We start from the raw sequence: 341,138 nt of genomic DNA on the forward strand, positions 1-341,138 counted from the left end.
ACCTGCGCGGCGAGTCCTACGGCCTCTTGATCGACCAGATCGGCGAGGTGCTGCGGCTGCCCGACGCCAGCTGCGAGGAAAACCCCGTCAACCTCGATCCCCGCATGGCCAAGCTCGCCGGCGGCGTTCACCGCCTCGACGGCCAGCTCATGGTCGTCCTCGACGTCGATCGCGTTCTCGAAATCGTGCCGGACCTGATGGCGGCATGAAGACCGAAGCTGGAATGAAAACATCCCTCTTGGGATCTGGTGCAATTGGAGGCCTAAAATGAAAACATGTCTGGTCGTCGATGACTCGAGCGTCATCCGAAAAGTCGCACGCCGCATCCTCGAAGGTCTCGACTTTCAGATCGTCGAGGCCGAGGACGGCGAGAAGGCGCTTGAAGCCTGCAAGCGTGCAATGCCCGAAGCGGTCTTGCTCGACTGGAACATGCCGGTCATGGACGGCTACGAATTCCTCGGCAATCTGCGCCGCATGCCCGGTGGCGACGCGCCCAAGGTGGTGTTCTGCACCACCGAGAACGACGTCGCGCACATCGCGCGTGCGCTGCATGCCGGCGCCAACGAGTACATCATGAAGCCGTTCGACAAGGACATCGTCACCGCGAAGTTCCAGGAAGTCGGTCTGCTCTGACTCTCGCGTTAGTGATCCCGGCGGCTCAGCGGCCTTCGGCGTTGTTCTTGTAAGTGTACGCTTGAGTTGGGTCGGGTGAAGTAATGAGTGTTGCGTTAACGAAGTCTCCGCCGCCAATCTCGACACGGCAGGACAAGCTGCGCGTCATGGTGGTCGACGACTCCGTCGTGATCCGCGGGATGATCTCGCGCTGGATCGGCGCCGAGCCGGATATGGAGGTCTCCGCCTCCTTGCGTACCGGTCTCGACGCCGTCAACCAGATCGAACGTATCAAGCCGGATGTTGCCGTGCTCGATATCGAAATGCCGGATCTCGACGGCATTTCGGCGTTGCCGCAACTGCTGGCGAAAAAGCGCGACCTCGTCATCATCATGGCGTCGACGCTGACCCGCCGCAACGCGGAGATCAGCTTCAAGGCGCTTTCGCTCGGCGCCTCCGACTATATTCCAAAGCCGGAGAGCACCCGCGAGGCATCCGCCGCCGAGACCTTCCACCACGACCTGATCCAGAAGATCCGTCATCTCGGCGCCAGAGCCCGCCGTCGTGCCTCGCCCGCCGCGAGCCCGGCGCTGGCGCCGGCTCCCGACCGGATACGCGAGGTGCTGCCCCATCCGGTCGCAGCGCCGGCTCCGCAACTGCAGCTCGCGCGCCGGTCCTTCAGCATGCTGGCGCCGCGCGTGCTCCTGATCGGCTCGTCGACCGGCGGTCCGCAGGCGCTGATGGCGCTGGTCGCCGACATCGGGCCGGTGATCGACCGCTTTCCGGTGCTGATCACCCAGCACATGCCACCGACCTTCACCACCATTCTCGCCGAGCATCTGGCGCGCGCAAGCCGCCGGCCGGCGCATGAGGCCGTTGACGGCGAGATCGTCAAGCCCGGGCGGATCTATCTTGCGCCGGGCGGCCGCCACATGCGGGTCGTGCGTCACGGCGCCGAGACGGCGATCGCGCTCGACGACGGACCGCCGGTGAATTTCTGCAAACCCGCTGTGGACCCGCTGTTCAATTCCGCGATCGACGTCTGGCAGGGCAGCATCATGTCGGTGATCCTGACCGGCATGGGCTCTGACGGCATGCGCGGCGGCAAGGAGATCGTCGCCGCCGGCGGCAGCGTGATTGCCCAGGACGAAGCCACCAGCGTGGTGTGGGGCATGCCGGGCGCGGCCGCCAATGCAGGTATTTGCGCGGCAGTCCTGCCGCTCAATCAGATTGCGCCCAAACTGGTTCGGTTGTTTTCGGGAGATCGTTCGTGACGCCTTCAGACTATGAGTATCTGCGTAAGCTTCTGAAAGAGCGCTCCGGGCTCGATCTTTCCGCCGACAAGCAATATCTGGTCGAAAGCCGGTTGCTGCCGCTCGCGCGCAAGTCCAGCCTGCCGGGCATTTCCGAACTCGTCGAAAAGATGAAGGGCGGGGCCAGCGCGCTGACGGCCGAGGTGGTCGAGGCGATGACCACCAACGAGACATTCTTCTTCCGCGACAAGATCCCGTTCGATCATATGCGGGAGACGGTGATCCCGGCGCTGGTGCAGGCGCGCGCTGCCCGCCGCACGTTGCGCATCTGGTGCGCGGCTTCCTCCACGGGGCAGGAGCCGTACTCGATCGCGATGTGCCTGAAGGAGGCCGGACCGCTATTGTCCGGCTGGCGTACCGAGATCGTTGCGACCGACCTGTCGCAGGCGGTGCTGGAGAAATCGAAGGCCGGCATCTTCAGCCAGTTCGAGGTGCAGCGCGGATTGCCGATCCAGTTGCTGGTGAAATATTTCACCCAGAACGGCGAGCTCTGGCAGATCAACGCCGAGCTCCGCAGCATGGTGCAGCATCGTCAGCTCAACCTGCTGCAGGACTTCTCGCATCTCGGCGTGTTCGATGTCATCTTCTGCCGCAACGTGCTGATCTATTTCGATCAGAACACCAAGACCAACATTTTCGAGCGGCTGTCCCGGATGCTGGAGCCCGATGGCGTGCTGGCGCTGGGCGCGGCCGAATCCGTCGTCGGCATTACCAACACGTTCAAGCCCTATCCGGATCGGCGTGGACTTTATCGTCCGAACATCGCTCCGGTGATCAGGGTGGGGGCGTCGACCCTGGTGCCGCAAACTTTGCGGGCGGTTGCCGCAGCGCGCTGATCTCGTTCTTCAGCCCGTGCCTCGGATGCCCGCCGCGCTATAGAATCGCGTGCGGCACGAAGCGCGACGTGTTGCCGGTGATCGGGTTCTCGTCTTCGCGGATCGAAAGCCCGCACGGCGTGTGATCGACCAGCCAGCTTCCGAGCACCGGATACTGGTCGGAAAAGCTCGGCAGCGACGCGAACGCCTGCCGGATGAATCCTTCCGCGCCATACGGGCCCTGCTGCTCCGCCAGCGTGGTGCCGGCACTGACGAGCGCGACGTTGGCGCCCTCGCGCGAATACAGCGGCTTGCGGACGAACGAGGAGCCGAGCATGGTTGCCTTTGGATCGTCCTCGAAATAGGCCGGCAGCAGATTGGGGTGCTTCGGAAACATCTCCCACAGCAGGGGGAGGATGCCCTTGTTGGAGAGGATCGCTTTCCAGGGCGGCTCGATCCAGCGTGTCGGCGCGCTCGACAGCTTCGCGCCGAACGCGTCCTGAAACATCCATTCCCAGGGGTAAAGCTTGAAGGCAAGCTCGATGGCGCGGTCCTCGAGATCGACGAAGCGGCCATCGCCGCCGAGCCCGACGTCCTTGATGTCCATCAGCGTGGTCTTCAAGCCGGCCTGGCTCGCGGTGTCCTGCAGATAGGCCAGCGTGCCGCCATCCTCGGGATTATCAGTCATTCCCGCGAGATGCAGATGCTTGGCGCCACCGTGCTTCTTCCAGGCGTCAATCAGGCGCTCATGGATTGAATTGAACTGGTCGGCGCGCTTCGGGATGACGTTGCGCTCCATCGCCTGTTCGAGCCAGGTCCACTGAAAAACCGCCGCTTCGAAAATCGAGGTCGGCGTGTCCGCGTTGTATTCCAGGAGTTTCGCGGGACTCCAGCCGTCATAGCTTAGGTCCAGCCGGCCATAGAGGCTAGGGTCACGGCGGCGCCAGCTCTCGGAAATCAGCGGCCAGAACGCTTCCGGTATCTTCAGCCGGCGCAGATATTTTTCGTCCTTGATCGCGCGGCCGACCAGTTCGAGACACATCGCGTCGATCTCGGCGGTGGGTGCCTCGATCCGCCGTTCGATCTCGTTCAGCGTGAACGCGTAATAGGCCCGTTCGTCCCAATAGCGTTCGCCGTTAATGGTGTGAAAGCTAAATCCAACGCCTTCGGCGGTGGCACGCCAATCGTCGCGTTCGGGGCAGGGGATGCGTTGCATGAAATTCAGCCGCCAGAAAAGCCGATGGCGTGCCCGAACGAGCCGAAGCCGCCGCGCTGCGCCGAGTGCGACCCGGAATCGTACGAGGAATGGCTCGATGATGAGGAAGAGGAGGAGTCGCTGCTGTAATAGCTGCTGCGTCCTGACGATCCGCCGCCGGAGCCGCCGCCAGAGCTCGAGGAAGAACTGCGTGACGAGCATTCGGCCGGGTTTTGCGTCGGCGATGCGTACGCGTTCGACGGTTGCTCGCAGGTGCGGCTCGGCATCAGCGTGTAGGCGGCACTGCCGACCGCAAAGGTACCCATCAACAGAAGGGCGACATGGCCGGAGCGCTTGGCTGGCGGCGGAACGGGACGTGGCGAAGTCGGCACCGAGACCGGTTTGCGCTTGCCAAAATCCTGGTTTGGTTTGTCTGCCATGGTCAGTAGACCATGCAGGCGGCGTTCAGCGCGCCCGCGGCCAGCGAGGACAGCCCGAGCCAGATCGCGGCAGCGAGTTCGCCGGACGCTATCCGCTCCGACAGCTTCGGCACGGGAACCCTGACGAGGTAATAGACGATGATCTGCACGATCAGCGCGATTCCCGCCCAGATCAGGCAGTCCCAGACATTGGCCGAATGAGTGATGGCGCTGACCAGCGGCAGCACGAAGCCGAGCAGGCTCAGGCCCAGCGCGATCGCGGCCGAAGGCTCGTTGGCGCGGATCAGATCGAATTCGTTATGCGCCGTGACGCGGGTGTAGACGAAGAGGTAGGCCACCACGGCGACGATCGCCGTGCAGAAATACACCAGAAACGCCGGCAGCCCGGCAAGCGATTGCAGGATCATGGAATTCGCCCCAACTCGTGCGTCCCTGAGGGTCGCACGATCTGTCAGTCGGCGCATCGGGGCGGCGGGTTCAATCCCAATAATTCTCTGTCCGAACAAAAACCTTGCATTTGCGGCGGGGTCCAGTCGGGAGAAGTGAGCCTTGCAGCTCGTCATAGGTCAGGCGGGGATTGGCTCGTGAGCTTCACAGGGCTTGCGCAGCAGCCGCGGCCCGCAGGGTGTGGGTGAAATCGTGGCAGCTTTCGTGGAACTCGGATCGGCCCGGGGAGGTTGTAATATAAGGTGATTAAACTTTGGAGACGCAATCCGGGCTGGACGAACTACCTGAGAAAATACCTGCACTCTGCTCAGGAGGATCGCCATGGCCACGAACCTGGTCTCTGTAGTGATGCAATGCCTCACGCCGGACATGATAGCGAAGATCGCTTCTGCTCTGGGTCTTGATCGCAATGTTGCGCAAAAAGCCATCGCAGGTGCGATTCCCGCGCTCCTTGCAAGCTTCGCTGACGTTGCCTCCACTCCTAATGGGGCACGGCAACTCACCAACACGCTGACACAGCAATCCGAGTCGCTTGAGAGCTTCAAGAATCTCATCGGCGGTTCCGGCCAGAACACGCTGGCGGAAACGGGATCGAACATGCTTTCGGGCCTGTTCGGTGGCGGAACGCTGGACACAATGGCACAGACGATAGGCAAGTTCGCGGGGATCGGTGAAGGCACCAGCAAGTCGATGCTCAGCATGCTTGGCCCGCTGGTGCTTGGTGCGCTAGGTCAGCAGCAAGCCAGCACGGGTCTTGACGCAAGTGGGCTGGTGTCTCGTCTCACTTCGCAGAAGGATCAGATCGCCGCGGCAATACCGTCCGGTCTCGCCGGTCAGTTGAGTGCCGCCGGTCTCATTGACGGAGCGACTGAAAGCTTGCGCAGCGGTGCGGCGACAGCCAGCGCGGCTGGCGGCCGAGCTGCAGAGGCTTCGGAGCGGACCATTTACGGGGCTGGTCAGGCAGCCTCGGCGGTGGCGAGTAGGACATCGGCACCGTATTGGCCGTACTGGTTGGTCGCGGCGGTGGTATTGGGTGGTCTCATCTGGTTAGCCCTTGGTCGTTCAGGGGAAGACCAGGTCGCTCAGGTGTCGCCTCCCTCCACGACGCGGACCGCGACCGGAACCGTGGGGACGGCGCCGACGGATTTGACGGTCGGAGGAATGAATCTGGCGAACCAGATCAACTCCTCGGTTGGGTCCATCAGGACCGTGCTTCCCGGCATCACCGATGCCGCATCGGCCGAGGCTGCCCTGCCCAAACTGAGGGAGGCAACAGCTCAATTGAATGAGGTCAGCTCGCGCGCGACGCAGCTCTCTCCTGAAGGAAGGAGCACCCTCGTAAAGCTGATTGTGGTCGCGACCCCCACGATCAACCAGATGTGTGACAAGGTGCTGGCGACGCCCGGTGCTGGCGAGATTGCAAAGCCGGCGATTGATGAGCTTCGAGGCAAGCTCGACGCCCTCGCGCGCTCCTGACTGTCAGAATGCCGTGTCGGTCGGCCTGCGCCGCCACGGCACGGCAAAGTGCTGCCGGCGGCCTTGTCGATAGCCCAGTTGACAGAATCCATCTGCCCAACAAGAACCCCGCCATTTCGGGCGGGGTTCGCAAATCCTCCATATAGCAGCCTTGACGCCGCCGGCTATTCCCTGACCTCGATCTTGCCCTTCATGGCCGGGTGCAGGCCGCAGATGTAGTCGTAGGTTCCAGCATCGGCGAGGGTGATCTGGGTGGTCTGGCCTTTCAGCGCGATCGAAGAGCGCTGCGCCTTGGGGCCGGTGATTGTTACCTGGTGCGGCGAGGAATCGGCGTTGTGCCAGGTGATGGTCTGGCCCTTGCCGACGACGACGGTCTCCGGCCCGAACTTGAAGTCGGCGATCGAGACCACGCCGGGCCCCGGCGCGGGCTTTGCCATGGCGCCTTCGGGCGTGCCCTTCAGGCCCGCCAGTGAGATAACGAAATCCTGCCCGGCATGCGGCTTGTGGCAGGTGAAGCAGGCCGTCAAATTGGCCTTGTCGTTGACCTTCTTGTCCGGGCCAAACGCCTGATACTCCCATTCGCCGTTGCGAATGTCGTCCTTGTACTCGGTCCCCCAGCCGTCGCGCTTCTCCATCACCGTGTAGGCGACAAGGTCGCCCTTCTGGAAACGGCCGTTGGCATCCTTGAGCGGCTCGCCGGCCGCATCGAGTTGCGCCTTGTATTGCACCAGCATCAGCACCGTGCCGCTCGGGATCGGCTGCCCCTTGCGAACTGCATCGACCGCTGCCGGCGTCGCAAAGAGCTCGCGATACTGCTTGTTGTCGTAACGATCGACCGTGGCGTAGAGCGTGCCCTTGTCGAAATTCTCCGGGAAGGCGACCTTGTCGCCGCCGGCGAGCGCCGAATAGCCGATGAGCGCGCCCGATGCCGATCCGAGCGCGATAGCGGCAACCAGTCTGACGTTTTCCATGGCTTCCCCCTTCGTTTGCGGACAATTCAGTCAGCTACGAGACACCGCCAAGCGGGTTTCAATCCGGGGGAAGCGAAATTTGTCGCGGTAAGCTGCGGGCCCAAACAAAAACCCCGCCGTTTCGGGCGGGGTCCAGTCGGATGGAGTGAGCCTTCTGGCTAGCTGTAAACCCTGATCAGGCGGGGATGCGCTCGTCCGCCTCGTGCGGCTCGCGCAGCACGTAGCCGCGGCCCCACACGGTCTCGATGAAGTTGCGGCCTTCGGAGGCGTTGGCGAGCTTCTTGCGCAGCTTGCAGATGAAGACGTCGATGATCTTCAGCTCCGGCTCGTCCATGCCGCCATAGAGGTGGTTGAGGAACATTTCCTTGGTGAGGGTGGTTCCCTTGCGGAGCGAGAGCAGCTCCAGCATCTGGTATTCCTTGCCCGTCAGGTGCACGCGCTGGCCGCCGACCTCGACCGTCTTGGTATCGAGATTGACCACGAGGTCGCCGGTCTGGATGACCGACTGGGCGTGACCCTTGGAACGCCGCACGATCGCGTGGATGCGGGCAACCAGTTCGTCCTTGTGGAAGGGCTTGGTCATGTAGTCGTCAGCGCCGACGCCGAGACCCTTGACCTTGTCCTCGATACCGGCGAGGCCGGAGAGGATCAGAATGGGAGTCTTGATCTTGGATACCCGAAGCTGCTTGAGCACGTCGTAGCCGGACATGTCGGGCAGGTTGAGGTCGAGAAGGATAATATCGTAGTCGTAAAGCTTACCGAGATCGACGCCTTCTTCTCCGAGGTCCGTCGTGTAGACGTTGAAACTCTCGGATTTAAGCATCAATTCGATCGACTGCGCGACGGCGCTGTCATCTTCTATCAGCAAAACGCGCATGCCAGTCCCCTTGTAGTCCGCCGCTCCGGGCGTCAGGTCGGCCGCACTTGCGGCACTCAAAACGCCTTTGAACAACTGATTCGGATCCTGACAGACACATGGTTAACAAACTCTGATTCCGGTTCGCAAGCTCTTTAAGTGCAATTTTTATCGAATCGCCCTAAGATGTTGCTTCGAAGCAGCTTTTCCTAACCGTGCGCGCTCAGTCTCCACATTAAGAGGCGGGCCTAACCGACTCCCGCGACTTGCCCTTCTTCTGACGGGCAAGCGCTCTCAGTCACCAAAGACAGTGACGCAATGATTAATGATGCGGGTAAACACGAGGTTAAGCGGTACCGGCTAAAACGTGGAAACTTAAGGTTTTCGCAATGAAGGCACTCGCGGAGCAAATCGGCGATATCGACGGCGTCAATATATATGGCCGTGTTGTGGGCGTGCGCGGGCTGATGGTCGAGATCGCGGGGCCGATCCATGCAATGTCGGTCGGCGCGCGGATCGTCATCGATACCGGCGGGAACCGACTCATCCCGGCAGAGGTCATCGGGTTTTCCGGCAGCAATGCTGTCGTCATGCCGTTCGGTGGGCTCGACGGTGTCAGGCGCGGTTGCCGTGCAGTCATTGCGACCGCGGCCAGTCAGGTGCGGCCGTCACCGGCCTGGCTCGGCCGCGTCGTCAACGCCATGGGGGAACCGATCGACGGCAAGGGGCCGCTGGTGCAGGGTCCATCGCCGATGCCCTATCGCAACGCGCCGCCGCCGGCGCATTCGCGCAAGCGCGTCGGCCCGCCGCTCGATCTCGGGGTGCGGGCGCTTAATACTTTCCTGACCTGTTGCCGCGGCCAGCGGCTCGGCATCTTCGCCGGTTCCGGCGTCGGCAAATCGGTGCTGCTGTCGATGCTGGCGCGCAATGTCGATGCCGACATCACCGTCATCGGCCTGATTGGCGAACGTGGCCGCGAGGTGCAGGAATTTCTGCAGGAGGATCTCGGCGACGAGGGTCTGGCACGCTCGGTCGTGGTCGTGGCGACATCGGACGAGCCCGCCTTGATGCGGCGGCAGGCCGCCTATCTGACGCTCGCGATATCAGAGTATTTCCGCGACGAGGACAAGGACGTGCTGTGCCTGATGGACTCCGTTACGCGCTTTGCGATGGCGCAGCGCGAGATCGGACTGTCGGCCGGCGAGCCGCCCACGGCCAAGGGCTATACGCCGACGGTGTTTACGGAACTGCCGAAGCTGCTGGAGCGGGCAGGGCCGGGAACCGGCATCGGCACCATCACCGCTATCTTCACGGTGCTGGTCGACGGCGACGACCATAACGAGCCGATCGCGGACGCTGTACGCGGCATTCTGGATGGCCACATCGTGATGCAACGCTCGATTGCGGAACGTGGCCGGTTTCCCGCGATCAACATCCTCAAGTCGGTCTCGCGCACCATGCCGCGCTCGGCCAATCCCGACTATCTGCCCGTGATCACGCGGGCTCGGCAGGTGATGGCGACCTACGCCGATATGGAGGAACTGATCCGGTTAGGCGCCTACCGGGCGGGTTCCAGTCCGGAGGTCGACGAGGCAGTAAAGCTGCATGAGCCGCTCGAAGGCTTCCTGCGCCAGGCCAAGGATGAAAAATCAAGCCTGGATGACGGCTATCGCCACTTGGCGCACATCCTCGGCAATTTGGAAACGGAACGCTAACTTTGTCAGGCCATCATCCCCGGCACATGATTAACGACGCCGGTGGGGCCCCCCGGGGAGCCGGCTCCGTCCCGCGTTCAGATTGGGACTTCTGGGGAGTATGAGTCGATGAAGTCACGAGAAACGCTGATCCGCCTGAAGAAATTTCAGGTCGACGAGAAGCGCCGTAGGGTTACCCAGATCGAAGGCATGATTGCCGACTTCCAGCGCATGTCGGTCGATCTCGAGCGCGAAATCCAGACCGAGCAGGAGCGGGCCGGGATCAACGATCCGACCCACTTCGCCTACCCGACCTATGCCAAGGCCGCGATCCAGCGCCGCGAAAACCTGACCCGCTCCGCCGACGAACTGCGCATCCAGCTCGAAGACGCCAAGAGCCTGTTGAGCGAAGCGTTCGAGGAGCTGAAGAAGGTCGAGTTGCTCGACGAGCGCGACCAGGCGCGCGAGCGCGCCGAGGAGAGCGCCCGGGAGCAGGCCGACATGGACTCAATCGGCCTGATGCGCGCCCGGCTTGGCGTCGCCTGACGAGCCTCCGCTGATTTCGACACAATCGAAAACCCGGGCCACAAGGCCCGGGTTTTTCGTTGCGGGCTCGCCGGCCCGGGCCACTTGGTGGCCCTTTTGACGCAAGGTATGCTACGAAACTTCTCGTCGGCTCCGGCGTAGGACGCGGGTGAAGGATCGAGATTTTGGGGGACGCTGAATGCTGACGCCAGCGGAGCTGGTCTGGCTGATTGCCGCGGTGGCGAAGGGGGATGAGGCCGCTTTTGAGCGCCTGTACGCCGCCACGCGCGCGAAACTCTTCGGCGTCGTGCTCCGTATCTTGCGGCGTCAAGATCTCGCGGAGGAGGTCATTCAGGAGGCTTACGTCAAGATCTGGAACAGTGCTGGCCAGTTCAACCCGGCCCTGTCTTCGCCGATCACATGGATGGCGTCGATCGCGCGCTACCGGGCGATCGACGTGGTGCGCAAGAAGAGCGAAAGCTCGATCGAGGAGGAGCCGGCCGCGATGGAAGTGGCCGCCGATTCGCCCGATCCGCTGGCGCGGCGCGAGATGACGGAAGAGTTGAAGCGGTTGCTGGAATGCGTCGGCCGTCTCGAGCCGGACCGGCAGAAGCTCGTGCTCCTTGCCTATTACAACGGCTGGAGCCGCGAGCAGCTCGCCGCCAAGTTCGAGACGCCAGTGAATACGGTGAAGACGTGGCTGCGCCGCAGCATGATGGATATAAGGGAGTGTCTCGGGCTCTAGCGGTCCGGATCTTGAACGATGGCCCATAGCGAAGACCATATCGCGCTCGCCGCGGAATACGCGCTCGGCACCCTCGATGCCGACGAGCGCGCGCAGGTCGAGACCATGATGGCCGTCGACACCGAATACAGCGCGCTGGTCCACGCCTGGGAATACCGGCTCGGCGTGTTGAACCAGATGGTCGGCTCCGTCGAACCGCGGCCGATCGTGTGGGAAAACATCAAGGCCGCGATCGGACATTCCACCGAGCAACGGGCGCCGCTGGTGCTGCACGAGCCGCCGCCGTCTCCATCGTCGGCCGAACCTGCCGTGGCCGAGGCGCCACCAGCAGCCGAAGCGCCGGCTGCCGCTCCGCCGCCGGCTGCCGCTGATAATTCCAACGTCATCCAGTTGTCGGCCGCCCGGGCCAGGCGCTGGCGCAGTATCGCTTCCATTGCCAGCGCGCTGGCCGCGGCGCTGGTCGCGATGCTGGCGGTGCAGGTCTATCAGCCGGATCTGTTGCCCGAGGCGCTGCGGCCAAAGCCGCGGATCCAGACGGTCGAGGTGAAGACGCCGGCGCCATCGCCGGTGCCGTCAGCGCAATATGTCGCGCTGCTGCAGCGCGACGGCGGCTCGCCCGCGTTCATCCTGACGGTCGATGCGGCGACGAAGAATTTCACCGTCCGCAAGGTCGGTGCCGACGCCGAGCCAGGCAAGAGTTTTGAGCTCTGGCTGATCTCCGACAAGCTGCCGCAACCGCGCTCGCTCGGCGTGATCGGCGGCAGCGATTTCACCGCGCGTCCGGTGTTGGCCGACTTCGACGCCGGCACGATCAACGCCGCGACCTATGCGGTTACCGTCGAGCAGGCTGGCGGCTCGCCGAGCGGCAAGCCGACCTCGGCGCCGATCTTTACCGGCAAGCTGATCGAGACGGTGCCGGCTGGCGCTCCGCCACGTTAAGACGATCGAAATGGAGTTCGCGGTGCCTACCTGGCTGGGGCCACTTCTCGCTCTCTTGCTCCTCGTAGGCTTTATCGGTTTTGCGCTTCGCCAAGGCACGAAAGTGAAATCGGACAAAGATGCAAGCGGTTCAGGAACAGGGACCGAATGGCTAGGCGGTGACAAATCATCTACTGGCGATGGGCATTCCGGACATTAGGCTAAGGTACAATTCCGACGGCGCTACACCCCACAAAAAGAAAACGCCCGTGGGGAGCGGGCGTTTTCGTAGTCAACTTGGGGGTAGTTGGGGTCTTGATTATCCACACGGCGACTTTGGGGGGCTGTAAAGAGCCGCGTGAATTCCGTGAAATCTCTCCTTTAGCGTACGACTGAGTTGCCTGAGCTGGTAATCGCGACCGGCTTGCCGGCCTTCATCACGCGCGTGCTCGCGGTCTGGGTGAGACCGTCATCCGAGGTCGTGCGTGCGGAGATGCTGAACCCGGCGACCACGATACCTGCCACGAGCGCCACGACCACGATCTTGAGATGGGTCGTGCGATCTGCGCTGTAGATCGAGTGGTTCATGGAAGTCTCCTGCCGCCTTCCCGCCTACGGATTTGTTGGATGCGTCCGCAGGTTGGTTCAACGTCTCGCGTCAGGAAACGTAGGAATCCGCCGTTCAGTTCCAAAGGGGCGATCACAAGGCGGTGAAAAGACTTGAACGGCTGCGATCAAGGGATCGCGCGCGGGCGACGAAAATGAACGATTGTTTATCTGCTACAATACGTTATGCCAGCCGAAGCGCTGGCGGCGCAGAATCTCGCCAATTTTCCCGATTTTAACAAACCGTTTGCATGTGGCGAAATCGCCTCGCCATTTTTACCGCTGATTTGCGCCCCGCCGCCCGCCTTCCTAGACGCTGCCGACCGTCTTCAGCCGCGCGCGCGGATGGATCTCGGCCTGCGACAAGACAGTGGTTTGCGAGCGGAAGCGTTCGACCAGCGAGCGCACGAACGGGCGGATTGCAGCCGAGGTAACCAGTACCGGCGCCTCGCCCTCGCGCGCCGCCTGCTCGAAGGCGTTGCGCACGGAAGTCATGAACTCCGACAACTTTGAGGGCTGCATCGCGAGGCTGCGCTCCTCGCCCTGACCCACGATCGATTCCGCGAACGCCTGCTCCCAGCGCGCCGACAGCGCGATCAGCGGCAGATAGCCGTTGTAGGTGGTGTTCTGCGCGCAGATCTGGCGCGCTAGCCGCGCGCGGACATGCTCGACCATGATGGTGGGGTTGCGCGAGAAGGCGAGCGCGTCCGCGATGCCTTCGAGGATGGTGGAGAGGTCGCGGATAGAGATCCGCTCGGCCAGGAGGAGCTGCAGCACGCGCTGGATGCCCGAGACCGTGACCTGGCTCGGCACGATGTCCTTGACCAGTTCACCCTGCTCCTTCGGCAGGTCCTTCAGGAGCTTCTGCACCTCGCCATAGGACAGCAGGTCGCTCATGTTGTTCTTGAGCAGCTCGGTCAGGTGCGTCGACAGCACGGTGGCCGCATCGACAACGGTGTAGCCCTTCAGCGAGGCCTCTTCCTTCAGAGCCGCATCGACCCAGGTGGCCGGCAGGCCGAAGGTCGGCTCAACGGTGTGGATGCCGGGCACGCCGACCTGGTTACCGGCGGGGTCCATGACCATGAACTGGTTCGGCCAGATCTTGCCGGAACCGGCGTCCACTTCCTTGATCTTGATGACGTAGGTGTTGGCCTCGAGCTGGACGTTGTCGAGGATGCGCACCGCCGGCATCACAAAGCCCATTTCGATCGCGAGCGAGCGGCGCAGCGCCTTGATCTGTTCGGTCAGGCGGTCGGTGCCGTCAGGGCCGTTGACCAGCGGCAGCAGCGCGTAGCCGAGTTCGATCTTGAGGTCGTCGATCTTGAGGGCGGTGGCGATCGGCTCTTCGGCAGCGGCCTGGGCGGCTGCGGCTGCGAGTTCGGGCGCTGCCGCTGCAGCCGCTTCCGCCTCCCTGGCGGCGCCGTTGCGGTTGCGCGCCTTCCAGGCCAGCGCTGCGGCGCCGCCGCCGAGCGCCAGGAACGGGATCATCGGAATGCCCGGCAGCAGCGCCAGCACCAGCATCACGCCGGCGGACATGCCGAGCGCCTGCGGATAACCCGAAAGCTGCTTCATCAGCGCCTTGTCGGCCGCACCGGTGATGCCGGCCTTCGAGACCAGCAAGCCCGCCGCGGTGGAGACGATCAGCGCCGGCACCTGCGTGACCAGGCCGTCGCCGACGGTCAGAATGGTATAGGTGCGGGCGGCGTCGCCGAAGCTCATGCCCTGTTGGGCGACGCCGATGATGATGCCGCCGACGATGTTGATGAACACGATCAGCAAGCCCGCGATGGCATCACCGCGGACGAATTTCGAGGCGCCGTCCATGGCGCCGAAGAAGCCGCTTTCGTCCTCGAGTTCCTTGCGGCGCGCCTTGGCGGTCTTTTCGTCGATCAGGCCGGCGGAGAGGTCGGCGTCGATCGCCATCTGCTTGCCGGGCATCGAATCCAGCTGGAAGCGGGCGGCGACTTCGGCGATGCGACCCGAACCCTTGGTGATGACGACGAAGTTCACGATCACCAGAATCGCGAACACGATAATTCCGATGACGAAATTACCTGACATCACGAAGTTGCCGAAGGCCTCGATGACGTGGCCGGCGGCCGCGGTGCCTTCGTGGCCGTGCGACAGGATCAGTCGCGTCGAGGCCATGTTCAGCGACAGCCGCAGCATGGTCGAGATCAAGAGCACGGTCGGGAATGCGGAGAATTCCAGCGGCGCCTGGATGAACAGCGAGGTCATCAGGATCAGAATCGACACCGTGATCGAGATCGCCAGGAACAGGTCGAGCACGATCGCCGGCAACGGCAGGATCAGCACCACCAGGATAACGAGGACGCCGAGCGCCAGCGCCAGATCGCCGCGCTTGAGGATATCGCCGATTTCGCTGAGGCTCGGAAATTTGCCGCCCGTGCCTGCGCCGCCCTGACCCGCCGTGACATCGACCATGGTAGCCGCATCCCCCCGCGACTGACGCCCGCGGGCGCCAAACGTCTTCGCGGCGGCCGAAGGGCCGCCGGTTCGAAAGTGAGGCACCGCACTGGCGTCCACGGGGTTCCTCCCGTTTTACGCGGCCGACGACACTCGACTTCACCCGGCAATATTTGCCGGGTGTATGGTTAGCAAAGGGTTAACGGGGGATATTGAGACGGTCATTCCGGGATGGTCCGAAGGACCAGACGTCAGGTGTGCAATTGCACACCGGGGATTCTCGTGCCGTACCCGAATGCTCTCCTCGCACCGAACTCATCGTACTCCGCGCAGGCGGGATACCCAGTACGCCGCGGCCCATCGGCTCTATCGCTGGCGTCTCTGGAATACTGGATCGCTGGCTGCCGCCCGGCGAAACGCGTTTTCAGCGCGTCGCAATTTGGGCAATTGAATTAGTCACGTCCTACACCCGGATGCGAAGGTCGCGATCATGACCGCCGTCGTGCCGCTCACAACCCATGTGCGGAGTGCTCCCGATGGGGGGCACCTTGCGACGCGCTGCCGTCATAGTAGAGGGGTGACCCCAAGGCATGCATCAGCGGCTTTCAGCATCGCTGAGGAAGTGGGCGGTCGGTCGCAGTTCTGCGTTGGCGTCCCCCACGCAACTACTTCTTTTTGCTGGAACCCAAGATCGGTTGCCAGTCCCCGGCCTTCTGACTGGGCGCGGCGGCTATCACCTTGATCTTTTCCTTCTTGGGTTTCTTGACTTCCCGATTGCCGCGTCGCTCTTTGGCCATGTCGGTCTCCTCCTGTTTTTCGAGATGATTGAATTCGTTCTCCAGGAGGACCTGCCCGCGCGGGGTGCAGATCCTCACGTCCACATAGCCTTGGTGCAGAAGCTGTCTGGCCTTCCTGAGCGCGGCCGCCGCCGTAGCGCGGCCGAGATTTTCGCGGACGCCTTCATGATTGCCGCCGATCAGGTATTTCAGTTGCGATCGCCTGGAGGCAGCTCGCGCTTGTTTTCCCAATGCGCTTGCCTTGAGCGAATGAGTGCCGGCCTCGCTATAAAACGCTTTAGGCATGGAGGACGGCCACCGCGATCACAATGATCGCTGGGTACACTGCGATGATCACGGGCGGCACGATCCACTCGGCCAAGCCAAATTGCCGCAAGAGAATGCTCCTGCTTCTTTGCGGCGGGAGCGCGCGGCCCTCAGTCACCGATGGATGCCGTAGGAAATGCGGTGATCGCTGACCCTACGCCGATATCCCCACAATAGCGAGCGCCACCACGCTTCCTGCCAACCGCGGCATGAGCGCGCGCAGGACGCGGCAAGGAATCTATTCGTCGCGCGGCAAGAAAAGCGATAGCTATTGGGACTGAAGGGGCGCATGCTGCTCTCGGGGCAAACGCCGGCGCAGGCGTCTTCGAGGAAAGGCAGGCGCACGTGGCTATCGTGTCCCGACGTGAAGTCGTTACCTTCAAGCACCCGTTCCGGATCAGAGGCATCGATCGCCTGTTGCCCGCCGGCGACTACGAGGTCATCACCGATCAGGAGAAAATCGACGGACTGTCGTTCGCGGCGTTCCGTCGCGTCGCCACCATGATCATGGTGCCGGCGAAAGGCTCGCGCGGCCTCGCAACGGAGATGGTCTCGATTGGCTCGGTCGATCTGGCGGACGCGCAGCGCGTCGATGCGAGTGCTTCCGATGGCTGACGAGCCGCTCGACCTCGATAGCCACCGTGGGATGGCGGCGCAGAAAGCGACCGACCTCCGCCGTGCGCTGGCGGAGGTGGAGACCCATGCGCTGGAACTGCGCGAGCGCCAAGCGGAGATCGAACGTCACTTGCTGTCGTTTCCCGCCGCCTCGTGGCCGGAGGCGGCCGTCAAGGCGCGCTACGTTATGACGCTGTATGCCGCAGGACTGCCGCCGGACGACACGCGGCACCGTGACCTCGTCGCCGCCATTCTTGAGGATTTTGACCGGCTCACCGAGCAGGGCTGAGGCAATGATCGCGCGACGCTTTGAAGGAGTGAGACGTATGACGCTCCTGCGGGTCCGCCATGGATGAGCTGGAGGGTGTGGTGCGCGCGAGAACGGGCCAGCGTGAGACGAAATTCATGCGGTTGCGTGAGCGCGTCGAAGCCTGCACCGCCGGCAAATATCAGTTGAGCGAGTTCGAGGGGGCATCGCCCGGCATCATCCTGCGCAGTATCGACTTCCGGAAACAGCGATAGCAGCTTCCCTATGTACCCTTACTTGACATACGCTAGGCGTTATTTCGGTGTAAGCTATCAGTCATCACCGCTTCGTCCATGGCAACCGTCGGTGACTGAGAGTGTTGTGCTCCCGCCGCAAACTGGGAGCGCCACATGCTCGACCCGCAACTGACCAACGAGCCTTCGCCCCGCGAGACTCTGTCCCGCTGTCCGATGTGCCAGGCCTGCGTGAAGGTGCTGCGCGTTGTGCCGGGAAGACCCGGCTTCGAGCATTGGACCTTGAGATGCTGGACCTGCGGGCTTGTCCATGAAGCCCAGACTTCCGCAGATCCGATCAAAGCCGAAGCCTGAGGCTGGTGCGCGGCCCCGCGCCGAAAGGCTCTCGAAAGCCATTCTCGACGTTAGCCGTCGAACTGTTTCAGGCATTCGCAGCCGACTGCCCGCGTGCAAGCCAAAGCGTTAGCGATGGAGTGGAGACGTCTGGTCGCCGCGCGCGGCAGCTGCCGAATGTTCGCGTGGCAGGGACCGCAGTGAGCGTCAGTCGGGTATACGTGCCGATAGCCCCGTCATGGACATCGAGCCAGGCTTCCCTCCTACTTGGAAGCTGACTTCCTCCGCTTGCTTTTGGTTGCCGGCACGTCGGCCGCATTACGCTCGTCTTCGCGCCTTCTCGCTTCCTCGGCTTCCCTCAAAGTTCGCAAGCGCGCCATGTTTTCGCGAACCGCAATAGCTTGCCGTTCGACATCGACCAAAGCTTTTTTTCCCTCCTCGGCCGCGATCCTAAGACGATTTGCTCTCGCAATGCTTTCAGGGGAAGGTTCGCCCGATTTTCTGCTAACCATGTTCTTCCCCTCAATTTCACGACGAAAACCCGCTCAACCCTTGGGCCGAACGGGCATAGCGCTTTCCAGTACATCCGTGGAAAAGCGCGACGGGCGTCAGACGAGCGAGAGATTGAGCCTGCGGGCGCATTCAACAAGGCACAGGCTGATCGAATGAATCTAACATATAGCAGTTTCCCTGTGTTGCAATGGGCGCAGCCAACTTACCCTTAACTCCATGCGCGGAGGGGCGATGGGTATCGCTTCCGCCTTCGCTGGAGGAGCTACGGCGAACAAGTCGCTCCATCCTTCATACACGCTACTGGGGACCGCGCCTCATGGCCATCACAGCAAGACCCGTCGCAGAACATGATCTCAAACTGATCTGCGAGCACCGCGAGCGAATGTTCGCCGCCTCCGGCCGCACGCGTGAATCGCTGCGGCAGATGACGGCGGCTTTCGAGCAATGGCTCGCACCACGACTTGGCGACGGCAGCTATTTCGGCTGGATGCTGGAGGAGGCGGGCGTCGTGATCGCGGGCCTCGGCATGATGATCATCGACTGGGCCGCCGCATCCGAGCCATCCGACCGACCACCGCCGCGCGTATATCCTCAACGTCTTCGTCGAGCCCGAACACCGCGGCAAGGGTTTGGCGACGCAGTTGATGGCGTTGGCCGAGGCGAGGGCGCGCGAACGTGGCGTCGGCTATGCGATCCTGCATTCGACCAAGCAGGGTCGGCCACTGTACGAAAGGCTGGGGTGGGGGCCGACGAGCGAGATGGCGATGCGCTGGGAGTAAGGACGAACGGCTTCGGAATGAGGACACTCATCGCAAAGACGGTGCTGCACGTAGCACGTAGGATGGGTGGAGCGAAGCGATACCCATCGATCGCGTACGTCGATAGGTGATGATCGCGTACGTCGATAGGTGATGGGTTTCGCCTCGCTCTACCCATCCTACGGCGCAACGCCGAAGACGGAATTGGGTTCCTGCGACTTTTGACGATCACGGTCGAACTGCTTTTGAGGCAGACACGTTATGGATGTGGGGCGTAACAGAGTGAGCGCTGCCATGTGGATGGAACTAGGTCTGCTGGGCGCAGCTGGATTACTGCCTGTGATTGTTGTGGTTGCGATCTTTCAAGCCGCCAATCTGCGGCGAGGCAGAAAGATCGGGCCGTCTCCGGACCGCAATTGGGTTTCTTCTTCTGAACTCAGAGGCCCGGATTAACTTCTGCGATCAGCTCGTAACCGCCTCTATGGTTTCAACAAGCGCAACCCGGACGAGCGGAGCGACATTCGTTGTCCTGCTACCCACATACTCGCGGCAAATGCGACAATGACCGTCGCGCCCGCGCGCTGCATCGCCCATTCCCGCGAGCTAGTCATGAAGGTCTGGCACTTGAAGATAATGACCGTTGACGCTTCTCGCGGCGTGACCGGCCACCACTGCAGCCGCCATCGAAATAACCATCAGGATCAAAACGGCAAAGATGATGCCAATCAATTTCAAAGCGCGCTTGTCTGCCATCGCGAAGCGTCCTTCAAGGGCCGAGAAAGACCCGGTCGTTATTCCGAGCCGGGCCTTTCCCTCCCTCTCGCAATTCCGCTTATTGAACAACACGAAGAAAATAGTATCCGAGGCCACCGACAACGATCACGGTCGGGACGGCCCAAAGCAGCAGAACTGGCATGTACGCCTCCTCCTCATCGGCTGCCCTCATCGATAAACGCTGTTCGATTGCCACTTGTTCCCGCACCGAACTTCCGTGGTATGATGCTTTACCGAAAGCACCCGAGGGGAACAGCCCCATGCCGATTTATCGCCTGTTGCAAAATATGCCGATGGGGCCTGAAGAGATCAGCCGCTTGACGACCGCCTATGAGCAAGCATTGCGCGCCATCGGCATCGTTGACCGAGGCGATCCGCTGGCTGAACTTCTCGCCAAGAAAATCATCGAAGTTGCACAGACCGGCATCCGCGAGCCGGCCGACATCTCTGCTCAGGCGATCAAAGAAATCGGCATCCCAACCTAGACGCCTTCACGTCGCGTCATCCTCGTGGATCATTCACGAGGATAGCTACTGCCGGACAAAATCTTAACGATCTAAATGCAGGTAGCTCGCATGAGCAAAGCGATATGCGGGGCTCGGCATTACCAACCCCGATGTCGCTTCCGCCTACGCTCGTTGAGTTAGGGGACAAGTCACTCATCCGGGCTACGCTTGCTTTTTCTCCACGCGTTCGGCTGGCGCGAGCCTCCTTTTCCGCCTGGCAAGCGATCTTGTTCCTCCATTCAACATTCGCGCGTCGGAAACATCCGGGCCGACGTTAACCCTATCGGCAAACAGGCTCTACGGGGGTCGAGTTATTCCGTGAGCCGCCACCAAGTTGTCGCATTAGACCGGAGAATTTTCACCGCCACTGAACAAGTGGAGAAGCATAATGCTGAAGATGGTGTTGGTGGGCCTCCTCATCCCATTGGGTGTAGGAGTACTAGCGGCAATGGAACTCAGAACTCCAATGCGTAGTGCGGTAGTGGTCGTCCAGCCCCCTGTCGAGACAACCGTAGGCACTTCCGATTCACATGTTGCGTTGGCGAAGGCTGATCGACTTGAAATTGCCGCTGCGAGCAGCGAGGCACCAGCTCAGCCTGCGCTAGTCGACGAGCGCATTTCTCCGTCGGAAAGCATCAGTATCAGTTCTTCGGAGCCCCCGAGGGTGATCATCCGCCATCGACACGATCCCAAATCAAAGAAGGTCACTACCGGGGCTCGTCCTAAGTCGAAACCAAAGATCACCGCTATCAACCGAACTACTATTTCTGAGCGGCGAAAGGCCGCCAGCAACACCGAACCCTGTCGGCTAAGCGCGTTTGGTGGGTTGCGCAAAGCTTTGAATTCAATCGACTGCGAAATCTGATTCATTGGAACGGCTTCGGTCTGAGGTGCCGCAGTGCATGGGGGCAGTCCCGCCACATCGATGCAACGGACTTACCGAGTTTCTACGACCCATCGAGATTCAAGATAAATAAGAAGCCACCTTGCACGCCTTCCGCGCGGCTACAGGACCGGGGCCCCGGTCTTGCTCTCCAGATCAGAATGAATCCACCGCCTTGCCGGATTTGAGCCCTATTGTGACCCATGTCGCGGCCAAAGGTCGTTTCCGAGGGGGCGCAACTCTGGGGTTCTCATGTCCGGTCATCTGCGATTTTGCATCGCTGCCTTTGTACTTCTCGTAGGTCTCCCGACTTCGCCTGCGTCTTCGAATCCTCTTGCAGACTTGTTCAATGTCTCTCCTCCCCAGACAGCCACTGAGCCTGCCCCCGCGGAAAAGGAAAGGGAGTGCTTGCCACGGCCCGGTACGTCGACGGCGGAGGGGCAGCGCTGGGTCTATCGCTCTGAGGGGCGCCGCAAGTGCTGGTTCCAGGCTGCCGATGGGACCGCGACGGTGAAGCAGGTTCGTCATCGCACCGCGAAGCCTCGTGTCGCCGCTCCCGAGGAGAATGAAACCGCGCGGCGCAACAAGGCGGTCATGGATGCGCGTGCGGAGATGCTGCGCTCCGCACCGGCGGAAACGTCTCAGCCGACGCGGCCCGCTCCCGAACTCAACGTGGTTGATGCCGCTTCCGCCCCGGCTACGGGGGCCGCGGCCTTTGTGCCGCCGGCAGCCGTCGCCAACGGCGCGACCGATCAACTCACACCTGACCAGCCCGCGCCGCGCCGGCTCGACGCGGAGACGCTTCTGGCAGCCGCACCGGCCCCACGCGACGCGGCTGCCGTTTCCGCTCCTTCAGCCGCGCCGGTCTCTTCTCCCATCGCCGAGGCGGCCGACGACGGGTGGGGCTGGATGGCAACCTGGCTTGGCGTGCTGCTGATGGCGCTGGGCCTCGCCTCCGTCTTGGGCTCGAGCCGGACCCTTCGAGAGGCCGTGCTGCTGCGCGATTGATGCGAAGAGCAGTGGCTGTCCTATGCGGGCAGTGGCCAAGTAATCCTCAGCCTCTTCGTGGAGCCAGCGCATCGGCGCAGGGGGACTTGCCAAACGTTTTTTGGCGCTGGCCGACGAGAGGGGCCGCGAAATCGGCCTTTGCTGCGCGATTCTTCGATCGACGCGGCAAGGCCGCGCGCTCTACGAAAGGGATGGGGACCGACGAGCGAGTTGCGATCCGCCGGGGAATAGGCGGCAACACCAACATGAACTCATCGGGATAAGTAGGCGCGTTGAGGTGCAGTGATGCCGCGCGAAGAGGCGATGGGTATCGCTTTCGCTCCACCCATCCTACGCGCTCAGCAACAGAGATCAGTGGACAGAAAAGCCGAAGCGAAAAACGGAGCGCCGCAGGTCAACCTTTTAGCGACCTAAAAGCCAAATCCTCGCGCTCCATAGCGCATCAAAAGTCTCGGGGATGTAGTTCGGTGCCCGCGCTTGCACGGCTTCCTCCGGTGCCCAATCTTGCACGGCTTCCTTCGGCGCCCAGGCCTGCGCGTCCAGTGGATTGAAGCGCTTCTCCGGGACCATGTTCACGACATTCTTGACATCTTTGCGCGACGGTTGCGCGGGCTCGTCCTTAGGCAATGGTTGCGCGGCCACGCCCTTGGGCCATTCCAGCAGGGCTTTCGAAAGCCCCGGCTTGCCTTCGTACCAGCATTTTCGTCCGTCGATGAGACGATACGACCACCATTTTCCGTTCGGATCTGACGGCATCGCGGCGCTGCATTGCTGTTTTGCTTCCACCCTTGGCATTCCCAACAACAGCGCCGCAACGAAAGCCGTCAGAGCCATTGATGAAAGCTGCTTGCTCATTTGGGCGCCTCGAAGCAACTGCGCTGCTGCAAGCGGCTCACGGCAGCCATCACATCGGGGCGTTCGAGAACTTCCACCAGCTTGTCGAGGACACGCTCATTGTTCTGAGGACGGGGTTGCAGGTATTCTTCCAGTATGGATTGGGCCTCGCCAATTGCCTGAATTGCCAATTGTTGATCGGTCATACGCGTTACTCACAAAGCGCCCCGCGAAAAAGAAAGGAGGCAAATCAAGACTGCATTTGGGTTTTTCCCCGTTTTTCTTCAGAGTTCCATCAATTTTTGTTTCAGCGTTGCTGAGGCCCAACAATTTCTCGGGTCAGGTAAGTAATTGATTTGCATAATAATTTAGCGGAGGCGCCCTTATTAGGAGCGCTTATAAGGGCCAGTGCGACGATCTCGAAGGCACCGCACGGCGCATCCTGTTCGAAGGCAATGAAACGGGCCTGTGCTCGCGAAAACATCCCGCGGAATACCGTCAGCGGACGCCACTTGATCGAATTGTGATGTGGCGGCGTGAGCCAGTTCACAGAACTTGCCGGCTGTTCGGCAAGAATGGGGCATCGCCCGACCGAACAATTCACCTCAAATCTTTTTCGGAAAATTGAGGGCTGTGTCATGAGTAAGCTCGAACACCTGCTGCAGCAAGCAACCCGCGCCGAGAGGGTCTCGAAAGCCATTATCGATATGCTCACTGCCGACCGGCTTCAGGCATTCGCAGTCGAATGTCGCGCGCAAGCCAAGGCGCTCGAGACCGAGCAACAAAAAGGCAGTCCATCGCAACCCGTCAGGCCCGCCGCTTGAGCAGAGCGGCAATTGTAGCTGTTGCTCTCACCAACACGCGCGCGACTTCTCGATGATGAAGTCCGGCGGCGTCGCGGGCATGTCCGCAGGATCTGTGGGTCGGTCAGGCTGCAGCATGCAGGATGGGTGGGCGTAGCGATACACATCAATCACGTGCGCCAGATGCGTGATGGGTTTCGCCACGCTCGACCCATCCTACGCACGGCCCTCGGCCAGCAATTCGACCCCTGCTGGCATATCCGTACCTTGTAGGCTTCAGCAGGGGGAAGGGCGAAGCGCAGGCAAGCGATGGGTCTCGCTTCCACGTTCGCTCCAGCGAGCTACGGCGGCACTGATTTGCGCGAGCCCGCAAGGATTGTTGGGGATGGTGACTGCGCGCTGCAAGAACCGCATCCAGAAATGGTTGCGCGTGCAAGCGCGCTACCTCGGTCGCTTCTGTCGGCCCTGGCCCAAATTGTTCCAGCGGAGCGTCGCCTTTGTTACGGGAACTCGTGCCCTGAAAATCGATTGTTCGTGTGCTGCCTCGCCCTGTTGGAGGCAGGGCAATCGGAAGTGGACGGCACGGGCTTCTGCCGGAGCACTTTAAATGAAAACATTTTTCAAGGCCGTCATCTGGATAGCGGCCCTCGTCGTAGGTCTTGTTTTTTGGAATGTGACTCCCGACTTTCGACCGCTGGTCTCTTCGATTCTGGCGGCAGCATTCGTCTGTTACGTATTGTCTGTTATCGTCGAAGTCACCGTCAAGCGCGTCATATCGGACGAACAATCGGAGCTCCGTAGCCGTCTTGACGTCCTGGATCGCAAGGTTACCGCAATTTTACGGGACACGTTTGAACGACGCCGCCTTCGATGAAGGATTTGAAGCAGTGGCGCGCCAGGCAAGCGCCGACAATAAAGCTCTGGCGGCCCGCGTCGTTGGCGCAAACGCGCCGTGGTGCCTGGCAGCTTCCTCAGGCCATATTCACTCAAAAAGCAGTAGGACCAATCCACTGCTGAGTGCTGTCAGCCAGATTAGCGAGACCACGAAGGGGACATCGTGATGTGTCATGCTCATCAACCCAGCGAAAGGCCGCCCGATCTTATGATCCCGCGGCCTCCAGGTTTACAATCAATTGCCAAGTATTATTTCGATTCGCTCGTTCTCGGAGAGTACACCTGCGGTGGGCCTTTTGCTTCACAAATGATAAGTTTTGGGAAAAAGCGGCAAAGCGGCCGAAGGTCCCGGGAGGCGGGCGTCGGTCGAATTCCGACCGACGCCCCGCCCGAGCGGCAACGAACCCGTGTGAGCCGTCAGCCTAGTCGCAGTACGACCACCTGCCATAGCCGTCGTCGCACCGCGCTCGCGCGCGGTAGGGTACGGGCAGCGGCGGCCGCGGCGCGTATTCGACCGCGTAGTCATTGTCCTGCGCGTAGTAACGCTCCTTAGCGTAGTAGCGCTCGGGATAGGCGGGCGCTCGGTCCACATAGACCGGCTGCGCGGGGTAGCCGTATTCGCCATAGACCGCTGCCGGGGCGCGGAAGGCAGGGGGAGGCGCTTCGTAGGAGCGATAGCCGTAACCGGGTTCTGCGTAAGGCGATTGCCGATAGGCCGCCCCCGGGCGCACATAGACGTTCGAGGAGGGCGCATAAACTCCGCCCGGCGCCACGTAGACGGATGAGAGGTCGCTGGCCGCGGCGGGCGCGGAGCACAGGGCAGCAAAGGCCAGCGCGAGCGATGATCGGTACATGTGTGAAGCCTCCAACTACTCAAGCCGCGCCAGCCAGCACGGTTAATTTTCGCTAAACAAAACGCAGGGCGCAATGATATTTTGCGCGAATAAGTGTGCCATTTCTGGACTGCACACATACATTTGCATCGTGAGTTGAGGAACAAGCGCAGCGCGACCAAGTGCGCAGTTTCGCAATTGTCGTGTTTGCAAATTCGGTAGATGGCTCCGTCATTGCCTGCGACAAACGCGAAGCGTTTGCGCAAGGGAGCGAAGCGACGGGCCTGTAAGCTTTTCGTCGATCGGGCCGGACGGCGACGGATGGTGTTGTTGGATTGAGCGGCTGGTGGAGCATGCGGGGTCGGCATGTCAGGCGGGCTTAAGTGCGCGGCGGCTGATTGCCCACATGAGATTGTGGGTCACAGCATGAAGCAGACAGGCGATGCGTACCTTGACCAGGCCGCGCAGTACCATCCGGCCAAAGCCGCGGTTCTTCAGGCGGGCATGGACATGTTCGGTGTTGCTGCGCCGTTTGTAGACCGCTTGGCCTTGTTCACTGTCCATGCGAACGCGCCACACCCTCAGGCATTGCGGTTCGGCTGCGCGGTTGCGTTCGTATCGCGCCTTGCTCTCCGGTTTGGAGGCGTCCTTGCGGGCCGGTAGTGGGCTGAACACCTGCATGGAGGGATAGGTTTGGGCGAGCGTGCCGATGTCGGCCGCGGTCATCGCTCCGGTGTCGGCCAGCAGCCGATCCGGCAGTTTGCCGCAACGCTGTTCGACCTGTGCCATCATCGCCGGCGCAAGACCACGATCATTGCGCCGCTGGACGGGGTCGATCGCGACCACGAAGCCATTGGCGCTCGCCACCTGCACGTTGTAGGCGGGCCGTACAGCGCCGTCCGCCATTCGCATCAGCGGCGCATCGGGATCGGTCGTCGAGACACGCTCTTCCTTGGGTTTCTTGCCGCTTTTGCCGCCAGCAGGCGGCGGCTCGTCACCCTCGTTCTGGTCCTTCTCCTTGTCCGTCGGCGCTGCTACAGGATGCTTGGTCAGCGCCGCCGCACGGCGGGCGCGATCTTCAGCCGCAGAGAGGCGGCGCTTCGACAGCCGCCGTTCACCCGCCGCAGAATCTGCTTCCAATTCCTGCTTCAACTCGGCAACCCTGGCCCGGGCCTTCTCTTCCAGCTCGGTGAGGCTTTTGCCTTCGCCGCATCGACGAACGGCTGGCTGCGGCTCTGATCTTGGTGCCGTCGGTGATCACCTCATCCAGCGTGATCAGGCCTTCTTTCATCAAGGCCGCCAAGCTGCGTGTCAGCAGGCCATCGAGGAACTCGCCGCTGTCCACCCGAAACTCCGACAGCATCGTGTGGTTCACCCCGACCCCGCCGCAGATCCACCGATAGATCGTATGATGCTCGCACAGCCGGGCCAGCGCACGGGCCGATCCAATCCCATCGGCCGTTGCGTACAGCCAAAGCGCCAGCAGAATGCGCGGGTCGGTCGCCGGGCGACCCGGCTTCTCGCCGCGCGCCTTGATGCGGTCGTAAAACCATTGAAGGTCCAAGCCTTCAACGAAGGACCACACAGCCCGTACCGGGTGGTCGTCAACCACCAGGCTCTCAAGGTCGACCAACTCAAAACCAGACTGGCTACGTTCCGCCTGTCGAATGCGAACTTCCATCACGCGCTCCAAATTTCCTCACGCAATGAAACACGCAACATCACCAAAAAAATGACAGGCCCGACGAAGCAATCCATGTTTCCTTGCGGCTCAATGGATTGCTTCGCGGAGCCTGTCATCGGGCGCGCGTTCGCGCGACCCGTTGGCTCGCAATGACGGCTGAAGACACGCACACACAGGATCACCCGCCAATGAGCGCCTTCGCCATCCGAACCATGCAGCCTGACGAAATCTCCCTCGCCATAGACTGGGCCGCAGCCGAGGGCTGGAATCCGGGGCTCGCCGACGATGCCTGCTTTGCGTCCGTCGATCCCGAAGGATTCTTCATCGGCGAACTCGACGGCGCGCCTGTCGCGACCGTTTCCTGCGTCAATTACGATGCGCGCTTTGCCTTTCTCGGCTTTTACATCGTGCGCGCGGATCTGCGCGGCAACGGCTACGGGATGCGGATATGGAATGCGGCCATCGCGCATGCCGGCGCGCGCGTGATCGGGCTCGACGGCGTGGTGGCGCAGCAGGACAATTACAAAAAATCCGGCTTTCAGCTCGCTTACGCCAACATTCGCTATGGCGGCGTGGTGACTGTGCCGGATACGTCGCGGGCCGGGGTGATTGCGCTGAGCGACGTTCCGATGGCGGCGATCGAGGCGGATGATGCGACGGTGTTTCCGGCGCCGCGGCCAGCGTTTTTGCGCGCCTGGATCGCCTCGCCCGGGCATGTCGGTTGTGCAGTGGTGCGCGATGGCGGGCTTAAGGGATGGGGTGTGATCCGTCCGTGCCGGAAGGGTTTTAAGATCGGGCCGCTGGTTGCCGACGATCGCGCGACGGCGGAGACGATACTGTCCGCCTTGCTTGCAAAAGTGAACGGCGGTGAGATTTTTCTGGATGTACCCGGCATCAACCGCGAGGCGGTCGCGCTGGCGGAAGGAATTGGGCTCGCGCCGGTGTTCGAGACGGCGCGGATGTACACGGGCGCGATTCCGCCGCTGCGGCCGGAGCGGGTGTTCGGCGTTACCAGCTTTGAATTGGGGTAGGGAATGCAACCACCCGCGGATGCTAGGCGCCCCGCCGCGACGCCGAAAAGATCTCCCAGCTCACCATGAAGATCGCCGCGATCAGCGGGCCGATGACAAAGCCGTTGAGGCCGAAGACTTCGATGCCGCCGAGCGTCGAGATCAGCACCACGTAGTCCGGCAGCTTGGTGTCCTTGCCGACCAGGAACGGGCGCAGCACATTGTCGACGAGGCCGATAACGAGTACGCCATAGGCGATCAGGCCGAGGCCCTGCCAGATCGCGCCGGTGGCGAGGAAGTAGATGGCGACGGGGACCCAGACCAGGCCGGCGCCGACGGCCGGCACCAGCGACAAGAACGCCATCAGCACGGCCCACAACAGCGCGGCGTGAACGCCGAGAAACCAGAACGCCAGCCCGCCGAGCGCGCCTTGCGCCATCGCGACCAGAATGCCGCCCTTGACGGTGGCGCGGACGACGTCGGCAAAGCGGCTGAACAATGCGGCCTTGTGGTCGGCGCCGAGCGGAACGGCTTCCTTGATCCGTTCCGCCAGCGCCTTGCCGTCCCGCGTCAGGAAGAACAGCAGGTACAGCATGATGCCGAGGCCGATCATGAACTCGAACGTGTTCACGCCGATGCTGAGCGCTTGCGGCGCCAGGATCTGGCCGCCCTTCATCAGGCCGGACGACAAGGTCTCGCGAAGTCCCGAGAGGTTGGTCAGGTTGAACCGCTCCAGCCAGCCCACCGCCCAGGCCGGCAGCGCATCGAAGATGCGCTGGATGTAGCTCGCAAGATCATATTCACCGGACTGGATTTTGCCAAACAGGGAGGTTGCTTCCTGGACCAGCGAAGTCGCGACGATGGCGAGCGGCAGGATCACGATGGCGATGGTGAGCAGGACCGTCACCACCGCCGCGAGGTTCGGCCGGCCGGGCATCGCGCGCAGCAGCGCGCGGTTGACCGGCGCAAAGATGACGGCGACGATGATCGCCCAGAGGATGGCGCCGTAGAACGGCTGCAGAACCCAGGCAAAGGCGAGGGTGACGGCAAGCAGCAGCAGCCGGAAAACCTGGTCGTCAATTCGTCGCACGGGCATCTCGTTCGTTGGTTTCTCGGCTGCGCCGTCGTTCGGGCAAGCGGCGGATGGGTTTCGCTTGCGCTCTACCCATCCTACGGAGTTGCGTCGCGATGTCGAGGAGCGCTCACTTGCTCTTCTGGATCTTGGTCACCGTATAGGCCGAGCCGGCTTGCTCCGCCTCGAACTCCACCTTGTCGCCGACCTGCACCTCTTTCAGCATCGCGGGGTCCTTGACGCGGAAAGCCATGGTCATGCCCATGTCCATGCCGAGGCTCTTGATCGGGCCGTGCTTGAGCGTGATCTTGCCGGCGGCCTCGTCGATCTTCCTGACTTCGCCCTGGACAGCTTCGGCCTGCGCGTAGGCTGCGGGCAGCAACGGGATCGCCGCGAATATGGCGACGGCCAAAGTCTGCATCGTCTTCTTCATCATCATCATCTCTCTGGGCTCGTTTTCACTCACTTCACCGTCACCTTGCCGATCATGCCGCTCTCCCGGTGGCCGGGGATCAGGCACGAATATTCGAACGTGCCTGATTTGGTGAACTTCCAGACGATCTCGGCCGACTTGTTCGGCTTGAGCCGCACGGCGTTCGGATCGTCGTGCTCCATATGCGGATGCTTCTTCATGTCGTCAGCGTGGTTGAGGTTTTCTTCCGTGGTGGCGAGCAAAAATTCGTGGTCGTCCTCGCCGACGTTGCGGATCACGAAGCGAATCTGCTCGCCACGCTCCACCTCGATACGTGGCGGCGTGTAGGCCATCTCGCTCATTTTGACCTCGATGGTGCGCGAGGTTCTTTTGGGATCGCCGGGCTCGCCTGCCGAATAGGTTTTGTGGGTGTGCTTGTCGTGGCTGAACGCCAGTAGCGGCCATGCCGAAAGGCCGATCAGCACGAGGCCGACCATTGTGATATTCTTCATCTCTGTTTCTTTCCTCTTCGTTCCTCAGCGAAGCGCCGCCGCGATGTGCGGCCCGCCAGGCTGAATCCATGATCTCGCGATGCGCCGCGGGCATGCGCGCGCTTCAATCGCGCGGCGGCCCACCTCGTTACGTCAGAGATCAGGCGATGGGAGGACGGTAGAGTAGAGGGGGCGCCTTGCCTGGCAGGCGCTGGAAATTCTCGGAGACGCAGGTCGACATCGGCTGCGAGGGTTTTGCGATGGCGGGCAGATCGGCCGCGATCGCGGAGACGCAGAGCATGGCACAGCACGGGCTCATGGCGCCGTTGCCGTCATGCTCATGCTTGGCCGGTTCGGGCATGGCGTGACCGGCATCGGCGTGATGCATCGCATGCTGATCCGCCTGCATCTCATGATCCTGATCCGCGGTGGCATGCTCCGGCTCAGCACCCTCATGCCCGTGGACGGCCGCCGTTCCGGACTGGTGCATGAGGCACGATGCGGCGTCGCCGAGGGCCAGCGATGCGCCTGGCGCGAGCACGCAAAACAGGTAGAGCAGGGCGGCAAACCACCCCGCTTTGGCGCGCATCGGCCTCGTCAAGCGAACGAACATTTCGGTACCCTAATGCTGCTCGCCGGTTCAGCCAAGCCATTGGAGGGCTGCTGCCCCATCACATCTGCATGCCCAACATAGCGGCAATGTGGCTTGACGTTAGGCGAATTGCCTCCGAAGTTGCGTTGCCGTGGTAATTTCTTCTGAGATCTCTAGAGAGTCCGACCTGTTCGTTCCCGATTCGCGCCGGGCGTGGACTCGGCTTGCCGTGGCCGTCCTGATCGGCTCGCTCGGCAGCGTCGGCATGTGGTCGGTGGTGGTCGCGCTGCCGGTGGTGCAACTCGATTTCGGCGCGAGCCGCGGCACCGCTTCGCTCGCCTTTACGATGATCATGCTCGGCTTCGGCTCCGGCGCGGTATTGACCGGCAAGATCACCGACCGTTACGGCATCGTCACCGCGATCGGGCTCGGTATCGGCATTTTGGGGCTCGGCTATATCGTCGCGGGCATGTCGACCTCGATCTGGCATTTCATTCTGGTGCATTTCGCGATCGGGCTGTCGTCGTCGGCCACTTTCGGCCCGCTGATGGCGGAGGCTTCCCACTGGTTCGACCGCTACCGCGGGCTCGCGGTCGCCGTCGCTGCCAGCGGCAATTACATCGGCGGCGCGATCTGGCCGCCGCTGGTGAATCTCGGCATCGAGCAACTGGGCTGGCGCACCACCCACATCGCGCTCGGTATCTTCACCGCGGTGGCGATGACGCTGGCGCTGATCGGCCTTCGTATGCTGATGGGGGCGGGCGGCCAGCGCGACCACGAGAACGCCGCCCCGCCGCGCATGGATCTGCGAATTTCCACCAATGCGCTGACGGCGATCCTGTCGCTCGCCGCGATTGCCTGCTGCGTCGCGATGTCGATGCCGCAGGTGCATATCGTCGCCTATTGCAGCGATCTCGGTTATGGCGTGGCGCGCGGTGCCGAGATGCTGTCGCTGATGCTCGGCTTCGGCATCATCAGCCGGATCGGAAGCGGATTTCTTGCCGACAAGATCGGCGGCATCCGCACGCTGCTGATCGGCTCGGTGGCGCAGGGCACGGCGCTGTTGTTCTATCTGTTCTTCGACGGCCTGACCTCGCTCTACGTCATTTCCGCGATGTTCGGCCTGTTCCAGGGCGGCATCGTGCCGAGCTACGCCATCATCGTGCGCGAGGCGATGCCGGCCTCGGAAGCCGCGACACGGGTGGGCATCGTGATCTTCGCCTCCGTGTTCGGCATGTCGTTGGGCGGCTGGGTCTCGGGCGCGATCTTCGACGCGACAGGCTCCTACATGGCGGCGTTCGCCAACGGGCTGGCGTGGAATGCGCTCAACATCGCGATCATGCTGCTGCTGTTGATGCGCGCGCGTCAGCGGCTGGCGATGGCTTGAGGATCGATCCAGGAACTTTGGCGCGGCAGCGGCACCATGGCGTTTGCGATCAAGGCCGAAATCTCCGATCCGCGCGCGAAAGCGTTCTCGCTGATTGCGCAGAAGACGATGTATGGCGGCAAACATATCGCCGAAGGCGACACAATATTCGTGTTTGCGAGCGAGAACGAGGGCGGGCAAGGCCTGATCGCGCGCGGCGTCGTCACCTCCGCCGAAGCGGTTGCGAAGAAGCGTGGCGTCGCGAGGCAAACGCCGCGTATGAGCGTCGAGATCAGACGCACGGCGCTCACGAAGCGGCCGCTGGGGCGGAGCGAACTCAAGGGATTCACCGACTGGAATGACGGCCAACCCGAGAGCGAACTCAATTTCAAATTCTATCGCCAGGCAACGAACAAGATCGTCGGCATCTCGGACCAGGCTGCGGATTTCCTCGGCGATTTCTTCTAGCCGACGCTGCGGGAGCCTAGACCGCCTGTCCCGCCTTCAGTAGCGAACACCCCGTGATCTTCAGGCTGCCGTCGCTCTGCTGCTCCAGCGTGTACATCGCCTCCCAGGCTTCGCCATTGTCGTCGACGATGTGGACGCGCTGGGCGATGCGGCCGCCGGCTGAGCGCGCTTCGCCGAATTCAAAGCTCCTGTGGCGATAGACCGGCGCGTAGCCCTGGCGAACCATCTGCATGAAGATGTCGGCCTGCGGAAAGAGCTGCTTGATCTCGGGCGCGGCATGGGAATAGGCCGCTGCGGCATCGTCGCTGGCGAAGGCCTGCTCCTGGGCGCGGATCACGCTTTGCGCGGCGGCGACGTCGTCGGCCCTGGCGGGGGCGAGGAAGGCTAGCAGGCAGGCAAGAAGCAGGACGACAGCGCGCATGAGGGTGCTCCCGATGGTTCGCGATGAACCGGCAGTGCGCTGAACCAGTCTATCACGGCGCGGCGGAAGTGAGGATACCGCATGCACCGTGGGCCCAGACCGCCGATTTGATCGAGGTACGCAGCCAGGCCGATCCGGGTTCGGATACCGCGCCACGTCGCGACAGAAAATGCGATTGAGCGAGAATCATGCGCGGACACCGGGAACAAGCCGATGGGACCACCGTTTCTCTCCGGGAGGACAACCGATGACGCTCGCGCGCGGCAGTATCCGCGGTTATGAAATCGACCGGATGGTGCTGCTATTCTCCATGATGGACGGGCCGAAGGAAATACCCTGTGCCGTCAGCGCTTCGGCGATGGACGATCTGGAACATGTGCCGCGGACGGCGCCGGAGCGGCGCGAGGAGCAATTCCTTCGATTGCGCGACCGGATCGAGCAATGCGCGTCGCGCAAGTTTGACGCCCGGGAGTTCGAGGGGACGCCGCCCGGCATCATCGTGCGGAGTATCGATTTTCGCCGTTAGCTCTGTTGCAGGGCCTGTTCCAGGCGACGGCTGCCGCCGCTATGGCAGGCCGCCTAGTGCGAGTGCAGGTCGAGAAATGGCGTGTCGTTGGCGCTGACATAGAAGATGACGACCTTGGTCGGCTCGGTGGCGCTGCGGTTATAGCCGGTCATCGGCACCTTGGGCGGCTCGACCAACGCTTCGCCGGCCTTGACCGTGAGCGGCGGGCGGCCGTCGAGCTCGAGGGTAAAGGTGCCTTCCAGCACATAGACCGTCACCGGAAAACGGTGGGTGTGATAGACGGTCTTGTCGCCCGGCTTGAACGTTGCCGTCATGACCCGCACGGTTTGCCTGTCGTCTTTGGGTAACCCCTCGACGACCTGCTGCAGCACCATATTGGGCTTGGCGAGATTGGGTGCTGCCGCGCCGTGCTGCTGCGCCAATGCAAGATTGCTGACGCCGAGGCCGGCGAGCAGGGCGATGCCCGGGACGAGATGGCTGCGCATGTATCGCTCCTTTGTTGGCCAATCATGGCGCGGTTTCGATGCAGAAGCTTAGGGCGGCATGGCCGTGCCGCGGGAGCCGCAAGATTGCTAGGGCCCGCCCCAAAAGTGCATAATGGGTGCATGTTCGACTGGAACGATTTGAAGTACTTTCTCGCCGTCGCGCGCCATGGCAGCACGATTGCCGCCGGCAAGGCGCTCGGCACCAGCCAGTCGACCGTGCACCGCCGGCTCGAAGAGCTCGAACGCCGGATCGGGCAGGCGCTGGTGACGCGGCAGGTGAGCGGCTACCGGCTCACCGAATACGGCACCACGCTGTTGCCTTTTGCCGAACGCATCGAGGCTGCGGTCGCGGATTTCCAGCGGCGGGCAGCCGACGTCGAACAGGACATGAAGGGCACGATCCGCGTCACCTGCCCGGAGCCGATCGTCATCCGCATGACACAGTCGGGCCTGATCGAGCGGTTTCATGCGCGCTATCCGCATCTGCGCGTCGAATTCATCACCAGCGACCGCTATCTCGATCTGTCGAAGGGGGAGGTCGACATCGCTTTCCGCTCGGGCGACACCGACGACGAGCTGATCGGCCGCAAGATCGCGGACTCGTTCTGGGGCGTCTATGCCAGCCGAGACTATGTCGAACGTCACGGCAAGCCCGATCGCGTCGAGGACTTGTCGCAGCATTCTATCGTCGGCTTCGACGAGACGCTGGCTGGTCACCGCGCTGCAAAATGGCTGAAGGACGTAGCGCCCGACGCCAGGATGCCGGTGCGCAACAACAGCGTGCTTGGTCTCGTCTCCGCGGTGAAATCCGGCGCCGGAATAGGACCGCTGCCGACGGCGCTCGGCGACGCTGAGCCTGATCTGGTCCGCGTGCTCGGCCCGATTCCGGAATTGACGCGAAGCTGGCGGTTACTGACGCATCCCGATATCCGCCGCGTGCCGCGGATCGCGGCGTTTTTCGATTACATCATTGAGCAGCGTGACGCGCTGAAACCGACCCTTACCGGATAAGAGAGGAGGAAACCGCCGCGCCTACCGGATCGATCCGCGAGATTGATCAACGCCCTTGAAACACCGCGGCGCGGCGCTCGATGAAGGACTGAATGCCTTCGCGCGCGTCGGCGCTGTTGAGCACGCGCTCGCGGACTTTCGGAATGTAGGCGATGGCCGTCTGCTCGCCTTGCTCGACATATTTCAGGGCCGCTTCCTTGGTGACCTGGATGCCGAGCGGCGCATTGCCGGCAATGATCTTGGCGAGTGCCATCGCGCGTTCGACCTGCTGGCCGGCAGGCACGACTTCCTGCACCAATCCGATCTCGCGGGCGCGCGCTGCGGTGAATTCATCGCACAGGAACAGATGATACATCGCGTTGCCCCAGCCGGTGCGCGACAGGAAGCGGAAATGCGCGCCGCCGAGCGGGGCTATGCCGCGCTTGGATTCCATCTGGCAGAAGCGGGCGTCGTCGGCGGCGGCGACGATGTCGCCGGCCAGCATCAGCTCAATGCCGATAGTGAAGACGATGCCCTGCACCGCTGTGACGATCGACTTCTTGCACGCTTCTGCAGCCCGAAGACGTCGACATTGCCCTCCTTGAAATTCCGCTTCTCGGCGCTGGGGCCGAAGAATCGGGGCATGTCGAGGCCGGCGGTAAAATCCTTGCCCTCGGCACAGATGACGCCGACCCAAAGGCTCTCGTTGTTGTGCAGCTCCGTCAGTGCATCCGACAATTGCTCCATCATCGCCGGAGAGAACGCGTTCTTCTTCGCCGGATCGTCGATGATGATCTTGAAGATGCGATCGTGGCAGGCAGGAACTCGAACTGGTGCTGTCGAGCGCACTGGCGAAGTGAGGCCAAAAGAACTCACGATGCCAGCGCGGTTAGAAGCATCCGCGCGAGGTCGGCGCTGACGTAGGGCTTCGGCAGCAGCAGCACGCCGGCATCGAGACGGCCATGATGAATAAGGGCATTCTCAGCATAACCGGAAGTATACAGCACTTTCAGCTCCGGGCGCCTTTTGATCCCCTCGGTCGCGAGCTGGCGGCCATTCACGCCACCGGGGAGCATTACGTCAGTGAACAGCAGATCAATGCGTTCGGGGCCATCGATGATTGCCAGCGCTTCGGCAGCATTGCCGGCGGCGAGCGTGCGGAATCCGAAGCGGGTGATTTGCGCCACGACATATTCGCGGACCAGCGGGTCGTCCTCGACAATCAAGATAGCCTGGTCGCCATGTTCGCCCGCATATCCGCCGGTCTCGCCGGCCGGCTCCTCCGGGCCACCGCCCGTGGCCTGCGGCAGGTATAGCTTCACGGTCGTGCCGTGGCCTTCTTCGCTGTAGATCTTGATATGTCCATTCGACTGTTTGACGAAGCCATACACCATGCTGAGGCCGAGCCCTGATCCTTTCCCGGCCTCTTTGGTAGTAAAGAACGGTTCAAATACCTTCTCGAGCAGGTTGCTCGGGATTCCACTCCCGGTGTCACTCACTGCAATCATGACATAGTTGCCCGGTCTAACCTCGCTATTCAGGCGAGCGTAGTTCTCATCGAGCACCACATTCTTGGTTTCCAACGTCAGCTTGCCGCCGTCAGGCATGGCGTCACGCGCATTCAGGGCCAGGTTCAGAATCGCGGTCGAGAGCTGACTGGGATCGATCAGAGCCGGTGCGGAATCGTGCGCCAGCATCGATTCAATTTCGATGTGCTCGCCGAGCGTCGGTCGCAGCAGACCCGCTGCATCGATCACCAACGCATTGACGTCGGTATTGCGCGGCTGCAGCGGCTGTCGACGGGAGAACGCCAACAAATGTTTCGTCAGCTCGGCCCCCCTTGCCGCGGCTCCGCTAATCAAGTTGGTGATCTGAACGAGATGGGGACGATCCTTGACAGCATCACTGAGGATCTCAATGGTCCCGGTGATCACGGTCAGAATGTTGTTGAAGTCGTGCGCGACGCCACCGGTGAGCTGGCCGATGGCCTCCATCTTCTGCGCTTGCTGGATGTTGGATTCGGTGGCCTCTTTCTCCTCAAAACGCTTGAGCATGGCCTCGGCCTCGCGGCGTTGCCTGACTTCCTCCTCGAGTGCGGCATAGGCATTCGCAAGCTGAATGCGCGTCGGCAGCACCAGGATCCGCGGCAGCAGCAGCAGCAGGCCTGCCGCGATCGGGACCGAGATCAGCGCCAGGAAGGCCTTGGCCAGGGCCTCGATTTCATAGGCCGGCATCCATATGGTGTAGATGGACAGCAGCCGGGTCACGCCGCAGACTGCGACGAAAATCGCGAACGTCAGGAATACGCCCCGGAACATGAGCTCACGGTGGCGCCGCCACACGAAGAACGCGAGGACGTACGCCGTCGTAAAGAAGGCGCCGGCCACCATCGCGTCGGAAACGACATTCAGCCAGACTAATTCCGGCTTCCACAACAGGCACGCGCCGTGCTCGGTGAGCTTCGACATGTGGAAAGCTCCAAGAAGCGGCCGCAGGGGTGCAGCCACACCAAGGAAACTATTCAGCTTTTTCGCTACCCGCGCAAGCGCAGCGCGGGCTCGGCGAATGTTCTCGTGCCCATCTTTGAAATAGCCTTAATCCCAGGGACCGCGGTGACACCGTGCTCGAACCAATAGGTGACGTCTGCCTTCATGACCACTTCTCGCGCCAGAGTTGGCGGGAGCCCGCTGAGGCGAGGTGGCTGGCAGCGCTCGTCATCGCATCGACGGAAAGGAACGGTCGCTATATATCGCGCCGCGCGGAGCGCCTTTCCAGCGCGCTTGCGAAGTTGGCAAAGATGGCCGCGCGTGACGATTTATTCAGGCGCGCTTGCCGGCTTTTCGACTCAAATCTTGACCGGGAGTAACCCGAATGCGCCACCCTTGTATTGCACAGACCAGTTATGAATGCGCGTTTTCACCCAAAATGTAAGGAGGGTGCGATGAGCGAACAGGAGAACCGGCAGCTCGTTGAGCAGGCTTATGCAAAGTTCAAAGCCGGCGACATCCCCACACTGTTACAATCCATGTCAGAGGACATCACGTGGCAGTTGCCGCAGGTTGAGAACGTGCCATTAGGCGGCAAGCGACAGGGGCGCGGCGAGGTCGGCGAGTTCTTTTCGACGCTCGCGAGCCTAATGGATCCGCGTTCGTTCGAGCCACGCGAATTCATTGCCCAGGCAGACAAGGTTGTCGTGCTGGGTCACTACGACTGGCAGGTCAAAGCCAACGGGCGGACCTGGGAGAGCGACTTCGCGCACGTCTTTACCGTCCGTGGCGGCCAGATCGTAGCCTTTCAAGAGTACACGGACTCAGCCGCGATTGCCAAAGCGTTTAATCAAGCTTGAGCAATTGCTGAATTAGCCGCACGCAGCCAGCGCCTGCCGCATTTCGGCCGGGGTGGCAGGTTCCGCGCCATGCTCGCGCACCATTCGCACGGCTTCTTCGACCAGTTCGATATTGGTCGCGGTGGTGCCGAGCGGCGCGTCCTCGAGGCCGACGCGGATGTGGCCGCCTCGCGTGATCGTCTCGGCAAACAGCGGGCGAAGATCGGCGCTGACGCCCGCGATCATCCAGGGCGCGCCGGGCGCTTCCTCCTCCAGTAGCGCATGGTAGGCCGCAAGCGCATATGGCTGAGGTGGAAGGCCGACCGCGATCAGATTGCAGAACATCAGACGATAGATCGGCGCCTTGACGCCGGCCAAGCGCGCCAGCGCTGCGCCGGCACGCAAAAAGCCGGGCTCGTAGATCGCAAAATCGGTATGCAGGCCGTGGCGCGCCGCGAGATTCAGCGCATATCGAATCTGGGAATCTGGATTCATGTAGGTGCCGCCAGGCAGCGTGTCCGCCGTGATTTTTGTCAGGCTCAGATTGACGCTGCCGGGGTCGATGACGGCGAAATCCAGGAGGCCGCGTGCGGCAAGCTCTTCGATGCCGGCAAATCGGGTCGCGACGTCGGCGAACGGGCTGTCGTCGTCGCTGCCTGTGGTTATGAATGCCGGATAGGACGGATAGACCGGCACATCGACCTGGCCCCGAATGCCTTCGATGATGCGGGCATAGACCTGCCAGTCGAAGGTCTGCGGGCCGCCGCCATCATAGGCATGGACGTGAACGATGGTAGCGCCGGCCCGCGCGCAGGCGACGCCCTCGGCGATGATGGTCTCAACGGTATCGGGAATGCCGGGCTGCAACACGCGGCCCCATGAGCCGTTCAACGCCGCTTCGATCCAGACCTTGCGCATGCTGCCCCCCAAATTTTTCTATCACCGGCCCGCTCAAAACGTCGGTGGCGTGCAGGCCGAGATTACTTCGCACGGCTTGCCGCCGACGCAACGGAAGCGGTGCGGCCTCCGGCTCTCGAAATAATAGGCATCGCCGGGGTCGAGAATGCGGCGCTCGTCGTCGACGGTCACTTCCAGCCGGCCGCTCACCACGATGCCGCCTTCCTCGCCGTCATGGGTCAGCGGCACCCGGCCGGTGTCGCTGCCGGGCTCGTAGCGCTCTTTCAGGATCTGCAACGCGCGGCCGAACATGGTGTCACCGACCTGGCGGTAGGAGATCGGCTGCTTGCCGATCTCGGTCAGTTCGTCGGAGCGATAAAACGCCTTGCGTGGGCGCTCCGGCTCGATCGCGAAGAATTCGGCAAGGCCCATGGGAAGGCCGTCGAGGATGCGCTTGAGCGCGCCGACAGACGGGTTCATCTGGTTCGATTCGATCAGCGAGATCGTCGAATTGGTCACGCCGGAGCGCTTTGCCAGCTCGCGCTGCGACAACTTGTGCCGGGCCCGAATGAATCGGAGTCGCCCACCGATATCGACGCTCATCGGAAAATCCCTGTTGCAGGTGTTTCGGATAGAACAAATATGCCTCGGTGGGGTCAATAAAATCAATAGGTTGCAGAACTCAAGAAAAGGACTTGTTGTGGCTTCCCGAGCGTGGCCCGGTGGTATCTTGAGCTGCCAGCAAAGGAGCTACCCGTGACCCTTCATCAGAAGCCGAACACCCTGCAGACCGACTCGTTCTGGATGCCCTTTACGGCCAACCGGCAGTTCAAGAAAACGCCGCGGCTGTTCGCTTCCGCCGAGGGCATGCACTACACCACGGTCGACGGCCGCAAGGTGATCGACGGCTCCGCTGGTCTCTGGTGCGTCAATGCCGGCCATGGCCGCCGCCAGATCGCCGCCGCCGTCGAGCGGCAGTTGATGAACCTCGACTTCGCGCCGTCGTTCAACATGGGCCATCCACTGGCGTTCGATTTCGCCGAGCGGCTGACCGAGATCGCGCCGAAGGGGCTGGATCGCGTCTTCTTCACCAATTCGGGCTCCGAGTCGGTCGACACCGCGCTGAAGATCGCGCTGGCCTATCAGCGCGCCATCGGGCAGGCGACGCGCACCCGCCTGATCGGCCGCGAGCGCGGCTATCACGGCGTCGGCTTCGGCGGCATGTCGGTCGGCGGCATGGTGGCCAATCGCCGCGCCTTTGCGACCCATCTGCCCGGCGTCGATCACATCCGCCATACCCATGATCTCGCCCGCAACGCCTTCGCCAAGGACCAGCCGGATCACGGCGCGGAGCTTGCCGACGATGTCGAGCGGATGGTGGCGCTGCATGGCGCCGACACCATCGCCGCCGTCATCGTCGAGCCGGTGCCGGGCTCGACGGCGGTGCTGCCGCCGCCGAAGGGCTATCTGCAGCGACTGCGCGAACTCTGTACCAAGCACGGTATTCTCCTGATCTTCGACGAGGTCATCACCGGCTTCGGCCGCTTGGGCGCGCCGTTCGCAGCGGATTATTTCGGCGTCACGCCTGACATGATGACGACGGCCAAGGGCATCACCAACGGCACCGTGCCCTGCGGCGCTGTTTTCGCTAGCCGCAAGATCCATGACGGGCTGATGACGGGCCCGGAGGGAACGATCGAGCTGTTCCACGGCTACACCTATTCGGCACATCCGACCGCCTGCGCCGCCGGCCTTGCGACGCTCGACATCTACAAGGACGAGGGACTTTTGACCCGCGGCGCGTCGATGGCGGAATACTGGCGCGATGGGTTGCATTCGCTGAAAGGCCTGCCGAACGTCGTCGACATCCGCAATTGCGGCCTGATGGGCGCGGTCGAAGTCGCGCCACGCAGCGACGGCGTCGGCGCGCGCGGCTATGACGTGATGGTCGACTGCTTCAATCGCGGGCTTTATTTGCGCATGAGCGGCGACAGCTTTGCGTTGTCGCCTCCCTTGATCGTCGAGAAGAGCCATATCGACGATATCGTCTCGATCCTCGGCGACGCGATCAAGCGGGTGGCCTGATCCTTGCTCGCAGGGAGCCGTAGCGTTTTCGAGCGAAGTGGACCCCGGTTCGCGTAAAGAAAACGCGTCAGACAAAAACTGAAGCCGCGGCGTGAACGCCGCGGCGGATGCGTGAGGAATCGTGAAAGTCATTATTCTCGGCAGTGGCGTGATCGGCGTCACCACAGCCTATTATCTGGCGCGCGCCGGCCATGAAGTTGTTGTCGTCGACCGTCAGGCCGAGCCCGCGCTGGAGACCAGTTTCGCCAATGCCGGCGAAGTCTCGCCCGGCTATTCCTCGCCTTGGGCCGGGCCCGGCGTGCCGGTGAAAGCCATCAAGTGGCTGTTGATGCGGCACGGGCCGCTGGTGATCTGGCCCAAGCTCGATCCCGTGATGTGGATCTGGGGGCTGAAGCTGCTGCGCAACTGCACGATAGAGCGCTACGCCGTCAACAAGAGCCGGATGATTCCGATCGCCGAATACAGCCGCGACTGCCTGCGGGCACTGCGCGACGAGATCGGCATCAAATATGACGAGCGCAGTCGCGGCACGTTGCAGCTCTTCCGCAAGCAGAAGCAGCTCGATACGACTGGCGACGACATCGCGGTGCTCAAGCAGTATGGCGTTCCCTACGAAGTGCTCGACCGCGACGGCTGCATTGGCGCGGAGCCTGCGCTGGCGACGGCGAAGGCCAGTTTCGTCGGCGGACTTCGGCTGCCGCAGGACGAAACCGGCGACTGCCACATGTTTACGCAGGCGCTCGCCCAGGAAGCCGCCAAGCTCGGCGTGCAGTTCAAGTTCAACACCACGATCGAGCGGCTGATCGCGGACGGCGGCAAGATCACCGGCGTGATGACGAGCGAAGACCTGCTGCAGGCGGACAGCTATGTCGCCGCACTGGGAAGCTGGTCGCCGCGACTGCTCGATCCACTCGGCATTTCTGTTCCGGTCTATCCGGTGAAGGGCTATTCGATCACCGTGCCGGTCACCGATCCCGACGGCGCGCCGGTCTCGACCGTGATGGACGAAAGCTACAAGGTCGCGATCACGCGGCTCGGCAACCGCATCCGCGTCGGCGGCACCGCGGAAATCTCAGGCTATTCGAATACGCTGCATCCGGCGCGGCGGGCGACGCTGGATCATTCCCTGACCGACATGTTTCCGCGCGGCGGCGACCTCGGCAAGGCGAGCTTCTGGTGCGGCCTGCGCCCGATGACCCCGGACGGTCCGCCGGTGATTGGCGCCACGCGCTACAGCAATCTGCACCTCAACACCGGCCACGGCACGCTCGGCTGGACCATGGCATGCGGCTCGGGAAGAGTGCTGGCGGACCTGCTGTCGGGGCGGAAGCCGGATATCGACGTGAGCGAGTTGACGGTTAGCCGGTACGAAAAGCGGTTTGGTTGAGGGCGCACGACGCTCTCCGCCGCCGTCAATTGCGAGGAGCGAAGCGACGAAGCAATCCATGTCTCCGCGATCCGCGCGATGGATTGCTTCGCTTCGCTCGCAATGACGGGCGCAATTAGCTCGCGCTCGTCATACAGTCCACCCGCATCACCCCCGACCAGGTGGATCAAACGCCCGGATCGGCGGCAGCGCCCCCGAATACTTCTCGCACTCGACCACGGTCACCTGACCGCAGCAGCCTTGCGCCAGTCGCGATGTGCCGATGTCGCGGGTAAGGACGTTCGGATTGCCGTGGACGCAGAGTGGATGCTCGGTCGCACCAGGCTCCGGATCGTACCAGGCGCCGGTGGACAATTGGATTACGCCGGCCATGACGTCGTCGGTGACGGCGGCGGCGGCCAGGCATGCGCCGCGATCATTGAACAGGCGGACAATGTCGCCATTGGCGATGCCGCGGCGCTTGGCATCGTCGGGATGGAGGCGGACGACTTCACGGCCGGCGATCTTGCTCGACTGGCTGTAGGCGCCGAAGTCGAGCTGGCTGTGCAGCCGTGTCGCGGGCTGGTTGGCGATCAACGTCAGCGGGTGGCGCGAATCTGGTGGTTCGGTCGACGGCAGCCAGGCTGGGTGAGGCGGGCAATCGTCGTAGCCAAAGCCTGCGATGGCTTTCGAGTAGATCTCGATCTTGCCGCTTGGCGTTGAAAGCTTGTTGCCCGCGGGATCGTTACGGAAGGCGCGAAGGAAGCCGCCGTCATCGGGCCCCGACGGCAGCGCGAGTTCGCCGCGCCGCCAGAACTCGTCGAAGTCAGGGGCATCCCAACCGGCCTCGGCCAACGCCTTTCGCGTCGGCTCGTACAGATGAGCCAGCCATTGCCGGCTGTTCCGTCCTTCGGTGAATGCCTGCTCGACGCCCAGTCGCCGCGCGAGGTCGGCAAAGATGTCAAAATCGTCGCGCGCTTCGCCGATCGGATCGACAGCCTTGCGCATCGCGATCAGCCTCGGGTCGGTGCCGGCGGCACCGATATCGTCGCGCTCCAGCGTCATGGTCGCCGGCAGCACGATGTCCGCGAATTTCGCCATCGGCGTCCAGGCGCTTTCGTGCACCACGATGGTTTGCGGCGCGTTGAAAGCCCGCCGCATGCGGTTGATGTCCTGATGATGGTGGAAGGGGTTGCCGCCCGCCCAATAGACCAGCTTGATGTTGGGATAGTGCATGGAACGGCCGTTGTATTCGAACGGCTCGCCTGGATGGAGCAGCATGTCGCTGACGCGCGCCACTGGAATGAAATCGCTGACGCCATTCTTGCCCTGCGACAGCGTCGGAATTGGAACGGCGTTGAGCCGGCGGCCGGTGTGTCCGAGCGCACCGAGCGCGTAATTGTAACCGCCGCCGGGCAGACCGATCTGGCCGAGCATCGCCGCGAGCACCGCGCCCATCCACACCGGCTGTTCGCCATACTGCGCCCGCTGCAGCGAATGCGAGACCGTGATCAGGGTGCGTCCGCGCGGCAGGCGGCGGGCGAGGTCGACGATCGTGCCGGATGAAATGCCGGTGATGTCTGCCGCCCATGCCGCGTCCTTTGGCGTATGGTCATCGCGGCCGAGCAGATAGCGTTCAAAACTATCGAAGCCGGTGCAATAGCGTTCGATGAAGGCCTTGTCGCAGAGACCTTCGGTCAGAAGCGTGTGCGCGAGCGCCAGCATCAGCGCGACGTCGGTGCCAACTTTGATCGGCAGCCATCTTGCGTTGGCCTCGTTCGGTAGGTCGTCCCGCAACGGACTGATGCAGTAGAACGCTGCGCCGCGGTGCGCGGCTTTCGCCATCGCGTCGCGCTCGATGTGGCGGCTGATGCCGCCGCTTGCGACGTGCGAGTTCTTCAACGCCATGCCGCCGAAGGCCAGCACGGTATCTGAATGTTCGGCGATCTGATCCCAGGTCACGTTGTGGCGCGAGACAGCCTCATAGCCGCCCATCACATGCGGCAGGATCACCGCCGAAGCGCCGGCGCTGTAACTGTTCACCGAGCGCACATAGCCGCCGAACGCCATGTTCAGGAAGCGATGAACCTGGCTCTGCGCGTGGTGAAAACGTCCGGCGCTGGACCAGCCATAGGAGCCGCCGAAGACCGCGGCGGCGCCATATTCAGTTTTGACCCGCGATAATTCGCTCGCCAGCAGGTCGATAACCTTGTCCCAGGAACACTCGACGAATTCCTGGTCGAACGTGCGCGCGGCGCGCACGCTGCGGTCCAGCCAAGCCTTGCGGACCATCGGCTGTAGGATGCGCGCCTTGTGGCGCATCGCGGTGGTAAAATTCTGCAATATCGGCGAGGGCGCAGGGTCACCCTCGTAAGGCGTGACATCGAGGGTGGCGCCGTTCCATCTCGCGGAGAAGGCGCCCCAGTGCGCGCTGTGCGGCGCCCAATCGTCTGTGGCCTGGTCCATGATTTACTCCAGACTGTGGCTACCCGGCTTGCGTCACGCAGTTCACCCACAACACGACGGATTTTGCATCATCCGCCGGATTTGAGAAGCGGTGCGGCCGGCGGCTGGCAAACCGAAAACTGTCACCGGTTTTCAGCGTCCAGGTCTCGTCGTCCACCGTCAGCGTCATCTCGCCTTCCAGCACCAGCCCGGCTTCCTCGCCGTCATGCGTATAGAGCTCGTCGCCGGTGTTTCCGCCGGGCTCGAGGTGCACGAGAAACAGATTGAGGCGGTTTTCCGTTCCGGCCGGGCTCAGCAATTGCTTGGAAATGCCGGTGCGCCACAGTTTTAGTTCGGCGCGCTGCAACTGGCGCGTCACCACGCCGCCGGAAGCGCCATCATCGCTCGGCCTGGAGCCGAACAGCGCGGCGATGCCGACGCCGAGGACGTCGGCGAGCGTCGCGAGCACGCGAAGCGAGGGGGACGACAGGCCGCGCTCGATCTGGCTGAGGAAGCCGATCGACAGATCGGTTCGCGCGGCAATCGTCTCCAGCGACAATTTGTGTTCGCGGCGCAAGTCGCGAATACGGCGGCCAACCGCCAGATCCATTGCGGGTTCAGCCGGCCTGGCGGCGGGTTTCGCCTTCGCCCTGCGTGCTGCCTTTCGGGGTTTGGGCGCTGCTTTCTTTATTCTCTTGCTGCCGCTCACGTCAGGCTGCTTTCTTCATATGCATGAAAATGGCTTGCAATACCCGGGGAACTGTGACCACAATTTCATATTGGTGAAAATAGGCTCGAACGGCGCTGCCCGCAACTTATTTGGTCCAAGGCCAAGCGGGAGGGCCGGAACGGTGTCCGGTTTCAGGAGGGTGTGCAATGGCTCTGAAGCGTCTCGTTCAGGCCGCGGTGGCGGCTTTGGTTCTCACAGCCGCAATGCCGGCATCCGCGCAGCAGGTCCTGAAGGTGGGCTCGACGCCGACAGGCGTGCCCTTCACCTTCCTCGACACCAAGACCAACAGCATTCAGGGCATCATGGTCGATCTCATCACCGAGATCGGCAAGGACGCCGGCTTCCAGGTTCAGATCGAGCCGATGCAGTTCTCCACCCTGATCGCATCGCTCACCTCGAACAAGATCGACATCATCTCGGCGGCGATGTTCGTTACGCCGGCGCGCAAGGAAGTGATCGATTTCTCCGAACCGTTTTACAGCTATGGCGAAGGCCTGCTGGTGCCGAAGAGCGACAGCAAAGCCTACGCCAGCCAGGAAGATCTGAAAGGTGCGGTGGTCGGCGCGCAGGTCGGGACGGCTTTCGTCGATGCACTGAAGAAGTCGGGCCTGTTCAGCGAAGTAAAAGCCTACGACACCATTCCCGACATTCTGCGCGACGTGAACGCAGGTCGCCTGAAGGCCGGCTTCGCCGACTACCCGATCCTCGCCTACAACCTCAAGCAGGGCGGCTTCCCCGAGGCGCGCATCGTCGAGAGCTACAAGCCTGCGACCGTCGGCTCGGTCGGCATCGGCGTGCGCAAGGGCGATACCGAGTTGCTCGCCAAGATCAACACCTCGCTGGCGAAGTTGAAGGCGAACGGCACCGTCGAAAAGATTCTCGATAAATGGGGCCTGAAGGCGCAGGCTTCCTGATGCAGGCGTTCTGGCGCGACACGGTCGAGTTCCTGCCGATCCTGATGAGCGGCGTGGCGCTGACGATCATCGTCACGGTCGGCTCGCTCCTGCTGTCGACCGCGCTTGGCCTGATCTGGGCCTTGATGCGGGTATCCGGCATCGGCATCTTCACGGGATTCAGCGCCGGGCTGATCAACGTGATCCGCGGCATCCCGATCATCGTGCTGCTGTTCTACCTCTACTTCGTGATGCCGGAACTCGGCCTCACGCTGACGGCGCTGCAGGCGGCCATTCTCGGGCTCGGCATCGCCTATTCGGCCTATCAGGCCGAGAACTTCCGCGCCGGCATCGAGGCGATCGACAAGGGGCAGATCGAGGCGGCGCAGGCGATCGGCATGGGCTGGTGGCAGACCATGCGCCGCGTGGTGTTGCCGCAGGCGGTCAAGATTGTGCTGCCGCCCTACGGCAACATCATGATCATGATGTTGAAGGACTCGTCGCAAGCGTCCACCATCACGGTCGCCGAGCTTGCGCTGCAGGGCAAGCTGATCGCGTCTTCGACCTTCAAGAACACCAGCGTGTTCACGCTTGTAGCGCTGATGTATCTCACCATGAGCATTCCGCTCATTCTCCTGGTTCGTCATTTCGAGAAGCGCGCGGGCCAGAAATGATCGAACTGACAAACGTCCACAAGAGTTTCGGCAAGGTCGAGGTGCTCAAGGGCATCACGGCCTCCGTCGAGAAGGGCGAGGTGGTCTGCATCGTCGGACCGTCGGGCTCCGGCAAGTCCACCATCCTGCGCTGTATCAACGGGCTGGAAAGCTATGACAGCGGCGATATCCTTGTCGAAGGTGCGCGGGTGGACCGCAACGCACCTTCGATCGTTTCGATCCGGACGCAGGTCTCGATGGTGTTCCAGCGTTTCAACCTGTTTCCGCATCGGACCGCGCTGGAGAACGTCATCGAGGGCCCGGTCTATGTGAAGAAGGAGCCGCGCGCCGCGGCGCTGGAGCGCGGCCGTGCGCTATTGGCGCAGGTGGGGCTCGCCGAGAAGGCCGAAGTCCATCCGCCGCAACTGTCCGGCGGGCAGCAGCAGCGGGTCGCGATTGCGCGCGCGCTCGCGATGCAGCCGAAGGCTATTCTGTTCGACGAGCCGACCTCGGCGCTCGATCCGGAACTGGTCGGCGACGTGCTCTCGGTGATGCGCAAGCTCGCCGATGATGGCATGACCATGGTCGTCGTCACCCATGAGATGGGTTTTGCCCGCGATGTCGCCGACCGCGTGCTGTTCATCGACGGCGGCGTGATCGTCGAGCAGGGGCCGGCGAAATCGGTCCTCAATCAGCCGCAGCATGCGCGCACGCAGGACTTTTTGCGGCGCGTGCTGCATCCGCTCTAAGCTTTCCGGTTGTTGTCCATGAACACGCCTGTATCCTTGCCGTTGCCGCCAAGCCTCTATGCCGATACGGCGGTCGCGCCGACACCGACGCCGCCGCTCGATGGCGACAGGAACGTTGCGGTCGCGATCATCGGCGGCGGCTTTACGGGACTATCCACCGCGCTGCATCTCGCCGAGCAGGGCGTGAACGCGATCGTGCTGGAAGCGCAACAGCCGGGCTGGGGCGCTTCCGGCAACAATGGTGGCCAGGTCAATCCGGGCCTCAAGCACGACCCTGACCAGATCGAGGCGGATTTCGGCGCCGAGCTCGGCCGCCGCATGATCGATTTCGCCTACGGCACCACGAACTACACGTTCGACCTGATCCGCCGTTACCAGATACCCTGCGAGGCGCGGCAGAACGGCACGCTGCGCGCGGCCTATAACGAGGCGAGCGCAGCGGCGATCGAGAATACGGCGAAGCAATGCATCCGCCGCGGCATGCCGGTGACGCTGCTGAACCGCGAGCAGATGCGGGAGATGACCGGCACTGACCGCTATCTTTGCGCCATGCTGGACAACCGCGGCGGCGATCTGCATCCGCTGAGTTATGCGCGCGGGCTGGCGCGTGCGGCGATCGCGGCCGGCGCTGCAGTCCATGGCGAGACACCGGCGCTGTCCTTGTCGCGTGAAGGAGCCGGCTGGCGGGTCGAGACGCCGCGCGGGATCGTGCGCGCGGAAAAAGTGCTGCTGGCAACCAATGGCTTCACGGATGATCTGTGGCCGGCGCTTCGCCGCAGCATCGTGCCGGTGTTTTCGTCCATCACCGCCACCGCGCCTCTGCCTGATGACGTCGCCAGCGAAATCATGCCGACCCGTCCGGTCCTCTACGAGAGCGGACACATCACGGTCTATTACCGCATCGATCAACACAATCGTTTGCTGATGGGCGGTCGCGGGCCGATGCGTTGGATCAGCAAGCCTGCCGACGTCGCCTATCTCATCCGCTATGCCGAGCGGCTATGGCCGCGGCTGAAGGGCGTCATCTGGACGCACGGCTGGAACAGCCGGCTCGCCATCACGCCCGACCATTATCCGCATGTGCACGAGCCCGCGGAAAACCTTCTGATCTCGCTCGGCTGCAACGGCCGCGGCGTCGCGCTCTCGACCGCGATGGGCGGGCACCTCGCACGCCGCCTCATCGGTGGCAGGACTGTGGAAATCGACATGCCCGTCACCGCCATCAAGCCGATGGCGTTGCACGCCTTCTGGCCGCTCGGCGTCACCGCCGCGGTGCTGGCGGGGCGGGTGCGGGATCGGCTGGGGCTGTAGCGATCTCTCAATCACAGCGTAGTTGCTGCGGAACCTCCGGCAGCGGCGAACGTTCGCTTGCGTAACGCCCATGCGGAGGAGGTTCATATGCGCAAGCAACTGCTGTTATCGACAGGAATTATATGCCTGATGCTGGCACCGGCTGTTTCCTACGGTCAGGCTCCGGGAGCAAGAGGCGAAGAGCAGAAACAGATGCGGCCAAGCGATTCCGGCAAGGGTGCTGCATCGCAAGAACGCGGCGCCGAACGGGCGCAGGAACGCGGGCAGGCTGCGGAACAAAAGGCGCAAGGAGGCCGCGAGGAGAGGGGAACCGGTTCCCGGCAAACCGAGGAAAGGGGCAAGGCCGCGCCATCGTCCGAGCGCCCGGCGGCCGCGGCCGATGACAGCAGACGCGGCCGTGGCGACGATGCCAAATCCGGCGAGCGCGCGCAGGATTCCCGCAGTCGCGACGCACAGACGGCGCGCGAAAAGGACGCCAAGGATGGTAGCAAGGACAGCAAGGGCAGCGCCGAGATGAAGCGCGACAGCGACCGCGAAAAATCGCGCGCGGAATCCGACAAGGCCAAGGAAGGAAGCACGGCTGCCCAGAAGGAGCGCGAGAGCACGACCACGACCCAGAAAGAACCGGGCCGCGATCAGCGCGACGGCGCGAAGAACGCCGCCGAGCAGGGCAAGGATGCAAGCCGGCCGTCAACGGCGACCGACACCACGCGCACGCAGCCTTCCACCAGCGCGCAGACCGGCCAGAGCCAGACAGGTCAGGCCCAGACCAGTCAGCAGTCCAACGTCTCCGTCGACAAGCAAGTACGGATTTCCGAGACCCTGACCCGCGAACGTCTCGCCGCGCCCCAGCGCAACCTCAACGTCTCGATCCGCGTGGGCGAGCGAATTCCGCAGCGTGTGCGGGTTCATCGGCTGCCGGATACGATCGTGGCGATCGAGCCGCAATACCGCGGCTATGATTACTTCACGACCGAGGAAGAGATCGTGATCGTTGAGCCGCGCACCCATCGTATCGTCAGCCAGATCCCGCGCGACGCATCCCGCATTCGCGCCGCCGGCGGCGCGAGCGGCACTGGGAGCACGAGCGGTACTGCCGGCACGGGCAGCTCAGGCAGTTACACCGGCACGATGGCCGCTGCCGGTGGTGCCTCGCCGTGCCGCATCATGCGGCGCGACACCGCGGGCAATGTCACCGAACTGACGCCACAGACGGTCGGCTCGGCGGCGGCACAGCAGGAAACCATCAGCGTCACGGTCCGCGTGCCCGGCGGCGCCTCGACCGCGCCGATTGCGCTGGGTGCCGCGGACGGACAGATCGTGGTATCCGGCCAGAGCGGCGCCGATTGCATGGTGACGATCGAGCCGCAGACGCGGTAGGGCGCGCTATCGCAATTAAACAGCGAAGTGCGGCACCTTGGTGCCGCACTTTCTTATTTGCGGCGCCGGATTAGTCGAACAGCTATACCTCACCCCTCCGCCACCGCCTCGCTCCAGGCGTGGAACGGCTCGGTGGCGCCGCTGTTGGTGTCGCCGTTGCGCATCACGATGCTGGGGCAGGCGAATTTCATCGGCAGGGCCTGGATGCGTGCTTCCTCGTAGTCGAAGCGCGCGCCCAATGCTTCGCGCGCGGCCTGCGGCAGGCGGACGTCGCCGATCACGACCGCGCCTTCACTGGCGTCGATGCGGGGCTGATGAATCGCCGCATCGAGGTCCATGCCAAAGTCCATCACGAAGGACAGAAGCTGGCTCACCGCCGGCAGGATGCGGCGGCCGCCGGATGCGCCGACCGCGATGCGGCGGCCATCGGCCGCCTGCGCCAGCACCGGCGTGTAGTTGGTGAGGCAGCGCTTGCCCGGCGCCAGCGAATTCGGCATGCCCAGCGTCGGGTCGAACCACATGATGCCGTTGTTCATGGTGATGCCGGTCTGGCTCGATACGAATTTGGAGCCGAAGGTGGAGAGCAGCGTCTGCGTCACCGCCGCCATGTTGCCGTCGCGATCGACCGCCGAGAAATGCGTGGTGCAGGCCGGCGCCAGCGCTTCCGCGCCGAGCGAACGCCGGCCGTCCTGGTCGCCCATATCTTTCAGCCGCTCGCGATAGGCGGCCTGCAGCGCCGATGCATAGGCGAGATAGGCCGCCGCATCCGGTCCACCGCGCGCGGGCTTCAGATCCTTCTGCAGCAGACCGAGCGTGCGCGAGAGCGTCGGGCCGGCGGTGAGTTCGGGCGTCGCCAAAACCTTGCCGTCGCGATAGGAGATTGCCAGCGGCTCGCGCAGATGTGCGCGGAACGGCCTGAGGTCGTCGACCGACAGTGCGCCGCCGGCGGCCTGGATGTCAGCGGCGAGGCACTTCGCCAGATCGCCTTCATAGAAGTCGCGGGGGCCGGCGCTGGCAAGCTGCGCCATCGTGGCCTTGAGCTTGTCCTGCGGCATGCGAACGCTGGACCTGATGCCCCATTGCGGGTTCGGCGGCAGGCCGTCTTGCAGATAGGCGGCGGCGCTGGCGGGGTAACGGCGCAGATCGGCTGCGGCGCTCGAAATCATCACCGTGGTCCACCAGTCGACCGCAAGGCCTTCGCCGGCAAGCGCGACGCTCGGCGCCAGCAATTCCTTCCATGGCAGTTTGGCGTGACGGCGATGCGCTTCCTCCATGCCGGCGACCACGCCGGGCACCGCGATCGAGCCCGGGCCATGAATATTGCGGTCGTCCTTCACGCGCGGCCAGGGGAAGATGTCGGACGCCGCGCCATCGCCGGTCAACGGATAATCCTCCACCCGCAGGCTCGCGGGAGCGCGCATGCCGTAGTCGATGACTTCGTAGCGGTCTTCACGCGCGCGGTAGAGCACCATCGCACCCCCGCCCCCGGGCCCGCTCATCCACGGCTCCAGCACGCCAAGTGCAAATGTGGTCGCGATGACAGCATCGACGCAGTCGCCGCCCGCAGCCAGCACCTCGGCACCCACTTGCGCCGCGCGGTTCGATTGGGCTGCAACGATGCCGCCTTTGGAACTCACGGCCGGTTTGTGGATTTGCTGCGTGGTCGAAAACTGGTCGCGCATGGGTTGCCCTTGTTCTTCTATTGATCATGTTGCGGTAGGTGAGCCCGGCAGCACTCCCGTTGCCCTGCTGATCTTACCGGCACTGCGACGAGGATACTGGTCCCTCCGCGTCTTAAGGGAAATTTTGTTACCCCGGAAGAGGCCCTGGCGCAGTGCCCTAATCCGGAAGGGTAGGTGGACAGCAAGATTAGGCTTGCGGAAGCTATGGGCACGGCGCAATGTTTATGAAATCGCCAGTCAGCTTGGTGTTCTCCCGAACGAAGGCGAATTGGCGCGCCGTGGAGGGTAGAAAATGCCTCGCGGTTCGAATTTTCTGATTAGCCGCCTTGCACCGGCGACCCTTGCGCGCATTGCGCCTCATCTATCAGTAATTGAGCTGGCCGCTTCAGAGGTGCTTGCCGAACCCCACCAGCGCATCCAGCGAGTTTACTTTCCGCATTCCGGCATCATTTCCAGCATCGTCGAGCTGGCGGACGGCAGCACCATAGAAACCGGCATGGTCGGCAACGACGGCGTGTTTGGCGCGAGCCAGGCGCTTGATGACAAGGTTTCGCTGAACCTCGTGACTGTTCAGATTGCCGGCAAGGCTTCGGTCATGGCCGCGGATAGGCTCCGTGCCTTGGCCAGCGAACTGCCGGATTTCAAGGCGCTTCTGATAAAGTACGAGCAGTTCTTCCTTGCACAGGTCCAGCAGACCGCGGCCTGCAACGCCGTCCATGACATTGATGCGCGTACCTGCAAGTGGCTTTCGCGGATGCACGACCTGGTCGGCCCCGACCTGTTGCTGACGCAGGAGTTCGTTGCGCGGATGATGGGCGTCCGGCGCACCAGCGTGACGACGGTGGCCGGTGCACTGCAGGGCGCCGGCTTGATCTCCTATAGCCGTGGCCGGCTCCACATCGTCGATATCGAGCGGATACGCAAGCGCGCCTGCGAATGCGATGACGCCGTCCGGTCGCACTTTCGGCGGATGTTCGAGGCGGTGGAGACCGACACGCATAAAGATCGATGCGTATGAGTTGCTGGCTTGGGCCGGCACATCGGAACTCAGCGCAAGGTTTTTCTGCAATGGACGGCTTCCGTTAGGAACCAGAAGCAGTTTCTGAAATTCGTCTGGAGAGAGCAGGGGGGCCGCGGGGCTGAAGAGCCAGATCGTATTGGCTTCGGAACCTCGGCGATTGATCGCATCTAAGTTGTAAGAAGGATGCGGTCATACTTGCGTATAGCGGAACTGTCCGATCTCTAGACCATTAACGCATTCCGATGGTCTTATCCGGCCACGCGTCTTCGAAAGAGGACGTCCGCGCCGCAGGAGGTACCATGCCGCTGTTCTATTTCATTCTGAAAGCGGGCCGTCAGACCTATCCGGACGTCGAGGGTCAGGAATTTCGCGACGAGGCTGCCGCGCGGGAGCATGCCCACGCCGTAGCGCGCGAACTGATGCGCAACCGGGAGACCGAGACCAGCCACTGGCGCATTCAGGTTTGCGACGACTATCTCGAGCCATGCTACGAGTGTCTGTTCGCCGACATTGACGAGACATGGGCGGGCTGCGACGGCAAGCTGCGGCGTTCCCTGACGGCGGTGGCGCGGACCACGGCCACGATGGGCGATGCGCTGCGTAACATCGACAGCTCCATGGCCGATCTACGGCAGACGCTCAGTCTGATAGACACCATCCTGTCAAGCAGTCACCAGTTGAACCACATCGATCGAATGGCCGGGGGTAGGGCGCAATAGACCTCCTGCATCATCATGATGACCCCAAAAATATTGGTCTGGTCATGAAATAAAGACCTGCGAGACCTCGCGGTTTGAAATTGGCGTCCAGGCTCCGCGGTGGCACAGTGCAGATGAACGAGGCATCTGCAAGGGGGCGGGCGTGACCGCGGACGCGTTCATTCATCTGCCAGATCTGCGCGCGCGGGTGACGCAGCCGGAAAAATCGCTGCTGCGCCTGACGCCGGAAATGTTTGCGATGTGGGAGCAGCGGGCGCGGGCCGCAGGATGGCCGGTGAGCTGGCGGCTGCCGGACGAAGCGATCGAGGCATCGCGGCTTGCCGTGCTCGGCGATCACCCTGATAGCGACGATCTCTGGATCTATTGCTACGGCTCGCTGATGTGGGACCCCGGATTCCATTTCGCCGAAGTGCGGCTTGCCGACGTCGAAAATTATCAGCGCCGCTTCACGCTGAAGATCAATCTCGGCCGTGGATCGCACGACTATCCGGCGCTGATGCTGTCGCTGGAGCCGCAGGCCGGGTGTTGCCGGGGATTGGCGTTTCGCATCGCGGCGGATTCCGTGCATGCGGAATCGGCGATCCTGTGGCGCCGCGAGATGCTGCGCGGCGGCTATGCGCCGGCGATGGTGCCGATGACGACGCCGCAGGGGCCGATCACGGCGCTTGCCTTCGTCTCCAACCGCGCGCACCCCAGCTACGTCGGCGAACTGCCGCTCGCCGAGACCGCGGCAATGATCGCAAGCGGGAAGGGTGTCCTCGGCACCAACCGGGAATACCTCGTGCAACTGGCGACGCAATTACAGGCGTTGGGGATCGAGGACCCCTATGTCGCGCAGTTGCACGCGCAGATTGTCGCCGATCCGAGTGCCTAGGTGATCCAGCCTGCCGCTTGTCATCGCTACGTCCCGCTTTCAAACATTGTTTTAGAGCCGATTTCGCGGTGCAACCCGGCATGCTGACGCAAGTGCGGAAGCCGCGGATATTGCTATAGTGATGCCCGGCCGCGCAGAGATCGTCGGCGTCAAGAACAATAATGGGGAAGCCGCGCATGACCGGGGAGATCAAGCCGCATTACGAGGTCGTTGTCGTTGGCGCCGGCGTGTCGGGCATTTATCAGATCAAGCGGCTGGCCGACCTTGGGGTAGATGCCCTTGTGCTGGACGCCGCCCCCGATCTCGGCGGGACCTGGTACTGGAACCGCTATCCCGGCGCGCGCTTCGATTCCGAGAGCTATACCTACGGTTATTCGTTCTCGAAGGAACTGCTCAACGAGTGGCACTGGAAGGAGCGCTTCTCGGCGCAGCCGGAGAATCTGCGCTATCTCAACTACGTCACCGACAAGTTTGATTTGCGCAAATGCATGCGGTTCAACCGCAAGGTGGAGGCGGCGGCGTTCGACGAGGCCAGCCATCTGTGGCGGCTCAGGCTCGACGACGGGCGCGAACTCTCCTGCCGTTTCCTCATTCTTGCAGTCGGGTTGCTCTCGATACCGACGCTGCCGCGGCTGGAAGGCACGGAGGCGTTCAAGGGGCGTTCGTTTCACACCTTCCATTGGCCGCACGAACCGGTCGAACTGGCGGGCAAGAAGGTCGGCATCATCGGCACCGGCGCCACCGCGATTCAAGTGATCGGCGAGATCGCCGACAAGGTCGGCGAACTCACGGTGTTTCAGCGGCGGCCGAACTGGAGCGCGCCGCTCAACAACGGCCCGATCTCGGACGCCGAGATGGCCGACATCCGCTCGCGCTACGACGAGATCTTCGCCGCCTGCAGGCGCACGCCCGGCGGTTTCGAGCACGAGCCTGACAGGCGGGGCTTCTATGAGGCCACCCGCGAGGAGCGCATCGCGCTGTGGGACAAACTCTATGACGAGCCCGGCTTCGGCATCTGGCTGAGCAATTTCCGCGAGATATTTACCGACGAGGCGGCCAATGCGGAGTTCTCCGCTTATATCGCCGAGCGTATCCGACGGCGGGTGAAGGATCCGGCGACGGCGGAAAAGCTGATCCCCAGGGATCACGGTTTCGGCGTGCAGCGGGTGCCGCTGGAGACCAATTATTTCGAGGCCTATAACCGCGACAATGTTGATCTCGTCGACATCAGCGAGACGCCGATCGAGCGGGTGACCGAGACCGGCCTGCGCACCAGCGCGCGCGACTATGAGCTCGACATAATCGTCTACTCCACCGGCTTCGACGCCATCACCGGCGCGTTCGATGCGATCGACATCACCGGCGTCGGCGGGGCGAAACTCGCTGACCGCTGGCGCGACGGTCCCTCGACCTTTCTCGGCATGATGGCCAACGGCTTTCCGAATTTGTTGATGCCAACCGGCCCGCAGAGCGGTTCGGCGTCGACGAACTTTCCGCGCGGCATCGAGAACGGTGTCGGATGGTGCATGGGCCTGCTCGCCCACATGTGGGAGCGCGGGCATACGCGGGCCGAACCGACGGCGGAGGCGCAGGCGCGCTGGACGGCGCATGTGACCAAGATGTACGCCATCATGCTGATGCGCAAAGCGAAGTCGTGGTTCACCGGTTATAATTCGAACATACCCGGCCATGAGCACGGCAAGACGCGCTACCTCGTCTACAATGGCGGCACGCCGAAATATGTCGCCGCCATCACCGAGGTCGCCGAGAAGGGGTATGAGGGGATCGTTTTCGATGCGCAGGCAATGCCTTCGGCCACGCGTCGGCCGCAAGCATCGAGGGCGGGGTAGATCGCACCAGAACTTCGCGCCGCGATTTGTGGCCGAAGTTCCGGCAGCACCTGCCGCTTCGCAGGAAAGGTCCATGCGCAAGATCTCGATTCGTGGCTGGATTGAACTCCCGTTGCCGCAATCGTTCGACGGCGCGACCGCGATCGTGGGGCTCGATGACGTGACCTTGATCGACGCGTTATCGACGCGGATTGCGGAGACCGTGATCGAAGGGATCAGCGGACGGCAGGATCGCATTCCCTTCCATTTGGAAGCACAGTGGGATTTCCGCTCGCGCGACAGCTATGTGCTGGCGGCGGAAATCCGGGGGGCGGGCCGGGACCGCCCTGGTCCCGGCGACTTCCTGACGACGGTCGCCGTGCCCTGGACGGTCGATCAGACCGATGGGATCTCGGTGCCGGTTACTCGGATTTGAACGCGGGGACGCGTCGAAGCGCTGATGTCGACAAGGTCATGTCCAGCGCGATCACGAGCTCGCCGAAAACCTGCGAGATCCGCTTGAGCTTTTCCATCTCGGCCGGGGAGACTTGCAGGCTGGATTCGTCCTCGGGGGCCAGTCTTGCGTAGGTCCTGGCGCGATCGGCCAGATAGCCGATACCGGAACGAAACAGCGGCGCCCCCGACTTCGGAATATCCCGCAACAGCTTCAGCGCCTCCGGGTGCCGGCCGCTACGCGCCAGATACTCGATGCGGACCGCGAGCGCGTCCGGAAGCCAGGGATAGGAGGCGACCAGATTGCCGGTCCACTCGTCCAGGCCTTCGAGCTGGTTGGCGCGTATCAGCACGTAGGCGCCGAGTGTTGCGCGAAGCGGGGATTGCTTTTTCGTAGCGTAATAGTCGGGTCGGGTGACCAGCGTGCGCGATATCGACCGTGCCTCGTCCGCCTTGCTGTTGTTGGCGAAGTCGAGCAACGAGTTCAGTTCGCCGTCGTGAAAGTCGAACTCGAGGGTGAGCTTGTCGGTCTTGAGGTCCAGAGACCATTCGACCGTCGTTGAACCGCCTTCGTCGATCGGTACGGCGAAATAATTGTATTGCTTTGATCTCTCGATTTCGATCCAGACCGCTTCGCGCGAAAACGGGATATCCAGGTTTGACCGGGTCGTAGGCTCTCGCTTGAGTGGGATCTGGGAGCCGGTACCGGTGATCTTGTCGGCCAGCCAGTTGCCGCGAACAAGCGCAAACGACTGCCTGAAAAAATACTGCGTGACCGGGCGCGAAATCTCCCACAATGAATCCGAAAGCGTGTCCGTGGTTTCGAGGCTGGTAGGAAAGGCGACACCCGGGATCGCGATGTTGAGCTGCTTGCTCTCGCCGGGATTGACGACCACGACGTCGTCGACGGTGGACTGGTCGCCGCTGGGAAGCAGCGCCGTGACGTAGTAGCGCCCCGGCGGCACTTCCAGGGTGTCGTCGCTGACCCCGCGCGCCCTGAGCACGAGCTTCTCGTCGCGCACCTCGATCGGCAAGGCTCCGCTCCACCTTTGGTTCGGCGGCGTGTCGAGCTTGAACGTGAGGGTTGCTTTGGGATCGGCCATAACAGTTTTCCCGAGCGGGCTTCAGTTCTGGGGCCTAAGCAGCGATGCCAGATTGTGCGTCCAGGGCTTCAGCGTCGGCTTCATGAACGGCCGCGGCGCCGAACGGAACGGGTTTGAGGTCAATCGTCCTGCGTTGACTTCCACCCGATAGACTCCTGCCTGGACGGTGAGCCCAAACTTCGTCTTGGCGCCGGGGTTGCATCCGGCAACCGCGGCATTGTTCTGATCGAGGACGCCGATGGCGCAGGGCAGACCCAGGCTGTCCGGTTGAACCTCGACGGATATGTCGATATCCGGCGGGCCCGCCAGATAACGGATCACCGGCGAGCCAACCAGGCTGCCCATGGTCACGAGCGTCCCGAGATTGTTCTTGGTGTAATAGAAATCCAGCGCGTTCTTGATCGTTGTCGCCGTCACCGGCCACTGCCCGGTCTCCTCATCCGGCTCCTCGGCGCCACGGTTCAGGGCCAGCGTCAGCGCCTCGGCGAAGTGGCTCGGCTTGCGGCTGCGTCCGAGCGCGAACGCGCCGTCGACCGTGCTGTAGATCAGCGGCGCCGCCCGCTTGTCCTTGCCACTGAGTTCGATTCCGAACACCGGCGGAACCGTCGGATTCAGAAAACTCCTCAGTTTTGCGTTTCGGTCCATACAGGCATCGACGAAATAGAATTGCGTCAGCGCAATATTCGGGCGTGTAGCTGTCGGCGCCATGCCGCTTTTCAGATTGTGCATTTCGAAGCACTCGTTAAGCGGCGCGTCGCTCGTCAGAAAGTCCTCGAGCATGAGCACGGAATCCTCCGATCCGCGCTGCGTCCCGTGGCCCGCGAAGTAGAAGAAAGTCATGTCCTCCGGATTGTTCGAGGCGTCTTTGCGCCACTCGACTGCGAAACTGGAGAGCGCAGCCCGGCTGGCGCGGGTTGGTGTCGCGTCGGCAAGCCGGGGCTCGACCTGCACCTCGGCCGGCGACGGCGAGAGCAACAGCCGGACGGTTTTCAGCGGCAGCCGCAAGCCGGTCGTCGTGATGAAGTCGAAGATCTTGAGGGCCGAGAGCGCAGGCGAAGAGAGCTTGTTGAGGTTCCACATCTCATCGGAGGACGGCTCGCCGGCCTCAGGCAGGTTGAGATAGTCGCTGACGCCGACGATCAGCGCATGAACGCCGGCGCCCTCGACATTGTCGTTCTTGACGACCAGTCCCACCGGTCATCTCCTCATATCGTGATGAGCTTCTTCACCGATGCGATGTCGCCGGCGCTGAGCTTCTTGCGCTGCCCGATCTCGACGCCGGCCTTCTTTGGAATGATCGTGTCCTCGCCATTGGCGCTGAACGCGTTGCGCGGATAATGCATGATAGAGCCATAGTCGTAAGCGAGGAGGTCGACGCCATCCTGAATGTGCTGATTGAAATTGTGGCGGGCGCTCGGCAGCACCGCATCGAGTTTGACGGTCACAAACTGATTGCGATCCTTCCTGCTCTGCTCGTGCCAAAGCCCGACGGTGTGGCCGATTTCGTGAATGCAGTTGCCGGTGCTGCAGGCGCTGCCCAGGATTACCTCCTGCCGCCCGCCGCGCCGGCCAACCGAGGACGCACAGCCGCTCCCGGGACGAAACACGACGAAATCGCGATGGGCGGGATCAGCCGCGTTGCGCTTCACGAATTTGATCGGCGTGTTGTCTTGCCAGTGCTTGATGGCGTCGAGCACGCGCTGCTGGTTCGGCAGATTGGGGTCGATCTCGAAAGGAATCGTGTTGTTCTTCCAGCGGAATTGGGCGCCGCGGATTCCGGCGCCGAAGGCTTGGGCGTCGTCCTGCAGGATGCCCGGATTGTCTTCCACCGCCTTCTTGGTGCTCTGCGCCTCAGCCACGGTTCCAAGGATGATGCATCCTTCGAACACCGCAAGACCGTCGACGGCGGTGTAGGTAACTTCCTTCCAGTCCGTGCCGAGCGGCTTGATCCAGGTCGTGTCGGTTGTATCGCTTGTCAGAAATCCATCGGTCATAACATTCTCCCATCATGAAACGGGGTCAGGCGGTAATTCGCCGAATGTGCTAGCGGGTGCAGTATCGAAACAGTTCGAGTTGCAATTCCAAAGCCGTCAACTAATAAAGACACGGCCGCCTAGCCGTAGTAATCGCGCCATGACATCCGCACCATGCCCGGAGGCGTCTCGTCGCCGTCGCGCGCGACCGTCACCGGTGGATCATCCTCGATGAAGGTGCTGGCGCGGTTCTCCCAGTCGAACACGAAGGCGTTCTGGTAGTAGGTCGCGATTTCCTTGTTGAAGATGATCAGTCCGGCATCCCGGTTTCGCAGCACACCGTCGCCGGACCAGTTCGCGCTGCTGACCAGCACTGTTTCGCCGTCCACGATGATTCCCTTGTTGTGGATGCTGCTCTGGCTGCGGAATACGGTTTCCTTGAAGCCGGATTCCACGAGCTTTCGGATCTTGTCGGCCGCGCCGTTGCTGCCGACGATAATTCTCATGTCGAAGTTCGGGCGGTTGCTGAGCTCGGCGAGCTTCGCGAGCATGTCGGTAAATTTCTTGTCGATCTTCTTGTCGCTGAAGGTGATGTAGGAGAACTGCAGGAAGATCGATCGTTTGGCGCTCCCGATCAGCTCCATGATCCGGGCGATGTAGTTGTCCGGCGTCAGGACCGGCGCAACCTCGAACTCGCCGGGCCTGGTCGGCAGGATTTCGGGGGCGATCGGCGTCGGCGTATCGGCGACATCGTCGGCGTCGAACAATGCCTCGACCGGCACAAAGACATCAGGCAATCGGGCGGCGGCCTGCGCATCCAGCAGAACGCCGTCCTCGCCGTTCTCCGCTTCGGCCTCCGAACCATCGCGGTCGTGCTTGATGTAGCGCTCGAAGAGCTTGGCCAGTTTTTCGTCCTCGACGATGACATGCCATTCCCGGTTACCCTTGCTGTACATTCCTTTCGCCTGGGCAGGGATTCCGATCGGGTCGATGTTCGGCTGGCTGCGCAAGCTCCAGTTTCCGCTGGACAGCCAGAATGCGCTGGAGTCCCGGACCGCGACCTTCTCGTGATAGGCGCTGGCGAAGCGGCGCGAGGCGCCGCACCTAACGATAAAGCCGTCGAGGTTGTCTTTCAGGGACCTCCTGAGCTTGGTACGGATCTTGGTCTCCGGCTCGGTCATGCCGTCGTCCCAAGTCAGCACGACCTGGAGATCCTTGTCGCGCACCGTCTCGATGAAGCTCTTCGCGATATAGTCGGCGTTGAAGTCGTACATCGCGACGGAAAGCGTCTTTTTCGTCGCCTCGAGGAACGGCTGCAGCACCGGCCAACCGGCGTCAGGACCGATGTGGCAGACGATCGGTTTCTTGATCTTGAACTTAGCGTTGATAGGGTTTCCGGTGATCGGCTTGTAGGTGAGGCCGGAAGCCGAAGCCGCGATGCTGTCGGCGATGGGCTGATCGCTCATCAGCGTCATGACCTGCCGCAGCGGGTCGGCTTGCATCACGCTGACGCGATAGGATCCGAGCTGCCGCGGCATGCGCTCTTCCGGCAGCACGCTGGTCGGCGGCTTTTTGTGGGCCACGTAGACGATGACCGCCGGCTCCTTGTGCACGGTGCCATCGATGATCGGAAAGCCGGGCTCCGCGGAAACAAATCCCTCGACCGCGGCCAATTGCGCCACGTTGGCGTCGATTACGGCCTGCACCTTGTCCTTGGTCTGTTGATCGAGGAAGCGCATCGTTCCGGGTCCCCCGCTTCAAATGAATTAGTCGCAATGGCAGTCGTGGCTTCTGTTTTCAAAAGGTGCGTACGCAGTTGGGCGATCGGTTGCGCTGCGTGCCGCTGCCGCAGGCGGTAGCGACAAACCGCTGTATCGCCAGAGAAAAATTCGGTGGCCTGCAATCACTGTCAGCACGGAGATATACTCCGAGGTGCGATGCCTTCGGTTTGCTACTTTGCCGGACCAGCGCGTACCTGTCAGTGAAGCACTTCACAAACCAGTTCAGAGGTTGCGAAGAAGGAGGACGAGCGCATCGTGTTCGATGCATTTCCTGCATCGTGTGCAGATGATCGTCCCGTCCAGGTGCCGCGCCCGGTATCCGTCAATGCGTGCGCAGCAAGCGCCTGGGATGGACGCCGTCGACATAGCCCATGAACGGCGGATGGATCGAGTAGCCGATCAGTTCGCGTGCGCGCTCCGGCAATTGGCTGGCGAGATCGGCGGGGACGGCGAGTGCCATGTTCTCCAGTTGTCGCACCCAGCCGACGCAATATTGCGGCGTGATGATCAGCCGCGGCCGATCCGACCGGTTGGCGCCGCCGCGGTGCCATAACGTTCCCTTGGTAATCGCCAGCGATCCGGACGGCATGGTCAGCTTGATGGCGTCCGTTCGATTGCCTTCATCGTGCTCGGCTTCGTTGGTGAAGTGCGAAGGTTTCACCGCGCCCTCGATGTATTGTCCGTCCCAGAGATGACTTCCCGGAATGATTTCGGTGGCGCCGTTCTGCTCGGTCGTATCGTCGATCGCCCAGAACGTAGAGATGCCGAGCGCCCGACGGGGCCGCGGTATCTTGACGCTACTATCGTCGAAGTGCCAGGGCTGAACCGTCTCGCCGGGATGAAGATTGATCGCGAGCATGGCCGACAGCAGGCAACTGTCGCCGAGCTCGGCTTCGGCAAAGGCCAGGGCGAGCGGATGGATCGCGAGCTCGGCAAACACCGGCGACTTCGCCAGCAAGGCATACACGCGGTTGGTTTTGGTGCCTTCGAAGTCGTTGCGGCCGAGCAGATCGCGCGCCAGATGCGGCGCCAGCGCCGCGCGGATTTCTGCGACGCGGTCGGGCGCAAGTACGCGTTCGAAGATCAGATAGCCATTGCGGTCGAACTCTTCCTTCCATAAGGCGAATGAGCGTCCCTTGAGCCAGGGCGAAATCTGCTCCGCTGTCGCTGCCATCGGCGCTCTCCCTTGCTGGCGCGGTCAAGCCGGGCTTGTTGGGATGCATCATACGCCACTATCGATGGCTTTCACGGGATTTCTGCGAGGCCACTGGGCGCGGAAATCATTCCCGCGGCGCGAAGGCGTAGCGGAACGTGCAGCTTGGCGCACCCTGCATCAGGGTCTGGTCGCGGCTTAGGCTGACCTCGCTGCCGCCGGCGGCAACGATATCGAAATCGGTGGCGCAGACCAGCAGCGCGCCGAGCTCCGGCTCGCCGAGCGCACGAAAGAATTCCGCAAAGCGGCAATGCGTGACGTCGAATTCCAACGCCTCCTTGTCTTGCCGGCGCATTTCCACCGTCACTTCGCGCTCGCTGACGTCGGCAAGCGCGGTGTGCATCGCCGCCCATTTGCGCCGCGCGCTGCCCTCGACGCTCGCGCCGATGGCGGCGAACAATTGCTTCGACCAGTCGCGCAAGGCCTGTTTGACGATGGCGTCGGCTTTTTCCTTGCCGAATTCCGCGCGAAGCGCCCGCAGCACGGGCAGCAGGACCTGGGCCTGGATCCGCGTTTTGTCGAGCAACGATAGACGGGGATCGACCATGTAGCCGTCGAGGACATTCATCGCCGGTTCCTTCCATGTCGCGACGCACGGGCCTCTTCAACCTCGCCCCGCTTGCGGGGAGAGGTCGGATTGCGGAGCAATCCGGGTGAAGGGTACAGGTCTCACGTCGTTCAGAACCCGCGGAAATAGCCCCTCACCCCGACCCTCTCCCCGCAAGAGGCGGGGAGAGGGAGTGGAGAGAGCTTGCGGAAATCACTCCCGCAGCTCGGTCATAAAAACCTTTTGCGCGATCTGCCAGCGGTCATCGATCTTCAGCAGCGACAGTTGATCGGTAAAGAAGCGCGGCGGGATGGCGCATTTGAGCTTGACGTAGGCCATCGTCGGACCGACGAGATCGATCGACAGTATCTCGTCGTGGCGCGCCAGGCCACGCTGCTTTGGCGACGGTCTGTTCCGCACGTTGCCGAGCCAGGTGTCGCGCGGCGTGATCGTCAGTTCGCCGCCGTCGGTGACGCTGGTCAGTGCGCTGGTCGGATGAAAGGCGCTGGCAATCTTGCTCGCGTCGCCCTCGTAGAGGCCGTCGAGATAGGACTGGATCACGCCTTCGATATGTCTGACATCGTCTGTGCCGGTCATGGCGTCTGCGTTTCCGTTTTATCGCTTGATGAGCGTCCCGGCAACGACAAACGAAATCAATTGAGCGGTCAACGTAGAAAATCTAATGCATGACAGTCTGCTAGTCTCAAGACATTTTTCGAGCCGGGGATCAGTCATCGGCTGGTATTGCAAACGCCCATTGCTGAGGGGATGACGGAGTGCCAGCAACGCGAACTCGTTTCGGCCTGCGCCGTGCCGTCGTCTCCCTCTCCCCGTTCTTCACGGGGAGAGGGCAGGGGTGAGGGGCTGTCTCCACGGGCTCGATGATGCAGCGGAGCGACCGTCATTCCGTGCGCGCTATCCAGCCGCGGCGTTGACCGCGATCGGCGGGGCGTCGCCACTCTCTTCCAGCTTTCGCGGCAACCCGGCGAAACCGCGCAGGGCTTCGGCCATCTTCGCGCGACCGCTGACGCCGGTGATCACCACGTCCACCATCATTAGCGACGAGTGGATGTGACCACGCGCCTGCAGCTGCTCGACCGGCACGCCTGCGGCAGCCAGCGCCTCGGCATATTCGATGCCTTCGTCGCGCAGCGGATCGAACTCGCAGGTTGCGACGAATGCCGGCGGCAGGTTCGCCAGATTGCCGCGCAGCGGCGATGCGCGCGGATCGGTGCGGTCGGCGGGCGAACAATAGATGTCCCAGAACCAGAACATCAGCGCGCGCGTCAGGAAATAGCCGACCGCGTTCGCGTTGTAGGAGGGACGGTCATACCGGCAATCGGTGACCGGGCACACCAGGAGCTGGCCTGCAATCTGCGGGCCGCCACGGTCGCGCGCGAGCTGGCAGGTGACGGCGGCGATGTTGGCGCCGGCGCTCCAGCCTGCGACCAGCACCGGTCCTGGCCTGCCGCCGAGTTCGGCTGCATGTTCGGCGATCCAGCGCGTTGCCGCATAGCCGTCCTCGGCTGCCGCCGGGAAGCGATGCTCGGGCGCATGGCGATAGCCGACGCTGACGACGATCATTCCGCTGCGGCGGCAGATGTCGCGGCAGAACGGATCGTCGGATTGCTCGTCGCCCAGCACCCAGCCGCCGCCATGGAAATAGACCACGATCGGATGCGGCCCCGGCGTTGCCGGCCGATACAGGCGATACTGCAGCAGGCCATCGGCGCCGTGCACGACGCCATCGCCGACCTCGCCGACGGGACGGCCGGGAGGACGGGCCTTGTTAAATTCGGCGAGGAAGTTGCGCGCGCCCTGCGAGCCGAGCGACTCGATTTGCGGCAGGTTCATCTCCGCCAGCATGCCCAGCACCAGCCGCACATCCGGCTGCAGGCGGACCACTTCGCCGTCGTTGCACTGCTCGGCAACATCAGGCCCGGTCAATTTGAAGCCGAGCATGCCGCGGCCGACGACCTCGTTGCAGATGCTGCGATAGGGGCCGACGCCGCCAGTATAGGGCATCACGCCCTGCGCCTTGCCGGGCACGTTGGCGCCCGTGTACCAGGTGTTGGCGAGCCGATGCAGCGTCAGCGTCGAACAATCCGCCATGTGCTGCGCCCAGCCGGCTTGTGCGGTCTCCGTCGCGTCGATCGTTGTGAAGCCGGCCTCGCGCATCGCTGCCAGCCGGTCGACCACCCAGTCGACATGCTGTTCGATCGATACCGCCATGTTCGACAGTACCGACGGGCTGCCCGGGCCCGTGATCAGGAACAGATTGGGGAAGCCGGAGACGGTGAGGCCGAGATAGGTCTGCGGGCCGTTGGCCCAGACGTCGGACAACGATTTGCCGTCGCGGCCGGTGATCGGATGCACCGCCGTGATGGCGCCGGTCATGGCATCGAAGCCGGTGGCGAAGACGATCACATCGACGTCGAACGCGCGTTTGTCGGTCGTGATGCCGGACGCCGTGATCTGTGTGATCGGCTCCTGCCGCAGGTTCACCAGCGTGACATTGGGGCGATTGTAGGTGGCGTAGTAGTTGGTATCGAGGCACGGACGCTTGGCGCCGAACGGGTGGTCGTACGGCGTCAACGCTTCGGCCGTCTCCGGATCCTTCACGATCGCGCGGATCTTCTCGCGGATCAGATCGGCGAGCAGCCTATTGCCATCGACGTCGACGCCCTGGTCGGCCCAGAGCTGGGTCAGGATGTGGACGAGATCGCCGGCGGCCCACGCCCGTTCGAAGCGCTCGCGGCGTTCGGCATCGCTCAACTGCCAGCTCACCGCCATCTGTTGCGGGTAGGGGACGCCCGCAAGTGACCAGCGCGCCTGCTCGCGATAGGTAGCGCGGTCGGTTTCGAAGTAGGTCTTGCGATCGTCGGGCTGCGGACCGTTATGCGCGGGCAGCGCGAAATTCGGCGTGCGCTGGAACACGGTGAGATGCGCCGCCTGCTCGGCGAGCAGCGGGATCGACTGGATGCCAGATGAGCCCGTGCCGATGACGGCGATGCGCTTGCCGGCGAGCTTGACCTCGTCATGCGGCCAGCGGCCGGTGAAATAGACCTCGCCCTTGAAGTCCTTGACGCCGTCGATCTCGGGCGGCTTCGGCGCGGAGAGACAGCCGGTCGCCATGATGTAATAGCGGCAGGAAACGCTCGCGCCGTTGCTCGTCTTGAGCCGCCAGCGCTCCGCAGTCTGGTCCCAATTCGCCGCGGTGACCTTGGTGCCGAAGCGGATATCGCGCCGCAGGTCGTAGCGGCCGGCGACGAAGCCGAGATAGCGCAGGATTTCCGGTTGCGTGGCGTATTTCTCCGACCATTGCCACGCGCTCTCCAGATCGGGATCGAATGTGTAGCTGTAGTCGATGGTCTGGATGTCGCAGCGTGCGCCGGGATAGCGGTTCCAGTACCAGGTGCCGCCGACATCGCCGGCTTCCTCGATCACAACAGCGGAGAAGCCGGCCTTGCGCAAGCGATGCAGGAGATAAAGGCCGGCAAACCCGGCACCGACCACGGCAACATCGACTTGCTGTGACGTACCGCTGTCCGCTTCAGAAGAACGTGCCGCAACCGCTGCGTCTGGCATGCCACTCCTCCCGTATGTTTTATTTTGGGAGAGGCTACGCCCACGGATTCAGTTTGTCATCAGGGCAAATGCAATCATTGGATGTTCGACAGGGCCTCAACGACAGCAAGAAGTTCAGTTCGCGTAGAGGCCTTCGACGATCGGCAATCGCGCGGCGCGGACTGCCGGAAACAATCCACCGATCAGGCCGACGATCAGCGCAAGCGCGACGCCTTCACCGATCAGCCAGGGACTTAGCTTGAAGTCGAATACCACCTGGGTGAAGTTGCCGCCGAGCGTCGAGGCGGTGACGCCATCGAAGATCAGATAGGTCGCGGCAGCACCTAGCAGGCCGCCGATGGCGGCGAGCAACAGCGACTCGGCCAGCGTGCCGACGAAGGCGGGAAAGCCGCCGAAGCCGATGGCGCGCAGCGTCGCGATTTCCGTGGCGCGTGATGCCACCGACGAATACATCGTGTTGAGCGCGCCTGCGATTGCCCCGAGCGCCATCGCGATCGCCAGCGGCCAGCCGAGCTTCTGGATCAGATCGGTGGTTTGCGAGGCCTGCTCGGCGAAGTAGCTGGCTTCGGATTTGACGTCGAGCTTCAGGCGCGGATCGGTGTCGCTATGGTTCTTGAGATCGCTCAGCGCGGCAGGGCTGGTGAGGCGCGCGCGCACGGTCTGGACGATGTTGTTGCGGTTGAACAGGCTCTGCACCACATTGAGATCGGCCCAGATCTCGGATTCGAACACGCTGCCGCCGGCTTCGAACACGCCGACGACGTTCCAGCGCGTGGAGCCGAACGACACGGTAGAGCCGATGTCGAATCCCTCGAACTCCCGCAGCAACGCCTTGCCGACCACTACCTCATTGCTGCCGCGATTGAACATGCGGCCTGCGGTGATGGTAACGCCCTTGCGCAATTCGCTGCCCTGTTCGCCGATGCCGCGCAGCGGCAGATTGGCCTTGGTCTTGGTCGAACGCTTGATGCCGTCGACCACGAGATAGAGTTCCGGCGAGATCAGGGGCTTGCCATCACTGCCGCGGGCGATGCCGGGACCGTCCTCGATCAGCCGCACCTGGTCGCGGCTCACCGTGCTGTTAATCTCGGCCTGCGAGCCGGCCCGCAGCACGATGGCGATATCGTCGGCGCCGGAGCCTGCGATGGTGCGCTGGAAGCCATTGGCCATCGCCAGGAATGCCAGCAGCACGATCACCACCAGCGCGATCGCGGTCACCGTGGAAAGGGACAGCCAACGACGCTGTCCAATGCTCTTGAGATTGATGGCGGTGACCGCCGCGACTTGAAGCCAAAGCGAACGCATGCCTATCCCCGTCCGAGCGCGGTTGCAATTCTGAGCCGCATGGCGTTGAGCGCCGGGATGATCCCCGTGATCAGCCCAAGCGCGATCATCAGTGCCAGCCCTTGCAGCGCTATGGTTGGCGATACCGCAAAGGCGGGCGCGATGTTGGAAAGGCTGGTGCGGAGCGCCATGGCGATCAGCGCCGCAATTGCGAGGCCAGGAATGCCGCCGAGCAGCGCCAGCAATACGGATTCACCGAGCACCATCGTTAGGATCCGCGGACCCGAAAAGCCGAGCGTCTTCAGTACGCCAATTTCGCGGGTGCGCTCCCGGATCGACAGCGCCATGGTATTGCCGACGATCATCAGGATTGTGACGAAAGCCGCGCCAACCACCAGCAATACGATCAGCGCGATGTTGCCGAACTGCGCTGCAAACGCTTTGCCGAACGCCTTTTCGGTGTCGGTCGAGGTCTCGGCGGTGGAATTGGCGAACATCGCGTCGATCGCCTTTGCCACGCGATCGTTGTTTTCGGGCGAGGTGGTCTGAAGGATCATCCAGCCGATAGTGTCCTTGCCGAAACTGCGGGTCTCGTCGAAATAGGGGTACTGAAACAGCAGGAAATTGGTGTCGACGTGGTCGGCCTTGCCCTTGACGATGCCGGCAATCGTGAGATCCCAGGTGTGTCCGCCGCTCTTCTGGCTGAAGATGTTGCTATTAAGAGGGATGCGGTCGCCGATCTTCCAGCCCCACTTTTGCGCCAGGCTTTCGCCGACCACCGCGCTGCCGCGGTCACGCATGAAGGCCTGAAGCTGCTCGGGCGCAACCTCGAATTCGCTGCGGTACACGTCGAAATAGGTATTCGGCTCGATCGCGAGCGCCATGATGAAGTTCTTCGGGTCCTGATAGTAGCCGCCGAACCAGTTGGCGAAGGTCACCTGCCGCACTCCTTCCACCGCGCGCACGCGATTGAAGTAGGCGATCGGCATCGGTTGAGTGAAGTTGATCTTGTTGACGGTGATCATCCTATCAGCGGCGGCGGCATCCTCGCCAGCCGTAAAGGCGCGGTAGAATCCGGCGAGCACGCCGAAGATCATGAAGGCGATCAGGATCGACACGATCATCAGGCTGGCGCGCAATTTGCGGCGGAACAGGTTTTTTCGGACCAGGTCGAAGTCGTTCACGCGGCAAGCTCCCGTTCGACGAAACGGCCCTTGTCGAGATGCAGGACGCGCTTGGCGTAGTTGGCCGCCGCCGGGTCGTGGGTGACCATGACGATGGTCTTGCCGAGCTCGCCATTGAGCAGTTGCAGGATCGACAGGATTTCGTCGGCGGACTGACGGTCGAGGTCGCCGGTCGGCTCGTCGCACAACAGCAGGTTTGGATCGGAGACGATGGCGCGGGCAATCGCCACACGCTGCTGCTGGCCGCCCGACATTTCGCGCGGACGGTGTCTCGTGCGATCGGCGAGCCCGACCACGGAAAGCGCGGTTTGAACACGCTCCGCGCGTTCCTTGCTGCGCAATTTCGTCAGCAGCAGCGGCAGCTCCACGTTCTGCGCCGCGGTCAGCATCGGCATCAGATTGTAGAACTGGAAGATGAAGCCGATATTGGCGGCCCGCCAGGCCGCCAGCTCGCCTTCGGAGAGGCCATCGATGCGGTGGTCCGCGACGGCAATCTCGCCGGCGTCGGCGCGGTCGATGCCGCCCAGCAAGTTGAGCAGCGTGGTTTTGCCCGAACCGGACGGCCCCATGACGGCAATGAAATCGCCGCGGGGAATCGCAAGGTCGAGGTGATCGAAGATCGAGATCGTTTCCTTGCCTTTGGTGAAACGCTTAGCTACGCCGGTAAGGCGAACCATCGGATGCTCGGCTGTCACGCTTGTCTCCCTTGAGGATTCCGGCTGGAAGCTATTTCGCTGCGGTGGCTTCGGTGGCGCCCTTTGCCTTGGCGTCAGCCAGGAAGTTCACCTTCACCGCCATGTCAGGCAGAATGCGCGGGTCCTTCTTGTCGAAGCGGATGCGCACCTTCACCGTGGCTTTCTCGCGGTTCGCGGTCGGCACGATGGCAATTACCGAGGCGGGAATGGTCCAGTCCGGATAGGCATCCAGCATCGCGTTCACGGCTCCTCCGGGGACGACCCGGCCGATGAAGGCCTCGTTGACGTCGACTTCGATTTCGATCGAATCCATGTCGACGATGGTGCAGATGCCGGTGCGCGTATAGCCGCCGACCGACATCGGCGAAATCATCTCGCCCGGCTGCGCGCTACGGTCGATGACGACGCCGGCAAACGGCGCCCGTATCTTATGCTTGTCGAGCATCGAGGCGCTGCGCTTCGCGTCGATCTTGGCAGTTTCGAATTGCGATTGCGCCTGGCGCAATTGCGCGCTGAGCACACCGACCCGGGCCTGCGCCTTGGTCAGATCGGCTTCGGTGGCAAAATTCTTTTGCGACAATGTTTGGATGCGCGTCATGATCCGGGTCGCGTCCTCCAGATCGGCGGTGATCGCGGCGATCGCGGCATCAGCCGTCTCGACGCGCGAGCGGGCCAGCTCATAATCCCTTTCGGCAAGCACGCTATCGAGCCGCGCGACGATCTGACCCTCGGTCACCGTCATGCCTTCGTCGATGAAGACCTCGACCACTTTTCCGGTGATCTCAGCCGCCACCGTCGCCTTGCGGCGCGCCACTACATAGCCGGAGGCCGCCAGGCTGCCGGCCGCCTTGCTATTCGTTGCCGGCTGCTGAGGTTGCGGCTGCTGCGCCGTTTGCGGCTGCGCGGCGGGCTGCTGCGCGGTTTGCGACGCAGTCTCTTTGGGTGGGTCTTGCCGGCTGAACTCGAACGCGCCAAAGGCGGCGAATGCGACGACGCATGCGACAATCGCCGCGGAGATCGGCAACCAGTGGCGATTGGACCGTTCCGGCTTGTTGGCGCTGCGATCGATCGAAAGCGATCTCAGCAATTTGCTCTTGTCTTCGGTCATCGTTCATTTCCATCCGGCTGCTCGCTGCAACTTCCGCGCGGGCAGCATCATTCTCGCGCTGGTGGTCTCACTCACAGCCGGTTCACATGTCTCGCCAAAGAAGGGCAGGCCTCAAGCTTTCCGTAAGGCGGCGACCCCGGCTCGGTTGTATTCCCGTTGAGCTCTCGCGAGCGCCGGGCGGCGCCCGTTTTTCGACGAGGCGAGTTACAGGAATTTAAAGCCTAATGGCGACGGAGGCAATTCCTGAAACCAGCACGAGTTGTACGTTCGGTGTTGCCAGTTGTGGCCATGAGTATCGAGGATCCGTCGCGCAGACGCCTGTCGATCCCCGAATACGCTCAAAACTCGGCAAAATCTTGCAGCGGGAACCAGTTGCTGAAATCGGCAGTCGATGGCGAAATGTCGCGGTCAGCCGATCTCGATCGCCACCTTCCCGAAATGCGCGCCGCTCTCCATATGAGCAAACGCCTGTTTCGCCTGGTCGAACGTAAAGGTCCTGTCGATCACCGGCTTCATGCGACTTGTCGCCATGCCATCCACCATCGCCTGGAGGTCTTCGACCGATCCGACGGTGACACCCTGCAGCCGCTGCTGCTGCATGACCATCAACGGCAGCCGCGAGTCGGACGACGGCGGCCCGGCAAGCACGCCGATAAAGGCGATCGTGCCGCCGATCCTGGTCGCCCGTATCGATTCGTTCAGCGTACCGACCCCGCCTACCTCCACGACGAGGTCGACGCCTTGGCCGCTCCATTCGCGGGCTTTCTTTCCCCAGTCGGGCGTCGCCTTGTAGTTCAAGATGAAGTCTGCGCCGAGCGTCTTCAAATGCTCGATCTTGCCGTCGCTGGAGGAAGTTGCGATGACACGCGCGCCGCACATTTTCGCAAACTGAATGGCGAAGAGGGATACCCCGCCGGTGCCCTGTGTCAGAACAAGCTGACCGGGTCTTATCCCGCCGAGCTTGACGACCGCGCTCCAGGCCGTGACCCCGGCGCAGGGGAGCGCGGCGGCTTCGATATCGCTGAGATGCTCTGGCGTTCTGACCAGCGCATGCTTCGGAAAGATCCGATACTCCGAGAGGACGCCGTCCACCGAGCCGCCGAGTGCAGCGCGCATCTTGGCTTCGCTCGGTTCGCCGCTGATCCAGCTTTCGAAGAAGCTGCCGATGACGCGGTCACCGGGCGCGAATTCCCGCACGCCCGGGCCGACCCGCTCGACGACGCCGGCACCGTCTGATAGCGGCACAAGCGGAAATTTCTGGCGCGAGCCATAGCCGCCCTTGACGGTGATTAGATCGCGATAGTTCAGCGTTGCCGCTTTGATCCGGACGAGCACCTGGCCTTCGCCGGGCTCGGGCACAGGCTTGTCGACGAGGGCAAGTCCATCGATTCCGTTCGGTCCCTGCAGCTCATAGCACTTCAACGGAAATCTCCTTCGGCACGCTCCAGTAAGCGCAATATTGCCGCAAATGTTCTAGTTCCGCCAAGCCAGCGCGTCAGAATCGCGCAGCCATCTCGGCCAGTCGGCGATGCGCAGCTTCGCGTGCGGTGCGGATTGGCTCGGCTGGCCCGGTGGTCGGTCCGATCGGCACAAAGCGCACGTCGCTGACGCCGATGAAGCGCAGCGCCTCGCGCAGGTATGGCGTCGCCATGTCGATGCGGCCGCGATTCATGCCGGTGACGAAGTCGCTGCCGCTTGCCAGGATGACGACCGTCGGCCGGTCCTTGAACAGCGGCAGATACCCTTGCGCCGGATCGTAGCGGAACGCCAGCCCGGGCTGCGTGATGACGTCGATCCATTGTTTCAGCTTGTAGGGAATGCCGAAATTCCACATCGGCGTCGAAATCAGCACGCGATCGGCAAGCGCGAAGCGGATCGCGATGCGCTCGGCGACCGCAAAGGCATCGCGCTGCGAATCCGTGAAAGGCCGCCCGTTGATGCGGGCATATTTGGCCTCCAGGACATAACCCTCGAATTCCGGCAGGTGATCGCGCCACAGGTTCATCGCGTCGATGTCCCAGTCCGGCCGTGCCTGGCGGAAGCGGTCGATAAAGATCCGCGCACCGGCGGAGGATTCCGAGTCCGCGCGCGGCGAGCAGCTCAGGTGAAAGAGTTTTGGCATGGCTGGGGCCCGCTCATCCCAGTCCCCTGATGACCGCATCTGCGTTGGTGACGACGGCGACGTTCTGCATGGCGAAGTTAATCGAGGCGTTGTGCCATTCCGCATTCATGGTCGAGCAGCAGTCTTCGGGCACGATCATGAAATAGCCCTTGTCCGCGCCGGTGCGGGCGGTGTGCTCGATCGACATGTTGGTCCAGGCGCCGGTGTTGATGATCATGTCGCGGCCGGTCGCCTTGAGGATGGTCTCCAGGCGGGTGCCTTCCCAGGCGCTCATCCGCATCTTCTCGACGATAAAATCGCCGGCGCGCGGCTCAAGCCCCGGAACGGGAGCCGCGCCCCAGCTTCCGCGCACCATCGCGCCGCTGTCGACCAGTCCCTCGAATAGTGGCGCATTGAGTGTAACGCCGGGGGCGCCCGGCTCGACGATGAACCAGACATGGATGATGACAACGCCGCGGGCGCGTGCCGCCTCGGAAAGTCGGCGGACATTGTCGATCACGCGCTGCTGGCGCGCGTGGCCAGGCGAGCCGGAATCCGCGAATGCGCCGCCTTCCATGATGACGTCATTCTGCAGATCTTGGATGATCATGGCGCAGCGACGCGGATCGAGCTGCATGTCGCCGCCAGTTAGCTGAGGAGGCGCGGGCGCAGCGGAGCTGGTGTCAGGACCGCTCGAGGCCCGGCCGCTCATATAAGGTTCATGGCGCGGCCCGGCTTTAACCGGGATCGCATAGACCGAGTGTGTCGCGGTCAGATAGAGCGTGCGAAAATCAGGCCCGCCCCAGGCGAGATTGGCGACGAGTTCGGGCACGCGTACCTTGCCGAGCAATTCGCCTGATGGCGAATAGACCCAGACGCCGCCTGGCGCGGTGACCCAGATATTGCCACGCTGATCGCACTTCATGCCATCGGGCAGGCCGGGTTCGAGCTCGGAACGGATGCCGCTGGCGAAGACGCGTGCATTGGACAGCGAGCCATCGGCTTCGACGTCGAAGGTGCGGATCAGTGCCTGCACGGTGTCGTTGACGTAAAGCAGGCGTTCATCGGGTGAGAAGCAGAGGCCGTTTGGCTGGTCGAACAGATGGCGGTCGACCACGAGTTTTGGCGGGCCGCCGCCGGGCGGCACGCGAAAAACGCCCTGGAAGCCGAGCTGGCGCGGCCGCTCGACGCCGTAGACCGGCATGCGGCCATACCAGGGATCGCTGAAATAGATCGCACCACTCGAATGGACGCAGACGTCGTTCGGGCTGTTGAGTTCCTGGTTCTCGAAATGCGAGGCAATCACCTCGCGCCTTCCGTCGGGACGTTCGCGGATCAAGGATGAAGTGGCATGCTCGCAGACGATCAGATTGAGCTCGGCATCGTAGGTCATGCCGTTGCATTTGTTCGCGGGACGCTTGACCTCGACGACGCCGCGCTTGGCGTCCCATCGCCGACGTACGTCGCCCGGCATATCCGAAAACAAGAGATAATGATGCGTTGGATGCCAGATAGGGCCTTCCGTGAAATCAAAGCCGGTGCCGACCTGGCCGACCGGCGCATAGGGGTCGATCAGGGTTTCGAACTCGGGGCGCAGCGTGACGTGCGTCATCGGTCCGTCCTTTCAGCGCTCAGGCCGGGAACCAGTTGCGCTGGGGCAGGCTCTGCACCACGGGGCCAGGCACCTGATCGTGCAGCCGGCCGACGACATTGCCACCCTCGATCTTGGCAGGGCGGTCGTGGACCGGGAGCAGGTAGCGCGAACTGCTCAGGAGTTTTTTGATTGCCGCCTTCTCCGCGCGCTTGCTGGTGCCGTGATTGCCGGTCGTTCGCGGTTCGGCGTCATGGATCTCGTGGAAGGGGGTGACGATCTGGTCGTTGAAATCGTAGATCACATCGCCGCAGATGGTGGCGATGCCATCGGCGGTATGAACATGGATGTTCATGGAGCCTTCGGTGTGGGCGTTGGCGGCCTCGCAATAGACGCCGGGCATCAGTTCGACCGGGCCGGTTACTTCGAGATCGAGGAAGCGCAGCGCGCTCTTGGTGTGCAAACGGTCGATCAGGTGCTTGATATCGGGCGCCGGATATTGCGGGTGCATCAGGCCGGAGACGGAATATTCCAGCTCCTTGCGGTTGAGCACCACCGTCGTGTTCATCGGAAACAGATCGTCCTTGCCGGCGTGGTCGATATGTAGATGAGTGTGGCAGACGTAGCGGACGTCGCCCATGCGCACGCCGTGGCGCGCGAGCTGGTTCTCGATCATGTTCTCGTGGAACTGGAGCCCGCGCATGCCGAGCGTTTCCATGATCTGGTTGGAGCGATAGCCGGTGTCGACCACGACCGGATAGGGGCCGCCGACGATCAGAAAGCCGAGCGTCAGGACGCGGCGGGTACGGCCGCAATCGCGGCCGAGCACGAGAAAGCTCGATTCCAGTTCGATATCCCCGTAGTCGAGGATCTTGATCTCAAGCGGCATATGTTCCCTCCCATATTCTTTTAATTGTCGATACGCGCGCCGTCATCGGTCCAGTCGGTAGACGCGCATGGCAGTCGTTCGCAGAACGGCGTCGCGCTGATCGGCGGCAAGCGAGGCCGTGGCGGCGAGAAAGGCGTCGATCAACTCGCGATAGGTCGTCCAGAGTTTTTCGATCGGAAAATTGGAGCCGAACAGGCAGCGATCGGCGCCGAAGATCGCCACCGTATCGGTGAGAATGGAGGCAACGTGCACGGGATCGTTGCGATGGATGAAGGTGCCGAGGCCGGAGAGTTTTGAGACGACGTTAGGGCAGGCGGCGAGCCGGGTCATGCCGTCACGCCACGCCGATCGGCCGTGCGGCGAGAGGTCTTCCAGCATGCCGGCGTGCTGCAGGATGAAGGTGACATCGGGACAGGATTCGGCGAGGCCCGCAGCATCCGCCATCTGGGGTGCGAATACCTGCAGGTCGAAGCTGAAGCCATAATCGGGGAGCCGCGCGATATTGCGCCGGATCTTCGGATCGGCGCAGAGGTCCGGTCGGGCCGCAAAGCGATAGAGCGGGTTTTCGTGCCAGTGCAATTGCATGCGTACGCCGCGCACTAAGGGATAGTGCGCGAGACGATCGAGCTGCGGGCGGACATCGTCGACGTTGAAATCGGCGTAGGAGACGATCGCGTGTGGCCAGCCATGATCCTTCGCGGTTTCCTGCACCCAGGCGGTTTCGTCCTCGAAGCGATCATTGGCCCAGTTGGTCTGCACATAGACCGAGCGGGTCACGCCGGAGCCCGCGAGATCATCGAGATATTCCTGGATCGGATAGTCGCGCCGGATCGGCTCGTAGGGGCCGAAGATGCGCGGCTGCATCGGACCAACAAGCCAAGGCAGGTCAGCCTGACGCCAGATATGATGATGGGCATCGACGATGTCGGTCACGCGGCCTTCCTTTGTCCAAGCGAGAGAACGTGCGAAACGATCGCGGCTGATGATCCGCCGTCGACCAGATCATCCACGAAATGGCGGATTGCGATCAGCGCTTCGGTCTGCGGTTGAAAACTCGGACCTGTGGCGAGCGGCGTCAGCCAGCTCAGCCGCCAGGCGCGCTGCGACAATTTTGCGACGGCATCGCGCAACGCAGAGGGATCGCCGCGCTCAAGACCGTCGGACAGGATGACGACCGCGGCGCCGCGCGCATAACCGCCGAACCGCGGCACCGCCAGGAAAGCCTGCAGCGCATCGCCGATCCGGGTGCCGCCGTCCCAGTCGCTGACCAGATGGGCGGCGGCCGACAGCGCCTGCTCGCGGCGCTTGAGACGGAGCGCGCGGCTGACACGGGTGAGCCTGGTGCCGAAGGTGAACACCTCGACATTGGGAGCCGCATGCACCACGGCATGTGCGAGCTTCATATTGTCGTCGGTGCGTCCCTTCATCGAACCGGAGACGTCGATCAAGAGCAGCACCTTGCGCGGGCGGGTGCGCCGTTTCAGCCGGCCGAGCCGCAGCACCTCGCCGTCATTGCGCACGCTCTCACGCAAGGTGCGGCGGAGATCAGCCCAAGGGCCGCGCCGGGCGCGCATGCGCCGGTGGCCGCGCCGCCGGGGCAGACGCGTGGGCGCCTCGCGTGCAAGCCGGCGGAGGGCATCGCCGGTTTGGCTTGGCGCGAAGCGGCGTTCGACCAGCGCCTCGGCGCGGGCTGCAACAAGCCCGGATTCATTGGCCTCGTCGGCCAGCAATGTTTCGTCCTGGCCGCGGCCTTCCTCCTGTAGACGAACCACTTCTTCATCTTCCGCGCCGGCATGATCCACCGCCTCGCTGCCGAGGAAATGAAGGTCGAACAGCCGATCGTAAGTCGCGCGCCGCTCGGGCGGCGGGGCGAGTGTCGCCAGCCCGGCCTGCCGGATCGAGTCCATGCTGCGCGGGCCGAGAAGCTCGATCGCCGCCAGGAACGCCGTTGTCTGTTCCGGCGCGACCGCGAAGCCGTTGACGCGCAGCAACGCGACAAAGGACACGAAGACGCCGGCGGCGCGCGGTAATCGAAGTTCCTCGCTCACGCCGCAGCCTCCGCAATCAGGGCATCGAGGCGGCCGGAGATGAAGGTGAGATCCTCCTCGTCCTTGAGCGCGACGCCGATCGAGCGTTTGAAGGCTTCCGGCCAGCGCGCGCCGCGCGCGTGCAACAGCGTGGCCGCTTCCGCCCAGTCCACGGCTTCCGCAATGCCCGGCGCCTTGCTCAGCGGCTCGCGCCGCAGCTTGCCGACGGCGGCGACGACGGCACGCGCCGTGGATTCGGCAACGCTCGATGCCCGCATCATCACAATGCGCGCCTCGCGCTCGGCGGTGGGATAATCGATCCAGTGATAGACGCAGCGGCGACGCAACGCTTCGTGCAGGTCGCGAGTGCGGTTCGAGGTCAGCACGACGACGGGGCGCTCGGCGGCGCGGACCGTGCCGCGTTCGGGGATCGAAATCTGGAAATCGGAGAGAAATTCGAGCAGGAACGCCTCGAACTCCTGGTCGGCGCGGTCGATTTCGTCGATCAGCAGCACGGTGGAGTCGGGCGCGCGCAGAGCGGCAAGCATCGGCCGCTCGATGAGAAAGGTCTCGCCGTAGATGTCGATGCTTTCCTCGCCGGCTTGGCGGATCGCCAGCATCTGGCGCGGATAGTTCCACTCGTAGAGCGCGGCGGATGCGTCGATACCCTCATAGCATTGCAGGCGGATCAGGCGGCGGCCGAGCACGGCGGCGATCGCCTTGGCGGCTTCGGTCTTGCCGACACCAGGCGCGCCTTCGAGCAGCAGCGGCTTGCCGAGCGCCAGCCCCAGATAGGCAGCCGTCGCCAAGCCGTCGTCGGCGAGGTAATACGCCGTGCGCAAGGCTCGTTCGAGCGCCTCCGGACTATCGATGCCGACGATGTTGCCGCGTACCACCATGGAAAGACCTCAGCGCCGCGCTTGCGGCCGCGCGCCGCCCTGCGCCTTGATTGCCCGCAGGACTTTTTCCGGGGTGATCGGCAGTTCATCCATCCGGACGCCGACGGCATTGAAGATGGCGTTGGCGACCGCCGGCAGCACGGGATTAGCGCACATTTCGCCGGGGCCCTTGGCGCCGAACGGCCCGTCGGCAGCAGGGCGTTCCAGCACGGCGATATCGTGCGGGCAGATGTCGCCGGGGCCGGGCATCAGATATTCGACGAAGTCGCGCGGGCCATGCGCCGGATCGGGATAATAAGGCTCGGGTGTCTCAAACAGCGCGTGGCTGACGCCCATCCACGCGCCGCCGACGAGCTGTTGCTCGACGAGCCGCGGATTGAGCGCGCGACCCAGTTCATATGCACTGTCCATGCGCACCATCGCGACCTCGCCGGTCTCGTCGTCGACTTCGACCTCGGCGACGAGGCAGGCGTGCGCGTAACAGGTGGCGGGCGACATTTCGCCGGTCTCGGGGTTCACCTCCGACAACGGCACCAGAAAAATGCCGCGTCCGGATATCGTCTTGCCCTGCTTGAACTGCGCCGCGATGGCGACGTCCTTGGTCGAGATCGAACGGTGCGGCGCGCCCTTGACGTGGATATTGCCGCGCCCGTCGGTGTCGAGGTCGGCGGCATTGACCTCTAGCTCCTCGGCGGCGGCCTCCATCATGACGCCGCGCGCTTCCTTGGCCGCCGCCATGACAGCATTGCCGACGCGATGGGTGCCGCGCGAGGCGAACGAGCCCATGCAATGCGGACCGGTGTCGGAGTCGGCGGTATCGACATAGACATCCTCGACCGGCACGCCGAGCGTTTCGGCGCAGATCTGCCGCGTCACCGACTTCATGCCCTGGCCGAGATCGATCGACGACAGCGATACCGTGAACTTGCCGCTGGGGTTGGAATGAACCAGCGCCTGGCTGGGGTCGCCGCCGAGATTCATGCCAATGGGATAGTTGATCGAGGCAATGCCGCGTCCGCGATGTTTGGCCATGGTCAGCGCCTCCTGGTGCCGAAAACGGAAGAGAAGCGGGTGGCGCCGTGTGACGGCGATGGCGCAGGCGGCCTTGGAGGAGGGGGTGGCGCGGGAGGCGGCTCGTGGATCGGTGCAGGAGACGCGCGATCGTAGGTGGTCCGCTGCTGCGAGACGGCGGTGCGCTGCGGCACCGGTTCGAGCGGCGTCGGCGATATCGCCGCGCGGCTGCCGCCGCCGTCCTTGCGCGACGACATCCGCTTCACCTCCTCGCGCAGCGGCCATTTTGCTTTCTCGGCGGCGACCTGCACGCATTCGATCAATGCGGTGTTTTTCGCCTCGCGCCGGTGCGCCTTCATGTCACCGTCGCGATAGGCATTGAGGATGCGGAACTCCATCGGATCGATACCGACCAGATGCGCGAGCTTGTCCATCTGGCATTCGAGCGCAAAGTCCATCGCCGTGACACCGAAGCCGCGCATCGCGGTCGCCGGCGTCCGGTTGGTGAACACGCAGTAGACGTCGCCATGGACGTTCGGGATCGTATAGGGGCCCGGCAGGTGAGCCACGCATTTGACGACGGCGTAACTTGAGAGCCGGGTATAGGCACCGCTGTCGAAATAGGCGCGGATCTTGCGGGCGACGATGCGGCCGTCGCGCATCACGCCGTCCTTGATGTAGATGCGCTCGGCGCCGCGCGGGGAGCCGAATTGCATCTCCTCCTCGCGGCCGAGTTGATAGCGCACCGGACGCCCGGTCAGCATCGCGCCGAGAATGGCGAGCGGCTCGGTTAGCGTATCGACCTTGCCACCAAAACCGCCGCCGACGGTGCCGCCGATGAAATGGAAGGTGTTGGAGGGGACGTCGAGGATTTTTGCGCAGGTATCGAGCGAGAAGAATAGTGCCTGTGTTGAGGTATACACGACGTAGCGTCCATTGGTGTCGGGCGCTGCGATCGAGCCATTGGTTTCGGTCGGCGCATGCTCGATCGGCGACATCTGATAGCGCTGTTCGAGCACATGGTCGGCTTCCGCAAAACCGCGCTCGACATCGCCGAAGCGCAGCTTCTGATGGTCGTAGACATCGTGATAGACGAAGGTGTTCCTGGGATAGGTTTCGTTGACGACGGGCGCGCCGGATTTCAAGGCGTCCTCGACGTCGAACACGGCGGGTAGCGGTTCATAGTCGACACGCACTTTTGCGATGGCCTCATAGGCCTCACGCGGGCTGTCGGCAACGACAGCGACGATCGGCTCGCCCTTGTAGCGCACCTTGTCGACGGCGAGCGACGGCTCGTCGTCCTTGCCGAAGTTGATCAGGCTGAGCAACGTGTTGAGATTGATCGGCACGTCGGCCCCGCGGATGATGCGCCGCACGCCGGGTGAACGCTCCGCTTCCATCGTGTCGATGCGTCGCAGGCGGGCGTGGGCATGCGGACTGCGCAGCACCTTGAGATGCAGCATGCCCTGCAGCTTGTGATCGTCGAAATAAGTCGAGGTGCCCGTGACATGGCCGAGCATGTCCTGGCGCTGCGTGCCCTTTCCGATCTCTTTCAAATTATCATCGCGCTCGTCGGCGAAGATGTCCTTGCGCAATTCCAGCATGGTCGTTCCCTCTAAGCGCGGGCGCGTCCGCTCGTGGCGGCGGCGAGGACGGCGTTGATGATCGGCTCGTAGCCGGTGCAGCGGCAGATGTTGCCGGAGATCGCCTCGATGACCTCGGCGCGGGTCGGCGAAGGGTTGCGGTCGAGCAGCGCTTTCGCCGCCATCAGCATGCCGGGCGTGCAGTAGCCGCACTGCGCCGCGAACTGCTCCATGAAGGCACGCTGCAGCGGATGCAGGTTGGGTCCATCCTTCAGCCCGTCGAGCGTTTCGATCGAGCGGCCGTTCACGGTTTCCGCCAGCGTCAGGCAGGATAGATGCAGTTCGCCGTCGATCAGCACGCTGCAGGCGCCGCAGCCGCCCTGGCCGCAGCCGAATTTCGGCGTCATGTCGCCGATCAATTCGCGCAGCGCGACCAGGAGATTGACGCCACCGTCGACGAACAAGGCGACGTCGCGGCCATTGTGACGAAACTGGAGCGGGGTCTTGGTCATGATTGCTTACTCCAGGCCCGACAGCAGGCGGCGAAGATGAACGCCGACGATCTCGCGGCGATACCAGGCGCTGCCAAGGGCGTTGTCTGCGGGCGATACGCTCTCTGTTGCGGCCGCGGCGGCAGCGCTGATTGCGGAATCGTCAAGCGAGCGTCCTTCCAGGGCGCGCTCGGAGGCTCTGGCGCGAATTTGCGTCGCGGCCATCGAGCCGAGGGCGATGCGGGCGCCTGAAATTCGGCCGCCGCTCAACGGCAGGTGCGCCGCCAGCGTGATCACCGAGCCGCCCTTCGGCTTGATGCGGGCGATCTTACGATAACGGAAGGCCTCAGTGCTCGCTGGTCTCTGACAGGAAACCGCCAGCACCAGCGCGCCGCTTTGGCGTTCGCGGGATTGCAAAAATTCCTCGATCGGCATGTCGCGGGCGCCCAGGCCGCCCTGCACCGACACGGCGGCGTCGAGCGCGAGCAGCGCGACGGTGAAGTCGCCATAGGGGGTGGGCGCGAACAGATTGCCGCCCACCGTGCCCATATTGCGCACGGCCGGCCCGCCGATCGAACGCGCAGGCGCGTGCAGAAAGGCAAGATCGCGCTCGGCCAGAATTCTTGCGAAGGTGACGCCGGCGCCGAGCGTGACCCGCGAGCTGGCCACGTCGATGCGGGACAGCGCCTGATCGGTCGCACGCACGACGGTCGAGATCGAGACGTCGCCTTCGTTGAGCGCGCGCATGACCAGCGTGCCGCCGCCGAGATAGCGCGCGCTACGGTCGGACGACAATGCTGAGGCCGCCTCGCCGAAGCTTGCAAATGTCTTCACCGTGACGGGCATCGTGGCTCCTCCGCTTTCATGCGGCCTCCTTCAGATGCCGGCGAATGGCGTCGAAGCCGGCTTGATAGATCTGTTCCGCGACCATCTGCGTCAGCCGCTCGGCATCCGCAGGCCGCGTGGTGAACCTGGATTCCCAGTGCCAGAAGGTGCGGTCGCCGTCGGTGACCGGCAGCAGGCGGACATGGGCGACATAGTTGAACATCGGGATCGGCGTATCGAGCAGGCAATAGCTGAAGGTCTGTTCGAGGTCCGACAGCGCCAGCAATTGCTCGCGCAGCTCCGAGCCATCCTGCAGCTTGAAGCGCCTGACACAGCCGATCTTGTCGGAGGCCTGCGCGCGCTCGATCGTGCTGGTCGCCACCGCCGGATGCCAGCGGTCGTGGCCGTTGAAATCGCGCAGCACGTTCCAGACCGCGCCGGTCGGCGCGTCGAGGATCGTGCTTTTGACGATATGCGGCACGCTAGCCTCCGAAGCCGCGCTTCAGCGCGTCGAATCCGCCCTGGAACACGCCCAAGCCGATATTGTTGACGAGTTCGTTCTCCCGCTCCGGCGCGCAGTCGAACTCGGCGGTCCATTCGAGAAAGGTCTGGTCGCCGTCGGTCACCGGCGTCAGCCGCAAGGTAGCGACGTAGTTCTCCACCCCCATCGGCGATTCCAGAATGGAGTAGGTGCAGAACATGTCGTAGTCCGAGAGCCCGAGCAGCTTTTCGCGAATGCGATCGCCGTTGCGCAGGCGAAAATCGCGCACGCAGCCGATCTTGTCGGCGGGCTCCCCGCCCTCGATGCGGCTCTCCGCGATCGCGGGATGCCAGTTGGGCATCCCGTTGAAATCACGCACGCGCGCCCAGACGCGGTCGTTGCGTGCGTTGACGACGGTGGAGACGTAGACGCGGGCCATGGCGTGTTCTTACCCTTTCTTGCGCGGTCCGCGTTCGGCGGCCGGCGCGCCGGTGGCGTCGGGGGCTGGGGGTGCATCGGGCTTGCTCGGGCCGGCCTTGCGCGCCGATTCCTTGATGCCCTGCATGTCGCGCGCTTCGCGAATGAGGCCGGGCATCTTGGCGAGGCTGCCGCCCTCGACGCCGATGTCGGAGAGAATCGAGTCGATCAGCGGCGCCTGCACGCGATAACGCAGCGCCGAGTCGATCACCTCGTCGGTGGCGCTGCGGCCGCCACCACCGCCCGTGCCATTGCCGTTCAGGCCGTCGACACTGAGAATCCGGATGCCCTCGATCTTTTCCATCGGTTTGACGCTCTCGCGCACGATGCCCTCGATGCGGTCGAGCAGCTTGCGGCGGAACAGCGAGTAGCGCGCCTGGTCGGTGAGCACGTTTTCGGCTTCGTTGAGCAGCCGTTGCGCCTCGGCCTCGACGGCGGCGCGCACGCGCTCGGCTTCGGCCGCGATCCTTGTTTCCTCGGCTTGCTTCTCTGCAAGCAGCACCTCGATGGTCTTGCGCCGCTTGGCGATCTCGCTTTCGCGGGCGGTGACGACGCGCTCGGCCGCCTCGGTCGCCCCCACGCGTGCATCCTCGGCTGCCACCTTGGCGGCGGATTCCTCCAGCGACTTCTGATAGAGGGCGATCGCCTTTTCCATCAGCGCCGTTTCGACTTCCTTCTCGCGATCGACTTCCAGTTTGCGCAGGTCGCGCTCGCGGCCGATGCGCGCTTCGTCGAGGCCACGGTCAGAGGCGATGCGGGCGCGCTCGACTTCCTCGCGGGAGGCGATCTCGGCTTCCTGCAGCGCCTGGACGCGGGCGACTTCGAGCTGTTCGATCGCGCGCCGGCGGGAAAGCCGGGCCGCTTCGAGCGCCTGTTCGCGCGAGACATCTGTTGTCTCGACTTCCTTGCGCGCGATGATCTCGGCCTGCTTGACCTGACGGTCGGCGTCGATCCGCTCGGAGCGCTTGGCAGCGAGCGCAATCACGCGCTCCTCGTCGGCGATCTCAACCGCTCTCTTCTGGTCGATATTGAGCACCTCGCGCGTCCTGGACGAGGCGATACGCTCGGCCTCCAGCGCCAGTTCGACCTCGACGCGCCGCCGTTCGATCGCATCGCGCCGCTTGAGTTCGGCGGTCTCAATGGATTCGGTGCGCTCGATCTCCAGTCCCCGTGTTTCCTTCTCGGCCCGGATGCGCTGGGCGGCGATTACCTTCTCCTGGGCAATGCGCGCGGCCTCGATGGCTTCGCGCGAGGCGATGTCAGCTTCCTCGATCGTGCGGTTGCGCGCGATTTCGAGCGAGCGAACACGCTCTTCCTGGGCAATACGTGAGGCTTCCGTTGCCTCGCGCGCGGTGATCCCTGCGACTTCCAGCGCCTGGTTGCGTTCGATTTCCAGCTTGCGGGTGGAGTGCTCGGCGCCGATCCGCTCCGCGGCCAGCGTCCGCTCTCGCGCAATCCGTGCCGCTTCCACCGCCTTCTGCGCCTCGATCTCTGCTTCCTGAATGATGCGAACCTGCGCAATCTCCAGCGAGCGGGTGCGCTCATCGGAGGCGATGCGCTCGACGTTGACGATCGTGGTCTGGGCGATGCGCGCCTTCTCGGTCGCCTCGCGCGCCGCGATTTCGGCTTCCTCGACCGCGCGGGTGCGTTCGATCTCGCGCCTGCGGGTTTCCTCCTCATTGGCGATCCGCGCGTCGGTGATGACGCGATCCTGCTGGATGCGCGCCTTCTCGACGGCTTCGCGTGCGGTGATCTCGGCTTCCTCGACCGATCGCGTGCGTTCGATGTCACGTTGCCGAACCTCGCGCTCGGAGGCGATGCGGGCGGTATCGACCGCGCGCTGGTTGGCAATTTTGGCCTTTTCGATTTCCTCGCGCGCGAGTAGTTCCTTTTCCTCGACTGCGCGCGTCCGCTCGATCTCGCGGTGTCTTGTTTCCCGCTCGGAGGCGATGCGGGCTTCGGCGATCGCAAGCTCGTTGGCGATGCGGGCCTTCTCGATCGCCTCGCGGGCGGAAATCTGCGCCTGTTCGGCCTCCGTCTCGCGCAATGCGCGTTCGCGCGCCACTTCCGTGCGCTGCAGCGCGCGGCGCATCTCGATGTCACGTTCCTGTTCGAGGCGGGCGGTCTCGCTTTCGCGCTCGATCTCCAGTGCCTGCCGTTCGGCTTCGAGGTTGCGGGAGCGGATCTTGATCATCGAATCCTGTTCGATGTCGTTGCGCAGCTTGCGCCTGGCCTCGATGTCCTCCATCAGGCGGGTCAGACCCTCGGCGTCGAACCGGTTCGACGGATTGAAATATTCCAGGTCGGTCTGGTCGAGGTCGGTGATGGCGACGGATTCGAGCTCAAGTCCATTCTGGGCCAGCGCCTCGGCGGCGGCGGCCTTGACGCGGGCGACATATTCGCCGCGTTGCTCGTGCATCTGCTCCATGGTCATTTCCGCGGCGACCGAGCGGATTGCCGAAACGAATTTACCGGACAGCAAAGCGTGCAACTGCTCGGGTTCGAGCGTGCGCCTTCCGAGCGTGGCCGCGGCAATCGCGACCGCCTCGCGGGTCGGCTGCACCCGCACATAGAAATCGGCCTCGATGTCGATGCGCATGCGGTCGCGGGTGATGACGGCGTCATGCTTGGACCGCACGATGCCCATCGGCAGCACGTTCATGTTGACGGGCGTATAGTCGTGAATGAACGGCAGCACGAAGGCGCCGCCGTTGATCACGACGCGTTCGCCCAACAGACCGGTGCGGACGAAGGACACCTCCTTCGACGAACGGTGGTAGAGCCAGTTCACGATATAGACGACGATGGCGATCACGACGATCGCAACAATCAGCCAGAGGATCAACTCGCCAACCAGAGTCCCCGACATCTTCTCCTCCCTTTGGTCTCGGCGTTATCGCGCGCCGATCGCCTTGAATTTACGAACCTGTTCCGTGAGCGCCCGCTCCACCGGCAGGCGCTCCATCGAGGAGGCACCGTAGAAGCCGTGGCACTTGCGCGTGTGTTTCATGATGAAGTCGGCATCATCTGGCTCGGCGATGGGGCCGCCATGGGCCAGCACGAGTATGTCCGGATTGACGCTGAGCGCCGCCGATGCCCAGGTGTCGATCTGTTCCGGACAGTCTTCGAGCTTCGGCGCGGTGTGCGCCCCGATCGCGCCGCCGGTGGTCAGGCCGAGATGGCAGACGATGATGTCGGCGCCCGCGATCGCCATCGCGGTCGCCTGGCTCTCGCTGAACACATAGGGTGTGGTCAGCATGTCCTTGTCGCGCGCCTTGGCGATCATGTCGATCTCCAGCGCGTACGACATGCCGGTCTCTTCGAGATTGGCGCGAAACACGCCGTCAATCAGCCCGACGGTCGGAAAGTTCTGCACGCCGGCAAAGCCCAGCGCCTTGAGCTGATCGAGGAAGGTATCCATGTCGCGGAACGGGTCCGTGCCGTTGACGCCGGCCAGCACTGGCGTCCTGGTCACGACCGGGAGCACCTCGCCGGCCATCTCCACCACGATGGCATTGGCGTCGCCGTAAGGCATCAGGCCGGCGAGAGAGCCGCGTCCGGCCATGCGGTAGCGACCGGAATTGTAGATGACGATCAGGTCGACGCCGCCGGCCTCCTCGCATTTGGCTGATAGCCCCGTGCCGGCGCCGCCGCCGACGATCGGCTCGCCCTTGGCGGCCATGGTGCGGAACTTCTTCAGGATGGCTGAACGTTCGAATTTCGCCATGGTCACCTCGCGACTTTCCGACGTGTCCCCGGGCGTCCGACCAGAGGGCGGAGCGCGTTGACGATGGCGGATGCAAATTCGGGCTCGTTGATGTGGCGCTTGATGCGGATGAGCTGGCGGTTGCCGGTCTGGCGTACGCTGCGTTCCAGCGCGGTAAACAGCGCCGCATCCGCCTCCGGATCCCAGAACGGCTGGCCCGGTGCATCGAGTGCGGAGACGCCGCCTTCGGGGAGAAAGAAACGTACCGGCCCGTCCATGCGGTTGAGCTTGTCGCCGATCCAGCGCCCCATCCGGTCGTTCTCTTCCGGCGTGGTGCGCATCAAGGTCACCTGCGGATTGTGAACGTGGAATTTGCGCTGGCGATAGCGATCGGGAATGGTGTCGGGCCCGCCGAAATTGACCATGTCGAGCGCGCCGACCGAGCCGATGAAGGGCAGGCGGCTGCGGATGATCGCACCAAAGCGGTCGTCGGTGGCGGGGAATACGCCGCCCATCAGGAGATCGCAGACTTCCGTCGTCGTGAGATCGACGACGGCGGCGAGCATTCCGGAATCGACCAGCTTCTCCATCGAGCGGCCGCCGACGCCGGTGGCGTGGAAGACGAGGCACTCGAAATCGTTGCGCAGGTCGGCCGCGATCTTCTGCACGGCCGGCGTCGTCACGCCGAACATGGTGATGCCGATAGCCGGCAGATCGGCCTGCGCCCTGCGCTCATTCGCGGCCTGATTGTCGAGACGCGCCTTCACCATGCCGGCGATGGCGTTGGCGCCGTTGGCGAGAACGGCGCGCGAGATCGAGTTGAGGCCCTGCACGTCGGTGACCGAATACATCATGGTGATATCGGCAGGGCCTACATAGGGTCCGACATCTCCCGATGCGACCGACGAGATGATGAGCTTTGGCACGCCGACGGGAAGGGCGCGCATGCCTGGCGCGACCAGCGAGGCGCCGCCGGAGCCGCCCGCTGAAATAATGCCGGCGACATTGCCCTGACGGCGCAGCCAGTTGGCGAAGGCATCCGCCATCGCGGAGACCGACGCGCCGCGATCGGCGCCGAACACGCTCGACCCGCCACGCCCATGGTTGAGCGCGATTTCCTGCGCGGAGACGTCGCAGGTGGAGAGCTTGCCGCTGGTGGAGACGTCGACCAGGCGCGTCCGCAAGCCCTGACCGGCGATCACGTCGCGGATAAAGCGTAGCTCTTCGCCCTTGGTATCGAGCGTTCCGACGACGAGGACGACGGGTGGTCCGGACGCGCTTGGTACGATGGCGCCGGCCTGGCGCCTTTGCCGGGTGGCGTCTTCGATGCGCGTAACGCCCGCCGAAAGCGTGCGCGCTGCGCCCTCGATGCGCGCAATGGGGGCCGGCTGCGACCAACGTGTCGGCAAGGTGGGATTGGAGATATAGATCCGGACTGGCGCCGTGCTTGACGCGCGCGGAGGCACGGGACGCGCCTTGGCCTCGGCGCTGGCATCGGCGGCGTCGATATCCGAGTCCGGCTCGGCATGGACTCCAACGACACCGACGCCAAGCAGGCGTTGCTGCAATTCGCGGTCGGCGGCCAGGCGTGCGGAGTCGATGATGCGGTTGACGCGGCCATTGACCATGATCGCCACATTTTTGGAGATCGCGGTGGCGACGCCGATATTCTGCTCGATCACGAGCACCGACATGTCGCCGTCTTCGCCGAGACTTACCAGCATTTCCTCGACCTGGGCGACGATGACGGGCGCAAGCCCTTCGGTCGGCTCGTCCATGATGAGAAGCTGCGGATTGGTCAGCAGCGCGCGCGAGATCGCCAGCATCTGCTGCTCGCCGCCGGAGAGCTGGCCGCCGCCATGGTCCTTGCGCTCGGCAAGGCGGGGAAATGTTTCGTAGATGCGATCGATGGTCCAGGCGCCGCGGCGCATGCTGGCTGCCAATCGCAAGTGTTCGTCGACGCTGAGCGACCGCCACAACCGACGTCCCTGCGGCACATAGCCGACGCCCGCTTGCGCGATCCGCGCCGGGCTGAGGCGGGTGATGTCCTCGCCGCGGACCCGGACCGAACCGCCGCTCGCCCGCAGCAGACCCATGATGGTCTTGCACAGCGTGGTCTTGCCCATGCCGTTACGGCCGACCACCGAGAACACGCCGGAATCCAATGTCAGGTCGACGCCTTGCAGCGCATGCGAGTGGCCGTAGTAAACGTCGAGGCCCCTGACTTCGAGCGCGGGTGCGGAGCGGCGGACCTCACTCATGTCCGGCCCCCAGATAGAGTTCCTGCACCTCTGGGTCGGCCTCGATTTCGTGCGGCAGCCCCTCCTTGAAGACGCGGCCGTTGTGCATCATCGTGACACTTTCGACGACGCGCAGCGCGACATCCATGTCGTGCTCGATGATGATGTAGCCGATGTGGGCGGGCAGCGACGTCAGGATTTCGATCAGCTCGCGCCGCTCGGTGGGGGAGAGGCCCGCGGCCGGTTCGTCGAACAGGATGAAGCGCGGGGCGCCGGCGAGTGCGAGCGCGATCTCGAGCTGCCGCTGCTGGCCGTGCGCGAGTTCCGCGACGCGTTGCTCCCTGACCGCTGTCAGGTGCACGGCCTGGATCAGAGCTTCAGTCGCATGCATGAGGGCGTCGTTCGTGCCCGGACGCAGTACGGAAAATCGTCCGCGGGAAACGCCGCGGCAGGCGAGGTAGACATTGTCCCGAACCGTGAGGCCGGGGAATAGCGCTGAAATCTGGTAGGTGCGGCGGAGGCCGCGCCTGATCCGCTCATAGGGCGGGAAGTGGGTAATGTCCTCGCCGAAGAAGCGGATGGTGCCGGATGACGGCGGAAAATCACCGGTCACGCAATTGAACAGCGTGGTCTTGCCGGCGCCGTTGGAGCCGAGCACGGCGCGGCGTTCGCCCGGGCGAACCGTGATGGTGACGTCGGTCAGTGCCGCGAGCGCGCCGAACAGCCGCGTCACGCCGCGCAGTTCCAGCGCAGCGCCGGCAGCCACCGATGAAAAGCGTGGCGCGACGTTATCCATGCGGCTTCCCTCCGCCTGGATGAGCGTCAGTGGCCGCAGCCCGGCGACGCCAGCGCTCCCACAGTCCGATCACGCCATCCGACGACCAGAACACGATGGCGAGGAAGCCGAGCCCGATCAGCAGCCGGAAGCGGTTGCCGTCGAGACCGAACTTGACCAGCAGATCGAGCGCGAAGGTGCGCAGGATGACGAAGATGAAGGCGCCGATATAGGGGCCGACGGGACGGCTGATGCCGCCGACCACGGCAATAATCAGGATGTCGATGCAGGCGCCGACGCTGACCGAGCCGGGTGAGATCTGCCGGTAGTTCCAGACCTGCAGGACGCCGCCGAGCGCGGCGATGAAGGCCGCGAACGCGTAGGCTGCCACGCGGTGCGCGTTGACATTGAAACCGAGCGCCGCCATGCGGCGGGGATTGTCGCGCACGCCCTGCAGTGCGAGGCCGAACGGCGCGCGCGAGGCATATTGAACGGCGAAATAGCAGAGCGCCGCGACGACGAGCGTGACGTAATAGAAGGGGATGTCGGAACGCCAGTCGACGCCCCAGAATTTCGGCGTCGCGACCGTGTTGATGCCGGTATGGCCGCCGAAGATCGCCCAGTTCTGGTTGGTGAAATAGTAGAAGGCCGCGCCGATCGCCAGCGTGATCATGATGGTGTAGATGCCCTCGGTGCGCACCGCGAGCGCGCCGCCGAGCGTGCCGAAGGCGGTCGCGAGCACCAGCGCCATCGGCGTTGCCAGCCACCACGGCCAACCGAGGCTGATATTGGTGTTGGCGCTCATGCCGAACACCGCGACCATATAGGCGGCAAAGCCGGCGACGGTGAGCTGCATCAGGCTGACCATGCCGCCATAGCCGGCGAGGAACATCAGGCTGAGGGCGATAGTCCCGAGGATCATCGTCGTGGCGAAGATCTCGATCAGGAAGAACCCGTTGGCGATGAACGGCATGATCAGCAGGATCACGCCGACCAGCCAGACGGCCGGCTTGTTGAATTCCGGCCACGCCAGCCACGCTGCGCGCGCCGCTGCCGGCTGACTGGTCTGAGGTTGGACGCCCTGGATCAGCGACATGTCAGCGCCTCGCCAGAAGGCCCTGCGGCCGCAGCGCCAGCACCAGCACCATGATGAGGAAGGTCACCACGATCGCGTAGGTCGGGATGTAGACGGAGCCAAGCTGCTCGGCGAGACCGATGATGACCGCGCCCAGCGCCGCGCCAGGGATCGATCCCATGCCGCCGACGATCACGACGACGAGCGACGCCAGCAGAAAGCGAGTGTCCTCGCCCGGCGAAATCGACTGAAAGGTTCCGCCGACGACGCCCGCGATGCCGGCAAGCCCGGCGCCCAGCGCGAACACGGCCACGAAGACGAGCTGGATCGGCACGCCGGTGGCGGCGAGCATGTCGCGGTCATCGACGCCGGCGCGCACCATCATGCCGACGCGGGTCCGGTTGAGCGCCAGCCACATCGCGATGCCGATCACCACCGCCGCAACGAAGATCACGAGCCGCACCAGCGGATAGCGCAGATACACCGCCTCGCCGGAGGATCTGACCGCGGTGACCAGCGGCAATTCGACCGGTCCGACCAGCCAGCTCGGGGTCTGGATCTGATAGAAATCGCCGCCGAATGCCCACAGCATCAGATCGGCAAACACGATCGAGAGCCCGATCGTGACCATGGTCTGGCGCAGATCCTGCCCTTCCATGCGGCGGAAGACCACGATTTGCAGCACGATGCCGACCAGGGCGACACCGAGAAACGCGATGATGAAGCCGAGGATCCAGGAACCGGTCCAGGCGCTGATGGCGTAACCGATATAGCCGCCGAACAGATAGAGCGAGCCATGCGCCAGATTGACGTTGCGCATCAGGCCGAAGATCAGCGTGAATCCGCTCGCGACCAGGAAGTAGAGGCCGCCGAGCGTGATGCCGTTGAAGACGGCGTTGAGAAAGACCCGCTTCCTGCCGAATGCCTCTTCGAGGCCGGGTGGCCAGACGGCGAGGATCAGCCACAACAGCACCGCGACCGCGACAAGTGCGATCAGCGCCCATGCCGGATGGCGTTCGATGAATCTTGTCACGGTAGCAGCGCGGCCGTCACCATGCCGTCCTCCCAGACGCCGCGGCCGTTTCGGCTCGCGTTTTGGGACCATCCTAATGGGGCCGCGGACCTTGCACTTGATTGTCAGTATCTTTTCGCGCGCTCTGCGCTCAGGGGCGCAACACTTTGGCGGCGCGGCGGTATTCCGTCGGCGCCATTCCGACATTGGCGGCGAAGAAACGGGTGAAACCGCTCTGGGAGGAGAAGCCGAGATCGAAGCCGATATCGGCGATCGGCACCTCGGTCGCGACGAGCGCGTCCAGCGCCTGTTCCATGATCAGTGTATTGAGATAGAGGTTCGGGGTGACGCCGGTCTGGGTGCGGAACAGCCGGTAGAAGTGCGGGCGCGACAGCCCGGACGCCCGCGCGATCGAATCCAGCTCGATCTCCGCGCCCGGGCTTTCGGACATCAGCTTGATGGATTTGCGGACGCGAAAGTCGGTGATGGCGCTGGCGGTGCGCGTCTCCTGCACCGGCTCGGAACTCTGCCAGCTCTCGTCATAGCAACCGTCGATCAACTGCCTGAGTTCGCAATCGAGACTGCTCAGCGATGGTGCGCCGCAGACCAGCGCCGCGGTTCGCCTGATATGCCTGTCGAGGGCGACCGTGCGCTTGAAACAGGTGTGGCCGAACCGCAGGCCGTGAGCCCGCGCCGCGTCGGGAGCGAACCATTCGGCGTTGACGTAGAGCACGAAGAAGATCGCGCCGTTCTCCACATCCGTCGGGACAAAGTTGTGTGGTTCCCAGGGGTTGATGGCGACAATGGAATCTTCTGCGAGAAGCCATCGCTCATCGCACACGTCAATGCGCGCTGGCGTTCCACCGACATGAAAGATCAGGTGCCCTTCACGATGCGCGTGCATGTTGAAGGGGCGGTTCAACTGATAGACCGTCGCGCGACCGAACCGGCCGTGGAAGACGGCGAGAGCCTTGCTCATGCCTTCCCTCCCGCGGGATGTTCTTGTCTTTTCAACCAGCGTTCAACATCCGCCGCGAGAATGCAAGGGAAGATCATGTCCAGGTTCGGGCCCGAGTGGACCCCGGCGCCTGACCGGGGCCCGTTCGCAAATGCGAAGAACTCAGTACTTCTTGCACTCCGGAACCGTTCGGCTCGGCAACCCGATCTTGGAGAACACCGCGGGGTCGTAGCCGAGCGTCTGGTTGACGTTCGGGATCACCTTCACGACCTTGCTGAACAAGGCGCCCTTGCCATCATCCACCACTTCGGTGACGAAATTGGTGCCGATGGCCTGGCGGTTGGAGTCGAGCTTGATCTTGCCGTTGGGCGCGTCGAGCTCGATCTTGGCCAGCGCTTCCCTGTATTTCGCCTGGTTGTTGCTGAGATCGCCGTTGACCTGACGCAGCGCGAGGATCAGCGCCGCCGTCGAGTTGTAGTAATTGGTAGCGAGCAGTGACGGGCTCGGGAACCGCTTGTTCGGCGGGAACGCGTCCTGATAGGCCTTCACGAACTTCTGCCAACCCGGATCTTCCCAGGTATCGGCTTGGCCGCTCGCGGCAATGGTGCCGATCAGGGCATTCTTGGCGTTGCCCTTGGCCGAAAGAATGGTCTGGTCGACCATGATCGAGCCGCCCATCAGACGAGCCTTGCCGCCGGCCTGCTGGTATTGGTTCAGGAAATTGACGGCGTCGGCGCCGCCGAGGCCGAGATAGATCGCATCGACATCGTCGGGAAGAGCAGCAATGACGGAGGCGAAATCCTTCGTTCCGAGCGGCACCCATTGCCGGTTCGTGACCTGTCCGCCGGCGCCGCAGAACTCCAGCACAAGTCCGAACACCTGGGTGTAGATGAACGAATAGTCGTCGCCGACCGTCGCTATTTTTTTATAGCCTTTGGTTTCATAGGCGTATTTGCCGAGGCCGACCTGCCATTGCGCGCCGTCCATGTTGTAGCGGTAGAAGTTCGGCGCCGGGTCGACATAGGTCGTCTCCTGTGCGCCGGAAGCGGCGTTGATAAAGGTTAGCTCCGGACGCGTCTTGGCAAAGTTCTTGACCGCGATGCCTTCGTCGCCGGACAGGGGTGAAAGCAGGATCTGGACCTTGTCCTGTTCGATCAGCTTGCGTACGGCACGAACCGCGGAATCGGGCGTGGCATCCGTCGAGGCGATGATGAATTCGATTTCCTTGTCGCCGACCTTCTTGCCGAGCGTGTTGATCGCCGTCTGATGTCCGCGGATGCCGTCCTCGCCGAGCACGGTATAGGTACCTTCGAGCGTCGCGGTAACGCCGACCTTGATTTTCTCTTGGGCTATGGCGGCGCCAGAAAGCAACAGGCTGCTCAGCGCGACCAGTCCCGCACAGCTTTTAAACATCGAACCCCTCCCTTGTATCGCCGGTTTTTCTATCGTCAGGTCGTTCCAAACTCGCCATGCCGTGGATGACCGATTGCTTGATCGTGCAGCCGGAATGCATGGCGAGCGGGACCGCCGGGCGAAAACTAGCTGATGACGAGGGCGGCGCGCGCAGCTTCACCTGCCACAACTTGACCGGTAGTCTCATTTTGCATATTGCGCCGCGACGAGGTTTGCAGTGATAGAAGGCGGCGATTGAAGATGGCGGAGCGCAAAGACGACGCAATAAGTCCCTGATTTTGCTGGCAAGCCATGCTGTTTGGAAGTTGGCGTTTCCGCAGTAACGAACGAATGCCCAAGAACAAACACATGACCGAAAAGAACAACATCCCCGAACGGAACCGCGCGATAGTCAGGACATTTCTTGCAGCCGCCTTGATCTGGTGCGCCGGCAGCATGGCCGCCGTGGGCGCCGAGCTTTATCGCACGAAGGTCACCGTGACGGGCCAGGGCGAAGCGAACCGCATCGCCGGCTTTGCGACATGTCTGGAAGACGTCCTCATCAAGGTATCCGGCGCGCAGAAGCTCGCCGGCGACCGGCGGTTGGCAGCCTACAAGTCGAAAGCAACGGATTTCGTCACGACATTCAGCTATCGCGACCAGTTTTTGGGCAAGCCGATCCGCGACGAGCAGGGCACCCGCGATCGGCCCTACGACCTGACGGTCGATTTTGAGGAAAGCAAGATCGACGAGCTTCTCAAGAAGCTCGGCCTCAAGCCCTGGCTCTCACACCGACCGGTGCTTGCGGTCTTTGTCGCGATGGAGCAGGGCCCAAGGAACTACATCGTGACCATAGATGGAACCCAGTCCGACCTGCAGCGCGACGCGTTGCTCGCCGCGGCAGACAAGCGCGGCATGCTGATCGTGTTGCCCGGCGCGGCGGCATTGACGAAATCGAACATCACTGGCGAGACACTCGGGACGACGCCATTGTCGGCGCTTGCGCCTGTTGCAGCCGAGCAGGACGCGGAGGCCATCCTGACCGGGCGACTGGTCTGGGATGATCGGCAGCTCGGCTGGGCCACGCAGTGGCAGATCGATTGGGCCGGCCGGACGCACCGCTGGCAGGTCCGCGGCGTCACATTCGATGAAGCCTTCCGGCGTGGCATCGGCGGCGCGGCTGAAGTTTTGTCCGGGCAGTAGCGGCGAGAGCAGCCGGCTGCGTCAGGATGATCCGTGTCGGGGATTATTTCGAGATCTGACCGGCCGGCCCCCAGCCGCGGAGCCAAAGCGCAGATGCGACGATGCCGCCGGAAATCAGCGAGCCCGCGGCGACCACGATGAAGAGCTCCCGCAAACCTCCGCCAAGTCCGGCAACGACGATCCAGCCCAGCCCCGCCGCGACGAACAACCGGGCGGCCCCTCCGATCACCGGCCACATCACGCGACCTGCCCCTTGGCCTGCGAAATAGAGCAGCATCCCGAGACCGGCTACACCGTAAAATGGTGCGACGATGCGGAAATAGGTCGAACCGGCGGCAAGAACCTCGGGCTCGGTGCTGAACAGCGACAGCCAGGCGTGTGGAAATATTGTCACGACAAGTCCGAGCAGTTCGGTGACACCGGCTGCAAATAACGCGGCAATCCATGCGATGCGCTCCGCCCTTCCGATCTGGCCCGATCCGATGTTCACGCCGACCATGGTGAGCGCCGCGCTGCCCAGCGCGAACAGCAGCGGAATCTGGATGTAATCGAGGCGCGACGCGATGCCGTAGCCTGCGAGGGCGTCAGTGCCGAACAGCCCGACGGCGCCGGTGACGAGAACGACGGTCAGATTGGACTGGATGGTGCCGATCGCCGACAACCCGCCGACGCCGAGGATATCACCGAGCAGCCGCCACTTGACGAGGCGTATATCGAAGAGCAGGCGCAGCGAGGTCCGGGCCGAGCGCATGTAGGCGATCAGCACGAGAGCGCCGACGAGATAGTAGACGATTACGGCAATGCCGGCTCCCGTCACGCCGAGCCGCGGAAACGGCCCCCAGCCGAAGATCAAGGCCGGCGAAAGCGGAAGCAGCACGAACACGCCTAGCAGAATGATGGCAGCCGGCGCGACCGTGTTGCCGGCGCCGCGAAGCGCCGCCGCCAGAAGGCTGACAATCCATACCAGGGCCGCGCCGAAGAAGATGACGTGGCCATATTCGAGCGCCGCGTCGAGCGCTCCGGCCTGGCCGCCGAGCAGCCGATAGACAGCCTCGCCAAACAGCCATTCCGCACCGGCAAAGACCATTCCGAATATAATGGCGAGAACGAGCGCGTTCAGCGCAAGTGCTTCGGCTTCGGCCACCTTGCCGGCGCCGATCGCACGCGCGATGGCTGATGCGACGCCGCCGCCGAGGCCGCCATTCGACATCATCTGCATCAGCATGAAGATGGGAAACACCAGCGTGACGCCCGCCAGGGCTTCCGTGCCGAGGAAGCTGACGAAATAGGTCTCCGCGATCCCGACAAAGGTTTGCACGATCATGACCACGAGGGTCGGCAAAGCGAGTTTCAGGAGCGTCGGCAGGATCGGCCCGTCGAGCATCGCCTTCTTGACGTTCACCGCGTCGTTTTCTTTCCGGCTGCCGGCTATGGCCACCGGTCGGGGTAGGGACGGTTGTTGGGAGGGCAGGGTTGTCATCAGTGCCTCGGCAGGTCTCGAATGAATTCCACCAGCGCGGCGCTGACCTCGTTCGGTCGCTCCTGCTGGGTCCAGTGGCCGCAGCCCGGAAGCATCTGAATCCTGCGCAGGCCAGGCACGAAGTTCTTCTGATTGGCCAGCAACTGGTCCGTGCCGGGAAAGGAAAGCAGGAAGTCGCGATCGCCTGCGATGTAGAGCGCCGGGACAGACACCTGCAGGCCGGCAATCGCGCCGGTGATTTCCCAGTTGCGATCGATGTTGCGGTAGTAGTTGAGCGCGCCGCGGAAGCCGGTTCGCTTGAACTCCTCGCCGTAAAAGTCGATGTCGCTTTCGTGTATCCAGGATGGCAGGGTCTTGGGCGCGCCGGGTCCTTGCAGAAATCCGCCGCCCTTCGGCACCATGCCAAGGCTCAGTGCAGGTCCGCCGGCGGCGACGGAAGCGCGCGCCGCGGCCACGCCATCGCCGGACGCGCCGAACAGCATGTTGCGAATGGTCGCGCGCGGATCGCGTCCCAGCTCCGCCTCGGCAGGACCCGGCTCCATGAAATAGAGCTGATAGAATTGCGCAGTCTCCGTGCGCGGCATGAGGCTGGTCGGCGGCGCCTTGCCGCGCGGGCGGAACGGGACGCTGAGCGCTGCGACCGCCCTGAAGCGGTCGGGCCGCATCAGCGCCGCCTGCCAGGCGATGCTGGCACCCCAGTCGTGACCGACGATGACGGCCGTCGCCGCGCCCACCGCATCGAGAATGCCGACCATGTCGCCGACGAGATGCAGGATCGTGTATTGATCGATCGCCTGCGGCGCGTCGCTCTTGCCGTAGCCGCGCAAGTCGGGCGCGACGACACGGAAGCCGGCGGCGGCCAGCGCGTCGATCTGATGCCGCCAGGAGTACCAGGATTCGGGAAAACCGTGCACCAGCAGCACCACCGGTCCTTCGCCCTGTTCAGCGATGTTGAGGCGGATGCCGTTGCATTCGATGATCCGTTGCGTCGTGTTGCTCATTTTTAGGTCTGGTTCCGAAGTTGCCGCGAATGCGTTTGCCGAGATCGCGTCAGGCGCGATCCGGAATGCGAGCGGCGCCAATGCCATGGCCAATAGCTGGCGTCTGTTCATGATGTTTCCTCCGACTAGCCTGCGTAGCGATTCACGGCGCCTTTACCGTCAGGGGCGTTCTTGGTACTATATGGTACCATAAGATTCGATATATGGTACCATATGGTACCAAGTCAAGCGGGAATTGATACCGATGAGTCCAAGAGTGAAACCGCGCGAGGAGGAGGCCGATGGCGCCGCCGTCCGGAAGAGGATTCTCGGCGCGGCTTTTTCGGCGTTCATGGAAGGCGGCTACGCGCAGACCAGCACGCTGGAGATCGCGACGCGCGCGCGCGTCTCGAAACGCGAGCTTTATTCGCTGTTCGGCAACAAGGAAGCGATGCTGGTCGCTTGCATCACCGAGCGCGCCCAACGGTTGAAAGCGCCGGCCGATCTGCCCGAACTACGCGACAGGGAAACGCTGGCCAACGTGCTTATCGGATTTGGAACGAAGCTTCTGACGGAAACGACCGATCCGGTTGTCGTCGCCGTGTTCCGGCTGGCGATATCGGAAACCGTGCATGCCCCGAGGGTCGCGGAAGTGCTGGAATCGATCGCGCGCGGGCCTACGCGCGATTCGCTCCGCGAGATCATGGCCAAGGCCAGGTCAGCGGGGCTTTGCGAAGGCGATCCTGCTGTGATGACCGAACAGTTCCTGGGGCTGCTGTGGGGTGACTTGATGATCGGCCTCTTGCTTCAGGCGGCCGATCGCCCGAGCAACAGCGAAATCGCGCGCCGGGCTAGAGAGGCAACGATGGGTGTTCTCCACCTCCATCCGGGTGACTCGAGTCGATGAGTGGAGGCCGAAGTTTAATCTCGCTCGCGAACGTCGCCGCAAAAAGAATAGCGTCCGGCGATCGACGCCGGACGCTACGAGCGCACAATAAAGAGGGCTTTACTTCTTATACGTGGCGATCACGGCCTCGCCATCGGCGCCGGCCTTCTTGAGCCAATCGGCCGTCAACTGCTCGCCGATCTTCTCCAGGCCGGACTTCAGCGCCGGAGGCGGCGGCAGCACCTTCATCTTGTTGGCCTGAAGCTGTTCGAGATACCACTTTGCCTTTTCTTCCGCGAGCTTCCAGCCGCGCTCTTCGGCGACCGCCGCCGCCTTCAGGATCGCGTCCTGGGTCGGCTTGTCGAGTGCGTCGAACGCCGCCTTGTTCACGAAGGTGACGTTCTTCGGAATCCAGGCCTGCGTATCGTAGAAGTGTGTCATGGTTTCCCAGGACTTGCTGTCATAGCCGGTCGAGCCCGAGGTCATGAACGCGTTCACGACGCCGGTGGCCAGCGCCTGCGGCAGTTCTGCGGCCTGGATGGTGACGGGCTGGGCGCCGACAAGCTCGGCGATGCGCGAGGTGCCGACGTTATAGGCCCGCCACTTCAGGCCTTTCATGTCTTCGATCGTGTTGAGATCCTTCTTGGCGTAAATGCCTTGCGGTCCCCACGGCACCGCGAACAGAAGCATCAAGCCTTGCGAGGCGAGCTTCTTTTCGATCGCGGGTTTCGACGCGAGCCACAGCTTCTTGGCTGCGGGGTAGCTCGTCGACAGGAAGGGGATGACGTCGATGCCGAACATCGGATCTTCGTTTTCGTGCAGCGAGATCAGCACCTCGCCCGCCTGCGCCTGGCCGGTCGCGACCGCGCGCTTGATTTCCGGCGCCTTGAATAGCGATGCCGCGGGATGCACGGTGATCTGCAGCTTGTTGCCGGTGGCATCGGCAACGTCCTTGGCAAATGCGATCAGGTTCACCGAATGCGGATTGTCCGCCGGATAGGCCGCGGGGAGATTCCATTTTGTCTGCGCCATTGCGGGAGCGGCAAGCGCCGCGACGCAGGCGGCCATTGCGCAGGTCTTTATAAGTTTGAACATGACAAATACCTCTCTAGCCAGGGAACGCTATCCGCGGCAGCAGCATCACGATATCAGGAAAAACCGTGATGATGGCAACCGCCAGAACGAGTAAAAAGAAGAACGGCAGGGCGGCCTTGGCGACCGTGTTGGAATCCTTGCCGCTCATGGTCTGCAGGACGAACAGGTTGAAGCCGACGGGCGGAGAGACTTCCGCCATTTCAACCACCAGCACCAGGAAAATGCCGAACCAGATCAGATCGAACCCGGCCTGCTTCACCATCGGAATGACGATGGCGGTGGTCAGCACGATCATGGAGATGCCATCGAGCGCCGCGCCGAGCACGATGTACATGACGGTGAGCGCCGCGATCAGCGCATAGGGGCTGAGCTGGAGGCTGTTCACCCAGTTCGCGAGCGCCAAGGGGATGCCGGTATAGGCCATCGACGTGCCCATGTAGGAGGCGCCCGCCAGGATCAGCAGGATCATACAGTTGACCCGCGTCGCGCCCATGACGCTCGCCCAGAACGATTGCCAGGTCAGCGCGCCTTGCCACCATGCGATCGCGAGTGCCCCCAATACTCCCCAGGCTGCGCATTCCGTCGCCGTCGCCCAGCCCATCAGCAACGACAGAAAAACGAAGACGATCAGCAGCAGACAAGGAATAAGATTGAGCGATTCTGAGATGCGCCTGCGAAGGCTCATGGGCGGATCGGCCGGCGGCGTGCGGTTCGGATTGGCGAGCGACCACACTGCGATGTAGCCGGAATAGAGCGCCATCACCAACAGGCCCGGCAGAAATCCGGCGAGGAAAACCTGGATGATGGAGACGTTCGCCTGCACGGCGTAGACCACCATGGTGATCGACGGCGGGATCAGAATGCCGAGCGTTCCCGCACCGGCCAGAGAGCCGAGGCTCAGGTTTTCGTCATAGCCGCGCTTCTTCAATTCCGGCAGGGCGATCTTGGCCACCGTGGCGCAGGTCGCGGCTGACGATCCCGACACCGAACCGAACACGCCGCAGGCGAGTACATTGACATGCATGAGTCGGCCCGGCAGCCAGTTCAGCCACGGCGCAAATCCGCGAAACATTTCCTCCGACAGGCGCGTTCGGAATAGAATCTCGCCCATCCAGATGAAGAGCGGCAACGCGGCGAGTGACCACGACGCACTGTTGCCCCACACCGTTGTCGCAAGCACGCTGCCGGCCGGAATGGCGCCGCCGGCGAATTGCATGCCGGCCCATCCCGTCGCCATCAAGGCGACGCCGATCCAGACGCCGGCACCGAGCAGCAGCGCAAGAAATCCGAGCAGGATGGCGGCGATGGAGAGCAGCTCCATGTCAGACCCCGCTCTGCATGGCGCGCTCGACGATTTCCTCAGCGCTCCGCGGTTTCGGCAATTCGTAGCGCGGCGCAAAGCCGCGCAGGACATGGACCAGCTCGTCCACAAACGCGATAAAGAGAATCACCAGGCCGCCGCTGTAGCCGAGTTGCGGAATCCACAGCGGCACCGCAATGACGCCTTGCGAAATGTCGGAAAATTTAAGCGATTGCCAGGTCATGATCGCGGCATGCCACGCGAAAAAGCCGATGAAGCCGACGCCGATCAGAAGCGCTGCGATCTCGACATAATGGCGGACATTGTCGCTGAGACGGTCGATCAGCAGGCCGACGCGGATCATCTCGCCGTGCTTGAACGTGTGCGCGAGCCCAAGGAAGGCGGTTGCCGCCATGCACCATGAGATGAAATCATCGCCCGCCGGAATATTGATACCGAGCGGCCGGCCGCCCGACAGCAGCAGCATCAGCACAAAAATTGCAATGAGGAAGAGGCCGGCGAGATAGCCGGAGAGAAGATAGAGTCGATCAAGAAACACGCGGATCATATTTAGGTCCTTACCCCCTCGCACGCTTATCGCCGGGAAGCAATAGACGTACCAATTCCCGTGGCCGTTCCCTTCCAGAAGGGCGGGCCGATTTTGGCCGGGCCGAAAGCAGCTGGCTGAAAATCAGTCCCCAGAAGGGGTAGGTTTCCGGAGTTGCGCGAGGACGTCAAGGCGGGAGGGGCAAATCCTGCGGATGCGGGTAGGATACGTCGCGACGGCGCTAGTCACCTTGGGGGGCCGTTTCTTCGCTCTCACTTCGTGCGAGTTGCGCCGGAGGTGCCCCACTTCTTCCTTCCGTTTCCGCTTGGCTTGCCGAACCGTAGTTTGCGGGTTGCGGCGCTTTCAGGATGTGAACGCGAGATGCACAACCTGTGGGTCGTGGTCCCAGCGAGTTAGCCGAACTTTGTCCTGATGTTCGGATAGTCCACCGCGGTGCTGTTCGAGGTTCTGCTCAAGAGGATCGAGCATCTCGGCGCGATTGCCGCTCTGGGGATGTTCTTCAGTGTTGTAAATCGTAGCTAGCGAGCTTGTCCCGGTCGCGCAGAACGATTTGTCGCTGGCTTTTGCCGATGAAGCTGAGAACGCCGAGATCGTGCAGCCGCGACAGGGCGCGCGATATCGTCTCCAGCGTCAGCCCGAGATAGTCGGCGATGTCGCGCCGGCACATCGGCAGCGCGAGAATGCCTGCCGCCGTTGATCGGCGGTCCATCTCGATCAAGAATGCCGCGACGCGCTCCAGCGACGTTTTGCGTCCCAGTAGCAGCATGTGATCTTCGGCGTGCCGGAGATTGCTCGTCGTCATGCTGAGCAGATTGCGGGCCACCTTCGCATTGCTCTCGGCCACCAGCTCGAGGCTGCGCCGTTTCAGCAGGCGAACGGTGGTGTCGATGATTGCTTCGGCGGTAAAGCGATGCTCCGTCCCGATCTCGAGCCCGAAAATATCGCCGACGAGGTGGAAGGCGCCGATCTGACGGCGACCATCTGAGAGCAGTTTGTAGCTCCGTACGGCGCCGGCCGCGACCTGGTAAACATAGTCGGCCGGCTCCTTCTCGCCGAAGATTTCGGCACCCTTCTTGTAGCTGAATTCGTTCAAATTGATTCTGATCGGCGCCCCGCTTTTGGGGTCGTACTCTCCAAAAATGCCAGGGAATTCAGCAAAGCTGGTACTGACGCGGGCAAGCATGGACCATCTCCTCGATCGAACGAGCCGATCACGCAAGTGGTGGCCTCGATTTTTTTCTAACTGTAGAATGCGACGCTGCTGCCACATTCTGCGAAAATTGTTTCACAATGGGAGGCCATTCTCGCGATCAGCGGCCGGCGGTCCATTGTCCCTGAGGACAGGTCGGATGCGTCAATATGGCTGCCACGGATGCGATACTCTACGATTGCATACCGGGTGTTCGCGACCGCCGCCGGATGCTAGTTTTGCCCGTGCTAGATTCAGGGGCGCCATGGTCTGGATCATCGGGTGGATTGTAGGGCTGATCGCTTTGCTGGCACCGATTTGTGTCTCGGCACAGCAGGCGCGGCCGCATTCCGTCCTCGTGCTCGATCAATCGGATTTGCGCGGACCGTTCCATTATCAGCTTTGGTCGGGAATGCGCGGGGTGCTCGATGCCCGCGCCGGTGTGCGCGTGACGATCTACGGCGAGAACCTCGATCTGCCCCGCTTCGGCGGAGCCGCCTATACGGAAAGCCTGAAGCGGCATCTCAAGGAAAAATACCGGGATCGGCCGATCGATGTCATCGTGGCAATGGGCAGGGGAATGCTCGAGCATACGTTGCGCTGGCGCGCAGAATTGTGGCCGGACACTCCCGTCGTATTCGCCATGCTGGACGAGAGTGATCTTGCGAAGCTCGAGGGGCAAGCGGGAGTAACGGGAGTCATTCTCAAGAATTCTCTGGCGGGGACCATCAAAGCCGCGCGGGCGGTGGTGCCCGACCTCGACACCGTTGCTCTGGTGGGGGATGCCTGGGAGCGGCAGGCTCTTTTCAGTCACTGGTCTGAGGAAATTCCCGCCGCAACATCCGGCTTGAACGTGATCGATATCGTTGGGCAGAAGATGTCCGACATCCGCAAACGGGTTTCCGAATTGCCGGAGCGGAGCGCCATCATCTATACAGGCGTGTTCTCGGACGGCGAGGGCACATTCTATCCCGCGGCGACTGCGTTCGGGATGATTGCCGAAAAGGCCACCCGCCCCATCATCGTCGGCGCCGAACCGCTTTTGGCCGTGGGGGGAATCGGAGGATATGTCCTGATCGCGACGGAGATCGGCGCGGAGGCCGCGAAAATCGCGCTGCGCATTCTCAACGGCGAACGCGCCGGAGAGATCTCTCCGGTAAGCGGCGGCGTGAAGCCGCTCTTCAACTGGCAGCAAATGCAGCGCTGGAATGTCAGCGAATCCAGCCTGCCCGAAAGCGGCGAAATTCGCTTCCGCGAGCAGACGTTCCTGGAGAGATATCGCTGGCAGAGCTTGGCCGTCGTGGCGGCGCTGTTGCTCCAGGCGGGGCTGATCACGTTCCTGCTGCATGAGCGGCACTTGCGGCGCGATGCCGAGGTGGAATCGCGCAATCGGATGTCCGAACTCGCTCACGTCAATCGGAATGCGACGGCCGGCGAATTGTCCTCCTCGATCGCGCACGAGCTCAATCAGCCATTGGGCTCGATCCTGACCAACGCCGAGACCGCCGAATTGATCCTGAAGTCGGATAATCCCGATCTCGGAGAAGTCAGGGAAATCCTCGCCGACATCAAACGCGATGATCAGCGCGCCGGCGAGGTGATCCGCCGGCTGCGCGCTTTCCTGAAGCGGACGCCATTCGAAACACGGGAGATTGACCTCAACGAGATCATGAACGAGGCCTTCAGGTTCCTTTCGGCGCAGGCCTCCGGCCGCAACGTCGCGCTCTATCTGCAGACCACGCCGGGCGAACTGCGCATCAAGGGCGATCCGATTCAGCTGCAGCAGGTCATCCTGAATCTGGTCGTGAACAGCATGGATGCCATGTCCGCGATCCCCTACGGCCGCACCGTGATAGGCCGCACGGAATTGAACGGCGGATCCACGGTCGAGATTTCGATTTCCGATTCCGGCCCCGGCATCCCGTCCGACAAGCTCGGTCAGGTATTCGATCCATTTTTCACCACCAAGGACCAGGGCATGGGGATCGGCCTTTCCATTGCGCGCAGCATCATCCTGGCCCACAAGGGAAATATCTGGGCCGAGAACCAGAGCGGCGGTGGTGCGACGTTTCATTTCACGCTTCCATTGGCGGCATAGGAGATGAGGTTGCAGGGACACGTTCACGTCGTCGATGATGATGCTTCGTTCCGGATCGCGATCGAGCGCCGCCTGAAACTCGCCGGCTATCAGGTCGCGACCTATCCGTCGGCGCAGCAACTGCTCGACTGCCTGCCGGATGACAACGAGCCCGGCTGTATCCTGCTCGACGTGCAGATACCCGGCCTGAGCGGCCCTGAATTGCAGGGACGCCTGAACGAACTCGGCTTGACGTTGCCGATCGTATTCCTGACCGGGCATGCCGACACGCCGACGACGGTGCGGACCATCAAGGCCGGCGCGGAAGACTTCCTCACCAAGCCGGTGGAATCAGAGCAACTGCTCGGCGCAATTGAGCGAGCGATGGCGCGTCATGCCACCCTGCGCGATGAACGGTCCAGGCTGGGAGAGGTGCGAGCGCTGGCGACGGAACTGACGCCGCGCGAGCGGCAGGTGTTCGGCCTCGTCGTGCGCGGCAAGCTGAACAAGCAAATCGCTCATGAGCTCGGCACGACGGAGCGCACCATCAAGGCGCATCGCCATCAGGTGATGGAGAAGATGAAGGCGCGATCTTTGGCTGAACTGGTGACGCTGGCCGAGCGGCTCGGCGTGCTCAGCTGATACGTACGGAACCTGTCCGGAAGGACAGTGTGAAGTTCTTTGACAGGTAGTATCCTAGTCACCGATAAAACCCGAGAACCCCGGTGGTTGAATAGGCGGGAACCTTCGTCCATTCCAAAAGTTTAGCCGGGCAGCCTAGAGGCTATGCCGAGCGTTCCCGTAACAACTGAAAGCCGAGCAGCTTGTTGCAGCGCAAAGCCGTTTTTATCGTTGATGATGACCCCTCCATGCTGAAGGGCCTGCGCCGGCTGCTCGGGGTGCATGGTTTTGAAACTGTGCCGTTTGAAACAGCAGATGCCCTGAAGGATCATGACAATTTCGAACAGGCCTTCTGCCTCGTGCTCGATGTCAACCTGAGCGACGGATCGGGCATCGAGCTGCGCCATCAGTTGGCGGAAGCGGGCGTGAACGTGCCGGTCATCTATATCACCGGCAATGACAGCGACGCCACGCGCATGGCCGCCTTCGCCTCCGGGTGCATCGCTTACCTGACAAAGCCGTTTACCGCGACGTCGCTGATCGAGCCTATCCAGCGGGCTGCCGCCGCTGCTGCCTAGTTCATTCTTCGATCTTCTGCTCTCTCCGGTTCGCCGATCAGTGCAGAACTAGCTGCATCGCCGGCAATGCAGGTATTGGTGGGCGCCTGGTGAAAGGAATCCTGTGTTCCGGTCCATTGTCCTTGGATATGCGCAATGCTTCACGGTTCAATGGCGATCGGTCCCGCTAGCCGTCCCAGCTTATGGTGATGCTGATGTCGCCGGGCACGTCACCGGAAAAATCGACGATCTGATAGCGGATGCGATAGCCGCGCGGCTGCAGATAATCGCTCCAGAGCTGGAAGATCTCCTTGGGGATTCCGTTCAGCGTCTTTTCCCAGCCTTCTTCCATCTGGTTGATGGCTCGGCCGCGATCGCTGCACAGCGTATTCGGGAAACGGTAGAGCTGCACCTCCGTCAAGCCGTTGCGCACTGCACGGTGGATCACGGTCGAGGCGAGCTTGACCTTCTCATCCTCGGACAGACCCGACGGTCGGCTCAGCTTCTCGATCAGGGCATACTTCTCGGCTTCTGCCGCAGCCAGCCGCTTGACCATCTCGTCGGCCTTTTGCACCTCCTTCAGCGCCGCCTGCTTCTGGATTTCCTTCGCGCTGGGGATCAGGTCGTCGATCTTGGCCATGTACGTCGCTCCTGAATGACCGTTCACAGCATTGGGCGCTCAACGTTACGGCTGGCGCCGCGGAGCACTTCTTGATTCAGATCAAGCATTGGGAGACCATAGCTCCCACTCTGCGCAATGCGCAGTCTTCGGGCGACCTGACAGGGGAGTACGAGCTTTGAGCGAACAGATGCATCCGGCAGCGCCACACCATCTGCCGTTCTTTGTCCCTGGTCCGGACGGATCGGACACCCTGATGGTGGTGATGGGGATTTTCCTTGTGGCCGTCATCCTATGGGTCGGCACCCTGTACTGGAAATTGCATAGCCTGCCGGAGCGCATGGCGCACCGGACGCATAAGCTGCAGTTCGAGATCGTCGCCGTTCTCGGCTTGATCTCGCTCTTTACCCACATGCATATCTTCTGGATTGCGGGTCTGTTGCTCGCGATGATCGATCTGCCGGATTTCGGCACGCCGCTGCGCAGCATCGCGGGATCGGTCGAGCGTATTGCCGATGCGGCGCCTGGCCCGCCGCTTGACGAAGAAAAGTTCGAAAATGTCCCGGCGCAGGCCGACGGTCGCGGCGCCACAAAGGAAGCCGCCGCCAAGCAGGAGGTGCACACCCATGCTTGAGCTGATGATCTGCTCGCTTGTGACGATCCTGCCCGACTATCTCTATCGCCGCTATGCCCAGGGCAAACGGTTCGGCAAGGAGATCACGTTCTTTTCGGTCTGGTATGAACTGCGCTGGGGCATCACCGGCTGCCTGATGCTGACCATCGGGTTGATCACGATGATCTTCTACTACCATCCCTCGACGACATCGGCGGCGATCTACTTCCGCACGGTGCCGATCCTTCCCGAAGGCTCGGGCCGCGTTGCCGAGGTGAATGTCGGCTTCAGCGAGGCGGTGAAGAAGGGCGACGTCCTCTTCAGGCTTGATAGTTCGAAACAGCAGGCGGCCCTCGAGACGGCCAAGCGGAAGATTGCCGAGGTCGATGCGGCGTTGATGAGCGCGCGCTCCGATGTCGTCAAGGCGGAAGCTCAGATCGGCGAAGCGAAAGCCAACCACCAGCAGGCCAAGGACGAACTGGAGGTCAAGAGCGAGTTGCAGCGCCGCAATCCCGGCATCGTGCCGCAACGCGACATCGAGAAGCTGCAGGTGCTGGTCGATCAGCGGCAGTCCGGCGTCGATGCTGCGAATGCCGTCAAGGAGTCGGCGGTGTTGCGCGTCTCAACGCTGCTGCCCGCCGAGAAAGCGAGCGCCGAGGCCGCGATGGCGCAGGCGCAGGTCGACCTCGACAAGACCTACGTTCGAGCAGGCGTCGATGGTCGCGTGGAGCAATTCCTCGTGCGCACCGGCGACGTCGTCAATCAGTTGATGCGGCCGGCCGGAGTGTTGATTCCGGAAGGCGCAGGGCGGAGCGTGCTGCAGGCCGGGTTCGGCCAGATCGAGGCCCAGGTCATGAAACCGGGCATGGTCGCGGAAGCAACCTGCATCTCGAAACCCTGGGTGATTATTCCGCTCGTTGTTACCAGCGTGCAGGACTATATCGCCGCGGGCCAGTTCCGCTCCGGCGAACAACTGATCGATCCGCAGAGTCTGCGGCAGCCGGGTACGATCCTCGCCTTCCTGGAGCCGCTGTACAAGGGCGGTCTTGAAGGGGTCACGCCGGGCTCTAGCTGCATCGTCAATGCCTATACCAGCAATCACGACGTGATCGCCGACCCGAAGACCGGCGCGCTGAAAGGCTTCGCCCTGCATGCCGTCGATGCGACCGGCCTGGTGCATGCGCTCCTGCTGCGCATCCAGGCGCTGTTGCTGCCGGTCAAGACGCTGGTGCTGAGCGGTCACTGAGGGGAAAGATGAGATGAATTGCTTCCACACCAATGCCGTATCTGCGGCGCTCCTGCTTGGCGTCTCGATCGGACTTTGCGGTTCTGCCGGCGCTTTCGATCTCAATGGAGCCTGGGCAAGCGATCCGGACAACTGTTCCAAGGTGTTCATGCGCAAGGGCACACAAGTGACTTTCACCGACATGTCCGACGTGTATGGCGGCGGCTTCATCGTGGAGGGCGACCAGATCACCGGAAAATTCGCGCGCTGCCGCATCAAGGCAAAGAAGGATGAAGGGGCGACCATCAATCTCCTGGCGGCCTGCGCCTCCGACATCATGCTGCAAAGCGTACAGTTCAATCTCAGGGAAGTGGACGCCAACACCGTCATGCGCCTGTTTCCGGGGATGTCCGGCATGGAAATCAAATACGCGCGCTGTCCGGCGCTGTAGCGGAACTCCGGTCGGTCGATGCCTTGATTCAGGTCAAGGCCGCTACTCGCCAGTGGTGCCGGATGATCGAAGGGGAGCTTCGCTGGCACCGGGTCTGCTTGATGTCGAACGAGCCTCGCCAAGGGCGGCTGATCGGATCGTCCGCCGCCTGATGCACTGCCCGAGCACGCCGCATGAACCCGATGAGATTGCCGACCTGGCTGCGGATCGCCTTGGTGGCCGGCCTGTTCCTGCTGGTCGCAGGCAACAAGACGGGTACCGCGATTTCGTTTTTGAACGCGGGCGAAAGCCGGTCGCCGCTTGACGGTCGAATTGCGTTGACCGCACGGGCGCCATGTCTGGTGCCCCCGCTTTCGTTCAGTCCGCCGTCAAAACGTCTCGGTAATCTTGCTCAAGCGAGGGGGACGATCCGGGTCGAATCCGCAGGCGCGCGCTGTCTGTTCGATCATCCGATAGGCCGGAACGAGCATGGTGATCGGGTCGGTGGCGGGGTCATCCTCGGCCAGCCAGGGCAGCGAGCCATGCGGTCCGCCGCATAAATGCAGCGCGATCTCCTGCTCGCGCAATTCTTCTGCCAGCGCGTCCACCGTAACAGCCGTTTCATCCATGAGGCGCATCATGACAACCGGCGTGCGCGATGATAACGCGGCACGCGGCCCATGCTGCAGCTCCGCGGCGCTCAGGCCAATGGAAGGCAGGCGCAGGATTTCCGAAAGCTTGAGCGCGATCTCCCGCGCCGAGCCGAGACCAAGACCCCGCGCTGCCACAAACACGGCTGACGCCTTGGCGAGATCATCGGCAATCTCGGACCAGTCGAGCGCCAGCGCGCGGTGCAGGCGCTCGGGCAGCCTGTCGAGGGCTGACCGCAGCGCCCGATCTTCCGCCAGCTCGGCAACAAGCTCGGCGCCAGCGGCCATCGAGCCGATCACGGTCTTGGTCGCCGCCACGGAGTGCTCTTGGCCGGCTTCGATCGGAACGACGAACTCGGCTTCGTCAGCCACAGGCGACGACGTCGCATTCACGATAGCGATGGTGCGGGCGCCCGCGGCGCGCGCCGACCTGGTCGCCGCGACGAGATCCGGGCTCCGCCCGGATTGCGAGATCACGATGAACACCGCATGGCGCAGCATCAAGGGCGTGCGAAATGCCGTGATCACCGAAGGAGCGCTGGCTGAGACGGGAAGGCGAAGCCGCGTCTCGACGAGGTATCTTAAGAAAACCCCGGCATGCCCGGAGCTTCCGCGGCCGCACACGACGCACAGGGGGGCGGAGCCAATCCCAATTCGCTGCGCGATGTCGCGCGTGGCGGGGCGGTTGCGAACAATGTTGGCGACAACATCCGCGCTTTCCCCGATTTCGCTCGCCATTGCGGATGACGTCACGGCTCAACCGCTCCGCCTTGCTTGCGTGCCGCCGCTGCCTTGGGATGCCGGTCTTGATCCTTGGTGAGCTCGGCAAACACGCGCCGAAGGTTGCCGTCACAGTTTTTCAGAATGGTCTCGGCATCAACCCTGTCGACACCCAACGCCAGAAGGCTAGCCGTCTTGATGTCTCCCTCGGCCTGCTCAAGCGAGCGTGCCGCATGCGACGGATCGCAGCGCGCGATTTGTGCCACCATGGCCTCGGCGCGCCGCTTCAGCTTGGCATTGGTCGGCTGCATGTTGACCATCATGCCGCGATACACCCGGCCAAGGCGCAGCATGATCCCCGAGGAGATCAGATTGAGCACAACTTTCTGGGCTGTGCCTGCCTTCATCCGGGTGGAGCCGGCGATCAGCTCGCGGCCGGTCTCGATCAGGATCGGAAACTTTGCCGATTCCAGCAGCGCGGTGCCGGGATTGTTGGCGATACCGATCGTCACTGCACCGAAAGAGCCTGCCTGCTGCAGCGCCGCGACCGTGAATGGCGTTGTCCCGCTGGCAGCAACGGCGATCACCACGTCGTGCGGTGTGAGCCGCGCGGCATTGATCTGCGCGACTGCATCATCGACATCATCCTCCGCGCCCTCGATGCTGGTAACGAACGCGCTGTCGCCGCCTGCGACAACGAAACGGACGCGCTCCCTGGGCCAGGCGAAGGTCGGCATCAGCTCGGCGCCGTCCTGGACCGCCACGCGGCTCGAGGTGCCGGCGCCGACATACACGATGCGACCGCGATCGCCCAGCGCCGCCTTCGCCGCTTCGGTCGCCGCAGTGATCGCGGGAAGGGCATGACCAATCGCCGCGACTGCCGCAAGCTGGCCCTCCCACATCGCTTCCATCGCTGACGTCAGCGACCATGCATCAAGATCGGCAAAGCGGGGATCGACTTCTTCGGTGGCCATATAGTTGATCCATGTGCCATCAAACGCGGAACTTCGAAACCTGTTCATGGTCAGATTCTCTGTCCGTTTCTCTGTCCGTTTCCCTCTTGGGCAGGTCAAGCCGCCCTCGCGCCAGCAGAAGCGCGCCGGCCGCCGCGTCGGCATCGGGACGCCTCAGGCGAGCGCGCAGGTCAGGCGTCAGCCAGGGCGTCATGGCATCGGCCAGCCCGCCCACCAGCGAGAGTCGGTCAATTCCCCTCGCCAGGAACAGATCGAGCAGATCGCCAATGGCATCGGCCGCGCGTTCGACGATGCGACGGCCGACCGGATCGCCCTGATTGGCGTGTCGCATCACGATCGGCGCGAACGCAGCGTAGTCTGCGGCCCTGGCTTCTTCAGACCAAGCCACCGCCTGATAAGGATCATGATCGAATGCGCCCAGCACCTCTGAAAGCAATGGGGTCAGTTCGCCGCGGCGATCCGCGGCCCGCAGCGCCAGTCGAACGACGTGGAGGCCGATATCGGCACCGCTGCCTTCGTCCGACACAGGAAAACCGTAGCCGGCGATACGGATTTCGCGACCGTCGATCAGGCCGACGCCGACCGAACCTGTGCCGGCTACCACGATGGCCCCGTCCGCGCCGCTATGGGCGCCGAGACAGGCCGCGAGGCCGTCGCTGGTGAAGATGACGGACGCAAAGGGATGCGCGATCTTGTTGAGCGCCGCTTCCGCGCCCCGGCGACCGAGACCGGCAAGGCCAATTCCGGCGTGCATTCGCGCGAAATCCTCGTGCGTCAGTCCGGCCTGTGCGGCGGCCGCTTCGGTGGCCTCCATGATCGACCGCCAGGCCTTCTCGAAGCCAATCCGCGTCGTGGCAGGCCCCGAGTTCGCTGTTCCGAGTACCCCGCCGTTTTCGTCTTCGATCCGGGCGCGGCAGCGAGTTCCGCCGCCATCAATGCCGAGATACGTGGTACCTTTTGTTCCCATGGAAAGTTAACGCGAAGGTTTCCCTCCGGGTCCTCCCGAGCTCCTTGGTGTACATATGAAGTCCTGTGCAGGACTCGTCTCACGAGTCCGTGACTTATCCTTCTCGGATCAATGCTGATGGGCCATTTGGGTTCTTCCTCCCTCACGGTTGCCGCGCAGCGCATCTTTGATGGTGCCGACATGCGCGGGCCGGGGGCGGTCAGGATCTCGCAGGGGCGGATTGAAAGCATCACTTTCGGCGAGGCGGCGGCGCGGGCCTCAATCCAGCTTCCCGCGGACGCGATCCTCGCACCCGGATTCATCGACATCCAGGTAAACGGAGGCGGGGGCGTTCTTCTCAACGACCAGCCCACGGAGGCTGGCGTTCGACGCATCGTTGAGGCGCACCGCAAGGCGGGGACCACGGGCTGCTTGCCGACCCTCATCACCGATCGCAGCGAGGTCATCGAGCGATTGGCTGCGGTCGCCGAGGCCAGTCTGAAGATTCCCGGTGTTCTCGGCTTTCATCTGGAAGGACCGGCCCTCAACCGGTCTCGCAAGGGCATTCATCCGGAAGCCGAGATACGCGTGCCCGATCAGCGCGATATGGCCGCGATCAAGAGTTTTGGGCGATGCGGCCGCTCCATGGTGACCTTGGCCCCGGAATGCGTGCCTGCGTCCATGATCGATGAATTGATCGGCGCCGGGCTGCGTATCGCGGCCGGCCACAGCGACGCCACCGCGACCCAAATCGGGCAGGCGGTCGATCGCGGTGTCTCGGGGGTGACCCATCTGTTCAATGCCATGTCGCAGCTAAGCGCCCGGCAGCCGGGCCTGGTCGGCGCCGCGCTTGATGATGACCGGCTGTTTGCAGGGATCATTTGCGATGGCATCCACGTTGACCGCGCCGCTTTGTGTGTTGCCTTCCGCTGCAAGGGGCGCGACCGCTTGATGCTGGTCACCGATGCCATGCCATTGGTAGGTACGAACGACCGGCAATTCGTGCTGCAGGGAAGGCAGATCACGTTGCACGAAAATCGCCTGACCGGGCCCGATGGCACACTCGCGGGCGCGCACCTCACCATGATCGAGGCGGTGCGCAACGCCGTTGCGCTGCTCGGAATCTCCCTTGCAGATGCCCTCATCATGGCCTCGCGGACTTCAGCGGCATTCCTCGGCCTTGAGTCCGAGCTTGGACGGATCGCGCCCGGATACCGCGCCGACCTTGTCGCCTTCAATCCGAACTTTGAAGTCGTCGGCACGTGGATAGGCGGTGTCGGTTCGATGGACGACGCGAGCGAGGCTTCTCAAGGAGGCTAGATGCGCAACCATCCCATCATCGTGCAAAAATACGGCGGTGTCTGCCTTGAAACACCGGCAAAAATTCGCGCGGTTGCGCGCAGTCTCGCCGACCTGCATGGCCGTGGTCATCGTGTCGTGGCGATCGTCTCGGCCATGGGCAAGACCACCGACCAATTGATCCAGATGGCTTACCAGGTCAGCCCTGCTCCCAATCGCCGTGAACTCGACATGCTGCTAACGACCGGTGAGCGCATCAGCATGTCGCTGATGAGCATGGCGCTTGCCGATCTCGGCGTGCCCGCGATCAGCTTCACCGGCAGCCAGGCCGGCGTGATGACCGACGACTCCCATTCCTCCGCGCGCATTCTGGATGTACGGCCCATTCGCGTGCGTGAGGAACTTGATCGTGGGCGCGTTGTGGTGTTGGCAGGGTTTCAGGGCGTGAACCCGGCGACCCGGGAGATCACCACGCTGGGCCGGGGCGGCAGCGACACCACGGCCGTTGCGATGGCCGCAGCATTGAAGGCCGAACGCTGTGAAATCGTCAAGGAGGTCGACGGAATTTGTTCGGCCGATCCGCGCATCGTGCCGGACGCAAAGCCCCTGCGACAAGTGGACTTCGCATCCCTGTCGGAGATGTGCTTCTGGGGTGCAAAGGTCCTGCATTTTCGCAGCGTAGAGCTGGCGCAAAGTCAGGATGTACCTCTGGTTCTCAAGCGGTGGGGTGGCGTTGAACACAGTACGCAAGTGATGAAAGAGGTTGCAGGCATGGAAAATGGAAAAGCTCTGGCCGTCAATTCGATCGCGCGCATTGAGCATGTGGAAATCGATTCCAAAGATCTCAATCATGGTTTCGAGAAGTTCGCGCAGCATCTCAAGCAGAACAGTCTGTCCTGGCCGCAACTCCTCGACTCCGGCTTCACCGCTGGAAAAACCAGCATAACCGTGGCCTGCGATTCAGAGTGGCTGGATGCGCTGTTGCGCACGCTGGAGCAGAGCCAGGATCTGCGCAAGCAGCGCGAGGCTTCAAGCGCGGTGACTCTCACCTGCTTCGGTGCCATTTTGCCGGAATTGCCGTTCACCGCGTTGCAGGTACTCGCACATCACGGGATTGTCTCCGACAAGTACGCGATGTCGCCGAATTCGGTCAGCCTGTTTGTCCCCGTGGAGACTCGGGAAGCCGCGGTTAAGGCGTTGCATTCGCTTGTCCAGCAAACATAGGTTCAGCGGCGAGAGCAGCCAGCCAAGTCCGGCCGATAGCCGAGTGTCCCTACCACAAGTCTGGTCGTGGCTCCCCCCCGTCGACGCGACCATCGCACAGGCACGCACGTCGTAAGCCTCGCTTAGTTCGAGCAAATGTGAACGTCGGCTCCTTGCGGACATTGAGGCCGCCCCAGCGAACGAAACCAACGCTCCTCAACCCTATCCTTCGTGAGACCGGCGGCGTGGGCGGTCCATCCGCCCACGCCGCCAATGCGCCCTCGTTATGTGATCGCGATCGGGCAGCCGTTGCTTCCCGTTGCGCCCTTTATCGGGGCAGGGGTGAAGCTGTAGACGAACTGGTACTTCCTGTCGGCGATGAGCTCGTCGAAGATCAGGTTCTCGTGGTTGAGTATCCCGTGCTTCGTCTGCAACTCGCTATGGACCGCGAAGGCGAGCGACTTGTCTGGATTGGGCACCACTTCGACCGCCCAGGTGTCAGCCGCGGTCAGCGCGAGGTCCTTTTCGATCACCCATCTGGCGGCGTCGAGGCCGATGCCCGGCTCTCCGCTATTGTAGCGATCATTGTTCTTCATCCACAGCGAACCCCAGCCGGTGTGGAACATGATCGCGTCGCCCGGCTTGATGTCGCTTTCGGGAATGTTCTGCTTCTGCAGCGCCGCCTTGATGTCGGCTGTGGTAATCTCCTGGCCGGCGTCCATCATCCCGCCCTTGAGCGCGACCATGTCGATCAGATGAGCGCGGGTGAAGAGCGGCTTGAGCTTCTCGGTGCCGAGCTTCTTGAGACCGTACGCGTCGCCGATCTCTGCGGCGGTGAAGCCGTTGTAGAAACGCATCTCGCTCTTGTCGCCGTCCTTGCCCATCTGGATGCCGATGTGGCCGAGACCATCGAACTGCGTGCCGGTCTGGCCGATCTCAGTGGCGAGAAACTCGTCATGATACACAAGCTTGTTGTCGCCGAACGGGCCGCCGGTCGGCCCCCCGGGAATGCGCAGCGAGAACGCGCGCGCGCCGAACAGCGGCATGCCCTGTTCGTAGACACGACCGATCTTGTAGATCTTGCCATCCTTGATCCATTTCACCGCGTCGAGGACCTTCGCCGGTGTGATGTGGTTGGATGCGCCGGCCTCGTCGTCCTTGCCCCATTTTGAGGGCCACCAGGGCCTGTCTACTCCCTTGGGCATGGAGGTGGCGGTCTGCGCCTGCGCTGCGGTGACCGGCGCGAGCGAGAACTTGCCATGCATCGCGCCTGCGAGCGCCGCTCCCGCAGCGCCGGCCAAGCCGGCTGTGCGGAGCAACGTGCGGCGATCGGTTGCCATCTCGCCTTTCTGCTCTTCGCCCCTGACTTCATCGTCCATCGTTCCCTCCCAGATTGTGCCCAGGAAGCTGGGCTTAAAGATTTATTTTCGACAATGCTCCTCCTCCGCTAGGCTGTTGTCCAGCGACAAAAATAAGACGGTTGAGATGAGGGCGCCGATGAGCCTGTTCGAGAACGACAAGTCAGCCGAGCGGCTGCCGGTATCGCTGATCACCGGCTTTCTTGGCAGCGGCAAGACCACGCTGCTCAATCGGCTGCTGCGCCACGACGCCATGGGGGACAGCGCCGTCATCATTAACGAATACGGCGAAACCGCTCTCGACCATCTCCTGGTCGAGCGCATCGACGGCGAGGTGGCTGTGCTCGCGAGCGGTTGTATTTGCTGCACAATCCGCAGCGACCTCGAAGAGACGCTGCGCGCGCTCCTGGTGAAGCGCGACCGCGGCGAGGTGCCGCCATTTCGCCGTATTCTCATCGAGACCACAGGTCTGGCAGATCCTGCCCCGATCGTTCAGCTTCTTCTCAACAATCCATTGGTCTCGCATTTCCTGCGGCTCGATACAGTCGTGACGACAGTCGATGCGGTCAACGCCGTTCATCAGCTCGATCGTCAATACGAGGCGGTGAAACAGGTAGCGCTTGCAGACCGCCTGCTGATCACCAAGTCTGATTTGGTCAGCAACACTGCCGCATTGCATCAGCGTCTCGGCCGGCTCAATCCCGGCGCCAGGATCGAACGCGTAATGTATGGCGAGATCGATCCGGCGGCGCTATTCGGCGCCGGCCTGGTCGATCCCGAGAAGAAAGCGATCGACGTTGCGCGCTGGCTCAGCGAGCAGGCGTTCGCAGGATCCTGCGAGGCGGCGCACGAGCACACAGGTCACGACCATCACAGCCACGATGCATCGATCACCAGCTTCGTGCTTGCGTTCGACGAACCGCTCGACTGGATGGCCGTTTCGCGCTGGCTCGCATATCTTCGCAGTGCGCGCGGCGAGGACCTGCTGCGGGTCAAAGGGATTCTCAATCTTCTCGGGGAGCCGACGCCGATCGTGATCCACGGCGTGCACCATGTCTTCCATCCGCCGGTGGCGCTCCCCGCATGGCCCGATGCCGACCGCCGCTCTCGTATCGTGTTCATCACCCGCGGCATCGAGCGCCAAGAGGCGCTCGATCTGTGGGAGGCGGGCCGAGCGGCTGCCAGCGGTTAGCTACAGCGCGGCCGACGCAGTCAAAAGCTGATTGCAAGATCGTAGCCGTTTGATGCGACAAGCTACGGCCGCGCGGCGATCGATTTCACCAAGAAGCCCGCTTCAAGAGCCAGAGTCTGACGGAAGACTACTGCCGGTACGCCTGTAACCTCGGACGAACTGCCTTTTTGGCTTGAGCGCGGCGTGCGTTACTTCTATGTCCATTCCGATCCGTTCCTTCGCGTCTGTCTGGCAAATGTCAGAAAAATGCTCGGACGGTAATTCCATACGCATGGAGAAGGTCCGGCCGTGGCATTTGAACTTTTCAATCTGGCGGGCAAGCGCGCCCTCGTCACCGGATCGTCGCAAGGGATCGGGCTTGCGCTGGCGCGCGGGCTCGCCGAGCATGGTGCCTCTGTTGTCCTGAACGGACGCGATCGCGATAAGCTTGACACCGCGGTAGCGAGCCTGACGGCCGGCGGGCACAAGGTTGCCGTGGCCGCTTTCGACGTGACCGTCGCGGAGGCCGTTCGTGAAGGCGTTGCCAGCATCGAACAAACGGTCGGACCGATCGACATCCTCGTCAACAATGCCGGCATGCAGTTTCGCTCGCCGCTGGAGGATTTTCCGGCGGAGAAATGGGAGCTACTGCTCAGGACCAATGTCTCCAGTGCTTTCTACGTCGGTCAGGCCGTGGCGCGCCATATGATCCCGCGCGGAAAGGGCAAGATCATCAACATCGCTTCGGTGCAGAGCGAACTGGCTCGCCCCGGCATTGCGCCGTATACGGCGACCAAGGGCGCGATCAAGAACCTGACGCGCGGCATGTGCACCGACTGGGCGAAGTACGGCCTCCAGGTCAATGCGATCGCGCCGGGCTACTTCAAGACTCCCTTGAATCAGGCGCTGGTCGACGATCCCGCCTTTACGGCCTGGCTGGAAAAGCGGACGCCGGCCTCACGCTGGGGCAATGTGGACGAACTGATCAGCACCGCCGTCTTTTTGTCGGGAGATGCTTCGTCCTTCGTCAATGGGCATACGCTCTATGTCGATGGCGGCATCACCACCAGTCTGTGATCACGGATGCGCGGTTAAGGCGCGCGCTGTGCCGGCGCCGCAGTGATCGCGTCCATCGTCTGAGGAGAAAGCCATGAAAGCCGTCGTCATTCACGCCGCGCGCGATCTGCGGGTCGAGGAGCGCGAGCCGGAGAAAGTGGGGCCGGGTCAGGTCGAGGTCGCCATCGAGGCGGGCGGCATTTGCGGCTCCGATCTGCATTACTTCAACCACGGCGGTTTCGGCACGGTGCGGATTCGCGAGCCGATGATCCTGGGTCACGAGATCGCCGGCACGATCAAGGCGACCGGCGCCGGCGTATCCCGATTCGCGGTCGGCGACCGCGTGGCCATTTCGCCAAGCAGGCCCTGCAATGCCTGCCAGTTCTGTCTGCAGGGTTTGCAAAATCAGTGCCTCAACATGCGCTTCTATGGCAGCGCCATGCCGATGCCGCACATTCAAGGCGCATTTCGCCAGCGTCTCGTCGCCGAGGAATGGCAATGCCACCGGGTGGGCGAGGGCGTTTCGATCAACGAAGCCGCCTTTGCCGAGCCGTTTGCCGTTACCCTGCATGCGGTCGCTCGCGCAGGCTCGCTGCTGGGTAAACGCGTTCTCGTCACCGGCTGCGGTCCGATCGGCGCGCTGACCATCATTGCCGCGCGTGCGCACGGCGCGCGGGAAATCGTGGCGACCGACGTGATGGATGCGGTGTTGAAAAAGGCAGAGCAGATCGGAGCCGACAGCACCATCAATGTGGCGAAGGAGCCGGAGCGGCTGGGCGCCTTTGCTGCCAACAAGGGCTATTTCGACGTGCACTTCGAAGCATCAGGCAATGAGCGGGCGATCCGCTCGGGCCTCGATGTGTTGAAGCCGCGCGGCGTGCTGCTGCAGCTCGGGCTCGGCGGCGACATATCCATTCCCCAGAACACGGTGGTCGCCAAGGAGATCGAGGTCCGCGGTACCTTCAGGTTCCACGAAGAGTTCGGCTTGGCCGTCGACCTCATCAACCGGCGGGCCGTCGACATGAAGCCGCTGCTGACGGGTTGCTATGGGCTCGAGGAGGTGCAAACGGCCTTTGAGCTGGCAGGCGACCGCAGCCGGTCCATGAAGGTGCAGTTGAGCTTCTGACGGTTGGCCGCACCGGCCCGCTAGCCACGCCGGCGCTCGCGTAGTTTGCGGAAGTCGTCTCCGGCGTGGTGCGAGGAACGCGTCAGCGGCGTGGCCGACACCAGCAGAAAGCCCTTGGCGTAGGCGACCTTCTCATAGGCCTCGAATTCGTCAGGGGGCACGAAGCGCATGACAGCGTGGTGCTTGCGCGTGGGCTGGAGATACTGGCCGATGGTCAGGAAATCGACGTCGGCGGAACGAAGGTCGTCCATCAACTGCAGCACTTCGCTGCGCTCTTCGCCGAGGCCGGCCATGATCCCGGACTTGGTGAAGATCTGCGCGTCGAGTTCCTTCACGCGCTGCAGCAGCCGCACCGAATGGAAATAGCGCGCGCCAGGCCGCACCGTCAGATATTTCGACGGCACCGTCTCCAGATTGTGATTGAACACATCGGGTTTCGCCGCAACGACGGTTTCGAGCGCGCCCTTCTTGCGTAGAAAATCCGGAGTCAGGATTTCGACCGTCGTACCCGGGCTTGTCGCGCGGATGGCGGCAATCGTCGCAGCGAAATGCGCGGCACCGCCGTCGGCAAGGTCGTCACGATCGACCGAGGTGACGACGACATGTTCCAGTCCCAGCTTGGCCACCGCTTCGGCGACCTTGTTCGGCTCATCGGCGTCGAGCGGTCCGGGCAGGCCGGTGCGCACGTTGCAGAAAGCGCAGGCGCGCGTGCACGTATCGCCCATGATCATGAAGGTCGCGTGCTTCTTCGCCCAGCACTCGCCAATATTGGGACAACTGGCTTCCTCGCAGACGGTGACGAGTTTGTTCTCGCGCACGATGCGCTTCGTCGCGGCCCATTCGGCGGAGCCGGGTGCTTTCACGCGGATCCACGCAGGCTTGCTCTGTATGGGCGTGTCGGGGCGGTTGGCCTTTTCAGGGTGGCGTTGCCTCTCGGGCCGCATCTTCTCTCGCGGATCGTTATTGAGGAGGTCGAGCACGACAGTCATTTGGTCAGCCCTGTGAATGCACCGTCGCGGACATTCAGCTATCCAAGCGAACTTCGTCAATTCGATTCTTCGTCCTCTCATCAGCACCCCTCTCACGACCGGTCGCCGCGTTGTGTGGGCACTCTCGGTTCGTGCGCGCGCGGGCCGGTTTCCGATTTCGAGCCTTGCATTTGGAACCCGTCGCCACGCCTGTCCGACATTTCGGGTGATCCTTCCGGCCCGTTTTCCGGAGCTTCGGACAGATCCGGACCGATCGCATCGGAGGGCGCGACGGCTTGCATCGCAATCTCAAGCAAAATGAAAGGCATGCGCGCGATTGGCTGCGCATTGCGTGGTCTGGCACGAATGCTGCTTGGGTATGCAAAAGAAGCAAAAGCTCAAGAACAAACGATGCGAGGGGACGTTCAGATGCCAGCCAGTATTCAACTCATCACCTAGAGCGACAGGCAATATCGCCTGCGTAGCGTTGCGCTTCCGCACGCCCGCGGAACGCAATGAGCGTTGACGCTTGACTTCGGCTTGGCATGCAAAGGGAGAAGGTAATGAAGGTCGCGGACGCGCAAGATCTGGATCCGCAGGAAACCCGGGAGTGGCTGGATGCCTTGTCGGCAGTCCGGGGCCATCGCGGCAATGACCGGGCCGAGTTCGTCGTCAACGCGGTGCTGGACGCCGCACGGCGTGGCGGCCTTCAGGTAGAGCAGTCGCTGACGACGCCCTACTGCAACACGATCCCACCGGATCAGCAGCCGGCACTGCCGGGCGATCGCGCGATCGAGCACAAGCTTCGCTCGATCATCCGGTGGAACGCTCTTGCAATCGTTCTGCGCGCCAACAAGGAAAGCTCGGAGCTTGGCGGCCATATCGCGAGCTTTCAGTCGGCTGCCACGCTCTACGATATCGGCTACGGCCACTTCTGGCACGCGCCGACGGACAGCCACGGCGGCGATCTGATCTTCGTGCAGGGGCATTGCTCACCCGGCATCTATGCGCGTGCATTTCTCGAGGGACGGCTGAGCGAGGAGCAGCTTCTCAGCTTCAGGCAGGAGACCGGCGGCGAGGGCTTGTCGAGCTATCCGCACCCTTGGCTCATGCCGGATTTCTGGCAGTTCCCGACGGTGTCGATGGGACTGGGGCCCTTGATGGCGATCTATCAGGCCCGGTTCCTGAAGTATCTCCAGAACCACAAGCTGGCCGAGACATCGAATCGGAAGGTCTGGGCCTTCATGGGCGACGGCGAAACGGACGAGCCGGAATCGCTCGGCGCGATTTCGCTCGCCGGCCGCGAAAATCTCGACAATCTGATCTTCGTCATCAACTGCAACCTCCAGCGGCTCGACGGGCCCGTCCGTGGCAACGGCAAGATCGTCCAGGAGCTCGAGAGTGTTTTCCGCGGCGCCGGCTGGAACGTCATCAAGGTGCTGTGGGGCTCGGGCTGGGATCGCCTGCTCGAAAAGGACACGAGCGGATTGCTGCTGAAGCGCATGGAGGAGTGCGTCGACGGCGAATACCAGGATTTCAAGAGCAAGAGCGGCGCCTATATCCGCGAGCACTTCTTCGGCAAGTACGATGAACTGAAACAGCTTGTCGCCGACATGAGCGACGATGAGATCTGGAAGCTCGCGCGCGGCGGCCACGATCCGGAAAAAGTCTTTGCGGCCTACGCAGCAGCGGTAAACCACAAGGGCCAGCCGACGGTGATCCTGCCGAAAACCGTCAAGGGCTACGGCATGGGCGAATCCGGCGAAGGCCAGATGATCGCGCATCAGGCCAAGAAGATGACGCAGGACGCGCTGCGCGGCTTCCGCGACCGCTTCCAGGTGCCGGTTGCCGACAATGATCTGGCGAAGGTCCCTTTCCTCCGTCTGCCGGAAGACAGCCCGGAGATGAAGTATTTCCGCGCACAGCGCGAAAAGCTCGGCGGCAGCCTGCCGCAGCGCCGGCGCAAGTCTGCCTCCTTGCAAATTCCGCCGCTGTCGACGTTCCAGCGGCTGCTCGACGCTACGGGCGACCGTGAAATCTCGACCACGATGGCCTTCGTGCAGATGCTCGGCACCCTCGTGCGCGACAAGGCGATCGGCAAGCACATCGTGCCGATCGTTCCCGATGAATCGCGCACCTTCGGCATGGAGGGCATGTTCCGCCAGCTCGGCATCTATTCGTCGGTCGGCCAGCTCTACCGGCCGCAGGATGCCGATCAGCTGATGTACTACCGCGAGGACAAGAGCGGGCAGGTTCTGCAGGAAGGCATCAACGAAGGCGGCGCCATGTCGAGCTGGATCGTCGCCGCGACGTCCTACAGCACGAACAACGTGCCGATGATTCCGTTCTATATCTACTATTCGATGTTCGGTCTGCAGCGCGTCGGAGACCTCGCCTGGCTCGCCGGCGACATGCGTGCACGCGGGTTCCTGCTCGGCGGTACCGCCGGGCGCACCACGCTCAACGGCGAAGGGCTGCAGCATGAGGACGGCCACAGCCACGTCCTCGCCAGCACTATCCCGAACTGCATCTCCTACGATCCGACCTTTGCCTATGAGGTCGTGACGATCGTCCGCGAAGGCATGCGCCGCATGTATGAGGCGCAGGAGGATGTCTACTACTACATCACCCTGATGAACGAGAACTATCCGCATCCCTCGCTCGCCGACGCTGGCAAGGGGGCGGAGGAGGGAATTCTCAAGGGGCTCTATCTCCTGAAGAGCGGCGGCGAGACGCCGAAGAAGGGCCTTCGCGTCCAGCTCGTCGGTTCGGGAACGATCCTGCGCGAAGTGATCGCGGCCGCCGATCTGCTGAAGGCGGACTTCGGCGTCACCGCTGATGTCTGGAGCGCGACCAGCTTCAACGAATTGCGCCGTGACGGTATGGCGTCGGAGCGCTGGAACCTGCTGCATCCGACCGAGCCGCGCCGCAAGAGCTGGGTGGAGACGCAGCTCGAGGGACATCCCGGGCCCGTCGTGGCCTCCACCGACTACATGCGCAACTACCCCGATCAGATTCGGGAATATGTGCAAGCGGCCGGGCGTCGATACGTCGTACTCGGCACGGACGGTTTTGGCCGCAGCGACTATCGCGTGAAGCTGCGAAAATTCTTCGAGGTCGACCGGCATTACGTCGCCGTCGCTGCGCTCAAGGCGCTCGCCGACGACGGAGCGATCAAGCCGGCAGTCGTGGCCGAAGCCATCGCCAAATACAAAATCGACGCCGGGCGTGCTGCGCCCTGGACCGTGTGAGCCAGCGGAGCCGAGGACAGAGCGATGAGTGGTCTGATCGACATCAAGGTTCCCGACATCGGTGACTTCAAGGACGTCCCGGTAATCGAGGTCTTCGTCAAGCCGGGCGACAGGGTGAAGGCCGAGGAGCCGCTGGTTGCGCTGGAGTCCGACAAGGCGACCATGGAGGTGCCGTCGCCGCGCGATGGCGTGGTGAAGTCGGTGATCGCCAAGGTTGGCGACAAGGTAAGCGAAGGGGCTGTGATCGTGCAGTTCGAGGGCGCCGGCGCGGAGCAGGCCGAGGCTCGCCCTGTCGTCAGCGCTCCGCCGTCGCCGGTCAGCGCACCGGCTGGAGTCGCCGAGGTGCGCGTCCCCGATATCGGCGACTTCAAGGACGTTCCGGTCATCGAAATCTTCGTCAAAGCCGGCGATAGCGTGAAAGCGGAGGATGCGCTGATCGCGCTCGAGTCGGACAAGGCGACGATGGAAGTGCCGGCGCCTCTCTCGGGCACCGTGCGCGAGATCAAGGTCAAGACCGGCGACAAGGTCAGCGAGGGCTCGATCATCCTGTCGCTCGCAACTGGGGCAGCACCTTTGCAGGCCGACATCCCTCCCGTGTCACCGCCTGCGTCCTCGTCGGCCACCGCCGCTGGAACGGCGGTGGTCGGCGCCTTTGACGAAAAAAGCTTCGCTCTCGCCTATGCCGGTCCGGCCGTGCGCAAGCTGGCGCGCGAACTGGGCGTCGATCTCGGCAAGGTCAAGGGCTCGGGGAATCACGGCCGTATTCTGCGCGAAGACGTCGAGGCCTTCGGCAAGGGCGGCGCGGCGCCGGCCAAGCCGCAAGCAGCGACCGCAAGCGGAGGCGGCGTTGGCGGCATCGACCTTCTACCCTGGCCCAAGGTCGATTTCGCAAAATTCGGGCCGGTCGAGCGCAAGGAGCTCGGCCGCATCAAGAAGATTTCCGCGGCCAATCTGCACCGCAACTGGGTTGTCATCCCGCACGTCACGACCCACGACGAGGCCGATATCACCGATCTCGAACAGTTCCGGGTGCAGATGAACAAGGAGCTGGAGAAGAGCGGCGTAAAGCTCTCGCTGCTGCCGTTCATGGTCAAGGCCGCTGTCGCGACGCTGCAAAAATTCCCGGAATTCAATGCGAGCCTCGATGGCGACGCGCTCGTCTACAAGAACTACTGGCACATCGGCTTTGCCGCTGATACGCCGAATGGCCTGATGGTGCCTGTCATCCGCGATGCCGACAAGAAATCGGTGCCGGAAATCGCCAAGGAGATGAACGCCCTCGCCAAGCTCGCGCGCGAAGGCAAGATCAAGCCCGACCAGATGCAGGGCGGGACTTTCTCGATCTCCTCGCTCGGCGGCATCGGTGGCATCTATTTCACGCCGATCATCAACGCGCCCGAGGTCGCGATCATGGGCGTCTGCAAGGGCTACTGGAAGCAGCACTCCTCCGACGGCAAGACATCGGACTGGCGGCTGACGCTACCGCTGTCGCTGTCCTGGGATCACCGCGTCATCGACGGCGCCGCGGCGGCGCGCTTCAACGTCTACTTCGCCAGCGTGCTCGCCGATTTGCGGCGCGTGCTGTTCTGAGATCGGGGGAAGCAGCATGGCTCAGCAGATCGAAGTGAAGGTCCCCGATATCGGCGACTTCAAGGACGTTGCGGTGATCGAGGTCATGGTGAAGCCCGGCGAGACCGTCGCGGTCGACACCAGCCTCATCATGGTGGAATCCGACAAGGCGTCGATGGAGATTCCGTCCTCGCATGCCGGCGTCGTCAAGGAGGTCAGGGTCAAGGTCGACGACAAGGTGAGCGAAGGTTCGACAATCCTCGTGCTGGAGGCGGAGAGCGCGGCGGCCGTGCCGAAGCCCGCACCAGCAGCGCAGCCGGCGGCGACCACCAGCCCGCCGCCGGCTGCACCTTCCGCCGCGTCCTATTCTGGCAAGGCGGATATCGAATGCGACATGGTGGTGCTGGGCGCCGGTCCCGGCGGCTACTCGGCCGCCTTCCGCGCCGCCGATCTCGGCATGAAGACCGTGCTGGTCGAGCGTTACGATACGCTCGGAGGCGTGTGTCTCAATGTCGGCTGTATCCCGAGCAAGGCGCTGCTGCATACGGCGTCCGTGATCGACGAGGTCAGGCACCTCCCTGACCATGGCATTTCTTTTGGAGCACCGCAGATCGAGCTTGGCAAGCTGCGCGCGTTCAAGGACGGCGTGATCAAGAAGCTGACGGGCGGCCTTGCCGGCATGGCGAAGGCACGCAAGGTCGAGGTTGCGACCGGCGTCGGCGCCTTCCTCGACCCGCATCATCTCGAGATTGTCTCGGCCGGAGGAAAGAAGACGGTCAAGTTCGCCAACGCCATCATCGCTGCCGGCAGCCAAGCCGTGAAACTGCCGTTTCTGCCTGAGGACCCGCGCATCGTCGATTCGACCGGCGCGCTGGAGCTGAAATCGATCCCTAAGCGCATGCTGGTGATCGGCGGCGGCATCATCGGACTCGAAATGGCGACGGTCTATTCGACGCTCGGCGCGCGCATCGACGTTGTCGAAATGCTCGACGGCCTGATGCAGGGGGCCGACCGTGACCTGGTCAAGGTCTGGGAGAAGATGAACGCGGGCCGTTTCGAGAAGGTCATGCTGAAGACCAGGACGGTGGGCGCGAAGGCGACCGAGGCCGGGATCGAGGTGAGCTTCGAGGGCGAGCAGGCGCCCGCCGGATCGCAGGTCTACGACCTCGTTCTCGTGTCGGTCGGCCGCAGCCCGAACGGCAAGAAGATCGGCGCTGAAAAGGCCGGAATCGCGGTGACCGAGCGCGGCTTCATCGATGTCGACAAGCAGATGCGCACCAACGTGGCGCACATCTTCGCGATCGGAGACATCATCGGGCAACCCATGCTGGCGCACAAGGCCGTGCATGAAGCCCACGTGGCCGCTGAAGTCGCCCACGGCGAAAAGTCGTATTTCGACGCGCGACAGATTCCCTCCGTCGCCTACACCGATCCCGAAGTTGCCTGGGCCGGCAGGACCGAGGAACAATGCAAGGCCGAGGGCATCAAGTTCGGCAAGGCGGTCTTTCCATGGGCGGCCTCCGGTCGCGCCATCGCCAATGGTCGCGACGAGGGTTTTACCAAGCTGCTGTTCGACACCACGACACACCGCGTCATCGGCGGCGGCATCGTCGGCACGCATGCCGGCGACCTGATCAGCGAAATCTGCCTTGCGATCGAGATGGGCTGCGAGCCGGCCGATATCGGCAAGACCATTCACCCGCATCCGACGCTTGGAGAGTCCATCGGCATGGCGGCCGAAGTGTTCGAGGGTCATTGCACGGACCTGCCGCCGCAGAAGAAAAAGTGACTGTGAAGTAGAACGGCGTACAGTCAGGGCGCGGTTGAAATGAAGGAGACAGTCATGGCTTCAAGAACGTGGCGAGTTCTTATCCTTCTCGCATTTGTTCTGCTTTCGCCCAAATTGGCGTCGGCGCGGGAGGCGCATTGGCCCCAAGTGCTTACGCTCGGCACCGCGTCGGAAGGCGGCACTTATTACGTCTATGGCGAAGGGCTGGCTCGATTGCTCTCGCAAGAACTCGGCATCGCGGTGGTGGCGCGACCAACTGGCGGCCCGGTCGATAATATCAAGCTGCTTGAGACCGGTGAAATTCAGCTGGCCTTCGTCACACAAGGCGTGGCGCTGCAAGCCTGGAACGCCAACGCTGCCTGGACCGATGGGCGGCAGTACCGGAACATGCGCGCCATGTTCGCGATGTACGATACGCCGTTTCAGTTTCAGGTGCTCAGTGACTCGCCGATTCAATCGTTTGCCGAGTTCGCCGGCAAACGTATCGGTGTCGGCCCCGAGGGCGGCACCACTGCTGCCTACTTTCCCGAGTTCCTCAAGGCGCTGAAACTCGAGGCCACCCTGGTTCACGGCGATTGGGCGGAGCTCGCGGAGAAGTCGGTGGCGCGAAGCATCGACGCGCTCGCGGTGGGCGCCGGCGTGCCGGCTCCGATGCTTATCGACATCGAGCGAAAGGCGAAGGTGCGCTACCTGCCTCTCACGCGACAGGAGATCGCAACGCTGCGCCTGACGATGCCGGAACTCTCGGCATCCGTTGTCGCGGCAGGTACGTACCCTACCTTGCGGCGCCGTTACGACACGGTCGGCCTGTTCAATTTTGCCGTCGCGCACAAGGATTTGCCGGACGATCTGGTCACAGCCATCGTCAACACAGTGTTCGCCAATAACGATCGGATGATCGAATTTCATCCGGCGGCGGCGGAAACGATCCCCTCGAACATCACGCGCAACAATTTCATCCCGCTGCATGGCGGCGCGGTCAGTTGGTATCGCAGCAGGCTTACGCCCGGAGTTGTGAATGCGGACTGAGAAAAAACTTAGGGAGGAATGAGATATGGCAACAGCGGCAGCAACGACAGGCGGTCACCATTCCGTAAAATGGTATCAGCACCTCTATGTGCAGGTTTTGGCTGCAATCACGGCCGGCATATTACTGGGCCATTTTTATCCTCAGCTTGGCGAGCAGATGAAGCCGCTTGGCGATGCGTTTATCAAATGCATCAAGATGATTATCGCCCCGATCATCTTCTTCACGGTTGTGCATGGTATCGCCAGCATGCGCGACATGAAGAAGGTCGGACGTGTTGGTTTGAAGGCACTGATCTATTTCGAAGTGCTGACGACGGCTGCGCTGATCATCGGGCTTATCGTTATCAATTTGTGGAAGCCTGGCGTCGGCATGAACGTCGATCTGTCGACCGTTGACACAAAATCGATCGCGGCCTTCACCGCAAAAGCGAAGGACCAGGGCACGGTCCAGTTCCTGATGGACATTATCCCGTCGACAGTCGTCGGCGCTTTTGCCCAAGGCGAAATCCTGCAGGTGCTGTTCTTTGCGATCCTGTTTGCATTTGGATTGCAAGCTCTCGGTCAACACGGTGAGGGCGTGCTGAGGCTGATTGATGTGGTGAGCCACGTGTTCTTCAAGATCGTGGGCTACATCATGAAAGTTGCGCCGATCGGAGCGTTCGGTGCAATGGCGTTCACAATCGGCAAGTATGGCGTGGCGACGCTGGTTTCGTTGGCAAACTTCATGCTGGCGTTCTACGTAACGTGCTTGTTGTTCGTCTTCGTCGTGCTCGGCGCCGTTGCCGCCCTTAGCGGCTTTTCGATCTTCAAGTTCATCCGTTATATCAAGGAAGAACTCCTGATCGTGCTTGGCACGTCGTCGTCGGAATCGGTACTGCCGCGTATGATCGCCAAGACTGAAAATCTTGGCTGCGAAAAGTCGGTTGTCGGCCTGGTCATTCCTACCGGCTATTCGTTCAACCTCGATGGCACTTGTATTTACCTGACAATGGCCGCGATCTTCCTGGCGCAGGCGACCAATACGCCCCTAACGATCTGGCAAGAGCTCGGCATCATTGGCGTTCTGCTCCTTACATCCAAGGGCGCCGCTGGTGTCACGGGGTCCGGCTTCATCGTCCTGGCCGCAACACTTGCATCCGTCGGGACGATTCCGGTCGCGAGCATCGCCTTGATCCTTGGCATTGACCGCTTCATGTCGGAGGCGCGCGCGCTCACCAACCTCATCGGAAATGGCGTTGCGACAGTCGTTGTCGCCAAATGGGAAGGGGCGCTCGATGAAAGAATGCTCCATCAACGTCTGAACCAGGAGAGCGATGTCGAAGCTGATGATCCGGAGTCCGTAAAGATTGCGGATGACGAGATAGAGGCAGGTGCGCCCCGGCCGGTCGTCGCCTGACCTTGAAAACGGAAGCGCAAGGAAAGCTAAACGAGGAGTTGATCATGACTGAAGTAGTAATTGTGTCTGCCGCGCGGACGCCGGTTGGCTCCTTCAACGGGGCATTCGGATCGCTGACCGCGCATGAACTTGGGGCTGTGGCGATCAAGGGGGCGCTCGAGCGCGCCAAAGTCTCGCCGGAAGAAGTCGATGAAGTGATCCTTGGCCAGGTCCTTGCCGGCGGCGAGGGACAAAATCCGGCGCGGCAGGCTGCGATGGCGGCCGGCATTCCGCAGGAGAAGACGGCGTGGGGCATGAACCAGCTCTGCGGTTCTGGCCTGCGGTCGGTGGCCCTCGGCCTGCAGCAGATCGCCAACGGCGATGCGAAAGTCATCGTCGCCGGCGGCATGGAGTCGATGTCGATGGCGCCGCATCTGTCGCACATGCGGAACGGCACCAAGATGGGGGATACCAAGTTCATCGACTCCATGCTGAAGGACGGCCTGCTGGATGCGTTCCACGGCTATCACATGGGAGTCACGGCGGAGAACATCGCCGCCAAATGGCAGATCACCCGGGAAGAGCAGGATGCGTTTGCCACCAGCTCGCAGAACAAGGCCGAGGACGCGCAGAAGGCCGGCAGGTTCAAGGACGAGATCGTTCCCGTTACCGTCAAGACCAGAAAGGGCGACGTCATCGTCGACCAGGATGAGTATATCCGCCCCGGCACGACACTGGACGCGCTGGCAAAGCTGAAGCCCGCCTTTAACAAGGAAGGCTCGGTGACCGCCGGCAACGCCTCTGGTCTCAACGACGGCGCGGCTGCGATGGTGTTGATGAGCGCTGACGAGGCCAGCAAGCGTGGTCTCACGCCGCTTGCCAGGATCGTGTCCTGGGCGACCGCGGGCGTCGATCCCGCGGTGATGGGGTCGGGTCCAATTCCGGCGTCGCGCAAGGCGCTCGAAAAGGCCGGCTGGAAGGTCAAAGACCTCGATCTCGTCGAGGCCAACGAAGCCTTCGCGGCGCAAGCGATCGCCGTCAACAAGGACATGGGCTGGGATCCCTCGATCGTGAACGTGAACGGCGGCGCCATTGCCATCGGCCATCCGATCGGTGCGTCCGGCGCGCGCGTTCTGACGACGCTTCTGTTCGAGATGCAGAAGCGCGGCGCGAAAAAGGGCCTCGCCACGCTGTGCATTGGCGGCGGCATGGGCGTCGCCCTGACAGTCGAGCGCTAGACGAGCAGAGCGGTTCGGGCGTTGTGACCGGCGCCAGATGCGGACGGCACCAGGCGTCCGCGAACGACAACGGCTCCCCAAGAGCCGGCCAATACAAGATCAACCGATCAAGATCAGGAGGAGACGATGTCCAGAGTTGCGGTGGTGACCGGCGGAACGCGAGGCATAGGTGAGGCGATCTCGATTGCGCTCAAGGCGGCCGGCTACAAAGTAGCTGCAAGCTATGCCGGCAATGACGAAGCGGCCGCGAAGTTCAAGAGCGAGACCGGCATCAATGCCTACAAATGGGACGTGTCGAGCTATGACGCCTGCGTCGCAGGGCTAAAGCAGGTAGAGGCTGATCTCGGCCCCGTGGAGGTGCTGGTCAACAATGCCGGCATCACCAAGGACGGCATGTTCCACAAGATGACGCCGGACCAATGGTACGCGGTCATCAACACCAACCTGAACTCGCTGTTCAACATGACGAGGCCGGTGTGGGAAGGAATGCGTGAGCGCAAGTTCGGCCGCGTGATCTGTATCTCCTCGATCAACGGCCAGAAGGGTCAGATGGGCCAGGTCAACTACTCCGCCGCCAAGGCGGGCGACATGGGCTTCGTGAAGGCGCTGGCCCAGGAGGGAGCTCGCTCCGGCATTACCGTCAACACGTTCTGCCCCGGTTATATCGCGACCGAGATGGTCAAGGCGATCAACCCGGAAGTCGTGGCCAAGAACATCCTTCCCCAGATCCCGGTCGGTCGTCTGGGCGAACCGCACGAGATCGCGCGCACCGTCGTGTTCCTGGCATCTGATGATGCCGGTTTCATCACGGGCTCGACGATATCCGCAAACGGCGGCCAGAGCATGGTCTGAGCCCCGCCATGTCGATGCAGCCACGAGGGGATCTGACGACACGAACGCTCGCCATGCCTGCGGATGCGAATCCGAGCGGTGACATTTTTGGCGGCTGGGTGCTTTCGCAGATGGATATCGCGGGTGGCATCCATGCAGGCCAGCGTGCGCAGGGGCGCGTCGCGACGGTCGCGATCGAGGCGATGCATTTCATCAAGCCGGTGCACGTCGGCGATGTTCTCTGCGTCTATGCCGCGGCCGAACGTGTCGGGCGTACGTCGGTGGCGATTCGCCTGGAGGCCTGGGCGCTGCGCAGCCGGTTAGGGGACCGTGTCAAGGTGACGGAGGGTATCTTTACATTCGTCGCGCTCGACGGCGAGGGACGTCCAGCGCCGATCACGCCTGAACGACAAGAGGAAGCATCTCGACCGTCAACGCCGCTTCAAACCCGGGACTGCACCAACAACCGATGAAGGAGAGGGAAATGTCCGACAACAAATCGAAGACAAACGACGCCGACTGGGGCTTTGCGGGGTTCGATTTCGCCAAGCTGGTCGAGTCTTGCCAGATCAGCGGTGTCGACATGATGGCGTTGATCGACACGGAGAAGAAGAACATCGACGCGCTCATCGAAGTCAACCGCTCGGCATATGACAGCTGGCGAAACCTGATGACCCGGCAGGCCGAGGTTTTTCAGGAAACCATGAAAGCGATCGTTGCCGAGGCAAGCGACGAATCTGTCGCGGGACGGCGCACTGAATTGGCCAGGCAGGGATTCGAGAAGGCTCTGGCCAACATGCGCCAGCTTGCCGAGACGGCGGCCGAGTCCCAGAAGCAAACGATGGAAATATTGCACCGGCGTTTCGAGGACGGCATGGCGCCCATGCGCAATGCCGGGCGGAGACCGTGAGGTCCTTCAAAGCAGGAGAGAGGTCGCTCGCAGCGGCCTCTCGAACAACGGAATCAAGCTGAGGAAACACGATGAACCAGGATCTGAGGGAAGCCGCACTCGAATATCATCGCCTGCCGAGGCCGGGAAAGATTTCCGTGGTGCCGACCACGGCCATGGCGACACAGCGCGATCTGTCGCTGGCGTATTCGCCGGGCGTGGCGGAGCCTTGCCTGGTCATCGCCAAGGACCCGTTGCAGGCCGATGAGCTGACGGCGCGCAGCAACCTCGTCGCCGTCGTTACCAACGGTACCGCCGTCCTTGGTCTCGGCAATATCGGCCCGCTGGCCGGCAAGCCGGTCATGGAAGGCAAGGCGTGCCTGTTCAAGAAGTTCGCCGGAATCGACGTGTTCGACATCGAGCTCGCCGAGGAGGATCCTGACGCGCTGATCGAGACTATCGCCAGGATGGAGCCGACCTTCGGCGGCATCAACCTCGAGGATATCAAGGCGCCGGAATGCTTCTACATTGAACAGAAGCTGCGCGAGCGAATGAAGATTCCGGTCTTTCACGATGACCAGCATGGCACTGCGATCATCGCCGCCGCGGCAATCCTCAACGGCCTGAAGCTGGTCAAGAAGGACATTGCCGACGTCAAGCTGGTGTGCTCCGGCGCCGGCGCAGCGGCGCTGGCATGTCTCGATCTCATGGTCAGTCTTGGATTGCGGCATGATCGTATCATCGTGACCGACGCAAAAGGTGTGGTGTATGCGGGCCGCTCCGAGGGCATGGATGACAACAAGGCGCGCTATGCCGTTAAGACGGACGCGCGAAAGCTGGACGAGATCATCCAGGACGCGGATATCTTCCTCGGCTTGTCGGCCGGCAACGTGCTGACATCAGACATGGTCAAGAAGATGGCGCGAGATCCCCTGATCTTCGCCATGGCCAACCCGATCCCGGAAATCATGCCGGAGGACGCGCTGGCGGTTCGTCCCGATGCGATCATTGGAACGGGGCGGTCGGACTACCCCAACCAGATCAACAACGTCCTGTGCTTTCCGTTCATCTTCAGAGGTGCGCTCGACTGCGGCGCTACGACAATCAACGAAGAGATGAAGCTTGCCACCGTCTGCGCGCTGGCGGACCTGGCCATGACGGAAGTGCCCGAGGTGGTGGCCGCCGCGTACAAGGGGGAGAAGCTTCGCTTCGGCCGCGACTATCTCATTCCAAAGCCGCTCGACCCGCGGCTGATCGAGGTCGTCGCGCCGGCGGTGGCCAGGGCCGCCGCCGACAGCGGTGTCGCCAAGCGTCCGATCGCGGACATGGAAGCCTATCGCCAGCAGCTGAGCCGGTTCGTCTATCAGTCCGGCAACGCGATGCAGCCGGTCTTCTCGGTGGCGAAGGGCAGCGGCAAGTCCCTGCTTCTGGCGGAGGGCGAAGACGAGCGCGTGCTGCGCGCTGCACAGGTGGTCGTTGACGAGAGGATCGCAAGGCCCTTGTTGGTCGGCCGGCCGTCGACGATCGAGGATCGGATCAAGTCGTTCGATCTCCGGCTGAAGCCGGGCATGGACTGCGACATCATCGATCCACATGATGCGGAGATCTATTCCAAATGCGCGGAAGTGTACCACTCGCGCAGAAAGCGCGACGGCGTATCGGCTGGCCTCGCTCTCTCGGAGACCCGAAGCAATGCGACCGTGCTCGCCTCGCTCCTTCTCGCAAGAGGCGTCGGTGACGCGATGCTGTGCGGGGTCATCGGCAGGACATCTGATCATCTGGCCGCCATTCGCAACGTGATTGGCACCCGGGACGATGTGCGGACGCTCGCCGTGATGCAGATGCTGATTTTGCCGCAGCATCAGCTGTTCATTTGCGACACCCATTGCCATCTTAATCCGACCGCCGATCAGGTCGCCGACATCGCCTTGCTGGCGGCGGCGGAGGTCAGTCGCTTCGGCATCACGCCGCGGGTGGCGTTGTTGTCGCATTCGAGCTTCGGCAGCTCCGCCGTTCCGGAAGCCAACAAGATGCGGGAGGCACGGGCGATCATCCGCCAGCGGTCTCCCGATCTGGCGGTCGAAGGCGAAATGCGCGGGGACGCCGCGCTGTCACCATCCGTGCTCCACCACGAGTTTCCCGATTCCGGTTTCGAGGGACCGGCGAACGTGCTGGTGATGCCGAATCTCGACGCCGCCAACATCTCCTACAATCTGCTCAGGATGGCGGCGGGCCAGGGACTGACGGTCGGCGGCATCCTGCTGGGGGCGGCAAAGCCGGCCCACATTCTCACGCCATCGTCCACGGTCCGGCGAATCGTGAACATGGCCGCCGTCGCGGTGGCAGACGCAGTCTCCGATAGAGCCTGATCCGGAGGATGCGTTTGGACGAGCTGTGAACTGATCGGTTGAGGCCATCATGAGCAAGCCGCAGTTGGGAAAATCCCGGATTGTAATCGTCGGAGGCGGTGCCGGCGGATTGGAGCTTGCGACGCGCCTGGGCGACAAATACGGACGCAAGGGAAAGCTCGACATCACACTGATCGAGCGAAAACGCACGCATGTGTGGAAGCCGAAGCTTCACGAAATTGCCGCCGGGAGCATGGATATCTCAGCTCACGAGGTCGATTATCTCGCGCAATCCTACTGGCACGGCTTTCGCTACCGGATCGGGGAGATGATCGGGATCGATCGGGATCGTCGTCAGGTGCTGGTGGCGCCGTATTTCGACGCTGAGGGTCGCGAGGTCACGCCGAAGCGGACCTTCGGCTATGACGTGCTCGTCGTCGCCGTCGGAAGCCAGAACAACGACTTTGGCACGCCGGGAGTCGTGGACCATGCAATCAAGCTCGAATCGCAGTCGGATGCACGGCGGTTCCACGAAAGAATGGTCAATGCGTGTATCCGCGCGCATGCCCAATCGTCACCTCTGGGAGCGCATCAATTGAAGGTCGCAATCATCGGGGCCGGTGCGACCGGCGTCGAACTTGCGGCCGAGCTCCACAGAACGACGCGTGAAGTGGTGGCGTACGGCCTCGATCAGGTCGATCCTCAGAAGGACATCAGGATTACGCTGATTGAAGCCGCCGAACGGGTGCTTCCCGCCCTGCCGGAACGAGTCTCGAAAGAGACGGAGAAGTTGCTTGGCAAGCTTGGAGTCGATGTGCTGGTCGGCGCCAAGGTCTCCGAGGTCGGGTCCGACCATGTGAGCCTGACGGACGGCCGGACGATTCCCGCTGAATTGATCGTCTGGGCCGCGGGCGTCAAGGCGCCCGATTTCCTCAAGGATATCGCGGGTCTCGAAACCAACCGCATCAATCAACTCGTCGTTCGGCCGACACTGCAAACAAGCCGCGACGACGGCATCTTTGCCATCGGCGATTGCGCGGCCTGCTCGTGGGGCGAGCGCGGCAACGTACCGCCACGCGCGCAGGCGGCCCATCAGCAGGCCTCGCATCTCTATTCCCAGCTTCCGCGTTATCTGCGGGGCGAGCCGATCAAGGACTACAAGTATAAAGACTTCGGATCGTTGGTGTCGCTCGGCGAATTCAGCACGGTCGGCTCGATGATGGGAGCACTCGTGGGCGGCAACCTTGTCTTCGCAGGCATCTTCGCAAGGATGATGTACCTGTCTCTCTACAAGATGCACGAACACGCGCTGCACGGTTCGGTGAAGGTTGCGCTCGACACGCTGGCCCGCCTGATCACCCGGCGGACCGAGCCGCACGTGAAGCTTCATTGATGGCAGGTCGCAAACGGGATGAATATCGCATCGACTGTTGCGTGTTCGACCGACCTCGATGCGCTGCGTCGAAAATGTAGGGGAAGCTGATGGAGGCCGTGTTTCTCGCGCGTATACAGTTTGCCGCCAACATCACGTTCCACATTCTGTTTCCGTCGATCTCGATCGCGTTGGGCTGGGTGCTGCTGTTTTTTCGGCTGAAGCACCTGCGCGCAACCGACCCGCAGCAGAAGCTCGATTGGCTCCGTGCCTACCGCTTGTGGACCAAGGTGTTCGCTCTGACATTCGCGCTCGGGGTCGTCAGCGGCGTCACCATGAGCTTCCAGTTCGGCACCAACTGGCCGGGCTACATGGAGCGCGTCGGCAATATCGCCGGCCCGTTGCTCGGCTATGAAGTGCTGACCGCATTCTTTCTGGAAGCGGGTTTTCTCGGCGTGATGCTGTTCGGTCACCGCCGCGTCGGAGAGATGGTTCACCTGGGAGCGACCTTCCTCGTCGCGCTCGGGACGCTGATGAGTGCGTTCTGGATCCTGGCCCTTAATTCCTGGATGCAGACGCCGGCGGGATACGAAGTCATCGATGGGGTGTTTCACGCCAAGAACTGGCTGGAGATCATCTTCAATCCGTCCTTTCCGTATCGTTTGGTTCATATGACGCTGGCATCCGCGCTGACCTGCGCGTTCCTGCTGATCGGGATCAGCGCCTGGCAGCTCCTGAAAGGCGTAGCGACGGCCAGTGCCTCTCGCGTGCTGCGGACCGGGCTCATTTTCGCTGCCCTGGTCGCGCCCGCACAAATGTTGGCGGGTGACCTTCATGGGCTCAATACACTCAAGCATCAGCCGCAGAAGATCGCGGCCATGGAGGGTATCTGGGAAACGACGCGCGGTGCTCCATTGCTGCTGTTCGCGATCCCGGATGATGCGGCGAGAACGAACCGTTTCGAATTGCCTGTGCCGAAGCTCGCGAGCCTGATCCTCCGCCATGATGCTAATGGCGAAATCAAGGGGCTGAACGAATTTCCATCGGCCCATCCGCCGGTCTTTCCGGTGTTCTGGTGCTTCCGGATCATGGTGGGGACCGGCATCCTGATGTTGCTGGTCAGCTGGATCGGTCTGTGGAGGCACTGGCGCGATGGCTGGGATTTCGCCCGGATGCCGCGACCAATGCTCAAGCTGTTCGCTGGAATGACCTTTGCCGGTTGGGTTGCAACCATTGCCGGATGGTACGTCACGGAAATCGGACGCCAGCCTTTCATTGTTTCGGGTCTCATTAGAACTGCCGATGTCGCCTCACGGGTCCCGTCGTCAAGCATTGCCTTGACGCTCGCAATCTACACTGCGCTCTATCTGACCTTGCTCGCCGCGTATGTCGGCGTGCTGAAATACATGTCGGAAGCTGCGGAAAAGCCCACCGGCCCCATCACATCGAAAGACCTCGCGGAGGGCACGCACCAGTATCAGCGCCGGGGAGAATTCGCATGACTTCGATGTCGTTCGACGAACTGCTTCCGCTGATCTTCATCGGGTTGATGGGGGTATCGCTGCTCGTCTACGTCGTGAGCGACGGATACGATCTCGGGGTCGGCATGTTGATGCATCGAGCGACTCCCGAAGAGCGGGATACCATGGTCGCATCCATTGGCCCGTTCTGGGATGCCAACGAAACGTGGCTGGTCCTTGGCGTCGGCCTGCTCCTGATTGCCTTCCCCAAGGCGCACGGACTGGTCCTGTCGGAATTGTACCTGCCGACCGCTCTCATGCTGGTCGGCCTGATCTTGCGCGGCGCCGCCTTTGATTTCAGGGTCAAGGCCAAGGCCGACCGGAAGGCGATGTGGGACCGCCTGTTCATCGCCGGGTCAATGCTCGCGTCCGTATGTCAGGGCTGGATGCTCGGCCGCTATATCAGCGGCTTCGGCGAGGGCTGGAACTATCCGATCTTTGCCGGCGCAATTGCGATAGCGCTGCCGATGGCATACGCGCTGCTCGGTGCAACATGGCTGGTGATGAAGACGGATGGCCAGCTCCAGGACAAGGCGATCGAATGGAGCAAGATCGCCTGGCCACCGATGGTCCTTGGCTTGATCCTGATCTCGATGGCAACGCCGTGGATCAGCGAGACCGTTCGTGTCAGGTGGTTTACCTTGCCCGCGATGATTGCGGTGGCGTCGATCCCAATCACAACGGGCGTTGCGCTGCTGGCGGCGCGCCTCCTGCTCGGTTCGCCAGCCGTGCGCGGCAGCCTGTGCTGGCTGCCCTTCGCGTTGCTGGTGCTCGTCTTCTTCCTGAGTTTCCTCGGCCTCAGCTACAGCATCTATCCCTTCGTGGTGATCGACAGGCTTACCGTCTGGCAGGCCGCCAGCAGCCCCGAGTCGCTCAAAATCATCCTGATCGGGGTTTGTGTCACGTTGCCCGTCATTATCGCCTACACCGGATTTTCCTATCGCGTATTCCGGGGCAAGACCATAGAGTTGGACTATGCGTGAGTGGTCGTCTGGGGTGGCCGACGCTCCTCGGTTTGTCCTGGTTCACAAGATGACGGAGCTTCCATCCCTGGTGAACATCAAGAGGAGTCCCGAAGTCAGTTCGGTGGTATCGGGCTCCATACGTTGGCTTGTTCGTGGGACAGCTGCCCTTGCCCTGGTCGCTGCCGCTTCGTGGCTTGGATATGCCGTGGCATTCCAGCGCGGACTGGACCATTTGCACGTCGCTGCTCAGCAGCGGCTAGCGGTGGAAGCGGCCAGGCTCGACGGTCATCTCTCCAGATTTGAATATTTGCCGTCACTGCTTGAGACGTCCCCGAGCGTTTTCCGACTGCTTGGCGATCCCGCCGATCCCGCGCTGCAGCAATCGGTTAGCCTGTACCTGAAGTCGATCAATCTGCTTGCGGGAGCTGACAACCTCTACGTCCTGGGCGTCTCCGGCGCGACGCTGGCCGCAGCTGATTTCGACCAACCGGGTACACCGTTTGGCGAGAACCTGTCCTATCGCCCATATGTGAGCGAGGCTCTCTCGAAAGGCCGAGGAGCGTTTTTCGGTGTCGGCATTACCAGCGCCCGCGCTGGCTACTATCTCTCCTATGCCCTGAAGGAGGGCGGAGTGACGAGGGGCATCGCCACCGTCAAAGTCAACCTCGATTCGTTCGAGCGCGCGTGGCGCGACATTGACAGCGATATTCTTCTGCTCGACGAGCGCCGGATCGCGATACTTTCCTCTCGCGACGAGTGGCGCTTTCGTCCAATGGAGCCGCTGTCGCTTCAGATGCACGACGAGATTTCGCGATCCAAGCCATACGGAAACCACGAGCTCACGCCGCTTCGATGGACCTTTGTTGCTCAGTTCTCGGAAGGCGCTGCACGCGTCACCGTAGAAAACGGCGCGGCCTACACCGTCAGCGAACGGCCAATCAACCACGGTCAGTGGAAGCTGATCCTTCTCGATGACGAGGCGCCAACACGGCAGACCGCGCTCATCATTGGCGCAATGTCGGGTCTCGCCGCCATTGTTGCGTTGCTGGTGCTTGGTCTCGTTGAGCAGCGCAGGCGAGCGATCAAGCAACGATTGGCCAACCAGGCGGCATTGCAGGCCGCAAACGACATGCTTGAGATCAGGGTGCAGGAACGAACCGCCGAACTGCGGGCTGCGCAGGATGAGCTTGTCCATGCCGGCAAGCTGGCCGCCCTCGGCCAGATGTCGGCCGGTATGGTGCACGAATTGAACCAGCCGTTGGCTGCGCTGCAGACCGCTGCCGACAATGCGATCTTGCTCGTTGATCGTGGGTCGATCGGCGATGCCCGTGGAAATCTCACCCGGATTGGCGAATTGATACGCCGGCTTGGGCGCTTGACCGGTCAACTGCGGGTTTTCGCGTACAAGTCGAGCAGCCCGCTTGACGTGGTCTCCGTTGAACAAGCCGTGGCTGAATCCCTCAAGATACTCGCCGCGCGCATCAAGGAGGGGCGAGTCGACGTCGTGACGGACATCGATGCGAATCTCTGCGTCGTTGCCGATCAGACGCGGCTGGAGCAGCTGTTGTGCAACATCGTGGCGAATGCGCTGGACGCTGTAGAGAGCGTGGAACAGAAGTCCGTCCTGATTCGAGCGACCAGGGAAGACGGGCAGATCCCTCGTTGCCGCGTCGCCATCAGCAACAGCGGTCCGGCCATCGCGCCCGACGTTCTCCAGCGCATGTTCGAGCCGTTTGTGACGACCAAGCCTGCAGGAAAAGGGCTCGGCCTTGGTCTGATGCTCTCCAATCACATTGCGCGCTCTTTTGGTGGTGAGTTGCGTGCGCGAAACCTGATGCCGCGTGGTGCCGAATTTGTCGTGATCCTTCCATTGGCCGACCCAACAGAGGCTTCGAATGAGCGATGACCAATCAATCGGAGTGATCTACGTCGAGGACGATGACGATGTCCGGATCGGCGGCGTTCAGGCGCTCGAACTTGCAGGATTTTCCGTTTCGGGATTCGTCTCGGTTGAATCCGCTAATGGAGCCGTTCGCTCCGAAATGCCGTTTGTCGTGGTCTGCGACGTGCGCCTGCGCGGCAAGAGCGGCCTTGACTGGCTGTCCGATCTGCGCCGATTGGACCAGGATCTGCCGGTGATCCTGATCACCGGGCATGGCGATATTTCCATGGCCGTGCAGGCAATGCGGAACGGTGCCTACGATTTCATCGAGAAGCCATGCTCCTCGGAGCAGCTCGTCTCGGTGGTACGCAGAGCGGCCGAAAAGCGACGGCTCACCCTGGAAGTACGCTCGTTGCGATCTGTCCTGGCGGACCGACAGGGCATCGAGGCGAGCTTGCTGGGACGGTCGCCGCAGATACAGGAAGTGCGCAGGCTCGTATCCACATTGGCCGCGACCAATGTTGACGTCACGATCTATGGCGAAACCGGAACCGGCAAGGATGTAGTTGCGCGCTGTCTCCACAATCACAGCGGCCGACGCCGCGGCAATTATGTTGCGGTGAACTGCGGCGGCCTCCCCGAATCGCTGGTCGAGAGCGAGTTGTTCGGCCATGAGGTGGGAGCATTTACCGGCGCCACCCGTCAGCGTATCGGAAAGATCGAATATGCGAATGGCGGAACGCTGTTCCTCGACGAAATCGAAAGCATGCCGCTGAGCGTGCAGGTGAAGTTGCTGAGGTCGCTGCAGGACCGATCGATCGAGCGCGTCGGCTCGAACAAGCCAATTTCCGTGGATTGCCGTGTCGTTGCGGCGAGCAAGGCGAATTTGCTCGAGCTGAGCGAGAAAAAGCTGTTTCGTGCCGATCTCTACTATCGCCTCGGCGTCGCATTCATCGAACTGCCGCCGCTCCGAGAACGGCGCGAGGATATTCCCTTGCTGTTCGAGCACTTCACGCTGGATGCCGCCAGACGGTTCGAGCGCGACGCGCCGCTATTGGACGAGCAGACGCTGTCCGTCTTGCTGGCCTATTCGTGGCCGGGAAACGTACGGGAGCTTCGCAACGTCGCCGATCGCTTCGTGCTTGGCGTGCTCGACGGCAAGGCGATCAACAAGTCCGGACTTGGCGCGTCGGATGTGTCGTTGCCTCGACAATTGGAAAACATCGAGCGGTCGATCATCGAGGACGCGTTGCGGCGCAAGCAAGGCGACGTTCAGGCGACCGCAATGCTTTTGGGTATCCCGAAGCAGACGTTATACGACAAGATCAAGCGTCTTTCCGTCAATGTTGACGGGATCAGAGAGGGGACAGTTGTTCGCTCCAGCTCCTGACGACAAAGAGCGGCCATTGCGAAGCCCCGAACAGGCTTGACGGCAGAAGCCATGGGACCGTTGAACAGCAGACAAGCTCTCGGCGCGTACGAGAGAAGGGCGCCAGACAGAAGCTGCCCGAACAGGAAACGAACGAGATCTTCAATCTTGCTGAGTGAGGGGTAAGTGATGAACCGACCATTCAACGTTCCTGACGAATTCGTCGATGGGTTCATGAAGGCGGGCGCGAGCCTGTGGCGATCGCTGGGGTGGGTGCCGAATGCCGATCGCGACGGCACGGCGTTCAGCTCAACCCTGAGTTCGTCAGGGCGTATCGCCGAGTTGCAGGCCGACCATCTGATGCGTCTGTACCAGCTCACGGAAAGCGTCTTCAAATCGGCTGCAGGAATGCAGACCGATGCGACGCTCGAACCTGTGCGCGGCGATCGCCGGTTCAACGGTACGGAATGGCGGGACAATTCGCTCTACAGTCTGTTGAAGCAGTGCTATCTCTTGAATTCGCGCTATTGCACTGACTTCGTCGAAGTGCTGGATCTGGACGAAAAGGAAAAGCATCGGCTGCGCTTCTTTACGCGCCAACTCGTCGAGGCGATGAGTCCGACCAATTTTGTTACCACCAATCCCGACGTCATCAAGCTCGCGACGGATACCGAAGGCCAAAGCCTCAAGGCAGGTCTGGACAATTTGATGTCAGATCTTGGCAAGGGCAGTCTGACGATCACGGACGAGGGCGCTTTCGAGGTCGGAAAGGATGTCGCGGCATCCAGGGGCGCGGTGGTATTCGAGAACGATCTGTTTCAACTCATTCAATATGAACCGGCGACGGAGCAGGTGGCTGTGCGGCCCTTGCTGATCGTGCCGCCCTGCATCAACAAGTTCTACATTCTTGACCTTCAGCCGGCCAATTCCTTCGTGCGGTTTGCGGTCGAGCAAGGCATGACGGTCTTCATCGTTTCCTGGCGCAACCCGGATGCCTCTTGCGGGCATTTTGGGTGGGATGATTACGTCGAGCATGGCGCAATGCGCTCTATCGAGATCGCCCGTTCGATTTCCGGCGCCGACAAGGTCAACGTCGTCGGCTGGTGCGTCGGCGGAACGATCCTGTCGTCTGCGCTTGCTATCCTGCGGACGCAAGGCGACGAATCGGTCGCCAGCGTGACACTGCTGACGACCATGCTCGATTTCCGCGAGCCGGGTGATCTCGGCGTATTCGTGGACGAGGAAAGCGTGCGACAGCGTGAGCTCACGATCGGGAATGGCGGCATTTACCGCGGCGCCGAGCTCGGGTTCGTCTTCCAGACCCTGCGCTCGAAAGAGCTGATATGGCCGAACGTGATCAATAATTACCTGAAGGGGAAGTCGCCCGAGCGTTTCGATCTCCTGTTCTGGAATGCCGACGTAACCAATCTGCCGGGACCGATGTATTGCTGGTACATCAGGAACATGTACCTGGAGAACAATCTCCGGGAGCCTAACAGGTTGACGATGTGCAACACGTCAGTCGATTTGGGGCGGGTCGACCTGCCTGCCTATGTTCTCGCGACCGTCGAAGATCATATCGTTCCGTGGCGGTCCGCCTATCGAACGACGGGCCTGTTCGGCGGCGACACGCGCTTTGTCCTCGGCGCGAGCGGACATATCGCCGGTGTGATCAATCCGGCGTCGAAGAACAAGCGAAGCTATTGGGTGTCGACCGACCGGTGTGACGACCCGGCGACATGGCTGGCCGGCGCCGATGAAAAGCCCGGCAGTTGGTGGAACGACTGGATTGCCTGGCTCAAGCCATGGGCGGAAGAGCAACTGCCGGCGCGCACGCAACTCGGCAGCAACCTTTATCCTCCCGGGGAATCTGCGCCCGGCCGATATGTGAAGGAAAAGGCGGCCTGACGGGAAGCGAGACCTCGTTTGGCCGTTTCGTGCGATAGGCCCGCCGAATCTACGGTTGATGGGTGGAGGGCATAGTCGGGTACGAAAGCAGCGCTAGTCTGGCTGGAGCTAAGGCGTGGCAGAAGGCTGGTGGGCCGGGCAGGACTCGAACCTGCAACCAGACCGTTATGAGCGGCAGAACACTGCGTTTTTGTTCGACTTCGATCGCGTTCGTTGCGTTCCAATCAGGTTTGTTTCCTCGCACAGTGGTATCTCCCGCCGCTAATGCACCCGCGCGGCGTTTCCGCCGGGCTCTTCCATCCGAGACCGATGGGCCGATTACGCGCACCTCAACGGAGGTCGACACGCGCAGGTCTGTGATGGTCTAGGCGGCTGTAGTCAGTCGCGATGTCCTGGCCGGATCAGCAGCGGCGCGGCGCGCCGCTACCGCCATCCAGTCCCGCAACAGTCCCTTGTCCTCTTTGGAAAACGACGCTCGCCGCTTGAGATCCTCGAACGTGTCATCGGGATGGCATCGCTCGAAATCCTCTCGGATCAGCGATTCCAGGTAAATCCGTTCCTCCTCATTGGTTGGGGAGATACTGTAACAGGAGCTGGTCGGCATGGCTGACCTTCGGTTCCTGCATGATCCTGCTGTTTCAGTTATCCTTCCGTGCCGCGGACGATGGTTCTGCTCCGTGTCCGCCGATGGTCGCCGAACGGGCGGCGAGTGTCGAAAGTCGGCCGTCGGGGCGCGTTGTGCTCTCGGAGCATCTTTTGATAGAGCCTCACATAGTCCGTTGTCATTCGGGCGGCGGAGAAGCGCTCCTCGAAGCGCGCACGGATCGCCTTGCGGTCGAGGGCCAGCAGCCCGGGAATGGCTCGCACCGCCTCGTCGACGTCAGACACGATGCGGCCGGTTAGTCCGTCCTCGACGATCTCAGGGACCGACCCGCGGCGAAAGGCAAGCACCGGGGTACCACATGCCATAGCTTCGATCATCACGAGACCGAATGGTTCGGGCCAGTCGATCGGGAACAGTAATGCGGCAGCTTGGCCGAGAAATTCGTTCTTTGTGGTTTCGTTGATCTCGCCGACGAATTCGACGCCGCTTCCTTGCAGCATCGGAGCGACAACGTCGCGGAAATAGCCGTCATCTGCTTTATCGATCTTTGCCGCGATCTTGAGTGGAAGGCAGGCCGCCCGCGCAATCGCGATAGCACGGTCCGGCCGTTTCTCTGGGGAGATGCGCCCAAGAAATGCGAGGTAGCAGCCTTTCGGTTCGAAATTCGGCGTCAGTAGGTCGAGCGGCAGGCCGTGATGAACTGTCCCGACAAAGTTTGCGCTTGGCAGCGGCATCCGCTGCGCATTTGAAATCGATACCAGCGGCATGTCCGAGAAACGCCGGTAGAAAGGCATGTGGTCGGCAAGGTCCTGTCTGCCGTGAAGGGTGGTTAGCGTGCGCGCACGCTCCGGGCGAAACTGCGGGAAGTGCATGTAGTCGATGTGGAAGTGGAGGAGGTCGAAGTCGTCGGCGCGCTCACGCACCTTGTCGAGCATAATCATGTGGTGGGGCACTGCGTCGCGGACGTTCGGCTCGAGGCGTAAGGCGCGAGGCGTGCAGGGTACAAGTTCGGCAGAGGTGATGGAATCCTCGCTCGCGAACAGTGTCACCTGGTGCCCTTGCCGAACCAACTCCTCCGTCAGGTATGAGACGACCCGCTCCGTTCCTCCATAGAGCCGCGGCGGCACGCTCTCGTACAGCGGGGCAATCTGAGCAATCCTCATTTCAGTCCGTCCTTCGTTACTCTGGGCCGGGCTTGCCAATGGCCGCCCCGTTGTTCACGCGCTTGGCCGCGCCACCAGAAGTGCCGCGGCCCCGGATCTCTCACTGAGACTCCGACGATTCAGCGACATTGCTTTGACTTCTGAGTTGAGCAAGCTCCTCGGCCAGTCTGTGCTCGACGAACCGCCGCTCGTTTTCCGTCAAGTGCGTTGCGAGCAAGCGGCGATACCGCCGAACATTGGACTCACTGCTCCACCGTGACTTCGCCGAGATGGCGATGCGGGGCTGGCGATTTCTCGCTGCTTGCTGTGCTTGGGCGCTGAACCGTACGGCAGCGGCTCCGACCCCAGGCGCATTCTCCTCCTCGTCGAGCTGCCGCAACGCTGCGAGGATGTCCTCGAGATGCATGGGAGCCGCGAGCCCCGGAATCTTGCGAAGGGCTGGGCAGGAATCGACGGCGTACAGGTCCGAAGCCCAGGAGGAGAGAATGACCCGTTTCTCAGGAGGCGACAGCACCTCGTCATTCAGGACATCGGCTGGCGAATTATAGTGGGATACAGGATGAAATCGGGCATCCACGCTGCCCGTCAAACGATCAGGGCGGCTCATGTCTTGATCTCCTCTTGTTCCTTTCTCCAGGCGATGGCGGACGGCGGCGCTGACACCGCCGTCCTGGCACGTTAGTTGGTGGTGTTGATGGCGATCCGTTTGACACTCTGGCTGGCCTGCTCGGTCTTCGGCAGGCTCACCGTGAGGATGCCATTGCGGAAGTTGGCTTCGGCTTTGTCTTCCTGGACGCCATCGAGCGGGATACGGCGCTCGAACGAGCCGTAGTAGCGCTCGCTATAACGCCCGCCATTGTCGTGTTCGGCCTTCTTCTCACCGCGGATCGACAGGACGCCGTTGGCGATTTCGACCTGGACGTCCTTTTCGCTCAGTCCCGGAAGCTCGGCGGAAACCGTCACGGTCTTGTCGGTTTCGTTGAGCTCGATGCGCGGCCAACCGAACTGGCCTTCCATCAGCGGGGCGCCGAGCCGGCCGACGCTGCCGAAGCTGCCAAACCCGCGGAAGACGTCGTCGAAAAGACGATTCATCTCGCGGTGAAGCGTCAGAAACGGATCGTAAGCCTCGCCCCTCGTGAGCTGCTGGTTCTTATTCCACGGAATTAGATCGCGAATTGCCATGTTGGACTCCTTTCTGTCAGGTGCGCCGGCGGTGCGGATGCCGCCCCCGTGCGCACCAATGTCGTTAGACACCGACGGCGTCAGGCCGCCTGCTTGTGGGTGATCTGCTCGGCGCCGCCGATCGGAATGCTGCGGGGCTTCATGGCCTCGGGCAGCTCGCGGGCGAGCTCGATCCGCAGCAGCCCGTTATCAAACGCCGCCGTCCTCACCTGCACATAGTCGGCTAGGTTGAATTGGCGCTTGAAGCCTTTGGCCGGGATGCCGCGATAGAGATAATCGCGTTTCGCCTCGTCGGCCTTGCGGCCCTCGACGGTCAGCACGTTCTGCTCGGCCGTGATCGCGATCTCGTCCGGGCTGAAGCCGGCGAGCGCGAGCGAGATCTGGTAATGATCTTCGCCCAGCCGTTCGATGTTGTAGGGCGGATAGTTTTCCTCGACGGTCCTTTGTGTCTCGTCGAGCAGGTCGAAGATGCGATCGAACCCGATGGTCGATCGCCATAGGGGGGTGAAATCGAAGTTCCTCATAGCCAAGTCCTCCTAAGAGCAAGATGGATACGAAGGAGCGCAGGACACCGGTCCGGCGCCCAGTTCAGTCTGCCGGACCCGATCTGGCATCCGGCGCCGCAGCCTTGCGGCAAAAACAGAACTAGGAGAAAGGGCAATGGTTTCAAGGTTCTTGCTGAAATTTTTCTGGCGAAGGTTACGCCGCCAGGCGCTACAGTTCCGCTTCGGCCTCGCGGGCGAGACGCGTCGCCCTGCGGAGCTCCTTGCCGGAAAGGCCGTCCCGCTCCAGCAAGCTTCGGCAGTGCACAATGACCCGCCGTTCGCTCTCGATCAGGAAGCACGTACCGCGTCAGGGAGGGCGGATCGGGCCGCTAGGAGCCTTGGGGCCAGTGTGCCAATTCGAACATTGTTGCACTCGAGGCGCGACCCGCGAGCAGCGCCGATCGCGCCGCTTTGGGACTCAGCTCACTCGCGGGAGGCTGCGCTCATGCTCGGATGGAATTTGGAAGAGGCCGGGCTGCATATTGTACGGCAATAGCAAGGTATCGGTCTTGAAAAGCGGCGCGCTCGGCTTCCAGCTCATCCAGCGCATCGACTCTAAATAGGGAATGGGTGGGAGCGGAAGCAAGTTGCCAGCCCTGTCGAGCGCCGGTCTGGGCGTGCTGTCCATGCCCCATGCGCCAAGCGGCAGAAACATCGTCGCCATGGCAAAGGCGCCTGCGACGATCCTGCTGGCGCTGCGTCCGGAAGTCTCCGCACGAGCGGAGCCGAGTGTGTACGACCTGATCATCTCATCCTCCTGTCCTTGGAAAACTGATCCACGCGATCGTGAGAAGGCTGAGGGCGAACATGAGCCAATGCATTGCAGTCGCCCCGCTCTTGCGCGATCGATCTCGAATGCGAGTGCTCATCTGAGGCTCCCTGGTGCTTGTGTTTTCCTTTATCCTAGTGGTTGGGGAGAGAGCCCGGCCGTCTCCGGCCGGTCTCGTGCTTGATCAGAAGTCCATCGGCGGCGCGGCGGCGGCCGGCTCGGACTTCTTTGGCTTGTCGGCGACAAGTGCTTCCGTGGTAATCAGCAGAGCTGCGACGGAAGCCGCGTCTTGCAACGCGGTGCGCACGACCTTGGCGGGATCGATCACGCCGGCTTTCACCAGGTCCTGGTACTCGCCGGTTGCGGCGTTGAAGCCCCAGTTGTAGCTGGAGTTCTCGAGCAGCTTGCCGACCACCAGCGAGCCGTCCTCGCCCGCATTCTCGACGATCTGCCGCGCGGGCATCTGGATGGCGCGGCGCACGATCTCTACGCCGGCCTTCTGGTCGTCATTTGCCGTCTTGAGTCCGCTCAGTGCCTTCAGCGCGCGAAGCAGCGCCACGCCGCCGCCCGGCAAGATGCCTTCCTCGACCGCGGCGCGGGTGGCGTGCATCGCATCATCCACCCGGTCCTTGCGCTCCTTGACCTCGACCTCGGTCGCGCCGCCGACACGGATCACGGCCACACCGCCGGCCAGTTTCGCAAGCCGCTCCTGCAGCTTTTCGCGATCGTAGTCGGAGGTGGTCTCCTCGATCTGCGCTTTGATCTGGGCAACGCGGGCCTCAATGTCCTTCTTGGCGCCGGCACCATTCACGATGGTCGTGTTCTCCTTGTCGATCACGACCTTCTTGGCGCGGCCGAGCGTCTTGAGCGTGACGTTCTCCAGCTTGATGCCAAGGTCTTCCGAGATCGCCGTGCCACCGGTGAGGATCGCGATATCCTCCAGCATGGCCTTGCGGCGATCGCCAAAGCCCGGAGCCTTTACCGCCGCGACCTTCAGCCCGCCGCGCAACCGGTTGACCACCAGGGTTGCCAGCGCCTCGCCCTCGACATCCTCGGCGACCACGAGCAGCGGCTTGCCGGACTGCACGACGGCTTCGAGCAGCGGTAGCATCGGCTGCAGGCTGGATAGCTTCTTCTCGTGGATCAGGATGTACGTGTCTTCGAGCTCGACCCGCATCTTCTCGGCGTTGGTGACGAAGTAGGGGGATACATAGCCCCTGTCGAATTGCATGCCTTCCACCACCTCGAGCTCGGTATCGAGGCTCTTGGCTTCCTCTACCGTAATAACGCCTTCGTTGCCGACCTTCTGCATGGCATCGGCCAGGAAGCGGCCGATCTCGGTATCGCCGTTGGCCGAGATAGTGGCGATCTGAGCGATCTCCTCGTTGGAAGTGACCTTCTTCACATGCGCCTTCAGGTCCTTCACGATAGCCTCGACGGCGAGATCGATGCCGCGTTTCAGGTCCATCGGGTTCATGCCGGCGGCGACCGATTTCGCGCCTTCCTTCACGATGGCCTGGGCCAGCACGGTCGCGGTTGTCGTGCCGTCGCCAGCGAGGTCACTGGTCTTGGAGGCGACTTCGCGCACCATTTGCGCGCCCATGTTCTCGAACTTGTCCTCCAGCTCGATTTCCTTGGCGACAGTGACACCGTCTTTGGTGATGCGCGGCGCGCCGAAGGATTTTTCGAGCACGACGTTGCGTCCCTTGGGGCCAAGCGTGACCTTCACTGCATTGGCCAGCGTATCCACTCCCCGCAGCATCCGTTCACGGGCTTCGGTGGAGAATTTTACTTCCTTGGCAGCCATGTCTCTGCTCCTTTCTCGTTCGATGACTGCAGCTTCGGAAAGCGTACTCAGGCGGCCTTCCTGGCCGAGCCGGCCTTGTCGACCACGCCCAGAAGGTCGCTCTCCTTCATGATCAGGTAGTCCTGGCCGTCGATCTTCACCTCGGTGCCGGACCACTTGCCAAACAGCACGCGGTCTCCCAGCTTGACGTCGATTGGGATCAACTGGCCTTGCTCATTCCTCGCGCCCGGCCCCGCGGCGACGATCTCGCCCTCCTGCGGTTTTTCCTTCGCGGTATCGGGAATGATGATGCCGCCGGCGGTCTTCTCCTCGGCGTCGATGCGGCGCACGAGCACGCGGTCGTGCAGTGGACGGAAATGCATGCGCATCCTCCTTGTCAGGTCAGCGATGTCTAAAAAGCCGGGTCCGGAACCGGCCCCCAGGCGCAAAACGACCTAGGAAGAGAAAAAAAGCGCTTCAAGGGGTACGGCAAAAATTTTTTGTCACTCCGGACCTCCGACTGCCAAGGCCCCTTGAACGGCCATTTCCGCTCACCCAGCTTATCGGCGCCGAGGTCACCACTGGGGGCCGCCAGGCACATTTTGTCGGGGAGAAACCATGCAGCTTTTGCGTTTGCTCGGACGACTGACCGTCGTCTCGGGGCTGGTGTGGGCGCTGTGGGGAGCGCCGGCCGTCGCCCAGATTCCAGATCTGACCACAGGTCGCGTGGCGACCCTTGCGCCGCTCGTCAAGGAGGTCACGCCGGCGGTCGTCAACATTTCGGTGCAGGGGCGAGTGAAGGAAGACAACCCGCTCTACCAGGATCCGCTCTTCCGTGAGTTCTTCAACGTCCCCAAGCAACTGGAGAAGGAAGTCAACGCCACTGGCTCGGGCGTGATCGTCGATGCGCAGCGAGGCTATGTACTGACGGCGAACCATGTCGTGGCCAACGCCACGGCGGTGCAGATCAGGACCAAGGACGGCCGCAAGTTTGCCGGCAGAGTGGTCGGCCGCGACGCGCCAACCGATATCGCGCTGCTGCAGATCAGGGAGCCCGCCGAGTTGAAAGCCATTGCGCTCGGCGACAGCGAAGCGCTACAAGTCGGCGACTTCGTGATTGCGGTCGGCAATCCCTTTGGCCTCGGCCAAACCGTCACCTCGGGCCTGGTCAGTGCGCTCGGGCGCACCGGGCTCGGCAAGCACGGCTATGAGGATTTCATCCAGACCGATGCGGCGATCAATCCCGGCAATTCCGGCGGCGGGCTGATCAACCTCCGAGGCGAACTGGTCGGCATCAACACCGCGATCATCTCGCCCGGTGGCGGCAATGTCGGCATCGGCTTTGCAGTGCCGATCAACATGGCGCGCAAGGTCATGGAACAGCTTGCGCAAACCGGCCGGGTCGAGCGCGGGCGTATCGGCATTGCACTGGAGGATCTGGAAGCGCCGGCCGCCGGTTCGGTGCAGGGCGCCCGCATCAAGGAAGTCAGCCCCGGCTCACCGGCCGAACGCGCAGGGCTGCGCCGCGGCGACATCATACTCAAGGCCAACGACATCCCAATTCGCAGCGCCACGCAGATGCGCAACCTGATCGGACTGACTCAGGTCGGACGGCAGGTGCGGCTGACGATCGAGCGCGGCCGCACCACCGAAAGTGCCACGGTGGAGATTGTTCCGCTCAACGATCAAAGGCCGCGAGCGCGAGGGCCGGGGTGAACCGTCGTCTGCGATTGGGTCCCTGTGCAGAAGTGATTGTCGTGGAGAGACCGTAGCGCGATCGCATGTGGAGCGGCAGTTTAAGGACCGTAGAACTGATGCGATGAGCGACGAAACTATGCGTTTCTGATGCGGTAGCTCGACAGCCGGCCAAATGATGACCTGATAAGTGATCGTTTCGTGCGATGAGCCCGCCCAATCTGCGGCAGAACACTGCGTTTTTATTCGTCTTCGATCGCGTTCGTTGCGTTCAGATGAGGTCGTTTCTGCGAAACTGGTGCGGCGTCAATCTCAGACGTTGGCGCACGAACCCGCGACGTCCGCTTACGCTAAACAAATGCGGAGTATTGTTTGGATAAGACCCAGACTACTTGGCCGCAGCCGCTGCGGTTTCGCCCGGTGGCACAATCCGGAACATGAAGGTCGAAACCTTTTCCCCGGGTTTGAACGGACCGGGAGTCTGGTTGCTGACCGGGTTCAAACTTTGGAGAAAAGCCGCGATCGCCATGGCGTCCTCCGCTGTGAGTGTCGCAAAAGCGTGCCAAGGCATGATCGGCGCCAGGATGCGGCCGTCCGGCCGTTCACCGACCTGTATCGCCTTCACGATCTGCTCTGGGGTCCAATTACCGATGCCGGTCTTTCTGTCGGGTGTGATGTTTGGGCCCACAAAGACACCTTGACCCGGAATCTCGAAGCCCACATCCGAGCCGCCGAGAAAGCGTGACATGTCGGGATTCCCGAAGAAGTATCCCGGCGTGTGGCAGTCGTTGCAGCCGCCGAGCGTGACGAGATATTTGCCGCGCGTGATCTGTGAATCGTCGGCCATGGCCGCGAACGCTGGAAGCGCGATAACTGACGCGGTCACGAATGCAAGACGAACTGAAATCCGCAACATGATTTGCCTCCCTGGCTTCGATTGGTTGGTCTCTCCTCTGCACTCAGCTTTGCGCCTTATGGTTTGCGGCCGATCACGGCGCCGTTCGCGGCGGGTGCGTCGAACCAGATCGTCTCGATGTGCCGGAAGCCGGCTTCGTCGAGCCACGCCGAATATTCGGTCGGCGTGTAGTTTCGTCCTTCCGTCTCGATCAGCATGTTGAGGCTCATCAGCGCGGCCGGCGCCGGCGCGGTCTTTTCGTCATTGACGAGAAGCTCGCTGATGACGACCGCGCCGCCGCTCGCCAAAGCCTCGAAGGACCGGCGCAGCAACGCGCGGTTCTTCGCCTCATCCCAATCGTGCAGGATCATCGACAGGAGATGCACGTCGTGATCTCCGGGAAGCCGTTCGAAGAAGTTGCCGCCGGCGGTCTCGATGCGGTCGGTCAAGCCGGCCTCGGTAATTTTTCCCGCGGCGATCGCGGCCACATGCGGCAGATCAAATACGGTCGCGCGCAACTCCCCATACAGTTTGCAAAGCTCGATGTCGTACGCGCCCGATCCGCCGCCGATGTCCAGAAGGCGGCGGAAATGACTGAGATCCACGGCTTCGCCGAGCTTGCGCGCGGTCATCGTGGAGAGCGAATGCATCGCCTCCCAGAACAGTGCCAGCACCGTCGGATCCTCGCCATCGAACATCGAGGATTGCACTGCCGGGTCCCACGTGGTTGGCCGGTTCGTGCGCAGCGCCTCTGTGAGCCTCCCCCAGCCCGCGTAGAGCCGCTTGTCGGCCATCTGCACGAAGCCACCGAAGTAATACGGTTTCCCGCGCACGAGATAGGCTTCGCTTAACGGCGTATTGCGATAACGGCCGTCTGTTTTCTCCAGAAGCCCGAGTGCAGCGCAGCCGGTCAACAGCATCTCGGCCGGGCGTGGATGCAGGCCGAGGGCTTCCGCCAGCCCGGCAACTGTGATGCCGGCGCCGCCCGCAAGGCGGCTGAAGAGGTCCAACTCGTGCGCAGCGGCCAGAGTCTTGAAGGCCCAGAAACCGGTTGAAAGCGCCATCAGCGGGACGGCGGAAGGAAGCTCCGGCGTGGCGGCAGTCGGCTGATCGACCGCCCGCAGCTTTGTCTCGCCCGAGATCGAACCGGGCTGGCGGGCAAGCGTTGTAGTGCGCGCAGCAGCGCGCTGGAGATGGTCGAGCATGGCGCATTCCTCAGTGTTGACGGTTAGTTCGCAGCTTCATATCTCAGCAGGCCAAGTTACGGGGTGATTTCGGGATTCGGACAATCGGGCCGATAAGGCGCTGCGAGCGATTGCGGCAGCGAAGCGTAGCGCTCGCGGCATCAGCTCTCAAATGGCAGGCCGACATACTGCTCGGCGAGCGATGCCTGCGCACGCTCCGACGCAAGAAGGTAATCGAACTGGTTCTCGCGCATGCGCCGGTCGAACGGCGCTTCATTAGGGAACTGGTGGATTAACGTGGTCAGCCACCACGACATGCGCTCGGCGCTCCACACCCGGCGCAGCGCCATATCGGAATAGCCGTCGAGATAGTGGGTGCGGCCGGCCTTCAAGGCCTCGGTCAACGCGCGCGAGAGGTAGAACACGTCGGAGACCGCGAGGTTGAGACCTTTCGCTCCTGTGGGAGGGACAATGTGCGCTGCGTCGCCCGCCAGAAACAGGCGACCATAGCGCATCGGCTCGGCGACAAAGCTCCGTAGCGGCGCGATCGATTTCTCGATCGAGGGACCGGTCACGATGCTGTCGGCCATGTCCTTCGGGCAGCGCGCCTTCAATTCCTCCCAGAAGCGGTCGTCCGGCCAGTCCTCGATGCGGGCGTCGAGATCGCACTGGATGTAGTAGCGGCTCAGCATCGGGCTGCGCTGCGAGGCGAGCGCGAAGCCGCGCGAATGATAGCAATAGCAGATCTCCGGATAGGGCGGCGTCTCCGACATGATGCCGAGCCAGCCGAACGGATAGCCGCGCGCGAACGTGCGCAGCACCGACGCCGGGATCGATTGCCGGCTCACGCCATGGTGGCCGTCGCAGCCAGCGACATAGTCGCAATCGATCCGGCGGGTCTGCCCGCCCTTTTCGTAGGTCACGTGCGGGCGGTCCGACGTCAGCTCGTGCAGCGCGACGTTTGCCGCGTCATCGATCACGACGCCGCCAGCCGCGTCGCGCGCGGCATAGAGATCCTCGGTGATCGCGGTCTGGCCATAGGACATCATCGGTCGGCCGGTGAACTTGCGGGTGTCGATGAAGAAGTGCGGCTTGCCTTCCCACGCTATGCCCGAGCCGTCATGGACACGTCCCTCCCGATCCATGCGCGCGCCGAGGCCGACCTCGCGCAAGAGTTCGATCGTTCCCGCTTCCAGCACTCCGGCGCGGATGCGCTCGAGCACATGGCCGCGGCTCTGCCGCTCCAGCACGATGCTGTCGACGCCGTTGCGGGCGAGCATGTGGGAGAGCAGTAGACCGGCGGGACCGCCGCCGATGATGGCAGCCTGCGTGGTGACGATCGGTTGATCAGCCGCGCGCAGCCTTGTCTCGCCCGAGATCGAACCGGGCTGGAGGGCAGGCGTTGTCCTGTGCGCAGCAGCGCGCTGATGGTTGGGCATAGTGCTCTCCTCAGGTGTTGACGGCTAATTCGCAGCACTTGAGCCGCGCGGTGGTCTTCAGCACAAATCCACGTAGTCGCACTCTCGACGAGTGACAGACGCGAATTTCCGCCCGAGGCATGGACATCGGCGGCAGCAAGTGCGCGATGAACGGCGTCATTTCCAGAACGGCTTGGCTGCTTCGGCCATGGCGTCTTGCCGCGTCTTGCCGATGTCCTTGAGATGGTGGTCATCGAGCTCCGCCAGGGCTTGCCGCTGCCGCGACCGCTCCGAACACTGGACACACCAGCTTAGGAACCGTGTTCCCCATCCAAGTTGACTTGTCTCGGCGCCGTCGTGATGGTTGGACGCCGCGGCTACTTTCCGACTCGTGAGCGAATTGACGCCTGCGATTGCAAAAATCATCGGATGCTTCATGTGAAACCTCCTGTTCGATTTCGAGGTCAGCTTGCAGCAGCTTGATTAGGTCGGGCTGCGACCCGCGGCCGTGAATTGCTTCACAACTCACAGGCTCGTGTCTCCAAGTTGTGAGTTCGCGATGTTGCAAGGTCGGCGGAGGTCCGCTTCAATGCGATTTGCGGTGATGATTGATCTGCGATTTGGAAAGTGCGTGCGGGCGCGAAATGGAACGCGCCCGCCCTGCATCAGTCCGCCGACCTTCAACGGCCCGACACTAGAAGGCGAAGCGGTATGACGGAAGGTCCAATTTGCGCACCATCAATCAGTCCAATTCAGGCGCGTGACGTCGCCTCTAGCGACATCGGTCACGCCGCTTTCGGGCGGCGTCGAGGCACGCGTTCATCGAAGCATCCGCGCAGCCGCCTCAGCCCTTCGGCAATCCGCGCCGTCTCGATCGCCCCATATCCCAGGACGAGGCCGGTCGGAGGCTCCCTGTCCACTCGGCAGCGCGACATCGTATCAATGGCAACGCCGAGATCAAAGGCTCGTGATACGATCGCATCGATATGATCAGCCGACGCTCCTCGCGCGCAGGCGGTGATGTGCAGCCCGGTGCTCGATGGAACAAGGTCGAGGTAATCGCCAAAATTCCTCTTGATCTCCGCGGTCAGTATCGCATGCCGTTCGCTATAGATGCGGCTCACCCTGCGAATGTGGCGTGCAAATGCGCCCTCGTCGATGAACTGCGCCAGCGCGCTCTGCGCTATTGTCGCCGTATGCCAATCGGTGACGAACTTCGCCTTGTGTGCCGCCTCTCGCAGCGACGGCGGCACGACCATGAAGGCCAGCCGGAGCGCCGGCAGCAACGTCTTTGAGAATGTGCCGACATACACAACGCGACCGGTCGAATCGAGGGTCTGAAGCGGCTCGAGCGAACGTCCGCCGAAGCGAAACTCGCTGTCATAGTCATCCTCGACGACAACCGCGTTGCTGCGCTCGGCCCAGGCAAGCAGCGCACGTCGACGCGACAGGCTCATGGCTACGCCGAGGGGAAACTGATGCGACGGCGTCACGTAGACCACCCTGGCTTCGGCCGGCAGCGCCTCCACGACCAGACCTTCGCGGTCGACCGGCACACCGATCACGCGCGCGCCCAGCGCCTTGAGCAACTCCTTTAAAGGCCGATAGCCTGGATCCTCCATCGCAACGACATCACCGGGCCCGAGAAGCACGCGAGCGACGATGTCGAGTGCTTGTTGGGTGCCATTGGCCACGATTACGTCGTCGGGCGATGCGGAAACGCTGCGTGAGATGCCGATGTGGCGAGCGATCGCCGCGCGCAGGTCCGAAATGCCCGCAGGATTCTCGTAGACACCTGGCGCCATCTCGCGCGAGCGCAGCACACGGGCGACGATCCGCCGCCAGGCTCGCTGTGGAAACAACGAAACGTCTGGAAGACCGGTTCTGAAGTCGAAACGCGCCACGCGGTCAAAGCCTATCGGAAGCGGTATCGTCTCCCAAACTCCACGCACCCGAACCGCGCGGGCTGTCGATCGCCTTGTTTTCGACCCCGGACGTTTTGCCTCAAGCTGATGGCTGACGAACGTTCCGGAGCCTGGATGGGATGTCGCGAATCCTTCCGCAACAAGGCTTTCATAAGCAATCGCCACCGTCGATCGTGCAACCGTCAGCGCGGTGGCCAGTTCTCGCGTGGGTGGCAAACGCTCTCCAGGTCGAAGGCGCCCGTCCAGAATTGCCTGCCGGATCTGACGGTAGATCTCGCCACTGAGGTCACTTCGTCCAACAAGACTGACGTGAAAAGTCACATTCCGGGCTCTCTTTTTGCTCACATTGGACGGGGCAACCTCGCAAAAGGTGAACGTTCCATCATACCACTTCACCAGATGTGGAGATGGCAAACGAAGGTTCCCTGAGCGTGAAGCTTATCAGTCAAGGGCAAGGGCCGGTTGCTCGCGGAATGCATGGTCGTGGAACGCCCGCTCGTGGCGCAAGGCGGTCTATCGCGAAACATGGCCGACCGTTGACGGGCCGCGCGATGAACAAATCGAGCCGTGCGGTTTCGCCTGTTCGTGCGATATTGCCGCCGAGTCTTCGATTAAAGAGCAGGGACTTTCGCCAGGTCGTATGTGCAGAGGTAGTTTGATGGTCGCTGAAGCAGACCAGTGGGCGATGATGGAGTCGTGCCGCTGATTTGCCCGACGTGTCAAACTGTTTTCGCGGGATCGCTCAAAGCATCAGCCGCGTTGCTACTTTGCATGGGGTTGTTTTCGATATTTTGGTTGGGGGGCGCCGTTCGCCTTGCAGCTGCCTTCCGGAGATGATCGCAGGGTGGCTTGCCGAGCCGTAGGCCGCGCCCGCCTTCGCCCAGTGGGCTTCGGCGCGGCAGCCTTCGCTCGCTTCGCTCGGAGAGGTCAAGGGCTGGCCTGCCTAGCCGTAGCTCGCGAAGCGAGCGAAGGCTGGTGGGCCCGGCAGGACTCGAACCTGCAACCAGACCGTTATGAGCGGCGGAATAACGAGCGGCTTCGTTGAATTTCCTACGTTTTCGTTCGATTTCGATCGCGTTCGTTGCGCTTCGCTCACGCCTTTTCTGGTGCGAAGCTGGTGCGGTTGCCCAGTTCGCGGTTCGGAGGACCGGCTATCGCGTCCAGGCTCCCTGGCTGATGGTTCCAGGAATGTAAGGCCGACCCGTCCCTCACCCCTCCATCATTGCGCGAAGAAAAATATACCTCCACCATCCGTACGCACATGTGGCGAGACATGCTTGCGCGTGAATTCCCACGATGACGGATTTGCAGGTTTTCGCATCTTGTGCTCGCTCAGCCTTCGAACCGCCAGTTCGCTGTCACCCAGCGATAGCCGCCGTCCGACTTCCTGATGTTGCCGATGCCCGGAAACGGAAAATGGAACCCAAGCACCGGGATGCGGTCCGTCGCGGCGCGGTCGAACAAGCGCCTGCGTGCCTGCAGGGCGGAGTCAGGATCGAGATCGGGGCCGGGCCGCCAGGCATTGTCGATGTTGAGCAGGGGGCTATAGGCGGCATCGGACGTGATCAGCAATTGCTGCGCGCCGGAATGCACCAGGATCGCCGACATGCCCGGCGTGTGGCCGCCGGCGGCGATCGTCGTTACGCCCGGCAGCACTTCGGCGCCCGGCCGGTACAGCACGGCAGATTTCGCGACCGGCGCCACGCTGCGCTTGATATTGGCGATGAAGGCGCGCCGGAAGTCTTCCGGCATGGGTAGCCGCGACAGGTCTGGCTCATTACGGATAAAGAACGCAAAATCGTCCTCAGGAATATAGACGGCCGCCTTCGGAAAGGCGCTCGATCCGTCGGAGCGGCTGAGATTACCGACATGATCGGGATGGGTATGCGTGATCACGATGGCGTCGACGTGTTCGGGCCGCACGCCGATCGCCGCAAGATTCCGGAACAGATGTCCGCCATCGGGGCCGAGTGTTTGTGCCGCGCCTGCCTCGATCAGGATTTTCCTGTCACCGTTTTCCAGCAGAAGCGTGTTCAGGTTGAGCCTGAAGGTGTCGGTCGGCAGGAACGCATCGCTCAACGTCCTGCCGAGTTCCTCCGCCTGCGCGGTATAGGCGTAGATGCGCGGATTGCCGCTCAGCGTGCCGTCGCTGACGACGGTTGCCTTGATATCGCCAATCCGAAAACTGTAATGGCCGGAATTGGTCTTTGCCGCTTGCGTTTGCGCGATCGTTGCCGGCATGCCCAGCAGCGGCGTCATCGCTCCGGCCGCGCTGCCAGCGAGCAGGAGGCGGCGACTGATGTTCTGATGTGACGGCATGGCGGCTTCTCCGGGTATAGCGGCGATGGAAGGCTATGTACGTCGATCTATCGTCATCCACAAATATCATGATAGAATTAGCATTATGCGTTCAATGGATTTAGCCAAAGTCGACCTCAACCTGCTGGTGGTGCTACATGCGCTGCTCGAGACCGGCAGTGTCACTCGCGCCGCTGAGCGTCTCGGCAGCAGCCAACCGGCGATCAGCCGTGCGCTAGCAAAGCTGCGGCGCCTGTTCGGGGACCGACTGATGGTGAAGGCGGCAAGCGGCATGATGCCGACGCTGCGCGCCGAGGCGATGCGCGAGCCGCTGGCGAATCTGCTCGGCGGCGTCGAGAAATTTCTCCACAAGCCGAAATTCGATCCTTCCGCCACCGACCGCATCTTTCGGATCGCGACTACCGATTACGGAGCGCTCGCTATCCTGCCCAATGTCGCCGCCCAGTTTGCGCGCGAGGCACCTAGTGCGGCGATCGAGGTGGTCAGCTTCTCGCGTGATGTGTTTCGTATGCTAGCTGACGGTCAGGTCGATTTCGTGCTGTATGCCGACAATCCGGTGTCCGGCTCGTTTCGGGCGCGCGAGTTATTCCGAGAAAGTTTCGTGACACTGGTTCGGCAAGGCCATCCTTTGCTCAAGGAGATGCGCGGGGCGAAAGGCGTACTGCCGATCAAGCTATTCACGACCTGGCCGCACATCGTGGTCAGCATTTTCGGCGGGCAGGGCGGGCCGATCGATACCGCATTGGCCGAGCGCGGCCACAAGCGGCACGTCGCGCTGCGTGTCCCATATTTTGCAACAGCCGCGGTGATCACGGCAGCGTCGGATTACTTGGTGACCATGCCCTCGCGGGCGGCCCGGCAGCTTGCGCCGCGGCTTGGCCTCGTGATGCTGAAACCGCCGGCACAGGTGACGCCCTACGGCTATCGCTTGCTCTGGCACGAACGAAGTCATGACGATCCTGGCGCGGTCTGGTTGCGTCGGCTAATGATCGATTGTGTCAAATCGGCGGGCGCTGGCGAGGCGCAGGCCTAAACTGACCGCATAAATCTCAAACCCGGCATTCTATCGTAATGACTGAAGCCTTGACTCGCATCGCTTCCCGCTATGCCAGTCTCTTCGTAGGTTTGCGCGAAGCGCAAGGAAAGTCTGTCGTGGTAGCTTGGCCTCACTGGAGGGCAAAGTTCGCGCCGGTTAATCTCGCTGAGACATCCCACAATCGCGATGCCACAGCATCGTCTTCGGCTTGCGGCGGCACAAACGCGATCGTTGGCGAGCCGCGCGTTTCTCCCAGCCGATCGGGGCCATAGTACCCTCCGGGCCGGGCATCCGGAGAGGTCGCCGCGAACAGCGTCGGTAAGGCGCCTTGCGCCGGCGACTGAAATAGGAACCACATTGCGGTTCGCAAGAAGCCGGCAAAACTCATCCTGCCGGCGCCGTTCGGAATCAAATCGGTCCGCGATATCCCGGGATGGGAAGCGACACTCATGACACCCCAGCCGAAGACGTCGCTACGGCGCTGAAATTCAAACGCAAACATAAGGTTTGCAAGCTTCGATTGGCTGTAAATCGGCATCGGCTTGTAGCTGCGTTCCGCTTGTAGATTGTCGAAGTCGATCGAGCCGCCGCGCGCCGCTACGCTAGACACAGTGACGACGCGAGGCTCCTTGCCTTTTCGCAGCAACGGAAGAAGTTCGGCAGTGAGCGCGAAATGCCCCAGATAATTCGTCCCGAACTGCAATTCGAAACCGTCAGAGGTCACTTGCCTCGTCGGTGGCATCATGACGGCGGCATTGTTGATGAGCAGGTCGAGGCTTTTTCGTTCGGCTCGCAAACGGGATCCGAACGCCTTCACGGAGTGAATGTCCGCAAGGTCGAGCATCTCAAAGCGAACATCCGCGTCAGGCTGAATTGCTCGTATCCGCCCTAAGGCATCGGCACCCTTTGAAGCATTGCGGCCCGCGAGGATCACCTCCCCACCGGCCCGCGCAAGAGCGAGAGCGTGCTCGTAGCCCAGCCCGCCCGTGCCGGTGACTATGGCAGACCGTCCGCGTTGCGACGGAACGTCACTTTGCTTCCAAGCCGGCATCGATCTTCTCCCAGTGCAATGGCGATAGAGTGCAAATAATACACCGAGTGCGATTTTCAAGGAGGTGGTATCGCGCGCTTTACGCCGTGCGCTCTCAGACTTACGGAAAATCTCACCCGCCTAGTATCTCGACCGCCTCGCATCTTGCATGGCGTACTCACCGAATCGGTTTGAAGCGCTTTTCGCGGCATCACTGCGCCCGTCTGCGATGGCGTCGGCGCACGGCGGCAAGCCGCGCCAAGCGAAAACGAACGAGCAGCAGCGCGGACCGTAGTTTCGCAGTCGTAACAAGGCGCACCATGCTAAGCATGGGGAGAAGAGTGATCGCCCACATCCAACGCACGAGCCGGCCGGTCAGGAACGCCTGAATCGTTGGAATGAACTCATTGGCGACGATATTGACCACCGCCATGAGGCACGTCTTTGCGCCGAGACATGGGAAGGCATTCGATGCGATTTTCGCGAGATTGATATAGGGGTGCGAAGCGATCGCGTACAACAGCACGGCGATCCCGGCGTTGATGACGTAGGGCGATCGAAGCTTTCTGAATACGCTCGTGGAAATGCGAGCCCAGTTTTGCGATCCACGCAAGGAGTCGGCCGATTGAACTGCCGCTTCGGCGCGTGAGGCCGTTCGAAATCCGCGGCTCATGTATAATGCTAGGCGATCACCGCGCTTGGTGAGGTCGTGCACTTGCGCGCCTTCCGCAAGTCCTACAAAGCTGCGAGGAAAGGCTTGAGTGAGGTTATTCGCGAGCGAGCCCTTGCTAGACATCTCTAGTTATTCTCCGCTTGCACGGGACTGCCGAAAGCAGACCGGGCACGTTGTTTCTGATCGTGGCTCTCGACGAAAGCCATCGTGGATACGCGACTAAGTTAGCACTCGGTGCGAGATTGTATTGCACTAAGTGTAAAATTATAGGCGGCGAATTTATGTCAGCGGGAAAGCAAGAGGATCGTCGTCTGTCGATATTTCATGGCGAGAAGCACGAAAGCGTGAAGCGGAGCTGCACGGGGACACCACCCCGGCGAGTCGGCTATGGCTCGTGTGTTAGCGATGGGACGAAGCAGTGGTGATCGCAACGCGTGTTGATCGGCCGCGTCTGCTATTCAGCGGAGAGTTTTGTCGTCCGGCCTTCTGCAGGCGATGGAGCGGCCGCGCCCTTGTCTGTCCAACTCGGAGGAGCTCCAAGTCTCTCACCGATCATTCCTGCCAAACCCGGTGCCCTTCCGTAGGTTTCGCAGGCGGCCTGTTTCGGCGCGCCACCAAGCATCGTATGCAAGCTGTCCATCGACGGCAGTGACGACGAGGATCCAAATGGGGTGCTGCCCGTAACGAGCAGTTTGCTAAAGTCGGCACCAAATGCCGTGGAGAGATCATATGCATCTCCATCTGGCGATACCCGAGCAGAACTTGTGAAGGAATTCGCGCCACGGCCCCACACGATTGCGGCCTTTTGCCTACCTCGCCGATCCCTCGCTTCCGCTTCTACAGATAAGCTGCCCAACCCTATGGGAAGTCGCGGGACAGGCACGGGCACGCTAGGGGCCAAGACGATCCGTACCACGGACGCAGCTCTGGACGCGCCCGCGGCCGCAGGATCGGTTGACGCCGCATGCGTGATCACAGCGTGCACGGTCAGATCAGCCGGATCGGCGGGGCCGACGATCTCAAACCGCTCGCTCAGTCCAAAGCACAAGGCCCGATCGACAGCATTGCCAATGAGCCTGCGCTGATCTTCCGAGAAAGTGACCTCCGAAGCAGCTCTCGCGGAAAACTGCGTCTCTCTGATGCGTACCGTCCTGGCGTTGAGGACGTCATCCTTGTCAACGCGAATGACGGACTTCGTCAGAACGCCGTCCGATGGCTTAAGTTCATCATAAGCGGCGAGAGAATTGGCCCTATTGAGCGGCGCTGTCGCGCAACCAGCTGTCAGAAGGCACAGTGCTGATGTCAGCCAGATGCGCAGCATCGGATGTCATCTCTGCACCGACCTCGAGGTCCGTTCGATATCTGCCGCTGGCTCGATTGCCCGCCCCAAGCGCGGACGATCGAAGTCTCGCTCCTGAGCAGCAACCCGATCGCTCGCGCTCGCCTCACGCAACATTGCATTCTGAGCCGGAGGCTGAGCAAGAATATTCTGCCAAGCGTGTCTCCAATGGGTCATACTCGATACATCGCCGGCAAAGACGTAATCTAGGAAAGCAAGGGTCAGGTCCCCCGTGGCATCCTTGACTATCGGGTTCAAGCCCGGTCCCCCGGTCAGGGGGCGGTCCGTGAAGATGCTATGAGAGCCGCCTCGAAACACGGCGAGCACCTTTCGCGGATTGGCGACGGCGTTGAAGATCGCGACACGATCACTCGCGGAAGAATAGAACCCCGGAATCTTTATTACGTCTTGAGTGGCGGTCACGTGGAGCGTGGGAACGCCCACATGGGCGAGCACGCCGGTCAGGTCCGTTTCGCCGTAGAATGGTGGCGCCGAAATCACGATCGCGGCCTTGTAACGGCGGTCGCGGAAATCGAGCCAGCGGCCGTTTCGAACGACCCGCGCGCCGACGGTCAGCAACGCGGTATTGGCGCCGTACGAATGGCCCGCAACGACAATTCGCTGGGTATCGATGAAGCGAGCGTAGGGGCTGGCACTCGCCAAGATGCGGTCGAGAGAAAACCTCAAATCGCCAACGCGGGCTGCCGCTTCGGTATCTCCCGTCGCGGTTTGCAACCGATCTACAATGCCAAGGGGGTTGCCGGACCAGATGGCGGAGTCGCTGCCGGTGTGCTGGACATGCAAGCTTGCAATGCCGTTTTCCGCCCAGCGTGTGGCAAGGTAGGTGTAGCCAGTTCGCGAACCACCCATGCCGTGCGAGAAGACAATGAGCGGCACCGGTTTCGATGACGCGTGAGCTGGCCAATAGAGGCGGACGGGGACTTGTCGTTCGCGAGAACTGTCGTTCCAATTGAAATCAATGGAGCGAGGGGTGGCCTGCTCGTGTTGGGCTGGGGCAGTCTGCGCACTCGCAACACTCGCTGGAAGCGCAGCGGCGATACTGCATGCCAACAGCATGGCGTTGACCCGGATTCTCATACTCTGCTCCTTGAGAGCGGGGCCCTCGCACGAAAATGAGGACACCAGACACAGTCGAACTGTTGGCCAGCCTGCACAGTGCCGACCTCACGATGGACGCGTTCTTGATCGTCGGCGTACGACCTAGCGTCCAAACCCAGCAACCGTCAATTAAAATTACACTTGGTGCAGTATTTTGCCGCAGTCGAACCGTGAGGCGTCGGATTGCGAAGCGCTTGCCTTCAAGTCTCCACTTTTAGATGGGCGAAACACTCTCGCAAGTAGCTGGCCACGGGTCGCTTTCCCTTGTCCCTGCTCCAATTGTCGACTGCGAGGCGGAAAGCACCGATGGAAATCATTGCCACGGTGCGCAACGCCAGGCGCCTCTTTGCTTGCGGCCACATCTCGCAGAGCGCTTCGAAAACCGCCTGCTCCTGCTTGGCGTACTTTATGTGGTCGCGGGCGCGAAGGTTCTCGTTCGACCGCATCAGGCGGTCGATTTCCATCATATGTTTGGCAGCTAAACCCGTCTCGTAGGTTGTCGTCAGCTTCAAGAGCGCGTTTTTGACAGCATCGAGCGGTGATTGCTTCGTCGACTGTTCGAGCACGGCCGCTCGAATGGCTTCCGCAGTGCCACTTTGCCAAGCCAGAAGAATTTCTTCCTTTGATTTGAAATAATAAAAGAACGTTCGACGGGAAATGCCCGCTTCTTCGGCAATAGTTTCGAGCGTCGTCGCCTCGTAGCCATTCGTCATGAACAGTTTCAAGCCAGTCTCTGCGATGCGCCAAAGCGTTTCACGGCGCTTGCGTTCGCGCAGACCCTCCTTCTTCGGGCTCGATTTTTCCGCGCTTTCCTTTGACACAATTGCCCCTTCGAACTTGCACTAAGCGCGATAAAATTTTCGCATTCAGTGCAGAGTTATCGCGGAAGCTCTCGCGACGCAAGCTAGCCTATCTCACCCCGGCTAATAAAACGAAGCTTTTGAATGACTTCGGGCAAATCCCTCTCGAAACTCACCATCCCGTTGCGCATATACTCGAGGAACGCCCGCATCGTCGCGCTGGTGTGCCGCTGGCCGTCGGCTTGCGGCCCGAGGACATCGACATCGTGGTGGTGTCGCACACGCACCCGGATCATGTCGCAATTTCCGGACGGCTGATGGCGGCAAGGCGTTTCCTCGCGCGACCGTGTTTGCGCCACGGGCCGACCGGGACTTCTTCGTCCGCAACCGATCCCGACCTTATCTACATGCCAGTCCCGCGGATTTCCGCCGCATTCGTCTCACCGAAGCCATCGAGACCGACTTAGACCCTCTGGCTGGAATGCTCGTGCACGAGTGCAGTGGCAAGCGCACGATCCGGAACCATTCGCCATGCACCGATACCAACATCATTCGATAGATAGTCCATCGTTGCGAAGCGCTTTCGCGCCTGCGCCGCACATGAGCGCTTATAAGCCTCGTTGGACTCACGTCATATATCTACCCGCATCGATGTGAATGGTCTGACCGGTCAGATATTCCGTTTCCATGATCATACGAACCGCGGGCCAGATCTCGTCAGGCCGACCCAAGCGCCCAAGTGGCAGTTGGTCCATCGCGTGCGACTGCATCTCACCGATCATGTCCGTCGCGATAAGGGACGGCGCGATAGCGTTCGCAGTGATTCGGTGCGGTCTGAGGTACGTGGCGTAATAGTGCATAAGGCCTTCCAGGCCGGCCTTCGAAGCTGCATAGGCGCCCCAATGAAGACGCTATCGTCCGCCTCATCGGCGCGATCCTGCTCGAACAGAACGATGAATGGGCGGTCCAGCGCGCCCGCTACATGACACTGGCAATCATCGCACCGTTGAGCGATGATCCCACCGTCAGCTTCCCGGCAATCGCCAGCTGACCGATCCGGCCCTTGCCGGCGAACGTGGTGACCCGAACTCAGCTACACCACGCCACGGGACACGATCCAGCCGTCCCTTGCGCAGGTTTGAGAAAGTAATCCGGCACACGTCCGGCGCGAGGTTCGAAATCGTCGAAAGGCAGGCATTCCCGCCTGCGGCGATATAGGCGAGGGCGGTTGCGTCATCTCCGGAAAGAATTCGAAATCCGGGCGGCAGCAACGCGCTCAGGCGGATGTGTCAGGCCTTTCTGCTCGTTGGCGACCCATTGAGCGCGACCATTGGGTCTTCGCATAGCGCCTCGTTGTCGCGCGGCAAAGAAGGATTTGATCTTCGACGAGACCATTTTTCATTTGGAAACGGCTGCCAACCTATTGAGCCTGCTGGAGCGTGTTTTGCCCGATTTTTCCAAATCCGCCTTGAATTCGTTTGATAATCAAACTGATTTTGATTCCGCCATTCGGAGGTTCGATCCCTCCCGCCCCAGCCAGCACTCAAGCTGCGCTGTTCGTTATGTAAGCAACTCTATTCCAGCCAAATTTTTTGGGCGCGTTTGGAAATGGAGCTTCTAATGCTCTGTCCAGAATCAAACTAAACGGCGTCGTGCATTACATCGACCATATTGGCTTCTCTCCGTGGTTTCATCCCAACATATACCGCGGACGCTAGTCGGACAGGTCTGTTACGCCCTCATCGTAGAATAGGGTAGTACGGCGAACAAATCGGACAACCAGTTCGAAACAATGCACTTGTGCGCAATTGACGCCGTCCTGCAGTTCGCCCAGCGGATAGCCTCGGGGGTTCGAGTCGTCTCTCGCTACCATCTTTCCCCACACCCCTCGAACGTTGTGGGGGTAGGCCTGCTTCCCCAGCAGAGCGTTCAAGCGTCCGACTATTTCACGGTGCGGCGCTTCATGGCGCGCCGCGAACTCGCCAGCCTCGACGAGCGGATGCTCCGCGACATCGGCCTCGATCCCGGCGTCGTCGACTACGAGGCAAGCCAGTCGTTCTGGCGGCCCGCTCGCGATTGACCCCGTCGTGCTGCGCTGGGGCCGCTGTACTCCGGGGGATCGAGCCTGACGCTCGACGCCTCCCAAGACAACCCAAGAGAGCCATGCAACGGCCGGGACCTGTTTCAGATCAGGGAGTTATCGCATACCTCAAAATGAGTTGCGTACCTCATAATGCCTCAGCTATGGTGGGCACCATGAAGGAGCAGGACGCCAACACGCCGCTGACGCTCAAGGGGATCGCACGCCAGGCCGGGGTGAGCCTCGCCACGGTGGATCGCGTCCTTCACAATCGCCCAGGCGTGCGGCCCGAGACGGTGCGCCGCGTCAAGGAGGCGGTCGAGCGGAACGCGTTTCAACCGCATGTGGCTGCGGCCGAACTGGCCCGCCGCCGGGCGCGTCGCTTCGCCTTCGTGATGCCGTCCGGCCCAAACCTGTTCATGCAGCAGATCCACTCGTATCTCGGCGAGATGTCGGCCTGGCTCTCGGCCCGCCGCCTCGCCGTCGAGATGGTCGCGACCGACGTGTTCGATCCCACCATTCTCGCTACCACGCTTGAATCGCTTGCCGGCGATTTCGACGGCGTGGCGGTCGTAGCCCTCGATCATCCAAGCGTCCGCGCGGCCATCAACGATCTCGTCGATGGCGGTACCAAGGTCGTTACGCTGGTGTCGGACGTGCCGTCTTCCCGGCGCCATCATTACATCGGCATCGATAATATCGCCGCCGGGCGCACCGCCGGCGCGCTGGTCGGCCGTCTCGTCGGTCCCCGGCAAGGCAAGGTCGCGATCGTCGCCGGCGCGCAAGGCTTGCGCGACCATGCCGAGCGCATCTTCGGTTTCAACCAGGTGATGGCGTCCGAGTTTTCCCAGCTCAACGTGCTGCCCGCGCTTGAGGGGCGGGATGAGGACGACCGCTCGGAACACCTCATGGCGAGGTTGCTGGGCAAGCATACCGACATTGTCGGCCTTTATAATGTGGGCGCCGGAACGCCCGGCGTCGCCAAGGCGCTCATCGACTCCGGGCGGGCGAACCAGTTGGTCTTCGTCGGTCACGACGTGACTGTCATGACGCGCAAGCTGCTGCTGCAGGGCGCGATGGATGCGGTGATCTCGCAAAACCCCGGACATGAGGCGCGCGCCGCCGTCCGCGTGCTGCTCGCGCTTGCTCGCGGCGAACCGATCTTGAGGGAACAGGAGAAAATCCGGATCGACATCGTGATGAGGGACAATCTGCCTTAGGGCCGATCGGCTGGGTGAATCCCGTCCGGTGAACGGCAGAATTCATAGGCAAGCTGTTGCGGGCAAGGCGACGCAGTTCGCACGCCGCAATCGAGGCGCGCAGGGAGGAATGTGCGTGTATCTGGGATTGGACGTCGGCACGTCCGGTGTGAAAGCCGTGCTCGTGAATGAGGCTGGCGCGATTGTCGCGACAGCCGCGCGCGAGCTTGTGCTGTCGCATCCCGCGCCGCTCTGGTCCGAGCAGGATCCCGATGCCTGGGTCGATGCGACGATCGGCGCCATCGACGATCTTGCAGCCGCGCATCAGCGCGAAGTGTCACAAGTTCGCGGAATTGGCCTGTCCGGCCAGATGCACGGCGCCACGCTGCTCGATGCGAAGGGGCAGCCGCTGCGTCCGGCCATTCTGTGGAACGACGGCCGTTCTCACGCCGAGTGCGTCGAGTTCGCGCGAGACTGTCCTTCGCTGCACGAGATTGCCGGTAATCTTGCGATGCCGGGCTTCACCGCCCCGAAGCTGATGTGGGTCGCGCGCCACGAGCCGGAAGTCTTTGCCAAAGTAGCGAAGGTGCTTCTGCCAAAAGCCTATGTCCGCTATCGGCTGACCGGCGAGATGGTCGAGGATATGTCGGACGCAGCCGGAACGCTCTGGCTCGATGTCGGCCGGCGCTGCTGGTCCACGACAATTCTGCAAGCAACCGGACTCGATGTCCATCATATGCCGCGGCTCGTCGAAGGCAGTGAGGTGAGCGCGCACCTTGCTTCCGACTTCGTGCGACGCTGGGGCATGGCATCCGGCGTGGTGGTCGCGGGCGGCGCGGGCGATTGTGCGGCCAGCGCGATCGGGCTGGGCGCCATTGCGCCTGGTGACGCATTCCTGTCGCTCGGGACTTCGGGCGTGCTGTTCCGGGTCACGGAACGGTTTGCACCCGCGCCCGCTTCGGCCGTGCACGCATTCTGCCACGCACTTCCTGGTCTGTGGCACCAAATGGGTGTGATGTTGTCGGCCGCCGCCTCGCTTGCCTGGCTCGCGACTGTCATGGCAACGCCGGCTTCCGCGCTGCTCGCCCCGCTCGGCGAGGTCGTCGACCGTCCGAGCCCGGTCAAATTCCTGCCCTATCTCGACGGCGAGCGCACGCCGCACAATGACGCTGCCGCGGCCGGCGCCTTTGTTGGTCTTCGCGGCGCGACCGGACGCGAGGATCTCGTTCAGGCAGTGCTGGAAGGCGTCGCCTTTGCCGCGCGCGACAATCTCGTTGCCTTGGGCGGCTATTTGCCGATCGCGCAAGTTGATTTCGTTGGCGGCGGCTCGCGCTCGGCGCTCTGGGCGCAGATCAGCGCCGACGTGCTCGGCATTCCCGTTCACCGTGTCGAGGAGGGCGAGGTCGGCGCGGCGCTCGGTGCGGCGCGGCTCGGCATGATTGCCGCCACCGGTGCCCAGCCATCGGAAGTCTGTGTTCGTCCGCGCCGGCTCGCGACCTTTGTGCCGCGTGCTTCGGCGGTCGCCGCCTATGATGAAGCCTATCGTCAGTGGCGAAAGCTTTATCCTGCGCTGAAGGAGTTTTCTCAGTGAATGCGCCAGCTCATTTCTTCACGACCGCTCCGGTCGCCTATGGCGGCCCGCAGACAAAAAGCCCGCTCGCGTTCCGATGGTACGACAAGGATCGCATCGTGGCGGGTCGGCGGCTCGAGGATCATCTGCGCTTTGCCGTCTGTTACTGGCATTCGTTCTGCTGGCCCGGCGGTGATCCCTTCGGTGGGGAGACTTTTTTGAGGCCATGGCACCACGGCTCTGATCCGATGGCGCTGGCTCGTGCCAAGGCCGGCATCGCCTTCGAGCTGTTCCGCCTGCTCGATGTACCGTTCTTCACCTTCCACGACGTGGATGCCGCGCCGGAGGGCGCCTCGCTTGCCGAATCCGTCGCCAACCTCAACGCTATTGCCGACGTCTTCGAACAGAAGATGGCGTCTTCCAAGGTGCGTCTACTCTGGGGTACGGCCAATCTGTTCACGCATCGCCGTTACATGGCCGGCGCCGCGACCAATCCGGATCCGGACATTTTCACCTATGCCGCCGGACAGGTGCGGGCGGCGCTTGAGGTGACGCATCGGCTGGGCGGCCAGAACTACGTGCTTTGGGGCGGGCGAGAGGGCTACGAGACCCTGCTCAATACCGACATGAAACGCGAACTCGACCAGCTTGGCCGCTTTGTCTCGCTGGTGGTCGAGCACAAGCACAAGATCGGTTTCAAGGGGCCGCTCCTGATCGAGCCCAAGCCGAAGGAGCCGACCAAGCACCAATACGATTTCGACGTCGCCACCTGCTACGGCTTCCTGCAGCGCTACGATCTTCTAAAGGACGTCAAGCTCAACATCGAGCAGAACCACGCCATCCTCGCCGGCCACTCGTTCCACCACGAGGTCGCGCTCGCCGAGGCGCTTGGCGTGTTCGGTTCGCTCGATGTCAACCGCGGCGACGACCTGCTTGGCTGGGATACCGACCAGTTCGCGATGAACGTGCCGGAACTCGCACTGGTGTTTCACGAAATGCTGAAGAGCGGCGGCTTCACGACAGGCGGGCTTAACTTCGACGCCAAGATCAGACGTCAATCGATCGATCCGGATGATTTGATCCATGCCCATGTCGGCTCGATGGACGCCTGCGCGCGGGCGTTCCTTGCCGCCTCCGACATGCTCGATGCCGAGGCGCTGACCAGGCCGGTCGCGGAACGTTATTCCGGATGGGCTGACGCGGAGGGGCAGGCGATCCTCGCCGGCCAGCGGTCGCTGGCCGATCTCGCCGACCGCGCACTGACGTCAGGGTTCGATCCGCAGCCGCGTTCGGGACGTCAGGAATATCTGGAATCTCTTGTCAATCGGTACGTCTGAGCGAGGTGATGATGGCAACCGCGCAAGAAGGCCGGCAACCGCTCCTGGCGCTGACGGGTGTTGGCAAGGAGTTCGGCGCGATCCGCGCGCTGCATGACGTCGACATGCAGGTCTTCCCCGGCGAGGTGGTCGGCCTGATGGGCGACAATGGCGCCGGCAAGTCGACACTGGTGAAGATCATCGCCGGCAATTTCCGGCCCACCCATGGCGAGGTCTGCTTCGACGGCAACGCGGTCCATTTCCACCGTCCCATCGATGCCCGCGCGGTCGGGATCGAGGTCGTCTATCAGGACCTGGCGCTTGCGGACAATCTCACGGCGGCCGCCAACGTCTTCCTCGGCCGCGAACTCAAGCGCAAATTCGGCCCGCTTGCCCTCCTCGATCACAATGCGATGGCGGCGCGCGCGCTGGAGCTGTTCGGCGAGCTGCGCTCCGAGACACGGCCGCATGACCTCGTCAAGCAGATGTCCGGCGGCCAACGCCAGGCGGTTGCGATCGCACGCACCCGCCTGTCGAACGCCAAGCTCGTGATGATGGACGAGCCGACCGCGGCGATATCGGTCCGCCAGGTCGAACAGGTTCTGAGCCTGATCCATCGGCTGAAAGAGCAGGGCGTGGCGGTCATGCTGATCTCCCACCGCATGCCCGACGTCTTCGCGGTCTGCGACCGCGTCGTCGTCATGCGCCGCGGCGAGAAGCGGGCGGACAAGCCGATCCGCGATACCAGCCCCGAGGAAGTCACTGCCCTGATCACCGGCGCGAAGGAGGCTGCGTGATGGCCATGCCGCTGGAATCCCCGATTTCCTTTACCAATGTCGGCCGTGTCAGGTGGTGGCAGCGCGGCATCTTTGCGTCCCAAACTGGCTACGTTCTGCTGGCACTGCTGGGGCTGCTGATCGTGATGCATTTTGCGAGCCCCTACTTCTTCACGCAGGGCAACATGCAGAATGTGGCGAAGAACTTTTCCTTCATCGCCATCGCCACCCTTGGCATCACTTTTGTGATCATCACAGGCGGCATCGATCTCTCCGTCGGCTCGATGATGTGCTTTTCCGCCATGATCACGTCGATGGTGATGTCGGGCCTGTCGACGCCGGACATGCCCGGTGCGTCGCTGTTCGTTCACATGGCCGCCGACGGCAAGACGGTGGTTGCCAACGTCCCGGGCCTGATCCTGCTGGTCTCGGTGCTGGCGGGGCTTGGCACCGCGCTGATCGTCGGGCTCGTCAATGGCTTTTGCGTCGCGGTGCTCGGGCTATCACCCTTCGTGACGACGCTCGGCATGCTCTCGATCGTGCGCGGTCTTGGTTACGTCGTCTCGAACGGCAGGGGCAGTTTTCCCGGCGGGCCCGATGCCGGCTATTTCTACGCGCTCACGTCGGGCGATCTGTTCGGCGTGCCGGCGCCCTTCCTCTATCTCGTCGTGCTTGCCGTCGTGATGGCTGTCGTGTTGCACCACACGGCATTCGGCCGTCACGTCTTTGCGCTCGGTGGCAATGAGAAGGCGGCCGAACTGACCGGCATTCCGGTGGTGCGGGTCAAGATTGAGGTCTACGTGATCTGCGCGTTTGCCGCGGGCTTGCAGGGGATCATCGTCTCCGGTTGGCTCGGTTCGGCGCCTGCCAACATGGCGACTTCCTATGAGCTCAACGTGATCGCCGCGGCAGTCATTGGCGGTGCCAACCTTGCTGGTGGGGCAGGCGGGCCGCTGGGCGCCATCGTCGGGTGCGTGCTGCTCGAGGTGATCCGCAACGGTCTCGTGCTCGCGCAGGTCAATTCCTACTGGCAGCAGGCACTGGTGGGCGTGATCATCATCCTGGCGGTGCTGGTCGACCGCATACGTTCGCGAATGATGTGAAATGGCTGTCCGGGCGGACAAAGCAAGCGTCGCCTATCTGCCTCCCGGAGCAGAAGAGTTTTCAGGATAGGCGTCAAAAATGTGGAGGAGAGAGTATGAAGCCAATCAGGAAGCTGCTGCTTGCCGGCATGGCGTTCGCGTTCATGGCCAGTCCGGCGCTCGCCCAGAACTACCGGTTCGCGATCGTGCCCAAGGCGATGAACAATCCGTTCTTTGACGTGGCGCGCGACGGTTGCCTCAAGCGCGCCAAGGAGCTTGGTAACGTCGTGTGCATCTATAAGGGGCCGGTCGAGCACGAACCCGCGACCCAGGCGCAGATCATCCAGGACTTCGTTACGCAGAAGGTCGACGGTCTTGCAATCTCGGTCGCTGACGTCGCGGCGATGACCAAGTCTATCGACGCGGCGACGGCAGCCGGCATTCCGGTCGTGACCTTCGACGCCGACGCGCCGGGCTCCAAGCGCATCGCCTATATTGGCACCAACAACAAGGATTTTGGCCTGGCGCTCGGCAAGCAGTTGCTGCAACTCCGGCCGGACGGCGGCAAATACGCCATCATCTCCGGCGGCCCCGGCGCCAAGAATCTTGCCGAACGCGTCGATGGTGTCCGCGAAGCTCTCAAGGGATCGAAGTGGGTCGAGGTCTCCGGCTCGCCGGCCTTCAGCAACGATGACCCGGCTCTTGGCATCCAGCAGATGACCGATCTGCGCACCGCGACGCCTGATCTCGCGGCGATCGTGCCGGTCGGCGGCTGGCCGATGTTCGCGCCCGAGGGCTACAAGGCCTTTGTCAACAAGAACAGGAAGGATATCGACGCCGGGAAGTTCACGCTCGTCGTCGCCGATACGCTGAAGATGCAGCTCGAACTGCTGCGCGACGGCTACTCCAACGCGCTTACCGGACAGCGCCCGTTTGAGATGGGCGAGAAGGCGATGGACACTCTGCTGGCAATCAAGAAAGGCCAGAAGGTTCCAGAGGTCATCTATACCGGTCTCGACCTCGTGACCAAGGACAATGTAGCTCAATTGTTGAAGTAAGAGCGTTTGCAGCCCCGGCGCTCTTCGTTTCCCTCTCCCTGCGGACACGCAAGCGGGAGAGGAGAGGCGTATTGCGAGCCGCGGAAGGCTGGTTTGAATGAGGCGGGTGCGGTGCGTGGCACGCGCGAAGCCGCGCGCCTTACACGTCGCTAAGGCTTGTCCACATGCTCTGATTGTTACTCGATCGGACCGCGGCGGCGATGAATTCCATTCCTTCAACTCCGTCAGCGAGCGACGGCAGGTCGGGAGAGGCAGCGTCTCCCGAGCGGATCAGTTGAGCAAACTGACTGTAAAGTGTGGCGAACGCCTCGAGATAACCTTCGGGGTGTCCGCTCGGCAGTCGAACCTGAATCGGAGGAGCGTCACCGGAGATGGCGCCGCCTCGCGTCAGAAGTTGCTTGGGCCTGCCAAATTCGGTGAACCACATCTGGTTCGGATTATCCTGGCGCCATTCAAGCCCGGCCTTTTCGCCGTAGACGCGCAGCTGCAGACCGTTTTCGCAGCCTACGGCAACCTGGCTGGCCCACAGCATCCCGCGCGCGTTACCTTCAAACCGCAGCAATATGTGCACGTTGTCGTCGAGCAGCCTGCCCTCCACGAAAGTCGACAGGTCCGCACTTACGGCCGCCGTTTTCAAACCCGTGACAAACCGTGCAAGGTTATAAGCGTGCGTACCGATATCTCCGATAGCACCGCCTTGTCCTGAACGAGCAGGATCCGTGCGCCAATCAGCCTGCTTGCTTGAAAGGGGGCGAGTTAGCCAATCTTGCGGATACTCGACTTGAACGACGCGAATCTTGCCCAAGTCACCATTCGCTACCATGGCACGCGCTTGTCGTACCAAAGGATAGCCCGTGTAATTGTGCGTCAATAGAAACTTCGCGCCATTCTTTGGCTTGATTTTGGCCAGCGCACGAGCGTCATCGAGCGTTGACGTAAGCGGCTTGTCGCAAATCACATGAATTCCAGCCTCAAGAAATGCCTTGGCCGGCGCATAATGCAGGTGATTGGGTGTAACGATTGAGACGGCCTGAATGCCGTCTTCGCGGGCAGCCTCTTTCGCCGCCATTTCGGCAAAGCTTGCATATATTCGGTCTTCGGCCAGCCCGATCTTGCTACCAGATTCTTGGGCTAGATCGGGATCGGAGGACAGAGCTCCCGCAACCAGTTCATAATCGTCGTCAATTCGCGATGCAATTCGGTGCACGTAGCCGATGAAGGCTCCGATCCCGCCACCGACCATTCCCAACCGGATCCGCGACGTCTCGCTGCCTCTCATGACATGCCCTCATCTGGCCGCAGACCAAGCATTTTCAGATTTGCTTCCCTGTCTATGCCGGAGCTTGCAAAGTCGTCGAAAGCTCGCTCGGTTACCCGTATGATGTAGTCGGAGATCAACCGGGCTCCTTCCCGAGCGCCATCTTCCGGATGCTTCAGCGCGCATTCCCACTCCAGCACGGCCCACCCCGCGTAATCGTAGGCCGTGAGCTTCGAAAAGATCGATCGAAAGTCAACCTGACCGTCTCCAATCGATCGGAAACGTCCGGCGCGGTTGACCCACGACTGAAAACCTCCGTAGACACCTTGCCTGCCGGTTGGATTGAACTCGGCATCCTTGACATGGAACGCCTTGATCCGCTGGTGGTAGATATCGATGAAATCGAGATATTTGAGTTGCTGCAGCACAAAATGGCTTGGGTCGTAAAGAATATTGGCGCGAACGTGGTTCTTCACTTGATCGAGGAACATTTCGAAAGTCGTCCCGTCATGGAGATCCTCGCCCGGGTGCAATTCATAGCAAACATCGACGCCGTTGCGATCGAACTCATCGAGAATTGGTAACCATCGGCGGCCAAGCTCACTAAAGGCATCGGCGATCAGGCCATCGGGGCGTTGGGGCCAGGGGTAGATGAAAGGCCACGCGAACGCGCCCGAAAAAGTTGCGTGGGCATTCAGACCAAGGTTGCCCGAAGCCTTTGCGGCCCATTTCAATTGTTGAATGGCCCATGCCGTCCGAGCTGAGGAATTGCCATGGACGGCAGCCGGCGCGAAACCGTCAAAAGCACTGGAGTAGGCCGGATGCACAGCGACCAGTTGCCCCTGAAGGTGCGTCGACAATTCAGAAATCTCGAGTCCATGACGATGGACTGTGCCACGCAGTTCATCCGCATATGTTTTCGACGTCGCAGCCTTTTCCAGGTCAATAAAGCTGGAAACCCAGCTGGGTATCTGCACGCCCTTGTATCCAAGACCCGCTGCCCAGGCGCATATGCTGTCCAACGTATTGAAAGGAGGAGCTTCGCCGGCGAACTGAGCCAGGAATATTGCCGGTCCCTTGATGGTGCGCACAATTAATCTCCTCTCTCTTGTCTTCGAAGCGCCTGAGCCTGACGGCTCTGGACCTCACCGCAGTTCTGCTTCTTAACCCACGGCGCGACATGGTCACGGTTGAAGGGATCGCGCCGCGCCTGTCCTTCGTCTACATCGCGACGGCGAGATATTTCGCCTCCATGAATTCGGCGATGCCGTGTCCTTGCCCGCCTTCGCGTCCAATGCCGCTCTGCTTGACGCCGCCGAACGGGGCGGCCGGATCCGACATGAGGCCGCGATTGAGCGCGATCATACCAGCTTCAATCTTCGCGGCTACACGCATGCCGCGGGCAAGATCACGGGTGTAGATGTAGGCGGCGAGCCCGTATTCCGTGTCGTTCGCCCGTTCGATCGCCTCGCTCTCCTGTTCGAAGCGCGAGATCGGTGCCACAGGACCGAAGATTTCCTCTTGCGCCATCGCGGCGTCGGTCGGCACGTGGCAGAGCACTGTCGGAGGATAGTAAAATCCCGTCCCGCTCCCGACCGAGCCCCCGCACAGAATGCGCGCGCCGCGCGCGACGGCGTTCTGAACCAGCCGGTCGATCTTATCGACGGCCTTTTTCGTGATCATCGGGCCGCATTCGGTTGCTGCTTCGACGCCCGGGCCCACTTTGAGCGCCGTCATGCGCTTTCGAAGCCCTTCGGCGAAAGCGTCGTGGATGCCGGATTGCACATAGATGCGGTTTGCGGCGGTGCAGGCTTCGCCGGCGTTGCGCATTTTCGCTACCATCGCGCCGTCGAGCGCAGCCTCGAGATCGGCGTCGTCGAAGACGATGAACGGCGCGTTGCCGCCGAGTTCCATCGAGCACGAGATGACGTGCTTGGCCGCTTCAGCGAGGAGGAGGCGGCCAACTCCGGTCGAGCCGGTGAACGACAGTTTCCGCACCCGTGGATCCGCCAGCATGGCGGCGGTGGCCGGAGCAGGATTGGAAACCGTAAGGACGTTGACGACGCCTGGGGGAACGCCGGCTTCTTCATACAGCGCAGCGAGCGCGTAGGCCGTGAGAGGCGTCTCGCTCGCGGGCTTGAGTACAACCGTGCATCCTGCTGCTAGGGCGGGAGCGATCTTGCGGGTCGCCATGGCCGCCGGGAAGTTCCAGGGCGTGATCAAAACGCAGACGCCGATCGGCTGATAGTCGACGATGATGCGGTTCGTGCCCGAAGGAGCGAGGCCGAATTCGCCGGTGATGCGCACGGCTTCCTCAGCGTTCCAGCGAAAGAACTCGGCGGCATAGGCGACCTCGCCGCGCGCATCGCGCAACGCCTTGCCGTTCTCGATCGATATCAGCGCGGCGAGCGTTTCCGAACGCTGCGTCATCAATTCGAAGCAGCGCCTCAAAATTTCGGATCGCTTGCGCGGCGGCGTCTGGCTCCAGCCGGCTGCCGCCCGGGCGGCGGCCTCCACCGCTGCCTCGACGTCGACCATGGCCGCATCGGGGACCTCGGCGATCACGCGCTCGGTGGACGGATCGACCACCTCGATAAGGCGGCCGTCAGCGGCCTGCCGCCATTGGCCGTCGATATAGAGGCCGCGCGAATAAGCGCGGAGGTCGATGGTTTCCTGGTCGGTCTTGAATGTGTGCTGGGGCATGTTCATGATGGGGTCCTGTCAGCTGGCGCTGCCGGCGAGATCGCCGTCGTAGGCGGCTTTCACCAGTCGTTTCATCGCGGGAAGGTCGAACGGGCGGGGATTGTTCTTGATCAGCCGATCGATGCCGAGGGCGAGTTCGGCGGTCCAATCGATCTTGTCGGAGGGAAGTCCAAGACCGGCCAATGTAGGAGTGATCCCGATCGCCGCGAACATACGGCTGATTTCTTCAATCGTCGCGCCGGCCATCTCGCCGTCGCTCCGGCTCGAGCGCTCGAGGCCGAGAGCGACTCCGACTTTGGCGATTTCGGTTGTCGTCGCGGAGCAGTTATAATTCATCACGTAAGGCAGCATGGTCGCGACGCCGAGCCCGTGCGGCGTGTGGGTCAAGGCGCCGATCGGGTATTGCACCGCGTGCGCGGCCGCTGTTCCCGCGGTGCCGAACGCGCAGCCGGCCGCCAGAGCGCCCATCATCACATCCGCCCGCGCGTCCTCGTCGGCGCCATCGCGGCAGGCCTTCTCGAGACTGCGTCCCAGGAGCTTGATGGCGAGCAGAGCGAAGTGATCGGTAAGCGCCGTCTTGCCGATGAAAACATGTTTCTGCGGCAGGTCGAAAGCGACACCGCGTCTAACCGCAGTGAAGGCCTCGATCGCGTGGGTCAAGGCATCGGCCCCGGCGATTGCCGTCAGGGACGGCGGACACGTCATCGTCAGTTCGGGGTCGCAGATCGCAGCGGCTGCAATCAGGTGCGGACTCGAAATGCCGATCTTCAAAAGTCGATCGGGATCGGAGATCACTGCGACCGGCGTCACTTCCGAACCGGTGCCCGCTGTGGTCGGCACGGCGATCACTGGCAGGATCGGACCCGGCACTTTGAACTCACCGTAGTAGTCCTGAAGCTTGCCGCCATGGCTGATCAGCAAGGCCGCGCATTTCGCAAAATCGAGACAGCTGCCGCCGCCGATGCCGATCACCATATCGGGCATGAAGCTCCGCGCTTCCTCAACGCAGACGCCGACCGTGTCGAGCGGCACGTCCGGCTGCACGCGATCATGAACGAAGATCTCAACCGACGACGCCTTCAGGCTCGCGACGATTTCGGAAAAAACGGCGGTGCCGGCGAACCGCTCGTCGGTGCATAGCAGCGCCCGACGTCCATGTTTGGCAGCGACGGTGGAAAGCGCATGGCGCTGACCTTTGCCAAACAAAATCTCGCGGGGCAGCCTCAGGGCGGCGAACAGGGTCATAGTGCATATCCTCTGGCGACCGACGAATGGGATTGTGCGAGACCGTTGAGTTCGCTCCAGAGGCGAGGCTCAATCTCAAAGCCCTTCGCCGCGAGAGGGTGGGCCACGCTGTCGCCGGGGCTGCCGACAGGCGCGCCGGTCTGGATGGGCGGCGCAGCGCGAACCCGGATAGCCGGAGAGTCTCCGTACCAATTCCGAAGCGGAGCCCGGATCTATGATGACGTCGCCCTTGTTGCAGACGAATTCTGCATCGAGCCTGCCGCGGACGTCGGGCGCGAGTGCTGCGACCATTAGGCCGAGTTCGGCTTCACCGAGCACGTCGGCACGGTGAAATTCATTTTCTACCAAGGCATTACGCTCCATGAGCAAGCCCACGCCCACGCCTGGGTCTGGCACTGTTCAATCTTCATCGATTAAATCCTATATGATATAGGATTGAATATCGTACAAGATCATGCTAGAAGCGGTCAGTGTCAAGAGGCGGGGCCGAAATCGATGAGCGTCACCAATCCTTCTGCAGCCGGGGCCGCCAGCGGGCAGATCGATCGCCCCACCAGCCTGGCCGGCGACGTGTATGAGGCGATTTTTGCGCAGCTCATGTCGCTCAAGATCGCGCCCGGTGCGCGCATCACCGTTGATAGCCTCGTTCGCGAATTCAACGTGTCGCAAACGCCTATCCGTGAGGCGCTAGGTCGGCTCGAGGGCGAAGGGTTGGTGCAGAAGACGCACTTGATCGGCTATCGCGCGGCGCCGCAGATCACGAAGCGCCAGCTTGATGAAATCTATGAGCTTCGATTGCGTCTCGAGCCCTACAGCGCCGCGAAGGCGGCGACGCGTTTGGACGATACGAAGCTGGCGATGCTTCGCGAAGCGGCCGGCATGATGGCCCGCCGGGAAGGCAAGGACGAACGCCTGCGGTACTCGAACTTCGCGCGGCAGGACGCCGACTTTCACGACAAGATCCTGGCCTGCGCTGAGAACGAACTCATTCGTCAAGTCATCGCTTTCCAGCATACTCACTTTCACATTTTTCGTCTCATGTTCCATTCGCGCGTCACCGAAGAGGCTCTCGACGAGCACGAAGCCATACTGGCGGCCTTCGCGGCTGCGGACCCCGTGGCCGCGGAGGAAGCGATGCGCGTTCATATTGAACGCTCTCGCGATCGCCTGCTGTCAGCGTTCGATTAGGTCGCCCCCCGATGTCGATAAACGTCGCGATAGGCAGAGCAAAAGAGGTTGTGCGGCTCGGAAGTGCCGAAGCGAAGGTAGTTAAGCCCGTCCTGCGGGCAACGAAGCTCTCGAAGCAATACGGCTCAGTCACCGTGCTTGCGGAACGCGGAGTGACTGCGTGTTGGCGACGAATAGGAATTTGCTACGGCGGTGGTCTAGGAAATGGCAATGGGACAGTTTGAGAAATCTGCACTGCGTTTGACAAATGTAGGCAAGTCATACGGCCGCGTGCGGGCTCTCGAAAACCTGTCCTTCAGGGTGGCGGAAGGTCGTTTCTTTGTATTGTTTGGGCCGAGTTCGGTTGGCAAGACGACGACGCTCCGCACAATCGCTGGTCTCATCGCGCCCGAACGCGGGCACGTCGAGATTTTTGGCAAGGATTGGACCCATGAGCCGATTGCGGGCCGGGGCGTGTCAATGGTGTTCCAGTCCTTCGCGCTCTATCCGCACCTGACCGTTTACGACAACCTCGCCTATCCGCTGATCGAAGAAAAGCGCCCGCGTGAGGAGATCGATCGCCGCGTGAAGGAGACGGCGACGATGCTCCGGCTCGACACGAAGATCAATCGAAAGCCCAATACGCTTTCGGGTGGCGAACAGCAGCGCGTGGCCTTGGGTCGCTCCTTGATACGCCGCCCCAGGATCCTGTTGCTGGACGAGCCATTGACCAATCTCGACGCGAAGCTCCGCCATGAGATGCGGGCGGAACTGAAGCGCCTTCACCGCCAGTTTGGTCTCACCATCGTCTACGCCACACCCGATGAGCTCGAAGCCCTCTCGATGGGTGAGGAAATCGCAGTGATGCGCGACGGCGGCGTGGTGCAGATCGGAACGCCGGACGAACTTTTCGAAGCGCCATGTGACCTGTATGTGGCAAGCAAGATCGGCTCGCCCCACATGAACATGATCAAGGGCAGACTGGCCGCAGACAACGCCGCCCTCGAATCCGCAATTGGGCCATTGCCTTTCGCGAAAAAGCTGCAAGCCGCAGAAGCAGGCGAAGCGGCCGTGGTCGGCATCCGTCCGAGCGACGTGCGCTTTGCCGGGAAGGGCGAGCAAGGCCTCAAGACCAATATTTCCATGCTTGAGCCGCTCGGGGACGTCACGATCGTATCCGTGGAAGCCGGCGGCGAAACGCTGCGCATGGTGTTGCCGGAATCTGCCGCCTCGGGTTTGCAGCCTGGCCAACAGGCGGCGGTTATTCTCGATCCAAGAAAATTCTACATCTTCCGCGCTTCGAGCGGACGGATGATGGTCTGAGGCGAGTGATTTAACAAAAAAAGAAATCTAAACGGAGGGAACCAGGATGACTGCGACAAGGGTGATCAACAGCATAGTGATGGCGGCCGGGCTTGCCGCTTCGCTGGTGCTGGGAACGACATTTGCTTTCGCCGCTGATGTGACGCTGACGATGGCTGTGCCGGATTGGCCACCAACGCGCATCATGAAGAAGTTTTTCGACGAGCAGTACAAACCAGAGTCCGGCAACACGGTGAAGCTCCAGGTGGATTTCATTCCGTGGCCAGATTTCTATACCCGCGTGAATGCGTCGCTCACATCGGGCGAGCGGAAGTATAACTTCATCGTTTCGGACTCGCAGTGGCTGGGCGCGTTCGTCGAGGGCGGCTATTTCCGGAAGATCAACGATCTGCTCAACGCAGATCCCGAGTTCATGAAGACGTTCAAGGACATCCATCCGAACGCGCTGAACTCCTACTCAACTTATCCGCACAAGTCGGAAAATTACTACGGCTTTCCGCAGTTTCCCGATGTGCTGGTGAACTTCGCGCGAAAGGACATTATCTGCCACGAAGCAGAACAGAAGAATTTCATGGCGAAATTCAACCAGAAACTTCCCTGCACGGGCGAAGAGCTCGACGCCATGACCTGGGACGACTTCAGGAACGTCGGCGAATTCTTTCGCCGCAAGAAGGGCGAGATGCTGGCCGGCAAGCCTGCCGAAGACGATTTTTACGGCATCGCGTTTCAGGCGGGCAAGAGCTACGACTTCTCGTCGATGCAGATCAACGGCTTTATTTGGCAAATGGGTGGTGACATCTGGGATGAGACCCAGGCGCCCAACAGCAAGGCGGAAGGTGTCGTGAACTCGCCGGCGGCCGTGAAGGCGCTGGACAAGTATCTGAGCCTGATCGCATACATGCCGCCTCTCGCCAAGACGGGCACGATGGACATCTTCAAGTCCGATGAGCTGTTCCGCCAAGGTAAGGTGGCTATGAGCGTCAACTGGATCGGCCTTGCCGAAGCCTCGCTTGATCCGAAAACTTCGAAGGTCTCAGACAGCCTGGTGTTCGGCATGATGCCGGGAACCAAAGGTGCTGACGGCAAGCTGGTCCGCTGGTCCAATATTGGCGGCCAGCCCTTCGTGCTGACCACCTGGACGACCGACGCACAGATCAAGGAGGCAGTGGAATTCGTGAAGTGGTGGCTGTCGTCGAACATCCAGCACCAGTTTGCGGCGGCCGGCGGTCAGTCTGCCATCAAGTCCGTGTACTCGGATCCGAAGTACGTAACTTACCGCCCCTGGAACAGGACCTGGGCTCCTTCGCTGGATTGGCAGAAGGACGTGTGGCACGTGCCGCAGTTCTTCGAGCTGCTGACCCAGCAGCAAGACCAGTACGATCTCGCCATTACTGGCAGGCAGGATGCCAAGACGACTTCGGACAATATCGCCAAGTTCCAGCAGCGCCTGCTCAAGGAGGTGGGGCTGATCAAGTGACATGACACGTGAGCTCTGCGAGCAGCAGCAATTGCGAGCTTGGCCGGGGAAGGGGCTTCGTCCTCCTCCCCGGCCACTTGAAAGACAAGGCCAGATGCCGACCGCGGTCGCACGAGGCCGCTCTGCAACGCACAGGAATTGCTTTTCCACGGAAGTTTCATGCAACTGATGTCAGGCATACAATCTGCCAAGACTCAATCTGCCAAGACTGCACCGGCTCTACTTGAGCTTTCGGCCGGCAACTGGCGGCTTGCAGTTCTCGTGGGGCTTGTTGTCTCCACACTTGCGGTGGTGGCGCTGCCGGCGTCCGGTTCCTTCTGGGTCGTTGGCGCCATGTCCGCTTTGGTCGCCGCGGCATTCGCGGTGAATGCCTACCGCCGTCGCTATTATGGCGGGCTGCTGGTCGCGCCCGCCATCGCCGTTCTATTCGTGATGAACATCTTCCCGCTGCTTTGGTCCCTCGGGCTTTCATTTTTTGCCTACCAGTCGAACCTGCAGTCCATCCGCTTCGTCGGCCTCAACAACTACATCAAGGTTCTGACCGACGAGGTCGCGGCTCCGGCCAACTGGAGCGCCCTCATCAACACCGCCATGTTCGCGGTGTGCACAGTTTCTGTACAGATGATCGTGGGGTTTCTGCTGGCGATGCTTTTTGCCAAGCAGTTCCCGCTGCGGAAATATCTGCTGATTCTGGTTCTCACACCGATGATGCTGTCGGTCGTGGCCTCAGGTGTCTTCTTCACCTACTACTATGATCCCACCTTCGGCATCCTGAGCTATGTGATCAATAGCCTCGCGGGCGGCCAGTTCATCGTCATGGACAGCAAGGCGGGCGCTGTGGCCGGTATCGTTTTTGCCGACGCCTGGATGTGGTCGCCCTTCGTCATGCTGCTCGTGCTGGCGGGCCTCGTGTCCGTGCCGAAATATCTCTACGAGGCTGCCGCCATCGACAGGGTCTCCGCCTGGCGGCGCTTCTGGAGCATCACCTTCCCCTATATCCGTGGGCTCCTGATGTTGGCGCTGCTGTTCCGCACCATCGAAGCCTTCAAGCTGGCAGACCTTGTGATCGTGCTGACCAAGGGCGGAAACGACACAATGACGATCTCCTACCACTTGATCCGAATTGCCAACGAACAGAACAAGACAAGCGAGGGAGCCGCCATCTCCTACATCATCCTCTTCATAGTGATCGTGCTCACGAACCTTTATCTCTACGTTGCCAATCCCAAGAACAGGGAAGCCTGAGCCATGACAAACAGAGTTTCTTTCTGGGAGCGGATTGGCTTTCGTAGCGCCGGCGGCATCGCGGAGGCGGGCTGGGGCCGCACGCTCGTCGTGGCGATTGTCAGCTTCGTCTACTTCCTGCCGGTCCTCTTCATCATCTTCACGGCCATAAAGCCGCAGGGGCTGGCGCTTTCAGTGCCGCCAACGCTTTCGCCTACCTCATTCTTTGGTCTTATCCCCGATCAGTTTGTCTTCACACCGACGTTGGACAATTTTGCCTCGGTCTTCTCCCGCGTCATGACGGCGGGTGGCCAGCCGGAGTCCACCGGGTTTGACCGATTCTTCTTCAACTCCATCGTGATCGCGTCGGCATCCGTCCTGCTTGCCCTCGTTATCGGCACGTTGGCCGCCTATGGCTTCTCGCGCTATCCGCTCAAGGGCAACGATACCTATCTCTTCATCATTTTGACGACCCGTATGCTGCCTGCGATCGTCGTCATCATTCCGGTGATCTTGATGTTCCGCGCCGTGGGCCTTTCTGGATCCTATCTCGGCATCATCATGCTCTATACGGCTTTCAATCTCGCCTTTACCGTGTGGATGATGAAGAGCTTCTTCGATGAGCTGTCGACGGACGTCGAGGATGCAGCCCGCATCGATGGGTCGTCAGAAATCAAAGTGTTTTTCAAGATTTGCCTGCCGCAGGTTGTCGCGGGTCTTGCCGCAACATTCGTTTTTGGCCTCATCCTCACCTGGAACGAATTCCTGTTCGCGCTGCTCCTGACGGGCCCTGATACACGCACCGTGCCTGTTGCCATGAACCAGGCCGTGTCTTCCGGCGGGCGCGGAACGGACTGGACGCTGCTGGCTGCCATTGAAACCCTGTTTCTTGTTCCCGTGTTCCTTGCCACCTTCTTCTTGCAGGATCACCTGCTGCGTGGCGTCACGTTCGGCACGGTCAGGAAGTGATCATGTCGACCATAGAAATACGCGACCTCACCAAGAAGTTCGGCGCATTTGTTGCCGTCAAAGATGCCAACCTGTCCGTGGCTGCAGGTGAAATTGTTTGTCTGCTCGGTCCTTCGGGCTGCGGCAAGACGACTACGCTGCGTACGATTGCCGGCCTCGAACGCGCCACGGCAGGGGACGTCGTCATTGCGGGGCAGCGCGTGAATAACCTGCCGCCGGAGAAGCGCGACATCGCAATGGTCTTCCAGTTCTATGCGCTCTATCCGGCGCTGAGTGTTGGGCAGAACATTGCAATGCCCCTTCACCGCGAAGCAATTGGGAGCACGGAAGTGGCAGCCCGCGTCAGGAAGGTGGCTGACATCTTGCATCTTCGCGATATCCTGGACCGGTTGCCAGGACAGATTTCGGAGGGCGAGAAGCAACGCGCCGCTGTTGCCCGCGCCATTGTTCGGGATCCCAAATGCTTTCTGTTCGACGAACCTCTCTCGCGGCTCGATGTGGAGCTGCGTCACTCCATGCGCGGCCAGATCAAGGCCGTGCTGTCAAATCTCACGAAAGCCACTGTGATAGTTACCCACGACCAGCTTGAAGCCCTGACCATGGCGGACCGCATTGCCATCATGCGCGACGGGCTGATCGAGCAGGTGGGAACCCCACACGAGGTCTTCGCAAAGCCCGCCAACGTCTTTGTTGCGAGCTTCATCGGCACGCCGCAGATGAACCTGATCGACGCACAGTTCAAGAGCTACCGCAACGGCAAGGCGAAAGTGGTCTTCGACGAGCAGGATGTCGATCTGAGCGTCCATCCCGCGGTCGCAAACCTGGAGGCTGGAAAGGTCACCGTGGGAATACGCCCGCGAGCTTTCACCGTTGTCTCCGAGGGCACCAGGGACACGATCGACGCCATGGCCGAGCTCATTGAGCCAATGGGTGCCGAGACGCTTATTCACGCGCGCACCAAGACGGGCAGCGACATCCGGGTCGTCGTGCCGCGTGACAAAAGGGTGAAGATTGGCGAGGCGCTCCACCTCGTTCCAGATCCCGCGCAAACCCACGTGTTCGCAGACGACGGAAAGGCGGTGCGCGCATGAGAAATGGCGAGCAAGGCAATGGCGGAGTGACGCCGACGGCGGCGCGGGCGTTGGAATACAGCATCATCGGGCTTGGCGTATTCGCGCTTCTGATGATCTTTCAGCCGTTCAACATCTCGCTTTTCACGGTTGGCTGCGCGCTGATCGTTCTGGCGGGGCTTGTCAACAACCTCCTGCCTCTGGCGCAACCTGGTGTACCCCAGCGCTCGCTGGTAACGGTGGCCATGGTCGTCGCCATGATCTTCTGCATTGTGCTGCTCGCTTCCATCGTTGTCGCACATCTCTACGGCGCATTCTTCCTCAAGCCGCCGGATCCCGACACCGTGCTGGGCAAAGTTCAGCTCAACGCAACGCCTTGGTACATGCATGGCTTCACATGGACCATTGCGATTATCGCTGCTGCTTTGGCTGGACTCATCACGCTGCAGAGTCGCCGCAAGGAGTGAGTCTGCACCCTGCCGATAAACCGCCCTCAATCAACAGACCCGTGCATTAGGGGGGATCGTTTTCTGATACTTTTAGTCACGAATGTACCAATCAACCTCGTTCAGGAGCATGAAAGATGAGCGCGTCTCCGCAAGCCACGGCCTTCGACCGCATGCAGCAGCTAATGTCCTCTTCGCCGGTCCCATCCATTTCGACGGAACTGTTGGTGACGGCCGACGGCGAATTGAACCGAGAGCTCAAGAGCTTCCTGCTTAATCCACCTACAGATCCAAGTCTGCTCAAGGGCAAGCGCATCGCCATCTGCTGCACCAATGGCGTGGAGGAAGTGGAGATTCTGGGCGCTCATCGCTGGCTCACCGAGCACGGCGCCACAGTTCATGTTGTCTCGCCCCGCATAGGTGAGTTTCATCCCACGCTTGGCCTCCGCTTCCCGCCACAATGCGCCACCCATGTCCTCGCCATCCGCCTCATGGAAAATGCAGGTTGGCTGAAGATCGACCGCTACACGGACGAAGCGAGGGCTGAGGATTACGATGCCATGCTTCTGCCGGGCGGATGCTGGAATCCTGATGCGCTGCGCATGGACGAGCATGCGCGCGCGTTTGTGTGCGCCATGTATGAAGCGGGCAAGCCCACATGCGCCATCTGTCATGGCCAATGGGTTATGGTGAGCGCCAAGATCCTCAAAGGCAAGCGCGCCACGGCTGTGTGGAATATACAGATCGACCTCGAAAACGCCGGCGCTACAGTCCTGGACGAACCCTGCGTGGTCGACGGCAACCTGATTACGGCCCGTTTCCCTTATGACCTGCCGCGCCTGATTGACGCGATGGTGAAGCAGCTGGTGCCGGCAAGGGGCTAAGCCAGCGGAACTGGCCCCGGATCGCCTGCTGTGGGAAAGCTCGATGGGAAGGCGCGGATGAAGTACGGATTCAATCTGCTGCTCTGGACAGGGCATGTCACCGACGAACACGTGCCTGTGCTGGAGGCGCTCAAGAGGACGGGTTATGATAGCGTGGAGGTTCCGATCTTCGAAGGCACGATCGATTCCTACGCAAGGCTCGGAGAGCAACTTGCCAGGATGGATCTCGACGTCACGACCGCGAGCGTGCTGGGCGCGGGGCACGATCCACTCTCGGGCGACAAGATGGAGCGGCAGGCTGCGGTCGAGCGGGCCAAATGGGTCGTCGACTGCACCAAGGCGCTTGGAGGGTCGATCATCGCCGGCCCGATGCATTCCGAACTCGGTCGCTTCACCGGAAACGGGCCCACGGCGGATGAGCGCAAGCGCGGGATCGAATTCCATCGCCGCGCTGGCGACCATGCCGGAAAGCACGGCATCAGCTTTGCCCTTGAAGCGGTGAACCGATTCGAATGCTACTTCCTCAACACGATGGATCAGTTGGCCAGCTATCTGGACGAAGTCGATCATCCCGCAATCAAAGGGATGTACGATACATTCCATGCCAATATCGAGGAGAAGGACCCGGTCGCCGCCATAAATACAATCCAGCGGCACATGATCCATGTCCATATCTCGGAGAATGATCGCGGCACCCCGGGGAAGGGCCATGTGCCGTGGGGGCCCACCTACAAGGCGCTGAGGGCCGCAGAATATGATGGTAGGTTGACGATCGAAGCCTTCGGCCGCGCCGTTCCGGCGCTCGCCGCCGCCACCCGCGTGTGGCGCGACTTCTCCCCCAACGAGGAGGAGGTTTATGAGTTCGGGCTCAAGGGCATGCGGCAAGGCTGGGCCGAGGCCGGGTCCTGAATGTCAAGGTCTACCTCATCGGCACCTGTGACCGCTGACAAAAGGACGTCGTGCTCATCTCGGAAGCGCTGACGCGTCGTCCGGCGTACTAGCGCGGCTTCTCCGCCGCTACGTTGATGGCTGGCTCCTTATTTCACAATGTCTGAACGCCGTTCTTGATGCCGTCGGCGATCTGACCAATCTGCTCCTCGTTGATGATAAGAGGTGGCGACAGGATCAACGTATCGCCAAGGGCGCGAACAAAGATCCCGTTTTCGAAACAATGGTTCGCCACGGCCCGCGCCCGTTGACCGGGTGCATTTGGCGCAGATTCGATCTCTACGGCCCCAAGCAGGCCGAGGTTGCGAATATCGCGGACCACGCCGCCGGCGCTCCTGATGTCGTGAATGGCGGCTTCCCATTTCCCGGCGATGCGCGCGACTTTCTCGAAGATGCCTTCCTCCTGATAGACATCGAGGGTGGCAAGCGCGGCGGCGCAGGCAAGCGGGTGGCCGGAGTAGGTGTAGCCATGGGCGAACTCAACGGTGGCCTCCGGTCCCTGCGACATGGCCTCGTGCACATGATGATGAACCAGCACGCCTCCCATGGGGACGGCGCCGTTGGTCATTCCCTTGGCGCAGGTGATGAGATCCGGCGTGACGCCCAGAGCCTGCGCGGCAAAGGGCGCTCCCAGTCTACCGAAGCCGGTGACAACCTCGTCGAAGATCAGCAGGATGCCGTGCTTGCTTGTGATCTCGCGCAGTCGCTTGAGATAGCCTTTGGGCGGCGGAAGCACGCCGCCGGCTCCGGCGACGGGCTCGACGATGACGGCTGCGACCGTCGATGGGTCCATCGCGGTCAACAAGCCCTCCAGCGCATCCGCAAAGTCGACACCGTGCTCGGGCTCTCCCTTGCTGAACGCGTTGCGGGTGAGATCATGTGTGTGGGGCAGGTGTGATACCCCCGGAAGCATGACCCCGAACTGCGCCCGCTGCCATCCGATGCCCGAGACCGAGAGCCCGCCGAACCCCATCCCATGGTAACTGCGCTGCCGCCCTATCAGGCGCTGGCGATGACCTTCACCGCGCGCCCGGTGATAGGCCAGCGCCATCTTCAGGGCGGTGTCGACCGCCTCCGAGCCGGATCCGGCAAGGAAGATATGGTCAAACCCTTTCGGCACGATCTCCATCACTCGATTCGTGTAGTGGAATGCGAGCGGATGCCCGAGCGAGAAGCTTGATGCGTAATCGAGCTTGCCCGCCTGGTGGCGAATGGCCTCGATGATCTTGGGATGGCAATGCCCTGCGTTGACGCACCAAAGGCCGGCGATGGCATCGAGCACCTGCCGGCCGTCAGGGGTCCTGTAGTGCATCCCCTTGGCCTCGACAAAGAACTCCGGTGCCGACTTGAAGCGCCGGTTCGGGGTCATTGGCATCCAGTAGGCGCCAAGGTCGTTCGGAGGAATGTCGAGGTTCGCTTGCTGCATTTGCGTTACTCCAGTCCTTGTTTGCCGTGGACGGTGACCCGGCGTCAGCGCGCCGAGGCTTGCTCGGCCGACTTGATGTCGAGGTTCCTGTTGATGTCTCCGACCAGGTCGTTCGTCGCGATCTCCTTCGCTTCCATGGGCTGCTTGAGGATCTTCGCCCGCACCAGCCAGTCGACGTAGCTTTGGTAGATCTTGAGATCGCTCTCACCCCACTGCTCGCCTGGCTTGTCGAGCGTCCACTTCTCGGAGACGGTCTTGAGCAAGGTCGTGGTCCTGTCGAGTGCAGCGTCCGGAGTCAGTCCCGTCGGCACGACCTGGGGATAGACCTCCTGGAAGATGGCGGCGGCCTGGCGCGTATTTTTCAGAGTATATGCGACGCCCAGCGTGTATGCGCGCGCCAAGCGTACCAGCAGATCGCGCTTGTTCTTGACCGAGTCAGCGCTCGCCACGAGGCTATTAGCCGGGAAAGAGTCGATCAGTGGATCTTCGAGCATGCGCATGGGGACGCCGGCAAGGCCCATCAGCGTATATTGCGTGTCCCACTGGCTGACGGCATCGATCTCCTTGCGCTGGAGCAGGACGACGCTCTGTGCCGGCTGCCCTGATACGACGATGCGGATGTCGCGATCAGCGTCGAGACCGGCATCGGTGGCTGCCGACCGGGCCAGCACGACGCCTGCCGAGGCCATGGAGGTCACCCCGATTTTCTTGTCCTTTAGATCCGCATATTTCTTGATGGGGCTGTCGACCGGCACGGCGACGCCAAAAATGTTGCGGCGGTAGGCGGTGTAGAAGACCTGCGTCTTCACGCCAGTCTGCTGAAGGATCGCGACCGGTTCCGGGGTGGCGACGGCGGCCAGCACCTCGCCTGTCGCAACGTTGCGGACGCAGTCCGAAGATCCCGGAAAATTCACCAGTTCGACTTCGATGTCCTGCTGTTTGAACCAGCCAAACTTCGTGGCAACGGCGATCGGAGCGACCCCGTGTGTTATCACGCTCGTACACCAGCCGAGGCGCACTTTATCCAGTGCGAGTGCGGGCGAGATCGAGCCTATAACGGCAATCACCGAGCAAAGGGCGAGGCCAGCACCCAGGTGGCTATGACGCATGTTACTCTCCGGTTCTGTTGCACGTGGGATAAGGTGACATTTAGTCAAGTCCGTTTGTGTCGTGAGCAGAATGCACTGATAAAAGCGGCAGCGGCGTTCTCGGAGGCCTCCAGCGAATAGCCGCCCTCCTGCACGATGAGCGTCGGAAGCTGTAGATCGGCCAGCAATTCGCCGACTCGTGCAAAGGCGTCCGTTGAGACATCGAGAAGAGACAGCGGATCGTCACGGTGGGCGTCCCAGCCAGCCGACACCACGAGCACCTCGGTCTTGTGCGCACGTGCAGCTTCGACAAGCTTTCGGCAGGCATCGAGAAAGATTTCGTTGCCGCTGCCGGGAGCAAGCGGCACGTTGACGTTGGCGCCGTACCCCTCTCCCTCGCCGTGCTCGTCGGCGTAACCCGAGAAGTAGGGATAGTAGGTTGTGGGGTCGGTGTGCACGGATGCGAACAGCACGTCCTTGCGATCATAAAAGATCGCCTGCGTGCCGTCTCCGTGATGCGTGTCGAAATCAAGGATGGCCACTTTGCCTGCCCGCTTGCCGATGAGATCGGCGGCAATGGCAGCGTTGTTGAGGAAGCAGAAGCCGGAGGCGCGGTCGGTGAATGCATGATGTCCCGGCGGGCGGCAAAGCGCGAATGCAGAGGGAGCACCATCAATAACTGCGTGCGCCGCAGACAGCGCGGCCTGCGCCGATTCGTAGACCGCGCTCCAGGTGCCGGCGCCGATGGCGCAGTTGAGGTCGCCGATGTACCAGCCCGCCTGGGCGTTGACCACGCTGCAAGGCGGTCCGGACGAAGGGCGCAGCGCCGATCCCTTCCCGCGATACGGATGCGTGTTCGGCAGGACCTCCGGTCCCGCCTTGGGGTTGGCGGCCCATCGCGCGTAGCTGGAGGCGAGAAAGTCCACATAGTCGCTGCTGTGCACGGCTTCGATGGCGTCGCGGCCATGATCGGCAGGCGCCACTTCCTTCAGGCCGGCCTCGGTCAGCCTGCGGGCCAGTACTTCCAGCCGATCGGGGTTCTCGACGGGCGGGGTGAGCCTGCCGAGCAGCATGATCTGCTGGGGACGATGCTTAAGTTGACGATTTGAATAATAGACGTTCATGGCAAGGTCACCGCTGTGACGCGGGGAGCGCGCCGTCGGCTTGGCGCGTCTTCGGCTCGGCGGCGGCCGTGTCGGCGGCGGCTTCGGGGTCAACCCGCCCGGCGGCGGCTTCGGGGTCAACCCGTCCGAGACGTTCCCAGAACAGCACGCGGTGGCGGATCATGATCAGGGTTTGATTGAGTACGAGCCCGACGACCGCCAGGATGATCAGGACGGAAAACGATCCGGCGACGTCCATCATGAAATTCATGCTTTGCATCAGCATGCCGAGCCCGGCGTCCGCGCCGAGGAACTCGGTGACAACGGTGCCGATCAGCGACAGGGCCATGGCGATCTCGAGGCCCGCCATGATGAAGGGCAGCGCGCTCGGAAACCGCAGCATAGTGAATACCTGTCGTTCGCTGCCGCCGAGCGAGAGGATGAGATCGATGCGGTCCTTGTCGGCAGAGTTCAGTCCGGAGATCGTGTTGATCATCACCGGAAAGAAAGCCACCAGCGCCGCTGTCACAATCTTCGAAGTGACGCCGAGCCCGAACCACAGAACGAACAGCGGCGCGAGCGCGACCTTCGGCATCGACTGGAACATGATGATGTATGGGTAGATGAAGTAGGCGAAACGCCGGTTGAGCGCGACGGCGACTCCAAGTGCGAGGCCGAGGGATCCGCCAAGCGCAAAACCGGCGAGCACTTCAAACAACGTCACGGCGCCATGATAGAGATAGAGCCCGCTGGTCAAGCCGCGCCACAGCCCTTCGGCGACGGCGGATGCAGACGGCAAGATGAAGGCGGGAATCTTGAAGAGAAACGGGCTTACTTGCCAGATGACGAGTACGAGGCACAGCAGCAGGATGCTCAAAATACGATTCCTGGCGGTGTCGAGGGAGGAGAGGTCAGGCATCAGTCCATGGCTCCAGCTGTGCCGAAATGGGCGCGGATGCGGCGGACGTATTCGCCAAATGGCGGCGTGGCCATCATGTCGAGCGTCCGTTCACGAGGAAGGTCGATGTCTAGCACCTCCGCGATCCGGCCCGGCCGGGGCGTCATCACAACGACCCTGTCGGCGAGAAACACGGCCTCGGAGATCGAGTGGGTGATGAACAGGATGGTCTTGCTCTGGGCCATCCAGAGGCGCTGCAATTCAACGTTCATGTGCTCGCGAGTCATGGCGTCGAGCGCTCCGAACGGCTCGTCCATGAGCAGCATCGCCGGATCATGCACCAGGGCGCGCGCAATGCCGACCCGCTGCTGCATGCCGCCGGAGAGCTCGGCGGGATAGCGCTGTTCGAATTCACTCAATCCAACAAGCTCGATGAGCTCACGCGCCCGCGACAGATACTTCTTTCGATCAAGCTTCTGGACGTCGATTGGGACCAGCACATTGTCGAGAACGGTGCGCCAGGGAAACAGCACGGGTGACTGGAACACGACGCCGATGTCGTGCCGCGGCCCCTCCAGCTTGCGATTGCCGAACCAGACAGTTCCCGTGCTGGCCGGAATCAGTCCTGCGAGAATACGAAGCAACGTCGATTTCCCGCAGCCTGACGGGCCCACAACCGCGACGAATTGGCCGAGGCCGATGTCGAGCTTGATATCCTGAAGCGCGGTTACGACCGGCCCGCGACCGCCGAACAGCTTGCCGACCTCGTTGATGCGGATGAAGTCGCGCGTGCTCGATGCGACGGGCGGGCGGTGCTTGGGACCCGCTTCCGCGGTGGATGCACCTTTCAACAGCGTCATTGCTGACTTCCTTCCAACTAAAGAGCCAAGGACATTCCATCCTTGCGATGGTCGGACGCTCCGAACATGATTCCGCGGTGGTGATCGATCCAGATTGCTTGCGCCCCCCCGATCGGAAGATCGGACCAGACAACCGCGTGTCCGCGGCGGGCAAGTTCGTCGAAAGTAGCCTGCGAGATTGTTCTCTCGAGCGATAGCGTTCCGTCGAAGGCAAATGAACGCGGCTCGTCGCTCGCCGCCTGAATGTCGAGCCCGCGATCGAAAATTTGCGAGAGAAAGTGCGCATGGCCCGTGGCCTGGTAGTGGCCTCCCATCACCCCAAACGGCATGATCGGCTTGCCGTCGCGGAAAACCAGCCCGGGAATAATCGTGTGCAGCGGCCGCTTATGGGGCGCGATGACGCAGGGGTGCTTGGGATCCGTCCGAAATCCGCTTCCCCGGTTGTGCAGCAGAACGCCCGTCGTCGGTTCGAAAATGCCGCTTCCGAAAGGCGCGAACAGCGAATTGATCAGCGACACCGCGTTGAGGTCGCGATCAACAGCGCAAACATACACGGTGTCCTTGTGTTCGGTCAGGTCCCAGTGTTCGGGCAGCGAGGCCTTGCCGGGGTCGATGCTATCTGTGGTCCGGGCGGTAAAAGCATCAGAAAGAAACCGCGCAACCGGCACGTCGCCCTGCGTCGGATCGCAGAAGTAGGAATCGCGGACGCGATACGCCGCCTTGGTGGCCTCGGCAAGAAGATGGATACGATCCGCCTCGCTATGCCGGTCGTTCCCAAACGACAGATTTTCGACGACGCGCAGGATCATGAGGGCGGCGAGACCCTGTCCGGGCGGCGGACACTCGTAGACCTCGTATCCGCGATAGCGGGTCTCGACCGGCTCCACGTAGTCGCAACGATGCCGGGCGAAATCCTCCTCCTGATGCAGGCCACCAGCCTCGCGCAGTTTGGCGGTCAGGGCCTTGGCCACTTTGCCGGAGTAGAATCCGGCCGCACCCTCGCGACTGACGCAACGCAGCGTCTCGGCAAGCGCACGGTTGCGGAAGAGGTCGCCAATGGCCGGTGCGCGGCCGCCGGGGAGATAGGCGGCGCGGGTCGCCGGATCCACCGAGAGCTTCTCGATCTGCCGGCCCCAATCCCAGGCGACGCGAGGCGTCACCCGCATGCCTTCCTCGGCGAGGCGGACCGCGGGCGCAAGGACCTCTGAAAGAGGTTTTGATCCGTGGTCACGGTTAAGCGTGCACCACGCCGAGATCGCACCGGGTATCGTCACTGCGTGCGCGGAAGTCGGTGGAATTTCACGGATGTCGCGGTCTACATACCATTCGGCTTTTGCTGCGCCCGGGGCCCGCCCCGAACCGTCAAGCGCGATCGGCGCGGCACCGCCCATCGAGAACAGAGCGAAGCAGTCGCCGCCTATGCCGGTCATGTGCGGCTCGACAACGGCCAGTACGGCGATGGCCGCGAGGGCAGCGTCGACCGCGTTTCCGCCGGATCGCAGCACATCGAGGCCGGCCATGGACGCCGCCGGATGCGACGTGCAGATCATGCCGTTCTCGCCAACCGCCGTCGATCGGCCTTGCTTCGTGAAATCACGCACCGCCTGGAGCCTCCATGGAAATTTGCTGGGCGGCGCGCGCAAGGCGCGGCCCGATCTCATTCTCGAGCTGCGCGGCCGTGACCTCAGATGGCATTCCACCGCAATTGAAGGCCAGAACCGCGCCGTCCGCCGTCACCACGGGAGCGCCGACCGCATAGACATCCGGCTGACGGTCACCGAGAGACACACAGAAACCACGCTTGGCGATCGACTCGAAGGCCGCGTCGATGCGCGCGCGCACGCCGCGCCACTCGTTGCGCGGCCACTGCAGTCGGATCCGCTGCAACAATGCCTCGCGCTCGTCCTCTGCCAGGGCGAAAAGATAGGCGCGACCCATGGCCGAAGTCTCGATCGGCAGCCGCGAGCCAAGGTCGAACCTTGCCGGACGCATCTGCGGATGATGCGCCGTCTCGATGGTGAGCATGACCAATTGGTCGCGCATGCCGACCGATGCAGGCAAGCGCGAGAAATCCGCGATTTCCTGCAGGACGGGGCGGGCGGCGATGCGGTGGGGCATGCCGGCGAGCAGCGAATGGCACAAGGCGACGATACCGGCGCCAAGCTGGTAATGCCCAGTGCGGGGAACGATCGACAGGTAGCCCAGCGCGGCAAGTGTCTGGCTCAAACGCGAGATCGTCGGCTTCGACAGGCCTGTGCGCTCGGCCAGCTCGCTGTTGCTGAGTGAATTTTCGCCGGGCCTGAACGCCCGCAGCACGGCCAAGCCGCGTGCCACCGCCTGCACGAGCCGCACGTCGTCAGAGGATGCCTCCAACGTGCTGGTGCTGGTCTTCCGCTCGACGGCAGTTAGCCTAGCCATGGAACCCTTACTGCATATTTCAGAATTTAATTTCGCTCTCCGAAATTAATTGAGTCAAGTGCGTGTGAGCAAAAACAAGAGGCAAAGGCCGATGGGAAATCAGGCACGGTGACTTCAAATCGAAATGGGTCGAAGTCATTGCTCGCAACTGCGAGACAAAATCCGACCGGCATGGTCCCTTGTGAATGGAGGGGCTCGGGCGCGTCCGACGACATGCGGCCGCTCGGCAGCGGCAACGCGATGTTCTCAATCCTGCATCAGACGGTCTTCGTGCGGACGAAATCTTGGGCGTGTTTGGAAAATATGACAATTCCCCAACATCTTCAGTCGGCGCCAAGAACCAGGCGGACAGATCCGTACTCAGTGTGCGTGATGCGGAGCTACGCGGCTCGGTTTGGCAGGAAACTTGCGGCAATTTCGGTCCGGAATTCCGTTGCTGAACCGCTGCCTCGTCGTTCAGACAGGTCTCAATCGCGCGCAGCTGCGAAATGTCCGATCGTTTATTGAGTCGGCTTCAAAATTGCACAACTTCCAAGCTGAATACCGCAAGCCGCAGGCCTCTCAAGCCGCTTACGCGCGTTTTCCCATCCGCATCGCGCTTCTATCGCTTCGCGGCACCAGGGACACGACGGCGCACATGAGCTGGCCGCATCGATGCGACACCGGATCTAATTCCGATCATGTCGCCTTGCGGGTTCAAGAACTTGACCCTGGTCGCCGGATTCAACGGTCACGGCTTCGCGCTGGCGCCCGCCGTAGGGCAGGTCATTTCGGGTCTGATTCTCGATGGCATCGCGCCGCTCGATCTCGATGCTTTCCGATTGTCCCGGTTTTCCGAGGGGCGTCTGGATAGGCAATCCGGTGCCATGTGAGCTGAGTTGGAGGAATGCCCTTGAGGAACAATGGAGCCTGCCGCTACGCGGCAGGTTCGACGTCGATGTTTTCATGGACCTCGAAGTGGCGCCGCTGCAACTCGGCCAAAAAGGAGGGAACGTCGTAGTACTCTTCCGGTCCCCAGACGCCGGCTTTGCGCTCTTTCGACAGCAGCAGTTGTACGCCGATCGAAAGTCCCATCGACGTGCCGGCATCGACAAAACCATCGAACGAAGGATGCGGATGGCCGATCACAGCGAAATTCAGCGTGGTCTTCTTCCCTCCGCTCGTGCCGCGACCGATCGCGAGATGAATTTCGTGGCTCTGCTGTGCAGGAATGCGATGACGATTGGTGGCAATGTTGCGCGCGATCACAGCTTCGAGGAACTCGGCCGGCGTGATCTTGGCGTTTCCGACCTTGATCGGTTGATCAAAGGCTCCGAACCCGGCCTTGATCAATCCTGTCCAGGCTTCGTGCTCGCGGTGCGGCAAATGCAGCTTCCAGGTGAATTCGCGAATGCCCTTCTCCCGAATACCTTCCGCAAAGGGTACGGTGAGTGGTTCGGAGTGTTGGGTATACATGAATTCGGTGCGGCCCCACGGTTCGGGCAGGAGAAGTATTTCCTTCCCGGATTGCGGAGCGACTTCCTTCAACGAGCCGTCGAGGAATTGCATCGAGGGATTGGCATATTCGCCGAGAATGGTGGAGACACTGTAGGGCGGCACAAGAATCGGATTTTCCTCTCCGACCAAGGTAGCGGCCCAATAGAGATTGATGCAATCAATCGTATCCAGCCGCTCAGCCACTGCCTTGCAGATCATATTGGAGACGCCCGGATCGGCTCCAAGTCCCAACACGGCGGTGACGCCGGCCGCCTTCCACGCGTCATGTTGCTTCTTCTGTTGGACGGTGAAGACGCCCATTCCACCATAGTCGACGTAAGTGCGCCGGGCTCGCAGACACGCTTCGAAGATCGCCATCTGATGACCTGCGAAGGTGGGAACTGCGTTGATGCACAGGTCGTGTTCCTTCAGCAGCGCTGCCAGCTTCTCGGAATCATCGACATTGAGCTCGATGCCCCTGAGCCGTGGATCCGCAAGTTCGGCAACAAGCTTGCTGGCGCGCTCGGCAGCGAAGTCGGCCACTGTGATCAAGTCGATGGCTCGGGACGAGTAGGGTGCGACCAGGTCCCGCACCGTGCCGCTCGCCATGGCGCCGGCGCCACCCAGAACAAGTATTTTCGCCATCAGTTTCCCTTTCGTCTTGCGAAGCCTTAAGCATCAAATTTTTAGCTAAAGTGAAATTTAGCAGCCTGAGCGGTCGCAATGCAAAGGGTTTTTGGGGGGTGGATCAATAGATAGGCGGCGTGATGATCCAGTGGATGTAGGTCATCGTGGGGCCGGAATTGACGTAGCGGTGGGGCGTTTCCGAATTGAAGCTGAAGCTGTCGCCAGGATTGAGCAGATATCTTTGGGAGCCGAGGAAAAGCTCGAGCTGGCCATCGATGATGATCCCGAACTCCTGGCCTATGTGGCTGTCGAATTCGGTTCCTGACATGCCGCCGGGAAGGAGGTAGGCCACGAAAGCCTGTATTGGAGTCCCTTCGTCGGGTGTCATTATTTCCATGTGCATGCCGATACTGTCGAGATTTAGCACGCGTCTCATGTGCTTTCTCGTGATGTGACGGCTCTCGCCCGCATCTTCAGCGTCGGTCCTGGCGAAGAGGGAGCTCACGGAGACGCCGACAGCATCGGCGATCTGCCTGAGCGATCGCATCGAAGGTGTGGTCAGGCCCCGTTCGATCTGACTGATCAGCCCGATCGACAGTCCAGTGGCGTCCGCGACGTCCTTGAGGCTCAAATCTTTGCTCTTCCTGGCCTCCCGCAGAAGGCCGGCCAGGGCCGGATTGCGGGCCGGACTGCCCTTTGGGCTCGGCCTTTTCGGACCCGCTGGCGGGGTTAACCCTGACTTGCCCGCTTTTCGTTCGTCTCGCTTCATTTTCATTCTTGCTAAAATTTCAGTTTTCTGTCGTACTCCACCGGGAAGGCGAATTCCAGCCGGAACCGCCCGTCTGGCTGTCCACCCAGTGAAGTGCGGATTTGCATTGATGATCAAGATGGCGATCGAGGTCGGGGGTACCTTTACCGATCTAATTTGGATTGAAGGCGATGACGTCCGTTCGCACAAACTGCCCTCAACCCCTCATGATGCGTCGGTCGGTGTGATCGATGGTCTTTCACAGTCCCTTGGCCATAACCTTCCCAAGCTGACGCACCTGTTTCACGGATCGACGGTGGCCACCAACGCGGTCATCGAGCGGAAGGGATGCCGCGCGGCGTTTCTGGCGACCCGCGGCTTCCGCGATCTCTTGGTCTTGCAGCGACAGCTTCGTCCGAACGTCTACGCGATCGCCTGCAAGAAACCGGAGCCGTTGATACCCCTCAAGCGCTCCGTCGAACTGACCGAGCGCATGGACGTTTCTGGGCAAGCCGTTCTTTCACTCGACGAAGACGAATTGTGTCGGACGATCGACCAGTTGATCGAAAAGGAAAAGCCGGAAGCGCTTGCGGTCTGCCTGCTGCACTCCTACCGGAATCCCGAGCACGAGCAGACAGTGCGGAGGATCGTGAACAAACGCTATCCGGATCTACCCGTGGTGCTGTCGTCGGACGTGCTGCCGACATTCCGCGAGTACGAGCGGGCGTCGACAACGGTGATGGCGGCCTATCTGGTGCCGCTGGTCGGTCGTTATCTGCGCCGCCTCGAGGATCATCTCGGCGAGCGCGCGCCCGGCAGCGGTCTATTCGTGATGCAATCGTCGGGCGGTGTGCTTCCGAGCTCCGGATCGCATGGCCGGGGCGTCGAGATGCTCAATTCGGGGCCGGCGGCCGGCGTGATCGGGGCGACGCGGATATCGGACGTCATTGGTGATCGCAACGTCATTACGCTGGACGTAGGCGGAACGAGCGCGGACATCTGCCTGATTGCGAACGGTGTTCCCGGCATTACTGCCGAGACGGAAGTGGACGGACTGCCGGTCGGTCTACCCAGCGTCGACATCGCAAACATAGGCGCAGGCGGTGGCAGCATCGGGTGGATCGACGAAGGCGGAATGCTGCAGGTCGGGCCCCGCTCGGCGGGCGCAAAGCCGGGCCCTGCCTGCTACGGACACGGCGGCAGCGCTCCTGCCTTGACCGACGCGCTGGTGCGCCTTGGATGGATCCGGCCGCACCGTTTTCTCGGCGGCAGGATGACATTGCATCCGGAAAAATCCGACCAGGCGCTGAAGACGCTTGCTGAACCGCTCGGCCAGACCGTCGACGAAATGGCCCAGGCGATGGTCGAAATCGGCACCGCGCATATCAGCCAGGGAATTCGCCTCGTTTCGGTTCAGCGCGGCCACGACCCAAGGGATTATTCGCTCTACGGCTACGGGGGCATGGGGCCGATGATCAGCGCGCTCGCTGCTTCCGAACTAAAGATACGCCGCGTCGTGATTCCACCTTATCCCGGCTTGTTCTCCGCACTGGGTCTCCTCGTCGCCGACGTCAAGCGAATCTACCGCGAGACCCGATTCTTGCCCGTGGATGGCGAAAGCCCCCGGACAATCGCAAGCACATTCCGCCAAATGCACCGCGAGCCGGAGTCGGAGTTCGTCAAATACGGCTATGCGGCAGAAGATATCGTCTACGAATACGCGCTCGAAATGCGTTATCAGGGGCAGGGCTTCGAGCTGTTGACGACGATCGACCTGAATCGCCTCGATCACGAAGGCGTCACTTACCTTCGCGAAGTGTTCGGCGCCGCTCACCAAGCCCGCTACGGCTCGACTTCCCGCGCCGCGCCGATCGAAATCGTGACATTCCGTCTGACCGCGCACGTGCCGACGCCTTCAACGGTGCTGAACTCGTTGACCCAGATGAGCGAAGAGAAAAGCGAGGCAGAAATCGAGAAGGGGCAGATCACCTTCGGAGGCGGAAAAGTCGCGTGTCGATTCGCCTGGCGCGGCAGTTTGGCCCCGGGCTCGGTCGTCAAGGGCGCCGCAGTGATCGAGGAGCCGACAGCAACAACGTTCGTACCGCCGGGATGGATACTCACCGTCGACAAGACCGGCGCGCTCATTCTCACGCCGGAATCCTAGGTCATGCGCACGAATCTCAATCAAGCGACCTTCAACATCATCAGCCACGGGCTGCACGGCATGGCGCAGGAAATGGGCGAGAAGCTAGTGCGATCGGCCTATTCAACCATCATCCGCGAAGCCAGGGACTGTTCGACATCCTTTCTCGATCGCAATGGCCGCATCATCGCCCAGGCACAGTTTTGCCCGATCCACATGAACTCCTTCGGCAAGGTATTTGAGGCTTTTGCCGCGAAGTTCGATCTCTCGACCATCAAGCCAAACGAAGGTCTGATTACGAACGATCCCTATCACGGTGCCCAGCATCTCAACGATATCGTTCTATTCACACCGGTTTTCTATCGTGACAAGTTGCTGGCGTTTAGCGCATCGCTCGGCCATCATATCGATGTCGGAGGCGGCGCGGCCGGCCCCAACGCGAGCGCCACCGACGTGTTCTCGGAAGGCCTGCGTATCCCGCTATGCCGGTTCGACGTGGATCGCGATCTCGGCGACGGCCTTCTGGAACAATTCATCAGAATCAACGTCCGCCCGCCCGACGACGTTATGGGCGATATCTATGCACAGCTGGCCGCCAATCGGACTGGTCAGGCTCGCTTCATAGAGATGCTCGATCGATTCGGCGAGGAGACGGTGCTGGCTGCGGCGCGCGATCTTCAGGATTATTCCGAGCGGCTCGCCCGCGACGCCGTGCGCGCAATTCCTGACGGGGTTTATCGCGCTGAAGATTTTGTCGACGACAACGGATTCACAGCGGATCCATTACGGGTTGCCGTCAAAATTACCATCGATGGCGACGAGATCGAAATCGATTTCGACGGCAGCTCCCCGCAAACGAAGGGAATGATCAATTCACCGCACGCATCGACAGTATCGGCGGCCTATGGAGCAATTGCGATCTTGCTGGGGGGAGGGCGCATTCCGGTGAATGACGGTCTCTATCGGCCGATCCGTTGCGTGAAAGTACCTTATGGATCGTTTCTCAATCCTAGCCAGCCCCTGGCGGTAAGGGCCCGCAACAACGCATGCCATCGGGTCTACAATTCGATCATGCTCGCGATGTCTGAAGTGGTTCCGGACCAGGTACTGACGTCCGGTCACGATACGACGAACGCGATCGGCATGGGTCATATGGGCTCCGATCGATACCGTGTCTACATGGAGGTCGTCGGTGGAGGGTGGGGCGCCTCGGCCGGCTCGGACGGCGCGGACGTCGTCGATGGCTACGTGGGAAATTGCTCGAACGTACCTGTCGAGTCGCTCGAGGCCGATTACCCCTTCATGCGTGTGGAGGAGTACGCGCTGCGCCGCGGCTCGGCCGGTGCGGGGAAGCGTCGCGGAGGCCTGGGTGCGCGACGGGTATATCGCATCATGGATGATGGCGTAACGTTCAATTCCTACTCCGATCGTTTCAAGATACCGCCATGGGGATTGTTCGGCGGCAAGTCCGGCGCGAAATCCCGGTTTGTCGTTGAACGCGATGGCGAGCAGATCACGCTTCCGTCGAAAGGCAACACGGAGCTTCAACGGGGCGATCGTCTCGTAATCGAGACCGCCGGCGGAGGCGGATATGGCGATCCACGGGATCGCGATCCCAGGCACGTTCGGGACGATTGTGAGCAAGGTCTGGTCATGGCGGAAGACACCTCCGCGATGATCGATCGAAGCATCGTCCGATGAGATCGACGGGGCGTTTTCACCAACGATGAGGCATCACCCATGATCATTCGGTACTGTGTCGGTATGAGCGTTGTGGCTTTGCTGGGGCTTTCCACTATCGTGCCCTGCGACGCCAAGATCGAGAAGAATGTCGTCAAGATCGGGATCCTTAACGATATGAGTGGCCCCTATGCCGACTTGGGTGGTCCGGGCTCTGTGGTCGCTGCCCAGATGGCTGTCGATGATCTCGGAGGAGCTATCAATGGTGTGCCCGTGCAGATCATGTCTGCCGACCACCAGAACAAGGCCGACGTCGGATCGGCAACAGCACGTCGTTGGTTCGACGTCGACGGTGTCGATGCCATCGCCGACGTGCCGGTCTCGTCTGTTGCCTTGGCAGTGCAAGAGGTCGGCCGACGGGCTCGTCGCATCACGCTGATGCAGGGATCGACATCGGATCTTTCCGGGAAGGCCTGTTCACCCTATAGCACGGCGTGGCAGGACGACACCTATGCCTATTCGAAGGCCTCCGCACAAAACACCGTAAAGAATGGAGGCAAGACCTGGTTCTTCGTAGAAGCCGATTATGCGTTCGGCCATGCGTTGGAACGGGACGTCACGGCATTCATAACCGAAGCCGGCGGATCGGTGGTTGGAGTAGCGCGACATCCAATCAATACTTCCGACTTGAGCTCCTTCCTTCTGCAAGCGCAGAGCTCCAAGGCTCAAGTCATCGGACTTCTGAACGGCGGGGCCGATTTGATCAATTCGATCAAGCAAGCCAAGGAGTTTGGCATCACCGACAGCGGACAGAAGCTGGTCGGATTTCTTGTGTATCTGACGGACGTCCACAGTTTGGGCCTGGACGCGACGAACGGATTGCTGCTTTCCGAAGGGTTCTATTGGGATCAGAACGACGTAGCTAGGACCTGGTCGAAGCGCTATTTCGAAAAAACCAAGCGAATGCCGACGAAGGAGCAAGCATCTGTCTATGCGTCCATCACGCACTATCTGAAAGCAGTGAAGAGCGCTGACTCAGTAGATGCGGATGTGGTCGCGGCGGAGATGCGAAAGGCTCCAGTCGACTATTTCGGCAATGCCGGCTCGATTCGCGTCGACGGCCGGGTTCTCTATCCCATAACGTTGTACCAAGTGAAATCCCGCAGCGAATCAAGGGGAGCTTGGGACTACTATAAAGCGGTCGGAAATGTAGAGGCAGATCGTGCGTTTCGTCCGCTCAACGAAGGCGGCTGCTACCTGGTCAAGTGAGTTCAACCTACCGGCATTGGCGGATCCTGTGAAGGCAATCGGGCAATGCATCCGCTCTGGCAACCACAGGACTCCGACCTGCCGGCTCTCACCGAATGCGGCATGCGCGTTCTGGCTGCCGTCGGACTTGCAGTGAATCTTGGAGCAATGCTTTCGATTTGGCTGGCGAGCTAGATCGGACCGGCAGTCCAGTTTGTTGCGGCGCATCTCGTAAGCGTCCGAAGCTCGATCAGGGAGACAAAGTGGTGAGATTTATTGGTCATCATGTCGGGGGTCGACACTTTACCAGCAAAGGTTCGCGCACGCAGGCCGTGTTCAATCCCGCGACTGGCGAACAAACCGGGGTGTTGTCTCTGGCAAGTAAGACTGATGTCGGCTGCGCAGTCGAGATTGCATCGAACGCATTCGAAGCTTGGGCTGATACCGCGCCGCTCCGGCGCGCAAATCTGCGATTTTGTACCCAGGATTTTCCACGCTGGTTCGCCCCATGGTAGCGGTGCCAGCCAGTGTGGCGAATTGCGGTTGAAACCAATTACAGTACAAGCGTCGCGTTCGAAATTGCGTGCTCGGCATTGCATCTCCGGTGATCGAGTTCCATTCACTCAAACCGTACCATGCGCGATGGGTCGGGCCCATGGAGCTAGCGAATGGCCAACAATGCTTCCTGCCGCAGTTGCTGCGAATATTGCTTCGCCCCAAATATGAGCGCCTCGATCACCTGATTGGACCGCGTGCGGCTTGGTTTCACCAATTCCTGAAGAATCAGGCCGTCAATGCCCGCGAGTATGAAGCGTGCCAGCGAGGTACAGCCAGCGGTCGAAAGTTCCGGCTTTTCGGATTTGCTGGTTAGTTGATCCCGGTAAAGCCGCAGGTAGGCCTCGTATTGCTGATCAGCGAGCCATTGGGCCCCCTCACGCAAAGCGTACAGCGTCAGCTCGTACTGTACGATCTGGCGAGCGCGCGACTGCATGATGGATCGCCAGGTGCCGCGAATGAGAATCTCGATGCGCTCGTCGAGATCGGGCTCGGTGCCAGCGCGATCTTCCCGCAGTCGCTCGGCGATCTCGTCGATCAGCGCCTCCAGCACAGCGACGAGCAACGTGCTCTTGCTTTCGAAATGATAATGCAGCGTCGCAAGCTGAACATTTGCCTCGGCGGCAATGCCCCTGGTGGTGGTTCCGATAACGCCGGTCTTCTCGAGAGCTTGCAGCGCGCCCTGGATGATTTGGGCCCGCGTTACGTCGCTCTTCGTCCTCAGCTTTCTCATGTATCCGATGTTTCTGCGAAGTGCGTTGGGCTGTCAAATGCATCCTGGCTGCATGTCAGCAACTTGCCTCAAAATTGGTCGCTTGACTAAATTTGGTCGCTTGACCAAAATGTTGAATGGCATAGGTTTGGATGGGACGGTCGAGAGACCGGCGAGCGGATTCATAGCTTGAACGAACACGTCCATCTTCAACAGGAAACGACGAAGACTTTCGCCGCGCAGTAGTGCGGCGCCGCGCCTGCGCATCGCAATCGAGAAAGCTGCAAATACGGGAAGCAAGAGATGATCAGAGTGGACGGCGAGCGCCTGTGGTCGGATCTGATGACAATGGCGGCTATCGGCGCGACCGCGAACGGCGGGTCGTATCGAACGGCCCTGTCGGATGCCGATCGTGATGGACGCAATCTGTTCGTCCATTGGGTGAAAGAGGCGGGGCATGACTGTCACGATCGACAAGATCGGTAATATCTTCGCACGTCGGAGCGGCATGGATGACAACCTGCCCGCCGGTCATGGTGGGCAGTCACCTCGACACTCAGGCGCCCGGCGGGAAGTTCGACGGCGTCTTGGGGGTATTGGCCGGTTTGGAAGTCGTGCGGACCCTCGACCGTGCCGGCATTCGGACGCGCCGTCCCATCGAGGTTGTGAACTGGACGAATCAGGAGGGGGCGCGTTTTCCACCGGGGGTCGTCGGCTCGAACCTGTTTGCCGGCCGAACTACGCTGGAGGCTCTGCTCGCCACCCGCGACCGAGCCGGCATCTTCATGGGCGACGAGCTCAAGCGCATCGGATATGCGGGCGAGGCGGAGGTAGGACGTCGTCCCGTAGACAGCTACATCGAATTGCATATTGAGCAAGGGCCGGTTCTCGAGGCCGCCGGCGTCCAGATCGGTGCGGTGACGCACACCTCCTACCAGGGCGGCGGCATCATCGAGATTCTCGGCGAGAACGGCCACTCTCAGACCACCCGAATGTCGAAACGACGCAATGCCCTGGTCGGCGCCGCGAAAATAGTGCAGGAAATCGAACAAGTCGGCATGGCCCAGGAGCCGCATGGGATGGCCAGTGCGACGGTCATCGATATCTGGCCAAACAATCGCATCAATATCCCGCACAAGGCAGTCGTTCAGTTCTTGACGGTGCACGCAGAAGCGGGCGGGCGCGACGGCATTCTCGACGGCATCGAACAGTTGGAGATGGTTGGGCGAGAGCATCGATTAAGCGTGTCATTCTCGCGCAATCCGCAGCGTCACCGCTTCGAATTTCCGAACGAACTCGTCGAGATGACTGAAAAGGTCTCCAGGCAACTCGGCTACACGTCAATGCGGCTGCCGACATGGACCGCACATGATGCGCTCAACATGCATGTGGTATGTCCGACAGCGCTGATCTTCGTGCCATGCCGCGACGGTATTTCGCATAGCGAGTTCGAGTGGTGCGAACCCGACCACGCCAAGGCGGGTGCAGATGTTCTTGCCAACATGGTGCACGAACGAGCCCAACAGCCCAGGGATTGAGGCCGGGGGCCGGTCGGGCTGGCCTGACGTCCTACAGTAGATTGCTCAACGTCCCAAATGGTCGATGAGGCCGTGACATCTAGTTGGGTTCGGTCATTTTGTTGAACAGCGTGGGCCGCGTCCAGATCTTGCCGACACGGACGTAGCCAATCCGATAAGTACCTGTGTTTAGCCTACGCTGCCAGTTTGAGCGCTACGCGTTATCATGCGCATCCGCCTTGTGGACATCGCCGATGTGCACGTTCCGCTTGCAGGTTCTCGACCGTCGAAAGGCTATTCCGACCACAGGAATGCAACCCCCCTTAAGCTCCGATTCCGAAATTGCCGCCGAATCTACGATCACATTGAGAGATCGTAGTCAGATCGAAGCCAAAGAAGTAGCTTGAGAACAGCTGAAGCAGGCGCTCGGCGCAACGAAGTGAGGCATTTCTGGTGCGGTGGCCAACTGGCCGTGAAATGAAAAACAGCTAAGTCCTTGATTTACTGGTGGGCCCGGCAGGACTCGAACCTGCAACCAGACCGTTATGAGCGGCCGGCTCTAACCATTGAGCTACAGGCCCCGCCGCGGAGCGGCCGCGGGAAGGGCGGCCGGCAACGGTGCCGCCATCGTTTACAGGCATGACAGCGATACGGCAATGCCGGGTTGGGAGCCAAGAACAGGCTTTCATCGGGCCCCGCGCTTGCCTACAACCTCCATTGCATCATTCGTCACCGAACGCTTGAGGCTAGAAATGAAATTCGCTGGGATCGTCTGGGCCGGCCTGCTCCTGTTCGCCGGCGCCGCCGCGGCGCAGGAGGGAGGCAAGGCCATTACCAAAACCACAATCAGCCTGGGGACCGCGACGCCGGGTGGTGGCTTCCCTGTTTATGGCAATGCGTTCGCGGAAGTCATGAACGCCGCCGATCCGGCGCTCTCGATCGAGCCGCGCAACACCAAGGGCTCCAACGAGAACATTCCGCTGCTGGAATCCGACCAGCTCGACATCGCGCTGATCGCGGGAGAGCCCGCCTACGAGGCCTTCATGGGCATCGGCCGGCCAGCGACAAAGCTGAAAATCCTGACCGCGATGTATTCCAGCCCCGGCATGTTCGTGGTGCGGGCGGACAGCCCCTACAAGACGATCAAGGATCTGGTCGGCCAGCCGGTCGCCTTCGGCGCCAGGGGCTCGGGCCTGCCGATCCTGTCGCGTTACATCCTCGACGGCATCGGGCTGAAGCAGGACGAGGACTTCAAGTCGATCTATCTCGACCGTGCCGGCGACGGTCCGGCCATGGTGCAGGACGGGCGCGCCGCCGCTCTGTGGGGCGCCGGCATCGGCTGGCCGGGTTTTGCCGCGATGGCGCAGGCGCCCGGTGGCGCCCGGTTCATCGCGCCGGACGCGGCCGAGATCGCGCGCGTCCGCGCCAAGCACACCTTCCTCAAGCCATTGACGGTCCCGGCCAACAGCTATCCAAACCAGACGGCAGCGATCGATTCCATCGGCTCATGGAGTTTTGTGCTCGCCCGCGAAAGCCTGCCTGATGACGTTGCTTACCGCCTCGCGCGCACGCTGCATGCGCAGGAGGCGGCGCTGTGCAAGAAGCTGCCGCAGGCCTGCGAGACCACGGCCGCGAACACCGTTGCCGCCGCACCGAATGCGGCGCTGATCCATCCCGGGGTGATGAAGTATTTTAGGGAAGCAGGAATAGTGAAATAGGCGAATAGCGAGTGGCGAATAGCGAATGGTTCGCTTTCGCCACTCACCACTCGCGTCCTATTTCTTCGCCATCGCGCACGCCGGGTCCGGCGGGCCGAACGCTTCGTCGCCCGGGATCTTGGCGAGGATCTGATAATAGTCCCACGGATATTTCGATTCCTCGGGCTTCTTGACCTGCACCAGCCACAGGTCGTGCACCATCAGATTGTCCTCGCGCAGTTTGCCGTTGCGGGAGAAAAAATCCTCGATCGGCTTTTCGCGCATCTTCGCCGCGACCTTCAGCGGCTCGTCGGTGCCGGTCTCCTTGATGGCGTTGAGATAGCTCGTGACCGACGAATAAACGCCGGCCTGCCACATCGTCGGCATCCGGTTCATCTTGGCGAAATAGCGTTTTGACCATTCGCGGGTCTTGTCGTCCATGTCCCAGTAGAACGATGTTGTCAGCAACAGGCCTTGCGCTGCCGGTAACCCAAGCGAATGGATGTCGGTGATCAGCGCGAGCAATGCCGCCATCTGCTGACCGCCCTTGAGCACGCCGAACTCCGCGGCGGTCTTGATCTCGTTCATGTTGTTCGGCGGGCCGGCCGCGATGCCGATGATCTTGGCCTTGGACGCCTGCGCCTGAAGCACGAAGGATGACAAATCAGGCGTGGCGAGCGGCGGGCGCACCGAGCCCAGCACCTTGCCGCCATTGGCGGTGACGACGCTGGAAGCGTCGCGCTCCAGCGAATGGCCGAACGCATAGTCGTCGGTGATGAAGAACCAGCTATCGCCGCCGCGCTTCACCACCGCCTGCGCGGTGCCGACCGCGAGCGAACGGGTGTCGATCACCCACTGCATCGCATAGGGCGAACAGGATTTGCCGTGGAAGTCCGCGGTGAGGGTCGAATGCGTGATGAACAGCTTCTTCTTCTCATTGGCGATGCCTTGCACCGCAAGCCCCACCGCGGATACCGGCACGTCGACGATCAGATCGACCTGATCGACGTCGTACCAGCGCCGGGCGATGCCGCCGCCGATGTCAGGCTTGAGCTGGTGGTCGCCGACGATGATGCTGATCGGCTTGCCCAGCACCTTGCCGCCGAAATCGTCGATCGCCATTTGCGCTGACGTGACCGAGCCCTGGCCGGTCGGCGTCGCCGCCGGGCCGTTCATGTCGGTGAGGACGCCGATCTTGACCACATCGTCTGAAATTTGTGCGAGCGTCGCGGTCGATGCCAGCATCGCGGCCGCAAGCACGGTAAGCCTGGATAGGTTCCTGGCGAACATCCCTGTCTTCTCCCTGGAATCGGCGCGTTGGCCGTTGGTGTTTTTCGGGCGGTTGTCCCGCCAATTGGTCTCAATTGCAACTATTTTGCCCCCGCGTCAATGTGGCCGAATGGAGCGGTTCGCCCCCTGAGCGGTATCTGGTTCTGTTTCCTTTCGGCGCGATTCAGGGCATAGGGCGAACCATGACCACGCCGCAGCGCCTGCCGACCTCCCTTACGCCGCTCGATAAGGCGCTCGACGCCCTCCTGCAGAGCGTAGGGCCCGTCGCGCCGGCAGAACTAACGCTTGTCGAAGCGCTGCGTTGCATTGCCGCCGAGATGCCGCCGCTTCAGGCTTATCCGCCCCGCGACGTCGCGGCGGTGGACGGCTACGCATTTTTTGCGCGCGATCTCGTCGGCGCATCCTCCTATTCGCCGTTGCCGTTGTCGACGCCGCCGATCTGGGTCGAGGCCGGCGATGCGATCCCGGAGGCTTGCGACTGCGTACTCGATTCCACTTCCGTCGATGTGTCCGGTCCGCTGCCGCAGGTGCTGCAGGAGGCGATCCCGGGGCAGGGCGTCCGCCGGGCCGGCGGCGATATCGCCGCGGGCAGTTTTGTCGTGGAAGCCGGGCGGCGTGTGTTGCCGCGCCATCTCCTGATCGCGCGCGCTGCCGGCCTGAAGCGCTTGAAGGTCCGCCGTCCGCGGCTGCGCATCGTCAATGTTCCCGGTCGCAGTGTGACGGCGGACCTGATCATCGAGAGCGCGCGAGCTATCGGCACCGAGATCGTCTCTTCCACTGCCGCAGGGCGCGATGCCGGATCAATTGCGGCGGCACTGGATGACGGCGCATGCGATCTGCTCCTGATCGTCGGCGGCTCCGGCGTCGGCCGCACCGATGCGGCGGTGACCGCATTGGGTGCGCGTGGCGAAGTCCTTGCGCACGGCATTGCGCTGCAGCCCGGCCGCACGTCGGCCGTCGGGCGCGTCGGCAATACGCCCGTCATCGTGCTGCCGGGCGCGCCGGATCAGGCGCTAGCCGCATGGTGGACGCTGGCGCTTCCCGTGCTCGATCGCCTCTCGGGCCGCCGCCCGCGCAAGACAGTCAATTTGCCGCTGGCGCGCAAGATTGCATCCAGCGTCGGTATAGCCGAAATCGTGTTGCTGCAGCGGAAGCGGGATATGTGGGCCGCGCTAGCGGTGGGCGAATTGTCGCTGGATGCGATCGCCCGCGCCGAAGCCTGGCTCGTAGTATCAGGCGGCTCGGAAGGATTTGCGGCAGGCAGCCCAGTCGATGCCTATATGTTGCGGGAGTGAAATGAGTTCAGGCATGACCAATACGTCCTCGCCGAGAGATCGCGACAATAACGAGCAGGATCAGTTCCTGACGATCCTGTCGCGTGAGGATGCGCTGGCGCGTTTCGAAGCCGCCTTGTTCCCGCGTCCGGTGCCGGGAGAGAAACATCCGCTCGCCGACGCGCTCGGCTGCGCGCTTGCCGAAGACGTGACGGCGCCGGTCGACGTGCCGCCGTTCGATCGCTCCAACGTCGACGGCTTTGCGGTGCGTTCCGCCGATCTCGCTTCCGCCGGTGAGGCTTCACCGGTGCGCGTGATGCTGAACGATGAGGTGATCGCCTGCGGCACTGCGCCGACACGGCCGGTCTTGTCCGGAACAGCCACGCCGATCGCGACCGGCGGTCAGGTGCCGCGCGGCGCCGACGCCGTCGTCATGGTCGAGCATACGCAGCCAATGGGACATCGCGTGATCGAAATCCGCCGCGCCGCTTCGCCCGGACAGTTCGTGTCCTATGCCGGTTCCGATATCGCCCGCGGTGAGGTTCTGCTGCGCGCCGGCACTGTCATCGGCTCGCGCGAGATCGGCATGCTGGCGGCCTGCGGAATCGCGAATGTGGCCGTCGCGCGCAGACTGCGCGTCGCCATCATCTCGACCGGTGACGAACTGGTGCAGCCCGGCCAACCCCTGCGGCCAGCTGCGATCTACGACACCAACGGCGCGATTGTGACGGCCGCGATCTCGGAGAACGGTGGCGAGGCTCGCTTTTTCGGCGCGATCCCCGACGACGAAGCCCAACTCGAAGCCGCGATGCGCGAGGCGCTCGCAAGCAGCGACATGCTGGTGCTGTCAGGCGGCACTTCGAAAGGCGCGGGCGATGTCTCCCACCGCATCATTGGCCGCCTCGGCAAGCCCGGCATCATCGCCCATGGCGTGGCGCTGAAGCCCGGCAAGCCGCTGTGCCTGGCGGTATGCGACGGCAAGCCGGTGGTCATTCTTCCGGGCTTTCCGACCTCGGCGATGTTCACTTTCCACGACATGATCGTGCCGGTGCTGCGGCGAATGGCCGGCCTGCCGCCGCGTTCGGACGCCAAGGTCAATGCGCGCATGCCGGTGCGGATCGCATCCGAACTCGGCCGCACCGAATTCGTCATGGTGTCGCTGGTCGAAGGGGCGGACGGGCTGATTGCGTATCCTACGGGCAAGGGTTCCGGCGCCATCACCTCGTTCGCGCAGGCCGACGGTTTTCTAAAGATCGATGCGCTCGCGGACCAGATGCCGGCGGGCAGCGAGGCTGAGGTGACGCTGTTCACGCCGCATGTGAGGGTGCCGGATCTCGTCATCGTCGGCAGCCATTGTACCGGGCTCGACCTCGTCACCGCGCCGCTGGCGCATGCCGGACTCGTCGTGCGCTCGATCGCCGTCGGCAGCCTCGGCGGGCTCGCGGCCGCCAAGCGCGGCGAGTGCGATTTTGCGCCGATCCATTTGTTCGACGAGAAGAGCGAAACCTACAACACGCCCTATCTTGCCGAGGGTTTGGAACTGGTGCCCGGCTGGCGTCGCATGCAGGGCATCGTGTTTCGCAGGGGCGACCGGCGTTTCGAAGGCTTGAGCGCCGAGGAGGCGGTGCGCGCGGCACTCGCCGACTCCGCCTGCATCATGGTCAACCGCAACCAGGGCGCCGGTACGCGCATCCTGATCGACCGGCTGCTCAGCGGCGCGCGCCCCGACGGCTACTGGAATCAGCCGCGCTCGCACAATGCGGTGGCGGCAGCCGTCGCGCAGCACCGCGCCGACTGGGGCATGACCATTGCGCCGGTCGCGCATGCATCAAACCTGGGTTTCATTCCCTTTGCCGAAGAGCATTATGACTTCGCGCTGGTGGCGGCGCGCAAGCAGAGGCCGGCCGTGCAGGCGTTTCTCGATGCGCTGGCGTCGGAGGCAGCCCGCACGGCGCTGCAGCAGGCGGGTTTCCGGCCGGCCTGACGCGCTCGCGAAGTATAAGAAGCCGCCAACAGAAGCGGCTCGGGGCAGGGATGGAAATGGCAACACCGCTATCGATTGCGATTGTCGGCGCCGGCATGGGCGGGCTCGCGACCGCCGCGGCGCTGCGGCGGGTCGGCATCGACGTCACCGTGTACGAGCAGGCCACGCAATTCGCGCGGATCGGGGCCGGCATCCAGATCGGCTGCAACGCCATGAAGGTGCTGCGCGGGCTTGGACTTGAAGCACGGCTGCGCGCGCAATCCTTCTATCCGCGCTCCTGGAACAATCGCGACTGGCGCACCGGCGACGTCAAGTTCGACATGATTTTTGGCGAGAGCGCCGAGCAGAAATTCGGCGTGCCCTATCTGCTGGCGCATCGCGGCGATCTGCATGCGGCGCTCGCCAGCGCCGTTCCCGATCGATGCGTCAAGCTCAATCACAAGCTGGTCGGCCTTGATGAGACCGGCGAGGGCGTGCGGCTCGCCTTTGCCAACGGCGAAACCGTGACGGCCGATGCCGTGATCGGCGCCGACGGCATTCATTCGCTGGTGAGGGACATTCTGTTCGGCGCGTCGCCGGTCAGCTTTACCGGGCGGATCGCCTATCGCACGACCTATCCCGCCGCGCTGCTCGGCGGTGCAAAAATCGACGACTGCACCAAATGGTGGGGCGAGGACCGTCATATCGTGATCTATTACGTCAAGCCGGACCGCAGCGAGATCTACCTCGTCACCAGCCAGCCGGAGCCGGATTTCCGGATCGAGTCATGGTCGGCGAAGGGCGATGTCAGGGAATTGCGAAAGGCCTTCGTCGGCTTCCATAGTCAGGTCGAGAAGGTGCTGGCGGCGTGTCCCGACGTCCACAAATGGGCGATCGTCGATCGCCATTCGCTGGAGCGATGGACGGATCGCAACGTCACGCTGCTCGGCGACGCCTGCCATCCGATGACGCCCTACATGGCGCAGGGCGCGGCGATGGCGATCGAGGATGCGGCGGTATTGTCGCGCTGCCTTGACGGAGTGGAGCGGGAAGGCGTCGCGAAGGCGTTTCGCCGCTTCGAGGCGACGCGCAAGGCGCGGACGGAACGTATTCAAGCGACCTCGCGTGCCAACACCTGGCTCAGCGGAAAGACCGATACCGACTGGGTGTATGGCTACAACGCCTGGACGGTGCCGCTGGCGGCGTAAGTTCTCGTTAGGCTTGAACGCGCAACAACTCGCTGATGATCCGTGGCTTCATCCAGCCGACATTGTCGACAATCTCCCGGCGCAAGGCGTCCTGTTCGGCTTCGTATCGCTCGCGTGTGATGCCGCGGCCGCCGGTCGCGGTAATTCCGAATGCTTCCAGCGCGGCATCATGGCGCCGCTTCCATTCGATCACGCGCCTGGTCATGACTTCCGTAACCGCCGGCACCGTGCCGGGATGGCCTGCCAATTCACAGGCCTCCTTGGTGCGGACATCCGCGGCCAGCATGAGCACGTTCCAGTCATCGTATCCGATCAGGTTCATCTGGGCATACAGAAACGCACCATGTTCGCCGTCCCAGATAGTGTGGTCGATGACCAGAAAAGGCACGGCGCGGCAGTAGCCGTAGCGCGTGGTCATGTCGCGGTTGAAAGCCTCGGTGCGTTGATCCAGCCGCTGCTTGGCCGCGGCGAAGAGAGCGATATAGTCATCTGCCGTCGGCAGAATGTTGCGCGCATCATCCGGTGCAAAGCCGACTTCCCGCAGAAATTTGCCGATCTTTGGATCGTCCCAGAGTTCTTTGGGGAAAACGCGGGTCACACCGTCCGCGTCCGGCGCCGGACGCATCGTCTCCTTGAATTCGGCAAAGCTTTGCTGGTTCGTGCCGAAAGTCGTCCTGCGTCCGAACATTGCCACGGCTCCGCGTTAAATCCGTCGCGGCTAATGTATCGGCGAGTACATTAAATCGTATTTAATACGAACCTGAAATCACGACCGATTTCATCAATACATAGAGCCCGGTGTTGCTTGCGAGGCAGGTAAAGGAAGTGGTTACGCTGTTCGGCCTCGGCCAGCGCGCGCTGTGCCGACGGCGTCAGGATTTTCACAGTCGCCGGCACCTCGACGACCTTGTCGCTACCCGTCCACATTCTGGCAAGCTCGCGCATCCGAGAAACGAGCAGCGCGATATCCAGGACGAAATCGATCGCCCTGACGAAAAAGGCCAAAAGACCCCAGACGATCTCGCTCATCGGCAACTCTCGAGCCTGCGGGACATGGACGGTAGTCGTAAACGTCCGTGATCGGGTTCAGTTCGGCAGGACGCCGCTCCCGCCACCGTGGCGCGCCGCAGGTCGCGCCGCGTGAACCTGACAGGTGCCGGCCGCGACCAAGCGGGTGGAAAGGAAAGCGACACGGCGTCAGGCGATGCGGTCGATCGCGCGAATGATGTCATGACGCTGTCCCACCATCTAAATTTCCGCAGGATCGCAGCTCTCGTCGCCGCCGCCGGCACTCTGTTCTGGATCTATACCTTCCATGCGACCTACCCGTCCCCTGGCAGCGACGGCGGTTTTCATCTGATAGCTATTCTTCTGCTTAGTGCGATCTTCGGAATATTCTTTCTGCCGGCGTGGTTCCTCGTCGCCATCGGTCGGTTGCCGAAATTAGCCACCGCCTGGGGCCTGTGCGGCCTGATCGCATTCGCGGTGATCTGGTTGGCGCCCTGAGGGAATTCCGCAATCCTGGTTCTTCTCAGGCCTCCGGGGCCGCGTCCAGCGCCGCCAGCCGTTCGGCTTCCGCGATGTCATCCACCGTGTTTGCATTGAAGAAGGGATCGAGCGGCTCGGTCGGCCAGGCCACAGTGGCAAGCTTATAGCGCGCGGTCCAGCGGTCGATTTTCCTGATGTCCTCGACGACAAGCGCATGGCGCAGCTCGTCGCGTAAGGCGACGCTCCATAACCCGATGACCGGATGCGATTGGCCGCTGGAAGCGGCGACCGCGAGCTGAGCATTTTCATCCATCAGCGCCTGATGCAGGCGCGAGCCCAGATCGCGCGGCAGGAACGGACAGTCCGCGGCCGCGCTCAGCACCAGAGCCACTTCAGGCCGGTTCGCCGCCATCCAGTCAAGCGCGGCCAGGATGCCGGCAAGCGGGCCGGGGAAATCGGCGACGCCGTCGGCGATCACGGGCAGCCCAAACGCAGCAAAGCGGGCGGGATCGCCGTTGGCATTGAGGATCAATCCGTCGCATTGCGGCGCAAGCCGCGCGATCACGCGATCGAGGATGGTGCGACCGGCGATCGTGCGCATCGGCTTGTCGCCGCCGCCCATCCGCCGCGCCAGCCCGCCGGCGAGCAGAACGCCAGGAATCTTACTCGTCACGTTCTTCGCCCTTGCGCTTGTGCCGCTCGGATTCCTCCTCGACATAGTCGAGGTTCTGATCGAACACGATCCGCTCCTGTCCCGACAATACGATGAAGCGTTTGCCCCTCGTGCGGCCAACCAATGTCAGTCCGACCTGCCGCGCCAGTTCGACACCCCACGCCGTAAAGCCCGAGCGCGAGACCAGAATGGGAATGCCCATCCGCACCGTCTTGATCACCATCTCGGAGGTCAGGCGGCCGGTGGTGTAGAGGATTTTGTCGGCGGGATCGACGCCGTGGCGATAGATCCAGCCCGCGATCTTGTCGACGGCGTTGTGGCGGCCGACGTCCTCGGTGTAGCAGACGGGCGTGCCTTCCTTGCACAGCACGCAGCCATGGATCGCGCCGGCTTCCAGATAGAGCGAGGGCATGGTGTTGATCGTACGCGTCATCTCGTAGAGCCATGAGGTGCGCAACTCGGCCTTCGGCAGCGCCACGCTTTCCACTGCTTCAAGGAGATCGCCGAATGCGGTGCCCTGTGCGCAGCCTGAAGTCTGCGTACGCTTCTTCAGCTTGGCCTCAAAATTGGTGTGATGCTCGGTGCGCACCACCACCACCTGCAGGTCGTCGTGATATTCGACCTCGGTGACGACATCGTCGTACTTCAGCATGTTCTGGTTCAGGAGGTAGCCGAGCGCCAGATACTCCGGATAGTCGCCGATCGTCATCATGGTGACGATCTCCTGCGCGTTCAGGTACAGCGTCAGCGGCCGCTCCACCGGCACCCGGATTTCGACCGCAGCACCCGTCTGGTCGGTTCCGGCAACGCGCTCCGTCAGCCGCGGATCCTCAGGATTCGGCACGATCAGGGGGGCGGGGGCTTTTTCCATCTTCATCATAGGGTACAGCGTAGCATGACATTATCTGTAGGCTGATATAAGCACCGGAGCTAGCAAGTCACGGTTTACTCCGTCATGGCCGGGCTTGTCCCGGCCATCCACGTCTTTCTTTCGGCGATAGTGCCAAGACGTGGATGCCCGGGACAAGCCCGGGCATGACGATCTACGAAGAACTGCCGGCGCGGAGTATGAAATGAAAGTAATAGGCCTCGCGGGATGGAGCGGTGCCGGCAAGACCACCTTGCTGACCCGGGCGATTCCGCAATTCGCAAAACTGGGGCTGCGCGTATCCGTGATCAAGCACGCCCATCATGCCTTCGATGTCGACGTGCCCGGCAAGGATTCCTGGCGGCACCGCGAGGCCGGCGCGGCCGAAGTTCTGGTGTCATCCGGCCGGCGCTGGGCCCTGATGCATGAGCTGCGCGGCGCGCATGAACCGCGACTGCCGGAACTGCTCGCGAAGATGTCGCCGGTCGATCTCGTTGTCGTCGAGGGCTTCAAGCGCGAGCCGCATCGCAAGATCGAGGTTTATCGCGCCGCGAATGACAAGCCGCTGCTGTTCCCCGACGATCCCGGCATTGTCGGCATTGCGACCGATACGGCGGTTGAAACCATGCTGCCGACTGCCCATCTCGACGATATCGAGGCCGTGGTGGCGATGATGTTGCGGTCGGCGATCTCGCTCGAAGACGTGCTGGCGAAATGCGAGGGCTGATCAGGCACATGGCGCAATTGTCCGACGATTGCTTTGCCTTCGGCGGTCCGATGATGTCGGTCGATGAGGCCGTCGGCCTCATTGCCACGCGCGTGACGCCGGTGGTGGATATCGAGACGGTTGCGCTCGCCCGCGCCGACGGCCGCATTCTTGCACACGAAATTTTGGCGCCGCTGCCGCTGCCGCCCTTCACCAATTCGGCCGTCGATGGCTATGCGATTTCGAGCCGCGACCTGCCGCAGAAGGACGAACAGGCATTTCCCGTTATCGGCCGCGTTCAGGCGGGCAGTTCCGCGTCCGCACCGCTCAAGCCGGGGCATGCGATGCGCATTTTCACCGGCGCGCCGATGCCTGAAGGCGCCGATACCGTATTCATGCAAGAGGACGTCCGCCTCGACGGCGACAAGGTCGTTCTCCCTGCCGGCCTCAAGTCTGGCGCCAATGTACGCCCCGCGGGCGAGGATATCCCTTCAGGCTTTGCGGCCTTGCAGCCCGGCCAGCGGCTGCGGCCGCAGGATGTCGCGCTTGCCGCGGCGTTCGGCCTGACCGAGCTCGATGTCGTCAGGCGCCTGCGCGTCGCCGTGTTCTCCACGGGCAACGAGATCGCTTCGCCCGGCGAAGCGCGCGCCGCGGCGCAACTATTCGACTCCAACCGCTTCATGCTGATGGCGATGTTGTCGCGACTCGGCTGCGACGTCAGCGATCTCGGCATCATCAGGGACGATCGCGCTTCGCTGGCCCGCGCGCTGCAGGAGGTCGCCGGCAGCCATGATTTGATCCTTACAACCGGCGGCGTCTCGACCGGCGAGGAGGATCACGTCAAGGCAAGCGTCGAAAGCGTCGGCCGGCTGGTGCTGTGGCGGATGGCGATCAAGCCGGGACGGCCCGTCGCGATGGGCATCATCAACGGCACCCCCTTCATCGGATTGCCGGGCAATCCGGTGGCGAGTTTTGTCACTTTCGTTCACGTGGTGCGGCCGACCATTCTGGCGCTATCGGGCGCGCGGCCGGAGCCGCTTCTGCCGATGCCGGTTCGCGCCGCCTTCAGTTACAAGAAGAAGATCTCACGCCGTGAGTATGTTCGCGTCAGCTTGCGCCAGGCGACCGACGGCGGGCTGGATGCGGTGAAGTTTCCGCGAGAGGGTGCGGGCCTGTTGTCATCGCTGGCAGACACCGATGGCCTCGTCGAACTTGGCGAAGACGTCACGCAGGTGTCGCCCGGCCAGACGGTCGGGTTCCTATCCTATGCAAGCCTCATCAACTGATGTCCGTTGACGATGCGGTTCCCCTTCGCCATGGTCGGCGCATGACGACGACAAAACTCGATCTCGCCGGACTGAAATGCCCGCTGCCGGCGCTAAAGACGCGCAAGGCACTGAAGACGCTGCCGCCGGGCGACCGGTTGGAAGTGCTCTGCACCGATCCACTGTCGGTGATCGATATCCCGAATCTCATTCGCGAGACCGGCGACAAGGTCGAAATAACCGAGCGCAGCCAGGACCGCATCGTGTTCCTGATAGAAAAAACAAATGGGCCGATAGAAAAGACGAATGCATGAAGGATAAGGCCGCACGCGTCAATTAGACGACTTCACTACGGCGCGTGATTGCCGGGTGCGACAATCGGACCTACAACTCCCGGCATGAACCTCCCGACATCGAAGGCGAGTGCGGCGATATCCCCCGCGGACGAACCGGCGGCCAAGCCAGGCAAATCGGCTGGCGGCCCCGAGTTCGGCGCGCTGGCGCAGGCCTCGATCCTGATCGTCGACGACGAGCCCGGAATGCGCAATTTTCTGGTGCGCACGCTGGGGCCGCGCTGCAAGCACGTGGAAGAGGCCGCCGACACCGACGAAGCCTCGCGCAAGCTCGACAAAAATCGATTCGACGTCGTCATCCTCGACAACATCATGCCGGGCAAGAACGGCGTCGACTGGCTGGCGGAGCAACGGGCCGTCGGCTTCTTCGCCGACGCCATCCTGATCACCGCCTATGCCGATCTCGACACCGCGATCCAGGCGCTGCGCGCCGGTGCGGTCGATTTCGTGTTGAAACCGTTTCGCTCGAACCAGATCCTGAACGCTGTGGCCCGCTGCCTCGACCGTGTCAGGCTGCAGCGCGAGAATTATGTTCTGCGCTATGCGCTGCGCGCATCCTCCGACCGCACCTTCCTGCGTGACAATCTGATCGGAGAATCGCCGGCGGCCCGTAGCGTGCGGGAAACCATCGCCCGTGTTGCCCGCCTGCCGACGTCGATCCTGCTCACCGGCGAATCCGGCACCGGCAAGGAAGTTGCCGCGCGCTCGATTCATTCTCTGTCCGACCGCGCCGACAAGCCGTTCGTGCCGGTGAACTGCGCAGCGATTCCCCCTGAAATGATCGAGGGCGAGCTGTTCGGACACATCAAGGGCGCTTTCACCGGCGCGGACAGCGGCCGCGAGGGTCTGTTCCTCTATGCCCACGGCGGCACGCTGTTCCTCGATGAAATCGGCGAACTGCCGCTGCCGATGCAGAGCAAGTTGCTCCGCGTGCTGGAGGACCGCCGCGTCCGTCCCGTCGGCTCCGAGCGTGAAGTGCCGGTCGACCTTCGCCTCATCTTTGCGACCAATGCCGATCTGCAGAAGGAAGTGGAGAGGGGGCGCTTCCGTGCCGATCTGTATTACCGCCTCAACGTCATGCAGATTCATCTGCCGCTGTTGAAGGATCGCGGCGATGACGTGCAGGAACTCGCCACCATTTTCATGAACAAGCTCTCGATACAGCTCGGCATGCCGCCGGTTCCGATCGATAGCTCAGTGCGCGCCGCACTGGCGAGTTACGATTGGCCGGGCAATGTGCGCGAGTTGCGCAACCTGATCGAGCGCACCTTGATTCTCGGCGCGTTCCCGGACGATTTCGCCGGACCGAGAGCCGATGGGCAGTCCGCGGCTGCCGACAGTCTTGCGGATCTGGAGCGCCGGCACATTCTTTCGGTGCTGAAGGAGACCGGCGGCAACCGCGAGGAGGCGGCGCGGCGGCTCGGGATTTCGCGCAAGACCATCGATCGCAAACTCGCGTTATGGAATGGCTGACCGGGCAGGCAGCATCGACGCGCCGGTACGCGGGCAATCCGTCCGCTTCCGCCTGCTTGCCATTGCACTGCTGCCGATGCTGGTCATCCTGCCGCTTCTGCTTGGCGTAGCCATCTATCGCTGGAATGCGAGATTTGACGCCACGCTGATTTCGAAGGTGAACGGCGATCTCACCATCGCGCATCAATATCTCGCCCGCATTCTGGAAAAGACAGGTGTTCAGATCCGCGGGCTCAGCCTCTCGTTCCGCTTCCGCGAGGTGGAAGAGCGTGAAACCCTCGCCGCTGTGGTGGACTTGCTCGAGCAGTCCCGTAAAGAGATCGGCCTCGACTTTCTCTATCTGATGGACGCCGCTGGCAAGGTCGTCGCCTCGTCACCCCCGCTCAAGGGCGCGCCGAGAGCCGACTGGCCGATCATCAGGTCGGCATTGTCAGGCGAATCCACGTCGACGGGCATCGACATCTTTACCAACGACGAACTCGCGGCGATCTCGCCCGCGCTGGCCGAGCGCGCGCGTCTCGATCTCGTGCCGACGCCAAACGCCGTACCGACCGATCGCAGTACGGAAACGAGCGGCATGGTGGTGCATGCTGCTGCCCGCGCAACGGCGCCCGGAGGAGGGCCGGCCGCGCTGGTCGGCGGGATTCTGCTGAACCAGAATCTCGAGTTCATCGATACGATCAACGACCTTGTCTATCGCGAAGCGAGCCTGCCCGAGGGCAGCCAGGGCACGGCGACGCTGTTTCTCGACGACGTGCGGATATCGACCAATGTCCGCCTGTTCGAGGGACGGCGCGCGCTCGGAACGCGGGTGTCGGCGGCAGTCCGTTCGGCGGTGCTGGGGGAAGGGCGTACCTGGCTGGACAGCGCTTTCGTCGTCAACGACTGGTACATCTCGGCCTACGAGCCGCTGGTAGACACTTATGGCAAGCGTGTCGGCATGCTCTATGTCGGATTTCTGCAGAAGCCGTTCAACGATGCGAAGTTCGAGACGCTGCTGATCATCGCGCTTGCCTTCATCGTGATCACGGGGGCAACGGTGCCGATTTTCCTGCGCTGGGCGCAATCGATTTTCATGCCGCTCGAACGGGTCACGGCGACGATCGGCGAAGTCGAGAGCGGCAACCTGTCCGCCCGTACCAAACTGCCGGCGTCGGGCGATGAGATCGGCCGCGTAGCTGTTCATCTCGATACGCTGCTGGACCAGATTCAGGAGCGCGATCGCCAGTTGCGCGAGTGGAACGAGGAGCTGAACACGCGGGTCCGCGAGCGAACGCGGGACCTCGAGCATGCCAATCTGAAGCTGGAGGCGACCACCAAGCAGCTCATCATGTCCGAAAAGCTCGCCGCCATCGGCGAGATCACCGCGGGCGTGGCGCACGAAATCAATAATCCCATCGCGGTGATGCAGGGCAATCTCGACGTCATCCGCAGCGTGATCGGTGCCGACGTCGACAAGGCCAAGGTCGAGTTCCGGCTGCTGGATGAGCAGATCCATCGCATCAGCCAGATCGTCATGAAACTTCTCCAGTTCGCCCGGCCGGAGGAATATGCCGGCTATGTCGAGCGCCATGCGCCGGGAAGCGTCGTGCTGGATTGCCTGCCGCTGGTCCAGCATCTCCTGAACAAGACCGAAATCAATGTCGTGCGGGAAGATCGGGCGAGCCGCCTGGTCTTGATGAACCGCACGGAGTTACAGCAGGTCGTGATCAACCTGATCGTCAACGCCATCCACGCCATGCCCGACGGCGGCACGTTAACTCTCCGCTCCTTCGACGCCGATCGCGATGGGAACCCGGGCATTGCGATCGAAGTGGCCGACACCGGTATCGGCATGAGCGCGGACATCATGGAGAGGGTGTTCGATCCCTTCTTCACATCCAAGCGCCGCGAAGGCACCGGCCTTGGCCTATCGATCAGCCAGACGCTGGTGAAGCGCCAGCGCGGCCAGATCACCGTCGAAAGCCAGATCGGCTCAGGCAGCACATTCCGCGTGTGGCTTCCTGAAGCGAGCTGACCGGACATTTTGTCCGGAGGAGGTCCGGACATTTTGTCCGCCGACGCGGGAGCCCTCCCGCTAAGTGATTGATTTTCTGTATCGCGCCATTTGGCACGTCGATTGCTGTCTTCCTTCTCTGGGAGTGGAGTGGGGAGGGTGCGATGACCGAGTGTTCGCTCGCAAAGTTGGCGACTGCGCGAACGCGTTCGGTTGCTTGCTGCTTTCCTGACCCGCTTGCGCCGCACTTCAAACGACTTTGCTTCGACACCCACTCCGATCGGTCGCATGCGCATCACAGGCCCTGCGCATACGGTCCGCGCCTCGCGGCTCCCTCACTTTCAACTTTCCCACGATGTGCCGGTAAGGCCACGAACCCGGAGGTTTTTCTATGAGTACAGCCGATGCCACGCTTGCACCGTCAGGTGCGCTCGGGCTCCTCGACAAGGAGCGAACGATCGCGACAGCCGGCTTCAACCGCTGGCTGGTGCCGCCGGCCGCGCTCTGCATCCATCTCTGCATCGGCATGGCCTATGGCTTCAGCGTGTTCTGGCTGCCGCTGTCGCGCGCGATCGGGCTGAGTGCGCCGAAGGCCTGCCAGGACATGACGCTGGTGCAGGAGCTCTTCACCACCACCTGCGACTGGAAGGTCGCCAGCATGGGCTGGATGTACACGCTGTTCTTCGTGCTGCTCGGCATTGCCGCCGCAGTGTGGGGCGGCTGGCTCGAGCGCGTCGGGCCCCGCAAGGCCGGCTTCGTTTCGGCGATGTGCTGGTGCGGCGGGCTCTTCCTCGGCGCGATCGGCATCTACACGCATCAGCTTTGGTTGCTGTGGCTCGGCTCGGGCGTGATCGGCGGCGTCGGTCTCGGCCTCGGCTACATCTCGCCGGTGTCGACGCTGGTGAAATGGTTCCCGGACCGGCGCGGCATGGCTACCGGCATGGCGATCATGGGCTTTGGCGGCGGCGCCATGATCGGCGCGCCGCTGGCCAATCTCCTGATGAACTATTTCAAGACCCCAACCTCGGTCGGCGTCTGGGAAACCTTCGTTGCGATGGGCGTGATCTACTTCGTGTTCATGATGATCGGCGCCTTCCGCTATCGCATTCCGCCGGCGGGCTGGCGGCCCGAGGGCTGGACGCCGCCGACCAAGGCCAATGCGATGATCTCGCAGAACCACGTTCATCTGAAGGACGCGCACAAGACGCCGCAGTTCTGGCTGATCTGGTGGGTGCTCTGCCTCAACGTGTCGGCAGGCATCGGCGTGATCGGCATGGCTTCGCCGATGCTGCAGGAAATCTTCGCCGGCAAGCTGATCGGATTGCCCGATGTCGGCTTCAATCAGCTCGACGCGACGCAGAAGGCGACGATTGCAGGCATCGCGGCCGGCTTCGCCGGACTGCTCTCGCTGTTCAATATCGGCGGCCGCTTCTTCTGGGCCTCGCTGTCGGACAAGATCGGACGCAAGAACACTTACTACACGTTCTTCATCCTCGGCATCGTGCTCTACGCGCTGGCGCCGACCTTCGCGGCGATGGGCTCGAAGCTGCTGTTCGTGCTCGGCTTCGGCATCATCCTGTCGATGTATGGCGGCGGCTTCGCCACCGTGCCGGCCTATCTCGCCGACATGTTCGGAACGCAGTTCGTCGGCGCCATTCATGGCCGTCTGCTGACGGCCTGGTCGACGGCCGGCATCATCGGTCCCGTGGTCGTGAACTACATCCGCGAGTTTCAGCTTGCGGCCGGCGTTCCGCGTGACCAGCTCTACAACACCACGATGTACATCCTGTGCGCGATGCTGATCGCGGGCCTGATCTGCAACTATCTGATCAAGCCGGTCGATGCGAAGTGGCACATGAGCGATGCCGAGGTCGCCAAGCTGCAGGCCGCGACGGCGAACGCCGGGGCTTCGGGCCCGTCAGGCTCCTATGGCATCGGCTTCGGCGGGCTCGACGCCAAGGCCGCGCTGTTCTGGGCCTTCGTCGGCATCCCCCTGGCCTGGGGCGTGTGGAAGACGCTGGAAAGCGCCGTCAAGATCTTGTGACCTTTCACGGCGTCGCGGGCAAGCGACCCGCGACGCCGTTCTCGATCCGTCTTTTTTCAATGCCGAATTCAAATCGAGCTATCAAAAATCCAGATCAATGCGCATTCGCAATCGCAGCATGAGACGGCTTTATTGATCTCTGGACTAAATTGGCGTTCTCATCGGCCCAGCAGGCAGGCGGAGAGAGCGTAGTCGCTCCGGCGGGGACAGGATCGAAAGCTCGCGGCCTGTGTTGCCTTAAATAGCTGATAAATCTCTTGGCATCTGGCATGCCACGAACTAGAGTTCTTCCAGATTGTCAGGGAACGAGACGTTTCGATGGATCACGACGTACACGACCTACAAAAAGTCCGGGCGTTCGAACATCCGGGCGCGGGACGGAAGCGGGCCAAGGCGACACCGAAGGGCCGTCAGGTCGACCCCACCGCCGCCCACGAGATCGAACTCCTGCTCGGCGACCGGCCGCGGCGCCGCGATCTCCTGATCGAGCACCTGCACCTGATCCAGGACAAGTATCACCAGATCTCGGCGGCGCATCTCGCGGCGCTGGCCGACGAGATGATGCTGTCGTTTGCGGAGGTGTTCGAGACCGCGACGTTCTATGCGCATTTTGACGTGGTGAAGGAAGGCGCGCCCGACATCGCGCCGCTGACCATCCGCGTCTGCGATTCCCTGACCTGCGCGATGATGGGCGCGGAAAAGCTGCTGCATGAATTGCAGGACAGGGCCGGCCCCGGCATTCGCGTGGTGCGCGCGCCCTGCGTCGGCCGCTGCGATACTGCGCCCGCCGCCGAAGTCGGTCATCACTTCGTCGATCATGCCACGGTGGCGAACGTGCTCGCTGCCGCCAAGGCCGGCGACACCCATGCGCATCTGCCGAAATATACCGACTACGACGCCTATGTCGCCGATGGCGGCTACAAGCTTTTGAACCGTCTGCGCTCCGGCGCGATGACGAAGGAAGATCTGCTGAAATCGCTCGACGACGCCTCGCTGCGCGGGCTCGGCGGCGCGGGCTTTCCGACGGGGCGCAAATGGCGCGCGGTGCTCGGCGAGCCCGGCCCACGGCTGATGGCGATCAATGGCGACGAGGGCGAGCCCGGCACCTTCAAGGATCGCTTCTATCTCGAAACCGATCCGCATCGCTTCATCGAGGGCATGCTGATCGGCGCCCATGTTGTCGAGGCCACCGACGTCTACATTTATTTGCGCGACGAATACCCGGCCTCGCGCGAAATCCTCGAACGCGAGATTGCAAAACTGCCGCCTGGCGGTCCCGTGCTGCACATGCGCCGCGGGGCGGGCGCCTATATCTGCGGCGAGGAATCCTCGCTGCTCGAATCGATCGAGGGCAAGCGCGGCCTGCCCCGGCACAAGCCGCCTTATCCGTTCCAGGTCGGCCTGTTCGGCCTGCCGACGCTGATCAACAACATCGAGACGCTGTGGTGGGTGCGCGACATCGTCGAGAAGGGCGCCGACTGGTGGAAGAGCCACGGCCGCAACGACCGTCATGGCCTGCGCAGCTATTCGGTTTCAGGCCGCGTGAAGAATCCCGGCATGAAGCTGGCGCCCGCAGGCGTCACCGTGCGCGAACTGATCGATGAGTTCTGCGGCGGCATGGCAGATGGGCACACCTTCCACGCTTACCTTCCGGGCGGCGCGTCGGGCGGCATTTTGCCGGCCTCGATGGACAACATCCCGCTCGATTTCGGCACGCTGGAAAAATACGGCTGCTTCATCGGCTCCGCGGCCGTCGTCATCATGTCAGAGCAGGACAGCGTGAAGGGCGCGGCCCTGAACCTGATGAAATTCTTCGAGGATGAAAGCTGCGGCCAGTGCACACCGTGCCGGGTCGGCACCCAGAAGGCGGCGCTGTTGATGCAGCGTCCGGTCTGGGACCGCGAATTGCTCGATCAATTGAGCCAGGCGATGCGCGATGCCTCGATCTGCGGGCTTGGACAAGCCGCCTCGAATCCGCTGACGTCAGTGATCAAATATTTTCCGGAAGAATTCGTGCCGAGAGAGGCCGCGGAATGACCAAGATTCAATTCGAGCTCGACGGCAAACAAGTCGAGGCCAATGCGGGCGAGACTATCTGGCAAGTGGCAAAACGCCACCAGAAGGAAATCCCGCATCTCTGTTATTCGCCTGAGCCCGACTACCGGCCCGACGGCAACTGCCGCGCCTGCATGGTCGAGATCGAGGGCGAGCGCGTGCTGGCCGCGTCTTGCAAGCGCACCCCGAGCGTCGGCATGAAGGTGAAGACCGAGAGCGCGCGCGCGGTCGCCGCGCAGAAGATGGTGATGGAATTGCTGGTCGCCGACCAGCCCGCGCGCGAGACTTCGCACGATCCCGATTCGAAATTCTGGAACTGGGCCGAAAAGGTCGAGGTCACCGAGAGCCGCTTCCCGGCCGCCGAGCGCTGGTCGAGCGACACCAGCCACCCCGCAATGAGCGTCAATCTCGACGCCTGCATCCAGTGCGGCCTGTGCGTGCGCGCGTGCCGCGAAGTGCAGGTCAACGACGTCATTGGTATGGCCTATCGCAATGCCGGCGCCAAGATCGTGTTCGACTTTGACGATCCCATGGGCGAATCGACCTGCGTGGCTTGCGGCGAATGCGTGCAGGCGTGCCCGACCGGCGCGCTGATGCCGTCGGTGATGCTCGACGAGAAGCAGACCCGCGTCACTTATGCGGACAAGAAGGTGGACTCGCTGTGCCCGTTCTGCGGCGTCGGCTGCCAGGTCACCTATCAGGTCAAGGACGAGAAGGTCATCTATGCCGAAGGCCGCGACGGCCCGGCCAACCATAACCGCCTTTGCGTCAAGGGCCGCTTTGGCTTTGACTACATCCACCACCCGCATCGGTTGACCAAGCCGCTGGTGCGGCTGCCGAACGCGAAGAAGGACGCCAACGACCAGGTCGATCCGGCCAATCCGTTCACGCATTTCCGCGAGGCGTCGTGGGAAGAGGCGCTGGATATCGCGGCCAAGGGCCTCGTGAAAATTCGCGACGAGAAGGGCGTCAAGGCGCTCGCCGGCTTCGGCTCGGCGAAGGGATCGAACGAGGAAGCCTACCTGTTCCAGAAGCTGGTTCGTACTGGCTTCGGCTCGAACAATGTCGACCATTGCACCCGGCTGTGCCACGCCTCCTCGGTGGCGGCGCTGTTCGAAGGTCTGAGTTCGGGCGCGGTGTCGGCGCCGTTCGCAGCCGCAATGGACGCCGAGGTCATCATCGTGATCGGTGCCAACCCGACGGTGAACCATCCGGTCGCCGCGACCTACATCAAGAACGCGGCGAAGAAGGGCGCGAAACTCTTCGTGCTGGATCCGCGCAGGCAGGCGCTGTCGCGTCACGCGACGAAGCATTTGCAGTTCAAGCCGGGCTCCGACGTCGCCATGCTCAATGCGATGATCAACACGATCATCACCGAGGGCCTGACCGACGACCAGTACATTGCGGGTTACACCGAGGGATTCCAGGACCTCGAGGAGAAGATCAAGGAGTTCACGCCGGAGAAGATGGCGCCGATCTGCGGCATCGATGCCGAGACCCTGCGCGAGGTCGCCAGAACCTACGCCCGCGCGAAGTCCTCGATCATCTTCTGGGGCATGGGCATCAGCCAGCATGTCCACGGCACCGATAACGCGCGCTGCCTGATTGCGCTTGCCCTGATCACCGGCCAGGTCGGCCGTCCCGGCACTGGGTTGCATCCGCTCCGCGGTCAGAACAACGTGCAGGGCGCCTCCGACGCCGGCCTGATCCCGATGTTCCTGCCCGACTACCAGCCCGTCGGCCGCGACGACATGCGCGGCAACTTCGAGAAGCTGTGGGACCAGGACCTCGATCCCGTCCGCGGCCTCACCGTGGTCGAGATCATGAATGCGATCCACGCCGGCGAGATCACGGGCATGTATATCGAGGGCGAGAACCCCGCGATGTCCGACCCCGATCTCCAGCATGCGCGCCATGCGCTCGCCATGCTCGATCATCTCGTGGTGCAAGATCTCTTTGTCACCGAGACCGCGTTCCACGCCGACGTCATCCTGCCGGCCTCTGCGTTCGCGGAAAAGGACGGTTCGTTCACCAACACCGATCGCCGCGTGCAGCTCGCGCGCCAGGTGATCAAGCCGCCGGGTGACGCGCGGCAGGATCTCTGGATCATCCAGGAGATCGGCAAGCGCATGGGGCTGCCGTGGAATTATTCGGGTCCCGGCGACGTCTACACCGAGATGGCGCAGCTGATGCCCTCGCTCAAGAACATCAGCTGGGAACGGTTGGTGCGCGAAGGAGCCGTCACCTATCCGGCGGATGATCCGAGCAAACCCGGCAATGAGATCATCTTCACGACCGGCTTCCCGACCGCGAGCGGCCGCGGCAAGATCGTGCCCGCCAAAGTGATCCCGCCGGATGAGCTGCCCGACGCCGAGTATCCGATGGTGCTGTCCACGGGGCGCGTGCTCGAGCACTGGCACACCGGCTCGATGACGCGGCGTGCGCAGGTGCTCGATCAGATCGAGCCGGAGGCGGTGGCGTTCATGTCGCCGAAGGACATGCGGCGCTTAAGCGTCTGGCCCGGCGATTTCATCCGCCTGGAGACCCGCCGCGGCGCCGTCGAGGTCAAGGTGCGCTCCGACCGCGACGTGCCGGAGAACATGGTGTTCATGCCGTTCTGCTACGCGGAGGCGGCTGCGAACCTGCTCACCAACCCCGCGCTCGATCCGTTCGGAAAAATCCCCGAATTCAAGTTCTGCGCCGTGCGCGCGGAAAAGGTGGCGCTGCAGTCGGCGGCGGAGTAGGGCGGCGGTCCTTCGACGGAGCACAAAAGTCAAATCCGACCTGATCATGCACATGGCGGCAAGGGCCGTTGTCGAACCCGCACAAGTGACGGCGGGCTCACTGGTGGCTACGCGGCCGGAATAAACGCATATCCTTGCCCATCTTCGACAATTCTACCAATGCCTGGTCGATCTAGGTGAGCGCCGGCTAGCCACGTATGTGTATCCGCTGCGTTTTGGAGCAGCTTGATCCGGCTAGCCCTCGCTATGGACTCGTCATCGTCATGGGCCCAAGTAAGCTCGGGACGGGCAAACTGCGCAGCAGGAACGTGGATCAGGTCGCCGCAGAATAAGATCTCGTCCTCGTCAGTGCTGAGGAGATAACCCATATGGCCCGGAGCGTGCCCAGGTATTGCCACCGCCAGCAAATGATCGGCCAGCCGGTCTCCTCCGTTAATTGGGGCAAGGAGCGGACGAAACTCAGCTAGATTTGGCTCGGCAAGGAACCCCCCAACGGCGTCCTCCCCTATCACGATCTTGCTCAGGTTGTTAAATACCCGTCGACCGTCAGGCGTCAGAAGGCCATTGATGTGGTCGCCATGAGCATGAGTGAGGGCGACCGTCGTGATTGATGACGTGTAGATGCCTGCCTCCGCCATCGCCTCCCCGAGGTGACCCATGGAGGGCTCCCAACTCCCGCCCGCTCCACAATCAACCAAAACGCTGTCGATGCCAGAGCGATCGAATAGAAAGCAGTTGACCGACAATCGAACTAGAGAATTGTCCCGGTGAGGCGATTCAGTCTGCCTACATATTCTGTTGTTGGGATACCTGAGGGATTCGGCGGGCAGGTCGACATATCCATCAGAGAGTGACCAAATCCTCCATGACCCCGAAGCGCAGCCTAAGGTGTTGGCGCTTTGTGACAGAAATTCCACGGACAACCTGCCAAGTGTGTGATTCACTTTTTTAAAACGGCACCGAACCGCTAGGTTTTCGAAGTCATGACTTTCTGAGCGATCTTCCAGGTTCCGTTGACCTTTAAGCATGACAACAGGTCGGTGAAGTAACGAGGCGGAATCCGTAATTTCAACTTCACAAGCGCGAGCTCTCCCTCAACGTCTATTGACAGGATCTGATCCTGGCGCTCCAGGCCCTGTTCTTTCGGAGCCTTCAAATTGCGGACGGCTGCCAGCCAGGTCGCAATTGGCGTCACGCTCACGCTGCCGTCGTCGCCGACCCTGGTCACGGAACTCAGGGGATGAAATATGGACGCAAACTTGTCTGCATCCATTTCATAAGCACCGTCAAAATACGTCTGCGCTAGAGAGCGCAAGGCATGAGCATCGGCATCCATAAGCTTGTTATCCATAGGGTTGTTGTTTGGAACGGGAGGAGACTGCGCATAGCTGATCGTCCGGTCTCCAAGCATCAAACCAGGAGCGCTGACGAGCGTAGCTCCCAAAGTCACGCTGGCAGATCGACTCAAAAATGCCCGTCGATCCATTTTTGACATTCTTGCTCTCCCTAAAAGTGAGTTTCAGTTGCGCTCTTCAGAAGCCGGCAAAAACGTACGGAAAGTTGCCCCAAATCTTGTTGTGGCCAAATCTAGGACAACGTGGCTTATGAAACTAGCCATGTTGCATGGCATGGGCTTATGAGTGATATTCATAGATCATGAGAAACGAACTGAACGAACTTGCCACGTTTGCAGTCGTCGCCAGTGAACGAAGCTTTACGCGAGCTGCGGCAAAGATTGGTGTGTCTCAGTCGGCCCTGAGCCACACGATCCGGGGACTTGAGCAACGGCTCGGGTTGCAGCTTCTTGCTCGAACGACCAAGAGCGTCGCACCAACCGCCGCAGGGGCAGCTCTTTTAAAAGAATTGTCTCCGGCACTTGAGCAAATTGCTCGTGCTATCAACGAAGCCCGAAACGTTCGGCACCGAGCTGCAGGGCGCCTTCGAATTGTAATGTCCCGGTCGGCTGCTGTGATGGTATTGTTGCCACGGCTCACGGCATTCGCGGAAGCCTACCCTGACATCGTTCTTGATGTTGTTACTGTCACTGGCCCTGTAGACCTCGTTGCGGGCGAGTTCGACGCCGGTATTCAACTAGGCGAGTACATTCAAAAGGACATGATCGCGGTGCGGGTCACGCAAGAGCTGCGATTGGCGGTGATCGGATCGCCTGGCTATTTTTCATCACGAAACATTCCTCGGAAGCCCAAGGATTTAAATGACCATCGATGCATAGGCCTGCGTCTTCCAGGCGGTCCATATCGGTGGGAATTTGAGAAAGGACGAAAGGCGGTCACTGTTGGCGTGAATGGCCCGCTCATAATCGATGATACCCACCTGGTGATTCAGGCGGCACTCGCTGGCGCCGGCCTAGGACTCGCATTCGAAGAGCAGGTCGCAGAGCATGTTGCGAAGCGTCGCCTTATTCGCGTGCTCGAGGACTGGACGCCGCCAATTCCCGGATTCTTCATGTATTACCCCAGTCGTAAGCATCAGCCGGCTGCTCTGTCTGCACTATCGAACGCGCTGCGAGTCTCTTAACAACCAGCGTGTCTGGGTGGCCAGCACGTCACGAACTGCCTGCTCATCACTTCGCCGGAAGAACAAAGGTCTGGCCGGGATAAATCAGGTTGGGATTGCGGATCTGTTCCCGGTTCGCCTTGTAAATCACGGAATAGCGCGTGCCGGCGCCGTATGAGAGCTGGCTGAGACGCCAGAGGCTGTCGCCGCGGGAGACCGTGGTGGTCGTGATCTTCGGCACGACCACGGTCGAGGATGGCGAGCCGCCGTCAGGCAAGACGATACCGCCCGCGGCCGCAAGCTGCGGCTGTTGTGGAGTGCCCGAGTCCGCGCGCTTGGACTGCCTCGACACGGATGCGGTCACCGCGGTGTCGGGAACGTTGAACGGCACCTCGGCGCGTGCACGCACCGAGCCGGAGCTCGATGCCTCGTCCAGCCTGACTCGGTAGCTGCCCGGCGCGACCCCTTCATTGATCGTGACCGCAAAACGTCCATCCGCGCCGGCCGTCACCGAGGTAACGAAGCTGTCGTTGAGATAAAGCCGCAAGCCTGCGCCCGGGCGCGCCTGGCCGCTCACATGGAATTTGCCGCCCGGCTCGATCTCGACGGCCTCCACAACCACGGCGCCGGCCGCCGGCTTTGACCCAGCCGGCTGCGACAGTACGACAGTGGGCTTGTCCGGCGTCATCAGTGCCACCATCGGCCGGTCGGTCGATTTCGGCTCCAGCGCCGTTGTCACGCGCTGTCTGGATGTCATCTGTTTGCCATCGGTCTGTGTGGCGCGCAGCGTCAGGTCGTAAGTGCCTGAAGGAAGCTGAGGCGGGACGATGACGAATTGCCCGGATTGGTCTGCAACCGCGCGATCATGCACCTCGCCGTTACGCAGCAGCTCCACCGTTGCGCCTGGCGCCGCCCGACCCGCGATGACCGCGTCGCCTGAGGGCTCGATACGGGCAATGTCGAACGTCGGCACGCCGTCGCTGTTCTCCGGCGATGGTGGCGGTCCGATCAGCGCGTCCACGACGGCGTTAGCTTCCGCTTTCGCCGCTGCGAGTGGGGCCGGACTCTGTTTTAGCCCGTCAGACGAGGGTCCTGAGATCGCCGGCGCATTTGTTGCGGCGGTGGTATCAGCCGGCGCGTCGCGGCGAACGTAGAAGATGGCGGCGGCAGCCGCCACGCCACAGGCCGCAACAAGAGCAATGATGGGGATGATTGTTCGGCTCGCCGATATGGCAGTCATGGTACTCGTCCGTCTGCCGGATCGTTGGCTCGGCGGTACTCTATACCGTATCGGACGGGGAGGGTACCGGGAAAATGCGGGCCTTCGGCTCGCTACCCTACAACCAGCCGGCGCGGCGAAAGCGCCAGAACAATCCCGCGCACACGAGCAGGATCGTGCCGATCACGCCGAAATAGCCGTATTCCCACTCCAGTTCCGGCATATGCTTGAAGTTCATGCCGTAGATGCCGGCGATCGCGGTCGGGACCGCGATGATGGCGAGCCATGACGCGAGCTTCTTGGATACCGCAGTTTCCTGCGCCTGGCCGACCAGCAGGCTCGCCTCGAAGGCAAACGCCAGCACCTCGCGAAGCGAGTCGATCCGCTCCTGCACGGTACGGACATGATCAGTGACGTCTCGGAAGAGCGGCCGCATCGCCGGCCGCACCATCGGCAAATTGTCGTGCTCGAGCCGGCGGCAGACCTCGACCAGCGGGCCGACCGCATTGCGCAGGCGCAACAGGTCGCGACGCAGCATATACAGCCGCTCGATCTGCGCCCGCGTCATCGCGCTTGCGAGTACCTGTTCCTCCATCGCTTCGACTTCTTCCTGGATGGTCTCGATCACAGGTGAGTAATTGTCGACGATGAAATCTAGGATGGCATAGAGAATGTAGTCCTCGCCGCGGGCGAGCGCGCGTGGGCAACTCTCGCAGCGCTCGCGAACCGCCTTGTAGGACGTCGAGGCTCCGTGGCGCACTGAGACGATGTATCCCTCGCCGACGAACAGATGCGTCTCGCCGAATGCGATGCTGTTGCCATCGAGCTGCGCGGTCCGCGCCACGATGAACAGCGCGTCGCCATACTGCTCGATCTTCGGCCGCTGATGCGCATGGTCGGCATCCTCGATCGCGAGGTCATGCAACTCGAACTGCTGCTGCACGCGGCGCAGTACGGCGATATCGGGTTCGTGGAGTCCGATCCAGACCACGTGGTCGGGCTTGCTGCGCCAACCCGAGGCTTCATCGATGGCGATGTTGGCGATACGCCGACCTTCGACGTAGACGCCGGCCGCGACCACGCCATCGGAGGTGACCGGCTCGGTTTTTACAATGCCTGGCGATGCGACGTTCATGGCTTCCACCCTCGACTGGTTGCTGCCGAAACTTGCTTCGCGGCGTTATTTTCCAAGAGGCTAGCACCACGAAATCCGCCGTCAATGCGATCGGGGCAAGGATATTCCCGCAAACCATTTCGACGATTGGTGAACCCTGCGGATCTTTATGCCGTACCTATGTAAAAGGGCCGCCGCGCCTCTCGAAATCCTATGTGCGTCGCCGCATGTTCGATTATCCGGCGCGCGGTTCGCGCCACATCGGGAGCATGGAACATGACTCTTCTCTATTCGTATCATGACCGGTGGCATGGTCCGGCTGGTGGCTTCTCCATTGGCCGCACGTTCCGCCGCGTACGGACCGCACTGAGAACAATCCACCGCGCGATCGCCGTCGCAAAGATCCGCCGGCTGCGCAACGAATTGCGGCTGCACGCCGCGAACCGCGCGAACTGGGCACGCTCGCACCAACCCGACGCAGACGCGCATGGCGACCGGTTTCCGCGCCAGCCGCTGCACTTCAGCGAAAAATGGGATTTTTGACATGCGACAAGTTTCATCCGTATCGACCGCGCTGTTGCGCGCACTGGCCCGCTTGCTGACATGGTTCGGCAACGAACCGATCAGAGCCTATCGCCCGGAAGCCTATTATATGCGCGGTCCTGGACCGGCGTGGCGGGCAAAGCACGGCGAGGGCTGACCAGGATCTCATCGGAAAGATCGGCGATAGCGGCCTCGACCAACGACTTTGCCGTTCCGTCCAACGGCACGAGCGGCAGGCGCGTATCGGGCCGGATCAGGCCGAGCAGCGCCAGGCACATTTCAGAGCCGCTGGATGATCAGCGGCCAGCAATTCGGCGATTGGTTGTAGTTGGTCGGCCAAGTGTAGCGCGGATTGTAGCTGACCCTGACTGAGATATGTATGGAGCGCTCGGCACAATACCGGCACGATGTTGGCTAGCGCCGAAACGCAGCCATCGCCGCCGGCGGTCATATAAGCCGACGCAGTGGCGTCATCGCCGGTCAGTAGACGAAAGTGCGGCGGCAGCCGAGGTCGCAGGCGGGCAGGGCGCGCGATATTGCCGGTGCCGTCCAGCAACCCGATAAACTGCACTGACTCGGCCAGCCTCGACAGCGTCGTGTCGGTCAATTCGCGGACGGTCCGTGCTGGGATGTCGTGCAGGATCATCGGCAGCGCGGTGGACGCGGCGATGGCGCGGAAATGCGCGGCCACGCCCTCCTGCATCGGCTTGTTGTAGTAGGGCACGACCGACAGCACGGCATCGGCGCCGGCACGCTCGGCCCGCATCGTCAATTCGATCGCGCGATCGGTTGAGTTTGATCCAGCGCCCGCAATGACGCGTGTGCGGCCTTGTGCAACCTCGACGGCGCAACGATTGCGGCCGTCGACCTTCGCATACCACTGCCGGGGATTATGGGTCTCTGCGTTCGCAGGGACGACAGCGCGGTCTTTATAGGATTCCTATATCGTCGCCATCCCGCCCGTCTCGAAAACCTATGCGCCAGGTGGCACGTCACCACCATCCAATATGCCGGTCACCCGTTCGGCCGGCGGTTACGTCGCATAGGAACATCCCATGATGGACATTGTCATGCTGGCGCTCGGGCTCGGCTTCTTCGTGGCAGGCATCGGTTACGCCTACGCCTGCGAACGGTTTTAGAGGAGCGCGCCATGATCTTTGATTTCTCGCTTGCCGGCCTCGTCTCGCTCGGCCTGTTGTTCTACCTGACCTACGCGCTGCTGCGGCCAGAACGGTTCTGAGTTCGTCATGACAACGCTCGCCGCCATCATGCTGGCATTCGTTGCGACCACGGCGTTGCTCGTCGTTCTCATCAACCTGTTGTTGACTGCACGGAAATCCTGAGGCTTTGCTATGACACTCATCGGCTGGATTCAGATCATTCTCTACTGCGCCGTCGTCGTCGCGCTGGTAAAGCCGCTCGGCTGGTACATGACGCGCGTCTTCAACGGCGAGTCCACCTTTCTGTCTCCGGTGCTGCGCCCGGTCGAACGCGGGCTGTACTGGATCGGCGGCGTCGATGAGAGGCGCGAGCAGCATTGGCTGACCTATACGGTGGCGATGCTGCTGTTCCATGTCGGCGGCTTCCTCATCATCTACGGCCTGATGCGGCTACAGGCGCTGTTGCCGCTCAATCCGGCGGAGCAATCCGCCGTCGCCCCGGATCTGTCCTTCAACACGGCGATCTCCTTCATCACCAACACCAACTGGCAGAACTACGGCGGCGAGAGCACGGTATCGTACCTGGTGCAGATGCTGGGGCTGACGCATCAGAACTTCCTGTCGGCGGCGACCGGCATCGCGCTGGCGGTGGCGCTGATCCGCGGCTTTTCCCGCTCCTCGATGCGCACCATCGGCAATTTCTGGGTCGATGTAACCCGCTGCGCCCTCTATGTGCTGCTGCCGATCTGCATCGTCTACACGCTGTTCCTGGTCTGGCAGGGCATGCCGCAAACGCTCGGCGCCTATGTCGAGGCGACGACACTGGAGGGTGCCAAGCAGACGATTGCGGTCGGTCCCGTCGCATCGCAGGTCGCGATCAAAATGCTCGGCACCAATGGCGGCGGCTTCTTCAACGCCAATGCCGCGCATCCCTTCGAGAACCCGACTGCACTTTCGAACTTCGTGCAGATGATCTCGATCTTCGCGCTCGGCGCCGCGCTCACCAACGTGTTCGGCCGCATGGTCGGCAACGAACGCCAGGGCTGGGCGATCCTCGCTGTAATGGGCGTGCTGTTCCTCGCTGGCGTTGCGGTCACTTATTGGGCCGAAGCTAACGGTACCTCGACGCTTGCCTCGCTCGGCCTGACCGGCGGCAACATGGAAGGCAAGGAGGTTCGCTTCGGCATTGTCGCTTCATCGCTCTTCGCGGTCATTACGACGGCGGCCTCGTGCGGTGCGGTCAATGCGATGCATGACAGCTTTACGGCGCTCGGCGGCATGATCCCGCTGATCAACATGCAGCTCGGCGAAATCATCGTCGGTGGCGTCGGTGCTGGTCTTTACGGCATGCTGCTGTTCGTGGTGCTGGCGATCTTCGTTGCCGGCCTGATGGTCGGTCGCACGCCGGAATATGTCGGCAAGAAGATCGAGGCGCGCGAGGTCAAGATGGCGATGCTTGCCATCCTGGTGCTGCCGCTGATGTATCTCGGCTGGACCGCGGTCGCGGTGGTGTTGCCTTCGGCGGTGGCGTCGATGGCCAATGCCGGGCCGCATGGTTTTACCGAGGTGCTCTACGCCTTCACCTCGGCGACCGGCAATAACGGATCGGCCTTTGGCGGCCTGACCGGCAACACCTTCTTTTACAATCTGACGCTCGCCAGCTCGATGTTCGTCGGTCGCTTCTTCATGATCGTTCCGGCGATGGCGTTGGCGGGCTCGCTCGCTTCCAAGAAATCGATTCCGCCTTCGGCCGGCACGCTGCCGACCACCGGCGGCCTGTTTGTCGGCCTCGTTGTCGGCGTAATCCTGATCATCGGCGGTCTCACCTTCTTCCCGGCGCTGGCACTCGGGCCGATCGTCGAGCACCTCGCGATGAACGCCAATACTCTGTTCTGATCGAACGTCTTTCGGAGTTACGTCCATGGAAACCATGAAACTACAGAAGAAGGCGACCGCTTCGGCGATGCTCGATCCGAAGATCGTCATGCCCGCAATTCGCGCGGCCTTTGCAAAACTCGATCCGCGGCTGATGATCAAGAATCCCGTGATGTTCGTGGTCGAGATCGTGGCTGCGCTTACCACCGTCATCTTCCTGCGCAATCTGGTAACAGGCGGCGAGGGCCTCGCTTTCACCTTCCAGATCATCCTGTGGCTGTGGTTCACGGTGCTGTTCGCCAATTTCGCCGAAGCCGTTGCCGAAGGCCGTGGCAAGGCCCAGGCGGAATCGCTGAAGAAGACCCGTACCGAGAGCAAGGCCAAGCTACTGGAAGGCCCCGGCAGGTCTTATCGGCTGGTGTCCGGCACCAGCCTGAAGGTGGGCGATATCGTCCTGGTCGAAGCCGGCGACAACATTCCCTCCGACGGCGAGGTGATCGAGGGTGTGGCGTCCGTGAACGAGGCCGCGATAACGGGCGAATCCGCGCCCGTGATCCGCGAATCCGGCGGCGACCGTTCGGCGGTGACCGGCGGCACGCAGGTGCTGTCCGACTGGATCCGCGTCCGCATCACGGCAGCCCAGGGCTCGACCTTCATCGATCGCATGATCAAGCTGGTGGAAGGCGCCGAGCGGCAGAAGACCCCGAACGAGATCGCGCTCAACATCCTGCTCGCGGGCCTGACCATCATCTTCGTGTTCGCGACGGTAACGATCCCGAGCTATGCGGCCTATGCCGGCGGCTCGATCTCGGTCGTGGTGCTGGTGGCGCTGTTCGTGACGCTGATCCCGACCACGATCGGGGCGCTCTTGTCCGCCATCGGCATCGCCGGCATGGACCGGCTGGTGCGCTTCAACGTCCTCGCGATGTCCGGCCGCGCGGTGGAAGCCGCGGGCGACGTCGATACGCTGCTGCTCGACAAGACCGGCACCATCACGCTCGGCAACCGACAGGCGACGGCGTTTCGTCCCGTTCGCGGCGTCACCGAGCAGGAACTGGCGGATGCAGCGCAGCTTGCCTCGCTGGCCGACGAAACGCCCGAAGGCCGTTCCATCGTGGTTCTGGCGAAAGAGAAATACGGCATCCGCGGCCGCGACATGAACGAGCTCGCCGCGACCTTCATTCCCTTCACCGCGCAGACGCGCATGAGCGGCATCGATGCCGGCTCGTCCTCCGTCCGCAAGGGCGCGGTGGATGCGATCCTCAATTATGTCGATGGCGGCGGCGTTCGGGCGGTCGCCTCCGGCAAGGCGGTTCGTGCGCTGCAGACGGGCGCCATGTCCGAAGTAGGACGCGAAATCCAGGCCATTGCCGACGAAATTTCCAAGGCCGGCGGTACGCCGCTTGCGGTTGCCAAGGATGGCCGGCTGCTCGGCGTCATCCACCTCAAGGACATCGTCAAGGGCGGCATCCGCGAGCGCTTTGCGGAATTGCGGCGCATGGGCATCCGCACCGTGATGATCACGGGCGACAACCCGATGACGGCAGCCGCCATCGCGGCCGAAGCCGGCGTCGACGATTTCCTGGCGCAGGCTACGCCCGAGGACAAGCTGAAGCTGATCCGCGACGAGCAGGCCAAGGGCAAGCTGGTGGCGATGTGCGGCGACGGCACCAACGATGCGCCGGCGCTGGCGCAAGCCGATGTCGGCGTTGCCATGAACACGGGCACGCAGGCCGCGCGCGAGGCCGGCAACATGGTCGACCTCGATTCCAATCCGACAAAGCTGATCGAAGTGGTCGAGATCGGCAAGCAACTCCTGATGACGCGCGGCGCGCTCACCACGTTCTCGATCGCCAACGACGTCGCAAAATATTTCGCGATCATTCCCGCGATGTTCCTGGCGTTCTACCCGCAGCTCGAGGTGCTCAATGTCATGCATCTCGCCAGCCCGCAGAGCGCGATCTTGTCGGCGATCATCTTCAACGCGCTTGTTATCATCGCGCTGATCCCGTTGGCGCTGAAAGGCGTTGCCTATCGCGCGGTCGGGGCAGGCGCGCTGCTGCGCCGTAACCTGCTGATCTACGGCTTAGGCGGCATCATCGTTCCCTTCATCGGCATCAAGGCTATCGACCTCGCGGTTGCCGCCTTGGGCCTGGCCTAACCCTAACCGTCATTGCGAGGAGCGAAGCGACGAAGCAATCCACTCTTCCTTTGCCGCACCATGGATTGCTTCGCTTCGCTCGCAATGACGAAAGAAACAGGAGACACAAAATGCTAAGAAAAATCCGCCCCGCCATTCTCATCCTGCTGCTGCTCACCGCGATCACGGGCCTTGCCTATCCGCTCGCCATGACCGCCATCGCCGGCGCGATCTTCCCAAAGCAGGCGCAAGGCAGCCTGATCGAGAAGGACGGCAAGGTGATCGGCTCGGCGCTCATCGGGCAGGAGTTTAAGCAAGACAAATATTTCCATGGTCGCCCGTCCGCGACTTCGGCTCCGGACCCGGCTGATACCACCAAGACAGTCTCCGCCCCCTATAACGCCGCCAATTCCGGCGGCTCGAATCTCGGTCCGACCAGCAAGGCGCTGGCTGACCGGATCAAGGAAGACGTCGCGAAGCTCCGGGGCGAAAACCCGTCCGTGCCTGTGCCGGTCGATCTCGTCACGACGTCCGGCAGCGGGCTCGATCCCGATATTTCGCCCGAGGGTGCGCAATTCCAGGTCCCGCGGGTCGCCAAGGCGCGCAACCTGCCGGAAGCACGCGTCCGTGAACTGGTCGCGGAGCACACCCAGAGCCGCATGGCAGGATTGCTTGGCGAACCCCGCGTTAACGTATTGGCGTTGAATCTTGCTTTGGACCAGACCTCAAAATGAGACCGGCTAGGCCCATTGCGGCGTGAGGGCTATATAGCTGTATGGTCCAAACCCGCCGCGACCCCGAACAACGTCCTTCGCCGGAGGCCTTGCTGGAGGCCGCCCGGCGCGAGGACAGCCGCGCCGGCCGGCTCAAGATTTTCGTCGGCGCTGCGCCCGGCGTCGGCAAGACCTATGAGATGCTGCAGAGCGCCCATGCCAAGAAAAAGGCGGGCGCGGATGTCGTCGTCGGCATCGTCGAAACCCACGGGCGGGCGGAAACCGAGGCGCTGCTGAAAGGCCTCGACGTGCTACCGCGCAGGCGGCTTGCCTACAGGGAGCAGACGCTCGAGGAGATGGACCTCGATGCGCTGATCGCGCGGCGGCCGCAGATCGCCCTCGTCGATGAGCTCGCCCACACCAATGCCCAGGGCAGCCGCCATCCCAAGCGTTATCTCGACGTCGAGGAATTGCTGTCGCGCGGCATCGACGTCTATACCGCCGTCAACATCCAGCACATCGAAAGCCTCAACGACGTGGTGGCGCAGATCACGCATGTGCGGGTGCGCGAGACGGTGCCGGACAGGGTGTTCGACCGCGCCGACGCCATCGAACTGATCGACCTCACGCCTGACGATCTGATCCAGCGCCTGAAGGAGGGCAAGGTCTACGTCCCCAAGCAGGCCGAGCGCGCGCTGGAGCATTATTTCTCGCCCGGCAACCTGACCGCGCTGCGTGAACTGGCGCTGCGCCGCACCGCCGAGCGCGTCGACGAGCAGTTGCTCACCCATATGCAGGCCAACGCTATCGACGGACCGTGGGCCGCGGGCGAACGCATTCTGGTCTGCGTCAGCGAAGACCCGCGCGCCGCCGGCCTCGTGCGCTATACCAAGCGGTTGGCGGACCGGCTGCACGCGCCGTGGACGGCGATCAGCATCGAGACGCGGCGCAGCCTGCAACTGACCGACGAGCAGCGTGACCGGCTCGCCGACACCATGCGGCTCGCCGAAGCGCTCGGCGGCGAGGCGTTGACCATTCCCGGCGTCGGCCGCCGCATCGCCGACGACGTCATCCAATTCGCCCATGCCAACAATGTCACCCAGATCATCATCGGCAAGTCGACCCGCTCATGGTGGTTCGAACTGACGCGTGGCTCTGTCGTGCACGATCTGGTGCGGCGTTCCGGCAACATCAGCGTCCACGTCATCGCCGGCGACGAGCAGGGCGTGGCGAAAGCGGCCGTGCAGACCGCGGCACGGCAGGAGCCGTTCAACGCGCAGCCCTATCTGATGGCGCTGCTGTTCGTCGCGATCGGTCTTGCCGCCGCCACACTGATCCAGCCGATGTTCGGCGGCATCGAGAACGTCGATCTCGTGTTCCTCACCGCCGTCGTCGGCGTCGCTGCGCGCTTCGGCCTGTGGCCGTCGCTGCTGGCCAGCGTCGCGGCCTCGCTATGCTATAATTTCTTCTTCCTGCCGCCGGTTTATACTTTCACCATCACCGACCCGACCAATGTCGCGGCGTTCTTCTTCTTCATGCTGATCGCGATTCTGGTTTCCAACGTCGCCGCGCGAGTGCGCTCGCAGGCCGATACGGCGATCGGCCGGGTGCGCACTACCGAATCGCTTTACGCCTTCAGTCGCAAGCTGGCTGGCACCGCGACGCTGGACGACGTGCTGTGGGCGACCGCCTATCAGATCGCATTGATGCTGAAGGTGAGGGTGGTGCTGCTGCTGACCGAGGACGGTGTGCTGACCGTGAAGTCCGGCTATCCTCCGGAGGACCAACTCGACCAGGCCGACCTCGCTGCCGCCAACTGGGCCTGGAGCAATGACCGTCCGGCGGGCCGTGGTTCCGACACGCTGCCGGGCGCGAAGCGGCTGTTCCTGCCGATGCGAACGGGCCGCGGCGCGATCGGCGTCATCGGCATCGACGACGACCGCACCGGACCATTGCTGACACCGGACCAGCGCCGCCTGCTGGATGCGCTGGTCGATCAGGGCGCGCTCGCGATCGAGCGCGTGCTGCTGGTCGAGGACATGGACCGGGTCAAGCGCACGGTGGAGTCCGACCGGCTGCGCGGTGCGCTGTTGACCTCGATCTCGCATGATCTGAAGACGCCGCTGGCATCCGTGCTTGGCGCCGCCTCCACCCTGCGCGATCTCGGCTCCAGCCTTGATGACGCGCAGAAGAACGAACTGCTTGCTACCATGATCGACGAATCCGAGCGGCTCAACCGCTTCATCGCCAATCTGCTCGACATGACCAAGCTAGAATCCGGCGCCATCGTGCCGAACACCGCGCGGCATGACGTCAGTGAGATCGTCGGCAGTGCGCTGCGCCGCGCTGGGAAGATTCTTGTGCATCACAAGGTGTCGCTGGAGCTTAGCCCCAATCTGCCGATGCTGGAGCTCGACGCCGTGCTGTTCGAACAGGTGCTGTTCAACCTGCTGGACAACGCCGCCAAATATGCGCCGTTAGGCACCACAATCTCGGTCAGGGGAATGCGCGATCAGGGCGTAGTCTCGCTGCAGATCCTCGACGAGGGCAGCGGCATCCCGCCTGCGGAACTCGAAAGCGTGTTCGACAAATTCTACCGCGCCGAGAAGGGCGATCATGTCCGTCCCGGCACCGGCCTTGGGCTTGCGATCTCGCGCGGCTTCGTCGAGGCGATGCACGGCACGATCTCGGCTGCCAACCGCAGCGACCGCAGCGGGGCGGTGATATCAATCCGGCTGCCGGTACCTGCCACCGGCGTAGCGTTTACAAACGAAGTGGACGCCGGTTCGCGTGAAGAAAACGCGTCAGAACATAAAGAAGGAGGCTCTGTTCTGACACAATCAGAACAGAGGCTCTGACGCACTGGATACCGCCGCATGAATGCTCCCGCGATCAAGGTTCTGGTCATCGACGACGAGCCGCCGATCCGCAAGCTGCTGCGGATGGGGCTGAGCACGCAAGGTTATGACATCCTCGAAGCCTCCAACGGCAAGCTGGCGCTGGAGAAGCTCGCCGAGAACCCGGCGCTGATCATCCTCGATCTGGGCCTGCCCGATATCCAGGGCCACGAATTGCTGCGCATGATCCGCGGCCGCAACGAAAGCGTTCCGATCGTGGTGCTGTCGAGCCGCGGCGACGAAGCCGGCAAGGTGCAGGCGCTCGATCTCGGCGCCGACGATTACCTGACCAAGCCGTTCGGGATGGACGAATTGCTGGCGCGGATGCGTGCGGCGCTGCGGCATCAATTGCAGGTGCAGGGCGAGCGGCCGGTATTTCGCGCCGGCGATCTCTCGGTCGATCTGGTCCGCCGCATCGTCAAGGTCGGCGAGCGCGAGGTAAAACTCTCGCCGAAGGAGTACGAATTACTGCGCGTCCTGGTGCAGCATGCCGGCAAGGTGCTGACCCATCGTTTCCTGTTGAAGGAGCTGTGGGACGAACTGACGGACGCGCAATATCTGCGCGTCTATGTGCGCCAGCTTCGCCAGAAGATCGAGGCCGATCCGGAGCGCCCGCAATTCGTGCTGACTGAAACCGGCATCGGCTACCGGTTGCGCGCGCCGGATTGATCAGATCGCAGCACTCATTTGCGGCGAGATTGATCGCGCAAGCGCACATAGGCGGGTCGGGCCAGGCAGGCGTCCAGCCATCGTGTCAGCTCCGGGTAAGCCGACAAGTCCATTCTTGCCATTTTTCCCCACATCAGGATGCCCGCGACGTTAAGGTCGGCGACTGTAAAGCTGTTCCCCGCCAAATAGCCGCGTGCGGCCAGGGCGTCGTTCAGCACACCCAGGGGCTTCTTCAGCAGCAATTCGTTCCGCGCTGTCACGGAGGGGTCGCGCGCAAACTCCGCCAGCAATGCGCGGTGCTCCAGAAAATTGAGCAGCAGGTGTTCAATCTCCAACACCGCCCAGAAGCTCCACTGCGCGGCGAGGCCCAGCACTTCCGGGCCGGCGCAATGCATCGGGCCGTCATACTTTTGCGCGAGGTAGAGATTGATCGCCATCGATTCCCACAGCACCAGATCGCCATCGACCAGAGTCGGAATTCGTGCATTTGGATTCAATCGCAGATACTCTGCGGTCTGCAGATCGTCTGCACGCGTAGTTTTTTCCACTAGCTGATACGGCTTCCCGACTTCCTCGAGCATCCATAGACACCGCATCGCGCGCGATCTCGGATTTCCATAAAGCTGCAGCATCGTTGGGCTCCCGTAATGCGGGTCTTAGTCTGGCGGCAGGCAAATCTACCGGCTTTCCATCGCTTCCGATAGCTGGCCACAACCGTCCGCGCGTTGGTCTGCCACGGGGCAGCTTGCCGCATGCGATGTAACGACAACGTGGTATGCTTTCATCTGGGGATCTGACCCGGGCCTCGCACGCCCACGTGAATCAGAGCAGGAGGACGTACGGCCATGGCTGAGAGTGTCATGTATCACGAAGGTAACAGGCAATTGCAGGATCGGTTCGACAGCCGCCGGATTTCGGACCGGCTGGAAGAGAAACTGATGCGCACGGAATTCACCGCTGACGACAAGCAGTATATCGAAAGCCTGCCGTATTTCTTTCTGGCAACGGCGGACGCCGAAGGCCGGCCCGATTGCTCGTTCAAGGGCGGAGCGCCGGGATTTGTGCGCATCACCGGGCCTTCCGAGCTCGCATTCCCCGATTATGACGGCAACGGCATGTTCAAGAGCCTCGGCAACATTGTCGCCAATGCCAATGTCGGTCTGCTGTTTATTGCCATGCACGACAAGCCGAAACGTTTGCGGATCAACGGCAGCGCCAGGGTGAGCGACAACGATCCGCTGCTGGCGGAAACCCTCGGCGCGCAGCTTATCGTTCGCGTGACCGCGCGCGCGATCTTTCCGAATTGTCCGCGCTATATTCCGACGATGGGTGCGATCGAGCCATCGATCTATGTGCCCCAGGCCGGCCAGGACGCACCGGAGCCGGCGTGGAAGGGATTTGCGGATTTCAAGGACTGTATCCACCCGCGGCAGCCGACATTCAAGGGGTGAGCGGTTGCCGGCGTTCGCGAAAGCGCTTCGGTGCGGATGTGGGAGCTAGAACCACGGCTCCTCATAAACCGGCTTGCCGTCGATCAAGAGCCGCTTGATGGCGGCGCGACCGGAAGGGAGGACGGCCGCGACGACCAACAGCTTGCGCTGGTTGCGGAGATCTTCGAGCTTCCGGCCTTCACCCTCGGGAACGAAATAGCTTTCGAGGTTGTAGCTGATCGTGAGCTTTTCGCAGAAGACAAGCGGGCGCCCGCCTGACTTCGAGCCGCAGCTAGCGCCATGGGTGACGCGGCCGCGGATTAACACCTCGGGGCTCGTAACCGCGACAGGGTCGGTATGGACCGAGACGGGCTCATGGACGCCGTCGCGATTGGGCGTGAGCTTGACATACACCAGCGGATTGCGTTCGCCGGAGGGCTGGTTCTGAAGCGGGCCCGCCGGCAGTTCCGTAATGTCGTAGCCCAGGACGACGTAGTCGCCGCGCAGAAAATCCCTGGGGTCGACGGGACGGGTCTGCAAGGTCACTTCCGTGCCGTCGCGCAGGACCTGCATCCGATCGACGATCATCACGCCCAGCAGCGCGATCTGAACCAGCGCGGCGACGCCGAATAACACGAATTTTGGAATGCGCGACCAGAGAGCAGCGAGGGATGTAACGGAGCCTGTGATCATTCGCGGGCCCTCGGCACAAAGCGATTGAGGACCAGGGCAAGGGCAACAGCGACGATGCCGGCCGCGGCGAGGAATATCGAACGATTCAACAGCGATCCCTTCACCGCCCATGTGATGGCCGCGATAACGCCCGCGATGCCGAGCCAGCCGGCGACGATCCGCGGACGGGTGGTGTCCAGCATACCGGAAACAACAAGGCAGAGCATGGCGCACAGCAGAGCGGCATAGGCCAGCCATGGTTCGCTCGATTGCTGAGGCGTCCATGCGGCCGCGGCAGCAAGGACAAGCCCGATCGCGCCTGCGGCGAAGGCCGTGCCGATCCGGCGTGCCGTCGCGGCGGTGGCAACGGCGAAGATCACGCCGGTGACGCCACATGAGACGATCCAAAGCGGCTGGTTTGCCAACCCCGTGTGGCTGCGGAAAACCTCGTTGGCCATCACCGCTTCCAGGATCGCGACGCCCGCCAGCGCAAGAGCGCCGTAGGTCGACAGGACGGATCCTGCGCGAGCCGGGCGCTCCCAGGTTGAAGCGGCAAGCGCTAGTCCGCCGCCGAACAGCAATGCTGCGCCATTGGCGAGCATGAACGACGGCCGGATATGAAGATGAGGCTCAAACGAAGCAGCAAGCCACCACGGAAGTGCCGCGACGGCTACGAGATGCGCCGCCACGCGCGAGTTCCAGGCCAGAGCGAGGCCGCCCGCGATAAGCCAGAACGCCGCGAATGCGAAATGCGGAACATCGGTTTCGATGGTGCGCATCCAGCTCCAAATGATTGCGGCAGCGAGCGCCACCGCCAGTGCGCCGCGCGAGCCGGTTAGCGCCGCCGCCGCGAGCGCACCCATTGCCCACAGCAGCATGCCGCCCGCAAAGTCGCCGCCCAGGTGATACATCTGGCCGACCAACGCGATCGCAGCACCGAAGATGATCGCGCCCACGGCAGCGCAAAGATCTGATAGCACTGGCTGGGCGGCGCGCGCGAACCAGGCGCCGAGGCCATAGGCGGCGAGAACGCCGGCAAACAGCATTGCCAAACGCAACAGCCGCGCGAGTTCAATCCAATGAGCCGCGACGAATGCCAGGAATGCCGCGGCAATCAAAAGACCGCCGACGATGGCCACCACCACCGCGATGTTGACGCCGGAGGCAAGCGGTGGAAGCGTGACCCGGATGGCGGTGCCAACCGCCGGCGTGATCACGCCATCGGCTTCCCATCGCGCAAGATCAGCTTCTAGGCGCTGCCGATAGGCCCGGTCAAACATCATGGCGGCCGATCAGTTCGCACGCCGTGTGATGGCGTCAAAACAGGTGATGCTTGGGTGCGGTGACGCAAGCATCAAGATCGACTTCAGGCACGGCATTGATGGCCCCCAATGGCCACACCAAGCTATCATCTTTGCGGTTGCATTGGAATGGCCACCTCGCCCTTTAGATCGCCGTCATCTCGCCCTTGGTGCAGGCTTCCCGCAACTTGAACTTCTGGATCTTGCCCGATCCGGTTAGCGGGAAGGCGTCGACGACGTACCAGTGTTTCGGCGTCTTGTGCGGGGCGAGCGCGGCGCGCATGTAGTCGATCATCTCATCCTTGTCGATGACGGCCCCCGGCGCCGGGCGGATGAAGGCTGCGACTTCTTCACCCCATTTCTCGTGGGGCAGGCCGATCACGGCGACTTCACCGACCTTGGGGTGCTTGAACAGTAGCTCTTCCAGCTCGCGCGGATAGATGTTTTCGCCGCCGCGGATGATCATGTCCTTGAGACGGCCTTCCACCGTGCAATAGCCCCGCGCGTCCATCGCGCAGAGATCGCCGGTATGCAGCCAGCCGTCGGCGTCGATCGCGGCCGATGTCGCGTCGGGCATTTCGAAGTAACCGATCATCACGTGATAGCCGCGGGTGCAGAACTCGCCGATCGTGCCGATCGGCACCGTCTCGCCGGTGTTGGGGTCGATGATCTTGGTTTCCATATTGGGCAGCGGCAGGCCGATCGTGTTGGCCTTGTCCTCGACGCTATCGGTGGTGCGGGTTTGCGCCGCGACCGGGGAGCATTCGGTCTGGCCGAACACGATCGTAAACGGCGCGCCGAGTTTCTCTTCCAATAGACGCACCAGCGAGGCCGGCACCGTGGAGCCGCCGGAGCAGATCGCCTTGACTGCCGAAAGATCGGTCGCCGCGAATGTCGGATGCTCCAGCATCGCCACCAGCATGGTGGGCACGCCGAGCATTGCATTGCCGCGGTAGGTCCCGAGCATTTCCAGTACGAGGCCGGGCTCGAAGGCTTCGACCAGCACCGTGGTCGCCGCTTTCGATACCGCGCCGATCACGCAACAGACGCAGCCGCCGGTGTGAAACAGCGGCATCGTGGTGACGAAGACGTCGCCGGCATCGACACCCATCCGGTCGGCGGTGTCGGCGCCGTTGTTGAGCAGTCCGCGATGACGGAGCAAGGCGCCTTTCGGGAAACCCGTCGTGCCCGAGGTGTACTGGATCATGACGGGATCGCCGGGAGTAACGTCCGGCAGCTTGATGTTGTCGTCGTCGCCTGCCGCGATGAAAGCGTTCCAGTCATCGAAGCAGATGATCTCGCGCAGTTCAGGGCAGTTCGCTGCCACCGCCTGCACTGTCTCCAGCATTGGATTGCCGCGAAAACCGTTGACGACGAACACGCCGGCCGAGCGTGATTGCTTCAGCACATATTCGACTTCCCTGGCGCGGAAGGCCGGGTTGACGGTGACGAGCACCATGCCGGCGAGCCCCGCGCCGAATTCCAGCATCATCCATTCCGGAATATTCTGCGCCCAGACCGCGATGCGCTCACCCTGCTTGAAACGCGACAGCAGCGCGCGGGCGGTCCGCTGCGCCTCCCAATAGAACTCCGCATAGGTCCATTGCCGCCGCAGCGCCGGGTCGGGCACGCCCGCAATCAGGGCCAGACGATCGGGCGCCGCCTCGGCCGCCTTGCGCAGGAGATCGCCGAACGTCATCTCGCGTACTGCAGGCGTGGCCGGTCCTGCGACGTGCGACTTCGTCAATGCCATCAAATCCTCCCCGGTCCGGCGCCGTTGTTGCCGGTGGCGTCAGTTCCCAGGGAGAAAATGCCTTTTGGTGCTGGGTAATGCAAGCGGGATAGGAAGTAGCCGAACAGATGGAAGCGTCAGGAAGGAGGCTAAGGCAGTAAGCCCGTCATTGCTGTCGAGCGAAGAAGCAATCCACCGGTCCACACGCGCGGAGAGATGGATTGCTTCGCTTTCGCTCGACAGCAATGACGCGGATATACCTGCGCTAACCCGCCTTGCGGTGTCTGGCTGCAGACCGGTGCGCCTTCTTCGCAGTGCGGCGCGCCGGTGCCCGCCGCGCGGTCGAGCCATGCCCGCGCCGTTTCGCCGCCTTGCCCTTCAGGCTCGCCTTCAGTGCGTCCATCAGGTTGATGACGTTGTCGGGCTTTTCTTCGGGCTCGGGTAGCTTGATCGTCTTGCCGGACGCCTTGCGCCGCACCAGTGCCTTCAGCGCGTCCTCATACTCGTCCTTGAATTTCGAGGGATCGAAATGCGCGGCCTTGGTCTGCAGGATGTGGCCCGCGAGTTCGACCATGTCCTTGGTGATCTTCGGGGTCTTGATGTCCTCGAAGAAGTCGTCCTCGTCGCGCAGCTCGTATGGATAGCGCAGCGTGGTGCCGAGCAGTCCCTTGCCGAGCGGCTCGATCGCCATCACGTGCTCGCGGTTGGTCAGCACGATGCGCGCCAGCGCCACCCGATCCTCGTCCTTCATGGCGTCGCGGATCACCGCAAAGGCGTCTACCGCGGCCTTGCCGTCGGGAGCGAGATAGTAGGGGTGGTTGTAGTAGCGCTTGTCGATTTCGTCCCGTGGCACAAAACTGTCGATCTCGATGGTGTGATTGCTCTCGATCTGGACGGCCTCAAGTTCCTCCTTTTCGATCTCGACATACTGGCCCTTTTTCAGCTCATAACCGCGGCCCTTCTGGTCGCTCTCGACGACATCGCCGGTCTCGGCGTCGATCATCTGCTGCTTCAGGCGGTTGCCGGTCTCCTTGTTGATCATGTGAAAGCGGGTTTTCTCGACCGATGTCGAGGCTGGGTACAATACGACAGGGCATGACACCAACGAGAGTTTCAGCGAGCCTTTCCAGTAGGCGCGGGGGGCCATTGCAATCTCCGGGGGCGGGTTGGGTTTGGGAACTTCAACGGTTAGTATGGGTTTTCGTTCCGGAATGGCGGCGGGGCGATCCTGATCGTCGAGGTTTGGCCGTGGCGTTGAAGAAACTCAGCACGTACCGCGAGAAGCGCGATTTCGGCAAAACGGCGGAGCCCTCCGGCGACGTCAAGGTCGCGCCCGCAAAACAGCGGCGGTTCGTAATTCAGAAGCATGACGCGAGCCGGCTGCATTACGACCTCAGGCTGGAGTTCGACGGCGTCTTCAAGTCCTGGGCGGTCACCAAGGGCCCGTCGCTCGATCCGCATGACAAGCGGCTGGCGGTCGAGGTCGAGGACCATCCGCTCGACTACGGCGATTTCGAAGGCACCATTCCCGAAGGCCAGTATGGCGGCGGCACCGTGATGCTGTGGGACCGCGGCTATTGGGAATCCGATGATCCCGATCGCGGCCTCAAGAAGGGCGACCTGAAATTCACGCTGCGGGGAGACAAGCTGCATGGAAGCTGGGTGCTGGTGCGGATGCGCGGCGACCGCTATGGCGGCAAGCGCACCAACTGGCTGCTGATCAAGCACCGCGACGAGTTCGTCAGGGAAGGCGAGGACAACGACATTCTGAATGAAGACCGTTCGGTAGCCTCCGGGCGGACGATGACGCAGATTGCGCAAGGCAAGGGCAAGGCGCCAAAGCCGTTCATGCTGGCGAAGGAAACCAAGGCCGACGCGGTCTGGCAATCGAACCGCGGCGATGCCGCCGAGGCGCGGACCCTGCGGAAGACGGCCGCCTTGCGCGCCGTTCCGGAAACCAGAACGCGCGCGCCGGCGCCAAAACCCCAGCCGAAGAAGGTCGCGGCGATGCCGGACTTCGTCGCACCGCAGCTTTGCACCGTGGTCGAGCGGCCGCCGGGCGGCGAAGGCTGGTGCCATGAAATCAAGTTCGACGGCTACCGCGTGCAGTTGCGGGTCGAGGACGGGGAAGGCGCGCTCTATACCCGCAAAGGGCTCGACTGGACCGACAAATTCAAGGCAATCGCCAACGAAGCGGAGTCGCTTTCAGATGTGCTGATCGATGGCGAGATCGTAGCTCTCGATCATAGCGGCGCGCCCAACTTCTCCACTCTGCAGGCGGCGCTGTCGGACGGCGACAGCGAGAGCCTGATCTTCTATGCGTTCGACCTGCTGTTCGCCGATGGCGAAGATCTTCGCAAGCTCCCGCTCGGCGAACGCAAGGCGCGGTTGAAGAAGTTGCTTGAAGCGCAGAAGGGCAGGGACAAGCAGATCCGCTATGTCGAGCACTTCGAAAGCGGCGGTGATGCCGTGCTGCAATCGGCGTGCAAGCTGGAACTGGAAGGGATCGTTTCCAAGAAGCTCGATGCCGCCTATCGCTCCGGCCGCACGGAAAGCTGGACCAAGGCGAAATGCCGTGCCGGGCATGAGGTGGTGCTGGGCGGCTGGAAGACCACCAACGGCAAATTCCGCTCGCTGATGGCCGGCGTCTATCGCGGCGATCATCTCGCCTTTGTCGGCATGGTCGGAACCGGCTTTGGGCAGGACAAGGTCCGCCGCATCATGCCGGCGCTGAAGGCGGCAGCCTCCGACAAGAGCCCGTTCGGCGGCAAGAACGCGCCGAAGAAAACCCGTGACGTGCATTGGCTGAAACCCGAACTGGTCGCCGAGATCGAATTCGCCGGCTTCACCGCGGACGGCAATATCCGCCAGGCCGCGTTCAAGGGCCTGCGGCAGGACAAGCCGGCCGAGGAAGTGGAGGCCGAAACCCCATCCAGGAAGGGCGTCGCGCAGCCGAAGCCGGGCAAGGCAGCGGCGGCGCGTTCAAAGCCCGCCGCCAACAAGGCTGGCGAGGTCATGGGCGTTGCGATTTCGAAGCCGGACAAGGAGCTGTGGCCCGATATCGGCGACGGCGAGGGCGTCACCAAGCTCGACCTTGCGCAATATTTCGAAGCCGTCGGCGAATGGATGATCGATCATATCCGGGGCCGTCCATGCTCCATCGTCCGCGCGCCGGATGGTATCAACGGCGAGAAATTCTTTCAGCGCCACGCCATGCAGGGCGCGTCCAACCTGTTCGAACTGGCCAAGGTTTCGGGCGACCGCAAACCCTATCTGCAGATCGACCGGATCGAGGCGTTGGCAGCGGTGGCGCAGATCGGCGGATTGGAGCTGCATCCCTGGAATTGCGCTCCCGATGCCTACGACACGCCCGGCCGGCTGGTATTCGATCTCGATCCGGCGCCCAATGTTGAATTCTTGGATGTCATCGAGGCGGCGAAAGATATGCGCCAGCGGCTGACCGCCGTCGGCCTCGAAAGTTTCTGCAAGACCACGGGTGGCAAGGGGCTGCACGTGGTGACGCCGCTGCTCCACGGCGCGAGGGACAAGGTGACGTGGAAGGAGGCCAAAGCGTTCGCGCAGGGCATCTGCCAATGGATGGCCAACGACGATCCCGAGCGCTATCTGCTCAACATGTCGAAGAAGCTGCGCAGGGGAAAGATCTTCCTCGACTATCTCCGCAACGACCGGATGTCGACCGCGGTAGCCGCGCTGTCGCCGCGCGCGCGGGAGGGAGCTACCGTTTCGATGCCGCTGACCTGGACGCAGGTGCGCGGCGATCTCGATCCGAAGAAGTATACGGTGCGCACCGTGCCGGGGTTGTTGGCGAAGACGAAGGCCTGGGACGGTTACGATGAGGCGGCGGCGTCGATCAAGCCGGCGATGAAGAAGTTGGCCTCGATGTAGGGTGGGCAAGCGAAGCGTGCCCACCCTTTGTAAGTGCAACGAAAAAGGTGGGCACGGCGCTTTCGCGCCTTTGCCCACCCTACAACTTTGCCCTTCGGCTTACAGCTTCCCAAGCAACAAAAGGATCAACAGGATCACGATCACGAGGCCCAATCCGCCGCCGCCGTAATATCCGGTGCCATAGAACGGACCGCCGCCGATGCCGCTGAATCCGCCGAGCAGGGCGATGATGAGAATGATCAGGATGATGGTGCCGATAGACATAAGTCTCTCCTCAGCCCAACCGGGCGTTCTGCATGTTCTGCCCTTCATGCGGAACAACAACCGGGAGTCATCTAAGTTCCGCTTTGCGCGGTGATAATGCGCGCGGCTCTTCCATTCGAAGCGTGTGTAGTTACATGCAGTTAGATGAGAGAGGGATTTTGCGATGACCAAGCCGCTCGTGGTTTCCATCCCGCATAGTCTGGGACGCGAAGAGGCGATGCGCCGTCTCAAGACGGGGCTATCGCGCGCCGCGTCCAGCGTGCCGATGCTGAGCGTCGATGAGGAGCGTTGGGAAGACAACCGCATGATTTTTCGCGTGCGCGCCCTCGGGCAGGGCGCGGCGGGTCATGTCGATGTCGCCGAGGATCATGTGCAGGTGGAAGTGGTGCTGCCATGGCTCCTGCAACGCTTTGCCGAGGCCGCACAGGCCGCCATCCGCAGCCGGGGCCAGTTGTTGCTGACCAAGAAAAACTGACGCACTAGCCGCGGCGGGGCTGTGGGGACGGCTTCGCGGCGCCGGTAAACCTGGCTTTCAACACGGCGACGGGCAGATGCGTCAGCAGGTCTGACAGACGCAATTGCGCAGCATCGGCATCGGCAAAACCTTCCACCGCATAGCCGCCGACATCAAGCGCGGCGTCGTAATTCTCCGGTCCCGGCCAATGTCTGCCGCCGTCGGTAAACGGCGCAAACCATCGAGTCACGACGGTAATCGCGGCTTCGCGGCCTCGCCGCCGGGCGAAAGCAACAAAATGGTCGCGATGCGGCCCGCCCACTTCCAAGGGCTCGTACTCACCGTCCGTGAATACGTCGGCGAGTTCTGTCCGTAACGTGAGCAGATGCCGTGTCCAGGCCAGCTTCAGATGCCCGTTCGGCCAACTCTGCGTCAGCCGATCCCAATCCCATTTCTCCAGCGCGCCGAGCCGGCCTGCGCGTTCGGCAAAGTCGACCGGCCGCCGGTTGTCGGGATCGACCAGTGAAAAATCCCATAGCTCGGTGCCCTGATAGAAGTCCGGTACGCCCGGCATCGCAGCTTTCAGCGTGATCTGGCTGAGCGAATTCAGCGCACCCAGCAGCGACAATCGCTGCGCAAGCGATTGAAGGGAGCTCAGAAACTCGCCCGAAAGCGATGGATCGAGAATTTTTGCGATGAAGCCTTTTAAGCCGTCCTCATAGGCAGCGTGAGGATTGAGCCAGCTCGTTTCCTGCTTACCCTCGCGCGCCGCTTTCAGCGCATATTCCTGCATCCGCTCCGGAAAGGAGGTGTCGTCCGGCTGCCACGCCCCCAGCAATGCCTGATAGAGCATGTATTCTGACGTCGCCGACGGCGCGCGCAACTCGCCGTCGACCAGAAGATGCGGCGCGTTGAGCAGCTTCCATCGCGCCACCGTGCTGGTCCATTCGCCGGGGATTTCGGCCAGTGCCATGATCCGCGCCCGCGCATCCTCGCCGCGCTTGGTGTCATGCGTCGCGGTCGCCGTCATCCCGTGCGGCCACTCCCTGGCGCGGGTCCGCATCATGTCGTGAAATTCGTCGGCCGAAAGCGCCTTTGCCGCTGGGTCGCCACCGACCTCATTGAGGGCCAGCAGGCGGTGGTAGCGATAGAACGTCGTGTCCTCCAGCGACTTCGCCATCATCGGGCCGGTGAACTGCTGCACCTTCAATGCGAAGCGCCTGACGCGCGGTGCGCTGTGGTGCGCCCGTCCGGGGTTGATCAGATCCATCGTCAGTGTGTCGCGGAGAAAGTCGAAGATGCCGTCGTCGGCGGCAAACCAGTCGGCGCGCGCCCGTTCGATCGCGCCTGATATCAACTGGCGATCATGGGCGGATGGGCCCGACGGCGCCAGATAGGTACGATAGACCGGAAAGTGCAGCACGTAGAGTTCGAGCGCCTGCCGCAGGCTGTCAGAGGAGTAGTCGCGGGTGGAGTAATGTCCGCTGGCAATCCGCGCCAACAGCCGCGTCAGCACCGTGAACTCGCTGGTCAGCAGCGTTTCCAATACCCGGCGTTTTGCTTCCCGCAGGATCGGTTCGAGTTTTGGCGACTGGTTGCTGATCTGCCGCCAGATCTCGTCAAGCGGCTCCAGGCCGCTTCCGTCGATCAGCACCTGGGTGATCGTGTTCATCCATTCATAGCCGGTGGTGCCGTGAACCCCGGCGAAGGAGGGCAGCTTCTCATGCTCGCCGAGAATCTTCTCGATCACCACGTAGAACGGCCGGGTCTGCCCGCCATGTGCCTCGCGAACCAGCCGGCGCAGGCGCTGAAAATACTGCACGGGGTCACGCAGGCCGTCGATATGGTCGAGGCGGAGCCCCTGCAGCTTTCCCTCGGCAATCAATCGTTTGACCAGGCGATGGATCGCCTCGAACGTGCCGGGGTCCTCGACGCGCAGGCCGGCCAGCGTATTGATGTCGAAGAAGCGCCGGTAATTGATGTCGCTGGAAGCGAGCCGCCAGTGGCCGAGCTTGTAGTGCTGGCGTTCGAGCAGATGATGCAGCGCCTGCGTCGCGGCGCCGCGATCGGGTCCGGCGCGATAGGCCGAAAGCCCGCGTGCGATGATTTCGGCGGCTCCCGCAATGCCCTTCAGTTCGGCCTTGAAGCCAGGCGCTTCCTTGCGGTTAGGACGCCGCGGCCCCTGGTAGCGGAGGGCCAGCGCAAGCATGGCCTTGCCGGACGCGCTTTCTTCCGCATCCGCTTCCTTGAGGATCATCCGCAGGATTTCGCCGTAACGTTCCGGCGCGATCGGCAGCCGGTGCTCGAAATACCAGGCCGAGAAACTGCCTTCGCCAGCGTCGTAGCGCAGCTCGATCTCGCCGCTTTCCAACGCCTGGCCATACGACGAGCCGATGATCGGCAGAAGCACGCCGCCGCGAGCGCGGTAGGGCAACTGCTCCCAGTCGATGTCGAAGGATACGGCGTGTGGTGAGGCGGGACCCCACTCCAGCACGTCGAGCCACCAGGGATTGTCGTCAAAATGCACGCCGACATGGTTGGGCACGAAGTCCAGGATCAGCCCGAGATCGTGTTGCTGCAGCACCGCGCTCAGCCGTTCGAAGCCGGCTTCGCCGCCGAGTTCGGGATTGAAGCGGGCGTGGTCGGTGACGTCGTAGCCATGCGTGCTGCCCTTGCGGGCGCGCATGAAGGGCGAGGCATAGAAATGGGTGATGCCAAGCGCCTTCAGGTAAGGCACCAGGGAAGCAGCGGCGTCGAAATCGAAATCCGCCGACAATTGCAGGCGGTAGGTCGCGATCGGGATCGCCGGAGGCATTGTCCTATCCGATGCGCCAGAGCACCGTCCATGCCGGGACGCTGTCGCCCAACTCGCTGCCCCAGATCAGGGTTCCCCTGGTCTCAGCGGACGCATGGCTGATGGTCTGGTCCGACAGGTTGGCGGCAAGGCGAAGCGCCGCGCCGTCGCCCATGCGCCACTCGGCCGTCAGTAGCCCGTTGCCTGCCGCCTCAGCCTTCCCGAAGGCCGCGCCGGCCAGGCGCGGCACGATCTCCTGCCGCCGAATCCGCAACAGTTCTCGCACCATGGTCAAGCGTTTCCGCCCGGCCGGCGCGTTGCGGCCGTCCCAGTCGAGGACGGCGGAATCGCGGGTCGATGCGGCAAGCGCGTCGGGGACTTCGTCGCCATATTCCGCGTAGGCCCACGCCAATTCGACGCGGCGGCCCTTTCGGACCGCGTCGGCGAGCTCGCCGCCGAAATCACAGAAGAACGGGAAGGGGACCGTTGAGCCCCACTCCTCGCCCATGAACAGCATGGGAATGTGAGGTGCGATCAGCAGCACCGAAAGCGCCGCTTCGATCATCCTCGGGTCCGCGTTGCCTTCGAGCCGGTCGCCGAGTGCCCGATTGCCGATCTGGTCGTGGTTCTGCACGAAGTTGATGAAGGCCGTCGGCGCCAGATGGCCGCTTGGCTCGCCGCGCTTGCCGCGCCGGAACGCCGACATCTCTCCCTGATAGACGAAACCGGACGACAGCGTACGGGCGATGTCCGTCCTCGGCGAGCGCTGATAGTCGGCGTAGTAGCCCTGCTTCTCGCCGGTCATCAGCACGCGCCAGGCGTGGTGATAATCGTCGTTCCACTGCGCGCGATACTTTCCGCGCGGCGGATCTTCCGAAGCATCCAGGATGCTGGCGCGGTTGTCGCCGTTCTCCAGCACGAGATGAATGTGCCGGCCGGTTTCCGCAGCGAGTTTGCCGGCGGCGGCGCTGATATCACGCAGCAGCGACAGCCCGCCGGGCTCGACGATGGAATTGACGGCATCGAGCCGCAGCCCGTCGAAGCGATAGTCGCGCAGCCAGTGCAGTGCATTCTCGATCGCAAAGGCGCGTACAGGCGCCACGCGATAATCGATCGCGCTGCCCCACGGCGTGTGCGCGTCCGTGAAGAAGGAAGGCGCATAGCGGCCGAGATAATTTCCTTCGGGGCCGAAATGGTTGTAGACGACGTCGAGCATCACCATCAGCCCGCGCTGATGGGCTGCGTCGATCAGTGCCTTGAGATCTTCGGGCCGCCCATAGGCGCTGTCGGGTGCATACCACAACACGCCGTCATAGCCCCAGTTGCGAGACCCGGCGAAATCCGCAAGCGGCATCAATTCCAGCGCGGTGATGCCGGTCTCGACGAGATGATCGAGCCGGTCGATCATCGCGCGATAGCTGCCTTCTTTGGTGAAGGTCCCGACATGGGCCTCGACGATGACAGCCTCCTGCCACGGCCGCCCGTGCCAGTTCGCAGCTCGCCACGGATAGGCTGCATGATCGATGACTTCGCTCGGGCCAAAGACGTCATCCGGTTGAAACTCAGATGCCGGATCCGGCACGTCAATTTCGTCATCGATGCGGAATTTGTAGCGCGCGCCGGCCTTGACGCCGGCAATGTCGGCGGTAAACCAGCCGTCCTCGCCACGCCGCATCAAGTGAGGTTGCTCGAGCATCACCTCGACGCGTTTCGCCGCCGGCGCCCACAGCCGAAACCGCGTGCCGTAATTTGTCAGAAACGGGCCGAACTGCCGGTCATTCATGCCGCGCCTGCAAAGGCAAGCACCGACCGCGGCGGCGCGTTGGTTTCAGTGCCGGAAGCGAACTCGGCAAAACTCTGGACGGTTTCGGTCGTGTTCAGCACCTGCTGCCAGTTTTTGGTTTCGGACATCTGCGGAAATTTGAAAGCGATCTCTTCGGGCGCGGCGTTCAGCACGATAAAGATCGGCGGCTGGCCTTGTTCCAAGGGCCCCAGCACGTAGGCGAGGAATCGTCCTTCCGGAAAATTCCAGTCGGATTCCTGCATTTCCTCGGCCGCCGGTGTCAGCCACAGCACGCCGTAGGAGCCATCTTTGCGCCGCCCGGAAAGCCAGCGCTGGTAGCGCAGTTGCGGGAAGCGCCGGCGCAGCGCCGTCATGTGACCGACGAAATCGGTGAGGTCGTCGCCTGGCTTGCCGAGATTATCCCAATTGACCCAGCCGATCTCATTGTCCTGGCAATAGGCGTTGTTGTTGCCGTTCTGCGAATTGCCGACTTCATCGCCGGCCAGCAGCAAGGGCGTCCCTTGCGCGAGGAACAGGCAGGCGAGCTGGTTCTTGCGGAGCTGCCGGCGCAGCGCCGTTATCGCGACGTCGGTGGTCGGGCCCTCGTGGCCGCAATTGTTGCTGTTGTTGTCGTTGGAGCCGTCGCGATTGTCCTCGCCGTTGGCTTCGTTGTGCTTCTCGTTGTAGCTGAACAGGTCCGCCAGCGTGAAACCGTCATGGACGGTGATGTGATTGATGCTGGCGCGCGTCGCGCGGTTGTCGTGATGAAACAGGTCGGACGAGGCGGTCATGCGGCGCGATACTTCGCCGATCAGGCTGCCTTCGCCGCTCCAGTAACGCCGCATCGCGCCGCGATAGCGATCGTTCCATTCCGACCATTGCGAGGGAAACGCGCCGACCTGATAGCCGCCGAGGCCAAGATCCCACGGTTCGGCGACGAGTTTGACGGTGGCCAGCACCGGGTCCTGCCGCACGGCCGTGAGGAAGCCGGAATTGCGATCAAAGCCGTTCGGCCCGCGCGCCAGCGTGGTGGCGAGATCGAAGCGGAAGCCGTCGACGTGGCAGACCTCGACCCAATAGCGCAGCGAATCCATCACCATCTGCAGCACGCGCGGATGGGTGAGGTTGACCGAGCTGCCGCAGCCGGTGAAATCGTCGTAGTAGCGCGGATGCTCTTTATTGAGCCAGTAATAGGACGCGTTGTCGATGCCGCGGAAGCACAGCGTTGGGCCGAGATGATTGCCCTCGGCGGTGTGATTGTAGACCACGTCGAGCATCACCTCGATGCCGGCGTCGTGCAGCCGCGCCACCGTGGTGCGGAACGCGTCGAGTGCGTTGTCCTGCGCATAGCGCGGCTCCGGCGCGAAGAACGCCAGCGTGTTGTAGCCCCAGTAATTCGCCAGCTTCCGTTCCACCAGCACCCGGTCGTCGATCAGTCCGTGGATCGGCAACAGTTCGATGGTGGTGACGCCGAGCCGCTTGAGATGGTCGATCATCGCCGGCGAGCACAGTCCGCCATAGGTACCGCGCCAGGCCGGCCCCACGTCGTCGCGCTTTTGCGTCAGGCCCTTGACGTGGGCCTCGTAGATGATGGTGTCTTCCCAGGCGATGTTCGGCCTTATCTCGCGGCGGCCCCAGTTGAAGGTCTCGTCGACCACGACTGCCTTAGGCATGCCGCGCGCATTGTCACGGCGGTCGAAGGAAAGATCCTCGCGCGCGCTCCCCGTGCGATAGCCGAAATGCGCGTCGCTCCACACCAGGCGGCCGGCGAGCCGCTTGGCATAGGGATCGAGCAAGAGCTTGTTGGCATTGAAGCGATGCCCGCGCTCGGGCGCGTAAGCGCCGTGGACGCGATAGCCGTAGAGCTGCCCGGGCGAGACGTCGTTGAGATAGCCGTGCCAGACGTCCTCGTTGCGCTCGGGCAGTTCGATCCGCTCGAGTTCGCGGCGGCCCTGGGCGTCGAACAGGCAAAGCTCGACCTTCTCGGCATTGGCCGAGAACAACGCAAAGTTGGTGCCCCTTCCGTCCCAGCTTGCACCTAAGCGGGCGGGGCTTCCCGCGGACAATCGCATGCGTCAGCTTTCCGGTACGAGAAAGATCGCAGCCAGCGGCGGAATGGTGAGGCTGAGCTCGGGAATGCTGCCATCCAGGGTGTGGACTTCGCCGACATTGCCGACATTGCTGCCGCCATAATGCGCGGCGTCGGAATTGAGCACTTCCTTCCACTTGCCGGCGAACGGCACCCGGACGCGGTAATTCTGATAGACGTTCGGCGAGAAGTTGACGACGACCAGACAGCGTGCACGCGCGTCGAAACCCTTGCGCAGCCAGGCAAAGACGTTGTTGCCGGAATCATGGGTGATGACCCATTCGAACCCCGCCTGGTTGCAGTCCATCTCGTGCAGCGCCGGCACGGCGCGATAGAGCCGGTTGAGATCGCGGATCAGGTTCTGGATGCCGGCGTGCCGAGGTTGCCCCAACAGGTGCCAGTCCAGCGATTGATCGTGGTTCCACTCGCGCTCCTGGCCGAACTCGCAGCCCATGAACAGGAGCTTCTTGCCGGGATGGCCGAACATGAAGCTGTAATAGGCACGCAAATTGGCAAACCGCTGCCACTGGTCGCCCGGCATGCGGCCGAGGATCGAGCGTTTGCCGTGCACGACTTCGTCATGCGACAGCGGCAGAATGAAATTCTCGGAAAACGCATAATGCAGGCCGAACAGCACGTCGCCGTGATGGTGCTTCCGGTACACCGGATCCTTGCCGATATATTTCAGCGTGTCGTGCATCCAGCCCATGTTCCACTTGAAGCCGAAGCCGAGCCCGCCATATTCGACCGGCTGCGAGACCTGGGGCCATGCGGTGGATTCCTCCGCAGCCGTGGTGGCTTCCGGAAAATGCCCGAACAGTTCGATGTTGAAGCGACGCAGGAATTCGATGGCTTCGAGGTTTTCCCGGCCGCCATGCCGGTTCGGAATCCACTCGCCGGCGGGGCGGCTGTAATCGAGGTAAAGCATCGAGGCGACGGCATCGACGCGCAGGCCGTCGACGCCATAGCGATCGAGCCAGAACAGCGCGTTGGAAACCAGGAAGTTGACCACTTCGGTGCGTCCGTAATTGTAAATCAGCGTGCCCCAGTCGAGGTGGCGGCCCTGCATCGGATTGGCATGCTCGTAGAGCGCGGTACCATCGAAATAGCCGAGCCCATGCGGATCGTCGGGAAAATGTCCGGGCACCCAGTCGAGCCATACGCCGAGCCCCTCGCGGTGGCAGGCATCGATGAGGGCGGAAAAATCTTCCGGCGTGCCGAACCGGCTGGTCGGCGCGTACAGGCCGGTCGGCTGATAGCCCCAGGAGCCGTCGAACGGATGTTCGCTGACGGGCAGGAACTCGATATGGGTAAAGCCCATATCCTTCGCATAGGCTGGAAGCTGTTCGGCGAGATCGCGATAGCTCAGCCATTCGTTGCCGTTCTTGCGCCGCCACGAGCCGAGATGCACCTCGTAGATCGAGATTGGCGCCTCCAGTGCGTTGATGCCCGATGGCGCGGAGCGCGGATGCGGAATCTTGCTTTCGTCGACGACGATCGAGGCCGTCGACGGCCGGATCTCTGCCGCAAACGCCACCGGATCGGATTTCAGCGGCAGGCGCCGCCCGTCCGAGTCTGTGATGTCGAACTTGTAGCGGTCGCCGGCGCGGGCATGGGGCACGAACAATTCCCAATAGCCGACGCCGCGCACCCGCATCGGATGCCGCCGGTTATTCCAGAAATTGAAATCGCCGACCACGCTGACGCCCTTGGCGTTCGGCGCCAGCACCACGAAGGCGACGCCCTCGACGCCATCCAGCCGCATCGGATGTGCGCCGAGCTTGTCGTAGATCCGCCGGTGGGTGCCTTCGCCCAGCAGGTAGAGATCGAAGTCGCTCAGCACGGGCGGGAAGCGATAGGGATCGTCGAGATCGACGACGTTTTCGCCGAAGCGCGCGCGGAGCTGGTAACGCTTCGATCCGTTCGGCAGCGCGCCCGCGAACAGTCCGGCATCGTGAATTCGTTGCAGCGGTGCGGTCTCGCCGTGCTCGCCGATCGCCTCCACATTGGAAGCTTCGGGAAGGAACGCGCGCACCACGCTGCGGCCGCCCTCGCTGTGCAGACCGAGATAGCGGAACGGATCGGAATGCTTGCCTTCGATGATCGCATAAGCCTCGGCGGATAGCTTGGTCATGCGGCCTCGAATGGTGGTTGCGACAACGTTCGGATGATTCCGGTCAGGGGCATGCGTAGCCAGTCCGGTCGATACAACAACTCGTGTTCGATTTCGTTCAAAGCCTTCTCGAGCAGGAAGAAGTTCAATATGCCCTCGGCAGTTCTGGAATCGTTCGGCCACAACCGTTGATCGGTCATGGCCTCGCTGTAGGCGGCGAAAAATGCGACGGTCGCTCGGTCGCGCCATTCGGCAAGCGCCGCACCGAGCTTGCCATGCTCATCGTGGGCTACTTTGAGCGCGCGCTCAAGGGCGGCCGTTGCCGAATAATCGATCGAGCGGATCAGGCTGGCGACATCGCGCGCCGCGGGCACCTTGCGCCGCCGTTCGGCAATCGTGCGCCGCGGCGTGCCTTCGAAGTCGACGATGAAGATGTCGTCCTTGACGATCAGCAACTGGCTGAGATTGAGGTCGCCATGGCAGCGGATGTTGGCGGCGTCGAACTCGCGCGGCAGCATCGTTTCAAGGCGATCGCGCAGGGCCGGCTGCAACGCCAGCACCTGGTCGGCCAGCGCCCGGTCGGCGGCGTCCTTCAGCGTTTCGCGCCGCTGCCTGAGCAGATCGAAGACGCGTCCGGCGCAGAGCGCCAAATCGTCGATCCAGCGCTGCACGTCGTCGCGGCCGGTCGGCTCCGGGGCGAATTCGGCCAGCTCGCTATTGCTGGCGAGCGCGACATGCAGTTCGGCAACGCGCCGTCCGGCCTGCGCGATGTAACGCAGATAGGGGATTTCTTCCTCGCGCTCGCCGGGGTGGATGCTTTCCGTCAGCAGCCGCTGCTCCTCGACGAACCGATCGAGATAGGCGGCACTCACGGTCCATAGGTCGCCCTGATTGGCAACGAAGGCATGAACGACGCCGACCGCGCTCTTCTCGTTGCCCTCGACCAATTCGGCGCTGCCGAGCAGCACGGGCGTGTTGGCAAAATGGGCGACGTCGGTGAGGAAGCGCCCCATCTCGATCTCGGGATTTGGGCCGGCCTGAAGCGTCCGGTAGATCTTGACGACGTAATCGTTGTCTACCAGCGCGGTGCTGCGAGGAAGATCGGACTCGACCATGCGGATGTGCTCGGGCTGCCGGATCGGCTTGTCGCCGAAGCGGCCGGTCGGCCGGAATTCAAGCTGCAGGCCCTGTTCGCTCTCGTCGACCGTCAGCGATTGCTGCAGGTTGCGCAAGAACAGCGAGATGAAGATCTGGTCGGTGGCGACGTCGAGCAAGGTACCCTCGCGGGCGCCTTGCCGGACGGCGGCCAGCGCATGCGGATTGTAGCGCTCGCGGTCGAAGCGTACCCATTCGATCTGCATCGGCAGCACGTAGCGCGTCGTGATGCCGCGCTCCGTGGTCTCGAAGAAGGCGAGCCACGGCCGGTTGTCACCGATGTCGCAGAACGGTATAGCCGACGTCAGCGCCGGACGGATCGCTTTCTCCGACCGTTCCGGGTACCAGCGGCTGCGCGCCAGATGTCCCGGGAGCACGTCGCGCTCGAACACGCCGCGTTCGCGCGCCAGCGACACCCAGGTCGCGTTCAATGGCACCACCAGCGTTTCGAACTCGGGCACTGCGCGCTGCGGCACCGGCGCTGATTTGTCGCGCTCCTGCAGTTCGAACCAGTAGAAGCCGTAAGGCGCGAGCGTGATCATGTAGGGCAGCTCGCCGATCGCCGGGAAGCGCGTGCGGCCGAGCATTTCCAGCGGGATGCGGTCCTTGAAGGCGGAAAGGTCGAGTTCGGTCGCCTGCGCCGACCGCGACAGGTTGGCGACGCAGAGAATGACCTGGTCCTGATACTGGCGCACATAGCACAGCACCGCGCGGTTCTCCGGGCGAATGAAGGTCATGGTGCCGCGGCCGAAGGCCAGCGTCGACTTGCGGACCGCGATCAGCCGCTTGGTGGCGGAGAGCAGCGAGGAGAGGCTGCGCGACTGCGCCTCGACATTGACCGATTCATAGCCATAGACCGGGTCCATGATGGTCGGCGCGTAGAGCCGCGCGGGGTCGGCGCGGGAGAAACCGCCATTGCGGTCCGGCGTCCATTGCATCGGTGTGCGGACGCCGTTGCGGTCGCCGAGATAGATGTTGTCGCCCATGCCGATCTCGTCGCCGTAATAAATGATCGGCGTGCCCGGGAAAGAGAACAGCAGCGAGTTCATCAGCTCGATCTTGCGCCGGTCATTGTCCATCAGCGGCGCCAGCCGCCGGCGGATGCCGACATTGATGCGGGCGCGGGGATCATTGGCGTAGGTCGACCACAGGTAATCGCGCTCGACGTCGGTGACCATTTCCAGCGTCAGCTCGTCATGGTTGCGCAGGAACAGCGCCCATTGGCAATTGCCTGGAATATCCGGCGTCTGGCGCAGGATGTCGGTGATCGGAAAACGGTCTTCCTGCGCGATCGCCATGTAGATGCGCGGCATCAGCGGGAAGTGATAGGCCATATGGCATTCGTCGCCGCGGCCGAAATATTCCTGCACGTCCTCCGGCCATTGGTTGGCCTCGGCCAGCAGCACCTTGCCTTTTGCATAGGCATCGAGTTCGCCGCGCAGCCGCTTGATGATGGCATGCGTCTCCGGGAGGTTCTCGTTGTTGGTGCCGTCGCGCTCGCACAGATAGGGAATGGCGTCGAGGCGGAAACCGTCGACGCCGGTATCGAGCCAGCGCTTCATCACCTGCACCAGCGCGCTGACCACGCGCGGATTGTCGAAATTGAGATCCGGCTGGTGCGAGAAGAAGCGGTGCCAGTAGAACTGGCCGGCTTCCGGGTCCCAGGTCCAGTTCGATTTCTCGGTATCGGTGAAGATGATCCGGGTGCCCAGATATTTCTGGTCGGTATCGCTCCAGACATACCAGTTGCGGGCGCTGGAATTTGGGTCCGAGCGGCGGGCGCGCTTGAACCAGTCGTGCTGATCGGAGGTGTGGTTGATGACGAGCTCGGTGATGACCCGCAGTCCGCGTTTCTTGGCTTCCTGGATGAAGCGCTTGAAATCCTTCATCGTCCCAAAATCGGGATTGATGTCGCCGTAGTCGGCGATGTCGTAGCCGTCGTCACGGCCGGGCGAGGGGTAGAACGGCAGCAGCCACAGCGTGGTGACGCCAAGATCCTGCAGGTATCCCAGCTTCTCGGTCAGCCCGGCAAAGTCGCCAATACCGTCATTGTTGCTGTCGGCGAAGGCCTTGACGTGGAGCTGGTAGATGATCGCATCCTTGTACCAGAGCTCGTCGGCCACGGTGTCGGCGGCTGGCATCTCCTTTGCTTCGAGCAACAGGTTGCCGTCCTTATCCAGCGGATAGGCGCCATCGATAGGGAGAGAGACGCCGGAATGAGAGCTTTCGGCGGTTTGCGCTTTTTTGTTCACGGTGATGCCATTGCCATGGAAATGACGTCCCCGTTTCGTTTTCAGAAAGGGAGACGTTCCGGACGTAGATAGAAAGCCGCTCGGCTTGCTTTGGTTCCAGCGGAACCGTTGGTGGGCCCGAGCGTTACCCACGGTCTATCTCCTTCCTGTAATTGGACAATTTCGCGACATCGGTTTGATGTTTGCGTGCAAAGTACGTGCCGAATGGATCTTTTTGCTCAAGCCAAAGCCCTGGGGATTCAGACCGAGTTCCTGGACGGTCAGGGTCACCGCCGTGTGACGGACGCCGCCGCGCTCAAAATAATCCTGGATGCCCTGCCACCGCAGGCGCCGGGACCACTGGTCGGTCACCCCGTGGTGGTGCGGTCCGGGCGACCGTCGCGAACCGAACTCCCGAAAGCCAAGCTCCCGGTGGAGTGGAAAATCGTTGCGGATTCGGGAGTTATCGCCAAAGGCGAGAGCTCGGATCACGCCATCGACTGGCCCAAGGACCTGCCGCTCGGTATCTACCGGCTGCAGGTGAAGGATGCCGCGACGACTGAGGACGTGCCGCTGATTTCGGCGCCGGAACGGGCGTTTGGCGGTGAGTTCGACCGCTGCTGGCTGCTCGCGGTGCAGCTTTATAGCGTCCGCTCGGCGCGCAACTGGGGCATGGGCGACTTCACCGACCTCGCCAGCCTGATCGAACTTGCCGATCATCTCGGCGCCGATGGCGTCGGCCTCAATCCGTTGCACGCTTTGTTCGACGATCGTCCGGGCGATTGCAGCCCGTATTCGCCGAACAGCCGGCTGTTTCTCAATGCGCTTTATATCGATGTTGAAAAGCTTCCCGAATTTCAGCCCGATTCCGAAATCCGCGATGCGCTGGCGCCGTTGCGGGCAGGCGATGTCGTCGATTATGTCGGCGTCGCCGGGTTGAAGTGGCGCGCGCTTCGCGCCGCCTTCGCTGCCTTCAAGGCCAACGCCAAGCCGGGGCGCCGACTGGATTTTGACAAATTCCGCGCCGAGCGCGGCACGTTGCTATCGCATTTTGCCTGCTTCGAGGTGCTCCGGCACAAATTCGGCAAGCCGTGGTGGGAATGGCCGGAAGAGTGGCGGCAGCCTGACGATGCCAGATGCGCCGCGTTGCGCCAGGGCGCGGACGCCGGTGAAATCGAATTTGTCGAGTTCGTGCAATGGACCGCGGACCGGCAACTCGGCGCCGCCAACGATCTGGCCAAAAAGCTCGGCATGAAGGTCGGGCTCTATCTCGACGTCGCGGTCGGCGTGCAGGCCGACGGGTTCGACGCCTGGAACGAACAGGTCGCAATATCCCGCCATCTTGGCGTCGGCGCACCGCCCGATCCGCTCAACACCGCCGGCCAGAGCTGGGGCCTTGCCGGCTTCAATGCGGTCGGGCTCGAGCGGCAGTCGTTTGCCCCGTACCGCGACATGCTGCGCGCCTCGATGCGGCATGCCGGTGCAATCCGGCTCGATCATGTGCTGGGCCTGAAGCGGCTCTATCTGGTGCCGCAAGGCTTTACCGCACGCGACGGTGTCTACGTCCAGATGCCGTTCGAGGCGCTGCTCGCAGTGACCGCGCAAGAAAGCATGGCCCAGCGCTGCGTCGTAATCGGCGAAGACCTCGGCACCGTGCCGGAAGGGTTTCGCGACCAGATCGCTGATTGGGGTATCTGGTCATATCTCGTGATGATGTTCGAGCGCGACGACCACGGCTCGTTCCGCAACATCGATCATTATTTAACCAACGCGCTCGTCACCTTCAACACCCATGATCTCTCGACCTATGCCGGCTGGCGCGCGTTCGGCGACCTCAAGCTGAAGCGCTCGCTCGGGATCGATCCCGGCGAGAGCGACGAGGCGCGCTGGCACGCGCTTGCCATGCTGGACGACGTGCTGCGGCATCACGCCATCGATCGCAACGATCTCTATTCGGTCGCGAATTTCCTGGCGCGAACCAAATCGCGGCTGCTCGCGGTTTCGCTGGAGGATCTGCTCGGGGTGGTCGACCAGCCCAACATTCCCGGCACCGTCAATGAGCATCCGAACTGGCGGCGGCGGCTTCCGGTGACGATCGAGGAAATGACGTCCACGGTCGACGTCGCCGCGCTGAAGGCGGCAACCCACGAGCGGTCACGCGCCGCGATCTGAAGAGATCATGCACGAGCAAGAAGGTAGAGCGGGATGATATCTGGAAGAAATGCCATCCCGCTGCGACGGTGAATCATCATGCCGTGCCCGATCGAAGATTATGGGCTGATCGGCGATTGCGAGACTGCGGCGCTGGTCGGCCGTGACGGGTCGATCGATTGGCTGTGCTGGCCGGCGTTCGATTCCGATGCCTGCTTTGCGGCTGTTCTCGGCACGCACAAGCATGGCCGCTGGCTGATCGCGCCAGCGGGGGAGGTCACCGGCACCTCGCGCCGTTACTGGGGCGACACCCTGATCCTGGAGACACGGTTCGAGACGGCTGATGGTACGGTCGACCTGATCGACTTCATGCCGCCGCGCGGCAACGCCTCCGACGTGGTGCGGCTGGTGCGCGGCGTGCGCGGGCGGGTCAGGATGCACATGCAGCTGGTGATCCGCTTCGGCTTCGGCATCGACATTCCCTGGGTCAAGAAGAGCGAGGATGGATCCGCGCTGCTCGCGATCTGCGGGCAGGATATGACGGTGTTGCGCACCCCGGTGGAAACCCGCGGCGAGGACCTGACGACGGTCGCCGATTTCGAAGTAGGCGAGGGCGACACCGTTCCTTTCGTCCTCACCTACGGCCCCTCGCATCTGCCCGTGCCGAAGCCGATCGATCCTGCCTACGCCTTGCAGGACACCGAAACGTTCTGGACCGAATGGTGCAGCCGCTGCACCTATGAAGGCGACCACCGCGATCTCGTGATGCGCTCCCTGATTACGCTGAAGGCGCAGACCTATGCGCCGACGGGCGGCATTGTCGCCGCGCCGACGACGTCGCTGCCGGAGAAGCTCGGAGGACAGCGCAACTGGGACTATCGCTTCTGCTGGCTGCGCGACGCCACTTTCACGCTGCTGGCGCTGATGAACTCGGGCTATACCGAGGAGGCTTCCGCCTGGCATCGCTGGCTGTTACGCGCAGCGGCGGGTTCTCCCGCCAACATGCAGATCATGTACGGCATCATGGGCCAGCGTCGCCTTCTGGAATGGGAGGCCGCATGGCTGCCCGGCTATGAAGGTGCAAAGCCCGTGCGGGTCGGCAATGCTGCGCATGCGCAGTTGCAGCTCGACGTCTACGGCGAACTGATCGACGCCTTTCACCAGTGGCGCGTGGCCAAGCTCGAAATGGACGAGACCAGTTGGGCGATGGAATGCGCCGTGCTACAGCACCTTGCCGCGCAGTGGGACAAGCCCGATCACGGTATCTGGGAACGCCGCGGCGCGGGCAAGCATTATGTCTCGTCCAAGGTGATGACCTGGGTCGCGTTCGACCGCGGCATCAAGAGCGCCGAGACGTTCGGCTTCAAGGCGCCGCTTGTGAAGTGGCGGGTGCTGCGCGACGCCATTCATCGCGACGTCTGCACCAAGGGTTTTGATCCCGAGCTCAACGCCTTCGTCGAGTCCTACGGCTCGAAGATGCTCGATGCCTCCATCCTGTTGTTGCCGTCGGTCGGCTTTCTGCCGCCGGATGATCCCCGCGTGCGCGGCACGCTTGCCGCGGTCGAACAGCATCTGGTGCGCGACGGTTTTGTGCTGCGGCACGATCCCCGTGAAGTGGAAAAACAGCCGGCCGAAGGCGCTTTCCTTGCTTGCACGCTGTGGCTGGCGGATGCCTATGTTCTGGCAGGGCAGTTTGACAAGGCGCAGGAGCTGTTTGCCCGCGTGGTCGCGATCGCCAACGACCTCGGCCTTTTGGCCGAGGAGTACGATACCGCAGTCCGCCGCCAGACCGGCAATTTCCCGCAGGCGCTGACGCACATCGCGCTGATCAACACCGCGCATAATCTCTGCGCGGCAAAGAAGTCCACCGAGAAGCCGGCCATGCAGCGATCGAAATAGCCTTCCGTCATTGCGAGGAGCAAAGCGGCGAAGCAATCCATGTCACCGCGTGCCGGCGCTATGGATTGCTTCGCTGAGCCTGTCATCGGGCGCGCATTCGCGCGACCCGTTGGCTCGCAATGACGTGGATAGGCCGTAGGGTGGGCAAAGGCGCGCAAGCGCCGTGCCCACCATCTCACGTCTTGCTCGAAAAATGGTGGGCACGCTTCGCTTTGCCCACCCTACGAATCTGTACGGCGTGCGAGCTGAGTTACGGCAAGTCGCGCGAGCCGGCATCCGCCTGCGCCGCGGCAGGCCCGGGCTGGGGTGAACCTGCCTTCATGGGAGGAGGCGGCGCTCGGACACCGGCTCGCGCTTGCCGATCGTGCCTGCCGAGAGGACCGGATTCGCCGCCGGAAGACTTTGACAATTCCTCGATTTATCCTTCAGGCCGGCTTGATACGGCGGGAGCATAGCGTTTTCGAGCGAAAGCCCGCCCCGGCTTGATCCGGGGTGGAAGCCGGTTCGCGTGAAGAAAGCGCGTAAAAAAAATCCCTATCCGAGCCGCAGCATCGTCTCGATTGCGGCCGCAAACCCGTCGCGTTCGTTGCTGTCGGTGACATGGGTCGCGCGCTGCTTGATGCCGTCGGCCGCGTTGCCCATCGCAAACGAAACGCCGCTTCTGGCAAACATCGGCAGGTCGTTCTCCATGTCGCCGATGGTCGCTACCGCTGTGGGCGGAATGCCGAGCCGCCTGATCATAGCGTCCACGAAGGTGCCCTTGTCGTGGCCGGGTGGCGTAACGTCGAGATAGTAGGTCTGGGAACGCACCGCGGTCGCCTCTCGGCCGACGGCCTCCTTCATCGCGGCCTCGCAACGCTGCAGCAGGGCCGGATCCGAACTGGCGCCGACGATCTTGCAGGCCTCGTCAAGATACGGCGTGAAGTCGGCGACGATGGTCGGGTCGGCCTTGATGGCCCGCTTCTCGTGCGGGACGTACTCGCCGTCGGGATTGCGGGTGTACCAGCGCTCGTTGCTGAACAGCCAGATATCGACGCCGAATTCATTGAGCACGTCGAGGCTGCGCTGTGCCACGGCAGGGGCGATCAGATGCTGCTCGATCGGCTTGAGCTTGTTGTCGACGATCGAACTGCCATTGAAGGCGCCGACGGGAAGCGTGATCGTAAGCGGCTCGATCAGAAAGCCCATGCCGATGGTCGGCCGGCTGGAGACGATGGTGAAGCCGATGCCGGCCGCATGCAGCTTTCGCACGGCCGCCTTGGCGCCCTCGGTCAGGACTTTGTCGTGCGTCAACAGGGTGCCGTCGACGTCGGAAACAACAAGTGCGATTCGGGTCATTGGGAAACCAGGTTCAATTGACTGACGATGTTATCGACGATTGCCTCGACCGGAGCATCGATCGATACCGTGATCGGGCGCTCGTCCGTATCAGGCGGCTCCAGCGTTCTGAACTGGCTGGCGAGCAGGCCCGATGGCATGAAATGCCCCTTGCGGGCCACAAGCCGTGCTGCGATCAGCTCCTGCGTTCCCTGGAGAAAAACGATGCGGACATCGTCGCGGCCGTGCACGAGAATGTCGCGATAGGCGCGCTTCAACGCCGAGCAGGCGATCACGGCGCGCTCGCCGGCCGCTGCGAGGCGGTCGATCTCGTCGGCAATCGCGCGGAGCCACGGCCAGCGGTCTTCGTCGGTCAGCGGATGGCCGGCGCTCATCTTCGCCACGTTGGCCGGCGGATGAAACCGGTCGCCGTCCTCGTAGCGCCAGCCGAGGCGTTTGGCGAGATGATCGGCGATGGTGCTCTTGCCCGAGCCGGAAACGCCCATCACCACCAGCGCGCAAGGAGTCCTGTCGCTCAACCAAAATCCTCCGGAAGGGCGTCCCGGTCGACCAGCCAGATCGTCTCGCAGGTGGATCGCGCGCGGTTGGCAGGCAGATTCTCGCCTGCGAACAGGCGCGTCAAGATCGCGCGCTTGGCTCCGCCTGCAACCTCGAACAACATTTCGCGGGAGGAGGCAAGGATGGGCAGCGTGAGGGTGATCCGCGGGACGAATGGTTCGACATTCGCCTTGGGGACGCCGACGACCCAGCGCGCGGTCTCGTCGAGCGCGGGATCGCCGGGAAATAGTGACGCGGTGTGGCCATCGGGGCCGGCGCCCATCAGCACGAGATCGAACAGCGGGCGTGCCGGATCGAGCGTGTCTGCGCCATAGAACGACCGCAACTCCTGTTCGTAGAGCGCGGCGCACCGGTCGGGATCGGTCGGATCGGCGGTCGCCGTCGGAATCGGATGGATGTTCGCCGCCGACGCACATCGGTCCAGCAAGGTTTTTCGCGCCATGCCCATATTGTTGAGTGGATCATCGGCCGGCACGAAACGTTCGTCGCCGATGAACCAGTGCACGCGCTGCCACGGAATCCGGCTGCGATAGGCCTCGGTTGCGAGCAACTGATAAAGCTGCTTCGGGCTCGATCCGCCGGTCAGGCAAATCGCCACGCGGCCGCCGTTGGCCGCTATTCTCGCCAGCACTCGGTCAGCAGCGGCCGCGGCCAGGGCAGCCGGATCGGCAACCGCAATCACACGGCGATGGTCGTTCTCCGCCATCGCTCACCCGAGCTTTCGCCAGCTTCGACCGTCGCGGGTCAATAGTTCGTTCGCGTCCTCCGGGCCTTCGCTGCCGGCCTTGTAGGTCCGCAAGCCCTCGGCTCCAGCCTTCTTCCAGGCATCGAGGAACGGTTGCACCGCCTTCCAGCCGGCCTCGACACTGTCGGCGCGCTGGAACAGGATGTTGTCGCCGATCATGCAATCATAGATCAGCGTTTCGTAGCCGGTGGAGGGCTCGGCCTTGAAATAGTCCTTGTAGCGAAACTTCATCTCGACGCCGTCGATCAGGATCGCGGGGCCAGGCACCTTGGTGTTGAACTGCAGTGCGATGCCTTCGTTCGGCGCGACGCCGATCACGAGGTAATTCTGCGCCAGTCGTTCTACCGGCGTGCAGTCGAACATCGCGAACGGAGCCTGCTTGAACTTGATCGCGACTTCCGTGCGCTTGACGCCGAGCGCCTTGCCGGTGCGCAAATAGAAGGGAACGCCGGCCCAGCGCCAATTGTCGATGATCAGCTTCAGCGCCACATAGGTCTCTGTCGCGCTGCCGGACGCCACATCTTCGATTCTGCGATAGTCGGCAATCTCGTTGTCTCCGATCCGGCCGGCCACATACTGGCCGCGCACCGAATTTCGCAGCGCTTCCGCCTCGGTCTGGGCCTGGATCGCGGCCAGCACATCCGCCTTTTCGGTGCGCACCGAATGCGCGTCGAAGCGGATCGGCGGCTCCATCGCCACCAGCGACAGCAGTTGAAAAAGGTGGTTCGGCACCATGTCACGCAGCGCGCCGGTCTGGTCATAGAAGCTGCCGCGATGGCCGACCCCGAGTTGTTCATTGACCGTGATCTGGACATGGTCGATGTGGTTGCGGTTCCAGATCGGCTCGAACATGCCGTTGGCAAAGCGCAGCACCAGTATGTTCTGCACCGTCTCCTTGCCGAGATAGTGATCGATCCGGTAGATCTCGTGCTCATCGACCAGCTTGAGCAATTCGCTGTTTAGCGCCTTGGCGGACGCGAGGTCGGTGCCGAACGGCTTTTCCACCACCAGGCGCCGCCATGCGCCGTTCTCGGCCAGCATGCCCGTGCGGCCAAGCTCGCGGCTGATCGGCAGGAATGCGTTGGGCGGCGTTGCCAGATAAAACAGCCGGTTGCCGCCGGTGTTTCGCGCGGCTTCGAGTTCGCCGAGCCGCTTGCTCATCGCGTCGAATGACGCTGGACGCTTTGGGTCGGCCTCGATGCAGGTGACGCATTCAAGCAGGCGCCGCGCGATCTTGTCGTCTACAGGGCGGGTCGCAAACTGGCGCAGGCCTTTCATCAGATCGTCGCGAAGGGCGTCACTCGACATCCCTTCGCGCGTGATACCGACCACGCAGAACTTGTCCGGCAATAGATCGGCTGCTGCGAGGTTATAAAGGGCAGGGACGACCAGCCGGTGCGCGAGGTCGCCGGTCACGCCGAAAATCACGAAGGAGCAGGGATCGGGTTTCTTCTGTGCTGTTTGACCGACCGCCATGACCGCTTCACGCCTTCGTATTGGGTTTCTTCGGCGGCTCCTTGTGGCCGCCGAAACCGGCCCGCATCGCAGACAGGATCTTTTCCGCAAAGGTGTGATCCGTGCGCGAACGGAAGCGCGCATAGAGCGCCGCCGTCAAGACTTCCGCCGGCACGGCCTCGTCGATGGCGGCGTTGACGGTCCAGCGACCTTCGCCGGAATCCTCGACAAAGCCGGAATAATTATCGAGCGTCTGGTTTTCCGCGAGCGCGGAGGAGGTGAGATCGAGCAACCAGGAGGGAATGACGCTGCCGCGCCGCCACACCTCGGCGATATCGGCAATGTCGAATGCGAAGCGATGCTCCGGCGGCAGCGCATCGATGTTGGCGTTCTTCAGGATATCGAACCCTTCGGCATAGGCCTGCATCAGGCCGTATTCGATGCCGTTGTGGATCATCTTGACGAAGTGCCCGGCACCGGAAGGGCCGGCGTGGATATAGCCCTGCTCGACGCGCGGATCGCGCCCTTCGCGCCCCTGTGTGCGCGGAATGTCGCCGGCGCCCGGCGCCAGCGTCTTGAAGATCGGATCGAGCCGGTCGACTACCGCCTTGTCGCCGCCGATCATCATGCAATAGCCGCGTTCGATGCCCCAGACGCCGCCGCTGGTGCCGACGTCGAGATAATACAGGCCGCGTTCCTTCAAGGCCATGCCGCGCCGGACGTCGTCCTGCCAGAACGTATTGCCGCCGTCGATGATGACATCGCCCGGCTGCATCAGCTTGGCGAGCGCCTCGATGGTCGCCTCGGTGATCTTGCCTGCCGGCAGCATCACCCAGGCGGTGCGCGGCTTCTCGAGTTTTGCCACGAAGGCTTCCAGCGTTTCCGCGCCGGTTGCGCCTTCGCCGGCCAGCGCGGCGACCGCCTTGGCGTCCTTGTCGTAGACCACGGCGGTGTGGCCGTTCTTCATCAGCCGGCGGACGATGTTGCCGCCCATCCGGCCGAGGCCGATCATGCCGAGTTGCATGTCCTGACTTTCCTTAACTTAGCGCTTCCGAAATCGCAGCATCGAGTGCGGCAAGGCCCGGTCCGAGACTGCCCTTGAGGTGGACGCGCAGCGCGCGCCGGCCGCGTTCGGTCAGCACGTCGAAATCGCCGCGCGCCTGCGCCGCCTTGATGATGCCGAAACTCGCCTTCTGTCCGGGCACTGGCAGGTCCTCGGCGTCGTCGGCCGTGATCTGCAGGAACACGCCGCTGTCGGGGCCGCCCTTGTAGGCCTGCCCGGTCGAGTGCAGGAAGCGCGGGCCGAATTCGGCGCACGTCGCCAGCTGATGCGCGTCGCGCACCGCAAGCCGCATCTTCTGCAGCGAGCCGATCGTGCCCGGATTGCGCGCGATGTAGGCGAGCAGGGCGACGTAGTCGCCGCTGTCCGCGCGCGAAAGCTGCGCTCTTATCCAGGAGCCGAGCGTGCCGTCGGCTCCGGCCTTGCGCAGCTCGGCTGCGTTGTGCTCGTCGGTATAGAGATCGGCCTCATCGGTCGAGACGACAGGCTTCTCCGCCGGCAGCGAACCGGTCTTTTCGAACGCGCCGGTCAGTTCGCGGGTTTTGATCTTGGCCGATTCCACGTCGGGCTGGTTGAACGGATTGATGCCGAGGATCGCGCCGGCCACGGCGGTCGCCATCTCGAACCGGAAAAATTCCTGGCCGATATGGTCGATCGATTTCATGACGATGCGGGCCACGGGATGTCCGGCCGCCTCCAGGGCTTTGAGCCGGTCGTCATGCGAGGCGTCGTCCTCGCCTTCGGTCCTGATATCGATGAAGAAGCGGTCGTTGCCGTAAAGCGAGGGGGCACCGAGCGGCTCGCCGTCGATCGGAATCAGCCCCTTGCCCTCCTTGCCGGTGGATTCGGCAATCAGTTGCTCGGCCCAGGCGCCGAAATCGGCAACCTTCTCCGACGAGGTGATGGTCACCTTGTCACGGCCTTCGAGGCCGGCCAGACCCATCGCGAGCCCAAGCTGCACGCCCGGGTTCTCGTGCGGCGGCACATCGGCGCCGCAGGAGCGCACCATCGCCAGCGTATGCGCGATCAGGCTGCGAACGTCGATACCGGCGGCCGCCGCCGGCACCAGACCGAACGGCGACAGCACGGAATAGCGGCCGCCGATCGTGGGATCGCCGTGGAAGATGCGGGCAAAGCCCTGTTTGATCGCATTCTTCTCCAGCGACGAGCCGGGATCGGTGACGGCGACGAAGCGATGGCCGGCCTTGTCCTTGCCGACCGTGTTGGCGACGCGATCGAAGAAGTAATCCTTCATCACGTTCGGCTCGGTGGTGCCGCCGGATTTGCTGGAGACGATGAACAGCGTATGGGCAAGGTCGACCGTATCCTCCATCGCGCGCACCTGCGCGGGATCGGTCGAATCCAGCACATGCAGCTTCGGAAAGCCGGACTTTTTGGCAAACGTCTCCGCCAGCACCTCCGGTCCGAGGCTCGATCCGCCCATGCCGAGCACCACGGCGTCGCTGAATTTCTGGCCCTTCACGCGCTCGGCAAAATCCTCGTAATTGACGACGTCGGCGGCCGCGGGGCTGTCCAGCCAGCCCAGCCATTTGTTCTCGTCGTCACCGGTCCAGACCGATTTGTCCTTCTGCCACAGCCTTCGGATTTTCGCCGATGCGCGCCAGTCCTCCGTGCTCTTCTCGACAGCCTTCTTGATGCCGTCGCCGAGCGCGAGTTGCTGGTGGTCGATGCCGCCACCGAGTGAAGCGGCGCGCTTGTTCGCGACCGCGCCATAGAGCTTGTCGGCGGCATCCGCGAACAGCTTGACGCCGTCCCTGACCAGCTCGGCGGTGATATCGTCGAGCGAGATGCCGGATTTTTCGAGCTCTTCCAGCACGCGCTGGGCATCTTCGATATTTTCTTCCAGGCTGTCGCGCAGCTTGCCATGGTCGCGGAAGGCATCGAGCGTGGCCGGCGGCACGGTGTTGACGGTGTTGGGACCGATCAACTCCTCGACATACAGCACGTCGCTGTAGTCCTTGTTCTTGGTGCCCGTGGAGGCCCACAACAGCCGCTGCGGCTTGGCGCCCTGGGCGGCAAGCTTCTCCCAGCGCGGGCCGGCGAACAGCCGCTTGTAGTCCTGATAGGCGAGCTTGGCGTTGGCGATGGCGACCTTGCCTTTCAGTGCGCTCAGCCGCTCCTTCTCACTGGGATCATTGGCCCTGGCGATCTTGTCGTCGAGCTGTTTGTCGACGGCGGAATCGATGCGGCTGACGAAGAAAGACGCGACACTGGCGACGTGAGAGGGATCGCCACCTTTGGCGACGTAGTTTTCAAGACCCGCGATATAGGCTTCCGCCACCTCGCGATAGACGTCTTGCGAGAACAACAGCGTGATGTTGATGCTGATGCCTTCGCCGATCAGATGCTTGATCGCGGGCAGGCCCTCCGGCGTCGCCGGCACCTTGACCATCAAATTCTGCCGCTTGACGTCCTTCCAGAGCCGCTCGGCCTCGGCAATCGTTCCCCTGGTATCCATCGCCAGATAGGGCGAGACCTCGAGGCTGACAAAACCGTCACCGCCGTTCAAACTGTCATAAACCGGTCGCAGCACGTCGGCGGCGTTCTGGATGTCCTCGATCGCCACCGCCTCGAACAGCTCGGCGACCGGGCGGTCGCCCGCCTTGAGGGCGTGGCCGATCGCGCCGTCATATTCGTCCGAACTGCCGATCGCCTTCTCGAAGATCGAGGGGTTCGACGTCACGCCCTTGACGCCGTCGGTATCGATCAGCGCCTTGAGGTCGCCCTTGGCGACGAAGCCGCGGGCGAGGAAGTCCAGCCAGACCGCCTGGCCATGGTTTTCGAGTGCTTTGACGGGATTCATGGTGCCTGTTCTGTTCGATCGGTCGATTTCTGGGTTTCCGGCAGCTTTCGGGGGCAGGACCGGAAAGTCAATATTTGGTTGGGCTTGCGGCCGGATAGGAGAGGCTTCCCCGCGATATTAACGCCATTGGCACCGGTTCGATCCCGCAAAATGGCCGCTCTTGATACTGGCTGGCCGGTCGAACCGGTTTTCAGAATGGCGACACCAACGGGCACAAGCACGAAGTTGTGAAGGAGCCTGTCATGAGCCGTAGTTTTTCGTTTCCGGCCTGCCTCGTGCTTTTGTCTGGCCTGCTCGCCTCGGCCCGGGCGCGGCGGAAGCCGCCGGCGTCGGCGTGAATTTGAGGGTTCATGCGCAAAACATTCCGCGGGCGGTTGCAGGGGGACACAGCCCGCATGTCGGCGTGGGAGCGGGCGCGCAGGCGCCATCGCGAGTGTATCCGAACACACGAGGCACTCAGCTCGATGGAGCGGGCGAAAGTGCGGCGACCAGACCGCTCAAATGAGCGGTCGATGTGAAACATTCACGTCAATCGGCAACGCCTCACGGTCGCAGATAAAGATAGCCTAGCGACTGCAACTCGGCGATCCGCACCGGCAAGATGATTCTAGATGTTGCCCAGCACGAAGCTCACCTTGTCGAGATCGTTGAGGTGATAAACCACCTTCAATTTTGTCGAAGACGCTTCGGCAGCGGCGTTTGCGCGAGAGGCGGCAAAGACTGCAGTGAGCGCCGAAACCGCGCCCCACAGCATATTGCGTCGATGCATAACGTCCTTCCAGCCCAACATGACGTCGTTCCAGCCTAAGCGGTGTGGTTCACAAACCTAAGTAGGTGGTTCACCAACTTATGTAGAGTGGCTCACTTGTGCCTGAGTGCCGCAAGTTCCTTCCGATCGGTCACCAAGTCGGAGCATTCGTGCAGATCGGCGCGATCAACGCGGAAAATCTTGTCGTCGGAGCCGGCAACCAGATCGTCGCTGGCGTCTTCGTCGGCCTTGTTGCGCTCCCAGATCCTGATCCGCTCCAGCCGGATCAGCGCGGATCGCGCGTCTTTCATCGCCACCTCGATGCCGCCGCCTTCGCAATCGACGCCGCAGCCGAGACGAACTTCGCCGCCGCTGCTTTCGGCGACAATGTGACTGCAAGAGCCGCTGGAATCGAAATTGCCGGCGCGGTGGCGATACTTGAAGCCGAGGCGGAAGGAATAGTTGACGATCTTGTCCTCCGGCGCCTCTTCGGCTGTCACCAGCAGCTTCATCGCGCTGATTTTCTGCTTGGGGTGCTGCGCCAGATGGCTGGCGTCATAACGACGCACGAAGCAGGCATAGCTCTTGTGGCTGAGCGGTCCGCTGAACATCTTGATGTCGAAGGTGGCGGCTTTCGCCTTGTCGACCGCCTCCTGGGCGTGACAGACATTGGCTCCGACGAGGGAGGCAACGACGGCGACGAACCAGACGAATTTCATGGCAGACTCGGATTAAACGCGCGGCACCGTACTTTAGTTGCAGGTGGCACGGGGCGCGTTCAGCGCCTGACCCGCGAAATGAACGGGTGTTAATCTTGGCCCTTTTGGCGACCGGTCGGCCTGCCGAAGGTGACAAAAGGCCACCGTTCTCGCACCTTTGGGCCGCCCGGAATCCGGATTTTCTCCGCTTTGCTGCTTCAGACTGCCAAAGCCGTCGCCGAATCGAGCAGTGCAGTGGGCAGAATCGTTAAAAAACCCCTTACCGCCCGCTCGGTATTAGCCCGGTGCAAAATGTTGCCGCGCGGATACAACGGGAGCGAAATGGCACCGTATCTTTACGAGGCTAAGCCGCTTAGCACGACTATTGCATTGCATTGTGATCTGGCTCGCGTGTCCAATCAGTGCAGGTGCTTATTGTGATTCGCGACGGAAGCTACGACGCTCCGACACTGGAACCCGACGGTGCGTCCGGCATTTACAGGTGACCATGGAGAGACGGATCATGTACAACGATTCTCTGTTCAATGCTTTCGCCCGGTCCTTCGAAGCTAGAAGCCAGACCGATATGTCGATGGCGGAATATCTGGAGTCGTGTCGAAACGATCCGATGCGATATGCCAACGCTGCAGAGCGACTACTAGCTGCGATCGGCGAGCCTCAGATGATTGACACGGCCAAGGACCCTCGCCTTGGCCGTATCTTTTTGAATCGCACGATGCGGCTCTATCCGGCCTTCGCCGGCTTCTACGGCATGGAAGACACGATCGAGCGCATCGTCGGATTCTTCCGCCACGCAGCTCAAGGTCTCGAAGAGCGCAAGCAGATCCTCTATCTGCTCGGTCCCGTCGGCGGCGGAAAGTCGTCGCTCGCCGAGCGCCTCAAGTCGTTGATGGAAGTACATCCCATCTACGTGTTGAAGGCCGGCGATGAACTGAGCCCCGTGTTCGAAAGTCCGCTCGGCTTGTTCGATCCGGAATCGCTCGGGCCGATGCTCGAGGAGAAGTACGGCATTCCGCGCCGTCGCCTCACCGGTCTGATGAGCCCGTGGTGCTACAAGCGCCTCGAAGCGTTCGGCGGTGACATCTCGCAATTCCGCGTCGCCAAGATCCAGCCGTCGCGGCTGCGCCAGATCGCGATCGCAAAGACCGAGCCCGGCGACGAAAACAACCAGGATATCTCGTCACTGGTCGGCAAGGTCGACATCCGCAAGCTGGAAACCTACGCCCAGAACGATCCCGACGCCTACAGCTATTCGGGCGGCCTCAATCGCGCCAACCAGGGCATTCTCGAATTCGTCGAAATGTTCAAGGCGCCGATCAAGATGCTGCATCCGCTGCTGACGGCGACGCAGGAAGGCAATTATATCGGCACCGAGAATATCGGCGCGATCCCGTTCACCGGCGTCATTCTCGCCCACTCCAATGAGGCCGAGTGGCAAAGCTTCAAGACCAACAAGAACAACGAAGCTTTCATCGACCGCATCTGCGTCATCAAGGTGCCGTACGTCCTGCGTGTCACCGAGGAGCAGAAGATCTACGAGAAGCTGATCCAGGGCTCCGAACTGGCCAACGCACCGTGCGCTCCGGCCACGCTGGAAACGATGGCGCGCTTCTCGGTGATGTCGCGGTTGCGCAGGCACGAGAATTCGACCGTGTTCGCCAAGATGCGGATCTATGACGGTGAGAGCCTGAAGGAATCCGATCCGAAGGCGCGCAGCGTTCAGGAATACAGGGATGCCGCCGGCGTCGATGAAGGCATGGACGGCGTTTCGACCCGCTTCGCGTTCAAGGTCCTCGCCGCGACCTTCAACCACGACACCAACGAGGTCGGCGCCGACGCGGTCCATCTGATGTACACGCTGGAGCAGGCGATCCGGCGCGAGCAGCTTCCCGATGAGGTCGAGAAGCGTTACCTCGAGTTCATCAAGGCCGAACTGGCGCCGCGCTACGCCGAATTCATCGGGCACGAGATCCAGAAGGCGTATCTCGAATCCTATTCGGACTACGGACAGAACCTGTTCGATCGCTATGTCGACTATGCCGACGCCTGGATCGAGGATCAGGATTTCAAGGATCCCGACACCGGACAATTGCTCGATCGCGAACTGCTCAACCAGGAGCTGACCAAGATCGAGAAGCCGGCAGGTATCGCCAATCCGAAGGACTTCCGCAACGAGGTGGTCAAGTTCTCGCTGCGCTCGCGCGCCCAGAACAGCGGCAAGAACCCGACCTGGACCAGCTACGAGAAGATTCGCGAAGTGATCGAAAAGCGGATATTCTCCCAGGTCGAGGACCTGCTTCCTGTGATCTCGTTCGGCTCGAAGAAGGACGGCGAGACCGAAAAGAAGCATGGCGAGTTCGTCGCGCGCATGGTCGAACGAGGCTATACCGAGCGGCAAGTCCGCAGGTTGGTCGAGTGGTACATGCGCGTAAAACAGGCAGGCTGAGGCGGATGAGACCGTGGCCATTCACATCGTCGACCGGCGCCTGAATCCGGGTAGCAAGAGTCTGGAGAATCGCCAGCGCTTTCTGCGTCGAGCGAAGGCGCTGGTTCAAGGGGCGGTGAAGAAGTCGTCGCAGGAACGGGACATCAAGGATGTCCTGGAAGGCGGCGAGGTCAGCGTCCCGATCGATGGCATGGACGAGCCGCGCTTCCGCCGCGAGGGCGGCACGCGCGACATGGTGCTGCCTGGAAACAAGAAGTTCGTCGAAGGCGACATGCTGCCGCGGCCGAACCAGAGCGGCGGCAAGGGCAGGGGTGCGGGCGAGGGCGACAGCGAGGATACGTTCCGCTTCGTTCTCAGCCGCGACGAGTTTGTCGACCTGTTCCTCGATGACCTCGAATTGCCCGATCTCGCCAAGCGAAAGCTGGCCGAGGTCGAGTGCGAGGGCATTCGCCGGGCGGGTTACTCCACATCCGGGTCGCCCGCCAATATTTCGGTCAGCCGAACGGTAAGCCGTGCTTTGGCGCGTCGCGTCGCCCTGCGGCGGCCGCGGCCGGAGGAGCTGGCGGCCCTTGAAGCGGAGCTTGAGGATTGCAGCGAGGCGCGCCGCGCCGAGCTTTTGGCTGAGATCGAGGCCCTGAAGGCAAAGATCAAACGCATCCCGTTCATCGATCCGATCGACATCCGCTACCGCCGTTTCGAGACGGTGCCGAAACCGGTGGCCCAGGCCGTGATGTTCTGCCTGATGGACGTCTCCGGTTCGATGACCGAGCACATGAAGGATCTCGCCAAGCGCTTCTACATGCTGCTCTATGTGTTCCTGAAGCGGCGTTATCGCCATGTCGAGATCGTTTTCATCCGGCACACCGACCGGGCCGAAGAGGTCGACGAGCAGACGTTCTTTTACGGGCCGGCCTCCGGCGGCACGCTGGTGTCGAGCGCATTGCAGGCGATGCACGACATCGTGCGGACGCGCTTCCGGCCGGAAGACTGGAACATTTATGCCGCGCAGGCTTCCGACGGCGACAATTCCTACGCGGACGGCGAGGTTGCGAGCCGGCTTCTGACGGACAAGATTCTGCCGGTCAGCCAGTTCTTTGCCTATCTGGAGGTCGGCCAGGAAAACGGCCTGAGCTACGAAATGCCCAATTCGGCGCTCTGGACCCTTTACGAGGGCCTGCGCGCGAATGGCGCACCGCTGTCGATGCGCAAGGTCAACGAGCGCAGCGAGATCTTCCCGGTGTTTCACGATCTCTTCCAGCGCCGTAGCCAGCAGGAAAGGAACGCGTCATGACCGCGGCCGACCAGTTGCTGTTTCAGGGCGCCGACTGGGATTTCCGGACGCTGCAGAAGATCTGCGACGCCTGCGAGCAGGTTGCGTGCAATGAATTGGGGCTCGATGTCTACCCCAACCAGATCGAGGTCATTACCGCCGAGCAGATGCTGGATGCGTATTCATCCGTCGGCATGCCGCTGTTCTACAAGCATTGGTCGTTCGGCAAGCATTTTGCCTTTCAGGAAGCATCCTATCGCAAGGGGCTGATGGGGCTGGCCTACGAGATCGTCATCAACTCGTCGCCGTGCATTTCCTACCTGATGGAGGAAAACACCGCGACGATGCAGACGCTCGTCATCGCGCATGCCGCCTTTGGCCACAATCATTTCTTCAAGAACAACTATCTGTTCAAGCAATGGACGGATGCCGACGGCATTCTCGATTATCTCGAATTCGCCAAGCGCTACGTGGCGCATTGCGAAGAACGCCACGGCCGGCAGGCGGTCGAGCACACGCTCGATGCCGCGCACGCCTTGATGTCGCACGGCATCGATCGCTATCCCGGCAAGAAGAGTCTCGATCTACGCGCCGAGGAAAAACGAGCGGGCAGGCGCCGTGCCCATGAGGAGGCCGCATTCAACGATTTGTGGCGCACCGTTCCGGGCGGCAAGGTGAAGAGCGACGCCGTACTGGATGTCGAGCGCCGCCGCCAGATGCTCGGCCTGCCGCAGGAAAACCTGCTGTATTTTCTTGAGAAGACCGCGCCACGCCTGCGCCCCTGGCAACGCGAATTGCTGCGGATCGTGCGGCACATCGCGCAATATTTCTATCCGCAGAGCCAGACCAAGGTAATGAACGAGGGCACGGCGACCTACGTTCACTATCGCATCATGAGCCGGCTGCATCAGCAGGGACGGCTGACGGACGGCAATTTCCTCGAATTCCTGCAGTCGCACACCAACGTGGTGTTCCAGCCCGAATTCGACGATCCGCGCTATTCCGGCTTCAACCCGTATGCGCTGGGATTTGCGATGATGCAGGACATCGAACGCATCGTCACCGATCCGGATGCCGAGGATCGCGAGTGGTTCCCGGATATCGCCGGCAAGGGCGATGCCATGGGCGTGCTGCGCGACATCTGGGCCAATTATCGCGATGAAAGCTTCATCAGCCAGTTCATGAGCCCGCGGCTGATGCGGCACTTCCGCCTGTTCCACCTGCATGACGATCCGGAGGAGCGCGCCGGCATCCTGGTCGACGCCATCCACAACGAGCGCGGCTACCGCCGGCTGCGGCGCGAGCTGGCACGGCAGTACGACGTCGGCTTCATCGATCCGAATATCGAGGTCGTCGATGTCGACCTTGCCGGCGATCGTCGGCTGATGTTGCGCCACACCGTGGTGAAGGGCGCCCAGCTCACCGAGACCGATACCAAGCGCGTGCTGCAGCACCTCGCCGATCTCTGGAGCTACGACGTGTCGCTCGTTGAGAGCGACGCGTCCGGCACGGTCTTGAAGGAATACGTCGCGCACCCGCGGAACATCGCGGCGGCCGCGTAGCTATCCGCGGCAACATAGAGCCCGGTTCTGATGCATCAGAGCCGGGCTCTAGATTTTTGTTTTTGACGCGTTTTCTTCACGCGAACCGGGGTCCATGTCGCTCGAAAACGCTATGGCTACCGCAGGCTGGCGTTGATCTTTTCCAGCGCCGTCGTGCCGGGGCACAGGTCCTTGGCTTCCAGCGTATTGAGCGGCGTCTCGACGGTGTCGAGATGGGTGTGCAGGTCTTCCGCATCCGGATCGACATAGAGCAACCCGGTGACCACCTGGCCCTTGGCGGCGTGCTTCTGCAGGAAGGTCATGGCCGCCAACCGGTCGTTGGCGTCATAATCGGCATCGATCTTGCGTAGCGCCAGCCGCGTGCCGTCATGCTGCTCGACCATCTGCACCGTGCCCGGTGCATACTCGACCGTGATCGGATCGCGGCCGGTAAGCACGTCGAGCCGGTTCACCGCGTCATTGTGTTCGCGGACATAGTCAAAACTCTTGGTCGAGCCGGCGTGGTTGTTGAACGCGATGCAGGGGCTGATGACGTCGATGAAGGCCGCGCCCTTGTGCCGGATCGCGGCTGCGATCAGCGGCACCAACTGGCTCTTGTCGCCGGAGAAGCTGCGCGCCACGAAGCTCGCGCCTAACTGCAGCGCGATCGCCACCAGGTCGATGGCGTTATCGGTGTTTATCACACCCTTTTTGGACTTGGAGCCGCGGTCAGCGGTCGCCGAGAACTGGCCCTTGGTCAGGCCGTACACGCCGTTGTTCTCGACGATATAGGTCATGTTGACGGCGCGCCGGATCGAATGCGCGAACTGGCCGAAGCCGATCGAGGCACTGTCGCCGTCGCCGGAGACGCCGAGATAGATCAGGTCGCGGTTGGCGAGGTTGGCGCCGGTCAGCACCGACGGCATGCGACCATGCACCGAGTTGAAGCCGTGCGAATTGCCGAGGAAATAATCCGGCGTCTTCGACGAGCAGCCGATGCCGGAAATCTTGGCCACCCGGTGCGGTTCGATCGAAAGGTCGTAGCAGGCCTCGATGATCGAGGCGGTGATCGAGTCGTGGCCGCAGCCGGCGCACAGCGTCGAGATTTTGCCCTCGTAGTCGCGGTGCGTATAGCCGAGCGCGTTCTTGGGCAGGCCGGGATGATGAAACTTGGGCTTTGCAATGTAGGTCATGACACGGCCTTGCGGAGAGGGGTCACCTTCAGATGGTCCTGATGGTCGCCGATGGCGTTGGCGATGAAGCGCGCGGTGATCGGCGTGCCGTCATAGTGAAGGATCGGCACCAGCCGGACCGGATCGATGCCGTTCTCGTTGACGATCAACTGCCGCAACTGGGCGTCGCGGTTCTGCTCGACCACGTACACGAAATCATGATCGGCGATGAAGCTCGCCACACTGGAGTGGAACGGGAAGGCACGAATGCGCATGCGGTCGAGCTGGTGCCCGCGCGCTTCCAATAACCCGATCGCTTCGTCCATCGCCGGCGCGGTCGAGCCGAAATAGATCACGCCGTACTTGGTCGGCCTGGCGGCGTTGGCCTGCAACGGCCGTGGCACCATGTCCTGCGCGGTCTCGAACTTGCGCACCAGCCGCTGCATGTTGTCGGCATAAACAGCGCCTTCCTCCGAATAGCGGGCATAGCGGTCGCGCGAGGTGCCGCGGGTGAAGAACGAGCCCTTGGTCGGATGCGTGCCCGGATAGGTGCGGTAGGGGATGCCGTCGCCGTCGACGTCGAGATAGCGGCCGAAATCGCGGCCCGGTTCGTCGAGCATTTCCGCCGTCATCACCTTGCCGCGATCATACTGCCGGGCGTCGTCCCACTTCAGCGGGCGGCACAGCCGATGGTTCATGCCGATGTCGAGATCGAGCATCAGGAAAATCATGGTCTGCAGCCGGTCGGCGAGATCGAACGACTGCGCCGCGAACTCGAACGCTTCAGCCGGATCTTCCGGAAACAGCAGGACATGCTTGGTATCGCCATGCGAAGCATAGGCGCAGGCGATGATGTCGCATTGCTGGGTGCGCGTCGGCATGCCCGTGGAAGGGCCGGCGCGCTGGATGTTCATGATCACGGCCGGAATTTCCGCAAAATACGACAGGCCGATGAACTCGGTCATCAGGGAAATGCCGGGACCCGAGGTCGCGGTAAAGGCACGTGCGCCGTTCCAGGAGGCGCCGATCACGATGCCGATGGAAGCGAGTTCATCCTCGCCCTGGACGATCGCGTACTTCGCCTTGCCGGTCTCGGGGTCGTGCCGCAGCTTCTTGCAGTGGCTCGTGAAGGCCTCCGCCACTGACGATGACGGCGTGATTGGATACCAGGCGCAGACAGTGGCGCCGCCATAGACGGCGCCGAGCGCGGCCGCGCTGTTGCCCTCGATGAAGATGCGGTCGCCGACTTTGTCTGATTTTTTCACCTGCAGTCCGATCGGGCATTTCAGGTTCTGCAGCGCCCAGTCGCGGCCGAGATGCAGCGCATGGACGTTCGACGACAACAGCTTCTCCTTGCCCTTGTACTGTTCGCCGATCAGTTGCTCGACCAGCTTCGGGTCCATGTCGAGCAGTGCGCAGAGCGCGCCGAGATAGATGATGTTCTTGAACAGCTGGCGCTGGCGCGGATCGGTGTAGGTCGAGTTGGTGATCGCGGTCAGCGGCACGCCGATGACGTTGATGTCGGCGCGGAATTTCGACGATGGGATCGGCTTGGTCGAATCGTAGAACAGATAGCCGCCGGGCTCGATCGAGGCGACGTCCTTGTCCCAGGTCTGCGGGTTCATCGCCACCATCAGGTCGACGCCGCCGCGGGCGCCGAGATGACCCGCTTCGGTGACGCGCACCTCGTACCAGGTCGGCAGGCCCTGGATGTTGGAAGGGAAGATATTGCGCGGAGAGACCGGCACGCCGTGGCGCAGGATCGAGCGCGCGAACAGTTCGTTGGCGCTCGCCGAACCCGAGCCGTTGACGTTGGCGAAGCGGACGACGAAGTCGTTTACGCTGCTGATCGGGCTTTGGTTTGGCATGTTGGTCCCGCGTAAGTCATATCGATGAGGTACTTTTGCATGTCCCAGGCGCCGGTCGGGCAGCGCTCGGCACACAGCCCACAATGCAGGCAGACGTCCTCGTCCTTCACCATGACGCGGCCGGTCTTGAGCCCTTCGGCGACGTAGAGCGCCTGGTCGTGACGCGGCGAGGGGGCTTTCAGCCGCTGCCGCAGGTCCACTTCCTCGCCGTTCTCTGTGAACGTGATGCAGTCCATCGGGCAGATGTCGACGCAGGCGTCGCATTCGATGCAGGCCGGCGCCGAGAATATGGTCTGCACATCGCAGTTCAGGCAGCGCTGCGCCTCGCCGAGCGCGAGCTTGACGTCATAGCCGAGCTCGACTTCGGTCTTGATGTCCTTCAGTGCGATCACCTTGTCGCGATGCGGCACCTTGAAGCGCTTGTCGCCGGAGATGTCGTTGTCGTAGCTCCACTCGTGGATGCCCATCTTCTGCGAGGTGACGTGCACCTCGGGCAGCGGGCGCTCGTTGATGTCCTCGCCCGAGATCATCTTGTGGATCGACAGCGCGGCATCATGGCCGTGCGCCACTGCCCAAATGATGTTCTTCGGGCCGAACGCGGCGTCGCCGCCGAAGAACACCTTTGGATTGGTCGACGCAAACGTCTTGGGATCGACCTGCGGCATGTTCCACTTGTCGAACTCGATGCCGCAGTCGCGCTCGATCCAGGGGAAGGCGTTCTCCTGGCCGACCGCGACCAGCACGTCGTCGCAGGGAATGGTCTGGTTCGGTTCGCCCGAGGGCACCAGGTTGCGGCGGCCCTTGGCGTCGTATTCGGCTTTCACCTTCTGGAAGGTGACGCCGATCAGCTTGCCGTTCACATGCTTGAACGCGACCGGCACCATGTAGTTGAGGATCGGAATATCCTCATGAATGGCGTCTTCCTTCTCCCAGGGGCTCGCCTTCATTTCCTCGAAGCCGGAGCGGACGATCACTTTCACGTCCTCGCCGCCGAGCCGGCGCGCGGTGCGGCAGCAATCCATTGCGGTGTTGCCGCCGCCGAGCACGATCACGCGGCGGCCGATCTTCTCGACATGGCCGAACGAGACCGACGCCAGCCATTCGATGCCGATGTGGATGTTGCTAGCCGCCTCCTTGCGGCCGGGGATATCGAGTTCGCGGCCGCGCGGCGCGCCGGAGCCGATGAAGATCGCGTCGTAGTTTTCAGCGAGCAGCTTCTTCAGGCTGTCGACGCGGTGACCGCCCTTGAACTCGACGCCGAGGCCCAGGATGTAGCCGGTCTCCTCGTCGATCACCGTATCGGGCAGACGGAATTTCGGGATCTGGCTCCGCATCATGCCGCCCGCCTTCGGGTCGGAATCGAACACGGTGCAGTGATAGCCGAGCGGCGCCAGGTCGCGCGCCACCGTGAGCGAGGCGGGACCGCAGCCGACCAGCGCGATGCGCTTGCCGTTCTTCGCGACCGGCTTCGGCAAACGGTGCTTGATGTCGTCCTTGAAGTCGGCGGCGACGCGCTTCAGGCGGCAGATCGCGACCGGATTATCCTCGACGCGGCCGCGTCGGCACGCCGGTTCGCATGGACGATCGCAGGTGCGTCCCAGAATTCCAGGAAACACATTCGATTGCCAGTTGATCATATAGGCGTCGCTATAACGCCCCTCGGCAATCAAACGGATATATTCGGGAACCGGTGTGTGTGCGGGGCAGGCCCATTGGCAATCGACCACCTTGTGAAAGTAGTCTGGCGCCGAGATATCAGTCGGTTTCATTCCTACCTTGTCCGCGCCAACAACCGGAACGCGGCCTTATTTTGCTTATGGAACGCTTAGCGGACGTTCTTTCGGTTTTTGAATTGGATCATAGGCTTATCTTATTAGAGCCATTCCAGACGCGGCACAAAGGCAATTTTGCGCGATCTCCCGCCTGCGTTTGCATGGAGACGTGGACTTAGCGTCGCAGTGTTGATGCGGCACTGCAGCATGTGCAGTGCAGCTTTTTTGATTCAATGCCGAATGAACAGGCAGGCGTCAGATCAGCCGCAGCAAGGCACCAGCCACCGCAAGAATAACGACAACGATCCATGGCGGCAGCTTCCACACTGTCAGCAGCAGGAAGCCCGCAAGCGCCACCGCGAAATCGCGCGGGGTGAGCACGGCGCTGGTCCAGACCGGATTGTAGAGCGCGGCGCCGAGGATGCCGACGACGGCGGCATTGGTGCCGCGCATCGCGGCCTGTGCGGTGGGACGCTGGCGCAAGGCGTCCCAGAACGGCAGCATGCCGTAGACCAGCAGCAGCCCCGGTAGCGACAACGCGATCAGCGCAATCACTGCGCCGGCGAGGCCATTGGGAGCGGGGCCCGTGACAGCGCCGAGATAGGCCGCAAAGGTGAATAGTGGTCCGGGCACGGCTTGCGCCATGCCATAGCCGGCGAGGAAGTCCGCGTTGCTGACCCAGCCCGGCGTCACCACTTCCGCCTGCAGCAGCGGCAGCACAACATGTCCGCCGCCGAACACTAGCGCGCCGGAACGGTAAAATGCGTCGAACAGGGCGAGGCCCTGCGAGCCGGTCCTTGCCGTCACCAGCGGCGTGACCAGGAACAGCACCGCGAACAGCACGAGCGCGACGACGCCAACGCCGGGCGATACGGAAAATCCGAGATGGCCGGTTGGCGCGGGTCCTTCTCCACGGCACAGCCACAGTCCAGCCGCTGCGCCAAGGGCGATGGCGCCGATCTGGCCAAGCGAACCGCCGATGAAGACCACGATCGCAACAGCCGCAAGCGCGATGGCGGCGCGCTCACGGTCCGGCGTGAGACTCCTGGCCATGCCCCAGATCGCCTGCGCGACCACGGCGACCGCAACAAGCTTGAGCCCGTGCAGCACGCCCTCGGCGAACGGGCCGGTGAAGACCGTCGCGCCGAGCGCAAAGGCGAACATGATGACGGCGGAGGGCATGGTAAAGGCGAACCATGCCGCCAATCCGCCGAGCAGGCCGTTGCCGCGAAAGATGCCGAGCGTGAAGCCCACTTGGCTGGACGCGGGCCCCGGCAGGAACTGGCACAGCGCAACGATGTCGGCAAAGCTGCTTTCGCTCAGCCATTTCCGCCGCTCGACGAATTCGGTTCTGAAATAACCGAGATGCGCGATCGGCCCGCCGAACGACGTGAGGCCGAGCTTGAGGAAGGCGGCGAAAATCTCGGCGATACTGCGCGCTGGCTTTTCCGCCATGCAATGCAACTCCAGTGTCAGCTGAGGATACCGGGAACCGACAACCTCACCAACCGGCTGGGGCGACCTTTATCAAGGCATTGGAGGACATCTTCATGGAGAACATTAGCGACACAATTGAGAGCGATGTTAGAGACTTCGATGGAAGCTCTCATCTGCCTTCTCAGGGCCTTCAATCATTAGGCGAGGAGGAATCGAAGCCGCCTGACGCAAGCGCTGGTCGTGTGGACCCGCTCTGAAACGAGCAAGTCTTGCGAGAAGGCTAGTCTCAGGTACCGCTTTACCCGACATCACGTTAACAGCACCTTCACGGTGGTTTGCGCGTTGGCGGCCCTGTTCGGTTCCCGCTCCGGACGTCGAACAGCCGGTGCAGCGCTGGGTCAGGGCCGCGCCAGCCGGTTCGGATGGCGGCCCAAGCTGCGCGCGAGCGTCGGAAGCTGCGGGGGGCGCCTAGCCGATATCGCTCTTCGCCAGATCCCACATCAGCCGGTAGATGCCGTTCGAGATCGTCAGCGGCTTCAATGCGATATTGCCACTGAAGCGCAGCATGGCCGCCGGCAGCGCGCCGACGTCCGTGGCATCGATCAGCACGAACCAGTCGCCGGCGCCGGGATTGGGCGTGGATGGATCATCGGTGATCGGCTTCGACAGCGCCGGGTCGCTCTCAATCAGGTGCAGCGAAATGATCCCGTCGAGCTGCGCGGGATCGAGCTGCTCGCTCAGCGCGGCGCGCAATTTGTTCTCGCCGCCCGACGGCCTGAGCCTGACGATGCCGAGCGCCGCGCCACGGCCGGTGCCCCGGCTGATCGTGATGCGCGCGACCGCGCGGATCATGTTCTGGAAACGGGCGATGTTGGCTTTCGACCACGCCGTCTGGTTCGCCAGCGCGGTGCGATAGGCCGGGCTGTCCAGCACCTCAAACGTTTCGGTGGAATAGAGGCTGAGATATTTCGGATTGCCGTCATGGGCGACATAACGGCGCGCTTCGAGAAAACCTTCGATCGCAACGCGCTCCTCGAGATGTTCGCGGTCGTACCAGCGATTGAATTCGGCTTCATCGGCAGCGTCGACGTTCATCGACGTCAGCAGCATGCCTTTCCCCGCCATCGGCATTCTTTTGTTTCCTATTTGCTGGTTCGGGACGCCATGTCGGCGATCGCCTTCATCACGGCGTCGCGGACGCCGGGATCGTACAGCGTGTGGCCGGCGCCCTCGACAAAGCGGATTTCGGCCTCGCGCCAGACGGCCGCGAGGGCGTGCGAAGTCGCGGGCGGACACAGCAGGTCGTAGCGGCCCTGCACGATGATGCCGGGGATTCCGGCGAGCCTTTCCACCTCGCGCAACAACTGGTTCGGCTGCATGAAGCAGTCGTTGGCGAAGTAATGCGCTTCCATGAACGGCGTGGCCGGCATGCCCTTTGACGAATTGAGCGCCGTGAAATCGAGGCGGGTGCGGTGCGGCGTGTGTTCGGAAAGGATACGTTCGGTTTCGCCCCAGGCCCGCGCTGCTGGAATATGCACGTCAGGACTGGAATCGAGGATCCTGCGGAAATAGGCCTGCAGCGGTTGTGCGCGTTCGCCTTCCGGCAGCACGCTCAGGAAGTCCTCGTAGAGTCCCGGATGGAACCGCGGCAGAACCTTGAGAAATCCGTTCTCGATTTCCTCTGTTGTGCCGAGGAAGGTGGCGCGCAGCACGATGCCGGTGACGCGGCCGGGATGGGCCTCTGCATAAGCCAGCGCCAGTGTCGCGCCCCAGGAGCCGCCGACGATCATCCAGCGCTCGAAGCCGAATTTTTCGCGGATCGCCTCCATATCCGCAATCAGATGGGGCAACGTATTGGCTTCGCGGCTTCCCTTGGGACGGCTGCGGCCGGCGCCGCGCTGGTCGAACAGCACCGCATGGAAACGTTCGGGATCGAACAGCCGGCGGTGGTCCGGCTGGCAGCCGCTGCCAGGCCCGCCATGCAGATAGACCGCGGGAATGCCGCTCGCGCAGCCGATGCTTTCGACATAGATGTCGTGACCGTCGCTGACCGCAAGCTGCTCCGACGTCAGCGGTGCAAACGGATCGGCGCGCTTGATGGATTTTCCGGCGTCGGCGTCAGGCGCCATGCTCGCCTTCCGTCTCCAGCGTGCCGCCGGCGAAATTGCGATAGAGGAAGCGGTCCTGGTGCGCGGCGGCCTCGCGTTCGGCCTGCTTGAAGATCTGCTCGTGCATCGGCGACAGCGTGCAGGCCGGGTCGGTATTGCCGGCGTCGCCTGTCAGCGCAAACGCCTGGCAGCGGCAGCCGCCGAAATCGATCTCGCGGAATTCGCAGCTCTTGCACGGCTCGGGCATCCAGCCGGTGCCGCGATAGCGATTGAAGGCTTCGGAGTTCTGCCAGATCCAGGCGATCGAATGGTTCGAGCGGACGGATTCGAATTCCAGCCCGGTAATGCTCTCTGCGGCGTGGCAGGGGAGGACCTTGCCCGCCGGCGAAATGTTGAAGAATTGCCGGCCCCAGCCGCCCATGCATTTCTTCGGCCGCAGCGCGTAATAATCCGGCACCACATAGTCGATGGCGAGAATGCCCTTCAGCCGCGTCGCGGCTTCCTCGACGATCCGGCTGGTCTCCTCGATTTGTTCGAGCGTCGGCATCAGCGCGGCGCGGTTCTTCAGCGCCCAGCCGTAATACTGGACGTTGGCGACTTCGAGCCGGTCGGCGTCGAGATCGACCGCCATCTGGATGATGTCGGAGAGCTGATGCAGGTTCTGGCGGTGCATGACGGCGTTGACCGTCAGCGGCAACTCAAGCTCGCGCGTCCATTTCGCCGCTTCGATCTTCTTCTCATGCGAATTCTTCAATCCGGCGACGCGGTCGGCCACGACGGGCTCGTTGCCCTGGAAACTGATCTGCACATGGCAGAGCCCGGCATCGGCGAGCGCTGAAAGTTTCTCCTTGGTCAGCAGTACCGCGGATGTAATGAGGTTGCTGTACAGGCCGACGTCGGTGGCATGCTGCACCAGTTCCACTAGGTCTTTGCGCGCGGTCGGTTCGCCGCCGGAGAAATGGATCTGCAGCACGCCGATTTCGGCGAGCTCGCTCAAGACCTTCTTCCATTCCTCAGTGGTCAGTTCAGCGCCCGCACGGTCGAGCTCGACCGGGTTGGAGCAATAGGGACATTGCAGCGGGCAGCGGTGCGTCAGCTCGGCGAGCACGGCAAGCGGAATGCCGAACGTCTCTGCGGTCGACCGCTTCTGCTCGAGTACCGCGAGCCCGTCACTGGGCGCGGCGCCGGCTGTCTTGCCATCTGCGAGAATGTCGCTCATGACGTCTTCTCACGCGCTTCGGTCAAAAAACCCTTGTCGGCGAGGTCCTGCAGCATCGCGATGACATCGGTCAAAATCGCCTCGCGCGGCGCGGCGTATTTGGCGGCGAGCCGGTCAATCATCTCGGCGACGCTGCGCACGCCGTCGCAAAGCTGCAGCACCTCGACCGCGATCTCGTCCGGCGCCAGCACCCGCTCCGGCGCCAGGATCACCCATACCTGCCGCGTGTCATCGAATTTCAGCTTGGCGTGCCGCGGCAATTTTGGCCGGCTCGCCTCGCTGACACTGATGTTGCGGCTCAAAGCCATCGGTCGCTAGTCTCCCTTGGGCACGAACGCACCGGGCGGTATGTGGCCCTCGACATAGGCATGATACAGCGCATCGAGCTGAACCCATAGCACATTGGTCTTGAAGATCAGCGCGTTGCAGACCAACTCGCGCTCCGCCGGCGTCTTCGCGTGCGCCTTGACATATTCCAGCGCAAAACCGGCATCGCGTGGCGCCTGCGCCAGCCGGCGGCTGAAATAGCTCATGATGTCAGGATTGACGAAATCATAGTGCTGCAGCATTCCGGAGATGCGCTCTTCATGCAGGTTCGGCGCGAACAGTTCCGTCAGCGAGGAGGCGATCGCTTCCAGCGGCGTCTTGTCGCGACAGAAATGCACATAGGCTTCCACGGCAAACCGCGTTGCCGGCAGGATGCCCTCGGTCGATTCCACGTAGGCACTGTCGAGCCCGAGACCCTCCGTCAGCTTCAGCCAGCGCTCGATGCCGCCTTCGCTGCCCACGTCGCCATCGTGATCCTCGATGCGATGGCGCCACTCGACCCGGGTCGCTCGGTCGCGGAACCGGGAGATTACCATCGCATCCTTCAGCGGGATCGTGCTCTGGTAATAATAGCGGTTCAGCGCCCAGGCCTGCACTTGGCCCTTGTTGAGCTTGCCGCCGTGCAACAGCCGATGGAACGGGTGCAGGCTGTGATAGCGCGTCGCGCCGATGTGGCGGAGCGTCGCCTCCAGTTCCTCGGCGCTATTGAGCGTAAGGCCCTTACCGATCGAGAGCGCAGTCATTCCGCTGGTAGGCACGACATTCACAGCGTGATCTCCGTTCCGTCGGCGGGGATGTGCCAGCCCGCCTGTTCCAGGATTTTGCGTTCGTCCGAGCCGGCGAGCAGAGCAGGATTCGAGTTGTTGATATGCAAGAACACCTTGCGGCCGATGTCGAGGCCGGCGAGGCTCTCGATCGCGCCATGCTCGCCCGACATCGAAATATGGCCCATGCTGTGTCCCGTCTTGGTGCCGAGGCCCTGCACGATCAATTCATCGTCGCGCCACACCGTGCCATCGAAGAACACCAGCGCGGCGCCCGAAAGGCGCGACTTGAGATCGTCGGTCACGTCAGCGCAGGCGGCCAGGAAATAGAAGTACTTGCCGCTGGCCTTGTCCAGAATCCGCAAGCCCAGCGTATCGCCCGCGGCATCGCCACCCGCTGGATGCGCCTTGCCTTCGAGATACCACGCGCCCTTGCCGGGAACCGCGAAGGGAAGGATTTCCATGCCTGATGGCGAGCCGTCGGGCAGGGTGGGCTCGAATGGCTTGTCGACCTCAACCGGCCGCCGCTTCACGTTGTTTTCGCCCAGCACGTTAAAGATGCTGTTGGATCGCAAAATCGCAAGCACCCGCTCATGCGCATATAGCGTAAACGGCGAACCCTCGCGCATCGACAATAGCCCCGCTACCGCGTCGATTTCGCCATTGGTCAGGATCACGCCGGCGATCGGGCTGTGCCTGAGCTGTCCGGCCTTGGGATGAAGCTGCGGCGTCGCGATCAATTGCTGGCGCAGGTCGGGGGAAGCGTTGACGAGATACCAGTGCTCGCCGTCGGTGCTGACCGCGATCGAGGCCTGGGTGCTCTGCAATTCCTGATTTTCGTTCCGTGCCTTCGTGCACACCGCACAACCGCAGTTCCACTGCGGAACGCCGCCACCCGCCGCGGCGCCCAGGACGACGACGCGAAGCATGATCCGTCTCCTGGAGATTCAAACTCGAAGATGCGAACTAATACAAACACCACGAGGTGGACCCCGGGCTCAGACACAGCCCCGCGATCGGGGATGCGTCATGCCCGCAAATCCACCTGCGTGAGAAATGATACGCGCTACCGCTTACTTCCGGGTGGCGCACATATACATGTTGATTTCCATGCCGACCGGCACTTCGACGATTTTCGGCGCTTTCCAGGCCATTTAGCCTCTCCTTTTGCTACCGGACGAACACCGCCCATGCTCTGAAGGTAATGCGGATCAAAAAGTTCGCCAGTTAAATCTTTTTCCCGGAACCCCTAATTGTTATGCTGCGCTGCAAAGAGGTTTCACGGGGTTGTGCGGGGCGTTCCGGTCAAATCAACGTGGGATCAAGCGTTTCGCGGTTGTTCGCAGCGCCGCGAATGGCCAATTCTGGAAGAACGGAGCGCTGCCGGCTCCGGACAAGGAACTTGTGAGACAGCGTGAGACAGTGGCGGCCTCCGGTGGCGGGGCCTTAACGGAATCAGGTTTCAGCCAATGCCGAGATATTATTTCAACACCCGTATCGGCGATGAGCTGATTTCCGATCCCGACGGCGAAGTGCTTGTCGATCCCGATCGCGCCTGGGAAATGGCGCGAGCCATGATCCGGGAACTGCTCAAGACGGATGGCGCCGAGGGAGCGCTTCTCAGCGCCACCATCGAAGTCACCGACGACGATGGCGAGATCGTGCTGGAGTTTCCGTTCGCGGAAGCGATCCTCGATGCACCCGGCGGCTCCATCACCCGGCACTGACGATCGCGCAACCGACGGGTGCCGGAGCTTGCGCAGCATTCGTTGTGGCGGTGCAACCTCAAAGCGCGAAGTTTTCCGATTGCACACTGGCGGAAAAATATCGGAGAGTGCCGGCCGGTAAAGCCTCCGGCGCCGGCATCAAACGACGCCCGCGCGAAGAGAAGGGCTTTCCGCCAGGGAGAACGCCCATGATGAACTATCTGTCGGTGCCGCGCAGCCTGCTGCTGTCTGGTGCCTTCTTGACTGCATTCACGCTCGGCGCCGCCGCCCAGCAGGCGGCCGACCCGCCCGCTGCTGCGCAGCAGCCCGCCGCGCAGCCCGCAGCCGCCCAACAGCCTGCTGCGCCCCCGGCCGCTGCACCATCGACCGCCGCCGCGCCGGCTGCCGCTGCGCCACTTCCGCCCGGCTCGCCGTTGATTGGCCGTCCCGCCGGCAACGAGGCTGCCGCCAAGCTTGCGCCGAATGCGCCGCCGCCCATACCGGCGGCGCCGGACAAATTGCCGACGGCCAAGCTTAAGGTCCCGGCCGGCTTCAACGTCGAGGTTTATGCCGCCGGCATGGCGAACGCCCGCTCGCTCGCGCTCGGCGACAAGGGCACGGTGTTCGTCGGCAGCCGCCTGGTCGACAAGGTCTATGCCATCGTCAACAAGGACGGCAAACGCGAGGTCAAGGTGCTGGCGTCCGGCCTCTACCGTCCGAACGGCATCGCGTTCAAGGATGGCACGCTCTACATCGCCGAACTGTCGAAGGTCTCCAAGATCGAGAAGGTCGAGGACAACCTGGACAACCCGCCGAAGCCGACGGTGATCTTCGACAAGCTGCCCAAGGACGAAGCCCATGGCTGGAAGTTCATCGGCATCGGTCCCGACAACAAGCTCTACGTTCCGGTCGGCCAGCCCGGCAACAACGTGCTGAACAGCGACGAACACGCCCTCATCAGGCGGATGAACCTCGACGGCTCCGGCGCGGAAGTGATCGCCCGCGGCGTCCGCAACACCGTCGGTTTCGACTGGCATCCGGAGACCAAGCAGCTCTACTTCACCGACAATGGGCGCGACTGGATGTCGGAAGACGTGCCCGAGGACGAACTGAACCGTATCACCAAGGTCGGCGAACATTTCGGCACGCCGTACTGCCTGCAGGGCAACATCCTCGACCCCGAATTCGGCTGGGGTAAATCCTGCAGCGACTACACCGCCCCGGTCGGCCTGCTGGGCCCGCATTCCGCAGCGCTCGGCATGCGGTTCTACACCGGCAGCATGTTCCCGAAGACCTACAAGAACGTGGCCATCATCGCCCGGCACGGCTCCTGGAACCGCTCCAGGAAAGTCGGCGGTGATGTCGTCATCGCCAAGCTGAACAAGGACGGCACGATGAAGTCGATGGAGCCGTTCCTCACCGGCTTCCTGGAAGACAACAAATATATAGGCCGGCCGGTCGACGTGCTGCAGATGAAGGACGGCTCGCTGCTGGTCTCCGACGACTGGAACGGCGCCGTCTACCGCATCACCCACGGCAAGCAGAAGGTGGCGGGGAAGTCGTAGTAGATCAGCAACAACCGTCATTGCGAGCGAAGCGAAGCAATCCATTCCGCCACTTGCGGAGACATGGATTGCTTCGTGCTGTCGCTCCTCGCAATGACGGGAGTATCCGGAGTCGGCTGATGCAAAAAACAATAACAGCACTTGTGTTTGCGGTGATTGCAACATCTGTGTCCGCCGAAACCATCGAACAGCGCATCGCGCCCTGCCTTGCCTGTCACGGCGAAAAGGGCCAGTCCGAAACCGAAAACACGCCCTCGCTCGGCGGCCAGCAGGCGCCTTACACGCTGATCCAGCTCTTCATGTTCCGCGAGAAGCTGCGCGTCTTCGAGCCGATGAACGAGATGGCAAAGGCGCTGACCGACGACGATCTTCGCCTGTTCTCGGACTTCATCGCCAAAATGCCGAAGCCTGAGCCGCCAGGCGAAAATGGCGATCTGGCGCGGATGCAGCGTGGCCAGGCGCTGGTGCAGCAGCACCGCTGCGACACCTGCCATAACCCTGATCTGTCGGGGAAGGAAAACGTCCCGCGCATCGCCAACCAGCGCGAAGATTATCTCGCCAAGACGCTTGCCGAGTACAAGGACAACAGCCGCCGCGGCTATGATGCGAGCATGGCTGACGTGATGGCGCCGATCGCGGCAGCGCAGATCGCCGATCTCGCCTATTACATCGCCCATATGCGCTAGCTCTGGCACCGCCTTTGCCCTCCCTCTCCCGACCCTTCGCGGGGAGAGGAGTGCGCGCCCTGCCATTGCCTCCCGCTGGCATTGCCCTGCGCTGGGCGGTGATTTTTGATTTGACGCGTTTTCTTGACGCGAACCGGTTTCCACTTCGCTTGAAAACGCTCTAAAAGGGCGGCTATCAAACGGAGTTTTGCATGCAGGATCTATGGCGTCTGTCGGCTGCGGAAATGGCCTCGCTGATCAGGTCGAAGAAAGTCTCGGCCAGGGAAGCGGCGACCGCGGCGCTGTCGCGGCTCGACGCCGTCAATCCCAAAATCAATGCCGTGGTCGACCACAGGCCCGAGGACGTTCTTGCTCAGGCTTCCGCCATCGATGCCGCCATCGACCGCGGCGAAGACACAGGTCCCCTCGGCGGCGTGCCTGTCACGGTAAAGGTCAATATCGATCAGGAGGGCTTTGCCACCACCAACGGGCTGAAGCTGCAGCGGGATACCATTGCGAAGAGCAACAGCCCGGTGATCGACAATCTGCGCAAAGCCGGCGCCGTCATTCTGGGACGTACCAATTGCCCGGCGTTTTCCTATCGCTGGTTCACCACCAACCTCATCCATGGCGACACCAAGAACCCGCGCGATCCCTCGATCACGCCGGGTGGCTCGTCCGGCGGCGCGGGGGCGGCAGTCGCGGCCGGCATCGGACATATTGCTCACGGCACCGACATCGCGGGCTCGATCCGCTATCCGGCTTACGCCTGCGGCGTGCATGGCCTGCGCCCGACCATGGGGCGCATCGCCGCGTTCAACGCGGCGCTGCCCGACCGCCCGATTGGGCCGCAGATCAGCGCCGTCTCCGGCCCGCTGGCCCGCACCATCGGTGACATCAGGATCGCGCTGGCGGCGATGTCGGCGAAAGATTATCGCGATCCCTGGTGGGTGCCGGCGCCGCTGGAGGGGCCGGCGATGCCTAAGCGCGTCGCGATGTGTCTCAATCCGGATGGGCTCGATCCCGTGCCCGAAGTGAAGGCCGCGGTCGCCGACGCCGGCAAGCGGCTCGAACGTGCCGGCTGGATCGTCGAGGAGATCGCGAACACGCCGCCGCTGCGCGAGCCGGCCGATCTGCAAACAAAGCTCTGGCTCGGCGATGGTTATGAGGCGCAACTGGAAGCGGCCGAACGCGAGGGCGATCCCGGTGCGCTCGCGTGCCTGCGCGGCAACCGCGCAAAAGTGCATCCATTCGATCTGTCGAAGGCACTGACACGGCGCGCGACGCTGACGCGGGAATGGCTGGCGTTCTTCGAAAACTATGCCGTGCTGCTGATGCCGGTATCCGGCGAATTGCCGTTCCCCGATCAGCTCGACCGCAAGGACGATGCGTCGTTCGCGCGCGTCTGGCATGCGCAATTGCCGCAGATCGCCATTCCCTTCATGGGGCTTCCCGGGCTAACGGTCTCCACCGGGCTGGTCGGACGCATTCCGGTCGGCGTGCAACTGGTTTCCGGGCGGTATCGCGAAGATCTGTGTCTCGCCGCGGGCGAGGCGGTGGAAGCCGGGGGAACGCCCTCGGCGGCGATCGAGCCCGCCGGCTGATAGAGAGGACCATGCCAGGCGTTTATGATTTTACGGCGCAGTCGCTCGCCGGCGAAGAGGTTCCGCTGAAGCGGTTTGAGGGGCAGGCGCTCCTGATCGTCAACACCGCGAGTGCCTGCGGATTCACGCCGCAATATAGAGGGCTGGAGCAGCTGCATCGTGAATTCGCGCCGCGTGGCTTTGCGGTGCTCGGCTTTCCCTGCAACCAGTTCGGCGGCCAGGAGCCGGGTGACGCCAAACAGATCGAGGAGTTCTGCACGAGCAAGTATGACGTGACGTTTCCGATGTTCGCCAAGATCGACGTCAACGGCAGCCAGGCGCATCCGTTGTTCAACCATCTGAAGAACGCGAAATCGGGATTGCTGGGTTCGTCGATCAAATGGAATTTCACCAAATTCCTGGTCGACCGGTCGGGTGGGGTGGTCGGGCGTTACGCGCCCACCGCCATCCCCGAGGGATTAAAAAAAGATATCGAGGCACTGCTGTGAACGAGACCAACAAAGCGATGAACGACCAATTCCCCGACCGTCTCTCGGTCGATCCGAACAGCCCGTATTACAATGCCGAGATCCTCGCGCGCGATGTCGGCATTCGCTTCAAGGGCGTCGAGAAGACCAATGTCGAGGAATACTGCATCAGCGAAGGCTGGGTACGCGTCACCGCCGGGAACGCCAAGGATCGTTACGGCAACCCGCTGACCATCAAGGTGCACGGCCCGGTCGAGCCGTATTTCCGCGACAAGCCGAAGTCCTGATGGGATGCACTTTTCGCACCACATGCCCCGGGACAATCAAGGAAATCCCGGGCATGACGAATAGATAGACCATTCAACGAAAGCGCCGCGATCTTGGCCAACACGCTTCCCCAACTCTCGCTTGCGAAGGACAAGATCCGCGTCTTGCTCCTTGAAGGTGTCAACGACAGCGCCGTGCAGATGATCGAGGCTGCCGGCTATTCCAACATGACGCGCCTGCCCAAGGCGCTCGAGGGCGATGCGCTGAAGGAGGCCATCAAGGGCGTGCATCTGCTTGGCATCCGCTCGCGCACGCAAATCACCACGGATGTTCTTGACGCCGCGGACCGGCTGATCGCGGTCGGATGTTTCAGTGTCGGCACCAACCAGGTGGACCTCGATGCCGCGCGCCGGAGCGGGATTCCGGTATTCAACGCGCCGTTCTCCAACACGCGGAGCGTGGCAGAACTCGTGATCGGCGAGATCGTCATCCTGCTGCGCCGGATCGTCGCGCGCTCCAACGCCGCCCATGAAGGACGTTGGGACAAGTCGGCCAACGACAGCTACGAGGTGAGGGGCAAAACGCTCGGCATCATCGGTTACGGCAATATCGGCTCGCAGCTCTCCAACCTTGCGGAAGCGATGGGCATGCGGGTGATCTTCTATGATCACACCGACAGGCTTCGTCACGGCAACACCGAGCCGACCGCGAGCCTGCATGAGCTCCTGGCACAAAGCGACGTCGTGAGCCTGCATGTGCCGGAAACTCCCGCCACGCACGGGATGATCGGGCGCGACGAGATTCGCGCGATCAAGCAGGGAGCTTATTTCATCAACAACAGCCGCGGCACCGTCGTGGACCTCGAAGCGCTTGCCGAGGCGCTGCGCGAAAACAGGCTTCGCGGCGCCGCAGTCGACGTCTTTCCGGTCGAGCCGCGCTCGAACGTCGAGCGTTTCGTCTCGCCGCTGCAGGGACTGGAGAACGTCATACTGACGCCGCACATCGGCGGCTCGACCGAGGAGGCGCAGGAGCGCATCGGCGCCGAAGTCGCGCGCAAGCTGGTCGAATACAGCGATTCCGGCTCGACCATGGGCGCCGTCAACTTCCCGCAGGTTCAATTGCCGCCGCGGCCGTTAGGCACGCGTTTCATTCAGGTGCAGCGTAACCTGCCGGGTATGCTCGGGCGTTTAAACGAAGTGCTGGCGCGTCATGCCGTCAACATCGCCGCGCAATACTACGAGACCGCCCACGACGTCGGCTACGTGGTGCTTGATGTCGACGCGTCGGCCGCCGACGGCCAGCGCGTGCTCGCGGATATCCGGGCGCTGGAAGGCACCATTCGGGCCCGGTTGCTCTATGAGTACAAGACCTGAAACGAATTCCTTGCCGGCAGCCTGTTACGATCAGTTCTCGGACACCAGCCCCTTGTCGATCGCCGCTTGCCGGTTCCTGAAAATCGCCATTGCGGTCTTCATCCGCAGGAAGCCGAATTTGGCGTAGAGCGGCTCGCGGCCGACCACCGAGTAAAGGATGATCTTCGTGTGCCCTTGCGATTTGGCGAGCAGGCGCTCGATGATCTGTTTGCCGAGACCAGTTCCCTGATGGCTCGGCAGGACCGCTACGTCGCAGAGATAGGCGCAGTCGCGTCCGTCAGCCAGGACGCGGCCGGCGCCCACCAGCCGGCCATTGTCGCGGGCAAAGCAGCAGAACATGCTGTTGCCGAACACCACTTCGAGATCGTCCGCATTCTTGTTGCCGAGCGGCGCGGCCCGATAGAGGGCCTCCAGCTCCTGCCAGTCCACGCCCGCCCGGTCGTCGGTCCAGTCTATCGTCATCGCACCGCCTCAATTGGTGAATGCAGCATCGGCTGTCGTACACCATACATCAACGTACGCCACAGCCATTCGACAGGGCCGTACCGATAGCGGCGCAGCCACCACGCGCTGAACAACACCTGTCCGACGTAGACGGCGATGCCGATGGCCAGCGCGCTGGCGGCGCCGAGGCGGCCGAATAGACCGAGGCCGTACCCGTAAAAAATCCAGCCGAAGATTAGGGATTGCGCGAGGTAGCTGGTGAAGGCCATGCGCCCCAGGGGCGCAGCCCAGCCGAGCAACATCTTTCCGCTCTTGAGATTGGCGATGCCGATGATGGCGGCGGCATAACCCAGCGCCAGCAGGATGGTGCCGGAGGCATCACTGAACAAGAGGCCCCTGACATGGCTGAGGATGGTCAGGGTCGCGCCGAGGACAATTCCTACGGCCGCGATCGAGAACATGAGGCCTTGACGCGGAGTTCGCAGGAGGCCTGTGCGCCAGACGTAAGCTCCAAGAAGAAACAGCCCGATCGTGCGCGGAAAAATATAGACATGTAGGGGCAGGATCAGAGGAAGCTCGCGGAGCCGCAAGGCCAGCGCGTCCGCGAATCCGCCGGTTGCATAGACGCGATTTTCCTCGGCGACCGCGCTTGCGATCGTCGCCGTGGCGGGGAACAGTCCCGCCGGCGGGTAGGCCTGCATCAAAAGATACAGCGCCAGGAACGAGAGCGCGCCGCACGCCAGCAGCCAGCGCGGTCCCCACAGAAACGGCAGCACGATTAATCCGGCCAGCGCATATTCTGTCAGGATGTCGCCATACCAGATCAGGCACAGATGAAGCAGGCCGATCGCGAGCAGCACCGCCAGCCGGCGTATGAGAAGGCGCGCGCGTCGCGGACTCGCAGAAAGCCGCTCGAACTGAATGGCAAGGCCCGCGCCGAACAGCATCGAGAACAGCGCGAATGCCTTCATGTCGATGCCAAGAATCAGGATCGTTTCGACGACGCGGTCGACCGGTGATGCAGCGGACTTGGCGGACAGAAACTGCTCAAAGATGGAAACGCGGAATCCCATCACGAGATTGATGGCGAGAACGCCGAACAGGGCAATACCGCGCAAGGCATCGATGGCGTCGATGCGCCGCGCAGGATCGGTCGGCTTCGGCTGCTGTCCCGTGACGCCTTGATCGCTGGCCGGCGTGAGGCCGTCAGAAGCCATGCGTGATGAATTCCAGTTGAGACCGGCGCAGGATGCGCGCCGGCTACGACAGCCGCATATCCAGCAGCCGCCGCCCCTCGCTCTTGAGCAGTTTCTTCACCGCGCCGGAGGCGGCGATTTCGCCCTGGTTGGCGTAGGCCTCGTGGTTCTTCTCGATGTCCTCGAGCCGGTAGAGGTAGTTGACCATGATGCTGGCGGATTCGCGCAGGCCCTTCGGCGAGAGGTCGCCAAGCCAGTCGATCTTTTCCAGCCGCGCGCCGTTGCCGATGTGGAAGCGGGCGACCGAATCGACCAGCCGGCCTTTTGAGGTGCGGGCTTTGAGGAAATAATGCGCCGCCAAGGGCTCCAGCACGGCGCGCAATTGCGCCGTCAGTTCCGCATCCTCGAACCAGTCCGGCTTGTCGAGGGCCTCGAGCAGCGTCCGCTCCTCGTCGTTGAGCGGAACGTCGTCGCCCTTTTTCAGCCATTGCATGAAGCCCGGCACCGGCGACAGCGTGATGAACGTATCGAGCTTGGGCAATTCGCGCCGCAATTCCTCGGCCACCTGCTTGATCAGGAAGCTGCCGAAGGAAATGCCGCCAAGCCCCTTCTGCGTGTTCGAGATCGAATAGAACACGGCCGTGCGGGCGCGATCGATCGGCACCGGCTGACGCTCGGCTGCGAGTAGCGGCGCAATCGCGGTTGGAATTGTCTCGGTCAGCGCGACCTCGACGAAGATCAGCGGTTCGTCGTTGAGTTGGGGATGGAAGAAGGCGTAGCAGCGGCGGTCGACCGGGTCGATGCGGCGGCGCAGGTCGGCCCAGTCGCGGATTTCGTGCACGGCCTCATAGCGAATGATCTGTTCCAGAATATTGGCCGGCGTCGACCAATCAATCCTGCGCAGCACGAGAAATCCCCTGTTGAACCAAGAAGACAGCAGATGCACCACGTCACGGTCGAGCGCGGCCAGATCCTTGTTGCCCTTCATCAGGGCAAGCAGGTCGGCGCGCATCGCCACCAGGTCGCTGGTGCCGCCGGGCGCACGGTTGAGCCGGCGGATCAATTCCTGCCGCCGCGGCTCGGAAGCAAAGTGAAGGTCGCTGGCATCGCTGTCGTTCGGCTGGCTGCGCCAACTTTCGATCGCCTGCGACAGTTTTTCGCGGTCGGGTCCGAAGTCGCGGGCCAGCGTTTCGAAGAAGGTCAGCCGGCCGGCGGCGTCGAGATCGTGGTAGCGATCGAGCACGTCGCGCGCGAGCGCGGTGGCTGACGCTTCGCCGCGGCCCGACAGCAGCGCCTCGCAGAGTTCAAGCAGTTCGGACGAGTCCTGGCGGGCGACCGACGGCTCGCCCCTGCGCAGCAGCGTTCGGCCACGTTCTGAGATCGTCGCGAGAAGGTCGGAGAAAAAGGCGTTGGCCATGCGGTTAAGTCGAATCCAGTGAGGGTGCCGGAATCTTATACAGAATTTAGGGCGGTGCCGATCACAATCAAGCGCATGGACCGTACGGAAATATGTCATGCCTCCGCAAAGGGATTACTCACTCCTTGCCGGCAAATTCCGTCGGGGTTTTGCCGGTAACCTGCCGGAAGGCATGGGAAAACGCAGGCACGCTGGCGTAGCCCAGATCCGAGGCGAGCTGCTTGACCGAGACCCCGGCCTCCGTCGACAGCCTCTCGATGGCGGCTGCAATCCGGGCACGCTGGCACCAGCTCTTGAAGCTCAATTGGGTTTCTGCTGAGAACAGCCGCGACAGCGTCCGCGCCGAGGTGCCGACCTGGCGCGCCAGCGTTTCGATTTCATGGTCGCCGGTCACGTCCGCGAGCACGATGTCGGCGGCGCGCCGGCAGCGCGGCTCATGTGGCAGCGGGATGAAGGTGGCCGAATCCTCCGCCTGGTCGAGCTCCATCATGACCAGCCGCAACAGAAGCTCGGTCCGTTCGCGGTCGCCGCGATCGTCGAACAAAGCGAGGATGGTCTGGTGCAGGAGCGGCGACACCCGCACCACGAATTCCGCATCGAGACTGTGGCTGCGCACTTCGCGCTGCAGCCAGTCGAGTTCGAAATAAAGTGTCCGCATCTCGATATCGGCCAGCACGTCGATCGCATGTTCCGATAGCGCCGGAACCCACACAGCGCGGTCCGGCGGCACCAGCCAGCGGCCTTTCGGCGTCGTCACCTGCATCGTCCCCTTGGCCGCATAGACGAGCTGCGCCTCGCGGTGCATGTGGGTGTGGATCCGGAAGCCCTTCTTGTAGCTGTTGGCGATCATGTGGATGCCGTCGCCGGTCGAGGTGAGGCGCCCGATAATGGCGGCAATTGGCTTTTCGGCGATATTCATTGGCGACATCCCGTCAGGACATCCCCGTATAACCTATTTCTAAACGTTACGGGATTCGGGAATCGACCATGAACAGCCCCAGCCGGGTCATCACTTTCGTCAATGCCGCCCATTTCATCGACCATTATTCGATGCTCATTTTTGCGGCCGCCGTCATCATCATGGGGCCGGCGCTCGGCATGGCCTATTCGGAGCTGTTGCCGTACGCCACCCCCGGTTTCGTCGCCTTCGGGGCGGGCTCGCTGATCACCGGCTGGCTCGGCGACCGCTGGAGCCGGCGCCACATGATGGTGATCTTCTTTTTGGGGATCGGCGCGTCGATGATCGCCGTCGGCTTCGTGCAAACGCCGCTGCAACTCGGGGCGGCGCTGCTGGCAATCGGCCTGTTCGCCTCGATCTATCATCCGGTCGGTACCGCGATGATCGTCTCCTATGCCGACCGGCTCGGCCGCGAGATGGGCCTGAACGGCGTCTGGGGCAATCTCGGCGTGGCGTCCTCGGCGCTGGTCACCGGCGTGATCGGGCAATATCTCGGCTGGCGCTGGGCCTTCATCGCGCCGGGCATCGTCACCATCCTGATCGGCGTCGTCTTTGCGCAGATGGTGGTGCACGAGAACCGCACCGGCACCAAGCAGGCGGCGGCGCAGGCGAGGGTGGCGAAGCAGGACATGTGGCGGGTGCTGCTGGCGCTGCTGATCGTGGTGATCGCGATATCCACGACCTTCAACGCCATCACGGTGGCGATGCCAAAGCTGTTCGCCGAGCGGCTGGCCGGCATGACCAACAGCCCGGCGCTGCTCGGTGTCATTGCGGCCGGCGTCTACGTGTTCGGCGCGATGACGCAATACACCATCGGCAAGCTGATCGATCATTATTCGCTGAAGACCGTGATGCTGCCGCTGTCGTTTCTGCTGGCGCCGTTCATGTATTTCGCGGCGACGCTGTCGAACCTGCCGCTGATCATCGCTTCCATCGGCATCGTGATGGGTGCCTTCGGACAGGTCACCGTAAACGACGCCATGGTCGGCAAATACACTACCGAGGAATGGCGCTCGCGCGCCTATTCGGTGCGCTATTTCGTCGGCTTCACCGCGGCCGGCGCCTCCGTCGGCCTGGTGGCATGGCTCTATGAAAAAGGCGGATTCTCCACCATGCTGCAGGCGTTCGGCGCGCTGTGCTTATTGGTGATCGTGGCTGCGATCATCCTGCCGCAGGAGATCAAGGTGCCTGCGGCGCAAGCCGCGCCGTAGAGCATGATCCGGACCCGCAGGGCCGCGTTAGCGCAAAAGCGGGAACATATTCATTCGATCGTCGGCAGCACCATCTGCAGGTGATGGTTCGAGACCTGCATCAGGCCCTGGAAGGGGTGGCTGAGATCGACGATCAAGAACAGCGCGCTCGATACCGAGAGAGCGAATACGAGCGTAGATACGACGACGATCAGGCCCGGCTCTGCGAACAGGCTGAAGCTGGAGAAGATCACCACCAGCCAGAACACCAGCACGATGAAGAACGGCAGCGGTATCGCATCGTCGGCTTGCGTGAACACCAGAAGCCGTGTCCGGCCCATATCGGTCGTAAGCTGAATAATACGCGCTTTCAGCGAGGTCTGTTCCGCGTTGGACGGTCTGAGCTCTTCGACCGCGCTAGAACCGCTCGGCGGTCTCGCTGACGACGAAGGTCGCTCCGCCAATGACCGCGCCGATCAGGATCGAGGCGAAGGAAGCCAGAAACGCGGCGGTCGAACTCATGGCGTCATGACCCTGTCATGGTGCAGGCGGCTGGTATAAGGGGATATTGCATATCCGGGCGTACGCGCCTCGGCCACCCGCGACGATTTGCTGCGGCGCAATAGCTCGAGGCAGCGAAGCTAAATCGAACAGAACACTTGACCATCGCCACCCTCCTTGTGTGAGGTGCGCGCATGACCCGAATCCGGCTTTTCCTTTGCATCATTGCGATATCGTTGCCTTCGCTGGCGGCAGCGCAGACCATGAATTTCGAAAAAGCGGGGGCCATGCTGGCCGCAAGCTGCGGCAAGGACATCGATGACAATTGCCGCGGCGTCAATCTCGATGCGACGCGCCTGCGGGAGTGCCTGGGCCGCAACCAGGACGTGGTGTCGGCGAAGTGCAAGGCCGATTATCCCCAGGCCCTCGGCGCCATCCAAGCGCGCATTACCGCGCGTACCTCCCTTGTAAAACTGTGCAATTGGGAGCTGAACCGTTTTTGCGGCGAGGTGCGGCAGGACCCCGTCAAGGGACTGCAATGCCTGTTGGAATCGACCAAGAAGGCGACCCCGAACTGTAACAAGGCGATCAGCGCGGCGGGGTATCACTGATGCAGTCGATAAGAGGAAGGCTGCGCGACATCGGCCTTTTGCTGGGCGTCCTGTCCCTGATGGCCTGGCCGACAGCCGCGGCGCGTGCGCAAACCGTGACGTCGACCGCTGATATCATCGAGAAGCTTGCCGTCGAAGCCGAGTTGGATCTCGATCTGGCTGCGTTGCGCCAGCAGGCTGCCGACCGCATCAAAGCGAGGGCGGATGCCCAGCCGCAGAAGCGGCCGCCGATCGCGCCGCAATTGACGAAACTGCCGCAGCTCCGTTTCGACGTCGTGTTCGACCAGGACTCTTCCCTGATCCGGCCGGCCTCCTATCAGACCATCGGCAGCATCGCCGACGCGCTCACGGACCCGAAGACGCGGCCCTACCGCTATCTGATCGTCGACCACGTCGAGTCGGCCGGAAGGCGCGACCATAATCTGATCCTGAGCCAGCGGCGCGCGGAATCGATCCGCGACGTGCTGGTGAACACCTTCAAGGTGGCGCCGAAGCGATTGCAGGCACTTGGTTTAGGCGAAGAACAGTTGCAGGATGTCAATCGTCCGGCGTCGCCTGCCAATGCGCGCGTGCAGATCATTGTTATCGGCAAGTTCGAAACGGCCGAGCCGGCCAAGCCGGCAAGCCCGGCTGCGGCGACACAAAAAGGCGCCGCCGGGGCAAAGAAAAAGAAACAGTGATCATCCGTGAAAGGATGGGCGGCGCCAGCCGCCAGGGGAGGAGCTCCCGATGTTCAATCAACGTTTGCCGGGAATGGCCGGTCTATTGCTGGGACTGACGGTGATGATGACGATGCCTGCCGCAGCGGATGCCTTGAAGAATGAGATCGCGCCGACGGGGAAGTTGCGAGTGGCGATCGCGATCAGTCCGGCCGGCGGCGCGTTCTGGTCGACCAAGACCGATACCGGTTACGCCGGCGTGCCGGTCGATCTCGGCAAGGCGATGGCGGAGCAACTCGGCGTTCCCGTCGAATATGTCGCGCACAACAATTCCGGGCAGATCGTCGATGCGGCATCGAAAGGCACCTGGGACATCACCTTCCTGCCGAAGGATCCCGAGAGGGAAGGGCGGATGTCGTTCGGCCCGATCTATGAGGTTGCTGACGCGACCTACATCGTCAAGCCGGGTTCGACGGTGACGAATTTTGCGACGCTGGATCAACCCGGCATCAAGGTCGCCGCGGTCAACAACACGACCACCATGCGCGGTGCGATCGCGCATCTGAAGAACGCCAAGGTCACGGGCTACCAGACCTATGACGAGATCTTCGGTCTGCTCAAGGCTGGCGAAATCGACGCGTTCGCGCTGTCGCGCGACCAGCTCAACGCCATGGCGAAGCAGATCCCGGGCACCCGCGTGCTGGAGGAAACCTTCAAGCAAACGGTCACGGCGGTCGCGGTGCCGCTCAATCATCCGCTGTCACTCGCGTTCGCGGTCAAGTTTTTGAACGAAGCGATCGCCAACGGCACGCTGCGCAAGGCCTATGACAATAACGGCCTGAAGGACCGGCCGGTGCGGACACAGACGAAGTAGGCCGTGTATCCATAAACTTGGTGACGTGACCCAACGAAGATCATGTCACGCTTTGCCCCGTGAGCGACCAAGCTCGCGGCGGCGCAATGGGCCGCGAAAGCGGACATGGGCAAACTTTTCGGAAATTGCTCAGTCAAGCCTTAATCACTTTCGACTAACAAGGTGGCTGTTACCATCTTAAAGCGAACCACAATGGACACGTTGACGCGTCCTGCAGCGACCACCGGCATCGTGTTCGGCGTTGTTGCCCTTCTCGCGGTGGGCCTCGGCATCTATTGGCTCTTCAATAAGCAAGCAAGGCTGAAACATTTGGCCGAGCTGCGGAAGAGGCTTGATGACCTCAGGCCTACCGATCCTGAATACGGCGCGGTTAGAGCACTTTACACGTCCATGGTTATAGATGCGCACCGCTGGGGCTTCTTTCATTCCGAGACTGGATCAGGCGACGGTAGCGGGAGCGCCCAGCACAGCGGCGACTATCAGGATAGTTCTGGCGGGGGCGGAGATCACTAATGAGTGTAACCGGACATGAGCACAGAATTACTCTGTCAAGCCATAGCAGCGCGGGAAATGGTGTCGTTCACGCATCGAGGCGAACGGTACAGCGTTGAGCCCTACTCGGTTGGATACGAGGAGCAGGATGAGCGCGGCCGGCCGCTCCTTCTCCGCGCATGGCATGAAGTCGGGTGGCGGGATTTCGAAGTCAAGTTCATGAGCCAAATCGAAATTGACGGACAACATTTTACTGCTGGCAGGCAGGGTCATGAGGGGATGACCATCGTCCTCTGCGATGTCCATGGACGTGGCCGGTACAACCGCCTTCCGTAGATTGACCTTCTGGTATGAAAAAGATCTACCAACTGATGCGGCCGAATGGTGTGACATGAAGATCGGGGATCTGGTTGAAGTAGTAGCGGTGCCGGCATCGCTGCCGTCCGGAATGGGCACTCAGGCGTTGTTCGAAGCTTGCGTAGGTCGCGTCTTTCCCATTGAGGGCATCGAAAACGGGCTTCTGGAGTTGCACGTGGGCGAAGTCGTCGGCGAGAAGAACTACATGCACTCCATCTGGATTGAACCGGAATGCGTTCGTCTGCGCCCCTGATGCGGACAATAAGCCGAGAGCGCACAATCATGACCCATGCACGATAGTCTTGTCGGCTGTGGTTTTTACGGCTTGCTGCCGTCCCGGAGATCATTGGCGCGTCTCATCTCCCGCGCAACGTCATCGAATACCTGTGCCAACGAACGACCGTCGTTGGCTGTCATGGCCTTCCGAACCTGTCGTCCGTGCCACGCGATAGTACCGATTATGATTAGGAACGGAAGCCAGGAGACAATCAAACTTACATACCAAGGCACGTCGTTAGTCATGCTCACAACTCCGCTGGCGACTTTCGTGAAAAACGAGGCGCCTTGTCACTTGTTTCGGATCACGGCAGACGGCGCCGGGTGAAGTTTCCATTCGCCTTGGTACTAGCATTCGCGGTCTACAAGAAAGTTAAGCTCGCGCATCAAGTTTTAAGGGGGCGCAATCACTCGTCCGCGTTGGGTCGTTCGGCCAGGACTATCGGCCTGGCTAATGTCCGCTTGGCCCCGTGAGCGACCAAGCTTGCGCGGTGGCGCAATAACTCGCGAAGGGCCACAGGAGAAAGGAGGTGATGCGCTATGCAGTCTTGCGTGGCGCCGCCGTTTTGGCATCGCCGGTATTTGGCGTTCCGGAAGGTTCGATGAGCAACAGGTGTACTTCCTCGCGGGCAACCGGGCGATGCTCGACGCCCTTTGGCACGATGTACATTTCGCCGGGGCCGATCGTGATTGTTCGGTCGCGCAGCTGGATGTCGAGAACGCCCTTCAGGACGAGAAAAAAATCGTCTGTGTCATCGTGTTTGTGCCAAACGAACTCGTCCTTCACCTTCACGACCATGACGTCATAGTTATTGAGTCGCGCAACGGTTCTTGGCGACCAATACTCATTGAACGTGGCCAGCTTGTCGGTCAGGTTGATCTTGTCTCTCATCGTTGAACCTTCCGATCCTTGAGGCAGGCTGACGGTCGAGGTCTGAGGATAGTCCTTACGTCATTCCGGGGCGATGCAAAGCATCGAACCCGAATCCATTGAGCCTCGAACGTACCGAATCGAATCCGGCCCACGCCGTGCGTGCCGCCTCGGAATGACTGATAAGGGCGGGCTGCGCGGCAGGCGCAACATCTGTGCAACTGCACAAATACAAGGCATCGGCCCCAATCGGGATATCCTGCGATAGGGCCATAACCACGTAAAAATGCGCGCTTTTTTAAGCCTTTGGCTCGATTTCGGGTTGGCACATCGATTGCTTAATCCCGTCTCAGTCAATGACGACTGCCGTCCGTTCGGATTGCCAAGGCCAGCGTTGGCCGAAGGCGTTGGGATCAAGCAGCCTCAAGTGAGGCGCTTCGAGCAGTCTTCGGGACCACCTCACGATAGCTCGCGCATCCCAAGTCCCTGATCGGCGTGACCTGCGTCGTTCCGTGCCGTTCAGAGGCGGCGCGGAATTCGTCGCGCATGAGGACGGTAAGATTTTTCACTCAATCGGTGCACGGCTGCGCAGCATCCGGCGCCCTTCAACGTTGTCTCGAAAAGGGGAACAGGAATGGCCTATCTCGCGCCTTCGGAATTCGTGACCAAGATGGTCGACGCCGGAGAATCCAAAATCTTCATGTCGACGCGCGATACGGTCATCCGCGCCTACATGGCCGGAGCGATCCTCGCGCTTGCCGCCGCGTTTGCGATCACCATCAACGTGCAGACAGGCGTGCCGATCGTCGGCGCCGCGCTGTTCCCGGTCGGCTTCTGCATGCTGTATCTGCTTGGCTTCGACCTGCTCACCGGCGTGTTCGTGCTGGCGCCGTTGGCGCTGATCGACAAGCGCCCGGGCGTGACGATCGGCGGCGTGCTGCGCAACTGGGGCCTCGTCTTCATCGGCAATTTCGCTGGCGCCTTCACGGTCGCCGTTATGATGGCGATCGTCTTTACCTTCGGCTGGTCGCAGCCACCGGACAAGGTCGGCCAGGTGATCGGCACGATCGGCGAGAGCCGCACCGTCGGCTATGCCAATCATGGCGCGGCTGGCATGCTGACGCTGTTCATCCGCGGCGTGCTCTGCAACTGGATGGTTTCCGCCGGCGTCGTCGGCGCGATGATCTCCACGCATGTCAGCGGCAAGGTGATCGCGATGTGGATGCCGATCATGCTGTTCTTCTTCATGACCTTCGAGCATTCCATCGTGAACATGTTCCTATTCCCGTCGGGTCTCCTGCTCGGCGGCAAGTTCACCTGGTGGGACTATCTGTTCTGGAACGAGATCCCGACCGTCGTCGGCAACCTCGTCGGCGGCCTCGCCTTCACCGGACTGACCCTGTACGCGACCCACGTCAGGACCGGCCCGTCACGCAGCGCGTCGGCTGCGGCATCTTCGCGGTCGTCTTCCCGCATTGCCGCTTGATCCCAGGATGAGGATGGGCCTCTCCTCGCAAGGGAGAGGCCCATTGTCGTGAAGGGTGGGAATGCCGCGCGAGCTGAAAATATCGGTCGGACAATTTTCCGATAAGGGAGCCAAGGAAACCAACCAGGATTTCCATGGCATCCTGATCCCGGACGAGCCGCTGCTCAGCCTCAAGGGCATAGCCGTCGTGCTGGCTGACGGCATCAGCACGAGCAAGGTCAGCCGGGTCGCCGCGGAATCGGCGGTCAAGGGGTTTTTGACCGACTATTACTGTACCTCGGAATCCTGGTCGGTGCGTACCTCGGCGCAGCGGGTGCTGGAGGCGACCAATTCCTGGCTGCATTCGCAGACGCGCAGCCAGTATGCCTATGACAAGGATCGCGGTTACGTCTGCACGCTCTCCGCCATGGTCATCAAGTCGACCACGGCGCATCTCTTTCACATCGGCGATTCCCGCATCTATCGTCTCTCCGGCAACACGCTGGAGCAACTGACCAACGATCACCGCATCGTCATCTCCTCGCAGCAGAGCTATCTCGGCCGGGCGCTCGGCGTAAATCCGCAAATCGAGATCGACTACCAGATGTTGCGGATCGAGCCGGGCGACGTCTTTGTGCTCGCAACCGACGGCATCTACGAGCATCTGAGCGCCCGTCGCATGGCAAAGGCGGTGAACGAGGGCGGCGGCGATCTCGACGCGGCCGCGAAGGGGATTGTCGACCAGGCCTTTGAAGCCGGCAGCACCGACAATCTCACCGTCCAGATCGTCCGCGTCGATCAAGTGCCCGACGGTGCCGCGGCCGAAGTGTTCGCGCAGCCGCATGAACTGCCGCTGCCGCCGCTTCTGGAGGCGAGGGCGGTCTTCGACGGCTACCGGATCGTCCGCGAGCTTCACGGCTCCAGCCGAAGCCACATCTATCTCGCCGTCGACATCGAGACCGACGCGGTCGTCACCATCAAGATTCCGTCGATCGATCTGCGCGACGATCCCGCTTACCTGAAGCGGTTCATGATGGAGGAGTGGGTGGCGCGGCGGATCGATAGCCCACATGTGCTGAAACCCTGCCTGCTGCAGCGCAAGCGCAACTTCCTCTATGTCGCGACCGAATACATCGACGGCCAGACGCTGACGCAGTGGATGATCGATAACCCGAAGCCGAGCCTTGAGACCGTGCGCGACATCGTCGAGCAGATCGCCAAGGGTCTGCGCGCCTTCCACCGCAAGGAAATGCTGCACCAGGACATCAGGCCCGACAACATCATGATCGACGCCACGGGAACGGTGAAGATCATCGATTTCGGCTCGACCAAGATCACGGGCGTCGTCGAGGCCGAGCCATCAGGCATGCGCAACGACATCCTCGGCACCCAGCAATATACCGCGCCGGAATATTTTCTCGGCGAGCCGGCGACAACGCGCTCGGACCTGTTTTCGCTCGGTGTCATCACCTACCAGATGATGACGGGAAAACTGCCCTACGGCGCGCAGATCGCGCAGGCGCGAACGCGGTCGCAATTCAACAAGCTGGTCTACCGTCCGGCATCGCATGGCGACCGCGACATACCGCAATGGATTGACGGCACGCTGGAAAAGGCCGTGCATCCCAATCCCCTCAAACGCTACGACAGTTTTTCGGAATTTTTGTTCGACCTGCGCCATCCCAATGCGAACTATCTCTCGACGTCGCGGACGCCGCTGATCGATCGCAATCCGCTGCTGTTCTGGAAAAGCACCACGATCGTGCTGGCGCTCGCCGTGATCGTGCTGCTCGCCATGCAGCACATGCATCGCTAGTTCCTGTCATGGCCCGCTTCAGGCGGGGCATCCAGCACTCCGCGTCGTCAGTTTTCCGCCACAACGCCGGCTGCGGCGTGCTGGATCGCCGATCAAGTCGGGCGATGACGGAAGGCTAATTCGTAGCCCCCGCCGCAATCGGGTCGAGCCCGCTCTTGACGATTTCGCCGCGCGCGGCGGGCGAGGCGAGGAACTTGATCAGCGCCTTGCCGGCGTCGGGCTCCTTGGAGACGCTGGCGATGCCGGCGGAAAACACCGTGATCTTCTGCAATTCGTCCGGCAGCGGGCCGACGATGTCGATGCCTTCCACCGGCTTCAATTCGCTCATCTGCTGGAAGCCGATCTCGGCCTCGCCGCGCGCGACGATCTCGCCGACGGGCGTGGCCGGAATCTTTCTGGCCTTGTCCTTCATTTCGTCGGCAATGCCGAGCTTGCCGAACATCTCGGTCGAGACATAGACGCCGCTGGCGCTGTCGGAATAAGCGACGGTCTTTACCGCCAGCAGCGCGCGCTTGAGTGCGTCGGGCGTGCTGATGTCCGGCTTCGGCGTGCCTGATTTCACGGCGACGCCGATTGGTGATTTGACGAGATCGACGCTGGTCCCGGCGGTCACCTTGCCCTTCTTGGCGAGATCCTCGAGCGCATAGCCGACCATAATGAGGACATCGGCCGGTTCGCCGCGCTCCAGCCGCACCGGAATGGCATTGGTCGTCGTGCCCATCGATGGCCCATAGGCGGTCAGCACCTTGTGGCCCGTGCTGCGTTCGAATTCCGGAACCAGCGCCTTGTAGGCGGCCGACAATCCGCCGGAGATCATCACCCGCACCTCGGCGGCGCCGGCCGTGACGGTCAGCAGGAATACGCTGAGTGTGGCGAGCGCGAATGCGCGAAGATTGGTTGAAAGACGCATGATGGTTTCTCCCCAAGACGACTCTTGAGCGGTCGGCCATGGAGGATGTTAGCGCGCGAAGGCAGAGGCGGCTAGAGCCACCACCTCGTCATTGCGAGGAGCGTAGCGACGAAGCAATCCATGCATCCGCGCGTGCGGAGGGATGGATTGCTTCGCTTCGCTCGCAATGACGGGGAGAGAGCAGCGCAAGAAGCCTTCACGCATTCACATGCACGAAATCGCGCAGCAGCGGATAGATCTCGTTGTTCCAGCGCTTGCCGGAGAACACGCCGTAATGGCCGACGCCGGCCTGCATGTGGTGCACCTTGCGATAGGCGCGCACGCCGGTGCAGAGGTCCTGCGCCGCCAGTGTCTGCCCGATGGAGCAGATGTCGTCCTTTTCGCCCTCGACCGTCATCAGGCCCATGCGCCGGATCGAGGCCGGGTTCACCGGCCGGCCGCGATGCATCAGTTTGCCTTGCGGCAACAGATGCTCCTGAAATACGTCGCGCACGGTTTCGATATAGAATTCGGCGGGCAGATCCATCACGGCGAAATATTCGTCGTAGAAGGTCTTGATGACTGCCGCCTTCTCCTTCTCGCCCTTCGCCAGATGATTGGCGAGGTCGATGTGCTGCTTGATGTGCCGCTCCAGGTTCATCGTGACGAAGGCGGTGAGCTGCACGAAGCCGGGATAGACTTTTCGGAACGCGCCCTTGCACTGCACCGGCACGTAATTGATCAGGTTCTTCTCGAACCAGTTGATCGGCTTGCTCTTGGCGAATTCGTTGACCTTGGTCGGCTGGATCCGCGTATCGATCGGACCGGCCATCAGGGTCAGCGTCGCCGGCCGGGCCGGGTGGTTGTCCTCCGACATCACGGCAGCCGCAGCCAGCGCTGAGACCGACGGCTGGCAGATCGCCACCATGTGCGCGCGCGGGCCGATCTTGTCGAGGAAGGTGATGAGGTGATCGGTGTAATCCTCCAGCCCGAACCGGCCGTGGCCAAGCGGAATGTCGCGCGGGTTATGCCAGTCGGTGATGTAGACGTCGTGGTCCTGCAGCAGCGTCCTCACCGTGCTGCGCAGCAGGGTGGCGAAATGGCCGGACATCGGCGCCACCAGCAACAGCCGCGGCTGCTCCGCCGCGTTCTCCTTCTTGAAGTGCAGCAGCGACCCGAACGGCGTGGCATAGGTGACCTCCTCGGTCACCTCCAGTTCCTGGTTGCCGACCAGCACCCGGTCGATACCATAGGCCGGCCGGTGATAGGTGAGGGAGGAGCGCGAGATCAGCTCGAGCGAGGCGGCGAGCCGTCCGAACAATTTGTCCGAGACGCCCTGCGGTACCAGATTGAGGTATTTCAGCGCCGCCGACGCCCCGGTCCGCCATGGCGACGTCAGGTCCATGTGGTTCTGATAGGCTTGGTACATCATTGACATCATTCACGTCAGCCCCTGTCCTGTGGGGCCATGCAATATCGACGCCAGAGCCGGGCCGATCGCCTGCAAAACTGGCACGTGGCTTGCTGCTAATTTGCTCGGCGCACAGGCATTGGGCGGCGGCGCGGCCGGCTGCCGATGCCTGTGCGGGGGTGTTTGAGGGAAAAGGCCAAATGGCGAAGACGACACTGACCATCTCCAGCAAGAACTACTCGTCCTGGTCGCTGCGGGGCTGGCTGCTGGCGAAATTCTCAGGACTTGAGTTCGAGGAGGTGGTCACCGCCCCGGACGATGCCTCGGCGCGGGCCGAAATCCTGCTGCTGTCGTCGTCGATCCTGGTGCCATGCCTGCGCCATGACGGCGCCACCATCTGGGATACGCTGGCGATCGCGGAATACCTCGACGAGGTCAGGCCGGACGCCGGCCTGCTGCCGGCCGACCGGATCCGGCGGGCGCATTGCCGCTCGATCTGCGGCGAAATCCATTCCGGCTTCACCACGCTGCGCGCCTCGCTGCCGGTCAACCTCAAGGGCCATTTCCCCGGCTTCAAGATCTGGTCGCGCGCGCAGGCCGATATCGACCGGGTTTGCACCATCTGGCGCGATTGCCTCAAGGTATCAGGCGGGCCGTTCCTGTTCGGCGAGCGCACCATGGCGGACGCCATGTACGCCCCCGTCGTCACCCGCTTCATGACCTATGACGTGAAGCTCGAACCCGCGCTCGCAGCCTACGCCAGCACCATCATGGCAATGCCCGAAATGCAGGAATGGATCGAGGCTGCCAAGGCCGAGCCCGCCGATATCGAAGAGCTCGAGGTTGAATATTAGGCAAGGCCGCGAGGCCTTGCCTGTTTGAACGGCTCAGGCAACGCGCAGGCCTTGCCCAAACCGGTGCCAGCCGCGAACGGCCTGCGCAATAGTCTCCGGCGTTTTGTGCCGGCCGCGGAAACCGAATTCCGTCCTCCACCCAATCGGTTCGCTGCACCGCTGCCATCCTCTCGCCGCAGTGCAGCGCGGCTGGCGCGGATTTCGCATAGCAACATGCAGCTGTGAACGCGACGATGCGAGGCTGCCGAAAATTTGGACGCTCTCCGCTTGGCCGCGATCCCGCCAACGCGAACCGTGGAGGCTTCAATGAACAAGCAGGCTGTCGTCAGCAAATTCTCCCACGTCAAACCCGGCGATACCGAATTCAAGGGCGGAGGTCTGCGCGACTTCTTCCTGTATCGCGATCTCGGCATTGCCGATGCCACCGGCGGGCAGGTGATCTGCCATCTGGTCAAGGCCAATCCCGACTTGCCGCCCGAGGAGGGCACCGGCTGGCACAAGCACGAATGCGAATTCCAGATCGTGATCATGACCAAGGGCTGGGCGCGCTTCATGTATGAGGACAAATCGACGCTGGTGCAGGCCGGCGACGTCGTGCACCAGCGGCCCGGCATCCCGCATTACCTCTACGACTACTCGGAGGACATGGAGTACCTTGAGATTGTCAGCCCCGCCGACTTCAAGACGATCGACGTGCCGCCTGCCGTCGACAAGGTGCCGCCGCCCACCCCCTGGAGCTGATCGCCATGTCGTCCCCGGAGGAATTAACGCTTGTCGTCGGCCGCTGGCTGCGGCCGGTTGTGATGGTGCTCTATGTTGTACGCTGGCTCGAATGGCGGCCGACATCTAGCCGTGAACAACGGAGTACAACGGCAAATCAGTGATTCGGGCGCGGTTCGTTCCGTCCGCGTTCCCTATGTTAACGCCGCGCGTGTTCCCGTCGCATTCTGGCACAATGCGCCGCTCGTCAGCCTCTGTCCGCGATGTTTTCAGGGCGGGCGCGCGGCAGCCGCCAGCCGACCACCGTGGCCTCGACCATGCCGCCGGTCCTGTCGTTGCGCCATTGACCATCGATCCAGCGGCAGGCGAAGGGCAGTTGATAGGTTCCGCTGTGATCCTCGCAAAGAACTTCCACCGGCTGGTTCGGCGGCGGGTCCCCGTTGCCGTCGAACTGCGCCAGCCGCTTTTCACGCGTTGCCATACACTCAATCTCCACTGCCGCGCCGGTGAACACCGGTTTGACGTTCGCGGCTAAATCCATCCATCGTTAAGGGGATGAAGCACAGCGCCTGAATGAGGTATCAGTATGGTATCTCTGAGGACGGGGACCTGCTTCGCGCAAATTGCCGTGATAGATGTTCCCTGCGTCAGATGCATTTGGAACGAGGATTTGATGATTGCTCCGAGGATCGCTTTCGCCGCTGTCGCGCTGCTGATGGCCTCAATGCCGGCGACCGTCCGCGCGCAGGACGTTCCCGGTATCGAGATCTGCACCGTCGAAAAAACCATGGAGCGTCGCACCTCCTGCCTGCAGAGCAATGTCGACTTCCTGCAGAAGACGATAATCAAGCTGACGACCGATCATCAGCAGAAATCGGATGCCGCCAACCGGCAGATCGAGGCGCTGAAGGGCGCGGTCGTTAACCTGCAGAAGGTCGTCAGCGATTTGCAGGCGGCACAGAACAAGGCGGCGGAGGATGCGAAGAAGACTGCTGCCCCCGCGGCGAAGGACGCGACGCCTGCTGCAAAGGATGCAGCGCCAGCAAAAGACGGCGCGAAGTAGCGGCCGTCCCGCGGGTCACGCCACGCGGTATTGCTCCATGACGGCCTTGTCGGGTTCATAACCGAGCCCCGACCCTTGCGGCACCTCGACGTTGCCATCGGCGTCGACATCGATGCGGCCGCGCCACAGGCATGCGGCGCGTTTCATGGAGAATACTTCGACGAAACTTGTATCGTCGCGTAACGACATCAGGTGCAGCGTCGCCAGGAAGCCCGGCCCGAAATACGGCGAGTGCGGCGAAAGCCTGACGCCGAGTTCGTCGGCCAACGCGACGACATCAAGATATTCGGTGATGCCGCCGACCTTGATGACGGAGGGTTGCGCATGGCTCACCGCGCCCGCCTTCATCATCTGCCTGAACTGGTGCACCGTGCAGGCATTCTCGCCCGCCGCCACATTGAGCCCGCCTTTGCTCCGCACTTCGGCCAACGTGGCAAAATCTTCCGGCGGCCAGACCGGCTCCTCCAGGAACATCGGCGCGGCGTCGCGGCAGGAATGCGCGAACGCGATCGCATCCTCACCATTGAGCGGACAATTCATGTCGACCATCAGCGGAATGCCGGCGCCGATCGCTTCGCGCGCGGCAAACACGGCAGGCGTCGTCGTCTCATGGAGCTTGATCGCCTTGTACCCCTGCCGCAGGGCAGTCTCGCATTCGCGTGCAATGAGTTCGGGCTTGCCGATCCGCAGCAGGCTCGCATAGGCGGGAATGTGCGTGCGCCTGGCCTCGCCGATCAGGCGATGCAGCGGCACGCCCTCGACCTTGGCGGCAAGGTCCCACAGCGCGATATCCAGCGCCGAGATCGCAAACATGGTGATGCCATAGCGGCCGAACAGATGCAGGTTGCGCTGGATCTGTTCCATGAAGGCTGGAATGCCTGCCGCGTCGGGGACTTCCTGTCCATGCGCCTGCGGCGCAATCATCTCCTCGATGGCGGCAAAGCTCGTTCGCGGGCAGACATAGGCAAAGGCATCGCCCCAGCCGGTGATGCCGACGTCGGTGGAAATTTCCACCATGACGATTTCCAGAGTCGATATCGAGGAAGCGCCCTGCTTGAAACTGGCCACCCCCGCGTCATAGGGAATGCGGATATGATGCGCCCGAACCTTCGTGATGAGCATGGAACCCCTCCCAAAGTTTCGCCTACAGTGTCAGTGGAGAGATTGGAGAGCAAGGACTGTCAAACGACGCGCGGCGCCATCGGTCATACTGCGGTCGCTTCGCATGAAAGCTGTCAGTCATGAATCCGGCCCAGAAAGCGCTCTGGTACATTGAAAGCCATCTCGCCGAGCCACTGACGCTCGACGACATCGCTCGCGTTGCCGGCGTCTCGCGCTTTCACGTGGTGCGGGCGTTCGCCGCAGCTACCGGATTTTCGGTCATGCGCTATGTGCGTGCCCGCCGGCTCAGCAAGGCGGCGCAGGCGCTCGCGGCAGGCGCGCCTGACATTCTGAGCCTCGCGCTGGAGGCGGATTACAGCTCTCACGAAGCTTTCACCCGTGCGTTCCGCGACCATTTCGGCGTCACGCCCGAAGCGGTCCGCGCCGCAACGTGCCTCGATCGTCTCAAGCTTCAGGAGCCCATCGTCATGGATTCAACCCTGCTCGAGAATCTCAAGCCGCCACGTTTCGAAACCTCCAAGCCGCTGCTCATAGCCGGCATCGGCGAACGCTGCACGCATGAAAACGGCGGCGCCGGTATTCCCAACCAGTGGGAGCAGTTTCACCACAAGGTCGACGCCATTCCCGCGCGCATCGGCAAGGTCGCCTATGGCGTCTGCTGCAACGGCGACGACACTGGTTTCGACTACATCGCCGGCGTCGAGGTCGCCGACTTCTCCGACTTACCGCGCGAGTTTGCTCGCGTGCGGATTCCCGAAGCAAAATACGCGGTGTTCACCCACGCAGAGCACATCTCGACCATCCGCCGCACCGTCAACACGATCTGGAATCACTGGCTGCCGGCCTCCGGCATGAAAGCCGCCGACGCGCCGAATTTCGAGCGCTACGACGAAAACTTCGATCCTGCCACCGGCAATGGCGGGCTGGAGATCTGGGTGCCAGTGCGGGAATAGGAAAGGGTACTCGTAGGATGGGTGGAGCGCAGCGATACCCATCATCCCTTGCGGGCGCGATTTGATGGGTATCGCTTCGCTCCACCCATCCTACTGACGTCGGACCAGCCTGCCGCAATGCTGCCCTGCGCAGCGTAATAGCCCGTGGTTGCTTGGCAAGCGATATCGACTTTGCCATAACATCCGCAACGAAACTATTGCGCGTGCGGAGTCGAGCCTGAAATCCGCCTGCAGCCGAAAAGAGCCGGGAGGATTCATGGCCGATATCCGCGTTCTCGCCACCGATCTGGAGTTTCCGGAAGGGCCGGTGGTGATGCCCGACGGCTCGGTGGTACTGGTCGAGATTCGCGGCAAGCGGCTGACGCGGGTTTATCCCGACGGGCGGAAAGAGGTGGTCGCGCAGATTCCCGGCGGTCCCAATGGCGCGGCGCTGGGACCCGACGGCAAAATGTACATCTGCAACAATGGCGGCTTTAGCTGGATTCCGACCGGCAAGATGATCATGCCGGGCCCGCAGCCGGACGATTATCAGGGCGGCTCGATCCAGCGCGTCGATATGCAGAGCGGCAAGGTCGAAACCGTCGTCGACAGATGCGGCGAGCATGCGCTGCGCGGGCCGAACGATCTGGTGTTCGACAGGCATGGCGGGCTCTGGTTCTCCGATCTCGGCAAGCGCCGCGCCCGCGAGATGGATGTCGGCGCGTTCTACTATCTCAAGCCGGGCATGAAAGAGATTGTCGGGGCCGTGCACGGCGTGCTGCCGGCCAACGGCATCGGCCTGTCGCCGGACGAGAAGACGGTCTACATCGCGGAGACGCCGACGGCGCGGCTGTGGGCCTATGAAATCGCCGAGCCCGGCACCATCAAGCCGCGCGACGTGATTTATCGCGGTGAGCGCGGCAAGCCGATCGCGGGGCTCGGCGGCTACCAGATGTTCGATTCGATGGCGGTGGAGGCTAACGGCAATGTCTGCGTGGCGACGCTGGTCTCGGGATGCATCTCGGTGATCGCGCCCGATGGCACGCTGGTCGAGCAGGTGCCGACCGGCGACCGCGTGACTACCAACATTGCGTTTGGCGGGCCGGAACTGAAGACGGCCTATATCACGCTGTCGGGCAAGGGCGAACTGATCGCAATGGACTGGGCGCGGCCGGGCTTGGCGCTGAATTTTTTGAACAAGTGACGATTGCGCCAAAGCGCAAGCGTCATTCCGGGATGGTCCGAAGGACCAGACCCGGAATCTCGAGATTCCGGGTTCGATGCTTTGCATCGCCCCGGAATGACGGAGGATGGATCGCGGCCGCTTCGCAATGACGCGGCTGGCAGTGGAGAAACTAAATGGCCTTTCTTGAACCGGTTACCCTTCAGGGCGCGCATGCGCGGCTGGAGCCGTTGTCGCATGATCACGTTGACGGGCTGATGGACGCGGTGAGCGACGGCGAGCTGTGGAAGCTCTGGTACACCTTCATTCCGAGCGCCGAAAACATGAAGCAGGAAATCGACCGCCGCCTCGGCCTGTTCGCGGCCGGCACGATGCTGCCGTTCACGGTGTATGACGCCGACGGCAAGGTCGCGGGCATGACGACCTATATGAACATCGATGCCGCCAATCGCCGCGTCGAAATCGGCTCGACCTGGTACGCCAAACGCGTGCAGCGCAGCGCGCTCAACACCCAGTGCAAATTGCTGTTGCTGACGCATGCTTTCGAGACGCTCGACTGCATTGCGGTAGAGTTCCGCACGCATTTCTTCAATCACCAGAGCCGCCGCGGCATCGAGCGTCTGGGCGCCAAGCAGGACGGTATCCTGAGAAGCCATCAGATCGCGCCGAACGGCACGTTGCGCGACACCGTGGTTTACAGCATCATCGCCAGCGAATGGCCGACGGTGAAGGCACATCTCAACTATCAACTCAATGAAAAGACGCGGTAACAGGCCGCGCTAGAAACGATACGATGGAAACGTTCGATTACGTGATTGTCGGCGCGGGCTCTGCAGGCAGCGTGCTCGCCAACCGCCTCAGTGAAGATCCTGCGAGCCGCGTCTGTGTGCTGGAAGCGGGGCCGAGCGACTGGCACCCCTACATTCATCTGCCGGCCGGCTTCATCAAGACGTTCCACATGAAGAGCATCAACTGGGCCTACCAGCAGGAGCCCGGCCCGTGGACCGGCGGCCGCAGCATTTATGCCCCGCGCGGCAAGACGCTGGGCGGATCGTCGTCGATCAACGGCCATATCTACAACCGCGGCCAGCGCCAGGACTTCGATACCTGGGCGCAGCTCGGCAACCGCGGCTGGGGCTATCCGGATGTGCTGCCCTATTTCAAGCGGCTGGAGCGCCGCGTCGGTGAATGCGACGAGACCTATCGCGGGCGCGACGGCAGTCTCACCGTCACCACCATGGACTGGCAGGATCCGCTCTGCGAGGCCTTCATGGAAGGCGCTATGAGCCTCGGGATTCCGCGCAACCCCGATTACAACGGCGCGATCCAGGAGGGCGTGTCCTACTGCCAGCGCACCATCGAGAAGGGCCTGCGCATGAGCGCCGCGAAGGCGTTCCTGCATCCGGCGCGGAAGCGGGGCAATGTCGATGTGCGGACGCATGCGCATGTCACCAACCTCATCTTCGAGGGCAAGCGCGCGGTCGGCGTTTGCTACCTCAAAGGCGGCAAGGGCGGCACGCCCGTCGAGGTGCGCGCCAGCAAGGAAGTCATCCTGTCCGGCGGCGCCTATAACTCGCCGCAGGTGCTGCAATTGTCCGGCGTCGGCTCGCCGGAATTGTTGCAATCGCACGGCATCGAAGTCCGCCACGCGCTGCCGGGTGTCGGCGAGGGCCTGCAGGATCACTACGCGCCGCGTTCGGTCGCGCGCGTCAAGAACATCAGGACCATCAATGAACTGCGGCGCGGCTTGAGCCTCTGGGTCGAGGCGCTGAAATGGGCCACGACACGGCGCGGCCTGCTGTCGCTGTCGCCGACCATGGTCTATTGTTTCTGGCACTCCGGCGAGACCACCGAGAGCTCCGATTTGCAGCTCACCTTCACGCCGGCAAGCTACAAGGAAGGCGTGCAGGGCCAGCTCGAGGACGAGCCAGGCATGACGGTCGCCTCATGGCAGCAGCGGCCCGAAAGCCGCGGCTATGTCCGCATCCGCTCCGCCGACCCGTTCGCGGCGCCGATCATCCAGACCAATTATCTCGTCGAAGAGATCGATCGCCGCGTCGTCGTCGCCGGCATGAAGCTGGCGCGCCGGCTGCTGGCGTCCAAGCCGCTCGCGCCCTATTACGCCTACGAGGATTTCCCGGGACCGAAGGTGCAGAGCGACGATGAATTCCTGGCCGCCGCCACCGAGCGCGGCACCACCACATTCCATCCCGGCTGCACCTGCCGGATGGGCCCGGCGGATGCCAAATGGGCCGTGGTCGACGACGAGCTGCGCGTGCACGGGCTGCAGGGCCTGCGCGTGGTCGATGCCTCGATCATGCCGCGGATGATCTCGGCCAACCTCAACGCCTCAACACTGATGATCGCGGACAAGGCCTCCGACATGATCCGCGGCAAGACGGCGCTGGAGGCGGTGAAATTCCCCGTGTCTGCTGCGGTGTGATCACTCTAAATCGAAGCGCGGCGCTCGCTCTATCCCCGTCATTGCGAGCGTAGCGAAGCAATCCATCGCTCGGCAAGCGTAGACATGGATTGCTTCGCTTCGCTCGCAATGACGGAGCTGGATCGATTCACGACGATCGGGCTGACGTTACGTTGATCCGGTCCGTTACGCGATTTTCCAAGCGGCCTCCGGCCGATACAGCGTATCGATCGTCACCACGCCGATCGCGCGCGACACGCACGGACATATCTTGCGGTTCTCGCGCTTCTGCTGATCGCTGAAGAACACGTCGCGATGGTCGATCTCGCCATCGACGGCGACGACATCGACGGCGCAGACGCCGCATTCGCCGCGCTGGCAGTCCGATATCACCTCAAAGCCGGCGCCGTTCAGCGCGTCGAGCATCGAACTGTTTTGCGGCACGACGAGTTCGGTATTCGTATCCTTCAGCCGCACCCGGAATTCCGCCGTCGGCATCAGGCCGCTGGAGCCGAACGTCTCAAAGCGCAGATCGGCGGGCGCGCGTCCTGCCTCGTTCCAGGCGCGCCGCGCGGCCTCCAGCATCCGCATCGGCCCGCAGATGATGGCGATGGCATCATCGGGGAGCGCGTGGAAGGTGGCGTCCAGATTGAGCCGGGCGCCCTGGTCGGAGGCATGCACGATCAGTCGGTCGCCGAGAAGCGCCGTCAACTCATCGAGGAACGCCGCATCGCTGCGCGACTTCACGGCATAGTGCAGTGGAGCGTCGATGTTCCGGCGGCGCAGCGCGGCTGCGATACCTGTGATCGGCGTGATGCCGATGCCGCCGGCGATCAGGCAATAATTCTTCCTGGTCCAGTCGATCTCCAGCAGCGATGCCGGGTTCGAAGTCTCGATCCGCGCGCCAACTCGCAAATTCCACATGCTGCGCGAGCCGCCGCGGCTGTCCGGGGCCAGCCGCACTGCGATCCGATAGGTGTTGGGATCGCTGTTCTCCACCAGCGAATAGGAGCGCCGCGCGGGCTGTCCGTCGATCAGCACGGAGACGCCGATATGGCTGCCGGCCGGGTAGGGCGGCACGCGGCCGTTCTCGGGGCGCATTCTGAATTCGCGGATCGTCGGCGTCACGTCGCAGATGGCGTCGACCGTGCACCAGCTCCATTGTTCGGCAAAACGCATGGGCGATCCTATTCGGCTGACGATTTGAGCAGAGCGAGCGCAGGCATCAGTTCGAGATGCGTGCGGTTGCGGACCGCGAGCCGCAAATTGCGCGCGGCAAGTCGCGAATGCTCGCGCATCACGGCCTCGGCCCGAGCGCCCTCGCGGTTCTCGATGGCGTCGACCACGATGCGGTGATGATCCTGCGCGAGCAGCAGGATCTGATGCGCTTCCGGCAGCGCCGACTGCGCCATCACGAAAGCGCTTGGGGAGGCGAACGGCAGCGCGGAGACGCGGTCGATTTCGCGGATCAGCGGCGCGCTGGCGGATAGTTCATTGAGCATCGCGTGGAAGCGCGCGTTCATCGTCACATAGGCGGAAAAGGCTTCGACCGAAATCGGGTCCTGGCGAACCAGTTGGTCGAGATCGGCAAGGCATTCCTTGAGCGGCTCGAGGCTGCGCGCGCTGACGCCGCGCTCGGCGGCGAAGCGGGCGGCGAGGCCCTCCAGCGTGCCGCGCAGCTCGATCGAATCCAGGATGTCGCGCTCGGTGAAGGCTTTCACCATGAAGCCGCCGGAGGGGATCGCCTGCAGCAGGCCTTCATCCTCCAGCCGGACCAGCGCCAGCCGCACCGGCGTCCGCGACACGCCGGTGATATCGACCGCCTGCAATTCGCTGATGCGCTCGCCCGGGCGCAGCCGCCCGGACAGGATCATGTCGCGCAGCGCGAGTTGCGCGCGCACGGTCTGCGACACGGAGCGTTCGGCCTCTCGTTCGCTCATGACGTTACTCCGCGGCCTGTGCGTTTTGCGGCGCCCTCTCGCGCGCGACCATGCGGTCGATCACGCGCCGTGCCCACATCGCGCCGGCGTCGATGTTGAGATTGTAGAATGTGCGGTCCGGATTCTCGTCCATCGCGCGCTGCTGCGCTTCGAGGATGATTTCATCCTCGTGGAAGATGCCGGCAACGCCCTCGCGGATTTCGGTGGTCAGCTTCTGTTCGGTCGTTCGGTAGTTGCGGACGAAGGCCCAGAAATAGTGACAGGTGGTGTCGGTCTCCGGCGTCATGGTGTTGAGCACAAAGCCGTTGACGCCCTGCGAGCGATCGCCTTCCGGCGCGCCGGTGCCGGCGGGCGCCACGCCGACGTCGATATTGACGGTGCCGGGCGCCTGGAAATGGATGATCTGCCATCGGTCGACGGGGCCAGGCTTCTGCAACTGCGCGGCCCAGAACGGCGGCGCGTCGATGCCCTTCATCCAGCGCGTCACGGTCACGGTCTTGTCGCCATGGGTGACATCGAACGGGGCCTCGGCGACGTGGTCGTTGCCGATGCTGGAGCCGTGCACGAAGGTCTCGTGGGTCAGGTCCATCAGATTGTCGACCACGAGACGGTAGTCGCACTTCACATGGATGGTCTTGCCGTCGCCGGCCCACGCGGGATCATCGTTCCAGTGCATATCAGGCACTAGCGCAGGGTCGGCCAGCGCCGGATCGCCCATCCACAGCCAGATAAAGCGGTGACGCTCGACGACGGGGTAGGAGCGCACGCAGGCGGAGGGATTGATGGTGTCCTGCGAGGGCATGTAGGTGCAGCGGCCCTGCGCGTTGAACTTCAACCCGTGATAGCCGCAGACGACGGTGTCGCCGTCGAGCCGTCCCTTCGAGAGCGGCACCAGGCGGTGCCAGCAGGCGTCCTCCAGCGCGGAAACCCGTCCGTTGGATTGGCGGTACATCACGACATGCTTGCCGCAGATCGTGCGCGGAAACAGCGCGTGCTTGATATCGACGTCCCAGGCGGCGGCGTACCAGGCATTGAGCGGGAATGAGGACGGCATGGCTGCACTCCGGTATGAGTGCAGTCTGTATACAGGATAAGCCTAATCGAAGCAAATGCGCCGATATTCAGGTTATATAATACCTATTAGGTATACACGATCTGTGTGAATTGTTTCATTTCGCCGGCGCCAATTAGCCGTCACTTTGATCGCAAGCCGCATAGCGTCACGGACATGCATGCGTTCTCGGCGCGAATAACTCCCGGCCGCATCCAGTGGCGACCAATGCCGTGCCGCCGGTGCTGAACGGCGTGCGGCAAGCACGCGGGAAAATCGCATTCGAAAAATGCAACAGCATCACGGCAAAGGAGGCGCGATGTCATCGCAAGTATCGGCCCTCAGGCTTTTCGATCTCATACAGTCGCACCGCGTGACCGCAGTGATCTACGTGGCCGCCAGACTTGGGCTCGCCGAACTGTTGAGCTACGGTCCACAGACGCCTGGCAAGCTCGCAAAGGCAACCGGCGCGGATGAACGGGCGCTTGGACGTCTTCTCATCGCGCTCTCTACAATCGGCATATGCGAAAGGACCGGCGAGGATAGCTATGCGTTGACTGAAGTGGGCGCCTGCCTCGACAGCGCCGCCGACCAATCGCTCAAGGGCTGGGCGATCTTTGAAGCTGAGATGCTTTCAAAATCCTGGAGCGGAATGCTTGATTCCGTGATGACCGGCAAGACCGCTGCCGAATTGCAAGGCCTTGCCAACAGTTTCGATCTGATGGGTCGAACACCTGAAATCGTCGACAAATTCAACGTTGCAATGACCGAACTCACGCGACTTGTCACGCCGGATATCCTTCGCTCCTACGATTTCAGCGGGATATCCCACCTGATGGACGTCGGCGGCGGGTCCGGCGAACTGCTCGGCGCCATCGTGCAGCAAAACCCAAAACTGCGCGGCACTGTTTTCGACCTTCCGAGATGTGCCGAGGCCGCGAGCAAGCATCTCCGGCAGATCGGTGTCGATGACCGCGTGGAATTTTTGGCCGGCGATTTCTTCAAGACTGTGCCGGCGGTCGCCGACGCGATCATTCTCAAGAGCATCATCCATGATTGGAATGATGCGCGAAGCATCTCGATCCTGCGCAACTGTCATCAGGCGCTGCCGGGTGGCGGCAAGTTGCTGCTGGTTGAACGGCTGATGCCGGAATCGCCCGGCGTGACCAACGACGACAAGGCGCATGCGTTGAGCGACCTGAACATGATGCGCGGGCCCGGCGGCTGCGAGCGAACCAAAGGACAATACCGCGAACTGCTCGAGCAAAGCGGCTTCGCACTGGCTGCGGTTCATCCGGCCGGCCGCTTCAACGTGATCGAGGCGCGTACCGCTTGATGAATGCCGGGTGAGGGGATGCAACGCTCACCCGGCGTCAGGTCTCAGCCGTAAACGAACGCCTTGTCTTTGAGGTCGATCGCCGGGAATTCGTCCTTCTCCGCCCAGTAGTCCTGGTTGTGCTGCCATTCCGGCTTGTCGCCCCGCTTCGGCAACAGGTGCATGCCGCGCATCATGTAGCCGGGGTTGAAGTTCTCCGGATCGATCCAAGGCAGCAGCGGCATGTTGTGGTCTTCGGGGCGGAGCTCCGCCGTCACCTTTTTCGCCCCCGTCTGCTTCATATGATTCAGCAGCCGGCAGACGAAGTCGGCGACGAGATCGACGCGCAGCGTCCAGCTCGCGCGGAAATAGCCGAACACCCAGACGAGGTTCGGCACGCCGGTGAACATCATGCCGCGATAGGTCACGGTATCGGCGAAGTCGAGCGGCTTGCCGTCGATAGCAAACTCGATGTCGCCATTGGCGCAGAGGTTGAAGCCCGTCGCGGTCACGATGATATCGGCTTCCAGCTCCTTGCCGGATTTCAGCAGAATCCCTTTTTCCGTGAAGCGGTCGATCTCGTCGGTAACGACGGAGGCCTTGCCGGACTTGATGCCCTGGAACAGATCGCCGTCGGGAATGAAGGCGATGCGCTGCCGCCACGGCCGGTACTTTGGCGTGAAGTGGGTCGCGATGTCGTAGTCCTTGCCGAGATAGGCTTCGACGGCCGACAGCAGGTCCTTCTTGGCCGCTTCCGGCTCTGCAAAGGTCTTGCGGGTGAAGGCGTCCTGGTCGAACAGGATTTTTCGCCGCGTGATCTCGTGGATCCAGTGCTCGTCGACCTGCAGTTTCCGCAGCTCTTCGGCGATCTCGATCGCATTGCGCCCGGTGCGGAAATAAGTCGGCGAACGCTGCAGCATGGTGACATGCGCGCAGTCGTCAGCCATCGCCGGGATCAGCGTCGCGGCCGTCGCACCCGAGCCGATCACGATGACGCGCTTGTTCCTGTAGTCGAGGTCTTCTGGCCATTTCTGCGGATGGACGACCGGGCCCTTGAATTTGGCCATGTCCTTCCACTCCGGCGTATAGCCCTCGGTGTGGCGGTAATAGCCCTGGCACATCCAGAAGAAATTGGTGGTGAAGCGCCGTCTCTCGCCGGTGTCTGTACGCGTGGCCTCGATGGTCCAGAGATTTTCCTCGCTCGACCATTCGGCCGAGGTGATGGTGTGCTGATAGCGGATGTGAGGCGCGAGATCGTTCTCCTCGATCACCTCGCCCATGTATTTCAGGATTTCCTTAGCACTCGCGATCGGTGCCGTGGTCCACGGCTTGAAGCGATAGCCAAAGGTGTGCAGGTCGCTGTCGGAGCGGATGCCGGGATAGCGGTGGGTGGTCCAGGTGCCGCCGAACGTCTTCTGCGCCTCCAGCGCCACGAACGTCGTTCCCGGGCACTGCGTGGTGAGGTGATAGGCGGCGCCAACGCCGGAAATGCCGGCGCCGGCGATCAGGACGTCGAAATGCTCTGTGGTGCGCGGCGAAGCCTTGTCGATCTGGGTCTGGACGTTCATCTTCCCTGTTCTTTTTCGTTTGTTGCGTTCTGAAAAGCGAAACGCCAGAACCGTGAGGTTCTGGCGCCGTAGTCGTCAGCGAATTACACTTCGCGGCGGCTGAGGAAGGCCAGCCGCTCGAACAGGTGCACGTCCTGTTCGTTCTTGAGCAGGGCGCCGTGCAGCGGCGGGATCAGCTTGCGCGGGTCACGCTCCCTGAGCATTTCCGGCGTAATGTCCTCGTTGAGCAAGAGCTTGAGCCAGTCGAGCAGTTCTGACGTCGAGGGCTTCTTCTTCAGGCCCGGCACTTCGCGTACCTCGAAGAAGATGCGCAGCGCCTCTTCCACCAGCCGCTTCTTGATGCCAGGGAAGTGCACGTCGACGATCCGGCCCATGGTGTCGGCGTCGGGGAACTTGATGTAGTGGAAGAAACAGCGGCGCAGGAACGCGTCCGGCAGTTCCTTCTCGTTATTCGAGGTGATCATCACGATCGGGCGCAGGCTCGCCTTGATGTTCTCGCCGGTCTCGTAGACGAAGAACTCCATCCGATCGAGTTCGAGCAAGAGGTCGTTCGGGAATTCGATGTCGGCCTTGTCGATCTCGTCGATCAGAAGCACCGGGCGCTTGTCGTGGGTGAAGGCTTCCCACAATTTGCCGCGCTTGATGTAGTTCGAGATATCGGAGACGCGGGGATCGCCGAGCTGGCTGTCGCGCAGGCGCGACACCGCGTCGTATTCATAGAGGCCCTGCTGCGCCTTGGTGGTCGACTTGATGTGCCAGGTCAGCAGCGGCGCGCCGAGCGCCTTGGCGACTTCCTCCGCCAGCACGGTCTTGCCGGTGCCGGGCTCGCCCTTGATCAGCAGCGGGCGCTCGAGCACGATCGAGGCGTTGACGGCGACCTTGAGGTCGTCCGTGGCGACATAGTCCTTGGTGCCGGTAAATTTCATCTATCCGTCTGCCTTGTTGTTCGTCCGTAAGCCGCAATGGCCTGAACAGTAAACGACCGCCGATCCGGCGGTCGCTATTGGAGTAGCTAGCGGCTCCGTCAGCGTCTGATCAGCGACAGGATCACCAGAATGATCACCGCGCCGATCGTGGCGTTGATGATATCGCGAACCCAGCCGACGCCGAGGTTGACGCCCAGCTGCGGCAGCAGCCAGCCCGCCAGCAGCGCGCCGATGATGCCGACCACGATATTGCCGATCAGCCCGAAGCCTGCGCCGCGCACGATCAGCCCGGCAAGCCAGCCCGCAATACCGCCGATGATCAGCGCCGCAATGATACTCATTGAATTTCCCCTGCCGGAATAAGCCTTTTATGGTTCAATTGTAATTGAAAAAGCCTCCCGGTCTAGGCCTGACAGCTATGCGCCGGCCTTTGAGCATGCTCCGCACTTGACGTGCGCTGCCCGGCGGGCGATCTGTATGCCATGTTCCTGCAATTCTTCACTTCGCTTCGCGACGCGCAGGTCCCGGTGACCTTGCGCGAATATCTGACGCTGATGGAGGCGCTCGACGCTGACCTCGCCGATCAGACGGTGGAGAATTTCTATTACCTCTCCCGCGCCGCTCTGGTGAAGGACGAGCGCAACCTCGACAAGTTCGACCGCGTCTTCGGCACCGTGTTCAAGGGGCTGGAAAGCCTGCTCGACGCCATGGACAAGGCCGAGATCCCCGAGGAATGGCTGAAGAAGCTCGCGGAGAAATACCTCACCGAGGAAGAGAAGAAGCAGATCGAGGCGATGGGCTGGGACAAGCTCATGGAGACCTTGCGCAAGCGCCTCGAGGAACAGAAGGGTCGTCACCAGGGCGGCAACAAGTGGATCGGCACCGCAGGCACCTCGCCGTTCGGCGCCCATGGGTACAATCCCGAAGGCGTCAGGATCGGGCAGGAGAAGAACCGCAACAACCGCGCCGTGAAGGTGTGGGACAAGCGCGAGTTCAAGGATCTCGACGGCAATGTCGAGCTCGGCATCCGCAACATCAAGATCGCGCTGCGCCGCTTGCGCAAATTCGCCCGCACCGGCGCGCCCGACGAACTCGATTTGGACACCACGATCAGGGAGACCGCCAACCACGGCTATCTCGACGTGCACATGCGGCCCGAGCGTCGCAACGCGGTCAAGGTGTTGGTGTTCTTCGACATCGGCGGCTCGATGGATTCGCATATCGAACAGGTCGAGGAATTGTTCTCGGCGGCGAAGTCCGAGTTCAAGCACATGGAGTATTTCTACTTCCACAACTGCCTCTATGAAGGCGTCTGGAAGCAGAACAAGCGCCGCTTCACCGACCGCACGCCAACCTGGGATGTGCTGCATAAATATCCGCACGACTACAAGGTGGTGTTCGTCGGCGACGCCTCGATGTCGCCGTACGAGATCATGGTGCCGGGTGGCTCGGTCGAGCATGTCAACGAGGAGGCCGGTTCGGTGTGGCTGGAGCGCGTCACGCGCACCTATCCGCATACGGTGTGGCTCAATCCGGTGGCGCAGAAGCATTGGGACTATTCGGAATCCACCACCATCATCCGCCGGCTGCTTTCGGGCCGCATGTATCCGATCACGATCGAAGGCCTCGAAGGCGCGATGAAGGAACTGGTGCGGTAATCACCGTCATTCCGGGGCGCGCGCAGCGCGAACCCGGAATCTGGAGCTTATTTCACCCCGTCGAGATTCCGGGTTCGATGCTTCGCATCGCCCCGGAATGACAGGTCAAGGAAAACGAAAGGTGCAATCAATGCCCCAGACCATCCACCGAGGCATCAAATCCCTGATCGACGAAGCCAACGCCGAGATCGAGACCGTCAGCGCCACCGATGCCATCAAGGCCGCGCAGGACCCGGGCGTTGTGATCGTCGATATCCGCGATCCGCGCGAGATCGAGCGCGAGGGCAAGATCCCCGGCGCCTTCTCCTGCACCCGCGGCATGCTGGAATTCTGGATCGATCCGCAAAGTCCCTACGCCAAGCCGATCTTCCAGGAGGACAAGAAATTCATCTTCCACTGCGCCGGCGGCCTGCGCTCGGCGCTAGCCGCCAAGACCGCGCAGGATATGGGCCTGAAGCCGGTCGCCCATATGGGCGGCGGCTTCGCCGCCTGGCGCGACGCCGGCGGCCCGATCGAGAAGTGGGAGCCGAAGAAGAAGGGGTGAAGATTCGTCACACGCGGGCTTGACCCGCGTGTCCATCCCAAAATGAGTCCTTCGAAGAAGATGGATTGCCGGGTCAAGCCCGGCAATGACGATCTGAGAAATCCCGGAGACTGTATTCATGCCCGCTACCACCGACCCGCTCGTCTCCACCGAATGGCTCGCCGCACACCTGGGCGATCCCAACGTCAAAATCATCGACGCCTCGTTCAAGATGCCGGGCGTGCTGCCGCTGCCGAAGGACGATTATCTCGCCGCGCATCTTCCGGGCGCGGTGTTCTTTGACGTCGACGCGGTATCGGATCATTCTAACCCGCTGCCGCACATGTTTCCCTCCGCCGAACAGTTCGGCCGCGATGTCGGCGCACTGGGCATCGGCAATGACGACACCGTCGTGGTCTACGATTCCGGCGGCTGGGTCGCCGCGCCCCGGGCGTGGTGGATGTTCCTGTCGTTCGGCAAGGAGGTGCGGGTGCTCGATGGCGGCCTGAAAAAATGGGTCGCGGAAGGCCGCAAGACCGAGAAGGGCGAGGTTGTGCCGAAACCTTCGACGTTCAAGGCGACGTTCGATGCGCGGCGCGTGCGCAGCATGCAGCAGCTCGTTGCCAATCTCTCGAGCCGCGCCGAGCAGGTGATCGATGCCCGCGCCAACGAGCGCTATCAGGGCAAGGTCGCCGAACCGCGGCCGGGGCTGCGCTCCGGCCACATCCCCGGCAGCCTCAGCCTGCCCTACAACAATTTGTTCGATGCCGCGACCGGCACGATGAAGCCGCTCGATGCGTTGCGGGCGGTGTTCGCCGGCGCCGGCGTGAAGCTCGATGCGCCGATCGTGACGAGCTGCGGATCCGGCGTCAGTGCCGCGGTGCTGACGCTGGCGCTCTATCGTCTCGGCGTCGAGAACCCGGCGCTGTATGACGGCTCGTGGACCGAGTGGGGCGCCGCAGACGGCCCGCCGGTCGCAACCGGCCCGGCCTGATATCCAAATCTGAGATCAGCGCGTCACGCGCGGCGCCTGGAATTGCGTGAAGGGATTGGCCAGCAGTTGTTGCTGCTGTGCCGCCGCCTCACGTGCCAGGCGTGCGCGGCGCACGGCCAGCCGCCGACGTTCCTGGGCCCGCTCCGCGGCCCGCTTCTTGACGGTGCTGCGGTCCGGCTTCGCTTCCGTGGTCGCGCCCGATGTCTTTTCATTGATGACGACGGCGGGACCGCCGAGCGTCGCGATCCGGGGCGCGGTAGGGCTATCTTCGGGCGAAACAGCTGCCGTCGCCGGCTCGGCCGGGGACGGGGTTGCCATGGCCGAAGACCCCGGCGTTTCCGTGGTGGCGGCGAGCTTCTCTTCCGTCCTGGCCGTGGGCGCTTCAGGAGTGGCCGGAGCGGGCAGTGTCTCGGCGCTTGTCTCCTGCGCCGGAGGTGCCGGCTTTGCAGCTTCCATTACGGCTTCCTTGGCAGCTTCGGCCTGCACGGGCTCAGCCGTTGTCAGTGCAGCCAGTTTCTCGGGCTCGGCCGGGCTGGCGTCCGGCGTTTGCCCGACGTTCGTCGGGGCGTCCGTGGCCGCTTCCGGAACGGCGGCCGCCGCGACGTTCTCCGCCGGCGTGTCCGCGACCGGCGGATCGACGCGCAGCAGCGCCAGCGTCGGCAGCGAGTCGTCGGTCTGGCGGGCAAACATCGGCTCGGGCGCCGCCCGTCGCGAGGGAAGGTTGGCAAATTCCTCATGCGCCGCCCGCAACAGCGCGGCGGCGCCAAGGCCGAAAATCAGGACCGACATCGAGAGGATGATTGCAGTGAACAGAAAACGAAAGCCGGGAAGCATGGACGCGAGTTCCACCCCTCCTTGAGGGCCGGAGGGTTATTGATTGCCAAGGGAAACGCGGTGACCACTGTGCGGCTGAATTTCGCGGGAGGCGCCGCGCGCGAATCAGGCCGATATGAGAGTATCTCAACGCCCGGCAGCTTTTTGTTACAAAATCTGCGGTTTCGAGTCGCGCACCATGCGATATCGGCGATTTCCGGCGCGCTGAGGCATCTTTGCCGCAACTGGCGGCGATCACAAATGGCTGGCAGGACCCGAATTTCGGGGATTTGTCTTGAATGTGCCGCTATCTTCCGTCATCTGCCGTTAACCGTCCGGTGGGGCTTGGGGTCTATAAAAAAGGCGATGATGAACAACCGCATTCTGACGATTTGTGCCGCCATTGCCGCTGCCCTGGCGGGAACTTCGCTCGCCCATGCGCAGCAGGGCTATCCCGCCCAAGGCCAAGTCTATTCGACGGCTCCAGGCCCGTATGTGCAAGGTGGTTATGCGGTTCAAGAACGCCGCGGCCCCGGCGAGCCCGATTTCGACGCGCTGGACGATGATGACGACGAGGCTCCGAACGGGCAGAACTCGGCCGCGCTGCCGCCACCCGGCCCGGTGATGTCGCCCAGTGATCCCCGCTATGGCCGCCCGGCCGGTGCCCCCGTTTATTCAGACCGTGGCGCTCCGACGCCCACGGGTCCGATCCTTTCCCCCGACGATCCGCGTTATGGCCGCCCGGCCGGTCCGCCGCCGGTGATCTATGCGGACCGTCCACCCGCCTCGCAGCAGCAGGTCTATTCGGATCGCGGTGACAGCCGCATTCCCGGCGCCAGCATTGTCTATCCGAACGACGACCGCGCTGGCCTGCGCCCGCCGGGGGCCATCGGCGCCGCACCGGCGCAGGCACCCGCCGCCACCGGCGCG

General features: G+C 62.4%; 315 protein-coding genes, 1 tRNA gene and 5 pseudogenes. 149 read left to right on the forward strand and 172 right to left on the reverse strand.

Annotated elements, in window-relative coordinates:
• The 4 genes from AC0QUY_RS03665 to AC0QUY_RS03680 form a co-directional block, all read left to right on the forward strand.
• The coding region (locus tag AC0QUY_RS03665) for a chemotaxis protein CheW (RefSeq protein ID WP_475385810.1) at positions 1-209 on the forward strand (209 nt) is incomplete at its 5' end.
• 58 nt (positions 210-267) lie between these two features.
• Positions 268-633, forward strand: coding sequence for a response regulator (locus AC0QUY_RS03670; RefSeq protein ID WP_057834994.1), 366 nt, complete (start codon positions 268-270; stop codon positions 631-633).
• An 83-nt stretch (positions 634-716) separates the two neighbouring features.
• Positions 717-1,886, forward strand: coding sequence for a protein-glutamate methylesterase/protein-glutamine glutaminase (locus AC0QUY_RS03675; RefSeq protein ID WP_161852092.1), 1,170 nt, complete (start codon positions 717-719; stop codon positions 1,884-1,886).
• On the forward strand, positions 1,883-2,761 hold the full coding sequence (locus AC0QUY_RS03680; protein WP_161852093.1) for a CheR family methyltransferase: 879 nt from the start codon (positions 1,883-1,885) through the stop codon (positions 2,759-2,761). The genes AC0QUY_RS03675 and AC0QUY_RS03680 overlap by 4 nt, the downstream gene beginning before the upstream one ends.
• 37 nt (positions 2,762-2,798) lie before the next feature.
• Here AC0QUY_RS03680 and AC0QUY_RS03685 read toward each other — a convergent pair whose 3' ends face one another.
• Genes AC0QUY_RS03685 through AC0QUY_RS03695 form a run of 3 tightly spaced genes read right to left on the reverse strand, consistent with a single transcriptional unit; the run spans position 2,799 to position 4,782 of the window.
• Entirely contained in the window at positions 2,799-3,956 is a 1,158-nt protein-coding gene (locus AC0QUY_RS03685; RefSeq protein WP_475385811.1) for a glutathionylspermidine synthase family protein, read from the reverse strand.
• Between the two features lie 5 nt (positions 3,957-3,961).
• The gene (locus AC0QUY_RS03690; RefSeq protein ID WP_475385812.1) at positions 3,962-4,375 is read right to left on the reverse strand and encodes a hypothetical protein; all 414 of its coding nucleotides are present in this window, start codon (positions 4,373-4,375) and stop codon (positions 3,962-3,964) included.
• 2 nt (positions 4,376-4,377) lie between these two features.
• A complete protein-coding gene (locus AC0QUY_RS03695) occupies positions 4,378-4,782 on the reverse strand; it encodes a DUF350 domain-containing protein (protein WP_475385813.1) in 405 nt (134 codons plus the stop codon).
• A 361-nt stretch (positions 4,783-5,143) separates the two neighbouring features.
• Between AC0QUY_RS03695 and AC0QUY_RS03700 the strand changes: the two genes are divergently transcribed.
• Positions 5,144-6,298, forward strand: coding sequence for a DUF937 domain-containing protein (locus AC0QUY_RS03700; protein ID WP_475385814.1), 1,155 nt, complete (start codon positions 5,144-5,146; stop codon positions 6,296-6,298).
• Between the two features lie 164 nt (positions 6,299-6,462).
• On the opposite strand, the gene AC0QUY_RS03705 is transcribed toward AC0QUY_RS03700, so the two are convergent.
• Positions 6,463-7,269: a cytochrome P460 family protein gene (locus AC0QUY_RS03705; protein ID WP_475385815.1), complete on the reverse strand. Its 807-nt coding sequence runs from the start codon at positions 7,267-7,269 to the stop codon at positions 6,463-6,465.
• Positions 7,270-7,444: 175 nt separating this feature from the next.
• Complete coding sequence (ctrA, locus tag AC0QUY_RS03710; RefSeq protein WP_016848562.1) at positions 7,445-8,146, reverse strand: response regulator transcription factor CtrA; 702 nt, start codon at positions 8,144-8,146, stop codon at positions 7,445-7,447.
• A gap of 368 nt (positions 8,147-8,514) precedes the next feature.
• Between ctrA and fliI the strand changes: the two genes are divergently transcribed.
• The 4 genes from fliI to AC0QUY_RS03730 all read left to right on the forward strand — a co-directional run bounded on the left by fliI (position 8,515) and on the right by AC0QUY_RS03730 (position 12,028).
• The gene (gene fliI, locus AC0QUY_RS03715; protein WP_475385816.1) at positions 8,515-9,840 is read left to right on the forward strand and encodes a flagellar protein export ATPase FliI; all 1,326 of its coding nucleotides are present in this window, start codon (positions 8,515-8,517) and stop codon (positions 9,838-9,840) included.
• Between the two features lie 108 nt (positions 9,841-9,948).
• Positions 9,949-10,365 carry a flagellar export protein FliJ gene (gene fliJ, locus AC0QUY_RS03720; protein WP_161852100.1) on the forward strand — a complete coding sequence of 139 codons (417 nt, stop codon included), beginning with the start codon at positions 9,949-9,951 and terminating at the stop codon, positions 10,363-10,365.
• 178 nt (positions 10,366-10,543) lie between these two features.
• The gene (locus tag AC0QUY_RS03725; protein ID WP_475385817.1) at positions 10,544-11,089 is read left to right on the forward strand and encodes a sigma-70 family RNA polymerase sigma factor; all 546 of its coding nucleotides are present in this window, start codon (positions 10,544-10,546) and stop codon (positions 11,087-11,089) included.
• 18 nt (positions 11,090-11,107) lie between these two features.
• Positions 11,108-12,028, forward strand: coding sequence for an anti-sigma factor (locus AC0QUY_RS03730; RefSeq protein WP_475385818.1), 921 nt, complete (start codon positions 11,108-11,110; stop codon positions 12,026-12,028).
• A gap of 360 nt (positions 12,029-12,388) precedes the next feature.
• On the opposite strand, the gene AC0QUY_RS03735 is transcribed toward AC0QUY_RS03730, so the two are convergent.
• The 3 genes from AC0QUY_RS03735 to AC0QUY_RS03745 form a co-directional block, all read right to left on the reverse strand.
• Positions 12,389-12,595 carry a hypothetical protein gene (locus AC0QUY_RS03735; protein WP_475385819.1) on the reverse strand — a complete coding sequence of 69 codons (207 nt, stop codon included), beginning with the start codon at positions 12,593-12,595 and terminating at the stop codon, positions 12,389-12,391.
• A 327-nt stretch (positions 12,596-12,922) separates the two neighbouring features.
• Complete coding sequence (gene flhA, locus AC0QUY_RS03740) at positions 12,923-15,058, reverse strand: flagellar biosynthesis protein FlhA (protein ID WP_475386038.1); 2,136 nt, start codon at positions 15,056-15,058, stop codon at positions 12,923-12,925.
• 647 nt (positions 15,059-15,705) lie between these two features.
• Entirely contained in the window at positions 15,706-16,122 is a 417-nt protein-coding gene (locus AC0QUY_RS03745; RefSeq protein ID WP_475385820.1) for a hypothetical protein, read from the reverse strand.
• A gap of 366 nt (positions 16,123-16,488) precedes the next feature.
• On the opposite strand from AC0QUY_RS03745, the gene AC0QUY_RS03750 reads away from it, so the two are divergent.
• From AC0QUY_RS03750 to AC0QUY_RS03765, 4 genes are all read left to right on the forward strand, one after another.
• Positions 16,489-16,758: a hypothetical protein gene (locus AC0QUY_RS03750; RefSeq protein ID WP_161852104.1), complete on the forward strand. Its 270-nt coding sequence runs from the start codon at positions 16,489-16,491 to the stop codon at positions 16,756-16,758.
• Positions 16,751-17,047, forward strand: a complete 297-nt coding sequence (locus AC0QUY_RS03755; RefSeq protein ID WP_475385821.1) for a hypothetical protein — start codon at positions 16,751-16,753, stop codon at positions 17,045-17,047. The genes AC0QUY_RS03750 and AC0QUY_RS03755 overlap by 8 nt, the downstream gene beginning before the upstream one ends.
• Positions 17,048-17,127: 80 nt before the next feature.
• Entirely contained in the window at positions 17,128-17,280 is a 153-nt protein-coding gene (locus AC0QUY_RS03760; RefSeq protein WP_475385822.1) for a hypothetical protein, read from the forward strand.
• Positions 17,281-17,415: 135 nt separating this feature from the next.
• Positions 17,416-17,613, forward strand: coding sequence for a hypothetical protein (locus tag AC0QUY_RS03765; RefSeq protein WP_475385823.1), 198 nt, complete (start codon positions 17,416-17,418; stop codon positions 17,611-17,613).
• Positions 17,614-17,855: 242 nt separating this feature from the next.
• Here the strand turns inward: AC0QUY_RS03765 and AC0QUY_RS03770 are convergent, their stop codons facing one another.
• Positions 17,856-18,104, reverse strand: coding sequence for a transcriptional regulator (locus tag AC0QUY_RS03770; protein ID WP_475385824.1), 249 nt, complete (start codon positions 18,102-18,104; stop codon positions 17,856-17,858).
• Positions 18,105-18,421: 317 nt separating this feature from the next.
• Between AC0QUY_RS03770 and AC0QUY_RS03775 the strand changes: the two genes are divergently transcribed.
• On the forward strand, positions 18,422-18,994 hold the full coding sequence (locus AC0QUY_RS03775) for a hypothetical protein (protein WP_475385825.1): 573 nt from the start codon (positions 18,422-18,424) through the stop codon (positions 18,992-18,994).
• A gap of 472 nt (positions 18,995-19,466) precedes the next feature.
• Here AC0QUY_RS03775 and AC0QUY_RS03780 read toward each other — a convergent pair whose 3' ends face one another.
• The gene (locus AC0QUY_RS03780) at positions 19,467-19,616 is read right to left on the reverse strand and encodes a hypothetical protein (protein WP_475385826.1); all 150 of its coding nucleotides are present in this window, start codon (positions 19,614-19,616) and stop codon (positions 19,467-19,469) included.
• Between the two features lie 281 nt (positions 19,617-19,897).
• Here AC0QUY_RS03780 and AC0QUY_RS03785 point away from each other — a divergent pair, with 281 nt between their 5' ends.
• Positions 19,898-20,122: a hypothetical protein gene (locus AC0QUY_RS03785; protein WP_475385827.1), complete on the forward strand. Its 225-nt coding sequence runs from the start codon at positions 19,898-19,900 to the stop codon at positions 20,120-20,122.
• A gap of 612 nt (positions 20,123-20,734) precedes the next feature.
• On the opposite strand, the gene AC0QUY_RS03790 is transcribed toward AC0QUY_RS03785, so the two are convergent.
• The gene (locus tag AC0QUY_RS03790; RefSeq protein WP_475385828.1) at positions 20,735-21,013 is read right to left on the reverse strand and encodes a hypothetical protein; all 279 of its coding nucleotides are present in this window, start codon (positions 21,011-21,013) and stop codon (positions 20,735-20,737) included.
• Between the two features lie 421 nt (positions 21,014-21,434).
• On the opposite strand from AC0QUY_RS03790, the gene AC0QUY_RS03795 reads away from it, so the two are divergent.
• Positions 21,435-22,034: a hypothetical protein gene (locus AC0QUY_RS03795; protein WP_475385829.1), complete on the forward strand. Its 600-nt coding sequence runs from the start codon at positions 21,435-21,437 to the stop codon at positions 22,032-22,034.
• A gap of 402 nt (positions 22,035-22,436) precedes the next feature.
• On the opposite strand, the gene AC0QUY_RS03800 is transcribed toward AC0QUY_RS03795, so the two are convergent.
• The 3 genes from AC0QUY_RS03800 to AC0QUY_RS03810 all read right to left on the reverse strand — a co-directional run bounded on the left by AC0QUY_RS03800 (position 22,437) and on the right by AC0QUY_RS03810 (position 23,508).
• The gene (locus AC0QUY_RS03800) at positions 22,437-22,889 is read right to left on the reverse strand and encodes a hypothetical protein (protein WP_202639392.1); all 453 of its coding nucleotides are present in this window, start codon (positions 22,887-22,889) and stop codon (positions 22,437-22,439) included.
• On the reverse strand, positions 22,886-23,074 hold the full coding sequence (locus AC0QUY_RS03805; protein ID WP_161852112.1) for a hypothetical protein: 189 nt from the start codon (positions 23,072-23,074) through the stop codon (positions 22,886-22,888). The genes AC0QUY_RS03800 and AC0QUY_RS03805 overlap by 4 nt, the downstream gene beginning before the upstream one ends.
• Before the next feature lie 101 nt (positions 23,075-23,175).
• Positions 23,176-23,508: a hypothetical protein gene (locus AC0QUY_RS03810; protein WP_475385830.1), complete on the reverse strand. Its 333-nt coding sequence runs from the start codon at positions 23,506-23,508 to the stop codon at positions 23,176-23,178.
• On the opposite strand from AC0QUY_RS03810, the gene AC0QUY_RS03815 reads away from it, so the two are divergent.
• Entirely contained in the window at positions 23,507-23,692 is a 186-nt protein-coding gene (locus AC0QUY_RS03815) for a hypothetical protein (RefSeq protein WP_161856418.1), read from the forward strand. The two genes, AC0QUY_RS03810 and AC0QUY_RS03815, sit on opposite strands and share 2 nt — an antisense overlap.
• A 27-nt stretch (positions 23,693-23,719) precedes the next feature.
• Here the strand turns inward: AC0QUY_RS03815 and AC0QUY_RS03820 are convergent, their stop codons facing one another.
• Positions 23,720-23,875, reverse strand: coding sequence for a hypothetical protein (locus AC0QUY_RS03820; protein ID WP_161852113.1), 156 nt, complete (start codon positions 23,873-23,875; stop codon positions 23,720-23,722).
• Between the two features lie 403 nt (positions 23,876-24,278).
• Between AC0QUY_RS03820 and AC0QUY_RS03825 the strand changes: the two genes are divergently transcribed.
• On the forward strand, positions 24,279-24,545 hold the full coding sequence (locus tag AC0QUY_RS03825; RefSeq protein WP_161852114.1) for a hypothetical protein: 267 nt from the start codon (positions 24,279-24,281) through the stop codon (positions 24,543-24,545).
• A gap of 442 nt (positions 24,546-24,987) precedes the next feature.
• On the opposite strand, the gene AC0QUY_RS03830 is transcribed toward AC0QUY_RS03825, so the two are convergent.
• The 3 genes from AC0QUY_RS03830 to AC0QUY_RS03840 all read right to left on the reverse strand — a co-directional run bounded on the left by AC0QUY_RS03830 (position 24,988) and on the right by AC0QUY_RS03840 (position 27,079).
• The gene (locus tag AC0QUY_RS03830) at positions 24,988-25,419 is read right to left on the reverse strand and encodes a hypothetical protein (RefSeq protein WP_161852115.1); all 432 of its coding nucleotides are present in this window, start codon (positions 25,417-25,419) and stop codon (positions 24,988-24,990) included.
• 348 nt (positions 25,420-25,767) lie between these two features.
• Positions 25,768-26,538, reverse strand: a complete 771-nt coding sequence (locus AC0QUY_RS03835; RefSeq protein WP_475385831.1) for a transposase — start codon at positions 26,536-26,538, stop codon at positions 25,768-25,770.
• Positions 26,513-27,079 (reverse strand): transposase, encoded by a 567-nt coding sequence (locus tag AC0QUY_RS03840; RefSeq protein ID WP_475385832.1) that lies wholly within the window; start codon positions 27,077-27,079, stop codon positions 26,513-26,515. Before AC0QUY_RS03840 ends, AC0QUY_RS03835 begins: the two co-directional genes overlap by 26 nt.
• Before the next feature lie 191 nt (positions 27,080-27,270).
• On the opposite strand from AC0QUY_RS03840, the gene AC0QUY_RS03845 reads away from it, so the two are divergent.
• Complete coding sequence (locus AC0QUY_RS03845; protein ID WP_475385833.1) at positions 27,271-28,113, forward strand: GNAT family N-acetyltransferase; 843 nt, start codon at positions 27,271-27,273, stop codon at positions 28,111-28,113.
• Between the two features lie 22 nt (positions 28,114-28,135).
• Here the strand turns inward: AC0QUY_RS03845 and AC0QUY_RS03850 are convergent, their stop codons facing one another.
• The 4 genes from AC0QUY_RS03850 to AC0QUY_RS03865 form a co-directional block, all read right to left on the reverse strand.
• Positions 28,136-29,182 carry an AI-2E family transporter gene (locus AC0QUY_RS03850; RefSeq protein WP_475385834.1) on the reverse strand — a complete coding sequence of 349 codons (1,047 nt, stop codon included), beginning with the start codon at positions 29,180-29,182 and terminating at the stop codon, positions 28,136-28,138.
• 112 nt (positions 29,183-29,294) lie between these two features.
• Positions 29,295-29,597 (reverse strand): copper-binding protein, encoded by a 303-nt coding sequence (locus AC0QUY_RS03855; RefSeq protein WP_475386039.1) that lies wholly within the window; start codon positions 29,595-29,597, stop codon positions 29,295-29,297.
• Between the two features lie 29 nt (positions 29,598-29,626).
• The gene (locus tag AC0QUY_RS03860) at positions 29,627-30,088 is read right to left on the reverse strand and encodes a cupredoxin domain-containing protein (protein ID WP_475385835.1); all 462 of its coding nucleotides are present in this window, start codon (positions 30,086-30,088) and stop codon (positions 29,627-29,629) included.
• 139 nt (positions 30,089-30,227) lie between these two features.
• On the reverse strand, positions 30,228-30,680 hold the full coding sequence (locus AC0QUY_RS03865; protein WP_475385836.1) for a hypothetical protein: 453 nt from the start codon (positions 30,678-30,680) through the stop codon (positions 30,228-30,230).
• Between the two features lie 166 nt (positions 30,681-30,846).
• Between AC0QUY_RS03865 and AC0QUY_RS03870 the strand changes: the two genes are divergently transcribed.
• Together AC0QUY_RS03870 and AC0QUY_RS03875 are read left to right on the forward strand one after the other, a co-directional pair.
• Positions 30,847-32,046, forward strand: a complete 1,200-nt coding sequence (locus tag AC0QUY_RS03870; protein ID WP_475386040.1) for an MFS transporter — start codon at positions 30,847-30,849, stop codon at positions 32,044-32,046.
• A gap of 36 nt (positions 32,047-32,082) precedes the next feature.
• A complete protein-coding gene (locus AC0QUY_RS03875) occupies positions 32,083-32,493 on the forward strand; it encodes a hypothetical protein (RefSeq protein WP_475385837.1) in 411 nt (136 codons plus the stop codon).
• 16 nt (positions 32,494-32,509) lie between these two features.
• Here the strand turns inward: AC0QUY_RS03875 and AC0QUY_RS03880 are convergent, their stop codons facing one another.
• Positions 32,510-32,914, reverse strand: coding sequence for a DUF4864 domain-containing protein (locus tag AC0QUY_RS03880; protein WP_475385838.1), 405 nt, complete (start codon positions 32,912-32,914; stop codon positions 32,510-32,512).
• Between the two features lie 247 nt (positions 32,915-33,161).
• Between AC0QUY_RS03880 and AC0QUY_RS03885 the strand changes: the two genes are divergently transcribed.
• Positions 33,162-33,440, forward strand: coding sequence for a DUF1488 family protein (locus AC0QUY_RS03885; protein WP_161852123.1), 279 nt, complete (start codon positions 33,162-33,164; stop codon positions 33,438-33,440).
• Between the two features lie 53 nt (positions 33,441-33,493).
• Here AC0QUY_RS03885 and AC0QUY_RS03890 read toward each other — a convergent pair whose 3' ends face one another.
• Positions 33,494-33,925 (reverse strand): cupin domain-containing protein, encoded by a 432-nt coding sequence (locus AC0QUY_RS03890; RefSeq protein ID WP_161852124.1) that lies wholly within the window; start codon positions 33,923-33,925, stop codon positions 33,494-33,496.
• Positions 33,926-34,045: 120 nt separating this feature from the next.
• Between AC0QUY_RS03890 and AC0QUY_RS03895 the strand changes: the two genes are divergently transcribed.
• Positions 34,046-34,936, forward strand: a complete 891-nt coding sequence (locus AC0QUY_RS03895; RefSeq protein WP_161852125.1) for a LysR family transcriptional regulator — start codon at positions 34,046-34,048, stop codon at positions 34,934-34,936.
• 46 nt (positions 34,937-34,982) lie between these two features.
• On the opposite strand, the pseudogene AC0QUY_RS03900 reads toward AC0QUY_RS03895, so the two are convergent.
• Together AC0QUY_RS03900 and AC0QUY_RS03905 are read right to left on the reverse strand one after the other, a co-directional pair.
• Positions 34,983-35,665: pseudogene (locus AC0QUY_RS03900) on the reverse strand (crotonase/enoyl-CoA hydratase family protein).
• A 122-nt stretch (positions 35,666-35,787) separates the two neighbouring features.
• On the reverse strand, positions 35,788-37,383 hold the full coding sequence (locus AC0QUY_RS03905; protein ID WP_475385839.1) for an ATP-binding protein: 1,596 nt from the start codon (positions 37,381-37,383) through the stop codon (positions 35,788-35,790).
• Between the two features lie 473 nt (positions 37,384-37,856).
• Between AC0QUY_RS03905 and AC0QUY_RS03910 the strand changes: the two genes are divergently transcribed.
• The gene (locus AC0QUY_RS03910; protein WP_475385840.1) at positions 37,857-38,261 is read left to right on the forward strand and encodes a nuclear transport factor 2 family protein; all 405 of its coding nucleotides are present in this window, start codon (positions 37,857-37,859) and stop codon (positions 38,259-38,261) included.
• Positions 38,262-38,273: 12 nt separating this feature from the next.
• Here the strand turns inward: AC0QUY_RS03910 and AC0QUY_RS03915 are convergent, their stop codons facing one another.
• Entirely contained in the window at positions 38,274-39,158 is an 885-nt protein-coding gene (locus AC0QUY_RS03915; RefSeq protein WP_475385841.1) for a beta-keto acid cleavage family enzyme, read from the reverse strand.
• A gap of 33 nt (positions 39,159-39,191) precedes the next feature.
• Entirely contained in the window at positions 39,192-39,740 is a 549-nt protein-coding gene (locus tag AC0QUY_RS03920) for a cupin domain-containing protein (protein WP_161852131.1), read from the reverse strand.
• Positions 39,741-39,893: 153 nt separating this feature from the next.
• On the opposite strand from AC0QUY_RS03920, the gene aptA (AC0QUY_RS03925) reads away from it, so the two are divergent.
• On the forward strand, positions 39,894-41,222 hold the full coding sequence (gene aptA, locus AC0QUY_RS03925; RefSeq protein WP_161852132.1) for an omega-aminotransferase AptA: 1,329 nt from the start codon (positions 39,894-39,896) through the stop codon (positions 41,220-41,222).
• Positions 41,223-41,343: 121 nt separating this feature from the next.
• Positions 41,344-42,609 (forward strand): D-amino acid dehydrogenase, encoded by a 1,266-nt coding sequence (locus AC0QUY_RS03930; RefSeq protein WP_475385842.1) that lies wholly within the window; start codon positions 41,344-41,346, stop codon positions 42,607-42,609.
• Between the two features lie 147 nt (positions 42,610-42,756).
• Here the strand turns inward: AC0QUY_RS03930 and AC0QUY_RS03935 are convergent, their stop codons facing one another.
• Together AC0QUY_RS03935 and AC0QUY_RS03940 are read right to left on the reverse strand one after the other, a co-directional pair.
• Positions 42,757-45,054 (reverse strand): molybdopterin guanine dinucleotide-containing S/N-oxide reductase, encoded by a 2,298-nt coding sequence (locus AC0QUY_RS03935; protein WP_475385843.1) that lies wholly within the window; start codon positions 45,052-45,054, stop codon positions 42,757-42,759.
• Between the two features lie 19 nt (positions 45,055-45,073).
• Positions 45,074-45,742, reverse strand: a complete 669-nt coding sequence (locus AC0QUY_RS03940) for a cupin domain-containing protein (RefSeq protein WP_161852135.1) — start codon at positions 45,740-45,742, stop codon at positions 45,074-45,076.
• Between the two features lie 167 nt (positions 45,743-45,909).
• Between AC0QUY_RS03940 and AC0QUY_RS03945 the strand changes: the two genes are divergently transcribed.
• The 5 genes from AC0QUY_RS03945 (at position 45,910) to AC0QUY_RS03965 (ending at position 50,749) form a co-directional block, all read left to right on the forward strand.
• A complete protein-coding gene (locus AC0QUY_RS03945; protein WP_161852136.1) occupies positions 45,910-46,677 on the forward strand; it encodes an ABC transporter substrate-binding protein in 768 nt (255 codons plus the stop codon).
• A complete protein-coding gene (locus AC0QUY_RS03950; protein WP_161856420.1) occupies positions 46,677-47,330 on the forward strand; it encodes an amino acid ABC transporter permease in 654 nt (217 codons plus the stop codon). Before AC0QUY_RS03945 ends, AC0QUY_RS03950 begins: the two co-directional genes overlap by 1 nt.
• Positions 47,327-48,058, forward strand: a complete 732-nt coding sequence (locus AC0QUY_RS03955; protein ID WP_475385844.1) for an amino acid ABC transporter ATP-binding protein — start codon at positions 47,327-47,329, stop codon at positions 48,056-48,058. The genes AC0QUY_RS03950 and AC0QUY_RS03955 overlap by 4 nt, the downstream gene beginning before the upstream one ends.
• A gap of 18 nt (positions 48,059-48,076) precedes the next feature.
• On the forward strand, positions 48,077-49,369 hold the full coding sequence (locus tag AC0QUY_RS03960; protein WP_475385845.1) for an NAD(P)/FAD-dependent oxidoreductase: 1,293 nt from the start codon (positions 48,077-48,079) through the stop codon (positions 49,367-49,369).
• Positions 49,370-49,456: 87 nt separating this feature from the next.
• Positions 49,457-50,749, forward strand: a complete 1,293-nt coding sequence (locus tag AC0QUY_RS03965) for a DUF1236 domain-containing protein (protein WP_475385846.1) — start codon at positions 49,457-49,459, stop codon at positions 50,747-50,749.
• Between the two features lie 89 nt (positions 50,750-50,838).
• Here the strand turns inward: AC0QUY_RS03965 and AC0QUY_RS03970 are convergent, their stop codons facing one another.
• Complete coding sequence (locus AC0QUY_RS03970) at positions 50,839-52,431, reverse strand: gamma-glutamyltransferase (protein ID WP_475385847.1); 1,593 nt, start codon at positions 52,429-52,431, stop codon at positions 50,839-50,841.
• A 391-nt stretch (positions 52,432-52,822) separates the two neighbouring features.
• On the opposite strand from AC0QUY_RS03970, the gene AC0QUY_RS03975 reads away from it, so the two are divergent.
• From AC0QUY_RS03975 to AC0QUY_RS03995, 5 genes are all read left to right on the forward strand, one after another.
• Positions 52,823-53,449 (forward strand): Crp/Fnr family transcriptional regulator, encoded by a 627-nt coding sequence (locus AC0QUY_RS03975; RefSeq protein ID WP_475385848.1) that lies wholly within the window; start codon positions 52,823-52,825, stop codon positions 53,447-53,449.
• 302 nt (positions 53,450-53,751) lie between these two features.
• Positions 53,752-54,171 carry a DUF6894 family protein gene (locus AC0QUY_RS03980; RefSeq protein WP_475385849.1) on the forward strand — a complete coding sequence of 140 codons (420 nt, stop codon included), beginning with the start codon at positions 53,752-53,754 and terminating at the stop codon, positions 54,169-54,171.
• 142 nt (positions 54,172-54,313) lie between these two features.
• Complete coding sequence (locus tag AC0QUY_RS03985) at positions 54,314-55,045, forward strand: gamma-glutamylcyclotransferase (RefSeq protein ID WP_475385850.1); 732 nt, start codon at positions 54,314-54,316, stop codon at positions 55,043-55,045.
• Positions 55,046-55,221: 176 nt separating this feature from the next.
• Positions 55,222-56,895, forward strand: coding sequence for a flavin-containing monooxygenase (locus AC0QUY_RS03990; protein ID WP_475385851.1), 1,674 nt, complete (start codon positions 55,222-55,224; stop codon positions 56,893-56,895).
• A 73-nt stretch (positions 56,896-56,968) separates the two neighbouring features.
• Positions 56,969-57,310: a hypothetical protein gene (locus tag AC0QUY_RS03995; protein WP_475385852.1), complete on the forward strand. Its 342-nt coding sequence runs from the start codon at positions 56,969-56,971 to the stop codon at positions 57,308-57,310.
• On the opposite strand, the gene AC0QUY_RS04000 is transcribed toward AC0QUY_RS03995, so the two are convergent.
• The 33 genes from AC0QUY_RS04000 to AC0QUY_RS04160 all read right to left on the reverse strand — a co-directional run bounded on the left by AC0QUY_RS04000 (position 57,297) and on the right by AC0QUY_RS04160 (position 95,357).
• Positions 57,297-58,430, reverse strand: a complete 1,134-nt coding sequence (locus AC0QUY_RS04000) for a hypothetical protein (RefSeq protein WP_475385853.1) — start codon at positions 58,428-58,430, stop codon at positions 57,297-57,299. The two genes, AC0QUY_RS03995 and AC0QUY_RS04000, sit on opposite strands and share 14 nt — an antisense overlap.
• A gap of 21 nt (positions 58,431-58,451) precedes the next feature.
• A complete protein-coding gene (locus AC0QUY_RS04005) occupies positions 58,452-59,624 on the reverse strand; it encodes a caspase family protein (RefSeq protein WP_475385854.1) in 1,173 nt (390 codons plus the stop codon).
• 11 nt (positions 59,625-59,635) lie between these two features.
• Entirely contained in the window at positions 59,636-60,424 is a 789-nt protein-coding gene (gene legP / locus AC0QUY_RS04010; protein WP_475385855.1) for a Dot/Icm T4SS effector Zinc-dependent metalloprotease LegP, read from the reverse strand.
• A 119-nt stretch (positions 60,425-60,543) separates the two neighbouring features.
• Positions 60,544-62,142, reverse strand: coding sequence for a phospholipase D-like domain-containing protein (locus AC0QUY_RS04015; RefSeq protein ID WP_475385856.1), 1,599 nt, complete (start codon positions 62,140-62,142; stop codon positions 60,544-60,546).
• Between the two features lie 364 nt (positions 62,143-62,506).
• A complete protein-coding gene (locus tag AC0QUY_RS04020) occupies positions 62,507-63,358 on the reverse strand; it encodes a phytanoyl-CoA dioxygenase family protein (protein WP_475385857.1) in 852 nt (283 codons plus the stop codon).
• Positions 63,359-63,464: 106 nt separating this feature from the next.
• Positions 63,465-63,965 carry an L-2-amino-thiazoline-4-carboxylic acid hydrolase gene (locus AC0QUY_RS04025; protein ID WP_475385858.1) on the reverse strand — a complete coding sequence of 167 codons (501 nt, stop codon included), beginning with the start codon at positions 63,963-63,965 and terminating at the stop codon, positions 63,465-63,467.
• A 192-nt stretch (positions 63,966-64,157) separates the two neighbouring features.
• Positions 64,158-64,541 carry a nuclear transport factor 2 family protein gene (locus AC0QUY_RS04030; RefSeq protein ID WP_475385859.1) on the reverse strand — a complete coding sequence of 128 codons (384 nt, stop codon included), beginning with the start codon at positions 64,539-64,541 and terminating at the stop codon, positions 64,158-64,160.
• Between the two features lie 318 nt (positions 64,542-64,859).
• Positions 64,860-67,532 carry a flavin-containing monooxygenase gene (locus tag AC0QUY_RS04035; protein ID WP_475385860.1) on the reverse strand — a complete coding sequence of 891 codons (2,673 nt, stop codon included), beginning with the start codon at positions 67,530-67,532 and terminating at the stop codon, positions 64,860-64,862.
• A gap of 114 nt (positions 67,533-67,646) precedes the next feature.
• Positions 67,647-68,837, reverse strand: a complete 1,191-nt coding sequence (locus AC0QUY_RS04040; RefSeq protein ID WP_475385861.1) for an ABC transporter permease — start codon at positions 68,835-68,837, stop codon at positions 67,647-67,649.
• A gap of 2 nt (positions 68,838-68,839) precedes the next feature.
• Positions 68,840-70,000: an ABC transporter permease gene (locus AC0QUY_RS04045; RefSeq protein ID WP_475385862.1), complete on the reverse strand. Its 1,161-nt coding sequence runs from the start codon at positions 69,998-70,000 to the stop codon at positions 68,840-68,842.
• Positions 69,997-70,677, reverse strand: a complete 681-nt coding sequence (locus AC0QUY_RS04050) for an ABC transporter ATP-binding protein (protein WP_475386041.1) — start codon at positions 70,675-70,677, stop codon at positions 69,997-69,999. The genes AC0QUY_RS04045 and AC0QUY_RS04050 overlap by 4 nt, the downstream gene beginning before the upstream one ends.
• Before the next feature lie 49 nt (positions 70,678-70,726).
• Positions 70,727-71,803: an efflux RND transporter periplasmic adaptor subunit gene (locus AC0QUY_RS04055; RefSeq protein ID WP_475385863.1), complete on the reverse strand. Its 1,077-nt coding sequence runs from the start codon at positions 71,801-71,803 to the stop codon at positions 70,727-70,729.
• A 408-nt stretch (positions 71,804-72,211) separates the two neighbouring features.
• Positions 72,212-73,225, reverse strand: a complete 1,014-nt coding sequence (locus AC0QUY_RS04060) for a zinc-dependent alcohol dehydrogenase family protein (protein WP_475385864.1) — start codon at positions 73,223-73,225, stop codon at positions 72,212-72,214.
• A gap of 73 nt (positions 73,226-73,298) precedes the next feature.
• Positions 73,299-73,925: an FMN-dependent NADH-azoreductase gene (locus AC0QUY_RS04065; RefSeq protein WP_475385865.1), complete on the reverse strand. Its 627-nt coding sequence runs from the start codon at positions 73,923-73,925 to the stop codon at positions 73,299-73,301.
• A gap of 13 nt (positions 73,926-73,938) precedes the next feature.
• Positions 73,939-75,516 carry an isochorismatase family protein gene (locus tag AC0QUY_RS04070; protein ID WP_475385866.1) on the reverse strand — a complete coding sequence of 526 codons (1,578 nt, stop codon included), beginning with the start codon at positions 75,514-75,516 and terminating at the stop codon, positions 73,939-73,941.
• A 19-nt stretch (positions 75,517-75,535) separates the two neighbouring features.
• A complete protein-coding gene (locus tag AC0QUY_RS04075) occupies positions 75,536-76,384 on the reverse strand; it encodes an MBL fold metallo-hydrolase (protein WP_475385867.1) in 849 nt (282 codons plus the stop codon).
• 42 nt (positions 76,385-76,426) lie between these two features.
• Positions 76,427-77,317, reverse strand: coding sequence for an amidohydrolase family protein (locus AC0QUY_RS04080; RefSeq protein WP_475385868.1), 891 nt, complete (start codon positions 77,315-77,317; stop codon positions 76,427-76,429).
• Entirely contained in the window at positions 77,314-78,432 is a 1,119-nt protein-coding gene (locus tag AC0QUY_RS04085; protein WP_475385869.1) for a vWA domain-containing protein, read from the reverse strand. Before AC0QUY_RS04085 ends, AC0QUY_RS04080 begins: the two co-directional genes overlap by 4 nt.
• Positions 78,429-79,310: an AAA family ATPase gene (locus AC0QUY_RS04090; RefSeq protein ID WP_475385870.1), complete on the reverse strand. Its 882-nt coding sequence runs from the start codon at positions 79,308-79,310 to the stop codon at positions 78,429-78,431. The genes AC0QUY_RS04085 and AC0QUY_RS04090 overlap by 4 nt, the downstream gene beginning before the upstream one ends.
• A gap of 9 nt (positions 79,311-79,319) precedes the next feature.
• The gene (locus AC0QUY_RS04095) at positions 79,320-80,342 is read right to left on the reverse strand and encodes a xanthine dehydrogenase family protein molybdopterin-binding subunit (protein ID WP_161852164.1); all 1,023 of its coding nucleotides are present in this window, start codon (positions 80,340-80,342) and stop codon (positions 79,320-79,322) included.
• A gap of 2 nt (positions 80,343-80,344) precedes the next feature.
• On the reverse strand, positions 80,345-81,925 hold the full coding sequence (locus AC0QUY_RS04100; RefSeq protein WP_475385871.1) for a xanthine dehydrogenase family protein molybdopterin-binding subunit: 1,581 nt from the start codon (positions 81,923-81,925) through the stop codon (positions 80,345-80,347).
• Between the two features lie 11 nt (positions 81,926-81,936).
• Positions 81,937-82,416, reverse strand: a complete 480-nt coding sequence (locus AC0QUY_RS04105) for a (2Fe-2S)-binding protein (protein ID WP_161852166.1) — start codon at positions 82,414-82,416, stop codon at positions 81,937-81,939.
• 6 nt (positions 82,417-82,422) lie between these two features.
• Complete coding sequence (locus AC0QUY_RS04110) at positions 82,423-83,241, reverse strand: FAD binding domain-containing protein (protein WP_161852167.1); 819 nt, start codon at positions 83,239-83,241, stop codon at positions 82,423-82,425.
• 16 nt (positions 83,242-83,257) lie between these two features.
• Positions 83,258-83,701, reverse strand: coding sequence for an SRPBCC family protein (locus AC0QUY_RS04115; RefSeq protein WP_161852168.1), 444 nt, complete (start codon positions 83,699-83,701; stop codon positions 83,258-83,260).
• A 1-nt stretch (position 83,702) separates the two neighbouring features.
• Complete coding sequence (locus tag AC0QUY_RS04120) at positions 83,703-84,140, reverse strand: SRPBCC family protein (RefSeq protein ID WP_475385872.1); 438 nt, start codon at positions 84,138-84,140, stop codon at positions 83,703-83,705.
• A 9-nt stretch (positions 84,141-84,149) separates the two neighbouring features.
• Entirely contained in the window at positions 84,150-87,047 is a 2,898-nt protein-coding gene (locus AC0QUY_RS04125; RefSeq protein ID WP_161852170.1) for a flotillin family protein, read from the reverse strand.
• Positions 87,048-87,071: 24 nt separating this feature from the next.
• Positions 87,072-87,905 carry a phosphoenolpyruvate hydrolase family protein gene (locus AC0QUY_RS04130; RefSeq protein ID WP_161852171.1) on the reverse strand — a complete coding sequence of 278 codons (834 nt, stop codon included), beginning with the start codon at positions 87,903-87,905 and terminating at the stop codon, positions 87,072-87,074.
• Positions 87,906-87,907: 2 nt separating this feature from the next.
• Positions 87,908-90,145 carry a Tm-1-like ATP-binding domain-containing protein gene (locus tag AC0QUY_RS04135; RefSeq protein ID WP_475385873.1) on the reverse strand — a complete coding sequence of 746 codons (2,238 nt, stop codon included), beginning with the start codon at positions 90,143-90,145 and terminating at the stop codon, positions 87,908-87,910.
• A complete protein-coding gene (locus AC0QUY_RS04140) occupies positions 90,138-90,920 on the reverse strand; it encodes an ABC transporter ATP-binding protein (RefSeq protein ID WP_475385875.1) in 783 nt (260 codons plus the stop codon). Before AC0QUY_RS04140 ends, AC0QUY_RS04135 begins: the two co-directional genes overlap by 8 nt.
• On the reverse strand, positions 90,913-91,995 hold the full coding sequence (locus AC0QUY_RS04145; RefSeq protein WP_475385876.1) for a branched-chain amino acid ABC transporter permease: 1,083 nt from the start codon (positions 91,993-91,995) through the stop codon (positions 90,913-90,915). The genes AC0QUY_RS04140 and AC0QUY_RS04145 overlap by 8 nt, the downstream gene beginning before the upstream one ends.
• Position 91,996: 1 nt before the next feature.
• The gene (locus AC0QUY_RS04150) at positions 91,997-93,007 is read right to left on the reverse strand and encodes a branched-chain amino acid ABC transporter permease (RefSeq protein WP_161852175.1); all 1,011 of its coding nucleotides are present in this window, start codon (positions 93,005-93,007) and stop codon (positions 91,997-91,999) included.
• A 130-nt stretch (positions 93,008-93,137) separates the two neighbouring features.
• Positions 93,138-93,965 (reverse strand): AraC family transcriptional regulator, encoded by an 828-nt coding sequence (locus AC0QUY_RS04155; protein WP_161852176.1) that lies wholly within the window; start codon positions 93,963-93,965, stop codon positions 93,138-93,140.
• 141 nt (positions 93,966-94,106) lie between these two features.
• Positions 94,107-95,357 carry an ABC transporter substrate-binding protein gene (locus tag AC0QUY_RS04160; RefSeq protein ID WP_161852177.1) on the reverse strand — a complete coding sequence of 417 codons (1,251 nt, stop codon included), beginning with the start codon at positions 95,355-95,357 and terminating at the stop codon, positions 94,107-94,109.
• 348 nt (positions 95,358-95,705) lie between these two features.
• Here AC0QUY_RS04160 and AC0QUY_RS04165 point away from each other — a divergent pair, with 348 nt between their 5' ends.
• On the forward strand, positions 95,706-96,539 hold the full coding sequence (locus tag AC0QUY_RS04165) for a DUF2066 domain-containing protein (RefSeq protein WP_475385878.1): 834 nt from the start codon (positions 95,706-95,708) through the stop codon (positions 96,537-96,539).
• Between the two features lie 43 nt (positions 96,540-96,582).
• Here the strand turns inward: AC0QUY_RS04165 and AC0QUY_RS04170 are convergent, their stop codons facing one another.
• On the reverse strand, positions 96,583-97,941 hold the full coding sequence (locus AC0QUY_RS04170) for an MATE family efflux transporter (RefSeq protein ID WP_475385879.1): 1,359 nt from the start codon (positions 97,939-97,941) through the stop codon (positions 96,583-96,585).
• Positions 97,942-98,018: 77 nt separating this feature from the next.
• Positions 98,019-99,020: an alpha/beta fold hydrolase gene (locus AC0QUY_RS04175; protein WP_475386042.1), complete on the reverse strand. Its 1,002-nt coding sequence runs from the start codon at positions 99,018-99,020 to the stop codon at positions 98,019-98,021.
• Positions 99,021-99,264: 244 nt separating this feature from the next.
• Here AC0QUY_RS04175 and AC0QUY_RS04180 point away from each other — a divergent pair, with 244 nt between their 5' ends.
• Positions 99,265-99,906, forward strand: a complete 642-nt coding sequence (locus AC0QUY_RS04180) for a TetR/AcrR family transcriptional regulator (protein ID WP_475385880.1) — start codon at positions 99,265-99,267, stop codon at positions 99,904-99,906.
• Between the two features lie 99 nt (positions 99,907-100,005).
• Here AC0QUY_RS04180 and AC0QUY_RS04185 read toward each other — a convergent pair whose 3' ends face one another.
• The 4 genes from AC0QUY_RS04185 to AC0QUY_RS04200 all read right to left on the reverse strand — a co-directional run bounded on the left by AC0QUY_RS04185 (position 100,006) and on the right by AC0QUY_RS04200 (position 104,031).
• Positions 100,006-100,980 (reverse strand): TRAP transporter substrate-binding protein, encoded by a 975-nt coding sequence (locus AC0QUY_RS04185; protein WP_475385881.1) that lies wholly within the window; start codon positions 100,978-100,980, stop codon positions 100,006-100,008.
• A 13-nt stretch (positions 100,981-100,993) separates the two neighbouring features.
• A complete protein-coding gene (locus AC0QUY_RS04190; RefSeq protein WP_161852180.1) occupies positions 100,994-102,301 on the reverse strand; it encodes a TRAP transporter large permease in 1,308 nt (435 codons plus the stop codon).
• A gap of 1 nt (position 102,302) precedes the next feature.
• Entirely contained in the window at positions 102,303-102,848 is a 546-nt protein-coding gene (locus AC0QUY_RS04195; RefSeq protein WP_161852181.1) for a TRAP transporter small permease, read from the reverse strand.
• A gap of 499 nt (positions 102,849-103,347) precedes the next feature.
• Entirely contained in the window at positions 103,348-104,031 is a 684-nt protein-coding gene (locus tag AC0QUY_RS04200; RefSeq protein WP_161852182.1) for a helix-turn-helix domain-containing protein, read from the reverse strand.
• Between AC0QUY_RS04200 and AC0QUY_RS04205 the strand changes: the two genes are divergently transcribed.
• From AC0QUY_RS04205 to AC0QUY_RS04215, 3 genes are all read left to right on the forward strand, one after another.
• Positions 104,030-106,135: a sensor histidine kinase gene (locus AC0QUY_RS04205; RefSeq protein WP_475385882.1), complete on the forward strand. Its 2,106-nt coding sequence runs from the start codon at positions 104,030-104,032 to the stop codon at positions 106,133-106,135. The genes AC0QUY_RS04200 and AC0QUY_RS04205 overlap by 2 nt on opposite strands.
• Before the next feature lie 9 nt (positions 106,136-106,144).
• Positions 106,145-106,756, forward strand: coding sequence for a response regulator transcription factor (locus AC0QUY_RS04210; RefSeq protein WP_475385883.1), 612 nt, complete (start codon positions 106,145-106,147; stop codon positions 106,754-106,756).
• A 185-nt stretch (positions 106,757-106,941) separates the two neighbouring features.
• Complete coding sequence (locus AC0QUY_RS04215; protein ID WP_371419422.1) at positions 106,942-107,313, forward strand: response regulator transcription factor; 372 nt, start codon at positions 106,942-106,944, stop codon at positions 107,311-107,313.
• A 166-nt stretch (positions 107,314-107,479) separates the two neighbouring features.
• Here AC0QUY_RS04215 and AC0QUY_RS04220 read toward each other — a convergent pair whose 3' ends face one another.
• Positions 107,480-107,932 carry a hypothetical protein gene (locus tag AC0QUY_RS04220; RefSeq protein WP_161852186.1) on the reverse strand — a complete coding sequence of 151 codons (453 nt, stop codon included), beginning with the start codon at positions 107,930-107,932 and terminating at the stop codon, positions 107,480-107,482.
• Positions 107,933-108,089: 157 nt separating this feature from the next.
• Between AC0QUY_RS04220 and AC0QUY_RS04225 the strand changes: the two genes are divergently transcribed.
• From AC0QUY_RS04225 to AC0QUY_RS04235, 3 genes are read left to right on the forward strand one after another with little or no spacing between them, the layout of a single operon-like run.
• On the forward strand, positions 108,090-108,545 hold the full coding sequence (locus AC0QUY_RS04225; RefSeq protein ID WP_161852187.1) for a hypothetical protein: 456 nt from the start codon (positions 108,090-108,092) through the stop codon (positions 108,543-108,545).
• Entirely contained in the window at positions 108,538-109,770 is a 1,233-nt protein-coding gene (locus AC0QUY_RS04230; protein WP_161852188.1) for an HlyD family secretion protein, read from the forward strand. The genes AC0QUY_RS04225 and AC0QUY_RS04230 overlap by 8 nt, the downstream gene beginning before the upstream one ends.
• Before the next feature lie 13 nt (positions 109,771-109,783).
• On the forward strand, positions 109,784-110,200 hold the full coding sequence (locus AC0QUY_RS04235; RefSeq protein ID WP_161852189.1) for a hypothetical protein: 417 nt from the start codon (positions 109,784-109,786) through the stop codon (positions 110,198-110,200).
• A gap of 368 nt (positions 110,201-110,568) precedes the next feature.
• Here the strand turns inward: AC0QUY_RS04235 and AC0QUY_RS04240 are convergent, their stop codons facing one another.
• Genes AC0QUY_RS04240 through AC0QUY_RS04250 form a run of 3 tightly spaced genes read right to left on the reverse strand, consistent with a single transcriptional unit; the run spans position 110,569 to position 113,490 of the window.
• Positions 110,569-111,567: an SIS domain-containing protein gene (locus tag AC0QUY_RS04240; protein WP_475386043.1), complete on the reverse strand. Its 999-nt coding sequence runs from the start codon at positions 111,565-111,567 to the stop codon at positions 110,569-110,571.
• Positions 111,568-111,578: 11 nt separating this feature from the next.
• Entirely contained in the window at positions 111,579-112,523 is a 945-nt protein-coding gene (locus AC0QUY_RS04245; protein WP_475385884.1) for an N-acetylmuramic acid 6-phosphate etherase, read from the reverse strand.
• Between the two features lie 19 nt (positions 112,524-112,542).
• Positions 112,543-113,490, reverse strand: a complete 948-nt coding sequence (locus tag AC0QUY_RS04250) for a glucosamine kinase nucleotide-binding domain-containing protein (RefSeq protein ID WP_475385885.1) — start codon at positions 113,488-113,490, stop codon at positions 112,543-112,545.
• Positions 113,491-113,607: 117 nt separating this feature from the next.
• Between AC0QUY_RS04250 and nagA the strand changes: the two genes are divergently transcribed.
• Both nagA and AC0QUY_RS04260 read left to right on the forward strand, forming a co-directional pair.
• Positions 113,608-114,789 (forward strand): N-acetylglucosamine-6-phosphate deacetylase, encoded by a 1,182-nt coding sequence (gene nagA, locus AC0QUY_RS04255; RefSeq protein WP_475385886.1) that lies wholly within the window; start codon positions 113,608-113,610, stop codon positions 114,787-114,789.
• Positions 114,790-115,992 (forward strand): aspartate kinase, encoded by a 1,203-nt coding sequence (locus AC0QUY_RS04260; protein WP_475385887.1) that lies wholly within the window; start codon positions 114,790-114,792, stop codon positions 115,990-115,992. It abuts the gene before it with no gap.
• 263 nt (positions 115,993-116,255) lie between these two features.
• Here AC0QUY_RS04260 and AC0QUY_RS04265 read toward each other — a convergent pair whose 3' ends face one another.
• Positions 116,256-117,350, reverse strand: coding sequence for a cyclase family protein (locus AC0QUY_RS04265; protein ID WP_161852195.1), 1,095 nt, complete (start codon positions 117,348-117,350; stop codon positions 116,256-116,258).
• Positions 117,351-117,468: 118 nt separating this feature from the next.
• On the opposite strand from AC0QUY_RS04265, the gene AC0QUY_RS04270 reads away from it, so the two are divergent.
• From AC0QUY_RS04270 to AC0QUY_RS04280, 3 genes are all read left to right on the forward strand, one after another.
• The gene (locus AC0QUY_RS04270; RefSeq protein ID WP_475385888.1) at positions 117,469-118,521 is read left to right on the forward strand and encodes a CobW family GTP-binding protein; all 1,053 of its coding nucleotides are present in this window, start codon (positions 117,469-117,471) and stop codon (positions 118,519-118,521) included.
• A gap of 288 nt (positions 118,522-118,809) precedes the next feature.
• Positions 118,810-119,577, forward strand: coding sequence for an SDR family oxidoreductase (locus tag AC0QUY_RS04275; RefSeq protein WP_475385889.1), 768 nt, complete (start codon positions 118,810-118,812; stop codon positions 119,575-119,577).
• Positions 119,578-119,650: 73 nt separating this feature from the next.
• Entirely contained in the window at positions 119,651-120,682 is a 1,032-nt protein-coding gene (locus AC0QUY_RS04280; protein ID WP_475385890.1) for an L-idonate 5-dehydrogenase, read from the forward strand.
• 20 nt (positions 120,683-120,702) lie between these two features.
• On the opposite strand, the gene lipA is transcribed toward AC0QUY_RS04280, so the two are convergent.
• Complete coding sequence (gene lipA, locus AC0QUY_RS04285; RefSeq protein ID WP_475385891.1) at positions 120,703-121,671, reverse strand: lipoyl synthase; 969 nt, start codon at positions 121,669-121,671, stop codon at positions 120,703-120,705.
• 542 nt (positions 121,672-122,213) lie between these two features.
• On the opposite strand from lipA, the gene aceE reads away from it, so the two are divergent.
• From aceE to phaC, 16 genes are all read left to right on the forward strand, one after another.
• A complete protein-coding gene (gene aceE, locus AC0QUY_RS04290; protein ID WP_475385892.1) occupies positions 122,214-124,901 on the forward strand; it encodes a pyruvate dehydrogenase (acetyl-transferring), homodimeric type in 2,688 nt (895 codons plus the stop codon).
• Positions 124,902-124,925: 24 nt separating this feature from the next.
• Positions 124,926-126,491 (forward strand): dihydrolipoyllysine-residue acetyltransferase, encoded by a 1,566-nt coding sequence (locus tag AC0QUY_RS04295; RefSeq protein WP_475385893.1) that lies wholly within the window; start codon positions 124,926-124,928, stop codon positions 126,489-126,491.
• A 16-nt stretch (positions 126,492-126,507) separates the two neighbouring features.
• Complete coding sequence (lpdA, locus tag AC0QUY_RS04300; RefSeq protein WP_475385894.1) at positions 126,508-128,259, forward strand: dihydrolipoyl dehydrogenase; 1,752 nt, start codon at positions 126,508-126,510, stop codon at positions 128,257-128,259.
• Positions 128,260-128,313: 54 nt separating this feature from the next.
• Positions 128,314-129,288 (forward strand): TAXI family TRAP transporter solute-binding subunit, encoded by a 975-nt coding sequence (locus tag AC0QUY_RS04305; RefSeq protein WP_161856425.1) that lies wholly within the window; start codon positions 128,314-128,316, stop codon positions 129,286-129,288.
• A gap of 25 nt (positions 129,289-129,313) precedes the next feature.
• The gene (locus AC0QUY_RS04310; RefSeq protein ID WP_475385895.1) at positions 129,314-130,684 is read left to right on the forward strand and encodes a dicarboxylate/amino acid:cation symporter; all 1,371 of its coding nucleotides are present in this window, start codon (positions 129,314-129,316) and stop codon (positions 130,682-130,684) included.
• 44 nt (positions 130,685-130,728) lie between these two features.
• Positions 130,729-131,901: an acetyl-CoA C-acetyltransferase gene (locus AC0QUY_RS04315; RefSeq protein WP_161852204.1), complete on the forward strand. Its 1,173-nt coding sequence runs from the start codon at positions 130,729-130,731 to the stop codon at positions 131,899-131,901.
• 126 nt (positions 131,902-132,027) lie between these two features.
• Positions 132,028-132,753: an acetoacetyl-CoA reductase gene (phbB, locus tag AC0QUY_RS04320; protein WP_475385896.1), complete on the forward strand. Its 726-nt coding sequence runs from the start codon at positions 132,028-132,030 to the stop codon at positions 132,751-132,753.
• A gap of 8 nt (positions 132,754-132,761) precedes the next feature.
• Positions 132,762-133,205: an acyl-CoA thioesterase gene (locus tag AC0QUY_RS04325; protein WP_475385897.1), complete on the forward strand. Its 444-nt coding sequence runs from the start codon at positions 132,762-132,764 to the stop codon at positions 133,203-133,205.
• Between the two features lie 11 nt (positions 133,206-133,216).
• The gene (phaP, locus tag AC0QUY_RS04330; RefSeq protein WP_475385898.1) at positions 133,217-133,642 is read left to right on the forward strand and encodes a TIGR01841 family phasin; all 426 of its coding nucleotides are present in this window, start codon (positions 133,217-133,219) and stop codon (positions 133,640-133,642) included.
• A gap of 71 nt (positions 133,643-133,713) precedes the next feature.
• On the forward strand, positions 133,714-135,990 hold the full coding sequence (locus tag AC0QUY_RS04335) for an NADP-dependent malic enzyme (RefSeq protein ID WP_475385899.1): 2,277 nt from the start codon (positions 133,714-133,716) through the stop codon (positions 135,988-135,990).
• Between the two features lie 49 nt (positions 135,991-136,039).
• Entirely contained in the window at positions 136,040-137,362 is a 1,323-nt protein-coding gene (locus tag AC0QUY_RS04340) for an NAD(P)/FAD-dependent oxidoreductase (RefSeq protein WP_475385900.1), read from the forward strand.
• Between the two features lie 89 nt (positions 137,363-137,451).
• Positions 137,452-138,843: a cytochrome ubiquinol oxidase subunit I gene (locus AC0QUY_RS04345; RefSeq protein WP_475385901.1), complete on the forward strand. Its 1,392-nt coding sequence runs from the start codon at positions 137,452-137,454 to the stop codon at positions 138,841-138,843.
• 5 nt (positions 138,844-138,848) lie between these two features.
• Positions 138,849-139,844 (forward strand): cytochrome d ubiquinol oxidase subunit II, encoded by a 996-nt coding sequence (locus AC0QUY_RS04350; protein ID WP_475386044.1) that lies wholly within the window; start codon positions 138,849-138,851, stop codon positions 139,842-139,844.
• A 187-nt stretch (positions 139,845-140,031) separates the two neighbouring features.
• Positions 140,032-141,732 carry a sensor histidine kinase gene (locus AC0QUY_RS04355; RefSeq protein ID WP_475385902.1) on the forward strand — a complete coding sequence of 567 codons (1,701 nt, stop codon included), beginning with the start codon at positions 140,032-140,034 and terminating at the stop codon, positions 141,730-141,732.
• Positions 141,722-143,098: a sigma-54-dependent transcriptional regulator gene (locus AC0QUY_RS04360; protein ID WP_475385903.1), complete on the forward strand. Its 1,377-nt coding sequence runs from the start codon at positions 141,722-141,724 to the stop codon at positions 143,096-143,098. The genes AC0QUY_RS04355 and AC0QUY_RS04360 overlap by 11 nt, the downstream gene beginning before the upstream one ends.
• Before the next feature lie 168 nt (positions 143,099-143,266).
• Entirely contained in the window at positions 143,267-144,985 is a 1,719-nt protein-coding gene (gene phaC / locus AC0QUY_RS04365; RefSeq protein WP_475385904.1) for a class I poly(R)-hydroxyalkanoic acid synthase, read from the forward strand.
• Between the two features lie 364 nt (positions 144,986-145,349).
• Here phaC and AC0QUY_RS04370 read toward each other — a convergent pair whose 3' ends face one another.
• The 8 genes from AC0QUY_RS04370 to groES all read right to left on the reverse strand — a co-directional run bounded on the left by AC0QUY_RS04370 (position 145,350) and on the right by groES (position 151,417).
• On the reverse strand, positions 145,350-145,589 hold the full coding sequence (locus tag AC0QUY_RS04370) for a hypothetical protein (protein WP_475385905.1): 240 nt from the start codon (positions 145,587-145,589) through the stop codon (positions 145,350-145,352).
• A gap of 38 nt (positions 145,590-145,627) precedes the next feature.
• Positions 145,628-146,752: a glycosyltransferase family 4 protein gene (locus AC0QUY_RS04375; protein WP_475385906.1), complete on the reverse strand. Its 1,125-nt coding sequence runs from the start codon at positions 146,750-146,752 to the stop codon at positions 145,628-145,630.
• 100 nt (positions 146,753-146,852) lie between these two features.
• Positions 146,853-147,359, reverse strand: coding sequence for a hypothetical protein (locus AC0QUY_RS04380; RefSeq protein ID WP_475385907.1), 507 nt, complete (start codon positions 147,357-147,359; stop codon positions 146,853-146,855).
• Positions 147,360-147,430: 71 nt separating this feature from the next.
• A complete protein-coding gene (locus AC0QUY_RS04385; RefSeq protein WP_475385908.1) occupies positions 147,431-147,934 on the reverse strand; it encodes an Hsp20/alpha crystallin family protein in 504 nt (167 codons plus the stop codon).
• 80 nt (positions 147,935-148,014) lie between these two features.
• Positions 148,015-148,458, reverse strand: coding sequence for an Hsp20 family protein (locus tag AC0QUY_RS04390; RefSeq protein WP_475385909.1), 444 nt, complete (start codon positions 148,456-148,458; stop codon positions 148,015-148,017).
• A gap of 439 nt (positions 148,459-148,897) precedes the next feature.
• A complete protein-coding gene (locus AC0QUY_RS04395) occupies positions 148,898-149,227 on the reverse strand; it encodes a hypothetical protein (RefSeq protein ID WP_161852224.1) in 330 nt (109 codons plus the stop codon).
• A gap of 205 nt (positions 149,228-149,432) precedes the next feature.
• The gene (gene groL, locus AC0QUY_RS04400) at positions 149,433-151,055 is read right to left on the reverse strand and encodes a chaperonin GroEL (protein ID WP_161852225.1); all 1,623 of its coding nucleotides are present in this window, start codon (positions 151,053-151,055) and stop codon (positions 149,433-149,435) included.
• Positions 151,056-151,102: 47 nt separating this feature from the next.
• The gene (gene groES, locus AC0QUY_RS04405; protein ID WP_161852226.1) at positions 151,103-151,417 is read right to left on the reverse strand and encodes a co-chaperone GroES; all 315 of its coding nucleotides are present in this window, start codon (positions 151,415-151,417) and stop codon (positions 151,103-151,105) included.
• Between the two features lie 235 nt (positions 151,418-151,652).
• On the opposite strand from groES, the gene AC0QUY_RS04410 reads away from it, so the two are divergent.
• Positions 151,653-152,750, forward strand: a complete 1,098-nt coding sequence (locus AC0QUY_RS04410; RefSeq protein ID WP_475385910.1) for a trypsin-like peptidase domain-containing protein — start codon at positions 151,653-151,655, stop codon at positions 152,748-152,750.
• A 367-nt stretch (positions 152,751-153,117) separates the two neighbouring features.
• On the opposite strand, the gene AC0QUY_RS04415 is transcribed toward AC0QUY_RS04410, so the two are convergent.
• The 6 genes from AC0QUY_RS04415 to AC0QUY_RS04440 form a co-directional block, all read right to left on the reverse strand.
• Positions 153,118-153,645 (reverse strand): cytochrome c, encoded by a 528-nt coding sequence (locus AC0QUY_RS04415; RefSeq protein ID WP_475385911.1) that lies wholly within the window; start codon positions 153,643-153,645, stop codon positions 153,118-153,120.
• A 56-nt stretch (positions 153,646-153,701) separates the two neighbouring features.
• Positions 153,702-154,829 carry a methyltransferase gene (locus AC0QUY_RS04420; protein ID WP_475385912.1) on the reverse strand — a complete coding sequence of 376 codons (1,128 nt, stop codon included), beginning with the start codon at positions 154,827-154,829 and terminating at the stop codon, positions 153,702-153,704.
• Between the two features lie 140 nt (positions 154,830-154,969).
• Entirely contained in the window at positions 154,970-156,247 is a 1,278-nt protein-coding gene (gene pobA, locus AC0QUY_RS04425) for a 4-hydroxybenzoate 3-monooxygenase (RefSeq protein WP_475385913.1), read from the reverse strand.
• A 156-nt stretch (positions 156,248-156,403) separates the two neighbouring features.
• Positions 156,404-156,664, reverse strand: coding sequence for a DUF1127 domain-containing protein (locus AC0QUY_RS04430; protein ID WP_475385914.1), 261 nt, complete (start codon positions 156,662-156,664; stop codon positions 156,404-156,406).
• Positions 156,665-157,011: 347 nt separating this feature from the next.
• Entirely contained in the window at positions 157,012-158,547 is a 1,536-nt protein-coding gene (gene pdxR, locus AC0QUY_RS04435) for a MocR-like pyridoxine biosynthesis transcription factor PdxR (RefSeq protein ID WP_475386045.1), read from the reverse strand.
• 936 nt (positions 158,548-159,483) lie between these two features.
• A complete protein-coding gene (locus AC0QUY_RS04440) occupies positions 159,484-160,470 on the reverse strand; it encodes an MBL fold metallo-hydrolase (protein WP_475385915.1) in 987 nt (328 codons plus the stop codon).
• A 94-nt stretch (positions 160,471-160,564) separates the two neighbouring features.
• On the opposite strand from AC0QUY_RS04440, the gene AC0QUY_RS04445 reads away from it, so the two are divergent.
• Positions 160,565-161,503, forward strand: a complete 939-nt coding sequence (locus tag AC0QUY_RS04445; RefSeq protein ID WP_475385916.1) for a LysR family transcriptional regulator — start codon at positions 160,565-160,567, stop codon at positions 161,501-161,503.
• A gap of 133 nt (positions 161,504-161,636) precedes the next feature.
• On the opposite strand, the gene AC0QUY_RS04450 is transcribed toward AC0QUY_RS04445, so the two are convergent.
• The 6 genes from AC0QUY_RS04450 to AC0QUY_RS04475 all read right to left on the reverse strand — a co-directional run bounded on the left by AC0QUY_RS04450 (position 161,637) and on the right by AC0QUY_RS04475 (position 166,763).
• Positions 161,637-162,557 carry an SDR family oxidoreductase gene (locus tag AC0QUY_RS04450; protein WP_475385917.1) on the reverse strand — a complete coding sequence of 307 codons (921 nt, stop codon included), beginning with the start codon at positions 162,555-162,557 and terminating at the stop codon, positions 161,637-161,639.
• Positions 162,558-162,747: 190 nt separating this feature from the next.
• Complete coding sequence (locus AC0QUY_RS04455) at positions 162,748-163,332, reverse strand: hypothetical protein (protein ID WP_475385918.1); 585 nt, start codon at positions 163,330-163,332, stop codon at positions 162,748-162,750.
• Positions 163,333-163,663: 331 nt separating this feature from the next.
• On the reverse strand, positions 163,664-164,530 hold the full coding sequence (locus tag AC0QUY_RS04460; protein ID WP_475385919.1) for a DUF3313 domain-containing protein: 867 nt from the start codon (positions 164,528-164,530) through the stop codon (positions 163,664-163,666).
• Positions 164,531-164,536: 6 nt separating this feature from the next.
• Positions 164,537-165,646 carry an alpha/beta hydrolase family protein gene (locus AC0QUY_RS04465; protein ID WP_475385920.1) on the reverse strand — a complete coding sequence of 370 codons (1,110 nt, stop codon included), beginning with the start codon at positions 165,644-165,646 and terminating at the stop codon, positions 164,537-164,539.
• A gap of 221 nt (positions 165,647-165,867) precedes the next feature.
• Positions 165,868-166,488: a TetR/AcrR family transcriptional regulator gene (locus AC0QUY_RS04470; protein ID WP_475385921.1), complete on the reverse strand. Its 621-nt coding sequence runs from the start codon at positions 166,486-166,488 to the stop codon at positions 165,868-165,870.
• An 83-nt stretch (positions 166,489-166,571) separates the two neighbouring features.
• A complete protein-coding gene (locus AC0QUY_RS04475) occupies positions 166,572-166,763 on the reverse strand; it encodes a hypothetical protein (RefSeq protein WP_475386050.1) in 192 nt (63 codons plus the stop codon).
• Here AC0QUY_RS04475 and AC0QUY_RS04480 point away from each other — a divergent pair.
• Positions 166,701-166,904: pseudogene (locus tag AC0QUY_RS04480) on the forward strand (MBL fold metallo-hydrolase); the annotation flags it as partial. The gene AC0QUY_RS04475 and the pseudogene AC0QUY_RS04480 sit on opposite strands and share 63 nt — an antisense overlap.
• A gap of 189 nt (positions 166,905-167,093) precedes the next feature.
• Here the strand turns inward: AC0QUY_RS04480 and AC0QUY_RS04485 are convergent.
• Positions 167,094-167,327 (reverse strand): SDR family oxidoreductase, encoded by a 234-nt coding sequence (locus AC0QUY_RS04485; protein WP_475385922.1) that lies wholly within the window; start codon positions 167,325-167,327, stop codon positions 167,094-167,096.
• 38 nt (positions 167,328-167,365) lie between these two features.
• Between AC0QUY_RS04485 and AC0QUY_RS04490 the strand changes: the two are divergent.
• Positions 167,366-167,518: pseudogene (locus AC0QUY_RS04490) on the forward strand (IS256 family transposase); the annotation flags it as partial.
• On the opposite strand, the gene AC0QUY_RS04495 reads toward AC0QUY_RS04490, so the two are convergent.
• Positions 167,493-167,738, reverse strand: coding sequence for a dihydrodipicolinate synthase family protein (locus tag AC0QUY_RS04495; protein WP_475385923.1), 246 nt, complete (start codon positions 167,736-167,738; stop codon positions 167,493-167,495). The pseudogene AC0QUY_RS04490 and the gene AC0QUY_RS04495 overlap by 26 nt on opposite strands.
• 104 nt (positions 167,739-167,842) lie before the next feature.
• Here AC0QUY_RS04495 and AC0QUY_RS04500 point away from each other — a divergent pair, with 104 nt between their 5' ends.
• The 8 genes from AC0QUY_RS04500 (at position 167,843) to AC0QUY_RS04535 (ending at position 175,548) form a co-directional block, all read left to right on the forward strand.
• On the forward strand, positions 167,843-168,088 hold the full coding sequence (locus AC0QUY_RS04500; RefSeq protein WP_475385924.1) for a hypothetical protein: 246 nt from the start codon (positions 167,843-167,845) through the stop codon (positions 168,086-168,088).
• A 177-nt stretch (positions 168,089-168,265) separates the two neighbouring features.
• A complete protein-coding gene (locus AC0QUY_RS04505) occupies positions 168,266-168,547 on the forward strand; it encodes a DUF1127 domain-containing protein (RefSeq protein ID WP_475385925.1) in 282 nt (93 codons plus the stop codon).
• Between the two features lie 176 nt (positions 168,548-168,723).
• Entirely contained in the window at positions 168,724-169,767 is a 1,044-nt protein-coding gene (locus AC0QUY_RS04510; RefSeq protein WP_475385926.1) for a LacI family DNA-binding transcriptional regulator, read from the forward strand.
• A gap of 115 nt (positions 169,768-169,882) precedes the next feature.
• Positions 169,883-171,337 carry a xylulokinase gene (gene xylB / locus AC0QUY_RS04515; RefSeq protein WP_475385927.1) on the forward strand — a complete coding sequence of 485 codons (1,455 nt, stop codon included), beginning with the start codon at positions 169,883-169,885 and terminating at the stop codon, positions 171,335-171,337.
• Positions 171,334-172,653 carry a xylose isomerase gene (xylA, locus tag AC0QUY_RS04520; RefSeq protein ID WP_475385928.1) on the forward strand — a complete coding sequence of 440 codons (1,320 nt, stop codon included), beginning with the start codon at positions 171,334-171,336 and terminating at the stop codon, positions 172,651-172,653. Before xylB ends, xylA begins: the two co-directional genes overlap by 4 nt.
• An 11-nt stretch (positions 172,654-172,664) precedes the next feature.
• Positions 172,665-173,429, forward strand: coding sequence for an ATP-binding cassette domain-containing protein (locus AC0QUY_RS04525; RefSeq protein ID WP_475385929.1), 765 nt, complete (start codon positions 172,665-172,667; stop codon positions 173,427-173,429).
• Positions 173,429-174,511 (forward strand): ABC transporter permease, encoded by a 1,083-nt coding sequence (locus AC0QUY_RS04530; RefSeq protein ID WP_475385930.1) that lies wholly within the window; start codon positions 173,429-173,431, stop codon positions 174,509-174,511. Before AC0QUY_RS04525 ends, AC0QUY_RS04530 begins: the two co-directional genes overlap by 1 nt.
• Positions 174,512-174,639: 128 nt before the next feature.
• The gene (locus tag AC0QUY_RS04535) at positions 174,640-175,548 is read left to right on the forward strand and encodes a sugar-binding protein (RefSeq protein WP_475386046.1); all 909 of its coding nucleotides are present in this window, start codon (positions 174,640-174,642) and stop codon (positions 175,546-175,548) included.
• Between the two features lie 139 nt (positions 175,549-175,687).
• Here the strand turns inward: AC0QUY_RS04535 and AC0QUY_RS04540 are convergent, their stop codons facing one another.
• The 4 genes from AC0QUY_RS04540 to AC0QUY_RS04555 all read right to left on the reverse strand — a co-directional run bounded on the left by AC0QUY_RS04540 (position 175,688) and on the right by AC0QUY_RS04555 (position 180,754).
• Positions 175,688-176,827 carry a Gfo/Idh/MocA family protein gene (locus tag AC0QUY_RS04540; RefSeq protein WP_475385931.1) on the reverse strand — a complete coding sequence of 380 codons (1,140 nt, stop codon included), beginning with the start codon at positions 176,825-176,827 and terminating at the stop codon, positions 175,688-175,690.
• A complete protein-coding gene (locus AC0QUY_RS04545) occupies positions 176,824-177,897 on the reverse strand; it encodes a sugar phosphate isomerase/epimerase family protein (protein WP_475385932.1) in 1,074 nt (357 codons plus the stop codon). The genes AC0QUY_RS04540 and AC0QUY_RS04545 overlap by 4 nt, the downstream gene beginning before the upstream one ends.
• A 130-nt stretch (positions 177,898-178,027) precedes the next feature.
• A complete protein-coding gene (locus AC0QUY_RS04550) occupies positions 178,028-179,515 on the reverse strand; it encodes an NAD-dependent succinate-semialdehyde dehydrogenase (RefSeq protein WP_475385933.1) in 1,488 nt (495 codons plus the stop codon).
• A gap of 12 nt (positions 179,516-179,527) precedes the next feature.
• A complete protein-coding gene (locus AC0QUY_RS04555) occupies positions 179,528-180,754 on the reverse strand; it encodes an iron-containing alcohol dehydrogenase (RefSeq protein WP_475385934.1) in 1,227 nt (408 codons plus the stop codon).
• A 495-nt stretch (positions 180,755-181,249) separates the two neighbouring features.
• On the opposite strand from AC0QUY_RS04555, the gene AC0QUY_RS04560 reads away from it, so the two are divergent.
• The 9 genes from AC0QUY_RS04560 to AC0QUY_RS04600 all read left to right on the forward strand — a co-directional run bounded on the left by AC0QUY_RS04560 (position 181,250) and on the right by AC0QUY_RS04600 (position 190,223).
• Positions 181,250-181,942 (forward strand): GntR family transcriptional regulator, encoded by a 693-nt coding sequence (locus AC0QUY_RS04560; protein ID WP_475385935.1) that lies wholly within the window; start codon positions 181,250-181,252, stop codon positions 181,940-181,942.
• Between the two features lie 210 nt (positions 181,943-182,152).
• Positions 182,153-183,244, forward strand: coding sequence for an ABC transporter ATP-binding protein (locus AC0QUY_RS04565; RefSeq protein ID WP_475385936.1), 1,092 nt, complete (start codon positions 182,153-182,155; stop codon positions 183,242-183,244).
• Between the two features lie 46 nt (positions 183,245-183,290).
• Complete coding sequence (locus AC0QUY_RS04570; protein ID WP_475385937.1) at positions 183,291-184,721, forward strand: extracellular solute-binding protein; 1,431 nt, start codon at positions 183,291-183,293, stop codon at positions 184,719-184,721.
• A gap of 159 nt (positions 184,722-184,880) precedes the next feature.
• Positions 184,881-185,966, forward strand: coding sequence for a carbohydrate ABC transporter permease (locus AC0QUY_RS04575; RefSeq protein WP_475385938.1), 1,086 nt, complete (start codon positions 184,881-184,883; stop codon positions 185,964-185,966).
• Between the two features lie 90 nt (positions 185,967-186,056).
• The gene (locus AC0QUY_RS04580; RefSeq protein ID WP_475385939.1) at positions 186,057-186,914 is read left to right on the forward strand and encodes a carbohydrate ABC transporter permease; all 858 of its coding nucleotides are present in this window, start codon (positions 186,057-186,059) and stop codon (positions 186,912-186,914) included.
• 2 nt (positions 186,915-186,916) lie between these two features.
• Positions 186,917-188,005, forward strand: a complete 1,089-nt coding sequence (locus tag AC0QUY_RS04585; protein ID WP_475385940.1) for an ABC transporter ATP-binding protein — start codon at positions 186,917-186,919, stop codon at positions 188,003-188,005.
• A 26-nt stretch (positions 188,006-188,031) separates the two neighbouring features.
• Positions 188,032-188,451, forward strand: a complete 420-nt coding sequence (locus tag AC0QUY_RS04590) for a hypothetical protein (protein ID WP_475385941.1) — start codon at positions 188,032-188,034, stop codon at positions 188,449-188,451.
• 116 nt (positions 188,452-188,567) lie between these two features.
• The gene (locus AC0QUY_RS04595) at positions 188,568-189,314 is read left to right on the forward strand and encodes a type 1 glutamine amidotransferase domain-containing protein (protein ID WP_475385942.1); all 747 of its coding nucleotides are present in this window, start codon (positions 188,568-188,570) and stop codon (positions 189,312-189,314) included.
• A gap of 57 nt (positions 189,315-189,371) precedes the next feature.
• Complete coding sequence (locus AC0QUY_RS04600; RefSeq protein ID WP_475385943.1) at positions 189,372-190,223, forward strand: sugar phosphate isomerase/epimerase family protein; 852 nt, start codon at positions 189,372-189,374, stop codon at positions 190,221-190,223.
• A 133-nt stretch (positions 190,224-190,356) separates the two neighbouring features.
• On the opposite strand, the gene aptA (AC0QUY_RS04605) is transcribed toward AC0QUY_RS04600, so the two are convergent.
• From aptA (AC0QUY_RS04605) to AC0QUY_RS04635, 7 genes are read right to left on the reverse strand one after another with little or no spacing between them, the layout of a single operon-like run.
• Positions 190,357-191,688: an omega-aminotransferase AptA gene (gene aptA / locus AC0QUY_RS04605; RefSeq protein ID WP_475385944.1), complete on the reverse strand. Its 1,332-nt coding sequence runs from the start codon at positions 191,686-191,688 to the stop codon at positions 190,357-190,359.
• Between the two features lie 44 nt (positions 191,689-191,732).
• Positions 191,733-192,797, reverse strand: coding sequence for an ABC transporter substrate-binding protein (locus tag AC0QUY_RS04610; protein WP_475385945.1), 1,065 nt, complete (start codon positions 192,795-192,797; stop codon positions 191,733-191,735).
• A gap of 44 nt (positions 192,798-192,841) precedes the next feature.
• Positions 192,842-193,900: a histone deacetylase family protein gene (locus AC0QUY_RS04615; protein WP_475385946.1), complete on the reverse strand. Its 1,059-nt coding sequence runs from the start codon at positions 193,898-193,900 to the stop codon at positions 192,842-192,844.
• A 7-nt stretch (positions 193,901-193,907) separates the two neighbouring features.
• Complete coding sequence (locus tag AC0QUY_RS04620; RefSeq protein WP_475385947.1) at positions 193,908-194,798, reverse strand: ABC transporter permease; 891 nt, start codon at positions 194,796-194,798, stop codon at positions 193,908-193,910.
• Complete coding sequence (locus AC0QUY_RS04625) at positions 194,798-195,637, reverse strand: ABC transporter ATP-binding protein (protein ID WP_475385948.1); 840 nt, start codon at positions 195,635-195,637, stop codon at positions 194,798-194,800. The genes AC0QUY_RS04620 and AC0QUY_RS04625 overlap by 1 nt, the downstream gene beginning before the upstream one ends.
• A gap of 17 nt (positions 195,638-195,654) precedes the next feature.
• Positions 195,655-197,238 (reverse strand): gamma-glutamyltransferase, encoded by a 1,584-nt coding sequence (gene ggt / locus AC0QUY_RS04630; RefSeq protein WP_475385949.1) that lies wholly within the window; start codon positions 197,236-197,238, stop codon positions 195,655-195,657.
• Positions 197,231-197,989, reverse strand: coding sequence for an IclR family transcriptional regulator (locus tag AC0QUY_RS04635; RefSeq protein WP_475385950.1), 759 nt, complete (start codon positions 197,987-197,989; stop codon positions 197,231-197,233). Before AC0QUY_RS04635 ends, ggt begins: the two co-directional genes overlap by 8 nt.
• Positions 197,990-198,759: 770 nt before the next feature.
• On the opposite strand from AC0QUY_RS04635, the gene AC0QUY_RS04640 reads away from it, so the two are divergent.
• Positions 198,760-198,927 carry a hypothetical protein gene (locus AC0QUY_RS04640; RefSeq protein ID WP_475385951.1) on the forward strand — a complete coding sequence of 56 codons (168 nt, stop codon included), beginning with the start codon at positions 198,760-198,762 and terminating at the stop codon, positions 198,925-198,927.
• Positions 198,928-198,970: 43 nt separating this feature from the next.
• Here the strand turns inward: AC0QUY_RS04640 and AC0QUY_RS04645 are convergent, their stop codons facing one another.
• The gene (locus AC0QUY_RS04645) at positions 198,971-200,176 is read right to left on the reverse strand and encodes a saccharopine dehydrogenase family protein (protein ID WP_475385952.1); all 1,206 of its coding nucleotides are present in this window, start codon (positions 200,174-200,176) and stop codon (positions 198,971-198,973) included.
• 103 nt (positions 200,177-200,279) lie between these two features.
• Positions 200,280-200,927: a helix-turn-helix domain-containing protein gene (locus AC0QUY_RS04650; RefSeq protein WP_475385953.1), complete on the reverse strand. Its 648-nt coding sequence runs from the start codon at positions 200,925-200,927 to the stop codon at positions 200,280-200,282.
• A 109-nt stretch (positions 200,928-201,036) separates the two neighbouring features.
• Here AC0QUY_RS04650 and AC0QUY_RS04655 point away from each other — a divergent pair, with 109 nt between their 5' ends.
• The 4 genes from AC0QUY_RS04655 (at position 201,037) to AC0QUY_RS04670 (ending at position 206,492) form a co-directional block, all read left to right on the forward strand.
• Complete coding sequence (locus AC0QUY_RS04655) at positions 201,037-203,070, forward strand: hydantoinase/oxoprolinase family protein (protein WP_475385954.1); 2,034 nt, start codon at positions 201,037-201,039, stop codon at positions 203,068-203,070.
• Between the two features lie 3 nt (positions 203,071-203,073).
• Positions 203,074-204,750 carry a hydantoinase B/oxoprolinase family protein gene (locus AC0QUY_RS04660; RefSeq protein WP_475385955.1) on the forward strand — a complete coding sequence of 559 codons (1,677 nt, stop codon included), beginning with the start codon at positions 203,074-203,076 and terminating at the stop codon, positions 204,748-204,750.
• Between the two features lie 39 nt (positions 204,751-204,789).
• Positions 204,790-205,998, forward strand: a complete 1,209-nt coding sequence (locus AC0QUY_RS04665) for an ABC transporter substrate-binding protein (protein ID WP_475385956.1) — start codon at positions 204,790-204,792, stop codon at positions 205,996-205,998.
• Positions 205,999-206,093: 95 nt separating this feature from the next.
• Positions 206,094-206,492 carry an aldehyde dehydrogenase family protein gene (locus tag AC0QUY_RS04670; RefSeq protein WP_475385957.1) on the forward strand — a complete coding sequence of 133 codons (399 nt, stop codon included), beginning with the start codon at positions 206,094-206,096 and terminating at the stop codon, positions 206,490-206,492.
• A gap of 146 nt (positions 206,493-206,638) precedes the next feature.
• Here AC0QUY_RS04670 and AC0QUY_RS04675 read toward each other — a convergent pair whose 3' ends face one another.
• Entirely contained in the window at positions 206,639-207,265 is a 627-nt protein-coding gene (locus tag AC0QUY_RS04675) for a TetR/AcrR family transcriptional regulator (RefSeq protein ID WP_475385958.1), read from the reverse strand.
• A gap of 33 nt (positions 207,266-207,298) precedes the next feature.
• Positions 207,299-207,721, reverse strand: coding sequence for a hypothetical protein (locus AC0QUY_RS04680; protein ID WP_475385959.1), 423 nt, complete (start codon positions 207,719-207,721; stop codon positions 207,299-207,301).
• Positions 207,722-207,756: 35 nt separating this feature from the next.
• Between AC0QUY_RS04680 and AC0QUY_RS04685 the strand changes: the two genes are divergently transcribed.
• Positions 207,757-208,782, forward strand: coding sequence for a hydantoinase/carbamoylase family amidase (locus tag AC0QUY_RS04685; protein WP_475385960.1), 1,026 nt, complete (start codon positions 207,757-207,759; stop codon positions 208,780-208,782).
• 484 nt (positions 208,783-209,266) lie between these two features.
• On the opposite strand, the gene AC0QUY_RS04690 is transcribed toward AC0QUY_RS04685, so the two are convergent.
• Positions 209,267-209,342, reverse strand: a tRNA-Ile gene (locus AC0QUY_RS04690).
• Between the two features lie 171 nt (positions 209,343-209,513).
• On the opposite strand from AC0QUY_RS04690, the gene AC0QUY_RS04695 reads away from it, so the two are divergent.
• Positions 209,514-210,479 (forward strand): TAXI family TRAP transporter solute-binding subunit, encoded by a 966-nt coding sequence (locus AC0QUY_RS04695; protein WP_475385961.1) that lies wholly within the window; start codon positions 209,514-209,516, stop codon positions 210,477-210,479.
• Between the two features lie 57 nt (positions 210,480-210,536).
• Here AC0QUY_RS04695 and AC0QUY_RS04700 read toward each other — a convergent pair whose 3' ends face one another.
• Positions 210,537-211,748, reverse strand: a complete 1,212-nt coding sequence (locus tag AC0QUY_RS04700; protein ID WP_475385962.1) for an ABC transporter substrate-binding protein — start codon at positions 211,746-211,748, stop codon at positions 210,537-210,539.
• Positions 211,749-211,930: 182 nt separating this feature from the next.
• Here AC0QUY_RS04700 and AC0QUY_RS04705 point away from each other — a divergent pair, with 182 nt between their 5' ends.
• The 3 genes from AC0QUY_RS04705 to AC0QUY_RS04715 are packed head-to-tail and all read left to right on the forward strand — an operon-like array spanning position 211,931 to position 216,193.
• Entirely contained in the window at positions 211,931-213,043 is a 1,113-nt protein-coding gene (locus AC0QUY_RS04705) for a molybdopterin-binding protein (RefSeq protein WP_475385963.1), read from the forward strand.
• 13 nt (positions 213,044-213,056) lie between these two features.
• Positions 213,057-215,006, forward strand: coding sequence for a molybdopterin biosynthesis protein (locus tag AC0QUY_RS04710; protein ID WP_475385964.1), 1,950 nt, complete (start codon positions 213,057-213,059; stop codon positions 215,004-215,006).
• Between the two features lie 56 nt (positions 215,007-215,062).
• Complete coding sequence (locus AC0QUY_RS04715; protein ID WP_475385965.1) at positions 215,063-216,193, forward strand: FAD-dependent monooxygenase; 1,131 nt, start codon at positions 215,063-215,065, stop codon at positions 216,191-216,193.
• 7 nt (positions 216,194-216,200) lie between these two features.
• Here AC0QUY_RS04715 and AC0QUY_RS04720 read toward each other — a convergent pair whose 3' ends face one another.
• Together AC0QUY_RS04720 and AC0QUY_RS04725 are read right to left on the reverse strand one after the other, a co-directional pair.
• The gene (locus tag AC0QUY_RS04720) at positions 216,201-216,881 is read right to left on the reverse strand and encodes a hypothetical protein (RefSeq protein WP_475385966.1); all 681 of its coding nucleotides are present in this window, start codon (positions 216,879-216,881) and stop codon (positions 216,201-216,203) included.
• 50 nt (positions 216,882-216,931) lie between these two features.
• Complete coding sequence (locus AC0QUY_RS04725; RefSeq protein ID WP_475385967.1) at positions 216,932-217,222, reverse strand: hypothetical protein; 291 nt, start codon at positions 217,220-217,222, stop codon at positions 216,932-216,934.
• 111 nt (positions 217,223-217,333) lie between these two features.
• Between AC0QUY_RS04725 and AC0QUY_RS04730 the strand changes: the two genes are divergently transcribed.
• Complete coding sequence (locus AC0QUY_RS04730; RefSeq protein WP_475385968.1) at positions 217,334-217,699, forward strand: hypothetical protein; 366 nt, start codon at positions 217,334-217,336, stop codon at positions 217,697-217,699.
• Positions 217,700-217,724: 25 nt separating this feature from the next.
• Here AC0QUY_RS04730 and mobA read toward each other — a convergent pair whose 3' ends face one another.
• Positions 217,725-218,399, reverse strand: a complete 675-nt coding sequence (gene mobA / locus AC0QUY_RS04735) for a molybdenum cofactor guanylyltransferase MobA (protein ID WP_475385969.1) — start codon at positions 218,397-218,399, stop codon at positions 217,725-217,727.
• Positions 218,344-219,234 (reverse strand): formate dehydrogenase accessory sulfurtransferase FdhD, encoded by an 891-nt coding sequence (fdhD, locus tag AC0QUY_RS04740; protein ID WP_475385970.1) that lies wholly within the window; start codon positions 219,232-219,234, stop codon positions 218,344-218,346. The genes mobA and fdhD overlap by 56 nt, the downstream gene beginning before the upstream one ends.
• A gap of 193 nt (positions 219,235-219,427) precedes the next feature.
• Here fdhD and mobB point away from each other — a divergent pair, with 193 nt between their 5' ends.
• From mobB to fdhF, 8 genes are all read left to right on the forward strand, one after another.
• Positions 219,428-219,949 (forward strand): molybdopterin-guanine dinucleotide biosynthesis protein B, encoded by a 522-nt coding sequence (gene mobB / locus AC0QUY_RS04745; RefSeq protein ID WP_475385971.1) that lies wholly within the window; start codon positions 219,428-219,430, stop codon positions 219,947-219,949.
• Positions 219,950-219,957: 8 nt separating this feature from the next.
• Positions 219,958-221,214: a molybdopterin molybdotransferase MoeA gene (locus AC0QUY_RS04750; protein ID WP_475385972.1), complete on the forward strand. Its 1,257-nt coding sequence runs from the start codon at positions 219,958-219,960 to the stop codon at positions 221,212-221,214.
• Positions 221,215-221,255: 41 nt separating this feature from the next.
• Entirely contained in the window at positions 221,256-221,507 is a 252-nt protein-coding gene (locus AC0QUY_RS04755; RefSeq protein ID WP_475385973.1) for a sulfurtransferase TusA family protein, read from the forward strand.
• A gap of 84 nt (positions 221,508-221,591) precedes the next feature.
• Complete coding sequence (locus AC0QUY_RS04760; protein ID WP_475385974.1) at positions 221,592-223,019, forward strand: sigma-54-dependent transcriptional regulator; 1,428 nt, start codon at positions 221,592-221,594, stop codon at positions 223,017-223,019.
• Positions 223,012-225,036, forward strand: coding sequence for a sensor histidine kinase (locus tag AC0QUY_RS04765; RefSeq protein ID WP_475385975.1), 2,025 nt, complete (start codon positions 223,012-223,014; stop codon positions 225,034-225,036). Before AC0QUY_RS04760 ends, AC0QUY_RS04765 begins: the two co-directional genes overlap by 8 nt.
• A 370-nt stretch (positions 225,037-225,406) precedes the next feature.
• Entirely contained in the window at positions 225,407-227,059 is a 1,653-nt protein-coding gene (locus AC0QUY_RS04770; protein WP_475385976.1) for an OFA family MFS transporter, read from the forward strand.
• A gap of 318 nt (positions 227,060-227,377) precedes the next feature.
• Entirely contained in the window at positions 227,378-229,096 is a 1,719-nt protein-coding gene (locus AC0QUY_RS04775) for an NADH-ubiquinone oxidoreductase-F iron-sulfur binding region domain-containing protein (RefSeq protein ID WP_475385977.1), read from the forward strand.
• Complete coding sequence (fdhF, locus tag AC0QUY_RS04780; RefSeq protein WP_475385978.1) at positions 229,093-231,858, forward strand: formate dehydrogenase subunit alpha; 2,766 nt, start codon at positions 229,093-229,095, stop codon at positions 231,856-231,858. The genes AC0QUY_RS04775 and fdhF overlap by 4 nt, the downstream gene beginning before the upstream one ends.
• 107 nt (positions 231,859-231,965) lie before the next feature.
• Here the strand turns inward: fdhF and AC0QUY_RS04785 are convergent, their stop codons facing one another.
• On the reverse strand, positions 231,966-232,886 hold the full coding sequence (locus AC0QUY_RS04785) for an MBL fold metallo-hydrolase (RefSeq protein ID WP_475385979.1): 921 nt from the start codon (positions 232,884-232,886) through the stop codon (positions 231,966-231,968).
• On the reverse strand, positions 232,826-233,353 hold the full coding sequence (locus AC0QUY_RS04790; protein ID WP_475385980.1) for a nuclear transport factor 2 family protein: 528 nt from the start codon (positions 233,351-233,353) through the stop codon (positions 232,826-232,828). Before AC0QUY_RS04790 ends, AC0QUY_RS04785 begins: the two co-directional genes overlap by 61 nt.
• Positions 233,354-233,514: 161 nt before the next feature.
• Between AC0QUY_RS04790 and AC0QUY_RS04795 the strand changes: the two genes are divergently transcribed.
• Complete coding sequence (locus AC0QUY_RS04795; RefSeq protein WP_475385981.1) at positions 233,515-234,396, forward strand: LysR family transcriptional regulator; 882 nt, start codon at positions 233,515-233,517, stop codon at positions 234,394-234,396.
• Between the two features lie 46 nt (positions 234,397-234,442).
• Here AC0QUY_RS04795 and AC0QUY_RS04800 read toward each other — a convergent pair whose 3' ends face one another.
• Together AC0QUY_RS04800 and AC0QUY_RS04805 are read right to left on the reverse strand one after the other, a co-directional pair.
• On the reverse strand, positions 234,443-235,615 hold the full coding sequence (locus AC0QUY_RS04800; RefSeq protein ID WP_475385982.1) for a LysM peptidoglycan-binding domain-containing protein: 1,173 nt from the start codon (positions 235,613-235,615) through the stop codon (positions 234,443-234,445).
• A gap of 97 nt (positions 235,616-235,712) precedes the next feature.
• Positions 235,713-236,729, reverse strand: coding sequence for a magnesium and cobalt transport protein CorA (locus tag AC0QUY_RS04805; RefSeq protein WP_475385983.1), 1,017 nt, complete (start codon positions 236,727-236,729; stop codon positions 235,713-235,715).
• A 192-nt stretch (positions 236,730-236,921) separates the two neighbouring features.
• On the opposite strand from AC0QUY_RS04805, the gene AC0QUY_RS04810 reads away from it, so the two are divergent.
• On the forward strand, positions 236,922-237,251 hold the full coding sequence (locus AC0QUY_RS04810; RefSeq protein WP_475385984.1) for a hypothetical protein: 330 nt from the start codon (positions 236,922-236,924) through the stop codon (positions 237,249-237,251).
• A 1-nt stretch (position 237,252) separates the two neighbouring features.
• Complete coding sequence (locus AC0QUY_RS04815) at positions 237,253-237,408, forward strand: hypothetical protein (protein WP_475385985.1); 156 nt, start codon at positions 237,253-237,255, stop codon at positions 237,406-237,408.
• A 96-nt stretch (positions 237,409-237,504) separates the two neighbouring features.
• Here the strand turns inward: AC0QUY_RS04815 and AC0QUY_RS04820 are convergent, their stop codons facing one another.
• On the reverse strand, positions 237,505-238,065 hold the full coding sequence (locus AC0QUY_RS04820; RefSeq protein WP_475386047.1) for a dihydrodipicolinate synthase family protein: 561 nt from the start codon (positions 238,063-238,065) through the stop codon (positions 237,505-237,507).
• Positions 238,066-238,401: 336 nt separating this feature from the next.
• Between AC0QUY_RS04820 and AC0QUY_RS04825 the strand changes: the two genes are divergently transcribed.
• From AC0QUY_RS04825 to AC0QUY_RS04850, 6 genes and pseudogenes are all read left to right on the forward strand, one after another.
• Positions 238,402-238,491 carry a K(+)-transporting ATPase subunit F gene (locus tag AC0QUY_RS04825; RefSeq protein ID WP_161852249.1) on the forward strand — a complete coding sequence of 30 codons (90 nt, stop codon included), beginning with the start codon at positions 238,402-238,404 and terminating at the stop codon, positions 238,489-238,491.
• Positions 238,492-238,603: 112 nt separating this feature from the next.
• Positions 238,604-240,307 (forward strand): potassium-transporting ATPase subunit KdpA, encoded by a 1,704-nt coding sequence (kdpA, locus tag AC0QUY_RS04830; RefSeq protein WP_475385986.1) that lies wholly within the window; start codon positions 238,604-238,606, stop codon positions 240,305-240,307.
• 25 nt (positions 240,308-240,332) lie between these two features.
• Positions 240,333-242,447 (forward strand): potassium-transporting ATPase subunit KdpB, encoded by a 2,115-nt coding sequence (gene kdpB, locus AC0QUY_RS04835; RefSeq protein ID WP_475385987.1) that lies wholly within the window; start codon positions 240,333-240,335, stop codon positions 242,445-242,447.
• Between the two features lie 110 nt (positions 242,448-242,557).
• Positions 242,558-243,160, forward strand: a complete 603-nt coding sequence (locus tag AC0QUY_RS04840) for a K(+)-transporting ATPase subunit C (RefSeq protein ID WP_475385988.1) — start codon at positions 242,558-242,560, stop codon at positions 243,158-243,160.
• A 41-nt stretch (positions 243,161-243,201) separates the two neighbouring features.
• Positions 243,202-245,928 (forward strand): annotated as a pseudogene (locus tag AC0QUY_RS04845) (DUF4118 domain-containing protein); the annotation flags it as partial.
• Between the two features lie 87 nt (positions 245,929-246,015).
• The gene (locus AC0QUY_RS04850) at positions 246,016-246,705 is read left to right on the forward strand and encodes a response regulator transcription factor (protein WP_057856708.1); all 690 of its coding nucleotides are present in this window, start codon (positions 246,016-246,018) and stop codon (positions 246,703-246,705) included.
• A gap of 14 nt (positions 246,706-246,719) precedes the next feature.
• Here the strand turns inward: AC0QUY_RS04850 and AC0QUY_RS04855 are convergent, their stop codons facing one another.
• On the reverse strand, positions 246,720-247,337 hold the full coding sequence (locus tag AC0QUY_RS04855; protein ID WP_475385989.1) for a glutathione S-transferase family protein: 618 nt from the start codon (positions 247,335-247,337) through the stop codon (positions 246,720-246,722).
• A 213-nt stretch (positions 247,338-247,550) separates the two neighbouring features.
• On the opposite strand from AC0QUY_RS04855, the gene AC0QUY_RS04860 reads away from it, so the two are divergent.
• Entirely contained in the window at positions 247,551-248,156 is a 606-nt protein-coding gene (locus AC0QUY_RS04860) for a pyridoxamine 5'-phosphate oxidase family protein (protein ID WP_475385990.1), read from the forward strand.
• A 45-nt stretch (positions 248,157-248,201) separates the two neighbouring features.
• Here the strand turns inward: AC0QUY_RS04860 and AC0QUY_RS04865 are convergent, their stop codons facing one another.
• The 4 genes from AC0QUY_RS04865 to ku all read right to left on the reverse strand — a co-directional run bounded on the left by AC0QUY_RS04865 (position 248,202) and on the right by ku (position 252,987).
• Positions 248,202-248,828, reverse strand: a complete 627-nt coding sequence (locus AC0QUY_RS04865; RefSeq protein ID WP_475385991.1) for a GDYXXLXY domain-containing protein — start codon at positions 248,826-248,828, stop codon at positions 248,202-248,204.
• On the reverse strand, positions 248,825-250,090 hold the full coding sequence (locus tag AC0QUY_RS04870) for a DUF2157 domain-containing protein (protein ID WP_475385992.1): 1,266 nt from the start codon (positions 250,088-250,090) through the stop codon (positions 248,825-248,827). The genes AC0QUY_RS04865 and AC0QUY_RS04870 overlap by 4 nt, the downstream gene beginning before the upstream one ends.
• Before the next feature lie 163 nt (positions 250,091-250,253).
• On the reverse strand, positions 250,254-251,861 hold the full coding sequence (locus AC0QUY_RS04875; RefSeq protein ID WP_475385993.1) for an AMP-binding protein: 1,608 nt from the start codon (positions 251,859-251,861) through the stop codon (positions 250,254-250,256).
• Positions 251,862-252,105: 244 nt separating this feature from the next.
• The gene (gene ku / locus AC0QUY_RS04880) at positions 252,106-252,987 is read right to left on the reverse strand and encodes a non-homologous end joining protein Ku (RefSeq protein WP_475385994.1); all 882 of its coding nucleotides are present in this window, start codon (positions 252,985-252,987) and stop codon (positions 252,106-252,108) included.
• 101 nt (positions 252,988-253,088) lie between these two features.
• Here ku and ligD point away from each other — a divergent pair, with 101 nt between their 5' ends.
• Positions 253,089-255,746 carry a DNA ligase D gene (gene ligD, locus AC0QUY_RS04885; protein WP_475385995.1) on the forward strand — a complete coding sequence of 886 codons (2,658 nt, stop codon included), beginning with the start codon at positions 253,089-253,091 and terminating at the stop codon, positions 255,744-255,746.
• Positions 255,747-255,845: 99 nt separating this feature from the next.
• On the opposite strand, the gene AC0QUY_RS04890 is transcribed toward ligD, so the two are convergent.
• Positions 255,846-256,010 (reverse strand): DUF3309 family protein, encoded by a 165-nt coding sequence (locus AC0QUY_RS04890; RefSeq protein WP_065752791.1) that lies wholly within the window; start codon positions 256,008-256,010, stop codon positions 255,846-255,848.
• A 163-nt stretch (positions 256,011-256,173) separates the two neighbouring features.
• On the opposite strand from AC0QUY_RS04890, the gene AC0QUY_RS04895 reads away from it, so the two are divergent.
• A complete protein-coding gene (locus AC0QUY_RS04895; RefSeq protein ID WP_475385996.1) occupies positions 256,174-256,485 on the forward strand; it encodes a polyhydroxyalkanoic acid system family protein in 312 nt (103 codons plus the stop codon).
• A gap of 4 nt (positions 256,486-256,489) precedes the next feature.
• Here the strand turns inward: AC0QUY_RS04895 and treY are convergent, their stop codons facing one another.
• The 5 genes from treY to treS are packed head-to-tail and all read right to left on the reverse strand — an operon-like array spanning position 256,490 to position 268,539.
• Positions 256,490-259,279 (reverse strand): malto-oligosyltrehalose synthase, encoded by a 2,790-nt coding sequence (treY, locus tag AC0QUY_RS04900; RefSeq protein WP_475385997.1) that lies wholly within the window; start codon positions 259,277-259,279, stop codon positions 256,490-256,492.
• Between the two features lie 4 nt (positions 259,280-259,283).
• A complete protein-coding gene (gene treZ, locus AC0QUY_RS04905; RefSeq protein WP_475385998.1) occupies positions 259,284-261,041 on the reverse strand; it encodes a malto-oligosyltrehalose trehalohydrolase in 1,758 nt (585 codons plus the stop codon).
• Positions 261,038-263,113: a glycogen debranching protein GlgX gene (gene glgX, locus AC0QUY_RS04910; RefSeq protein ID WP_475385999.1), complete on the reverse strand. Its 2,076-nt coding sequence runs from the start codon at positions 263,111-263,113 to the stop codon at positions 261,038-261,040. The genes treZ and glgX overlap by 4 nt, the downstream gene beginning before the upstream one ends.
• A gap of 3 nt (positions 263,114-263,116) precedes the next feature.
• Positions 263,117-265,264, reverse strand: a complete 2,148-nt coding sequence (gene glgB / locus AC0QUY_RS04915; protein WP_475386000.1) for a 1,4-alpha-glucan branching protein GlgB — start codon at positions 265,262-265,264, stop codon at positions 263,117-263,119.
• Positions 265,261-268,539: a maltose alpha-D-glucosyltransferase gene (treS, locus tag AC0QUY_RS04920; protein ID WP_475386048.1), complete on the reverse strand. Its 3,279-nt coding sequence runs from the start codon at positions 268,537-268,539 to the stop codon at positions 265,261-265,263. The genes glgB and treS overlap by 4 nt, the downstream gene beginning before the upstream one ends.
• 315 nt (positions 268,540-268,854) lie before the next feature.
• Between treS and malQ the strand changes: the two genes are divergently transcribed.
• Positions 268,855-270,801 carry a 4-alpha-glucanotransferase gene (gene malQ, locus AC0QUY_RS04925; RefSeq protein WP_475386001.1) on the forward strand — a complete coding sequence of 649 codons (1,947 nt, stop codon included), beginning with the start codon at positions 268,855-268,857 and terminating at the stop codon, positions 270,799-270,801.
• 78 nt (positions 270,802-270,879) lie between these two features.
• On the forward strand, positions 270,880-272,679 hold the full coding sequence (locus AC0QUY_RS04930) for a glycoside hydrolase family 15 protein (protein WP_475386002.1): 1,800 nt from the start codon (positions 270,880-270,882) through the stop codon (positions 272,677-272,679).
• Positions 272,680-273,213: 534 nt separating this feature from the next.
• On the opposite strand, the gene AC0QUY_RS04935 is transcribed toward AC0QUY_RS04930, so the two are convergent.
• The 8 genes from AC0QUY_RS04935 to AC0QUY_RS04970 all read right to left on the reverse strand — a co-directional run bounded on the left by AC0QUY_RS04935 (position 273,214) and on the right by AC0QUY_RS04970 (position 282,126).
• On the reverse strand, positions 273,214-274,017 hold the full coding sequence (locus tag AC0QUY_RS04935; protein WP_475386003.1) for an HAD family hydrolase: 804 nt from the start codon (positions 274,015-274,017) through the stop codon (positions 273,214-273,216).
• Positions 274,014-274,502: a gluconokinase gene (locus AC0QUY_RS04940; RefSeq protein ID WP_475386049.1), complete on the reverse strand. Its 489-nt coding sequence runs from the start codon at positions 274,500-274,502 to the stop codon at positions 274,014-274,016. Before AC0QUY_RS04940 ends, AC0QUY_RS04935 begins: the two co-directional genes overlap by 4 nt.
• Before the next feature lie 29 nt (positions 274,503-274,531).
• Positions 274,532-275,281 (reverse strand): 6-phosphogluconolactonase, encoded by a 750-nt coding sequence (gene pgl / locus AC0QUY_RS04945; protein ID WP_475386004.1) that lies wholly within the window; start codon positions 275,279-275,281, stop codon positions 274,532-274,534.
• A gap of 3 nt (positions 275,282-275,284) precedes the next feature.
• A complete protein-coding gene (gene zwf, locus AC0QUY_RS04950) occupies positions 275,285-276,796 on the reverse strand; it encodes a glucose-6-phosphate dehydrogenase (RefSeq protein WP_475386005.1) in 1,512 nt (503 codons plus the stop codon).
• A 7-nt stretch (positions 276,797-276,803) separates the two neighbouring features.
• Positions 276,804-277,799: a phosphogluconate dehydrogenase (NAD(+)-dependent, decarboxylating) gene (gene gnd, locus AC0QUY_RS04955; protein WP_475386006.1), complete on the reverse strand. Its 996-nt coding sequence runs from the start codon at positions 277,797-277,799 to the stop codon at positions 276,804-276,806.
• Between the two features lie 13 nt (positions 277,800-277,812).
• On the reverse strand, positions 277,813-280,659 hold the full coding sequence (locus AC0QUY_RS04960; RefSeq protein ID WP_475386007.1) for a bifunctional transaldolase/phosoglucose isomerase: 2,847 nt from the start codon (positions 280,657-280,659) through the stop codon (positions 277,813-277,815).
• A 607-nt stretch (positions 280,660-281,266) separates the two neighbouring features.
• Positions 281,267-281,428 (reverse strand): hypothetical protein, encoded by a 162-nt coding sequence (locus AC0QUY_RS04965; protein WP_202639265.1) that lies wholly within the window; start codon positions 281,426-281,428, stop codon positions 281,267-281,269.
• A 92-nt stretch (positions 281,429-281,520) separates the two neighbouring features.
• Positions 281,521-282,126 carry a hypothetical protein gene (locus AC0QUY_RS04970; protein WP_475386008.1) on the reverse strand — a complete coding sequence of 202 codons (606 nt, stop codon included), beginning with the start codon at positions 282,124-282,126 and terminating at the stop codon, positions 281,521-281,523.
• 502 nt (positions 282,127-282,628) lie between these two features.
• Between AC0QUY_RS04970 and AC0QUY_RS04975 the strand changes: the two genes are divergently transcribed.
• From AC0QUY_RS04975 to AC0QUY_RS04985, 3 genes are read left to right on the forward strand one after another with little or no spacing between them, the layout of a single operon-like run.
• Entirely contained in the window at positions 282,629-284,572 is a 1,944-nt protein-coding gene (locus tag AC0QUY_RS04975; RefSeq protein ID WP_161852273.1) for a PrkA family serine protein kinase, read from the forward strand.
• Between the two features lie 19 nt (positions 284,573-284,591).
• The gene (locus tag AC0QUY_RS04980) at positions 284,592-285,863 is read left to right on the forward strand and encodes a YeaH/YhbH family protein (protein WP_202639313.1); all 1,272 of its coding nucleotides are present in this window, start codon (positions 284,592-284,594) and stop codon (positions 285,861-285,863) included.
• Positions 285,860-287,404: a SpoVR family protein gene (locus AC0QUY_RS04985; RefSeq protein ID WP_161852275.1), complete on the forward strand. Its 1,545-nt coding sequence runs from the start codon at positions 285,860-285,862 to the stop codon at positions 287,402-287,404. Before AC0QUY_RS04980 ends, AC0QUY_RS04985 begins: the two co-directional genes overlap by 4 nt.
• A gap of 116 nt (positions 287,405-287,520) precedes the next feature.
• Here the strand turns inward: AC0QUY_RS04985 and AC0QUY_RS04990 are convergent, their stop codons facing one another.
• The 11 genes from AC0QUY_RS04990 to pqqA form a co-directional block, all read right to left on the reverse strand.
• A complete protein-coding gene (locus AC0QUY_RS04990) occupies positions 287,521-288,576 on the reverse strand; it encodes a 2-oxoacid:ferredoxin oxidoreductase subunit beta (protein WP_475386009.1) in 1,056 nt (351 codons plus the stop codon).
• Entirely contained in the window at positions 288,573-290,423 is a 1,851-nt protein-coding gene (locus tag AC0QUY_RS04995; RefSeq protein WP_475386010.1) for a 2-oxoacid:acceptor oxidoreductase subunit alpha, read from the reverse strand. Before AC0QUY_RS04995 ends, AC0QUY_RS04990 begins: the two co-directional genes overlap by 4 nt.
• Entirely contained in the window at positions 290,393-292,192 is a 1,800-nt protein-coding gene (locus AC0QUY_RS05000) for an FAD-dependent oxidoreductase (RefSeq protein WP_475386011.1), read from the reverse strand. The genes AC0QUY_RS04995 and AC0QUY_RS05000 overlap by 31 nt, the downstream gene beginning before the upstream one ends.
• Positions 292,193-292,450: 258 nt before the next feature.
• The gene (gene chrA / locus AC0QUY_RS05005) at positions 292,451-293,650 is read right to left on the reverse strand and encodes a chromate efflux transporter (protein WP_475386012.1); all 1,200 of its coding nucleotides are present in this window, start codon (positions 293,648-293,650) and stop codon (positions 292,451-292,453) included.
• Positions 293,651-294,100: 450 nt separating this feature from the next.
• Positions 294,101-294,763, reverse strand: coding sequence for a hypothetical protein (locus tag AC0QUY_RS05010; protein WP_475386013.1), 663 nt, complete (start codon positions 294,761-294,763; stop codon positions 294,101-294,103).
• An 11-nt stretch (positions 294,764-294,774) separates the two neighbouring features.
• Positions 294,775-295,761: a prolyl aminopeptidase gene (pip, locus tag AC0QUY_RS05015; RefSeq protein WP_475386014.1), complete on the reverse strand. Its 987-nt coding sequence runs from the start codon at positions 295,759-295,761 to the stop codon at positions 294,775-294,777.
• Entirely contained in the window at positions 295,751-296,959 is a 1,209-nt protein-coding gene (pqqE, locus tag AC0QUY_RS05020; RefSeq protein ID WP_475386015.1) for a pyrroloquinoline quinone biosynthesis protein PqqE, read from the reverse strand. Before pqqE ends, pip begins: the two co-directional genes overlap by 11 nt.
• Positions 296,956-297,267 carry a pyrroloquinoline quinone biosynthesis peptide chaperone PqqD gene (pqqD, locus tag AC0QUY_RS05025; protein ID WP_475386016.1) on the reverse strand — a complete coding sequence of 104 codons (312 nt, stop codon included), beginning with the start codon at positions 297,265-297,267 and terminating at the stop codon, positions 296,956-296,958. Before pqqD ends, pqqE begins: the two co-directional genes overlap by 4 nt.
• 6 nt (positions 297,268-297,273) lie before the next feature.
• A complete protein-coding gene (gene pqqC, locus AC0QUY_RS05030; protein ID WP_161856434.1) occupies positions 297,274-298,029 on the reverse strand; it encodes a pyrroloquinoline-quinone synthase PqqC in 756 nt (251 codons plus the stop codon).
• A gap of 20 nt (positions 298,030-298,049) precedes the next feature.
• Complete coding sequence (gene pqqB / locus AC0QUY_RS05035) at positions 298,050-298,979, reverse strand: pyrroloquinoline quinone biosynthesis protein PqqB (protein WP_475386017.1); 930 nt, start codon at positions 298,977-298,979, stop codon at positions 298,050-298,052.
• A gap of 144 nt (positions 298,980-299,123) precedes the next feature.
• Entirely contained in the window at positions 299,124-299,204 is an 81-nt protein-coding gene (gene pqqA, locus AC0QUY_RS05040; RefSeq protein WP_057835625.1) for a pyrroloquinoline quinone precursor peptide PqqA, read from the reverse strand.
• Positions 299,205-299,519: 315 nt separating this feature from the next.
• Here pqqA and AC0QUY_RS05045 point away from each other — a divergent pair, with 315 nt between their 5' ends.
• From AC0QUY_RS05045 to serA, 7 genes are all read left to right on the forward strand, one after another.
• Positions 299,520-299,777: a DUF6894 family protein gene (locus AC0QUY_RS05045; RefSeq protein ID WP_065752821.1), complete on the forward strand. Its 258-nt coding sequence runs from the start codon at positions 299,520-299,522 to the stop codon at positions 299,775-299,777.
• A gap of 188 nt (positions 299,778-299,965) precedes the next feature.
• Positions 299,966-301,321, forward strand: a complete 1,356-nt coding sequence (locus tag AC0QUY_RS05050) for a PQQ-dependent sugar dehydrogenase (protein WP_475386018.1) — start codon at positions 299,966-299,968, stop codon at positions 301,319-301,321.
• A gap of 119 nt (positions 301,322-301,440) precedes the next feature.
• The gene (locus AC0QUY_RS05055; protein WP_475386019.1) at positions 301,441-302,007 is read left to right on the forward strand and encodes a c-type cytochrome; all 567 of its coding nucleotides are present in this window, start codon (positions 301,441-301,443) and stop codon (positions 302,005-302,007) included.
• 191 nt (positions 302,008-302,198) lie between these two features.
• On the forward strand, positions 302,199-303,590 hold the full coding sequence (locus AC0QUY_RS05060) for an amidase family protein (protein ID WP_475386020.1): 1,392 nt from the start codon (positions 302,199-302,201) through the stop codon (positions 303,588-303,590).
• Positions 303,591-303,601: 11 nt separating this feature from the next.
• Positions 303,602-304,078, forward strand: a complete 477-nt coding sequence (locus AC0QUY_RS05065; RefSeq protein ID WP_475386021.1) for a glutathione peroxidase — start codon at positions 303,602-303,604, stop codon at positions 304,076-304,078.
• 17 nt (positions 304,079-304,095) lie between these two features.
• Complete coding sequence (locus tag AC0QUY_RS05070) at positions 304,096-304,344, forward strand: DUF3297 family protein (protein ID WP_161856436.1); 249 nt, start codon at positions 304,096-304,098, stop codon at positions 304,342-304,344.
• Between the two features lie 93 nt (positions 304,345-304,437).
• Positions 304,438-305,697, forward strand: coding sequence for a phosphoglycerate dehydrogenase (gene serA / locus AC0QUY_RS05075; RefSeq protein WP_161852287.1), 1,260 nt, complete (start codon positions 304,438-304,440; stop codon positions 305,695-305,697).
• A 30-nt stretch (positions 305,698-305,727) separates the two neighbouring features.
• On the opposite strand, the gene AC0QUY_RS05080 is transcribed toward serA, so the two are convergent.
• From AC0QUY_RS05080 to AC0QUY_RS05095, 4 genes are all read right to left on the reverse strand, one after another.
• Positions 305,728-306,159, reverse strand: coding sequence for a GNAT family N-acetyltransferase (locus tag AC0QUY_RS05080; protein ID WP_161852288.1), 432 nt, complete (start codon positions 306,157-306,159; stop codon positions 305,728-305,730).
• A complete protein-coding gene (locus tag AC0QUY_RS05085) occupies positions 306,156-307,358 on the reverse strand; it encodes a DUF418 domain-containing protein (RefSeq protein WP_161852289.1) in 1,203 nt (400 codons plus the stop codon). Before AC0QUY_RS05085 ends, AC0QUY_RS05080 begins: the two co-directional genes overlap by 4 nt.
• A 43-nt stretch (positions 307,359-307,401) precedes the next feature.
• The gene (locus AC0QUY_RS05090; protein ID WP_475386022.1) at positions 307,402-308,754 is read right to left on the reverse strand and encodes a malonyl-CoA decarboxylase; all 1,353 of its coding nucleotides are present in this window, start codon (positions 308,752-308,754) and stop codon (positions 307,402-307,404) included.
• A gap of 118 nt (positions 308,755-308,872) precedes the next feature.
• The gene (locus AC0QUY_RS05095; protein ID WP_161852291.1) at positions 308,873-309,673 is read right to left on the reverse strand and encodes an AraC family transcriptional regulator; all 801 of its coding nucleotides are present in this window, start codon (positions 309,671-309,673) and stop codon (positions 308,873-308,875) included.
• A gap of 68 nt (positions 309,674-309,741) precedes the next feature.
• Here AC0QUY_RS05095 and AC0QUY_RS05100 point away from each other — a divergent pair, with 68 nt between their 5' ends.
• Positions 309,742-310,923, forward strand: coding sequence for an MFS transporter (locus AC0QUY_RS05100; protein WP_161852292.1), 1,182 nt, complete (start codon positions 309,742-309,744; stop codon positions 310,921-310,923).
• A 50-nt stretch (positions 310,924-310,973) separates the two neighbouring features.
• On the opposite strand, the gene AC0QUY_RS05105 is transcribed toward AC0QUY_RS05100, so the two are convergent.
• Positions 310,974-311,366 (reverse strand): bestrophin-like domain, encoded by a 393-nt coding sequence (locus tag AC0QUY_RS05105; protein WP_161852293.1) that lies wholly within the window; start codon positions 311,364-311,366, stop codon positions 310,974-310,976.
• Between the two features lie 231 nt (positions 311,367-311,597).
• Between AC0QUY_RS05105 and AC0QUY_RS05110 the strand changes: the two genes are divergently transcribed.
• From AC0QUY_RS05110 to AC0QUY_RS05125, 4 genes are all read left to right on the forward strand, one after another.
• On the forward strand, positions 311,598-312,014 hold the full coding sequence (locus AC0QUY_RS05110; RefSeq protein ID WP_246738594.1) for a hypothetical protein: 417 nt from the start codon (positions 311,598-311,600) through the stop codon (positions 312,012-312,014).
• Entirely contained in the window at positions 312,014-312,694 is a 681-nt protein-coding gene (locus AC0QUY_RS05115; protein ID WP_161852294.1) for an OmpA family protein, read from the forward strand. The genes AC0QUY_RS05110 and AC0QUY_RS05115 overlap by 1 nt, the downstream gene beginning before the upstream one ends.
• A gap of 106 nt (positions 312,695-312,800) precedes the next feature.
• Positions 312,801-313,547 (forward strand): transporter substrate-binding domain-containing protein, encoded by a 747-nt coding sequence (locus AC0QUY_RS05120; protein ID WP_371419462.1) that lies wholly within the window; start codon positions 312,801-312,803, stop codon positions 313,545-313,547.
• Between the two features lie 192 nt (positions 313,548-313,739).
• Positions 313,740-314,060: a hypothetical protein gene (locus AC0QUY_RS05125; RefSeq protein ID WP_161852296.1), complete on the forward strand. Its 321-nt coding sequence runs from the start codon at positions 313,740-313,742 to the stop codon at positions 314,058-314,060.
• Between the two features lie 27 nt (positions 314,061-314,087).
• Here AC0QUY_RS05125 and AC0QUY_RS05130 read toward each other — a convergent pair whose 3' ends face one another.
• A complete protein-coding gene (locus AC0QUY_RS05130) occupies positions 314,088-314,345 on the reverse strand; it encodes a hypothetical protein (RefSeq protein ID WP_161852297.1) in 258 nt (85 codons plus the stop codon).
• Between AC0QUY_RS05130 and AC0QUY_RS05135 the strand changes: the two genes are divergently transcribed.
• Positions 314,344-314,649, forward strand: a complete 306-nt coding sequence (locus tag AC0QUY_RS05135; RefSeq protein WP_246738595.1) for a hypothetical protein — start codon at positions 314,344-314,346, stop codon at positions 314,647-314,649. The two genes, AC0QUY_RS05130 and AC0QUY_RS05135, sit on opposite strands and share 2 nt — an antisense overlap.
• A 561-nt stretch (positions 314,650-315,210) precedes the next feature.
• Here AC0QUY_RS05135 and AC0QUY_RS05140 read toward each other — a convergent pair.
• Positions 315,211-315,564, reverse strand: coding sequence for a cupin domain-containing protein (locus AC0QUY_RS05140; RefSeq protein ID WP_161852298.1), 354 nt, complete (start codon positions 315,562-315,564; stop codon positions 315,211-315,213).
• Between the two features lie 613 nt (positions 315,565-316,177).
• Between AC0QUY_RS05140 and AC0QUY_RS05145 the strand changes: the two genes are divergently transcribed.
• Positions 316,178-317,029, forward strand: a complete 852-nt coding sequence (locus AC0QUY_RS05145; RefSeq protein ID WP_161852299.1) for a formate/nitrite transporter family protein — start codon at positions 316,178-316,180, stop codon at positions 317,027-317,029.
• Positions 317,030-317,090: 61 nt separating this feature from the next.
• The gene (locus AC0QUY_RS05150) at positions 317,091-318,824 is read left to right on the forward strand and encodes a bifunctional protein-serine/threonine kinase/phosphatase (protein ID WP_161852300.1); all 1,734 of its coding nucleotides are present in this window, start codon (positions 317,091-317,093) and stop codon (positions 318,822-318,824) included.
• 115 nt (positions 318,825-318,939) lie between these two features.
• Here AC0QUY_RS05150 and AC0QUY_RS05155 read toward each other — a convergent pair whose 3' ends face one another.
• The gene (locus AC0QUY_RS05155) at positions 318,940-319,734 is read right to left on the reverse strand and encodes a substrate-binding domain-containing protein (RefSeq protein WP_161852301.1); all 795 of its coding nucleotides are present in this window, start codon (positions 319,732-319,734) and stop codon (positions 318,940-318,942) included.
• Positions 319,735-319,930: 196 nt separating this feature from the next.
• Positions 319,931-321,154: a polyhydroxyalkanoate depolymerase gene (locus tag AC0QUY_RS05160; RefSeq protein ID WP_475386023.1), complete on the reverse strand. Its 1,224-nt coding sequence runs from the start codon at positions 321,152-321,154 to the stop codon at positions 319,931-319,933.
• A gap of 170 nt (positions 321,155-321,324) precedes the next feature.
• Here AC0QUY_RS05160 and AC0QUY_RS05165 point away from each other — a divergent pair, with 170 nt between their 5' ends.
• Together AC0QUY_RS05165 and AC0QUY_RS05170 are read left to right on the forward strand one after the other, a co-directional pair.
• The gene (locus AC0QUY_RS05165) at positions 321,325-321,978 is read left to right on the forward strand and encodes a glutathione S-transferase family protein (RefSeq protein WP_475386024.1); all 654 of its coding nucleotides are present in this window, start codon (positions 321,325-321,327) and stop codon (positions 321,976-321,978) included.
• A 306-nt stretch (positions 321,979-322,284) separates the two neighbouring features.
• Entirely contained in the window at positions 322,285-322,719 is a 435-nt protein-coding gene (locus AC0QUY_RS05170) for a cupin domain-containing protein (RefSeq protein WP_475386025.1), read from the forward strand.
• Positions 322,720-322,945: 226 nt separating this feature from the next.
• Here the strand turns inward: AC0QUY_RS05170 and AC0QUY_RS05175 are convergent, their stop codons facing one another.
• Entirely contained in the window at positions 322,946-323,179 is a 234-nt protein-coding gene (locus AC0QUY_RS05175) for a hypothetical protein (protein ID WP_161856439.1), read from the reverse strand.
• A 192-nt stretch (positions 323,180-323,371) separates the two neighbouring features.
• Between AC0QUY_RS05175 and AC0QUY_RS05180 the strand changes: the two genes are divergently transcribed.
• On the forward strand, positions 323,372-323,761 hold the full coding sequence (locus AC0QUY_RS05180) for a hypothetical protein (protein WP_475386026.1): 390 nt from the start codon (positions 323,372-323,374) through the stop codon (positions 323,759-323,761).
• 15 nt (positions 323,762-323,776) lie between these two features.
• On the opposite strand, the gene AC0QUY_RS05185 is transcribed toward AC0QUY_RS05180, so the two are convergent.
• Entirely contained in the window at positions 323,777-324,883 is a 1,107-nt protein-coding gene (locus tag AC0QUY_RS05185) for a mandelate racemase/muconate lactonizing enzyme family protein (protein ID WP_475386027.1), read from the reverse strand.
• A 119-nt stretch (positions 324,884-325,002) separates the two neighbouring features.
• On the opposite strand from AC0QUY_RS05185, the gene AC0QUY_RS05190 reads away from it, so the two are divergent.
• From AC0QUY_RS05190 to AC0QUY_RS05205, 4 genes are all read left to right on the forward strand, one after another.
• On the forward strand, positions 325,003-325,836 hold the full coding sequence (locus tag AC0QUY_RS05190; RefSeq protein WP_475386028.1) for a GyrI-like domain-containing protein: 834 nt from the start codon (positions 325,003-325,005) through the stop codon (positions 325,834-325,836).
• 256 nt (positions 325,837-326,092) lie between these two features.
• Complete coding sequence (locus AC0QUY_RS05195; RefSeq protein ID WP_475386029.1) at positions 326,093-327,019, forward strand: SMP-30/gluconolactonase/LRE family protein; 927 nt, start codon at positions 326,093-326,095, stop codon at positions 327,017-327,019.
• Positions 327,020-327,174: 155 nt separating this feature from the next.
• On the forward strand, positions 327,175-327,768 hold the full coding sequence (locus tag AC0QUY_RS05200) for a GNAT family N-acetyltransferase (protein ID WP_475386030.1): 594 nt from the start codon (positions 327,175-327,177) through the stop codon (positions 327,766-327,768).
• A gap of 23 nt (positions 327,769-327,791) precedes the next feature.
• Positions 327,792-329,441: a GMC family oxidoreductase gene (locus AC0QUY_RS05205; protein ID WP_475386031.1), complete on the forward strand. Its 1,650-nt coding sequence runs from the start codon at positions 327,792-327,794 to the stop codon at positions 329,439-329,441.
• 165 nt (positions 329,442-329,606) lie between these two features.
• On the opposite strand, the gene AC0QUY_RS05210 is transcribed toward AC0QUY_RS05205, so the two are convergent.
• From AC0QUY_RS05210 to AC0QUY_RS05220, 3 genes are read right to left on the reverse strand one after another with little or no spacing between them, the layout of a single operon-like run.
• On the reverse strand, positions 329,607-330,599 hold the full coding sequence (locus tag AC0QUY_RS05210; protein ID WP_475386032.1) for a PDR/VanB family oxidoreductase: 993 nt from the start codon (positions 330,597-330,599) through the stop codon (positions 329,607-329,609).
• An 8-nt stretch (positions 330,600-330,607) separates the two neighbouring features.
• Complete coding sequence (locus tag AC0QUY_RS05215) at positions 330,608-331,360, reverse strand: GntR family transcriptional regulator (RefSeq protein ID WP_475386033.1); 753 nt, start codon at positions 331,358-331,360, stop codon at positions 330,608-330,610.
• A gap of 4 nt (positions 331,361-331,364) precedes the next feature.
• Positions 331,365-332,414, reverse strand: coding sequence for an aromatic ring-hydroxylating dioxygenase subunit alpha (locus tag AC0QUY_RS05220; RefSeq protein WP_475386034.1), 1,050 nt, complete (start codon positions 332,412-332,414; stop codon positions 331,365-331,367).
• A gap of 316 nt (positions 332,415-332,730) precedes the next feature.
• On the opposite strand from AC0QUY_RS05220, the gene AC0QUY_RS05225 reads away from it, so the two are divergent.
• Complete coding sequence (locus AC0QUY_RS05225; RefSeq protein ID WP_475386035.1) at positions 332,731-333,747, forward strand: methyltransferase; 1,017 nt, start codon at positions 332,731-332,733, stop codon at positions 333,745-333,747.
• Positions 333,748-333,791: 44 nt separating this feature from the next.
• On the opposite strand, the gene AC0QUY_RS05230 is transcribed toward AC0QUY_RS05225, so the two are convergent.
• The 3 genes from AC0QUY_RS05230 to AC0QUY_RS05240 all read right to left on the reverse strand — a co-directional run bounded on the left by AC0QUY_RS05230 (position 333,792) and on the right by AC0QUY_RS05240 (position 336,561).
• Complete coding sequence (locus AC0QUY_RS05230) at positions 333,792-335,294, reverse strand: flavin-containing monooxygenase (RefSeq protein ID WP_475386036.1); 1,503 nt, start codon at positions 335,292-335,294, stop codon at positions 333,792-333,794.
• A gap of 83 nt (positions 335,295-335,377) precedes the next feature.
• Complete coding sequence (locus tag AC0QUY_RS05235; protein WP_057836460.1) at positions 335,378-336,220, reverse strand: AAA family ATPase; 843 nt, start codon at positions 336,218-336,220, stop codon at positions 335,378-335,380.
• 98 nt (positions 336,221-336,318) lie between these two features.
• Entirely contained in the window at positions 336,319-336,561 is a 243-nt protein-coding gene (locus AC0QUY_RS05240; RefSeq protein ID WP_161852315.1) for a GlsB/YeaQ/YmgE family stress response membrane protein, read from the reverse strand.
• Between the two features lie 141 nt (positions 336,562-336,702).
• On the opposite strand from AC0QUY_RS05240, the gene AC0QUY_RS05245 reads away from it, so the two are divergent.
• The 3 genes from AC0QUY_RS05245 to sseA all read left to right on the forward strand — a co-directional run bounded on the left by AC0QUY_RS05245 (position 336,703) and on the right by sseA (position 339,395).
• Positions 336,703-337,878, forward strand: coding sequence for a vWA domain-containing protein (locus AC0QUY_RS05245; RefSeq protein WP_161852316.1), 1,176 nt, complete (start codon positions 336,703-336,705; stop codon positions 337,876-337,878).
• 130 nt (positions 337,879-338,008) lie between these two features.
• Positions 338,009-338,422, forward strand: coding sequence for a rhodanese-like domain-containing protein (locus AC0QUY_RS05250; RefSeq protein WP_161852317.1), 414 nt, complete (start codon positions 338,009-338,011; stop codon positions 338,420-338,422).
• 118 nt (positions 338,423-338,540) lie between these two features.
• The gene (gene sseA / locus AC0QUY_RS05255; RefSeq protein WP_161852318.1) at positions 338,541-339,395 is read left to right on the forward strand and encodes a 3-mercaptopyruvate sulfurtransferase; all 855 of its coding nucleotides are present in this window, start codon (positions 338,541-338,543) and stop codon (positions 339,393-339,395) included.
• 15 nt (positions 339,396-339,410) lie between these two features.
• On the opposite strand, the gene AC0QUY_RS05260 is transcribed toward sseA, so the two are convergent.
• Complete coding sequence (locus AC0QUY_RS05260) at positions 339,411-340,229, reverse strand: hypothetical protein (RefSeq protein WP_475386037.1); 819 nt, start codon at positions 340,227-340,229, stop codon at positions 339,411-339,413.
• A gap of 39 nt (positions 340,230-340,268) precedes the next feature.
• On the opposite strand from AC0QUY_RS05260, the pseudogene AC0QUY_RS05265 reads away from it, so the two are divergent.
• Positions 340,269-341,138: pseudogene (locus tag AC0QUY_RS05265) on the forward strand (hypothetical protein); the annotation flags it as partial.

The organism is Bradyrhizobium sp. WYCCWR15520 (assembly GCF_056174665.1).

What these genes read in the sequence shown, in the direction of transcription:
- AC0QUY_RS03670 (WP_057834994.1), top strand. Translation starts at nt 268, where the DNA reads ATGAAAACATGTCTGGTCGTCGATGACTCGAGCGTCATCCGAAAAGTC.
- AC0QUY_RS03675 (WP_161852092.1), top strand. Translation starts at nt 717, where the DNA reads ATGAGTGTTGCGTTAACGAAGTCTCCGCCGCCAATCTCGACACGGCAG.
- AC0QUY_RS03685 (WP_475385811.1), bottom strand. Translation starts at nt 3,956, where the DNA reads ATGCAACGCATCCCCTGCCCCGAACGCGACGATTGGCGTGCCACCGCC.
- AC0QUY_RS03690 (WP_475385812.1), bottom strand. Translation starts at nt 4,375, where the DNA reads ATGGCAGACAAACCAAACCAGGATTTTGGCAAGCGCAAACCGGTCTCG.
- AC0QUY_RS03695 (WP_475385813.1), bottom strand. Translation starts at nt 4,782, where the DNA reads ATGATCCTGCAATCGCTTGCCGGGCTGCCGGCGTTTCTGGTGTATTTC.
- AC0QUY_RS03700 (WP_475385814.1), top strand. Translation starts at nt 5,144, where the DNA reads ATGGCCACGAACCTGGTCTCTGTAGTGATGCAATGCCTCACGCCGGAC.
- AC0QUY_RS03705 (WP_475385815.1), bottom strand. Translation starts at nt 7,269, where the DNA reads ATGGAAAACGTCAGACTGGTTGCCGCTATCGCGCTCGGATCGGCATCG.
- ctrA (WP_016848562.1), bottom strand. Translation starts at nt 8,146, where the DNA reads ATGCGCGTTTTGCTGATAGAAGATGACAGCGCCGTCGCGCAGTCGATC.
- fliI (WP_475385816.1), top strand. Translation starts at nt 8,515, where the DNA reads ATGAAGGCACTCGCGGAGCAAATCGGCGATATCGACGGCGTCAATATA.
- fliJ (WP_161852100.1), top strand. Translation starts at nt 9,949, where the DNA reads ATGAAGTCACGAGAAACGCTGATCCGCCTGAAGAAATTTCAGGTCGAC.
- AC0QUY_RS03725 (WP_475385817.1), top strand. Translation starts at nt 10,544, where the DNA reads ATGCTGACGCCAGCGGAGCTGGTCTGGCTGATTGCCGCGGTGGCGAAG.
- AC0QUY_RS03730 (WP_475385818.1), top strand. Translation starts at nt 11,108, where the DNA reads ATGGCCCATAGCGAAGACCATATCGCGCTCGCCGCGGAATACGCGCTC.
- AC0QUY_RS03735 (WP_475385819.1), bottom strand. Translation starts at nt 12,595, where the DNA reads ATGAACCACTCGATCTACAGCGCAGATCGCACGACCCATCTCAAGATC.
- flhA (WP_475386038.1), bottom strand. Translation starts at nt 15,058, where the DNA reads ATGGTCGATGTCACGGCGGGTCAGGGCGGCGCAGGCACGGGCGGCAAA.
- AC0QUY_RS03745 (WP_475385820.1), bottom strand. Translation starts at nt 16,122, where the DNA reads ATGCCTAAAGCGTTTTATAGCGAGGCCGGCACTCATTCGCTCAAGGCA.
- AC0QUY_RS03755 (WP_475385821.1), top strand. Translation starts at nt 16,751, where the DNA reads ATGGCTGACGAGCCGCTCGACCTCGATAGCCACCGTGGGATGGCGGCG.
- AC0QUY_RS03765 (WP_475385823.1), top strand. Translation starts at nt 17,416, where the DNA reads ATGCTCGACCCGCAACTGACCAACGAGCCTTCGCCCCGCGAGACTCTG.
- AC0QUY_RS03770 (WP_475385824.1), bottom strand. Translation starts at nt 18,104, where the DNA reads ATGGTTAGCAGAAAATCGGGCGAACCTTCCCCTGAAAGCATTGCGAGA.
- AC0QUY_RS03775 (WP_475385825.1), top strand. Translation starts at nt 18,422, where the DNA reads ATGGCCATCACAGCAAGACCCGTCGCAGAACATGATCTCAAACTGATC.
- AC0QUY_RS03780 (WP_475385826.1), bottom strand. Translation starts at nt 19,616, where the DNA reads ATGGCAGACAAGCGCGCTTTGAAATTGATTGGCATCATCTTTGCCGTT.
- AC0QUY_RS03785 (WP_475385827.1), top strand. Translation starts at nt 19,898, where the DNA reads ATGCCGATTTATCGCCTGTTGCAAAATATGCCGATGGGGCCTGAAGAG.
- AC0QUY_RS03790 (WP_475385828.1), bottom strand. Translation starts at nt 21,013, where the DNA reads ATGAATCAGATTTCGCAGTCGATTGAATTCAAAGCTTTGCGCAACCCA.
- AC0QUY_RS03800 (WP_202639392.1), bottom strand. Translation starts at nt 22,889, where the DNA reads ATGAGCAAGCAGCTTTCATCAATGGCTCTGACGGCTTTCGTTGCGGCG.
- AC0QUY_RS03805 (WP_161852112.1), bottom strand. Translation starts at nt 23,074, where the DNA reads ATGACCGATCAACAATTGGCAATTCAGGCAATTGGCGAGGCCCAATCC.
- AC0QUY_RS03815 (WP_161856418.1), top strand. Translation starts at nt 23,507, where the DNA reads ATGAGTAAGCTCGAACACCTGCTGCAGCAAGCAACCCGCGCCGAGAGG.
- AC0QUY_RS03810 (WP_475385830.1), bottom strand. Translation starts at nt 23,508, where the DNA reads ATGACACAGCCCTCAATTTTCCGAAAAAGATTTGAGGTGAATTGTTCG.
- AC0QUY_RS03825 (WP_161852114.1), top strand. Translation starts at nt 24,279, where the DNA reads ATGAAAACATTTTTCAAGGCCGTCATCTGGATAGCGGCCCTCGTCGTA.
- AC0QUY_RS03830 (WP_161852115.1), bottom strand. Translation starts at nt 25,419, where the DNA reads ATGTACCGATCATCGCTCGCGCTGGCCTTTGCTGCCCTGTGCTCCGCG.
- AC0QUY_RS03840 (WP_475385832.1), bottom strand. Translation starts at nt 27,079, where the DNA reads ATGGAAGTTCGCATTCGACAGGCGGAACGTAGCCAGTCTGGTTTTGAG.
- AC0QUY_RS03845 (WP_475385833.1), top strand. Translation starts at nt 27,271, where the DNA reads ATGAGCGCCTTCGCCATCCGAACCATGCAGCCTGACGAAATCTCCCTC.
- AC0QUY_RS03855 (WP_475386039.1), bottom strand. Translation starts at nt 29,597, where the DNA reads ATGAAGAAGACGATGCAGACTTTGGCCGTCGCCATATTCGCGGCGATC.
- AC0QUY_RS03860 (WP_475385835.1), bottom strand. Translation starts at nt 30,088, where the DNA reads ATGAAGAATATCACAATGGTCGGCCTCGTGCTGATCGGCCTTTCGGCA.
- AC0QUY_RS03865 (WP_475385836.1), bottom strand. Translation starts at nt 30,680, where the DNA reads ATGTTCGTTCGCTTGACGAGGCCGATGCGCGCCAAAGCGGGGTGGTTT.
- AC0QUY_RS03875 (WP_475385837.1), top strand. Translation starts at nt 32,083, where the DNA reads ATGGCGTTTGCGATCAAGGCCGAAATCTCCGATCCGCGCGCGAAAGCG.
- AC0QUY_RS03880 (WP_475385838.1), bottom strand. Translation starts at nt 32,914, where the DNA reads ATGCGCGCTGTCGTCCTGCTTCTTGCCTGCCTGCTAGCCTTCCTCGCC.
- AC0QUY_RS03885 (WP_161852123.1), top strand. Translation starts at nt 33,162, where the DNA reads ATGACGCTCGCGCGCGGCAGTATCCGCGGTTATGAAATCGACCGGATG.
- AC0QUY_RS03890 (WP_161852124.1), bottom strand. Translation starts at nt 33,925, where the DNA reads ATGCGCAGCCATCTCGTCCCGGGCATCGCCCTGCTCGCCGGCCTCGGC.
- AC0QUY_RS03895 (WP_161852125.1), top strand. Translation starts at nt 34,046, where the DNA reads ATGTTCGACTGGAACGATTTGAAGTACTTTCTCGCCGTCGCGCGCCAT.
- AC0QUY_RS03905 (WP_475385839.1), bottom strand. Translation starts at nt 37,383, where the DNA reads ATGTCGAAGCTCACCGAGCACGGCGCGTGCCTGTTGTGGAAGCCGGAA.
- AC0QUY_RS03910 (WP_475385840.1), top strand. Translation starts at nt 37,857, where the DNA reads ATGAGCGAACAGGAGAACCGGCAGCTCGTTGAGCAGGCTTATGCAAAG.
- AC0QUY_RS03915 (WP_475385841.1), bottom strand. Translation starts at nt 39,158, where the DNA reads ATGCGCAAGGTCTGGATCGAAGCGGCGTTGAACGGCTCATGGGGCCGC.
- AC0QUY_RS03920 (WP_161852131.1), bottom strand. Translation starts at nt 39,740, where the DNA reads ATGAGCGTCGATATCGGTGGGCGACTCCGATTCATTCGGGCCCGGCAC.
- AC0QUY_RS03935 (WP_475385843.1), bottom strand. Translation starts at nt 45,054, where the DNA reads ATGGACCAGGCCACAGACGATTGGGCGCCGCACAGCGCGCACTGGGGC.
- AC0QUY_RS03945 (WP_161852136.1), top strand. Translation starts at nt 45,910, where the DNA reads ATGGCTCTGAAGCGTCTCGTTCAGGCCGCGGTGGCGGCTTTGGTTCTC.
- AC0QUY_RS03950 (WP_161856420.1), top strand. Translation starts at nt 46,677, where the DNA reads ATGCAGGCGTTCTGGCGCGACACGGTCGAGTTCCTGCCGATCCTGATG.
- AC0QUY_RS03955 (WP_475385844.1), top strand. Translation starts at nt 47,327, where the DNA reads ATGATCGAACTGACAAACGTCCACAAGAGTTTCGGCAAGGTCGAGGTG.
- AC0QUY_RS03960 (WP_475385845.1), top strand. Translation starts at nt 48,077, where the DNA reads ATGAACACGCCTGTATCCTTGCCGTTGCCGCCAAGCCTCTATGCCGAT.
- AC0QUY_RS03965 (WP_475385846.1), top strand. Translation starts at nt 49,457, where the DNA reads ATGCGCAAGCAACTGCTGTTATCGACAGGAATTATATGCCTGATGCTG.
- AC0QUY_RS03970 (WP_475385847.1), bottom strand. Translation starts at nt 52,431, where the DNA reads ATGCGCGACCAGTTTTCGACCACGCAGCAAATCCACAAACCGGCCGTG.
- AC0QUY_RS03980 (WP_475385849.1), top strand. Translation starts at nt 53,752, where the DNA reads ATGCCGCTGTTCTATTTCATTCTGAAAGCGGGCCGTCAGACCTATCCG.
- AC0QUY_RS03990 (WP_475385851.1), top strand. Translation starts at nt 55,222, where the DNA reads ATGACCGGGGAGATCAAGCCGCATTACGAGGTCGTTGTCGTTGGCGCC.
- AC0QUY_RS03995 (WP_475385852.1), top strand. Translation starts at nt 56,969, where the DNA reads ATGCGCAAGATCTCGATTCGTGGCTGGATTGAACTCCCGTTGCCGCAA.
- AC0QUY_RS04000 (WP_475385853.1), bottom strand. Translation starts at nt 58,430, where the DNA reads ATGGCCGATCCCAAAGCAACCCTCACGTTCAAGCTCGACACGCCGCCG.
- legP (WP_475385855.1), bottom strand. Translation starts at nt 60,424, where the DNA reads ATGACCGATGGATTTCTGACAAGCGATACAACCGACACGACCTGGATC.
- AC0QUY_RS04015 (WP_475385856.1), bottom strand. Translation starts at nt 62,142, where the DNA reads ATGCGCTTCCTCGATCAACAGACCAAGGACAAGGTGCAGGCCGTAATC.
- AC0QUY_RS04020 (WP_475385857.1), bottom strand. Translation starts at nt 63,358, where the DNA reads ATGGCAGCGACAGCGGAGCAGATTTCGCCCTGGCTCAAGGGACGCTCA.
- AC0QUY_RS04025 (WP_475385858.1), bottom strand. Translation starts at nt 63,965, where the DNA reads ATGAATGTCCTCGACGGCTACATGGTCGATCCCCGTCTATCGTTGCTC.
- AC0QUY_RS04030 (WP_475385859.1), bottom strand. Translation starts at nt 64,541, where the DNA reads ATGACCGGCACAGACGATGTCAGACATATCGAAGGCGTGATCCAGTCC.
- AC0QUY_RS04035 (WP_475385860.1), bottom strand. Translation starts at nt 67,532, where the DNA reads ATGCCAGACGCAGCGGTTGCGGCACGTTCTTCTGAAGCGGACAGCGGT.
- AC0QUY_RS04040 (WP_475385861.1), bottom strand. Translation starts at nt 68,837, where the DNA reads ATGCGTTCGCTTTGGCTTCAAGTCGCGGCGGTCACCGCCATCAATCTC.
- AC0QUY_RS04050 (WP_475386041.1), bottom strand. Translation starts at nt 70,677, where the DNA reads ATGGTTCGCCTTACCGGCGTAGCTAAGCGTTTCACCAAAGGCAAGGAA.
- AC0QUY_RS04055 (WP_475385863.1), bottom strand. Translation starts at nt 71,803, where the DNA reads ATGACCGAAGACAAGAGCAAATTGCTGAGATCGCTTTCGATCGATCGC.
- AC0QUY_RS04065 (WP_475385865.1), bottom strand. Translation starts at nt 73,925, where the DNA reads ATGCCAAAACTCTTTCACCTGAGCTGCTCGCCGCGCGCGGACTCGGAA.
- AC0QUY_RS04070 (WP_475385866.1), bottom strand. Translation starts at nt 75,516, where the DNA reads ATGACGCACGTCACGCTGCGCCCCGAGTTCGAAACCCTGATCGACCCC.
- AC0QUY_RS04075 (WP_475385867.1), bottom strand. Translation starts at nt 76,384, where the DNA reads ATGCCGCTTGAGATCAAGATCCTCGACTACGGGGATATCGAACTGGAA.
- AC0QUY_RS04090 (WP_475385870.1), bottom strand. Translation starts at nt 79,310, where the DNA reads ATGGTGGTACGCGGCAACATCGTCGGCATCGATAGTCCGGAGGCGCTC.
- AC0QUY_RS04095 (WP_161852164.1), bottom strand. Translation starts at nt 80,342, where the DNA reads ATGGCCAAACATCGCGGACGCGGCATTGCCTCGATCAACTATCCCATT.
- AC0QUY_RS04100 (WP_475385871.1), bottom strand. Translation starts at nt 81,925, where the DNA reads ATGCTGGAATTGCGCAAGGACATCTTCGCCGACGAGCGCGATGATAAT.
- AC0QUY_RS04105 (WP_161852166.1), bottom strand. Translation starts at nt 82,416, where the DNA reads ATGACCAAGACCCCGCTCCAGTTTCGTCACAATGGCCGCGACGTCGCC.
- AC0QUY_RS04110 (WP_161852167.1), bottom strand. Translation starts at nt 83,241, where the DNA reads ATGCCCGTCACGGTGAAGACATTTGCAAGCTTCGGCGAGGCGGCCTCA.
- AC0QUY_RS04120 (WP_475385872.1), bottom strand. Translation starts at nt 84,140, where the DNA reads ATGGCCCGCGTCTACGTCTCCACCGTCGTCAACGCACGCAACGACCGC.
- AC0QUY_RS04125 (WP_161852170.1), bottom strand. Translation starts at nt 87,047, where the DNA reads ATGTCGGGGACTCTGGTTGGCGAGTTGATCCTCTGGCTGATTGTTGCG.
- AC0QUY_RS04130 (WP_161852171.1), bottom strand. Translation starts at nt 87,905, where the DNA reads ATGGCGAAATTCGAACGTTCAGCCATCCTGAAGAAGTTCCGCACCATG.
- AC0QUY_RS04135 (WP_475385873.1), bottom strand. Translation starts at nt 90,145, where the DNA reads ATGAGTGAGGTCCGCCGCTCCGCACCCGCGCTCGAAGTCAGGGGCCTC.
- AC0QUY_RS04140 (WP_475385875.1), bottom strand. Translation starts at nt 90,920, where the DNA reads ATGGATAACGTCGCGCCACGCTTTTCATCGGTGGCTGCCGGCGCTGCG.
- AC0QUY_RS04145 (WP_475385876.1), bottom strand. Translation starts at nt 91,995, where the DNA reads ATGTCGCTGATCCAGGGCGTCCAACCTCAGACCAGTCAGCCGGCAGCG.
- AC0QUY_RS04155 (WP_161852176.1), bottom strand. Translation starts at nt 93,965, where the DNA reads ATGAGCAAGGCTCTCGCCGTCTTCCACGGCCGGTTCGGTCGCGCGACG.
- AC0QUY_RS04160 (WP_161852177.1), bottom strand. Translation starts at nt 95,357, where the DNA reads ATGTTTAAAAGCTGTGCGGGACTGGTCGCGCTGAGCAGCCTGTTGCTT.
- AC0QUY_RS04165 (WP_475385878.1), top strand. Translation starts at nt 95,706, where the DNA reads ATGACCGAAAAGAACAACATCCCCGAACGGAACCGCGCGATAGTCAGG.
- AC0QUY_RS04175 (WP_475386042.1), bottom strand. Translation starts at nt 99,020, where the DNA reads ATGAGCAACACGACGCAACGGATCATCGAATGCAACGGCATCCGCCTC.
- AC0QUY_RS04180 (WP_475385880.1), top strand. Translation starts at nt 99,265, where the DNA reads ATGAGTCCAAGAGTGAAACCGCGCGAGGAGGAGGCCGATGGCGCCGCC.
- AC0QUY_RS04185 (WP_475385881.1), bottom strand. Translation starts at nt 100,980, where the DNA reads ATGTTCAAACTTATAAAGACCTGCGCAATGGCCGCCTGCGTCGCGGCG.
- AC0QUY_RS04190 (WP_161852180.1), bottom strand. Translation starts at nt 102,301, where the DNA reads ATGGAGCTGCTCTCCATCGCCGCCATCCTGCTCGGATTTCTTGCGCTG.
- AC0QUY_RS04195 (WP_161852181.1), bottom strand. Translation starts at nt 102,848, where the DNA reads ATGATCCGCGTGTTTCTTGATCGACTCTATCTTCTCTCCGGCTATCTC.
- AC0QUY_RS04205 (WP_475385882.1), top strand. Translation starts at nt 104,030, where the DNA reads ATGGACCATCTCCTCGATCGAACGAGCCGATCACGCAAGTGGTGGCCT.
- AC0QUY_RS04200 (WP_161852182.1), bottom strand. Translation starts at nt 104,031, where the DNA reads ATGCTTGCCCGCGTCAGTACCAGCTTTGCTGAATTCCCTGGCATTTTT.
- AC0QUY_RS04220 (WP_161852186.1), bottom strand. Translation starts at nt 107,932, where the DNA reads ATGGCCAAGATCGACGACCTGATCCCCAGCGCGAAGGAAATCCAGAAG.
- AC0QUY_RS04230 (WP_161852188.1), top strand. Translation starts at nt 108,538, where the DNA reads ATGCTTGAGCTGATGATCTGCTCGCTTGTGACGATCCTGCCCGACTAT.
- AC0QUY_RS04235 (WP_161852189.1), top strand. Translation starts at nt 109,784, where the DNA reads ATGAATTGCTTCCACACCAATGCCGTATCTGCGGCGCTCCTGCTTGGC.
- AC0QUY_RS04240 (WP_475386043.1), bottom strand. Translation starts at nt 111,567, where the DNA reads ATGGCGAGCGAAATCGGGGAAAGCGCGGATGTTGTCGCCAACATTGTT.
- AC0QUY_RS04245 (WP_475385884.1), bottom strand. Translation starts at nt 112,523, where the DNA reads ATGGCCACCGAAGAAGTCGATCCCCGCTTTGCCGATCTTGATGCATGG.
- AC0QUY_RS04250 (WP_475385885.1), bottom strand. Translation starts at nt 113,490, where the DNA reads ATGGGAACAAAAGGTACCACGTATCTCGGCATTGATGGCGGCGGAACT.
- nagA (WP_475385886.1), top strand. Translation starts at nt 113,608, where the DNA reads ATGGGCCATTTGGGTTCTTCCTCCCTCACGGTTGCCGCGCAGCGCATC.
- AC0QUY_RS04260 (WP_475385887.1), top strand. Translation starts at nt 114,790, where the DNA reads ATGCGCAACCATCCCATCATCGTGCAAAAATACGGCGGTGTCTGCCTT.
- AC0QUY_RS04265 (WP_161852195.1), bottom strand. Translation starts at nt 117,350, where the DNA reads ATGGACGATGAAGTCAGGGGCGAAGAGCAGAAAGGCGAGATGGCAACC.
- AC0QUY_RS04270 (WP_475385888.1), top strand. Translation starts at nt 117,469, where the DNA reads ATGAGCCTGTTCGAGAACGACAAGTCAGCCGAGCGGCTGCCGGTATCG.
- AC0QUY_RS04280 (WP_475385890.1), top strand. Translation starts at nt 119,651, where the DNA reads ATGAAAGCCGTCGTCATTCACGCCGCGCGCGATCTGCGGGTCGAGGAG.
- lipA (WP_475385891.1), bottom strand. Translation starts at nt 121,671, where the DNA reads ATGACTGTCGTGCTCGACCTCCTCAATAACGATCCGCGAGAGAAGATG.
- aceE (WP_475385892.1), top strand. Translation starts at nt 122,214, where the DNA reads ATGAAGGTCGCGGACGCGCAAGATCTGGATCCGCAGGAAACCCGGGAG.
- AC0QUY_RS04295 (WP_475385893.1), top strand. Translation starts at nt 124,926, where the DNA reads ATGAGTGGTCTGATCGACATCAAGGTTCCCGACATCGGTGACTTCAAG.
- lpdA (WP_475385894.1), top strand. Translation starts at nt 126,508, where the DNA reads ATGGCTCAGCAGATCGAAGTGAAGGTCCCCGATATCGGCGACTTCAAG.
- AC0QUY_RS04305 (WP_161856425.1), top strand. Translation starts at nt 128,314, where the DNA reads ATGGCTTCAAGAACGTGGCGAGTTCTTATCCTTCTCGCATTTGTTCTG.
- AC0QUY_RS04310 (WP_475385895.1), top strand. Translation starts at nt 129,314, where the DNA reads ATGGCAACAGCGGCAGCAACGACAGGCGGTCACCATTCCGTAAAATGG.
- AC0QUY_RS04315 (WP_161852204.1), top strand. Translation starts at nt 130,729, where the DNA reads ATGACTGAAGTAGTAATTGTGTCTGCCGCGCGGACGCCGGTTGGCTCC.
- phbB (WP_475385896.1), top strand. Translation starts at nt 132,028, where the DNA reads ATGTCCAGAGTTGCGGTGGTGACCGGCGGAACGCGAGGCATAGGTGAG.
- AC0QUY_RS04325 (WP_475385897.1), top strand. Translation starts at nt 132,762, where the DNA reads ATGTCGATGCAGCCACGAGGGGATCTGACGACACGAACGCTCGCCATG.
- phaP (WP_475385898.1), top strand. Translation starts at nt 133,217, where the DNA reads ATGTCCGACAACAAATCGAAGACAAACGACGCCGACTGGGGCTTTGCG.
- AC0QUY_RS04335 (WP_475385899.1), top strand. Translation starts at nt 133,714, where the DNA reads ATGAACCAGGATCTGAGGGAAGCCGCACTCGAATATCATCGCCTGCCG.
- AC0QUY_RS04340 (WP_475385900.1), top strand. Translation starts at nt 136,040, where the DNA reads ATGAGCAAGCCGCAGTTGGGAAAATCCCGGATTGTAATCGTCGGAGGC.
- AC0QUY_RS04345 (WP_475385901.1), top strand. Translation starts at nt 137,452, where the DNA reads ATGGAGGCCGTGTTTCTCGCGCGTATACAGTTTGCCGCCAACATCACG.
- AC0QUY_RS04350 (WP_475386044.1), top strand. Translation starts at nt 138,849, where the DNA reads ATGTCGTTCGACGAACTGCTTCCGCTGATCTTCATCGGGTTGATGGGG.
- AC0QUY_RS04360 (WP_475385903.1), top strand. Translation starts at nt 141,722, where the DNA reads ATGAGCGATGACCAATCAATCGGAGTGATCTACGTCGAGGACGATGAC.
- phaC (WP_475385904.1), top strand. Translation starts at nt 143,267, where the DNA reads ATGAACCGACCATTCAACGTTCCTGACGAATTCGTCGATGGGTTCATG.
- AC0QUY_RS04370 (WP_475385905.1), bottom strand. Translation starts at nt 145,589, where the DNA reads ATGCCGACCAGCTCCTGTTACAGTATCTCCCCAACCAATGAGGAGGAA.
- AC0QUY_RS04375 (WP_475385906.1), bottom strand. Translation starts at nt 146,752, where the DNA reads ATGAGGATTGCTCAGATTGCCCCGCTGTACGAGAGCGTGCCGCCGCGG.
- AC0QUY_RS04380 (WP_475385907.1), bottom strand. Translation starts at nt 147,359, where the DNA reads ATGAGCCGCCCTGATCGTTTGACGGGCAGCGTGGATGCCCGATTTCAT.
- AC0QUY_RS04385 (WP_475385908.1), bottom strand. Translation starts at nt 147,934, where the DNA reads ATGGCAATTCGCGATCTAATTCCGTGGAATAAGAACCAGCAGCTCACG.
- AC0QUY_RS04390 (WP_475385909.1), bottom strand. Translation starts at nt 148,458, where the DNA reads ATGAGGAACTTCGATTTCACCCCCCTATGGCGATCGACCATCGGGTTC.
- AC0QUY_RS04395 (WP_161852224.1), bottom strand. Translation starts at nt 149,227, where the DNA reads ATGATCAGGTCGTACACACTCGGCTCCGCTCGTGCGGAGACTTCCGGA.
- groL (WP_161852225.1), bottom strand. Translation starts at nt 151,055, where the DNA reads ATGGCTGCCAAGGAAGTAAAATTCTCCACCGAAGCCCGTGAACGGATG.
- groES (WP_161852226.1), bottom strand. Translation starts at nt 151,417, where the DNA reads ATGCATTTCCGTCCACTGCACGACCGCGTGCTCGTGCGCCGCATCGAC.
- AC0QUY_RS04410 (WP_475385910.1), top strand. Translation starts at nt 151,653, where the DNA reads ATGCAGCTTTTGCGTTTGCTCGGACGACTGACCGTCGTCTCGGGGCTG.
- AC0QUY_RS04415 (WP_475385911.1), bottom strand. Translation starts at nt 153,645, where the DNA reads ATGTTGCGGATTTCAGTTCGTCTTGCATTCGTGACCGCGTCAGTTATC.
- AC0QUY_RS04420 (WP_475385912.1), bottom strand. Translation starts at nt 154,829, where the DNA reads ATGCTCGACCATCTCCAGCGCGCTGCTGCGCGCACTACAACGCTTGCC.
- pobA (WP_475385913.1), bottom strand. Translation starts at nt 156,247, where the DNA reads ATGCCCAACCATCAGCGCGCTGCTGCGCACAGGACAACGCCTGCCCTC.
- AC0QUY_RS04430 (WP_475385914.1), bottom strand. Translation starts at nt 156,664, where the DNA reads ATGAAGCATCCGATGATTTTTGCAATCGCAGGCGTCAATTCGCTCACG.
- AC0QUY_RS04440 (WP_475385915.1), bottom strand. Translation starts at nt 160,470, where the DNA reads ATGCCGTCACATCAGAACATCAGTCGCCGCCTCCTGCTCGCTGGCAGC.
- AC0QUY_RS04445 (WP_475385916.1), top strand. Translation starts at nt 160,565, where the DNA reads ATGGATTTAGCCAAAGTCGACCTCAACCTGCTGGTGGTGCTACATGCG.
- AC0QUY_RS04450 (WP_475385917.1), bottom strand. Translation starts at nt 162,557, where the DNA reads ATGCCGGCTTGGAAGCAAAGTGACGTTCCGTCGCAACGCGGACGGTCT.
- AC0QUY_RS04455 (WP_475385918.1), bottom strand. Translation starts at nt 163,332, where the DNA reads ATGTCTAGCAAGGGCTCGCTCGCGAATAACCTCACTCAAGCCTTTCCT.
- AC0QUY_RS04460 (WP_475385919.1), bottom strand. Translation starts at nt 164,530, where the DNA reads ATGCTGCGCATCTGGCTGACATCAGCACTGTGCCTTCTGACAGCTGGT.
- AC0QUY_RS04465 (WP_475385920.1), bottom strand. Translation starts at nt 165,646, where the DNA reads ATGAGAATCCGGGTCAACGCCATGCTGTTGGCATGCAGTATCGCCGCT.
- AC0QUY_RS04475 (WP_475386050.1), bottom strand. Translation starts at nt 166,763, where the DNA reads ATGATCCGGGTGCGTGTGCGACACCACCACGATGTCGATGTCCTCGGG.
- AC0QUY_RS04485 (WP_475385922.1), bottom strand. Translation starts at nt 167,327, where the DNA reads ATGCACTATTACGCCACGTACCTCAGACCGCACCGAATCACTGCGAAC.
- AC0QUY_RS04510 (WP_475385926.1), top strand. Translation starts at nt 168,724, where the DNA reads ATGAAGGAGCAGGACGCCAACACGCCGCTGACGCTCAAGGGGATCGCA.
- AC0QUY_RS04525 (WP_475385929.1), top strand. Translation starts at nt 172,665, where the DNA reads ATGGCAACCGCGCAAGAAGGCCGGCAACCGCTCCTGGCGCTGACGGGT.
- AC0QUY_RS04530 (WP_475385930.1), top strand. Translation starts at nt 173,429, where the DNA reads ATGGCCATGCCGCTGGAATCCCCGATTTCCTTTACCAATGTCGGCCGT.
- AC0QUY_RS04535 (WP_475386046.1), top strand. Translation starts at nt 174,640, where the DNA reads ATGGCGTTCGCGTTCATGGCCAGTCCGGCGCTCGCCCAGAACTACCGG.
- AC0QUY_RS04540 (WP_475385931.1), bottom strand. Translation starts at nt 176,827, where the DNA reads ATGAGAGGCAGCGAGACGTCGCGGATCCGGTTGGGAATGGTCGGTGGC.
- AC0QUY_RS04550 (WP_475385933.1), bottom strand. Translation starts at nt 179,515, where the DNA reads ATGAACATGCCCCAGCACACATTCAAGACCGACCAGGAAACCATCGAC.
- AC0QUY_RS04555 (WP_475385934.1), bottom strand. Translation starts at nt 180,754, where the DNA reads ATGACCCTGTTCGCCGCCCTGAGGCTGCCCCGCGAGATTTTGTTTGGC.
- AC0QUY_RS04560 (WP_475385935.1), top strand. Translation starts at nt 181,250, where the DNA reads ATGAGCGTCACCAATCCTTCTGCAGCCGGGGCCGCCAGCGGGCAGATC.
- AC0QUY_RS04565 (WP_475385936.1), top strand. Translation starts at nt 182,153, where the DNA reads ATGGGACAGTTTGAGAAATCTGCACTGCGTTTGACAAATGTAGGCAAG.
- AC0QUY_RS04570 (WP_475385937.1), top strand. Translation starts at nt 183,291, where the DNA reads ATGACTGCGACAAGGGTGATCAACAGCATAGTGATGGCGGCCGGGCTT.
- AC0QUY_RS04575 (WP_475385938.1), top strand. Translation starts at nt 184,881, where the DNA reads ATGCAACTGATGTCAGGCATACAATCTGCCAAGACTCAATCTGCCAAG.
- AC0QUY_RS04585 (WP_475385940.1), top strand. Translation starts at nt 186,917, where the DNA reads ATGTCGACCATAGAAATACGCGACCTCACCAAGAAGTTCGGCGCATTT.
- AC0QUY_RS04595 (WP_475385942.1), top strand. Translation starts at nt 188,568, where the DNA reads ATGAGCGCGTCTCCGCAAGCCACGGCCTTCGACCGCATGCAGCAGCTA.
- AC0QUY_RS04600 (WP_475385943.1), top strand. Translation starts at nt 189,372, where the DNA reads ATGAAGTACGGATTCAATCTGCTGCTCTGGACAGGGCATGTCACCGAC.
- aptA (WP_475385944.1), bottom strand. Translation starts at nt 191,688, where the DNA reads ATGCAGCAAGCGAACCTCGACATTCCTCCGAACGACCTTGGCGCCTAC.
- AC0QUY_RS04610 (WP_475385945.1), bottom strand. Translation starts at nt 192,797, where the DNA reads ATGCGTCATAGCCACCTGGGTGCTGGCCTCGCCCTTTGCTCGGTGATT.
- AC0QUY_RS04615 (WP_475385946.1), bottom strand. Translation starts at nt 193,900, where the DNA reads ATGAACGTCTATTATTCAAATCGTCAACTTAAGCATCGTCCCCAGCAG.
- AC0QUY_RS04620 (WP_475385947.1), bottom strand. Translation starts at nt 194,798, where the DNA reads ATGCCTGACCTCTCCTCCCTCGACACCGCCAGGAATCGTATTTTGAGC.
- AC0QUY_RS04625 (WP_475385948.1), bottom strand. Translation starts at nt 195,637, where the DNA reads ATGACGCTGTTGAAAGGTGCATCCACCGCGGAAGCGGGTCCCAAGCAC.
- AC0QUY_RS04645 (WP_475385952.1), bottom strand. Translation starts at nt 200,176, where the DNA reads ATGGCGAAAATACTTGTTCTGGGTGGCGCCGGCGCCATGGCGAGCGGC.
- AC0QUY_RS04650 (WP_475385953.1), bottom strand. Translation starts at nt 200,927, where the DNA reads ATGAAGCGAGACGAACGAAAAGCGGGCAAGTCAGGGTTAACCCCGCCA.
- AC0QUY_RS04655 (WP_475385954.1), top strand. Translation starts at nt 201,037, where the DNA reads ATGATCAAGATGGCGATCGAGGTCGGGGGTACCTTTACCGATCTAATT.
- AC0QUY_RS04660 (WP_475385955.1), top strand. Translation starts at nt 203,074, where the DNA reads ATGCGCACGAATCTCAATCAAGCGACCTTCAACATCATCAGCCACGGG.
- AC0QUY_RS04665 (WP_475385956.1), top strand. Translation starts at nt 204,790, where the DNA reads ATGATCATTCGGTACTGTGTCGGTATGAGCGTTGTGGCTTTGCTGGGG.
- AC0QUY_RS04670 (WP_475385957.1), top strand. Translation starts at nt 206,094, where the DNA reads ATGCGGCATGCGCGTTCTGGCTGCCGTCGGACTTGCAGTGAATCTTGG.
- AC0QUY_RS04675 (WP_475385958.1), bottom strand. Translation starts at nt 207,265, where the DNA reads ATGAGAAAGCTGAGGACGAAGAGCGACGTAACGCGGGCCCAAATCATC.
- AC0QUY_RS04685 (WP_475385960.1), top strand. Translation starts at nt 207,757, where the DNA reads ATGACAACCTGCCCGCCGGTCATGGTGGGCAGTCACCTCGACACTCAG.
- AC0QUY_RS04695 (WP_475385961.1), top strand. Translation starts at nt 209,514, where the DNA reads ATGAAATTCGCTGGGATCGTCTGGGCCGGCCTGCTCCTGTTCGCCGGC.
- AC0QUY_RS04700 (WP_475385962.1), bottom strand. Translation starts at nt 211,748, where the DNA reads ATGTTCGCCAGGAACCTATCCAGGCTTACCGTGCTTGCGGCCGCGATG.
- AC0QUY_RS04705 (WP_475385963.1), top strand. Translation starts at nt 211,931, where the DNA reads ATGACCACGCCGCAGCGCCTGCCGACCTCCCTTACGCCGCTCGATAAG.
- AC0QUY_RS04710 (WP_475385964.1), top strand. Translation starts at nt 213,057, where the DNA reads ATGACCAATACGTCCTCGCCGAGAGATCGCGACAATAACGAGCAGGAT.
- AC0QUY_RS04715 (WP_475385965.1), top strand. Translation starts at nt 215,063, where the DNA reads ATGGCAACACCGCTATCGATTGCGATTGTCGGCGCCGGCATGGGCGGG.
- AC0QUY_RS04720 (WP_475385966.1), bottom strand. Translation starts at nt 216,881, where the DNA reads ATGTTCGGACGCAGGACGACTTTCGGCACGAACCAGCAAAGCTTTGCC.
- AC0QUY_RS04725 (WP_475385967.1), bottom strand. Translation starts at nt 217,222, where the DNA reads ATGAGCGAGATCGTCTGGGGTCTTTTGGCCTTTTTCGTCAGGGCGATC.
- mobA (WP_475385969.1), bottom strand. Translation starts at nt 218,399, where the DNA reads ATGTCGAGGAGGAATCCGAGCGGCACAAGCGCAAGGGCGAAGAACGTG.
- fdhD (WP_475385970.1), bottom strand. Translation starts at nt 219,234, where the DNA reads ATGATGAAGATGGAAAAAGCCCCCGCCCCCCTGATCGTGCCGAATCCT.
- mobB (WP_475385971.1), top strand. Translation starts at nt 219,428, where the DNA reads ATGAAAGTAATAGGCCTCGCGGGATGGAGCGGTGCCGGCAAGACCACC.
- AC0QUY_RS04750 (WP_475385972.1), top strand. Translation starts at nt 219,958, where the DNA reads ATGGCGCAATTGTCCGACGATTGCTTTGCCTTCGGCGGTCCGATGATG.
- AC0QUY_RS04755 (WP_475385973.1), top strand. Translation starts at nt 221,256, where the DNA reads ATGACGACGACAAAACTCGATCTCGCCGGACTGAAATGCCCGCTGCCG.
- AC0QUY_RS04760 (WP_475385974.1), top strand. Translation starts at nt 221,592, where the DNA reads ATGAACCTCCCGACATCGAAGGCGAGTGCGGCGATATCCCCCGCGGAC.
- AC0QUY_RS04765 (WP_475385975.1), top strand. Translation starts at nt 223,012, where the DNA reads ATGGCTGACCGGGCAGGCAGCATCGACGCGCCGGTACGCGGGCAATCC.
- AC0QUY_RS04770 (WP_475385976.1), top strand. Translation starts at nt 225,407, where the DNA reads ATGAGTACAGCCGATGCCACGCTTGCACCGTCAGGTGCGCTCGGGCTC.
- AC0QUY_RS04775 (WP_475385977.1), top strand. Translation starts at nt 227,378, where the DNA reads ATGGATCACGACGTACACGACCTACAAAAAGTCCGGGCGTTCGAACAT.
- fdhF (WP_475385978.1), top strand. Translation starts at nt 229,093, where the DNA reads ATGACCAAGATTCAATTCGAGCTCGACGGCAAACAAGTCGAGGCCAAT.
- AC0QUY_RS04785 (WP_475385979.1), bottom strand. Translation starts at nt 232,886, where the DNA reads ATGCTTAAAGGTCAACGGAACCTGGAAGATCGCTCAGAAAGTCATGAC.
- AC0QUY_RS04790 (WP_475385980.1), bottom strand. Translation starts at nt 233,353, where the DNA reads ATGTCAAAAATGGATCGACGGGCATTTTTGAGTCGATCTGCCAGCGTG.
- AC0QUY_RS04795 (WP_475385981.1), top strand. Translation starts at nt 233,515, where the DNA reads ATGAGAAACGAACTGAACGAACTTGCCACGTTTGCAGTCGTCGCCAGT.
- AC0QUY_RS04800 (WP_475385982.1), bottom strand. Translation starts at nt 235,615, where the DNA reads ATGACTGCCATATCGGCGAGCCGAACAATCATCCCCATCATTGCTCTT.
- AC0QUY_RS04805 (WP_475385983.1), bottom strand. Translation starts at nt 236,729, where the DNA reads ATGAACGTCGCATCGCCAGGCATTGTAAAAACCGAGCCGGTCACCTCC.
- AC0QUY_RS04810 (WP_475385984.1), top strand. Translation starts at nt 236,922, where the DNA reads ATGTGCGTCGCCGCATGTTCGATTATCCGGCGCGCGGTTCGCGCCACA.
- AC0QUY_RS04815 (WP_475385985.1), top strand. Translation starts at nt 237,253, where the DNA reads ATGCGACAAGTTTCATCCGTATCGACCGCGCTGTTGCGCGCACTGGCC.
- AC0QUY_RS04825 (WP_161852249.1), top strand. Translation starts at nt 238,402, where the DNA reads ATGATCTTTGATTTCTCGCTTGCCGGCCTCGTCTCGCTCGGCCTGTTG.
- kdpA (WP_475385986.1), top strand. Translation starts at nt 238,604, where the DNA reads ATGACACTCATCGGCTGGATTCAGATCATTCTCTACTGCGCCGTCGTC.
- kdpB (WP_475385987.1), top strand. Translation starts at nt 240,333, where the DNA reads ATGGAAACCATGAAACTACAGAAGAAGGCGACCGCTTCGGCGATGCTC.
- AC0QUY_RS04840 (WP_475385988.1), top strand. Translation starts at nt 242,558, where the DNA reads ATGCTAAGAAAAATCCGCCCCGCCATTCTCATCCTGCTGCTGCTCACC.
- AC0QUY_RS04850 (WP_057856708.1), top strand. Translation starts at nt 246,016, where the DNA reads ATGAATGCTCCCGCGATCAAGGTTCTGGTCATCGACGACGAGCCGCCG.
- AC0QUY_RS04855 (WP_475385989.1), bottom strand. Translation starts at nt 247,337, where the DNA reads ATGCTGCAGCTTTATGGAAATCCGAGATCGCGCGCGATGCGGTGTCTA.
- AC0QUY_RS04860 (WP_475385990.1), top strand. Translation starts at nt 247,551, where the DNA reads ATGGCTGAGAGTGTCATGTATCACGAAGGTAACAGGCAATTGCAGGAT.
- AC0QUY_RS04865 (WP_475385991.1), bottom strand. Translation starts at nt 248,828, where the DNA reads ATGATCACAGGCTCCGTTACATCCCTCGCTGCTCTCTGGTCGCGCATT.
- AC0QUY_RS04870 (WP_475385992.1), bottom strand. Translation starts at nt 250,090, where the DNA reads ATGATGTTTGACCGGGCCTATCGGCAGCGCCTAGAAGCTGATCTTGCG.
- AC0QUY_RS04875 (WP_475385993.1), bottom strand. Translation starts at nt 251,861, where the DNA reads ATGGCATTGACGAAGTCGCACGTCGCAGGACCGGCCACGCCTGCAGTA.
- ku (WP_475385994.1), bottom strand. Translation starts at nt 252,987, where the DNA reads ATGGCCCCCCGCGCCTACTGGAAAGGCTCGCTGAAACTCTCGTTGGTG.
- AC0QUY_RS04890 (WP_065752791.1), bottom strand. Translation starts at nt 256,010, where the DNA reads ATGTCTATCGGCACCATCATCCTGATCATTCTCATCATCGCCCTGCTC.
- AC0QUY_RS04895 (WP_475385996.1), top strand. Translation starts at nt 256,174, where the DNA reads ATGACCAAGCCGCTCGTGGTTTCCATCCCGCATAGTCTGGGACGCGAA.
- treY (WP_475385997.1), bottom strand. Translation starts at nt 259,279, where the DNA reads ATGCCTCCGGCGATCCCGATCGCGACCTACCGCCTGCAATTGTCGGCG.
- treZ (WP_475385998.1), bottom strand. Translation starts at nt 261,041, where the DNA reads ATGAATGACCGGCAGTTCGGCCCGTTTCTGACAAATTACGGCACGCGG.
- glgX (WP_475385999.1), bottom strand. Translation starts at nt 263,113, where the DNA reads ATGCGATTGTCCGCGGGAAGCCCCGCCCGCTTAGGTGCAAGCTGGGAC.
- glgB (WP_475386000.1), bottom strand. Translation starts at nt 265,264, where the DNA reads ATGACCAAGCTATCCGCCGAGGCTTATGCGATCATCGAAGGCAAGCAT.
- treS (WP_475386048.1), bottom strand. Translation starts at nt 268,539, where the DNA reads ATGCCAGCCGCCGACACCGTGGCCGACGAGCTCTGGTACAAGGATGCG.
- malQ (WP_475386001.1), top strand. Translation starts at nt 268,855, where the DNA reads ATGGATCTTTTTGCTCAAGCCAAAGCCCTGGGGATTCAGACCGAGTTC.
- AC0QUY_RS04930 (WP_475386002.1), top strand. Translation starts at nt 270,880, where the DNA reads ATGCCGTGCCCGATCGAAGATTATGGGCTGATCGGCGATTGCGAGACT.
- AC0QUY_RS04935 (WP_475386003.1), bottom strand. Translation starts at nt 274,017, where the DNA reads ATGACCCGAATCGCACTTGTTGTTTCCGACGTCGACGGCACCCTGTTG.
- AC0QUY_RS04940 (WP_475386049.1), bottom strand. Translation starts at nt 274,502, where the DNA reads ATGGGCGTTTCCGGCTCGGGCAAGAGCACCATCGCCGATCATCTCGCC.
- pgl (WP_475386004.1), bottom strand. Translation starts at nt 275,281, where the DNA reads ATGGCGGAGAACGACCATCGCCGTGTGATTGCGGTTGCCGATCCGGCT.
- zwf (WP_475386005.1), bottom strand. Translation starts at nt 276,796, where the DNA reads ATGGCGGTCGGTCAAACAGCACAGAAGAAACCCGATCCCTGCTCCTTC.
- gnd (WP_475386006.1), bottom strand. Translation starts at nt 277,799, where the DNA reads ATGCAACTCGGCATGATCGGCCTCGGCCGGATGGGCGGCAACATCGTC.
- AC0QUY_RS04960 (WP_475386007.1), bottom strand. Translation starts at nt 280,659, where the DNA reads ATGAATCCCGTCAAAGCACTCGAAAACCATGGCCAGGCGGTCTGGCTG.
- AC0QUY_RS04965 (WP_202639265.1), bottom strand. Translation starts at nt 281,428, where the DNA reads ATGCATCGACGCAATATGCTGTGGGGCGCGGTTTCGGCGCTCACTGCA.
- AC0QUY_RS04970 (WP_475386008.1), bottom strand. Translation starts at nt 282,126, where the DNA reads ATGAAATTCGTCTGGTTCGTCGCCGTCGTTGCCTCCCTCGTCGGAGCC.
- AC0QUY_RS04975 (WP_161852273.1), top strand. Translation starts at nt 282,629, where the DNA reads ATGTACAACGATTCTCTGTTCAATGCTTTCGCCCGGTCCTTCGAAGCT.
- AC0QUY_RS04985 (WP_161852275.1), top strand. Translation starts at nt 285,860, where the DNA reads ATGACCGCGGCCGACCAGTTGCTGTTTCAGGGCGCCGACTGGGATTTC.
- AC0QUY_RS04990 (WP_475386009.1), bottom strand. Translation starts at nt 288,576, where the DNA reads ATGACCTACATTGCAAAGCCCAAGTTTCATCATCCCGGCCTGCCCAAG.
- AC0QUY_RS04995 (WP_475386010.1), bottom strand. Translation starts at nt 290,423, where the DNA reads ATGCCAAACCAAAGCCCGATCAGCAGCGTAAACGACTTCGTCGTCCGC.
- AC0QUY_RS05000 (WP_475386011.1), bottom strand. Translation starts at nt 292,192, where the DNA reads ATGAAACCGACTGATATCTCGGCGCCAGACTACTTTCACAAGGTGGTC.
- chrA (WP_475386012.1), bottom strand. Translation starts at nt 293,650, where the DNA reads ATGGCGGAAAAGCCAGCGCGCAGTATCGCCGAGATTTTCGCCGCCTTC.
- AC0QUY_RS05010 (WP_475386013.1), bottom strand. Translation starts at nt 294,763, where the DNA reads ATGCCGATGGCGGGGAAAGGCATGCTGCTGACGTCGATGAACGTCGAC.
- pip (WP_475386014.1), bottom strand. Translation starts at nt 295,761, where the DNA reads ATGGCGCCTGACGCCGACGCCGGAAAATCCATCAAGCGCGCCGATCCG.
- pqqE (WP_475386015.1), bottom strand. Translation starts at nt 296,959, where the DNA reads ATGAGCGACATTCTCGCAGATGGCAAGACAGCCGGCGCCGCGCCCAGT.
- pqqD (WP_475386016.1), bottom strand. Translation starts at nt 297,267, where the DNA reads ATGGCTTTGAGCCGCAACATCAGTGTCAGCGAGGCGAGCCGGCCAAAA.
- pqqC (WP_161856434.1), bottom strand. Translation starts at nt 298,029, where the DNA reads ATGACTGCGCTCTCGATCGGTAAGGGCCTTACGCTCAATAGCGCCGAG.
- pqqB (WP_475386017.1), bottom strand. Translation starts at nt 298,979, where the DNA reads ATGCTTCGCGTCGTCGTCCTGGGCGCCGCGGCGGGTGGCGGCGTTCCG.
- pqqA (WP_057835625.1), bottom strand. Translation starts at nt 299,204, where the DNA reads ATGGCCTGGAAAGCGCCGAAAATCGTCGAAGTGCCGGTCGGCATGGAA.
- AC0QUY_RS05045 (WP_065752821.1), top strand. Translation starts at nt 299,520, where the DNA reads ATGCCGAGATATTATTTCAACACCCGTATCGGCGATGAGCTGATTTCC.
- AC0QUY_RS05050 (WP_475386018.1), top strand. Translation starts at nt 299,966, where the DNA reads ATGATGAACTATCTGTCGGTGCCGCGCAGCCTGCTGCTGTCTGGTGCC.
- AC0QUY_RS05055 (WP_475386019.1), top strand. Translation starts at nt 301,441, where the DNA reads ATGCAAAAAACAATAACAGCACTTGTGTTTGCGGTGATTGCAACATCT.
- AC0QUY_RS05060 (WP_475386020.1), top strand. Translation starts at nt 302,199, where the DNA reads ATGCAGGATCTATGGCGTCTGTCGGCTGCGGAAATGGCCTCGCTGATC.
- AC0QUY_RS05065 (WP_475386021.1), top strand. Translation starts at nt 303,602, where the DNA reads ATGCCAGGCGTTTATGATTTTACGGCGCAGTCGCTCGCCGGCGAAGAG.
- AC0QUY_RS05070 (WP_161856436.1), top strand. Translation starts at nt 304,096, where the DNA reads ATGAACGACCAATTCCCCGACCGTCTCTCGGTCGATCCGAACAGCCCG.
- AC0QUY_RS05080 (WP_161852288.1), bottom strand. Translation starts at nt 306,159, where the DNA reads ATGACGATAGACTGGACCGACGACCGGGCGGGCGTGGACTGGCAGGAG.
- AC0QUY_RS05085 (WP_161852289.1), bottom strand. Translation starts at nt 307,358, where the DNA reads ATGGCTTCTGACGGCCTCACGCCGGCCAGCGATCAAGGCGTCACGGGA.
- AC0QUY_RS05090 (WP_475386022.1), bottom strand. Translation starts at nt 308,754, where the DNA reads ATGGCCAACGCCTTTTTCTCCGACCTTCTCGCGACGATCTCAGAACGT.
- AC0QUY_RS05095 (WP_161852291.1), bottom strand. Translation starts at nt 309,673, where the DNA reads ATGAATATCGCCGAAAAGCCAATTGCCGCCATTATCGGGCGCCTCACC.
- AC0QUY_RS05100 (WP_161852292.1), top strand. Translation starts at nt 309,742, where the DNA reads ATGAACAGCCCCAGCCGGGTCATCACTTTCGTCAATGCCGCCCATTTC.
- AC0QUY_RS05110 (WP_246738594.1), top strand. Translation starts at nt 311,598, where the DNA reads ATGACCCGAATCCGGCTTTTCCTTTGCATCATTGCGATATCGTTGCCT.
- AC0QUY_RS05115 (WP_161852294.1), top strand. Translation starts at nt 312,014, where the DNA reads ATGCAGTCGATAAGAGGAAGGCTGCGCGACATCGGCCTTTTGCTGGGC.
- AC0QUY_RS05120 (WP_371419462.1), top strand. Translation starts at nt 312,801, where the DNA reads ATGACGATGCCTGCCGCAGCGGATGCCTTGAAGAATGAGATCGCGCCG.
- AC0QUY_RS05125 (WP_161852296.1), top strand. Translation starts at nt 313,740, where the DNA reads ATGGACACGTTGACGCGTCCTGCAGCGACCACCGGCATCGTGTTCGGC.
- AC0QUY_RS05135 (WP_246738595.1), top strand. Translation starts at nt 314,344, where the DNA reads ATGGACGTGGCCGGTACAACCGCCTTCCGTAGATTGACCTTCTGGTAT.
- AC0QUY_RS05130 (WP_161852297.1), bottom strand. Translation starts at nt 314,345, where the DNA reads ATGGACATCGCAGAGGACGATGGTCATCCCCTCATGACCCTGCCTGCC.
- AC0QUY_RS05140 (WP_161852298.1), bottom strand. Translation starts at nt 315,564, where the DNA reads ATGAGAGACAAGATCAACCTGACCGACAAGCTGGCCACGTTCAATGAG.
- AC0QUY_RS05145 (WP_161852299.1), top strand. Translation starts at nt 316,178, where the DNA reads ATGGCCTATCTCGCGCCTTCGGAATTCGTGACCAAGATGGTCGACGCC.
- AC0QUY_RS05150 (WP_161852300.1), top strand. Translation starts at nt 317,091, where the DNA reads ATGCCGCGCGAGCTGAAAATATCGGTCGGACAATTTTCCGATAAGGGA.
- AC0QUY_RS05155 (WP_161852301.1), bottom strand. Translation starts at nt 319,734, where the DNA reads ATGCGTCTTTCAACCAATCTTCGCGCATTCGCGCTCGCCACACTCAGC.
- AC0QUY_RS05160 (WP_475386023.1), bottom strand. Translation starts at nt 321,154, where the DNA reads ATGATGTCAATGATGTACCAAGCCTATCAGAACCACATGGACCTGACG.
- AC0QUY_RS05165 (WP_475386024.1), top strand. Translation starts at nt 321,325, where the DNA reads ATGGCGAAGACGACACTGACCATCTCCAGCAAGAACTACTCGTCCTGG.
- AC0QUY_RS05170 (WP_475386025.1), top strand. Translation starts at nt 322,285, where the DNA reads ATGAACAAGCAGGCTGTCGTCAGCAAATTCTCCCACGTCAAACCCGGC.
- AC0QUY_RS05175 (WP_161856439.1), bottom strand. Translation starts at nt 323,179, where the DNA reads ATGGCAACGCGTGAAAAGCGGCTGGCGCAGTTCGACGGCAACGGGGAC.
- AC0QUY_RS05180 (WP_475386026.1), top strand. Translation starts at nt 323,372, where the DNA reads ATGATTGCTCCGAGGATCGCTTTCGCCGCTGTCGCGCTGCTGATGGCC.
- AC0QUY_RS05185 (WP_475386027.1), bottom strand. Translation starts at nt 324,883, where the DNA reads ATGCTCATCACGAAGGTTCGGGCGCATCATATCCGCATTCCCTATGAC.
- AC0QUY_RS05190 (WP_475386028.1), top strand. Translation starts at nt 325,003, where the DNA reads ATGAATCCGGCCCAGAAAGCGCTCTGGTACATTGAAAGCCATCTCGCC.
- AC0QUY_RS05195 (WP_475386029.1), top strand. Translation starts at nt 326,093, where the DNA reads ATGGCCGATATCCGCGTTCTCGCCACCGATCTGGAGTTTCCGGAAGGG.
- AC0QUY_RS05200 (WP_475386030.1), top strand. Translation starts at nt 327,175, where the DNA reads ATGGCCTTTCTTGAACCGGTTACCCTTCAGGGCGCGCATGCGCGGCTG.
- AC0QUY_RS05205 (WP_475386031.1), top strand. Translation starts at nt 327,792, where the DNA reads ATGGAAACGTTCGATTACGTGATTGTCGGCGCGGGCTCTGCAGGCAGC.
- AC0QUY_RS05210 (WP_475386032.1), bottom strand. Translation starts at nt 330,599, where the DNA reads ATGCGTTTTGCCGAACAATGGAGCTGGTGCACGGTCGACGCCATCTGC.
- AC0QUY_RS05215 (WP_475386033.1), bottom strand. Translation starts at nt 331,360, where the DNA reads ATGAGCGAACGAGAGGCCGAACGCTCCGTGTCGCAGACCGTGCGCGCG.
- AC0QUY_RS05220 (WP_475386034.1), bottom strand. Translation starts at nt 332,414, where the DNA reads ATGCCGTCCTCATTCCCGCTCAATGCCTGGTACGCCGCCGCCTGGGAC.
- AC0QUY_RS05225 (WP_475386035.1), top strand. Translation starts at nt 332,731, where the DNA reads ATGTCATCGCAAGTATCGGCCCTCAGGCTTTTCGATCTCATACAGTCG.
- AC0QUY_RS05230 (WP_475386036.1), bottom strand. Translation starts at nt 335,294, where the DNA reads ATGAACGTCCAGACCCAGATCGACAAGGCTTCGCCGCGCACCACAGAG.
- AC0QUY_RS05235 (WP_057836460.1), bottom strand. Translation starts at nt 336,220, where the DNA reads ATGAAATTTACCGGCACCAAGGACTATGTCGCCACGGACGACCTCAAG.
- AC0QUY_RS05240 (WP_161852315.1), bottom strand. Translation starts at nt 336,561, where the DNA reads ATGAGTATCATTGCGGCGCTGATCATCGGCGGTATTGCGGGCTGGCTT.
- AC0QUY_RS05245 (WP_161852316.1), top strand. Translation starts at nt 336,703, where the DNA reads ATGTTCCTGCAATTCTTCACTTCGCTTCGCGACGCGCAGGTCCCGGTG.
- AC0QUY_RS05250 (WP_161852317.1), top strand. Translation starts at nt 338,009, where the DNA reads ATGCCCCAGACCATCCACCGAGGCATCAAATCCCTGATCGACGAAGCC.
- sseA (WP_161852318.1), top strand. Translation starts at nt 338,541, where the DNA reads ATGCCCGCTACCACCGACCCGCTCGTCTCCACCGAATGGCTCGCCGCA.
- AC0QUY_RS05260 (WP_475386037.1), bottom strand. Translation starts at nt 340,229, where the DNA reads ATGCTTCCCGGCTTTCGTTTTCTGTTCACTGCAATCATCCTCTCGATG.